The 447,909-nt window shown below is 72.6% G+C and carries 433 protein-coding genes, 2 tRNA genes, 3 pseudogenes and 3 riboswitches (1 of these 441 only partly in view); of the genes and pseudogenes, 267 read left to right on the top strand and 171 right to left on the bottom strand.

Translation table 11 applies throughout. The annotated features are described in order from the left end of the window. A protein-coding gene (locus ACGFI1_RS17055; protein WP_392786165.1) for an effector-associated domain 2-containing protein crosses the window boundary here: on the top strand, nt 1–15 show its 3' end. Its footprint begins 981 nt before the window's first position; the window shows 15 of its 996 coding nt (coding positions 982–996); the start codon falls outside the window, past its left edge; the stop codon is at nt 13–15. 1 nt (nt 16) lies between these two features. Here the strand turns inward: ACGFI1_RS17055 and ACGFI1_RS17050 are convergent, their stop codons facing one another. Both ACGFI1_RS17050 and ACGFI1_RS17045 read right to left on the bottom strand, forming a co-directional pair. Beyond that, a complete protein-coding gene (locus ACGFI1_RS17050) occupies nt 17–454 on the bottom strand; it encodes a nuclear transport factor 2 family protein (protein WP_392786163.1) in 438 nt (145 codons plus the stop codon). Between the two features lie 25 nt (nt 455–479). Then, entirely contained in the window at nt 480–1,343 is an 864-nt protein-coding gene (locus ACGFI1_RS17045; protein ID WP_392786161.1) for a TIGR03619 family F420-dependent LLM class oxidoreductase, read from the bottom strand. A 49-nt stretch (nt 1,344–1,392) separates the two neighbouring features. Between ACGFI1_RS17045 and ACGFI1_RS17040 the strand changes: the two genes are divergently transcribed. The 12 genes and pseudogenes from ACGFI1_RS17040 to ACGFI1_RS16985 all read left to right on the top strand — a co-directional run. Continuing rightward, nucleotides 1,393–2,031 carry a Crp/Fnr family transcriptional regulator gene (locus ACGFI1_RS17040; RefSeq protein WP_386873740.1) on the top strand — a complete coding sequence of 213 codons (639 nt, stop codon included), beginning with the start codon at nt 1,393–1,395 and terminating at the stop codon, nt 2,029–2,031. Nucleotides 2,032–2,098: 67 nt separating this feature from the next. Next, nucleotides 2,099–2,845: a hypothetical protein gene (locus ACGFI1_RS17035; RefSeq protein ID WP_392786159.1), complete on the top strand. Its 747-nt coding sequence runs from the start codon at nt 2,099–2,101 to the stop codon at nt 2,843–2,845. After that, nucleotides 2,842–5,001, top strand: a complete 2,160-nt coding sequence (locus ACGFI1_RS17030; protein WP_392786157.1) for a hypothetical protein — start codon at nt 2,842–2,844, stop codon at nt 4,999–5,001. The genes ACGFI1_RS17035 and ACGFI1_RS17030 overlap by 4 nt, the downstream gene beginning before the upstream one ends. Before the next feature lie 49 nt (nt 5,002–5,050). Beyond that, complete coding sequence (locus ACGFI1_RS17025) at nt 5,051–5,917, top strand: SDR family NAD(P)-dependent oxidoreductase (protein ID WP_386873743.1); 867 nt, start codon at nt 5,051–5,053, stop codon at nt 5,915–5,917. Between the two features lie 11 nt (nt 5,918–5,928). Beyond that, nucleotides 5,929–6,771, top strand: a complete 843-nt coding sequence (locus ACGFI1_RS17020) for an EI24 domain-containing protein (RefSeq protein ID WP_392786155.1) — start codon at nt 5,929–5,931, stop codon at nt 6,769–6,771. Between the two features lie 75 nt (nt 6,772–6,846). Beyond that, nucleotides 6,847–8,136: a hypothetical protein gene (locus ACGFI1_RS17015; RefSeq protein WP_392786153.1), complete on the top strand. Its 1,290-nt coding sequence runs from the start codon at nt 6,847–6,849 to the stop codon at nt 8,134–8,136. Between the two features lie 73 nt (nt 8,137–8,209). Next, nucleotides 8,210–10,336: an acyl-CoA dehydrogenase gene (locus ACGFI1_RS17010; protein ID WP_392786151.1), complete on the top strand. Its 2,127-nt coding sequence runs from the start codon at nt 8,210–8,212 to the stop codon at nt 10,334–10,336. A gap of 47 nt (nt 10,337–10,383) precedes the next feature. Beyond that, a complete protein-coding gene (locus ACGFI1_RS17005; RefSeq protein WP_392786149.1) occupies nt 10,384–12,090 on the top strand; it encodes a hypothetical protein in 1,707 nt (568 codons plus the stop codon). Further along, nucleotides 12,090–12,221, top strand: coding sequence for a hypothetical protein (locus ACGFI1_RS17000; RefSeq protein WP_274704639.1), 132 nt, complete (start codon nt 12,090–12,092; stop codon nt 12,219–12,221). Before ACGFI1_RS17005 ends, ACGFI1_RS17000 begins: the two co-directional genes overlap by 1 nt. Before the next feature lie 13 nt (nt 12,222–12,234). Further along, nucleotides 12,235–13,098, top strand: a complete 864-nt coding sequence (locus ACGFI1_RS16995) for a glycosyltransferase (RefSeq protein ID WP_392732374.1) — start codon at nt 12,235–12,237, stop codon at nt 13,096–13,098. Beyond that, a complete protein-coding gene (locus tag ACGFI1_RS16990) occupies nt 13,095–14,273 on the top strand; it encodes a glycosyltransferase family 4 protein (RefSeq protein WP_392786148.1) in 1,179 nt (392 codons plus the stop codon). The genes ACGFI1_RS16995 and ACGFI1_RS16990 overlap by 4 nt, the downstream gene beginning before the upstream one ends. A gap of 68 nt (nt 14,274–14,341) precedes the next feature. After that, nucleotides 14,342–17,569, top strand: a pseudogene (locus ACGFI1_RS16985) (alpha-(1->3)-arabinofuranosyltransferase domain-containing protein); the annotation flags it as partial. Between the two features lie 1,147 nt (nt 17,570–18,716). Here ACGFI1_RS16985 and ACGFI1_RS16980 read toward each other — a convergent pair. Continuing rightward, nucleotides 18,717–19,940 carry an acyltransferase family protein gene (locus ACGFI1_RS16980; protein WP_392786146.1) on the bottom strand — a complete coding sequence of 408 codons (1,224 nt, stop codon included), beginning with the start codon at nt 19,938–19,940 and terminating at the stop codon, nt 18,717–18,719. Continuing rightward, nucleotides 19,937–20,713, bottom strand: coding sequence for a class I SAM-dependent methyltransferase (locus tag ACGFI1_RS16975; protein ID WP_392786145.1), 777 nt, complete (start codon nt 20,711–20,713; stop codon nt 19,937–19,939). The genes ACGFI1_RS16980 and ACGFI1_RS16975 overlap by 4 nt, the downstream gene beginning before the upstream one ends. 211 nt (nt 20,714–20,924) lie before the next feature. Between ACGFI1_RS16975 and ACGFI1_RS16970 the strand changes: the two genes are divergently transcribed. Further along, complete coding sequence (locus ACGFI1_RS16970; RefSeq protein ID WP_301176241.1) at nt 20,925–22,049, top strand: DUF3068 domain-containing protein; 1,125 nt, start codon at nt 20,925–20,927, stop codon at nt 22,047–22,049. Between the two features lie 819 nt (nt 22,050–22,868). Then, nucleotides 22,869–23,978, top strand: a complete 1,110-nt coding sequence (locus ACGFI1_RS16965; RefSeq protein ID WP_138640243.1) for an NAD(P)H-dependent flavin oxidoreductase — start codon at nt 22,869–22,871, stop codon at nt 23,976–23,978. A gap of 57 nt (nt 23,979–24,035) precedes the next feature. On the opposite strand, the gene ACGFI1_RS16960 is transcribed toward ACGFI1_RS16965, so the two are convergent. Continuing rightward, nucleotides 24,036–24,437 (bottom strand): hypothetical protein, encoded by a 402-nt coding sequence (locus tag ACGFI1_RS16960; protein WP_386873751.1) that lies wholly within the window; start codon nt 24,435–24,437, stop codon nt 24,036–24,038. A 188-nt stretch (nt 24,438–24,625) separates the two neighbouring features. Between ACGFI1_RS16960 and ACGFI1_RS16955 the strand changes: the two genes are divergently transcribed. Further along, the gene (locus ACGFI1_RS16955; RefSeq protein WP_386873752.1) at nt 24,626–25,774 is read left to right on the top strand and encodes a hypothetical protein; all 1,149 of its coding nucleotides are present in this window, start codon (nt 24,626–24,628) and stop codon (nt 25,772–25,774) included. A gap of 87 nt (nt 25,775–25,861) precedes the next feature. On the opposite strand, the gene ACGFI1_RS16950 is transcribed toward ACGFI1_RS16955, so the two are convergent. After that, complete coding sequence (locus tag ACGFI1_RS16950) at nt 25,862–26,674, bottom strand: crotonase/enoyl-CoA hydratase family protein (protein WP_387070414.1); 813 nt, start codon at nt 26,672–26,674, stop codon at nt 25,862–25,864. A gap of 154 nt (nt 26,675–26,828) precedes the next feature. On the opposite strand from ACGFI1_RS16950, the gene ACGFI1_RS16945 reads away from it, so the two are divergent. The 6 genes from ACGFI1_RS16945 (at nt 26,829) to ACGFI1_RS16920 (ending at nt 33,871) form a co-directional block, all read left to right on the top strand. Beyond that, complete coding sequence (locus ACGFI1_RS16945; protein ID WP_392786143.1) at nt 26,829–28,388, top strand: acyl-CoA synthetase; 1,560 nt, start codon at nt 26,829–26,831, stop codon at nt 28,386–28,388. Further along, on the top strand, nt 28,378–29,331 hold the full coding sequence (locus ACGFI1_RS16940) for a Zn-ribbon domain-containing OB-fold protein (protein ID WP_392786141.1): 954 nt from the start codon (nt 28,378–28,380) through the stop codon (nt 29,329–29,331). The genes ACGFI1_RS16945 and ACGFI1_RS16940 overlap by 11 nt, the downstream gene beginning before the upstream one ends. After that, nucleotides 29,331–30,368 (top strand): thiolase domain-containing protein, encoded by a 1,038-nt coding sequence (locus ACGFI1_RS16935; protein WP_364544596.1) that lies wholly within the window; start codon nt 29,331–29,333, stop codon nt 30,366–30,368. Before ACGFI1_RS16940 ends, ACGFI1_RS16935 begins: the two co-directional genes overlap by 1 nt. Continuing rightward, nucleotides 30,361–31,518, top strand: a complete 1,158-nt coding sequence (locus ACGFI1_RS16930; RefSeq protein ID WP_386873757.1) for a thiolase domain-containing protein — start codon at nt 30,361–30,363, stop codon at nt 31,516–31,518. Before ACGFI1_RS16935 ends, ACGFI1_RS16930 begins: the two co-directional genes overlap by 8 nt. An 86-nt stretch (nt 31,519–31,604) precedes the next feature. Beyond that, nucleotides 31,605–33,176: an acyl-CoA synthetase gene (locus ACGFI1_RS16925; protein WP_392786138.1), complete on the top strand. Its 1,572-nt coding sequence runs from the start codon at nt 31,605–31,607 to the stop codon at nt 33,174–33,176. Between the two features lie 209 nt (nt 33,177–33,385). Next, on the top strand, nt 33,386–33,871 hold the full coding sequence (locus ACGFI1_RS16920) for a MarR family winged helix-turn-helix transcriptional regulator (protein ID WP_392786137.1): 486 nt from the start codon (nt 33,386–33,388) through the stop codon (nt 33,869–33,871). A gap of 15 nt (nt 33,872–33,886) precedes the next feature. On the opposite strand, the gene ACGFI1_RS16915 is transcribed toward ACGFI1_RS16920, so the two are convergent. Genes ACGFI1_RS16915 through ACGFI1_RS16905 form a run of 3 tightly spaced genes read right to left on the bottom strand, consistent with a single transcriptional unit; the run spans nt 33,887 to nt 37,249 of the window. Then, nucleotides 33,887–34,462, bottom strand: coding sequence for a TetR/AcrR family transcriptional regulator (locus ACGFI1_RS16915; protein WP_176199931.1), 576 nt, complete (start codon nt 34,460–34,462; stop codon nt 33,887–33,889). Nucleotides 34,463–34,486: 24 nt separating this feature from the next. Next, nucleotides 34,487–36,604, bottom strand: coding sequence for a YhgE/Pip family protein (locus ACGFI1_RS16910; protein WP_392786135.1), 2,118 nt, complete (start codon nt 36,602–36,604; stop codon nt 34,487–34,489). 24 nt (nt 36,605–36,628) lie between these two features. Continuing rightward, nucleotides 36,629–37,249 carry an ATP-binding cassette domain-containing protein gene (locus ACGFI1_RS16905; RefSeq protein ID WP_392786134.1) on the bottom strand — a complete coding sequence of 207 codons (621 nt, stop codon included), beginning with the start codon at nt 37,247–37,249 and terminating at the stop codon, nt 36,629–36,631. A gap of 329 nt (nt 37,250–37,578) precedes the next feature. On the opposite strand from ACGFI1_RS16905, the gene ACGFI1_RS16900 reads away from it, so the two are divergent. Together ACGFI1_RS16900 and ACGFI1_RS16895 are read left to right on the top strand one after the other, a co-directional pair. Beyond that, the gene (locus ACGFI1_RS16900) at nt 37,579–37,950 is read left to right on the top strand and encodes a DoxX family protein (protein WP_386873761.1); all 372 of its coding nucleotides are present in this window, start codon (nt 37,579–37,581) and stop codon (nt 37,948–37,950) included. 73 nt (nt 37,951–38,023) lie between these two features. Further along, nucleotides 38,024–39,655, top strand: a complete 1,632-nt coding sequence (locus tag ACGFI1_RS16895; RefSeq protein WP_387070423.1) for a serine/threonine protein kinase — start codon at nt 38,024–38,026, stop codon at nt 39,653–39,655. Nucleotides 39,656–39,688: 33 nt separating this feature from the next. Here the strand turns inward: ACGFI1_RS16895 and ACGFI1_RS16890 are convergent, their stop codons facing one another. Further along, complete coding sequence (locus ACGFI1_RS16890; RefSeq protein WP_392732772.1) at nt 39,689–40,846, bottom strand: lipid-transfer protein; 1,158 nt, start codon at nt 40,844–40,846, stop codon at nt 39,689–39,691. Between the two features lie 29 nt (nt 40,847–40,875). Further along, the gene (locus ACGFI1_RS16885) at nt 40,876–41,325 is read right to left on the bottom strand and encodes a Zn-ribbon domain-containing OB-fold protein (protein WP_301177964.1); all 450 of its coding nucleotides are present in this window, start codon (nt 41,323–41,325) and stop codon (nt 40,876–40,878) included. 235 nt (nt 41,326–41,560) lie between these two features. On the opposite strand from ACGFI1_RS16885, the gene ACGFI1_RS16880 reads away from it, so the two are divergent. The 3 genes from ACGFI1_RS16880 (at nt 41,561) to ACGFI1_RS16870 (ending at nt 43,690) form a co-directional block, all read left to right on the top strand. Continuing rightward, nucleotides 41,561–42,328: an SDR family oxidoreductase gene (locus ACGFI1_RS16880; RefSeq protein ID WP_138641064.1), complete on the top strand. Its 768-nt coding sequence runs from the start codon at nt 41,561–41,563 to the stop codon at nt 42,326–42,328. Nucleotides 42,329–42,337: 9 nt separating this feature from the next. Continuing rightward, the gene (locus ACGFI1_RS16875) at nt 42,338–43,297 is read left to right on the top strand and encodes an LLM class F420-dependent oxidoreductase (RefSeq protein WP_392732349.1); all 960 of its coding nucleotides are present in this window, start codon (nt 42,338–42,340) and stop codon (nt 43,295–43,297) included. Between the two features lie 93 nt (nt 43,298–43,390). Then, a complete protein-coding gene (locus ACGFI1_RS16870; protein WP_138641067.1) occupies nt 43,391–43,690 on the top strand; it encodes a Fe-S cluster assembly protein HesB in 300 nt (99 codons plus the stop codon). A 60-nt stretch (nt 43,691–43,750) separates the two neighbouring features. On the opposite strand, the gene ACGFI1_RS16865 is transcribed toward ACGFI1_RS16870, so the two are convergent. From ACGFI1_RS16865 to ACGFI1_RS16855, 3 genes are read right to left on the bottom strand one after another with little or no spacing between them, the layout of a single operon-like run. Next, nucleotides 43,751–43,951 carry a hypothetical protein gene (locus ACGFI1_RS16865; protein WP_386873764.1) on the bottom strand — a complete coding sequence of 67 codons (201 nt, stop codon included), beginning with the start codon at nt 43,949–43,951 and terminating at the stop codon, nt 43,751–43,753. A gap of 22 nt (nt 43,952–43,973) precedes the next feature. Next, on the bottom strand, nt 43,974–45,074 hold the full coding sequence (locus tag ACGFI1_RS16860) for a hypothetical protein (protein ID WP_171069400.1): 1,101 nt from the start codon (nt 45,072–45,074) through the stop codon (nt 43,974–43,976). Beyond that, entirely contained in the window at nt 45,071–46,135 is a 1,065-nt protein-coding gene (locus ACGFI1_RS16855) for a phosphotransferase family protein (RefSeq protein ID WP_392786131.1), read from the bottom strand. The genes ACGFI1_RS16860 and ACGFI1_RS16855 overlap by 4 nt, the downstream gene beginning before the upstream one ends. Nucleotides 46,136–46,233: 98 nt before the next feature. Between ACGFI1_RS16855 and ACGFI1_RS16850 the strand changes: the two genes are divergently transcribed. From ACGFI1_RS16850 to ACGFI1_RS16820, 7 genes are all read left to right on the top strand, one after another. Next, on the top strand, nt 46,234–46,887 hold the full coding sequence (locus tag ACGFI1_RS16850) for an MBL fold metallo-hydrolase (protein ID WP_392786129.1): 654 nt from the start codon (nt 46,234–46,236) through the stop codon (nt 46,885–46,887). Beyond that, nucleotides 46,884–47,597, top strand: a complete 714-nt coding sequence (locus tag ACGFI1_RS16845; protein WP_364544566.1) for an HAD family hydrolase — start codon at nt 46,884–46,886, stop codon at nt 47,595–47,597. The genes ACGFI1_RS16850 and ACGFI1_RS16845 overlap by 4 nt, the downstream gene beginning before the upstream one ends. Nucleotides 47,598–47,773: 176 nt before the next feature. Continuing rightward, nucleotides 47,774–47,977 carry a PspC domain-containing protein gene (locus tag ACGFI1_RS16840; protein WP_138641074.1) on the top strand — a complete coding sequence of 68 codons (204 nt, stop codon included), beginning with the start codon at nt 47,774–47,776 and terminating at the stop codon, nt 47,975–47,977. Nucleotides 47,978–48,120: 143 nt separating this feature from the next. Further along, nucleotides 48,121–53,226 (top strand): hypothetical protein, encoded by a 5,106-nt coding sequence (locus ACGFI1_RS16835; RefSeq protein WP_392786127.1) that lies wholly within the window; start codon nt 48,121–48,123, stop codon nt 53,224–53,226. Nucleotides 53,227–53,232: 6 nt separating this feature from the next. Then, on the top strand, nt 53,233–53,979 hold the full coding sequence (locus ACGFI1_RS16830) for a GNAT family N-acetyltransferase (protein WP_449202369.1): 747 nt from the start codon (nt 53,233–53,235) through the stop codon (nt 53,977–53,979). Between the two features lie 42 nt (nt 53,980–54,021). Continuing rightward, complete coding sequence (locus ACGFI1_RS16825; RefSeq protein ID WP_364544556.1) at nt 54,022–54,402, top strand: hypothetical protein; 381 nt, start codon at nt 54,022–54,024, stop codon at nt 54,400–54,402. Nucleotides 54,403–54,443: 41 nt separating this feature from the next. Continuing rightward, nucleotides 54,444–54,947 carry a hypothetical protein gene (locus ACGFI1_RS16820; RefSeq protein WP_392786123.1) on the top strand — a complete coding sequence of 168 codons (504 nt, stop codon included), beginning with the start codon at nt 54,444–54,446 and terminating at the stop codon, nt 54,945–54,947. Here ACGFI1_RS16820 and lysX read toward each other — a convergent pair. Then, nucleotides 54,944–58,249, bottom strand: a complete 3,306-nt coding sequence (gene lysX, locus ACGFI1_RS16815) for a bifunctional lysylphosphatidylglycerol synthetase/lysine--tRNA ligase LysX (RefSeq protein WP_392786293.1) — start codon at nt 58,247–58,249, stop codon at nt 54,944–54,946. The two genes, ACGFI1_RS16820 and lysX, sit on opposite strands and share 4 nt — an antisense overlap. A gap of 185 nt (nt 58,250–58,434) precedes the next feature. Here lysX and ACGFI1_RS16810 point away from each other — a divergent pair, with 185 nt between their 5' ends. Genes ACGFI1_RS16810 through ACGFI1_RS16800 form a run of 3 tightly spaced genes read left to right on the top strand, consistent with a single transcriptional unit; the run spans nt 58,435 to nt 63,609 of the window. Then, nucleotides 58,435–60,483 carry a serine/threonine-protein kinase gene (locus tag ACGFI1_RS16810; RefSeq protein ID WP_392786121.1) on the top strand — a complete coding sequence of 683 codons (2,049 nt, stop codon included), beginning with the start codon at nt 58,435–58,437 and terminating at the stop codon, nt 60,481–60,483. Beyond that, nucleotides 60,483–62,162 (top strand): serine/threonine-protein kinase, encoded by a 1,680-nt coding sequence (locus ACGFI1_RS16805; RefSeq protein ID WP_392786120.1) that lies wholly within the window; start codon nt 60,483–60,485, stop codon nt 62,160–62,162. Before ACGFI1_RS16810 ends, ACGFI1_RS16805 begins: the two co-directional genes overlap by 1 nt. 22 nt (nt 62,163–62,184) lie before the next feature. Next, nucleotides 62,185–63,609 carry a serine/threonine-protein kinase gene (locus ACGFI1_RS16800; protein ID WP_387070438.1) on the top strand — a complete coding sequence of 475 codons (1,425 nt, stop codon included), beginning with the start codon at nt 62,185–62,187 and terminating at the stop codon, nt 63,607–63,609. Here ACGFI1_RS16800 and ACGFI1_RS16795 read toward each other — a convergent pair. The 8 genes from ACGFI1_RS16795 to ACGFI1_RS16760 all read right to left on the bottom strand — a co-directional run bounded on the left by ACGFI1_RS16795 (nt 63,519) and on the right by ACGFI1_RS16760 (nt 70,930). Then, nucleotides 63,519–64,667, bottom strand: a complete 1,149-nt coding sequence (locus ACGFI1_RS16795; RefSeq protein WP_392786118.1) for a DUF6114 domain-containing protein — start codon at nt 64,665–64,667, stop codon at nt 63,519–63,521. The genes ACGFI1_RS16800 and ACGFI1_RS16795 overlap by 91 nt on opposite strands. A gap of 5 nt (nt 64,668–64,672) precedes the next feature. Beyond that, entirely contained in the window at nt 64,673–65,293 is a 621-nt protein-coding gene (locus ACGFI1_RS16790) for a DUF6230 family protein (RefSeq protein ID WP_392786116.1), read from the bottom strand. Nucleotides 65,294–65,584: 291 nt separating this feature from the next. Next, nucleotides 65,585–66,202 (bottom strand): response regulator, encoded by a 618-nt coding sequence (locus tag ACGFI1_RS16785; protein ID WP_392786114.1) that lies wholly within the window; start codon nt 66,200–66,202, stop codon nt 65,585–65,587. 88 nt (nt 66,203–66,290) lie between these two features. Then, nucleotides 66,291–66,956, bottom strand: a complete 666-nt coding sequence (locus ACGFI1_RS16780) for a response regulator (RefSeq protein WP_392786112.1) — start codon at nt 66,954–66,956, stop codon at nt 66,291–66,293. Continuing rightward, complete coding sequence (locus ACGFI1_RS16775; protein ID WP_392786110.1) at nt 66,953–68,287, bottom strand: sensor histidine kinase; 1,335 nt, start codon at nt 68,285–68,287, stop codon at nt 66,953–66,955. Before ACGFI1_RS16775 ends, ACGFI1_RS16780 begins: the two co-directional genes overlap by 4 nt. Nucleotides 68,288–68,409: 122 nt before the next feature. Continuing rightward, nucleotides 68,410–69,306, bottom strand: coding sequence for a cytochrome P450 (locus ACGFI1_RS16770; RefSeq protein WP_392786108.1), 897 nt, complete (start codon nt 69,304–69,306; stop codon nt 68,410–68,412). Nucleotides 69,307–69,416: 110 nt separating this feature from the next. After that, nucleotides 69,417–70,064 carry a response regulator gene (locus ACGFI1_RS16765; RefSeq protein WP_392732323.1) on the bottom strand — a complete coding sequence of 216 codons (648 nt, stop codon included), beginning with the start codon at nt 70,062–70,064 and terminating at the stop codon, nt 69,417–69,419. Further along, nucleotides 70,061–70,930, bottom strand: a complete 870-nt coding sequence (locus tag ACGFI1_RS16760; protein ID WP_392786106.1) for a sensor histidine kinase — start codon at nt 70,928–70,930, stop codon at nt 70,061–70,063. The genes ACGFI1_RS16765 and ACGFI1_RS16760 overlap by 4 nt, the downstream gene beginning before the upstream one ends. A gap of 676 nt (nt 70,931–71,606) precedes the next feature. Here ACGFI1_RS16760 and ACGFI1_RS16755 point away from each other — a divergent pair. Together ACGFI1_RS16755 and ACGFI1_RS16750 are read left to right on the top strand one after the other, a co-directional pair. Next, nucleotides 71,607–72,755 carry a Rieske (2Fe-2S) protein gene (locus tag ACGFI1_RS16755; protein ID WP_392732320.1) on the top strand — a complete coding sequence of 383 codons (1,149 nt, stop codon included), beginning with the start codon at nt 71,607–71,609 and terminating at the stop codon, nt 72,753–72,755. Nucleotides 72,756–72,929: 174 nt separating this feature from the next. After that, on the top strand, nt 72,930–73,076 hold the full coding sequence (locus ACGFI1_RS16750) for a hypothetical protein (RefSeq protein WP_387070451.1): 147 nt from the start codon (nt 72,930–72,932) through the stop codon (nt 73,074–73,076). Nucleotides 73,077–73,082: 6 nt separating this feature from the next. On the opposite strand, the gene ACGFI1_RS16745 is transcribed toward ACGFI1_RS16750, so the two are convergent. The 9 genes from ACGFI1_RS16745 to ACGFI1_RS16705 form a co-directional block, all read right to left on the bottom strand. Continuing rightward, on the bottom strand, nt 73,083–74,003 hold the full coding sequence (locus tag ACGFI1_RS16745) for a hypothetical protein (protein WP_387070453.1): 921 nt from the start codon (nt 74,001–74,003) through the stop codon (nt 73,083–73,085). A 48-nt stretch (nt 74,004–74,051) separates the two neighbouring features. Continuing rightward, nucleotides 74,052–74,780 (bottom strand): sugar transferase, encoded by a 729-nt coding sequence (locus tag ACGFI1_RS16740; RefSeq protein ID WP_138641674.1) that lies wholly within the window; start codon nt 74,778–74,780, stop codon nt 74,052–74,054. 2 nt (nt 74,781–74,782) lie between these two features. Beyond that, nucleotides 74,783–76,129, bottom strand: coding sequence for a lipopolysaccharide biosynthesis protein (locus ACGFI1_RS16735; RefSeq protein ID WP_392786104.1), 1,347 nt, complete (start codon nt 76,127–76,129; stop codon nt 74,783–74,785). Continuing rightward, nucleotides 76,126–77,472 (bottom strand): O-antigen ligase family protein, encoded by a 1,347-nt coding sequence (locus ACGFI1_RS16730; RefSeq protein WP_392786102.1) that lies wholly within the window; start codon nt 77,470–77,472, stop codon nt 76,126–76,128. Before ACGFI1_RS16730 ends, ACGFI1_RS16735 begins: the two co-directional genes overlap by 4 nt. Next, nucleotides 77,469–78,704 carry a glycosyltransferase gene (locus ACGFI1_RS16725; protein ID WP_392786100.1) on the bottom strand — a complete coding sequence of 412 codons (1,236 nt, stop codon included), beginning with the start codon at nt 78,702–78,704 and terminating at the stop codon, nt 77,469–77,471. The genes ACGFI1_RS16730 and ACGFI1_RS16725 overlap by 4 nt, the downstream gene beginning before the upstream one ends. Nucleotides 78,705–78,711: 7 nt before the next feature. Next, nucleotides 78,712–79,896 carry a polysaccharide biosynthesis protein gene (locus tag ACGFI1_RS16720; protein ID WP_392786098.1) on the bottom strand — a complete coding sequence of 395 codons (1,185 nt, stop codon included), beginning with the start codon at nt 79,894–79,896 and terminating at the stop codon, nt 78,712–78,714. A gap of 2 nt (nt 79,897–79,898) precedes the next feature. Next, nucleotides 79,899–81,044: a DegT/DnrJ/EryC1/StrS family aminotransferase gene (locus ACGFI1_RS16715; RefSeq protein WP_392786096.1), complete on the bottom strand. Its 1,146-nt coding sequence runs from the start codon at nt 81,042–81,044 to the stop codon at nt 79,899–79,901. 4 nt (nt 81,045–81,048) lie between these two features. After that, nucleotides 81,049–82,452, bottom strand: a complete 1,404-nt coding sequence (locus ACGFI1_RS16710; RefSeq protein WP_392786094.1) for a hypothetical protein — start codon at nt 82,450–82,452, stop codon at nt 81,049–81,051. 103 nt (nt 82,453–82,555) lie between these two features. Beyond that, nucleotides 82,556–83,209, bottom strand: coding sequence for a response regulator (locus ACGFI1_RS16705; protein ID WP_171069013.1), 654 nt, complete (start codon nt 83,207–83,209; stop codon nt 82,556–82,558). A gap of 225 nt (nt 83,210–83,434) precedes the next feature. Here ACGFI1_RS16705 and galE point away from each other — a divergent pair, with 225 nt between their 5' ends. From galE to ACGFI1_RS16690, 3 genes are all read left to right on the top strand, one after another. Next, nucleotides 83,435–84,439: a UDP-glucose 4-epimerase GalE gene (gene galE, locus ACGFI1_RS16700; protein ID WP_392732306.1), complete on the top strand. Its 1,005-nt coding sequence runs from the start codon at nt 83,435–83,437 to the stop codon at nt 84,437–84,439. A gap of 210 nt (nt 84,440–84,649) precedes the next feature. Further along, entirely contained in the window at nt 84,650–85,738 is a 1,089-nt protein-coding gene (locus ACGFI1_RS16695; RefSeq protein ID WP_392786091.1) for a hypothetical protein, read from the top strand. 135 nt (nt 85,739–85,873) lie between these two features. Next, nucleotides 85,874–86,683 (top strand): hypothetical protein, encoded by an 810-nt coding sequence (locus ACGFI1_RS16690; RefSeq protein WP_392786089.1) that lies wholly within the window; start codon nt 85,874–85,876, stop codon nt 86,681–86,683. Nucleotides 86,684–86,995: 312 nt separating this feature from the next. On the opposite strand, the gene ACGFI1_RS16685 is transcribed toward ACGFI1_RS16690, so the two are convergent. After that, nucleotides 86,996–88,726, bottom strand: a complete 1,731-nt coding sequence (locus tag ACGFI1_RS16685; protein ID WP_392786087.1) for a serine/threonine-protein kinase — start codon at nt 88,724–88,726, stop codon at nt 86,996–86,998. A gap of 116 nt (nt 88,727–88,842) precedes the next feature. Between ACGFI1_RS16685 and ACGFI1_RS16680 the strand changes: the two genes are divergently transcribed. Together ACGFI1_RS16680 and ACGFI1_RS16675 are read left to right on the top strand one after the other, a co-directional pair. After that, on the top strand, nt 88,843–89,208 hold the full coding sequence (locus ACGFI1_RS16680; RefSeq protein WP_301175445.1) for a hypothetical protein: 366 nt from the start codon (nt 88,843–88,845) through the stop codon (nt 89,206–89,208). Further along, nucleotides 89,208–89,531, top strand: coding sequence for a hypothetical protein (locus tag ACGFI1_RS16675; protein ID WP_138636663.1), 324 nt, complete (start codon nt 89,208–89,210; stop codon nt 89,529–89,531). The genes ACGFI1_RS16680 and ACGFI1_RS16675 overlap by 1 nt, the downstream gene beginning before the upstream one ends. Nucleotides 89,532–89,537: 6 nt before the next feature. On the opposite strand, the gene ACGFI1_RS16670 is transcribed toward ACGFI1_RS16675, so the two are convergent. Further along, complete coding sequence (locus ACGFI1_RS16670) at nt 89,538–89,915, bottom strand: hypothetical protein (RefSeq protein ID WP_301175446.1); 378 nt, start codon at nt 89,913–89,915, stop codon at nt 89,538–89,540. Continuing rightward, nucleotides 89,894–90,280: an ATP-binding protein gene (locus ACGFI1_RS16665; protein WP_392786084.1), complete on the bottom strand. Its 387-nt coding sequence runs from the start codon at nt 90,278–90,280 to the stop codon at nt 89,894–89,896. Before ACGFI1_RS16665 ends, ACGFI1_RS16670 begins: the two co-directional genes overlap by 22 nt. A gap of 217 nt (nt 90,281–90,497) precedes the next feature. On the opposite strand from ACGFI1_RS16665, the gene ACGFI1_RS16660 reads away from it, so the two are divergent. The 4 genes and pseudogenes from ACGFI1_RS16660 (at nt 90,498) to ACGFI1_RS16645 (ending at nt 92,187) form a co-directional block, all read left to right on the top strand. After that, nucleotides 90,498–91,301: a helix-turn-helix domain-containing protein gene (locus ACGFI1_RS16660; protein WP_301175448.1), complete on the top strand. Its 804-nt coding sequence runs from the start codon at nt 90,498–90,500 to the stop codon at nt 91,299–91,301. Further along, on the top strand, nt 91,292–91,477 hold the full coding sequence (locus ACGFI1_RS16655; RefSeq protein WP_392786082.1) for a DUF397 domain-containing protein: 186 nt from the start codon (nt 91,292–91,294) through the stop codon (nt 91,475–91,477). Before ACGFI1_RS16660 ends, ACGFI1_RS16655 begins: the two co-directional genes overlap by 10 nt. Before the next feature lie 101 nt (nt 91,478–91,578). Further along, nucleotides 91,579–91,650, top strand: a pseudogene (locus tag ACGFI1_RS16650) (DUF397 domain-containing protein); the annotation flags it as partial. Between the two features lie 117 nt (nt 91,651–91,767). Continuing rightward, nucleotides 91,768–92,187: a ribosomal maturation YjgA family protein gene (locus ACGFI1_RS16645; protein ID WP_392786080.1), complete on the top strand. Its 420-nt coding sequence runs from the start codon at nt 91,768–91,770 to the stop codon at nt 92,185–92,187. 57 nt (nt 92,188–92,244) lie between these two features. Here ACGFI1_RS16645 and ACGFI1_RS16640 read toward each other — a convergent pair whose 3' ends face one another. Continuing rightward, a complete protein-coding gene (locus ACGFI1_RS16640) occupies nt 92,245–92,754 on the bottom strand; it encodes a hypothetical protein (RefSeq protein ID WP_392786078.1) in 510 nt (169 codons plus the stop codon). Nucleotides 92,755–92,895: 141 nt separating this feature from the next. Here ACGFI1_RS16640 and ACGFI1_RS16635 point away from each other — a divergent pair, with 141 nt between their 5' ends. Next, the gene (locus ACGFI1_RS16635; RefSeq protein ID WP_392786076.1) at nt 92,896–93,150 is read left to right on the top strand and encodes a hypothetical protein; all 255 of its coding nucleotides are present in this window, start codon (nt 92,896–92,898) and stop codon (nt 93,148–93,150) included. A gap of 118 nt (nt 93,151–93,268) precedes the next feature. Here ACGFI1_RS16635 and ACGFI1_RS16630 read toward each other — a convergent pair whose 3' ends face one another. After that, a complete protein-coding gene (locus tag ACGFI1_RS16630; protein ID WP_301175454.1) occupies nt 93,269–94,069 on the bottom strand; it encodes an aminotransferase class IV family protein in 801 nt (266 codons plus the stop codon). A gap of 84 nt (nt 94,070–94,153) precedes the next feature. Between ACGFI1_RS16630 and ACGFI1_RS16625 the strand changes: the two genes are divergently transcribed. Then, nucleotides 94,154–94,504 (top strand): MerR family transcriptional regulator, encoded by a 351-nt coding sequence (locus ACGFI1_RS16625; RefSeq protein WP_392786074.1) that lies wholly within the window; start codon nt 94,154–94,156, stop codon nt 94,502–94,504. 1 nt (nt 94,505) lies between these two features. On the opposite strand, the gene ACGFI1_RS16620 is transcribed toward ACGFI1_RS16625, so the two are convergent. Beyond that, nucleotides 94,506–95,102: a TetR/AcrR family transcriptional regulator gene (locus tag ACGFI1_RS16620; RefSeq protein ID WP_392786072.1), complete on the bottom strand. Its 597-nt coding sequence runs from the start codon at nt 95,100–95,102 to the stop codon at nt 94,506–94,508. Nucleotides 95,103–95,236: 134 nt separating this feature from the next. On the opposite strand from ACGFI1_RS16620, the gene ACGFI1_RS16615 reads away from it, so the two are divergent. The 5 genes from ACGFI1_RS16615 to ACGFI1_RS16595 all read left to right on the top strand — a co-directional run bounded on the left by ACGFI1_RS16615 (nt 95,237) and on the right by ACGFI1_RS16595 (nt 99,772). Then, nucleotides 95,237–96,721 (top strand): flavin-containing monooxygenase, encoded by a 1,485-nt coding sequence (locus ACGFI1_RS16615; RefSeq protein ID WP_392786070.1) that lies wholly within the window; start codon nt 95,237–95,239, stop codon nt 96,719–96,721. A gap of 14 nt (nt 96,722–96,735) precedes the next feature. Then, nucleotides 96,736–96,996 (top strand): hypothetical protein, encoded by a 261-nt coding sequence (locus ACGFI1_RS16610; RefSeq protein ID WP_138636651.1) that lies wholly within the window; start codon nt 96,736–96,738, stop codon nt 96,994–96,996. 103 nt (nt 96,997–97,099) lie between these two features. Further along, nucleotides 97,100–97,681, top strand: a complete 582-nt coding sequence (locus ACGFI1_RS16605; RefSeq protein ID WP_392786068.1) for a dienelactone hydrolase family protein — start codon at nt 97,100–97,102, stop codon at nt 97,679–97,681. Between the two features lie 118 nt (nt 97,682–97,799). Next, nucleotides 97,800–99,212 (top strand): sensor histidine kinase, encoded by a 1,413-nt coding sequence (locus ACGFI1_RS16600; RefSeq protein WP_392786066.1) that lies wholly within the window; start codon nt 97,800–97,802, stop codon nt 99,210–99,212. Next, nucleotides 99,209–99,772 carry a hypothetical protein gene (locus ACGFI1_RS16595; protein ID WP_392786064.1) on the top strand — a complete coding sequence of 188 codons (564 nt, stop codon included), beginning with the start codon at nt 99,209–99,211 and terminating at the stop codon, nt 99,770–99,772. The genes ACGFI1_RS16600 and ACGFI1_RS16595 overlap by 4 nt, the downstream gene beginning before the upstream one ends. On the opposite strand, the gene ACGFI1_RS16590 is transcribed toward ACGFI1_RS16595, so the two are convergent. Further along, nucleotides 99,769–100,701 carry an NAD-dependent epimerase/dehydratase family protein gene (locus ACGFI1_RS16590; protein ID WP_392786062.1) on the bottom strand — a complete coding sequence of 311 codons (933 nt, stop codon included), beginning with the start codon at nt 100,699–100,701 and terminating at the stop codon, nt 99,769–99,771. The two genes, ACGFI1_RS16595 and ACGFI1_RS16590, sit on opposite strands and share 4 nt — an antisense overlap. A 170-nt stretch (nt 100,702–100,871) precedes the next feature. Further along, nucleotides 100,872–102,035 carry a cytochrome P450 gene (locus tag ACGFI1_RS16585; RefSeq protein ID WP_392786060.1) on the bottom strand — a complete coding sequence of 388 codons (1,164 nt, stop codon included), beginning with the start codon at nt 102,033–102,035 and terminating at the stop codon, nt 100,872–100,874. A gap of 220 nt (nt 102,036–102,255) precedes the next feature. Between ACGFI1_RS16585 and ACGFI1_RS16580 the strand changes: the two genes are divergently transcribed. The 6 genes from ACGFI1_RS16580 (at nt 102,256) to ACGFI1_RS16555 (ending at nt 108,344) form a co-directional block, all read left to right on the top strand. Next, nucleotides 102,256–102,867, top strand: a complete 612-nt coding sequence (locus ACGFI1_RS16580) for a TetR/AcrR family transcriptional regulator (RefSeq protein ID WP_138636644.1) — start codon at nt 102,256–102,258, stop codon at nt 102,865–102,867. Nucleotides 102,868–102,934: 67 nt separating this feature from the next. After that, entirely contained in the window at nt 102,935–103,564 is a 630-nt protein-coding gene (locus tag ACGFI1_RS16575; protein ID WP_392786058.1) for a LysE family translocator, read from the top strand. Between the two features lie 113 nt (nt 103,565–103,677). Further along, a complete protein-coding gene (locus ACGFI1_RS16570; protein WP_386873804.1) occupies nt 103,678–104,898 on the top strand; it encodes a PucR family transcriptional regulator in 1,221 nt (406 codons plus the stop codon). A gap of 32 nt (nt 104,899–104,930) precedes the next feature. Further along, on the top strand, nt 104,931–105,539 hold the full coding sequence (locus ACGFI1_RS16565; RefSeq protein WP_301175461.1) for a TetR/AcrR family transcriptional regulator: 609 nt from the start codon (nt 104,931–104,933) through the stop codon (nt 105,537–105,539). Continuing rightward, on the top strand, nt 105,536–106,930 hold the full coding sequence (locus ACGFI1_RS16560) for an MFS transporter (RefSeq protein WP_392786055.1): 1,395 nt from the start codon (nt 105,536–105,538) through the stop codon (nt 106,928–106,930). Before ACGFI1_RS16565 ends, ACGFI1_RS16560 begins: the two co-directional genes overlap by 4 nt. Next, nucleotides 106,920–108,344 (top strand): pyridoxal phosphate-dependent decarboxylase family protein, encoded by a 1,425-nt coding sequence (locus ACGFI1_RS16555; RefSeq protein WP_138642048.1) that lies wholly within the window; start codon nt 106,920–106,922, stop codon nt 108,342–108,344. The genes ACGFI1_RS16560 and ACGFI1_RS16555 overlap by 11 nt, the downstream gene beginning before the upstream one ends. Here ACGFI1_RS16555 and ACGFI1_RS16550 read toward each other — a convergent pair. After that, entirely contained in the window at nt 108,341–109,702 is a 1,362-nt protein-coding gene (locus ACGFI1_RS16550) for a D-alanyl-D-alanine carboxypeptidase family protein (protein ID WP_392786053.1), read from the bottom strand. The two genes, ACGFI1_RS16555 and ACGFI1_RS16550, sit on opposite strands and share 4 nt — an antisense overlap. Before the next feature lie 2,035 nt (nt 109,703–111,737). Here ACGFI1_RS16550 and ACGFI1_RS16545 point away from each other — a divergent pair. From ACGFI1_RS16545 to ACGFI1_RS16535, 3 genes are all read left to right on the top strand, one after another. Next, nucleotides 111,738–112,319 (top strand): RNA polymerase sigma factor, encoded by a 582-nt coding sequence (locus tag ACGFI1_RS16545; RefSeq protein ID WP_301175464.1) that lies wholly within the window; start codon nt 111,738–111,740, stop codon nt 112,317–112,319. A gap of 2 nt (nt 112,320–112,321) precedes the next feature. Continuing rightward, the gene (locus tag ACGFI1_RS16540) at nt 112,322–113,326 is read left to right on the top strand and encodes an LCP family protein (RefSeq protein WP_392786051.1); all 1,005 of its coding nucleotides are present in this window, start codon (nt 112,322–112,324) and stop codon (nt 113,324–113,326) included. A 77-nt stretch (nt 113,327–113,403) separates the two neighbouring features. Beyond that, nucleotides 113,404–113,823 carry a CBS domain-containing protein gene (locus ACGFI1_RS16535; protein WP_138638194.1) on the top strand — a complete coding sequence of 140 codons (420 nt, stop codon included), beginning with the start codon at nt 113,404–113,406 and terminating at the stop codon, nt 113,821–113,823. Nucleotides 113,824–113,907: 84 nt separating this feature from the next. Here ACGFI1_RS16535 and ACGFI1_RS16530 read toward each other — a convergent pair whose 3' ends face one another. After that, nucleotides 113,908–115,065, bottom strand: coding sequence for an aminotransferase class V-fold PLP-dependent enzyme (locus tag ACGFI1_RS16530; protein WP_392786049.1), 1,158 nt, complete (start codon nt 115,063–115,065; stop codon nt 113,908–113,910). Nucleotides 115,066–115,197: 132 nt separating this feature from the next. Between ACGFI1_RS16530 and ACGFI1_RS16525 the strand changes: the two genes are divergently transcribed. Both ACGFI1_RS16525 and ACGFI1_RS16520 read left to right on the top strand, forming a co-directional pair. Further along, complete coding sequence (locus ACGFI1_RS16525) at nt 115,198–117,072, top strand: ABC transporter ATP-binding protein (protein ID WP_392732770.1); 1,875 nt, start codon at nt 115,198–115,200, stop codon at nt 117,070–117,072. Nucleotides 117,073–117,358: 286 nt separating this feature from the next. Next, nucleotides 117,359–117,817: a VOC family protein gene (locus ACGFI1_RS16520; protein WP_392786047.1), complete on the top strand. Its 459-nt coding sequence runs from the start codon at nt 117,359–117,361 to the stop codon at nt 117,815–117,817. 123 nt (nt 117,818–117,940) lie between these two features. Here ACGFI1_RS16520 and ACGFI1_RS16515 read toward each other — a convergent pair whose 3' ends face one another. From ACGFI1_RS16515 to ACGFI1_RS16495, 5 genes are read right to left on the bottom strand one after another with little or no spacing between them, the layout of a single operon-like run. Continuing rightward, complete coding sequence (locus ACGFI1_RS16515; protein WP_387070500.1) at nt 117,941–118,375, bottom strand: SRPBCC family protein; 435 nt, start codon at nt 118,373–118,375, stop codon at nt 117,941–117,943. A gap of 55 nt (nt 118,376–118,430) precedes the next feature. Continuing rightward, a complete protein-coding gene (locus ACGFI1_RS16510; protein ID WP_392786291.1) occupies nt 118,431–119,222 on the bottom strand; it encodes an ABC transporter permease in 792 nt (263 codons plus the stop codon). A gap of 25 nt (nt 119,223–119,247) precedes the next feature. Beyond that, a complete protein-coding gene (locus ACGFI1_RS16505; protein ID WP_392786045.1) occupies nt 119,248–120,252 on the bottom strand; it encodes an ATP-binding cassette domain-containing protein in 1,005 nt (334 codons plus the stop codon). Further along, complete coding sequence (locus tag ACGFI1_RS16500; RefSeq protein ID WP_387070506.1) at nt 120,249–120,560, bottom strand: ArsR/SmtB family transcription factor; 312 nt, start codon at nt 120,558–120,560, stop codon at nt 120,249–120,251. The genes ACGFI1_RS16505 and ACGFI1_RS16500 overlap by 4 nt, the downstream gene beginning before the upstream one ends. Beyond that, complete coding sequence (locus ACGFI1_RS16495) at nt 120,557–120,913, bottom strand: VOC family protein (RefSeq protein ID WP_387070508.1); 357 nt, start codon at nt 120,911–120,913, stop codon at nt 120,557–120,559. The genes ACGFI1_RS16500 and ACGFI1_RS16495 overlap by 4 nt, the downstream gene beginning before the upstream one ends. Nucleotides 120,914–121,024: 111 nt before the next feature. On the opposite strand from ACGFI1_RS16495, the gene ACGFI1_RS16490 reads away from it, so the two are divergent. Both ACGFI1_RS16490 and ACGFI1_RS16485 read left to right on the top strand, forming a co-directional pair. Beyond that, nucleotides 121,025–121,945 carry an NADP-dependent oxidoreductase gene (locus tag ACGFI1_RS16490; protein ID WP_386873816.1) on the top strand — a complete coding sequence of 307 codons (921 nt, stop codon included), beginning with the start codon at nt 121,025–121,027 and terminating at the stop codon, nt 121,943–121,945. Between the two features lie 41 nt (nt 121,946–121,986). Continuing rightward, a complete protein-coding gene (locus tag ACGFI1_RS16485) occupies nt 121,987–123,246 on the top strand; it encodes a cytochrome P450 (RefSeq protein WP_392786043.1) in 1,260 nt (419 codons plus the stop codon). Here the strand turns inward: ACGFI1_RS16485 and ACGFI1_RS16480 are convergent. Together ACGFI1_RS16480 and ACGFI1_RS16475 are read right to left on the bottom strand one after the other, a co-directional pair. Then, nucleotides 123,243–124,043, bottom strand: coding sequence for a hypothetical protein (locus tag ACGFI1_RS16480; RefSeq protein ID WP_392786041.1), 801 nt, complete (start codon nt 124,041–124,043; stop codon nt 123,243–123,245). The genes ACGFI1_RS16485 and ACGFI1_RS16480 overlap by 4 nt on opposite strands. A gap of 74 nt (nt 124,044–124,117) precedes the next feature. Next, nucleotides 124,118–124,747 (bottom strand): TetR/AcrR family transcriptional regulator, encoded by a 630-nt coding sequence (locus ACGFI1_RS16475; RefSeq protein ID WP_392786039.1) that lies wholly within the window; start codon nt 124,745–124,747, stop codon nt 124,118–124,120. Between the two features lie 67 nt (nt 124,748–124,814). Between ACGFI1_RS16475 and ACGFI1_RS16470 the strand changes: the two genes are divergently transcribed. Next, nucleotides 124,815–125,240 carry a hypothetical protein gene (locus tag ACGFI1_RS16470; protein ID WP_392786038.1) on the top strand — a complete coding sequence of 142 codons (426 nt, stop codon included), beginning with the start codon at nt 124,815–124,817 and terminating at the stop codon, nt 125,238–125,240. A 50-nt stretch (nt 125,241–125,290) separates the two neighbouring features. Here the strand turns inward: ACGFI1_RS16470 and ACGFI1_RS16465 are convergent, their stop codons facing one another. The 3 genes from ACGFI1_RS16465 to ACGFI1_RS16455 all read right to left on the bottom strand — a co-directional run bounded on the left by ACGFI1_RS16465 (nt 125,291) and on the right by ACGFI1_RS16455 (nt 127,104). Beyond that, nucleotides 125,291–126,007, bottom strand: coding sequence for a hypothetical protein (locus tag ACGFI1_RS16465; protein ID WP_392786036.1), 717 nt, complete (start codon nt 126,005–126,007; stop codon nt 125,291–125,293). A gap of 150 nt (nt 126,008–126,157) precedes the next feature. Continuing rightward, nucleotides 126,158–126,328: a DUF397 domain-containing protein gene (locus ACGFI1_RS16460; RefSeq protein ID WP_138638213.1), complete on the bottom strand. Its 171-nt coding sequence runs from the start codon at nt 126,326–126,328 to the stop codon at nt 126,158–126,160. Beyond that, nucleotides 126,325–127,104, bottom strand: coding sequence for a helix-turn-helix domain-containing protein (locus tag ACGFI1_RS16455; RefSeq protein ID WP_392786034.1), 780 nt, complete (start codon nt 127,102–127,104; stop codon nt 126,325–126,327). The genes ACGFI1_RS16460 and ACGFI1_RS16455 overlap by 4 nt, the downstream gene beginning before the upstream one ends. A 134-nt stretch (nt 127,105–127,238) precedes the next feature. Between ACGFI1_RS16455 and ACGFI1_RS16450 the strand changes: the two genes are divergently transcribed. Beyond that, on the top strand, nt 127,239–127,625 hold the full coding sequence (locus ACGFI1_RS16450; protein ID WP_171069153.1) for an ATP-binding protein: 387 nt from the start codon (nt 127,239–127,241) through the stop codon (nt 127,623–127,625). 34 nt (nt 127,626–127,659) lie between these two features. Here ACGFI1_RS16450 and ACGFI1_RS16445 read toward each other — a convergent pair whose 3' ends face one another. From ACGFI1_RS16445 to ACGFI1_RS16430, 4 genes are read right to left on the bottom strand one after another with little or no spacing between them, the layout of a single operon-like run. Further along, entirely contained in the window at nt 127,660–128,556 is an 897-nt protein-coding gene (locus tag ACGFI1_RS16445) for an ROK family protein (protein ID WP_392786032.1), read from the bottom strand. Continuing rightward, on the bottom strand, nt 128,553–129,407 hold the full coding sequence (locus tag ACGFI1_RS16440; RefSeq protein WP_392786030.1) for a carbohydrate ABC transporter permease: 855 nt from the start codon (nt 129,405–129,407) through the stop codon (nt 128,553–128,555). The genes ACGFI1_RS16445 and ACGFI1_RS16440 overlap by 4 nt, the downstream gene beginning before the upstream one ends. Beyond that, nucleotides 129,404–130,348, bottom strand: coding sequence for a carbohydrate ABC transporter permease (locus ACGFI1_RS16435; protein WP_301175471.1), 945 nt, complete (start codon nt 130,346–130,348; stop codon nt 129,404–129,406). Before ACGFI1_RS16435 ends, ACGFI1_RS16440 begins: the two co-directional genes overlap by 4 nt. Then, complete coding sequence (locus ACGFI1_RS16430; RefSeq protein ID WP_392732252.1) at nt 130,349–131,596, bottom strand: extracellular solute-binding protein; 1,248 nt, start codon at nt 131,594–131,596, stop codon at nt 130,349–130,351. Nucleotides 131,597–131,985: 389 nt separating this feature from the next. On the opposite strand from ACGFI1_RS16430, the gene ACGFI1_RS16425 reads away from it, so the two are divergent. Both ACGFI1_RS16425 and ACGFI1_RS16420 read left to right on the top strand, forming a co-directional pair. Continuing rightward, nucleotides 131,986–132,789, top strand: coding sequence for an SRPBCC family protein (locus tag ACGFI1_RS16425; RefSeq protein WP_392786028.1), 804 nt, complete (start codon nt 131,986–131,988; stop codon nt 132,787–132,789). 36 nt (nt 132,790–132,825) lie between these two features. Continuing rightward, complete coding sequence (locus tag ACGFI1_RS16420; protein ID WP_392786026.1) at nt 132,826–133,947, top strand: SRPBCC family protein; 1,122 nt, start codon at nt 132,826–132,828, stop codon at nt 133,945–133,947. A 30-nt stretch (nt 133,948–133,977) separates the two neighbouring features. On the opposite strand, the gene ACGFI1_RS16415 is transcribed toward ACGFI1_RS16420, so the two are convergent. Continuing rightward, a complete protein-coding gene (locus tag ACGFI1_RS16415; protein WP_392786024.1) occupies nt 133,978–136,920 on the bottom strand; it encodes a helix-turn-helix transcriptional regulator in 2,943 nt (980 codons plus the stop codon). A 262-nt stretch (nt 136,921–137,182) separates the two neighbouring features. Between ACGFI1_RS16415 and ACGFI1_RS16410 the strand changes: the two genes are divergently transcribed. Next, the gene (locus ACGFI1_RS16410) at nt 137,183–138,517 is read left to right on the top strand and encodes a PucR family transcriptional regulator (protein ID WP_392786023.1); all 1,335 of its coding nucleotides are present in this window, start codon (nt 137,183–137,185) and stop codon (nt 138,515–138,517) included. A gap of 22 nt (nt 138,518–138,539) precedes the next feature. Here the strand turns inward: ACGFI1_RS16410 and bdeA are convergent, their stop codons facing one another. Next, nucleotides 138,540–139,430 carry a bis(hydroxyethyl) terephthalate hydrolase gene (bdeA, locus tag ACGFI1_RS16405; RefSeq protein WP_387070525.1) on the bottom strand — a complete coding sequence of 297 codons (891 nt, stop codon included), beginning with the start codon at nt 139,428–139,430 and terminating at the stop codon, nt 138,540–138,542. 264 nt (nt 139,431–139,694) lie between these two features. Between bdeA and ACGFI1_RS16400 the strand changes: the two genes are divergently transcribed. Both ACGFI1_RS16400 and ACGFI1_RS16395 read left to right on the top strand, forming a co-directional pair. Then, entirely contained in the window at nt 139,695–141,143 is a 1,449-nt protein-coding gene (locus ACGFI1_RS16400; protein WP_392786021.1) for an FAD-dependent monooxygenase, read from the top strand. 102 nt (nt 141,144–141,245) lie between these two features. Then, entirely contained in the window at nt 141,246–142,949 is a 1,704-nt protein-coding gene (locus tag ACGFI1_RS16395; protein ID WP_392786019.1) for a bis-aminopropyl spermidine synthase family protein, read from the top strand. A 37-nt stretch (nt 142,950–142,986) separates the two neighbouring features. On the opposite strand, the gene ACGFI1_RS16390 is transcribed toward ACGFI1_RS16395, so the two are convergent. Further along, nucleotides 142,987–143,733 carry an SDR family NAD(P)-dependent oxidoreductase gene (locus ACGFI1_RS16390; RefSeq protein WP_392786017.1) on the bottom strand — a complete coding sequence of 249 codons (747 nt, stop codon included), beginning with the start codon at nt 143,731–143,733 and terminating at the stop codon, nt 142,987–142,989. Continuing rightward, a complete protein-coding gene (locus tag ACGFI1_RS16385) occupies nt 143,733–144,428 on the bottom strand; it encodes an SDR family NAD(P)-dependent oxidoreductase (protein WP_392786015.1) in 696 nt (231 codons plus the stop codon). Before ACGFI1_RS16385 ends, ACGFI1_RS16390 begins: the two co-directional genes overlap by 1 nt. Before the next feature lie 194 nt (nt 144,429–144,622). Between ACGFI1_RS16385 and ACGFI1_RS16380 the strand changes: the two genes are divergently transcribed. The 10 genes from ACGFI1_RS16380 (at nt 144,623) to ACGFI1_RS16335 (ending at nt 156,608) form a co-directional block, all read left to right on the top strand. Next, nucleotides 144,623–145,663 carry a PucR family transcriptional regulator gene (locus ACGFI1_RS16380; RefSeq protein ID WP_364553147.1) on the top strand — a complete coding sequence of 347 codons (1,041 nt, stop codon included), beginning with the start codon at nt 144,623–144,625 and terminating at the stop codon, nt 145,661–145,663. 615 nt (nt 145,664–146,278) lie between these two features. Then, complete coding sequence (locus ACGFI1_RS16375; RefSeq protein WP_138636703.1) at nt 146,279–147,091, top strand: SAM-dependent methyltransferase; 813 nt, start codon at nt 146,279–146,281, stop codon at nt 147,089–147,091. A 97-nt stretch (nt 147,092–147,188) separates the two neighbouring features. Continuing rightward, a complete protein-coding gene (locus ACGFI1_RS16370) occupies nt 147,189–148,178 on the top strand; it encodes a helix-turn-helix domain-containing protein (protein ID WP_392786013.1) in 990 nt (329 codons plus the stop codon). Nucleotides 148,179–148,592: 414 nt separating this feature from the next. After that, nucleotides 148,593–149,450 carry a squalene synthase HpnC gene (gene hpnC, locus ACGFI1_RS16365; protein WP_301177059.1) on the top strand — a complete coding sequence of 286 codons (858 nt, stop codon included), beginning with the start codon at nt 148,593–148,595 and terminating at the stop codon, nt 149,448–149,450. A 4-nt stretch (nt 149,451–149,454) separates the two neighbouring features. Next, entirely contained in the window at nt 149,455–150,315 is an 861-nt protein-coding gene (hpnD, locus tag ACGFI1_RS16360) for a presqualene diphosphate synthase HpnD (RefSeq protein ID WP_301177060.1), read from the top strand. Further along, nucleotides 150,312–151,685 (top strand): hydroxysqualene dehydroxylase HpnE, encoded by a 1,374-nt coding sequence (gene hpnE, locus ACGFI1_RS16355; RefSeq protein WP_392786011.1) that lies wholly within the window; start codon nt 150,312–150,314, stop codon nt 151,683–151,685. The genes hpnD and hpnE overlap by 4 nt, the downstream gene beginning before the upstream one ends. Beyond that, a complete protein-coding gene (locus tag ACGFI1_RS16350) occupies nt 151,682–152,692 on the top strand; it encodes a polyprenyl synthetase family protein (protein ID WP_138636707.1) in 1,011 nt (336 codons plus the stop codon). The genes hpnE and ACGFI1_RS16350 overlap by 4 nt, the downstream gene beginning before the upstream one ends. A gap of 86 nt (nt 152,693–152,778) precedes the next feature. Then, the gene (gene shc / locus ACGFI1_RS16345) at nt 152,779–154,644 is read left to right on the top strand and encodes a squalene--hopene cyclase (protein WP_392786009.1); all 1,866 of its coding nucleotides are present in this window, start codon (nt 152,779–152,781) and stop codon (nt 154,642–154,644) included. A gap of 88 nt (nt 154,645–154,732) precedes the next feature. Then, the gene (gene hpnH / locus ACGFI1_RS16340; RefSeq protein WP_301177062.1) at nt 154,733–155,737 is read left to right on the top strand and encodes an adenosyl-hopene transferase HpnH; all 1,005 of its coding nucleotides are present in this window, start codon (nt 154,733–154,735) and stop codon (nt 155,735–155,737) included. Between the two features lie 64 nt (nt 155,738–155,801). Further along, nucleotides 155,802–156,608: an SAM-dependent methyltransferase gene (locus ACGFI1_RS16335; protein WP_392786006.1), complete on the top strand. Its 807-nt coding sequence runs from the start codon at nt 155,802–155,804 to the stop codon at nt 156,606–156,608. On the opposite strand, the gene ACGFI1_RS16330 is transcribed toward ACGFI1_RS16335, so the two are convergent. The 3 genes from ACGFI1_RS16330 to ACGFI1_RS16320 form a co-directional block, all read right to left on the bottom strand. Continuing rightward, nucleotides 156,595–157,302 (bottom strand): hypothetical protein, encoded by a 708-nt coding sequence (locus ACGFI1_RS16330; protein WP_392786004.1) that lies wholly within the window; start codon nt 157,300–157,302, stop codon nt 156,595–156,597. The two genes, ACGFI1_RS16335 and ACGFI1_RS16330, sit on opposite strands and share 14 nt — an antisense overlap. A 9-nt stretch (nt 157,303–157,311) precedes the next feature. Beyond that, a riboswitch (cyclic di-AMP (ydaO/yuaA leader) is annotated at nt 157,312–157,455 on the bottom strand. A gap of 278 nt (nt 157,456–157,733) precedes the next feature. Then, nucleotides 157,734–158,669 carry a hypothetical protein gene (locus ACGFI1_RS16325; RefSeq protein ID WP_392786002.1) on the bottom strand — a complete coding sequence of 312 codons (936 nt, stop codon included), beginning with the start codon at nt 158,667–158,669 and terminating at the stop codon, nt 157,734–157,736. Between the two features lie 234 nt (nt 158,670–158,903). Continuing rightward, nucleotides 158,904–159,647: a helix-turn-helix domain-containing protein gene (locus ACGFI1_RS16320; protein ID WP_392732224.1), complete on the bottom strand. Its 744-nt coding sequence runs from the start codon at nt 159,645–159,647 to the stop codon at nt 158,904–158,906. Nucleotides 159,648–159,840: 193 nt separating this feature from the next. Here ACGFI1_RS16320 and ACGFI1_RS16315 point away from each other — a divergent pair, with 193 nt between their 5' ends. Then, nucleotides 159,841–160,629 carry an ArsR/SmtB family transcription factor gene (locus ACGFI1_RS16315; protein WP_138636714.1) on the top strand — a complete coding sequence of 263 codons (789 nt, stop codon included), beginning with the start codon at nt 159,841–159,843 and terminating at the stop codon, nt 160,627–160,629. 95 nt (nt 160,630–160,724) lie between these two features. Here ACGFI1_RS16315 and ACGFI1_RS16310 read toward each other — a convergent pair whose 3' ends face one another. After that, a complete protein-coding gene (locus tag ACGFI1_RS16310; RefSeq protein WP_392786000.1) occupies nt 160,725–163,265 on the bottom strand; it encodes an ATP-dependent Clp protease ATP-binding subunit in 2,541 nt (846 codons plus the stop codon). Between the two features lie 133 nt (nt 163,266–163,398). Between ACGFI1_RS16310 and ACGFI1_RS16305 the strand changes: the two genes are divergently transcribed. The 15 genes from ACGFI1_RS16305 (at nt 163,399) to ACGFI1_RS16235 (ending at nt 180,659) form a co-directional block, all read left to right on the top strand. Further along, nucleotides 163,399–163,605: a hypothetical protein gene (locus ACGFI1_RS16305; protein ID WP_301178237.1), complete on the top strand. Its 207-nt coding sequence runs from the start codon at nt 163,399–163,401 to the stop codon at nt 163,603–163,605. A gap of 90 nt (nt 163,606–163,695) precedes the next feature. Continuing rightward, a complete protein-coding gene (locus ACGFI1_RS16300; protein ID WP_138638614.1) occupies nt 163,696–164,898 on the top strand; it encodes a DUF6004 family protein in 1,203 nt (400 codons plus the stop codon). 131 nt (nt 164,899–165,029) lie between these two features. Continuing rightward, nucleotides 165,030–165,908, top strand: coding sequence for a methyltransferase domain-containing protein (locus ACGFI1_RS16295; protein WP_392785997.1), 879 nt, complete (start codon nt 165,030–165,032; stop codon nt 165,906–165,908). 2 nt (nt 165,909–165,910) lie between these two features. Then, on the top strand, nt 165,911–166,546 hold the full coding sequence (locus ACGFI1_RS16290) for a hypothetical protein (protein ID WP_138638612.1): 636 nt from the start codon (nt 165,911–165,913) through the stop codon (nt 166,544–166,546). Beyond that, nucleotides 166,543–167,973 carry an ABC1 kinase family protein gene (locus ACGFI1_RS16285; RefSeq protein WP_392785995.1) on the top strand — a complete coding sequence of 477 codons (1,431 nt, stop codon included), beginning with the start codon at nt 166,543–166,545 and terminating at the stop codon, nt 167,971–167,973. The genes ACGFI1_RS16290 and ACGFI1_RS16285 overlap by 4 nt, the downstream gene beginning before the upstream one ends. After that, nucleotides 167,970–169,205, top strand: a complete 1,236-nt coding sequence (locus ACGFI1_RS16280; protein ID WP_392785994.1) for a DUF885 domain-containing protein — start codon at nt 167,970–167,972, stop codon at nt 169,203–169,205. The genes ACGFI1_RS16285 and ACGFI1_RS16280 overlap by 4 nt, the downstream gene beginning before the upstream one ends. Nucleotides 169,206–169,280: 75 nt before the next feature. Continuing rightward, complete coding sequence (locus ACGFI1_RS16275) at nt 169,281–169,991, top strand: DUF899 family protein (protein WP_392736442.1); 711 nt, start codon at nt 169,281–169,283, stop codon at nt 169,989–169,991. 147 nt (nt 169,992–170,138) lie between these two features. Further along, a complete protein-coding gene (locus ACGFI1_RS16270; protein ID WP_392736444.1) occupies nt 170,139–171,443 on the top strand; it encodes an aminotransferase class V-fold PLP-dependent enzyme in 1,305 nt (434 codons plus the stop codon). Nucleotides 171,444–171,533: 90 nt separating this feature from the next. Continuing rightward, a complete protein-coding gene (locus tag ACGFI1_RS16265; protein ID WP_392785991.1) occupies nt 171,534–173,837 on the top strand; it encodes an ABC transporter substrate-binding protein in 2,304 nt (767 codons plus the stop codon). Then, entirely contained in the window at nt 173,824–174,573 is a 750-nt protein-coding gene (locus ACGFI1_RS16260) for a crotonobetainyl-CoA--carnitine CoA-transferase (RefSeq protein WP_392785990.1), read from the top strand. Before ACGFI1_RS16265 ends, ACGFI1_RS16260 begins: the two co-directional genes overlap by 14 nt. After that, a complete protein-coding gene (locus ACGFI1_RS16255; protein ID WP_392785988.1) occupies nt 174,570–175,868 on the top strand; it encodes an aminotransferase class V-fold PLP-dependent enzyme in 1,299 nt (432 codons plus the stop codon). The genes ACGFI1_RS16260 and ACGFI1_RS16255 overlap by 4 nt, the downstream gene beginning before the upstream one ends. Then, a complete protein-coding gene (locus tag ACGFI1_RS16250) occupies nt 175,868–176,989 on the top strand; it encodes a trans-sulfuration enzyme family protein (RefSeq protein ID WP_392785986.1) in 1,122 nt (373 codons plus the stop codon). Before ACGFI1_RS16255 ends, ACGFI1_RS16250 begins: the two co-directional genes overlap by 1 nt. 18 nt (nt 176,990–177,007) lie before the next feature. Continuing rightward, complete coding sequence (locus tag ACGFI1_RS16245) at nt 177,008–177,940, top strand: homocysteine S-methyltransferase family protein (RefSeq protein WP_386874643.1); 933 nt, start codon at nt 177,008–177,010, stop codon at nt 177,938–177,940. A 71-nt stretch (nt 177,941–178,011) separates the two neighbouring features. Beyond that, complete coding sequence (locus tag ACGFI1_RS16240; RefSeq protein WP_392785984.1) at nt 178,012–178,956, top strand: class I SAM-dependent methyltransferase; 945 nt, start codon at nt 178,012–178,014, stop codon at nt 178,954–178,956. After that, on the top strand, nt 178,953–180,659 hold the full coding sequence (locus tag ACGFI1_RS16235; protein ID WP_392736454.1) for an ABC transporter substrate-binding protein: 1,707 nt from the start codon (nt 178,953–178,955) through the stop codon (nt 180,657–180,659). The genes ACGFI1_RS16240 and ACGFI1_RS16235 overlap by 4 nt, the downstream gene beginning before the upstream one ends. A gap of 17 nt (nt 180,660–180,676) precedes the next feature. Here ACGFI1_RS16235 and ACGFI1_RS16230 read toward each other — a convergent pair whose 3' ends face one another. The 7 genes from ACGFI1_RS16230 to ACGFI1_RS16200 are packed head-to-tail and all read right to left on the bottom strand — an operon-like array spanning nt 180,677 to nt 189,082. Next, nucleotides 180,677–182,404, bottom strand: a complete 1,728-nt coding sequence (locus ACGFI1_RS16230) for an ABC transporter substrate-binding protein (protein WP_392785982.1) — start codon at nt 182,402–182,404, stop codon at nt 180,677–180,679. Beyond that, nucleotides 182,401–183,813, bottom strand: a complete 1,413-nt coding sequence (locus tag ACGFI1_RS16225; protein ID WP_392785980.1) for a metallopeptidase TldD-related protein — start codon at nt 183,811–183,813, stop codon at nt 182,401–182,403. Before ACGFI1_RS16225 ends, ACGFI1_RS16230 begins: the two co-directional genes overlap by 4 nt. Next, nucleotides 183,810–185,318 (bottom strand): TldD/PmbA family protein, encoded by a 1,509-nt coding sequence (locus ACGFI1_RS16220; RefSeq protein ID WP_392785978.1) that lies wholly within the window; start codon nt 185,316–185,318, stop codon nt 183,810–183,812. The genes ACGFI1_RS16225 and ACGFI1_RS16220 overlap by 4 nt, the downstream gene beginning before the upstream one ends. After that, on the bottom strand, nt 185,315–186,322 hold the full coding sequence (locus ACGFI1_RS16215; RefSeq protein WP_392785976.1) for an NAD-dependent epimerase/dehydratase family protein: 1,008 nt from the start codon (nt 186,320–186,322) through the stop codon (nt 185,315–185,317). Before ACGFI1_RS16215 ends, ACGFI1_RS16220 begins: the two co-directional genes overlap by 4 nt. Beyond that, nucleotides 186,319–187,143, bottom strand: a complete 825-nt coding sequence (locus tag ACGFI1_RS16210) for a methyltransferase domain-containing protein (RefSeq protein ID WP_364551014.1) — start codon at nt 187,141–187,143, stop codon at nt 186,319–186,321. Before ACGFI1_RS16210 ends, ACGFI1_RS16215 begins: the two co-directional genes overlap by 4 nt. 49 nt (nt 187,144–187,192) lie before the next feature. Then, nucleotides 187,193–188,542 (bottom strand): cytochrome P450, encoded by a 1,350-nt coding sequence (locus ACGFI1_RS16205; protein ID WP_392785974.1) that lies wholly within the window; start codon nt 188,540–188,542, stop codon nt 187,193–187,195. Between the two features lie 18 nt (nt 188,543–188,560). Next, nucleotides 188,561–189,082 (bottom strand): pyridoxamine 5'-phosphate oxidase family protein, encoded by a 522-nt coding sequence (locus tag ACGFI1_RS16200; RefSeq protein WP_392785973.1) that lies wholly within the window; start codon nt 189,080–189,082, stop codon nt 188,561–188,563. Between the two features lie 182 nt (nt 189,083–189,264). On the opposite strand from ACGFI1_RS16200, the gene ACGFI1_RS16195 reads away from it, so the two are divergent. Next, nucleotides 189,265–189,750 (top strand): SRPBCC family protein, encoded by a 486-nt coding sequence (locus ACGFI1_RS16195; RefSeq protein WP_386874651.1) that lies wholly within the window; start codon nt 189,265–189,267, stop codon nt 189,748–189,750. Between the two features lie 63 nt (nt 189,751–189,813). Continuing rightward, entirely contained in the window at nt 189,814–191,418 is a 1,605-nt protein-coding gene (locus ACGFI1_RS16190) for an MFS transporter (protein ID WP_392785971.1), read from the top strand. A 49-nt stretch (nt 191,419–191,467) separates the two neighbouring features. Here the strand turns inward: ACGFI1_RS16190 and ACGFI1_RS16185 are convergent, their stop codons facing one another. Further along, entirely contained in the window at nt 191,468–192,895 is a 1,428-nt protein-coding gene (locus ACGFI1_RS16185) for an NDP-hexose 2,3-dehydratase family protein (protein ID WP_392785970.1), read from the bottom strand. Nucleotides 192,896–192,986: 91 nt separating this feature from the next. Here ACGFI1_RS16185 and ACGFI1_RS16180 point away from each other — a divergent pair, with 91 nt between their 5' ends. The 3 genes from ACGFI1_RS16180 (at nt 192,987) to ACGFI1_RS16170 (ending at nt 197,743) form a co-directional block, all read left to right on the top strand. Continuing rightward, on the top strand, nt 192,987–193,985 hold the full coding sequence (locus ACGFI1_RS16180; protein ID WP_392785968.1) for an aldo/keto reductase: 999 nt from the start codon (nt 192,987–192,989) through the stop codon (nt 193,983–193,985). Between the two features lie 132 nt (nt 193,986–194,117). After that, nucleotides 194,118–195,890, top strand: a complete 1,773-nt coding sequence (locus ACGFI1_RS16175; RefSeq protein WP_392785966.1) for a hypothetical protein — start codon at nt 194,118–194,120, stop codon at nt 195,888–195,890. A 1,238-nt stretch (nt 195,891–197,128) separates the two neighbouring features. After that, entirely contained in the window at nt 197,129–197,743 is a 615-nt protein-coding gene (locus ACGFI1_RS16170) for a hypothetical protein (RefSeq protein WP_392785964.1), read from the top strand. Here ACGFI1_RS16170 and ACGFI1_RS16165 read toward each other — a convergent pair. Then, nucleotides 197,740–198,882, bottom strand: coding sequence for a nucleotide disphospho-sugar-binding domain-containing protein (locus ACGFI1_RS16165; protein ID WP_392785962.1), 1,143 nt, complete (start codon nt 198,880–198,882; stop codon nt 197,740–197,742). The two genes, ACGFI1_RS16170 and ACGFI1_RS16165, sit on opposite strands and share 4 nt — an antisense overlap. Before the next feature lie 196 nt (nt 198,883–199,078). On the opposite strand from ACGFI1_RS16165, the gene ACGFI1_RS16160 reads away from it, so the two are divergent. From ACGFI1_RS16160 to ACGFI1_RS16125, 8 genes are all read left to right on the top strand, one after another. Beyond that, complete coding sequence (locus tag ACGFI1_RS16160; protein WP_138635926.1) at nt 199,079–199,732, top strand: winged helix-turn-helix transcriptional regulator; 654 nt, start codon at nt 199,079–199,081, stop codon at nt 199,730–199,732. 361 nt (nt 199,733–200,093) lie between these two features. Beyond that, on the top strand, nt 200,094–200,810 hold the full coding sequence (locus tag ACGFI1_RS16155; RefSeq protein WP_392785961.1) for a hypothetical protein: 717 nt from the start codon (nt 200,094–200,096) through the stop codon (nt 200,808–200,810). 1 nt (nt 200,811) lies between these two features. Then, nucleotides 200,812–202,083 carry an ABC1 kinase family protein gene (locus tag ACGFI1_RS16150; protein WP_392785959.1) on the top strand — a complete coding sequence of 424 codons (1,272 nt, stop codon included), beginning with the start codon at nt 200,812–200,814 and terminating at the stop codon, nt 202,081–202,083. 335 nt (nt 202,084–202,418) lie between these two features. After that, nucleotides 202,419–203,399, top strand: coding sequence for a DUF1702 family protein (locus ACGFI1_RS16145; protein WP_364550995.1), 981 nt, complete (start codon nt 202,419–202,421; stop codon nt 203,397–203,399). Further along, nucleotides 203,396–205,336: an FG-GAP repeat domain-containing protein gene (locus tag ACGFI1_RS16140; protein WP_392785957.1), complete on the top strand. Its 1,941-nt coding sequence runs from the start codon at nt 203,396–203,398 to the stop codon at nt 205,334–205,336. The genes ACGFI1_RS16145 and ACGFI1_RS16140 overlap by 4 nt, the downstream gene beginning before the upstream one ends. Next, the gene (locus ACGFI1_RS16135) at nt 205,333–206,373 is read left to right on the top strand and encodes an RnfABCDGE type electron transport complex subunit D (protein WP_387077589.1); all 1,041 of its coding nucleotides are present in this window, start codon (nt 205,333–205,335) and stop codon (nt 206,371–206,373) included. The genes ACGFI1_RS16140 and ACGFI1_RS16135 overlap by 4 nt, the downstream gene beginning before the upstream one ends. Next, nucleotides 206,370–211,790, top strand: coding sequence for an SDR family NAD(P)-dependent oxidoreductase (locus tag ACGFI1_RS16130; protein ID WP_392785955.1), 5,421 nt, complete (start codon nt 206,370–206,372; stop codon nt 211,788–211,790). Before ACGFI1_RS16135 ends, ACGFI1_RS16130 begins: the two co-directional genes overlap by 4 nt. Beyond that, a complete protein-coding gene (locus tag ACGFI1_RS16125) occupies nt 211,787–212,215 on the top strand; it encodes an acyl-CoA thioesterase (RefSeq protein ID WP_386874664.1) in 429 nt (142 codons plus the stop codon). The genes ACGFI1_RS16130 and ACGFI1_RS16125 overlap by 4 nt, the downstream gene beginning before the upstream one ends. A gap of 1 nt (nt 212,216) precedes the next feature. Here ACGFI1_RS16125 and ACGFI1_RS16120 read toward each other — a convergent pair whose 3' ends face one another. Beyond that, nucleotides 212,217–212,555 carry a hypothetical protein gene (locus tag ACGFI1_RS16120; protein ID WP_392785953.1) on the bottom strand — a complete coding sequence of 113 codons (339 nt, stop codon included), beginning with the start codon at nt 212,553–212,555 and terminating at the stop codon, nt 212,217–212,219. A gap of 48 nt (nt 212,556–212,603) precedes the next feature. Continuing rightward, nucleotides 212,604–214,220, bottom strand: a complete 1,617-nt coding sequence (locus ACGFI1_RS16115; RefSeq protein ID WP_392785951.1) for an FAD-dependent monooxygenase — start codon at nt 214,218–214,220, stop codon at nt 212,604–212,606. Between the two features lie 429 nt (nt 214,221–214,649). Between ACGFI1_RS16115 and ACGFI1_RS16110 the strand changes: the two genes are divergently transcribed. Beyond that, entirely contained in the window at nt 214,650–215,183 is a 534-nt protein-coding gene (locus ACGFI1_RS16110) for a hypothetical protein (protein ID WP_392785949.1), read from the top strand. Between the two features lie 96 nt (nt 215,184–215,279). On the opposite strand, the gene ACGFI1_RS16105 is transcribed toward ACGFI1_RS16110, so the two are convergent. The 3 genes from ACGFI1_RS16105 to ACGFI1_RS16095 all read right to left on the bottom strand — a co-directional run bounded on the left by ACGFI1_RS16105 (nt 215,280) and on the right by ACGFI1_RS16095 (nt 218,358). Continuing rightward, nucleotides 215,280–216,236 carry a glycoside hydrolase family 16 protein gene (locus ACGFI1_RS16105; protein WP_392785947.1) on the bottom strand — a complete coding sequence of 319 codons (957 nt, stop codon included), beginning with the start codon at nt 216,234–216,236 and terminating at the stop codon, nt 215,280–215,282. A gap of 155 nt (nt 216,237–216,391) precedes the next feature. Next, the gene (locus ACGFI1_RS16100) at nt 216,392–217,066 is read right to left on the bottom strand and encodes a response regulator (RefSeq protein WP_386874669.1); all 675 of its coding nucleotides are present in this window, start codon (nt 217,064–217,066) and stop codon (nt 216,392–216,394) included. Next, on the bottom strand, nt 217,063–218,358 hold the full coding sequence (locus tag ACGFI1_RS16095; protein WP_392785945.1) for a sensor histidine kinase: 1,296 nt from the start codon (nt 218,356–218,358) through the stop codon (nt 217,063–217,065). The genes ACGFI1_RS16100 and ACGFI1_RS16095 overlap by 4 nt, the downstream gene beginning before the upstream one ends. Before the next feature lie 97 nt (nt 218,359–218,455). On the opposite strand from ACGFI1_RS16095, the gene ACGFI1_RS16090 reads away from it, so the two are divergent. The 5 genes from ACGFI1_RS16090 to ACGFI1_RS16070 all read left to right on the top strand — a co-directional run bounded on the left by ACGFI1_RS16090 (nt 218,456) and on the right by ACGFI1_RS16070 (nt 222,647). Beyond that, nucleotides 218,456–219,553, top strand: a complete 1,098-nt coding sequence (locus ACGFI1_RS16090; RefSeq protein WP_392785943.1) for a hypothetical protein — start codon at nt 218,456–218,458, stop codon at nt 219,551–219,553. Between the two features lie 194 nt (nt 219,554–219,747). Continuing rightward, entirely contained in the window at nt 219,748–220,278 is a 531-nt protein-coding gene (locus ACGFI1_RS16085; protein WP_392785942.1) for a hypothetical protein, read from the top strand. Between the two features lie 155 nt (nt 220,279–220,433). Continuing rightward, nucleotides 220,434–220,922: a GNAT family N-acetyltransferase gene (locus ACGFI1_RS16080; RefSeq protein WP_392785941.1), complete on the top strand. Its 489-nt coding sequence runs from the start codon at nt 220,434–220,436 to the stop codon at nt 220,920–220,922. A gap of 105 nt (nt 220,923–221,027) precedes the next feature. Further along, entirely contained in the window at nt 221,028–221,318 is a 291-nt protein-coding gene (locus ACGFI1_RS16075) for a hypothetical protein (RefSeq protein ID WP_392785939.1), read from the top strand. Between the two features lie 639 nt (nt 221,319–221,957). Continuing rightward, complete coding sequence (locus ACGFI1_RS16070; protein WP_392785937.1) at nt 221,958–222,647, top strand: tyrosine-type recombinase/integrase; 690 nt, start codon at nt 221,958–221,960, stop codon at nt 222,645–222,647. Between the two features lie 190 nt (nt 222,648–222,837). On the opposite strand, the gene ACGFI1_RS16065 is transcribed toward ACGFI1_RS16070, so the two are convergent. Then, nucleotides 222,838–222,909: transfer RNA gene (locus ACGFI1_RS16065), tRNA-Arg, on the bottom strand. Nucleotides 222,910–223,034: 125 nt separating this feature from the next. Here ACGFI1_RS16065 and ACGFI1_RS16060 point away from each other — a divergent pair. Both ACGFI1_RS16060 and ACGFI1_RS16055 read left to right on the top strand, forming a co-directional pair. Further along, nucleotides 223,035–223,397, top strand: a complete 363-nt coding sequence (locus tag ACGFI1_RS16060) for a response regulator transcription factor (RefSeq protein ID WP_138635947.1) — start codon at nt 223,035–223,037, stop codon at nt 223,395–223,397. 112 nt (nt 223,398–223,509) lie between these two features. Continuing rightward, nucleotides 223,510–224,406 carry a tyrosine-type recombinase/integrase gene (locus ACGFI1_RS16055; RefSeq protein ID WP_392785935.1) on the top strand — a complete coding sequence of 299 codons (897 nt, stop codon included), beginning with the start codon at nt 223,510–223,512 and terminating at the stop codon, nt 224,404–224,406. Nucleotides 224,407–224,483: 77 nt separating this feature from the next. Here ACGFI1_RS16055 and ACGFI1_RS16050 read toward each other — a convergent pair whose 3' ends face one another. The 8 genes from ACGFI1_RS16050 to ACGFI1_RS16015 form a co-directional block, all read right to left on the bottom strand. Further along, a complete protein-coding gene (locus ACGFI1_RS16050; RefSeq protein WP_392785933.1) occupies nt 224,484–224,840 on the bottom strand; it encodes a hypothetical protein in 357 nt (118 codons plus the stop codon). After that, entirely contained in the window at nt 224,837–225,739 is a 903-nt protein-coding gene (locus ACGFI1_RS16045) for a phage major capsid protein (protein ID WP_392785931.1), read from the bottom strand. Before ACGFI1_RS16045 ends, ACGFI1_RS16050 begins: the two co-directional genes overlap by 4 nt. Before the next feature lie 186 nt (nt 225,740–225,925). Next, nucleotides 225,926–226,456, bottom strand: a complete 531-nt coding sequence (locus ACGFI1_RS16040) for a hypothetical protein (RefSeq protein WP_392785930.1) — start codon at nt 226,454–226,456, stop codon at nt 225,926–225,928. Further along, nucleotides 226,453–226,785, bottom strand: a complete 333-nt coding sequence (locus ACGFI1_RS16035; RefSeq protein ID WP_392785928.1) for a hypothetical protein — start codon at nt 226,783–226,785, stop codon at nt 226,453–226,455. The genes ACGFI1_RS16040 and ACGFI1_RS16035 overlap by 4 nt, the downstream gene beginning before the upstream one ends. A 277-nt stretch (nt 226,786–227,062) precedes the next feature. Next, entirely contained in the window at nt 227,063–228,601 is a 1,539-nt protein-coding gene (locus ACGFI1_RS16030; RefSeq protein ID WP_392785926.1) for an AAA family ATPase, read from the bottom strand. 96 nt (nt 228,602–228,697) lie between these two features. Beyond that, nucleotides 228,698–228,970 (bottom strand): hypothetical protein, encoded by a 273-nt coding sequence (locus ACGFI1_RS16025; protein WP_392785925.1) that lies wholly within the window; start codon nt 228,968–228,970, stop codon nt 228,698–228,700. 367 nt (nt 228,971–229,337) lie between these two features. Then, nucleotides 229,338–229,547: a hypothetical protein gene (locus tag ACGFI1_RS16020; protein ID WP_392785923.1), complete on the bottom strand. Its 210-nt coding sequence runs from the start codon at nt 229,545–229,547 to the stop codon at nt 229,338–229,340. After that, a complete protein-coding gene (locus tag ACGFI1_RS16015) occupies nt 229,544–229,834 on the bottom strand; it encodes a hypothetical protein (protein ID WP_392785921.1) in 291 nt (96 codons plus the stop codon). The genes ACGFI1_RS16020 and ACGFI1_RS16015 overlap by 4 nt, the downstream gene beginning before the upstream one ends. A gap of 192 nt (nt 229,835–230,026) precedes the next feature. Here ACGFI1_RS16015 and ACGFI1_RS16010 point away from each other — a divergent pair, with 192 nt between their 5' ends. Further along, nucleotides 230,027–231,232: a helix-turn-helix domain-containing protein gene (locus ACGFI1_RS16010; protein ID WP_392785919.1), complete on the top strand. Its 1,206-nt coding sequence runs from the start codon at nt 230,027–230,029 to the stop codon at nt 231,230–231,232. Nucleotides 231,233–231,265: 33 nt separating this feature from the next. On the opposite strand, the gene ACGFI1_RS16005 is transcribed toward ACGFI1_RS16010, so the two are convergent. Further along, on the bottom strand, nt 231,266–231,472 hold the full coding sequence (locus ACGFI1_RS16005) for an Rmf/CrpP fold protein (RefSeq protein WP_392785918.1): 207 nt from the start codon (nt 231,470–231,472) through the stop codon (nt 231,266–231,268). Further along, a complete protein-coding gene (locus ACGFI1_RS16000) occupies nt 231,469–232,140 on the bottom strand; it encodes a hypothetical protein (protein ID WP_392785916.1) in 672 nt (223 codons plus the stop codon). The genes ACGFI1_RS16005 and ACGFI1_RS16000 overlap by 4 nt, the downstream gene beginning before the upstream one ends. Nucleotides 232,141–232,332: 192 nt before the next feature. Here ACGFI1_RS16000 and ACGFI1_RS15995 point away from each other — a divergent pair, with 192 nt between their 5' ends. The 12 genes from ACGFI1_RS15995 to ACGFI1_RS15940 all read left to right on the top strand — a co-directional run bounded on the left by ACGFI1_RS15995 (nt 232,333) and on the right by ACGFI1_RS15940 (nt 246,254). Beyond that, the gene (locus tag ACGFI1_RS15995; RefSeq protein WP_392785915.1) at nt 232,333–232,962 is read left to right on the top strand and encodes a hypothetical protein; all 630 of its coding nucleotides are present in this window, start codon (nt 232,333–232,335) and stop codon (nt 232,960–232,962) included. Then, entirely contained in the window at nt 232,959–234,350 is a 1,392-nt protein-coding gene (lysA, locus tag ACGFI1_RS15990; protein ID WP_301176232.1) for a diaminopimelate decarboxylase, read from the top strand. Before ACGFI1_RS15995 ends, lysA begins: the two co-directional genes overlap by 4 nt. Continuing rightward, the gene (locus ACGFI1_RS15985; RefSeq protein ID WP_240807426.1) at nt 234,347–235,651 is read left to right on the top strand and encodes a homoserine dehydrogenase; all 1,305 of its coding nucleotides are present in this window, start codon (nt 234,347–234,349) and stop codon (nt 235,649–235,651) included. The genes lysA and ACGFI1_RS15985 overlap by 4 nt, the downstream gene beginning before the upstream one ends. 93 nt (nt 235,652–235,744) lie before the next feature. Then, on the top strand, nt 235,745–236,812 hold the full coding sequence (thrC, locus tag ACGFI1_RS15980) for a threonine synthase (protein WP_138635945.1): 1,068 nt from the start codon (nt 235,745–235,747) through the stop codon (nt 236,810–236,812). After that, complete coding sequence (gene thrB / locus ACGFI1_RS15975) at nt 236,813–237,754, top strand: homoserine kinase (RefSeq protein WP_392785913.1); 942 nt, start codon at nt 236,813–236,815, stop codon at nt 237,752–237,754. Between the two features lie 456 nt (nt 237,755–238,210). Further along, a complete protein-coding gene (rho, locus tag ACGFI1_RS15970) occupies nt 238,211–240,292 on the top strand; it encodes a transcription termination factor Rho (RefSeq protein ID WP_392736545.1) in 2,082 nt (693 codons plus the stop codon). Between the two features lie 215 nt (nt 240,293–240,507). Beyond that, nucleotides 240,508–241,911, top strand: coding sequence for a sensor histidine kinase (locus tag ACGFI1_RS15965; RefSeq protein ID WP_386874677.1), 1,404 nt, complete (start codon nt 240,508–240,510; stop codon nt 241,909–241,911). 77 nt (nt 241,912–241,988) lie between these two features. Further along, nucleotides 241,989–242,642: a response regulator transcription factor gene (locus tag ACGFI1_RS15960; protein ID WP_138632625.1), complete on the top strand. Its 654-nt coding sequence runs from the start codon at nt 241,989–241,991 to the stop codon at nt 242,640–242,642. Between the two features lie 219 nt (nt 242,643–242,861). Continuing rightward, nucleotides 242,862–243,080 carry a 50S ribosomal protein L31 gene (gene rpmE / locus ACGFI1_RS15955; protein ID WP_021598595.1) on the top strand — a complete coding sequence of 73 codons (219 nt, stop codon included), beginning with the start codon at nt 242,862–242,864 and terminating at the stop codon, nt 243,078–243,080. A 144-nt stretch (nt 243,081–243,224) separates the two neighbouring features. Beyond that, entirely contained in the window at nt 243,225–244,289 is a 1,065-nt protein-coding gene (gene prfA, locus ACGFI1_RS15950; RefSeq protein WP_138632450.1) for a peptide chain release factor 1, read from the top strand. Between the two features lie 142 nt (nt 244,290–244,431). Then, nucleotides 244,432–245,292 carry a peptide chain release factor N(5)-glutamine methyltransferase gene (gene prmC / locus ACGFI1_RS15945; protein WP_392736550.1) on the top strand — a complete coding sequence of 287 codons (861 nt, stop codon included), beginning with the start codon at nt 244,432–244,434 and terminating at the stop codon, nt 245,290–245,292. 113 nt (nt 245,293–245,405) lie between these two features. After that, nucleotides 245,406–246,254: an L-threonylcarbamoyladenylate synthase gene (locus tag ACGFI1_RS15940; RefSeq protein ID WP_392785911.1), complete on the top strand. Its 849-nt coding sequence runs from the start codon at nt 245,406–245,408 to the stop codon at nt 246,252–246,254. Between the two features lie 539 nt (nt 246,255–246,793). Here the strand turns inward: ACGFI1_RS15940 and ACGFI1_RS15935 are convergent. Further along, nucleotides 246,794–247,225 (bottom strand): hypothetical protein, encoded by a 432-nt coding sequence (locus ACGFI1_RS15935; RefSeq protein WP_386874679.1) that lies wholly within the window; start codon nt 247,223–247,225, stop codon nt 246,794–246,796. A 126-nt stretch (nt 247,226–247,351) separates the two neighbouring features. Here ACGFI1_RS15935 and ACGFI1_RS15930 point away from each other — a divergent pair, with 126 nt between their 5' ends. The 14 genes from ACGFI1_RS15930 to ACGFI1_RS15865 all read left to right on the top strand — a co-directional run bounded on the left by ACGFI1_RS15930 (nt 247,352) and on the right by ACGFI1_RS15865 (nt 260,167). Then, a complete protein-coding gene (locus ACGFI1_RS15930; protein ID WP_386874680.1) occupies nt 247,352–248,344 on the top strand; it encodes a DUF2207 domain-containing protein in 993 nt (330 codons plus the stop codon). Between the two features lie 221 nt (nt 248,345–248,565). After that, nucleotides 248,566–249,723, top strand: a complete 1,158-nt coding sequence (locus ACGFI1_RS15925) for an MraY family glycosyltransferase (protein WP_138632465.1) — start codon at nt 248,566–248,568, stop codon at nt 249,721–249,723. A 243-nt stretch (nt 249,724–249,966) separates the two neighbouring features. Next, the gene (locus tag ACGFI1_RS15920; RefSeq protein ID WP_138632468.1) at nt 249,967–250,383 is read left to right on the top strand and encodes a hypothetical protein; all 417 of its coding nucleotides are present in this window, start codon (nt 249,967–249,969) and stop codon (nt 250,381–250,383) included. Between the two features lie 84 nt (nt 250,384–250,467). Further along, nucleotides 250,468–250,692 carry an AtpZ/AtpI family protein gene (locus tag ACGFI1_RS15915; protein WP_138632471.1) on the top strand — a complete coding sequence of 75 codons (225 nt, stop codon included), beginning with the start codon at nt 250,468–250,470 and terminating at the stop codon, nt 250,690–250,692. A gap of 70 nt (nt 250,693–250,762) precedes the next feature. Next, nucleotides 250,763–251,557, top strand: a complete 795-nt coding sequence (atpB, locus tag ACGFI1_RS15910; RefSeq protein ID WP_386874682.1) for a F0F1 ATP synthase subunit A — start codon at nt 250,763–250,765, stop codon at nt 251,555–251,557. Nucleotides 251,558–251,657: 100 nt separating this feature from the next. Continuing rightward, nucleotides 251,658–251,894 (top strand): ATP synthase F0 subunit C, encoded by a 237-nt coding sequence (gene atpE, locus ACGFI1_RS15905; RefSeq protein ID WP_089330861.1) that lies wholly within the window; start codon nt 251,658–251,660, stop codon nt 251,892–251,894. Nucleotides 251,895–251,926: 32 nt separating this feature from the next. Beyond that, on the top strand, nt 251,927–252,484 hold the full coding sequence (locus tag ACGFI1_RS15900) for a F0F1 ATP synthase subunit B (protein WP_171068786.1): 558 nt from the start codon (nt 251,927–251,929) through the stop codon (nt 252,482–252,484). Next, nucleotides 252,481–253,302 (top strand): F0F1 ATP synthase subunit delta, encoded by an 822-nt coding sequence (locus tag ACGFI1_RS15895; RefSeq protein ID WP_392785909.1) that lies wholly within the window; start codon nt 252,481–252,483, stop codon nt 253,300–253,302. The genes ACGFI1_RS15900 and ACGFI1_RS15895 overlap by 4 nt, the downstream gene beginning before the upstream one ends. A gap of 68 nt (nt 253,303–253,370) precedes the next feature. Further along, complete coding sequence (gene atpA, locus ACGFI1_RS15890; protein WP_392785908.1) at nt 253,371–255,005, top strand: F0F1 ATP synthase subunit alpha; 1,635 nt, start codon at nt 253,371–253,373, stop codon at nt 255,003–255,005. A gap of 5 nt (nt 255,006–255,010) precedes the next feature. After that, the gene (locus ACGFI1_RS15885) at nt 255,011–255,907 is read left to right on the top strand and encodes a F0F1 ATP synthase subunit gamma (RefSeq protein WP_138632483.1); all 897 of its coding nucleotides are present in this window, start codon (nt 255,011–255,013) and stop codon (nt 255,905–255,907) included. 2 nt (nt 255,908–255,909) lie between these two features. Continuing rightward, nucleotides 255,910–257,340: a F0F1 ATP synthase subunit beta gene (gene atpD, locus ACGFI1_RS15880; protein WP_392785907.1), complete on the top strand. Its 1,431-nt coding sequence runs from the start codon at nt 255,910–255,912 to the stop codon at nt 257,338–257,340. Nucleotides 257,341–257,422: 82 nt separating this feature from the next. Continuing rightward, nucleotides 257,423–257,809 carry a F0F1 ATP synthase subunit epsilon gene (locus ACGFI1_RS15875; protein WP_138632489.1) on the top strand — a complete coding sequence of 129 codons (387 nt, stop codon included), beginning with the start codon at nt 257,423–257,425 and terminating at the stop codon, nt 257,807–257,809. 111 nt (nt 257,810–257,920) lie between these two features. Next, nucleotides 257,921–258,385 (top strand): DUF2550 domain-containing protein, encoded by a 465-nt coding sequence (locus ACGFI1_RS15870; protein ID WP_138632492.1) that lies wholly within the window; start codon nt 257,921–257,923, stop codon nt 258,383–258,385. 165 nt (nt 258,386–258,550) lie between these two features. Further along, nucleotides 258,551–260,167, top strand: coding sequence for a M28 family peptidase (locus ACGFI1_RS15865; RefSeq protein WP_392785905.1), 1,617 nt, complete (start codon nt 258,551–258,553; stop codon nt 260,165–260,167). A 51-nt stretch (nt 260,168–260,218) separates the two neighbouring features. Here ACGFI1_RS15865 and ACGFI1_RS15860 read toward each other — a convergent pair whose 3' ends face one another. Both ACGFI1_RS15860 and ACGFI1_RS15855 read right to left on the bottom strand, forming a co-directional pair. Continuing rightward, nucleotides 260,219–261,160, bottom strand: coding sequence for a DUF4097 family beta strand repeat-containing protein (locus tag ACGFI1_RS15860; RefSeq protein ID WP_386874684.1), 942 nt, complete (start codon nt 261,158–261,160; stop codon nt 260,219–260,221). Between the two features lie 128 nt (nt 261,161–261,288). Then, the gene (locus ACGFI1_RS15855; protein WP_392785903.1) at nt 261,289–261,903 is read right to left on the bottom strand and encodes a cob(I)yrinic acid a,c-diamide adenosyltransferase; all 615 of its coding nucleotides are present in this window, start codon (nt 261,901–261,903) and stop codon (nt 261,289–261,291) included. 71 nt (nt 261,904–261,974) lie between these two features. Here ACGFI1_RS15855 and ACGFI1_RS15850 point away from each other — a divergent pair, with 71 nt between their 5' ends. The 7 genes from ACGFI1_RS15850 to ACGFI1_RS15820 all read left to right on the top strand — a co-directional run bounded on the left by ACGFI1_RS15850 (nt 261,975) and on the right by ACGFI1_RS15820 (nt 270,177). Then, nucleotides 261,975–263,567 (top strand): GMC family oxidoreductase, encoded by a 1,593-nt coding sequence (locus tag ACGFI1_RS15850; protein WP_392785901.1) that lies wholly within the window; start codon nt 261,975–261,977, stop codon nt 263,565–263,567. A 360-nt stretch (nt 263,568–263,927) separates the two neighbouring features. Beyond that, nucleotides 263,928–265,172, top strand: coding sequence for a serine hydrolase domain-containing protein (locus ACGFI1_RS15845; protein ID WP_392786289.1), 1,245 nt, complete (start codon nt 263,928–263,930; stop codon nt 265,170–265,172). Nucleotides 265,173–265,203: 31 nt separating this feature from the next. After that, nucleotides 265,204–266,274 carry a DUF6745 domain-containing protein gene (locus ACGFI1_RS15840; RefSeq protein WP_392785899.1) on the top strand — a complete coding sequence of 357 codons (1,071 nt, stop codon included), beginning with the start codon at nt 265,204–265,206 and terminating at the stop codon, nt 266,272–266,274. A 10-nt stretch (nt 266,275–266,284) separates the two neighbouring features. Continuing rightward, the gene (locus ACGFI1_RS15835) at nt 266,285–266,728 is read left to right on the top strand and encodes a hypothetical protein (protein WP_392785897.1); all 444 of its coding nucleotides are present in this window, start codon (nt 266,285–266,287) and stop codon (nt 266,726–266,728) included. A 923-nt stretch (nt 266,729–267,651) separates the two neighbouring features. Continuing rightward, nucleotides 267,652–269,067 (top strand): HNH endonuclease signature motif containing protein, encoded by a 1,416-nt coding sequence (locus ACGFI1_RS15830; protein ID WP_392786287.1) that lies wholly within the window; start codon nt 267,652–267,654, stop codon nt 269,065–269,067. Between the two features lie 245 nt (nt 269,068–269,312). Next, entirely contained in the window at nt 269,313–269,774 is a 462-nt protein-coding gene (locus tag ACGFI1_RS15825; protein WP_387075272.1) for a hemerythrin domain-containing protein, read from the top strand. 13 nt (nt 269,775–269,787) lie between these two features. Continuing rightward, nucleotides 269,788–270,177: a cupin domain-containing protein gene (locus ACGFI1_RS15820; RefSeq protein WP_301175832.1), complete on the top strand. Its 390-nt coding sequence runs from the start codon at nt 269,788–269,790 to the stop codon at nt 270,175–270,177. Here ACGFI1_RS15820 and ACGFI1_RS15815 read toward each other — a convergent pair. From ACGFI1_RS15815 to ACGFI1_RS15800, 4 genes are all read right to left on the bottom strand, one after another. Next, nucleotides 270,170–270,727 (bottom strand): ComEA family DNA-binding protein, encoded by a 558-nt coding sequence (locus ACGFI1_RS15815; protein ID WP_392785895.1) that lies wholly within the window; start codon nt 270,725–270,727, stop codon nt 270,170–270,172. The genes ACGFI1_RS15820 and ACGFI1_RS15815 overlap by 8 nt on opposite strands. A gap of 122 nt (nt 270,728–270,849) precedes the next feature. Continuing rightward, nucleotides 270,850–271,341 carry a GNAT family N-acetyltransferase gene (locus ACGFI1_RS15810; protein WP_392785893.1) on the bottom strand — a complete coding sequence of 164 codons (492 nt, stop codon included), beginning with the start codon at nt 271,339–271,341 and terminating at the stop codon, nt 270,850–270,852. Between the two features lie 48 nt (nt 271,342–271,389). Further along, nucleotides 271,390–272,889 carry an aldehyde dehydrogenase family protein gene (locus tag ACGFI1_RS15805; protein ID WP_392785891.1) on the bottom strand — a complete coding sequence of 500 codons (1,500 nt, stop codon included), beginning with the start codon at nt 272,887–272,889 and terminating at the stop codon, nt 271,390–271,392. A gap of 64 nt (nt 272,890–272,953) precedes the next feature. Continuing rightward, nucleotides 272,954–274,309 (bottom strand): carotenoid oxygenase family protein, encoded by a 1,356-nt coding sequence (locus ACGFI1_RS15800; protein WP_392785890.1) that lies wholly within the window; start codon nt 274,307–274,309, stop codon nt 272,954–272,956. A gap of 181 nt (nt 274,310–274,490) precedes the next feature. On the opposite strand from ACGFI1_RS15800, the gene ACGFI1_RS15795 reads away from it, so the two are divergent. Further along, complete coding sequence (locus ACGFI1_RS15795) at nt 274,491–275,024, top strand: PadR family transcriptional regulator (protein ID WP_364552145.1); 534 nt, start codon at nt 274,491–274,493, stop codon at nt 275,022–275,024. A 45-nt stretch (nt 275,025–275,069) separates the two neighbouring features. Here ACGFI1_RS15795 and ACGFI1_RS15790 read toward each other — a convergent pair whose 3' ends face one another. Next, nucleotides 275,070–275,891, bottom strand: coding sequence for an NAD(P)H-binding protein (locus ACGFI1_RS15790; RefSeq protein WP_392785888.1), 822 nt, complete (start codon nt 275,889–275,891; stop codon nt 275,070–275,072). Nucleotides 275,892–275,974: 83 nt separating this feature from the next. On the opposite strand from ACGFI1_RS15790, the gene ACGFI1_RS15785 reads away from it, so the two are divergent. Continuing rightward, nucleotides 275,975–276,601, top strand: coding sequence for a TetR/AcrR family transcriptional regulator (locus tag ACGFI1_RS15785; protein WP_240807060.1), 627 nt, complete (start codon nt 275,975–275,977; stop codon nt 276,599–276,601). Between the two features lie 12 nt (nt 276,602–276,613). Here the strand turns inward: ACGFI1_RS15785 and ACGFI1_RS15780 are convergent, their stop codons facing one another. The 5 genes from ACGFI1_RS15780 to ACGFI1_RS15760 all read right to left on the bottom strand — a co-directional run bounded on the left by ACGFI1_RS15780 (nt 276,614) and on the right by ACGFI1_RS15760 (nt 280,576). Next, nucleotides 276,614–277,435 (bottom strand): site-2 protease family protein, encoded by an 822-nt coding sequence (locus tag ACGFI1_RS15780; protein ID WP_240807062.1) that lies wholly within the window; start codon nt 277,433–277,435, stop codon nt 276,614–276,616. A gap of 127 nt (nt 277,436–277,562) precedes the next feature. Beyond that, nucleotides 277,563–278,147, bottom strand: a complete 585-nt coding sequence (locus tag ACGFI1_RS15775) for a TetR/AcrR family transcriptional regulator (RefSeq protein WP_301175826.1) — start codon at nt 278,145–278,147, stop codon at nt 277,563–277,565. A gap of 30 nt (nt 278,148–278,177) precedes the next feature. Beyond that, nucleotides 278,178–278,585, bottom strand: a complete 408-nt coding sequence (locus ACGFI1_RS15770; protein WP_301175825.1) for a DUF3224 domain-containing protein — start codon at nt 278,583–278,585, stop codon at nt 278,178–278,180. A gap of 74 nt (nt 278,586–278,659) precedes the next feature. Then, the gene (gene nucS / locus ACGFI1_RS15765; RefSeq protein ID WP_138632551.1) at nt 278,660–279,340 is read right to left on the bottom strand and encodes an endonuclease NucS; all 681 of its coding nucleotides are present in this window, start codon (nt 279,338–279,340) and stop codon (nt 278,660–278,662) included. Nucleotides 279,341–279,373: 33 nt separating this feature from the next. After that, nucleotides 279,374–280,576, bottom strand: coding sequence for a HEAT repeat domain-containing protein (locus ACGFI1_RS15760; protein WP_386874699.1), 1,203 nt, complete (start codon nt 280,574–280,576; stop codon nt 279,374–279,376). A 144-nt stretch (nt 280,577–280,720) separates the two neighbouring features. On the opposite strand from ACGFI1_RS15760, the gene ACGFI1_RS15755 reads away from it, so the two are divergent. Continuing rightward, nucleotides 280,721–280,924, top strand: a complete 204-nt coding sequence (locus ACGFI1_RS15755) for a hypothetical protein (protein ID WP_386874700.1) — start codon at nt 280,721–280,723, stop codon at nt 280,922–280,924. Between the two features lie 143 nt (nt 280,925–281,067). After that, nucleotides 281,068–281,454: an SCO5389 family protein gene (locus tag ACGFI1_RS15750; protein ID WP_138632557.1), complete on the top strand. Its 387-nt coding sequence runs from the start codon at nt 281,068–281,070 to the stop codon at nt 281,452–281,454. An 85-nt stretch (nt 281,455–281,539) separates the two neighbouring features. On the opposite strand, the gene ACGFI1_RS15745 is transcribed toward ACGFI1_RS15750, so the two are convergent. Continuing rightward, entirely contained in the window at nt 281,540–282,523 is a 984-nt protein-coding gene (locus ACGFI1_RS15745) for an LLM class flavin-dependent oxidoreductase (protein WP_392785886.1), read from the bottom strand. Nucleotides 282,524–282,579: 56 nt separating this feature from the next. Between ACGFI1_RS15745 and ACGFI1_RS15740 the strand changes: the two genes are divergently transcribed. From ACGFI1_RS15740 to ACGFI1_RS15725, 4 genes are all read left to right on the top strand, one after another. Further along, nucleotides 282,580–284,151, top strand: a complete 1,572-nt coding sequence (locus ACGFI1_RS15740; protein WP_392785884.1) for a 3-hydroxyacyl-CoA dehydrogenase family protein — start codon at nt 282,580–282,582, stop codon at nt 284,149–284,151. A gap of 35 nt (nt 284,152–284,186) precedes the next feature. Continuing rightward, a complete protein-coding gene (locus tag ACGFI1_RS15735) occupies nt 284,187–284,495 on the top strand; it encodes an ATP/GTP-binding protein (protein ID WP_301175820.1) in 309 nt (102 codons plus the stop codon). A gap of 8 nt (nt 284,496–284,503) precedes the next feature. Continuing rightward, a complete protein-coding gene (locus ACGFI1_RS15730; protein WP_392785882.1) occupies nt 284,504–285,226 on the top strand; it encodes an alpha/beta hydrolase in 723 nt (240 codons plus the stop codon). A gap of 90 nt (nt 285,227–285,316) precedes the next feature. Then, on the top strand, nt 285,317–286,108 hold the full coding sequence (locus tag ACGFI1_RS15725; RefSeq protein WP_392785880.1) for an alpha/beta fold hydrolase: 792 nt from the start codon (nt 285,317–285,319) through the stop codon (nt 286,106–286,108). Nucleotides 286,109–286,136: 28 nt separating this feature from the next. On the opposite strand, the gene ACGFI1_RS15720 is transcribed toward ACGFI1_RS15725, so the two are convergent. From ACGFI1_RS15720 to mce, 3 genes are all read right to left on the bottom strand, one after another. Further along, nucleotides 286,137–287,567, bottom strand: coding sequence for an AI-2E family transporter (locus ACGFI1_RS15720; protein WP_392785878.1), 1,431 nt, complete (start codon nt 287,565–287,567; stop codon nt 286,137–286,139). A 157-nt stretch (nt 287,568–287,724) separates the two neighbouring features. Then, nucleotides 287,725–289,047: a DivIVA domain-containing protein gene (locus ACGFI1_RS15715; RefSeq protein ID WP_138641695.1), complete on the bottom strand. Its 1,323-nt coding sequence runs from the start codon at nt 289,045–289,047 to the stop codon at nt 287,725–287,727. A 330-nt stretch (nt 289,048–289,377) separates the two neighbouring features. Next, nucleotides 289,378–289,812 carry a methylmalonyl-CoA epimerase gene (gene mce / locus ACGFI1_RS15710; RefSeq protein WP_138641696.1) on the bottom strand — a complete coding sequence of 145 codons (435 nt, stop codon included), beginning with the start codon at nt 289,810–289,812 and terminating at the stop codon, nt 289,378–289,380. A gap of 108 nt (nt 289,813–289,920) precedes the next feature. On the opposite strand from mce, the gene ACGFI1_RS15705 reads away from it, so the two are divergent. Continuing rightward, nucleotides 289,921–291,111, top strand: coding sequence for an acetyl-CoA C-acetyltransferase (locus ACGFI1_RS15705; protein ID WP_301175817.1), 1,191 nt, complete (start codon nt 289,921–289,923; stop codon nt 291,109–291,111). 13 nt (nt 291,112–291,124) lie between these two features. On the opposite strand, the gene ACGFI1_RS15700 is transcribed toward ACGFI1_RS15705, so the two are convergent. Beyond that, complete coding sequence (locus ACGFI1_RS15700; RefSeq protein WP_138641698.1) at nt 291,125–291,817, bottom strand: DUF4230 domain-containing protein; 693 nt, start codon at nt 291,815–291,817, stop codon at nt 291,125–291,127. Between the two features lie 142 nt (nt 291,818–291,959). On the opposite strand from ACGFI1_RS15700, the gene ACGFI1_RS15695 reads away from it, so the two are divergent. Continuing rightward, a complete protein-coding gene (locus ACGFI1_RS15695; protein ID WP_138641699.1) occupies nt 291,960–292,274 on the top strand; it encodes a DUF3817 domain-containing protein in 315 nt (104 codons plus the stop codon). 100 nt (nt 292,275–292,374) lie between these two features. Here the strand turns inward: ACGFI1_RS15695 and ACGFI1_RS15690 are convergent, their stop codons facing one another. Together ACGFI1_RS15690 and ACGFI1_RS15685 are read right to left on the bottom strand one after the other, a co-directional pair. After that, on the bottom strand, nt 292,375–293,676 hold the full coding sequence (locus tag ACGFI1_RS15690; RefSeq protein ID WP_392785876.1) for a hypothetical protein: 1,302 nt from the start codon (nt 293,674–293,676) through the stop codon (nt 292,375–292,377). Continuing rightward, entirely contained in the window at nt 293,669–294,649 is a 981-nt protein-coding gene (locus ACGFI1_RS15685; RefSeq protein WP_392786285.1) for an ATP-binding cassette domain-containing protein, read from the bottom strand. Before ACGFI1_RS15685 ends, ACGFI1_RS15690 begins: the two co-directional genes overlap by 8 nt. 450 nt (nt 294,650–295,099) lie before the next feature. Here ACGFI1_RS15685 and ACGFI1_RS15680 point away from each other — a divergent pair, with 450 nt between their 5' ends. Together ACGFI1_RS15680 and ACGFI1_RS15675 are read left to right on the top strand one after the other, a co-directional pair. Continuing rightward, entirely contained in the window at nt 295,100–296,038 is a 939-nt protein-coding gene (locus ACGFI1_RS15680) for a tetratricopeptide repeat protein (RefSeq protein WP_392785874.1), read from the top strand. 341 nt (nt 296,039–296,379) lie between these two features. After that, nucleotides 296,380–297,783 carry an NAD-dependent malic enzyme gene (locus ACGFI1_RS15675; RefSeq protein ID WP_138640043.1) on the top strand — a complete coding sequence of 468 codons (1,404 nt, stop codon included), beginning with the start codon at nt 296,380–296,382 and terminating at the stop codon, nt 297,781–297,783. A gap of 37 nt (nt 297,784–297,820) precedes the next feature. On the opposite strand, the gene ACGFI1_RS15670 is transcribed toward ACGFI1_RS15675, so the two are convergent. Beyond that, nucleotides 297,821–298,453 (bottom strand): hypothetical protein, encoded by a 633-nt coding sequence (locus tag ACGFI1_RS15670; protein WP_392785872.1) that lies wholly within the window; start codon nt 298,451–298,453, stop codon nt 297,821–297,823. Between the two features lie 162 nt (nt 298,454–298,615). Between ACGFI1_RS15670 and ACGFI1_RS15665 the strand changes: the two genes are divergently transcribed. The 4 genes from ACGFI1_RS15665 (at nt 298,616) to ACGFI1_RS15650 (ending at nt 302,455) form a co-directional block, all read left to right on the top strand. Then, nucleotides 298,616–299,191, top strand: coding sequence for a YqgE/AlgH family protein (locus tag ACGFI1_RS15665; protein ID WP_138640045.1), 576 nt, complete (start codon nt 298,616–298,618; stop codon nt 299,189–299,191). Nucleotides 299,192–299,201: 10 nt separating this feature from the next. After that, on the top strand, nt 299,202–299,468 hold the full coding sequence (locus ACGFI1_RS15660; RefSeq protein WP_392736608.1) for a DUF3039 domain-containing protein: 267 nt from the start codon (nt 299,202–299,204) through the stop codon (nt 299,466–299,468). Nucleotides 299,469–299,659: 191 nt separating this feature from the next. After that, nucleotides 299,660–300,676, top strand: coding sequence for a zinc metalloprotease (locus tag ACGFI1_RS15655; protein WP_392785870.1), 1,017 nt, complete (start codon nt 299,660–299,662; stop codon nt 300,674–300,676). Between the two features lie 36 nt (nt 300,677–300,712). Further along, nucleotides 300,713–302,455 (top strand): DEAD/DEAH box helicase, encoded by a 1,743-nt coding sequence (locus ACGFI1_RS15650; RefSeq protein ID WP_392786283.1) that lies wholly within the window; start codon nt 300,713–300,715, stop codon nt 302,453–302,455. Nucleotides 302,456–302,473: 18 nt separating this feature from the next. On the opposite strand, the gene ACGFI1_RS15645 is transcribed toward ACGFI1_RS15650, so the two are convergent. Genes ACGFI1_RS15645 through ACGFI1_RS15630 form a run of 4 tightly spaced genes read right to left on the bottom strand, consistent with a single transcriptional unit; the run spans nt 302,474 to nt 306,548 of the window. After that, nucleotides 302,474–302,695, bottom strand: a complete 222-nt coding sequence (locus tag ACGFI1_RS15645; RefSeq protein WP_392785868.1) for a hypothetical protein — start codon at nt 302,693–302,695, stop codon at nt 302,474–302,476. A gap of 30 nt (nt 302,696–302,725) precedes the next feature. Beyond that, the gene (locus tag ACGFI1_RS15640) at nt 302,726–303,118 is read right to left on the bottom strand and encodes a VOC family protein (RefSeq protein ID WP_392785866.1); all 393 of its coding nucleotides are present in this window, start codon (nt 303,116–303,118) and stop codon (nt 302,726–302,728) included. Continuing rightward, the gene (locus ACGFI1_RS15635) at nt 303,115–303,915 is read right to left on the bottom strand and encodes an arsenate reductase/protein-tyrosine-phosphatase family protein (protein ID WP_392785864.1); all 801 of its coding nucleotides are present in this window, start codon (nt 303,913–303,915) and stop codon (nt 303,115–303,117) included. Before ACGFI1_RS15635 ends, ACGFI1_RS15640 begins: the two co-directional genes overlap by 4 nt. Before the next feature lie 56 nt (nt 303,916–303,971). Continuing rightward, nucleotides 303,972–306,548: an FtsX-like permease family protein gene (locus ACGFI1_RS15630; RefSeq protein ID WP_392785862.1), complete on the bottom strand. Its 2,577-nt coding sequence runs from the start codon at nt 306,546–306,548 to the stop codon at nt 303,972–303,974. A 273-nt stretch (nt 306,549–306,821) separates the two neighbouring features. Between ACGFI1_RS15630 and ACGFI1_RS15625 the strand changes: the two are divergent. Continuing rightward, nucleotides 306,822–306,878 (top strand): annotated as a pseudogene (locus ACGFI1_RS15625) (SEC-C metal-binding domain-containing protein); the annotation flags it as partial. A gap of 92 nt (nt 306,879–306,970) precedes the next feature. On the opposite strand, the gene ACGFI1_RS15620 reads toward ACGFI1_RS15625, so the two are convergent. From ACGFI1_RS15620 to ACGFI1_RS15610, 3 genes are all read right to left on the bottom strand, one after another. Further along, nucleotides 306,971–307,498, bottom strand: coding sequence for a gluconokinase (locus ACGFI1_RS15620; RefSeq protein ID WP_386874714.1), 528 nt, complete (start codon nt 307,496–307,498; stop codon nt 306,971–306,973). A 2-nt stretch (nt 307,499–307,500) separates the two neighbouring features. Beyond that, a complete protein-coding gene (locus tag ACGFI1_RS15615; protein WP_392785860.1) occupies nt 307,501–308,082 on the bottom strand; it encodes an isochorismatase family protein in 582 nt (193 codons plus the stop codon). A 62-nt stretch (nt 308,083–308,144) separates the two neighbouring features. Then, entirely contained in the window at nt 308,145–309,491 is a 1,347-nt protein-coding gene (locus tag ACGFI1_RS15610) for a nicotinate phosphoribosyltransferase (RefSeq protein WP_392736619.1), read from the bottom strand. A gap of 120 nt (nt 309,492–309,611) precedes the next feature. On the opposite strand from ACGFI1_RS15610, the gene clpS reads away from it, so the two are divergent. The 14 genes from clpS to ACGFI1_RS15540 all read left to right on the top strand — a co-directional run bounded on the left by clpS (nt 309,612) and on the right by ACGFI1_RS15540 (nt 318,234). Further along, a complete protein-coding gene (gene clpS, locus ACGFI1_RS15605) occupies nt 309,612–309,908 on the top strand; it encodes an ATP-dependent Clp protease adapter ClpS (RefSeq protein WP_089326695.1) in 297 nt (98 codons plus the stop codon). A 4-nt stretch (nt 309,909–309,912) separates the two neighbouring features. After that, on the top strand, nt 309,913–310,452 hold the full coding sequence (locus tag ACGFI1_RS15600; protein ID WP_386874717.1) for a DUF2017 domain-containing protein: 540 nt from the start codon (nt 309,913–309,915) through the stop codon (nt 310,450–310,452). Between the two features lie 52 nt (nt 310,453–310,504). Then, nucleotides 310,505–310,924 carry a Mov34/MPN/PAD-1 family protein gene (locus tag ACGFI1_RS15595; protein WP_392785858.1) on the top strand — a complete coding sequence of 140 codons (420 nt, stop codon included), beginning with the start codon at nt 310,505–310,507 and terminating at the stop codon, nt 310,922–310,924. A gap of 43 nt (nt 310,925–310,967) precedes the next feature. Further along, entirely contained in the window at nt 310,968–311,102 is a 135-nt protein-coding gene (locus tag ACGFI1_RS15590) for a hypothetical protein (RefSeq protein WP_364553096.1), read from the top strand. A 93-nt stretch (nt 311,103–311,195) separates the two neighbouring features. Then, entirely contained in the window at nt 311,196–311,468 is a 273-nt protein-coding gene (locus ACGFI1_RS15585; RefSeq protein ID WP_089326636.1) for a MoaD/ThiS family protein, read from the top strand. 21 nt (nt 311,469–311,489) lie between these two features. Then, nucleotides 311,490–312,437 (top strand): PLP-dependent cysteine synthase family protein, encoded by a 948-nt coding sequence (locus ACGFI1_RS15580; RefSeq protein ID WP_089326635.1) that lies wholly within the window; start codon nt 311,490–311,492, stop codon nt 312,435–312,437. 152 nt (nt 312,438–312,589) lie between these two features. After that, complete coding sequence (locus ACGFI1_RS15575) at nt 312,590–313,381, top strand: thioesterase family protein (protein WP_392785856.1); 792 nt, start codon at nt 312,590–312,592, stop codon at nt 313,379–313,381. A 171-nt stretch (nt 313,382–313,552) separates the two neighbouring features. Then, complete coding sequence (murI, locus tag ACGFI1_RS15570) at nt 313,553–314,470, top strand: glutamate racemase (protein WP_392785854.1); 918 nt, start codon at nt 313,553–313,555, stop codon at nt 314,468–314,470. 31 nt (nt 314,471–314,501) lie between these two features. Next, nucleotides 314,502–315,251: an MBL fold metallo-hydrolase gene (locus ACGFI1_RS15565; RefSeq protein ID WP_301177356.1), complete on the top strand. Its 750-nt coding sequence runs from the start codon at nt 314,502–314,504 to the stop codon at nt 315,249–315,251. Nucleotides 315,252–315,304: 53 nt separating this feature from the next. Next, nucleotides 315,305–316,024 (top strand): ribonuclease PH, encoded by a 720-nt coding sequence (gene rph, locus ACGFI1_RS15560; protein ID WP_386874721.1) that lies wholly within the window; start codon nt 315,305–315,307, stop codon nt 316,022–316,024. Continuing rightward, the gene (rdgB, locus tag ACGFI1_RS15555) at nt 316,021–316,641 is read left to right on the top strand and encodes an RdgB/HAM1 family non-canonical purine NTP pyrophosphatase (RefSeq protein WP_364553102.1); all 621 of its coding nucleotides are present in this window, start codon (nt 316,021–316,023) and stop codon (nt 316,639–316,641) included. The genes rph and rdgB overlap by 4 nt, the downstream gene beginning before the upstream one ends. 108 nt (nt 316,642–316,749) lie before the next feature. Then, nucleotides 316,750–317,241: a hypothetical protein gene (locus tag ACGFI1_RS15550; RefSeq protein WP_392785851.1), complete on the top strand. Its 492-nt coding sequence runs from the start codon at nt 316,750–316,752 to the stop codon at nt 317,239–317,241. A gap of 16 nt (nt 317,242–317,257) precedes the next feature. Continuing rightward, nucleotides 317,258–317,770: a SigE family RNA polymerase sigma factor gene (locus tag ACGFI1_RS15545; RefSeq protein WP_301176136.1), complete on the top strand. Its 513-nt coding sequence runs from the start codon at nt 317,258–317,260 to the stop codon at nt 317,768–317,770. Continuing rightward, nucleotides 317,767–318,234 carry a hypothetical protein gene (locus ACGFI1_RS15540; RefSeq protein WP_392785849.1) on the top strand — a complete coding sequence of 156 codons (468 nt, stop codon included), beginning with the start codon at nt 317,767–317,769 and terminating at the stop codon, nt 318,232–318,234. Before ACGFI1_RS15545 ends, ACGFI1_RS15540 begins: the two co-directional genes overlap by 4 nt. On the opposite strand, the gene ACGFI1_RS15535 is transcribed toward ACGFI1_RS15540, so the two are convergent. The 4 genes from ACGFI1_RS15535 to ACGFI1_RS15520 form a co-directional block, all read right to left on the bottom strand. Then, nucleotides 318,231–319,166: an anti-sigma factor RsbA family regulatory protein gene (locus tag ACGFI1_RS15535; RefSeq protein WP_386874724.1), complete on the bottom strand. Its 936-nt coding sequence runs from the start codon at nt 319,164–319,166 to the stop codon at nt 318,231–318,233. The genes ACGFI1_RS15540 and ACGFI1_RS15535 overlap by 4 nt on opposite strands. Then, nucleotides 319,166–320,080: an MEDS domain-containing protein gene (locus ACGFI1_RS15530; RefSeq protein WP_392785847.1), complete on the bottom strand. Its 915-nt coding sequence runs from the start codon at nt 320,078–320,080 to the stop codon at nt 319,166–319,168. The genes ACGFI1_RS15535 and ACGFI1_RS15530 overlap by 1 nt, the downstream gene beginning before the upstream one ends. A gap of 109 nt (nt 320,081–320,189) precedes the next feature. Next, nucleotides 320,190–321,161 (bottom strand): anti-sigma factor RsbA family regulatory protein, encoded by a 972-nt coding sequence (locus ACGFI1_RS15525; RefSeq protein ID WP_392785846.1) that lies wholly within the window; start codon nt 321,159–321,161, stop codon nt 320,190–320,192. Nucleotides 321,162–321,351: 190 nt separating this feature from the next. Beyond that, nucleotides 321,352–322,023, bottom strand: a complete 672-nt coding sequence (locus ACGFI1_RS15520; protein WP_138640429.1) for a lysophospholipid acyltransferase family protein — start codon at nt 322,021–322,023, stop codon at nt 321,352–321,354. 192 nt (nt 322,024–322,215) lie between these two features. On the opposite strand from ACGFI1_RS15520, the gene ACGFI1_RS15515 reads away from it, so the two are divergent. The 11 genes from ACGFI1_RS15515 to ACGFI1_RS15465 all read left to right on the top strand — a co-directional run bounded on the left by ACGFI1_RS15515 (nt 322,216) and on the right by ACGFI1_RS15465 (nt 336,507). Continuing rightward, nucleotides 322,216–323,226: a hypothetical protein gene (locus ACGFI1_RS15515; RefSeq protein WP_392785843.1), complete on the top strand. Its 1,011-nt coding sequence runs from the start codon at nt 322,216–322,218 to the stop codon at nt 323,224–323,226. A gap of 35 nt (nt 323,227–323,261) precedes the next feature. Then, nucleotides 323,262–323,960: a TetR/AcrR family transcriptional regulator gene (locus tag ACGFI1_RS15510; protein ID WP_387075175.1), complete on the top strand. Its 699-nt coding sequence runs from the start codon at nt 323,262–323,264 to the stop codon at nt 323,958–323,960. Next, nucleotides 323,941–324,600, top strand: a complete 660-nt coding sequence (locus tag ACGFI1_RS15505; protein WP_364553112.1) for a response regulator transcription factor — start codon at nt 323,941–323,943, stop codon at nt 324,598–324,600. The genes ACGFI1_RS15510 and ACGFI1_RS15505 overlap by 20 nt, the downstream gene beginning before the upstream one ends. A 104-nt stretch (nt 324,601–324,704) precedes the next feature. Continuing rightward, nucleotides 324,705–326,954, top strand: coding sequence for a helix-turn-helix transcriptional regulator (locus ACGFI1_RS15500; RefSeq protein ID WP_392785841.1), 2,250 nt, complete (start codon nt 324,705–324,707; stop codon nt 326,952–326,954). A 109-nt stretch (nt 326,955–327,063) separates the two neighbouring features. Continuing rightward, entirely contained in the window at nt 327,064–329,058 is a 1,995-nt protein-coding gene (locus ACGFI1_RS15495; protein ID WP_392785839.1) for a sensor histidine kinase, read from the top strand. Nucleotides 329,059–329,127: 69 nt separating this feature from the next. Continuing rightward, entirely contained in the window at nt 329,128–329,547 is a 420-nt protein-coding gene (locus ACGFI1_RS15490; protein ID WP_392785837.1) for a helix-turn-helix domain-containing protein, read from the top strand. 49 nt (nt 329,548–329,596) lie between these two features. Further along, on the top strand, nt 329,597–330,523 hold the full coding sequence (locus tag ACGFI1_RS15485; RefSeq protein WP_387075161.1) for a ferritin-like domain-containing protein: 927 nt from the start codon (nt 329,597–329,599) through the stop codon (nt 330,521–330,523). Continuing rightward, on the top strand, nt 330,520–332,796 hold the full coding sequence (locus ACGFI1_RS15480; protein WP_392785835.1) for an HAD-IB family hydrolase: 2,277 nt from the start codon (nt 330,520–330,522) through the stop codon (nt 332,794–332,796). Before ACGFI1_RS15485 ends, ACGFI1_RS15480 begins: the two co-directional genes overlap by 4 nt. Continuing rightward, nucleotides 332,793–334,010, top strand: a complete 1,218-nt coding sequence (locus tag ACGFI1_RS15475; protein ID WP_386874734.1) for a zinc-dependent alcohol dehydrogenase — start codon at nt 332,793–332,795, stop codon at nt 334,008–334,010. Before ACGFI1_RS15480 ends, ACGFI1_RS15475 begins: the two co-directional genes overlap by 4 nt. After that, nucleotides 334,007–335,584, top strand: coding sequence for a lactate racemase domain-containing protein (locus ACGFI1_RS15470; RefSeq protein ID WP_392785833.1), 1,578 nt, complete (start codon nt 334,007–334,009; stop codon nt 335,582–335,584). Before ACGFI1_RS15475 ends, ACGFI1_RS15470 begins: the two co-directional genes overlap by 4 nt. After that, nucleotides 335,581–336,507: a lysophospholipid acyltransferase family protein gene (locus ACGFI1_RS15465; RefSeq protein ID WP_392785831.1), complete on the top strand. Its 927-nt coding sequence runs from the start codon at nt 335,581–335,583 to the stop codon at nt 336,505–336,507. The genes ACGFI1_RS15470 and ACGFI1_RS15465 overlap by 4 nt, the downstream gene beginning before the upstream one ends. Nucleotides 336,508–336,570: 63 nt before the next feature. Here ACGFI1_RS15465 and ACGFI1_RS15460 read toward each other — a convergent pair whose 3' ends face one another. The 4 genes from ACGFI1_RS15460 to larE are packed head-to-tail and all read right to left on the bottom strand — an operon-like array spanning nt 336,571 to nt 339,363. Further along, nucleotides 336,571–337,296 (bottom strand): LarC family nickel insertion protein, encoded by a 726-nt coding sequence (locus ACGFI1_RS15460; protein ID WP_392785829.1) that lies wholly within the window; start codon nt 337,294–337,296, stop codon nt 336,571–336,573. Then, nucleotides 337,293–337,892 (bottom strand): nickel pincer cofactor biosynthesis protein LarB, encoded by a 600-nt coding sequence (gene larB, locus ACGFI1_RS15455; RefSeq protein WP_392785827.1) that lies wholly within the window; start codon nt 337,890–337,892, stop codon nt 337,293–337,295. The genes ACGFI1_RS15460 and larB (ACGFI1_RS15455) overlap by 4 nt, the downstream gene beginning before the upstream one ends. Next, nucleotides 337,889–338,548: a nickel pincer cofactor biosynthesis protein LarB gene (gene larB / locus ACGFI1_RS15450; protein WP_392785825.1), complete on the bottom strand. Its 660-nt coding sequence runs from the start codon at nt 338,546–338,548 to the stop codon at nt 337,889–337,891. Before larB (ACGFI1_RS15450) ends, larB (ACGFI1_RS15455) begins: the two co-directional genes overlap by 4 nt. Beyond that, nucleotides 338,545–339,363, bottom strand: a complete 819-nt coding sequence (gene larE / locus ACGFI1_RS15445) for an ATP-dependent sacrificial sulfur transferase LarE (protein WP_392785823.1) — start codon at nt 339,361–339,363, stop codon at nt 338,545–338,547. The genes larB (ACGFI1_RS15450) and larE overlap by 4 nt, the downstream gene beginning before the upstream one ends. Before the next feature lie 142 nt (nt 339,364–339,505). Here larE and ACGFI1_RS15440 point away from each other — a divergent pair. Continuing rightward, nucleotides 339,506–339,590 (top strand) — tRNA-Leu (locus ACGFI1_RS15440). A 41-nt stretch (nt 339,591–339,631) separates the two neighbouring features. On the opposite strand, the gene bcp is transcribed toward ACGFI1_RS15440, so the two are convergent. Further along, entirely contained in the window at nt 339,632–340,099 is a 468-nt protein-coding gene (gene bcp, locus ACGFI1_RS15435; RefSeq protein WP_364552614.1) for a thioredoxin-dependent thiol peroxidase, read from the bottom strand. 177 nt (nt 340,100–340,276) lie between these two features. Between bcp and ACGFI1_RS15430 the strand changes: the two genes are divergently transcribed. After that, nucleotides 340,277–340,591 carry a DUF3618 domain-containing protein gene (locus ACGFI1_RS15430; protein WP_392736669.1) on the top strand — a complete coding sequence of 105 codons (315 nt, stop codon included), beginning with the start codon at nt 340,277–340,279 and terminating at the stop codon, nt 340,589–340,591. On the opposite strand, the gene ACGFI1_RS15425 is transcribed toward ACGFI1_RS15430, so the two are convergent. From ACGFI1_RS15425 to ACGFI1_RS15405, 5 genes are all read right to left on the bottom strand, one after another. Continuing rightward, entirely contained in the window at nt 340,542–340,817 is a 276-nt protein-coding gene (locus ACGFI1_RS15425) for a zf-HC2 domain-containing protein (RefSeq protein WP_301176114.1), read from the bottom strand. The genes ACGFI1_RS15430 and ACGFI1_RS15425 overlap by 50 nt on opposite strands. Nucleotides 340,818–340,867: 50 nt before the next feature. Next, nucleotides 340,868–342,139 carry a family 4 glycosyl hydrolase gene (locus ACGFI1_RS15420; RefSeq protein ID WP_392785822.1) on the bottom strand — a complete coding sequence of 424 codons (1,272 nt, stop codon included), beginning with the start codon at nt 342,137–342,139 and terminating at the stop codon, nt 340,868–340,870. Continuing rightward, on the bottom strand, nt 342,136–342,810 hold the full coding sequence (locus ACGFI1_RS15415) for an SIMPL domain-containing protein (RefSeq protein WP_392785820.1): 675 nt from the start codon (nt 342,808–342,810) through the stop codon (nt 342,136–342,138). The genes ACGFI1_RS15420 and ACGFI1_RS15415 overlap by 4 nt, the downstream gene beginning before the upstream one ends. A 212-nt stretch (nt 342,811–343,022) precedes the next feature. Further along, nucleotides 343,023–344,207 carry an amino acid deaminase/aldolase gene (locus tag ACGFI1_RS15410; RefSeq protein ID WP_392737014.1) on the bottom strand — a complete coding sequence of 395 codons (1,185 nt, stop codon included), beginning with the start codon at nt 344,205–344,207 and terminating at the stop codon, nt 343,023–343,025. Nucleotides 344,208–344,265: 58 nt separating this feature from the next. Then, the gene (locus ACGFI1_RS15405) at nt 344,266–345,195 is read right to left on the bottom strand and encodes an alpha/beta hydrolase family esterase (protein ID WP_392785818.1); all 930 of its coding nucleotides are present in this window, start codon (nt 345,193–345,195) and stop codon (nt 344,266–344,268) included. 155 nt (nt 345,196–345,350) lie between these two features. Here ACGFI1_RS15405 and purU point away from each other — a divergent pair, with 155 nt between their 5' ends. The 9 genes from purU to ACGFI1_RS15360 all read left to right on the top strand — a co-directional run bounded on the left by purU (nt 345,351) and on the right by ACGFI1_RS15360 (nt 352,657). Continuing rightward, a complete protein-coding gene (gene purU, locus ACGFI1_RS15400) occupies nt 345,351–346,199 on the top strand; it encodes a formyltetrahydrofolate deformylase (protein ID WP_138639830.1) in 849 nt (282 codons plus the stop codon). Nucleotides 346,200–346,323: 124 nt separating this feature from the next. Then, nucleotides 346,324–346,956 (top strand): DUF6286 domain-containing protein, encoded by a 633-nt coding sequence (locus ACGFI1_RS15395; RefSeq protein ID WP_392786281.1) that lies wholly within the window; start codon nt 346,324–346,326, stop codon nt 346,954–346,956. A 79-nt stretch (nt 346,957–347,035) separates the two neighbouring features. Continuing rightward, complete coding sequence (locus ACGFI1_RS15390) at nt 347,036–347,599, top strand: hypothetical protein (protein WP_386874744.1); 564 nt, start codon at nt 347,036–347,038, stop codon at nt 347,597–347,599. Between the two features lie 264 nt (nt 347,600–347,863). Next, the gene (locus tag ACGFI1_RS15385; RefSeq protein WP_392785816.1) at nt 347,864–349,465 is read left to right on the top strand and encodes a sensor histidine kinase; all 1,602 of its coding nucleotides are present in this window, start codon (nt 347,864–347,866) and stop codon (nt 349,463–349,465) included. Beyond that, nucleotides 349,462–350,133 (top strand): response regulator, encoded by a 672-nt coding sequence (locus ACGFI1_RS15380; protein ID WP_301176110.1) that lies wholly within the window; start codon nt 349,462–349,464, stop codon nt 350,131–350,133. Before ACGFI1_RS15385 ends, ACGFI1_RS15380 begins: the two co-directional genes overlap by 4 nt. A 47-nt stretch (nt 350,134–350,180) precedes the next feature. Next, nucleotides 350,181–350,333, top strand: a complete 153-nt coding sequence (locus ACGFI1_RS15375) for a hypothetical protein (protein ID WP_171069297.1) — start codon at nt 350,181–350,183, stop codon at nt 350,331–350,333. A 238-nt stretch (nt 350,334–350,571) separates the two neighbouring features. After that, a complete protein-coding gene (locus ACGFI1_RS15370) occupies nt 350,572–350,802 on the top strand; it encodes a hypothetical protein (RefSeq protein WP_392785814.1) in 231 nt (76 codons plus the stop codon). Nucleotides 350,803–351,031: 229 nt separating this feature from the next. Next, a complete protein-coding gene (locus ACGFI1_RS15365; RefSeq protein ID WP_392786279.1) occupies nt 351,032–352,195 on the top strand; it encodes a thiolase family protein in 1,164 nt (387 codons plus the stop codon). Nucleotides 352,196–352,210: 15 nt separating this feature from the next. After that, a complete protein-coding gene (locus tag ACGFI1_RS15360; protein ID WP_386874747.1) occupies nt 352,211–352,657 on the top strand; it encodes a winged helix-turn-helix transcriptional regulator in 447 nt (148 codons plus the stop codon). On the opposite strand, the gene ACGFI1_RS15355 is transcribed toward ACGFI1_RS15360, so the two are convergent. Further along, a complete protein-coding gene (locus ACGFI1_RS15355; protein ID WP_392785812.1) occupies nt 352,625–353,209 on the bottom strand; it encodes a TetR/AcrR family transcriptional regulator in 585 nt (194 codons plus the stop codon). The two genes, ACGFI1_RS15360 and ACGFI1_RS15355, sit on opposite strands and share 33 nt — an antisense overlap. A gap of 90 nt (nt 353,210–353,299) precedes the next feature. On the opposite strand from ACGFI1_RS15355, the gene ACGFI1_RS15350 reads away from it, so the two are divergent. Next, the gene (locus ACGFI1_RS15350) at nt 353,300–353,761 is read left to right on the top strand and encodes a nuclear transport factor 2 family protein (protein ID WP_392785810.1); all 462 of its coding nucleotides are present in this window, start codon (nt 353,300–353,302) and stop codon (nt 353,759–353,761) included. A 3-nt stretch (nt 353,762–353,764) separates the two neighbouring features. Here ACGFI1_RS15350 and ACGFI1_RS15345 read toward each other — a convergent pair whose 3' ends face one another. The 10 genes from ACGFI1_RS15345 to ACGFI1_RS15300 form a co-directional block, all read right to left on the bottom strand. After that, nucleotides 353,765–354,124 (bottom strand): MerR family transcriptional regulator, encoded by a 360-nt coding sequence (locus ACGFI1_RS15345; RefSeq protein WP_392785808.1) that lies wholly within the window; start codon nt 354,122–354,124, stop codon nt 353,765–353,767. A 5-nt stretch (nt 354,125–354,129) separates the two neighbouring features. After that, nucleotides 354,130–354,753, bottom strand: coding sequence for a LysE family translocator (locus tag ACGFI1_RS15340; RefSeq protein WP_386874751.1), 624 nt, complete (start codon nt 354,751–354,753; stop codon nt 354,130–354,132). A gap of 21 nt (nt 354,754–354,774) precedes the next feature. Further along, nucleotides 354,775–355,524 (bottom strand): SDR family NAD(P)-dependent oxidoreductase, encoded by a 750-nt coding sequence (locus tag ACGFI1_RS15335; protein ID WP_386874752.1) that lies wholly within the window; start codon nt 355,522–355,524, stop codon nt 354,775–354,777. A 46-nt stretch (nt 355,525–355,570) separates the two neighbouring features. Next, complete coding sequence (locus tag ACGFI1_RS15330; protein WP_392785806.1) at nt 355,571–355,939, bottom strand: type II toxin-antitoxin system death-on-curing family toxin; 369 nt, start codon at nt 355,937–355,939, stop codon at nt 355,571–355,573. Further along, on the bottom strand, nt 355,936–356,139 hold the full coding sequence (locus ACGFI1_RS15325; protein WP_392736690.1) for a hypothetical protein: 204 nt from the start codon (nt 356,137–356,139) through the stop codon (nt 355,936–355,938). The genes ACGFI1_RS15330 and ACGFI1_RS15325 overlap by 4 nt, the downstream gene beginning before the upstream one ends. 51 nt (nt 356,140–356,190) lie before the next feature. Next, the gene (locus tag ACGFI1_RS15320; protein ID WP_138636067.1) at nt 356,191–357,561 is read right to left on the bottom strand and encodes an L-serine ammonia-lyase; all 1,371 of its coding nucleotides are present in this window, start codon (nt 357,559–357,561) and stop codon (nt 356,191–356,193) included. 51 nt (nt 357,562–357,612) lie between these two features. Next, the gene (locus tag ACGFI1_RS15315) at nt 357,613–358,869 is read right to left on the bottom strand and encodes a serine hydroxymethyltransferase (protein ID WP_392785804.1); all 1,257 of its coding nucleotides are present in this window, start codon (nt 358,867–358,869) and stop codon (nt 357,613–357,615) included. Continuing rightward, a complete protein-coding gene (gcvH, locus tag ACGFI1_RS15310) occupies nt 358,866–359,255 on the bottom strand; it encodes a glycine cleavage system protein GcvH (RefSeq protein WP_138636065.1) in 390 nt (129 codons plus the stop codon). The genes ACGFI1_RS15315 and gcvH overlap by 4 nt, the downstream gene beginning before the upstream one ends. A gap of 15 nt (nt 359,256–359,270) precedes the next feature. Continuing rightward, nucleotides 359,271–360,359, bottom strand: a complete 1,089-nt coding sequence (gcvT, locus tag ACGFI1_RS15305; protein WP_364552643.1) for a glycine cleavage system aminomethyltransferase GcvT — start codon at nt 360,357–360,359, stop codon at nt 359,271–359,273. Nucleotides 360,360–360,432: 73 nt separating this feature from the next. After that, nucleotides 360,433–360,521, bottom strand: a riboswitch (glycine riboswitch). Between the two features lie 4 nt (nt 360,522–360,525). After that, nucleotides 360,526–360,621: riboswitch (glycine riboswitch) on the bottom strand. Between the two features lie 61 nt (nt 360,622–360,682). Next, complete coding sequence (locus ACGFI1_RS15300) at nt 360,683–361,054, bottom strand: hypothetical protein (protein ID WP_392785801.1); 372 nt, start codon at nt 361,052–361,054, stop codon at nt 360,683–360,685. Nucleotides 361,055–361,293: 239 nt separating this feature from the next. On the opposite strand from ACGFI1_RS15300, the gene ACGFI1_RS15295 reads away from it, so the two are divergent. After that, the gene (locus tag ACGFI1_RS15295) at nt 361,294–362,592 is read left to right on the top strand and encodes a M50 family metallopeptidase (RefSeq protein WP_301176100.1); all 1,299 of its coding nucleotides are present in this window, start codon (nt 361,294–361,296) and stop codon (nt 362,590–362,592) included. On the opposite strand, the gene ACGFI1_RS15290 is transcribed toward ACGFI1_RS15295, so the two are convergent. Beyond that, nucleotides 362,582–363,679, bottom strand: coding sequence for a PLP-dependent cysteine synthase family protein (locus ACGFI1_RS15290; RefSeq protein WP_392785799.1), 1,098 nt, complete (start codon nt 363,677–363,679; stop codon nt 362,582–362,584). The genes ACGFI1_RS15295 and ACGFI1_RS15290 overlap by 11 nt on opposite strands. A gap of 89 nt (nt 363,680–363,768) precedes the next feature. Here ACGFI1_RS15290 and ACGFI1_RS15285 point away from each other — a divergent pair, with 89 nt between their 5' ends. Further along, nucleotides 363,769–364,911, top strand: a complete 1,143-nt coding sequence (locus ACGFI1_RS15285; RefSeq protein WP_387075098.1) for a hypothetical protein — start codon at nt 363,769–363,771, stop codon at nt 364,909–364,911. On the opposite strand, the gene ACGFI1_RS15280 is transcribed toward ACGFI1_RS15285, so the two are convergent. Further along, the gene (locus ACGFI1_RS15280) at nt 364,908–366,500 is read right to left on the bottom strand and encodes an ATP-dependent DNA ligase (RefSeq protein ID WP_392785798.1); all 1,593 of its coding nucleotides are present in this window, start codon (nt 366,498–366,500) and stop codon (nt 364,908–364,910) included. The two genes, ACGFI1_RS15285 and ACGFI1_RS15280, sit on opposite strands and share 4 nt — an antisense overlap. 122 nt (nt 366,501–366,622) lie before the next feature. Between ACGFI1_RS15280 and ACGFI1_RS15275 the strand changes: the two genes are divergently transcribed. After that, nucleotides 366,623–367,363, top strand: coding sequence for a hypothetical protein (locus tag ACGFI1_RS15275; RefSeq protein ID WP_392785796.1), 741 nt, complete (start codon nt 366,623–366,625; stop codon nt 367,361–367,363). Nucleotides 367,364–367,688: 325 nt separating this feature from the next. On the opposite strand, the gene ACGFI1_RS15270 is transcribed toward ACGFI1_RS15275, so the two are convergent. The 3 genes from ACGFI1_RS15270 to ACGFI1_RS15260 are packed head-to-tail and all read right to left on the bottom strand — an operon-like array spanning nt 367,689 to nt 370,732. Continuing rightward, entirely contained in the window at nt 367,689–368,660 is a 972-nt protein-coding gene (locus ACGFI1_RS15270; protein WP_392785794.1) for an AurF N-oxygenase family protein, read from the bottom strand. Nucleotides 368,661–368,714: 54 nt separating this feature from the next. Beyond that, entirely contained in the window at nt 368,715–369,569 is an 855-nt protein-coding gene (locus ACGFI1_RS15265; protein WP_392785792.1) for an SDR family NAD(P)-dependent oxidoreductase, read from the bottom strand. Between the two features lie 56 nt (nt 369,570–369,625). Beyond that, nucleotides 369,626–370,732 (bottom strand): ferritin-like domain-containing protein, encoded by a 1,107-nt coding sequence (locus ACGFI1_RS15260; RefSeq protein ID WP_392785790.1) that lies wholly within the window; start codon nt 370,730–370,732, stop codon nt 369,626–369,628. 107 nt (nt 370,733–370,839) lie between these two features. Here ACGFI1_RS15260 and ACGFI1_RS15255 point away from each other — a divergent pair, with 107 nt between their 5' ends. Continuing rightward, on the top strand, nt 370,840–371,532 hold the full coding sequence (locus ACGFI1_RS15255; protein ID WP_392736709.1) for a TetR/AcrR family transcriptional regulator: 693 nt from the start codon (nt 370,840–370,842) through the stop codon (nt 371,530–371,532). On the opposite strand, the gene ACGFI1_RS15250 is transcribed toward ACGFI1_RS15255, so the two are convergent. Then, nucleotides 371,465–372,151: a TetR/AcrR family transcriptional regulator gene (locus ACGFI1_RS15250; RefSeq protein ID WP_392785788.1), complete on the bottom strand. Its 687-nt coding sequence runs from the start codon at nt 372,149–372,151 to the stop codon at nt 371,465–371,467. The genes ACGFI1_RS15255 and ACGFI1_RS15250 overlap by 68 nt on opposite strands. 83 nt (nt 372,152–372,234) lie before the next feature. On the opposite strand from ACGFI1_RS15250, the gene ACGFI1_RS15245 reads away from it, so the two are divergent. Together ACGFI1_RS15245 and ACGFI1_RS15240 are read left to right on the top strand one after the other, a co-directional pair. Continuing rightward, the gene (locus ACGFI1_RS15245) at nt 372,235–373,698 is read left to right on the top strand and encodes a flavin-containing monooxygenase (protein ID WP_386874766.1); all 1,464 of its coding nucleotides are present in this window, start codon (nt 372,235–372,237) and stop codon (nt 373,696–373,698) included. An 89-nt stretch (nt 373,699–373,787) separates the two neighbouring features. Next, nucleotides 373,788–374,168, top strand: coding sequence for a nitroreductase family deazaflavin-dependent oxidoreductase (locus tag ACGFI1_RS15240; protein WP_387078920.1), 381 nt, complete (start codon nt 373,788–373,790; stop codon nt 374,166–374,168). A 19-nt stretch (nt 374,169–374,187) separates the two neighbouring features. On the opposite strand, the gene ACGFI1_RS15235 is transcribed toward ACGFI1_RS15240, so the two are convergent. Then, complete coding sequence (locus tag ACGFI1_RS15235; RefSeq protein WP_138638953.1) at nt 374,188–374,841, bottom strand: TetR/AcrR family transcriptional regulator; 654 nt, start codon at nt 374,839–374,841, stop codon at nt 374,188–374,190. 130 nt (nt 374,842–374,971) lie between these two features. Continuing rightward, a complete protein-coding gene (locus ACGFI1_RS15230) occupies nt 374,972–376,189 on the bottom strand; it encodes a helix-turn-helix domain-containing protein (RefSeq protein ID WP_387078918.1) in 1,218 nt (405 codons plus the stop codon). 460 nt (nt 376,190–376,649) lie between these two features. On the opposite strand from ACGFI1_RS15230, the gene ACGFI1_RS15225 reads away from it, so the two are divergent. From ACGFI1_RS15225 to ACGFI1_RS15125, 21 genes are all read left to right on the top strand, one after another. Continuing rightward, a complete protein-coding gene (locus ACGFI1_RS15225) occupies nt 376,650–377,642 on the top strand; it encodes an ABC transporter ATP-binding protein (RefSeq protein ID WP_138638955.1) in 993 nt (330 codons plus the stop codon). Nucleotides 377,643–377,725: 83 nt separating this feature from the next. Then, nucleotides 377,726–378,514 carry an MlaE family ABC transporter permease gene (locus tag ACGFI1_RS15220; RefSeq protein ID WP_138638956.1) on the top strand — a complete coding sequence of 263 codons (789 nt, stop codon included), beginning with the start codon at nt 377,726–377,728 and terminating at the stop codon, nt 378,512–378,514. A gap of 1 nt (nt 378,515) precedes the next feature. Then, nucleotides 378,516–379,352 (top strand): MlaE family ABC transporter permease, encoded by an 837-nt coding sequence (locus ACGFI1_RS15215; protein ID WP_138638957.1) that lies wholly within the window; start codon nt 378,516–378,518, stop codon nt 379,350–379,352. A 1-nt stretch (nt 379,353) separates the two neighbouring features. After that, nucleotides 379,354–380,631, top strand: a complete 1,278-nt coding sequence (locus ACGFI1_RS15210) for an MCE family protein (RefSeq protein ID WP_392785785.1) — start codon at nt 379,354–379,356, stop codon at nt 380,629–380,631. Then, nucleotides 380,628–381,686 (top strand): MCE family protein, encoded by a 1,059-nt coding sequence (locus ACGFI1_RS15205; RefSeq protein WP_392785783.1) that lies wholly within the window; start codon nt 380,628–380,630, stop codon nt 381,684–381,686. The genes ACGFI1_RS15210 and ACGFI1_RS15205 overlap by 4 nt, the downstream gene beginning before the upstream one ends. After that, nucleotides 381,683–382,897 (top strand): MCE family protein, encoded by a 1,215-nt coding sequence (locus tag ACGFI1_RS15200; protein WP_392785781.1) that lies wholly within the window; start codon nt 381,683–381,685, stop codon nt 382,895–382,897. The genes ACGFI1_RS15205 and ACGFI1_RS15200 overlap by 4 nt, the downstream gene beginning before the upstream one ends. A 1-nt stretch (nt 382,898) precedes the next feature. Beyond that, nucleotides 382,899–384,140 (top strand): MCE family protein, encoded by a 1,242-nt coding sequence (locus ACGFI1_RS15195; RefSeq protein ID WP_392785779.1) that lies wholly within the window; start codon nt 382,899–382,901, stop codon nt 384,138–384,140. Beyond that, entirely contained in the window at nt 384,140–385,444 is a 1,305-nt protein-coding gene (locus ACGFI1_RS15190) for an MCE family protein (protein WP_392785777.1), read from the top strand. The genes ACGFI1_RS15195 and ACGFI1_RS15190 overlap by 1 nt, the downstream gene beginning before the upstream one ends. Nucleotide 385,445: 1 nt before the next feature. After that, nucleotides 385,446–386,696: an MCE family protein gene (locus ACGFI1_RS15185; protein ID WP_392785775.1), complete on the top strand. Its 1,251-nt coding sequence runs from the start codon at nt 385,446–385,448 to the stop codon at nt 386,694–386,696. Next, entirely contained in the window at nt 386,693–387,253 is a 561-nt protein-coding gene (locus tag ACGFI1_RS15180) for a hypothetical protein (RefSeq protein ID WP_392785773.1), read from the top strand. Before ACGFI1_RS15185 ends, ACGFI1_RS15180 begins: the two co-directional genes overlap by 4 nt. Next, entirely contained in the window at nt 387,250–387,849 is a 600-nt protein-coding gene (locus ACGFI1_RS15175) for a hypothetical protein (RefSeq protein WP_392785772.1), read from the top strand. Before ACGFI1_RS15180 ends, ACGFI1_RS15175 begins: the two co-directional genes overlap by 4 nt. Before the next feature lie 19 nt (nt 387,850–387,868). Further along, on the top strand, nt 387,869–388,600 hold the full coding sequence (locus ACGFI1_RS15170; protein WP_392785770.1) for a hypothetical protein: 732 nt from the start codon (nt 387,869–387,871) through the stop codon (nt 388,598–388,600). 18 nt (nt 388,601–388,618) lie between these two features. Continuing rightward, complete coding sequence (locus ACGFI1_RS15165) at nt 388,619–389,170, top strand: hypothetical protein (protein WP_392785768.1); 552 nt, start codon at nt 388,619–388,621, stop codon at nt 389,168–389,170. Between the two features lies 1 nt (nt 389,171). Beyond that, nucleotides 389,172–389,804 (top strand): hypothetical protein, encoded by a 633-nt coding sequence (locus tag ACGFI1_RS15160; protein WP_392785766.1) that lies wholly within the window; start codon nt 389,172–389,174, stop codon nt 389,802–389,804. A gap of 340 nt (nt 389,805–390,144) precedes the next feature. Next, nucleotides 390,145–390,894, top strand: a complete 750-nt coding sequence (locus ACGFI1_RS15155) for a hypothetical protein (protein WP_392785764.1) — start codon at nt 390,145–390,147, stop codon at nt 390,892–390,894. Nucleotides 390,895–390,974: 80 nt separating this feature from the next. Beyond that, nucleotides 390,975–393,080 (top strand): hypothetical protein, encoded by a 2,106-nt coding sequence (locus ACGFI1_RS15150; protein ID WP_392785763.1) that lies wholly within the window; start codon nt 390,975–390,977, stop codon nt 393,078–393,080. A gap of 412 nt (nt 393,081–393,492) precedes the next feature. Next, on the top strand, nt 393,493–394,293 hold the full coding sequence (locus ACGFI1_RS15145; protein ID WP_392785761.1) for a hypothetical protein: 801 nt from the start codon (nt 393,493–393,495) through the stop codon (nt 394,291–394,293). A gap of 277 nt (nt 394,294–394,570) precedes the next feature. After that, nucleotides 394,571–395,371 carry a hypothetical protein gene (locus tag ACGFI1_RS15140; RefSeq protein WP_392785760.1) on the top strand — a complete coding sequence of 267 codons (801 nt, stop codon included), beginning with the start codon at nt 394,571–394,573 and terminating at the stop codon, nt 395,369–395,371. 189 nt (nt 395,372–395,560) lie between these two features. Then, nucleotides 395,561–396,256 (top strand): hypothetical protein, encoded by a 696-nt coding sequence (locus ACGFI1_RS15135; protein ID WP_392785758.1) that lies wholly within the window; start codon nt 395,561–395,563, stop codon nt 396,254–396,256. A 249-nt stretch (nt 396,257–396,505) separates the two neighbouring features. Then, nucleotides 396,506–397,246: a hypothetical protein gene (locus ACGFI1_RS15130; protein WP_392785756.1), complete on the top strand. Its 741-nt coding sequence runs from the start codon at nt 396,506–396,508 to the stop codon at nt 397,244–397,246. 71 nt (nt 397,247–397,317) lie between these two features. Continuing rightward, on the top strand, nt 397,318–398,703 hold the full coding sequence (locus ACGFI1_RS15125; protein ID WP_392785755.1) for a hypothetical protein: 1,386 nt from the start codon (nt 397,318–397,320) through the stop codon (nt 398,701–398,703). 13 nt (nt 398,704–398,716) lie between these two features. Here the strand turns inward: ACGFI1_RS15125 and ACGFI1_RS15120 are convergent, their stop codons facing one another. Together ACGFI1_RS15120 and ACGFI1_RS15115 are read right to left on the bottom strand one after the other, a co-directional pair. Beyond that, nucleotides 398,717–399,235, bottom strand: coding sequence for an ATP-binding protein (locus ACGFI1_RS15120; RefSeq protein ID WP_171068869.1), 519 nt, complete (start codon nt 399,233–399,235; stop codon nt 398,717–398,719). Beyond that, nucleotides 399,232–399,513 carry a hypothetical protein gene (locus ACGFI1_RS15115; RefSeq protein WP_392785753.1) on the bottom strand — a complete coding sequence of 94 codons (282 nt, stop codon included), beginning with the start codon at nt 399,511–399,513 and terminating at the stop codon, nt 399,232–399,234. Before ACGFI1_RS15115 ends, ACGFI1_RS15120 begins: the two co-directional genes overlap by 4 nt. A 207-nt stretch (nt 399,514–399,720) precedes the next feature. Here ACGFI1_RS15115 and ACGFI1_RS15110 point away from each other — a divergent pair, with 207 nt between their 5' ends. The 8 genes from ACGFI1_RS15110 (at nt 399,721) to ACGFI1_RS15075 (ending at nt 407,127) form a co-directional block, all read left to right on the top strand. Continuing rightward, the gene (locus ACGFI1_RS15110) at nt 399,721–400,581 is read left to right on the top strand and encodes a helix-turn-helix domain-containing protein (protein WP_392785751.1); all 861 of its coding nucleotides are present in this window, start codon (nt 399,721–399,723) and stop codon (nt 400,579–400,581) included. Between the two features lie 28 nt (nt 400,582–400,609). Then, nucleotides 400,610–400,921, top strand: coding sequence for a DUF397 domain-containing protein (locus ACGFI1_RS15105; protein ID WP_392785749.1), 312 nt, complete (start codon nt 400,610–400,612; stop codon nt 400,919–400,921). Nucleotides 400,922–401,086: 165 nt separating this feature from the next. After that, nucleotides 401,087–401,398, top strand: coding sequence for a DUF397 domain-containing protein (locus ACGFI1_RS15100; RefSeq protein ID WP_392785747.1), 312 nt, complete (start codon nt 401,087–401,089; stop codon nt 401,396–401,398). 372 nt (nt 401,399–401,770) lie between these two features. After that, nucleotides 401,771–402,202, top strand: coding sequence for a hypothetical protein (locus ACGFI1_RS15095; RefSeq protein ID WP_392785745.1), 432 nt, complete (start codon nt 401,771–401,773; stop codon nt 402,200–402,202). A 341-nt stretch (nt 402,203–402,543) separates the two neighbouring features. After that, complete coding sequence (locus tag ACGFI1_RS15090) at nt 402,544–403,734, top strand: PucR family transcriptional regulator (RefSeq protein ID WP_138634973.1); 1,191 nt, start codon at nt 402,544–402,546, stop codon at nt 403,732–403,734. Between the two features lie 256 nt (nt 403,735–403,990). Next, a complete protein-coding gene (locus ACGFI1_RS15085; RefSeq protein ID WP_392785743.1) occupies nt 403,991–405,283 on the top strand; it encodes a helix-turn-helix domain-containing protein in 1,293 nt (430 codons plus the stop codon). 106 nt (nt 405,284–405,389) lie between these two features. Then, nucleotides 405,390–406,568: a hypothetical protein gene (locus ACGFI1_RS15080; protein WP_386876661.1), complete on the top strand. Its 1,179-nt coding sequence runs from the start codon at nt 405,390–405,392 to the stop codon at nt 406,566–406,568. Then, entirely contained in the window at nt 406,552–407,127 is a 576-nt protein-coding gene (locus ACGFI1_RS15075) for a hypothetical protein (RefSeq protein WP_392785741.1), read from the top strand. The genes ACGFI1_RS15080 and ACGFI1_RS15075 overlap by 17 nt, the downstream gene beginning before the upstream one ends. On the opposite strand, the gene ACGFI1_RS15070 is transcribed toward ACGFI1_RS15075, so the two are convergent. The 3 genes from ACGFI1_RS15070 to ACGFI1_RS15060 form a co-directional block, all read right to left on the bottom strand. Beyond that, the gene (locus ACGFI1_RS15070; protein ID WP_138634983.1) at nt 407,084–407,749 is read right to left on the bottom strand and encodes a TetR/AcrR family transcriptional regulator; all 666 of its coding nucleotides are present in this window, start codon (nt 407,747–407,749) and stop codon (nt 407,084–407,086) included. The two genes, ACGFI1_RS15075 and ACGFI1_RS15070, sit on opposite strands and share 44 nt — an antisense overlap. Nucleotides 407,750–407,784: 35 nt before the next feature. Next, nucleotides 407,785–408,621: an aggregation-promoting factor C-terminal-like domain-containing protein gene (locus ACGFI1_RS15065; RefSeq protein ID WP_392785740.1), complete on the bottom strand. Its 837-nt coding sequence runs from the start codon at nt 408,619–408,621 to the stop codon at nt 407,785–407,787. A 124-nt stretch (nt 408,622–408,745) separates the two neighbouring features. Further along, nucleotides 408,746–409,303 (bottom strand): MarR family winged helix-turn-helix transcriptional regulator, encoded by a 558-nt coding sequence (locus ACGFI1_RS15060; protein WP_240807260.1) that lies wholly within the window; start codon nt 409,301–409,303, stop codon nt 408,746–408,748. 286 nt (nt 409,304–409,589) lie between these two features. Between ACGFI1_RS15060 and ACGFI1_RS15055 the strand changes: the two genes are divergently transcribed. The 10 genes from ACGFI1_RS15055 (at nt 409,590) to ACGFI1_RS15010 (ending at nt 419,412) form a co-directional block, all read left to right on the top strand. Then, entirely contained in the window at nt 409,590–410,393 is an 804-nt protein-coding gene (locus tag ACGFI1_RS15055) for an MlaE family ABC transporter permease (RefSeq protein ID WP_138634989.1), read from the top strand. After that, the gene (locus tag ACGFI1_RS15050; protein ID WP_089326540.1) at nt 410,393–411,247 is read left to right on the top strand and encodes an ABC transporter permease; all 855 of its coding nucleotides are present in this window, start codon (nt 410,393–410,395) and stop codon (nt 411,245–411,247) included. The genes ACGFI1_RS15055 and ACGFI1_RS15050 overlap by 1 nt, the downstream gene beginning before the upstream one ends. Then, entirely contained in the window at nt 411,244–412,320 is a 1,077-nt protein-coding gene (locus ACGFI1_RS15045) for an MlaD family protein (RefSeq protein WP_392785738.1), read from the top strand. The genes ACGFI1_RS15050 and ACGFI1_RS15045 overlap by 4 nt, the downstream gene beginning before the upstream one ends. An 8-nt stretch (nt 412,321–412,328) precedes the next feature. Continuing rightward, entirely contained in the window at nt 412,329–413,396 is a 1,068-nt protein-coding gene (locus ACGFI1_RS15040) for an MCE family protein (RefSeq protein ID WP_392785736.1), read from the top strand. After that, nucleotides 413,396–414,415: an MCE family protein gene (locus tag ACGFI1_RS15035; RefSeq protein WP_386876670.1), complete on the top strand. Its 1,020-nt coding sequence runs from the start codon at nt 413,396–413,398 to the stop codon at nt 414,413–414,415. Before ACGFI1_RS15040 ends, ACGFI1_RS15035 begins: the two co-directional genes overlap by 1 nt. Next, complete coding sequence (locus ACGFI1_RS15030) at nt 414,416–415,441, top strand: MCE family protein (RefSeq protein ID WP_138634997.1); 1,026 nt, start codon at nt 414,416–414,418, stop codon at nt 415,439–415,441. It begins immediately after the preceding gene. Nucleotides 415,442–415,512: 71 nt separating this feature from the next. Beyond that, nucleotides 415,513–416,544: an MlaD family protein gene (locus tag ACGFI1_RS15025; RefSeq protein WP_392785733.1), complete on the top strand. Its 1,032-nt coding sequence runs from the start codon at nt 415,513–415,515 to the stop codon at nt 416,542–416,544. Then, complete coding sequence (locus tag ACGFI1_RS15020) at nt 416,541–417,836, top strand: MCE family protein (RefSeq protein WP_138635003.1); 1,296 nt, start codon at nt 416,541–416,543, stop codon at nt 417,834–417,836. The genes ACGFI1_RS15025 and ACGFI1_RS15020 overlap by 4 nt, the downstream gene beginning before the upstream one ends. A gap of 24 nt (nt 417,837–417,860) precedes the next feature. Next, on the top strand, nt 417,861–418,832 hold the full coding sequence (locus ACGFI1_RS15015) for a hypothetical protein (RefSeq protein WP_392785731.1): 972 nt from the start codon (nt 417,861–417,863) through the stop codon (nt 418,830–418,832). An 82-nt stretch (nt 418,833–418,914) separates the two neighbouring features. Next, a complete protein-coding gene (locus tag ACGFI1_RS15010) occupies nt 418,915–419,412 on the top strand; it encodes a MarR family winged helix-turn-helix transcriptional regulator (protein ID WP_392785730.1) in 498 nt (165 codons plus the stop codon). A gap of 20 nt (nt 419,413–419,432) precedes the next feature. Here the strand turns inward: ACGFI1_RS15010 and rpsD are convergent, their stop codons facing one another. Beyond that, entirely contained in the window at nt 419,433–420,038 is a 606-nt protein-coding gene (gene rpsD / locus ACGFI1_RS15005) for a 30S ribosomal protein S4 (RefSeq protein WP_387077985.1), read from the bottom strand. A gap of 67 nt (nt 420,039–420,105) precedes the next feature. Here rpsD and ACGFI1_RS15000 point away from each other — a divergent pair, with 67 nt between their 5' ends. Next, on the top strand, nt 420,106–420,873 hold the full coding sequence (locus ACGFI1_RS15000) for a DUF2470 domain-containing protein (protein WP_392785728.1): 768 nt from the start codon (nt 420,106–420,108) through the stop codon (nt 420,871–420,873). A gap of 315 nt (nt 420,874–421,188) precedes the next feature. Further along, complete coding sequence (locus ACGFI1_RS14995) at nt 421,189–422,373, top strand: trans-sulfuration enzyme family protein (protein WP_392785726.1); 1,185 nt, start codon at nt 421,189–421,191, stop codon at nt 422,371–422,373. On the opposite strand, the gene ACGFI1_RS14990 is transcribed toward ACGFI1_RS14995, so the two are convergent. Beyond that, nucleotides 422,370–423,533, bottom strand: coding sequence for a DUF5925 domain-containing protein (locus ACGFI1_RS14990; protein WP_392785724.1), 1,164 nt, complete (start codon nt 423,531–423,533; stop codon nt 422,370–422,372). The two genes, ACGFI1_RS14995 and ACGFI1_RS14990, sit on opposite strands and share 4 nt — an antisense overlap. A 51-nt stretch (nt 423,534–423,584) precedes the next feature. Beyond that, nucleotides 423,585–424,361 carry a lysophospholipid acyltransferase family protein gene (locus ACGFI1_RS14985; protein ID WP_301174799.1) on the bottom strand — a complete coding sequence of 259 codons (777 nt, stop codon included), beginning with the start codon at nt 424,359–424,361 and terminating at the stop codon, nt 423,585–423,587. A gap of 135 nt (nt 424,362–424,496) precedes the next feature. Between ACGFI1_RS14985 and ACGFI1_RS14980 the strand changes: the two genes are divergently transcribed. Beyond that, nucleotides 424,497–425,357: a hypothetical protein gene (locus tag ACGFI1_RS14980; RefSeq protein ID WP_138635021.1), complete on the top strand. Its 861-nt coding sequence runs from the start codon at nt 424,497–424,499 to the stop codon at nt 425,355–425,357. A gap of 177 nt (nt 425,358–425,534) precedes the next feature. Here ACGFI1_RS14980 and ACGFI1_RS14975 read toward each other — a convergent pair whose 3' ends face one another. Continuing rightward, nucleotides 425,535–426,212, bottom strand: coding sequence for a uracil-DNA glycosylase (locus ACGFI1_RS14975; RefSeq protein WP_392785722.1), 678 nt, complete (start codon nt 426,210–426,212; stop codon nt 425,535–425,537). Between the two features lie 259 nt (nt 426,213–426,471). Here ACGFI1_RS14975 and ACGFI1_RS14970 point away from each other — a divergent pair, with 259 nt between their 5' ends. Further along, complete coding sequence (locus ACGFI1_RS14970) at nt 426,472–427,917, top strand: WS/DGAT/MGAT family O-acyltransferase (protein ID WP_392785721.1); 1,446 nt, start codon at nt 426,472–426,474, stop codon at nt 427,915–427,917. Here ACGFI1_RS14970 and ACGFI1_RS14965 read toward each other — a convergent pair. Together ACGFI1_RS14965 and ACGFI1_RS14960 are read right to left on the bottom strand one after the other, a co-directional pair. Further along, nucleotides 427,904–428,899, bottom strand: a complete 996-nt coding sequence (locus tag ACGFI1_RS14965) for a hypothetical protein (protein WP_392785719.1) — start codon at nt 428,897–428,899, stop codon at nt 427,904–427,906. The genes ACGFI1_RS14970 and ACGFI1_RS14965 overlap by 14 nt on opposite strands. Nucleotides 428,900–428,934: 35 nt before the next feature. Next, on the bottom strand, nt 428,935–429,855 hold the full coding sequence (locus tag ACGFI1_RS14960; RefSeq protein ID WP_392785717.1) for an NAD(P)/FAD-dependent oxidoreductase: 921 nt from the start codon (nt 429,853–429,855) through the stop codon (nt 428,935–428,937). A gap of 64 nt (nt 429,856–429,919) precedes the next feature. On the opposite strand from ACGFI1_RS14960, the gene ACGFI1_RS14955 reads away from it, so the two are divergent. Both ACGFI1_RS14955 and ACGFI1_RS14950 read left to right on the top strand, forming a co-directional pair. Continuing rightward, nucleotides 429,920–430,492, top strand: coding sequence for a helix-turn-helix domain-containing protein (locus tag ACGFI1_RS14955; RefSeq protein WP_138635036.1), 573 nt, complete (start codon nt 429,920–429,922; stop codon nt 430,490–430,492). A gap of 70 nt (nt 430,493–430,562) precedes the next feature. Continuing rightward, nucleotides 430,563–431,801 (top strand): MFS transporter, encoded by a 1,239-nt coding sequence (locus ACGFI1_RS14950; protein WP_387077999.1) that lies wholly within the window; start codon nt 430,563–430,565, stop codon nt 431,799–431,801. 21 nt (nt 431,802–431,822) lie between these two features. On the opposite strand, the gene ddaH is transcribed toward ACGFI1_RS14950, so the two are convergent. Further along, nucleotides 431,823–432,662 (bottom strand): dimethylargininase, encoded by an 840-nt coding sequence (ddaH, locus tag ACGFI1_RS14945; RefSeq protein WP_392736808.1) that lies wholly within the window; start codon nt 432,660–432,662, stop codon nt 431,823–431,825. 110 nt (nt 432,663–432,772) lie between these two features. Next, nucleotides 432,773–433,252 (bottom strand): ATP-binding protein, encoded by a 480-nt coding sequence (locus ACGFI1_RS14940; RefSeq protein ID WP_392785715.1) that lies wholly within the window; start codon nt 433,250–433,252, stop codon nt 432,773–432,775. 144 nt (nt 433,253–433,396) lie between these two features. On the opposite strand from ACGFI1_RS14940, the gene ACGFI1_RS14935 reads away from it, so the two are divergent. After that, nucleotides 433,397–434,692, top strand: a complete 1,296-nt coding sequence (locus ACGFI1_RS14935) for an XRE family transcriptional regulator (RefSeq protein ID WP_392785714.1) — start codon at nt 433,397–433,399, stop codon at nt 434,690–434,692. Between the two features lie 51 nt (nt 434,693–434,743). Here ACGFI1_RS14935 and ACGFI1_RS14930 read toward each other — a convergent pair whose 3' ends face one another. From ACGFI1_RS14930 to ACGFI1_RS14910, 5 genes are all read right to left on the bottom strand, one after another. After that, nucleotides 434,744–435,292 carry a hypothetical protein gene (locus tag ACGFI1_RS14930; protein WP_392785713.1) on the bottom strand — a complete coding sequence of 183 codons (549 nt, stop codon included), beginning with the start codon at nt 435,290–435,292 and terminating at the stop codon, nt 434,744–434,746. Nucleotides 435,293–435,623: 331 nt separating this feature from the next. Beyond that, complete coding sequence (locus tag ACGFI1_RS14925) at nt 435,624–436,871, bottom strand: HNH endonuclease signature motif containing protein (protein ID WP_392785712.1); 1,248 nt, start codon at nt 436,869–436,871, stop codon at nt 435,624–435,626. Between the two features lie 517 nt (nt 436,872–437,388). Next, nucleotides 437,389–438,558, bottom strand: coding sequence for an ATP-grasp peptide maturase system methyltransferase (gene tgmC / locus ACGFI1_RS14920; RefSeq protein ID WP_392785710.1), 1,170 nt, complete (start codon nt 438,556–438,558; stop codon nt 437,389–437,391). 4 nt (nt 438,559–438,562) lie between these two features. Beyond that, nucleotides 438,563–439,423 (bottom strand): hypothetical protein, encoded by an 861-nt coding sequence (locus ACGFI1_RS14915; RefSeq protein WP_392785708.1) that lies wholly within the window; start codon nt 439,421–439,423, stop codon nt 438,563–438,565. 4 nt (nt 439,424–439,427) lie between these two features. Further along, nucleotides 439,428–439,694: a putative ATP-grasp-modified RiPP gene (locus ACGFI1_RS14910; RefSeq protein ID WP_392785706.1), complete on the bottom strand. Its 267-nt coding sequence runs from the start codon at nt 439,692–439,694 to the stop codon at nt 439,428–439,430. A 196-nt stretch (nt 439,695–439,890) separates the two neighbouring features. Here ACGFI1_RS14910 and ACGFI1_RS14905 point away from each other — a divergent pair, with 196 nt between their 5' ends. After that, nucleotides 439,891–440,496 carry a DedA family protein gene (locus ACGFI1_RS14905; protein WP_392785705.1) on the top strand — a complete coding sequence of 202 codons (606 nt, stop codon included), beginning with the start codon at nt 439,891–439,893 and terminating at the stop codon, nt 440,494–440,496. On the opposite strand, the gene ACGFI1_RS14900 is transcribed toward ACGFI1_RS14905, so the two are convergent. Next, nucleotides 440,493–441,086, bottom strand: a complete 594-nt coding sequence (locus ACGFI1_RS14900; protein ID WP_392785703.1) for a TetR/AcrR family transcriptional regulator — start codon at nt 441,084–441,086, stop codon at nt 440,493–440,495. The genes ACGFI1_RS14905 and ACGFI1_RS14900 overlap by 4 nt on opposite strands. A gap of 101 nt (nt 441,087–441,187) precedes the next feature. Between ACGFI1_RS14900 and ACGFI1_RS14895 the strand changes: the two genes are divergently transcribed. Next, nucleotides 441,188–441,628: a VOC family protein gene (locus ACGFI1_RS14895; protein WP_392786277.1), complete on the top strand. Its 441-nt coding sequence runs from the start codon at nt 441,188–441,190 to the stop codon at nt 441,626–441,628. Nucleotides 441,629–441,635: 7 nt separating this feature from the next. Here the strand turns inward: ACGFI1_RS14895 and ACGFI1_RS14890 are convergent, their stop codons facing one another. Beyond that, nucleotides 441,636–443,150, bottom strand: coding sequence for a PucR family transcriptional regulator (locus tag ACGFI1_RS14890; protein ID WP_392785701.1), 1,515 nt, complete (start codon nt 443,148–443,150; stop codon nt 441,636–441,638). Nucleotides 443,151–443,271: 121 nt separating this feature from the next. Between ACGFI1_RS14890 and ACGFI1_RS14885 the strand changes: the two genes are divergently transcribed. From ACGFI1_RS14885 to ACGFI1_RS14875, 3 genes are read left to right on the top strand one after another with little or no spacing between them, the layout of a single operon-like run. Continuing rightward, nucleotides 443,272–444,525, top strand: coding sequence for an NAD(P)/FAD-dependent oxidoreductase (locus ACGFI1_RS14885; protein ID WP_364552310.1), 1,254 nt, complete (start codon nt 443,272–443,274; stop codon nt 444,523–444,525). A 52-nt stretch (nt 444,526–444,577) separates the two neighbouring features. Then, the gene (locus ACGFI1_RS14880; RefSeq protein WP_392785699.1) at nt 444,578–445,537 is read left to right on the top strand and encodes a DUF2637 domain-containing protein; all 960 of its coding nucleotides are present in this window, start codon (nt 444,578–444,580) and stop codon (nt 445,535–445,537) included. A 53-nt stretch (nt 445,538–445,590) separates the two neighbouring features. Further along, nucleotides 445,591–446,199: a hemerythrin domain-containing protein gene (locus ACGFI1_RS14875; protein WP_392785697.1), complete on the top strand. Its 609-nt coding sequence runs from the start codon at nt 445,591–445,593 to the stop codon at nt 446,197–446,199. Nucleotides 446,200–446,212: 13 nt separating this feature from the next. Here the strand turns inward: ACGFI1_RS14875 and ACGFI1_RS14870 are convergent, their stop codons facing one another. After that, the gene (locus ACGFI1_RS14870; protein ID WP_392785696.1) at nt 446,213–447,706 is read right to left on the bottom strand and encodes a serine/threonine protein kinase; all 1,494 of its coding nucleotides are present in this window, start codon (nt 447,704–447,706) and stop codon (nt 446,213–446,215) included. Nucleotides 447,707–447,909: the final 203 nt, after the last annotated feature.

Here is a 447,909-nt window from a genome sequence, read left to right as displayed (position 1 = left end):
GCCTGGCCGGGCTGAATCAGCCCTTGGTGAGGGTGGCCATCGCGCGGTCCGGTTCCCAGTGGGCGCGCAGCGAGGTGATCCGGCCCTCGTCGTCCACGGTGTAGATCAGGACGCAGTCGATCGTCATGGTGGAGCCGTCGGGGGTCGTGGTGGTGATCGTGGCGACGTTGGCGCAGCAGGGGCCGTTGGCGAAGGAGTCGGCGACGGTGAACCGGAACCCGGCGATCGTCGACACGAAGTCGTCCCAGAAGGCCGTGATGCCGTCCGGGCCTCGGTGGCCGTCGCCGGTCGGGTCCAGGAAGGACGGTCCGACGGGGTCTTCGATGAGGGCGTCCTCGGTGAAGAGGCCCAGCCAGTCGTCCTTGCGGCCCTCGACGACCGCGGCCATCGAGGCCCGGGCGGCGCGGCGCGCCGGATGGTCGGCCTCGGGGGCGTTCCAGGTGATCGCGTCCATGGCCGAATTGTAACGTGTTCTCGTTTTATTGGACCTTGGCGATCACGCCCTCGGCGAACCGCTCCAGGGCCTCGATCTTGTCGGCCAGCGGCTGGGTGTCGGGGCCCTTGGCGTAGGGCATCCGGAAGCCGACGATCACATCGGTGACGCCCTTGTCCTCCAGCCGCTTCACGCCGTCGGGCGTGTAGGCGTCCATGGAGATCACGTGCACCTCGAAGGGCTCGCCGGCCTTGCCCTCCTGCTCCCGGATGCTCCGCAGCCTGCCCAGCAGCGCGTCCAGGTCGTCGCCGCCGGCGTGCATCCAGCCGTCGCCGCGCACGACCGCCCGCCGCAGCGCCGGCTCGCTGTGCCCGCCGACGAGGATCGGGTACGGCTGCGCGGGCGCCATCTTGATCGCCGGGACGTCGTAGTGCTCGCCGTGGAACTCGAAGTACTCGCCGGTGCTGAGGCCGCGCAGGATGTCGATGGCCTCGTCCATCCGCTTGCCCCGCCGCTCCCACGGCACGCCCATCACCTGGAAGTCCTCGGGCCAGGGGCTCAGCCCGACGCCCAGCCCGAGCCGCCCGCCGGTCAGCGCCGCGATCGACATGGCCTGCTTCGCCACCAGCACCGGCGGCCGGATCGGCAGCTTGAGCACGAACGGCGTGAACCGCAGCGTGCTGGTCACCGCCCCGAGCGCCGCGATGAGCGTGAACGTCTCGATGAAGGGCTTGTCCTCCAGGAACTCCCTGTTGCCGTCCGCGGTGTAGGGGTAGGTCGAGTCGGACTCCTTCGGGTAGACGAGCGAGTCGGCGACCGACATGCTCGTGTACCCGGCCGCCTCCGCGGCCCTGGCCAACGGCACGTAGTACGAGGGGTCGGTCATGGCCTCGGCGTAGGTGAACCTCATGCCCAGATACTAGAACCCGTTCTAATCCCGTGCCAGGCATGATGGACGCATGATTCCCGCCGGCCTCTCGACCCGCACGTGGGAGTCGCTCGTCGCGGCGGGCGCGGAGCGGCGGTTCCGCGCGGGCGACGTCCTGCTGCGGCAGGGCGATCCGCCGTCCCACGTGCTCCTTCTGCTGGAGGGCAGGATCAAGGCGCTGCTCGCCCTCCCGGACGGGGAGATCCTGCTGCTCGCCGTGCGCGGGCCGGGCGAGCTGCTCGGGGAGATCGCCGTCCTGGGCGGCGACGACCGCTCGGCCACCGTCGTCGCGATGGACGCGTGCGTCACCCGCGCCCTCCCGGCCGACCGCTTCCGCGCGCTGGTGAGCGCCGCCGGTGCGGAGGCGGACCTGCTGCGCCATGCGATGCGGCGGCTGCGCGAGGGGGAGGAGTGGCGCGCGGAGACGGCGGCGCTGCCGGCGGGGCCCCGCGTCGTCCGTGCCCTGCTGCGCCTCGCCGTGACCGGCGGCGAGGTCGGGCTCGGCCAGCAGGAGATCGGGCAGGCGGTCGGCCTGTCCCGGGGTGTCGTCGCCGCCGAGCTGGCACGGCTGCGGGAGCTGGGCGTCGTGTCGACCGAGCGGGGCCGCACCGTCATCACCGATCGCCGCGGGCTGCGCGCCCTGGCCGCATCAGGCCGGGACTCTGTCTGATATCTGACAGAGCGTTCGGCGGGACGTCGGCAGTGTTGTGGCCATCCGCACCCATCTGGGAGGCCGCATGGAGGAGTTCCGCGCTGTCCTGGTCGTGGACGCCGAGAAGTTCAGCGCCCACCGCGACGCCGAGCTGCCGGACGTCCACTTGGAGATCCGGCGGGCCCTGACCGCCGCCTTCGAGGCGAGCGGGCTGGGGGAGACCTGGCAGAAGGCCCGCTTCGTCGAGAGCACCGGGGACGGGATCCTCGCCGTCCTGCCGCAGGAGGCGGTGCCCGCGCTCGTCGCCCCGTTCGCGCGCCTCCTCCAGGACGAGCTGGCCGCGAGCGCGCCGGGGCTGCGGGCGCGCGGGCTGCGGCTGCGGCTGCGGGCCGCGCTGCACGTGGGCCTCGTGGACGACGAGCGCGCCGCCGCCCCCGCGATCTCCACCGCCGTCATCGACGCGTGCCGGCTGCTCGACAGCCGGCCGCTGCGCGACGCCCTCGACCACAGCGACCCGGAGGTCACCTTCGCGGCCTTCGCGTTCTCGCGGGAACTGTTCACCTCTTACGTCGAAGGCGGGCGCACCGCTCTTCGCGCGAGCCAGGTCACCGAGGTGGAGGCGAAGGTCAAGCAGTACGCAAAGCCCGCCTACCTGTACGTGCCGGTGCCGTCCGGGAGGGGGCGGCCGGACGGCGGCGAGAAGCCGGCCGACCCTGCCCCGCCGCCACCGGCGTCCGGGACGTCGATCAGCGGCATCACGATCAGCGGGGACGACTCCCAGAACGCGTTCGGGAACACGGTCGGCGGCGACTTCCGGCAGGAGCGGTCATGACGACGGTCGAGGACGTCACGATCAGCGGGGACGAGACGCAGAACGCGTTCGGGAACACGGTCTCCCGCGACCTCGTCATGCACTTCCACGCCGGGCGCGGGCGCTCCCCGATGGGCCTGTCGGAGAGCGAGATCGCCGAGCGCGTCGCGGGCTACGTGCGCGCCGGGAACCACGACCTGATCGTGGACGCCCTGCGCCGCGACCGCGTGGTCGCGCTCGCCGGGGACGCGGGCGCCGGGATCACGACCACGGCGGTCGCGGCGGCGCGGGAGATCCGTCCCGACCTGCCGATCCGCCCGTTCTCGTCGGCGGAGGACGACGCGGAGGAGAACTGGAGCGCGGACTGCGCGTACCTGGTGCGCGCGGCCGACGAGGACGACGCGTCGCGCCTCCGGTCCCGGATGGAGGTGGTCCTCGGCAGGTCCCGGGGGATCGTCCTCGTGCTGGGGACCGCGGCGGAGCTGCGCCGGTTCGAGTTCCTCGCGCCGGTGCCGGTGGAGCCGTCGCCGGCCGACGCCGTCTACCGGCGCCGGCTCGACGTGTGCCGCCTCGGCGGCACGCAGTGGCCCCACTGGGAGCGCGCCGCCGAGCTGCTGAAGGGCGGCTCGCCCGCCGACGGCCGGCGGCTCGCCGACCTCGTCCGGGAGACCGGCGACGCCGCCGAGGCCGAGCGCGCCTACCGCGGGTGGGAGGAGCAGCTGCGCGGCTGGTTCGCCGACTACCCGGGCCTGCGGGACAGGACGCTGCTGATCGCCGCCGCCGCGATCGCGCCGGCGAGCGAGTCGGGCGTGTACGGGGCCGCGCTGTCGCTGGCCCGGCATCTGCGCATCAACGTGGAGGGCGGCGGGCTGGCCTGGTGCCCGTCCGCCGCGCTCAGCGACCTGCTCGGCGCGGACCGCGAGGACGACCGGATCCTCTTCCGCCGGCACGGCTACGCGTCCTCGGTGCTGCGGCACGCCTGCCGCGACTACCCGCTGGTGCGGACCGACCTGCTGGCGTGGCTGTCGGAGCTGCCGACCGACGACGCCGTGGGCCTGGACGAACCGCTCCAGCGCAAGGTCGCCACCGTCTTCGCCCACCTGGCCGCGGACAACGGCATGCCCGGCTGGATCCGGCAGACGGCGTACGACTGGGCCCGGCGCGGGCAGCCGGACCTCGCCTACCTGGCGCTGGTCGAGACCTGCCTGCACCCGGTCGTCGGCGGGCGGGTGCGCAGGGTCCTCTACGAGTGGTCCAAGGAGCGGGGGACGCCGCAGACGCTGAAGCTGACGATCGTCCGGGTCTGCCAGGTGCTCGGCGGGACGTATCCGTCGATCGCGCTGACGCGGCTCAAGCACCTCGCGACGTTCGGTGACGCCCAGGTCCGCGACGAGGTCGTGGACGCGGCCATCGGCCTGGCGACCGCCCACGGCGACGAGGTCGCCGAGGCGGCACTGGCGTGGTGCGGCGCCGCGGCCGGGTTCGGCTCGGAGCGGGACGCCGCCCGCCTCGCGGGCGTGGCGCTGCGGATCCTGCTCGCCATGCCGGACGGCGTCGACCCGGTCAGGGCCGGTGCCGTCCTGGACGCCATCGGGCGGCTGGCGGTGTGCGGCGAGGGCGTCCGCACCGTGGCGCTGGCGGCGGCGCTGCGGCTGGCGGCCGTCCACCGGGCCGAGGTGCTCCGCAGGGCACTGGTCTGGGCGGACTCCGGAGCCGACCTGTCCGGGGCCGGAGGGCGGCTCCCGTGGTTCGGCGCGGCGCTGTTCCTGAGGCTGGCGGGCGAGCGCGGCGCGGACGGCGCCGCGGTCGTCCTGACCGGGCCCGGCGCGGTCGAGCCCGCCGCGTGCGCGTCCCCGTGGTGGTTGCTGCTGGCCATGGAGACGGGGGCGGCGGCGGGGCTGGACGGCGTCCTCCCGGCGATCGAGCTCTGGCTCGACACGGCGGAGGCGCGGCCGGACCTGCGGCCGCGCATCGTCGCCCTGTTCACGTCCGTCGCCGTCGGCGACCCGGCGCACCGGATGCTGATGGTGGACCTCGCCCGCGCCTGGGCCGGGGTGCGCCGCAGCCGCCGGGGCATCCGGGAGGACGTCTTGATGGCGTTGCTGATGCCCGAGTGGAAGCGCCTGCTGCTGGTGCTCTGGGTGTCGGTCCGGCGGCGGGTGCTGGGGGGCGGGTAGGGCCGGAGGTCCCTTGCCGGACGCCGGGCGGGGGTGGTTCGGTGGGGGCATGGGGAAGATCGCGGTGGTGACCGGCGGGACGTCGGGGATCGGGAAGGAGATCGCGCGGGGGCTGGCGCGGGCGGGGTTCCTGGTCGGGATCGTCTGCCGGAACGAGCTGCGGGCCGCGGCGACGGTGGACGAGCTGGTGCGGGACGTCCCCGGCGCGCGGGTCGAGACCTTCCTCGGGGATCTGTCGGTGCGGATGGACGTGGAGCGGGTCGCGGCGTCGCTGGAGGAGCGGTTCGACCGGCTGGACGTGCTGGTCGACAACGCCGGCGTCCACCTGCTGCGGGCCAAGGTCAGCGCGGACGGGTACGACCGCATGATCGCGACGAACCATCTGGGGCCGTTCCTGCTGACGAACCGGCTGCTGGGGCTGCTGGAGAAGGGCGCGCCGTCGCGCGTGGTGGTCGTGGCGTCGGAGGCGCACCGGCAGGCCGACCGGTTCGAGGTGGAGCGGCTGGCGGAGCCGGGATCGTACGGGCCGGCGGGGTCGGTGCGGGTGTACGGGCGGTCGAAGCTGCTGAACATCCTGTTCGCGCAGGAGCTGGCGCGGCGGATGGAGGGCAGCGGGGTCGCCGTGAACGCGGTGTGCCCGGGTGTCGTGGCGACCGGCCTGCTCCGGGAGGTGCCCGGGACCGGCCGGGCAGGGGCGCTGCTGTCGCGGACCCCGTTCATGCGGACGCCCGCCCAGGGGGCGCGGATGGCGCTGAAGGTCGCGCTGGACGAGGAGTTCGCGGCGCGCAGCGGCGGTTTCCACAGTTCGACGCCCGGCGCCGGGCTGCTGCCGACGGTGGGGGCGCTGAAGGACCGGGAGCTGCAGCGGGCGGTATGGGACTGTTCGGCCCGGCTTGTGGGGTTGCCGTCCCTATAGGGTCTGGGTGCGTGAGCCAACCGCACTCTCCTCCGCCCGTGCCGATGCCGCCCCCGGCGAAGCCGTCCGCGATCAAGGATCTGTTCGGCGGCGCCGGCTACCTGCTGCGCGGCCTCGGCTGGACCGCCCGGCACCCGGCGCAGTGGCTGTTCGGGCTGATCCCGGCGCTCATCGTGCTGGCCGCCTACATGGCCGCGCTGGTCTTCCTCGCGATCAAGATCGACGACCTGGCCGGCTGGGTGACGGGGTTCGCCGACGGCTGGGCGGACGCCGCCCGCACGTCCGCCCGGATCATCGCGGGCGTCGCGATCTACGGCGCCGCGCTGTTCCTGGCGATGATCACGTTCACCGCGGTGACGCTGCTGGTCGGCGACCCCTTCTACGAGGCCATCGCGGTCCGGGTGGAGGAGTCGCAGGGCGGCGCGCCGCCGGAGCCGGACGTCCCGCTGCTCACCCAGATCGGACGGGCGGTCAAGGACACGCTGATCATCGGGGCGATCGCGCTGGCGTTCGCGGTCGTGTTCTTCGCGTGCGGGTTCCTGCCGGTGGTGGGGCAGACCGTCGTGCCGGTGGTCGCGGCGCTGGTGTCCGGGTACTTCCTCGCCGGGGAGCTGACGTCAGTGGCGCTGGAGCGGCGCGGGATCCTGCGCAAGGAGCGGTTCGTCCGGATGCGGGCCGACCGGCCGCTCGTGGTCGGGTTCGGCGCGGCGACTTTTGTGGTGTTCCTCATCCCGCTCGGCGCGGTGCTCGCGATGCCGGGCGCGGTGGCCGGGGCCACGCTGATGGCCCGTGAGCGGCTAGCAGATGACCCATTGGTCACGCCGGGTGACGCGGGCATGGCGGAGCATCACTGAGCCGATGGGAAGATGTGTCCGGAGCGTGATGGGCGCCCGGAATCCGGCTGCTGATCTTCGCGTAACGTGTGCCGCATGTCCGATCAGGGGGAGCGCGGTGTGCGCTGGACCGACATGAGCGAGAACGAGCCGCGGGACGGATTCCCGCAGGGTACGGGCGCCGAGGAGGCGGCCGGTTCGCGAACGGCCCTCCCCGAGCCCGAGGAGTTCGCGCCCGCCGGTCCCGCCGGCTTCGGCGAGGCCGCGGCGTCGCACGACGTGTGGGGCCGGGTGGAGGAGACCCCGGCGGCCGGGGAGGCTCCGGCGAAGGAGTCCGCCGACCGCGACGCCGACGACGTCAAGGTCGCGCCGGTGGCGGAGCCCGCGGAGCCCGCCGCGGGCCCGGCCGCGGAGGACGCGCCCCAGTGGGAGGGGTCGCTCTTCGACGAGGGGGCGGGCGACTCCGACTCGGGCCCCTCCAACTACGTTCCGGCCGTCCCCACGGGGAGCGGCCAGCCCGCCAAGCCGGGCAAGCCGAGCAGCGGCAACTGGCAGATGCCGGACTGGATGGCCGACGAGGAGTCGGCCGACGCCAAGCTCGGGGGCTCCCCGAAGCCGTCCCGCGACGACCGGGACCCCCTGGACGGCGGCGGCCGGTCCCGGCTGGTGCTGTTCGGCGGGGTCGGGCTGCTGGTGGTCGCGCTCATCGCGGCCGGCGCCGTGTACTTCGTGAAGAGCGGCGACGACTCCGACGCCCCGGCCGGCAACGTCGACCAGCGGGCCGCGGCGGAGCAGTCCCAGGGGACGCAGGTGGAGCTCCCGCCGGACAAGCCGCTCGTCACGTTCAAGGGCCGCGCGACCCGGATGCTCGGACGGGTGAACGACACCCATTCGGGGCTGTCGTACCCGCGCTTCGCCGCCCCCTGGCAGGTGCCCACGAAGAAGAACAAGCTGGGCACGCCGGGATGGTCCGGGCAGCAGATCATGGTGACGGAGCGGCGCGCCCAGCAGCTCTGGTACGGGCAGCTGCTCACCGGCACGCTGACCCCGAGCCTGCTGACCGCCTACCAGGGCCCGGAGAGCGTGAAGAACGTCGCGGCCCTGGTCGCGCAGGGGCATGAGGCGCAGTACTACGCGTTCCCGCACAAGACGGCGCCGCTGGCGTCGCAGGAGCTGACGGTGGGCGGGCACAAGGGCTGGCTGATCGCCTCCTACCTCACCTACCAGCGGGACGGGGTGAAGGCGACCGGCGAGGTCGTCGCGACCGCGGTGATCGACACCGGCCGGGAGTCCCCGGCGGTGGTGTTCGCCTCGCTGCCGAACACCCACAAGAAGAAGTGGCCGGACCTGAACGCGTTCCTCACCCACCTGAAGCTCGCGCGCTGACGGACGGTTCGCCGCTGACAACCCGAATGGCGTTCTAATAGGCTGTGGCCACGTTCCGAGAAGGGGTGTGGCCATGGCGATCGGGTTGACCGAGGAGCACGAGGCGCTGGCGGCGTCGGTGCGCGGGTTCGCGGAGCGGAGCATCGCCCCGGCGGCGGCGCGGGAGGCCGACGCCGGGTTCTGGCCGGCGCTCGCCGCCCAGGGGCTCCCCGGCCTGCACCTTCCGGAGGCGGTCGGCGGGCAGGGCTTCGGCATCCTGGAGCAGGCCGTCGCGCTGGAGGAGCTGGGCCGGGTGCTGGCGCCGGGCCCGTACACGCCGACCGTGCTGGCATCGGCGATCCTGCACGTGGCCGGCGCCGATGTGTCCGGTCTGGCGGACGGCTCCCGGACGGCGGCCGTGGCGCTGTCCGGCAGCCTGGACGTGGACGGTTCGACCGTCTCCGGCACAGTGCAGCCCGTGCTGGGCGCTCCGCTGGCCGACCTGTTCGTGCTTCCGGCCGGTGACCGCTGGGTCGTCCTGGGCAAGGAGGACGTCACCGTAGGGGCGCTGGAGTCGCTCGACATCACGCGTCCTGTGGGATCGGTCACCGTCGACGGCGTGACCGTCGACGCCTTCCTGGACGGGGTTGACGCACAGGCCCTCGCCACCGTCCTGCTGGGGGCGGAGGCATGTGGTGTCGCAGGGCGCGCATTGGACGACGCCGTCGCTTACGCCAAGCTCCGCGAGCAGTTCGGCCGTCCGATCGGGCAGTTCCAGGGCGTCAAGCACCTGTGCGCCCGGATGCTCATCGCGGTGGAGCGCGCAAGGGCCGCCGTGTGGGACGCGGCGCGCGCGCTGAGCGAGCCCGAAGAACAGCGTGCGTATGCGGTCGGAGTCGCCGCGGTGCTGGCGGCGGACGCCGCCGTCACCTGCGCCGAAGGCAACATCCAGATCCATGGTGGGATCGGCTACACCTACGAGCACGACGCCCACCTCGTCTACCGGCGGGCCCTGACGCTCCGCGCGCTGCTGGGGCGGGCCAGTGCGCACCGCGCCGATGTCGCCGCGCTGGCGGTGCGGGGCGTCCGGCGGCCGATGAGCATCGAGCTGGACGAGGACGCCGAACCGGTCCGCGAGGAGATCCGCGCCTGCGTCGCCGAACTGGCCGCGATGGAGCCGCTCGAACAGCGGGCGGCGATGGCGGCGGGCGGCTGGGTGACGCCGCACCTGCCGGAGCCGTGGGGGCGCGGCGCCGGGCCGCTGGAGCAGATCGTCATCCAGCAGGAGCTGAAGGCGGCGAAGGTGCGCCCGGTGCCGCTGATGATCGCGGCGTGGGTCGTCCCGTCGCTGGTCCAGTACGGGACGCCGGAGCAGCGGGAGCGGTTCCTGCCGCCGACCCTGCGCGGCGAGATCATCTGGTGCCAGCTGTTCTCCGAGCCGGGCGCGGGCTCCGACCTCGCCGGGCTGCGCACCCGCGCCGAGCGCGCCGAGGGCGGCTGGACGATCACCGGCCAGAAGATCTGGACGTCCCTCGCCCGCGACGCGCAGTGGGGCATCTGCATCGCCCGGACCGATCCCGACCGGCCCAAGCACGACGGCATCACCTACTTCCTGGTCGACATGAAGTCGCCCGGCATCGAGATCCGGCCGCTGCGCGAGTGCACCGGCGACGCCGTGTTCAACGAGGTGTTCCTGGACGGCGTGTTCGTCCCCGACGACCTCGTCGTCGGCCCGGTCAACGCCGGCTGGCGCGTCGCCCGCACCACCCTCGCGAACGAGCGCGTCGGCCTCACCAGCAGCTTCCAGCTCGGCGGCGACCTGCCGAAGCTGCTCGACCTCACCGCCGGGCTCGGCCTGGACGAGGACCGGGTCGTCCGCGACGGCCTCGGGCGGCTCGCGTGCGACGAGCACTCGTTCAACCTGCTCGGCCTCCGCGCCACGCTGAAGCAGCTTTCGGGCACGGACCCGGGCGCGACGGCGAACGTCCGGAAACTGGTGGCGATGGAGCACGGCCAGCAGGTCACCGAGTTCGGCTTCACTCTCCTCGGCGAGGAGGGCGCGCTCACCGGCGGCTGGAAGGACGATCTGCGCGCGCGCTGGACCCGTTACCTGCTCGCGTCCCGCGCGATGACGATCGGCGGCGGCACGACCGAGGTCAACCTCAACGTGATCGGCGAGCGCATCCTCGGCCTGCCCCGGGACCCCGAGCCGGTGAGGTAGCGTCCAGGCCCACATGGGAGAACGGACGCCCTGAAGACAAGGACATCTTGAAGGCACGGACGCGGCATCTGGTGGCCGCACTGACCGGGCTGGGGCTCGGGCTTGCGGCACTGGGGCCGGGGCTCGCGCCCGGGTTCGTGCTGTCGTACGACATGGTGTTCGTGCCCGATCCCGCGTTCACGCACCTGACGTTCGGGCTGACGGGGATCGTGCCCCGGCACGTCCCGAGCGACGCCTTCATCACCGCACTCGCCACGGTCATCCCGGCGGACGTCGTGCAGAAGCTCGTCCTGCTGGCGGTCTTCGTCATGGCGTGCACGTCGGCGGCGTCGCTGGTGCCGTCCCGCAGTCTGCTGCCCCGGCTCGCCGCAGGGGTCTGCTACGCGTGGAACCCGTTCGTCGCCGAGCGGCTGCTGCTCGGTCAGTGGGCGCTGCTGCTCGGCTACGCGGCGCTGCCGTGGGTGGTGGGGGCCGCCGTCCGCACGGACGAGCGGGGTGGTACGCGCCGCCTGGTCCGGACGATGCTGCCCGCCGCCATCGGCGGGTTCGCCGCACTGACCGTCACCGCTATCACCGCACTGGCGGTTGTTGTGGTGAGTGGTCGCGGCCCCGCGCGCGCTGGCCTCAGGGTCATCGCGTCGGCGGCGGTGCTGAGCCTGCCGTGGCTGGTCCCAGGGCTGCTGAGGCCGGCGGGCCTACCGGGAGACGGTGCAGCCGTCGACCTGTTCGCGGCCAGGGCGGACACGCCTTTCGGGACGCTCGGAAGCCTGCTCCTGCTCGGCGGTGTGTGGAACGGCGAGACGGTGCCGAGCGGCTACGGCGCGCCAGTGACGGCGGCGCTCTGGCTGGTCGTGGTCGTCGGCGCGCTCGCCGCGTATGCCGCGTGGGGGAGAGAGGCGGCGTGGTGGCGGGGAGCGGCGGTCGCGGCGGCGGCCGGGTTCGCGATCGCGGCGCTGGGCGCGGTCGCCGCCCCCGTCCTCGAAGGGCTCATCGGCCTGTGGCCGGGGTTCGCCGTCCTGCGGGACGGGCAGCAGTACGCGGCGCCGCTCGCCGTCGTGGTGGCGGTCGGGCTCGGTGCGGCCGCCGACAAGGCGGCCGAGGCGAAGTGGCCGGGAGTGGCCGCCGCGGCGATGGCCGTGCCGGTGATCCTGCTGCCGACGCTGGCGTGGGGCGCGGCGGGCGACCTGCGAGCCGTCCACTACCCGGACGACTGGGCGCGCGCGCGGCACATCATCGACAGCGACCCAGCGCAGGGCGACGTGCTGGTGCTGCCGTGGGCGTCGTACCGGAGCTACCCCTGGAACCACGGGCGTCGCGTGCTCGACCCACTGCCCCGCTACCTGCACCGACGCGTCATCGTGGACGACGCCGTCACCGTGGGCGGCACGACCGTCCCGCAGGAGGATCCGAGGGCGGTGCGGCTCGCGCCGGTCGCGAAGACCGGGTCGCCGCCGGCCGACACGCTCCGTGACATGGGCGTACGGTACGTCGTGGTCGACGCGGAGATCGGCTCCGTCCGGCCGTCCGGCGCTGCCGTCGAGGTGCTGCGCGGCGCTGACCTGGCCGTTTACCGGATCGACGGTGCCGCGGGCGGAGGTGGGACGGCGGTGCCGGTGCCGCCGGTGGCCGCCGCCTGGGGCATTGTCAGTCTGGTCGTTTTCTGGTCATTCCTGGCCCCAGGTACTACTCTGAGCTTTCCATTACTCGGCAGTATCAAGCCCCGCAGCCCCCATCACCGACGAAGGACCCCCTGATGCGCATCGCCATCGCCGCGCTGGTCGGCGTACTGCTGGCCGCCGGAGTGTCGTTCAGCACGGTCCAGCTCGTGAACGCCTCTCAGAAGGACCCGGTCATCGAGCCGCTGTACAACTACGGCTCCCGGTGACCTGTAGGCCCTGATGGGGACCTGGCGTGACGGCCCCGCCCTCCTGGAGATCGTCGTTCCCGCCTACAACGAGGCCGACCGGCTTCCGGCGGGGCTGGCGCTGCTGTGCGACAAGCTCGCCGACCTCCCGCTGCGGGCGGAGGTCATCGTCGTCGACAACGCCAGCACCGACGGCACGGCCGGGATCGTCCGGTCCTTCGAGGGCCCGGTGCCGGTGCGCCTGGTGCGGTGCGACGTCCGGGGCAAGGGTGCGGCGGTCCGGGCCGGGCTGCTGGAGACGCGGGCCCCGTACGTGGGGTTCATGGACGCCGATATGGCAACAGACCTCGCCGCGCTGGACGAAGCCATCGTCCTGCTGCGCGAGGGCCGCCCGGTCGTGGTCGGGTCAAGGCGCCACGGTCGGTCGGTCGTCCAAGGCTACGCGCTGCCGGTCAGGCGGCTCGGCGCCATCACGTTCAACCGGATCGTCCGCGATCTGGTGGGCGGCATCCAGGACACCCAGTGCGGGTTCAAGTTCTTCGACGGGCCGCTCGGCCGGACGGCGGCGAAGCAGCTGCGCACCACCGGGTTCTCGTTCGACGTTGAACTGCTGGCCCACTGCGTCCGGCGAGGGGCGTCCGTCACGGCCATCCCGGTCGTCTGGCGTGACCGTCCCGGCTCCACCTTCTCTGTATGGCGCCACTCGTTCCAATGCATGGTGGACCTGACGCTCATCCGCGCGCGCGCCGGTTTCCGCATGCCCGGCGTACCCGCGACGCCGATCATTCCGGTGGTGCCGGTCCGGACGATCCTCGCCGAGCCGAAGCTCCCGGAGCCGCGCCCGGGGACCATCGCCATCCCCGAGCAGGCGCCCGCGCCGAGCGCAAAGTCGGGATGAGTACGGATCTGCGGCTGGCGGTCGTCAACTGGCGGGATCCCTGGCACCCCGCCGCGGGCGGTGCCGAACGGTACGCCTGGGAGCTGGCGCGCAGGTTCGCCGGTGAAGGCGCCCGTGTCCACTATGTGACGTGCAAGGCGCCCGGCCAGCGGCGCGGGGGACGGGTCGAGGGCGTGGAGTTCGTCCGCTTGGGCGGACGCTTCACCGTGTACCCGCTCGTCCTGCTCTGGATGCTGCTGCACCGACGCCGATTCGACGCGGTCGTCGACTGCCAGAACGGCATCCCGTTCTTCACACCGTGGGTGTTGCCCCGCCGTGTGCCGGTGTTCTGCGTCGTCCACCATGTGCACGACGCTCAGTTCGGCCTGTACTTCCCCGGATGGCTCGCCTGTCTCGGGCAAGTGCTGGAGGGGCCGGTGAGCCGCTGGACGTATCGGCGGCATGCGTTCGTGGTCGTCTCGCCGTCCACGCTGCGCGCCGTCAGGGAACGGCTGGGCTGGACGGGGCCCGCTCACGTCGTCCACAACGGGTCGTCTGTCGCCGAGCCCGATGGTGATGTGGCCGAGGCCCGAGGCGACCCGGAGTTGGTGTGCGTGACGCGCCTCGTCCCGCACAAGCGCCTCAACCTCCTGCTGGACCTCGCGCAGAGCCTCACCGGGAGCCACCCTGGGCTCAAGCTGCACATCGTGGGGGACGGCCCTGAAGCGCCCGCACTGAGAGCTGACATCCGCGCGCGCGGCCTGGACGGCGTCGTCATCGCGCACGGCTACGTCCCCGAGAACGTCAAGGCGGCCCTGGTCGCCCGCGCCGACCTGCACCTCAGCACGTCCCAGGGCGAAGGGTGGGGCCTCAGCGTGATCGAGGCCGCGGCGCTCGGCGTCCCGACCGTCGCCTTCGACGTGGACGGGCTCCGCGACGCCGTCCGCGACGGGACCACCGGATGGCTCGTCCGGGAGGGCGACGACCTGGCCGGAGTCGTCGAGCGCGCCCTCAAGGAGCTGGCCGATCCCACGCTCCGCGAGCGGACGGCCACGGAATGTCAGAGGCGTGCGGCAGAGTTCGACTGGGCGCGCACCGCCGGCCGGATGCGCGACCTCGTGACCGCCGCCGTGCGCGACGGCGCCCCCGCCCGGCGGGCGGGCGGCCGCCGGTACCGTGGCGGACACTCAGGCTGACATCCCGGGAGAACCGGGCACCCGGGGCGACTCCCGGAGGACAGGCAGAAGAGAGGCAGAGGGCGAGCATGGCCGTGGGAGAGGCGAATCCGCCCCGCGCCGGCGCGTCCCGCGGGCCCGGCCCCGGCGGGGCGGGCGGGCCGTCCGGCCCGGACGCCGCCGCGCGGCTGCGGGAGCGGCTGCGCGTACTCGCGTGCTGCCTGGCGCTGACCGCGCTCGCGTTCGCCACCCGGCCCGGGGCCATCCTCGCCGACACCAAGATCGACATGGCGGTGAACCCGCTCGGGTTCCTCGGCCGCGCCGTCCACCTGTGGGACCCGGAGCAGTTCGGCCAGCTGCAGAACCAGGCCGTCGGCTACCTGTTCCCGATGGGCCCGTTCTTCGCGCTCGGCGACGTGATCGGGATGCCCGCCTGGATCACCCAGCGGTTCTGGCTGTCCCTGCTGATGTGCCTGGCCTTCGTCGGCATGTGGCGGCTGGCCGGGCGGCTCGGCATCGGCGGGTCCGGGCCGGACGGCGACGGCCAGGGCACCCGGCTGTTCGCCGCGATGGCGTACGCGCTCGCCCCGAACGGGCTGGCCACGCTCGGCCAGATCTCCTCGGAGTACCTGCCGGTCGCGATGCTGCCGTGGATCGTCCTGCCGCTGGCGGCCGCCGCGTCCGGGGAGACCGGGCGGCTGAAGGCCGCGGCCCGGTCCGGGCTCGCGATCGCCTGCTGCGGCGGCATCAACGCGACCGCCACCGTCGCCGTGCTCCTCGTCCCGTTCCTCTACATCCTGACGCGGCCGCGCGGGTCGTTCCGCGTCCGGACGCTCGCCTGGTGGTCGGCGGCCACCGCCGCCGCGACCGCGTGGTGGCTGGTCCCGCTGCTGCTCACCGGCACGTACGGGTTCTCCTGGCTGACCTACACCGAGAAGGCGGCGACGACGACCGGCCCGACCGGCCTCGTCAACGTGCTGCGCGGCGCCGAGCGCTGGGTCAACTACCTGATCGTGGACGGGCAGGTCTGGTGGCCGGTCGGGCACGGCCTCTCGCTCAGCCCCGTCCCGATCATCTGCACGGGAGTCGTCGCCGCGCTCGGGCTCGCCGGGCTGCTCGCCCGGCTCCTCCCCGAGCGGACGTTCCTGCTGGTCACGCTGCTGGCCGGGGTGGCAATCGTGTCCCTCGGCCACCTCAGCGACATCCCGGGCCCGTTCGCGGCGCAGCTCCGCGACCTGCTGGACGGCCCGCTCGCGCCGATGCGCAACCTGCACAAGTTCGACGCGGTCGTCCGGCTGCCGCTCGCGCTCGGCCTCGCCCACCTGCTCACCGCCGCCGGCCGGCACGCCCGAAACGCCCGGGACGCCCGCAACGCCCGCGCCGTGCGGCAGCCGGACGGCCTGCGCAGCCTGAGCGGCGGGTCCGGCCCCGCGTTCGGCCCGGCCGCGCGGTCGCTGCTCAGCCTGCCGGTCGCCGCCGCCGTCGCGCTCGGCGGCATCGGCCTCACCGCCGTCTCGCACGGCCTGTCCGGCCCCGGCGAGTTCAAGGACGTCCCGAAGTACTGGCGGGACGCGGCGTCCTGGATCAACGCGCGGGCCGGGCAGCAGGGCGTGCTCGCGGTGCCCGGCGCGCCGTTCGGCGAGTACCTGTGGGGCCGCCCGATGGACGACATCGTCCAGCCGCTGCTGACGGCGCGGTGGGGCGTCCGCCAGCTCGTCCCGGCCGGGTCGCCGGGCTACACGCGGGCGCTGGACGCCATCGACCAGCAGGTCCGCTCCGGGCAGGGCTCGCCGGGGCTGAGCGACTTCCTCGGCCGGATGGGCGTCCGGTACGTCCTGGTCCGCAATGACCTGCGGCGGGAGGCGCTGCGCGGCGCCTGGCCCGCCCGCCTCCACCAGGCGCTGGACGACTCGCCCGGCCTGCGCAGGGTCGCCGCGTTCGGCGCCGCCGTCGGCGGCGGCAACGACGACGCGGTGTCGGCCGTCGACCAGCGGTACCCGCCGCTGGAGGTCTACGAGGTCGAGGGCGCCGCCGACGTCGCGGGCCTGACCGACGCGGCCGACCCCGTCCGCGTCTACGGCGGGCCCGAGTCGCTGCTCGCCATGGCCGACGACAAGGCCCTCCCGGACGCGCCCGTCCTGCTGGACGACGACGCCGCCGACCTGGGCGGCACCCCGGTCGTGACCGACTCGCCCCGGCTGATCCGCCGCAACTTCGGCGAACTGCACCAGACGTCCCCGACGATGTCCGCCGCGCACCGGCGCGACGCCGCCGACGTCCTCGACAAGGGCTGGGCGCGGTACGCCACCCATGTCACCTACGGCGGCGGGGTCCGCGACATCACGGCGTCCACCTCGGCGGGCGGCGACGACGCGATCCCGCAGGCCCGCAAGCCCGAGGCGGTCCCGTACGCCGCCTTCGACGGCAACCCGCTCTCCGCGTGGGAGACCGCCGGCTACGACGGGCCGGTCGGGCAGTGGCTCCGCGCCGACTTCGACCGGGCCCGCGACGTGCGGAACATGACCGCCGCGTTCCTGCAGGACACCGCGCTCGGGCCGCCGGTCTCGCGCGTCGCCGTCGAGACCGAGCACGGCATGGTGGAGCAGGCCGTCCGGCAGAGCACCGGCCCGCAGGCGCTCCGCGTGCCGGCGGGGCCGACCCGCTGGCTGCGGCTGCGGATCACCGCCCTCGCCTCGAAGCCGGCAGTCCCCGCGTTCGCGCGCGCGGCGGTGTCGGAGGTGGCGATCGGCGGCGTGACCCCGACCCGCACCTACACGCTGCCCGCGCCCGCCGGGGTCGACGGCCCGGCCACCTACGTGATGAGCCGCGCGCCGGGCGCGACGAGCGAGTGCATGAAGGGCAGTGCCCGCTGGGTGTGCGCGCCGTTCCTCGGCTCGGGCGACGAGGAGGGCGACGGCTTCGACCGGACGTTCACCTCGGCGGTGGCGGGCAGGGCGCCCGTCACGGGCACGGCGGTCCTCACCGACCAGCGTCTCATCGACCGGTACACGACCGTGCACGGGCAGCCGTCCGTCGCCGCGACCTCCACGCTGTCCCGCCACCCCGCCGACCAGGCCCGGTCCGGCTTCGACGGCGACCCGGCGACGTCCTGGATCGCGGGCGAGAGCGACGACCAGCCCGTCTACAGCGTCCGGTGGAAGGGCCGCAAGCGGGTGTCCACGGTGACGGTCATCCGCCCGCCCGGCGCGGCGGGGCCGGTCCGGCTGCGGGTCGAGGGCGCGAACGGCCAGTCCCGCGAGGGCCTGTCGGACGCCGCGGGCAGGCTGTCGTTCGCGCCGATGGCCACCGACCGGCTGAAGATCACCTTCTTCCGGGACGGCCGCCCCCAGCCGATCCAGCTCGCCGAGCTGAAGATCCCCGGCGTGAAGCCGTTCCCTGACGTGCGCTCCTACCCGCTGGAGCTGCCGTGCGGCTTCGGGCCGAAGCTGCGGATCGGCGCACCCGGCGCGCAGACCGGCACCTCCGGCAGCGGTACCTCCGGCAGCGGCACCTCCGGTAGCGGGGCCGGTCGTGGCCGGGGCACCGCCGGGCAGCGGCAGAGCGGGGCCGTCCAGACGAAGGCGACCGGCACGCTCGGCGACCTGCTCGCCGGCCGGCCGCTCCAGTTCAGCGCCTGCAAGCAGGCAGTCCTCGCCGAGGGCCGCAACCAGCTGACGGCGGTCCCGCTCGACAACTACCGCATCGACACCGTCACGGTCGGGGCCAAGCCGCGGCCCGCCGCCGACGCAGAGCCGCCGCAGCAGGTCAAAGTCCTCAGCTGGGGCTCCAGCTCCCGCGAGCTGAGCGTGGACGCCCCCGCCGCGTCGTTCCTCACCGTGAACGAGAACTTCAACACCGGCTGGCGCGCGACCGCCGGCGGCACCGAGCTGCGCGCCGTCCGGCTGGACGGCTGGAAGCAGGGCTGGCTCGTCCCCGCCGGCACGAGCGGGGTGATCAAGCTGGCCTACACCCCCGACCGGGCGCAGCGGATCGCCGTCGTCACCGGCCTCAACCTGCTCCTCGTCCTGCTGATCGCCGCGGTCTGGCCGGGCGGCTCCGCCCGCCGGCGGCGCCCCGACCCGCGCGCCATGGTCGCCGGGACGGGCTGGCCCGCGTGGGCCGCGATCGGGCTCGCCGCCGCGCTCGGCGGCTCGATCGCCGGGGCGCCCGGCGTCGCCGTCACGCTCGGCGTCGCGGCCCTGTGCGGCTGGGCCCGCACCCGCCGCTCCGCCGTCCTGCGCGCGCTCGCCTCCCCGTGGGCGATCGCGATCGCCATGCTCGCCGGCACCGGCTGCCTCGCCGCCGCGCGGTGGCTGGACGTGCTCGGCAACCCCGCCGCCCCGTCCGGAGCGCTCGGCGACATCGCGCCGCAGCTGCTCGGGCTCGCCGTCGTCGGGCGCGTCGCCGTCGAGCTGTGGCGGCCGAAGCCGCCCGGCGGCGACCCCGGCGCCGGCCGGATCTCGCTCAGCTGGACGGCACCGGGGCAGGGGCCGGGCGGGCCCGGTCCCGGCGCCGGACCAGCCGCTGCACCGGCCACTCCACCAGGTAGTAGCTCAGGGTCCCCGCTGCGATGGTCGCCGCCGCCATCAGCGGCAGATCCGTCGCCACGTCCCCCCGGAAGGTCCGATCCGCCGCGTCGTACCAGGAGACGATGATCAGCAGCTGCCACAGGAACAGGCCGTAGGAGATCCGGCCGAGGAACCGCATCACCGGGTTGCCGAGGACCGCGTCGAGCACGGGCTGCCCCGGCGGCGCCAGCACGACCGGCGCCACGAACGCCGCCGCGCACAGCCCGAACACGACCAGATGCAGGACGGACGTCCAGAACGCGTCGGCTTCCTGCAGGCTGAGCGGGCCCGCCGCGGGCGTCGCCGCGACCACGTACAGCATCGCCGCCGCCGTCCAGCACGCCGCCCACGAGTCCGACACGGCCCGGCACAGGGCCGCGACCGGGCGCCGCTCGTCCAGCCGCGCCCAGACCGTCACCACCGCGAGCGCCATCCCGACCGCGAACCAGGCGAAGTACCGCGGCAGGAACAGCCCCATCTGCGTGTGCCGCTCCGGGACGAACATCGCGGCCGACCACGGCAGCGACAGCGCCGCGTACACGCCGATGCCGATGAGCAGCCGCTTGGCGCGCACACCGACGTCGTGGGTCCGCGTCCGGCGCGCGTACCAGGCGAGGACGGCCGCGGTTACCGGCAGCGTCACGTACCAGGCGACCTCGACGACGAGGCTCCAGCACTGCCCGAGATGCGACGGCCCGAGGTCGGTGGGCCACCACGCGTTCGGCAGGTACGTCTGCGTGAGCGTCATCAGCGACGCCCAGGTGACCGGGTCGCCGATGTGGTCCCGCCCCGCCGTGACCATGTAGACCACGACCACGGCCCAGTAGGCCGGCATGATGCGGAACACGCGCCGGCGCAGATAAGTCACCGTGCGCGGAGCGGATCGCCCGTCCAGCGCCGCCGCCGCCCACGGCCGGTACAGCAGCAGCCCCGACAGCGCGAAGAAGATCGGCACCCCGATCTGACCGCCGTTGAACAGCCACCTCGGCCCGTCCGGGTTGGTGATGGACCCCGCCGAACTCGCGACATGGAAGACCAGGACGGCGAGCGCCGCGACCGCGCGCAGGCCGTCGACCGTGTTCTGGTGGCCGGAGATCGGCGGCGGCGCGGCAGGTCTCACGACTCCTTCTTCCTCAGCACGAGGACGAGGTTCCACGTCGCGACCTCCCGCAGCCCCGGGACGCGCACCACGGCCTCGGCCCAGCGCGGATGATAGCGCGGCAGGGCGTCCAGGACCCCCACGTCGTCCCGTCCCCGGGCCCAGGCCAGCGCCGCCGACACCGACACGGGATGCAGGTTGTGCCCGTACCGGTTCTTGGGCGGACGCCCCGTCCGGCGCTCGTACCAGCGGGCGGCCCGGTCGCCGCCGAGGTAGTGCCACGGAGAGGTCTCGTGCCCGCCCCACGGGGACAGCCAGTTGGTGAACGACAGGAACACCGTCCCGCCCGGCCGCGTCACACGGACCATCTCGTCGGCCATGCGCCACGGGTCGGGCACGTGCTCCAGGACGTTGGACGAGAAGCACACGTCGGCGGCGTCCGTCCTGAACGGCAGGGCCAGCGCACTCGCGACGAGCTGGTTCGGCCCGGCGGACCCATGTGCGACCAGCTCACCGAGGTCATGGTCGATCCCGGCGCAGCGCGCACCCGCCGCGTCCAGCGCGCGCGCAAAGAACCCGAAGCCCGTCCCTACATCGATGACGGTCGCGCCCTGCAGTTCGGTGTACGACCCGAGCAGGGAGACGGTGTCGCGCGCCATGAGGTCGTAGAAGTGCTCCGGCTCCCGCCGCTCGCGCCGGAACGCGCTCAGCAGCCGCACCGACCGCGCCAGCGTCGCACAGTGCCGGGGAACGAGCCCGTTCTGCGCCGCCGGGCGCCCATGCGCCGAGGTCAAGGCCCACCTCACCGGGTCAGGACGTCCGAAGGTAACGCGGAGCCTACCGGTCAGTACACTCACACCAGACCGCCCCACCCGCGGACCGGACGTATCGGGCTCCGGGTTTCGGTGGTCCTGTAGTGTGATCCGGGCATGCCGGACCCGGCCTCTCGGCCGTTGACGATGACGCGGCCGTTGGCGATGACGACGGCACCCCTCGGAGGTGTTCATGCGGCGACCGGTCGGCCTGGTCCTGATCGGCCTCGGTGCCTTCTTCCTCGCGCTCGCGCCGCTGATCCGCTTCTACATCGCCGACCAGGTGGTCGTCGCGCCGCTGAACCGCTACCAGGTGACGTCCCTGGAGTCGAAGGACGCGACGTACTTCGACCAGGCGGACCTCAAGGTCAAGACCGGCGTCACCCTCCTGGCGAAGAACACCGTCCGCGGCGACGTCCGCGCCAACGAGGGCAACGACGACATCGCGGTCTGGGACTCCACGACCAACATCTACGACCAGGCCAAGCCGGACAAGCCCGTCCAGATCCAGGGCTTCCGCATCGCCTTCGACCGCCGGACGGGCGTCCTGGTCAACTGCTGCGGCGTCAACGTCGACGGCGACAACGCCGTCCGCATGTCGGGCTACGGCCTGCTGTTCCCGATCGCGAACGTGCAGAAGCGCGACTACCCGTTCTTCGACATGACCACCAAGCAGTCGGCGCCGATGCAGTTCAACGCCGTCGAGAAGGTCCACGGGCTCACCACGTACCGGTTCACCCAGACCATCCCCCTGACGAAGACGGCCGCGCTCGACACGAAGCTGCCCGCCAAGATGCTGGGCATGCCCGAGGACGCGGGCAACCAGAAGGTGGACCGCTACACCGAGGCGTACAACACCGTCTGGGTCGACCCCCGCACCGGCATCCCGGTGAAGCACCGCAAGAACATCCGCAGCACCGTCCAGACGGCGGACGGCAAGGGCAAGATGATCGTCGCCCAGGCCGACCTCATCAGCACCGACAAGGACCAGAAGGCCATGGTCGACATGGCCGACAGCACCGCGCTGCAGATCGACCTGGTGCGCAGCTACCTCCCGGCCGCCGCCGTCTTCTTCGGCCTGATCCTGCTGTTCACCGGTGGCTACATGGGCCTGGCCCGCCGCGAGCCCCCGCCCATCGAGACCCCTCGCCGCGCCGACGGCAAGTTCGGCGACATGACCCCGCCCGGCCCGCCGCGCCCGCCGTCCGCCCAGCCTCGCCAGGCGGCCTCGCCGCCCCCGCCGTCCCAGCCCCGCCGCCAGGCCCCGGGAAGCCAGCGCCAGCAACGCAAGGCCGCCGGCCCCACCCGCCGCCCGTAACCACCCCGCCCACGCGACGCCGCCAGCCCGTCCCACCAACGCCGACGCCCCATCGCGCAGCGCGTACCGCCACCCGCCGCGTCGCAGGCCGTTCCCGTGTAAGGGCGGCGGGCCTTAGCGCGGGGTCGCCGGTCCGTCGGCTGGCACTGACGTCCATCGCACGGTGTGTCATCGCCTACCGGGTGGAGGGATGGTTTCGTCTCGCCCCTCGGTTGGTTTTGGCTCCCCTCGAAGCGAGCCAACTCGTCCGCGCCCGTCCGCCGTGTCGCAGGTCGTTCCTGCGTTAGCGCTCGCAGGTGGCAGCGCGAGGTCGCCAGGCTCGCCACTGGTGTTGGCGTCTCGTCGTGCGCTGAGCGCCAGGGCCTGTTGTTGCGGGTTCTTGTCGTGTCGCCAGCCGCGGGTGCGGTAGCGCATGGCGTCGGGCCGTCGGTTTGCGCTGGGCTCTCTCGTCGTGAGTCGGCTTGTGCGGCGGTGTCAGCCGTGTCGTGGCCGCTTCCGTGTCAGCGGTCGAAGGTGGCGGCGCTGGCTCCGGGCGGGGGCAGGTGTCTTGTGTTGTTCGGTGGCTAGATCGGTTGCTGTGGCGGCTGGACGGCCGGGTGTAGGGGGCGGGGAAGTGGGTTGGTGATACGTGTTCTAGTGCGGGGTTCTGAGGGTGGGTGTGGGTGGTGGGTTGGGGTGCAGTGCGGCGTGGTTTGTGGTTGGCAATCGGGTTACGGCGGTGTGGAGCAGCGTGGGCGGGGCGGTGGGAGCGGTGGCGGGGCTGAGATTTGTAAGTAGAACCTGTTGCAGTTTCGTGGGAGCGCGCTTAGGGTCGAGTGCGTGCGGACACGAGTCACCGAACTATTCGGCATCGAGTACCCGATCTTTGCGTTCAGTCACTGCCGCGATGTCGTCGCGGCGGTGAGCCGCGCCGGCGGCATGGGCGTCCTCGGCGCCCTGCACTTCACCCCCGAGGAACTCGAGCTCGAGCTCAAGTGGCTCGACGAGAACGTCGGCGGCAAGCCCTACGGCGTGGACGTGGTCATGCCCGCCAAGTACGAGGGCGCCGACATGGGCGACGCCGAGGAGCTGCTCGGCAAGCTGCAGGGCATGATCCCGGCCGAGCACAAGCAGTTCCTCGAGGACCTGCTCGCCGAGCACGGCGTCGACCCGCCCTCGGAGAAGGCGGGCAAGGCGCTGCTCGGGTGGACGGACGTGACCGCCCGGCCGCAGGTCGAGGTGGCGCTCAAGCACCCGATCGCGCTGCTGGCGAACGCGCTCGGCCCGCCCCCGGCGGACGTCGTCGCGCAGGCGCACGAGCACGGCGTGAAGGTCGCGGGGCTCGCCTCCAACGCCCGGCACGCCCGCAAGCAGGTCGAGGTCGGCGTGGACATCATCGTCGCGCAGGGCACCGAGGCCGGCGGCCACACCGGCGACGTGGCGACGATGGTGCTGATCCCCGAGGTCGTGGACGCGGTCGGCGAGGACACGATCGTGCTGGCCGCGGGCGGCATCGGCCGGGGCCGGCAGATGGCGGCGGGCATGGCGCTCGGCGCCGACGGCGTCTGGACGGGCTCCATCTGGCTGACGGTCGACGAGGCCGACACCCCGGAGCGGGCCCTGCCGAAGCTGCTGGAGGCCACGTCCCGCGACACCGTCCGGTCCCGGGCGTGGACGGGCAAGCCCGCCCGGTTCCTCAAGACCGCGTGGACGGAGGCGTGGGAGAGCGAGCAGTCGCCGGGCTACCTGCCGATGCCCATGCAGTTCATGCTGATCGCGGACGCGCTGCCGCGCATCCAGCGGTCCGGCGACGGCGAGCTGGTGACGTTCCCGGTCGGCCAGATCGTCGGGTCGATGAACCAGGTCAAGCCGGCCGCCCAGGTCGTCTACGACCTGATCGAGGAGTACGTCGAGGCCATCGAGCGCCTCAACACGATCACCGAAGGCTGATCCCCCCGGGCCCCGGCCGCGCGCCATCCCTCCGCGCCGGCCGGGGCCTTTCGGTGGTCAGAACCGGGTCATCCAGGAGAAGGCCCGCGCGAGGACGTAGTAGACGACGCCCGCGAGGGTCCAGTTGATGTAGAGCTGCTCTTCGGGGTCGGTCCGCGTGAAGACGTCGTGGAACGGGGTGGCGAGCCAGCGGCCCGCGTCGAGCACGGCGTCCACGAGGACGTTGCCCGGGTTCGCGTCGCCCCAGGTCAGCAGCATCCCGAGGCCGAGGATCGCGGCGGCGGCCCAGCCGGCCGCCATGATGATCGCGCTGACCGGGTTCGGCCTGGTGCGCCGCCAGCGGGGCGGCTTGCGCGCGACCGTCGCGGTACCGCCCGTGTTCCGCCGGCGCCACGTCCACCGCTGGGGCGGCGCCTCTTCCGTCGTCGTCGGCCGTTTGCGTCGCAGTTGCAAGGCCATGGCGTGCTCAGTCCTTCCGTGGCTCGCTTGCCTGAGCGGTGCCACGCGAGAGGTCCGGCAAACTCCGGGCGATTTACGGACGGCCGGTAATACGCCCCCATGGCGGGCCGAGACCTGATCTTCCCCGAATGCGGGCGAACCGACTTTCGGTCCTGCTACGTTCCACTGCTTCCGCAAGATCATTTTCAATGGACGGGGATCGAGTGAAGAGCAGCAGGAAACTGGGGGTCGCGGGGGTGGCCGTCGCCGTGGGCGCGGTGGCCACCACGGTCGCGGTCGCCATGGCGGACCCCGCGGAGCAGCGCACGGTTTCGTCCGTCGCCGCCGCCGCGGGGACGACGTGGCCGATCGTGCAGAGCGACGCCAAAGCCGACCAGGGGACCTCCCTCAGTGACATCGCCACGGCACCGGACGGCACCGTGTGGGCCGTCGGCGGACAGCAGAACGTCACGACGCGCAAGCCGATCCTCCAGCGGCTGACGGGCGGCACCTGGAAGGACGTGGCGCTGCCCGCGTCGCTCGCCCCCTACCGGCTCCAGGCGGCCTCGGCCACGTCGGCGTCGAACGTCTGGGTGGCCGCCCAGCTCAACACCTCGGGCGACTCGCACGCCCTGCTGCGCTGGACAGGCTCGTCCTGGATCCCGTTCAGCGTCCCGCTGGGGTTCCAGCCGACCGACATCGCGACGGCCGGTCCCGACCGCACGTGGGCGGTCAGCGCGATGGCGGCCAAGTACTGGAACGGCGCGGGCTGGGCCGACACCCCGATCGGGATCAAGCCGCGCGCGGTCGCGGCCGTCTCGTCCGCCAGCGCGTGGGCGGTCGGCTGGGCGATCGCGCCGGACGGCACCGCGCGGCCCGCCACCACGCGATGGAACGGCACCTCGTGGACGAGTGTCCCGTTCCCCGACATCGGTGAGACCGTCAAGGGCGAGGTCGCGTCGACCTTGCAGGACGTGTACGCGGCCTCCGACGACGACGTGTGGGCGGTCGGCACGGCGCGGATGCCGGACGGGACGGGCAAGTCGGTCTCCCGGTCGCTGCTGGCCCACTGGAACGGCACCAAGTGGACCAATGTCCTCGGCGCTCCCGGCACCTCTCTGAGCAAGGTCGCCTCGGACGGGGCGGGCGGCATCTGGGTCGTCTCGGACGGCAGCACCATGCGCCACCGCACCGCCGCAGGAGTCTGGACCGACGAGACCCTGACCCGGCCCGAGGGGACGACCGTCCGGGCCTCCGCCATGGCCGTCGTGCCGGGGACCGGGACCATGTGGGCGGTCGGCACCACCACCACCGACGCGACCCGGTGGGCCGACCTGGCGCACTGGACCCGCAACTGACCGCGTCTCAGCGAGAACCCGCATAGCGGGAACCGGCATCCCGCCTCGCGCACCTCGCGCGGGGCGGGATGCCCGTGTCCGCGGCCGTTACTTGCCCTGGTAGACGGCGGGGCGCTTCTCCTTGAAGGCGCGGGAGCCCTCCTTGGCGTCCTCGGAGGCGAAGACGGGCCAGCCGATCTCGTCGGAGATCTTGAGGGCCTCCTCCTCGGGGAGGTGCTCGGTCTCGCGGACGGCGCGCAGGATCGCCTGGACGGACAGCGGCGCGCACGCGGCGATCTGGTCGGCCATCTCGCGGGCCGCGGCGAGGGCCTCGCCGTCCGGGACGACCTTGTTGATCAGCCCCATGGCGAGGGCCTCCTGCGGGGTCACCTCGCGGGCGGTGAGCAGGATGTCGAGCGCGGCGGCGTAGCCGATCTGGCGGGGCAGGCGGACGGCGCTGCCGCCCATGGGGAACAGGCCGCGCTTGGCCTCGAACAGGCCGAGGGTGGCGCCCTCGGCGACGACGCGCAGGTCGGTGCCGGTGAGCAGCTCGGTGCCGCCGGCGACGGCGTAGCCCTCGATGGCGCAGATGAGCGGCTTGGTGGGGCGGCCGTCGCGCAGCAGGCCCTTCCAGTGGTAGTCGGTGATCTGCGCGGCCCGCTCCTGCACGCGCGGGTCGGAGGGCGGCTGGCTCATCGCCTTCAGGTCGGCGCCGGCGCAGAACGTCCCGTCGGCTCCGGTGAGGATGCCGACGCGGACCTCGGGCGTGTCCGAGATGTAGGCCCAGGCGTCGGCGAGGCCGACCAGCATCGCGGTGCTGAGCGCGTTGCGCGCCTCCGGCCGGTTCATCGTGACGATGACCACGTGGCCGTCCTGCTCGACGATGCAGTGCTCGGTGCTGATCGGCAGCCGTTCCGCCATGGGTTCCTCCAGCTCAGATGTCAAACGAGAACAGATTCTAGTTAAGCCACTGCCCTACCGGTAGGGGTTGAACTGCAAAACGAGAACGTGATCTACTTTGGCTGCCGGGCGCCGCGGTGTGTCGGTGCTCACTGTGGTCACTTAGGGAGATCCGATGGGGTCATTGGGCTTCTGGCGGTTGGCGCAGGCGGATCCCGAGTGGATCGCCGCCGTCGATCCGGACGGAACCGAGTACGCCGCGGGCGACCTGCTCGCCCGCTCGAACCGGCTGGTGCACGGGCTGCGCGCGCTGGGACTGGAGAAGGGCGACGGCATCTGCGGGCTCGTCCCGAACGGTGTCGAGGGCGTCGTGCTGTACCTCGCCGCGCTGCAGGCCGGCTGGTACTACACGCCGATCAACTGGCACCTGACCGGGCCGGAGATCGGCTACATCGTCGCCGACAGCGAGGCCAAGGCGTTCTTCGTGCACGAGCGGTACGCCAAGGAGGGCGCGCGCGCCGGCGAGGAGATCGAGGCGCACCGGCGGTTCGCGTTCGGCGACGTCGAGGGCTTCCGCCCGTACGAGGAGCTGGTCGAGGGGCAGCCCGACACGCTTCCCGACGACCGCAGCAACGGCGCCACGATGCACTACACGTCCGGGACGACCGGGCGGCCGAAGGGCGTCAAGCGGGCGCTGATGGGCATCGACCCCGACGACAGCGCCGAGCTGATGACGTTCCTGCTCGGCCTGTTCGGCATCCCGCCGGGGCGTCCCGCGGGGGGCGAGCACCAGGCCCATCTGATCACCTCGCCGAACTACCACACGGCCGTCACCCAGTTCGGCGGCACCGCCCTGCAGATGGGCCACACGCTCGTCTACATGGACAAGTGGGACGCCGAAGACACCCTCAGGGTGATCGAGAAATACCGCGTCAGCAATACCCACATGGTCCCGACGCACTTCAAGCGGCTGCTGGCGCTGCCCGAGGACGTCCGGTCCCGGTACGACGTGTCGAGCATGAAGTGGGCGATCCACGCGGCGGCGCCGTGCCCGGTGCCGATCAAGCAGCAGATGCTGGAGTGGTGGGGCGACTGCATCTGGGAGTACTACGCGGCGACCGAGGGCGGCGGGACGATCGCGAGCCCGCAGGACTGGCGCGCGCACCCCGGCACGGTCGGCAACGCCTGGCCGATCAGCGAGCTGCTGATCGTGGATGACGACGGCGAGCCCGTCCCGGCCGGGACGCACGGCACGATCTACATGAAGATGGCCGGCGTCGAGTTCGAGTACAAGGGCGACAAGGAGAAGACGGAGAAGAACCGCCTCAAGGACTTCTTCACCGTCGGGGACATCGGCTACCTCACCGAGGACGGGTTCCTGTTCCTGTCCGACCGCAAGGCCGACATGATCATCTCGGGCGGCGCGAACATCTACCCGGCCGAGATCGAGAACGAGATCACCCTGCACCCGAAGGTCGCGGACGTCGCCGTGTTCGGCATCCCCGACGAGGAGTGGGGCGAGCAGATCAAGGCCGTCGTCGAGCCCGCCGAGGGCGCCGAGCCCGGTGACGAGCTCGCGGCCGAGATCCTCGCGTCGCTGGAGGGCCGGCTCGCCAAGATGAAGTGGCCGAAGTCCATCGACTTCATCGAGACGATGCCGCGCGAGCCCAACGGCAAGCTCCTCAAGCGCAAGCTGCGGGACCCGTACTGGAAGGACCGCGACAGTGCCATCTAACACGGCGCCATCGGAGACCCCCGCCCCCAACCACGTCGTCGAGTTCCCCGGCGGGTACACCCGCTCGGTCGGTCCGGTGATCGGGCGCTTCCTCAGCGAGCTGCGCGACGGCCGGCTGGTCGGCGTCCGCACGGCGGGCGGCCGGGTGCTCGTCCCGCCGGCGGAGTGCGACCCCGACACCGGCGAGGACGTGACGGACGAGTTCGTCGAGGTCGGCCCGGCCGGGACGGTCACGACCTGGTCGTGGGTGCCCGAGCCGGCGAAGGGGCACCCGTTCGACCGCCCGTTCGCGTGGGCGCTGATCCGCCCGGACGGCGCCGACACCGCGCTGCTGCACGCCCTCGACCTCGGCGTCTTCGAGGCCGGCGCGAAGCCGCCGAAGGTCCTCAAGACGGGGATGCGGGTGCGGCCGAAGTACCGCGCGGAGCGGACGGGGACGATCGGCGACATCGAGTGCTTCCTGCCCGAGGTCACCATGATCAACCCGCAGGCGAGCCTGGACTACCGGCTGAAGGGCGGGCGGGCGCTCGGCCGGTTCCTGGAGGGGATCTCCGAGGGCCGCATCATCGGGCACCGCTGCCCGGTGTGCGAGAAGGTCATCGTGCCGATGAAGGGGTTCTGCCCGCGCGACGGCGTCCCCACGTCCGAGGAGGTGGAGCTGCCCGACACCGGCACCGTCACCACCTTCGCGGTCAACAACATCCCCGACCCGCGCGCCCCCGAGGTGCCGTTCGTGTCCGGCTACGTCCTGCTGGACGGCGCGGGCCTGACGATGCTGACGCTGGTCGCGGGGATCCCGGCCGACCAGGTGCGGATGGGCATGCGGGTGAGGGCGGCGTGGCGGCCCCGCGAGGAGTGGGACCGGTCGATGGCCAACATCAAGTGGTTCGAGCCGATCGACGAGCCCGACGTCCCCTTCGAAGAGATCAAGGACTTCATGTAATGCGTGATGTCGCAGTCGTCGCCTTCGCACAGAGCCATCACAGCGGCGAGGACCAGGGGATCGCCGAGACCGAGATGGTGCTCCCGGTGATCACCGAGATCAAGGAGCGGACGGGCCTGTCCCGGTTCGGTTTCACCTGCTCGGGCTCGTGCGACTACCTGCAGGGCGCGCCGTTCGCGTTCGTGTCCGCGCTCGACACGCTGGGCGCCTGGCCGCCGATCTCGGAGAGCCACGTCGAGATGGACGGCGCGTGGGCGCTGTACGAGGCGTGGGTGAAGCTCCAGATCGGCGAGATCGACACCGCGCTGGTGTACGGGTTCGGCAAGTCGTCCCAGGGCGACCTCCGCGCGATCATGAACCAGCAGCTCGACCCGTACACGCTGGCGCCGCTCGGCGTCGACCAGGTGTCGATGGCCGCCATGCAGGCCCGCGCGTACATGGACCGGTCGGGCGTGAAGGAGGACGACCTCCGCGCGGTCGCCGCGCGGTCCCGGGCGTCCGGCCGCGAGAACCCGTTCGCGCTGCACCTGCCGGACCCGGAGGGCGACGCCTACGACGTCGCGCCGCTGCACCCCTACGACGTCGCGCCCGTCACCGACGGCGCCGCCGCGATCGTGCTGGCGGCGGGCGACAAGGCGCGGGAGCTGTGCGAGCGGCCCGCGTGGATCACCGGCATCGACCACCGCACCGAGCCGCACGCGCTCGGCGTCCGCGACCTGACCCGCTCGGCGGCCGCCCGCATCGCGGGGGAGAAGGCCGGCGCGACCGGGATCGAGGTCGCGGAGCTGCACGCGCAGTTCAGCCATGAGGAGCTGATCCTGCGCGAGGCCCTCGGCCTGGACGACGGCGTGACCGTCAACCCGTCCGGCGGGGCGCTGTCGGCGAACCCGGTGATGGCGGCGGGCCTCATCCGGATCGGCGAGGCCGCGGCCCGCATCCACGACGGGACGGCGTCCCGGACGCTCGGGCACGCCGCGTCCGGCCCCTGCCTCCAGCAGAACCTCGTCTGCGTGCTGTCGGGAGAGAACAATGGCTAAATCCTGTGCGGTCATCGGCATCGGGCAGACCCAGTACAAGACCAAGCGGCTGGACGTCTCGATGGCCGGCCTGCTCCGCGAGGCGGCCCGCCGCGCCCTCGACGACGCCGGGCTGACCTGGAAGGACATCGACGCCATCGTGGTCGGCAAGGCGCCCGACCTGTTCGAGGGCGTCGTGATGCCGGAGCTGTTCCTCGCGGACGCGCTCGGCGCCACCGGCAAGCCGCTGCTGCGGGTGCACACGGCGGGCTCGGTCGGCGGGTCGACGGCGATCGTCGCGGCGAACCTGATCCAGTCCGGGGTGCACGAGCGGGTCCTCACGCTGGCGTGGGAGAAGCAGTCGGAGTCGAACGCGACGTGGGCGCTGACGGTGAACGGGCCGTTCACGACGTCCCTCGTGGTCGGCGCGGGCGGCTACTTCGCCCCGCACATCCGCGCGTACATGCGCCGGTCGGGCGCCCCCGACCACATCGGGACGCTCGTCGCGGTCAAGGACCGGCAGAACGCGCTGCGGAACCCGTACGCGCACCTGAAGATCCCCGGCATCTCCCGCGAGATGGTCGAGTCGACGCCGATGCTGTGGGAGCCGATCCGCTACCTGGAGACCTGCCCGTCGTCGGACGGCGCCTGCGCGATGGTGCTGGCGTCGGAGGACGCGGCGAAGAAGGCCCCGAACCCGCCCGCCTGGGTGCACGGCACGTCGATGCGGTCCGAGCCGATGCAGTTCGCGGGCCGCGACAGCGTCAGCCCGCAGGGCGGCAAGGACGCGGCGGCGGACGTGTACCGGCAGGCCGGCATCACCGACCCGCGCCGCGAACTCGACTGCGCCGAGGTGTACGTCCCGTTCTCCTGGTACGAGCCGATGTGGCTGGAGAACCTGGGGTTCTGCGGCGAGAGCGAGGGCTGGAAGCTCACCGAGGCGGGCGCGACGGCGTTCGACGGCGACATCCCGTGGAACCCGTCCGGCGGCGTGCTGTCGTCCAACCCGATCGGCGCGTCCGGGATGATCCGGTTCGCCGAGGCGGCGCTGCAGGTGCGCGGCCGGGCCGGGGAGCACCAGGTGGACGGCGCGCGGCGCGCGCTCGGCCACGCCTACGGCGGCGGCGCCCAGTTCTTCGCCATGTGGATCGTCGGCAGCGACAAGCCCTGATCTGACAACCCTTCCCGAGGCGCGAACACGACCCCAGACCCCTGCTCCCCTGGGGACGACCCCAGACCCCGAAAGAGGGACGTCCGATGGAGTTCAACCACGCTGACCTGTTCGAGGGGATCGCGGACGCGATCGGGGACCGTGTCGCCCTGGTGTGCGGCGATCAGCGGCTCACGTTCGCCGAGCTGGACGAGCACGCGAACCGGCTCGCGCACCACCTGCTGGACGCGGGCGTGCGGCCCGGCCAGCACATCGCCGTCCAGCTCTACAACGGCGTGGAGTACGCGGCCGCGCTGCTGGCCGCGATCAAGATCCGGGCCGTGCCGATCAACATCAACTACCGGTACGTGGAGAGCGAGCTGCTCTACGTGTACCGGGACTCCGACAGCGTCGCGCTGCTGTACGACGTGGAGTTCGAGGACCGGGTCGCGGCGACCGTCCCGGAGGTGCCGGAGCTGCGGCACCTCATCGCGGTGGGCGGCGCGCCGTCCATCCCGGGGGCGGTCGCCTACGACGCGGCGCTGAAGGACGCCGACGGCACGCGCGCGGGTTTCCCGGCGCGGACCGGCGAGGACGTCTACATCATCTACACGGGCGGGACGACCGGGATGCCGAAGGGCGTCATCTGGTCGACCGAGCAGATCATCTTCGCGTTCTGGAACCCGACGGTGCCGCGCCCGTCGCGTCCCGAGGACATCGTGGAGAACGCCCGGGGCGGCGGCCCGCTGATCATGATGCCGGTGGCGCCGCTGATGCACGGGGCGGCGCAGGTCGCGACGTGGATCGCCTGGTTCATGGGCGCGACGCTCGTCTACACCCGCAAGTTCGACGCGGCCGACGTGTGGCGGACGATCGAGCGGGAGAAGGTCAACTCGCTGACGATCACCGGGGACGCGATGGCGATCCCGATGGCGGAGGAGCTGGCGCGCGGCGACTACGACACGTCCTCGCTGTTCGCCTACGTCTCCACGGGCGCGATCTTCACCGGGACGGTCCGGGACCGCATCCAGGAGCTGCTGCCGAACGTGATGATCCTGGACCGGTTCGGCTCGACGGAGTCGGGCTCGACGGCCGAGGCGGTCGCGGGCTCCACCCCGGAGAAGGGCCTGCGGTTCGCGCCGGACGTGGAGAACGTCACCGTGCTGGACGACGCGCTCCAGCCCGTCAAGCCGGGGTCGGGCGTCATCGGCCAGGTCGCCCGCACGGGGCACATCGCGCAGGGCTACTACAACGACCCGGAGAAGACGGCGAAGACGTTCCCGGTGGTGGACGGCAAGCGCTGGCTGCTCACCGGCGACATCGCCACCGTCGAGGAGGACGGGTCGATCGCCGTGTACGGGCGCGGCTCGCAGGCGATCAACACCGGCGGCGAGAAGGTGTTCCCGGAGGAGGTCGAGGCCGTCCTCAAGGGGCATCCGGCGGTGTACGACGCGGTGGTGACCGGCATCCCGGACGAGCGCTGGGGCAACCGCGTCGCCGCGGTGATCCAGGCGTCGGGCGACGTGCCGTCCTCGGAGGAGCTGGACGCGCACTGCCGGCGCGAGCTGTCGGGCTACAAGGTGCCGCGCGTCTACGCGTTCGTCGGCGAGATGAAGCGCTCCCCGGCGGGCAAGGCCGACTACCGGTGGGCGAAGCAGGTGGCGGAGGAGGCCCAGTAGGCGGGAAACGGAAGCGCGTAGAGGTCGGCCCCGAACCTTCGTGGGATTCGGGGCCAGGAGCGGACCTCTGTTAGTGGTCCTAACAACGTCATGTTATGGGTGAGCTGGGAGTGCCCTGCCCGTCGGGGCGTGAGTCCTGCGCCACACGACGCGCCGCCCGGGTGGTTTCTGACCGGATGCGGCCACTAGGCTCTCTCTAAAACGGAGACGTGGCGGAAGAGGTGGGCGTGGCGACCCGGGACCCGGACCGGTTGGACGAACTCCAGCGGGCGATGCAGCGCAGCACCATGTTCACCGTGCTGCTGCACCACACCACCGCGAGCAAGGCGGGCCTGAACGTCACCGACGCGCAGTGCGTGAGCGCGCTGGTGCTGGACGGCCCGCAGACCCCGGGGCAGCTCGCGCAGCTCATGGGCATCACGACCGGCGGCGCCGTCACCGCGGTCATCGACCGGCTGGAGCGCGCCGGCTACGTCAAGCGCACCCGCGACCCCGACGACCGCCGCCGCGTGATCGTCGAGCTGGTCGAGGAGAACGTCGCCGAGTTCGGCCGCTACTTCGATCCGATCGCGCGCGCCTTCTACGACCGGCTCTCCACCTACAGCGACGAGGAGCTCGCCGTCCTGCGGCGCTGGATCCACGAGAACAACGAGGCGATGCCCGCCATCATCGAGGAGATCCGCAACCTCCCCTGACCGCGGGGCCGGGTGTCAGGGGGTGAGGCGGCCGCGGAGCAGGGCCATCAGGGTCGCCTGGACGTCGGTCAGGGGGCGGGCGGGCTGGAGGGCCCGCCAGTCCAGGGCCACGGTCAGGACCATCCCGAAGACGGCGGACGCGGCGGTGCCCGTGTCGAGGTCGCGGCGCAGGTCGCCGGCGGTGACCGCGTCGCGCAGGACGTCGGCGACGACCTCGATGGCGCGTTCGCGGATCAGCCGGGCCGCGTGCTGCCAGTCGCCGCCCGCCCGCCACGTCTCCGCGATGAGCACGCGCGCGAACGGCTCGTGCTCGCCGATGAACGCGAGTTCTGCGGCGACGACCGCCTCCAGGGCGTCCAGCGGGGCCTTGCCGGACGCCGCGTCGCGCAGCGCGGTCGCGAGGCGTTCGACGCCGTACTCCAGCAGCGCCGAGAACAGGGCGGCCTTGCTGCCGAAGTTGTAGTAGACGGTGCCCTTGGCGACCCCGGCCCGTTCGGCGATCTGGTCGACGGTGGTCGCGGCGAGGCCGCTCTCGGCGATCAGCTCGATCGCCGAGGCGAACAGCTTCTCCCGCGTCGCGCTCCGCGCCATCGCGCCTCCTAGAGCTTCGGGCCCCTAGAGCTTCAGGGCCGGGTGGAGCCGCTTGAGCGTCCACACCCGGTTGTGCCGGACGGCCAGGGCGGTGAGGGCGAGCCCGCCGGCCAGGAACGCCGCCAGCACCGCACAACCCTGCCATACCGCCGTCATCGGCCCGCCGCCGATCAGGTGCCGGACGCCGTCCACCACCCACGACATCGGCAGGCAGGGCCGGATCACCTGGAAGAAGCGGGGGCTGGTCTCGATGGGGTAGGTGCCCGCGGCCGAGGTCAGCTGGAGCATGAGGAGCGCGAGCGCGATGATCCGGCCGACCGGGCCGAACCGCGCGTTCACCCACTGGATCACGGCGAGGAACGCGGCGGACGCGAGCGCGAGGAACGCCACGAGGCCCGGCCAGTGCTCGGCGCGCAGCCCGAGCGCGAACCGCAGGATCGCGAGGACGACGACGGCCTGCGCCGCGCCGATCGCCGCCGCGGGCAGCCAGCCGGCGAGCGCGACGCGGCGGCCGGGCGCGGTGCCCGCCATCGCGCGCGGGTTCAGCGGCCGCAGCAGCATGTAGATGATCATCCCGCCGACCCAGAGCGACAGCGGGACGAAGAACGGCGCGAACCCGGTGCCGTAGTTCGGGACCGGGTTGTCGGTGGTGCTGGCCAGCCGCACCGGGTCGCTCATCATGCCGCCCCGCGCGGCGCGCTCGTCGTCGCCGTAGGCGGGGATCTTGCGGACGCCGTCGTCCAGCCCGGTCGCGAGCTTTCCGCTGCCGTCGGCGAGCTGGGTGAGAGCCGTCTCCAGCGTCACCGCGCCGCCGGAGAGCCGCCCAAGCCCGCCTTGCAGCTCTCCGGCGCCGCCGGAGAGCGTGGTGAGGCCGCTCGTCAGCTTGGACGAGCCGGCGAGCAACTGCCCGGCGCCCGCGTTGACCTGCCGCGTCCCGGCGTCGAGGCGGTCGATGTCGCGGCGGGCCTTGTCCACCTTGGCGGCGAGGGCGGGCGCGTCCTGGGCGATCTTGCGGGCGGCGCGCTCGACCGTCCGCGCGTCGGCCGCGACCTTGCGCAGGTCGCCGGTGTGCCCGCGGACGTACCCGTCCACCTGCTTCGCCACCGCCACGACCTGCGCGGCGGACCGGGTGAGGTCCTGGCGGACGTTCGCGGGGATCTCGGGATGCGCGGCGAGATGCGTCTCCAGCTCGGTCTGCGCGCGCTCGGCCCGCCGCACGGCGTCACCGGTCTGCGCGGGCAGCCGCCCGGCGCCGTCGGCGAGGGCGTCCGCGCCCCGCGCGACCGCCAGCGCGGCCGACCGGATCTCCGGGGCGTTCTCGCGCAGCAGCGGGACGAGCGTGCCGCCCGCGCGGTCGACGGTCGCGGTGAGCCGCCTCATCCCGGCGGCGACCTGCTCGGTCCCGTCGTGCAGGTCGCCCAGCCCGGACGTCAGCTCCGCGCTGCCGGAGCGGGCCTCGTCGATGCCGCCCTTGAGGCGTCCCGCGCCCGCCTCCGCCTCGCCCGCGCCCTGGGCGAGCTTCCCGGCCCCGTCCTCGGCTTGACCGGAGCCCTCGGCGAGCTTCCCGGCGCCGTCGGCGGCCTCGCCCAGCTCACCGTGCAGCTTGCCGAACGACAGGAAGACCTGGTCGAAGTACCCGCGCACGGCCTCGGTCCCGGCGGCGGCGCTGATCTCCTTGAACGCGGCCTGCGCGAGCGTCCCCATCACGTAGTTGTTCGCGTCGTTCATCCGGAGGCGCAGCCCGGCCGGCTGCGGCGTGCCGTCCCCGGACGGCGACGCGATCCGGGCGCTGAAGTCGGACGGGATCGTCAGCGACAGGTAGTACTTCCCCGACCGCACGCCCTTGTCGGCCTCCTGCGCCGACACCGTCCGCCAGTCGAACACCTTGCGCTTCTCAAGCTCGTCCGCGAGGTCGGCCCCCGCGTGGACGGTCTTGCCGTCCGCCTTGGCCGGCTGGTCCTGGACGACCAGCGCCACCGGCACATGCCGGAGCCGGGCGTAGGGGTCCCAGAACGACCACAGGTACAGCCCGGCGTAGAGCAGCGGGAGGAGGACGAGACCGGCGAGCGCGACGCGGGTCAGCCGGTTGCGCTGGAAGCGCCGCAGTTCGAGGGCGCCCGGCGTCAGCGCGGGAAGTCTCATGGGGGGGATCTCCTGGCTGGCTGGTCAGAGCGAGAGTTCGTGGGTGGCCACGCCCTCGGCGGGCGCGGCGTCATGGCACGCGGCGACGACGGTGACGCCGCCGGACGCGATGGCGGCGAGCCGCAGCCACAGTGCGCGCTGCCCCTCGGCGTCCAGCCCTTCGCCGACGTCGTCGAGCAGGAGCAGGCCGGGGTCGCCGACCAGGCCGAGGGCGGCGCCGAGGAGCTGCTCCTCGTCGGGCGCGAGGTCGGCGGCGAGCGTCCGGGGATCGAGGTCGAGACCGGCCCGGTCCAGGGCGCGGCGCCTGCGGGCGTCCCGTCCCCGGAACCTGCCGAAGACGCCCTCGCGCAGGGCGAGGGCCTCGTTCAGGTGCTCGCGGACGGTCAGCGCCGGGTCGAGTTCGGTGACGCCGGTGACGATGCCGAGCGCCGCGACGCGCTGGATGTCGGAGAGGCCGGTGCGGCCGCCGACCCGGACCGTGCCCTCGGTGGGCCTCATGCGGCCGCCGAGGGTGAGGAGCAGCGCGGTGCGTCCCGTCCCGGCGATGCCGCTCACGGTGACCAGCGCGCCGGCCGGGGCGTCGAGGTCCGCGCCGCGGAACGCCCATCCCCGGGGGCCGCGCACGCCGAGCCGCCGGGCCCGCACGGGGAGTCCGGCGGCTCCGGGACGGCCCCCGCCAGTCCCGGAGCCGCGCGGCCGGGGTCCGGGGACGGTCGCGGCGGTCCCCCCGGCCGCGGCAGCCGTCCCCGGAGTCTGGTGCGCGGGCGTCATCGCGGAGCCTCCCGGATTTGTACTGACTGGTCAGTTCAAATCTAGCCCCGCGATGAACTTCGCGAATCCACCTGAACGGTGACATCAGACACGTGACCGCTACGCCCCAGGTCACACGGTCCCAGAGGGGTGACTTCCGTCACATCGCCGGGTCCGGCCGGACGGCTATTGGACGGAACGTCCGATCTGCCAGACTGCGGGGCATGACCGATCCGTCCCCCGCGTCCCGGCGGCTGGCCGTCCTGATGGCCGGCATGGGCACCCTGCACATGGTCGCCCCGAAGCCGTTCGACGCGCTCATCCCCGAGCGGCTGCCCGGCGGCGCACGGACCTGGACCTACCTCAGCGGCGCCGCCGAGCTGGGCTGCGCGGCCGCGCTCGCCGTCCCGCGCACCCGGAGGGCGGGCGCGCTCGCGACGGCGGCGCTGATGGCGGCGGTCTTCCCGGCCAACGTCAAGATGGCGCGCGACTGGCGCCGCCGCCCGCTGCCGCTGCGCGCCGCCGCCTACGGCCGCCTCCCGCTCCAGGCCCCGCTGATCGCCTGGGCCCTGCACGTGGCGCGCGAGGCGCGCTGACCGCGCCCCGGAGCCGCCCCGCCGCCCATATGATCATTTCTTTGCAGAGGCGACGACGAGGGGCCGGTGAACCGTGGAACCGCTGCGTCCGGAGGATCCCGCGCAGATCGGCGGCTACCCGCTGCTGGGCCGGCTCGGCGCCGGCGGCATGGGCCAGGTCTACCTGGGGCTGACCGGCGGCGGGCGGCACATCGCGGTCAAGGTCATCCGGGAGGACTTCGAGGGCCCGGAGGCGCTCGCGCGCTTCCGCCGCGAGGTCGCGACCGTCGAGCGGGTGCGGTCCCGGTCGGCCGCCGCGATGGTCGGCGCCGGGCTGGACGCGCCGCCGTACTGGCTGGCCACCGAGTACGTCCCCGGTCCGACGCTCCGGCAGGCCGCCGGCCGGCACGGGCCCGTCCCCGCGGCCACCTGCCTGCGGCTGCTCGCCGCGCTCGCGCAGGGCCTGCTGGAGATCCACCGGCAGGGCGTCCAGCACCGCGACCTCAAGCCCGGCAACGTGATCCTCGCCCCGGACGGCCCGCGCCTGATCGACTTCGGCATCGCGCGCGGCGAGGGCCAGACGCAGATCACCCAGACGGGCGCGTGGAACGGCACCCCCGGCTACGTCGCGCCGGAGGTCGTCCGCGAGCAGTTGCCCCTCCCCGCGTCGGACGTGTTCTCGCTCGCCGGCACCATCGCCTACGCCGCCACGGGACGCCCGCCGTTCGGCGGCGGCCGCATCGAGGCCGTCCTGCACCGCACGCTCAGCGGCGACATCGACGTGGACGGTGTCGAGCCCCGGCTCGCCGACCTGCTCCGCCGCTGCGCCGCCAAGGAGCCGGAGCAGCGCTTCAGCCTGGAGCAGCTCCTCCACGAGATCGGGCCCATCGAGCCTCTCGCCGCCGACCCCGCCTACCGGGGGATCGTCGGGACGGTCCAGGCGCCGCCGCTCAGCATCGCCGACGCCGCCGCGTCCGGTCTCGTCCCGCCGGACCGCACGCGGACCGTGCCCGGCGGCGCGGGGCCCGCGCGGTCGCGCGCCGCCGTCATCGCCGCCGGGGCCGCGGTGGTCGCCGTCGTCCTGGGCGGCGCCTTCGCGGCCCGCTTCGTCCTGAACGGCGACGACGGCGAGACCGGCGGGAAGGGGCCGAACGCGGCCCAGGCCGGCCCGGGCGCGAACGGCGGGCAGAAGACCGGCGGAGACCCGGCCACGACCGGCACGAGCCCGGCAGCGGCCGGGCGCACCCCGTCCGCGGACGGCCGCCCGCCGGACGAGATCTTCATCAAGGAGCCCACCGGCGACTTCCAGGACACCCGCTTCTCCCAGAAGGACTTCACCTGCCTCCCGGCGGTCCGTCCGGAGGACCAAGCCCTGGCCAGGGACCTGCAGAGGTCGGCGCCGCGCCAGCCGGTCACCGCGTCGTCCATCGAGCTGAGCATGCGGTTCAAGTACGCGCAGCCGTCCGGCTACTACGTGGCCGCGCAGATCCGCCCGCCCGCGGAGCAGCAGGGCAACGGCGTGACCGGCGTGGTGGTGAGCAAGCCGCACCTGGTACCGAAGGAGAACCAGGACGTGAAGCTCCAGTACCCGGCGGACTTCAAGTGGAAGGGCGCAGGGAACGGCACCTACCCGCTGATGAAGGGCGTCTGGACCGTCATCTGGATGCACGTCCACCCGAACGGCGACGCGTACTTCATGGCCTGCGACGGCTTCACGGTCGCGTGAAGCCGTCGCCGTGTCGCCGGGCGGGCCGTCCGGTCAGCGGACGGCGATGACGGCGGAGCCGTGGCCGAACAGGCCCTGGTTCACCGCGATGCCGGCCCGTGCGTCCGTGACCTGGCGGCCCTCCGCCTGCCCGCGCAGCTGCCAGGTCAGCTCGCACACCTGCGCGATCGCCTGCGCCGGGATCGCCTCGCCGAACGAGGCGAGGCCGCCGCTGGGGTTCACCGGGATCCGGCCGCCGAGCGCCGTCGCGCCCGAGCGCAGCAGCTCCTCGGCGCCGCCCTGCCCGCACAGGCCGATGTCCTCGTACCAGTCGAGTTCGAGGGCGGTGGACAGGTCGTACACCTCGGCGAGCGACAGGTCCTCGGGGCCGAGGCCCGCCTCCTCGTAGGCGGCGTGCGCGATCGCGGAGCGGAACGGGCGCTCCGGGACGGCGGCGGTCATCGCCGAGTCCGTCGCGAAGTCGGGCAGGTCCAGCACGGTCTTCGGGAACGTCGGCGTCACCGTCGAGACCGCCGGGATGCGCACCGGGTCGGCCACGCCGTGCCGCCGCGCGAACTCCATCGAGGTGAGGACGAGCGCGGCGCCGCCGTCGCTGGTGGCGCAGATGTCCAGCAGCCGCAGCGGGTCGGCGACCACGGCGGACTCGCGGACGTCCTCGACGGTCACCTCCTTGCGGTACCGGGCGTTCGGGTTGCCGAGGCCGTGCCGCGCGTTCTTCACCTTCACGGCGGCGAAGTCGTCGAGGGTGGCGCCGTACATGGCCATCCGGCGGCGCGCGTACAGGGCGAAGTAGATGGGGTTGGTCGCGCCCAGCAGGCGGAACCGCAGCCAGTCGGGGTCGTCGGGGCGGTCGCCGCCGACGGGCTTGAAGAAGCCCTTCGGGGCGGCGTCGGCGCCCACGACCAGCGCGACGTCGCACAGGCCCGCGAGGATCTGCGCGCGCGCCGTGTTGATGGCCTGCGCCCCAGAGGCGCACGCCGCGTAGCAGCTCGACACCCGCGCGCCCGACCAGCCGAGCGCCTGCGCGAACGTGGCGCCCGCGATGAACCCCGGATACCCGTTGCGGATGGTGTCGGCACCGGACACGTACTGGACGTCCGTCCACGACAGCCCGGCGTCGGCGAGCGCCTCCCGCGCCGCCGCGAGCCCGTACTCGACGAAGTTGCGGCCCCACTTGCCCCACGGGTGCATCCCCGCGCCCAGGACGGCGATGTCGCGACTCACTTGACGGGCCTCCACATCCAGACGGTGTACTCGGCTTCGTCGTCCTCGTAGAGGGTGCCCTCGGTCAGCTCGACCTCCATGCCGACCTCCAGGTCGTCCACGGTGACGCCGGGGACGACCTGCCCCAGGACGACCATGCGCTCGGCGTCGAGCTCGACGGCGGCGACCGTGTAGGGGACGAACGGGTCGGGGGAGACGTACGGCGGCGGCGGCTTGTAGCGCGCGTCGGCGTACGACCACACGCGGCCGCGCGGGGACAGGGCGTACGGCTCCAGCTCCGAGCCGTCCTTCGGTCCCGTGCAGCCGGGGTTGCGGCACGCCAGCTCGTTGCGCGGGAAGTACGGCGTGCCGCACGACGAGCATCGGGTACCGAGCAGGCGGACGTCGCCGTCCGCGGTGGTGTACCAGCCCTCGACGGCCGGACGGCGCTCCTTGGTCGTGGTCACGCGGCCCTCCTCGTGTCTTCTCGGCGAGAGTACCAATCAAACAATCGTTAGAAAGAATGCCGCGTCCGGTCAGCGGGATGGATCACGGGGGTGGGGGGAGCGCGGGACGAACCGCGGGGGCGTGGTAACTGACTCGTCAGTCACTTCGCTAGAGTGAACCGAGTCGGATTCTGCCCATGCCGCCCACAGGGTGCGAGCGAATTGCAGCAGGTAGCAAGCAGTAGGGAGCGCGCGGATGCGGACTGGTCTTGACGGAAGAACGGCCCTGGTCACCGGGGCGTCCCGGGGCATCGGGAAGGCGATCGCGGCGGCGTTCGCCGCCGAGGGCGCCAACGTGGTGATCTCCTCCCGCAAGCAGGAGGCGCTCGACGAGGTCGCGAAGGAGATCGGCGCGGCCAGCCCCGGCGCCAAGGTGCTCGCCAAGGCGGCGCACGTCGGCCACGCCGACGAGGCCGCCGCGTGCGTGGAGGCCGCCGTCGCCGAGTTCGGCGGCATCGACATCCTGGTCAACAACGCCGGGACGAACCCCTACTACGGCCCGATGGCCGACATCGAGCCCGCCGCCGCGGCCAAGACCGTCGAGGTCAACCAGTTCGCGATCGTCCAGTGGACGCAGCTCGCGCTGAAGGCGGGACTGGCCGAGCGCGGCGGCGCCGTCATCAACATCGCCTCCGTCGGCGGCATGATCACCGAGCACGGCATCGGCTACTACAACGCCACCAAGGCCGCCGTGATCCACCTCAGCCGGCAGTTCGCGATGGAGCTGGCGCCCAAGGTGCGCGTGAACTGCATCGCCCCCGGCCTGGTCAAGACCCATCTCGCCCGCGCGCTCTGGGAGCCGAACGAGGCGGAGATCAGCAAGCACATGCCGCTGCAGCGGCTCGGGGAGCCCGAGGACATCGCCAACGCGGCCGTGTTCCTCGCGGGCGACGCCTCGTCCTGGATGACCGGGCAGACCCTCGTCGTGGACGGCGGCGCCACCATCCGCGCGTCGATCGCCTAGGAGGCACGCATGTCACGCTGGGGACTGACCATTCCGCTCACCGGGCTCCCGCTGGCCGAGCACCGCGAGCTCGTCGCCGAGCTGTCCGGGCTCGGCTACACCGACGCCTGGTCCGCCGAGACCAACGGCACCGACGCCTTCACCCCGCTGGCGCTCGCCTCCCAGTGGGGCCCCGAGCTGCGCCTCGGCCCCGCGATCGTCCCGGTCTACACGCGCGGGCCGGCGCTGCTGGCCCAGCACGCCGCCACCCTCGCCGACCTCGCGCCCGGACGGTTCGTGCTCGGCATCGGCACCTCGTCCGACACGATCGTGCAGCGCTGGAACGGGATCCCGTTCGACGAGCCGTACAAGCGCGTCCGCGACACGCTCCGCTTCCTGCGCAAGGCCCTCGCCGGGGAGAAGGTGAAGGAGGAGTACGACACCTTCGCCGTCAAGGGCTTCAAGCTGGACAACGTCCCGGCGACGCCGCCGCCGATCGTCCTCGCGGCGCTGCGCCCCGGCATGCTGCGGCTCGCCGCCCGGGAGGCCGACGGGGCGATCACCAACTGGCTCGCGCCGAAGGACGTCCCGACGGTGCGCGGCGTGCTGGGCGACGAGCCCGAGCTGATCGCGCGGCTGTTCGTGTGCCCGACCGACAACGCCGAGGAGGCGCGCGCGATCGGCCGCTGGATGATCGCCGCGTACATGACGGTCCCCGTGTACCGGGCGTTCCACGAGTGGCTCGGCCGGGGCGAGGCGCTGCGGCCGATGAACGAGGCGTGGGCGGCCGGCGACCGGAAGAAGGCACTGGAGGTCATCCCGGACGAGGTCGTCGACGACCTGATCGTGCACGGGTCGCCCGAGGCGTGCCGCGCCCGCGTCCGCGAGTACGTGGACAGCGGCCTGACCACGCCGGTTCTGGCGATCGTCCCGGGCGGCGGGCTCTCCCCGGTGGAGGCCGTGCGGGCGCTCGCGCCGAACGCGGACTGACACCTCCTGATCACGTCTCGATGTTTGCCCCCACCCTTCACTGGGGAGGGTGGGGCAGATCCAACAGACAGCCAGAGACGTGAGGAGCTGATCGTGCTCACGCTGACCAGCGGTGCCGTCCAGGTCATTCGTACAGTGACCGCGAACCCGGAGCTTCCGCCGGAGACCGGCATCCGCATCGAGTCCGGGCTCGACGGCTCGGACGCGCTGCGGCTCTCGGTCGCCCCCGCGCCCGAGGCGGGCGACCAGGTCGTCGAGGAGGAGGGCGCCAAGGTGTACCTGGAGCCCACCGTCGCCGAGATGCTCGACGACAAGACCCTCGACGCCCAGGTCGACCCGCAGGGGGACGTGGCGTTCACCATCGCGGAGGGAACCGAGGGCACCCCTACCTGACTCCGCCCGAACGACGTGCGAGGGCCGGGGCCGCCGCGGGCGGCTCCGGCCCTCATGCGTTCAGCGCATGGCCGCGACGACGGCCACCACGGCGAACACGAACGCCACCGTGGTGAGGATCATGAACGCGGCGATCACCGCGCAGGCCAACCCGCGCGGCTGGTCGCGCCATGTCCCGTAACGGTCGCGCACTTGCTGGTCCAAGTCTTTCCGGGACGGCCGTTCCGCGTCGGGGGAGTCGGGCGAAGACGGGGTCGTCACGCTCGCCAGTCTCCCAGATCCACTACTCGGGGAAGGACGGGTGCGGGCCGAGCGCCCAGTATTCGTACAGGCCGTAGCCGGTGACGGCGTCGGTCGGCTGTGCGCCGTCCAGGTACTCGTACCGGCCGACCGCGTCGACCATGCCCCACATGCGGGCGGCGTCGTCCGGCTTGCGGACGTCGTGGGTGACGCCCTCCACCTTGAGGTCGGGCCCCTGGTACATGCCGTGTTTCCAGCCTGGCTCCAGCCCGTAGCCGGTGCCGACCATCATGTGGACGGGCAAGATCGGCGTGGCCCTCACCTCGAACGGCTCGCCGCCGGGCGGTGCGAAGCGGAGCGTGGCGGTGACCACGTCGCGCGTGCCCTCGGCGTACTCGGGACGGTATTCGGGACGTCCGAGATACTCCGCCTCACGGTCGGGCCAGACGCGGGTGGCCTCTTCCAGGACGCGGCGGCCCTTCTCGTCCTCCTGCACGATGCAGAGGATCGAGTGGTCCTCGAACTGGATCGGCGTGTACAGCCAGTAGAACGTGCCGGCGTTCTTTACCTGGATGCCGGGCGGCTCTGCCTCGCCCACGGGGCGGATGCCCCAGGACCGGTCCCGCGAGCCCCACCAGTGGTCGGGTGTGACGTCGATGGTCTCGCCGTCGACCGTGATGGTGCCCGTCCAGCGTCCGGTCTGCGCGAGGCGCCGTGAGTCGAACATGACGCGCTCCTGCCAGCGCAGGTAGTGCGGCGGCTCCAGGGTGGCGGGGATCGACCCCTCCCAGGTCAGGTCGAACGCCAGGCCGTGCTCGTTCTCGTCCAGGACGACCCTGAGCCGCTTCAGCCCCTCGATGACCTCGACGCGGAACGGTCCGACCGTGGTGTCCATGCGGTCGTTCCCCAGCTCGCGGGACGCCCGGACCACCTTGTGGATCGGGCCGCGCCGCACGACGGCGAACGCGTCCATCACCCCGAGGTTCGGGTACTGCCCGACCCCGATGATCAGCATCAGCTCGTCCGAGCAGGGGTGGACGTTGAAGTAGTACCGGTCGTAGAAGTTGCGGTCGGACGTGGTGACGTGCCGCATCACCTCGGGCGCCTGGTGGATCGGGTAGTCGTCGAGCGGCGACAGCGTCACTGGTCCCCTCCGAGGATGCGGGCGAGCAGCTGCGTGCAGTTGTTGTTGTGGGGGAAGTCGGCGGTCTGGTCGATCCAGCCGAAGTCGATCATCGCCTGCCCGATCCGCGCCATGATCACGGAGAACTTGAAGCCGGACAGGATCTCGTAGTACGCCATGTGCCGCATCGGGCGGCCGAGCAGCTCCTCGTACCGGGCGACGGTCTCGGCGTAGGAGGGGAAGCCGTCCAGCCGGGCCGCGCCGACGCCCTCGCTGTGGTGCCGGTCGAGGAACATGAACCAGGCGAGGTCCTCCTCGGGCGCGCCGAGCGCGGCGGTCTCCCAGTCCAGGACGGCGGCCGGCGCGCCCTCCTGGAAGATCACGTTGCCGATGCGGGCGTCGCCCCACAGCGCGACCGGCTCGTCCGGCTCCTCGGGGCGGTTCGCCTTCAGCCACTCCAGCGCCTTGAGCGCCGTCTCCTGCGGCCCCTGGTAGGCCCAGTGCAGGTAGTGCTCGTAGTAGTTGAGCCGCTGGTCGAGGCCGGGCCTGCCCCACTTGGGCTGGTCGAGGAAGCCGAGCCCCAGCTCCCGGACGTCCAGCCGGTGCAGGACGGCGAGGATCTCCAGCGTGGACCACCACATCGCGGCCCGCTCCTCCGGCGCGGCCTCGGTCACCCAGCCGTCCATGTGGTACGGCGGCATGTCGGTGGGGACGCGGCCGTCGACCCGTCCCATCACGAAGAACGGGGCGCCCAGGACGTCCGGGGACGGCTCGTACCAGCGGATCGGCGGCACCGGGACGGCGGTGCGCTCGTCCAGGATCCGCATCAGCCGGTACTCCTCGGCGAACCGGGGTTCGGGGAAGACCTGGTACTTCGCGGGGGCGACCCGCGCGACGAGCGGCTCGCGGTGGGTCTGGCCGCCGTCCGTCCACTCCGCCTCGAACAGCAGGGTCTCGTTGGAGAAGCCGCTGGTCTGCGGGGTCTCCACGGCGGGGATCGCGGCGCCGGGCAGCCGCCCGGCCAGCCAGCCCCCCAGCGCGCGTCGGGTGATCTCGGGATCGCGTTGGTCGGGAACGGGCATGCCGCCTCCTTGCGCCGCACCAAAAGTAGAACGTGTTCTATCAACGAGCCGGGGGGCGGTCAATGGGTGCGGCCGCCCCGGCGTGAAAACATGGCCTGATGCAGTTGACGAAGCTCGGGCACGCCTGCGTCCAGATCACCGACGACGACCGCACGATCGTCATCGACCCCGGCGCCTTCAGCGACGGGGCGGCCGCCGCGCTCGCCGCCGCCGACGCCGTGCTGATCACCCATGAGCACTTCGACCACTTCGACGCCGACGCGCTGCGCGCCGCGATGGCGAAGCGGCCCGAGCTGGAGGTCTGGACGTCCCGCGTCGTCGCGGAGAACCTCGCCGACCTGGGCGGGCGCGTCCACCAGGTGGGCCACGGCGACGCCGTCACGATCGCCGGTTTCGACGTCCACGTCTACGGCGAGGAGCACGAGATCCTGCACCCGGACGTGCCGCCCATCCCCAACGTCGGCTTCCTGGTGAACGGCGAGGTGTTCCACCCGGGCGACGCGCTGACCGTCCCGTCCGAGCCCGTCCCGACGCTGTGCCTGCCCGGCAACGCGCCCTGGATGAAGGTCCCGGAGCTGTTCGAGTACACCCGGGCGGTCCGTCCCGGGCGCGCCTTCGTCATCCACGACGGCCTGCTGAACGACATCGGCCTCAAGGTGATGGAGACCGCCGTCACCAACGCGGGCAAGGAGCAGGACAAGGAGTTCCGCCGCCTCGCCCCGGGCACCACGGTGGATCTGGCTGCCAAATGACCGATTCCCCCCAGCCCCCCGACCCCACCCCGGCGCGCGACCTCCGGACCGCACCACCGCTGATCCAGGCGGTGTTCTTCGACATAGGCGAGACCCTCATCAACGAGGGGGAGATCTACGGGCGCTGGGCCGACTGGTTCGGCGTGCCCAGGCACACGTTCCTCGCCAAGCTGGGCGCGCTGCTCGCCACGGGCGGCAGCCACATGGACCTCCTGGAGTACTTCCGGCCGGGCTTCGACCTGGCGGAGGAGGAGCGGCGCCGCGCCGAGGCGGGCGTCCCGAACGGGTTCGGGCCGGACGACCTGTACCCGGACGCGCGGGCCTGCCTGTCCGGGCTCCGCGACCAGGGCCTCTACGTCGGCATCGCCGGCAACCAGCCGGTCGAGGCGGCGGCGCACATGGCGGCGATCGGCCTGGACGCGGACGTCGTCGGCATCTCGGACGTGTGGGGCGTCAGCAAGCCGTCCCCCGAGTTCTTCGAGCGCTGCGCCCAGCTCGCCGACGTGCTCCCCGACCGCGTCCTGTACGTGGGCGACCGCATCGACAACGACGTCCGTCCCGCCCTGGAGTTCGGGATGCGGGCGGCGTTCCTGCGGCGCGGCCCGTGGGGGCACATCCAGCAGGACGACGCCGCGCTCCGCGACTGCCTGTTCGTCCTGGACGACCTGGTCGGCCTGCCGAAGCTCGTCGCCGAGTACAACGCCCCATAGCCCCGCGGCACGTCCGGCCGGGCCCTTAGGGGATGTCCCCTAATCCCCGAGTATGGCGCCGGAACGGGCCCTGCGGCCGATGTGGGACGCCCCGCCCGGTTCGTAGCGTGGGTGACATGGCCGCGAGGAACGCGCGGCCGTGTTCACCGCTCGACGAATCGGGGAGAGAAGAACCCATGAACGGTCTCTACCGCCCGCGCAACGGCCGGATGATCGCGGGCGTCTGCGCCGGGCTCGCGCGCCGGTTCGGCATGACGCCCGGGATGGTCCGCCTGCTCTTCGTGCTGTCGTGCCTGCTGCCGGGCCCGCAGTTCGTGGTCTACCTGGTCCTGTGGGTGATGATGCCGGACGAGGACCGGCACATGGCGGGCGCCCGCTAGCTCAAGATCATCGATAGCGCTCGACCAGGCCCGCCCATGGGTGTTAGATCGGGGCACCACCATCGGACCCCTTCCACCGCCCGGTCGCCCGGGCGGGGAACGCGGGAAGGGGCCCGTCCCTCCGTGGGAAGGGGAGGAGCCAGGTGCCTGAGGAGGCCGCCGCCGCGCGCGAGGCGGAGTACGCGGCCCGGCTGCTGGGCTTCCTGCGCGACCTGGCGCGGGCCCGGCGGCGCCCGTCCCGCGACCTCGCCGGCCACGACCACGTCGAGTGGCTGGCCGACCTGCCCGGCGACGTCTACGTGGAGGCGGACGCCGGGCCCGGCGACGTCCTGTTCAGCGTCCCGGTCATCCCGCTCACGCCGCCCGTCGTGCTGGAGGAGTTCGACGGCTGGCTGGCCCTCCGCAACTGGTACCGGGTCCTGCGCGAGCTGGCCGGGCAGGAGGTCGTGCTCGCGACCGGTCTGCTGTCGTGGCGGCCCGCCGTCCACGACCACCTGCTGAGCACGCCCGTCCGCATCGTCGTCGACGAGCGCACCGAGCGCGTCGACGTCGTCCTCACCGGGCACACGACCCTGCGCGACCGGGAACTGCTCGCCGGGCATCCCGGGTTCCGGCCCGCCGGCTGGATCGCGGACGCCGTCCAGAACGGCCAAGGCTTCGGGCTGAACCCGTCGGTCGGGGACGTCCTGCGCAAATGGTCCCAGACCGCGCTCACCGGCCCCGCCGAATACCGGGAGGACTGGACGCCCGGCACCGACGCCGGGCCGCCCGCCCCGCGCATCCGGCTCGCGCCCGCGCTGGTCGTCCGGCCGCCGGGCCGCGGCGCCGTCGCCGACCACCACGCCCGGCTGCTCGCCCTGCTGCCGCGGCGCGTCCCGGACGGGCTGGCCCGGCTGGTGTCACCGGGCCGGAAACCGCAGGTCATGCACATCCCGGAGCGGGCGCCGGAGACCGTCCCCGACCTGCTCGCCGGGATGCTGGCGCGTGGCCACCGGGTACTCGTCGCCACGTCCGGGCCCGGCGCGTCCGCCGCGCTGCGCGCCGCCCTCCCGCCCGGGCTCGCCGCGCTCACCGCGACCGACGCCGCCACCGGCGCGCAGGTGCGGGACGCGATCAGCGCCGCCCGGCCCGACGAGGCCGCCGCCGCCGAACGCGAGAAGGCCGCAGCCCGCCGGGTCGCCGAGCTCACCGAGCAACTGGACGGCGAGTCCGCAGCGCCCCCGCCCGACCGCCGCGACGAGGCCCCCGAGCTGTCGTGGCTGCCCGTCCGGCCCGACCTGCCGCCGACACCGCCGATCTCCCGGTCCGAGGCGGCGGAGCTCGTCGTCCTGCTCGCCGAGGAGAGCCCCGCCCGCAAGGCCCGCACCCGGCAGCGCGACGTCGACCCGGGCGCGCTCCCGAGCGCCGCCTACGTGCGCACCCTGGTCGACGCGGAGCAGGCCGCCGCCGAACGCGCCGAACGCGCCCGGACGGACCTGTCCCAGCGCCTCCGCGACAGCGACGTCACCCTCCTCGCCCGCCTCGACGGCGACGCGTCCGTCGTCGCCGCCGCGCTCCGCGACCTCGGCCTGGACGGCCACCCGGGCGGCTGGAACCCCGCCGACCTCGCCGTCCGCGCGTTCAGCGACGCCCTCGCCGAACGCCGCCCCCTCATCTGGGCCCGCGTCGTGGAGATGACGTCCCGCGCCCAGTGGGCCGAACGCGCCCTCGCCGGACTCGGCGGCCACCGCGTGGAACTGCCCGCCGACGCCGACCTGCGCGGCCTCGCCGCCGCCGCCCAGGACCTGCGCGGCTACCTCGCCGGCGGCGGCACCCTCAAACGCGGCCCCCTGCGCTCCGCCGCCCAGCGCCAGGCCGAGACGCTGCTCGCCACCGTCACCGTGGACGGCGCCGCGCCCACCACGGCCGAACTGCTCCACCTCGTCCACACCGACCTCATGGTGCGGATCACCTGCCGCGAACTCCAGTACGTGTGGGAGGCCGCGGGCATCTCCTTCCCCGCCGACCTGCCGCCCGCCGAGCGCATCGCCCGGTTCGTCCGCGCCCACGCCCGCCTCGCCCGCGTCCGGGACGCCATGCCCGCCGTCGACTCGACGCGCACGCTCCTCGACCGGAACGGCTTCGGCGTGTCCCTCGGCCACCCGGCCCAGTGGCACGCCTACGCCACCGCCCTCCGCAACGCCCTCGAAGGGCTCGGCGTCAACCGCGCCACCGCCGACCTCGACGCCCTCCGCGACTCGCTCGGCCCGCCGCACGCCGACGATCCCCCCGAACTGGGCGCCGCCGTCGCCGCCATCGAGGCCCGCGACGCCGCCGCCTACGGCCGCGCCCTCGGCGCCCTCGCCGAGGCCCGCCACGAACGCGCCCTGCAGATCCGCTGCACGGAACTCCTCGACCGCGTCCGCGCCGTCCACCCCGACCTCGCCAACCTCATGATCGCCACCGACGGCGACGAGGCGTGGCACGACCGCACCCGCCGCTGGGACGACGCCTGGGCCTGGGCGCGCCGCGCCGCCACCGCCGCCCCGCCGCCGCCCGCCCGCACCGAACTGGCCGCCGCCGAGGAGGAACTCGGCGAGGCCCGCGCCGCCCTCGCCACCGCCCAGGCGTGGACGGCCGCCACCGCCCTCGCCGACGTCCCCGCCTGGATCCTCCCGCTGTGGCGCATCCCGGACGTCCTCCCGCCCGAGCCCGACTCGTTCGACGCCGTCATCGTGGACGGCGAGCACGAGGCCGGCGCCGAGGCCCTCTTCGTCCTGTGGCTGGCCCCCCGCGCCGTCCTCGTCGGCCCCGCCGGCGCGGACCTCCCACCCCCCGAGGGCCCCCTCCCCGCCACCCGCCTCCCACCCCACCTGCACGAGGCGATCACCCCCACGACGACCCTTTTCACAGCCCTCACAGGCCCCCGCACCGAGGCTGAGCAGCAGCACCCAGCCCCCGCAAAGACCCCACCCCGCCGCCTGGACGCCCCACCCTTGGCCCCACGCGACACGAACCACCCCACCACCCGCCCCGCCCCACCCCGTCGCCTGGACGCCCCACCCCTGACCCCACCCGAACACCCCCCACCCCGCCGCCTGGACGCGACGTCCGACCCGGAACCCCGCCCACCGACCATCCCCGCCCTCTGGGGAACCCCAGGCCCCCACCCACCCCCACAGCCCCCCGCAAAGGCACAAGACCCACAGCCGTCAGAGGCACAAACACGCCGCCCGCCGAGCGAACCAGAAACAGAGACGCCGCCCGACCAGCCGCACCCGCAGGACCCGCCGCGTCGCCAAGCTCCGCCGCGCCCTCCGGCGTCGCCGCAACCCTCAGAGGCACAAGGACAACCGGAAACGCGCCACCCGCCGAGCCAGCCACCTTCGCCGCGTCCGCCAGAGGCAGAGGCCCCGCCCGGCCCCCCGCGCCCGCAGGACTCGCCACGTCGCCAAGCTCCGCCGCGCCCTCCGGGATCGCCGCAGCCCTCGGAGGCGCAAGGACAGCCGGAAACGCGCCGCCCGCCCACCCATCGGCCTTCGCCGCGCCCGCTGGAGGCAGAGGGCATGCGCCCGACAGACTCGCCACGTAGGCGAGAGTCGCCGCCTCCGCTGGAATCGCACGGCCCATCCGCCCCACCGCGTCGGCCGCTCCCACCGCGCTCGCTGGAGAGACAGGGACCGCTGGAGGCACACGACCCTCCCACGCCGCCGCGCCCGCAGAACCCCCCGCGTCGGCCGGATTCATCGCGCTCGCAGGAGTCGCAGGGGCCGTTGGAGTCCCAAGGTCCTCCCACGCCGCCGCGCCCGGAAGACTCACCACGTCAGGAAGAGCCACCGCGTTCGCCGGAGTCACACGGGCCGTTGGAATCGCGCCGTCCGCCATCGCCGCCGCTTCGGCCGGGCTCGCCGCGCCCGCAAGATGCGCCGCGCCAGGCAGAGGCGCAGGAGTCGCGGGGGCCGTTGGAGTCGCGCCGCCCACCCGCACCGTCGCGTCGGCCAGAGTCACAGGGGCGGCCTGAGGCGCCGTTGGAGTCCCATGGTCCGCCCGCGCCACCGCGCCCGCAGGACTCGTCCCGCCAGCCGGAGTCACCAGGGTCGCCGGAGTCGCGGGGCTCGTTGGAGTCGCGCCGCCCACCTGCACAGCCGCGTCGGCCACAGACTCACGGGCGGCCTGAGGGGGCGCACCCGCAGGACTTGCCACGTCAGCCAGAGTCGCCGGAGTCGCGGGGGCCGCTGGAGTCGCGGCGCCCACCCGTGCCGCCGCGTCAACCAGAGACTCAGGGGCGGCCTGAGGGGGCGCGCCCGCAGGATTTGCCGCGTCCGGCAGAGGCGCCGGAGTCGCGCCGTCCGCCGTCGCCGCCGCGTCCGCAAGATTCGCCGCGTCAGGCAGAGTCACCGCGCCCTCCGGAGTCACGCGGGCCGTTGGAGGCTCGCCCACCCGTGCCGCCGCGCCCGCAGGACTCGCCCGGCCAGCCGGAGTCACCGCGTTCGCAGGAGTCGCGCGGGCCGTTGGAGTCGCGTCGCCCACCTGTGCCGCCGCGTCGGCCAGAGACTCAGGGGCGGCCTGAGGGGGCGCGCTCGCAGGACTTGCCACGTCAGCCAGAGTCGCCGGAGGCGCGGCGTCCGGCGTCGCCGCCGCTTCGGCCGGGGTCGGCGCGTTCGGTGGAGTCGCCGGGGTGGGCTGAGGGGGCGCGGCCGCAGGACTCACCACGTCGGCCAGATTCTCCGGAGGCGCGTCGGCCAGTTGGGCCGCCGCGGCGGTTGGAGTCGCTGCGGCCATCCGAGTCATCGGGGGCGGCGGGTTCGCCTGAGGGACGGGGGCCGGTGGAGTCGCGTCGTCCGTCTGGGGCGCCTCGGGTGCCGGACGTGCCGCGGCGGTTGGATTCGCCGCGGCGGCAACCGCGTCCTCCGGAGGAGCAGGAGCAGTGGGAGCCGCATCGTCCGCCTGCGCCGCCGCGTCACTCTCGTCCCGCTGACTCACCGCGCGCGCCGGAGGCGCAGGGCGGAGCGTCTTCGGCGGGGGAGGAGCGTCGGGAGGAGGCCGGGGGGCCGGCGAAGGTGCGGCGCGGGCAGTCGATCGTGGGGTACAAGCGGCCCGAGCTGGTCGAGATCGTCGGGCGGATCGCGGAGCGGGAGCCGGATCTCACCGATGAGCAGCTTGTCGAGCTGGTCGCGCGGCTTCTCGGGTGTCCGGAGGACGAGGCGCTGCTTGTCGGGGCGCGTCTCCGGTACGCAGTGGAGACGTACCGGCAGCAGTCGGGCGGCTGACCTTTGGTGGACGGTGGGCTCGTGCGGGCTCTGCAGGAGAGGGCGGCGCGCGGTCAGCCCGCGGAGTGCGTCGTGGACGCCGGCGGGTGGTGGTTGCGGGTCGCTCCCGAGGGGTCGTGGTGGGTCGGGGCGGTGCTTCCCCATGGCGGTGCGGGGATGGATGAGGTGGAGCGCCGGGTTGCGGGGGCGGAAGAGTTCTACGCCGCGCATGGGGCGGTGGCCCGGTTTCAAATCACGCCTGAGGTGTGTCCTGATGGGCTTGATGCCCTTCTGGATGAGCGGGGGTATCGGCGGCATAGTCCCGTGGCGTTGCAGGGGGCGAGCACTGCTCGTGTCCGGGAGTTGGAAAGGACGCTGAAAGTCAGCCTGGACGAGCGTCCGACGCGGGCGTGGTTCGATACCTGGCAGGCGGTGAACGGGGAGTCCCGCGCGGAATGGGAGATGCTCGCCCGGGTGGATCTGCCGTCCGTCTACGTGTCCGCGCTGGTCGGTGGCGATATCGTCGCGGTCGGGCGGGCGGTGGCCGATGACGGATGGGCGGGCGTTTTCAGTATGGCGACCCTTCCCGAGGCGCGGGGGAAAGGCGCCGCTCGGAATGTGCTGTCCGCACTGGCGGGGTGGGCGGACGCGAACAATGCCGACCGCATGTACCTCCAGGTCGAACGCGGGAATGGGGCGGCGTCGCGGCTCTACGCGCGGGCGGGGTTCTCCGAAATGTGCGTCTACCACTACCGGAGCGCCGGGCGGCGGTAATGGGCGTGCGAAGTGTCGGTGGCGACCGGCAGAATCGCGTGCATGGTGGCCGACGAACTGGTTCAGGTGTGGCGGGACGTCATTCAGGGCGACGAGAAGTCGTGGGTCCTGTTCGAGAACGGGACGTGCGTGATTCTGATGGAGCCCGAGGACGATCTGAGCGCGCAGGCGGTGGAGTTGCTGCGCGAGTACGGGCCCGTCCACGCGGGCGGTCCGGCCGGTGACTTCGGGACGATCGATCTTGAGGCGGCGCCCGGATGGGCCGTGTACGGGCACCACGGCGACATCCTCACCTATGTCGCTCCGGACGAGGTCGAGGAAGGTGCGGACGATCTGGTCGTGGGCCTGTTCGGGCGGGCGAAACGGGATCAGGACGGCCGGGAACTCGCCGTGGTCCATGTGGAGGACAAGCGGGCCCGGTGAATTGGCGCACCGATGTCAGCGGATGTCTGTACAAATGTCGTGTGACGGAGTGGGACGAGGAGGCGCTGGCGCGGTTGCGGGCCGCCGCCCATCGGGGCGACGGCGATACCGGGGTGCTTCGGGGGCGTCCGCTCGAACCGGTGCTCCAGTACGCGGGTGACGTGCTGCTCGCCGCGCTGGCCCGCGACGGCGGCGGCGAAGCCCTGGCCCGCGCGTGCCTGGACGGCCTGAAGGCGCGCGGCCTGCCGGGTGACGCCGAGTTGGCCGCCCAGCTCGCCGCCGCGCTCGACGGCGCCCCGCCCGATCCGCTCGTCCCGCTGCCAGTCGACCTCGGTGCCGTGGCGGCGGCCCTGGACGACGGCGGCCACGTCCTCGACCTGGAGCGCGGCGACGTGCTGCCCGATGACGAGGAGCTCGTGGCGATCCCCGACCGCTGGCTGCCGATCCCGCCGGGCGTCCTGCCCGAAGGCGAGGACGCCCGGCGGGGCGCGGCGCGGCAGTGGCTCGCCGAGCAGGGCTACCGGCCCGTCCCGCGCAGCCTCTAGGAGCCGGGGCGCACGAGCGGGAACGGGATCGTCTCCCGGATGCTGCGGCCGGTGAGGGTGATCAGCAGCCGGTCGATGCCCATGCCCATGCCGCCGGCGGGCGGCATCGCGTACTCCAGGGCGCGCAGGAAGTCCTCGTCCAGCTCCATGGCCTCCGGGTCGCCGCCCGCGGCCTGCAGCGACTGCTCGGTGAGCCGCTTGCGCTGCAGGATCGGGTCGATCAGCTCGGAGTAGGCGGTGCCCAGTTCCAGGCCGAAGACGATCAGGTCCCATTTCTCGGCGAGCCGCGGGTCGGCGCGGTGGGGCCGGGTCAGCGGGGACGTCTCGGCCGGGTAGTCGCGGACGAACGTCGGCGCCGTCAGGTGCTCCTCGACGAGCGCCTCGAACAGCTCCTGGACGATCTTCCCCTGCCCCCACTGCGGGTCGACGTTCAGCCCGTGCCGTTCGGCGTACCCGCGGACGGCGTCGCGCGGCGTGCCGGGGGTGACCTCCTCGCCGAGGGCCTTCGACACCGACTCGTAGACGGTGATCTCGTCCCAGGGCTCGGCGAGGTCGTACTCGACGCCGTCCCGGACGACGACGGTGGTGCCGAGGGCGGCGCGGGCCGCGTCCACGACGAGGGAGCGGGTCAGCTCCGCCATCGTGTCGTAGTCGCCGTACGGCTCGTACGCCTCCAGCATCGTGAACTCGGGGTTGTGCTTCTGCGACACGCCCTCGTTGCGGAAGTTGCGGTTCAGTTCGAAGACGCGCCCGACCCCGCCGACCAGCAGCCGCTTCAGGTACAGCTCGGGCGCGATCCGCAGGTAGAGCTGCATGTTGTAGGCGTTGATGCGGGTGGTGAACGGCCGCGCGGTGGCGCCGCCGTGCACGGGCTGCAGCATCGGCGTCTCGACTTCGAGGTAGCCGCGGGACCGCAGGCCCTCGCGGACGGCGGCGACGGCGTCGCCGCGCATCCGCAGCATCCGGCGGGACTCGTCGTTGACGATGAAGTCGACGTACCGCTGCCGGACGCGGGCCTCGGGGTCCGACAGCCCGGAGCTCTTGTTCGGCAGCGGGCGCAGGCACTTGGCGGTGAGCGTCCAGGACGCGGCGAGCACCGACAGCTCCCCGCGCCGGGACGTGACGACCTCGCCGCGCACGCCGACCTGGTCGCCGAGGTCGATGAGCGTCTTCCAGTGGCGCAGCGACTCCTCGCCGAGCGCGTCGGCGGTGAGCATGACCTGGAGGTCGGCGGTCTCGTCCCGCAGCGTGACGAAGATCAGCCGGCCGTGTTCGCGGGCGAGCACGACGCGCCCGGCGACGGCCACCTCGGTTCCGGTGTGGGCGTCGGGGGCGAGGTCGGGGAAGCGGGCGCGGATGTCGGCGGCGAAGTCGGTGCGCTCGCAGCCGAGAGCGTACGGCTCCATCCCGGCGGCGCGGATCTGGTCGAGCTTGGCGTGCCGCACCCGCTCCTGCTCCGACAGCCGCCGCTGCGGGGCGCGCGCCGCCTCCGCCGCCTCCTCGATCTCGTGGATCTTGTCGACGAGTTCGGTGGACGGGACCATCGCGGCGGCCCGGTCGAGCTTCGGCCGGTTGAAGCTCGGCAGGAACCCCTCCGCGCGCGCGTAGGCGAGCCCGAGGCGGATCAGGTGGCGGCCCTGCGTGTAGCAGATGAAGCGGGGCCGCCAGTGCGGCATGTACTTGGCGTTCGACAGGTACAGCGATTCGAGCTGCCAGAACTTCGACGCGAACGACAGGAACTTGTAGTAGAGCCGCGCGACGGGTCCGGCGCCTATCTGCGAGCCGCGCTCGAACGCCGAGCGCAGCATCGCGAAGTTCAGCGAGAGCTGCTGCGCGCCGATCGCGGCGGCCTTCTCCGCGAGCTTGGCGACCATGTACTCGTTGAGGCCGTTCTCGGCGAGCCGGTCGCGGCGCATCAGGTCGAGCGACAGCCCGGCCCGTCCCCACGGGACGAAGCTGAGCAGGCCGCGCAGCTCCCCGTGCGCGTCGAACGCCTCGACCATGACGCAGCGCCCGTCGGTGGGGTCGCCGAGCCGGCCGAGCGCCATCGAGAAGCCGCGCTCGGTCTCCTCGCCGCGCCAGGCGTCGGCGCTGCGGATGAGCTTGGCCATCTCCCAGCCGGGGATCTGCGCGTGCCGCCGGATCCGGACCGTGTACCCGGCCCGCTCGACCCGCCGGACGGCCTGCCGCACCTGCCGCATCTCGCGGCCGTCGAGGTTGAAGTCGGCGAGGTCGATGATGGCCTCGTCGCCGAGCTCCAGGGCGTCGAACCCGTGCCGCTTGTAGATGTGGGCGGCGCGCTCGCCGACGCTGACCGCGCCGGGGATCCACGCGTGCGCGCGGCACTCCTCCAGCCACGCCTCGATCGCCTGGTCCCAGGATTCGGGGTCGCCGAGCGGGTCGCCGCTGGCGAGGGAGACCGAACCCTCGACCCGGTAGGCGATGGCCGCCTTGCCGTTCGGCGCGACCATGACGTCTTTGTCGCGGCGCAGCGCGAAGTAGCCGAGGGAGTCCTGGTCGCCGTACTCGGCGAGCAGCGCGCGCGCCGAGAGCTCTTCGCCGGGGGACAGGACGGGGTCGCGCCGCCCCGGCTTGAACAGCGCCCAGAACGTGCCGATCAGCAGCCCGGTGCCGAGGCTCCACAGGATCACGTCGACCCAGAACGGCACGGCGACGTCGATCGGCTTGCCGGTGACGCGCGGCCCGAGGACGGTCTGCGCGATCGCGTAGAGCGGGTGCGTCCACACGTCGCCGCTGCGGTTGCGGTCGGTCACCGTGACCAGGAACGTGCCGATCCCGCCGGTCACGATCAGGAGGCTGGTGAAGACGATGGTCGCGAGCCGCCGGTTGGCGCGGTCGGGGAGGGTGGTGAACTCGCCGCGCGCGGAGATCAGCAGGCCGAGCACGGCGAGGTACACGGCGGCCGTGACGATCAGCCCGACGGGGGTGGGCCGCTCCGGGTTGATCAGCGTGGTCAGCACGGCGGTGACGCCGAGCGCGGTGGGCAGGCAGAAGATCAGGACGAGGATCCGCCAGGCGGCCTTCTTGCGCCGCCGGACGCCCATCGACAGCAGGATCCACAGCAGCCCGATGGGCACGCTGGGGAACCAGCCGAGGTATCCGATCCAGCGCAGCGCCCAGATATCGGCTATCTCGAGGATGAGACCATAGGAGACCCACGCGAGCAGCGACAGGATCCCGGAGAGACGGGTGTACCAGAAGAAGATCGTCGGCGCGGCCTGGATGAGCCGCCCCCACTCGCCCCGCAGGCCGCCCGTGCCGTGCGGTTCCCTCTCCGGCATGCCCCCCCAGTCGCCGCGCGGTGTGGCCTTGTTCTTTTTACCGGGTGTCACGTCCATCACGCTTTCGTCCGCGGGCGCCCGTCCGGCGGCGAACCTCGGGGTGGTGCCGGACGTCGTACGGATAGGGGGATGTGGCTTGCAAGCTCGGTCCAAGGTTGTCAGCAAAAGTCGATATGGTCGCGGATATGCCAAATGAACCCACCGGTGAGCGGTTGCTCGCCCGCCGCTACCGCCTGGTGACCCAGGTCGGCCGGGGCGGCATGGGGACGGTCTGGCAGGCGCACGATGAGGTCCTCGGTCGTGACGTTGCGGTGAAGGAGGTCATCCTCCCGCATGGTCTCACCGATGAGGAACGCGCCGTGCACCACAAGCGCACGTTCCGTGAGGCCCGTACCGCCGCGCGGCTCGGCCACCCCGGCGTCGTGACGGTCTACGACGTCGTCGAGGAGGACGACCGCCCCTGGATCATCATGGAGCTGATCAAGGCCCGCTCCCTGGACCAGGTGATCAAGCAGGACGGCCCGCTGGAGCCGCGCCGCGCCGCCGAGATCGGCCGGCAGATGCTCGCCGCGCTGCACGCCGCGCACGGCGCGGGCGTCCTGCACCGCGACGTCAAGCCGAGCAACGTGCTGATCACCGGCACCGGTCGGATGGGCGAGCGCGCCGTGCTCACCGACTTCGGCATCGCGACCGCCGCCGGGGACGCGACCCTCACCCAGACCGGCCTGGTGATGGGCTCGCCCGCCTACATCGCGCCCGAGCGCGCGCGGGGCCGCGTAGCCGGCCCGGCGTCCGACCTGTGGTCGCTCGGCGTCACGCTGTTCGCGATGGTGCACGGCCGGTCCCCGTTCGAGCGGCCCGAGCCGATGGCCGCGCTGGTCGCGGTGATCTCCGAGGAGCCCGACCCGCCGGAGAAGGGCGGCCGGCTCGTCCCGGTCATCGAGGGGCTGCTGCGCAAGAACCCCGACCAGCGGATGGACGCGATCGAGGCCGGCGCGCTGCTGGACGACATCGTCCGGCAGGAGACCATCGACACGCAGCGCACCATGGCCGTCGAGTTCTCCATGGACGACCTCGCCGACCCCCAGGGCACCGTCCAGGACTCCGCCTACCGGTCGCGGCCGTACGCGGAGGCGTACGCCGAGCCGTACCCGGAGACGTACGCGCCCGACCAGCCGCTCCCGGAGGAGATGGAGGAGTCGGGCGGCCGTCCGGAGGCCCCCGAGTCCGGCCCGTCCGCGGCGCCGCCGGCGGCCCCGAAGGCCCCGGCGCCCGAGAACGCCCAGGAGGCGCGCCCGGACCAGCTGACCAGCCTCGACCTTCCCGCCGCCGCGACCCGCGCGGCGAAGCAGGCGACCCCGGCGAGCCAGGCGAACGCGGAGAACCCCGGCGAGACGGCGCCCGACCCCGACCGGGTCAGGTCGTGGCGCTCCGGGCCGCGCACCGAGCCCGCCGGCGCGATCCGCTCCGACCAGGCCCCGCCCGACCGGCCCGGCCCGGCCACGCACTTCCCGCCGACGACGCACCACCCGTCCGCGCGGCCCGCGCTGGCCGCCAACCGGAACGTGCTGATCGTCGCCGCGATCGTGCTGATCATCATCGTGGTCGTCGCGAGCATCGCCCTCGCCAGCGGCGGCGGGGAGGACGAGCCGGCCCGCAAGGAGGGCGCCACCACCCCGTCCAGCACTGGCGCGTCGCCGTCGACGCTCGCCACGACCGCGTCGTCCAGCGTGTCGCCGAGCGGGTCGCCGAGCGCCTCGCCGAGCGGCGGGCTGCCCGCCGGGTTCACCCTGCACAAGGACCGCAGCGGCTACGCGGTGCCCGTCCCGAAGGGGTGGAGCGGCCCGGAGCGCAAGCAGGGCGGCGACTTCTTCTACTCGCCCGACCGCAAGGTCTACCTCCAGATCGACCAGACCGACGACCCGGGCGACAGCGCGATCGACGACTGGCGGCGGCAGGAGCGGGGCGGCGCCGGGTTCCCCGGCTATGTGAAGATCAAGATCGCTCCGACCGGCGACCAGCCGCCCGTCCGCGACACCGGCGACGGCGACGACTCGGCCGACTGGGAGTTCACCTACAACGGCGACGGGGGCCGGGTGCACATCCTGAACCGCGGGTTCGTGGCGAACGGGCACGGCTACGCCATCCTCCTGCGCGCGCCCGACGCCGCCTGGGCCAAGGTGTTCGCCGAGTTGCAGCCGGTCTACGCGCACTTCCAGCCCGCGGACGACTGATGGACGGCCGCCTCCTCGCCGGTCGCTACCGGCTCGAATCCGTGGTCGGACGCGGCGGCATGGGCACCGTGTGGCGCGCCCGCGACGAGACCCTCGACCGCGAGGTCGCGGTCAAGGAGGTCGTGCTGCCCGCCGGGCTGAGCGACGAGGAGCGGGAGAACCGGCACCGCCGGACGCTTCGCGAGGCCCGCGCGTCGGCGCGGCTGAACCATCCGGGCGTCGTGACCGTACACGACGTCGTGGACGAGGACGACCGGCCGTGGATCGTCATGGAGCTGGTGCGGGCCCGCTCGCTCCAGGAGATCGTGGACGAGGACGGGCCGCTGCCGCCCGGCCGCGTCGCGGCGATCGGCCGGCAGATCGCGGGGGCGCTGCGCGCGGCGCACGCGATCGGCATCCTGCACCGCGACGTCAAGCCCGCGAACGTGCTGGTCGCGGCCGACGACCGGGCCGTGCTCACCGACTTCGGCATCGCCCAGCTCGCGGGCGACGCCACCCTGACCGGCACCGGGCTGATCATGGGGTCGCCGGCCTACATGTCGCCGGAGCGGGTGAACGGCGACCCGGCGATCCCCGCGTCCGACCTGTGGGCGCTCGGCGCCACCCTCTACGCGGCGACGGAGGGGCGGGCGCCGCACCACCGCAGCGACGCGATGGCGGTCCTCGCGGCGGTGATGACGCAGGACGTCCCGCCGCCGCGGAACGCGGGGCCGCTCGCACCCGTCCTCATCGCGCTGCTGGAGCGCGACCCGGTGCGGCGGCTGAGCGGCGACCGGGCGGAGGAGGCCCTCAAGGCGGTCGAGGCGGGCCACGCCGCCGAGCCGGCCGCCGCGCACCCGACGACCGCGCAGCAGCCCGTCCCGTTCCAGGCTTCGGCCCCCGTCCCCGCGCCGGCGGCGCCGGGCATGACCGCGCCGTTCACGCCCGGTCCCGGGGCGCAGGGGGCGACGACCGGGTACGCGCCCGCCCCGCCGCCGATGCCGCCCGCCCCGCAGGCGCCCGAGCCGCCGCGCAAGCGGTCGGCGTTCCTGCCGGTCCTCGGGGGCATCGCCGCGGCGGCCGTGATCCTGTCGGTCGCCGGGGTCGTGTTCTGGATGAACCGCCCCTCCTCACCCGCCGACCCGGACCTGACGCCGACGCCGCCCGCCGCCGAAGGCACGCCGTCCGCCACGCAGAACCCGCAGGACCCGCCGACCAGCGCGCCGCCGTCGCAGCCCGCCTCCAGCGCCACGGCCCTGCCCGCCGAGCTCGTCCGGTCGGTCGGCAACGGCTTCACCATCGGCGTCCCGCGCGGCTGGGTGCGCGCGACGCGCGGCAACAGCACCGTCTGGACCGACCCCGTGTCCTCCGCCTACATCCAGGTCGACCAGACGATCTGGACCGGGAACCCCTACGACCACTGGGTCGTCTGGGAACGAGAGGCCATCGCGGACGGCAAGCTGAAGGACTTCCGGCGGGTCGGGGAGATCACCCGCACGACCGTCGCGGGCCGCCCCGCCGCCGACATCGAGTTCACCTGGACCCGGGGGACGGGCCTCACCCGGGCCCGCGACCGGGGTGTGATCATCGACGGCCGGCCGTTCGCCGTGGTGGTGGCGGTTCCCGCGTCCCAGTGGAACGAGAGAGAGCCGCTCGTGAAGAATGTGCTCGACACGTTCCGTCCCTCCGGGGTGGGATGACCGATGGGGGGACTCTTCCGACATGGCACAGGCACGTCTGCTCGGTAACCGCTACCGGCTGGACTCGGTGGTCGGCCGGGGCGGCATGGGCACCGTGTGGCGCGCCTTCGACGTCATGCTGGACCGCGAGGTCGCGGTCAAGGAGGTCGTGTTCCCGCCGGGCCTGACCGAGGAGGAGCGCGCCGTCCTGTACGAGCGGACGTTCCGGGAGGCGCGGGCGTCGGCGCGGCTCAACCACTCCGGCGTCGTGACCGTCCACGACGTCGTGCAGGAGGGCGACCGGCCGTGGATCGTGATGGAGCTGGTCTCCGCCCCGTCCCTGCAGGACGTCATCGAGCGCGGCCCGCTCGACCCGCGCCGCGTCGCCGACATCGGCCTGCAGATGCTCGGCGCGCTCCGGCACGCCCACGAGAAGGGCATCCTGCACCGCGACGTCAAGCCCAGCAACGTGCTGATCACCGGGTCCGGCCGGGTGGTGCTCACCGACTTCGGCATCGCGCAGATGGAGGGCGACGCGACGCTCACGCAGACGGGCCTGGTCATGGGGTCGCCCGCCTACATCCCGCCCGAGCGGGCGCAGGGCGAGCGGGCGGTGCCCGCGTCGGACCTGTGGGCGCTCGGCGCGACCCTGTACGCGGCGCTCGAGGGCCGGTCCCCCTACGAGCGGTCGGACGCGATGTCGTCGCTGCAGGCGGTGCTGACCGAGCCGGTCCCGATCGCGCGGAACGCGGGGCCGCTCGCCCGGGTGCTGGACGGGCTGCTGGCGCGCGAGCCGGTGCACCGGATGACCGCCGCGCAGGCGCAGCCGCTGCTCAGCCGGGTCGCGACGATGCCGGTCCCGTCCCGTCCGGCCCGGCCGCCCGCGCCGCCTCCGCAGCCGCCGTCGGCGAGCGAGACGGTGATGGACGAGCCGTCCGCGCGGCGCCGCCCGGCGCCCCGCGTCGAGGACGCGGCCGAGACCGTCCTGGACCCGGCTGGTTTCGCCGACCCGGTGACCCGCCTCGACCCGCCCGAGCCCGACCCGGTGACCCGCCGCGACCCCGGCCCCGGCGCCGGGGAGCACAACGCGCGGACTTTACTGGAGACCGAGTGGGCGCCGCCGCCCACCAGCCCGAACACCCCGTCCAGGCCGAACGGCCCGCCGCAGACGCCGCCGCCGTGGGAGCAGCCGCAGCAGTTCGCGAACTGGCAGCAGCCGCAGCCTCCGCCGGCGCCGCAGCCGGCACCGCGCCCGGCCGGGGCGGCGGGCGGTGAGCGTCAGCGGACGGTGCTGGTCGTCACGGTCGCGGTGATCCTCGTCGTGGCCGCGGTGCTGCTCGGGGCGTTCATCCTGCGCGGCAAGCTGCGCTCGAACGCTCAGGCGGCGCCGATGCCGAGCCCGGTGATCTGCGCCCCGTTCGCGGTGACCGACGGCTGCTCGGACACCACGTCCGTCATCACCATGTAGGGGAGCGTCAGCGGCGGCGGGCTCTCCGGGGTGAAGGTCAGCGGGATCCCGAGCAGCTTGGACGACATCTTCGTGGTGTACATGACGACGTCGCCGGTCAGCGTGAGGTTGGGTGTGCGCGTCCGTGACGCGGCCCCGCCACGGGCGGACGTCGTCTGGTCCACGTTCTTCAGGACGGCCTTGGACATGCTGAACTTCAGCGCCTTCACCGTCCCGCCCGCCGAGGGCAGCGACGCGACCCCGTCATAGCTGAGCCCCGACATCGTCAGGGAGTCGGCGCGCAGGGTCGATGCGCCGGTGTAGAGCCGCGTCCCGGAGCCGGCGGCCTGCTTGGACGCGGTCTGCCCGTCCTTCGCCCGGCAGGCCGGGTCCTTGCTCGACCGCAGGCTCTGGAGCAGCTTGCGGAGCTGCTCCTGGGACAGCCCGGCGCCGTTCGAGGGGACGTCCGGGCAGGTCGCCGCCTTGGTGCTCGTCGTCGGAGCGGGCGTCGGAGCGGGCTTCGCGGTGGGGGCGGTGCTGGGAGCGGTCGTCGGGCTGGGCGTCGCCACGGGGGCCGTGGGCGCAGTGGGTGCCGTGGGTGCCGTCCCGAAGGGCGGCGTGGGCCAGGGGGCGAGCAGCGGGAGGCCCAGCGCGGCGGGCAGCGCGATGGCGGTCAGCCGCCCGCCGTGCCGAGCCCGCCGTGGCGCGGGCGCCGCGGGCCGTGCGGGTGCGGCGGGGGACCAGGCGAAGCCGAGGGCGCCGCCGACCAGGCCGAGCAGCAGACCGACGAAGAACCCGCCGAAGTTGGACGTGAGGAACGACGCCAGCGACAGCAGCACGGCCAAGACGCCGTAGAAGCTGCGCTGGGCGGGCTGCGCCCACATCAGCACGCCGGCCGTGACGAGCAGCGCGCCGATCAGCCAGCTCGCCACCCCGGCCATGCCCTGGTGGACGACGAGCGGCAGCGGCGCGAGCGGGATCGCGATCAGTTCCAGGCCGCCGAGGACGGCGAACACGCCGCCCCAGAAGGGGCGCGTCCGCCGCCAGCGGCGGAATCCGGAGGTTCCGGCGGAGTCCATGGCTGTCAGAAGCACTCGTCGCCGAGCTTCATGCTGAGGTCGCTCAGCTTGAAGGTGCCGGCGGTGGTGGCCCACGCGACCTGCTTGACGTTCCGCAGCTCGATGCGGGACGCCTGCTGGCCGAACATGCCCGCCGGGCCCTGGGCGCCGTCCGGGCCGTTGTCCAGGGTGCTGGCGTCCCGGCCGATCTCGATGTTGGAGAACGTGGCGTCGGCGTTGAGCTGCTCCACGTCCAGGACCAGGTCGGACGCCTCGACGGGCTTGGAGCCGGTGCCGGCGGTCAGCCGCAGCGTGAACGGGCCGACCTTCACCGACTGGCACATGTTGCGGATCTGCGCGGACTTGATCCCGGAGATCTGCACCGGGTGCTTCGCGCCGTCCTTGCCGGTGTCGACCCCGCCGTACTGGACGAAGCCCTGCCCGGTGAGGGAGTCGGCGCTGACCTTGAAGCTGCCGCCGGAGACGGCGAAGGAGGAGGCGATCGCGCCCTGCGCGGTCATGAAGGCGAGGGCGCCCGCGCCGATCGCGGCGGGGACGGCGAGGGCGGCGAACCGCTTCCAGCGGACGCGGCCGACCGGGGCGGAGTCGGCGCCGTCGGTGCCGGACGGGTCGGGGGATTCGGACATGGGGGTTGCTCCTGGGGGTCTCGGCGGGCCGGGCGGGGGCCCCGGCGGCACCGGTCGATCTCGTGACGGTGAGTGCAAGTTACTACCAAGTACTTACTTGCGGCAATCGCCGGCAGGACGCCCGAAGGTAAAGGATCCGGTCCTTTACCTGCGAAAGCTCTTGAACTCGCTGTCAATAGAGCCGGTGAGGATCAACCACTATCAACTACCAAGCGTGATCGTCACGGGCCGAAGATCCCGGAGCCTGCGGGCCGAAGGTCCCGAAAGCGGGGGATGGGAGAGACCGGCGGGTCAGCTTCCCGCCGAGAAGGCGTCCACGGCGAGGCGCAGCTCGCGGACGTGCCGTTCGAGGGCGTCCACCGGGCCGTCGCCCGCAGCCCGCACCTGGACGAGGTCGCCCTCCACCTTCGCGAGCCGCTCGTCCAGCGCCGCCAGCAGCCGCTCGCAGCCCGCGAGGGCGCTCTCGGCGTCGCCGCCGCCGAGCGTGCTGCGCAGCAGCCGCGCCTGCTGCTTGAGCTCCAGGTTGCGGCGGTGCAGGTCGACGAACACCGACACCTTCGCGCGCAGCAGCCACGGGTCGAACGGCTTGGTCAGGTAGTCGACGGCGCCGGCCGCGTAGCCCCGGTACGCCTGCTCCCCGGCGCCGCCGCCCGCGGTCAGGAAGATGATCGGGATGTCGCGGGTGCGCGGCCGGGACTTGATGTGCTCGGCCGTCTCGAAACCGTCCATCTCCGGCATGACGACGTCCAGCAGGATGAGCGCGAAGTCCTCGTTGAGGAGTTCCTTCAGGGCCGCCTGCCCGGACGTGACGGGCACGACCTCCACCGGCAGCGCGTCGAGCACGGCCGCGAGGGCGGTCAGATTCTCCTCACGGTCGTCGACGGCCAGGATCCTCGTGTCGTTCGGCACTGGACTCCTCAACGTCGGTGGTGGCCTGTGCCGTCCAGCCTGTCATGCTCCCGCCGACGGCAACAGTGAATCGATGCAGAGTAAATTTCTATGGCAGCCAGCCGGGTTTGACCAACCCCGACTCGTACGCGAACACCACCAGTTGCGCCCGATCGCGGGCGCCGAGCTTCACCATCGTGCGGCTGACGTGCGTCTTCGCGGTCGCCGGGCTCACCACCAGGCGGGCCGCGATCTCCTCGTTGGACAGCCCCTCCCCGACGAGCGCCATGACCTCGCGCTCCCGGTCGGTCAGGGCGTTCAGCCGCGGCGACGGCGCGGGCTCCTTGGCCCGCGCGGCGAACTCGGCGATCAGCCGCCGGGTCACGCTCGGCGACAGCAGCGCGTCCCCTGCGGCGACGGCCCGGACGGCGTGGATCAGCTCCACCGGCTCGGTGTCCTTCACCAGGAACCCGCTCGCGCCGCCGCGCAGCGCCTCGAACACGTACTCGTCCAGCTCGAACGTGGTCAAGATCACGATCTTCACGCCGTCGAGCCGATCATCGGCGGCGATCCGGCGGGTCGCCGCGAGCCCGTCCAGGCCCGGCATGCGGATGTCCATCAGGATGACGTCGGGCCGCAGCCGGCGAGCCCCCGCGACCGCCTCCTCGCCGTCGCTCGCCTCGCCGACCACCTCGATGCCCGGCTGCGCGTCCAGCAGCGCGCGGAACCCGGCCCGGACGAGCACCTGGTCGTCGGCCAGCATCACCTTGATCACCGCACACTCCCTCCGGGCCCGCCGCCGCCCGCGCCGTCGTCCGCGCCGTCCTCGTCCACGTCGCCCTCCCGCAGGGGAAGCCCGGCCCGCACCCGGAACCCGCCGCCCGGCCGCGGCCCCGCGTCGAACGTCCCGCCGAGCGCGGCGGCGCGCTCGCGCATCCCGCGCAGGCCGCTGCCGCCGGGCCGGTCGTCCAGCAGGGGCGCGCCCCGCCCGTCGTCCTCGACCCGGACCACGATCTCGTGTTCACCGTAGGCGATCCGGACCCGCGCCGTCACCGGCCCGGGACCGGCATGCCGGGTCACGTTCGTCAGCGCCTCCTGGACGATCCGGAACGCCGCGAGGTCGGTGTTCGCGTGCAGCGGCCGCCGGTCCCCGGTGATCTCGGCGTCGACCGCGAGCCCGGCGGACCGCGCCCGGTCGAGCAGGTCGTCCAGCCGGTCCAGCCCGGCGGTGGGCGCGCGCGGCGCGGTCTCGCCCTCCGAGCGCAGCGCGCCGATCACGCCGCGCATCTCGGTGAGCGCCTCCTTGCTCGCGTCCTTGATCGCGGCGAGCGCCGTCCGCGCCTGCTCGGGGTTCTGGTCGATGAGGTGCAGCGCCACCCCCGCCTGCACGTTGATCATCGAGATGTTGTGCGCCAGGACGTCGTGCAGTTCGCGGGCCATCCGCAGCCGCTCCTCGCTGGCCTGGCGGCGCTCCTCCTCGGCCCGCGTCCGGGCGGTCTCCGCGGCCCGCTGCGCCCGCATCCGGATGAGCTCGCCGCCGATCAGCACCACCAGCGCCCAGCCGACGACGAAGCTCGACCCGCCGAGCGTCGGCTCCTCCACCGGGAACGGCCCGTCCTGCCCGCGCTCGGCGGCCGGCACGCCGATCAGCGCGGTGAGGGAGAAGAACGCGGCGAGCCCGATGCCCGTCCCGGCCCAGGTCAGCAGCCGGTGCCCGGCGGTGATCGCGGCGATCATCGCGACGGCCAGCGCGAGCGGCGCCGGGCCGTAGGTGTAGGCGCGCAGGAAGTACAGCGCGGTCACGGCCGCGACCGCGCACACCGTGAACACCGGGTTGCGGCGCCGCAGCAGCAGGAGCGCCGGGCCGCCGAGCAGCAGCGCGAAGCCGAGCGCGTCCAGGTCGGTGTGCCCCAGCTCGGACGTCCCGCCGCCGTGCTCCCAGGGCGGGCCGCCGGACCGCTCGCCGCCGGCCGGGCCGCCGCGCTGCGCGCCGAGCGACCCGGCGACCTGGATGAGGGCGACCAGGGCCGGGACCACCCAGACCGGCCACGTGCCGGGACGCGGCCAGCCGGTGTGGCCCGGCGGGTGCGGCGGTGAGGTGCTCATGCCTGCACGGTAAGTCATCGAGGTCAGGCGGCACGTCGGCCGCGGGGAGTGCGCGCCGGTACTCCTCGAGAGGTACCCGGAGGGACCGGGCGCCACCGGAGGGATCAGGCGCCACCGAGGGATCAGGCGGTCCAGCGGACCGGCAGATGGGCGAAGCCGTGCCGGGCGCTGGACCGCAGCGGCACCGGCTCGCCCGCCAGCCGCGGCAGCCCGGGGCGTTCGAGCAGCGCGACGAGCATGGCGCGCAGGTGCACGCGCGCCAGCCGCGCGCCCAGGCAGGCGCGGTGCCCGAACCCGAAGCACAGGTGCGGCCGCGGGGACTGGACGAAACGGTCCGGGGCGAACCGGCCGGGGTCGGGGAACTTCTCGCCGTCGTGGTTGGCGGAGACCAGCCACAGCGCCACCTGCTCGCCGGGCAGCAGCGGCACGCCGCCGACGGTCGTTCCGCGCAGGACCGTTCGCCACACCTGGAGCACCGGCGTCCACCAGCGCAGCATCTCCTCGACGGCGCTGTCGACGAGCGTGTCGTCGTGCTGCTCCTCCTGGAGCCGGACGTACTCGGCGGGGTGGCGCAGCAGCGCGTACAGGCCCCCGGCGAGGGTGTTGCGCAGCGTCTCGGGCAGCTCGCGCACGACCTCGCCGACGAAGTCGACCGGCTCCTGGGACGGGATGCGGGCGAGCATCGCGCGGGCGGGCGGGTCCATGTCGATGTGCGCCGCGTCGCGCGCGTCGCCCGGCGGGACGTCGGCCGGGGGCGCGTCGGCGCCGCTCACGGGGCCGTGCAGCGGCCCGTCCATCTGCGGGGCGAAGAGCTCGGGGTGGGTGAGGGCGTGGTGGACGTCGGAGTAGCGCAGCACGGCCCAGGCGCCGGGCTGCCCGGCGGAGCGCTCGTCCAGCCAGACCACCGGCGTCCGCGCCCTGAGCCGTTCGAGCCGGTCGTGCGGGATCCCGCCGGCGTAGGCGTCCGCGCGGCCGAGGGCCCCGGCGGGGATCGGCGGCGCGCCGCGCGGTTGCGGCATGGGTACCTCCTCTCCGAGGCAGACGCTAACGCGTCGCGGCCGAACCCTGAAGGGCCGGATTCGGCCGTCCCCATGCGCGGGGGCTGCATGGCGCGGCGGGGGCGCGCGGGTCAGCCCGCGAGCCACTCCCCGGTCTCCACGCTGACCAGCCCGTGCCGGGCCGCCTCGATCACCGCCTCCCGCTGCGAGTGGACGCCCAGCTTGGACAGCACGCTCTGCACGTGGCTGCGCGCCGTGCTGCGCGTGACCCCCATGGCCTTGGCCAGCGCCTGCGTGGACTCGCCGCGGGCCAGCCGGGTGAGCACCTCCCGCTCGCGCGGGGTGAGGAACCGCGCGACCTTCTGCGCGCGGGTGTTCGGGCGGGCGCCGCCGCGCAGCGCCGCCTGGTCGATCACGACCTCGCCGTCCGCGACGCGGCGCAGCACGGCGAGGATGTCGCCGGCCTGCTGGCCCTTGTGCGCGAACCCCCGCACGCCCGCCGCGACGCCCGCCTCCAGCACCGGCTGCTCCAGGAACCCGGTCAGCACGACGAACTTGGTGTGCGGGGACGCGGCGCGCAGCCGCGGCATCCAGTCCAGCGCGGTGCCGGACGGGAACCGCAGGTCGATCAGGCAGACGTCGGGCTGCCGGGAGCGGAGCACCGGCAGCGCGTCGGCGGGGGAGTAGGCGACCCCGACGACGCTGTGCCCGGCGTCGGCCAGCACCAGCGACAGCGACTCGGCGAAGACCGCGTGGTCGTCGCAGATGATCATCCTCATGGGTGCGGCCGCCAGTCGTCGAGGAAGGCGTCGGCACCGATGCCGCGGGGCGCGATGGACTCCGGGGGCGGCGCCGCCGGCAGCAGCATCCGGACCCGCGCCCCGCCCATCTCGCAGGTGCGGATCTCCAGGCTGCCGCCGTAGCCGGAGATGAGGTCGTGCACGATGCCGAGCCCGAGCGAGGCCAGGCCGGGCCGGGCCCGCCCGCGCCCCGGGCGGCCGGCTTCGCCGGGGCGCCCGCCGGCGCCGAAGCCGGGGCCGTCGTCGTCGACCTGGATGACGACCCACCCCTGGTCGGCCTCGACGCGCACGTCGACGCGGCCCGCCGCGACGCGGCACGCGTTGTCGAGGACGTTGCGGACCGCGCGCCACAGGGCGACCGGGTCCATGTGGGCCCAGGACTCGCCGCCGGTGAAGCACACCTCGTGCCGCGTCGCGAGCCGCATCCCGGTGACGACCTCGGCGGTCAGCTCGTCGACCCGGAGCCGCTCGGGGCCGGGCAGCGGGCGGCCGTCCGGGCCGTCCCCGTCGCCGGTGTCGTCCTCGTCGAGCCGGCGCAGCAGGTGGTCGAGCCAGCGGGTCTCGCCGAGCAGCTGCTCGATGCGGGCCCGGCTGGTGTCGCCGACGTCCTCCGCGACGACGACGGCCGAGGCCAGCATGATGATGGTGCCCAGCTCGTGCCGGATGTCGTGGCGGAGCCGGCGCCGCCACAGCACCTGCTCGCCCCGCCCGGCGGGGTGGCCGCCGTCCGGCGCGCCCGCGAGCGTCCCCGTCCCCGCGCCCGCGTGCGCGCCCGCGGGCCCCGCGGGCCCCGCAGGCCCGGCGGAGGCGTCCGCCGGGGAGGACCGCGCCCGTCCGTTGTTCATGAAAGTCCCCCGTCCGCTATTCCAGCACCCCATAGACGGTCACCCGGCCTCCCGGCGCATGTCCAGTGAATTGGCCGCAACAGACCGGTGCCTGTCCAGAAGTGGACATGTGCCTCACCAGGGCAAACTCGATGCTTTGTCGGAACGTCTCAGTCAGGTTTGTCAGTTCGTCCCGCGGCTTTTCTTTCATACCGGTGGCGTAGCCGCTTTGCGCATTCCGGTGGGTGCGCCGGCGGGCCCGCGGCGGGACAGTCGCCTCATGCCGACGGTCACATTTCTCGGACATGCGGGGGTGGCGGTGGACGCGCAGGCGTTCCACCTGCTCGCGGACCCGTGGCTCGCCCCGACCGGGGCCTTTCTCGGAGCCTGGCACCAGTATCCGAGAAACGATCACCTGAATCCGGACGCGGTGCTCGACGCCGACTGGGTCGCCGTCTCGCACGAGCATCTAGATCATTTCGACCCCTGGGTCATCGACCGCCTTCCGGTGCGAACCCGGATCCTCATTCCGCGTTATCCCGGACCCGCCTTCCGGGAACGCATGGCCGCCGCCGCGGGTGGCCGCCAGGTAATCGAGATCGAACCCTGGGGGAAATACCCGCTTGACAATCGCGGGTCCTGGATCACGGTGATTCCGGAACTATCTCCTATGTGCCACGATGCCGCCTTTCTCATCGTGGCGGACGGGCGCGGGATCCTGCACTGCAATGACGCCCGGCTCACCGCCGCCCAGGCCCGCCGCGCCAAGCACCTCGCCGGCGACCGGCTCGACCTGATGGCGCTGCAGACGTCCGGGGCGTCCTGGCACCCCATCTGCTACGAGTACCCGGCCGCGGAGATGGCCGAGCTCTCCCTGTCCAAGCGGATCTCCAAGCTGCGCGCGGTGCAGCGCCTCGTCCGGCAGACCGAGCCGGAGCTGGCCGTCCCGTTCGCGGGCCCGCCCTGCTTCCTGGACGCCGAGGTCGAGCACCTCAACTGGGTGCTCGGCCAGGAGGACGGCGCGTTCTGCGACCCGGAGGTCTCGACGGCGTGGCTGCGCGAGCACCTGCCGCGGCAGCGCTGGGACCACTTCCTGCCCGGCGACGCGATCGACCTGGACACCGGCGAGATCACCCGCGACCCGGTCTCGGCGGAGTTCTCCTTCGCCGACGCCGACCGGGGCGACTACCTCAAGCGGTACGCCGCCGACCGCGCGCCCGCCCTCGCCGCGGTGCTCGCCGAGTACCCCGAGCCGGGCCCCGACCTGTTCGACCGCTTCGCCGCCCACTTCACCCACCTGGGCGGCCTCAGCGACTACTTCCGCCGCCGCATCGCGATGACCGTCCGCTTCGAGATCACCGGGCCGAACGGCGGGGCCTGGGACGTCGACTTCGGCGAGGACGGCGTCACCGTGGCGGTCGCGGGCCCGGACGTCCGCCCGCACTACCGGATCACCACCGCCGGACGCTGGCTGGACGCCGTCCTCACCGGCCGGATGGCCTGGGAGGACCTGCTCATCTCGTTCCGGCTCAGCCTCTACCGCGACCCGGACGTCTACAACGACCACCTGGTCGGGCTGCTCAAGCACGCCAACGCGCCCGCGCTGCAGGCCGTCGAGGAGTACGAGACCGGGCGGGACGAGTCCGAGCGCATCACCGTCGACTGCGACGGCGCCCGCTACGACATCCCGCGCTACTGCCCGCACGCCGGCGAGGACCTGTCCGTCGGCGCCGTCGTCCGCGACGGCCGGATCCACTGCCTGGCCCACAACTTCGCCTTCGACCTCGCCACCGGCGAGTGCCTCAACGCCCGAGCCGCCAACCTCACCAGCCGCAAACTCCCGTAGACCCCGCCCCTGAGGGCCGGGCGCCTCCCGCGCCGCCCGGCCCGCAGTGCTGCACGGGCAGGCCGTAACAAGGGCATTACGTCTTGTGTGCGGGGAAGTGTTCCGGGCCACGGCGTAGATCATCGTGTGTTACGTTTGACCTGCGTTTCTGGGGGTTTTGAAGGGGTGCGGGACTTGAACCGCAAGAAGCTCGGCCTGCTGGCCGTCGCGTTCGTTCTGCTCGTCGGTGTGATGGAGATGGCGGCCCTGAAGCTCGGGTCGCTCGACTTCCCGGTGCCGTCCGGCGCACAGCATCCGGCCGTCGCCGACGATCCCGGCTGAGGCCGGTCAGCTCCCGAGGTTGCGGGCCCGCATGATGCTCTGCAGGTCGGGGTGCTTCCCGCCGGTCGCGTCGGCGAGCGTCGGGCAGGCCCACTCGTCCTGGCGGCCCCAGGAGTAGGAGATCTCCAGCGGCGGGCGCGGCGCGAGCCGGTCCCAGCGGGCGAGGATCTCGCGGAACTGGGTCCGCGTCGGCAGCCAGTACTGCTTGTCGCCCTTGGTGCAGCCCTGCCCGAACGTCTGCAGGACGGGCGCGACCCGGTCGCGCGGGATGCCGGCGGCGTCCGCCAGGCGGACCATCCGGTCGATGGCCCCGATATCGCAGCGCTCGCGCGTCTTGGCCGACCCCTTGCACGGGTACGGGTCGAGCCCAATCAGGTCGACGCCGACGCGCTTCGGCGCGAGCGGCTTCATCGGCCAGTCGGTCAGTGAGATGAACGAGACCTGGCCGGGCGCGTGGCGCTCGATGTACTGGGCGCGGCGGCGGATCTCACCGGCGACCTCGGGGCAGTCGCCGGGGTTCGGCTCGTCCGAGAGGTACCAGCCGTAGACCTTCGGGTCGCGCCCGAACCGCTGCACGGCCCGCTGGAACGCGTCCCAGCCGAGCTCGAAGTCGCCGCACGTGAAGTTGCCGACCCACAGCAGCGCCTGCATCCCGGCGGGGACGCCGGCGACGAGGGCCGGGTCGGCCTTCACGTCCACCAGGTCGTAGCCGAGCGCCTTCAGCCGCGGGTAGTCGGCGGGCTGGGTGTTCAGCGCGATCCGCCGCGTCGGCGGGGGATGCGCGGCGGGCGTGCCGGGCGAGGCGAGCGGCCCCCGGTAGGGCTGGTAGCCGGCCTTCCGGTGCCCGACGTAGAAGAGGAACCCGGCGACCAGGACGACCGCGGTCACGATGGCCCAGATCCGGACCCGGACGTCCCGGATGTCCATGCTTCCTCCCCGATGGCGGCCGGCCGGGCGGGGCGGCCGGGCGGCTGGTCAGGCGGCGGAGCCGGGCTCCTCCGCGGGACGGACGGGCTGCTCGGCCCCGGCCGCGTCCCGCCGGAGCGGCGGCAGCGGCGGCAGCGGGATGCCGAGGATGTGCTTGACCGTGTCCCACAGCGCGCCGAACGTGGCGCGCATCGACGGGTCGCGCAGGTAGACGGCGTCCACCGCGACCCGCGCGGGCACGATCCGCTCGATGTAGTTGGCGAGGTCGACCTCCTCGTCCGGTCCGAGGACGTCGAAGTCGCGCAGCCGCACCTCCGACACCCCCGTCAGGCCGGGCCGGTGGTCGAACACCCAGCGGCAGTCGGCGGCGTAGTGGACGGCGAGGTCGTAGGTCTCCGGGCGCGGCCCGACCAGCGTCATCTGGCCGCGCAGCACGTTCACCAACTGCGGCAGCTCGTCCAGCGACCACTGCCGCAGCAGCTTGCCGACCTTCGTGAGGCGCGGGTCGCAGTTGGCGGTGACGGTGAGGCCGCCGACGCCCTGCCGCATGGTCCGGAACTTGTACATCGTGAACGGCCGCCCGCCCTGCCCGACCCGCGTCTGCCGGAACACGCCGGGACCGGGGCTGGACAGCCGTACCAGCACGTAGATCAGCAGCAGCGGGACGCTGAGGAGCAGCAGCCCGGTGAGCGCGCCGGCGACGTCCAGCACGCGCCGCGGCCTGGACGGCGGGACCCCGCCGGACGGTTCGAGCGGACGGCTCGCGAGCTCGGACATGATCACCCCTTGTGCTCGGTGACGGGGGGTCGAGTGGGCGCGGGGGCCCCGCGCGCGGGGTTCTTGACGCGCTGGAACCAGACCAGCAGCGCGGCCGTGGTGGCGACGAAGGACACGGACGTGGCGACGGCGGCGCCGACCGCGCCGTGCGTCGGGACGAGGACGGCGCCGAGGACGACGACCACCAGCAGCCCGATGCCCTGCCCGGTGGACGCGGCGCCGGGCCGTCCCACCCCGTACAGGTAGGCCATGATGAGCCCGGTCACGCCGAACGTGACGACGCCCGCGAGCCGGATGTAGGTCGGCACGACCGCGTCGTCGAACACGTCCCCGAACACCCAGGGCAGCGCGGTCCCGGCGATGAGCGCGAGCGGCAGCGCGGCGAGCGCCGACACCGCCAGCGCGGGCAGGATCAGGCGGGACGTCCGCTTCGTCGCCGTCTCCCGGTCCTCTTTGGCGAAGTCGGGGTACAGGACGTAGTTGACCGCGAGCCCCGGCAGCTGCACCAGCTCGGCGAACTTGCTCGCGACCGTGTACACGCCGAGCACCTTCGGCCCGGCGAGCGCGCCGAGCAGCGCCATGTCGAACCGGAGTTGCAGCAGGTCGATGAGCTGGCCGAGGTAGCCGCGGAACCCGTACCCGGCGATGGAGCGGCCGAGCCGCCGGTCGGCCCGCCCCCAGCCCCGGAAGAAGCCGCGCCGGGCGAGCCGCCGGGCGATCCACGCGGCCGCGGCGACGTCGGCGAGCACCAGCCCGGTGATCAGCGCGCCGGGCCCGTACCAGCCGGTCAGAATCACGAGGTAGATGGGCAGGAACACGAACTCCTCGACGGCGATGGCGAGGCTCGCGCCGTGCTGGTCGTCCGTCCCCTGGAGCAGGCCCTTGCCGACCGACACGAAGCCCTGCGTGAAGGACGGCGCTGCGGCCGCGACCGCGACCCACATCCCGAACGACTTGAAGAACACCAGATAGAACAGGGGGCTGAGGGCCAGCCAGCCGATCCCGGAGATGGCGGCGCCGATGACGGTCAGCCAGGCGAGGGTGGGCCGCACCCGGCGCTGGTCGTAGTCGCCGCGGGCGAGGAAGAACGGCGCGGCGCCCGGCAGGCCCGCGCTGGACAGCTGGCACAGCAGCCCCGGCAGGATCCGGACGAGCGTGAACGCGCCGACGAGCTTCGGCCCGCCGACCCGCGCGACGAGGATCGTGGCGACGCCGAGCGAGCCGAGCGCCCCGATCCGTCCCGCCATGTTCCCCGCCACGAGCGCCAGCAGCCGCCGCCGCAGCCGTCCGGCCTCCGCAGCGGGCACGGCGGTGACCTGGGTGCTGTCGGGCGACTGGGTGCCGGTCATGGCCCCTCCTGGTTTTCGCCCCGCCCGCTGACGGGGGTTCCAGGGGGTCGCCCCCCTGGGCCATACAGATCCAGGGCGGCGATGAGGCCGAAGAACGCCCAGCCGTGGCGGTAGTGGAGGGTCTCGTAGAAGAGCCCGGAGATGAGGAAGACGGCGACCAGCGCGCCGAACAGTTCGGGCCGGGGGACGAGCCGCGCGTACTCGCCGGCGAGCGCGTCCCGGCGGGCGATCCGGACGCACTTCAGCAGCAGGACGAACACCAGCGTGATGAGCGCGATCCCGCCGAGGAACCCGCGCTCCAGGACGGCGGCGACGTAGTCGTTGTGCGCCTCCCGTACATACGTCTCCTGCCGGACCAGCATCTGCTTCTCGGTCTGGCCGGGGCCGATGCCCCACGGGTGGGGCTGGGCGTCGATCATCTGGAGGGTGGTGGCGAGGACGGTGCTGCGCGAGTTGGTGCTCTCCCCGGTCGTCCGGCCGATGGAGTCGCGCAGGATCGGGGACGCCTGGCTCGCCTGGTCCAGGAGCGGCTGGACGTTCACCGCCGACAGGACCGTGACGGCGCCGCCGCCGACGAACACGGCGAGCGCGCCGACCGCGACGGCGTGGTGCGCCTTGCCCTCGCGGAACAGCCGGAACAGGTAGCCGAGCAGCACCGCGATGCACAGCGCGAGCAGCCCGCCGTTGGAGCCGGTCAGGATCTCGGCGGCGAGCAGGACGCCGCAGACCGTCCACCGCTTCCAGGCCGTCTCGGGGAAGCGGCTCGCGCGGGCGATGAAGAAGACGCAGATGAACCAGTTGGACGCGTAGTTGGCGTCGCCGAAGGTGAACATCGCGCGCTCGCCGTCGACCTGCTTGCCGGACAGCGCCTCGATCCCCAGCACGAAGCCGACGATCATGACGATGGCGTAGAACGTCCCGATCCAGACGAAGGCGCGGAGCGCGAGCTTGAACAGGGACGTGTCGCGGCCGAAGTTGGCGATCGCGACCGCCCACAGCAGCACGAACAAGTCCTTGACGAGCGTCAGCGCGCCCGCGTCGTTGACGATCGCGGCGATGCCGCCCGCGATGATCGTCAGCAGGGTGGGGATGAGGAGCGGCCAGTAGACCGGCAGTTTCCGCGTGCCCGCCCACAGCAGGAGGGTTCCGGTGACGGCGACGAGCGCGAGGTCGGGCAGGCCCGTGTTGCCCGGCCCCGGCGGCAGCCCGGCCGGCATCAGCATCGGCAGCGAGGCGATGCCCGCGACGAGCGTCACGGCCGTCAGCCGCGTGCCGCGCTTCAGCGGCGCGGCCGCGGTCGCGGTCGCCGGCGGGGCGGGCGGGGCCTCGATGGTCGCGGTCATGGGCGCGCGGAGTTCCCTCGGTAGGTCTCGTCGAGGACGGTCCCGAGGTGCTCGGGCGAGAACCACGCGCCGACCCGGGCGCGGGCGCGCTCGGCCATCCGCGTCGCGGCGGACGGGTCGTCCAGCAGCGCCGACACCGCCGACGCGAGGCCGTCCGGGTCCTCGGGCCGGACGAGCATCCCCGTCTCACCGGCGAGCACCAGGTCCTGGTTGGACGGGACGGCCGTCGCGACCAGCGGGATCCCCGCCGCGATCGCCTCGACCAGCACGCACGGGAGCCCCTCCCAGCGGCTCGCCATCGCCATCACGTCGAACGCGGGCAGCACGCCGGCGACGTCGTCGCGGTGCCCGAGCCAGCGCATCCGCTCGCCGATGCCGAGCCTGGCCGTCAGCGCCGCCAGCTCGTCGGCCATCGGGCCGCCGCCGACCCACAGCCCGAACACGTCGTCCGGCAGCCGCGCGATCGCCTTCGCGAAGACCTCCGGGCCCTTCTGGAACGTCAGCCGCCCGACCGACCCGACGACCTTCACGCCGAGCGGCAGGTCGAGGCGGCGGCGGGCCTGCGCGCGGGAGCCGGGCGCGGCGGCGTAGGCGTCCACGTCCACCGCCGGCCACGACAGCCGCACCCGCTCAGGCGTCGTCAGCCCGAGCCGCAGCGCCGTCGTGACCGTCTCCGACCCGATGGCGAGGAACGCGTCGGTGCGCTTGGCGGCGATCCGTTCGAGACCTATATACACGCGTCGCCGCGCCCACGACTGGAACTCGTTGAACGGGAACCCATGCCAGGTGTGGACGATGCGCGGTACCCCGGCGCGGGCGGCGGCGACCCGGCCGATCACGCCGCCCTTCGCGCTGTGGGTGTGGACGACGTCGTACCGCCCCTCCGCCAGCACCCGGGTCAGCGTGCGCAGCGCGGCCAGGTCGTCGCGCGGCGAGATCTGCGGCACCAGCGGCCCCACCTGGACGATCTCCATCCCGGCCGCGTGCGCCGCGGGAGTGAGGTCACCGGCGGCGGCGTTGGCGACGGCCGCGTCCCCGTAGAGGACGCTGTTTCCCGTGGACGCGGCCGTGCTGTCCATGCCGACGCCGCCGGTGACGATCGCGCGCTCGTAGCCGCCGTCCGGGAGGGCGAGCGCGCCGTTCAGCGCGACCTGCCCGGCCCCGCCGTTGAAGCGGGTGATCACCGTGGCGACTCTGAGCTTGTTCGTGCCGGGCTTCCTCGTGCTGGTCATGCGCACCTCACAGGCCGGGTGGGGCGGGGTCGCACCCCGCGCCGCAGAGGCAGGTCGGTCCGGGCGGCGGCGGGTCGCCGGACGGCTCCGCCCGCCGGACCGGGTGGTACTCGGGGAGCAGCCGGCGCAGCAGCAGCCGGACCGCGTCGCAGTCGCCGGCGCCGGCCGCCGCCTCCAGCTCGTCCAGCAGCTGCGGGAGCCCGGCGGGCGGCGCCGCCGGACGGGTCGCCCAGATCTTCGGGTGCGCGGTGCGGATCCGGCGCTCGGAGTCGGCGAACGCCTTCTCCGCGAGCTTCTCGCCCGGCCCGAGCCCGCTGAACCGGATCGTCACCTCCGGCAGCCGCAGCTGCTCGGCGTACCGGTGCACGAGCTCCACCACCGGGACCGGGCGGCCCATGTCGAGGACGAACGTCTCCGCCTCCTCCGCCATCGCCGCCGCCTCGATCAGCAGCCCCGCGGCCTCCTCCACGGTCATGAAGTGGCGCGCCACCTCCGGGTGGGCGATCGTGACGACCTCGCCGGAGGAGATGCGGTGCGCGAGGACGGTCAGCAGCCGGCCCGCCCCGCCGATCACGTTGCCGACGCGGACGGCGGCGAAGCACGTCGGGCCGGGCGTCGCCGTCCGCAGCAGCAGCTCCCCGAGCCGCATCGTCGCGCCGAGCACCGAGGTCGGGTCGGCGGCCTTGTCGGACGAGACGAACACCAGCCGCTCCGCGCCGTGCCGCACCGCCGCGTCGATCACGTGCCGGGTGCCGAGGACGTTGTGCGCGGCGCCCCGGCACGGGTCGCGTTCGAGGTCGGCCAGCTCGTTGCGGCCCGCGGTGTGGAAGACCAGGTCGGGACGGGCCGCCGCGACGACCTTGCCGACACGGTCCGCGTCCCGCACGTCGGCCTCGGCGAGCGTGACGGCCTCGACGCCGTGCCGGGCGAGGTCCTCCCCGAGGCCCGCGAGGCCGTCGCCGTCGCGGTCGAGCAGGCACAGCGCGGCCGGTTCGAGCAGCCCGACCTGGTGGCACAGCGCCCGGCCGACCGTCCCGCACGCCCCGGTGACCAGCACCCGCCGGCCGCGGACCAGCCGCCGCCCGCGGTGCGGCGCCATGGCCACCTCGTCCCGCCCCATCAGCAGGGCGAGCGGGCTGGCCGGGACCGGCGCGGGGGCCCCGGGGCCGCGGCGCGGCAGGAACCTTCGCACGGTCAGCTCCGGGTCCGCAGCGCCTCGGTGAGCGCGGTGATGACGCGTTCCAGCCCGTCCCCGGTCAGCCCCGGGTACAGCGGCAGCGACAGCAGCTCCTCGCCGACCCGGTCGGTCACCGGCACCTGCGCGCACTCCTCGGCGCCGAGGATCTCCCGGTAGGCCGTCATCTGGTTCGCGGGGATGAAGTGCACGGACGTCGCGACGCCGGCCGCCTCCAGCTCGGCGCTGATCGCGTCCCGGTCCTGGACGCGGACCTGGTAGAGGTGCCAGGCGTGCTGGATCCCGTCCAGGTTCCGCTGCGGGAGGACGAGCCCCGGCAGGTCGCGCAGCGCCGCGTCGTAGCGGGCGACGATCTCGGCGCGCCGCTCCTGCCAGGCCGGCAGCGCCGCGAGCTGCGCCCGCCCGATCGCCGCCTGCACGTCGGTCATGTTGGCCTTGAGCCCGACCGTCTTCACGTCGTAGCGCCAGCTGCCGCCCGGCAGGTACCGCTTCCAGGAGTCCTTGCTCATCCCGTGCAACCGCATCGCGCGGACCCGGTCGGCGAACTCCTGGTCGCTGGACGCCACCGCGCCGCCCTCGCCGATCGGCATGTTCTTCGTCGCGTAGAAGGAGAAGCACGCCGCGAACGACTCCGACCCGACGCGTTTCCCGCCGCGCGCCGCGCCCGGACCGTGCGCGGCGTCCTCGACCACCCGCGTCCGGTCGAGCCCGGCCGCCGCCGCGAGCGCCGGCACGTCCACCGGGTACCCGCCCTGGTTCTGGACGATCATCGCCGCCGGTGCGCACCGGCGCGCCGCCGCCGCGACCGTCTCCGGGCTCGGGACGAGCGTGTCCTCGTCGATGTCGACCAGCACCGGCCGGAGCCCCGCGTGCAGGATCGCGTTGATCGCGCCGCAGAACGTCAGGCTCGGCGTCAGCACCGCCGAGCCGGGCGGCAGGCCGAGGGCGCGCAGGCACAGCTCCAGCGCGGTCGTGCACGAGGCCACCGCGACGACGTGCGCGGCGCCGAGGTGGTCGGCGAACTCCTGCTCGAACGCGGCCGTCTGCGGGCCCGTCGTGATCCAGCCCGAGTCGAGCACCTTGACGACCGCGTCGGACACCTCGCCGGACACCGACGGGATCGTGAACGGGACGGACGAACTCATCTGGCTACCCCCTGCTCCTGCGGGACGGGATCTTGCGGGTCGCGCCGACGACGCCGAGCAGCGGCCAGCCGGACGCGGCGACCAGGTCGCGGACCGTCTCCAGGCCCGCCACCCGCGTCACCGGGCCGACCAGCACGACCACGCCGACCACCTCGTCCGACCCCGGGTCGACGTCCTCGAACGCGTGCACATGACAGAGCCGGCGCACCGGGACCGGCTGCGTGATCTCCGAGGGGGACACCTGGGCGGACTTCTTCGCCATGACGGCGGTGCCCCCGCCGGTGCGGACCACGGACGTGCTCTTGCCGCCGCCGGGCCCGCTGCTGTTGGACGACGGTTCGCCGCCGCCGCTGCCACCGCCGTCGTCGCCGTTTTCGCCGTCGTCGTCGGCCCGGGCCTTGACGAGCTTCGTGTCGTCCCCGTACACCGCGGACGCCACCGCCGACACCAGGTCCGCAGGCAGGGGGCCGGGCGCGCCGACCAGCGCGACCCGCCCGACCCCCTCCTTGCGCGCCGCCAGCCGGATCCGCCGCCCGAGGTCGGCGAGCCCGCCCGGCCCCCGGTCGGCCCATCCGAGCAGCGGCACTCCGAGCCGCCGCGCCACCCGCCGCTGACCCGGGATCGTGGGACGGGCCATCTCCGTCACCACCGCGATCAGGATCCCGCCGATCAGCCCGACCAGGCCGGCGATCGACGCCATCATGACCACCGGGTTCGTGCGCGGCGCCAGCACCGCCGGCTGCACCACCGACGCCGTGCCCGCCGTCGACAGCTGCGTCTGCAGGTCCGAGCGGTTCGCCCGCAGGTCGGTCAGCTCCGCCTGCACCCGCTCCCGCTCGTTCATCGCGTCGATGTCGGGGTTCGGCTGCGCGTTCGCCCGCCGCGACAGCGGCCCGAGCCGCCGCTCCAGCTCCCGGACGCGCTTGTCGATCGTGTCCATCTGGCCCTGGATCGAGCCCTGGTTGGACTCGTTGATCTCCTTGACGACGGCGGCGCCGATCGCGTCCGCGAGCCGCCGCGCGACGTCCGGGTCCCGGTCCTTCACCGACAGCTCGACGATCGTGGACGTGCCGAGCCCGGTCACCTCGATCGCCTTGGCGGTCTTCGCGGTCGACCTGTCCACCCGCCGGCTCCGCAGCACCTCGCTCAGCAGGTTCTCCGTGGTCGCGAACGCCTTCACCTGGCTGACCACGATCGACACGCCCGCGTCGCCGGGCGCCGCGTCGGTGGCGCGGCTGCTCGCCTGCAGCCGCGACTTCGCGACCGACGGCGGCTCCTGCCCGCTCATCACCAGGCCCACCAGCACCAGCGGGACGACCGTCATGACCAGCAGCAGCGCCCAGTAGCTGCGCATGACCCGCGCCGCGACCTCATCGATCTCCACGATCTTCCCCTCCGGCTTCGTCACGGCGAGCGTAGGAAGGGGGCACGGCGGGGCAATCGCGCAAAAGACGACCCCGGACTACGCCTTTTGCACCAGTGGCGACCGGTGGCGCGGAGGCCGGGCGCGGTCAGCCGCCGGGACGCATGCCGGCGCGCATCGCCAGCGTGATCGCCTCCAGCGCCGAGTGCAGCCCGAGCTTGGCCAGCAGGTTCTGCGTGTGCGTCCGGACGGTGTTGGCCGACAGCCCGAGCCGCTCGGCGATCTCGCCGCGGCCGAGCCCGTCCACCATGCACTGCAGGACCTCGCGCTCGCGCGGCGTCAGCTCCGCCAGCGGCTCCCCGCCCGGCTCCCCGCCGTCCCGGACGAGCACGCGCAGCAGGTCGCCGAGCAGGTCCGGCGGGATCCACCCGCCGCGCCGCGCCGCCGACCGGATCACCCGCGCGACCAGCTCGGCGCTCTCGGTCTTCTCCAGCCACCCCACCGCGCCGAGCCGGACGGCCCGCACCATCGCGTCCAGGTCGCTCACCGCGGTCAGCACCACGACCCGCACGTCCGGGTGGTCCGCGCGGAGCCGGTCCAGCACGTCCAGCCCGCTCTCGTGGCCGAGCATCAGGTCGAGGACGAGCACCCGCGGGCGCTCGGTGGCGGTCAGCGCGAGCGCGCGCCGCACGTCGTCGGCGATCGGCAGGATCACCAGGTCGGGTTCGCGCCCCAGCCGGGCCGCGAGGGCCTCGGCGAACAGCGCGTGATCGTCCACGATGAGGACGCGGATCGGTTCCATCCACCGACGATGACCGCTGCGCGCGCCCGGCGGATCCTGCAAACGCTGTACTCGCGGCGGGCGGGACCGCCGCCGGAGGGACCGCGCGCGGACGCCACGTCCGGCCGCCCGGTTCACCCGCGTCCGGACCCGGTCACCTTGCGTGCGGGACATTGACCGTCCGCGACCGCCTGCGGATCCTGTGCGTGACATTTCAGGGGACGCACTGGCCGCAGGGGACGCCACATGAAAGTGCTGATCACTGGGGGAGCCGGGTTCATCGGCAGCACGATCGCCTCCGCCTTCGCCGAGCGCGGCATCACGCCCGTCGTGCTCGACAGCCTCGTCACCGGCCGCTCGGAGTTCACCGCCGGGAAGATCTTCTACCAGGGGGACATCGGCGACGGGGACCTGGTCGACCGGATCTTCCGCGACCACCCCGACATCATCGCGACCGTCCACTGCGCCGCGCTGATCGTGGTGCCCGACTCGATGGCCGACCCGCTGCGCTACTACCGGGTCAACCTGTCCAAGACCCTCGACCTCGCCGGCCATCTCGTGCGCAACGGCCGGGACCGGATGATCTTCGCGTCCACCGCCGGGATGTACCGTCCCGAGCCCGACCTGTCGGTCACCGAGACCTCGTTCCTCGACCCGCAGAACCCCTACACTCGCTCGAAGATGATGGCGGAGCTCCTCCTGCAGGACTTCTGCAGGGCCTACGACTTCCGCGTCATCTCGCTGCGCTACCTCAACCCGATCGGCGCCGACCCGCGGCTGCGCACCGGCCTGCAGAACAGCAAGCCGACGCACGCCCTCGGCAAGATGATCGAGTGCTACGCGCAGGGCGTCCCGTTCAAGATCACCGGGGTGGACTGGGAGACCCGGGACGGCACCGCGATCCGCGACTACATCCACGTCTGGGACATCGCCCGCGCCTTCTACGAGGCCGCGACCCGGTTCGACGCGATCGTCCCGCCGGTCGGGGACCACTCCCGCTACGAGGTGATCAACCTCGGGACGGGCGACGGCACCACCGTCCGCGAGCTGGTCGCCGCCTTCCGCGAGGTCGTCGGCGACGGCTTCGCCGCCGAGGACGCCCCGGCCCGCCCCGGCGACGTCGTCGGCGCCTACGTCAACCCGGCCAAGGCGTGGGACGTCCTCTCCTGGAAGCCCGACTACACCGTCGAGGACGCCATCCGGCACTCGCTCCAGTGGGCCGAGCGGCGCCGCGAACTCGACGTGGCCTGATCCGCGGCCCCGCTCGCCGGGCCCTCCTCCTTCCGCCGGAGGGCCCGGCCGGCGGGTCGGCGCCCATGGCGGCGTCCGCCGGTATGTCCCGGTGGACGGCGCCATGGCTGCTTAAAGACGGCGATAGTCACTTTATGTATTCATTTGCCTACACACCGTTATGATGCTGCTGTTCTGTGCGGGTGAATCAGGTGTGCGGGCTGAGGAATCATGGAGCAGGCATGGCGGAGCGGGCATGTCCGGATCGTCACGGTGTCCGCGGTGGTCCTGGCCGCCGCGGCGATGGCGATCGTCCTCGGGGCGCGCACGGCCCCCGGTAGCGCCTGCGGCTGCGTCGCCGACCCGTCCTGCTCCTGGATGACGGACGGCCCCGGGCCGCCGCGGGCCCCGTTCTTCGGCCGGCGGCCCGCGCCGCACGGCCGGCACGCCGACGATCGCGACCATGTCCCGCGCCACGCCTTTTCCATACCCTTGGACGGGGACGGCTTCGTTTTCAAGGTGAGCCTTTACCGCGGCCTTGGCGGCGGCGTGGCGAGTTCATTCACCCGGGACGGTATTGCTTTCACTTTCGAAGGCGGAGCCGGTGTGGGAGGCTCCTTTTCCGTGGGCTCGGCAGTGGGCCGGCCCGACGCCGGTCTCGCTTTCGAGGCGCGGGCCTCCATGAGCGGCAGGCTGCACGTCCTCAGGCCGCCCGACTTCGGCCTGACGCTTTCCCGGCATGGCGTGATGCGGGGCTATATGGACGCCAAGACGGGCAATTTCCGTACCCGGTTCAGATCCAGGCCGATATCGCTGACCGGGGAACGCGTCCAGGCGCATGCCGCGGCGCCGGTGACCCGGAGGTCCTGGAGCCTCGGCACCGAGTTCAAGGTCGCCGCCGGCTACACCGTGACGGTCCCCTGGGGCGGTCTCCTCAGCCTGTGGACGGGGGTGTTCGGTACCGTCCCGGGCCGGGCCCCGCCCGCGCGGCCGCCGGAGCTCCTCGGCTACCTGGGAGTGTCGAACCGCGCCGTGGTCAGGCCCTCCCAGGGCGTTGACCTGCGGAGAGTCAGGGTACAGGCGATGCTCGCCGGACCGGGGGCAGGCCACGGCCGCCCGATGTCGGCGGGAGACCGGAGAACTCGCATCAGGCGCCCGCGGGCATCGGCGACGCCACCGCGGACAGGCCCGTGCAAGGGTCCTTCTTCCGCCGCGCCGGAGGGCCGCGACCCCGCCGGAGGCCGGCGCGCGCCCTCCCGCGGCCCGGACATCGAACCCGGCGACCTGGAAATCCGGCATTACTGCCGATCTGCAAACTGACGGCAAGTCGGTTTTGCGAGTGGCAGGTCTGCGAGAATTATCGGCCCCCCGTATTCAGTTCCGCGTAATCGTCTTGTTATGATCAACAAGCGTTCGCGGTACGCGAACCAGGTTCACAAAAAAGGGGGAAATGGAATGAAACGCATAGCTCGTGCGGCGGCAGTCGTCGCACTGGCCGTCGGGGGCAGCCTCCTGGCCGTTCCCGCGGCCTCGGCGGAAGCCGGGCCGCCGCAGGAGGTCCACATCTACATCAAGCCTCGCTACATCGTGGAGAACGGTCCCGGCGACCTGAACTACGCCGAGATCGAGAAGTCGCCCCACGCGTCGCCGAAGCTCGGCAACAAGCCCGTCAAGACCGGCGACATCAAGCCGCACGTCCACGGCAAGAAGACCGGCCCCGTCGTCATCGAGGTCGAGGGCGCGGAGCAGGACTCCGTGAAGGTGGACGGCAAGGGCGGCGAGAAGGCCGAGGCGCAGGAGGAGGCCGCCGCCCAGCCGGAGGCCGCCCAGCCGGAGGCCGCGGAGCAGGCTGAGGAGGCCGCGCCGCAGCAGGGCGAGGCCGCGCCGCAGGAGGAGGCCGCGCCCCAGGAGGACGCCGCCGCCCAGCCGGAGGCCGCCCAGCCGCAGGACCAGGGCGAGGCGCAGGAGCAGGCCGCGCCCGAGCAGCTGAGCGCTGCCCCGGAGGCCCCGGAGGCCGCCCCGGAGCAGGACCAGGCCGCACCGCAGGACGCGGCCGCGCCGCAGGCCGCCCCGCAGCAGGACCAGGCGGCCCCGCAGGACCAGGCCGCTCCGCAGGACCAGGCCGCTCCGCAGGACCAGGGCCAGATGGCTCCGCAGGACCAGGCGGCCCCGCAGGACCAGGGCCAGATGGCTCCGCAGGACCAGGCCGCTCCGCAGGGCCAGATGGCCCCGCAGGACCAGGCCGCTCCGCAGATCCAGCCGTAACCCGGTTCACGAGGCCGTCCTAAGGCCGCAGGAGCCGCCCGATCGGCCCATCTCGCCGACACGGCGGCGACGAACACCAGAGCCAAGGTCATGCCCCGCTGATCGCCATCAGCGGGGCATGGCTTTTCGCCGCGACAGGGCCGCGCACCGGCCGGCACGGACCCGCGAGAACCGTCCTCGATGACGTGGCCTAATCTGATCGCGGCGCGCCGCCCGTCATGGGCGGCACGTCCGAATATCAGCCCGTCCGGCCTTCCACCCTTCCGCCGGAAGCCCGGACGGGCTGTACCCGAACCCTGGCGTCTGCCGGCCTCACTTCGTCGAGCGGACGCTCCGGAGGATCTTCTCGACCACGTCCTGCTCGGCGAACCGGATGTCCGGCCCGGTGAGGACGGAGAACGCGAACGGCCCGCCGTCGCGTCCCGGAACCCGCGAGGCGGCCGTCAGGACATGGACGCGCGCCCCGGGCCTGGTCGCGTTGCACGAGTCGGCACCCGCCACCGACCGGACCGTGAACGAGTGGACCTGCGCCCGGACGCCACCGGTCAGGGTCAGGGTGCGGGACGTCCCCGCGTCCAGCACGGGAGGGACGCCCCCCACACTGAACGCGCCCGCGGCCCACTGCCGCGCCTGCCTGCCCGCCTCCGCGGCCAGCGCACCGGCCTGCCCCGGCGCGGCGTCGACGATCCCGCCGCTGCCGCCGCGGACGCCGGCGAGGGCGAGGTAGCAGCCGTTGCCGTCCCCGGTCTCCTGCTTGATGTAGGCGACGCTCGCCGCCCCGATGATCGGTTTCTCGGTCGCGTCGTCGAAGTAGGCCATCTCGTAGCCGGCGGCGCCCGGCGTCCAGGTGGGAGGCACGTCGTAGGCCACCCCGCGCTCGGCGGAGGTGATCACGTGCCAGCCGTCGACGGTCGGCACGGCGGCGCCCCGGTCGGCCACGGCAGGGGGCGATGAGGGCTTCCCGTCTCCTCCCGCTTCCGCGCCGTTCACCGAGAGGGCGAACGCGACGCCCGCCGCCGCGACCAGCACGGCGGCCCCGGCGGCGACCGCGATCTTCAGGCCGCGCCCACCGCGCCGCCCACCGCGGGCGTCGACCCGAGTCGCCCCGCCGGCCGGCCCGGCCGGAACCTGCCATGCCGTCGGCGTGTGCTGCGGTGCTGGGAGCCGTTGAGACGACGCCTCCGGCTCCCCGCCGCGCAGTCTCCGGGCCACGGTCGCGGCGTCGGCCGGACGGTCCGCCGCGTCCTTGGCGAGCAGTTCGGCGACCAGGGCGCGCACGTCTGCGGGCACCGAATCGGGCAGGGGTGCGGGCGCCGTGTTGAGGTGCTGGTACATCAGCCTGGCCATGCCGCCCTCGGCGCTGAACGGCGGTGTGCCGGTCAGGAGCTCGTACAGGACGCAGCCCAGCGAGTACAGGTCGGCGCGATGGCCGGCCTCACCGCCGAACTGCTCGGGCGCCATGTAGTGGGGCGTCCCGATCGTGCTGCCGTCCATGGTCAGCCGCGTGCCGTCGACCAGCCGGGCGATGCCGAAGTCGCAGATCTTGACCCGGCCGTCCGGCAGGACGAAGAGATTGGCGGGCTTGACGTCGCGGTGCACCACCCCGCGCGCGTGCGCGGCGGCGAGCCCTTCGGCGACCTGCGCGGCCAGCGACACCGCCTGCGGGACGGGCAGCCCGCCGGGCGCGACGCCGAGGACGGTGCGCAGGTCCCGGCCGTCCAGGAGCTCCATCACCAGGTAGACCAGGCGGCCGCCGGGGACGTCCGGGAGCGGTTCCTCGCCGACGTCGAACACGACGGTGATGGCCGGATGCTGCAACGCTCCCGCGGCCTCCGCCTCGCGGCGCAGCCGCGCTACCGCCGTGTCGCCCGTCGCCGCGTCCGGGGAGAGGACCTTCACGGCCACCGGGCGGCGCAGGCGCCGGTCGGTTCCCTGCCAGACCTCGCCCATGCCGCCCCGGCCGATGAGCCTCTCCAGCAGGTACCGGCCGCCCAGCTCCATGCCGCTCTGCGCGATGGCGTTCCACATGAGGAAGATCAGCATAGTGCCGCATTCCGGGCGGCCGACAGCGACGGCACGGACGTCCGAACCCCGCCCGACTCATGATCGTCATAGGGGGTTCGAGCACGTTCCGGAGCGGGCGGGAACAGGAGGCGATCATGGAAGCGGCAGTCCTCGGGGCATTGGGGCTTGTCTGGATATTCGTCCACGTCGTATTGGCAGTCGCCGGCCTGGTGGTGGCGCTGAAGCTGCGCCGCACCGCCCCGCGCACCGGGGCCCTGCTGGCCTCCGGCTTCGGCTGCAAGATCGCGGCGGCGGCCCTCTCCGTCTGCGCCCCGATGGCCGGCTGGCTGACCCTCGACACGGACGACACGTCCACGGCCGTTGCCGTGACCGGCGCAGTCGACATCCTCAGCAACGTCGCGGGAGTCGCCGGCCTCGCTCTGATCTTCGCCGGCCTCCTCGGCCGGCTCCGCCGCCCCCGCCCGGCACCCCGCGCCACCGACCTGACGGGAGCACACTGATGGAAGGCATCTTCCTCCTGGCCGACACACTCGTGGGCGTCGCCTGCGGCATCGCGATCCTCGCAGGCGGAATCGTGCTGCTGACCGCTCGCCGGGGCGAGGGCAGGATGCCCGGCGCCGCGTACATCGTCCTCGCCGCCGGAACCCTCACCGGCTCCCTGACGACCCTGTTCCTGAACGTCCTGCAAGGGACTGGGACATCCTTCGCGGGTGCCTTCAGCATCCACATGGCCGTCCAGTTGCTGTGCGAAGCAGTCGGCTGGGGCCTCCTGCTCCTCGCCACGATCCGCCTACGCAAGATGACATCGCCGCCCACGCCCTGACGGCGGTCACCAGGTGGACGGGAACATGCGGTGCTTGAGCAGGCCGTCGACCTGATCGGCGGCGCGCTCGGTGTCACCGCAGGGCGAGAGGTACCCGCGCCCGCCGCGTCCGGCCTCGTAGTAGGCCCAACCGCCCCCGCGCACGGCCTGGACGCCCACCGCCACGCGCACGTGATCGTCCAACCCGAACGCGAAGACCCACAGCAGCGGCGGACGGCCGGGGAACTCGTCGGCCTGGTAGAGCTTGACGAAGCGGTAGCTCCTGACTTGGAGGGCGACGGCGAGCAGGTCGAGGTTGCGGATGGCGGTGGAGCGTCCCAGACGGGTCCGCCACCGCAGCAGGTGGCGGCCCGCCGGGGTGTTCAGCGGGCGCAGCGGGCCCATACGACCTTGCCTTCCTCGTTGAGCGGCCGGACGCCCCAGTCGTGGACGAGTTCGGCCATCAGCAGCAGGCCGCGCCCGCCTTCGGCGTAGTGGTCCTCGCCCTGGACGACCGGGAGGGACCGGCTCTGGTCCCAGACCTCGATGACGGTGAGCGGCTCGCGCACGTCCGCGAAGACGCGGACGATGATGTGCCCCGTCCCGACGTGCCTGTAGCTGTTGGTAACCAACTCGGTAACCACGAGCCGCCCGACGAAGTCGTCGGCGTGCCCCAGGTCGCGGAACCGGTCGATGAGGTAGCGCCGCGCTTTCGCGGGCGCCTCGTCGCACGGCTCCAGAACGAGCGGCGGCGTCTCTGGCACAAGCATGACCGCTGGCATCGGTAATCCCCTCCAGCCTGGACGAAGGCCGATCGCGAACGGGCAATCCACCAAACCGGAAGAACCCGCCACAATCACCCTGTGTAATCGAACAACCACCATCAGGCCACAGAGAGGCGTACGCTCTCAGGCGACTACGAGAACACCCGCAATCGGGTTGCTTCAGGTAGCCCATGGGTTGCCTTCTTGTGAAGGGAAGATCGCCATGGCCTCGACCATCGAGAATCGACGGCGTACCCCGGAGTTGCGGTCGTTCGGCGCAGTGGTGAGAAGGTTGCGTGAGGCGGCTGGGTTCAAGCAGGTCGAACTGGCCGACTTGGTGAACGTCTCCCGTGCCTACATCGGCCATGTCGAACTCGGCAAAACTCGATGTCGTCTGGACTTCGCCAAGCGCCTCGACAGCGCGCTTCGAGCCGAGGGCGAGATCGTCACGGCATGGAACAAACTGCTGGAATCAATCAAGTCTGTGAAGTACGCCGCATACTTCGTTAATTTTCCGAAAGCTGAATCGACGGCCGCACTGATTCGCGTCTATGAAACCCATATCGTCAATGGCTTGTTTCAGACAGAAGCTTATGTCAAGGAGATCGTTAAAGATCCGGACATATTCAATACGCGGATGAACAGGCAAAGGCAAGTCCTGAGCGACCCTGCCCCGAAGATATTTGTGGTCCTCGAGGAGAGCGTTCTTCATAGACAGGTTGGCACCCGGGAGGTTATGCGCGAGCAACTTGAATACCTGCTGGAGTTGTCCAAGCGACCCAACATCCGACTTCAGGTGCTACCGACCGTCTATGTGGAGGACGCGCGAGCCGCCTTCGCCATCGCTACGCAAGCAGACCGTAGCGACGCCGCATACCTCGTAACTGGGACAGGTGGGATGACCAGCGCAGACCCGGAAGACCTTGCCAACCTGCACGAGAGGTTCGCTACGCTTCAGGCAGAGGCGCTCAATGTGAGAGCCACCCGAGCCCTGATCAGAAGGGTGATTGAGGAGCGATGGACCTGAGCAAGGTGGTGTGGCGCAAGGCGTCCCGAAGCACGGCCGAAGGTGATAACTGTGTCGAGATCGCCGGGGCTTCGCACACAGTGGTGTTCCGTGACAGCAAGGACCCTGACGGCCCCAAGGTGGTTATCAGCCGTAGTGACTTCGCCTGCTTCGCTGAAAGCCTCAAGGGAGTGTAGTTGCGCATCTGAAATCAGTTACGCGGGGAGGTGGGCTCTCAATGGCCTCGGGAAGCGTGTTGTGGCGCAGAGCTTCTCGAAGCTAGGAAGATGGCTCCAACTGCATCGAGGTTGCCGAGTTGTCGGACGCCGTGGCAATTCGTGACAGCAAGGACCCTGGTGGCCGGAGTTGATCATCGGCCGTGGCGACTTTCGGGGCCTTGCTGAGGCTCTCAAGAAATCTTGAGTGCATCAGGGCAGTTCTACCTGAGGCGCGTTGATGTGCTCTGCGTCGGCGTTATGATTGCGCGATGTCGCTGACAGCGCGCTGGACTCGGCTGCTGATGGTTGTGTCGGCGGTCGGCCTTGCAGGCGCGGCCTACCTGATCCGCGCCGTGATGGACGGGCCCATCGAGCAGTACTCCGGCGCCGCCTTCTCCGCCGCCATCGTCTATACGATAGTGATCTTCGTCAGGCCGTCGATCCTGCCGCTGACCGCCGGTGGCGTCGTGGTCGCATACTGCTGGTTCATCGAGTTCTCGCAGCTCACCCCAATACCCGGGGCTGTGTCCGAACGCAGTTGGTTCGCACGCCAGTTGCTGGGAGCCCAGTTCGACCTCACCGATGTCATCTGGTATCCGGTCGGCGCTGTCCTCCTGGTCGTCGCGCATTGGCTCGTCCGAGCCCGCGCACGTTCCCAAAAAGACCCGGCACCCGCTCTCGCATCATGATCTGGGAACGGCCATGGCGTGATTGTAGTCGCGATGTGGTGACTCCTGCGGCGCTCGCTAATGCTTATTAGGGTCTTCAGGTGGGGCGGCGCGTAGTGTGATCCGGCCTTCTGGGGTTCCGTAGTACCAGGTTCGCCCAGCCGGAGCGGGTGGGAGAGTACCGGCGGCCAGATCGACCAGCGCCGCTGCCAGCTGGACTAGCGGCGCCGCGTCGATGTGCTCTGCACCGCGCAGAAAACTGGCCGCGCTCTCCTCCAACTCGGGCCAGGTCGAGACCTCGGCTCTGTCTATGCCGCCACGGGCCTCGATCCGGCGAGCTGCCTCCACCACGCAGTGCAAAAACATCTGTCGGCGGGCCTCGCCGAAGTCGTCCAGCAGGACTGCGAAACTGCTGCCCACCACCGCGTGCGTCCGGAGATCCCGCTCCAGCTCCGGCCACCATGCGGGCCGTTCGTCCGCCGGTGCCTCCGCCCCGACGCGCGCCGCTTCAATGAAGAGAACCCCGACGGCCACGTCATAAGCCCAGAACATCGCGTCACCGGAGATCACCGGAACTGTCTTGCTCAACGGCACTCCTCTGACAGCCGATCGCCTCAGTGCCAATCATGGCCTATCGACCCAGTGGCCCGGCTGTAAGTTGTTGTGGGCCCTGACTGCCGGTTGGGTAATCAGGTGCCCTCAATGTTTCGGCTGGGTACAGTCGGGCGGGTGCCCGAGATGCAGCGGCTGCACGCTGACCATGCCTCGGCTGTCCTGGCCTTCGAGGTGGAGAACCGCGCCTACTTCGCCGCCTCGATCTCCGACCGTGGTGACGAGTACTTCGATCGGTTCGCTGAGCAACACAGGGCACTGCTGGCCGAGCAGGAGGCCGGGAGCGGTGCCTTCCATGTGCTCGTCGAGGGTGCTGGCCAACGCCGGGTTCGTCGCGGTGGGCCCGGCAGACCCGGCCGACCTCGGCGGTAAGCCGGGCACCTGGTATCAGCGCGATCTGGCACTCCAGCCGTAGCTCACCGGCTGTTCAGCGAATCGATTACCGGTGGGACCACCAGGCCGAGGTGTACGACGGCGGCGCCCAGCAGTTTCAGGGCTTCGTGAATGGTTCCGCGTCGTATGCCCGGTGGAGTAGTTCCAGGAAGCGCGGTGCTTCCGGTATGGGAAGGGCGTCGATCCGGTGGACGGCCACGCCTGGCGTCCATGAGTTCATGACGACGGCGCCGGCGAGGGCGGGCAGGTCGGCGCGGGTGATCTCCTGCGTGCGCTGAGGGACGTCCAATCGGGTCAGTTGGCGGCGGACGATTCCCATCGTCGTTCCGGTCAGCATCTCGGCGTCGGGCCATACGACCGAGTCTCCGTCCCAGAAGGCCAGGTTCCAGATCGTCGCCTCGCTGAACCGGCCCCGGCGGTCGATGAACGCGGCGTCGTCGAAGCCGTCCCGGACGGCCCTGCGCATGTAGTACGTCTTGGCCACCTCGCCGACGTGCTTCACGGCGGGCACGGGCCGTTCGTACTCGACCGTTGTCAGTGCGAGCGGTCCTGCCGGGCCGGACGCGGGCGGGCCGGTTCGGACCAGGACGTCGAGTTCCGTCGTGTCGTCCGCGGTGAATTCGCCGGGCGCCGAGTAGACGGTGGCCGTCAGCGAGACGTCTGCGGGGCTCGCTGCCAGTGCCGTCCGCAGAAGGGAACGGATCCGGTCGTCGGGCAATGCGCGGCCGTACAGTTCCGCCGAGGCGGACCGCAGCCGTTCCAAGTGGAGGTCGAGGCCGCGGACCTCGCCGCCGCGTACCTGCATGGCGGTGAAGTGGGCGTGACCCGCGAAGGCCAGCGGCGCCAGATCATCGGCGGTGGCCGCGAGGCCATTGCGCTGGACGGTGTAAAAGGCCATGAGTGCCTCCATCAGGCGGAATGAGCTTTCGCGGGACGACGTTAGGGCTTCACATCGGTGAGAAGGTCAACCTGGGACGGTGACATGCTGATCGGGGAGTTGGCCCGGCGTACCGGTGTCAGCCCGCGGCTGCTGCGGTACTACGAGGAGCAGGGCCTCCTCGACGCCGCGCGCGGCGCGAACGGGTACCGGCACTACGACGAGGACTCCGTGACGACCGTGCGGAAGATCCGCGTCCTGCTGGACGCGGGCCTGTCCACCGACATCATCCGGCAGGTGCTCCCCTGCACCCGGGGCGACGGGTCGGAGTTCGACTGGTGCGCGGACATCCGCGACCTCCTCGACCGGGAGCTCGCCGCCCTGGACGGACGCATCGACGGTCTGCGGCGCAATCGCGAGGCCCTCGCGTCCTTCCTCCCCGACGACGGCCGCTAGATCAGGTCGGGTGGGCGAGCAGCAGGCGGATCATGTTCGTCAGGGCGTGCGGGGAGAGCGCCGGGTCGACCGCGCGGCGCAGGCCGAGGCCGATGCCGAGGCTGAGCAGGGCGTCGGCCAGTTCGGCGGCGGGCAGGGGGAGCGGCCGGTCGCGGCGCCCGGCCTCCTCTTCCAGCAGGAGGCGGAGGGCTCCGGCCCAGCTGCGGCCGCCGGCGGCGACCTCGGCGCGCAGTTCGGGGTCGCGGCGGGTGGCGTGGATGGCGAACTCGGCCTCCAGCAGCGTCCAGCCGGGGTCGCCGATCGTGCGTTCGGCCCACGCCTCGAAGACGGCGAGGCGGTCCTCGTCGGAGCCCTCGCCGAGGAAGGCGTCCGTGATGGCCTGCACCTGCTCGGCCCTGATGGCGTCGATGACCGTCCGGCACAGCTCATCCTTGGTGCCGAAGTTGGAGTAGACGGCGCCCTTGGAAAAGGACGCGGCCTCGGCGACCTTCTCCAGTGTGGTCGCGTGATACCCGTCACGCAGGAACAGCCGCCGGGCCGTGGCGATCAGCAGTTCGCGGGTGCGCGCCTGGCTCTCCGCCCTGGTCAGTCGTGCCATTCCGCCATCGTAGGGGCGTGAGCGCTCGGATACCGACGGTATCTGCGCGGCGACGGCGGTTTCGCAGCGGTGTATTGACACCTCGTCCAACTTCTAAATACCGTCGGTATCTCGGCTGGGGGAGGTGGCGCCGGATGGAGCCCGACCACGAGGTGGTCATCGTCGGCGCCGGTTTCTCCGGGCTGTGCGTCGGCATCCGGCTGCGTCAGAAGGGCGTGCGCGACTTCGTCATCCTGGACGCGGCGGACAGCGTCGGAGGCGTGTGGCGGCACAACACCTATCCGGGTGTCGCCGTCGACATTCCGTCCACCACGTACTGCTATTCGTTCGAGCCGAATCCGTCCTGGACGCGGGCGTTCGCGCCCGGCGCGGAAGTGCGCGCCTATGCCGAGCACTGCGCCGACAAGTACCGGCTGCGGCCGCATCTGCGGCTCGGTACCAAGGTCGAGCGGGCGGTCTTCGACGAGGACGCCGACGTGTGGCGCGTCCACACCGATCGCGGCGAGATCGTCGCGCGGTTCCTGATCGGCGCCGTCGGGCCGCTCGACCAGCCCAAGAACCCGGACATCCCCGGCATCGAGACGTTCGCCGGGAAGATCGTCCACACCGCCCGCTGGGACCACGGCCACGACCTGCGCGGGAAGCGGGTCGCGGTGATCGGCACCGGTGCGTCCGGGCTCCAGGTCATCCCCGAGATCGCGCCCGTCGCCGCGCATCTGGACGTCTACCAGCGCACGCCGATCTGGGTGTTCCCGAAGATCGACTTCACGGTCCCGCGCGGGGTGCGCGCGCTGTTCCGGGCGGTGCCGCCGGTCCAGTCGCTCGCCCGGCTGGTCACCACGGTCGCGTCCGAAGTGATCATGGTGCTGGGCATCGTGCACTACGGCAAGGTGCCGTTCCTGGTGCGCGGCACCGAGCTGATCTGCCGCGCGCACCTGCGCCGCCAGGTGCCCGACCGCCGGCTCCGGCGCGCCCTGACGCCGCGCTACGGCTTCGGGTGCAAGCGGCCCTCGTTCTCCAACCGCTACTTCCCCACGTTCATGCGCGACGACGTCGAGCTGGTCACCGACCCGATCGAGCGCGTCACCGAGCACGGGATCGTGACGCGGGACGGACGCGAGCGGCTGATCGACACCCTGGTCCTGGCCACGGGCTTCAAGACCCTGCAGATCGGTGCGATGCCCGCGTTCCCGGTCGTCGGCCTGGGCGGCACCGAGCTGGGCGCCCACTGGGACGAGCACCGCTACCAGACCTACGAGGGCGTCGCCTCGCCCATCGCCCCCAACTTCTGGCTCATGAACGGCCCGTACACGGTGACCGGCGCGTCCTGGTTCTCGATCATCGAGGCGGGCAGCACCCACATCGTGCGCTGCGTCGCGGAGGCGCGCCGGCGCCGGGCGGCCCGCATGGTGGTCAGGCGCCGCCCGCACGACGAATTCACCGCCCGGATGCGGGACCGCATGAAGGGCACCATCCTCGCCCAGCCGAGCTGCGCGCGGGCCAATTCCTATTACTTCGACCGGCACGGCGACGCACCTTACGTCCGTCCGCAGTCCGGGTTCCACGTGCTGCGCCGCAGCCGGACGTTCGACCTCGACGACTACGAATTCACCGGTTGAAAGGAAATCCCCTCATGGCCCTTCTCCGCGCCGCCGGCATCGTCCTCGCCGCCACCGGAGCCGCGCATTTCGCCGCGCCCAAGGCGTTCGAGCCGATCTCCCGGCTGCCGTTCCCCCAGGACACCCAGGCGTGGATCAAGCGGAACGGCGCCACCGAACTCGCCCTGGGCGTGGCCCTGGCCGTCGACAAGACGCGCAAGGCCGGCCTCGTCGGCACCGCCGTCTACGCCGCCTGGCTGGGGGCGCGCACGGTGTCCAAGAGCCGTTCCGCCTGACCGGAGCCCGGTTCGGCTTGGACGGCGGCCGCCGTTCGAGCCGAACCGAGGAAAGGCCGCTCCGCCGTAGTGACGACGCGCCGTCAATGGCATGATGCGGCGGATGGCCGAGGTTTTGTTGTTCCATCACGCGCACGGGCTGACGGACGGTGTCGAGGCGTTCGCCGACGTTCTCCGGAAGGCCGGGCACACCGTCCACGTCCCCGACCTCTACGAGGGGCGGGTCTTCGAGGGCCTCGCGGACGGCATGGCGTACGCGCAGGACGCCGGGTTCTTCGACACGTTCGCCGACCGCGCGAACGCCATCGCCGACGGCCTTCCCGGTGAACTCGTCCACGCGGGCTTCTCGCTCGGCGTCCTGCCGGCGCAACTGCTGGCGCAGACGCGTCCGGGGGCCAAGGGCGCGCTGCTGTTCCATTCGTGCGTGCCGGTCTCCGAGTTCGGCGGTTCGTGGCCGGCGGGCGTCCCGGTGCAGGTCCACGCGATGGAGGCCGACGAGATCTTCGTCGAGGACGGCGACCTGGACGCCGCCCGCGCGCTCGTGGAGGCGGCCGACGACGCCGAACTCTTCCTCTATTCCGGCGCGGAGCACATTTTCGCCGACAACGGCCTCCCGTCCTATGACGCGCCTTCCGCCGCCCTGCTCACCGAACGCGTCCTGGCCTTCCTCGACCGAGTGAAATAGCCGCCTGAGCCGTCGCCCCCGGATGTCCGGATTTCGAGACATTGCCGCTGCACGATCATGGTCCGCTGCATACTGCCCAGGTGCTGAGTGATCTCTACCAGGCGGGCGGTCCGCCGGCATGACGAGCCTGCGGATGCGGACGGTGGCCGCGTTCGCCGCCGTCGCGCTGCTGGCCTCGGTCCTGGCGTCCGGCGTCGGGTACGTGCTGATGCGCGACGCGATGCTCGAACGCACCGAGAACGCCGTGACGACGCAGGTCCGGCAGACCGTCGCGCAGTTGGTGCCGATGCAGATACCAGTAGGCGCGGACCGGGCGCTGGCGACGAACCTTCAGTCGGCGCTGCGCAGTGCCGACGGTCGCCAGCGCGCCTGCGTGGTGTCGCCCCCGCCGAACCAGCCGGCGACCTCGCCCCCGCAGGGCTGCCTGCACGTGCCGGTGCCGGCGTCGTTCGCCGCGCGCGCCGAACGGGCCATGGTCGTCCGGCGCGTGCGGCATGCGGGAGCGCTGTACCTCCTGGTCGGGACGTCGGTGGCCGAATACCGCAAGTCCGACGCGGGGCGCGCCGCACCGCCGCTCGTCCTGGTCAGCGTCAGCCTGGACCGGGAGGCCGCCGACCTGCGGTCGTTCACCCGGGCGATGGTCACGGCGGACGCCGCCGCGCTGCTGTTCGGGCTGGGCCTCGCGCTGGCGGCCGCGCACGGGCTGCTGCGCCCGCTGCGACGCCTCGGCGCGGGGGCGCGGGCGCTCGCCGCGGGCGAGCTGGCGACGCGGGTACAGGTCCGGGGGCGGGACGAGCTGGCCGATCTGGCCCGCACGTTCAACCACGCGGCGGTCGCCCTGGAGACCACGGTGACCGAGCTTCGCGCCGTCGAAGCGGCGGCGCGCCGGTTCGTGGCGGACGTCTCGCACGAACTGCGCACCCCCCTCACCACGATGACCGCGCTCACCGACGTGCTGGAGACCGACCCGGACCCGACGGCGGCGCGGCTGGTGGTGGCCGAGACGCGGCGGCTCGGCACGCTGGTGGAGCACCTGATCGAGATCAGCCGGTTCGACGCGGGCGCCGCCGCGCTCGCACCGGACGACGTGGTCGTGGCCGACGCCGTGGCGGCCACCCTCGATGCGCGCGGCTGGTCCGGCCGGGTCGAGGTCGCGGTCCCCGGCGACCTGGTCGTGCGGGTGGACCCGCGCCGGTTCGACGTCATCGTGGCGAACCTCGTCGGCAACGCCTTCCGGCACGGGCGGCCGCCGGTGCGCCTGGAGGCCCGCCGAGCGCGGCGCGACGGCGTGGCCGGGTTCCGGATGTCGGTCGCGGACGCGGGGCCGGGCATCCCCGGCGAGCTGCTGCCGCTGATCTTCGACCGGTTCGTCAAGGCCGAAGCGGCTCGCTCGCGGAGCGAGGGCAGCGGGCTGGGCCTGGCGATCGCTCAGGAGAACGCACTGCTCCACGGCGGGACGCTGGAGGCGTCCGCCGGACCTGATGGGGGCGCGGTGTTCACCCTCTGGCTGCCCATGGAAGGAAGGCCATGAGCGGAAGGACCGCGCTCACGCTGCTCAACCTCACACTCCTCGCGGCGCTGGCCATGCTGTGCGGCTGCGGCGTCCAGCCGACCGGCACCACGAGGGTCGGACCGCTCCCCACCGCGCAGGGCCCGGTCGTCAACAACACCATCTACGTCATCGGGGACGGGAAGCTCGTGCCGGTGGCCCGGCCCGGCTTGCCGGGAGCGCCGCTGATGCCGCTCTGGCAGCTCGGCCACGGCGTCACCGACGGCGAACGCAAGGCGGGACTCAGCAGCACACTGCCCGGTATCGGGATGGTCGCGGACCTGTCCGACCCGGCCCTGCGCGGGACCGATGCGCGCGAGGTCCGGCCGGACACCGGCGGAACAGGCGGGTCCGGCACCGTCACGGTGGCGCTGCAGACGACGATCCGGCCCCGGGATTGGCCACGCCTATGGCAGGCGCAGATCGCCTGCACCGCCCAGGCGATCCCCGGCATCGAACAGGCGGAGCTGAACATCTTCGACGGCCGCCCGGGCCGCGTCGTCCGGTGCGCCGATTTCCGCGACCTGCTTGCGGAGTCCTAGGCGAGTTCTTCCTTGAAGCCCTGGCGCCAGGACGGGTAGCGCAGTTCCCAGCCGAGTTCCCGCTTGGCCTTGGCGTTGGAGAAGCCGCGGCCCTCGGTCATCACCATGACCGCCACGTCGCCCGCGAGCGGACGGGCCAGCCAGGCGGGGACGCGCATCGGCCGCTTCGCCCCCGCGCATTCGGCGAGGTGGGGGAGCCATTCGGCGGCCGGGGCCGGTTCGTCGTCCACGATGGCGAACACGCCGCGGGCCTGCTGCTCGACGGCGAGCACGGTCGCGCTCGCCGCGTCGTCCAGATGCAGCCAGGAGCAGTGCCCGCGCCCGCCGCCGACGACCGGGAACTGCCGCTTGCGGACCGGCTCGACCAGGTCGTCCATGGCCCCCGGCCCGTAGAACCAGCCGTAGCGCAGGACGGCGCCGCCGACCTTGCCGACCGCCTCCTCGACGTGGCGGATCGCCGCCATGCCCGGCTCCGCGGGCGTCCCGGTCATCGGGTCCAGCGGGTCGTCCTCGGTCTTCACCCAGCCGCCTTCGTGGACGCCGTTCCAGGCGCCGTAGCTCTGCGCGACGACATGGGAGACGCCGGCCGCCTCGGCGGCGGCCAGCAGGTTGTCCGTGCCCGCGGTGCGGAGCCGGTTCGTCCCGGCGAACCACCGGTCCATGTGCTTCATATCGGCCTTGCCGGCGTGCGCCACGGAGATCGCGGTCATCTGGTGGACGATCACGTCCGGCCGCGCGCCGGCCACCGCCGCGTTGACGGATCCGGCGTCGAGGCCGTCCATCACGACGCCCTCGGCCCCCATCTCCGCCAGCAGGTCCAGCTTGGCGGCGCTCGTCGCCGTGGCCGTCACCTGGTGGCCGCGCTCCAGCAGCCGCGGCACCAGCCGCCGGCCCAGGACCCCCGTTCCACCTGCCACGAACACGCGCATGACCATCACTCTCCTCATCGGGTTCCGGTTCCACGAAGAGTGACGAGATGCCCGGTCCGTTTGTGACAGAACCTCCGGCGCCGCGTCACCGCCGCGGCACGGGCTCAGCGCGATCGTCTTCTCCTGGGGGGTCCGCGACCGCTTCACCCGCCGCCGCTGACCCGCCGGGGTCAGCGCGGGGTGAGGGTGATGGGGAATTCGGTGACGCCGCGGACGAAGGCGTTCCGGAGGATCCGGGGGCCCTCGTCGTCGGCCCATTCGGCGGTGGCGACGCGGGCGACGAACTCCTCGAAGAAGATCTGCAGTTCGAGCCGGGCCAGGGACGCGCCGAGGCAGAAATGGGGGCCGAGGCCGAAGGCGATGTGGTCGCCGGGGCGGCGCGCCACGTCGAAGACGTCCGGGTCGTCGAAGACGGCCTCGTCGCGGTTCGCGGAGCCGTACATGAGCAGGATCTGCTCGCCCGCCGGGATCGTCACGCCGGCGATCTCGGCGTCGGTCGCGGCGACCCGGCACATGTTGAGGATCGGGGTCGTCCAGCGGACGAACTCCTCGACGGCGTTCGGGATGAGGGCCGGGTCGTCCCGCAGCCGCCGCCACTGGTCCGGGTGCCGGATCAGCGCGTCCAGCGCGGTCGCGATGACGGTGCGGGTCGTCTCGGCGCCGCCGACCAGCAGGAGCAGCGCCTCGTGCGCGAGGTGCTCGTCGTCGTAGGCGGGCTGGTCGGGGCCCGCGTTCGACCAGATCGACAGCAGGTCGTCGGTGGGGCGGGCGCGGCGGTCCTTGGCCATGTCGAGGACGGCGAGGGCGTACTCCCCGGCGGCGATCGTCGCGTCGTCGGTGATGTAGCGCTGCCCGCCGCCCGCGTAGACGGCCGTCGCCGACCAGTGGACGAGCTGCGGCCACGCGTCCTCGGGGAAGCCGAGGAGCCAGCCGATGACGCGGGCGGGCAGGGGAGCGGCCAGTGCCGGGACGGCGTCCACGGTGCCCGCGTCCAGCGCCGCGGTGATGCAGTCGACGGCGGTGGCGCGGATCCGCTCCTCGTAGCGGGCGACGCCGCGCGGCGTGAAGCGCTGGTAGACCATGCGGCGGCGGTGCGCGTGCTCCGGATCGTCCTGCCCGATCATGGACGGGTCGGACGGCAGCTGCGGGCGGTACCCGCCGGAGTTCGTCCAGACGCGGGGGTTGCGCTCGACGGCGAACACGTCGGCGTGCCGGGACACGCCCCAGAGGCCGTTCTCCGCGTCGTGGTAGACCGGGGACTCGGCGCGCAGGCGCGCGTAGACGGACCAGGGGTCGGTGGCGTACATCTCGCCGTCGAGAAGGTCGATGTCCATGGCTCACTCCTCGGAAAACGCTGCGGACAGGGGGCTCGTGGGGAGTGCGGCATGCGCCCGGCAGCCGGAAAGACGCGAGTCGAGACTAACGTCTCACCCAAGCAAGTGCTAGGTCTATGGTGACCCGGCGGACGCAGGCGGTAAGGGAACGAAGGACCTTGGTGCACGCGTTCAGGACCAATGTGCGGAACAATGGGGGCGGCCACAGCGAGGAGGCGTTTTGAGCGGCGACGTTCGGTTCACCGTGACGCGGACGCTGAGCAAGGACCAGCAGGCACGGCGCGAGCGGCTGATCGACTCGGCGAGGGAGTTGGCGCTCGAGGGCGGCTACCCCGCCGTCACCATGCACGACGTGGCGGACCGGGCCGGGGTCGCCCGCGCCACCGTCTACCGCTATTTCGCCACCAAGGACCACCTGCTCACCGAGGTCGCCGCGGCCTGGGCGCACCATGTCACCGACGACATCGACGCGCTCGCGGTCGGCGACACCCAGCTGGAGCGGCTCACCGCGCTGCTGGAGCGCATCGTCTACGTCGCGGCGCAGGAGCCGACCCTCACGTCCGCCATCATCCAGGCGGTGACCTCGGACGACTCCAGCGTCGACGACGCCCGCACCATCCTGTTCCAGTACCTGCGCGACCGGCTGTCGGCGGCGATCGGCGACCCGGTGCCCGAGCGGGAGGACGTCGAGCTCGTCCTCGGGCACATCCTGCTCGCCGGGCTGATCAGCCTCGCGTCGCTGCGGCAGCCCGTCGAGGACGTCGCCACCATGGTCCGGACGGCCGGGCGCCTGGTGCTGGCCGGCGCGCTCTCCGCCGCCGCGCCCAGCTGATTGGTCCACGTTCTCTCGGGCTGATTGGCCCTGGATGCAGGACCACCGCGGCTCCTAACGTGCTGCCGTGACGAATCTGCCGCTGTTCATGCTGGCCGCGCTGGCGCTGGTCGCCGTCCCCGGCCCGAACCACCTCTACATCACCGCGCGCAGCATCGGCGAGGGCCGCCGCGCCGGGGTCGCGTCCGCGCTCGGCGTCGAGACTGGCACGCTCGTCCACATCGCCGCCGCCGCGGCCGGGCTGTCCGCCGTCGTCGCCGCCTCCGCGACCGCGTTCGGGTTCCTGCGCTACGCGGGCGCCGCCTACCTGCTCTACCTCGCCTACCGGACGTTCCGCGGCGGCGACGACCCGGCCGAGGCGCGGCTCCGGCCGCGCCCGATCCGCCGCGTCTACCTGGACGGCGCGCTGGTGAACGTCCTGAACCCGAAGGTCGTGCTGTTCTTCCTGGCGTTCCTACCCCAGTTCGTCGACCGGGACGCGGGCGCCGTGCCGCTGCAGATCGCCGTGATGGGGCTGGTCCTCGTGCTGATCGGCCTCGTCGCCGACCTCGGGTACGCGGTCGCCGCCGGGTCGATCGGCGGCTGGCTGCGGACCCGTCCCGCGTTCCGGCGGCGGCAGCGGTACGCCACCGGCCTGATCTACCTCGGGCTCGGCGCCGGCGCGGTCTTCGCCGGGCCGGCCGCACGCCGCGCCTGAGCAGTCAGGGCCCGGTTGTCAATCCGCTGACAAGCGCGGCCCCGCAATGCGTAGCCGGTCGTGCAGCCACTCCGGCCCGCCGTCGGTAGCTTCCGAGTCGGGAGGTGCGAACGGTGACCACGACGCTTGAGGACCGCTCCCCGCTGAAGCCCTGGGCCGGCGTGCCGAGCGAGCTGTCCACCGTCTTCCGGCCCCATCTGGAGGCGCTCGCCGAGGAGATGATCGAGGAGATCCTCGCCGGGATCCCCGAGTACTCCCGCCCGCAGGACGAGGAGTACGCGCGGCTGGTCCGGCTCGCCGTCGAGGGCGCGCTCCGCCAGTTCGTCGACCTGATCATGGACCCGGACAGCTCTTGGGAGCCGGTCGCCGCCGTCTACCGGGAGATCGGCTGGGCCGAGGCCCGCGAGGGCCGCAGCCTGGACATCCTGCAGACCTCGCTGCGGCTCGGCGCCCGCGTCGCCTGGCGGCGGCTCGCCGCCGAGTCCGAGCGGTACAACATCTCCCGCCGCACCCTCGCCAGCATCGCCGAGGCGATCTTCGCGTTCCTGGACGAGATCGCCCGCGCCGCGACCGAGGGCTACACCAAGGCCCGCGCGCAGGAGGCCGGCGAGCTGGAGCACCGCCGCCGCCGGCTGCTGGACCTGCTGCTCGCCGAGCCGCCCGCCGCCGCGCGGGCCGTCGCCGACCTCGCCCGGCTCGCGCAGTGGCGCGTCCCCCGCACCGTCGCCGCGGTCGTCCTGTACGAGCGGGGCCGGCAGCCGTTCTCGCACCCGTCGCTGCCGCCGGACGTGCTCGCCGACGTCGACCGCCGCGAGCCGTGCCTGCTCGTCCCCGACCCGGAGGGCCCCGGCCGGGGCCGGATGCTGGAGGCGGCGCTGCGCGACTGGGTCGCCGCGCTCGGGCCGACCGTCCGCACCGAGGACGCGGCGAAGTCGCTGCGCTGGGCGCGGGACGCGCTGCCGCTCGCGCGCCGCGGCATCCTGCCGTCCGACCGGCTGATCCGCTGCGCCGACCACATGCCGGCGCTGGTGGTGTTCAAGGACGAGGAGCTGGTGCGGGCCGTCGCCGCCTTACGGCTCGCGCCGCTGCGCGAGGTCCGGCCCCGGCACCGGGAGCGGCTCATGCGGACGCTGCTGTCCTGCCTGCAGAACGGGTTCAACGCCACCGAGGTCGCGCACCGCCTGCACGTCCACCCGCAGACCGTCCGGTACCGGCTGCACCAACTGGAGGAGCTTTTCGGCGAGAGACTGTACGACCCGGAGGCGCGGCTGGAGATGGAGATGGTGCTCACCGTGTGGCTCAGCGAGCCGCCCGGCGATCAATCAAACGATTGACCGGGGCCGGGGGCAGCACCTAGCTTGAGGCTATGGCCAGTAGCGAATCGGGTCGAGAACGGATCCTGGAAGCCGCCACCCGGCTGTTCGCGGCGCTCGGCTACGACGGGACGTCCACCCGCATGATCGCCGAGGCGGCCGGGCTCAACGTCGCCACCGTCGCCTACCACGTCGGCGGCAAGCGCGACCTGTACCTCGCCGTGATGGAACGTGCCCACGAGGTCGAACGGACGGCCCTGGAGGGGGCGCTGAGCCGGATCACCCCGGACGCCGAGGGCCTGCTCTCCCTCGTCGACGCCTACGTCGAGTTCTGCATGCAGCGGCCAGAGATCCCCGCGCTGTGGATGCACCGCTGGCTGTCGGACGCCAGCGACGTCGTCCACCTCGAGGAGCAGTACGTCCGGCCGCTGATGCAGATGGTCACCGAGGCCGCCCGCAAGGTCGTCCCCGACGACGTCGACGTCGACTACGTCGTGTGGACGGTCGTCTGGTGCACCCACGGGTTCGGCAACGGCGGCGTCCTGGACACCGACGGCCACCGGCACGGCGTCGACGACCCGCAGGCCGTCGCCCGGTTCCGCCGCCACATGCGCCGCACCGTCGCCCTGGCGATCGGGGCCCCGGACCGGGCCGGCGGATGACCGACCTCCCCCCGGCGGCCGTCCCCCCGGCCGCGCACCCCCCGCACGGCGCCCCCTCGGCAACGCTGTCCCGGCGTCGGCTGCTCGGCTACGGCGTCGGCTCGGTCGGCACCGGCGTGTTCTCCGCCGTCCCCGGGCTGCTGCTCCTGTACTACCTCACCGACGTCCTCGGCGTGTCCGCAGCGATCGCCGGGGCCGTGCTGGTCGTCCCCAAGGCGTGGGACGTGCTGCTCAACCCGATCATCGGCGCCGCGAGCGACCGCGAAGCCGTCCGCACCGGCCGCCGCACCCGGCTGCTGCTGCTCGGCGCCGTCACCCTGCCGCTCCTGTTCGCCGCCATGTTCGCCGTGCCGGGCGACTCCCCGGGCCTCGCCGCCGCCTGGGCCGGGGTCGCGTTCCTGCTGGCCGCGACCGCGTTCGCCTGCTTCCAGGTCCCGTACGTGGCGCTGCCCGCCGAGATCTCCGCCGACCCGTCCGAGCGGGGCCGCGCGATGGCGTGGCGGGTCGTCTGCCTGACGCTCGGCATCCTCGTCGCGGGCGGCCTCGCCCCCGCCCTCACCGACGCCGCCGGCGGCGGGCGCGCCGGATACGCGCTGATGGGCGCCGTCGTCGGCCTCGCCATGGGCGCCGCGATGATCGCGAGCACGCTGGCGAACCGGTGGATCCCGTCCCGGCCCGGGCCGCGCCCCCTCGGGCTGGCCGCCGCGCTGCGCACCGCGCGCGGCAACCGGCCGTTCTTCCTGCTGCTCAGCGCGTCCGTCGCGCAGATCCTCGCCGTCGGGATCATGCTGGCGGGCGCCCCGTACATCGCGACCTACCGGCTGGACGACTACGGGCTGACGTCCGCGATGTTCGTCTGCATGGTCGGGCCCAGCGCGTTCGCGGTGCCGCTGTGGCGGTGGCTGTCCCGCAAGTACGGCGTCGTCGAGTGCTACATCGCGGGCGTGCTGCTGTTCGCCGCGACGGCCGCCGCGATGTACCCGGTCCTCGGCTCCACCGCGGGCGTCCTCGCCTTCGCCTGCCTGGTCGGCGTCTGCTACGCGGCCATGCAACTGCTGTCGCTGGTGCTGCTGCCGGAGACCGTCCACGCCGACACCGGACGCACCGGGCACGCCCAGTCCGGCGCGTTCACCGGCCTCTACACGGCGGCGGAGACCGGCGCGCTCGCCCTCGGGCCCGGCGTCTTCGCGCTGATCCTCGCCGCGACGTCGTTCCGCTCCGCGGACCTCGACACGCCGGTCGTCCAGCCGGACTCGGCCCTCACCGGGCTGAGCGCCGGATTCTCCCTCGTCCCCGCCCTGCTCCTGCTGATCAGCGTTCCGCCCCTGCTCGCGTTCCGGCGGGCGACCGGGCGCCGACCCGTAGAGGAAACACCCGAACATGCCGTCTGAGCACCTCCCCGAGGCGGGCCGCCCCGCCGCCGACCTGCTCGCCGAACTCGCCCGGCTGCGGGACGCGGACCTGCCCGTCCGCGGCGGCAAGGTCACCGCATACGTCTACGACACCGGCCGCGAGCCCGTGCACGACCTCGCCGCCACCGCCTACCAGGAGATGCTGGAGGTCAACTGCCTCGACCCGACGGCGTTCCCCAGCATCGTCGCGCTGGAGCGGCAGGTCGTCGGGTTCGTCGCGGCCAAGCTCGGCGGCGGCTCCGGGATCTTCACCAGCGGCGGCACCGAATCGATCATGCTGGCGGTGAAGGCGGCGCGGGACGCGCACCCGGTCGAGGGACGGCCGCAGATCGTCCTGCCGACGACCGCGCACCCCGCGTTCCACAAGGCCGCGCACTACCTCGGCATGGAGGTCGTGCACGTCCCGGTGGACGCCGAGTACCGGGCCGACCCGGCCGCGACCGCCGCCGCGCTGACGCCCCGCACCGCCCTCGTCGTCGCGTCGGCACCGTCCTACCCGCACGGCACTATGGACCCCGTCCCGGAGATCGCGGCGATCGCCGCGCGGGCCGGCGTCCCCTGCCATGTGGACGCGTGCGTCGGCGGCTGGGTGCTGCCCTGGCTGCGGGACGCGGGCCGCGACGTCCCGCCGTTCGACCTGTCCGTGCCCGGCGTGACGTCCCTCTCCTGCGACCTGCACAAATACGGGTACACGCCGAAGGGCGCCTCGGTCGTCCTGTTCGCGGACGAGTCGCACCGCCGGGCCGCCTACTTCGCGTCCGCCGAATGGCCCGGATACACCGTCATCAACGCGACCGTCCAGAGCAGCAAGAGCGCCGGTCCGCTCGGCGCCGCCTGGGCCACCCTCAACGCGGTCGGCGCGCAGGGCTACCGCGACCTCGCCGAGAACGCCATGAAGTCCGCGGAACGCCTCAGCGCCGGCGTCGCCGGCATCCCGGGGCTGCGCGTCCTCGGCGACCCGGTCGCGCCGCTCGTCGCGGTCGCCTCGACCGACCCCGGCCTGGACGTCTTCGTCATCGCCGACGAGGCCCGCCGGCGCGGCTGGTTCTTCCAGCCGCAGCTCTCCTACCAGGGCATCCCGCCGAACCTGCACTTCACGGTCACCGGCGTCAGCGACGTCGACGCGCTGCTCGGCGCGCTCACCGCCGCCACCGGCGCCGCCCGCGCCGCCGGGCCGCCGGACGTCCCGGCCGAACTGGTCGACGCCCTCGCCGGGCTCGACCTCGACAGCCTCGACGACGCCGGCTTCGCCGGGCTCCTCGCCTCCGTCGGCGTCGACCTCGCGGGCGGCGGCGACCCCGAGATGGCCGTGGTCAACGCCATCCTGGACGCCCTGCCGCCCGAGACCCGCGAGGCCCTGCTGATCCGCTTCCTGTCGGCCCTGTACGCCTAGCCGAGCCTGGTCAGGCGCTTCAGATAGGACGGCTCGTCCAGCGCCCGGCCGAGCCGCAGCGGAACCGTCCCCGCCCCGGCGGTCACCGTGCCGACCTGCTCGCCCGCGGCGCCCCGGTGCGGCGGCTCGCCCTCCACGCCGACCCGCACGGTCAGCCCGGGCCAGCCGACCACCGTGACCGGCGCCGCGGCGCGCAGCGGCGTCGTCCCGCCGAGCCCGTCGTCGACCAGCGCGACCCGCGCGCCCTTCTGCGCCAGCGTCACCGCGGTCAGCGCGCCCTCGGCCGCGGCGACGAGCCGTCCCGCAGCGTTGACCGCGCCCGCCGCGCTCGGCGACCGCTGCCCCATCACCGCGCCGACGATCAGCGTCTCCACGCCCTGGACGGTCTTGCGCGCGACGAACACGAAGTTCCCGCCCGCGGCGTCGGTGTAGCCGGTCTTGCCGCCGACGACGCCGTACTGCCCGAGCAGGAAGTTCCCGCCCTCCCGCGCCAGGCCGGCGCCGTCCGGCACGTACGACCGGTTGTTCACGATCTCCGCGAACTCCGGCAGTCCCATCGCCGCCTTCAGCAGCTTGACCTGGTCCGCGGCCGTGCTCACGGTGCCGGAGTCGTAGCCGCTCGGGTCGGTGTAGCGCGTCGCGGTCATGCCGAGCTCCGCCGCCGCCGCGTTCATCTTCGCCACGAACGCCTGCTCGCTGCCCGAGTCCCAGCGCGCCAGCTCGTGCGCCACGTCGTTCGCCGAGATGATCAGCAGCGCCTCCAGGGCCTTGCGCTGCGTCAGCTTCTGGTACGCGGTGACGCCGAGCAGCGACTCCTCCCGCTTGCGGCGCATCGGGATCTGCGCCGCCGCCTCCGGAGACACCGTCAGCACCGGCCCCGGCTCACCCGGCTTCAGCGGATGGTCGCGCAGGTACACGTACGCCGTCATCACCTTCGCGACGCTCGCCGTCGGCGTCGGCGCGGACCCGCCCGACGCCCCCATCGACCCGAGGCCGTCCACGTACACGGCGGACTGCCCCGCCGAAGGCCACGGCAGCCGCGGCGCCTGCCCCGGGAACGCGTGGCTGGACGCGATGGCCAGCTCGATCGTCGGCTCCGGCACCGGCCGCACGAGCTGCCCGGTGACGCCCCCGGCGACCAGCACGATCGCCGCGACGAGCACGATGAGCCAGCGCCGCCCCCGCCGCTTCTTCTCCGGCTCCTCCGGCGGACTCCCGTCCCACGGCTCGCCCCACTGCCCCGACGACCGCGCCGCCGGATACTCCCCGGACTCCCGCACCGGCAGCCGCTCGGCCCGGGTGACCGAAGCCTCCTGCGCCCACTGCTGCTCGCCCGGCGCACCGGGCCGCTCCCGCACCCCGTGCGCCGACCAGCCGACCTCACTAGGTGCCCCCGCGGCCCACTCCCCGGACCCGCGCGGGTCGTCCCACGACGGCAGAGCCTCGACCCGCGTCGCCTGCGCATCACCCTGAGGCGGCCAGCCCCCGCCTTCCGCCGGGGGAGCCTCGTCCCACCCCTCAGCAGGAGCCGGACGCCCCTGACCATGCCAAGCCTCGACCTGCGGCCCGGGCCGTCCTTCGCCTTCGCTCCACCAGGCCCCGCCAGGCAAGGGCCGACCGGCCGGCGCCTCACCCTGCCCCGGCCGCCCGTGCCCCTGCGGCCGGTGCCGCTCGTGCTGCGCCGGCGCCGGCCCGCCATGGGGAGGCCGCGCCTCAGAGTGGGTCGGACGTCCTTCACCCTGCGGCCGTACCGGTCGCTCTTGCGACGCACGCGGGTCGTTCTGCGGCGGCCGCGCTTCGCCCTGGGGACGTACTGGTCGCTCTTGTGACGCGCGCGGGTCGCTCTGAGGCGGTCGCGCTTCGGCCTGCGAACGGTGCTGTTGCGGCGCGTGCGGCCCAGGCGCACCCGGCCGCCCCGACGGCGGCTCACCGTGGACTGGGCGCGCTTCCGGGTGAGGCGGCCGTCCTTCGCCCTGCGGACGTACTGGCCGTTCTTGTGAGGCGCGCGGGTCGCCATGGGGTGACCAAGCCTCGGTCTGTGGCGGTTGTGCTTGTCCCTGTGGGCGTTGTTGTTCGCGCTGCGGTGCGCGTGCTTCGCCTTGGGATGGCCGCGCTGGTGCTTGTTGGCCTTGCGCTGAGCGCGCTTCCCCCTGGGGTGGCCCCGCTTCGCGCTGAGGATGTACCGCTCGCTCTTGTGATGCGCGCGCGTCAGCTTGCGGAGGCCGCGCTTCGGTCTGTGGCGGCTGTGCTGATGGCGGTTCGCCGTGTGTCGGGCGTGCTTCTGCGCCGGGTGTGCGTGTCTCGTCTCGTGGCCGCGCCGGTCGCTCTTGTGATGCGCGCGCGTCGTCTTGGGGTGGCTGAGCCTCGGCCTGGGGCGGTTGTGCCTGTGCCTGGGGGCGGCGTTGTTCGCGCTGCGGTGCGCGCGTTTCGGCCTGTGGCGGTTGTGCCGATGGCGGTTCGCCGGGGGTGGGCGGTGATTCCGCGCTGGGTGTGCGTGCTTCGCCTTGAGGCCGTGCCGGTCGTTCCTGTGATGCGCGCGCGTCGTCTTCGGTCGGCCGTGTCTCGGCCTGGGGACGGGCAGGCTGCTCTTGTGGCGTGCGCGGGTCGTCTTGGGGTGGCTGCGCTTCGGCCTGGGGCTCTGCGGCGGGTGCTTGTTCTTCGGCTTGGGGGTGTGCCGGTCGCTCTGGTGCCACGCGCCGGTCGACTTGGATCGGCTGCGTCTTGGACTGGCCCGCGTTGTCTTCGGGCGGGCTTGTCTCTTGCTTTGGTGGCTGCGGGGCGGCCTCGGCGGCACGGTCTTCGTCCTGGGACGGGCGTGCCTCGGCTTTGGGAGCGCTTGGTTCGGCCTGCTGCTCCTCTGTAGCCGGCTCCTCGTCCGAGGGGGCTTCAGTGGTGGGCGGGGCGGGCCACGGTTGGGTTTGTGCCTCGTCGGCGCGGGGCTCTTTCGGGGCGGGCGGCTCGTCCTCGTCGGTGGAAGGGGCGTCCTCGGTCGGCTGCGGGGACGGGAACTGGACGTACCAGACGGGCGGCTTGTCCTCGGGGCGGCGGAGCGCGATGTCCGGGCGGGTCAGGTTGACCTTCGCGGGGGCGGGGAACTCGGCCGTGGCGGTGCGGGACGCGTCCTGCTCGTCCTCGGTGCCGGATGCGTCCGGTTCCCGCTCGGCGTCGTTCTCCACGTCCTGGCCCTCCTCGACTCGAACCCCCGGCAGGCAGGCGGAGCCGTCCCCCCGACAACGCCGCGCATAGTGAAGGACGCGCAGTTTACCGGGAAGGTTCGGAGTGGTTCGCGTCCTTGGCGGCCGTGTCCGTGAACCCGGACGGGGCGTCGCGGAGATACATCTCCGACAACGTCCCCGCACGGGAAGGCCCGGTGCGCATGCCATGGTGGTGGCGATGACCGTACCCCCGACGGCTCAGGACAGCGATGCCGCCCTCATCGAGGGTTCGCTCGCCGATCCGGAGGCGTTCGCCGCGCTCTTCGACCGGTACTCCGCGATGCTGTACCGGTACGTCTCGCGCAGGCTGGGGCCCGAGGCCGCGGAGGACGTCGTCGGAGAGACGTTCCTCGTCGCGTTCAGCAAGCGGGAGCGCTACGACCCGGCGCAGCGGGACGCGCGGCCGTGGCTGTTCGGCATCGCGACGAAGCTGGTGGCGCGGCACCACCGGGCGGAGGGCGCGCGCTACCGGGCGCTGCGGCGGAGCCCCGTGGACGGTCCGGTCGAGGGGCCCGCGGAGCGGGTCGCGGCGGGGGTGACGGCGTCGGCGACGCGGCCCGCGCTGGCGGCGGCGCTGTCCGGGCTGCCGCGGCGGGACCTGGACGTCCTGCTGCTGGTGGCGTGGGGCGATCTGGCCTACGAGGAGGTGGCGCGGGCGCTCGGCATCCCGGTCGGGACGGTCCGCTCCCGGCTCAACCGCGCCCGGCGCAAGGTGCGCGCCGCGCTGGGCGACACCGACCCGACGCGTGAGGAGGCGTGAGCATGGACGACCTGGACCTGATCCGCGACCTCGGCCGGGAGCTGGAGCACGAGCCGCCCGCCTCGCTGGCCCGGCAGCGGAACCGGCTGCTGGACGCGGCCGGGCGGCGACGGCGGCGCGGCCCCGGCCGGTGGACGCTGCTCGGCATGGTCGTGGCGGTGACGGCGGCGGCGATCCTCGTCCCGGCGGTGGTCTTCCACGGGCGGGACGCGAAGCCGGTGGCGGCGAAGTCGGCCGCGCCCGGGGCCGCGTTCAACGTGCTGCTCCTCGGTGTGGACGGGCGGGGCGGCGCGCACGCGCGGTCGGACACGATCATGGTGGTGCACGTCCCGGCCGACCGGAAGCGCGTCCGCGCGGTGAGCGTCCCGCGCGACTCCCTGGTGCGGATTCCGGCGTGCAAGACCGCCGGCGGGGCGGTCCTCCCGGCGCGCCGAGGGCTGATCAACTCGGTGTTCCCGGAGGGCGGCGCGGGGTGCGCGGTGAAGACGATGGAGTCGCTGACGAGCGTCCGGATCGACCGGACGGTGCTGATCGACTTCGACGGGTTCCGGGCGATCGTGGACGCGCTCGGCGGCGTCCGGGTGACGCTGCCCGCGCCGGTCGACGACCCGAAGGCGGGGCTGAAGCTGTCGGCGGGCAGGCACCGGGTGAGCGGGCGGACGGCCCTGGCCTACGTGCGGGCGAGGTACGGCGTCGGGGACGGTTCCGATCTCGCGCGCATCGAGCGGCAGCACCAGTTCCTGGAGGCGCTGGTGCGGGAGGTGCGGGAGCGGGCGACCGGGAATCCGGTGCGGCTGGCGCGGTTCCTCACGGCGGTCGCCGGTGCGGTCGAGACGACGCCGGGGCTGGGGGCGGGGGAGTTGCGGCTGCTCGCCGAGAGCTTCGGTGAGAGCGGTTCGATCACGTTCGACACGGTTCCGGTGCGTCCCGCGCGGCAGGACCCGAACCGGCTGGAGTGGGACCGGGCGGGGGCCGAGCGGATGTTCGCCGCGTTCCGGACGTCATGAGTGATCCCGTTTCTGCCGGGTAGGCCCGAGTCATCCCCGGGCCCCCAGGAACGAATCACGAGGTCAAGGAGTGATCGATGGCCACGAAGATCCGCGAAATCATGACGGGCTCGCCGACGTCGGTGTCCCCGGAACTCGACATCGTGACGGTGGCGCGGGCGATGCGCGACGAGGACATCGGCGCGGTGCTGGTCGCGGAGGGCGACGACCTGCAGGGCGTGGTCACCGACCGGGACCTCGTCATCCGCGGCCTCGCCGCCGGCGGCGACCCGTCCCAGGCGAAGATCGGCGGCATCGCGAGCCGGGTGACGGCGACCGTCGGCCCCGACGACTCCCTGGACAAGGCCGCGCAGATCATGCGGGAGCGGTCGGTGCGCCGGCTGCCCGTCATGGAGGACGGCCGTCCCGTGGGCATCGTGTCCATCGGCGACCTGGCGATCGAGCACGACTCCCGGTCGGCCCTGGCGGACATCAGCGCCGCCCGGTCCAACACGTGACGTCGTCCGACATGTGACCAGTGGGCGTGCCCGGAGGCCGCTACCGGTGCCCATCCTCCGGCCCTGGGCACGCTCACGCCCCCGCTAGGGGAGGACGGACAGTAGCCGGTCCAGTTCCTCCTCGGTGTTGTAGTAGTGCACGGAGGCCCGCACGGCCGCAGGAAGGACGTGCGGGTCGTATCCGTGCGACATGGGGTTCGTGACGTTGATGTTGACGCCGTGCGCCCTTGCGGCCGCCTTGATGGCGGCGGGGTCGTGGCCGTCCACGCTGAACGTGACGAGCCCGGACGGCCGCACCCCCTTGTCGTGGACGGTGACACCAGGGCGGTCGGCCAGTTCCTCACGAAGCCTGGCGGCGAGTGCGGTCACGCGGGCCTCGATCTCCACCATCCCCACGCGGGCCGCATAGTCGGCGGCGACGCCCAGGCCGATCTGCCCGGCGACGTACCGCTCCCATGTCTCGAAGCGCTGGGCGTCGCCGCGCATCTCGAAACCGTCCGGTGCCTTCCACTCGGCGGCGTGCAGGTCGAGGAAGGGCGGGACGAGCGTCCGCACGATGTCGCGCCGCACGTACAGGAAACCCGTGCCGCGGGGGCCGCGCAGGTACTTGCGGCCGGTCGCCGAGAGCATGTCGCAGCCGATCTCGCCCACGTCCACGGCGAGGTGGCCGACCGACTGGCACGCGTCCAGAAGGTAGAGGACGCCGTGCTCGCGGCACAGCCGCCCCACCTCGGCGGCCGGGTTGACGAGCCCGTTCTGCGTGGGGATGTGGTTGAGCGACACCAGGCGGACGTCACCCTTGGCGAGTTCGGCCTCCAGCGCGTCCAGGGAGAGGGTGCCGTCGGCCTCGTCGGGGACGACCTCCACCTTCGCGCCCTTGGCCGCCGCCACCTGCTGGTAGGCGATCGCGTTGCTGGAGTACTCGGAGGTGGTGGTCAGGATGCGGTCGCCGTTCGCGAAGGGGATCGAGTAGAACGCCATGTCCCAGGCCCGGGTGGCGTTCTCCACGAAGGCGATCTCGTCTGCGCGCGCGCCGATGAGCCCTGCCACGGCGTCATAGAAGTGTTGGACGGCCTCTGCGTTCTGCTCGGCGGCCTCGTATCCGCCGATCTCCGATTCCAGCGCGAAATGCCCGTTGACGGCCTCGATGACCGGACGGGGCGGCAGCGCCGCGCCCGCGTTGTTGAGATGGGCCACCTTCGCGCAGCCGGGGGTGTCGGCCCGGAGACTCTCGATGTCCACGTGGTGCGCGTCCCTCCGTGAAATGTCGGACCCCCGCGCCATGCTGGCCGCGGGCGACGACTTGACCTCAACCATTGTTGAGGTCCCGTGCTTGCCGTACCAGGCTAACGATCACCAGGGGGACCCGTGGACATGGAGGTCACGGCGTGGATGTCGCTGCACCACGCCATGCACGCGCAGGACGGCAGGCCCTTCTCCAAGGCCACCCTGCGCCGCATCGGCGGCTTCGCCCGCCCGCACCGGCGGCAGCTCGCCGCCTTCCTCATCCTCAGCGTGGTGATGGCGGTCATCGCGGTCGCGACGCCCGTCCTCGCCGGCTGGGTCGTCAACGCGATCGTCGACCGCGACGCGACGTCCACCGTCATCGGGCTGGCCGTGGTCATCGCCGTCCTCGCGGTGGCCGAAGGCGGCCTCGGGCTCGCCAACCGGTGGCTGTCGGCCCGCATCGGCGAGGGGCTGATCCTCGACCTGCGCACCGCCGTGTTCGACCACGTCCAGCGGATGCCCGTCGCGTTCTTCACCCGCACCCGCACCGGCGCCCTGGTCAGCCGCCTCAACAACGACGTCATCGGCGCCCAGCGCGCCTTCAGCGACACCCTCTCCGGCGTCGTCAGCAACCTGGTCACGGTGCTGCTCACCTTCGCGGTGATGGTCCGCATCTCCTGGCAGATCACGCTGCTCGCCCTGGTCCTGCTGCCCGTCTTCGTCCTCCCGGCCCGCCGCATGGGCACCCGCCTGGCGCGGCTCGAACGCGAGGCCGCCGCGCACGACGCCGCGATGAGCACGCAGATGACCGAGCGCTTCTCCGCCCCGGGCGCGACCCTGGTGAAGCTGTTCGGACGCCCCGCCCGCGAGTCGGCCGAGTTCGCCGCCCGCGCCCGCCGCGTCCGCGACATCGGCGTCCGCACCGCGATGGTGCAGCACGTCTTCATCACCGCGCTCACCATGGTCTCCGCCCTGGCCCTCGCCCTCGTCTACGGCCTCGGCGGCTTCCTGTCCCTGCGCGACCACCTCGACGCCGGCGCCGTCGTCGCGCTCGCGCTCCTGCTCACCCGCCTGTACGCGCCGCTGACCGCCCTCGCCAGCTCCCGCGTCGAGGTGATGAGCGCCCTCGTCAGCTTCGAGCGGGTCTTCGAGATCCTCGACCTGGAGCCCCTCGTCGCCGAGAAGCCCGAGCCCCGCACCGTCCCGGACGGCCCGGTCACCGTCGAGTTCGACGACGTCCGCTTCGGCTACCCGTCCGCCGACAAGGTCTCCCTCGCCTCCCTCGAAGAGGTCGCCACCCTCGACACCCGCGGCGGCGTCGAGGTCCTGCACGGCATCTCGTTCCGCGCCGAACCCGGGCAGACGGTCGCGCTGGTCGGCTCGTCCGGCGCGGGCAAGTCGACGATCGCGCAGCTCCTGCCGCGCCTCTACGACGTCGACTCCGGCGCCGTCCGCCTCGGCGGCGTGGACGTCCGCGACCTGTCCTTCCAGGCCATCCGCGACACCCTCGGCATGGTCACGCAGGACGGCCACCTGTTCCACGAGTCGATCCGCGAGAACCTCCTCCTGGCCCGTCCCGAGGCCACCGAGGACGACCTGTGGGACGTCCTGCGCCGCGCCCGCCTCGACACCCTCATCGAGGGACTGCCCGACGGCCTCGACACCATCGTCGGCGAGCGCGGCTACCGCCTGTCCGGCGGCGAGCGCCAGCGCCTCACCATCGCCCGCCTGCTGCTGGCCCGCCAGCGGGTCGTGATCCTGGACGAGGCCACCGCCCACCTCGACTCGACCTCCGAGGCCGCCGTCCAGGAGGCCCTCGCCGAGGCCCTCGACGGCCGCACCGCCGTCGTCATCGCGCACCGGTTGAGCACGATCCGCTCCGCCGACCAGATCCTGGTCATCGAGCAGGGCAGCATCGTCGAACGCGGAACCCACGACGACCTCCTCGCCGCAGGCGGCCGCTATGCCGACCTCTACAACACCCAGTTCGCCAACGACCCACCGCTGGAAACCGTCAGCTGACCCGCCGTACGCGCACCCCCGGCCCGCCTTTGGCCGGGGGTGCGCCGGTATGTCCCGAGGTGAGCCAGGGGCGGGAGCTTTCGGCAGACGGAACGAGTTGGGACGATCTCGGGCCGGTGGGAAGAGCGACGTTCAAGATCTTGAGGGGCTCCGGCAAGGGGAGACGGGCCGGAACCAGGGAGATGACCAGGGGGTTGAGGAGGCGTTTCGAGGGTCGGCAGGCGTCCTCCGGGTATTGGGAGACGACCGCAGACCAGGACGACCCTGATGATCGGGAGGCAGAGACATGGCGGATCGGGATCGGTTGCCCGCGCCCGTGGAAGGGCTCGTGCTCACGCACTTCCTCACCGTCCGCGACGTGGCGCGCTCGCGCGCCTTCTACGCGGACGTCCTCGGCGGCGAGGTCGTCCTGGCGGAGAACCCCGCCATCGTGAAGGTCGCCAACACCTGGATCATCATGAACCCCGGCGGCGGACCCACCCCGGACAAGCCCGACGTCACGCTGTCGCCGCCGGAACCGGGCGACCCCGTCTCGTCCTTCATGAACGTGCGCGTCGCCGACATCGCCGCGTTCTACGCGTACGCCAAGGAGCGGGGCGCCCGGTTCCTGACGGAGCCGCTCGACCGCAAGGCCGAGATCCGCTGCTACATGCGCGACCCGGACGACTACCTGATCGAAGTCGGCCAGGCCACCGGCATGCTCCACGGCGTCTACGCCGACCCACCCGCCAGCTCGGAGAACTGACCGCCCCAAGCCCGCGATGGCCGGGCCGTCGGCGAAGCAACCCGCCCCCCGGGCCCTGCGTGCTGAGCGCGGTCCAGCCGCTCTCGCTTCCGTGGCCTGTGGGGCAGCTTGGTTTGCTTCGGGTCAGGCGATGTCGGTGAGGGTTTTTTGGAGGGCGCGGAGGATGCCGGAGCGCCAGCCGCTGCCCATGCCGCGGAAGGCGTAGGCGTTGACGGGGTCGTCCAGGTCGAAGCCCGCGTGCTCGATGAACAGCCGGGTGCCGTGGCCTTCGGGGACGAGCCGCCAGGTCACCGTGGTGTCGAGGCCGCCGCCGTTCCAGCTGATGCGCAGCAGCCGCTCGTCCTCGATGTCGAGGACCCGGCATCGGATCGTGCCGTCGAACCCGATGTTGGGGATCGGGGTGGTGGCGAAGGTGAAGCGGTGCCCGACGACGGGCTCGAAGTCGTTCGGCATCATCCAGCGGGCCAGCAGGTCCGGCTCGGTGAGCGCCCGCCACACCTTGCGCGGCGGATGCGGCAGGAACTCGTCCACCTCGATCGACGCGCGCTCACCGCTCACGCCGTCCACCTTACGGCGCGTGCCCGGGGCGCGCCCGTGTCCTGTCGCCGCCATGTCATGTCCGGCGGACGCGGGCGACGGCGATGACGCCGGAGACCACGATGATCCCGGCCGTCCACGCCAGCGAGCGCGTCACGTAGTGGGCGGCGCCGTGGCCGAGCAGCGCGGCGGCCGCGTCGCCCTGGGTGAGCACCCGGACGGCGTCCATCATGACCGTGACCGGCTGGTTCTCGGCGAAGCCCTGCAGCCAGCCGGGCATCGTCTCCACCGGGACGTAGGCGCTGGAGACGAAGCTCAGCGGCAGCGCCAGGAACCCCGCGCCCTGCGACGCCTGCGGGTTCGCGCTGAGCAGCCCCAGCGCCACGAACACCCACACGAACGCGAACCCGAACAGGACGCACAACCCGAATCCGGCCAGTGCGGACGGCCAGCCCGCGTGCACGCGGAAGCCGACGGCGAAGGCCAGCGCCGCGCTCACCGCGAGGATCAGCGTGACGCGTGCCGTGTCCGCCGCGACCTGGCCGGAGATGACGGCGGTGCGCGGCATCGGCAGCGACTTCAGCCGGTCGAGGTAGCCGGACGCGACGTCCTCGGCGACCGCGACCGCCGCGCTCATGCCGGCGAACAGCCCGCTCACGGTCAGCAGCCCGGGGATCATGTAGTCGACGTAGTCGACGCGTCCCGTGCCGATCGCCCCGCCGAACACGTACCGGAAGATCAGCAGGAATGCGACGCTCTGGACGAGCCCCATCACGATGATCTGCGGCGTCCGGAACGTCCGCCGCATTCCGCGCCGGGCTATGACCCAGCTTGCCGCTCCGACACCGGCCCCACCGGGAGCCTGCATTACCGCCATGCGGCCTCACTCCTTCTCATGATGGTCCCGTCCCCGTCGGCGAGAACCTCGTCGCGTCGGCCGGAGCCTCGTCCCGTCGGCGGGGGCCTCGTTCCGTGGTGGTGGTCAGGGAGAGGAAGACCTCGTCGAGGGTCGGGCGGCGGAGGGTGATGTCCGCTATCGGGATCTGGTGGTCGGCCAGGCTTCGGACGGCTCTCGTGAGGTCGTCCGGGCCGTTCTCGGCGGTCGCGGTGACGAGGAGGGTGCGCGGGTCGGTGCGGACGGTGCCGAGGGCGTCCAGTGCTCGGGCGGCCGAGGTCAGCGAGGCGTGGTCGTGGACATGGACTTCGATCAGGTCGCCGCCCGTGCGGGCCTTCAGCTCGCGGGGCGTGCCCTCGGCGACGACGCGGCCGTGGTCGATGATCGCCACACGGTCGGCCAGGCGGTCGGCCTCGTCCAGGTACTGGGTGGTCAGCAGGACGTTCGTGCCGCCGGACACCAGGTCGCCGATGGCGTCCCACAGTTCGATGCGGCTGCGGGGGTCGAGCCCGGTGGTGGGCTCGTCCAGCAGCAGGAGGCGGGGCGCGCCGACGAGGCTGGCGCCGAGGTCGAGGCGGCGGCGCATCCCGCCCGAGTAGGTGCGGACGAGGCGGTCGGCGACATCGCCGAGCGAGAGGCGTTCGAGCACGTCGGACGCGCCGGCGCGGGCGTCCCGGCGGTTCCTGCCGAACAGGCGGGCGATCATCTCCAGGTTCTCGCGGCCGGTCAGCGCACCCTCGACGGCCGCGTACTGGCCGGCCAGGCCGATGGTGCGGCGGACGCGGGCGGGGTCGCGGGCGGCGTCGATCCCGTCCACGAGCAGCGTGCCGCCCTCGGGACGGACGAGGGTCGCGACGCAGCGCACGAAGGTGGTCTTGCCGGCGCCGTTCGGGCCGAGCAGGGCGGTCACCCGGCCGGGCGACACGGTGAGGTCGAGGCCGGCGAGGGCCTCCACGTCGCCGAACCACTTGACCAGCCCGGCGGCCTCGACGATGGGCGTCACAGGTCCTCCTCGTCCAGCAGTTCGCGCAGGTTAGAGAGCTTCTCGCGCCAGAACCGCTCGTACGGGGTCAGCCATGCGGACAGTTCGCGCAGCGGCCCGGGCTCCAGCCGGTAGACGCGACGGCGGCCGTCGCGCTGCTCGGTGACGAGCCCGGCCTCCCGGAGCACCCTGAGGTGCTCGGAGACGCTCGGGCGGCTCATCGTGAAGTGCGCGGCGAGGTCGTTGACCGGGCGCGGGCCGTCCAGCAGGAGCGCGGTGAGCTCCCGCCGGACGGGGCTGGCCAGCGCCGCGAACACGTCGGCGGTCACTGCTCGGCCAGGACGAGGCCGTTGCCGTCGGGGTCGGTGATCACGGCCTGCCGGCCCCAGGGGAGGTCCTGCGGGCCGTCGACGTCCACACCGGCCTCGCGCAGCGCCGCGCAGTCGCCGTCGAGGTCGGCCGTCGCCAGGATCAGCCCTTGCAGGCTTCCGGGCGCGGCCGGGGTGTGGTTCGCGAGGACGACGCTCGTCTCGGCCCCCTTGGGGGCGAGCTGCAGCCAGCGGATCGGGCCGTTCTGCTGGTCCGCGACGACGTCGAAGCCGAGCTTGCCGGCGTAGAAGTCCTTGGCCGTGTCCAGGTCGGAGACGGGAACGGTCAGCAGGCGCACATGGGTGATGGTCATGCGAGCGACGATAGGTAGGGAGTTGCCTACGTGTCAAGCGTAGGAAATCTCCTACGCATTGCACGCCCGGCGGACGGGTTTAGTGGGCGGGTGCGGAGGCAGGTTGGAGGAATGCGTGCCGTCACCTATGACTCGTATGCGTCCGACAACGCGAAGCTGAAGGTCGGGGACGCGCCGGATCCGAAGGTCGGCCCCGGCCAGGTGCTGGTCGAGGTCCGCGCCGCCGGGGTCAACCCCGTCGACTGGAAGGTCATGGCCGGGGGCCTCGACGGGATGATGGACGCGGTCTTCCCGGTCATCCCCGGCTGGGACGTCGCCGGGGTCGTCCGCGGCCTCGGCCCCGACACGCCGGAGTTCGCCGTCGGCGACGAGGTCATGGCGTACGCGCGCAAGGACGTCGTCGGCGCCGGGACGTTCGCGCAGTACGTCGCGGTCGCGGCCGACCACGTCGCGCACAAGCCCCAGGCGCTCGACTGGAACCAGGCGGGCGGCCTGCCGCTCGCCGGGATGACCGCGCAGCGCTCCCTGGACCGGCTGGCGGTCGGCAAGGACGACGTGCTGCTCATCCACGCGGCGTCCGGCGGGGTCGGCGGCCTCGCGGTCCAGATCGCCCGCGACCGCGGTGCCCGGGTGATCGGCACGGCGTCCGAGAAGAACCACGACTACCTGCGGGGACTCGGCGCGGAGCCGGTCTCCTACGGGGACGGGCTGGTGGAGCGCGTCCGGGAGCTGGCGCCCGGCGGGGTGACCGCCGTCGCCGACTTCGTGGGCGGGCAGCTGGACGCCACGCTCGCCGTGCTGGCCGGCGGCGGGCGGCACGTGTCCGTCGCCGACAACACCGTGGACGAGCACGGCGGCCACTGGATCTGGGTCCGCCCGGACGGCGCGAAGCTCGCCGAGCTGGCCCGCCTCGCCGACCGCGGCGCGCTCGCCGTCGAGGTCGCGGACACGTTCCCGCTGGAGGAGACGGGTGCCGCGTTCGACGCCAGCCGCAGCGGGCACACGCGCGGCAAGCTCGTCATCGTCCCCTGACGAGCTCGCCGCGGAGCGCCCGTCCCCAACGAAGGAGCGTCATGCCCGTCCTGGACGACACATTGCCGCTGCTGTCGCGGCCTTACGGGCTGCTGTCCGCACGGGCCCGCCGCCTGGACACCGACGTCTACGACATGCGGCTGCTCTTGCGGAAGACCACCTGCATGACCGGGGCGGACGCCGCGCGCGTGTTCTACGACCCGGACCGTTTCGTCCGTGAAGGCGCCGCGCCCCGGCGGCTGCGCGTCACTCTGTTCGGCGAGAACGGCGTGCAGGGCCTGGACGGGCGGCGGCACGCCGCGCGCAAGCGGATGTTCATGTCCTTGATGACGCCCGAGGCGCGGGACGAGCTGCGCGATCTCACCGGGCGGGCCTGGCGGGAGCGCATCGGCGCGTGGCGGAACGAGCCGCGCGTCGTCCTGTTCGACGAGGTCAGCGAGCTGCTGTGCAGTGCGGTGTGCGCGTGGGCGGGGGTGCCGCTCGCCGCCCGGCAGGTCCCGCAGATCTCCCGGATGCTCGTCGCGCTGATCGAGGCCCCCGCGGCGGTCGGCCCCCGCTACCTGCGTGGACGCACCGCCCGCAGGCTCGCCGACCGCTGGGCCGCCGCCCACGTCACGCGCGCCCGTGAACGGCACGGGCGGGATGCCTCGTCGGCTCGGGGTGCGGCGCCAGGCGACGGCACGGCGCTGGACGAGATCGCCACCTACCGCGACACGGACGGGAGCCTCCTGCCGCCGGACGTGGCCGGAGTGGAGCTGCTCAACGTCCTGCGGCCCACGGTGGCGGTGGCGCGGTTCGTGGTGTTCGCCGCCATGGCGCTGCACGACCATCCCGAATGGCGGCGCCGGCTCGCGACGGACGACGACCCGGAACTCCTCGAAGCGTTCGTCCAGGAAGTGCGCCGGTTCTACCCGTTCTTCCCGCTCGTCGCGGCGCGCGCCGCCCGCGACTTCGAATGGCGCGGCCACTATTTCCCGAAGGGACGGCGCGTCCTGCTCGACCTGCACGGGACGGATCACGACCCGCGCCTTTGGGACCGTCCCGAACAGTTCAAACCGGAACGGTTCATCGGCCGCTCGCCGGACGCCTACAGTCTCATCCCGCAGGGCGGCGGTGACCATTTCGAAGGCCACCGCTGCGCCGGGGAATGGGTCACCAAGGACGTGATGAAAACGTCGGTGACCGCCCTTACCCGGTGGATGTCCTACCAGGTCCCGCCACAGGACCTGAGCATTCATCCGCGGCGGGCACCGGCCATCCCGAAGAGCCGGTTCGTGATCGCCAGGGTGGCGGAGCTCTAGACCGACCTGCGCGTGAGCCCGGCCTGCTCGGCCTTGCTCCGGCGCTCCGCTTCCGCCCGCTGCCGCGCATTCTCGTGGACGGCCCAGTTCTCCGGCTGCAGGAACATCAACTCGCCAGTGCCGGGAGCGAGCAGCACGCCCCCGAAGACGTCGTCACCGGCGAACCAGGCCCCGCGGTCGATCTCCGCGGGCCACCGGTCGGAGTAGAGCGGTTCGCGCGCCGACATCCGCGGGGAGTCTCCGCCGCCCAGCGTCAGGGAACGCCTGCCCTGGCTCTGCAGGCTCGACTTCTGCACGGGTGAGCGGAACTCGAAGTCGTACACCTTCAGCACGCGGGCGCATTTCCGCACCCAGCCGATCTGCGGCAGCCAGAACCGCGTTCCCAGCAAAAGCGCCATCATGCCCACCGCGATGAACGGGCCGAGATAGCGGAGACCCAGCGCGAGCGGCAAAGCGATCATCGCGATGCCGGGCACCGCGATGAGCAGCAAGTAACGCCCCACCAGGATCCTGTAGTGGTATTTCACCGGGCCTTCGCGATCGGTGCCGTCCGCGGCGAACGGCACTGCGCCCCCGAACGGGCGATACAGCAGCAGGTGCATGGCCAGCAGCACGACGGTGACGAGCCCGAGCATTCCGGGGATCGCGAACCAGAAGAAGGTGTCGCTCAGAACCGTGAGGACGAGCCCGTAGGACACGGCGAAACCGCCGCCGAGCAGTGCCGCACGCCGCAGCGGACCGCGTCCTCCACCGCCCGCGCCGTCGGCCTGGCCGGCCGCAACCGAAGGCTCCGCCATACCGCCCTTTCCGCGATGTACCGATGCAACTCGCCGGTCTGCCCGGACAGGGCACCACCGGCCCCGGCCACTCGTCAACCTGACGAACCGTCCGCATCGTGATCGGCAAGGGGCATCCCCGTGGCGAGCGACCGAGCGGCATCGACGAAGAACTGCTCGTCCGCGCCGGGGGCGAGGCCGAGGATGACACCCTGGTTGAGGCCGACGAACAGTGCTCGCAGCGCCGTGACCAGGCGCTCCGCCTGGCCGGACGTCACGGTGCCCCCGTTGTGCGGCCTTCCGGAGAACACCGCGATCAACTGCTGCTCCTGCCGCCGGATCGACGCGGCGAGCTGAGCGCCGAGTTCCCGGTCGTGCAAGGCCATGTCCAGCAGGGTGATCTGCAGCGACAGGACGGACAGCGCGTCCGGCGAATCGAAGCTGCGCCGGTAGTACCGGGCGAAGACCTCGACCGCGCCGAGCAGGTCGAGCCCGGCCGGGACGGCCTGCTCGATCTCCTCGTAGTGCGGCCGCAGGTAGTCCGTGACGAGCGCGAGCACCAGGCCGTTCTTGCTGCCGAACAGGGAGTAGACGGCGCCGGTGGTCAGGCCGGCCCGCTCGGCGATCTCGTCGAGCTTCGCCCGGTATCCGTCCCGGGCGACGACCTCGAACGCGGCGTCCAGCAGGGCACGGCGGTTGCGCTCCTTGGCTTCCGCTCTCGTCATACGCATAGTCTCATTATTGCGATAATTTGATTACGGAACCAAGGCTGGACGAGCTCAGGAGGACTCCATGCCCCAGAACACCGCCCCGCCGGACGCACGCCAGAGGACCGGGATCATCGCCGACAGCGCCGTCAAGGCGCTCCTAGGCGCCGCCTGCCTGCTCGCCGCAGCCCCACTCGGCCGCCTGTTCGGCGTATCGACATGGCTCATGGCCGCCTCGGGCGCGGCCCTGCTGATCTGCGGCGCGATCGAGATCAAGCACCTGCGCAGCCGCCCGGCGCGGACCTACGTCCGCCTCATGGTCGGCTACGACGCCGGCTGGGGGCTGGCGACCCTCGCCGCCCTTCTTCCCCTGTGGGGGAGCAGCGGCGCCGGGGGCGAGGTATGGATCGGCTACCAGATCGCCGCGCCCCTCGTCTTCGCCACCCTCCTGCTGACCGCCGCCCCATCCCGGACGTCCTCACAACCCAGCGCCACAGACCCCGCCCACTGACGAACACGGCACCCGGACGTGCGGCGAGGCCAGGGAGGGTCCGGCCGCGATTAACCGCGCACTTGGATCTCCACGCGGTGGCGGATGTACTCATCCGGGTGGGAGCGAGCGATCTCCACCGCCGTTTCCACGAGAGCGTGGAATTCCGGCGGATACGCGGACGGCCGCAGAGGCAGCCCAGGGAGAATGCAGCGTCGAACGTCCAGGTTTTCATTGCTGACGAATTCTTGGAGCGCGGTCTCGTTCCACACCCTCACCAGGACGGACCTGTCCTCGGAGTCCGTCCGGCTCTCCCCGAGGCCGTTCTCGGCTCGCGTGTTGGGGAGGCGCAGCGGCAGCGCCGTCCAGTACCACGCACGCGCGGCACCGGCCCGCTCCAGATCGGTGCCCGTCCGCAGATACTCGAGAAGCGCAGAGCGGACTCGCCGGCGTCCGAATGCGTGCAGAGCCGGCTCGACGAACTGGCGATTGAAGCTCGGGTCCGGATCGTGGACGGCCGCCTTCATGAGGGCGCCGAAGGCGGCATCGGACGCGGGCAGGCCCTCGCTGCCGGCGTTGCGAAGCGCCGCCCGTACCCGCAATCGCCAGCCCCGCCGATCATCTGGATCCGGCTCGGCCGGGACGTCGAGTCCGACCGCTCGGACGAGGTCGGCCAGGCACTCCAGGAACAACTCCCGTGAGTCCCCGGTTCGCGCCGGTAGCGCCATGAACGCCTGTGCGGTCTCCGGCCGGTCCTTCCCCGCGGTCTCGTCTTCGCTCGCGTTCATGGTGGCCTCTCAGAGTTACCCGGCGTGCTGGCTACTGCTTGAGGTCGTTGAGGATTGTGTCGAAGCAGGCGTCACCCTGGTCCGCCTGGTTATTGAGGAAAGCAGAGGTCGACAGGGTGCCCGGCCCCAAGGAGGGGCCGGGCATGGGGGCTACTGCTTGAGGCTGTTGAGGATGGTTTGGAAGGTGCGGGGGGTGAGGAGGAGTTTGGGGCCGTCAGGGTCCTTGGAGTCGCGGACGGCCACGGCCTCCGGGAAACGTGCCACTTCCACGCAGGCGTCACCCTGGTCGCTGCTCTTCCGGGCCTTCCGCCACGTGATCATGTCCACCGAACAACCGCCTTCCGTAGGAACTCGCGGGAGTCGTCGACGCTCAGAGCGCGAGCTTGCAGCGCCGAGAAGGCGCCGACTATGTGCAAGATATCCTCTTGGTCGTTCGTTGTGATGCCGCCTCTCGCGGCGGGCATGTAGAGCAGGTCGCCGCCGTTCGACTGGGTCGCGAGATTGAAAGAGCCGACGAGGCCCGGGTAGTAGCCGGTGGGGGCGATTTGGAGGGTGACGTTGCTCCACTCGGAGACGGTGAGCAGGTGTTCGCATTGTTCGCGCATGATCTCCGCGTTGCCCATGCACGTCCAGAGGACGTTTTCCAGCAGGACGATGCTGAGCATGGGCGGGGGCTCGCGTTGCAGGACCTCTTGGCGGCGGAGTCGTCCTTCGACGGCGGTCTCTTCCTGCAGAAGGGCACGGATGTAGGCCGGGGTCTGGAAGAGGCCGTAGACGAACATCGTCTCGAAGGCGCGCAGTAAGCAGGCGGTGCCTTCGGCCAGGGGGTAGTCGGCGAACCAGGGCGGGTACCGGCTGGATTTGAGCAGGTCGTCCCAGGCGTCCTGCATTTCGGTCTGGGATTCGAGGGCCTTGTCGAGCTCGGCCGCGAACTCTCTCGTGCAGCGGGTGGTTCCGGTCTCGACCTGGCCGATGTAGCTGCGGGTGACCGGTATGCGGTTGGCCAGTTCGAGTCGGGAAAGTCCGACATCTTCTCGCAGGCCGGCCAGGGCGATGCCGAAGGCGATGGTCTGCCGGGTGGGCTTTCGTGACGGCATGGGCGGGCCACCTCTCGAAAGCACTTGCAAGCAGGTGCAAGCGGGCTCGTTGCGCTGTCGCGCTTTGCTCTTGATATTACTCCATGTGGTTAATCCTTTGCGTTAAGTCACATGCGACACGCGGAGGTGAGCGGATGGAGCCGTCAGTGATCGTGATCAAGGCGGCGGCGGAGGCCGTCAGGGAGGCCCGGGAGTTCGTCGGAATGGTCTTCGGGAGCTGGGGGCTTGCGGACTACGTCGCCCGGACGGTGGTCAGCGAGCTGGCGACCAACGCGGTCACGCACGGGTCCCGGGACGGGGATCTGGTGATCGTGCGCGCCTATCTGCGGGACGACGGGTTCGCGGTCGTCGAGGCGTGGGACCGGTCGGACGCGGCGCCGGTCGTGCGGCCCGTCGACCATGCCGCCGAGAGCGGGCGCGGGCTGATGCTCATGGAGTCGCTCGTCCGGCGGTGGGGGACTCGGCCGCTGAGCGAGGGCGGCAAGGTGGTCTGGGCCGAGATCGAGCCGGTGCCCGCATGAGCGGCCATCTCGGCCCCGTCCGCCGACTGGTGGGTTACTTCCTCGGCTCCTGAGGGGGCAGGAGGCGGGCGGCGAGGATTGCTGCGCCTTTTACGGCTGCCTGGTCGTCCAGTTCGGAGAGGGTCAGGCGGGGTGCCTCCCGGAAGGTCAGGCGGTCCGCCAGGCGGGTGGCCAAGGGGGCTCGGAGTGACTCACCGGCCTTGGCCAGGCCGCCGCCGATGACGAGCAGGGACGGGTCCAGGAGGAGTGTCGTGGCGGCTAGGCCGTCCGCCAGGCAGTCGAGTGCTTCGGACCAGACCCGCGCGGCCTTCTCGTCGTTCCGCCCGGCGCGGGCTATCACTTCCTCTGCGGGGACGGAGGCGCCGTGGCGGCGGGAGATGGCGGCGGCCGAGGAGTATCTCTCCAGGCAGCCCTTGTTGCCGCAGGCGCAGTCCTCGCCGTTCGGGCGGACGACCACGTGGCCTATCTCGCCGCTCCAGCCGATCGTGCCGGGATAGGGGCTGCCGTTCAGGATCAGGGCGGCGGCTATTCCGGTGCCGATGGCCATGAAGACGAAATCACCGGCGTCGCGACCGGCGCCCAATACCGCTTCCGCCAGGCCGCCCGTGCGGACGTCGTGGCCGACGGCGACGGGAATTCCGAGGCGTTCGCCGGCCAGGTGGAGCATGGGGACGTCGCGCCAGCCGAGGTTCGCGGAATGGACGGCCGTGCCCGTGGATTCGTCCACGATGCCGGGCAGCGCGATCCCGGCGGCCTGGGCGGGGGAGCCCAATGCGGCCGCGCGGGACGCGAGGTGGGCGGCGAAGTCGAGAATGCCGCCCACCGGGTCTTCGCGGTCCGTGGGACATGACTCGGTCAGGAGTACTTCGGAGTCGTGCGTCACCGCGGCCTTCATCGAGGTGCCGCCCACGTCCAGGCCGATCAGGCTCATTTGATGGAGCCCGCGGTCAGGCCGCCGATCAGGTAGCGCTCGACGAAGATGAACAGGATGACGACCGGGATGATCGCGATCAGGGACGCGGCGAAAAGGTACTGCCAGTGCGCCTGGTACTGGGTGACGAAGGACGGGATGCCGACCGTCAGGGGGCGGCGGTCCGGGGACGCGGTGACGGTCAGGGCGACGATGTACTCGTTCCACGCCGCGATGAACGTGTAGACGATCGCGGTGACCACGCCGGGCATGGAAATGGGAAGGGTGACGCGGGTCAGGGCGCCCATGCGGCCCGCGCCGTCCAGGAAGGCGGCCTCTTCCAGTTCCTTCGGGATGCTGGAGAAGTAGCCGTGCAGGATCCAGACGCAGAACGGCAGGTTGAACGCCGCGTTCACCAGGATGAGCGACATCAGGGTGTCGGTCAGGTTCAGCGCGACCATTTCCCGGTAGATGCCGATGACGAGTGCGGTCGGCGCGAACATCTGCGTGACCAGGACCAGCAGCAGGAACGCGCCGCGGCCCCGGAAACGGTTCCGGGCCGTGTAGTAGGCGGCGGGCAGGGCGCAGGCCAGGGTCACCAGGGTGGCGGCGGCCGCCACGGTGAGGGAGACCCGCAGGTACGTCCAGACGGGGGCCGCCGACCAGACGTCGACGAAGTTCGACCACGTCCACTGGGACGGCAGGTAGGTGCCGGGGGACTCCGTCAGCTCGCGCTCGGGCTTGAGCGCGGTGAAGAACATCTGCAGGTAGGGCAGCAGGAAGGCCAGCGCCACCAGCCAGCCGATCCCGGCGAGGACGATCTTTCGCGTTCGCCGGGGGGTCGCCCCCCCGGGTGCCGAGCGGCCGGTCATCGGACCTCCTCGCGCCAGCGGGCGGCCCGCAGGTACAGCAGCACCATCACCAGGATCAGGACGAAGTTGACGACCGCCATCGCGCCGGACTCGCCGACGTTCTGGTCGTAGAACGCGAGTTTGTACATGTACGTGGTGGTGGTGTCGGTCTTGTGGCCGGGCCCGCCGCCGGTCATCGCCCAGATGATCGGGAAGCTGTTGAAGACATTGATCACGTTGATGATCGAGGCGATGAGGATGGCCGGGCGCAGGAGGGGGAGGGTGATGCCGAAGTAGGTGCGGACGTGGCCGGCGCCGTCGACGCGGGCGGCCTCGTACACGTCGCCGGGGATCGTCTGCAGGCCGGCGAGGATGACGAAGGACGTGAACGGAAGCGACACGAACACCGCGACCCACATCATCCAGAACATCGCCTGGGTGGGGTGGGCCAGCCAGTTCACCGGCTCGTCGATCAGGTGCAGGTCGAGCAGGACGCGGTTGACGATGCCGGAGTAGTTGTCCAGCATCCACTTCCAGATCAGCGCCGTCATCAGCACCGACGCCGCCCACGGGACGATGACGGCCCAGCGGACGACGCGGCGGCCGGGGAAGCGCGCGTTCAGCAGCTGGCCGAGCGCGAGGGACAGCACCATCGTGACGATCACGATGCCGCCGACCCACAGCAGCGTCCGCAGCACGACGGGGACGAGGTCGTCCTCGCCGAACAGGTCGGTGTAGTTGGCGCCGCCCCGGTAGCCGAGCGTGACGCCGGACGAGCTGATCTTCTGCAGTGACGTCCGGACCATCTCGATCACCGGCCAGAGCACGACGACCGTGATGAGGACGAGCGCCGGGCCGAGCCACAGCAGCGGGGTCAGCGCGCGGCCGGCCCGGCGGACGAGGGAGGGGCGGGGGGCCGGGGAGGTGACGGCCCCCCGCTCCTTGGCCTTGAGGTCCTGCACTCAGCCGGCCTTCTCGGCGGTTTCCTGGATCTTGTCCAGGACCTTCTTCGGGTCCTCGTTCGCGGCGGCGGTGCCGAGGTCCTGCTTCACCGCGCCGGCGACCGCCGACCACGCCGGGTTGGTCGTCGGGGCGAACTTGGAGGTGGGCAGCGCGTCCACGAACTGCTTCATGTACGGGTCGGCGCTGAGCGCGTCACCGGCCGACTTCGTCACCGGGAGGAAGCCCTCGGTGGTGAGGAACTTCGAGGTGTTCTCCTTCTGGTAGAAGAAGTCGAGGAACTTCTTGATGGCCTCCTTGTTCTTGCCGTCGTCCTTCTTGAACGCGGCGAGGACGTCCATGACGCCGAGCGTGTTGTGCTCGGTGCCGCTCTTGCTCGGCAGCGGCGCGACGCCGAAGTCCAGGTCCTTGTTCACCGGGTCGATGAATCCGGCCTTGGTGAACGGCCCGCCGATGGCCATGCCGACCTTGCCCTGCGCGAACTGGTTGAACACCGTCTTGCGGTCGGTGGTCTCCGGGTTCGGCTGGGTCAGCCCGGACTTGTTGAGGTCCTTGAGGAAGGTGAGGGTGTCGATGTTGGCCTGCTGGTTGATCGCCCACTTCCCGGACGCGTCGACCCAGCCGCCGCCGTTGTTCATCGCCCACGAGTAGAACTCGGCCTGCGACTCCTCGGGGCCGAGCGGCAGCCCGTAGCCGATCGCGCCCGTCTTCTTCACCTTCTCCGCGGCGCTCTTCACCTCGTCCCAGGTGGCGGGCGGGTCGGTGACGCCGGCCTTCTTGAGCAGCTCCTTGTTGTAGAACAGGAGGCGCGCGCTGGAGATGAACGGCAGGCCGTACTGGGTGCCGTTGTACTGGGCCTGCTCGACGAAGGTGGGCGTGAAGTCGCTCAGCGTCGCCGGAGACAGCACCTCGGACGCCTTGTAGATGAGGCCGTCGCGGGCGAAGTCGGAGAACGCGTTGTAGTTCAGGACGTCGGGGACCTGCTTCGTCTGGACGTAGGTCTTGACCTTGGCGTCCATCTGGGTCCAGTCGACCATCTCCAGGTTGACCTTGTAGCCCGAGTTCTTGGCCTCGAAGTCCTTGATCAGTGCGTCCCAGTAGGGCTTGGTGTTGTCGTCGTAGATCGCGGCGACGAACTTGATGGTCTTGCCGTCGGAGTCTCCGCCCGACGAACTGCCCTTGCCGCATCCGCTGACGCCGAGCGCCACGGTCAGGCCCGCCGCGACGACGCCCATGAGGTGCCGTTTCATCTGTCCCCGCCTCTCCGGCTTTCGCGCGTGCAAAATAGTGCTCGATGGGATGGCCCACCGAGCACAATCGCGCGTGGTGGGGTCGAAGATAAACACTGGTCCGTACCAGTTCAAGAGGCGTATTACTCACGAGTCTTAACCGTTACGCGGCGCCGGGTTAGGGCCGCTCTGGTCTGGTGTTCACGCTGGGGTGGTCTGCGCGGGCCGCCAGGAGCGTCGGGGATGTTCACTCTGAGCGGAGCGCCGCCCGTCCTGCTGCGGCCATCGGCGCACCCCTCCGGCGGGGGCGGCCGGAGCCGTCGTCCTTGCCCGTGGCCTGCGGTCTGTTTTGCCCGGTATTGACCGGGTAACCCGGCGCCTATCCGAGATGGAGGCGAGGTGGACACGACGTGAAGACCCGGAGCGGCGCGGGCACCGGCGCCGCCGTCGGCGTCGCGGCGGGCGCCGGTGCGGCCGTGGCCGCGCTGTCGGCCCGGCGTCTCGGCCGCCGCGCCCTGCGCGCGGTCGAGCGGCGGCTGGAGCGCGAGACCCGGCGCCTCGTCGCGCGGGCCGAGCAGGCGGGCCCGCTCGGCAAGGCCGCGGTGGCCGGGGTCGCGGCGCTGCGGGACGGCAAGTCCCCGTTCCGCGCGCTGCTGAGCTTCGGCTGGACGGCCCTGAAGGAGACCCTCGCCCGCGTCTTCGGGCGCGGACGCGGACGGACGCCGACCAACATCGTCGAGCAGATCGACATCGGTGCGCCGCGCCGCCTCGTCTACGACCAGTGGACGCGGTTCCAGGACTACCCGTCCTTCATGAAGAAGGTCGTCAGCGTCGAGCAGGCCGACGAGACGAAGCTGAACTGGAAGGCGAAGATCTTCTGGTCGGCGCGGACGTGGGAGGCGTCGATCGTCGAGCAGGTCCCGGACGAGCACATCGTGTGGCGCTCGAAGGGGCCGAAGGGCCACGCGGACGGGGCCGTCAGCTTCCACGAGCTGACCCCGGACCTGACCCGCGTCCTGCTCGTCCTGGAGTACCGCCCCGCCGGCCTGTTCGAGCGGACCGGCAACCTCTGGCGCGCGCAGGGACGCCGCGCGCGGCTGGAGCTCAAGCACTTCCAACGCCACGTGATGACGCAGGCGCTCACCCGGCCCGACGAGGTCGAGGGCTGGCGCGGCGAGATCCGCGACGGCGAGACCGTCTCATCCCCCACATGACCGATACCAAATGATCAACCTGAGTGAGGTAACACCATGGCACGCGGAATCCTGACGGGCCGGTCGCCCGTCGGACAGATCGCCAAACGGCTTCCGGGCGGGCGGCGGAGCAGCCGCGTCCCCGGCCTGGGCCGCATCGCCGGCAGCCTGCCGAAGGGCCTGCCGAAGAGCGTGCCCGGCGGGCGGACCGCCGGCACCGCGGGCGGCGTCCTGCTCGGCGCCGGCGCGGCCGTCGCCGCGAGCCGCGCCCTCGCCGGGCGCCGCGGCGAGCAGAGCGGCGACACGTCCGGGGCCGAGGAGAAGGAGAAGGCGACGGCGAAGGCCAAGACCAAGGCTCCTGAGAAGAACGAGAAGAGCGAGAAGAACGAGAAGAGCGGGCAGGGCGGCGGCGCGAACGAGAGCAGCAACGGGCAGGGCGTGCTCGGCCGGCTCAAGGACACCGTCGGCGGCGCGCTCCCCGGCGGGCAGGGCGACGACGACGCCAAGGACGACGGCGCCAAGGTCGGCGGTGGCGGCGGCGGTAAGAAGGTGAAGGTCACCAACATCGTCGAGCACATCGACATCGGTGCGCCGCGCCGTCTCGTCTACGACCAGTGGACGCGGTTCCAGGACTACCCGTCCTTCATGAAGAAGGTCATCAGCGTCGAGCAGGCCGACGAGACGAAGCTGAACTGGAAGGCGAAGATCTTCTGGTCGGCGCGGACGTGGGAGTCCACGATCGTCGAGCAGGTCCCGGACGAGCACGTCGTGTGGCGCTCGAAGGGCCCGAAGGGGCACGTGGACGGGACGGTCAGCTTCCATGAGCTGGCCCCGAACCTGACCCGCGTCCTGGTCGTCCTCGAATACCACCCGCAGGGCTTCATGGAGCGGACCGGCAACCTCTGGCGCGCGCAGGGACGCCGGGCGCGGCTGGAGCTCAAGCACCTCCGCCGGCACGTGATGACGCAGTCGCTCACCCATGCCGACGAGATCGAGGGCTGGCGCGGCGAGATCCGCGACGGCGAGGTCGTCCGGACGCACGAGGACGCCGTCGAGGACGAGAAGTCCGAGAAGCCCAAGAAGTCGGAGAGCGCGGAGAAGAAGCCGGCCAGGGGCAAGAACGGCTCGGGCGCCAAGGCCAAGAACGAGGACGCCGAGAAGGAGTACGAGGAGGTCTGACCCCCGGGACACGGGCCCCGCGGCCGCCGCTCAGCGGATGAGCCGGGCCAGCTCGACGCGCGACCGGATCCCGAGCCGGGTGAAGACGTTGCGGAGATGGTGGTCGATCGTCCGCGGGCTGAGCAGCAGCCGCGCCGCGATCTCCCGGTTGGTGGCGCCCTCGGCCGCCATCCGGGCGATGTGCGCCTGCTGCGCGGTGAGCGTGCCGAACCCGCTCGCCGCGCGCGGGGCCGCGGCACCGGGGGCCCGCGTGCCGCCCGTCCCCACCGTCCCCCGCTCGGGGACGGGCGGCACGGCCGCCGGGGGCGCGACCGCCTCCCCGGCGGCGCGCAGCTCCGCGCGGGCCTGCGCGGTCCACGGGGCGGCGCCGTACCGTTCGAAGATCCGCAGCGCGGCGCGCAGGTGGGCGCGGGCCGCGCGGGGCCGCCGGCCGCGCCGCAGCCGGTGCCCGAACAGCAGTTCCGTGCGGGCGAGGTCGAACACGGCGCCGGCGGCCTCGTGCAGCCGCAGCGCCTCGGTGAAGTGCTCCTCGGCGTCGGCGTCCCGCTCGGCGATGAGGGCGCGGCAGCGGCGGTTGAGCGCCTCCCGTCCGGGAGCCGCATGCCGGCCGGCGGTGCCGATGCCCTCCGTCCAGGCGCGGAAGCGCTCGTAGGCGCGGGCCGCCTCCTCGTGCTCGCCGGTGCGGACCAGCGCCTCGACCAGGTGCGGGACGGCGAACAGCCGCGCCGGGAGGTGGGCGAGCCCGGCGCCGCCCGGCAGCCGGAGCCGCGCGGCGGCGTCGGCGGGACGGTCCGCGGCGAGGTCCAGGCAGGCGGGCGCCCACGAGCCGAACGCGGCGGCGCGGGTGCGGCCGCGCAGGTCCGCGGTGCCGGTGAGCGGCGCCAGCCGCGCGTTCGCGGCGGCGGCGTCGCCGTTGAACGCGGCGGTGAGCGCGAGGGTGGCGAGCTGCTCGGCGGCGTGGCCGTGCAGCCGGGTCGCGCGGGCGAGGCGCAGCCCGTCGTGGCAGGCGGCGATCGGTCCCGGCGGGTGCCCGAGCAGCGCCTCGCACCGTCCGGCGACGAGCAGCGCGTACGACTCGGCGGGCGCGTCGCCGAGCCGCCGGGCGGACGTGACGGCCTCGGCGGCGAGGACGCGGGTGCGCGGCGCGTCCCCGAGCGCGAACGCGGCCAGCGCCGCCCACACCAGCGCCGGCGGGTCGGGGATCCCCGCGCCGAGCCGGACGGCGGTACCGAGCCGGTCCACCGCCTCCGGATAGCGGCCGCGGACCATCGCCGCCATGCCGCCGAGGTGCGCCAGCATCAGCTCGCAGCGGACGTCCCCCGGCGGGGCGGGCAGCGACGCCGCCCGGTCGGCGATCTCCAGGTAGGCGTGGGTGTCCCCGGCCGCGTCGGCGGCCTCGGCGGCCCACATCAGCGCGTCCAGCGCCGCCTCGGCGTCGGTGGCGGCGAGCCGTTCGGCCGCGTCCCGCAGTGCCGGCACCGCCGCCGCCGGGGTGCCCGCCGCGACCTCGATCTCGCCGCGCAGCAGGGCGGCGCGGGCGGCGCGCGTCCCGTCGCAGGCGGGCGGCCGGACCTGCCGGAGCATCGCGCGGGCCCGCCGGGACCGGCCGCTCGCCCAGGCGTCCCCGGCGGCGGCGAGGAACCGGTCGGTGCGGGCGCCGTGCTCGGCGGTGAGCGTCGCGGCCCGCTGCCAGAGCCGCCAGGAGTCGGCATAGCGGCCCGCGCGGCGGCGGTCCGCCGCCGCGTCCGCCAGCTCGGCGGCGAGCGCGTCGTCGGGTTCGCCGGCGACGGCCGCGCGGTGCCACTGCCGCCGGGGCCGCTGCCAGTCCTGGACGAGGATCTCGGCGAGCAGCGCGTGCGCGTCCTGCCGCTCGGCGCGGGACGCGTCCGCCCACAACGAGGACCGGACGAGCCGGTTGCGGACCGCGACGCCCTCGCCCTCGAACCGCAGCAGCCCCGAGTCGCGGGCGGCGTCGAGGTCGGCCGGTTCGATGCCGTCCAGCCGGGTCGCCCGCGCCAGCGTCGCGGCGCCGAGCCACTCCTCGGCCACCGCCATCAGCACCAGCCGCCGCGCGCCGGCGGGGAGCCGCAGGTGGCGGCGGCGGTAGCGGCCGCGCAGCGAACTCGCGGCGGGGAGCGCGCGCGGCGGCGGCGCCGCGCCGGACAGCTGCCCGGGCGTCAGCGCGGCGGCCAGCTCCCGGATCGCCAGGGGCCGCCCGCACGCCAGGTCGACGATCTCCTCGGCGAGGTCGCCGTCGCCGCCGGCCCCGCCCGCGGTGCCGTCGCCGCCCGCCCCGGCGTCGGCGCTCAGCGCGTCCTGGAGGACGCGGCGGCTCGCCTCCTCGGCGAGGGGCGCGAGGCGCAGCCGCGGGATCCCGGCCAGCGTGCTCGCGTCCCCGCCCGGGGCGGTGCGGTCGTCGCGGACGGCGAACAGCACGGCGACCGGCTCGTCCTGCACGCGGCGCGCCGCGAACGCCAGCACCTCCAGCGAGCCTTGGTCGAGCCGGTGCGCGTCGTCCGCCCAGCACAGCACCGGGCCCTGCCGCGCCGCCAGGCTCAGCAGCTCGCACACCGCCGTGTAGAGGACGAACGGCGCGGCGCTCGGCGCCCCGTCCATGATCGTGCCGAGCGCGCCGCGGTGCGCGGGCGGGAGCTGCGCGATCTCCGCAGCGAGGGGGCGCAGCAGCCGGTGCAGGCCCGCGTAGCGGACGTCCGTCTCCCCGGGGACGCCCGTGGTCCCGCACGTCCGGAAGCCCTCTCCGGCCCGGCGGACGGCGGCCTCCAGCAGGGCCGTCCGGCCGATGCCGGCGTCCCCGGCGAGGGTCAGGGCGCCGCCCTGCCCGCCCCGGGCCCGGTCGAGCATCGCCTCGATCGTCTGTATCTCGCGGTCGCGCCCGTGCAGTTCGGGCTGGGGGCGGGGGTGTGGGTGGGGCTGGTGCGGGTGGGGCTGGGGGTGCGGCTGGGGGTGGGTCATGCCGGTCCCTCCTCATCGGGGAACTGACCTCGGCCGGGCGCCGTAGGCGGCTCCTCTATTGGACGGGGTCTCAAAAGGGAAGGGGACCATAGGTGAGCACGGCCGCCCGCCGGCGGTCCAGAGCCCGCCTCCGTTTCGTGGCCACGGCGCAATCCGGACGTGCCCCGGTTGTGAGCCCGCACAGTCTGGACGTCCTGCGATGGCCCGCAGGCGCCCGTGATGGCACGATGAGGCCCCCGCGTTGTGCTGGAGGTGGCCCGCGATGACGGCAGGACGGTCCGCGACGGTGAACGGGACGGCGGACGGCACGGTGGCCGGGACGGCGGCGCGGCGGCCCGATCCGGCCCGCCCGATGGACGCGGACCGCACCATCATGCGCAAGGCGGTGCTGCGGCTGTCGGACCGGTTGCCCGACCTCGCCGACCGGCTCACCGCCGAGATCCTGTCCGGCGACCGGGGCGACCGCGACGACGCGTTCCGGCACGACGTGTGGGAGATGTGCCACACCGGGCTCGGGCACGGCTTCAAGACGATCCTCGAACCGAGCCGGGGCCGCGCCGACCTCGACTGGGCGCGCCGCCTCGGGCAGCGCCGGGCGCACCAGGGGCAGCCCCTCGACCAGCTGCTGCGCTCCTACCGGCTCGCCGGGCGGGTGTTCTGGGAGGCGGTCGTCGAGGTCGTCGGGCAGAACGACCCGGAGAACGTCCCGGCGCTGATCCGGCAGGCGACCCGCACCTGGGACACCATCGACCAGCAGTCCGGCGCCGCCGCGGCCGCCTACCACCGCACCGAGCTGGCGCTGGCGCGGCGCAGCGAGGAGCGCGTCCAGGCGATCGTGGACGCCCTGCTGGACGGGCAGGGCGCCGACGGCGGGCTGCTCGCGACCGCGACGTCCGTCCTCGGGCTGCCCGCGACCGGCCGGTACGCGGTCGTGATGCTGGGCGCCGAGTGCGGCTTCGGGGACGGCGTGGACCGGCGCCCCGCCGACACCGGCGGGATGCGGTTCATCTGGCGGCTGCGCACCGACGCGCAGGTGGCGCTGGTCGCGCTCGGCGCCGCCGAACTCGACGACCTCGTCGCCGCCGTCCGCCCCTACGCGCGCTCGCACGCCGGGGTGAGCCCGGTCGTCGGCTCGCTCGCCGAGCTGGGCGGCGCCCGCTGGTTCGCCGAGCTGGCGCTGCGGACGTGCCGCGGCCCCGGCAACCAGATCGCCCGGCTGGACCGCCGCCTCCCCGACGCGCTCGTGCTGTCCCAGCCGCGCCTCGCCGGCCGGCTCGGGCACGTCGCGCTCGGCGGCCTCGGCGACGTGGACCCCGGGTTCCGCGACGTGCTGCTGACGACGCTGGAGACCTGGCTGGAATGCGACGGCTCCGCGGCGCGCGCGGCCGACCGGCTGTTCTGCCACCGCAACACCGTCCTCAACCGGCTCCGCAAGATCGAGCAGCTCACCGGGCGGACGCTCACCCGCCCCGGCGACCTCGTCGAGCTGTCCCTCGCGCTCAGCGCGCTCCGGCTGCACGGCGCTGAGGACGGCTCCGCCGACGCTGGCATGGCCGGGCCGCCCGTGCGGGGAGGCAACGGGCGGCCCGGCCGGTAGGGGAGCCCCGGGGGGACGGGGGCTAGGAGTTCGGGCAGGTGTCCCGGTACTCGGAGATGTTCAGGTCCGGGTTCGGGCCGGGGCACAGGAACTGGTCGTAGCGGGTGTCATTGTCGATGTACCGCTTGAGCCAGGAGATGCTGTACTTCGCGATCGTCGTGTTCGCGATGTTCGGCGCGAAGTGGCTGGCGCCGTTCAGCTCCAGGTACGCCTTCTCCGACGACGCCGGGATGCTCGTGTAGAACGGCTCGGAGTGCGAGGCGACGGGCGCGACCGTGTCCGCCTCGGCGCCGATGATCATCGTGGGGACGCGCACGTCCGAGAAGTTCTTCTGCAGGTCCCACGGGGTCAGCGGGATCGCGGCCTGCAGCTGCGGGCGCTCCTCGGCGGCCTCCAGCGTCCCGCCGCCGCCCATCGAGTGGCCCATCACGCCGAGCCGGGTCGCGTCGATCCGGGTCCGGACGCTGCTGCGCTGGGTGAGGTAGTCGAGCGCGGCCTCCAGCTGCCGGGCGCGGCTGCTCGGCTGGTCGAGCCGGGTGTTGGTGTCGATCGTGAAGATCACGAAGCCCTGGGAGGCCAGCCGCGGGCCGAGCCAGGCCATGCTGCTCTGGTCGGCGGTGAAGCCGGGCGCGACCGCCACCGCGCCGAACGTCCCCTCGGCGGTGCTGGTCGGGTAGTAGATCGTCCCGCCGCCGAAGCCGGTCACGCTCAGCGACGACACGCTCGTCTGGGACGTCGCGAACGGGCCGCGCAGCGCCTCGATGCTCTGCACGGTCGGGGCGGGGCCGCGCTCGTAGGGGTTGTCGGCCGCCTGCGCGGCGGCCTGCGGGACGGTGAGTGCGCCGGCGGTGAGGGCCGCGGCGAGCAGCGCCTTCGCCGCCCGGCCGGGGGCGTGCCTGGGGAGGGATCGCACGTCGCTTCGCTCCTGTTCGGGGGGAGGAGCCGGGAGCCGGCTCCCCGGAACGGGGCGGAGCCGGGGGACCGGCTCCAGGATGCGCACATTCTCGGCACGCCGCCGGGCCCCCGGCATCGGCGAAATCGCCGGTCATCCCGGGACGGCGGCCCTGGCCAGGCGGAAGCAGCGGTGAGGCGCCGCGCGGCGGGCGGTCGCTGTCAGCGCGCTGGCAGCGATCTGCCAGGGCGGCGGCGGAGGCTCGGTCCCGGAAGGGAGAACGACATGATCGACGTACTCGTCATCGGAGCCGGCCCGACCGGCCTCACCCTCGCGGTCGACCTCGCCCGGCGCGGCGTCCGGTACCGCGTCATCGACCCCGGCACCCGCACCGGCTCGCGCGGCAAGGGCCTCCAGCCGCGCACGCTGGAGGTCTTCGACGACCTCGGCGTGATCGGCGCGATCCGCGCGGCGGGCGCCGCGTACCCGCCGATCCGCGCCTACGCGGGCGGCGAGGTCGTGTGGGAGGGGCGGATGAGCGAGACGAAGGCCGCGACGGCCGCCGTCCCGTACCCGAACGTCCTGATGGTGCCGCAGTGGCGCACCGAGGCGATCCTCCGCGACCGCCTGGCGGACCTCGGCGGCCGGGTGGAGCGGGGCGAACTCGCCGCGTTCACCCAGGACGCGGACGGCGTCACCGCCACCCTCGCGGACGGCGGCACCGTCCGCGCCGCCTACCTCGTCGGGGCCGACGGCGGCCGGAGCGCCGTCCGCAAGACCCTCGGGATCGGCTTCGGCGGCGAGACCCGCGACGCGGAGCGCATGCTCATCGGCGACGTCCGGACCGCCGACCTCGACCGCGACCACTGGCACACCTGGGCCGACATGGCGACGCAGTCCGTCCGCGTCGGCCTGTGCCCCCTCGCCGGGACGGACGACTTCCAGTTCACCGCCCCGATCGCGCCGGACGCGAACCCGGAGCCCACCCTCGCCACCTACCAGAAGTCCCTGGAGGAGGCGTCCGGCCGCACCGACATCCGCCTGACCGACCTGACCTGGAGTTCGGTCTACCGGGTCAACATCCGGATGGCCGAACGCTTCCGCGCCGGCCGCGCCTTCCTGGCCGGCGACGCCGCCCACGTCCATTCCCCGGCGGGCGGGCAGGGCCTCAACACCGGCGTCCAGGACGCCTACAACCTCGGCTGGAAACTCGCGGCGGTCGTCAACGGCGCGCCCGCGTCCCTCCTGGACACCTACGAGGAGGAGCGGCTGCCCGTCGCCGCCGCAGTCCTCGGCATCAGCACGGCCCTGTACGAGAAGGCCGTCGAGGGGCAGGCGGACGCGCACCAGCGCGGCGAGGAGACGCAGCAGCTCCTCCTCGGTTACCCCGACAGCTCGCTCTCGGACGGCCCGCTCGGCGGCACCCGCGCCCCGGACGGCGTCCTGTACGGCAGGGACGGCGCCCGGCACCGCGTGCACGACCTGCTCCGCGGCCCCCATCTGACCGTGCTCGCCTTCGACTCCTTCGATACGGCGTTCGCGTACCCCGGCGTCCGGGTCGTCACGATCGGCGAGGCGGAGGAGTACCAGGACCGGGACGGCGAAGTCTGCGCCGCGTACACCTCCGGCGGCGCGGCGCTGACCCTGATCCGTCCGGACGGCTACATCGCCTGCACGGGCGACGCCGACACGATCCGCAGCCACCTGAGCGGCCTCAGCAGCACCACGGCGTAGCACGGCCGCATGGCCGGTCGGAATTCCGGTGGCGGGGGCGGGCTCGCGCGGCTCATAGGATCGTGGACCGAGCGTCCCCGCCGAGCGGAGCAGGTCCGACCCATGACGAATGCCGAGCAGCAAGACCCCTTGCGGGACGACCCGCTGGAGGCCGTCCGCGCGCTGCGGGCCGAGTTCGGCATCGACGCCCGGCGCATCGACCAGGTCGGCCGGCTGCTGGCGGCAGGCGACTTCCGCACCGTCGAGGAGGTCGTCGCGAGCACCGGGACGTCGCGGCGGACGGTCGAAGCGGTCTTCCGGGCCCTGGAGCCGGACCTCGAAGCGTCCGGGGACGGGCGGCGCATCGCGAACCCGAACGCCGAGAAGTACCGCGGCGTGTTCGACGAGCGGGAGCCGTTCGGCGCCCGCGACCCGTGGGCGGAGTCCGCGCGCCGCGACCCGGCGGCCGTCGCCGCGGCGGAGGCGCTGATCGGCGCGGCGCCGCCGCCCGTGCAGGCGCTCGACCACGTCCCCGCCACCGCCGAGACCGTGGTCAAGCGCGCCCGGTTCATGCTGGACGGCTTCGACCCGGCCGGCGCGCACGTCCTCTTCGTCGGCGACCACGACCTGACCTCGCTCGGCCTCTTCCTGGCGGGCGGGGCGCCGGGCCTGCGGGCGAGCGTCGTGGACGTCGACGAGCGGCTGCTGGAGTTCGTCGACACCGAGGCGGCGCGGCGCGGCTGGGACGTCCGCTGCCACTTCGCCGACCTGCGGCTCGGGCTGCCCGCCGTGGTGCGCGAGTCCGCCGACCTGGTGTTCACCGACCCGCCGTACACGCCGGACGGCGTCCAGCTGTTCGTGGCGCGCGGGCTGCAGGGGCTCCGCGACCACCGCAACGGCCGGGTGCTGCTGGCCTACGGGTACGGGGAGCGGCAGCCGGCGCTGGGGCTCGCCGTCCAGAAGGCGCTGAACCCGCTCCACCTCGCCTACGAGGCGATGCTGCCGAACTTCAACCGGTACGTCGGCGCCCAGGCGGTCGGCAGCGCCGCCGCGCTGTACGTCCTGCGCCCCACCCGGCGGACCGAGGCCGCCGCCAGGACCATCGCGGACGACCCCCGCACCGCCATGTACACCCACGGCGCCCAGTCGGTCGAGGCGGGCGGCGGCCTGGACGGCGAGTCGGCCGCCCGCGTCCTCGAACTCGGCGCGGACGCCGGCGAGAAGATCCTCCTCGCCGGTGCCGACTGGCCGAAGGACGCCCCCGGCCGGCGGGTCGCGCTGCCCGCCCTCCTCGGCGCGCCGCTGCCCAGGAACCTGCAAGACCACGGCACCGTCCTGGTCAACCTGTATCCGGGGTTCGGCGCGTCGGCGGTGCGGGCGCTGCTGGCCGCCAACGCGCGGAAGGCCGGGCTCGTCTGCCGCGACGACCTGCCCTTCCTCAAGGACGCGGCGGGGCAGCGCGAGTTCGCCCGCCTCATCGGGCCCAAGTACCGGATCGTCCGGTGGCTGCGCGGCACCCCCGGCCCCGGGCAGGCCCTCGTCCTCGCGGAGAGGACCCGGCCGGACGAGCAGTCCGGCGCCGCGCGCGTCCTCGGCTTCCTGTACGCGCGGGCGCACGGCAAGCTCGGCAACGCCTGGCGCGAAGGGCTCATCGCACTCCGGAAGTCCACCGGCGGGACGCTCACCAAGGGCGAGGCCCGCGCCGCCATCGAAGCGTCCGCGAGCCGCCCGGAACTGCTGGACAGGTCGCTCATGGACCTGCCGCAGCACCTCTTCGCCACCCTCGAACAGGACGTCGAACGCTCAATCGCGGCCCTGCCCGCCTGACCCTGCCCTCGCTGGGACGGCCGGCTCTTGCGGCGTGTCAGGCGCGGGTTCTGACGGTTCCGCCGTTGGTGAGGAGGACCTGGCCGACGAGCATGGGCAGCCGCTCGTCGGCGAGGAAGGCGATCGCCGCCGCGATCTCGTCGGGCGTCGCGATGCGGCCCAGCGGCACGCGCGCCTCCTCGCGGGCGCGGAACTCCTCGTCCGCCACCGCGCTCCGCTCCGCGATGTCCACCAGCCACGGCGTGTCGATCACGCTCGGCGCGACCGCGTTCACCGCGATGCCGAGCGGCGCCAGTTCCCGGCCGAGCGCCTTGGTGAGCGCGATGATCCCGGCCTTCGCGGCGGAGGAGGCGGTCGCCTCGGGCCAGCCGATCAGGCCGCTCTCGGCCGCGACCAGCACCATCCGGCCGCCGCCGCGCTCCACCATCCCCGGCATGACGGCCTGCGCGCACGCGAACGTCCCGCCGAGGTCGACGTCGATGACCTGCCACCAGTCGTCCGGGTCGTGCTCGGCGAGCGGGCCCGCCGTGACGTGCGCGGCGCCGGTGACGAGGATGCCGATGTCGGTGCCGGTCTGCCGCTCGACCTCCCCGACCATCGCGGCGACCGCGTCCGGGTCGGCGACGTCGGCGGGCGCGGCGACGCCGTCCAGTTCGGCGGCGAGCGCCGCCACGTCCCGGTCCGGGCGGTCGTTGAGCGCGACGCGGTGGCCGTCCGCCGCGAGCCGCCGCGCGACCGCCGAGCCGAGCCCGCCGGCCGCCCCCGTCACCAGTGCGACCGCCATCAGATCACCGCCCCCGAGTTGGGGGAGAGGACCTCCCCGGCGCAGAACGTCCCCTCCTCGACCAGGTACGCGCCGGCGAACGCGACCTCCTCCGCCGTCGTGAGCCGCCCGGTGGGCAGCGTCTGCAGGAACGCGGGCCGCCGCCAGGGCGAGTCGGGCCGCAGCAGCGGCGTGTCGGTCGGGCCGGGCGCGAGCGCGTTCACCCGCACCCCGTACGGCGCCAGCTCCGCCGCCAGCGACCGGACGAGCCCGATCATCGCGCCCTTGGCCGCGATGTAGTGGGCCTCGCCGTCCCCGCCGCCGATGGCCAGCGCGGACGAGACCGCGACCACGGCGCCGCGTCCTCGCTCCACCATCCCCGGTGTCACGGCCCGGCACACGTTCACCAGGCCGCCCAGATGGACCCGCAGCATCCGCTGCCAGTCCGGCCAGGCGATGTCGGACACCGGGACGATCGTGTAGTGCCCGGCCGCGCAGACCGCGGCCTCGATCGGGCCCATCTCGCGCTCGATCCGCCGGACGGCGGCGTGCACCTGCTCCGGGACGGCCACGTCGACGCCCACGCTGTGGTCGGGGTCCGCCGCCGGGACGAGGTCCAGGCCCGCCGTCCGCCAGCCGCGGCCGGCCAGCTCGCGCACCATCGCGGAGCCGATCCCGCCGGCCGCGCCGGCGACGAGTGCGACGCGCTCGCGCATCAAGATCACCTCGAATCACTCCGAAGTTTCCAGGCAAACCCGACATGGCCGTGAGTGGCAAGGGTGCCGGAGTTCTCTTGGCCGAACGCACGACGCCACGCCCGGACCGTCGTGCCCTTCTCCAACGCACGGTCTTCCCCAAAACACGGTCACGGGCCTCGGCGGTCCCGCGCCCGGGTGAGAGGGTGGGGGCTGTGACCAGCGATTCCGCAGTGCCGTACGGCACCGTCCGGCAGCTCCTGGAAGTGCCGAGGTTCCGGCTGCGCCTGGTCGCCGGGGAGGGCGGCCTCGACCGGCCGGTCCGCTGGGCGCACTCCACCGAGCTGCTCGACCCCGGGCCCTACCTGCGCGGCGGCGAGATCGTCCTGACGGCCGGCGCGTCGCTGCGGGACCCGGGCGCCTGCGCCGCGTTCGCCGAGTCCGTCAAGGCGGGCCGGGCGAGCGTGATCGGCTACGGCGTCGGCGACGTGACCGACGAGGTCCCGGCGGCGCTGCGGGACGCCTGCGCCCGGCTCGGCCTGCCGCTGGTCGAGGTGCCCGCCGAGGTGCCGTTCGTCAGCTTCACCGAGTGGTTCGCCGAGCGGGACGCCTCCACCCGCGACGAGCGGTACGAGCGGGAGGAGACGGGCCGGCTGCTGCGCATGATCCGGCAGGGCCACGCGTCCGCCGAGGTGCTGCGCGAGCGGATCGACGACGCGGGCCTCGACCCGGCCGCGCTGCTGGTGATCGCGATGGACGGCGGCGACGAGGAGCTGCCCGGCGTCCTCGGCCTGGACGACGGCACGGCGCTGCTCATCACCAACGACGCGCACGCCTGGTCCGAGCCCGCCGGCATCGGCAGCCCCGGGCCGCTCGACCACCTGCCGGTGTCGCTCGCCGAGAGCCTCGCCGCGCTGGACGCGGCGCGGCGGAGCGGTGGCGTGGTGCAGGCCTCCGACCTCGCCACCTTCCGGGCGCTGCTCGGCCGGCTCGAACACGACCAGCTGACCCCGTTCGTCGAGCAGATCGCCCGCCCGCTGAGGGAGTACGACACCGCGCACGGCACCCGGCTGATCGAGACGCTCCGCACCTTCCTCGACATGGGCGGCGCGGTCGGCGCCACGTCCCGCGCCCTGTTCCTGCACCCGAACACGCTCCGCCACCGGCTGGCCCGCATCGAGTCCCTCACCGGCCGCGACCCCCTCCAGTTCGAGGACCGCGTGGCCCTGGCGATAGCGGTCTGGGCCACCCGCTGACACGTACGCGTGCGGGAGCGGGACGGGTGTTTCCGGGGACGGTTTTCTGGTGTGCCATCGGTTTTTGCGAGGCCATTCTGGGGGCTGATCCGAGGTGGCGGAGTTCGTGGGGGTTGCGCGTTTTTCCGGGCGGCGGGCAAGAGGGCACTTGAATGAGGCCTCCGTCGCGGATGCAGGCTGGATCCGGGTCTCGGCGGCCGCGTTTCTCGCTGCCTCCTTCATAGGACGGGCGAGGGTGAGGGCGGGCCGTAGATCTTCGCGGGGGGATCGAAAGGCAATAAAAGGTACATATCCCGCCGAATTGGGTGCGCCGGCGGGTGCTGAACGCCGTTCGGTGCGGACAGGGGAGGCGGCCGCCACGCCGATGATCGGCGCGGCGGCGGAGGCGCGGGGATTGCGGCAGAAGATTTCCCTTGGCTCACTTCGGCCTCGTCCGTAGGTTTCGGTACCGCGACCTCCCGGTTCTGCTCGGTGCGAGGCAGTCGGTAATGTCCCGAACGCGAATGCGGACAGGACCTAATTTCGCGTTTCTGGCCGCTCCGGGACGGACGGGTCTAGGTTTGCGGGAGGCGTTCGCAGCGCACGGAGCCGTCGCCCCCGAAGGAGCGTCTGACGATGACGGATGCGACCAGCGGCCCGGACCAGGGGCCGGAGACGAAGATCAACACCGATGTCCCGCAGTCCGCCCGGATCTGGAACTACTGGCTCGGCGGCACCGACAACTACGAGATCGACCGGATCGCCGGCGACCAGTACGTCGAGCTCTATCCGGGAATCGTGCCGATCGCCCGCGCCGGCCGCTACTTCATGGACCGCGCGATCGGGTTCCTCGCCCGCGAACGCGGCATCCGCCAGTTCATGGACTGCGGCACCGGGCTCCCGACCGTCGACAACACCCACGAGATGGCCCAGCGCGCCGCCCCGGACGCGCGGGTCGTCTACGTCGACAACGACCCGCTCGTCCTCGCGCACGCCCGCGCCCTGCTGACCGGCACGGCCGAGGGCCGCACGTCCTACATCGACTGCGACCTGCACGACCCGAAGACGATCATGGCCAAGGCGGCGGAGATCCTCGACCTGTCGCGGCCGGTCGGGCTGCTGCTGATCGGGGTGATGGGGCACATCGTCGACCCCGAGGAGGCGTACGGCGTGGTCCGCGGGCTGGTGGAGCCGCTGGCGTCCGGCAGCTACCTCATCCTGCACGACTCCACCGACCAGAACGCGGCGTTCAACGCCGCGCAGCGCGCCTACGACGAGACCGGCGCCATCCCGTTCCGGCTGCGCAGCCCGGACTTCATCCGCGCCTACTTCGACGGGCTGGAGATCGAGGAGCCGGGGCTCGTGACGAGCGGCGCGTGGCGGCCCGAGGTGCCGGGGCTGGAAACCGAAGATCTTCCGACCCTGTGCGCGGTGGCGCGGAAACCCTGACGCCGAGGGGAGGTCGCACACCGTCTCCTTCCCGCCGCACTGCGTGAAGCTATAGTGAGGGCGGCCGTCAAAGCCGATCCCCCCGATGGGAGTCCCCTTGGCCTCCGTCACGAGCACCGGCGCCACGAGCACCGGCAGCACGAGCAGCGGCAGCACGAGCAGCGGCAGCACGAGCACCGGCAGCACGGGCACCGCCGCCACGAGCACCGGCGGCAGGCAGTCGGCGCGAACGCGGGCGGCCCGCCCCTGGGGGGACCCGCTCGTCCCCCGGATGCTGCTCGGCAGGCGGCTGCGCGAACTGCGCGACCGGTCCGGGCTCTCGCGGCGGGACGCGGGCCGGCTGCTGAACGCGTCCGAATCGAAGATCGGCCGCCTGGAGACGGGCAGGACGGGCAGCCGGCCGCGCGAGGTCGCCCGGCTGCTGGCCGGCTACGGCGCCGAGGAGGACGAGCGCACGACCCTGCTCGCCCTCGCCGAGCAGACGACGGCGCGCGCCTGGTGGCAGGACGACGCCGACATCCTCCCGTCCTGGGTGCGGCCGTACCTGAGCGCCGAGCAGGCCGCGAAGCTGGTCCGCACCTTCGAGGCCCAGTACGTGCCCGGCCTGCTGCAGACCGAGGCGTACGCCCGCGCGGTGATCGGCCGCGGCGCCCCCGCGGACGAGGTCGAGCGGCGGGTGGAGTTCCGGATGCGGCGGCAGCGCGTGCTGCGCCGCCGCCCGCGCCCGCTGAACCTGTGGATCGTCCTGGACGAGCAGGCGCTGTGGCGCCCGATCGGCGGCCCGGAGATCATGCGCGGCCAGATCCGGCACATCATCGAGCTGTGCCGGCGGCCGAACGTCACCGTGCAGATCGCGCCGGTCGGCATCAGCGGCCGGATCAAGGGCGACGGGCCGCTCACCCTCGTCCGGTTCCCGCAGCAGGGCCTCCAGGACATGGTCTACCTCGAACGCGCCGACCGCGCGCTGTACCCCACGCGGCGCGCGGAGATCGAGCGGCACTGGCACGACTTCAACACGCTGGTGACCGAGGCGGCGCCTCCCGAGCGAACGCCGCGGATGCTCGCCGACCTGCTCGCCACCTTCTGACACCGCGCACCGATTCGGCCGCGGCGCTCACCGGACCGGCCGGGTCCGCGGCGGCGGTCCGCGCGCGGTCGCGCGCATTGAACCGGGCCGCCATGGGCTCGCGTTGTCATGAAGTTACGCGAACATGAACATCCCGAGTTGAGCCTCCGGGATAGACGCATGACTCAACTCAAGTCCAACATAACGGAATGGGAAAAAGTGCTGACCAGGGGTGATCTCCGGGCCGGGCGCGCATATATTCCCGGGTGACCACTTCCGGCCCCACTTCACGAATCCCGCATATTCGCGGGTCGCCCGGGGCGGTTCGGGGACGTACGTCACAGGGGCCTCACGATGGTCCATGTTTACCGGGCCATCGCCCGGATATCGGGCATCGATGAACGCCCCGCGCCGCCGCCGCCCCGAAGGAACGCCATGTCCGTCAGCGAGCGTTTGTGGAACGAGACCGAGGAACGCCGCACCCGCCTCGAACTCCAATCCCGGGAGAACTTCCCGGTCGCCACCCGCCTGCTCCCCGCGCGCCACCGCGAGCATCTGCTGAACGTGTACGGCTACGCCCGGCTGGTCGACGACATCGGGGACGAGGCGCCGCCGGGCGAGCGCGCCGGGCTGCTCGACCTCGTCGAGGGCGACCTCGACCGCGTCTACGCGGGCGAGCGGGCGGAGCTGCCCGTCCTGCGCGACCTGTCCCGGACCATCACCGCGTGCCGTATCCCGGCGGAGCCGTTCCGCCGCCTCCTGGAGGCCAACCGCCGCGACCAGGAGGTCGCCCGGTACGCGACGTTCGACGACCTGCTCGGCTACTGCGCCTACTCCGCCGACCCGGTCGGGCGCATCGTCCTGCACGTGTTCGGCGCCGCCACCCCGGACCGGGTCCGGCTGTCGGACAAGGTCTGCACCGCGCTGCAGATCATCGAGCACTGCCAGGACGTCGGCGAGGACCACCGCAACGGCCGGATCTACCTGCCGGAGGACGACCTCCGGCGGTTCGGCTGCACCGAGGACGACCTGACCGCCGCGGTCACGCCCACCCGGCTGCGCGGCGTGGTCGCCCTCCAGGCCAGGCGCGCGGCGGGCCTGCTGGACGAGGGCGCCGCCCTCACCGGCCGGCTCCGCGGGTTCGCGCGCGTCGCCGTCGCCGGATACGTCGCGGGCGGTCTCGCCGCCCTCGCCGCGCTGGAGCGCGGCGCCTACGACGTGCTGGGGAGCGCCTCACCGCCGAGGAAGGCGCGACTGCTGGCCGAGTGGTCGCGGACACTGGGAAGGAGATAGGCAGATGGACGCACCGAGCGCCTATCGGCACTGCGAGAACATCGTGCGCACGCAGGCGCGCAACTTCTCGTACGGGATCCGGCTGCTTCCCCCGCCGAAGCGCCGGGCGCTGAGCGCCGTGTACGCGTTCGCCCGCCGCATCGACGACATCGGCGACGACCACGACGCGCCGCCCGCGACCCGGCTGGCGCGGCTCGCCGCCGAGCGGGAGCGCCTCGCCGACGCCGCCGCGCACCCGTCCGACCCGGTGCTGGTCGCGCTGTCGGACGCCGCGCGCCGGTACCCGATCCCGCTGGAGGCGTTCGGGGAGCTGATCGACGGCTGCGAGGCCGACGTCCGCGGCGCGACCTATGACACCTTCGACGACCTGCTCTGGTACTGCCGGTGCGTCGCGGGGGCCGTCGGCCGGCTGTCGCTCGGCGTGTTCGGCACGTCCGACCCGGACACGGCGGTGCCGCGCGCCGACGCGCTCGGCGTCGCGCTGCAGCTGACGAACATCCTGCGGGACGTCCGCGAGGACGGGCTGAGCGGCCGCGTCTACCTGCCCGCGAAGGACCTCGTCCGGTTCGGCTGCACGCTGGAGCGGGACGGGTCGGGCCGGTTGACCGACGACCCGGGGCGGCTGGCGGGCCTCATCCGGTTCGAGGCGAACCGGGCGGAGGAGTGGTACGCGACGGGGTTGCAGCTGCTGCCGATGCTCGACCGGCGCAGCTCCGCGTGCGCCGGGGCGATGGCGGGCATCTACCGGCACCTGCTGCGGCGCATCAAGGCCGATCCGCTGACCGCGCTCGACACCCGCACCTCGCTGCCGACGTGGGAGAAGGCCGCCGTGTCGGCGATGGCGATGTCGGGAGTCCACCGATGAGCTCGGCCGGGGGGCAGAGGGAGGTCGCCATCGTCGGCGGCGGCCTCGCCGGGGTGACGACCGCGCTGGCGCTCCAAGAAACAGGTATACGGACGACCGTCTATGAGGCGCGGCCCAGGCTGGGCGGCGCCACGCACTCCTTCACGCGCGACGGGCTGACGGTCGACAACGGGCAGCACATCTTCCTGAAGTGCTGCTCGGCGTACCAGGGGCTTCTCGGCAGGCTGGGGGCGGCCGACCGCGTCCGCGTCCAGGACCGCTTCGACGTCCGCGTCCTCACCCCCGGCGGCACCGGCGGGCGGTTGCGCCGCGCCAAGGCACCGGGTCCGCTGCACCTGGTGCCCGCGCTCGCCGGGTACAAACTGCTGCCGCCCGCCGACCGGCTCCGCGCCGTCCGGGCGTCGCTCGCGCTCGACCGGCTCGACCCGGACGACCCGGCGCACGACCGCACCACCATGGGCGCCTGGCTCGCCCGCCACGGCCAGCGGCCCCAGGCCCGCGACGCGCTCTGGGACCTGTTCGTCACGGCCGCCCTCAACATCCGGCTGGACGAGGCCGCGCTCGGCCCCGCCGCGATGGTGTGCCAGACCGCGCTGCTCGGCCGCTCCGACGCCGCCGACATCGGGGTGCCGACGATCCCGCTCGGCGACCTGCACGGCACGGTCGCGGCGGCGAAGATCGAGCGAGGCGGCGGCCGGATCGAGCTGGGCGCGAAGGTCACGGCCGTCGACACCGGGCCGAAGCTGGTCGTGAACGGCTCCCCGGTGAGCGCGGACGCCGTCGTGATGGCGGTGCCGCACCGGGTGGCGTCGACGCTCGTCCCGGCGGAGGCGTCCCCCGAGCGGGCGGAGTGGGACGGCCTCGGCTCCAGCCCCATCGTCAACGTCCACGTCGTCTACGACCGGCCGGTGCTGCGCGCCGACGGCGGGGACGAGCCGTTCGTCGCGGCGGTCGGCTCGCCCGTGCAGTGGGTGTTCGACCGCACCGCGGTGAGCGGCCTGACCGGCGGCGGCGAGTACCTCGCAGTGTCGGTCTCGGCGGCCGACCGCTGGATCGACACCCCCACCGCCGAGATCCGCGCGGTGTACCTCGCCGAGCTGGAGCGGCTGTTCCCGGCCGCCCGCCGGGCCCGCGTCACCGACTTCTTCGTGACGCGGGAACGGCACGCCACTTTCCGTCAGAGCCCCGGCACCGGCGCGCTGCGTCCCGCGTCCGCGACCCGGCTGCCGTGGCTGTTCCTCGCCGGCGCGTGGACGGACACGGGCTGGCCCGACACGATGGAGGGAGCCGTGCGAAGCGGCCTCACCGCCGCCCGCCTCGTCCGGCGGCACCTGAACCGGGTGCGCAGCGACGGGGTGAGCGGACCATGACCACCGTCCCGACCTCGATCACCGACGGGCGCGCGCTCGTCGACGACGCGATGCGCGCCGCCGCGGAGCGGCTCGACCCGTGGACCCGCCGCGTCGTCGCCTACCACCTCGGCTGGACCGACGAGCACGGCCGCCCGGCCGCCGCCGGCGGCAAGGCGCTGCGCCCCGCGCTGGCGCTGCTGTCCGCGCGGGCCGCCGGGGCGCCCCCGGAGACGGCGCTGCCGGGCGCGGTCGCCGTGGAGTTCGTGCACGCGTTCTCGCTGCTGCACGACGACATCATGGACGGCGACCGCACCCGCCGGCACCGGCCCGCCGCGTGGACGGTGTTCGGCCCGTCCGCCGCCATCCTCGGCGGCGACGCGCTGCTCGCGCTGTCGGAGGAGCTGCTGCTCGACCAGCAGACGCGCGGCGCCCACTGGGCGGCGCGCGCGCTGACCGCCGCCACGCAGCGGCTCATCTCCGGGCAGGCGTACGACCTCGGCTTCGAGCAGCGCGCCGACGTCACGCTCGACGAGGTCGTCGCGATGGCCGCCGACAAGACGGGCGCGCTGCTGGCCTGCGCCTGCTCGATCGGCGCGATGCTCGGCGAGGGGCCGACGCCGCTCGTCACCGGGCTGACCGGGTTCGGCGCCGAGATGGGCCTCGCGTTCCAGCTCGTGGACGACCTGCTCGGCATCTGGGGCAGCCCGGAGACGACCGGCAAACCCGTCCTGTCCGACCTGCGGGCGCGCAAGAAGTCGCTGCCGGTGGTGTACGCGCTGAACGCGGGGACGCCGGAGTCCGCCCGGCTCGCCGAGCTGTACGGCAAGCCGGACCAGCCGTCCGAGGACGCCCTGCGCGAGATGGCGCGGCTGGTCGAGGCCGCCGGCGGCCGCGACTGGGCGTCCGCCGAGGCCGACCGGCGCATCGCCGCCGCGCAGCGGCACCTCGACGAGTCCGGCGTGGACGGGCTCGCCGCCGCCGAGTTCCGCGACATCGCCCTGTTCGTCACCTCCCGGGACCACTGAGCCCGCCGGGAGCACTGGACCCGGCAGGCCACCGAGCCCGGCCGTCCCGGCGCGGACGGCCGCCCGTGCGAGAAGGAGATCGCCGAATGACCACGACGGAAGCTCCGGGGCTCACCGGCGCGGCGGCCGCGGCCGTCGACGCGGCCCGCGGCCACCTGCTCGGCCTGCAGTCGCCGGAGGGCTGGTGGAAGGCCGAGCTGGAGACGAACGTCACCATGGACGCCGAGGACCTGCTGCTCCGCCAGTTCCTCGGCATCCGCTCCGAGGCGGAGACGAAGGACGCGGCGCGCTGGATCCGCGCGCAGCAGCGCGAGGACGGCACGTGGGCGAACTTCCACGGCGGCCCCGCCGACCTGTCCACCACGATCGAGGCGTACGTCGCGCTGCGGCTCGCCGGCGACCCGGTCGACGCCGACCACATGCGCCGCGCGGCCAAGTTCGCGCGGGACGCGGGCGGCATCGAGGGCAGCCGCGTGTTCACCCGGATCTGGCTGGCGCTGTTCGGCCAGTGGTCGTGGGACGACCTGCCCGTCATGCCGCCGGAGCTGATGTTCCTGCCGAGCCGGGTCCCGCTGAACGTCTACGACTGGGCGTGCTGGGCGCGGCAGACGATCGTCCCGCTGACGATCCTCGGGTCGCTGCGGCCCGTCCGGGACCTGCCGGTCGACCTCGCGGAGCTGCGCGCCGGGACGGTGCCGCCGAAGGACGCGAAGGGCTGGGGCTGGGCGTTCAACGCGCTCGACCGCGTCCTGCACGTGTACGAGAAGCGGCCGGTGCGGCCGCTGCGCACCGCCGCGATGCGCCGCGCCGCCGACTGGATCATCGCCCGGCAGGAGGCCGACGGCTGCTGGGGCGGGATCCAGCCGCCCTGGGTGTACTCGCTGATGGCGCTGAACGTCCTCGGCTACGACCTCGACCACCCGGTCATCAAGCGGGGCCTGGACGGCCTGGAGCGGTTCACCATCCGGGACGAGAAGGGCCGCCGGCTGGAGGCGTGCCAGTCGCCGGTCTGGGACACCGTCCTCGCGATGAACGCGCTCGGCGACGCCGGGGCCGCGCCCGACGACCCGGCGCTGGTGCGCGCGGCGCACTGGGTGCTCGGGGAGGAGGTGCGCGGGCCGGGGGACTGGTCGGTGCGCCGGCCCGGCCTGCCGCCGGGCGGGTGGGCGTTCGAGTTCGACAACGACGTCTACCCCGACACCGACGACACCGCCGAGGCGATCCTCGCGCTGCGCCGGACGTCGCTGCCGGAGGCGGACGCGCCGATCGAACGGGCCGTCCGGTGGCTGAACGGCATGGCGTCGCGGGACGGCGGCTACGGCGCGTTCGACGCCGACAACACCCGCGAGCTGTGCACGAAGCTGCCGTTCTGCGACTTCGGCGCCGTCATCGACCCGCCGTCCGCCGACGTCACCGCCCATGTCGTGGAGGCGCTCGCCAAGGAGGGCCTCGCCGAGACGACCGTGGTGAAGCGCGCGGTGGTGTGGCTGCTGAAGGCGCAGGAGGAGGACGGCTCCTGGTTCGGGCGCTGGGGCGCCAACCACGTGTACGGGACGGGCGGTGTGGTGCCCGCGCTCATCGCGGCCGGGGTCCGCCCGGAGAAGCCCGCGATCCGCCGCGCCGTGGCCTGGCTGGAGCAGCACCAGAACGAGGACGGCGGCTGGGGCGAGGACCTGCGCTCCTACGACGACCCGTCCTGGATCGGGCGCGGCGAGTCGACCCCGTCGCAGACGGCGTGGGCGCTGCTGGCGCTGCTCGCCGCCGGCGAGCGCTCCGCGGCGGTGGACGCGGGCGTCCGGTGGCTGGTGGAGAACCAGCGGCCGGACGGCAACTGGGACGAGGACAACTTCACCGGCACCGGGTTCCCCGGCGACTTCTACATCAACTACCACCTGTACCGGCTGGTGTTCCCGATCAGCGCTCTCGGCCGCTACCTGGACGGCTCCTCATGACACGGCTCGTCGGGCGGGTCGACGTCGAGGAGTACACGGTCACGGTGGAGACGACCGAGTTCACCCTGCCAAAGGAGGTCCGGACACAATGAGCATGCCGCTTCGCCAGAGTCTCCGCATCGGGGGCTACATCCTCCGCAACAAGCTGCGCGGCAGGGAGAAGTTCCCGCTGATCGTGGAGCTGGAACCGCTGTTCGCCTGCAACCTCGCCTGCGCCGGCTGCGGGAAGATCCAGCATCCCGCCGACACGCTGAAGCGGCGGATGCCGGTCGAGCAGGCCGTCGCCGCCATCGAGGAGTGCGGGGCGCCGATGGTGTCCATCGCGGGCGGCGAGCCGCTCATGCACCCGCAGATCGACGAGCTGGTCGGCGAGCTCGTGAAGCGCAAGAAGTTCGTCTTCCTGTGCACCAACGCGCTGCTGATCCCGCGGAAGCTCGACAAGTTCAAGCCGTCGCCGTACTTCGCGTGGGCCGTCCACATCGACGGTCTGCAGGAGCGCCACGACGCGTCCGTCTGCAAGGACGGCGTGTTCGAGGACGCGGTGGCCGCCATCAAGGAGTGCAAGCGGCGCGGGTTCCGCGTGACGACCAACACGACGTTCTTCAACACCGACACCCCGCAGACCGTCATCGAGGTGATGAACTACCTCAACGACGACCTCAAGGTCGACGAGATGATGATCTCGCCGGGGTACGCCTACGACAAGGCGCCCGACCAGGAGCACTTCCTCGGCGTCCAGGAGACCCGCGAGCTGTTCCGCAAGGCGTTCGCGGACGGCAACCGCAAGCGCTGGCGGCTCAACCACTCGCCGCTGTTCCTGGACTTCCTGGAGGGCAAGGTCGACTTCCCGTGCACGGCCTGGGCGATCCCGTCCTACTCGCTGTTCGGGTGGCAGCGCCCCTGCTACCTGATGTCGGACGGCTACGCGCAGACCTACCAGGAGCTGCTGGACGAGACCGACTGGGACTCCTACGGCCGGGGGCGCGACCCGCGCTGCGCGAACTGCATGGCCCACTGCGGGTACGAGCCGACGGCGGTCATGGCCACGGTCGGTTCGCTGAAGGAGTCGATCAGGGCGATGCGCGACACCTGACCGAAAAGCCCGGAGAGTGGGGATTTCGGCCCACTCTCCGGGCGTAACGATCTACGATGGCGGCATGGCTGACGAGTGGCCTCCGGCCGAGCTGGACTTCGACAAGCCCACCATCGCGCGCGCCTACGACGCGCTCCTCGGCGGCAAGGACAACTTCGCCGCCGACCGCGCGCTGGCCGACCAGACGGCCGCGCTGATCCCGGGCCTGCGCGAATCCGCGGTCGAGAACCGCAAGGTGCTCGTCCGGGGCGTCCGCTACCTGGCGCGGGAAGCCGGCATGGACCAGTTCCTCGACCTCGGCAGCGGACTGCCCACGGTCGAGAACACCCACGAGGTCGCCCAGCGCGAGAACCCGGACGCCCGCGTCGTCTACGTCGACATCGACCCGCTGGTCTCCGTCCACGGGCGGGCGATCCTGGCCAACAACGACGCCACGCGGGTGATGGTCGGCGACGTCCGCGACCCGGCGGCCGTCCTGTCGGACCCCGCCGTCGACGGCTTCATCGACTTCTCCCGCCCGGCCGTCGTCATGATGGTCGGGATGCTGCACTACCTGTCGCCGGACGTGGTGGACGGCGTCGTCGCCGCCTACCGCGACGTCCTGGCGCCCGGCAGCCACCTGTTCATGACGTCCCTCGTGGACACGGGCCTGCCCCAGCAACAGGAGCTGGCCCGCATCACACGAGAGAACCTGGAAGAGGGCTGGGCGCGCACGCCCGCCGAGATCGAGGCCCAGTTCGGAGACTTCGAACTGGTCGAACCCGGTGTGACCTACACGGCCCTGTGGCGTCCCGACGGCCCGGTCGACCCGGACAACCTCGCTCCGGGGGAGCAGCTCGGGATGGCCGGCGTCGCCATCAAGCTCCGCTGAGCTTCTTCGGCCGGTACGCCTTGTACTCGCTGCCCGAGTCGAGGCCGTAGTCGCGCGTCCGGTAGTCGGTGCCGTACCGGCCGCGCTGCTCGTACGCCCAGTAGGACGTGTGCGCCTTGTTGGCCCACTTCTCGAAGATGACGACGTGGCGCGTCGTGTTGGTGCCCTCGGCGTCCATCACGAGGTCGCCCTTCTTGAGCTCCGACATCTTGATGCGCTCGGTGTAGCGCGAGGACGTCAGGCCGACGGTGTTCGGCCCGGGCTTCGCGAGCCCGAGGGTCATCGCCACGAAGCCGGAGCAGTCGGTGCGGTAGCCGTTGTGGTAGTCGGTCTGGCTGTAGGGCACGCGCCGGCTGCTGTGGGGGTTCCACGTCTTCGCCAGCTCGATGACCTTCGAGCGCTTGTCGGTCTCGTCCGGCTTGGCGGACGACCCGGAGCCCTTCTCCGGGTCCGTGCGCGGCTCCGCCTCGGCGGAGCGCTGCTTGGGGATGCTCTGGACGGAGGCGACGGACGTGCCCGACTCGGACGAACCGGCCGTCGCCTGGAGGGTCGTCGCGGCCACGCCGATCGCGGCGAGGCCGAGGATCGCGCCGTTGGCGCGCGGGCTCAGCCCGAAAAGACCCGGCTTCCTGCTCTTCTTGCCCGTGCTGTCGTTGCCCGAGTTGTGATTGCCCGTGCTGTGCTTGCCTGTCAAGGGGGACTCCTTGCTTCCATGGGCCGCCTACCGGGTTAGCTGACGGGTTCGGACGTGGAAGTCGCCCTACGGCCTGTGAAACGGCCGATTCACCCCAGTGCACGAGGGTGGGTCCCCGGCTCCGCGCTATGGCGGACTCGGCGGGTGCCGCTGCGAGAGAGAGCGGCGCTGCTGTTGTAGGGCCCGTTCAGGGCGCGGGCGGCGTGCATGGGAGGTGCCGCCGGGCGACGCGTGGGGCGCGCCGCCCCCACCGGCTCGGTGCCAGGTGGGACAAGAACGCCTGGTGAGCGCCTTGGCGGGGGCCAAGCTACTCGGATCACCAAGCGAAGGCAAACCCCAGCAAAATCAAATACCCAGCTCAACCGCCCGGAAGCGGTTGCGGACGAGCGATGCGGGCGCCGGGCGGCGCCCGCATCGGCGGCCGTCCGGCGTCACGACCAGGGGGCCACCGGATACCACGGGATGATCTCCCGGCGGGCGAGCAGCCGCACGTCCCAGTAGAGGAGGCTGAAGACCCCGGCCACGATCAGCGAGGACGCCGTCAGGACCGCGACGCGGCGCGGATCGGCGGCCAGCCAGCGGCTCAGCCGGCGGCCCGCGAGATGGGCGAGCAGCAGGAACAGCACCGCCATGATCACGATGTTGCCGACCGACTGGAGGACGAACGCGGCGGCCCCGTACAGCGGGTTGTGGCTCTCCGCCGCGTCGCGGAAGAGCTGCCGGAACAGCGGGTACGGGCGGCCGATCAGGAACCCGCCGATCAGCGCGCCCATGAAGACCAGCGGAGCGTTGGGGAAGCGGCGCGCCACCCGGGCGAACGGGTCGCGGACGACGCCGAGCGCGGCGGCCCCCATGTAGATCATCGCCAGCCCGATCGCGCCGAACACCACCATGGACTGGACGCTGCGCGCGGACAGCGAACCGGGGGTGCTCTCGGCGGTCGAGAACTGCGGCATGCCGGTGCCCGCCAGGCCGACGATCGCGCCGTAGCCGGCTGACACCGTCACCATGCCGAGCGCGATCCAGCCGAGCGGCCGGAGCGTCCCGGCGAGCCGGTCCCACCGGCCGCCGGTGCCGCCGAGCAGCGGCGCGACCGTGCTGAACGCGGCCACGTTGCAGGCCGTGAACGAGCCGGCGAGCCCGCTCGCGAAGGCGAAGGCGATCCCGGCGGCGATCCCGGCGATCGGCGTCCCCTTCGCGTCATGGCCGAGGAGCGTGCCGGCGACGTTGTCCCCGATCGTCTGGTCGACGAACTTCGCCGACCAGACGACCGTCAGCAGGAATCCGGCGCCCGCGCTGAGCAGAATGATCAGCGCGCGGCGGCGCGGGAAATGGCCGGTGACGAAAAGGGAGGTTCCGGTCGTCACGGGTGCCGCCTTTTCAGGGCGCGGCGTGGGCAGGGTGTGGCTCTGATCTTGAGGCATGTCATTCCCTGGGGGCGTGAGCGATTCACGGCGCGGACTCGGTGCACGGGTCTTTTCCGTGCGCGGGGGTTTTCCGAGTGGAGGGGAGTGATCCGGCTCTCAGTATGCGGGCTCGTTCTGGGCGGTGCTTCTTCGCACTTGCTCGATCGCGGGGACGGGACGCCGGGCGCCGGGACGTCAGGACGTCAGCTCGCGGGCCGCGTCGGGGGCGGTGAGCGCGAGCAGGACCGGCGGGTCGTAGGGGCTGAGCGGGCGCAGCCGGACCTCGGCCGTCCGCACGGCGGTGCCGTGCCTGATCATGATCGGGCCGGCGGCGCCGACCAGCGCGTCCTCGGCGGCCGCGTCCGGTCCCGGGGCGGGCGAGTAGGCGAGGACATGCCATCTACCAGGCAGGACGTGCGTCAGCGCGAAGGCGCCAGGCGCGGGCAGGATCGAGCACCGGGCCGGGAGGCCGGTCGGGACGGCCTCCCGGAACAGCCCGACGAAGACGGGGCCGCCGTGCCAGGCGTCCCGGCAGGAGACCGCGCCGCGGATGGTCGTGTGCCCGGTCCGGGCCCGGCGGCGCAGCGCGTCGGCCGCCCGGACGGCGTCCCCTCCCGTCGCGCGGTAGACGCTCGGCGGGACGCCGACGGTCGACTTGAAACGGGAGCTGAAAGTGCCGGTGCTGGCGTATCCGACACGGGTTCCGATGTCGGCGATGGACAGCGATGTGCCGACCAGCAGCTGCTTGGCCTCCGCCAATCGGAGCGCGTAGAAGAATCTCACCGGTGACATGCCGGTGGATTCTCGGAAAACGCGACAGAAATGGAACTTGCTGAACATGGCGATGCGCGCCATGTCGTCGATGGTGATCCTTTCGCCGAGGTTCTGCCGCATCGCGTCGATGACGCGCCTGACTGCCTGCTCGGTTCGGTCATCCATGCACTCCTCCGTCCGTTCATGCTCAAATCGGACGGGCGGTTCCGCAAGTACCGCATGTGGCCGGGTTTCCGGCGGCGGGCGGCGCCCGGCGGTGTCCCGCAGGGGCGCGGCGGGCCCCCGCGTCGGCGTTGAAGTGCAGTCCTCCGGTTGCCTATCATGGCGGTGGTCGAGCGGGAGCGGGGAGACGGCGAGGATGGACGAGGTCTTCCGGGCGCTGGCCGATCCCACCCGGCGCAAGCTGCTGGACCGGCTGAACGAGCGCAACGGGCAGAGCCTGCGCGAGCTGTGCGCGGGCCTCGGCACGAGCCGGCAGTCGATCAGCAAGCACCTGTCCGTGCTGGAGGACGCCCATCTGGTGGTGGCGGCGCGGCGCGGCCGGGAGAAGCTGCACTACCTCAACGCCGCACCGATCAACGCGATCGCCGAGCGCTGGATCAGGCGTTACGACCAGGAGCGCGTCAACGCGCTCACCGATCTCAAGACAGCACTGGAGCAGGGGCCGATGGACGGCAGCGACGCCTTCGTGTACACGACCTACATCAAGTCCACGCCCGAGCGGCTCTGGGAGGCCCTGACCGACCCGGCCTTCACGAGCCGCTACTGGGGCGTCGGCTTCGAGACCGACTGGAAGCCGGGCTCGGAGATGACCTGGCAGGAGAGCGGCCGCCGCACCAGCGACCCCGAGCAGGTCGTGCTGGAGTGCGAGCCCGGCCGCCGGCTGTCCTACACCTGGCACAGCTTCACCCCGGAATGGGCGGAGGGCGCCGGGGTGGGCGAGGACGTGCTGGTCAAGCTGCAGGCCGAGTCCCGTTCCAAGGTGACCTTCGAGATCGAGCCGCTCGGCGAGATGGTGAAGCTCACCGTCGTGCACGACGGCTTCGACCCCGGCAGCGTCATGCGCGGCATGATCAGCCAGGGCTGGCCCGCGATCGCGTCCGGCCTGAAGTCGCTGCTGGAGACCGGCGAGCCCCTGCCCGCCTGACCCGCCGGGCGCAGGGCACCCGGGGCCGCATGCGGAAGGGCCCGCGACCGGATCGTTTCCGGTCGCGGGCCCTCGCGTGCGCTCGCCGGGTGTCGTCAGTCCTTGTTGAAGTTGACGGCGTCCTCGATGGGGGGCGGGCTGTCGGGGACGCCGGTGGGCTTGGGCACGCCCTTGAAGGTGAACTTGGCGTTCTCGGCCGTGTCGGGGTTGTCGGGGTCGAAGCCCTCGGTGCCCACGATCACGATCTGGCCGGGCTTGAGCTCGCTGTAGAGGATCTTCTCCGACAGCGTGTCCTCGATCTCCCGCTGGATCGTGCGCCGCAGCGGCCGCGCCCCCAGCACCGGGTCGTACCCGCGGATCGCGAGCAGGTCCTTGGCCTCCTGCCGCAGCTCGATGCCCATGTCGCGGTCGCGGAGCCGCTCGTCGACCTTGGCGATCATCAGATCCACGATCTGGATGATCTCCTTCGGGGTGAGCTGGTGGAACACCACGGTGTCATCGACACGGTTGAGGAACTCGGGCCGGAAGTGCTGCTTGAGCTCCTCCGACACCTTGGCCTTCATCCGCTCATACGAGCCCTGCTCGTCGTTCTGCCGCGCGAACCCCATCGACACGCCCTTGGAGATGTCCTTGGACCCCAGGTTCGTGGTCATGATGATCACGGTGTTCTTGAAGTCCACCACACGCCCCTGGGCGTCGGTGAGACGACCGTCCTCCAGGATCTGCAGCAGGCTGTTGAAGATGTCCTGGTGCGCCTTCTCGATCTCATCGAACAGCACCACCGAGAACGGCTTGCGCCGCACCTTCTCGGTGAGCTGGCCGCCCTCCTCGTACCCGACGTAGCCGGGCGGGGACCCGAACAGCCGCGAGACCGTGTGCTTCTCCATGAACTCCGACATGTCCAGCTGGATCAGCGCGTCCTCGTCCCCGAACAGGAACTCCGCCAGCGTCTTGGACAGCTCGGTCTTCCCCACCCCCGACGGGCCGGCGAAGATGAACGAGCCGCCGGGACGCTTGGGGTCCTTCAGCCCGGCGCGGGTGCGGCGGATCGACTGCGACAGCGCCCTTATCGCGTCCTCCTGGCCGATGACGCGCTTGTGGAGCTCGTCCTCCATGCGCAGCAGCCGGGTCGACTCCTCCTCGGTCAGCTTGAACACCGGGATCCCGGTCGCGGTGGCCAGCACCTCGGCGATCAGCTCGTCGGTGACCTCGGCGACCACGTCCATGTCGCCGGCCTTCCACTCCTTCTCCCGCTGCGCCTTCTGCCCCAGCAACTGCTTCTCGCTATCGCGCAGCGCCGCGGCCTTCTCGAAGTCCTGCGCGTCGATCGCCGACTCCTTGTCCCGGCGGACATCGGCGATCTTCTCGTCGTACTCGCGCAGGTCCGGCGGCGCCGTCATCCGCCGGATCCGCATCCGCGACCCGGCCTCGTCGATCAGATCGATGGCCTTGTCGGGCAGGAACCGGTCACTGATGTACCGGTCGGCCAGCTGCGCCGCCGCCACCAAAGCGCTGTCGGTGATCGACACCCGGTGGTGCGCCTCGTACCGGTCCCGCAGCCCCTTGAGGATCTCGATCGTGTGCGACAGCGACGGCTCGGCCACCTGGATCGGCTGGAACCGCCGCTCCAACGCAGCGTCCTTCTCCAGGTGCTTGCGGTACTCATCCAGCGTCGTCGCGCCGATCGTCTGCAGCTCACCCCGCGCCAGCATCGGCTTCAAAATGCTCGCGGCGTCGATCGCGCCCTCGGCCGCACCCGCACCCACCAGCGTGTGGAGCTCGTCGATGAACAGGATGATGTCACCCCGGGTACGGATCTCCTTCAGCACCTTCTTCAGGCGCTCCTCGAAATCACCCCGGTACCGCGACCCGGCCACCAGCGCACCCAGATCCAGGGTGTAGAGCTGCTTGTCCTTCAGCGTCTCGGGCACCTCGCCCTTGACGATCTTCTGCGCCAGCCCCTCGACCACGGCGGTCTTACCGACGCCGGGCTCACCCACCAGGACCGGATTGTTCTTGGTACGGCGGGACAACACCTGCATGACCCGCTCGATCTCCTTGCTCCGGCCGATCACCGGGTCAAGCTTCCCCTCACGCGCAGCCTGCGTCAGGTTCCGACCGAACTGATCGAGGACCAGCGACGTGGACGGCCCGGAGTCTGAGGAGGCCCCGGACGACGACATCGGCTCTTTCCCCTGCTCGTAGCCGTGCAGCAACTGGATGACCTGCTGGCGGACCCGGTTCAGGTCGGCGCCGAGCTTCACCAGCACCTGGGCGGCCACGCCCTCGCCCTCACGGATCAGGCCAAGGAGGATGTGCTCGGTGCCGATGTAGTTGTGGCCGAGCTGCAGCGCCTCACGCAGCGACAGCTCCAGCACCTTCTTGGCACGCGGAGTGAACGGAATGTGCCCCGACGGCGCCTGCTGACCCTGGCCGATGATCTCCTCGACCTGCTGCCGCACCGCCTCAAGACTGATACCCAGGCTCTCCAGAGCCTTCGCGGCGACACCCTCACCCTCGTGGATCAGGCCAAGGAGGATGTGCTCGGTACCGATGTAGTTGTGGTTGAGCATCCTGGCCTCCTCCTGAGCCAGGACGACAACACGCCGCGCGCGGTCGGTGAACCTCTCGAACATCTCCTCGCCTCATCTCCGGGCGCTGGACATTTAACTCTATGTTTCTAAAGTGGATTGTCCGGTGCCGTTGCGCAAGGCGCGTTCACTACCGGCGTAGCGCCGCAGGGCACCGCGGACCCGAGCGGAGGAGCCTGTGTCCCTGGAGAACCACCTCATGGTCGACGCCTACACCGACGTCCACAACGACTGCGAAGCCGAGGAGAACGCCGCCGCGGCCCGGGCCGGGCGGATGCCGTCCGGCCCGGGGGGCGAGGGCGTCCCGGCCGGTTACCCCGCGGGCCGCCCGGCCGCCTCGCGGGCCGCCGGCGAGCCGCTGGAGCCCATTGACTTCTCACTTTAAAAACTTATAGTGAGAGGCCCAAGGGTGCCATCGGGAGCCGCGCGGGCCGAGGCCCCGAAACGATCTCGACAGACGCTGGAGGTGTCTGGCTTGAGTTCACTCCGCGAGACATACGAATCCCTCAACCTGGAGCCGAAGCCGATCCGGCCGCACATCCTCGCCGCCGCGACGATCGTCTTCGGCGACGACTACTACGCGGGCCGCCGGGAGACCATCAACCTCTCCGGGTTCGTGCAGCTGAACAAGTGGCCGATGCCGGGCTTCGAGCACCGCGTGGACGAGAACGGCTACGCCGAGCTCCAGACCGAGCTCATCAGCGCGCCCGAGGTCGGCATCAAGGGCTACAGCTACGAGCTGGACGACCGCATCCAGGTGCTGTCGAACCCCTTCCTGCCGAACACCGGCCACGTGCGCCAGATCGTCCCCGGCAAGAACTTCCCCGCGGAGTTCTACATCCGCCGCTTCGGCATCCTGGAGACCAGCACGCTGCGTCTCGCCCACCGCAACGTCATCGACATCTACGGCGTGGTGGACAACATTCCCCCCTACAAGAAGCCGCTCACGGGCCCGTACCTGGGCAGCCCGCGCGGCGACGGCCCGTTCGAGGTCGTGCAGGCGCCGAACGTGGCCGTCGGCACGACGCTCCCCGAGGCGTGGTACCCGGCCAACGACGAGAACGAGCCGGTCGGCATCACCCCGACCGTGTTCTTCGCGGCGAGCGCCGGGCCCTGCATGTCCATGCTGGTCGACCCGTCCATGATCATGCAGGTGTCGCTGGAGGGCTCCATCGACATCGAGGTCGACGGACGGACCGAGACCATCGACCTCGCGGGCGACCACCGCAAGGCGGCCGGCACCGAGATCCTGCTGTTCGGCCCCGAGAAGCACGACGAGGGCACCGGTGTGCTGGCCCAGATGGCGCGCGTCGCCATGGTCGGCACCAGCGACGCCCTCGGCGGGCGGGTCATGCTCCGCGCGAGCTGGCCGCGGCCGTCCGGCGGCACCCTCGGCACGGGCAGCGAGGAGAGCCTGAGCCGCGTCCGCTACCCCGGCGACCTGCACATCGACGCCGAGTTCGAACTGTCCACCCCGCAGGGCAACCTGTACGCGGCCAGCCCGGTGCACGTCGCCGGCAAGCTGCGCGACCTGGAGCCCACCGGGACCGAACTGTCGATGCAGGGCACCGACGCGGCCCTGCTCACCGACGGCGGCACCCCGCGTGCCCGGCTGACCGGGGCGCGCCTGGTCATGCGGGACGCCTACGTGGGCGAGACCGCCGCGGTGAACATCTGATCCGGTCCGCGGCCGCGGCTTGACGCGGTCACCGGAGCGAGTCAGATTGAAAAACCAGTAGTACCGGCGCCGGGCGCCTCCTCCCGGGGGCGCCCGGTCCCGGGCACGCCGCGCGACAGGTGGGAGAAGGCTTGGACCCCCGGCAGCTCCAGATGCACCAGGCGATGCTCGCCGACCGGCCCCGGCTGGCGGCCTACGACCGGGCCCTGGCGGGCCTCGCGCACGGCGCCGTCGTCGCCGACGTCGGGGCGGGGGTCCTCGCGCTGTCGCTGCTGGCGCTGCGGCACGGCGCCGAGCACGTCTACGCGGTGGAGGCCGATCCCGCCACCGCGGCCGTCGCCGCCCGCGTCGCCGAGAGCAACGACCTGAAGGGACGGCTGACCGTCGTGCGCGGCGACGCCCGCACGGTGCGGCTGCCGGAGCGCGCCGACGTGGTCGTGTCCGAGATGATGGGCAACCTCGGCCCCGAGGAGCAGATGATGGAGGTGCTGGGCGAGTTCGCCCGGCACAACCTGGCCGCGGGCGGCACGGTCGTCCCGAGCCGCCTGGTCACTCGGCTCGCCGCCGTGCAGTTCGACGGCGAGGGCTGGGGCCTGTGGGACGACGACTTCCACGGCTTCCGGCTGGACGCGGTGGCCGAGAGCGCGGCGCCCGCCGCGCAACTGCACTTCTTCCAGCGCCCGCCGACGCTGCTGAGCGAGCCCGCCGAGGTCGCCGACCAGCGGCCCGCGCGCGGGCAGGCCGCGCCGCCGCGCGGCCGGACCCTCACCATCACCAGACCCGGACGCCTGCACGCCGTCATCGGCTACTTCACCGCCACCCTCACCCAGGACACGACCCTGTCGAACCTGCCGTCCTATCCCGGCTGCAACTGGGCGGTGTGGGTGTGGCCGCTGCGGCACACCGACGTCGCGCCCGGCGACCGGCTGCGGGTGGTGCCGCGCCCGGCGGGCGACGTCCGCGAGGTCACCGGCTGGCGGCTGGACTGCGGGCTGAGGAAAGGGAGCTGACCATGCCCATGGCGGCCGGTTCGGTGCGCGACATCCCCGTGCGCGCCCTCAAGCTGTGCGGTCTCACCTGGAGCGGGGAGTGCCTGTGGTTCTCCGAGGCCGTGTCCAACCAGATCATGGCGCTCGCCCCCATGACGGGCGAGGTCCGGCAGCGGGTGCCCTGTGCCGACGTCCGCACCGACCTGACGACGATGGACGGGAACCTGGTGCAGATCGCCGGCCCGGACCGCGTCCTGCGCACGCTCGACCCGGAGACCGGGGACGTGCTCGCCGAGCGGCCCAACCCGCGCCCCGGCGCGCTGCTGTGCGGGCTGGAGGCGACCCGGCACGGGCTGTGGCTCGGCTATGAGGATCTGCGCGTCGTCGACCTGCGCGACCCGGACGACCTGCGGCTGATCCGCAGCTACCCGGTGCGGAGCCCGGTCGCGGGCGTCACCGTCTCCGACGGGTTCCTCGCCTACGCCGACCACCGCGCCGCCACGCTGAACCTGCTCGACCTGGAGCGCGGCGCCGAGCTCGCGGCGGTGTCGGTGGCGGGCAACCCCACCGGCATCACCTGGGACGGCACGCTGATCTGGTACTGCGACTACACGACCCTCCAGCTCCGGGCGGTGGAGATCCTGGGGATCGCGGGATGACGCGCCGCGACGACCCGGTGCTGCTCGCGGCGCGGGCGGCGCGCGTCCTCGCCACGGTCGTCGTGCTCGGCGCGGCGGCGCTGCCCGGGACGGTCGGGCTGACCCTGCTGCGCGGCCCGGCGGCGGGCCGCCGCCACCTGTACCGCCGGATCACCCGGCTGCTGGTGGCGCTCGGGCCGACGTTCGTCAAGGCCGGGCAGGTGCTCGGCACCCGCCGGGACGTCCTGCCCGCCGCGCTGTGCGACGAGCTGTCCCTGCTCCAGGACTCGGTCGGCCCGCTGACTCCCGAGCAGACCCGCCGCGGCCTCGCCGAGGCGTACGGGCCGGTCCCGGCCAAGTCCGTGGTGGACGGGCCCGTGGTGGACGGGCGCGCGGGCAACGGGCACGCGGGCAACGGGCACGCGGGCAACGGGCACGCGGGCAACGGGCACGCGGGCAACGGGCGCGCGGTGGACTCGCGGGGCGGTGGGGCGCCGATCTGGGCGTCGGACGTCACCGAAGTGGCGAGCGGGAGCGTCGCCTGCGTCTACCAGGCGACGCTGCCGTCCGGGGCGCGGGTCGCGGTGAAGCTGCGCCGGCCCGGCATCGAGGCGCCGATGCGGCGCGACCTGGCGCTGATGCGGGCGGGCGCCCGGCTGGCGGCGCGGGTGCCGCCGTTCCGGGGGCTGCCGGTCGCGGAGGTCGTGGACAGCATGTGCGGGGCCGTCCTCGGGCAGCTCGACTTCGCCCGGGAGGCCGCGAACCTGGACCGGCTCCGCGACACGCTGGCGACGGTGCCGCGCGTCTGGGTGCCGAAGGTGCACCTGGACGCGTCCCGGCCGCGCTGCATCGTGATGGACTTCATCCCCGACCTGGACGTGCGGGCCGCCGAGTCGTGCCCGCCGGCGATGCGCAAGCGGTTCGCCGAGTCCGCGCTGACCGCGATCTACCACATGCTGTTCGTCACCGGGTTCGTGCACTGCGACCTGCATCCCGGCAACCTCTACTTCACCCGCGGCGGGCAGGTGGTGGTGCTGGACGCCGGGTTCAGCGTGCAGCTCTCGGAGCGGCTGCGCCGGCTGTTCGCCGAGTTCTTCCTCAACATGGCCACCGGCCGGGGGCGCCGCTGCGCCGAGATCGTCATCGAGAGCTCGGCGGGCGTGCGCCCGGACGCCGACCTGGAGGGGTTCACCGTCCGGATGGCGGACCTGGTGGAGCGCAGCCACGGGCTCCCGGCCCGCGAGTTCAGCCTGATCGCCTTCGCCGCCGAGATGTTCGACCTGCAGCGCCGGTTCGGCATCCACGCCGCCGCCGAGCTGATCTTCCCGCTGCTGTCGCTGCTGGTCATCGAGGGCACGATCCGCGAGCTGGACCCGTCGATCGACTTCCAGGAGACGGCCAAGCCCGTCCTGAACCGCGGGCTGTTCGGCCGCCGGACGCCGGCGTGAGCGCGCCGGCGGCGGCGGGCGGCGCCGGCACCGAGCCGGTCGTCCTGGAGTACCTGCTGCTGGGGCTGCGGCTGGGCCGGCACGTGCCGGGGTTCGTCGACTCCTGGGCCGGCGACCCGGCGCTGCCGGCGCGGGTCGAGGCCGAGCCGCCCGCCGACCCGGCGGCCCTGGCCCGGCGGGCGGCGCGACTGCGCCGCGAGGCGGCCGACAGCGGGCTCGCCGCGGCGCGCCGGGACTTCCTGACGGCGCAGTTCGCCGCGCTGGAGTGCGGCGCGCGGCGGCTGGCGGGGGAGCAGGTCCCGTTCGTCGAGGAGATCGAGACCTACTTCCAGGTGCGGATCGGCATGGGCGACACCGACCGGTACGCCGCCGCCCACGACGCGCTCGCCGGGCTGCTGCCGGGGGCCGGTCCGCTGCGGGCGCGGCTGGAGGAGTTCCGGGCGCGCAACGCGGTGCCGCCGGACGCGCTGCACCGGGCCGTCCGCGCGGTGTCGGACGCGCTGCGCGTCCTCGTCCGCGACCGCTACGGCCTGCCCCCCGGCGAAGAGGTGACGTACGAGGTGGTGCGGGACCGGCCGTGGAACGCCTTCAACCGCTACCTCGGCCGGTACCGGTCGGTGGTCTCGCTCAACGAGCCGGCGGGCGCCGACCTGGGCGCGCTGCCGCTGATCGCCGCGCACGAGTGCTACCCGGGGCACCACACCGAGCGCAGCCTCAAGGAGGCGGAGCTGGTGGCGGACGGGCAGCACGAGCACGCGATCGCGCTGGTGAACACCCCGCAGTCGCTCATGGCGGAGGGCATCGCCGAGCACGCGCTCGCCGCCGTGATGCCCGCGGGCTGGGGCGCCTGGACGGCGGAGATCCTCGCCGCGGAGGGCGTCCGGATGGACGGCGAGCGCGTCGAGCAGGTGATGCGGCACGTCAGGACGCTGCTGCCCGCCCGCCAGGACGCGGCGCTCCTCCTGCACGACCGGGGCGCCGGCACCGACGCGGCGGTCGCCCACCTGCGGCGGTGGCTGCTGCTGGGCGAGGAGCGGGCCCGCCGGATGACGGCCTTCCTGACCGATCCGCTGTGGCGGGCGCACACCACGACCTACATCGAGGGCGCCCGGCTCGTCGCCGCCTGGACGGCGCTCGGCGACCCGCGTCGGCGGTTCCGGCGGCTGCTGGCCGAACCGCTGCTCCCGGCACGCCTCGGCAAGGACATCGTCAACACCGCCCCCGCGCACTGATACTTGCATATTGTGTAGCGCGTCCACGGGAGACCGGACCGGAAGACGTCAGACCGGAGACTGAGGGGTGCGCGCATGACCGAGGTGGACCGCGGCGAGATCGAGCCCATGTGGCCGGAGGGCGCCGGGGAGGACTACATCGCGGCCAGGATCGAGCTGGCCAGGGCGGAGCGCAGGCTGCGCGACCAGGTCGAGGCGGTGGCCGCAGCCCGCCGCCGGATGCCGCCGGGCCGGCTGCTGGACGACTACGTGTTCGCGGAGGGTCCGCGCGACCTCGCCGCGGACGGGCCCGTCACCGCCCCGCACCTCGCCGACCTGTTCGGCGAGCACGACACGCTGCTGACCTACCACCTCATGTTCCACCCCGACGAGGACCAGGCGTGCTCGATGTGCTCGATGTGGGTCGACGGCTTCCACGGGGTCTCGCACCACCTGGCGCGGCACGGCGCGTTCGTCGTGGTGAGCAAGGCGCCGCTGCCGAAGCTGCGCGCGTGGGCGCGGCGGCGCGGCTGGGACGGGCTGCGGATCCTGTCCAGCCACGGCACGACGTTCAACCGGGACATGAACACCGAGCGGGCCGGCGGCGTGCAGCGGCCGGTGTTCAGCGTCCTGCGCAGGGAGGACGCCGGGATCCGGCACTTCTACTCGCTGCCCGCCAACCACCTCGACGGCACCGAGCGCGGCATCGACCTGCTGTCGCCGGTGTGGAACGTGCTGGACCTGACGCCCGGCGGGCGCGGCGACTGGTACGCCGACAACGACTACCCGGGCCGGGCCCGCGGCTGACCCGCCGGACCGCCGCCTCCCGAGCACGCGGCCCGGCCGGTGCGGGCTCGGGAGGATTCGCCGGTTGTGTCGCGATTGACGGCTTTCACTTTAATAATATATTGTGATCCGAGTTGACGGTGACTCTCTCCCGAGGGGGAATCGGTCGTGTCCGACCAGCTCGCAGCGGGTGTCAGCCGATCCGGAACCGACCTGTCCGAGGCGTCCTGGGACGCCATTCGCAAGCTGTTCGCCCTGCGGGACGGCACGACCCACCTCAACACCGGCACGGTCGGCGCGCCGCCGCACGAGGTGCTGGACGTGCACGAGCGGCTCTCCCGCGAATGGGCCGGGAGCCTCGGCGACATCTACCCGCCGACGCTCTACCCCGACTACCGCGCCGCCATCGCCCGCGACTTCGGCATCGACCAGGACGAGCTGGCGATCTGCCACAACTCCACCGAGGCCATGGCGCGGATCGTCGCCGGGCTCGACCTCGGCGAGGGCGACGAGGTCGTCACCACCACCCACGAGTGCTTCTCGGTGCTGTCCAACCTCAACCTCGTCCGCGACCGGTACGGGCTGACCGTCCGGCAGGTCACCCCGCCGTCCGGCCCGGACGTGCGCGCCGAGGAGATCGTGGAGCTGTTCGAGGCGGCGATCACCCCGCGCACCAAGGCGCTGTTCTTCGCCGGGGTCACGCTGTTCACCGGCACCCGGATGCCCGTCCGCGAACTCTGCGACCTCGCCCAGCGGCACGGCCTGATCACGGCCATGGACGGCGCCCTCGTCCCCGGGATGCTGGACGTGGACCTGCGCGCCCTCGGCCTCGACTTCGCCAGCGGATCGGGCTCGAAGTTCCAGTGCGGCCCCCTCGGCACCGGCCTGCTGTACGCGCGCAACAAGGTCGTCCCCGAGCACAACCCGCTGCCGCTGCCGCGCTTCTGGCCGGTCATCTCGACCTGGTACCCGCTGCTCGGCCCGATGCCGCCGCGCACGACGACCGGCGTCGAGACCTGCAACATGGGCGACTACCTGCAGAGCGCGGGCAGCGCCGGCACCGCCCGCGCCGCCGCGCTCGCCAAGGCGTGCGAGATCTGGAACGCGATCGGGCGCGGCCGCATCGAGCGGCACATCCTCGACCTCGGCGACTACGCGCGGGAGCGGGTCGCGGAGCGGTTCGGCGAGGACTCCCTGTACTCGCCGTCCGCCGACGTCCGGCTGCGCTCGCCGCTGGTCGCCTTCAAGCCGTTCCGGGACCCGGCGGACGCCTGGAACCCCAAGAAGATCAACATCCTGGTCGACCGGCTGGAGGCCGAGCACCGGATCTGGATCCGCTGGGTGGAGTTCGACGTGCCCGGCTCGCCGCACCTGCACTACGCGGCCCGCCTGTGCACCCACCTGTTCAACACGCGCGAGGACGTCGACCGTGCCGTGGACGCCATCGGCCGCCTCGCCGACGAGCTGTCGTGACCGGAGGGGCCGCCGCGCGGGACGCGGGGGCGGCAGGCAGCGCGCGGGGCGGACGCCCCGCGGGCGGACGAGCTACGGAGCGGTGAAGCCATGACCGACGACGGGCCGCCGGACGGCGGGGTACTGCGGCTGTACGGGCCGGGCGAGAGCGGCGACCTCGACCCCGCCCGCGCCGGCGGCGCCCCGGCCCGGCAGATCACCCGCCTGTGCACCCGGCAGCTGTTCGGCTACGCGCCGGTCGCCGACCCCGCCGACTGGCGGATCGCGGCACCCGTCCCCGACCTCGCGGCCGACGTCCCGTCCACCTACAACGCCGGGATGAGCGCGAGCCACAAGGTCTACACGGTGACGCTGCGCAGCGGCGTCCGGTGGGACTCCTCGCCGCCGCGGGAGGTCACCGCCGGCGACTTCGTGCGCGCCTTCAAGCGGCTGTGCTCCCCGGTGCCGGGCATGGCGGGCGCCGCCTACTTCGCCGGGACGATCCGGGGCTTCACCGAGTACCGGCGGGCGTGCGCCGCCGCGTTCCCCGGCGGGGCGACGGCGGCGGAGCTGGCCGAGTTCCACCGCTCCACCGAGCTGCCGGGCGTGTTCGCGGTGGACGACGACGTGCTGGTGTTCGAGCTGGAGCGGCCCGACCCGGAGTTCCTGCACCTGCTCGCGCTGCCCGCCGCCTCTCCCGTCCCCGTCGAGTACGAGGCGTTCGTGCCGGGCGACGGCACCGCGCCGCGCCACCTGCGGTCGACGGGCCCGTACCGCGTCGTGCCCGCCCCGCCGGGCACGACGCTGCGGCTGGAGCGCAACCCGGTGTGGCGGCCGGAGACCGACCCGCTGCGGAGCGCGCACGTGGACGCCGTCGAGGTGACCGCCGCCCCGGCGACGGCGGGCGCGCTGCGCCGGGTCATCGGGGCGGGGCGCGCCGACCTGCCCTGGGGGCTCTCGGTGCCCGACCTGTCGGCCGATCCGCGCGGCGACCGGTACGTGCGCGACGAGGTCCTGGACCCCTACCTCGTCTTCAACCTCGCCGCGTCCCCCGGGCTGGGCGCGCCCGAGCTGCGCCGGAGGATCGCGGCGGCCATCGACAAGCGGGCCCTGCTGCGCATCCACCGCGATCTGGGGCTGGACCCGTCCGTGCGGGTCGCGCACAGCCTGCTCGGCCCGGACGAAGGGCGGGCCGAGCCCGCCGATGTCCCGGTGGCGGGGTCCCCGGCGCCGCCGAAGGAGCTGGTGCTGATCCACTCCGATGCCGGCGCGCACCCGGCGATGGCGCGGTCGGTGGCCGCCGACCTCGCCGGCGCCGGGATCGCGGTCCGCGTCGAAGCGCGGCCGTTCGCCGCGTACCGCCGGATCGTGGCCGAGACCGGGGGCTGGGACCTCGCGCTCGCCGCCTGGGCGCCGGAATGGCCCGACGACCGGGGCCGCGCCACGGTCGAGCCGCTGCTGCGGGGCGGGCCGGTGCCCGGTGTCGCCAACCACGGCCGCTACCTCGACCCCGGCCTCGACCAGGCCATGGACGAGGCCATCGGCGTCACCGACCCCGACCGGGCGCGGGCCGCCTGGCGCGAGATCGACCGGCGCGCCATGGCGGACGCCCCGGTCGTGCCGCTGCTGGCCGTCGCCCGGACCGTGCCGCGCGCCGCCGGGGACCGGGTCCGCGGCGCGGTGGCGATGCCCGTCCAGGACCACGCCCCCGACCTCGCCGCCGTCCGGCTCGACCTCACCCTGCCGGAACGGCCGCCGGCGATACCGGTCGCCCGGTCGGTGCCCGCCCCCGGGAAGTACCTGTGCGGGCTGACCCACGACGGCCGGTACCTGTGGCACTCCGACCAGGAGGCAGGGAAGCTCTTCGCGGTGCACCCTGCGCACGGCGAGATGGTCCGCGAGGTGTCGAACCCGCGCGTCCGCGCCGACCTGGCCTTCCACGACGGGCTGCTGCACCAGATCGGCGGGCGGCCGAAGCGGCTGGTGCTGATCGACCCTGAGACCGGGCGGGAGGTCGGAGAGAAGCCCGTCGACCCGCCGAGCGGCCGGGTGACCGGCGTCGAGGCCGCGCCCGAGGGCCTGTGGCTGTGCCTGCGCGCCCCGTCGGTGGCGCAGCTGCGCGACCCGCGCACGATGGAGGTGCTGCGCGAGTTCCCGATCGAGGGCGAGCCCGCCGGGCTGACCTGGGCGGGCGGGCGCGTCCTGTACGCCGAGTTCGAGACGGGCGTACTGCGCGCGGTGGACGACACGACCGGGGAGCCCGTCGCCGAGGTCACCCTCGAAGGGCACCCGACCGGCCTGACGTGGGACGGCTACCAGCTCTGGTACTGCGACTTCGAGGCGCGGCGGCTGAAGTCGGTGCGGCTCGCCGAGGTCCTGCGGCATCCGCCCGCGCGGAGGCGTGGCGGTGGCTGACGGCGCCGCCGGGCTGGACCTGCTGCCGGTCGCGCGCGCCCTCGCGCCGACCCGGGAGCGCGCGGCGGCGGTCGCCCGCATCGCGGCCGGTACCGGCGTCGAGCTGGACGAGGACTTCGGCCGGCGGACCGCCGCCTACTACGACGCCGCGCCCGAGCCCGGCTACGGCGCGGACCTGTGCCGCCGCTACGACCGCCTGAAGCGGCACAACCTCGCGCAGTTCCGCGCGCTGACCGACGCGGGCGTGGAGATCCGCCCGTGGCTCGGGGACGGGCGCCCCTACCCGAACTCGCGGGTCCTGCGCGACCGGGTGCGCCGCACGCGGCGGCTCTACGTCCACCTGACGGCGCGCGGGCACGGGCCGGGGCCGGTCCGCGGCTTCCACCCGATGCGGGAGCCGGCGGGCCTGCGGGTGGACGGCGTGGAGTTCTGCCACAACGACGTGTTCCGGGCGGTCCACGACCTGCTCGGGCACGTCGCGTTCGACACCGGGTTCGGGCCGAAGGGCGAGTTCCTGGCGGCGCACGGCCACCTCCAGCTCTACCCGGAGGAGGCGCACCCGGTGCTGTTCACCGAGCAGATCGCGCAGATCTGCTGGTTCTACTACGGCCCGCACCGCGACGTGCCCGCGAGCCGCAGGCCGTTCCCCGAGCAGAAGGTCCTGCTGTTCCCGAAGCGGTTCCTCGACAGCTTCCGCCAGATGTTCCGGCCCAGGCCGGGGGAGGAGTCCGGATGACCGACACCGCACGGCTCGGCTCGCGGCGGGCCGGCCCGCCGCTGGAGGACGTCCGGCGCGACTTCCCGATCTTCGACGCGGGCGGCACGGCCGGCGGCGACGGGCCCCTGGTCTACCTCGACAACGCGGCCACCACGCAGAAGCCCCGCGCCGTCCTGGACGCCGTCGTCGGCTACTACTCCACCGCCAACGCCAACGTCGGGCGCGGCTACTACCGGCTCAGCATGGCCTCCACCGAGCGCTACGACGACGCGCGGGAGACCGTCCGGGCGATGCTGAACGCCGCGCACCCCGAGGAGATCGTCTTCACCCGCGGCACCACCGACGGGATGAACCTGCTGGCCGCCACGTTCGGCCCCCGCGTCGTCGGCCCCGGCGACCAGGTCGTGGTGACCGGCGCGGAGCACAACTCCAACCTGCTGCCCTGGCGGCGGCTGTGCGAGACGCGCGGCGCCGAACTCGTCGTCGTGCCCGCCGGGCCGTCCGGCCGGACCGCCGTCGCCGACTTCACCACCGCCCTCGGCCCCCGGGTGCGGCTGGCGGCGGTCGCGCACGTCTCCAACGTGCTCGGCGCCGTGAACCCGGTCGCCGAACTCGTCTCCGCCGCGCACCGGCAGGGCGTCCCGGTCGTGGTGGACGGCGCGCAGGCCGTCCCGCACCGGCCGGTGGACGTGCGGGAGCTGGACGCCGACTTCTACTGCTTCTCCGGCCACAAGATGTACGGGCCGACCGGCACCGGGGTGCTGTACGGGCGCCGCGACCTGCTCGCGGACCTGCCGCCCTACCAGGTCGGCGGCGGCACCGTGAAGGGCGTCGCGCATGACGAGCCCGTCCACTACGTGCCGGTCCCGGCGCGGATGGAGGCGGGCACCCCCGACATCGCGGGCGCGGTCGGCCTCGCGGCGGCCGCCGGCTACCTCGCCGGGCTCGGCTGGACGCGGATCCGCCGCCACGACCAGCTGCTGGTGCGGCACGCGGTCGACGCGCTCGGCCGGATCGACGGGGTCCGGGTCGTCGGCGACCCGGCGGCCGGCTGCGGCGGCATCGTCTCCCTGGTGGTGGAGGGCGTCCACCCCTACGACGTCGGCGGGCACCTGGACGCGCACGGCATCGCGGTCCGCAGCGGCGTGCACTGCGCGAGCACGTTCCTGGACTCGCTCGGGCTGCTCGGCACCGTCCGCGTCTCGCTGGGCGTCTACAACACCGCCGCCGAGCTGGACCGGGTCGCCGAGGCGCTCGCCACCGTGCGGCCCGGCGTGTGGACGGCCGAGCACCCGACGACCCGGTTCCTGTGATGCGCTTCGACACCCGGCTGGTGCACGCCGGCCACGAACCCGACCCCGCGACCGGCGCGCTCGTCCCGCCGATCCACCTCGCCGTCACCTACGAGCGGCGGGTCCAGGACCCGCCCCGCTACTTCTACTCGCGCGGGGAGAACCCGACGCGGGAGCGGCTGGAGCGCTGCCTGGCGTCGCTGGAGGGCGCCAGCCACGCGGCGGCGTTCTCGTCCGGGCAGGCGGCGGCGGTCGCCGCGCTCGCCCTGCTGGAACCCGGCCGGACCCTGCTGGCCTGCGACGACGTGTACGGCGGCAGCCACGAGCTGTTCGCGATGCGCGCCGAGCGGGACGGCGTGAAGGTGCGGTACGCCGACCTGTCCGACCCCGGCGCGCTCGGCGCCGCGCTCGGCGACGACGTAGGGCTGGTGTGGATCGAGACCCCCACCAACCCGCTGCTGAAGGTCGTGGACCTGGAGGCGGTGTGCGGGGCGGCGCGCGCCGCCGGGATCCCCACCGTCGTCGACAACACCTTCGCCGGTCCCGCGCTCCAGCAGCCGCTGCGGCACGGCGCCGACGTCACCCTCTACAGCACCACCAAGGGCATCGCCGGCCACTCCGACGTGATCGGCGGCGCGCTCGTCACCGACGACGCGGACCTGCACCGCCGGTTCACCGCGGACCGCACCGTCACCGGCGGCGTCCCCTCGCCGTTCGACTGCTACCTCGTCCACCGGGGCGTGCAGACCCTGGCGCTGCGCACCGCCCGGCAGGCCGCCAACGCCGCCGCGATCGCCGCCGCGCTGGACGGCCACGAGCGGGTCGGGACGGTCCGCTACCCGGGCCTCGCGGCGCATCCGCAGCACGCGGTAGCGGCCCGGCAGATGGCGGCGCCCGGCACGATCGTCAGCTTCGACTACCTGGGCGACCCCGCCGCGTTCATGGACCGGCTGCGGCTGTTCGGCTGCGCGGTCAGCCTCGGCGGCGTCCGCTCCCTGGTGGAGGTGCCCGCCGCGATGACCCACGCGCGGGTGCCGCGCGCCGCCCGGCTGCGGCTCGGCGTGACCGACCGGCTGGTGCGGATCTCGGCCGGCATCGAGGACCCCGCCGACCTGCTCGACGACCTGCGCACGGCCCTGTGACCGAAGGGAAGGCAGAGCATGGAACCGACGACGAACGGCCGGCGGCCCCTGTGGCTGGACGGCGCGACCGCCACCGAGCTGCAGCGCGCCGGGCTCGCGGTGGACGGCCCCTGGTGGACGGTCCGCGCGCTGAACGGCGAACCCAACCGCACCAAGCTGCGGGCCGTGCAGCGCGCGCACCTGGAGGCGGGCGCCGACGTGCTCACCGCCAACACCTTCCGGTGCAACCTGCGGACGCTGCGCCGGATCGGCCTCGACGCCGCCGGGCTCGCCTGGATGGTGCACGCCGCCGTCGGGGTCGCGCAGTCGGCCCGCGAGCAGGCGCGCCGCCCGGACGCCGTGATCGCCGCGTCGATGGCGCCCGTCGAGGACTGCTACCGGCCCGACCTGGTGCCGCCCGCCGACGAACTGGCCGCCGAGCACGCGTGGCTGGTCACCGAGGCGCGGCGGTCCGGCGTCGAGCTGTTCCTCATCGAGACCATGAACACCGAGCGGGAGGCCAGGACCGCGCTCGCCGCCGCGCTCGCCGGCGGCGGCCGCGCCTGGGTGAGCTTCGTCTGCGGGCCGGACGGGCTGCTGCCGTCCGGTGAGCGGGTCGGGGACGCGGCGGCCGCCGCCGAACGCGACGGCGCGGAGGCCGTCCTGGTCAACTGCACCGCCCTCGCGGACGTTCCCGCCGCGCTCGACCGGCTCCGGGAACGGTGCTCGGGCCCGATCGGCGTCGCGCCCAACCTGGAGGACCGCGGCTCACTCGGCCGCTGGGAGCACACCGACCGGGCGCTGCCCGCCGCCGTCGGCCCGGACGAGTTCGCCGAGCTGATGGCCGGCTGGCGGGACCGGTACGGCCTCGACGTCCTCGGCGGCTGCTGCGGCACCACGCCCGACCACCTGGCGGCCGCCCGCGCGCTCGTCGGCGCCGGCGCCGGGCCCGTCGCCGAGCCCGCCGGCTGACCCGCCCCGCTCCCACGGCCCCGCTCCCACGCCCCGCACCCACCGCCCGACGAGCCACCTGGAGGATGCCGATGACGGCACCATCGATCGACCCGACGACGGTCAAGACGGGGCAGCGCGCCTCGTGGGACGCCATCAGCCCCGGCTGGGAGGACGCGATGGGCGTCTTCGAGCGCGGCGCGGCGGCCGTCACCGGCCGGCTGCTGGAGCTCGCGGGCGTCGGCCCCGGCCACCGCGTGCTGGACGTCGCCACCGGTCTCGGCGAGCCCGCGCTGTCGGCGGCCCGCGCGGCCGGCCCGACCGGGCGGGTGGTCGGCGCGGACATCTCCCCGCGGATGCTCGCGGCGGCCCGCCGCCGCGCCGCCGCCGCGCCGGACGCCGCCGCGCTGGCGCCGCTGGAGTTCGTCCAGGCGGACGTGGAGTCCATCGACCTGCCCGCCGGGTCGTTCGACGCGGTGCTCAGCCGGTGGGGGCTGATGTTCGCCTGCGACCACGCGGCGGCCTTCGCCGGGCTGCGGCGGCTGCTCGCGCCCGGCGGGGTGCTCGCCGCCGCGGTGTGGGCGCCGCCGCCCGACGTCCCGATGATCGGCCTCGGCTACCGGGTGCTCGCGGGCCTGCTGGACCTGCCCGCGCCGCCGCCCGGCATGCCGGGGCCGTTCAGCATGTCCGACCCGGCCGCGCTCTCCGCCGAGCTGCGCCGGGCCGGGTTCGCCGAGGTGTCGGTCGAGGAGTTCGCGGTGCCGTTCCGGCTCGACCGGGCCGCCGAGTACGCCGACTTCAACAAGGCGGTGTCGCCGCCGTCGCTGCTGGACGCCGTCCGCGACCGGTTCGGCTCGCCGGACGCCCCCGGCGTCTGGGACGCGGTGGCCGCCGCCGTCGAACCGTACGCGGACGACGGCGGCGGGATCGAGCTGACGTCCACCGCGCTGTGCGTCCGCGCCGTCGCAGGCCAGGACGGGGCAGGCCGGGATAGGGCAGGTCAGGACGGGGCGCAGGGAAGCGAGGGCGTCCGATGACCGGTGCGAGCCCCCGCCGCGGCGGCGTCCTCAGGCTGTACGGGCCGGGCAGCATGGACCACGTCGACCCGGCCAGCTCCTACTACATGCTGTCGGGCCAGATCCTGCGGCTGTTCACCCGGCAGCTGTTCGCCTACCCGCCGATCCCGGTGCTGCGCGACTGGCGGCAGGTCGTCCCCGTCCCCGACCTGGCGACCGAGATGCCGACGCTCGCCAACGGGCTGCTCAGCGACGACCACCTCACCTACACGGTGCCGCTGCGGCGCGGGGTGCTGTGGGACACCGAGCCCGCCCGCGAGGTCACCGCCCACGACGTGGTGCGCGGGTTCAAGCGGGCGGCCAACCCGGTGTTCCGGGGCGGGGCGATCCACTACTACACGAGCACGATCCGCGGCTTCGCCCGCTTCAGCGACGACTACACCGCCGCCATGGCCGGGATCGAGCCCACCGCCCGCGACCTCGCCGCGTTCCAGAACTCCCACGACATCCCGGGCGTCCGGGCCGTGGACGACCACACGGTGCGGTTCGAGCTGGTGCGGCCGGCGCTGGACTTCCCGCACATCCTCGCGATGACGTTCGGGTCGCCCGCCCCCGCCGAGTACGACGGCTACCTCCCCGACGGGCCGGACTTCCGGGCGAACGTCCGCTCCATCGGCCCCTACCGGCTCTCCCACTACGTCCACGGCCGGGAACTGCGGATGGAGCGGAACCCGGTGTGGCGCCAGGAGACCGACCCGATCCGCCACCAGTACCTCGACGGCGTCGAGGTCGTGATGGAGAAGGCGACGCCGGACCAGGTGGGGGAGCGGATCCGCTCGGGCGGCGCCGACCTGTCGTGGGCGTCCCCCGTCACCGAGCCCTACGACGTCAACCCGACCGACCCCGGCAACAACCTCGGCTACGCGCTGAACCCGTACCTCGTCTTCAACATGGTCAGCCCGAACGAGGACGGCGCGACGACGAAGCTGAAGGTCCGGCGGGCGATCTCCTACGCCGTGGACCGCACCGCCATGGTGACGATCTTCGACGAGCTGAGCGCGGGGACCGTCATGTGGCCCGCGACCTCGGCGATCCCGCCCGGCAACTACGGCTACCGGGAGCTCGACCCGTACCCGACGCCCGGATTCCGGGGCGACCCGGAGAAGGCGCGGGCGCTGCTGGCCGAGGCCGGGTACGCGGACGGGCTGACGCTCACGATGGTGCACCGGGACGTGGACGCCAACCCGGAGGTCGCCGAATCGCTCGCCGCCGACCTGGCGAAGATCGGCATCACGCTGCGGATGATCCCGCTCGGCCACGCCGACTACTACCCGTTCCTCCAGGACCCCGCCAACGCGCGCGCGGGCGGCTGGGACCTGTCGGCGCCCGCCTGGACGCCCGACTGGTTCGGCAACAACGGCCGCGCGTTCCTCCAGCCGATGTTCCAGACCAACGAGACGCGCGGGACCAGCAACTACGGCTGCTACAGCGACCCCGAGACCGACCGGCTGATCGAGGCGGCGCTGTCGGCGACCGACCAGGGCGAGGCGGAGGAGCTGTGGCACCGGGTGGACGCGCGGGTGATGGCGGACGCCGCGATCGTGCCGCTGCTCGTCCACGCCCCGACGATCCCGCACCTGCGCGGGGCGCGCGTCCGCGACGCGGTCCCGATGCCCACCATCGACCGCTGGTTCGACCTGGCCAACCTGTGGCTGGAGCCCTGACGCGGCCGGCCGCGTAGTCAGCCGGCGCGTTCGGCGAGCCAGAGGTTGGTCGGGTCGCCGTTGAGGACCGGGTAGGGCAGCCAGTTCCGGACGCGGGTGGAGTGGAACCAGTACTGGTGCGCGAACAGGATCGGGACGATCCCCGCGTCGCGCATCGCCTCCCGCTCCACCCGCCGGAACAGCTCCCCGGCCTCCTCGGCGTCGCCGCAGGACAGCGCCCTCGCCAGCAGGTCGTTGACGGTCTCGCTGCGGTACCGGCCGAAGTTGGCGCCCCAGTCGCCGTCCGCGGCGACGTCGCGGCTGTCCAGGAGCGGCTGCAGGTAGGTGCGGGCGTTGTCGCCGTACCAGTCCGGCTCCCAGCCGGTCAGCGCGAGGTCCCAGGCACCGGTGCGGACCGCGTCCGGTGCGGACAGGTACTCGTCGAACAGCGCGTTGATCGACGCGGGCACCGGCTCGACGGTGATCCCGGCCCGGTCCATGGCCTTGATGACGGCCTCGGCGGTCTCGGGATGGATGTCGCGGTCGCGGTACACCAGCTTGAGGGTGAGCCCGTCGCCGTATCCGGCCTCCGCGAGGAGGCGGCGGGCCCGCGCCGGGTCGCCGCGGCCGTGGTCGGTGCCGTAGTACCGGACGGGCCGGTGCGCCGCGCACAGCGGAGGCAGGATCTGGTCGGCGATGTCGTTCAGCCGGGGCCCGCCCCAGACCCGCGACACGGCCTCCTTGTCCACCGCGTACTGCAGCGCCTCCCGGACGAGCCGCGACCCGAGCGCGCCGCCTTCATTGGGGCTGGCGAAGTTCACGACCAGGTACGGGCTGAACAGCCCGGCCGGGTAGACCTCCAGACGCGGGTCGCTCGACGCCAGCAGCTCCGGGAGCCGCTCGGTGAGGGGCTGGATGTCCCAGAGCATGTCGGCCTCGCCGTCCGCGACGAGCCGGTGCGCCTCTTCTTCGGCGACGCCCTGCCGCACGTCCACGCCGTCGATGTGCGCGGCGCGCAGGTCGTCGGTGGCCGGGTCCCAGGAGGGGTTGCGCTCCAGCACGATCCGCCGCTCCGGGACGTACCGGGTGACGCGGTACGGGCCGTTCGACATGAGCGCCGCGTCCAGCTCCGGGCTGCCCGGCACGAACGGCAGGTACTCGGCGGGCGCCGGGGTCGCGAACGGCAGCGCCAGCATGTTGAGCAGGTCGTGCGCGGGCTCCCGGAGGGTCACCACCACCTCGGCGTCGCCGTCCGCGCGCACGCCGGGCAGGTCGGTGGCCTCCAGCGCCTCGGCGATCGCCGCCGGGTCGCGCGGCGCCCGCTCCAGGGCGTCCCGGAACCCGGCCATCCCCTCAATGGTGCTCAGGTAGTAGGGCAGGCCGGGGCACGGCGCGAGTGGGTGCGCCAGCCGCTTGATCCCGCGCACCACGTCGGCCGCCGTGACCTGGCGCGGGCCCGCCGGGGTGTGCCAGGCGACGCCCTCGCGGAGGGTGAACACGTAGACGCGGCCGTCCGCGCTCAGCCGGCCGTTGCCCCGGGCGGGCACCTCGGTGGCCAGGTCGGCGGTGATCCGTCCCGCCGCCGCCCGGTCCCGGCTCGCCACGTACTGGACGAGCTGCCGGGTGCAGCAGCGCAGCAGGCCGCGCGTGACGGTGTGGTAGGCCAGCGCCGGGTCGAGATGGTCGACGTCTCCGGCGCCGACCAGGGTGAGGACGCCGCCGCGGCGCGGTGCGGCCGCGCCGGCGCCGGTTGCCGAGATGGTCACGTGGTCGCCCTTTCGCTCGGGAACAGCGGGAAGCCCTCGACGCGCAGCGGCGGCATCGCCGTGCGGGTGAAGCCGTCGCCCCATTCGCGGGGCAGCGCGGGGCCGGTGCGGCCCACCTCGGTGACGCGCCGCAGCAGGTGCACGGGGCTCTCGGTGAAGCGCAGGTCGGGCAGCGCCGCCGTGATCTCGCCGCGCTCGACCAGGTGGACGCCGTCGCGGGTGAGCCCGGTGAGCAGCAGCGTCCCGGCGTCGACCGTCCGGACGTACCAGACGCAGTCGATCAGCACGGCGCGGTCGGTGGCGGCCGCCATCTCCGGCAGCGTCCGCCCGCCGGGCGGGCCGGACAGCCGCAGGTTGCCGATCCAGGGGGTGAGCGGCAGCCCGGTGCGGGCGGCCGTCCGGCGGGTCTGGACGAGGGCCGCGAGCGTCCCGCCGGAGATCCACTCCGTGGGGGCGAGCGGCAGGCCCGCGTCCTCCGGGGCGGCGAGCCCGGCCGCGAACTCGTCGGCGGCGCCGGGCAGCAGGAACGGCGCGCACTCCAGCCCCGGAAGGCCGGGGCCGGACTCCAGGCTGAGCGGCATCGGCGTGAGCCGCGTGCCGACACCCGGATCGGCGAAGGGGGACGCGCCGTCCGCCGCGTCTCCGGCTCCGGCCGCCCGGTACAGGTGCAGCATCAGGTCGGCCACGCAGGACGGCGACAGCAGCACCTCGTAGCGGCCTTCGGGGAGTTCGGCGCGCGGCAGTTCGGGGTGCAGCCGGTCGCGTAGCTTCTGGTCCAGGGCGGCGACGTCGTCGTCCGGCTGCGCGCCCGTCCAGCCGTTGCCCGCCCAGACCTGGCCCGCGCCCTTGGAGCCGCGAACGGTGAGGTCGAGCAGCCCTTCGCGCTGGACGTGCCGGAGCCGCAGGCCGGTGCTCGACGCGACGTAGCTGGTGCGGAAGCCCCGCTCGGCGTACCCGTAGAGCAGCCGTCCTTCAGCGTCGGCGCGGTCGACCGCCGACCGCAGCGACGCCGCGACCGGCGCGAGCAGTGCGGCGGGGGCCTCGGCGGGAGGATCGGCCCAGTCTGGCGACGCGCGGTCCCCTACCGGGCCCGTGGCGTCCGGATCGGCCGGGGCCGAGCGGGCGGCTGCGTCGGCGGCCTCGACCAGGCCGTCCACCTCGCCGCCGGGATCGGCCTGGCCGGTCACACTGCCAACCGCGATCCCGTCACGCCGGGCCACGGCCGACACGACGGTGACCCGGTGGTCGTGGACGTGCCCCGACGCGGTGACGGCGTTGTTCGCCCAGCGGAGGTGCGCGCCGCCGCGCACCTCGACGGTCACCACGCACTCGTCCGCGCCGCTCGCCTCCGCGGCCCGTTCGGCGAGCGCGGCGGGCGACGGCGGAGCGTCCTGCCGGGTCCGGCTCACAGCCCCGCCTCCCCGGCCGCGTCGCGGACGGCGACCCCGGTGAACAGCGCCGCCGGGCAGCCGTGCCCGGCGGGCGCGATCTGCAGCGGCTGCCCCTTGCCGCACAGGTCGGCGCCGAACATCCGGTATGTCCCGGGGCCGCCCACCCCGGCGAGCGACCCCCAGAACGCGGTGGTCTCGCCCCCGTAGGCGATGTCGCGGACCTGGCCCGCGAGCCGCCCGCGCCGGATGCGGTGGCAGCGCTGCGCGGTGAACTGGAACCCGCGCCGCCGCGTGTCGATCGACCAGCTCCCCGAGCCGACCACGTACAGGCCGTCGTCCACCGTCCCGATCAGCTCCTCGACGCCGGGCCCGGCGGGGGCGGGGCGCAGCGACACGTTCGGCATCCGCGACATCGGCGCGTGCAGCGCCGACTCGGCGTAGGCGCAGCCGGTCGAGCGCTCCGCCCCGATCAGCGGCGCGGTGTGCCGATCGGTCTGGACGCCGGTCAGCACGCCGTCCGACACCAGGTCCCAGGACCCGGCCGCGACGCCCTCGTCGTCGAACCCGACGGTGGCGAGGCCCTGCGGGGCGGTGCGGTCGGCGGTCACGTTCATCAGCTCCGACCCGTACCGCAGGGTGCCGAGCGACTCCGGCCGGACGAACGAGCCGCCCGCGTAGCCGGTCTCGTGGCCGGCGGCCCGGTCCAGCTCGGTCGCGTGCCCGACCGTCTCGTGCAGGGTCAGCCACAGGTTGGACGGGTCGATCACCAGGTCGAGGCGGCCCGGCTCGGCGGCGGGGGCGCGCAGCTTGGCGGCCAGCAGCGCGGGCAGCCCGGCGATCTCGGCGTCCCAGTCCCAGCCGGTACCGGTCAGGTACTCCCAGCCGCGCGCGGTCGGCGGGGCGAGGGTGCGCAGGGTGCCGACGCCGCCGGTGCGCGGGTCCGCCCCGGCCGCCACCAGCATCGGGTGGACCCGGACCCGCTGCTGGAGCGTCACCGTGCCCGCCAGGTCGGCGTAGTAGGCGTTCTCCTGGACGGCGACCAGCTTGGCGTGCACGTGCGCCACGCCCGGCGCGGCCAGCAGCCGGCGGCTCCAGTCGGCCAGCGGCGCGAGGCGCTCGGCGGCCGGCACGTCGAACGGGTTGATCTCGTACGCGGACGCCCAGACCGCGTCGCGGTGCACCGGCTCCGCGGCGGGCTCGGCGGCCGGCGGTCCGATCCCGGCGGCGACGCGGGCGGCGGCGACCGCGCGCTCGGCGGCGTCCTCGGCGGCGCGCGGCGCCGGCTCCGCGCACCCGGCGAAGCCGCGCGCGCCGCCGTGCACGACCGACACGCCGAGGCCGGTCCGGGTGGTGTCGTGGCCGCCCGCCGGACGGCCGTCGCGCAGGAACCCGGCCGCCTCGCGGATGCGGGCCACGCGGACCCGGGCATGTCGCGCGCCCAGCCGCTGAGCGCGGGCCAGCGCGGCCCCGGCCGCCTCGGCCAGCGGCAGCGCGCGGAACGACGCGTCGATCGGGTCCGTCATCGCGGGCCTCCGCCGCCTTCGCGGAACCACCGGACGGTCTCGGCGATCCCGGTCCGCAGGGGCCGCGGCTCGAAGTCGATGACGCGGCGCATGCGTGCGGTGTCGAACTGCCGGACGGGCGGGCCGCCCGGCAGGTCGGGCCGCAGCTCCACCCGATCCGGCGCGCCGAACTCGGCCGCGACCATGTGCGCCAGCTCCAGCATCGACACCGTCCCGGGCGCGGCGACGTTGAAGGTGTCGAAGGCACCGGACGCGACCATCTGCAGGACGGCCTCCACCATGTCCTCGACGTGGACGAACGAGCGGCGCTGCCGTCCGCCGCCCCAGACCGGCACCGGCTCGCCCGCCGCGAGCCGCCGCAGCATCGCCGGGACCGCCAGCGGAGGCCGGGGGCCGAGGCCGTCGCCCGGCCCGTACACGTTCGCCGGACGCGCCGTGAACACCGTCATGCCGAACTCGCGCCGGTACTCGTCCGCCAGCAGCTCCGCGAAGACCTTGGCCAGGGCGTAGCCGTCGCCGGACAGGTCCGGGCGGGCGCGGTGGTCGTCCTCCTCCCGGATCGGCCCGGTCAGCGCCGCCGAGTACACCTCGGTCGAGCTGATCAGCACCAGCGTGCCGGCGCCGTGCCTGCGCGCCGCGTCGAGCACGGTGGAGACGAGCCGGGTGTTGGCCGCCAGCAGCGTCCCGCCGTGCCGCCGCTTGAACGCGCTGTCGCCGTAGACGGCGGCGCAGTGCACGACGGTGTCGGTGCCCGCCGCCGGTCCGCGCAGCAGCGACTCCACCTCGGCGGGCGAGCGCAGGTCGGCCTCGGCCAGCGCCCAGCCGTCCTCGAGCCCTTCCGGCAGGGGCCCTTCCGGGCGGGGGCGGTGCACGGCGACGACCTCCGCGCCGATCTGCGCGAGCCGGCGCGCGAACCACGTCCCGAGGAAACCGCCACCGCCGGTGACCAGGACCCGGCGGCCCTTCCAGTGCGCGGGCGAGGCGGGCGGCGGCCCCGGGCTCACGCGCCGGGCTTGCGGCACGTGACGATCAGGTAGCCGAGCCGCTCCCGGCAGATGCCGTAGGACGTCTTCAGCGCCTGCTCGAACATGGCCATCTTCTCCGGGCCGTAGTCCGCGTCCAGGACGGGACGCAGCGACTCCAGCCGGACCAGGACCTCGTCGTAGTAGCGGCGCACGTTCCGGGCGCACTCCAGCGCCTCCAGGATCTCGAACCCGGCGGCCTCGGCGCGCTTGACGATCTCCCCGGCCGGCGCCGGGTCGAACAGGGCGGCGTCCCGCAGCACCGCCATCTCCGCATCGGTCGGGTCCGACAGCCGCGGGTAGTCGGTGAACACGCACCGGCCGCCCGGCCGCAGCACCCGGAACATCTCGCCCAGCCAGCGCCCCTTGTCCTCGGCGTTGGCGAGCGAGTCGAACGCCAGCACCGCGTCGAAGGACGCGTCGGGATACGGCAGCGCGGTCGCGTCGGCGTGCTCGATCTCCACCTGGCCGCGCACGCCGCCGGAGATCACCCGGCGGGTCGCCTCGCGCACCTGCCAGTGGCTGAGCGTGATCCCGGTGATCCGGACGTCGTGGTGCTGCGCGATCCGGACGGCCGGCTCGCCGACCCCGCAGCCCACGTCCAGGACGCGCTGCCCGGCGCGCGGCTCCAGCCGCTCCTCCAGCATCGACGTGAGGCGCAGCAGCCCCGCCAGGAACGTGCCGCGGTCGCCGTCCTCCCAGTACCCGACGTGCAGATTCCCGCCGACGAGCTCGACCAGCCCGCCGATGTCGTCGTAGTACTCGCCGATCTGGTCGGCGGTGAGCCCGGGCTGGTCAGGCATGGCGTCTCCTTCTCGTGCGTCCTTCTCCGGCGGGGCTTCGGGCGCGGCGTCAGGCGCCGCGCGCGTGGGCGGTCATCGGCAGCGCGTCCACCGGCATCGTGATCGCCGGCTTGGGCCGGGGCGTGTGCCCGGGGACCGGCACCAGCCGCCACCGGGCGGCGATCGTCGCCAGCGTCACGATCATCTCCACCCGGGCGAACTGGTCGCCGATGCAGCCGTGCGGGCCGACCGCGAACGGCGTGAACGCGCCGCGCGGCAGGTCGGCGGCCCGTTCCGGCAGCCACCGGTCGGGGTCGTAGCGCTCGGGGTCGGGATGCACCGACGGGTTGTGGTGGACGGCGTGGAAGCTGTAGAGCACCGGCGCCCCGGCGGGGATCCGGTAGCCGCCGAGCACGGTGTCGGACGCGGCCACCTTGCTCTGGAACACGCCCTGGGTGCGGTAGCGCATCGTCTCGTCCAGCACCCGGCGCGTGTAGTCGAGCGCCTTCACGTCGTCGTACCCGGCGGCCCGGCCGCCGAGGACCGCGTCGACCTCCTCGTGCAGCCGCCGCTCGACCTCCGGGTGCCGCGCCAGCTCGTGGAACGTCCACGACAGGGTGTTGCTGATCGTGTTGCTCCCGGCGATGAAGAAGGTGACGACCTCGTCGTGCACCTGCCGGTCGGTCATCGCGGGCTCGCCGTCGTCGCCGCGGGCCCGCATCATCATCGACAGCAGGTCGCCGTGGTCGGCGTCGGCCGCCCGGTAGTCGGCGATGACCCGGTCGATGGTGCCGTGCAGGTACCGCTGCGCGTCCCGGTAGGCGCGGTTGCGCGCGGTCGGCAGCCGGGTCAGCAGCCCGGTGGTGTCGGCGATCTGCCGGAACAGCCCGCCGAGGACGGTGGTCGTCGCGACCATGAACCTCTTGTGGTCGAGGCCGGCGTCCGCCGAGAAGATCACCTGGGTGACGTTGGCGAGGGCGAGGTCGTCCATCTCCCGGTCGACCTCCAGGCGCGCGCCGTCCGTCCAGGACGCGGCCACGGCGGCGGCCCGGTCGCTCATCATCGCGGTGTAGGCCACGATGCGGTCGCGGTGGAACGCGGGCTGGATCAGCGCCCGCTGCCGGCGGTGCGTCTCGCCCTCGGAGATGCCGAGCCCGTTGCCGAACATCTGCCGGAACCGCTCGGTGATGGGGCCGCCCCGGATGAAGGTGTCGGGGTCGCGCTGCACCTGGCGCATCAGCTCCAGGTCGTTGACCACGTACATGCGCTCCCGGCCGAGCCGGATCACGGTCACCGGGTCGCCGTTCTGCAGCGACAGCAGGAAGTCGCCCGGCCGCTTCTTCATGTGCAGGCCGTGCCCGAGCACGGGGACGGTACCCGGCGCGAGGACGGGTTCGCGCGCCGGCGAGGTCGTCGTCATCGGTCCGCCTCCCGGCGTTCAGTCCTGCGCGTGCCACACCCGGGAAGAGCCGATCGTCTCCCCGTGCGCCAGGTCTTGGAGGGTGATCTGGACGCGCCAGGGCACCAGCCGCAGGACCTGGAAACCGGGGTCGGCGGCGCCTTCGGGCCACTGGGCGTAGGGGTCGAAGCCGCGTTCGCGGGCCTCGGTGGACACCAGGTCCCACACGTGCGCGACGCTCGCCTCGTCTTCCGCCCAGGACGCCTCGCAGTCGGCGAACACCGCGTCGTGCGCCGGGCTCCAGTAGCTGCAGGAGACGAACGGGTTGTGGGCCAGGTGGGCGGTCTTGACGGGGGAGCGCGGGGTGCTGACCCAGCCGATCGGGCGGTCGCCGCCGGCGTCCCGGCCGATCTCCCACGAGACGTGGAGGATGCGGCTGCGGGGCCGGTCCTTGCGGTCCACGGTGGCGACGGTGCACCAGCCGATGCTCCGGGTGAGCCGGAGGAAGTCGTCGGTGAGTTCGGGGAAGTCCACTTCGGTGCTGAAGGCCGAGGACGCCATGCCCCGGATCATAGGTCAGCTCCCGGCAAATAACTATATGTTTCTCAATCAAATGCGGGGACCGGGATGCGGGTCGACCCTTGCGATAACAGGCAGTCATCTGGTTGCATATCGAGATGGAGGGTAGGGCCGGAGACGTCCGCGCGGATGCTCCGGCGGCACCGCCAGAGAGGGGAAATCCCATGTCACAAGCAGCCTTCACGCTCACCCGCCCGCCCATGGTCAAGGAGGGGATGCTCATCCGGCGTCCCGCCGCGGAGGTGTTCCGCGCCTTCGCCGACCCGGCGGTCACCACCCGCTTCTGGTTCACCAAGAGCAGCGGCAAGCTCGTGCCCGGGACCACCGTCCGGTGGGAATGGGAGATGTACGGCGCGTCGGTGGACGTCCGGGTCAGGGAGGCCGAGGAGGGCGAGCGGATCGTCTTCGACTGGGGCCCGGAGGAAGCCGCCACCACGGTCACGCTGCGCTTCGTCCCGTGGAAGGACGACACCACCTACGTCCAGGTCACCGAGACCGGCTTCAGCGGCGACGGGGACACCGCCGTCGCCCGCGTCGCCGACTCCACCGGCGGCTTCACCATGACGCTGTGCGCGCTCAAGGCGCTCCTGGAGCACGACATCGAGCTGGCCGTCGTCGCCGACCACTCGCCCCCGGGCCTGGAGATCTGAGCCCGCGGACGTGACCCCGCAGACCCGACCCCGGCCGCCGGCCCCCAGCCCGAGGAGTCACCGATGGATGTGAAGAAGGCGCCCGCCGCCCCCGCCGCGCCCGTCCCGGCCAGGCTGTGGCTCGGGCTGCTGGCCCTGGCCCTGTCGGCGATGATGCACGGCGTCGACGCCATGGTCGTCACCGTGGCCAACCCGACCATCGGCGCGGAGATGCACACCGGGCTGGCGGAGCTCCAGTGGGTCACCACCGGGTACATGCTCGCCTACGCCGCCACCCTCGTCACCGCGGGCAAGCTCGGCGACCGGTTCGGCCAGCGGCGGGTCTTCCTGATCGGCCTGGTCGGCTTCATCGTGGCGTCCGGCCTGGTCGGCGTCGCCCAGGACATCGGGACGCTGATCGCGTTCCGGGTGGTGCAGGGCGCGTTCGGCGCCAGCCTGCTGCCGTCCGCGCTGGCGATCCTGCGGCTGACCTTCCCCGAGGACAAGCTGAAGGTCGCCGTCGGCGTCTTCATGGGCACGTTCGCGCTGTCGTCGGCGTCCGGCCCGTTCCTCGGCGGGGTCGTCGTCGAGTACGCCGGCTGGCGCTGGGCCTTCTACATCAACGTCATCGGCGGCCTGATCGCCCTCGCGATGGTGCTCGCGCTCATCGCGCCCACCCCGCCGCAGGACGCGCGGCGCCGCGTCGACCTGCCCGGCATGGCGCTGCTCACCGTCACGATCCTCGCGCTCGTCCTCGGCATCAACCAGGTGCCCGAGCGCGGCTGGACCGGCGCGCTGCCGCTCGCCTGCTTCGCGGTCGCGCTGGCCGCCGGCGTCCTGTACGCCCTGCGGGAGCGGACGGCGGGCCAGCCGCTGACGCCGCCCGAGCTGTTCCGGTCCCGCGCCTTCGCGGGCGGCAACCTGCTGCTCCTGCTCGGCTCCGGGGTGATGTTCGCGGCCTGGTTCCACCTGGCGCTGTACTTCCAGAACGTCCAGGGCGCCGGGGCGCTGCGCGCGGGGCTGGAACTGCTGCCGATCCCGGCGACCGGGATCATCGCGGCGCCGCTCGGCGGGCTGCTCAACCAGAAGCTCGGCCCGCGCCCGCCGCTGCTCGCGGGCACCGTGCTGCTGATGGTCGGGCTGTTCGGCATCACCCGCGCCGGGGTCGACACCGGGTACCACTCGCTGTGGCCCTACCTCATCGCGCTCGGCATCAGCATGAGCTTCATCGTGCCCATCGGCACCGAGGTCGTCATCAGCAGCGCCCCGAAGCGGCTCGCCGGGGTCGCCTCCGGCGTCGGCGAGACGATGGGCAGCCTCGGCCCGGCGATCGGCGTCGCCTCCGTCGGCACCGCGATCGCGCTGGTCGTGGAGAACGGGCTGGCCGGCAAGCTCACCGGCGCGGGCGTCCCCGCCGGGATCGCCGACCGGATGGACACCGAGTCGGTCGCGCTGGGGGCCGCGCCCGTGCCGTCCGGGACGCCGGACGAACTGGTCTCGGCCGTCGTTCGGCAGGCGCACGAGGCGTTCGCGTCCGGGATGCACGCCGCGTTCGCCGGCGCCATGGTGCTCAGCCTGCTCTGCCTGCCCCTGATCTGGCTGATCAAGGTGCCGCGCGGGGAAGAGGAGGCCGCGCCGGACGAGGCGACGGCGTCGGAGCCCGCGCACGCCGCCGACCCGCTCGGCTGAACCGCGGGCCGGGTCAGTGGAGCGGGCCGGGGCGGTGGAGCGGGCCGGGTCAGCGGAGGGCGTGCAGGCAGAGGGCGAGCGTGCGGGCCTCGATGTTCACCTGGTAGCTCGCCCGCGTCAGCTCGCGGAGCTGCGCCACGGTCAGCCACCGGAAGTCCGGCGGCACCTCCAGCGGGAAGTCGTCGTCCACCTGGACGATCTGGTTGCGGGTCACCGCCCGCTGGAACCGGCCGCCCTCCTCCGACTGCTCCACGTCGTAGCGGACGGCGCCGCCCCCGGCGGTGACCAGGTCCAGGTAGCGGGCCCGGTCCGAAGGCGGCAGCCGCGCCTGGTCGGCGGGCGTGCACTGCACGGTCGGCCCGACCTCGACGACGTCGCGGTGGCCGGGCGCGAGGTCGGCGCGGGCCAGCACGTGCAGGACGCCGCGGATCGGCCGGGCCAGGAACACCGCGAGGCCCGTGCCGCGCGGGCGCAGCAGCGGCTGGCACCAGTCCCGCACCTCCCGGTTGCTCGCCCGCACCCGGACCCCGGAGATGGTGAAGTGCCGGCCGCCCGTGTGGAAGATCTCCCGGTCGTCGCGGCGCCAGCCCTCCACCGCGTCCAGCGGCACCGGCCGCACGTCCAGCGTGTGCGCCATCTTGCGGGCGGTGAGCCAGCCGCGCACCTCGCCGGGCCGGTGCAGCGCGCCCCGGTCGAGGGCGCGCGCCGAGCGCCGCAGCGCCGCGCCGAACCCGTCCGCGGGATCGGCCGCGACCGGCAGCGGCAGGCACGACAGCACGGTCCGGGCGTCCATGTTGACGACGTTCGGCAGCCGCAGCAGCGCATACAGCTCGCCGAGCGTGAACCAGGCGAAGTCCTCGTGGACGTCGACCGGCCCGGTGGTCTCCACCACGATGTTGCGGTTGCGCTTGCCCCGGAACCAGGCCCCCTGCTCGGACTGGAGCACGTCCACGAGGACGCGGGCGAGCCCGTCGCGGGCGAAGTACTCCAGGTAGCGGGACGGCGCGCCGCCGTGCACGCGCTGGAAGTTGCTCGCCGTGGCCTGCACCGTCGGGGAGAGCTGGACGGTGTTGACGTTGCCGGGCTCCGCCTTCGCCTGCATCAGGAAGCGCAGCACGCCGTCGATCTCCCGGGCCACGATGCCGAGCACCCCGACATCCGGCTGGTTGATGATCGGCTGCTCCCACGTGCGGACCGGGCCGCGGCCGGCGCGCACCCGGATGCCCTCCACGGAGAAGAACCGGCCGCTGCGGTGGACGAGGTCCCCGGAGCCGGACGCGAAGGCCCACCCGTCCAGCCGGGCGAACGGGACCCCGGTCACCTCGAAGGGGTTCCGGTCGCGGCGCTCGGCGAGCCACGCCACCGCCCAGGCCGGGGGGCGGGGCACGTGCGCGGCCGAGGCGGCGAGGCGCCTGGCCAGGTCGCCGACGCCGGGCGCGGCGGGCGCCAGCAGGAGCGGGCCGGATCGGGTGTCCAACGGCGCCTCCTTGCGGGCGGCGGGTGGCGCACATAACGCACTTACTTAATTATAAGATAGTACGCTGTTCGCCGCGGGCTGGAGGGAACGCATGTCCGACGACGACCGGCACGTCCGGCTGGGGGCCACCGGGCTGCGGGTGAGCAGGCTCGCCCTCGGCACGGTCAACTTCGGCGGCCGGGTCGAGGAGCCGGCGGCGCACCGGCTGCTCGACCACGCGGCGGCCGAGGGCATCGACTTCGTCGACACCGCCAACATCTACGGCTGGCGGGTGCACAAGGGCCACGCCGAGGAGGTCGTCGGCCGCTGGCTGGCCGCCCGCCACGGCCGCCGGGACGGCGTCGTCCTCGCCACCAAGGTCGGCGAGCCGATGGACCGCGGCCCGAACGACCGGGGCCTGTCCGCCCGCAACATCATCGCCTCCTGCGAGGAGTCGCTGCGCCGGCTGCGCACCGACTGGATCGACCTGTACCAGCTGCACCGCCCCGACCCGGGCGTCGGCTGGGAGGAGATCTGGACGGCGATGGAGACCCTCGTCCGCCAGGGCAAGATCCGCTACACCGGCTCCTCGAACTTCCCCGGCTGGGGCATCGCCGCAGGTCAGGAGGCGGCACGCCGGCGCTCGCTGCCCGGCCTCGCCAGCGAGCAGTGCCTGTACAACCTGGCGGTCCGGCACGCCGAGCTGGAGGTCATCCCGGCCGCACGGCACTACGGCGCCGGGGTGCTGGCGTGGTCGCCGTTGCACGGCGGGCTGCTCGGTGGCGTCCTGCGCAAGCTGGCCGAGGGAACCGCCGTGAAGTCGGCGCAGGGGCGGGCCGAGGCCGCGCTCCCGGCCCTGCGCGGCACGATCGAGCGGTACGAGGCGCTGTGCCGGGAGTTCGGCCGCGACCCCGCCGAGGTCGGCCTGGCGTGGGTGCTGTCCCGGCCGGACGTCACCGCGCCGGTCATCGGCCCGCGCACCCCCGCCCACGTCGACGGCGCCCTCCGCGCCCTGTGCACACCGCTGGCCGCCGACGAGTCGGCGCGGCTGGAGGAACTGTTCCCGCCGCTCGGCCACGGCGGCGCCGGCCCCGCCGCCTGGCTCACCTGACCCGGGCGCCCCGCCCCCACCGCTGGCCGTATCCGGACTGAATCGCCTCTCGCTTTTCTTTAAAAAAGACTAGTAACGTACGGATCCGCGGCCGTATCGGCGGCCGTGCCACGCGTCCGCAGGAGAGAGCCGATGACTGGTTCCAGGCCGCACGCCCGCCTCCGTGGAAGAACCGCCGTCCTGGCCGCCGCCTGCTGCGCGCTGGCGGGCGGGGGCGCGGTCGCCGCCACCACCGCGGCCGGCGCCGCCTCGGGCGTCGTCACCGTCCGCTCCCGCGTCACCGGCTCCGACGGCGCGTCCTACTCGGCCACCAACCACCTCACCGACGCCGCCCGCAGCCCCGCACCGGACGGGCGCCGCAAGGAATGGCTGCTCGTCTGGGCGGGCGACTCCGGGCCGGGTGACAGCGGCACCCCCGACCCCGACTTCCTCGCCGTCGTCGACGCCACCCGCGGCACCCCCGACTACGGCAAGGTCGTCAACACCGTCACCATCGGCGGCAAGACCGGCAACGAGCCGCACCACATGCAGTACACCTGGCGCAAGGGCGACCGGGTGTACGCCGGGGGCATCTTCTCCGACACCGTGTACGTCTTCGACGTCAGCCGGCTACCGGTGATCAAACTGACCGGCATCACCCTCCCCGAGGACACCCCCTGCGGCTCGGCCCCCGACGCCGTGACCACGCTCGCCGACGGCACCGCGTACGCCACGTTCATGGGCGGCCCGAACATCGCCGGCCCCTGCACCTACACCCACGGCGAGACCCGGCTCGGCAACGGCTTCGCCGGCACCCCGGGCGAGATCGTCCGGCTCGACCGCGACGGCCGCGTGCTCACCGAGGCCCCCGCCGCCACCGGACGCTCCGAGGGCGCCGAGCACTGCCCCAGCCTGCCGCCCATCGCCGTCCCCACCTGCGCCAACCCGCACGGCCTCGGCGTCCGCGAGGACCTCGGCGTCGCCGTCGCCAGCGACTTCGCCGAGCCGCGGCTGCTGATCGACCCCGAGATCGAGGGCGGCGCGCCCAACGGCAACCGCGACACCGTCCGCGTCTTCGACATCGCCGACCGCAACCGCCCGCGGCTGCGCTCGGTCTCCCGCATGCCGGACGGCCCGCGCCAGGAGGCCACCCCGTTCGGCGAGGAGCCGCGCGGCATCATGGAGACCACCGTCACCCACCGGCGCGGCCACCGCGGCGCGTTCGCGTCCAGCATGCCGGGCGGCACCGTCTACTACGCCCCCGACATCACCGTCCCCCACCCGCAGTGGCGCGAGGTCTTCGACGACTACACCGCCTTCAAGCGCCTCTTCCCCACCGACACCCCGACCTCCGCGCTCGACGGCGGCGGCTGGCTGCAGGTCAGCCCCGACGACCGCTTCCTCTACCACGTCGTCCTGACCGGCGGCCTGGCCGGCTCACCGCCCGCCCACCAGCAGGCCGGAATGATCTACACCCTGGACATCCGCCGCCTGCTCGCCGCCGGCCCCAAGGCCGAGTGCAGGATCGACACCCTCGCCGAGGTCGCCGCCGGCGGCACCGAACGCGACTGCCCGGCCCTGGTGAGCGCCCTCGAACTCAACGACCCCAGCACGGGCGGCCCGCACTGGGCGGCCATGGACAACTTCCGCGCCGCGCCCAACGGCCTCTACCGCGAAACCGACCAGATCAGCCGCATCGCCGTGGCGAACTACATGCTCTTCACGTCCCACCTGGACGGCGACCACAAGGTCTGCATGGTCGACGTGGACCCGCGCGGCGAACTCGCCCTGGACACCGCCTTCCGCGACGAGACGACCGGCGCCCCGTGCCTGGAGTTCGACCGCCCCACCTGGCCCCACGGCGCCCAAGGCCCCGCCCGCCCCCACGGCGTCCTCTTCACCGTCGCCGACCAAGACCTCCGCTGAACATGCCCGAGGAACCCCCGCCACCCCACCCCCCGCCAAAGCCCCAGACACCAACCCCACCCCGGCAAACAACGGCCACCGTCCCCCGGTGGCGGCGTTCCTCGACGAGGCTCCGCGCGGCCCTGGCTTGTGCGGTACCCGCGGGCTGGCAGGCGGGGGGCTGGTTGCGGTGGTTGGTTGTGGTGGGTGGCGTCGTGGTTGGTGGGGGTTTTGGGGGTGGGGTGGCTTGGGCGGACGGGCCTCATGACGGGCATCTTCCGGTTGGGGACGCGTCGTCGGGTGTCGTTTCTGTCTTGCGGGCGTTGGTGGTTGCCAGTGGGGCGTTCGCGGTGGGGTTTGCGGTGCTGCGGCCGGTGGTCGGTGAGGCGACGCGGGGCGCTCGGCGGTTGCTCTATGGGGCTGCTCTGACGGCTGGGGTTGCGCAGCTCGCTGCCGTTCATCAGGGGGCGCTTCCGCTTGCGGCGGTTGGGGCGGCGCTTGTCACGTTCGCGTTGCCCGCGGTGCCGGCGCGGCCGTGGTGGGGGGTGGCTGCGGTGCCTTGCCTGCTGGCCGTCCTTGAGGCGGCGCGTGGTGGCGCGTGGAGCGTTGCGGTGGTCGGGCATGTTCTGGCCGCTGCCGGGTGGCTGGGGGCTACCGGCCATCTGATGGTTGCGCCGCCGGGTTCGCGGTGGGGGCTGCTGCGGCGGTTCGCGCCTCTTTTGCTCGCTTCGAGTGGGCTCCTGGTGGCCGATGGGCTCGGTCAGGTGGTGCGGGGCAGTGCCTTGTGGGTGGTGGCGGGTAGTGCGGCGGTGGCGGTCGCGGGTGTTGTGGTGTGGCGTCGTGCGAGTGGTGCTGCGGTGCTGGGCGTCGTTGCGGGGTTGCCGCTTGCGGTGCTTCCGCCGCCTGGCCTGGGGCCGGAGCCGGGGGTGCCGCTGCTGGCCCAGGTGGCGCAGGACGGGCGGGCGGTGCCGGTGCTCGTGGTTCCGGCGCGTCCGGGATGGAATCTGGTGCATGTCGGTGCCGAACGGGCCGAGGTGCGGGTGGGGGGTCGGTCTGTTCGGGCCGAGAGCCGGTCGGCGGCCACCGGGAGCTGGGCCGTGGTGCGGCTGCCTGCGGGGCGCGGTCGGCTGGTCGTTGACGTGGGGGATGCTCGCGCGGCCGTCCGGTTCGATACCGGGGTGGACGGTGCGTCGGTCGATCTGCGTGGGGGCGACGGGGCGGAGTGCGCCGCGTGGGCGCTCGGACGGATGGTCGGCGACGTGCGTGAGCCTGTGCGGGCCTGCCCGGCCGATGAGTTGACCAGTGCGGACGCCGCCGCGCTGCGGGCGCTGACCGGGTTCATCGCCCGGCGCGGAGCGCGTGCGATCGCCGTCACCGCGGACGGGTCGCCGCGCGGTGTCCGTGCGGAGGCCGAGGTGCGGGCGGCGGCGGCGCGGCTCGGGCTGGGGGTGACGGCGGACGAGTCCGCGCGGGTGCCCCGGGTGGTGGTGGCGGGCTGGAGCGGGGCGGCGGGCCTGGTCCGCCGGGTCGGTTCGGGCGCGGTCCCGGCCGCGGGCGTGTACCTGGCGCCCTGGCTGCTGGACGCGGAGCTGCTCGACCCGCCCGCCGGGCAGCTCGTCCCGCTGCGGTTCGATCCCGCCGGGGCGGAGGCCGTGCGGTACGCCGCCCGGCTGCACGAGGCGTTCCCCGGCGAGCCCGCGACGGCCGCCGGGTTCGCGGGCTGGTCGCGCGGGACGTCCGCGGCGCCCGCGCGCCTGTACGCGGCGTCCCCGATGGGGGTGCCGGGCAGCCTCGGCCTGCACGCGCACGGGTTCAGCGGGCGCTGGCTCCCGCAGGGTTCGATCGTCCCGGTCAGCGGCCCGCTGCGGCCCTAGCCGGTCAGGCCGGCGACCACGGCGGACGGAGTGGGCAGTGCGGCGATCTCGGCGCGCAGTTCGGCGGCGGCCGTGCGGGCCTGCTCGTCGGCGAGCAGGCGCTTGACGGCGTCGGCGTCCAGGCCGTCGGGGGAGGTGATGTGGCAGGCGCCGCGGGCGCGCAGCATCTCCGCCTCCAGGTGGCGGTCCGGGCTGAGGGGCAGCACCAGTTGCGGGACGCCCAGCGCGCAGCAGGTCATGAGGGTGCCCGCGCCGCCGTGGTGGATCGCGGCGGTGCAGGTGGGCAGCAGCGCGTCGAGCGGCACCCACGCGGCCGTCCGCACGTTCGGGGGGACCTCGTCCGGCTCGGGGAGGCGGCCGGCCTGCTCCGGGTCCGTGTCTCCGAGGGCCACGACGAACTCCGCGTCCACGCCGGGCGCGGCGGCGAGCAGGCGCTCCACGGGGCCCAGGCCCCCGACGCGCGGCACCATCGAGCCGGTGGTGACCGCGATCCGCGGGCGGCTCGGCGGCTCCGCCAGCCAGTCCGGCAGGATGGTGGCGCCGTTGTAGGGGACGTACCGCATCGCCAGCGGCGACGGCGGCCCCTCAGCCAGGCTCGGCGGCGCGATGTCGAGGGTGCGGACGCCGTCGGGAGGCCGCACCCCGTGGCGCTGGAACGCGCGGGCCGCCGGGGGCTCGTGCAGCAGCTCCGGGCCGAACCGCGACAGCCCGATGCCGTGGCCCACCGCGAGCACGCCGGCCTTGGCCGCGATGAGCGGGCCCACGCCGAGGATGGGGTCGTGCACGACGAGGTCGGGACGGACCCGCTCGGCCGCCGCGACGTACGCGTCCACCAGCGGGTCCCAGGCGCCGATGATGTGCGGTTTGCGCTGGTCCATCTCGGCGTGCATCTCCGGCAGCGTCGTGCCGGACAGCGGGGCGAACAGGGCCGGGACGTCGCGGGCGAACCCGCTCAGCATCTCGGTGGTGGAGCGGCCGGGCAGCGCGTCCACGACCGGCAGCCCGGCGCGGGCGACCGTCAGGCCGTCACCCCCGGTGACGAAGACGGCCTCGTGGCCGGCGGCGCGGAAGGCCCAGGCCAGCGGCACCATCGGGAACGTGTGGCCGATCGCGGGGGCCGTCGGGAAGAGTACGCGCATGTCAGCCCCTGGTTCGGAGTTCCCGGTACACTACTATACGGAACTTTAGCAATCGAGTGGGCTCGGATCAATCGTCCGGCGGCTCCTCCGCCTGCCGCGATGATGCCGACCCGGCGTCCGGCGCCGGGTCGATCCGGGTGCGATCGGAGGTCGATTCGGAATACACTTGTGAAGTGATGGCGGAAGGTGGTCCGAGATGAACCAGCAGCGTCGCAACTACGGTCAGTACTGCGGGCTGGCGGGGGCGCTGGACGTGATCGGCGAGCGGTGGACGCTGCTGATCGTCCGTGAGCTGCTGGTGGGCCCCTGCCGCTACAACGAACTCCAGCACAACCTTCCCGGCATCGGCACCAACCTGCTCGCCGACCGGCTGCGCTTCCTCACCGACACCGGGCTGGTCCGGCAGTGCACGCGGCCCGGCTCCAAGGTGCGCGTGTACGAGCTCACCGAGCAGGGCGAGGGGCTGCGCGAGACGGTGCTCGCCCTCGCGCGCTGGGGTCTCGGGCTGCTCCAGGCGCCCGCGGCCGAGGACGTGGTGCGCCCGCGCTGGGCCGCCCTCGCGGTCGAGGCCATGATCGACCCGGCCATGGCGGGCCCCGACGAGCAGTACGAGTTCCGCATCGACGACGAGGTCTTCCACACCGTCGTCGAGGACGGCGCCGTCTCGGTCCGGCACGGCAAGTGCGAGACCGACCCGGCCCTCGTGGTCACGACCGACGCGCTCACGTTCGTGGAGATCGGCGCCGGCCGGCTCAGCCCGCTGGAGGCGACGCTCACCCGGCGGCTGTCCATGGAGGGCGACGACGAGGTCGTGCTGCGCTGCTCGCGGCTCCTCGGCCTGGTCGGCTGACCGCCCGCCCGCCGCGGTCCGGCCGGGCGTGACCGGATCCGGACCGCCCTCCGCCGCCGCCCCCTGTCAAGGCGTGCGGGCCGGTCATGACACGAGTCTTGACTATAGAATCCTGAAGTGATCTGCTGACGGACAGGCAACGGGCACCAGACAGGTAGATCACATGTTCTCTGCCGAGACGTTCTCTGCCGGACCACCGCCCAGGACCCGGCGGCCTGGGGTAGCGCCACGAGGATCCGCCCGGTCGGCGGGATCCGGGAAGCGCCGCTCACCCGAACCGGTTCCCCCCGAACCCGACCCGGCCGAACCCGGCGCCGGCGGCCCCGAACCGTCCGGCCTCGCCGCGTCCGGCCCCGAACCGGTGGCCCCGCAGCCCGCCAACCTGGCGGCCGACGGGCTCACCAGCTTCGCGTTCGCGGTCGAGGCGGAGTCCGGGCACCGGCCGGTGCGGTACCTGATCGCCCGCCGGCTCGGCGCCGGGACGGCCCGCACCTGCCTGGTGGTGACCGCGCCCGGTCCGCTGGCCGGCACCTACCTGTGGATCGCGGAGGACGCCGCCCGCGGCACCTGCGAGGTCTGGACGCGCTCGGCGACGATGCCGCGCTCCGTGCGGATCGCGGAGCGGCAGCTGTTCGGCTGCCTGCCGCTCGCCGAGGTCGGCTACCTCGACATCATGACCTGGCGCTATCCGGGGCTCGGCGCGTCCCCGCAGGACCGCCGGGCCGAACTGCCCTGGAGCCGGTGGCGGTCCGCGGAGACCCGCTCCTACCTGGGCCCGGCCACGACGCCGGGGCTGCGGGTCACCGAGGCGACCGACCCCGCGACCGGCCGGGTCGTGGCGCGCGAGGTCGACCGGCGCGGCGCCACCGAGCGCCGCTGGGAGATCGTCGAGCCGGGCGGGCCCGGTCCGGACGCCGGCCTGCCGGTGCGCATCCGCGCGCACCGCGGCGACACCGGCGCCACCACCGAGTACCGCCGGGACGGCGGCCCGGTGCCGGTGCCGCCGGAGGCGTTCGACGGCGGGCCCGAGCCGCTCCGGCACGCGCTGCGGCGGCTCCTTCCCGCACGGGCGGGCTGAGGTGGGCCGCGGCGGGGGGCCGGCAGTCCGGCGACCGGCCGCCCGTTTCGTACGCATCGTCGCCCTCGGCGCGCCGGCGCTGGTCCGGCTGGCGGTCATCGGCGCGCGCCACCGCGGCGGTGCCCGCGCCGACCGGTCGGCGGCCGAGGTCGCCCGGCTGCTGGAGCGCCTCGGCGGCACGTTCGTCAAGGCGGGCCAGCTGCTCGGCACCCGCACCGACCTGGTCGGGACGCGGCTGGCGGCGGCGCTCGGACGGCTGCACGACGACATCGAGCCCGCGTCGGCCGCCGCCGTGCTGGCGGAGGCGCGGGCGGGGCTCGGCGCGCTGCCCGGCCCGCTGGCCGAGGCGCTCGCCCGGCCGCCGGTGGCGGGCGGTTCGATCGCCGCGGTCTACCGCGCGGAGCTGGACGGCCGGGTGCTGGCGGTGAAGGTCCGCAGGCCCGGGGTGCGGGAGGCCGTCGCCGGCGACCTGGCGATCCTGGACCGGCTGGCGCGCGCCGCCGTCCGGCTGCCCGCGCTGCGCAGGCTGCCGCTGGTGGAGATGGTCGGGCAGCTGGGCGCGCTGCTGCTCGCCCAGGTCGACTTCGAGGCGGAGGCGGCGAACCTGCGGCGGCTGCGCGACGCCCTGGACGGGACGCCGGGCGTCCTGGTGCCGGAACCGGTCGCCGAGCTGTGCGGCGGCGGCGTCATCACCATGGAGTACGTGCCGGGGCTGGACCGCGCCGCGGCGGCCGCGCTGCCCGCCGAGACCCGGCGGGCGCAGACCACCGCGCTCGTGCGGGCGGTGTACCGGCTGCTGTTCGTCGAGGGGCTGGTCCACATCGACCTGCACCACGGCAACGTCTACTTCAGGGCGGACGGCTCGGTGGTGCTGCTGGACGCGGGGCTCGTCTTCCGGATGAGCGACGCGGCCCGGCGCGACCTCACCGACTTCTTCGCCGCCATGGCCAGGGGCGACGGGGCGGGCTGCGCGGCGATCCTGCTGTCGACGGTGCGCGGCGCCGCCCCGGACGCCGACCTGGCCGGGTTCCGGTCGCGGGTCGCGGCGCTGGTGGCGCGCAACGCCGGCGCGCCGGCCGGGGAGTTCCGCCTGTCGGCGTTCTGCTACGAGCTCTTCGCGCTGCAGCGCGACTGCCGGCTGCACGCCGAACCGGAGTTCGCCCTTCCGATGCTGAGCCTGCTCTCGCTGGAGGGAACCGTCCAGGCGAACCATCCCGGACTCGATTTCCAATTGGAGGCCGCTCCCTACGCATGGGAGGGATTAATCCGCTGACCTCCGGCGTGCCGTCCGGCTGTGTTCGACAGTTGTCGGAACGGCCGCTGAAAACTTGATGACGTAACTGGACGGGGCGTTGGCGTGCCGGCCGGATGTGCTTTTTCGGGATGTCCGGTGCCGGGTGCCGCGTCGGCCGAGGGGAGGGCGAATCCGTGTCGCCCGGCCCCTGGGAACGTGTGTTCGGCCAGCGTACGCGGCCGTTCGCTTCGGCATGCCCGGCCTTCTCCGCCGAGAAAAATGATCATCGTGTCAATAACTGGAAGGTAAAAAGTATCTAACCTTGACTGCCAGAGTCGAGGAGCTTAGTTTCGGCACTGACCTTCATTCAGGGAGTGCGCGTGAATTATGCGAAAAGGCCGCCGTCCCATCCCGTATACCAGCGATTGCTGGCACTCGACGGGGATTCCATCGCGCTCGAAAAGATGGGGCACATTCCATTCCGGCCGATGGACGGCGCGGGCCTGCAGGACGTGGTCGACTCCTTCGCCGCCGGCTACAACGCCGCCCTCGCCCGGCGCTCCGGCCCGCTCGACCTCGCGGACGTCCCGCACCCCATGCGCGGTTTCGCCTACGAGGGCGCGGCCATGAGCCGCACGCTCCTCGACCTCGTGACCCTGACCGGCGGCCGGCGGCTGGCCGGGCTGCTCGCCGGGCCGGGCCGCCGCTACTTCCACCTGATCACCGTCGGCGCGGGCTGGGCGTTCGCCCGGCTGCGCGTGCGGCCCTGGCGCGGGATAGGCGGCGCGCCCGCGCCGCAGCGCTGGCTGGCCTGGGACGGCTGGGGCTTCCACCAGGCGTACTTCCACCCCGGCCGGGTGTTCGGCGAGAAGTGGATCGAGCGGGCCGCGCGCGGCGCCGCCCGGCCCGTCCGCGACCAGGGCGCCGGCCGCGCGCTGTGGTTCCACGCGGGCGCCGACCCCGAGCGCGTCGCGCGCACCGTCGCGGGCTTCCCCGCCGAGCGGCGCCCCGACCTGTGGGCGGGCGTCGGCCTCGCCGCCGCCTACACCGGCGTCCGCACCCCCGATGAGCTGGCGGTCCTGGGGGAGGCCGCCGCGGAGCACCGCGCCCACCTCGCGCAGGGCGCGGCGTTCGCCGCCAAGGCGCACCTGCTGTCTGGCCGCGTCCCCGAACGCAGCGAGGCCGCGGTGGCCGTGCTGTGCGGCACCGGCTCCGGCGAGGCCGCGGGCTGGACCGACGCCCGCCTCGTCCAGGCCGCCCGGTACGGCGACGGCATCGCCGCCTACCAGCACTGGCGCGCCGGGGTCCGCGCCGAATGGGCCGCCCGCGACCGCAGCGGCGGGGTGGTCGCGTGATCTCCCTGCTGCGCTCCCGGCTGGTGCAGATCTGCTCCCTCGCCCTGATCCTGGCGGCCTGGCAGCTCGCGGGCCTCCCCGGCGCCTCCGGCACCGAGAAGGCGCGGCTGGCGCAGCCGTTCGCCTTCGACCGGGCCGCGCTGAACGGCACCGAGATGCCGCGCCAGGTCCGCGCGGTCGCCCCCGCCTACCGGCACATCCGGCACTGGATCTCCGCCGTCGGCGCCGCCGTGGCGTTCGCCGACATCGACGGCAACGGACGTCCCGACGACGTCTGCCTGGTCGACCCCCGCGACGACTCGGTGCGGCTGCTCCCCGCTCCCGGCACCGGGGCGCGGATGGCGCCGCGGACGCTCGTCCCCGCCGGGCTGCCCTTCGACGCGACGATGGCGCCGACCGTCTGCACCCCCGGCGACTTCAACGAGGACGGCCGCACCGACGTGATGGTCTCCTACTGGGGCCGCTCGCCCGTGCTGTTCCTGCGCACCGCGGCCGCGCTCGGCGACCCCGCCGCCTTCCGCCCGCAGGAGCTCGTCTCGCCCCGCCAGGTGTGGAGCACCGACGCGGTGTCGGTCGCGGACGTGGACGGCGACGGCCACGACGACGTGATCGTGGGCAACTACTTCCCGGACGGCGCACGCGTGCTGGACACGGGCGCGCGCCAGTCGCAGCTGGTCATGCAGCGGTCGATGTCGGCCGCCTACAACGGCGGCACGAACCGGGTCCTGCTGTGGCGCGCCGGGCAGGGCGGGGACCGCCCGTCCGCCTCGTTCACCGACGTGCCGGACCCGTTCTCCGGCCCCGTCGCGCACGGCTGGACGCTGGCGACCGGCACGCAGGACCTCGACGGCGACGGGCTCCCGGAGGTCTACCTCGCCAACGACTTCGGCCCCGACCGGCTGCTGCGCAACCGCTCCACGCCCGGACACGTGCGGTTCCGCGTCGAGACGGGCGTCCGGCACCTGACCACCCCGAAGTCGAAGGTGCTCGGCAAGGACTCCTTCAAGGGCATGGGGGTGGCCTTCTCCGACCTGAACCGCGACGGCGTCCCCGACCTCGTCGTCTCCAACATCACCGAGACGTACGGGCTGCTGGAGAGCAACTTCGTCTGGATGAGCCGCGACAAGAAGATCTTCGACGGCGGCAAGGCGGCCTACGACGACCACAGCGAACCGCTCGGCCTGTCCCGGTCGGGCTGGGGCTGGGACGTCAAGGTCGGCGACTTCGCCGGGGACGGCGACCCCGAGATCGTCCAGGCGACCGGGTTCATCAAGGGCCGCACGGACCGCTGGCCCCAGCTGCAGGAACTCGCCATGACCAACGACGACCTGCTGACGAACCCCGGCGCGTGGCCGCACTTCAAGCCCGGCGAGGACGACGTCTCCGGCGGCGACCAGGACCCGTTCTTCGTGCGCGGGACCGACGGCCGCTACCACGACGTCGCCGAGCGGCTCGGCCTGAACGACGACAGCGTGGGACGCGCGATCGGCCTGGCCGACATCGACCACGACGGCCGGCTCGACTTCGCCGTCGCCAACCAGTGGGGCCAGTCCTACCTGTACCGCAACACCCGGACCGGCCGCCCGCCCTACCTCGGGCTGCGGCTGGTGGAGCCCGCCGGCGGCTGCGCCGCGGGCAGGACCGCCGGGCGGGCCGCCGCCGGCGCTCCGACCACGCCGGCGATCGGCGCCGCGGCCGTGCTCGGCGACGGCGCGCGGGGGACGCGCACCGGCCAGGTCTACCCCGCCAACGGGCACGGCGGCTATTCGGCGGCGGAGCTGCTGTTCGGGCTGGTCCCCGGCAGCTCCGCCGTATCCACCACGCTGACCTGGCGCGACGCCTGCGGTACGCGGCACACCGGCGAGGTCCGGCTGGCGCCCGGCTGGCACACCCTGCGGCTCGACGCCGCCGGCACGATTCAGGAGGTGACCCGGTGAACCCCGCCACCACCGCGCCCTCGGCCGCCCCGGCGGCCGGCCGCGCCAAGGACCCGCGCGTCATCGCGCTGCGCCGGTTCGCGCTGTCGATCACGGTGTTCACGATCCTCGGGCACACCGTCCTCGGCTTCGAACAGGCGTACGCGACGCCGCTCGCCGCGCTCGCCGCGGCCTATGTGCTGGAGATCGGCCTGGAGACGCTGGACGCCTGGGCGACGGGGCGTCCGCGCAAGTTCGCCGCGAACGCCAGGTCGGTGGCGGAGTTCCTGCTGCCCGCGCACATCACGGCGCTCGCCTGCGCGATGCTGCTGTACCCCAACAGCCGCCTGTGGCCGGTCGTGCTGGCCGTGACGGTCGGCATCACGTCCAAGTACCTGATCCGCGTGCGGGTCGGCGGGCGCGTCCGGCACGTGATGAACCCGTCCAACCTCGGCATCGCCGTGGTCCTCGTGCTGTTCCCGTGGGTCGGCATCGCGCCGCCCTACCAGTTCACCGAGTGGGTCGCGGGCCCGGTCGACTGGCTGATCCCGGCGCTGATCCTGGCCTCGGGGACGATGCTCAACGCGATGCTCACCAAGAAGATGCCGCTGATCCTGGCGTGGGTGGGCGGGTTCGCCCTCCAGGCGCTGGTGCGGACCTGGATCGAGGGCACCGCGACGCCCAGCGCCCTGCTCGCGATGACCGGCGTCGCGTTCGTGCTGTTCACCAACTACATGATCACCGACCCGGGGACGACGCCGTTCCGGCCGCGCGGGCAGATCTACTTCGGGCTGGCCACGGCCGGCGCGTACGGCGTGCTGGTCGCCTTCCACGTCGTCTACGGGCTGTTCTTCGCGCTGGTCGCGGTGTGCGGGCTCCGCGCGATCGGGCTCGCGGCGCTGTCGCTGCGGAACCGCCGGTCCGCGTCCGGGACGGGGGAGCCGGGCGCCGGATCCGGGCCCGCCGCGTCGCAGCCCGCCGCCCGTCCGGCCGGGGCGAAACCCGCCGCCCCGGCGGCCGGGACCGTGCGGCTGACGACCGCCGAGGAGACGCGATGACCGCGGCGCGCCCCGCCGCGCCCGCCATCGCGATCGTGGGGGCGGGCTGCCGGTACCCCGACGCCGCCGGGCCCGCCCGCATGTGGGAGATGGTCGTGGCCGGACGGCGCGCGTTCCGCCCGCTGCCGCCCGAGCGGCTGAACCTGGCCGACTACGCGGGCGACGGCCCCGACTCCACCTACGTCCGGCACGCGGCGGTCCTGGAGGACTGGTCCTTCGACCGGGCCCGCCACCGGGTGCCCGCCGCCGCCTACCGCGCCGCCGACCCGACCCACTGGCTGGCGCTGGAGGTGGCCGCCGAGACGCTGGCGTCCGCCGGCTTCCCCGACGCCTCCGGGCTGGACGGCGACCGCGCCGGGGTCATCCTCGGCGACACGCTGACCGGCGAGTTCAGCCGCGCCGCGCTGCTGCGGATGCGGTGGCCCTACGTCCGGCGGACCGTCCAGGACGCGCTCGCCGCCACCCTCGAACTGCCCGCGGACGCGGTGGGGGAGCTGCTGGCCCGGCTGGAGCACGGCTTCAAGGAGCCGTTCCCGGAGCCGACCGACGAGAGCCTGGTCGGCGGCCTCGCCAACGCCATCGCCGGGCGGGTGTGCAACCACTTCGACCTGCGCGGCGGCGGCTACACCGTGGACGGCGCCTGCTCGTCCTCGCTGCTGGCCGTGACGGCGGCGTGCACGGCGCTGTGCGACGGCGACCTGGACTTCGCGCTCGCGGGCGGCGTGGACCTCAGCCTCGACCCGTTCGAGCTGGTCGGGTTCGCGCGGCTGGGCGCCCTCGCGACCGACCGGATGCGCGTCTACGACGCCGACCCGACCGGGTTCCTGCCGGGCGAGGGCTGCGGCATGGTCGCGCTGATGCGCGCCGACGACGCCGCGGCCGCGGGCCGGACCCCGCTCGCGCTGATCCGCGGCTGGGGGATCTCCTCCGACGGGAGCGGCGGCCTCACCCGCCCCGAACGGGACGGGCAGCTGCTGGCCATGCGCCGCGCCTACGCCCGGGCCGGGATCGACCCCGCGACCGTCACCCTGTTCGAGGGGCACGGCACCGGCACCGCCGTCGGCGACCGCGCCGAACTGGCCGCCCTCACCGAACTCCTCGCCGGACGCACCGGCCCGCCCGCCGTGCTCGGCTCGGTCAAGGCCAACATCGGGCACACCAAGGCCGCCGCCGGGGCCGCCGGGCTGATCAAGGCGGCGCTCGCGCTGCACCACCGGGTGCTGCCGCCGACCGTCGGCTGCGAGCAGCAACACGAACTGCTCCGCCGCCCCGGCGCGCCGCTGCAGGTGCTCGCCGAGGCCGCGCCCTGGCCGGACGCCCCCGTCCGCGCCGCCGTCAGCGCCATGGGCTTCGGCGGCATCAACACCCACCTGGTGCTGGAGGCCGCCGATTCCGTCGGCGGCGCGCCCCGGGAGCTGACCGTCCGGGAACGGCGGCTCGCGCGGCGCGCCCCCGACGCCGAGGTGTTCGCCTTCGCCGCCGACACCCCCGCCGACCTCGCCTCGACCCTGCGGCGCGTCGCCGCCCGCGCGGCCCGGATGTCGGCGGCCGAGCACCTCGACCTGGCCGCCGCGCTCGCCGAGAACTCCGCGCACGCGGGCGCGCCGGTCCGCGCGGCGATCGTCGCCCGCGACCCGGCGCAACTCGCCGACCGGGCCCGGGCGGCGGCACGCCACGCCGATGCGGCGGGACGTCCCGGAACGCCGGTCGCGCCTGGGGTCTACCTGGGCACGGGACCGGCGGCACGAGTCGGCCTGCTCTTCCCCGGCCAGGGCGCCCCCGTCCACCCGGACGCCGGGGCGCTGGCCCTCCTCATGCCCGACCTGGCGACGACCGCCCCTGTTCGTCCCACCGCGTCCGGCGGGTCCGATACGGCGCTGGTGCAGCCCGCCGTGCTGCGGGCTTCGCTCACCGGGCTCGCGCTGCTCGACCGGCTCGGCGTCGTCGCGGCCGCTGCCGCCGGGCACAGCCTCGGCGAGATCACCGCGCTCTGCTGGGCGGGCGCGCTGACCCCGGAGCGGGCGCGCGAGCTGGTCGCCGCGCGCGGCCGGATCATGGCCGGCACCGGGACGTCCGGCACCGGCATGGTCACCGTCGCCGCGCCGCCGGACGCGGTCCGCGACCTCATCGCCGGGACCGGCCTCGCCATCGCCGCCGACAACGGCGCCGCGCAGGTCGTCGGGGGCTCGCGCGCCGACCTCGCCGAGCTGCTGCGGCGGGCGGGCGCGGCGGGCGTCACGGCCCAGCGGCTGGAGGTCAGCCACGCCTTCCACACAGCCGCCGTCGCCGCCGCGGCCGGGCCCTTGGCGGACGTGCTGCGCGGCATCCCCGTCGGGCCGCCCCGGCGGCGGGTCCACTCGACCGTCACCGGGACCGTCCTCACCGGCCGCGACGACCTGCGCGCCCTGCTGGTGCGGCAGATCACCGAGCCGGTCCGGTTCCGGGAGGCGCTCGACGGCCTCGCCGCCGACTGCGACCTCATCGTCGAGTGCGGGCCCGGGCACATGCTCACCGCCCTCGCCCAGACCGCCCCCGGCGGCGTGCCGGCGCTCCCGCTCGACGTCGGCGCCGCGTCCGCCGCGCCCGCCGCCGCGGTCATCGCCGCGCTGTTCGCCGCGGGCGCCGCGGGCGGCCTCAAGCCGCTGTTCGCCGACCGCTTCCACCGCCCGTTCGCCCTGGACCGCGAGCCGGTGTTCCTGTCGAGCCCGTGCGAGACGGCCCCCGACCTTCCGGCGCCGCCGGCGAAGCCCGCCGCCGTGCCCGAGCCCGTCGCGGAGCCCGCCGAGGCCGTCGCGTCCGACCCCCTGACCGTGGTCCGCGACCTGGTCTCCGCCGCGCTGGAACTGCCCGCCGACGCCATCGGAGACGACGACGGCCTGCTCCAGGACCTGCACCTGAACTCGCTGCGCGTCACCCAGCTCGCCTCGCTCGCCGCCGAGCGGTGCGGCCGCGCGGTGACCGCCGCCCCGCCGCCGCTGGCGGGGATGACCGTCACCGAGCTGGCGGCGGCGATCGAGGCGCTCCCGCGGGCCGCCGACCCGGACGCGCCCGGCGGACCGCCCACCGGCGTCGCCGAATGGCACCGCGTGCTGGCCGCCGGCACCCGCCCGGCCGTCCTGCCGGAGACGCGGTGGGACGGCGGCTGGCACGTGCGCGGCACCGGGCCGCTGCGCGCGCTCGTCGAGCCGCTGCTGGTGCACGGCTCCGGACCGTCCGTCCAGACGGTGTTCTTCCTGCCCGCCGACCCCGGCGACGAGGTGATCGGCGACCTGCTGTCGGCCGCCGCCGAGGCCGTGCGCGCGGCGGAACCCCTGACGATCGTCGACCACGGCGACACCGCCGCCGGCCTCCTCGGCGCCCTGGCCGCCGAGCATCCCGACCGCGACCTGCGCCGGATCGCCGCCCCCGAGTCGAGCCCCCGCGCGGTGCTCGCGGCGGCGGTGACCGCCTCCTGGACCGGCGCCGCCGAACTGGCCGTCACCCCGGACGGGCGCATCGGCGAACCCGTCCACCACCCCGTCCGGCTGGACGAGGCGGGCCCGCCCCTCGCCCCCGGCGACGTCCTGCTGGTGACGGGCGGCGGGCGCGGCATCGGGCTGGAGACGGCGGCGTACCTGTCCGGCCGCTGGAACGTTCGCCTGGCGCTGATCGGCCGGGCCCGCCCCGGCGACGACCCCGAACTCGCCGCGAACCTCGCCCGCCTGGAGGCCGCCGGCGCGACCGTCCGCTACGAGTCCGCCGACGTCACCGACCCGGCGGCGCTGCGGGCCGCCGTCGGCCGGCTCACCGAGGCCCTCGGCCCGGTCCGCGGCGTGGTGCACGCCAGCGGCGTCAACCGTCCCGCCCGGTTCACCGACCTCGGCCCCGCCGACTTCGCCGCGCACGCCGCGCCCAAGCACCACGGGCTGCGCGCGCTGCTGGCCGCCCTGGACCCGGCCGGGCTGCGGCTGCTGCTCACCTTCGGCTCGGTGATCGGCCGGTTCGGCCTGGCGGGGGAGGCCCACTACGCCCTCGCGAACGGGCGGCTGCGGGAGTACGCCCGCCTGCTGGCGGAAGAACTGCCCGGCTGCCGGGTCCGCAACATCGACTGGACGGCCTGGAGCGGCACCGGCATGGGCGAGCGGCTCGACGTCCTCGCCGCCCTGGAACGCACCGGCGTGGTGCCGCTGCCCACCGCGTCCGGCGTCCTGCTCGCCGCGCGGATCGCCGAGTCGGAACGGGCACCCGCCACCGTCCTCGCGACCGGCCGCCTGCCCCAGCTGGACACGCCGTCCGGCGCCCCGTGGCGGGTGCGGACCCACACGCCCGGCATCGAGCTGATCGCCGAGACCGACCTGGACCTCCCGGACCGGCCCTGGCTGGACGACCACCGCATCGACGGCCTCGCCGTCCTGCCCGCGGTCGCCGCGCTGGAACTGATGGCGCGGGCCGCCGCCGTCCTCACCGGCGAGGAGCACACCGCCGTCGCCGACGCGAACTTCGACCGCCCGATCGTCGTCCCGGACGAAGGCTCCCGCACCGTGCGGATCTGCGCCCTCACCCTGGAGGACGGCGGCGTCCGCGTCGCGCTCCGCACCGACGAGACCGGATTCGCGGCCGACCACTTCACCGCGACCGTCGTCCCGGCCGGCATCCCGCCCAAGGTCGAACCCGTCGCCACCGAACCGGAACCGCACGACGGCCGGGCCCTGTACGGATCGCTGTTCTTCCACGGCCCGCGCTTCCAGCGCCTCGTCCGCTACACGCGGCTGGCCGCCACCGGCTGCACCGCCGAGTTGTCGGCCTCCCCGCCCCAGGACGACCTCTTGGGCGACACCATCCGCAACGATGCGTCGATCCACGTCCTCCAGGCGTGCGTGCCTCACCGGCGCCTCCTCCCGATCGGCTGCGACCGGTTCGCCGTGCACGGCCCCGGCGAGGGCACCCTCACCCTGGACGCGGTGGAACGCGCCCACCACGGCCCCGACTACACCTACGACGTCGTCCTGCGCGACGAGACAGGGCGTCCCGTGCTGAGCTGGACGGGCCTGCGCCTGCGTGACGTGGGCCCGGTCCGCTTCGCCGACGGCCTCCCGCCGGTCCTCGTCGAGCCGTACCTGCGCCGCAACCTGGCCGCCCTGATGCCCGCCGCCGAGGAGATCACCATCGTCCGGGACGACGGCGCCGGACCGCCCGTCCCGTGGACCGACCAGGCCGTCCACCTCGCGAAACTGACCGACGAACCCGAGGACCTCGTCCTGCGCCGCCTCCGCGCCGTGCGCGCCTGCCTGCCCGGCGACGTCACCGTCCAGGAGGTCTACGAGGACGGCTGGGTCACCCTCCGGGCGGGCGGGCGCCCCGTCGTCTCCGCACTGCTCACCATCGCCGGCCACCGCACCCCGCTGGCGGTCGCCGCCGCACCCCGGACGGAGAGATGAACCCCTACTACGAATACGAGCACCGGGTGACCTTCGCCGAGACCAACGTCGTCGGCAACGTCTACTTCACCGCGCACCTGACCTGGCAGGGCGCCTGCCGCGAACTGTTCCTGGCCGACCGGGCCCCCGGCGTCCTTCAGCGCCTGCGCGACGACCTCGCCCTGGTGACCGTCTCCTGCTCCTGCGACTACGTCACCGAACTCCACGCCCTCGACCGCATCTCGGTGCGGATGAGCCTCGCCGGAATCGAGGACAACCGCATCACCATGGCGTTCGGCTACTACCGCACAGGCGCGGGCCCCGCCCTCCTCGCCGCCCGGGGCCGCCAGACGATCGCCTGCATGACCCGGACCCCGGACGGCCTGCATCCCACCGAAGTCCCAGAGGAATTCGCCGAAGCCCTACGCCCCTACGCTTCCCAATAGTTCACGCCTGGGAAAGCGCGTAGAGAATGAACAGGACGCAACAGACAGTCACCGCGCCCATGCCGACGAAGTAGACGCCCGCCTTGCGCCGCCGTCCGACCACCGCCGCAACGAGACCGGCGACCGGCGCGAGCGCGGCACCTCCGAGCCCGGCCCAGAGCAGCACCACAGCGGCCGACCTTCCGACGACATTGCCCGAAGCTTCGTCGACCAGGGCTAGGCCAATCGCGATGGCCAGGGGAAAGGCGAGCCACCACGAGGTCATGCCGACCACCACCCAGGACACGGTCCGGGCGCTGCCAGTGCGTGGCCCGGCATGCGAGGGGTCAGCGGTCGACATGCCCGCATCCTAAGCGCCCCACAACCGCCGGCCTCTCTGCGGACGACCTCAGCGGAACAGAAGCCTGCCCATGACGTCCTCGATCGTGCTGCGGGGATCGTCGTCCGGCCCGTCCGTCCGCCAGCCGATCACACGGTCGGGTCTCACCAGCACTGCCCCACGCGACCCGACCCCGTAGACGTCCGCGAACCGCCCTTCCTTGTCGACGAGCGGACCAGTAGCGGCAACGCAATGGGCCTCCAGCGGGACACCCCAAGCCGCGGCCACCGAAGCGGCGGCATCACACCACTCCCGGCCCTCCGCCCCCGCGAGCAGGACGAACCCGCCCCCGAAAAGATCGAGCGTCGAGACAGCGACCCCGTCCCGTTCGAGCGACAGATGCGGCGCCCGCGTACCGGCCCGTCCCGTCGGAACCCGAGGATCCTCCAGCGGCGCCCCCTCCGCAGCAGGCTCGACGACCCCCTCCGACCGGTAAACCGCGCCCAACTCGATGGACGCATCATCGAGCGTCTCCGCCAAATCGTCCTTCGGAAGGGAGGAATCCACCCTCAGCACGTACCGGGTGTACGCCTGCTCGACGGTCAACTGACAGACCGGCCTGCGCTCGGCGTCATAGGTGTCCAGGAGCCGCTCTCCAGCCGCCCCTCCATGCACCATGGCCAACTTCCAAGCGAGATTGTGCGCGTCGGCGATCCCTGTATTGCCGCCGAACCCGCCCGTCGGCGGCATGACGTGCGCGGCGTCCCCGACGAGCAGGACCCGCCGATCCCGGAACCGCTCGGCCGCGGCGGCCGCCGCACTCCACCTCTGCACATTGTCGATCTCGACGGGGAACTCGGCCCCGGCGCCGAGCGCCGTCCGCACAAGATCCGCGCACCGGGCGGCATCCACGTGTTCTCCGACATCGCTGTCCCGGGAGCCGTCCGGTCCGAAAGTGGCGAAGACGGCGAGAAACCCGGAGTCACCGCCAATTGCAAACCGGAAGAACCCCAGCAGTTCAGGGTGGTTGACGTACACCACGCTCAGGTTGCGCTCCCCGAGCATCTCCCGGACGTCGGCCTTGAAGTAGATGGTGACGCAGTCGGCGAACCCGCCACGCCCCACCATGTCGATCCCCAGCCGCTCTCGCACGGCACTGTGCGCACCATCGGCCGCGACGAGATACTCCGACCGAACGGTTCGTTCCGTTCCACGGTCACGTGACCGTATGACGGACGTGACGCCCTCATCATCTTGCTCGAAGCCGACAAGCTCAGTACCGAAGCAGTGCTCGGCCCCCAGCTCCCGCGCCCGGTCCCGCAGCAGCGGCTCCAGCCCGATCTGGGTGATGAACAGCCGCGAGGTCGGACTGAGCCCCTCGACTCCGTCGTTGTACGACCGGTAGAAGTACTGCAGCTCCTTACCGCTCAGACTCTCGACGGCGATGATCGCCCCGTTCTGAACGAACTCCCGCTCGGCCGCGTCATCGACGGCCTCCTGCATGCCGACGCTGCGGAAGACCTCCATCGTTCCCTGGTGGAACGAGGCCGCCCTGGGGTGGATCGCCGTCCCCCGGTGCTGCTCGACCAGCATGTGCGGCACGCCGCGCGCCGCCAGCAGCAGCGAGGTGGTCAGCCCGACAAGGCTGCCTCCCGCGATGAGAACCGGAACCTCGTGATCGGCCATGGGGATTCCATCCCTCCCGTCGCCGGCGTGGGGTGGGAGCCCTGCTCTCCGGCTGAGACCAGTCATCGCCCTGCCGCGTTTCCAGGATCGTACACCTGTCCGTACAGCGGACAAGGTCATCCGCCAACCCACCCCGACCACACCCACCGGTGGGTCGATTGACGACGCCCCGGGCGGGGCCCCCGTGGGGCGCGCTCACCCGCGCACTGAAGCCGGACGCCTCATGGACCACAGCGGCCCTCTCCGGTCTGGCCTTCGACGTCCTCTGCGGCTGGTCTTCGACGCCTGGTACCGACGAAGAGTCTTCAAACAAGAAGATGTGCGGCGCGGCCATCGCAGATGATCAGCAAACCATTCTGGACGCCATGGCCTAATTGCGATATGTCAGAGTATGATCACCCGGCGGATCCCGGGTTCAGGGAGCATTCGATGACACATCGGAAAGCGGCCGTCCGCGGCCTTCTTCTCATCGCGACCGCGATGCTGGGCGCCGCGGCATGCGGCGGCGGATCGGACGACGGCGAGGCCGACGCCACCCCGGCCGCGACGCGGCCCGCGCCGCCGAGCCCGGCGGAGACGACCGAGCCGCCCGAGACCGATCCCGGCGCCGAGCCCGGCATCCGCGGCGCCCGCGCCGCGCTCCAGGCGTTCCTGCGGGGGCAGGCGGCGGGCGACACGTCCGTGTGCCGGTACGTGGCCAAGGACAGCGACTTCTTGAACGGCCCCGCGCTGAGAGGCGACTGCCGCAAAGGCGTGAAGGACACCCCCCACCTGCTGCGGCCCCGGGAACGGCTCGCGCTGCGCCGGGTCCTGGCCACCGGCGGCAAGATCACCAAGCGCGACGAGGCGGTGCTGCCCTTCTCCGGGCTGCGCTGGACGGACGGCCACCTGACGGAGTCGGCGCTCCAGCCCGAGTTCGTCCTGCGCCGCGACGGCGAGGGGATGTGGCAGATCGTCCGCTGACGCCCCGGCGGGCCGGCCTCCCGGAGACCCCGTGCCCGGAAGACCGTGCCCGCCCGCCGGCCTTCGCCGCGTCCCCCCGCCCCGGGGGCGCCGGGATCAGGCGTCGTACATGCGGATCCAGTCGATCTCGAGTGTCGCGTTGCGGCCGGTGTCGATGCCGGGCGCGGTCAGCTTCTTCAGCTCGGGCATCCAGTCGAGCTGGATCGCCTGGCCCATCGCGCGCGGGGGCTGCACGTCCTGCCTGGTGGTGTGGAAGTGGCGGCGCCCGTCCACATACCCGTTGATCTCCTTGGGGGTCCACTCGAGCGCGAACGTGTGCCACTCGGTGAGGTCGACGTCGGCCCGGCCGTCCAGACGGCCCGAGTTGCCCTCCCGGCCCTTCTGCTCCGACCCCTTCCGCTGGTCGAAGTGGAGGAAGAAGTTGGCGCCCTTCCGGAGCCCGTCGTCCCCGTAGGTCTCCATGTAGTCGATCTCGCCGCCGCCGCCCTCCGGCGCGGTGCCGCCGCCGCCGTTGACGGGCCACATCAGCACGTTCGCGTTGTAGCAGGCGCACGCGCGGTTCATCCGCAGCCGCGCCTCCCAGCGGCCGTACTTGCGGTCGCCGTTGCGCCAGCCGAGCCCGCCGGTCGTCCCGTCCGGCGTGCCGGTGATCAGCAGCGCCCCGTTCTGCACGGTGACCGCCTCGGGGCTGCGCCGCCCCTTGCCGGCGTGCCCCTCGCCGTCGTACAGCTCCCACGCCTCCCGGTCGAGGCGGCCGTTGAACTCGTCGTGCGCCAGCGGACGCCCCCAGCCGTACCGCTGCGCCGCCGTCGCCGCGCCGCCGGTCTTTTCGGCGGTGCGGTCGGCCTCCGCGGCGGCGCGGGGGGTCTCCCGAGCGCTCCGGGGGGCCTTGGAGGGACCCGGCCCCCCGGCGGGAACCGGGTGGAACTCGGCCGCCGCGCCCGTGCGGCCGATGTCGGCGGAGCTCTCGTGCAGGGCGGCGAACGCCGAGACCCCGACCGTCACCGCCGTGACCGTCACGACGACGGCGCGTCTACGGAATGAGAAGGACACGGTTCAACCTCCGCACCGGACGAATTGTGCCGACAGCCGATTCAGCCGTTCCGCACTCCACTAATTCGTCCGAAACCTACTCGGCCGCGCCACGGGGCCCTAGGGCCCTACGGCCCTAGCGGCGGGACGGGGGGACCTCAATAACGCGCCGCAGGTCAGTCCCGCGGCGGCATTCCGAGCCAGGTCACGATGGCCGTGGAGCGGTTGGGTGCGCCGAGCTTGGCGTAAAGCCGGTTGATGTAATTCTTGACGGTCTTCTCGGTGAGAAATAGCTTGGCGGCGATCACCGAGTTCGGATGTCCCTGGGTGATCAGATCCATGACCTCGGCCTCGCGTTCGGAAAGCCCGAACCGCCGGCGCTGCTCGGCCGGGTCGGCCGCCGCGGGCGCGGCCCCCGGGTCGGTCCGCGCGGCGTCGATCAGTGCGGCCGACGCCGCCTGGGAAAGGGGGTGGGCCCGATGCCTCGCGGTGTCCAGCACCGCCGCGGCCAGCTCCTCCGGGGTGAAGGTGTTGTGCACCAGGTAGCCCACCGCCCCGTTCCGGACGGCCGCCAGCACCACCTCGGGGTCCTCGACCTGGGTGAGCATGATGACCCGGCTGATCGCGCTCAGCGCGGCCGAGGCGGAGATCCCGTCGACGTGCGGCATCCGGACGTCCAGCAGGATCACGTCCGGGGCCAGCTCGCGCGCCAGCTCCACGGCCTCGCGGCCGTCCCCCGCCTCGCCCACGACCTCGATCTCGCCGGACGCGTCCAGCGCCAGCGTGAGCCCGGAGCGGATGAACGGGTTGTCGTCCACCACCAGCACCCGGCACCGCACACCCGCGTTCATTCGCTTCCCTCCATCGGCGCCTTCCCGCTCGCGGCCGGGGTCCTCCCCGCCGTCCCGTCCCATGCCGCCCCGCCGTCGGCCGGCCCGGCGGGGAACCGGACGGTGATGCTCGTGCCGCCGCCCGGGACCGAGTCGACGATGAGCTCCCCTCCGCCGCGCCGGGCCCGCTCGTGCATGCCGAGGAGGCCGTAGTGTCCGCCGCCGGCGAGCTCGTCCAGCCAGCCCGCCCTGCCGGGGCGTCCGGGCATGCCGCGGCCGTCGTCGCGCACCACCGCCCGGACGCCGTCCGGCCCGCCGGACACGGTGAGCTCCACGACCGAGGCATCGGCGTGCCGGCGGACGTTCTCCAGCGCCTCCGAGATGATCGCCACGGTCTCGTGCCGGGGATGCAGCGGCAGGTCGGCGCCCTCCTGGATGCGCGTGACCACCCGCAGCCCCGTCGCCCGGCCCCACTCCGCCGCGAGCTCGGCGGCCACGACGTGCAGCGGGCGCTGCACGGTGCCGGACCGCAGCTCGGAGATGAGCGAGCGCGCCTGCCGGGTGGCGATCTGCGCGGCGGTGGCGATGCGCTGGGCCTCCTTCTCCGCCCGCTCCGGAGACCTGCGCACGAAGGCGGGGAGGCTGCTCGCCGCCAGCGCGATCCCGGACAGGGTGCCGCTCAGCGAATCATGCATCTCCCGGGCGAGCCGGGAGCGCTCCTCGGCGGCCATGGCCAGCGCCTCCGAGCGCCAGAGCGCCTCCTCCGCCGCGGCCTGCTCGTCGAACAGCCGCCGGATCACGGCGCCGACCAGGGCGCCGATCCCGTAGAAGGCGGGCATCGCGAGCAGCAGCGGGAGCGTCGTGCTGTGCCGGATGCCGTCCGTCCCGTCGCCCTGGAAGAGCGCCACGTAGTACAGCACGGCCTGCTGGAGGCACAGCGCCACCGTCGTCGGCCACCGGTACAGCAGCCCGGCCAGGCCGGCCGCGATCACCGTGACCAGGAAGTACGGGCCGAGGATGCCGCCGGCCTCCAGCACCGCGTAGCCCACGAGGACATCGCAGGCCAGCAGGGCCGGCTGCGCGTACAGCCGGGAGACCACCTGCTCCCAGCCGAGCAGCATCAGCCCGGAGAGCAGCGCCACCCCCGCCAGCACGCCCAGCGCCCAGAAGTCGCCCCGGACCTGCCGGTCGATGAGCACCGTCACCCCGACGACCAGCACCCGCACCTGGATGAGCAGCACGAACGCCGTGCCGATGCGGGATTCGGCGGATCCGCGCAGCGACCCGGGAGCGTGCTTGGCGAGATCGGACATCGGCGGCCCTCCGCGAGTTCGTACCGTCGGCCCGGAACCGGAAGCGCAGGCGTTTGCAAAGGGAACACTAGCCACATCTCCAATGGAGGTCGCTACGATGCCCACGACCAACAGTATTTCAACGCAAGAAGGGGCAAAAGTGCCAGGCCGCAGGGCGGTCCCGCAGCCTGACGGCGTCCGTGACGCCGCCGGGTTCATCGCCTTGATGCGCGCGCTTCAGCGCTGGTCGGGACTCAGCCTCGCGGAACTCGAAGCCAGGATGGGCTCCGCGCCCGTGCTCCTTCCGGAAGGTCTGGCCGGAATGCTCGGCGGAAGCAAGCTTCCGCGACGGGAAGTTGTGTCGGCATTCATCAGCGCTTGCGGATGCGTGCCCGAAGTGCAGGCCGATTGGATGCGCGCGTACGCGAGGATCAGCGGGACGGCACCGGCGTCTTCCCCGGAGGCCGCCTTCACCCCGCCTCCCTCGCAGGAGGCGCCACCGGAAGAACCGGAAAAGCGAACGCGCCCCCGCCACCGGAAGCCGGGAGGAAAGCGCCGCCATAAGCGGACGCGCCGTTCGCTGTCCCCGCTGGCGGCCGCCCCGGCGTTCGTCACCGTCGCGGTCATCGCGGTGGCCATGCTGACCGGGTCGGGCGACGACTCCGGCAAGGCCGACGGCGGGCACGGCGGGAAACGGCCGACCGCGGCCCCGCCGGGCACGGGCTGGTACGCGGTCCAGCCGGAAACGGCCACGTCGGTCGGCGACTGCCTGGCGATCTTCCCCGACGACCAGTTCGCACCGACCCTTTCCCAGGATCAGTGCGACGAGGAGGACGCGCTGCAGCGGTTCTGGCTGGAACCCGATTCCGGCGGCATCTACGTGATCAAGGCCTACACGGTCAAAGAGCAGCTCTGGTGCCTCACGCTGGACGCCCCCAGCGACGGCGCACGCCTCCACCTGAAGGCGTGCGACAAGGCCAGCAAGTGGCAGAGGTTCGCCCTGCAGGCGGCCGAACCGCCCAGTTCCGGCAAGCCCGGCGACGGCACCTCGCAACCCGTGCCCCTCTTTGAACTGCGGCCGGGCGAGACCCGCGAGAAGGAAATGTGCGTGGGGATCGACTCCTCGCATTCGGGCACCGTCCAGGCGGTCCACACCGCATGCTCGAAGTCGGCGGTCTGGGGATACAACTTCATCCAGACCGTGGCGCCCGCATAGCGCCACGTCCAAGCCTTCACTCACAATTCCTCTACATCCCTCACGGGTAAACAGCTGCGCCCTTGCGTAGGGTCCCCCGATCAGAATAAAGAAGCCCTAGGGCCCTGACTCCAGACCGTTTCACCTCGCTACCTTCACTGAAGCCAACGGCGGCCGGCAAAGAAAGGCCCCGATCCTTCAGAAAGGCTTCAGCGATGAAGAAGACGAACGCCCTGGTCGCGACGGGCGCACTGGGACTCACCCTGGCCGGCGGCGCGGTGGTCGCCGGCCTCACGTCCGAACCGGCCAAGCCCGCGTCCCCCGTCGCCGGCACCGGCACGCAGTCCCTCCCGGGCGGGTCGCTTCCGGGGCAGTCCCTCTCGCAGCAGTCCGCCGCGAAGGTGGTCAAGAAGTCCGACTACGGCCCCTGGAGCAGCCACTTCGCCAACACGAGGCTGAAGTGCCGGACGTACGCCAGCGCCGGCACCTCCGGCGGCCGCGTCTGGCACTACGGCAAGATCGAGTGCAACAAGAGGGTCGCGGTGATCGACGTCTACTCGGGCATCAACTGGGGGCGGCCGTCGGTCTCCAAGAAGGTCTGCAAGGACACCAAGACCTGCGCGGTCGAGGGCTGGGTGAAGAACCCGTCCGGCAAGCAGTCCTGGTCGGTGACCACCACCGGCGGTGTCGGAACGCTCCTGCTCTCGGGCAACCGACTCTCCGCCCACGTCACGTTCCGCGCCTAGCCCCCCGCCCAACGCGCGAACCCGCCGGCGCCCAGACCGCCCCCCGGGCCTGGGCGCCGGCGGCCATGAACGCCCTTGATCGTGCCCTGAGGACGCCCAGCGTTAGCGTTCAGCCGGGCCCGCGCTGGGTCACCGAAGATTGAGAGGTAGTGCTCATGGCCGACATCACGGTCTCGCTGACCGTCCGCGACCTGACGCATGACGATCTTCCCTCATGCTCTTGGTCCGGGTCGGCCACCCACCTGGTGAGCATGGCCAAGGCCCTGGACCGGGCCGCACGTGGCGAGGTGGACTATCTCGCCGTCTGCCCGCCGTCCGGTCTTCCGGTAGCGGTCGGCGGAGTCGACTACGCGAAGACGGCCGGTGCGGGAACCCTCTGGCAGTTGGCCGTTCATGAGGCGCTGCGGTCGTGCGGGATCGGCACCATCCTTATTCAGGCTGCCGAGCAGCGAATCCGTTCCCGCGGCCTGGACCGCGCCGAACTCGGCGTAGAGGAGACTAACCCGCGGGCCCGCGCGTTGTATGAGCGGCTCGGCTACGTCGCCTATGGGAGCGCAACCGAGTCGTGGGACGTGGATGGTCCGGACGGAACCACCCTCAGGTACGAGGCGGTGTGCACGCTAATGCGCAAGCAGTTGCCGTAGCCCGGCTGGCCGTCCAGGACGCCGTTCATACGCTGACGCGGCTTCTACGGTGCGCTGAATTACGTCGTCCGCGAGAAACAGTCCGCGTCTACGCCAAGATGAGCCATGATCGACTACCAGGTCCAGGAGTTCGGGAAGGTCATAGCGCGGGGCAGTCATGGGATAGACATCTTCTGGCTCGATGACGTGGATGTGAGCCGCATCCCGATGCTCCGGCATTTGCTGCCCTATGCCGACACGATGTTCAATCATTCGCAGGCGGCGGCACTGATCGAAGAGCTGGATGCGCTACCAGCGCACAGCCGCCTGGTCCCGGAGATCCGAGACGACCTCAAGCGCCTGTGTGGGATCGCGGAGGCACGCGGCCACCGCCAGCTCTGGTTCTTGGGAGACTGAGAGCAGCGGCGCGACCCCGTGGCGGCCGTTGGGGGCGGGGCCGGCGGACGTGGCGCGATGCGCGGTCCGGCGCGGCCGTCCGGTGACCGGCGCCCACGCCGCACGCTCCGGGCGGCCTGGCGCGGGGCCGCCTCTTGACTCCGGCCTTCCCGACTCCATGGCGCGCGAGGTTTCGGCAGTCACGTGGTACACGCTGGCCTGCGCGTACATGGACGAGAAGTGGCCGAAGCTTGCGGCCAAGGGGCGAGTCTCGCTCGTGGAGGGCCTCACCGCGGTGACCCCCGTCCTGGTTAAGAACACGCGCGGCATGCCCGACCCGGCGGTGATGCGGCGGGCGCTGCGTAACTGGGCGTTCAACCCTCCTCGTCGCGACACCGAAAAGCCGGAGGAGATCGCGGCGGCGCTGCGCTGGATGGCAAAGGCGTCCGTTCCGGTGTCGGCGCTGGAGCAATCCCGGCTGATCACAAAAGCGCTGGACGCCTGCGCGACCAACCTGAACGGCAAGCCTTCAAAGCCGGAGTACTACCGGCGTCGCCGGCGCGCGGCTTCTACGGGGCGCTCAAGTACGCCGTCCGCGAGAACCAGCTTTCGGCAAATCCCCTCGACGGGGCCAGCGATCGCGACTGGAAACCGCCCGAAGTGGTCCACGCGGTCGACCGGCGGCGCGTCCCCAACCCGAAGCAAGTCGGCGCGCTCCTGGAGGCTGTCCGCAACGTCGGCAAGACGCAGGGGCCTCGCCTCGTCGCCGTCTTCGGCTGCATGTACTACGGGATGCTCCGGCCGTCTGAAGCGGTCAACGTCCGTAATGATGACTGCACCTTGCCCGCGTCCGGCTGGGGCCTGCTGGAGGTCCGCGAGGTGAAGTCGGCGGCCGGTAAGCAGTGGACGGACGATGGCGACGTTCATGAGACACGCGGGCTCAAGGGGCGACCGGTCGACACGGTTCGTCCCGTCCCGATCCCGCCGGAACTGGTCGAGTTGCTCGGCGCGCACCTGGACGAGTACGGCGCCGGGCCGGACGGCCGGCTGTTCCGCACCTACAAGGACGGCGTCTATCAACCCTCCACGCTGTGGCGGGTCCTAGACGTGGCGCGCGGTAACCGAACTCGCGGAGGCACGGCGGCACAGGCCAAGACTGCGCTGGCGCGCAAGCCGTACGACTTCCGGCACGCGGGGGTCTCCTGGCGGCTCAACTCGGGCGTACTGGCTACCCAGGTCGCCGAGTGGGCCGGTCACAGTGTGGAGGTCCTGCAACGGATCTACGCGCACTGCCTCGACGGTGAAGACGGCTTGTGGTTCGAACGGATGGAGGCGGCGCTACGCCGCTAACCTGGGCCCCGGTTCCGTACCGGGGCTCATTGCTGGGGGCGACCTCTGGCAGATGACCTCAACCGCGTTCCGCGTTGTTCCGGAGACCGTGCCGATCGGCGGCCTTCGCTGGCACATGGCCGCATACGCAACAAACCCCAGTGCCTGGCTAAGTGCCTGGTCAACCGGGGTTTTTCGAGATCATCTGAGGTGCCCCCTGCAGGATTCGAACCTGCGCACACGGCTCCGGAGGCCGTTGCTCTATCCCCTGAGCTAAGGGGGCCCTGCGCCGTTGGTGGCGCGGTAGAAGGCTACCAGGGTTGGCGGGGTGGCGTGCACGTGGGATTTCGCCGTGCGTGCGGGGGAGGAGTGGGCTAACTTCGAGCCGTGACCGAGCCACTGGGACGCGTGCTGGTCGTCGACGATGACGAGGTGATCCGCCAGCTCATCGCCGTGAACCTGCAACTGGAGGGGTTCGAGGTGTCGACCGCGGTGGACGGTCAGGACTGCCTGGAGAAGGTGGGCGAGGTCCGGCCGGACGTGATCACGCTGGACGTGATGATGCCGCGGCTGGACGGGTGGGTGACCGCGGTGAAGCTGCGGGAGGACCCCGGGACCGCGCACATCCGGGTCGTGATGATCACTGCGCGGGCGCAGGAGCACGATGTGCGGCGGGGGCACGAGATCGGTGTCGACGCGTACGTGACCAAGCCGTTCGACCCGAACCAGCTGATCCAGACGGTGCGGAAACTCGCTGCGGTGTCCAGATAGTGGTCGGATTGTTTGACTGACCACCGGCGCGAAACCTGCCGTCTACCTGCGGATTTTGCCGTTCGCTGGCGCAAGCTTGCCAAGCGCAGCGCTCAAAGTCAAGATATCAGGCATGACCCGAGACGACCTCACCGTCCTCATGGACTCTTGGCTGTTGGCGCTACGCGCCGAACGCAAGAGCGACCGCACCATCACCACCTACGCCGACGGCATGCGCGCGTTCCTGCGCTGGGCCGGCGACACCGACCGCGCTGAGCCCCAGCTCGACCCCTCCACCGTCAACGCCTTCACGGCGGCCCTGCTCGACCAGGGCGCCGAGGGCACGACCGCGCGATCCCGGCAACTCGCCGTCCGGCGGTTCTCGGCGTGGCTCGCCGAGGAGGGCGAGATCGACGCCGACCTCATCGCCCACTTGAAGCCGCCCAAGCTGGACACCAAAGTCGTGCCGGAGCTCGACGAGGACCAGGTCCGCGCGCTCATCAAGGCGTGCCAGGGGCGAGAGTTCGTCGACCGCCGCGACGAGGCCATGGTCCGCTTCATGCTGGAGACCCTCTCCCGTATCGGTGAGGTCATCGCCATGGGCGTTGACGACGTCGACTTGAAGGCCGGTCTCGCCGTCGTGCGGCGCGGCAAGGGCGGCAAGGGCCGCCGCGTCCCGTTCGGTCCGCAGACCGGCCGCGCCCTCGACCGGTACCTACGCGCGCGGCGGGGTCACAAGCTCGCTGAGACGGGCGCTCTGTGGCTCGGAGACCGGAACAAGACTCTCGGCTACCCCGGCGCCCGTAAGGCGCTCCTGGGCCGTGCCAGGGCCGCGGGGATCGAGGACTTCCACCCCCACATCCTGCGGCACACCGGGTCCGGCCGATGGCTCGGCGCCGGCGGCTCCGAGACCGGACTCATGGCCGTGGCCGGGTGGTCCAACCGGGCGATGATCGAGCGCTACTCCAAAGCGACCTCGGAGAAGCGGGCGGCCGAAGAGGCGCGGCGGCTCAACCTCGGCGACCTGTAGGCCGATACGTCGCGGCCCCAGTGCGGCCCTGGCAGGGGCGAACCGCACCGGGGCCGCAACATCCCCAGGAGGAGGCTCTACGTGTCGGACGGCTGGGGAAGTTCCCCACTGCCCTGCATGGCCGTGCGGACGGCACCGACCGTCTTATGGTCGCAGCCCACGACGTTCGCGACCGTTCGGTCCGACCGGTCGTGATCGGTCTTGAGCTCGTCGCGGATCCGGGCCCGGACGTTCGCCCGGTGGTGCCGGACGGCCGGCCCGTCCGGGGCGGGCGGGGCCTGGCCGCCGTCGACGGGCACGACCCATCCCCACGAGATCCACTTGCGGGCAAGAACAGGCTCGAGCTCGATCTCGGCCCCAGCCCGCCGCACCGGGCCGCCCTCGATGGGCACGACCTGGCGGCCCTCGGCGACCCGCACGCGGATGGTGCTCACGCCGGGATCACACCCTCGATGCGGACGACCGCGTCCGGGTTGGGCACGACGAGGTCGGCGCGCAGCGTGACGCGGACGGCGGTGCGGTCGGAGGAGAACGCGGCCGAGGTGTCCACCTGGATATCGGCGTCGTTGCGGATCACCGCGCACACCTGGTCCGCCTGGTAGACGTAGACGCTGTTCGCCGTGGTGGCGGTGCCGTGGGTCTCGTCGGTCGCGAGCTGCGACGTGAGGTGGACGGGGACGCCGTAGATGCTGCGGCGCGGACCCTCGGTCGGGGAGCCGGCCCCATCGGTGATGACCGGCTTGTTGCTACCGGTCGCCTCCTTGATCTTCGTGATGGCGCGCCAGTTGCGCGGGTGCATCACGATCGCGGTGCCCTCGGCGTTCTTCTCGGCGAGCATCCCCAGCGCGTCGGCGAACGGGTCGAGGTTGGTCAGGGCGGCCCCGTTCGCGCCCATGTCGATCGTCTGGATGCCCGATTGGTTCTTGAGTCCGCGGATCTCCGGTGCGGTGCCAGAGCCCTCGTAAAACGCCTTGTCGAGCTTGAGCGCGACGGAGCGGGCGAGGTTGGTCGACAGCACGCTCTGGGCGTCCGGGTTGGAGTCGGCAACGAGCTCGTTGGAGGCGTACACCAGCGCGGCCAGCTTGCGCGGGACCGCGGTGACGGTGTCGGCGTTCGGGTCCGTCGGGGTGATCTCGGCGCCCTCGGCGGTCCAGTTCGCGACGGCGTCGGCCAGGACGCGGGGAACGGCGAGCCGCGCGGCGCTGGTGTCGATCCGCCGGAACCCGGAGTTCAGCCCTACCGACATGGCTGCGAGGCGGTCGAAGAAGTAGGCGGCGGCTTCGGTGGGGGCGAAGGATCCACCGGCGGTGCCAGTGGTGGTCAGCCAAGTCATGACAGGGGTCTCCCATGGTCACGTTCGGAACGGGTGGTGATGTCGTTCCGGCGTCGGCCACGGGCCGGGCGTCCGGGCGCCCACGGGGCGCGGTTCCGGGTCAGTAGGCGGTGCCCCTACCCACGGAGTAGGGGCCGCCGGGTGCGACCCTGCCCTTGAGGATAGCGGGGCGCCCGGACGGCGGGTCTACCGGCGGAAGATGTCGCCCATGTCGGGGTGGTGCTTGGGGAGGGGCGATCCGCCCATGGGGGCGCCGCTGGTGGGCGGGATAGCTCGGAGGTAGCCGCGCTCCTTGACCACCTCGGCGGCCGCGGCCTTGACCTTCTCTGCGTTGACGGTGCCGTCGTCGTCGAGGTAGTCGGCGATGTCGTCCCCGCGGAAGACGAACAGGTCCTCCCCGTTGCTGAGATCGTTGCTCGCGATGCGGAGGACCTCGGCGCGGCGCATGGCGGTGAGTTGGGTGCGGAGCGTGTCGCGTTCGGCCTGTGTCTCCCGGAGCTGGGTGCGGTAGCGGGCGGCCTCCCGGTTCGCCTTGCCGCCGGCCTTGTCGTCGGCGTCGCGCTTGGCTGCGCTGTCGTCGACCTGGTCGGCCTTCGGCGTCTGGTCGGGCCCGGTGTCCGGGGTGGTGTCGGTGGTGGGCTCAGCGGCCGGTTCAGGGGCGGCGGTGGGGGTGTCCGCTGTCTCGGCAGGGGGCGCGGTGGTGGTCTCGGCGGTCATCGTGTTCCTTTCCTGGGGTTCTGCATGAGCTGGTCGAGCTTCTTGCCCAGCTGTTCGGCCGTGGCCTTCGCGCGGCGCGCCTTCGACGTGGCGTTGCTGGCGCGGGTCGCGAAGTCGTGGAGCAGGTCCGCGACCTCGTCGGAGATCCGCATGCCGGTCACGCGGGCGGCCGGGTCCTCGTCGCGGGCAAGGTCGGTGAGCGCGGTCCGTAGGCGGGTCGCGCCGAAGTCGTACCGGTCCTTGCCCTCCCACCCGCAGCGGCGGCCCTTCCGTTGCAGCGGTACGCCGTTCTCGTCGACGGTGGCCGGCGGGGTGGTGGTGTCGGTCATCGGGTCTGGTCTCCTCTCACGCGTACGCGCGTAGGCATGGCTGTGCCTGTGCGCGCGGAGCCGCGACCGAGCGCGGTCGCGGCTCGTCTGCTGTCCGGGGGCGAGGGCTCGTCGTCCGTCCTGTCCCCCTCTATAGAGAGGGGGACGGGGACAGGTCGCCGCGGTTGCCCTGGGGTGCTGTCCCCGACCTGTCCCCAACCTGTCCGGGACAGGTTGGCAACGCCGTGACGTGCGGGAACACGGGTCGGCGCGGTGACCTGTCCCGGACAGGTGGCGGTCATTGGTCGGAAACCTGTCCCCGACCTGTCCCGGACAGGTCGACGGTGTCGGCGGCGACGTTGCCGCGTTCTCGCCGGACCTTGAGGGCGGCGGCGAGGACCTCGTTACGGACCTTGTAGGCGTTCGCGCGGAGGACCTCGGCGGCGCGGTCCCGTCCCCATCCGGGCGGGACGTCGCACTCGTCGAGCTTGGCGACGCACGCCCGGACGTCCGGGGTGAGGACGTCGGTCGGCTTCGGCTCGGCGTGCTCGTGCCGTAGCGGGTTGGTACGGCGGGTCAGCTCGACGAGGTCGGGGCCGCGGCCTGTGCGGGACTTCTTGCGCTCCAGCCGTAGGCGGCCGTTGCTCTTGACGGTGAGGAGCCACAGCACGTCGACGTTGTCGACCTTGCTCGATCCGCCACGAGGGCCGCGCCCGAGCTCCTTGCCCGCGTGGTCGATCGCGATGACGGTCACGCCCTTGCGGCGTAGCGGCACGATCGCGAGGTTGTACGCCTCCGTGTGCGTCGATGGGGATGCCTCGTCGCCGGCGAGGAACTTGGACCAGGTGTCGAGGACGATCACGTCCGGCCGGAGGTTGTTGGCGAGGGCGTGGAGCTTGGCGGCGCCTTCGGGGGTGTCGAGGGCGGTCACGGGCGGGAAGCTGAGGTACTCCAAGCCGGCCGGGTTGGGCCCGTGGTGACCCATGTCGCGGCGGCGCTTCTTGACCTCGGGGACGGGGTTCTCGTGGTCGAGGTAGAGCACGCGGGCGCCGCCCGCGGCGAGGCGGAACGCGTGGTCTTGGGCGAGCAGGCTCTTTCCGATGCCTGCGGGCCCGTAGATGCTGGCGAACTGGCCGCGCTCGACGAGAGGCTCGATCAGCCACGTTGCGGGGGCCTCCTCGGCGTCCCAATCGATCGCGCCATGCGTCTCCTGTAGGGATCGTTCGGTGACGATGCCCAGGGCGGGGAGCGGGTCGTGTCCCCCGGCGAAGCAGATGACGCGGAGTTGGCCGAACTGCCGCTTCGAGCGTGCGGGCTCGCAGGCTTCCACGAACACCTCAAGACGGTGTTCGGTGTCGCCCTCTCCCAGACAGGTCGGGCACTGAGCGCGTACGGCCATGTCTCCCCAGCCGTCGGGTTCGGGGTCGAGTCGGGGGAGGTCGTGGGCGAGGTTCTTGGCTCGGATGACGTTCCATACGCGGTGGAAGTCGCGGCGGCCTCTGTCGATTGCGTCCATGAGCTTGGTCCTTACGTCCAGCTCGGCGCCGATCGCGTACAGGACGTGTCGCCCTGCCGCGCAGTAGACCCCGGCGCTTCCCCACGGTCCGGAGGAGATGACGAGCTCGCCCGGCGTGCCGTTGGCGGCGCACAGCGGGCACACGCTGATGCAGTTGCACGCCGGCGCGTCCGTGTCGAGTTCGACGAGGTATCCGCGGGCCGCGAGTGCGGCGGCGAGCTGGGTGAATTCGGCGACGCCTTGCGGGCTGTAGCCGTGTTCGGGTGGAGGGGTTGCGATGTGGCGACCGGTCGCGGCCGGGTCGTCTACCATCAGTGGCATCCGTTCTTTCCTTCCTGTCGCGGGTGAGGGGTGCGGGTTGTGTCGGCGGCGGCCTGGTCGGGCGAGGACCAGGCCGTTCGCGCGTTTGGGGGTAGGTCAGGCGGCGGGGGTGCGCTTGCTGCGGGCCCGTTCGGCGCGGGCGCGGGCGGACGCGAGGGCGAGGCGCTTGAAGTAGGCCTTGCGGGCGTGTTCGGCGCGGCGGGCGCGTTCGGCGGGGTCGAGGATGCCGTCGGGGTCGACCTGCTTCTCGAAGCGGTCGAGGAACGCCTTGCGGGCGGGCGCGGTCATCTCGACGGGGTCTTCGTTGGCGAGACGGGCGTTAGCGGCGATGGACGCGCGCAGCGAACGTTGTGCCGGGGTTAGAGACACGGCGCTTTCTCCCGAGAAAAGCGAACGCCGAGCGCCACGGCGAATGTCTTTCTATTCGCGGTGTCGCTCGGCGTGCCGTGTCCTCAGGGCGAAGGAGAGGTAATCCTCGATCCTCCATACGACCGATTTACCAGGCGGAACGGCGGCCGGGTCGTGATGGGTTGGGGGTGAGGCGAAACGTTGGAGCGCCGGGCCTGGTTGCTACTCGGAGTTCAGTTATTCCGACGATCATAGCCGACGCTGCGCTAATGCGCGGGCCACGGCCCCGGGCCCGTGTCGCGCGTCACGGGGGCACCGGGGCCGTGGCGTTTGGAGGGGCGGCGCGGCCGGGAGTTGGGCGGGTCCTCGACCGTCGCGCCGCCCCGGTCTAGGCGATCTGCTCGGCCACGTACAGCGGCGGGTCCTCGACCTCGGGCGGGATGGTGAAGGTCCGGGCGTTCCCCTCTGGCGTCCGGGCCCGCCACGTCCCGCCGCCCATGTCGATGATCGTTGCCGCGATCCGGCCGTCCTGCTCCAAGAACCACACGCCGGCCTTCTCAATGAGCAGGTAGCCGCGGACCTCGACGGGCGCGGTCATGGCGTCCACCTCCGCGCCGCCATGACCGCCTCACCGAGCCGGGCGGGCGTCGGCGCCTCGACGAGCCGGACGCCGTCGACGAGGGCCCACCATTCGCGGGTGTGGAACCCGAACCACGCCATCACCCCGTACCGCTCGCGGAGCTCGGCGACCTCGGCGCGCTGGATGGGGGTGACGTCGATCCGGGCCGTGTCCTCGACCACCACCGGCCGCCGGGGTCTGTTCGGCGGCGCGGCGGGGCGCGCTTCCGGGGCAAGTGCGTGCGTCGGGTTCGGTACGGTTTCCATAGCCGGACCTCGTTTCCGGTCAGGCCCCGGGTAGCGGTGTTCGCCCACCGTCCGGGGCCGTCTTCGTGTCTGGTGACACCTTTCGCTCTCCACTCGACCCCGCCGGGCGTTAGCTTGGAAGGTGCTGCCTGCTGCCTCCCCGGCCAGGCAGCGCCAGACAGCAGGTCAACCCGGGGCGAAACGGGTGAGGCGATGACCTTCGGTGAGGAACTCCGCCGGCTCATGACCGAGCGCGGCATCAGCCAACGGAAGCTCGCGGCGCTCGTGCCCTGCAACGACGGGTACGTGTCCCGGGTCGCCCGCGATCTCAAGGCCCCGTCACCGGGGATGGCGGCCCGCTTCGATGAGATCCTCGACGCTGGCGGGCGCCTCGCCGCGCTCCTCCCCCCGCCCCCGCTTCACCCGGTCGCCGCTGTGCCGTTCGATGACGAGATCGAGGCGTTGGAGCTGGTGCGCCGCGTCGCCGCGAGCGACGTCGGAGACGACACCCTCACCGCGCTGGAAATGACCGTGGACGACATGGCGTCCGCCTACCCGAAGACCCCGCCGGGCGAGTTGCTGACGCGCGTCAGGCGGCACCTCAGCCACGTTTCGGCGCTCATGGACGCCCGCATGACCCTCGCCGAGCGCCGCCGCTTGATCGTCGTCGGAGGGTGGCTGTCGCTGCTCGCCGCAACCTGCAACATCGACCTCGGGCAGCTCCCGGCCGCCGCCGCCCGGCTCCGCACCGCCGCGCAGCTCGCCGAGCACGCCGACCATCCCGAGATCCTCGCGTGGACACTGGAGACCCGCGCCTGGCAGCGCCTCACCGATGGCGAGTACGGCGAGGCGGTCACGCTCGCCCGTGGCGCGCAGGAGATCGCGCCGCGCGGCAGCTCGGCGTACATCCAGGCGACCGCGCAGGAGGGGCGCGCGTGGGCCAGGGTCGGCGCCGCCCCGGAAACACGGGATGCCCTGGCGCGCGTCGAGCGGCTTGTTGAGCCTCTCCCGATGCCGGACCGTCCCGAGCACCATTACCGGTACGACCCGGCCAAGAGCGACGCCTACACCGCGACCACGCTCGCATGGGTCGGGGACCCCGCCGCCGCTCCGTATGCGCGGGGGGTGCTGGCACGGTTGGAGCAGCCGTCCACCGGCCCGGCCCGGCCCCGGCGGGCAGCGTCGGCGCGGCTCGACCTGGCGCTTGCGCTGCTGGCCGCTGATCAGCCGGACGAGGCCGCGCACACGGCGTTGGAGGCGGTCACGAGCGGGCGGTTGGTGCCGTCGAACTACTGGCGCGCGGCCGAGGTGATCGCCGCTGTGGAGGCACGCAACGTCCCCGCGAGCGAGTTGAACGAGGCGTACCGGGAACTGTGCGCGCGGCCCGGGAACGGCGTCGAGGGCCCCGCCGGCGCGTGACCGGAACGGGGGCCCTCGACGAGGCCGGGCGGGCTATCCGCTGTAGTCGATGTTCGCCGGGTTCTCCCGGTCGTACCCGCGTAGCCAGAGACGCGCCTGCGCGCGCTCGACGGCCGTCGACCCGTCCGGGTCGTACGGGCACGCCGTGACCGGGCGCCGCTCGCGTCCGGCCGCCCGTCCGGCGATGTAGGCACGAAGCATGGGCAGCGCGGCGGCGAAGTCGCCCGGCTGTCGCGTCACGACGCGTCGCCCGTGTCGCCCTCGGCGGCGCGGGCTGCGGCGATGGCCTGCTTGGCGTTCGCCGTCGCTACGGCGATGGCGTCGACCGCGGCGAACACGTCGCCGTCGAGGCCGACCGCATCGGCGAGCCGGTCGTGAGCGTCCGCGACGGCGTCGAGCGCGTCGGCGACACCGGTCCGGCCCTCGGCGCGGTTCGCGTCCGCCTGCTGCTGGACGGCGGGCCCGCGGTCGGCGAGGTACAGGATGTTGTCGACGGTCCGCCGGGCCCGCGCGTCCTTGTCGTCCCGGCCGTCCGCGTCCGGCGCAGGGACGTCGCCCTCGTCGTCGTCTGTGCCGTCGTAGTCGAGGCGGACGGCGTCCATCCAGCCGGCGCCCGCGTCGCACCGGGCCCGCGCCTGCTCGTCGGTGACGTACCCGGCGGCCGGGTTCTCGGCGAGCTTCTCCCGCAGGTACTCCAGGTCGCCGGAGACGTCGCCGGCGCGGTCCCGCTGGAGCATGCCGCGCAGGATCACCACCAGGTGCAGGACCCGCTCGCCCAGGATCCTCGTGCGGGTCTCCGCGTGGGCGACGGTCGCCGCGTACGGGATGTCGAGCGCCTCCAGCACGACGGCGACGACGGCGCGGGTTTCGGCCGACAGGCCGGTCGGGTGGGTAGGCTCCGTTGCCATGGGGTTGACCTCCTGGGGTCGGTTCCTAGGCCCCGGCCGGCGGTGAGGTCGCCGTGTCGGGGCCGGCCTATGTAGCGCCGAGGTGACATCTCAGTGAGACATATTCGGCGGGTGGCGCTCGTCCGCGACCTGCAAATCCCCAGGTGTAGCGCAGCGTTGGGTCTCGAATAGTGGTCGGATAGTCTCACCAGGGTGACTCCAGGCGATGCCCTCGTGCGGGCGGTGCGGGACGCCGTGGCGGACGGGGAGATCGATGTCGCCGTGCCGGAGAGCGTCGTGGTCTTCGGGCGGGGGCGCGGGGTGTTCGAGAGTCCGGTGGCGCTGCGGCTCGGTGTTGATCCCGAGGTGATCGCGCGGCGGGTCGGGGGCGTCGTCCGCGGTGGGTTCGTCCGGGTCGTCCTGGCGGCGGGGGAGCTGGTGGAGCAGATCCTGGGTGATCCTCGTTACGGGGTCGCCGCGCGGGTGCCGGGGGGTGTGTGGGACGAGTGGCCCCGGACGTTTGAGAATCCGGGGTTCTCGGTTCGCCTTGCTTACGCGCGGGCCTGCTGGGTCGAGCGGTGGGGCGAGAGCGCGCCGTTTCGGGGCGGGGCGCTGGAGTCCGAGCTCGTGTGGGCCATGGGGGACGTGCCCGGGCGGGCGGAGCAGGCGGAGCGGGAACGGGATGCCAGGCCGCTGATGTTGTGTTTGGAGAGAGTGGCCGAGGCGTACCACGAGGTGCATGAGCGCCGTCCTGAGGGACGGGCGGGTTTGGCGCGGGCGGTGAAGGTCGTCCTCGGCAACGGGCTGAACATGATCGGTGAGACCCCTAGAGAGCGGATATGAGTCGAGTACACCCTGCTGGGCCGAGGCATGCCGATGTGCTGCCGGAGGACCATCCTGCCGGGCCTGCGGAGGATCTGAACGCCCTGGAGCCCGCTGTGTGGCCGCGCGGCGCCCGCCGGGAGGACGGTGTCCTGACGGTCGGCGGTGTCGACGTGCGGGACCTGGCCAAGGAGTACGGGACGCCTCTGTACGTCTATGACGAGGAGGACGTGCGGAGCCGGGCCAGGGAGTACGCGGCGGCGTTCCATGACGGGGACGTCCACTACGCGGGCAAGGCCTTCCTGTGTACCGCGGTCGCGCGGTGGCTGAAGGAGGAGGGCCTGGGGCTCGACGTGTGCAGTGGGGGTGAGCTCGCCGTTGCCCTTGCGGCGGACTTCCCTACCGAGCGCATCACCCTGCATGGAAGCAACAAGGCCAAGTGGGAGCTGGAGCAGGCCCTTGAGGCCGGCGTCGGACGGATCGTGCTGGATTCGTTCGAGGAGATAGCGCGGCTGGGGTATCTCGCCCAGGAGATGGGTGTCCGCCCCAAGGTGATGGTGCGCGTGACCACGGGTGTCGAGGCGCACACCCATGAGTTCATCGCGACCGCCCATGACGACCAGAAGTTCGGGTTCTCGCGCAGTTCGGGGGCCGCGCTGGAGGCCGTCCGGCGGGTTCTGGAGCTGAAGCAGCTGGAGCTGGTGGGGCTGCACAGCCACATCGGGTCGCAGATCTTCGAGGTGGACGGGTTCGAGGTCGCCGCGCACCGGCTGGCGGAGCTGCTGGTCGCGATCCGGGACGAGCACGGGATCGAGCTTCCGGAGCTCGACCTCGGCGGCGGTTACGGGATCGCGTACGTGCCGGGCGAGGAGCCGCACGACCCCAAGTCGATCGCGGACGGGCTCAGGGACATCGTGGCCCGCGAGTGCAGGGCGTACGGCCTGGCGATGCCGCGGCTGACCGTGGAGCCGGGACGGGCGATCATCGGGCCGGGCGGCGTCACGGTGTACGAGGTCGGCACGGTGAAGGACGTCGAGGGCCTGCGCACGTACGTGTCGGTCGACGGCGGCATGAGCGACAACCTGCGCACCGCGCTGTACGGCGCCGAGTACACCGGCGTGCTGGCGAGCAGGTCGTCGGATGCGGCGCCCATGCTCAGTAGGCTTGTCGGCAAGCACTGCGAGAGCGGCGACATTGTGGTGCGGGACCTGTGGTTCCCCGAAGATCTTGCGGCGGGGGACCTGGTGGCGGTGGCGGCGACCGGTGCGTACTGTCGGTCGATGGCCAGCAACTACAACCACGTCCCGAAGCCCGCCGTCGTGGCGGTGAGGGACGGCAGGTCGCGCGTGATCGTCCGCCGGGAGAGCGCGGCGGACCTGCTGCGGCTCGATGCGGAGGTCGAAGCGTGAAACCCGGACTGCGCGTGGCGCTGCTCGGATGCGGGGTGGTCGGCACGGAGGTCGTCCGGCTGCTGATCGAGCAGGCCGACGATCTGGCCGCGCGCGTGGGGACGCCGCTGGAACTCGCCGGGATCGCCGTGCGCAGGCCGGACCGGGTGCGCGAGGGCGTGCCCAGGGAGCTGCTGACGACGGACGCCCAGGGCCTGGTGACCAGGGACGACGTCGACATCGTCATCGAGGTCATCGGCGGCATCGAGCCGGCCAGGACGCTGATGCTGGAGGCGATGAAGTCCGGCAAGTCGGTGATCACGGCGAACAAGGCGCTGCTGGCCGAGGACGGCGCGACGCTGTTCGCGGCGGCCCGCGAGTACGGCGCCGACCTGTACTACGAGGCGTCCGTGGCGGGCGCGATCCCGCTGCTGCGGCCGCTGCGCGACTCGCTGGTCGGCGACCACGTGCACCGGGTGCTCGGCATCGTGAACGGCACCACGAACTACATCCTCGACCAGATGGACACGCACGGCGCCGGGTTCAACGACGCGCTGGAGGAGGCGCAGGCGCTCGGCTACGCGGAGGCCGATCCGACGGCCGACGTGGAGGGTTTCGACGCGGCGGCCAAGGCGGCGATCCTGGCGCAGCTGGCGTTCCACACGCCCGTGACGGCGGCGGACGTCCATCGTGAGGGCATCACCGAGGTGAGCGCCGCCGATGTGGCGGGCGCCAAGGGGATGGACTGCGTCGTCAAGCTCCTGGCCATCTGCGAGCGCATCCCTTCGACGGACGGCCGGAACGGCCGCGGTGTGTCCGTTCGCGTGTATCCGGCGATGATTCCCAGGTCCCACCCGCTGGCGAGTGTGCGCGAGGCGTACAACGCGGTGTTCGTGGAGGCCGAGTCCGCCGGATCGCTGATGTTCTATGGCGCGGGTGCCGGTGGTGCTCCGACGGCGTCCGCGATCCTGGGCGACCTTGTCGCGGTGGCGCGGAACGTGGCCGGCGGTACACCGGGCCCTGTCGAGGTGACGTACGCGAAGCTTCCCGTACTGCCGATGGGCGAGACCGTCACCCGCTACTACATCCAGGTGGACGTGACCGACGAGGCCGGTGTCCTCGCCACGGTCGCGGAGGAGTTCGCCAGGCACGGGGTGTCGATCCAGGCCGTCCGGCAGGTCGGGCTGGGCGAGGAGGCCCAGCTCGTCGTGGTGACGCACCGGGCACCGGACGCGGCCCTCACCGCGACGGTGGAGGGCCTGCGCGGGCTTGAGATCGTCCGGGCCGTGACCAGCGTGATGCGGGTCGAAGGCGAGGAGTGACGCCCCAGGTGAGGCCCGGTGACCGGGCCGCGAAGCGGTACGGGCGATCCCGGTAGACTCCGGGCAACATCCCAGGTCATTCAGGAGACCGACGTGAACCCGAACGCCCGCGCGTGGCGTGGCCTTATCGAGGAGTACCGCGACCGGCTGCCGGTGTCGGACCGGACCCCGGTCGTGACGCTGCTGGAGGGCGGCACCCCGCTGGTGCCCGCGCACCGGCTGTCCCAGCTGACCGGCTGCGAGGTGTTCCTCAAGGTCGAGGGCGCCAACCCGACCGGTTCGTTCAAGGACCGCGGCATGACGATGGCGATCAGCAAGGCCGCCGAGGACGGCGCCAAGGCGGTGATCTGCGCGTCCACCGGCAACACCTCGGCGTCCGCCGCCGCGTACGCGGTGCGGGCCGGGATGACCTGCGCGGTCCTCGTCCCGCAGGGCAAGATCGCGATGGGCAAGCTGGCGCAGGCGCTGGTGCACGGCGCGCGGCTCCTGCAGGTGGACGGCAACTTCGACGACTGCCTCGAACTGGCGCGCAAGCTGTCGGTCGACTACCCGGTGGCGCTGGTCAACTCGGTCAACAAGTACCGGCTGCAGGGCCAGAAGACGGCGGCGTTCGAGATCGTGGACGCGCTCGGCGACGCCCCCGACGTGCACTGCCTGCCCGTCGGCAACGCGGGCAACATCTCCGCGTACTGGATGGGCTACCGGGAGTACGCCGCCGACGGGGAGGCGTCGAAGACGCCGCGCATGCTGGGCTTCCAGGCCAGCGGGGCGGCGCCGTTCGTGAAGGGCGAGCCCGTCCTGAAGCCGCAGACGATCGCGACCGCGATCCGGATCGGCAACCCCGCCTCCTGGGACCTGGCCGTCGCCGCGCGCGACGAGTCGGGCGGCGCGATCGACTCGGTCACCGACCGGCAGATCCTCGCCGCGTACCGGCTGCTCGCCCGGGAGGAGGGCGTCTTCGTGGAGCCCGCCTCCGCAGCGAGCGTCGCGGGCCTGCTGCAGGCGAGCGAGCAGGGCGTCGTCGCCCCGGGCGCGAAGGTCGTCTGCACGGTCACCGGCAACGGCCTCAAGGACCCCGACTGGGCCATCTCCGGCGCCCCCGCGCCGACCACCATCAAGGTGGACGCGCACTCCGCCGCCTCCGAACTCGGCCTCACCTAAGTGGGCTGGACGGAAGGCCCGGTGCTGGTGCGGACGCCCGCGACCAGCGCGAACCTGGGCCCCGGCTTCGACTCGCTCGGCCTCGCGCTCGCCCTGCACGACGAGGTCGAGGTCGAGCTGACCGGCGGCGGGGTGGCCATCGAGGTGGACGGCGAGGGCGCGGAGGTCGCCGACCGCGGCGAGCGGCACCTCATCGTGAAGGTGCTGCGCCGCACCCTCGACGTCCTCGATGACCTGGCCGGATCCGGCCCGTCCCGGCCGCCGGGGGTCCGGCTGCGCTGCCGCAACGCGATCCCGCACAGCCGGGGGCTCGGCTCGTCGTCCGCCGCGATCGTGGCGGCGATCGTCGCGGCCCGCGCGCTGCACCCGGCGGGGGCGCTGCTCGACGACGACGCCGCGCTGCGGCTCGCCACCGAGATCGAGGGGCATCCCGACAACGTCGCGCCGTGCCTCGCGGGCGGCCTGACCGTCGCCTGGACGACGCCGGCCGGCCCGCGGCTGGTCCGGCTGGAATCGCAGGTCACCGAGGTCGTCGCGATCGTCCCCGAGCAGCGGCTGGCGACCGAGCGGGCCCGCGGGCTGCTGCCGGAGGCCGTCCCGCACGGCGACGCGGCGGCGAACGCCGGCCGGGCCGCGCTGCTGGTCGCGGCGCTCACCGCGGGAATGGCCGAGGACGTCCTGCTGGACGCGACCGAGGACCGGCTCCACCAGGACTACCGCGCGCCCGCCATGCCGGAGTCCGCCGCACTGGTCAAGACGTTGCGGGACGCGGGCGTCCCGGCGGTGATTTCCGGGGCCGGTCCGACTGTCCTGGCCTTCACAAACGCATCACGAGTTGATTCAGTAGTCCCCGAAGTGGGTAAAGGCTGGCACATACACCCGTTGGACGTCGCGACCCGCGGCGCTCGCGTCATGACCGGAGAACACGAGGTCCGGGCCTGATCGCGGCGTCGGGGGCGGGGCCTTCGCGGCGCTCCGGCCGGTGCAGGTTCCGGCACGATCCCGCTAGGTAAAATGCGAAGACATCGACCTCTGGGGAATAGCTGTGTGCCCTGGTGATGTTAGGCTGAATGCCGCACCAGATGCCCCGTTCGGGGCAGCGTGCTCGTCAGCCGCGCGTCGCCTGTTCGACCCTCCGGTCGTTTCGGTCCCGCGTACCAGGCTCCCCGACACCGTGATATCCCGTTGTCAGGCATTCCAGCGCAACAACTCAGGACGTGGCGGTACCGGGGACACGCACGAGCGGAACGTCCCGTCCACCATCTGGCTGTGCCCAGAACACGCAGATCCCGGTTCCATCGTGATCAGCGGAGCCCGTCCCGGCGCCCCCGCCGGGCCGCACCACCGGGTCGACTGGCCGAACGCCGGCCAACGCCCGCTCCCTGGGAAGGACCCTTAGTGAGCGAATCCAGCGAACTCCTTACGGACGCATCAAGCACGGGAACCGTGGCCGACGCCGCTCCGGCCGCCGCGGAGTCCGCCACCCCCCGGCGCCGCCGCTCGGGCACCGGCCTGTCGGCCATGGTGCTGCCCGAGCTCAAGGCGCTCGCGTCCAGCCTCGGCATCACCGGTGTGACCGGGATGCGCAAGAGCCAGCTCATCGCCGCCATCCAGGAGAAGCAGGGCGGCGGGGAGCAGGGCTCGGCGGGGGGCGAGCAGGGAGCCGCTGCCCCGGCGAAGACCGAGCGCCCCCGGCGGACCCGCACCGCGGCCGCCAAGCGCGAGGTCTCCGACGACCAGGTCACGATCTCCGACGCCGCGCCCGCGACCGAGCAGGCCCCGTCCGGCAAGCAGACCGAGAAGGCGGCCGACAAGGCCGCCGACAAGCAGTCCGGCAAGCCGGCCGACCAGCCGGGCGACGCCGCCGACAAGGGCGCCGACAAGCCGGAGAAGGCCGAGCGGGCGGACCGGCAGGGCGGCCGCCAGCGCGGTGAGCGGCAGGACCGGGGGGCCGGCGAGGGACGCGGCGAGCGGCAGCACCGCGAGCAGGGCCGCGACCAGGGCGCCGAGGACGGCGAGTCCCAGGGCGGCGGCCGCGACGGCGGGCGTGACCAGGGCCGCGACGGCCGCGAGGGCGGCGGACGCCAGCGGCAGCGCGGCGGCCGGGAGCGCGGCGAGGGCCGCGACCGGGGCGAGCGCGGCGAGCGCGGTGACCGGGGCGAGCGCGGTGACCGGGGCGACCGCGGCGACCAGGGCGGCGGCCGGCAGCGCGGCGGCCAGAACCAGGGCGGCGGCCAGCACGACGATGACGACGGCAGCGGCCGGGGCCGGCGCGGGCGCCGGTTCCGCGAGCGCAACCGCGGCCGCGGCCGCGAGCGCTACGAGGAGCCGGTGATCACCGAGGACGACGTCCTCATCCCGGTCGCGGGCATCCTCGACATCCTCGACAACTACGCCTTCGTCCGGACGACCGGCTACCTGCCCGGCCCGAACGACGTGTACGTGTCGCTGGCGCAGGTCCGCAAGAACGGCCTCCGCAAGGGCGACGTCATCACCGGCGCCGTCCGGCAGGCGCGCGAGGGCGAGCGGCGCGAGAAGTTCAACGCGCTGGTCCGCCTCGACACCGTCAACGGGATGGAGCCGGAGCAGGCCAAGGGCCGCGTCGACTTCTCCAAGCTGACCCCGCTGTACCCGCAGGAGCGGCTGCGGCTGGAGTCCGACCCCGGCATCCTGACCACGCGGATCATCGACCTGGTGTCGCCGATCGGCAAGGGCCAGCGCGGGCTGATCGTGTCGCCGCCGAAGGCCGGCAAGACCATGGTGCTCCAGGCGATCGCGAACGCGATCACCAAGAACAACCCGGAGTGCCACCTGATGGTCGTCCTGGTGGACGAGCGTCCGGAAGAGGTCACCGACATGCAGCGGACGGTGAAGGGCGAGGTCATCCACTCGACCTTCGACCGTCCCGCCGAGGACCACACCACGGTCGCGGAGCTGGCGATCGAGCGCGCCAAGCGGCTCGTCGAGCTCGGCCACGACGTCGTCGTGCTGCTCGACTCGATCACCCGCCTCGGCCGGGCCTACAACCTGGCGGCGCCGGCGTCCGGCCGGATCCTGTCCGGTGGTGTCGACTCGACCGCGCTCTACCCGCCGAAGCGGTTCTTCGGTGCGGCGCGCAACATCGAGAACGGCGGCTCGCTGACGATCCTCGCCACCGCGCTGGTGGAGACCGGGTCCCGCATGGACGAGGTCATCTTCGAGGAGTTCAAGGGCACCGGCAACATGGAGCTGAAGCTCAACCGGAGCCTGGCCGACAAGCGGATCTTCCCGGCGGTGGACGTCGACCAGTCGTCCACCCGCAAGGAGGAGATCCTCATGGCTCCGGAGGAGCTGCGGGTCGTCTGGCAGCTGCGCCGGGTGCTGCACGCGCTCGACACGCAGCAGGCGCTGGAGCTCCTCATCGAGAAGATGAAGGAGACCAAGTCCAACGCCGAGTTCCTGCTCCAGGTGCAGAAGACCACGGTCTCCGACGACCGCTGATCACGCGCGCCGGGCGCGACCGCTGATCGCGCCGGGCGCGGCCCGAATCCGGGTCTGAGCACGAGTGGAACGCCCCCGTCCGGGTCACCGGGCGGGGGCGTTCCACGTCCGTCCGCGACGCGGGCACGGCGGCGTGGTGGGGTTAGCCCCACCCCCCATCCGCCGGTCCACGTCATGGTCGCGGCGGCCCCGCCCCGGCACGCTGGGATCGTAGGTTGGGAACGGGCACGGAGGACGATGTGGGCGAGCTGAGCAGAGACCCCGGCGGCGGCGCCGTCGGATGGGCCGCGACACGGTGGGCCGCGGCGACGCGCGGCGGCGGGGACGCCCCGTCCGTCCTGAACGGCTCCTGGGCGCCGCTCGCGATGGCGCGGTCGTCGGTGACCTGGCGCTCCGCGCTCTACCTGGGCGTCAGCATGGCGTTCGGGCTCGCCTGGTTCGTCACGCTCGTCGTCGGGCTGGCGCTGTCCCTCGGGCTGCTGATCATCTGGGTCGGGGTGCCGCTGCTGGCGCTGCTGATGGTCGCGTGGCGGTTCGGCGCGATGCTGGAGCGCCGGCTCGTCCGGGCGGCGTTCGGCGTCCGCGTCCCGGACCCGTACCGGCGGCCGCCCGAGAGCCGCAACCCGTTCGCCCGGCTCAAGGGCATGGCGGCGGACCCGTCCACCTGGAAGGACCTCCTCTACCTCGGCCTCCTGTTCCCGGTCACGCTGGTGGAGCTCGTCGTGTCCGCGGCGGTGTGGGGCGCGACGGCGACGACGCTGGGCCTGCCGCTGATCGTGGCGGTGGACGACGGCGCCGAGATCAACCTCGGGTTCGTCTCGTACTGGGCGGGCAACCCGCTGGAGGCCCTCCCGGTGATGGTCGTCGGGCTGGTGTTCCTCACCCTGGCGATGTACGTGACGCGGGCGCTCGCGATCGGCCACACGGTGTTCGCCGCGCTGCTGCTCGGCCCGAGCCCCGCGCAGGCCGAGAACGTGGAGCTGCGCAGGCGCACCGAGCACCTCCAGGCCAGCCGCGCCCGCGGGGTGGACGCCGCCGAGTTCGAGCGGCGCCGCATCGAGCGCGACCTGCACGACGGCGCGCAGCAGCGGCTGCTGGCCGTCGCGATGGACATCGGCCGCGCCCGCGCCAAGCTCGACGACGACCCGGAGGGCGCGCGGGCGCTGATCGAGCAGGCGCACGCCGGCACCAAGGAGGCCATCACCGAGCTGCGCGACCTGGCCCGCGGCATCTACCCGGCGATCCTCACCGACCGCGGCCTGGACCCGGCGCTGTCGGGCCTCGCGGGCCGCGCCCCGGTACCCGTCCAGGTGAGCGTCGACCTGCCGGAGCGCCCGCCGGCGGCGGTCGAGAGCATCGCCTACTTCATCGTCGCCGAGTCGCTGGCGAACGTCGCGAAGTACGCCCGCGCGACGCAGGTGTCGGTCCGGGTCGCCCGCGAGGACCGCTGGGTCGTCGTCGAGGTGATCGACAACGGGGTGGGCGGCGCGACCGCCAGGCGCGGCGGCGGCCTCGCCGGGCTCGCCGACCGGGCCGCGACGATCGACGGGATGCTCATCGTGGACAGCCCGCCCGGCGGCCCCACGATCATCCGCGCGGACCTCCCCTGCACCTGGTGACGGCCGCCCCGGCGACCGCCGGCTCCTGGCTCGGCCCGCGCATCGGCGGGCCGGGCCGCGGGCACGATAATGGGGCGATGCGGGTAGTGATCGCCGAGGATTCGGTGCTGTTGCGGGAAGGGCTCGTCCGGCTGCTCGGCGACGCCGGGATCGAGACGGCGGCGACCGTCGGGGACGGACCGGGCCTGCTCGGCATCGTCGAGGAGCACGCCCCCGACCTCGCCATCGTGGACGTCCGGATGCCGCCGTCGTTCACCGACGAGGGGCTGCGCGCGGCGCTCGCCGTCCGAGAGAGGCGGCCGGGCACGCCGATCCTCGTCCTGTCGCAGTACGTGGAGGAGCGGTACGCGACGGACCTGATCGGCGGCGGCGCCGAGGGCGTCGGCTACCTGCTGAAGGAGCGGGTCGCGGACGTCGCCGAGTTCATCGACGCGGTGCGCCGCATCGCGGCAGGCGGGACGGTGATCGACCCGGAGGTGATCGGCCAGCTGCTCGGCCGGCGCCGCAACGACGACCCGCTGGAGTCGCTGACGCCGCGCGAGCGGGAGGTGCTCGGCCTGATGGCGCAGGGGCGCTCCAACGGGGCGATCGCCGCAGACCTCGTCGTCACCGAGGGCGCCGTGGAGAAGCACATCTCCAACATCTTCATGAAGCTGGGCCTCCAGCCCGCGCAGGGCGGCCACCGCAGGGTGATGGCGGTCCTGGCCTATCTGGGACGCGCCGCAGGGTGACCCGGGCCGTGCCGCGGGGGTGACGAGACGGCGCCGCCGGGTGACCGGCCGGCGCCGCCCGTCCAAGATCGGGAATGCCCGGTGACCTCGCCACGTTCGGGTATCTGGCACACTTGAGGTGCAACCGCTGCGGTACCGGTTCACGCCCCTCACATCTCCCATGGCCCGGCCATGCGAGCATGACGGGCGCCCGGCGACCGCCCGAGGCGAGGAGAACCGATGAAGCCCGACATCCACCCGAACTACGTCGTCACGACCGTGACGTGTACGTGCGGCAACACCTTCGAGACCCGCAGCACCGCCGAGAACGGCGTGATCCACGCGGACGTCTGCTCGAACTGCCACCCGTTCTACACGGGCAAGCAGAAGATCCTCGACACCGGTGGCCGGGTGGCGCGCTTCGAGCAGCGCTTCGGCAAGAAGAAGGCCGGCAAGTAGGGCGAGCGCCGCACACATACCAGGAACGGCCCGGGGACACTCGCGGTCCCCGGGCCTTTCGAAGTCGGCAACCGGGGACGGCCGCCGTCTCCGGGCCGGGTCGGCCGCGGCGGCCGGGCCGGCCGGAACGGGTCAGGACACAGCGTGAATCTCGACGATCTGATCAGCGAATACGCGGGCATCGAGGAACGGCTCGCCGACCCGTCCGTCCATGCCGACCAGGCGCTGGCGCGCAAGCTCGGCAAGCGGTACGCGGAGCTGCGGCCGATCGTCGAGACCCGGCGCGAGCTGGCGGCCACGCAGGACGACCTGGCCACCGCCCGCGAACTCGCCGGTGAGGACCCGGCGTTCGCCGCCGAGGCCGACGACCTCGACAAGCGCCGCGAAGACCTGGAGGAGCGGCTGCGCAGGCTGCTCGTCCCGCGCGACCCGAGCGACTCCAAGGACGTCATCCTGCAGGTGAAGGCCGGGGAGGGCGGCGAGGAGTCCGCGCTGTTCGCCGGCGACCTGCTGCGCATGTACCTGCGGTACGCCGAGCGCATCGGCTGGAAGACCGAGATCATCGACTCGCACCCGTCCGACCTCGGCGGCTACAAGGACGTCACCGTCGCGGTGAAGGCCAAGGGCAATGCCGAAGAGGGCGTCTGGACGCGGCTGAAGTACGAGGGCGGGGTGCACCGCGTGCAGCGGGTGCCCGCGACCGAGTCGCAGGGCCGCATCCACACCAGCGCGGTCGGCGTCCTGGTGACCCCCGAGGCCGAGGACGTCGACGTCCAGATCGACCCGAACGACCTGCGCATCGACGTGTACCGGTCGTCCGGTCCGGGCGGGCAGAGCGTCAACACGACCGACTCCGCCGTCCGCATCACGCACCTGCCGACCGGCGTCGTCGTCTCCTGCCAGAACGAGAAGAGCCAGCTCCAGAACAAGGAGCAGGCGCTGCGCATCCTGCGGTCGCGGCTGCTGGCGATGGCGCAGGAGGAGGCCGACGCCGCGGCGGCGGCCGAGCGCAAGAGCCAGGTCCGCACCGTCGACCGCTCCGAGCGGGTGCGCACCTACAACTACCCCGAGAACCGGATCTCCGACCACCGCGTCGGCTACAAGGCCTACAACCTCGACCAGGTGCTGGACGGGGACCTCCACAACGTCACGCAGGCGCTGGTCGACGCCGACATGGAACGCCGGCTGGCCGAAGCCCAGAAATCATGAGCGCAGCGAACCGGGGGGTGCGGGGGGTCGTCCCCCCTCGAAGGACAGCGGCCATGAGCGCAGCGAACCGGGGGGCGTGGGGGGTCGTCCCCCCTCGAAGAACACGGGCGCGGGGGGTCGTCCCCCCTCGAAAGACGGAGTCATGAACCTGCTGCTCGACGAGATCGCCAGGGCCACCGCCCGCCTCGCCGACGCGGGCGCGGCCTCGCCCCGCGCCGACGCCGAGGAGCTCGCGGCGGCCGTGCACCAGGTGCGGCGCTCGGAGCTGCACGGCGTCCCCGACAGCGCGTTCGACGCCCGCTTCTGGGAGTTCGTCGCGCGCCGCGAGGCCGGGGAGCCGCTGCAGCACATCACCGGCCGCGCCTACTTCCGCTACCTGGAGCTGAAGGTCGGGCCCGGGGTGTTCGTCCCGCGCCCGGAGACCGAGGTGATGGTCGGCTGGGCGCTGGAGACGCTCCGCGACATGGACGTCCGCGACCCCCTCGTCGTCGACCTCGGCACCGGCTCGGCCGCGATCGCGCTGTCGATCGCGCTGGAGGCGCCTCGCGCGCGCGTGCACGCGGTGGAGAAGGACCCGACCGCGTTCGTGCACGCCACCCGCAACATCGAGGAGCTGGACGAGCGGGGCCGCGTCCGGCTCCACCTGGACGACTTCGCCACGGCGCTGCCCGAGCTGGACGGCACCGTCGACCTGGTCGTCAGCAACCCCCCGTACATCCCGATGAGCGAGTGGGAGTACGTCCCGCCGGACGTCCGCGACCACGACCCGGCGGACGCGCTGTGGGGCGGCGGCGACGACGGCCTGGACGCGATCCGGGTGGTCGAGCGCACCGCCCGCCGGCTGCTGCGCCCCGGCGGCCACGTCGCGGTCGAGCACAGCGACCTGCAGGGCAACGCGGTCTACTGGGTGTTCGCCGAGGAGAACGGCTGGCGGGACGTCCGCAACCGCCGCGACCTCACCAACCGGGACCGCTTCGTCACCGCCCGCCTCGCGACCGACTAGCCACGGCTCGCGGGTGTGAGCCCCCGCTATCCTGGGCGGTGCCAATCCGATGAGCGCCGCGCGAGATGGGAAGACGGGCGATCGTGAGCCGACGTTATGACTGCTCAGAGCCGATGGAGCGCACGCGCGGGATCGCCGAGGCCGTGTCGGCCGTCCGGCGCGGCGAGCTGATCGTCCTGCCGACCGACACCGTGTACGGGGTGGGCGCGGACGCGTTCGTGGCGCCCGCGGTGACCAAGCTGCTGGAGGCGAAGGGCCGCGGCCGGGAGATGCCCCCGCCCGTCCTGGTCGGCTCGGTGCGGGCCGCGACCGCCCTGGTGGACGACCTCGGCGTCTACGGGCAGGACCTCATCGACGAGTTCTGGCCGGGCGCGCTGACGCTGGTGTGCCGCGCGAACCCGAACCTGATGTGGGACCTCGGCGAGACCAAGGGCACCGTCGCCGTCCGGATGCCGATGCACGAGCTGGCGGTGGAGTTGCTGAAGGAGACCGGCCCGCTGGCCGTGAGCAGCGCGAACCTGAGCGGCCAGCCCGCGGCCCGCAACATCGACGAGGCCGAGAAGATGCTCGGCGACTCCATCTCGGTCTACCTGGACGGCGGTGTGTCGGGGCATGCCGACCCGTCCACGATCCTCGACCTGACCGGACCCGTCCCGCGCCTGCTGCGCGCCGGCGCCGTGCCCGTCGACAAGATTCGCGCCGTGGTCGGCGTCCTCCTCACCGACGACGACGAGCCCGAGCAGGACGAGGCGGGCCACGCGGACGAGGTGGACGAGTCCGTAACGGCCGCCTCCGAGCCCGAGCAGGCCAAGCTCTCCCTCACCAAGGAGAAGGCCCCCGAGGCGCAGGACGAGCCCGCTGAGGCCCCTGCGGACACCACTGAGGCCCCCGCCGCCCCGGCCGAGCCCGCCGCCAAGCCGTCCCTGACGAAGAACGACCCGGACGCCGCCAAGAACGACTGACCTCGGACGGCCGCCCCCCGGCCCTGCCGTGCGCCTCTTCGCATGTTTCGTGGCCGAAAACGGCCGCCCTACCGGCTGTCCGGGCCCGTGGTGCGGGGCACGCCGGAGCCGGGTGTCCTGTGGATGAGCGTGGACGCAGTGGAACGAAGAGCCGTCCTCGCGCGCTCAGGAGCACGGTATGAAAGAGCCTCCGAAGGCGGTCTGAAAGAAGTCCGGGAGTTGCGCGCGCTTTGCGTTGGGGCGCGAAGAGAACAACGATTCCCCGGCTCGATCCACGCCCCGCGATGGGCTAATGAAACTGGTGGAGATATCCGCCGCCGCTAGGTGAACGCTGCGGTCGGTGTGTCAGCCGGTGGCCCGCATCACCAGCCAGGACATGCTGACGGGCGACGCGTCCGGCCGATTCTTGATCGTCGGCTGCGGCCCGTCCGGCCCGGGACGCCGCGCAGCCCGTGAATCCGCGCATTGCAAAGTCCCGGGAAAGCGCAAAGGCCCCGCCGGGCCGGGCGGGGCCTGTGTCGTCAGGCTGAGTCAACGGCTCAGAAGAGCTTCTTGCCCTTGCCGTAGTAGTACTTGCCGGTCTTCTTGTTCCGGCCGCACTCCTGCACCCACAGGTGGCTGCTGTAGCTGGAGCTGACGCTGATCTTGACGGTCGCCTTGCCGTCGTAGTTGTACTTCGCGCCGCTGGACGTCACGCCGATGATCTTGAAGCGCGACCAGTACTTCTTGTTGCCCTCGGTGAACAGGAACCGCACGCAGGCGGTCCAGCCGTTCTTCTTGGTGTCGCGGAGGTAGCCCTTGACGTAGGTCTTCCCGCCGCTCCGGGTGTAGGTGCCCCAGGCGTCGATGTTGCCGTAGGAGTTGATGGGCTTCCAGCTCGTGGCGGCGGCCGCCTCGGCGGGGGCGCCCACGGCGGCCATGCCGGCCATCAGGGTGCCGGCGGTCAGGGCTACTGCAGCGATTCGCCGCATAGGTCCCTCCAGGCTCAGTTCGGGGGTTAGCGAGCGATAACTTAGCAGTGACCGGCCGCTCCCCTCCCGGTACGCCCTCGCCGATGCACCGACACGATCATGACCGCCCGTGGAACCATGCCTGACGTGCGTGGCCGTGTCCGGGGGCGCGTGATCTTCGCGGGGCTCCTGCTGCCGATCATCGTGCTGATGCTGCCCGCTCCCGCCGGCGCCGCGCGGGGGGCCGCCGCCGGGGAGCGCATCCCGACCTACGACGTGGTGCTGCGGATCGGGGCCGACGGCGTCCTGTACGTCCGGGAGACGATCACCTACGACTTCGACCGGAGCGAGCACGGGATCGTCCGGCATGTGCCGTTCCGCCGCGGCGACCGGGTCTTCGACGTGCGGAACGTGCGCACGAGCTCCTCGACCGGCGCGCCGTCCCGCGTCCGGATGACGCGGTTCCTGCGGGACGTGCGGATCAGCGTCGGGGACCGCAACCGCGAGGTCCGCGGGCGCCAGGCGTACGTGCTGGAGTACGAGGTCCGGTGGGCGTTCACCCCGCGCCCCGGCCACGACGAGCTGGAGTGGGACGCGATCGGGACGGACTGGGACGTCCCGATCGGGAACGCGGCGGTGCGCGTCGAGGCGCCGGTGCCGCTGCGGCGCGTGGGCTGCCGGGCGGGCGCGCCGGGCGCGTCGACCCGCTGCCTGCGCGACCGCGACGGGCCGTACGCCGTCGACTTCATCCAGAACGGGCTCGCCCCGCACGAGGGCATGCTGATCCGGGTCCGGCTGCCCAAGCACGCGATCGCCGTGCCGCCGCCGCGCAGCGTCCCGCCGCGCTGGGTCGGCGGCTGGCCCGGCACCGCCGTGCTCGCCCTGGCCCTCGGCGCGGTGGCGCTGCTCCCGCGCTTCCCGGTGCCGCGCCGGCGGGCCGGCGCGGCGCTGGTCGCGGCCGGGCTGCTGGCCGTCGCGGCCGACGCGGGAGAGGAGGTCGCGGGCCGCGGGTTGTGGGCGTTCTCGCTGGGGAACACCTGCCTCGGCGGGCTCGCGCTGATGATCGTCGGAACAGGGATACTCTGCGCGCACCGCCTCCGCCCGATCCGGGGGGTGCGGGAGGCCGTTCGCCCGCGCTGACTCGCGCGGGCCGATCGGCAGCGGACGGCGGCCGGGTGGGTCTACAGTTGGTCGGTCGCGGCGCGAACACATCCGCCGGATCGTTCGTCTAACGGAGACGACGGGCCGTACGGGCCATGTGGACGCGCCCATGCGGACGGTTCATGTGGATGGGTCACGTGGATGGGGCGCGCCGGACGGGGTACCACGGCGGCGGCGATCGGTGAAGGGGGCGCAGGCGAGTGCGGGAATACCTGCTCACGATCCTTGTCGCCGCCCTCGTCGCCTACCTGCTGACCCCTTCGGTGCGCAGGTTCGCCGTCTGGTTCGGGGCGCAGGCCGTCCCGCGCGACCGCGACGTGCACGTGATCCCGACGCCCCGGCTCGGCGGCCTGGCGATGTTCGGCGGCATGGTGTCGGCGCTGGTGGTGGCGACCGGGCTGCCGGAGATGCGCAAGGTCCTCTCGGACGGCGACATCAGCGTGGCGAAGGCGCTGCTGCTGTCGGGCGGGCTGATCGTGCTGATCGGCATCGCCGACGACCGGTGGGAGGTGGACGCGCTCACCAAGTTCGCCGGGCAGGTCGCGGCCGCCGGGATCTTCATCATGCAGGGCATCCAGATCTACGTGATCCCGCTGCCGACCGGCGAGTCGCTGTCGCTGCCGCCCGCCTACGGGGTGCCGCTGACCGTCTTCGTCGTGGTCGCCACGATCAACGCGGTGAACTTCATCGACGGCCTGGACGGCCTCGCCGCGGGCGTCGTCGGGATCGCCGCGCTGGCCCTGTTCTCCTACGCCTACCTGCTGTCGAAGTCCAACGGGCTGACCACGCTGACCGGCGCGACGCTCATCGCCGCGGTCCTGTTCGGGATGTGCGCGGGGTTCCTGCCGCACAACTTCAGCCCCGCCAAGATCTTCATGGGCGACACCGGCTCGATGCTGATCGGGCTGCTGCTCAGCGCGTCCACGATCATGCTGACCGGGCAGTTCGACCCGGCCGTCCTCGCCAACGGGCTGTTCCCGTTCTTCGTCCCGGTGCTGCTGATCCCGGCGGTGGCCGCGGTCCCGTTCATGGACATGCTGCTCGCGGTGCTGCGGCGCACCAGCCAGGGCCGGTCGCCGTTCTCCCCGGACAAGCAGCACCTGCACCACCGGCTGCTGCAGCTCGGCCACTCCACCCGCCGGGCCGTGCTGATCATGTACTTCTGGGTCGGGCTGCTGGCCTCCGGGCTGGTCGGGCTGGCGCTGTTCGACGCCGCGTGGATCACCCTCGGGGTGACGCTGCTGGTCGCGGTCGCCGGCGTCGTGCTGATGCTCCGCAAGCCGGGCCGCAAGAAGCCGGTCGCGGACGACGGGGGCGCCGGCGACCAGCCGGTCCGCCGCCCGCCGATGCGGGTCTGACCCGGTCACGCCCCGTTTCCGGCCGGACGCGGCCGTGGGCGCCAGACCGGCCCGGCACGTCGTTGCCCGATGTGGTAAAAGCAGGCCCTGAGCTGGGCTAAAGTCCAGGTGCGAGCGTGACCGGCGGCGGCCTCCGCGGCCCCGCATTCGCATTACCTCTAGGGTAATTGTGGACAATCCGGACGCTTGTGATACCTTTCACGAACAAGAAACGACCACTGACCGTGACCAGCCGGAGCCCTCATGCAAACCTCCGACGCTCGGATGCTCCGCGGCGCAGCGATCCCGACATCGGTCGTCGGGGTGGCCGCCGTGCTGATCGGCCTGCTGGCCGCCGGCGCCAAGGGCGCCCTGGCGGCGGCACTGGCCTCCGTCGTGGTGATCGCCTTCTTCTCGATCAGCGCCCTGGTGGTCTCCTGGGCCGCCCGGTACTCCGCGCAGACGATGATGCTGGCCGCGCTGGCCAGCTACATGGTGAAGATCCTCGCGGTGATGGTGCTGGTCACGACGATGGACGGCGTCTCGATCTGGGACACCAAGGTGTTCGGCTGGACGGTCATCGGGCTCGCGCTGCTCTGGATCGCCGCCGAGTTCCGGGTCGTGCTGCAGCGGAGGCCCTACATTGACGAACCCGAGAACGTCCTGGACCGGAGTCCGTGATGCACGCCTCGCGGACGGTGCCGGGCCCCCGGGACTACTCCAATATGACCACCGCACGGGTGGCCTGCTATCGTCCGGAGCGCGATGAGCGAGCAGAAGCCCCGGCCGGAGGACGGCCAGCGGGAATTCGCCGACGTCGCCTGGTCCGTGCCCAGCTACCTTCTCTCCGGGATGATCATCTGGGGCGGCATCGGGTGGCTGCTGTCCGAATGGACGCACCAGACCTGGCTGATCCCCATCGGCCTGATCATCGGTGCCGGGCTCGCCATCTACCTGGTCTACCTGAAGTACGGCAGCCACTCCTCCTGAGCGGCCCCGCCGAGGAAGCCGCCGAGGAAGCCTTCGTGAAACATCACCACATTGATGAAGGGAACGCCGCGTGAACGCGCTGACGGTCCTCGCCACCGGGGGAGACGAGTTCAAAGCCCCGGGCCCGGAGCTGTTCGACTTCCCGCCCCTGTTCGCCGGCGGCCCGGAGTGGCTGACCAAGCCCGTCGTCTTCTCGATCGTCGGCGCGCTGGTGGTCTGCGGCCTGTTCTGGACGGCGTTCGCCAAGCCGAAGCTCGTGCCGCGCGGCATGCAGAACATCGGTGAGATCGGCTACATGTTCGTGCGGGACGAGATCGCCCGCCCGTTCCTCGGCAAGAACACCGACCGGTGGATGCCGATGCTCATGTCGCTGTTCTTCCTGATCTGGTTCTGGAACATCTTCGCGGTCATCCCGATCATCCAGTTCCCGGTCGCGTCGCACATCGCGTTCCCGATCGTGCTGGCGGTGTTCGTCTACATCGTCAAGGTGTACCTGGGCTTCAAGCACCAGGGCCCGGTGAAGTACTTCACCAACATGATCCCCAAGGGCCTGCCGCTCCCGGTCTACTTCCTGCTGGTGCCGATCGAGTACCTCTCGACGTTCATCCTGGCGCCCTTCACCCACGCGGTCCGGCTCTTCGCCAACATGTTCGCCGGCCACACGATCCTGGCGTTCTTCAGCCTCGTCGGCTTCTGGTTCCTCTTCGAGAAGCCCACCGCGCTCGGCTTCGGCGTCGGCATCGTCGGCGTCATCGTCACGATCCTGCTCACCGCGCTGGAACTGCTGATTCAGTTCCTGCAGGCGTTCCTGTTCGCGATGCTCGCCGCGATGTACATCCAGAGCGGCCTCGAAGCGGACCACTAGACCCCCGGAGTCCGTGCGCCCCGGTGCCGGGCTCGTCCAGACACCCTCGTTAGCCCAGACCGGCGGAGCCTCCGCCGGCCGACAGAAAAGGAATGAACCCATGACGGGAGCCGTCCTCGCCGCGGTCGAAGGCAACGTCACCTCGATCGGCTACGGCCTCGCGGCCATCGGCCCGGGCATCGGCATCGGCATCATCTTCGGCCAGGGCGTGAACGCCATCGCCCGCCAGCCGGAGCTCACCGGCGTCATCCGCACCAACATGCTGCTGGGCTTCGTCCTCACCGAGGCGCTGGCCCTCATCGGTCTGGTCGCGCCCTTCATCTTCCAGGGCATCTGACCACGGGTTCCAACTGAGGAAGGGCTGCAGACATGATCACAGCAGCTTCCGTCCTAGCGGCGGAGGAGAACAACCCTCTCGTCCCGCACCCGTACGAGCTGGTCGTCGGCATCTTCTCGTTCCTCGTCGTCATGATCGTCCTGGGGCGCATCCTCGTTCCGCGTCTGCAGAAGACGCTGGAGGAGCGCACCCAGGCGATCGAGGGCGGCCTCGAGCGGGCAGAGCAGGCGCAGAAAGAGGCCCAGCAGGTCCTCGATCAGTACAAGTCCCAGCAGAAGGCGGCCGCGGTCGAGGCGTCCAACGAGCGGCGCAAGGCCGAGGAGCAGGGCGCGCAGATCATCGCCGAGGCCAAGGAGAAGGCCCAGGCGGAGGCTCGCAAGATCGTCGAGGACGCGAAGAAGCAGATCGAGGCCGAGCGGCAGCAGGCGCTGCAGTCGCTGCGCGCCGAGATCGGCGCCATGTCGGTCGACCTCGCCGGTCGCGTCGTGGGCGAGTCCCTTGAGGACAGCGCGCGGCAGAGCCGGGTCGTCGACCGGTTCCTCGAGGAGCTGGAGAGCCGCGCTCGCACGCAGGAGCAGATCACATCATGACCATCACGGGAGCGGTGAGCAGGGCGTCGCTCGCCGAGGCCAGGACCCGGCTGGAGGCCGTCATTCCCTCCGCCGACCTGGCCGGGCTGGGCGCCGACCTGTTCGCGGTGCTGCACCTGATCGACCGCGAGCACGGCCTGCGCCGGGCGGTGTCCGACCCGGCGCGGGACGGTGCCGACAAGGCGCAGCTCGTCCAGATCCTGCTGGAGGGCAAGGTGTCGCCGGCCGCTCTCGGGCTGGTCGCCGACGTCGTCCGGCTGCGCTGGTCCAAGCCGTCGGAGCTGGCGGACGCGGTGGAGACCCTCGCGGTCACCGCCGAGGCCGCCCGCGCCGAGGCCGACGGGCAGATCGACGACCTGGAGGACGAGCTGTTCCGGTTCTCCCGGGTCGTCGAGGGGGAGGTCGCGCTGCGCTCCGCCCTCGCCGGTCCGGGCCTGCCGGACGACCGCAAGCTCGGCCTGCTCAACGCGCTGCTGGACGGCAAGGTCACGCCGGCCACGCTGACGCTGGTCACCGAGCTCGTGCTGCGCCCGCGAGGACGTAGCCTGGAAGGCGGGCTCGCCGAGTTCGGCAAGCTCGTCGCCCAGCGCCGGCAGCGGCTGGTCGCGCTGGTGCGGACGCCGACCGAGCTGTCGGCGCGGCAGCGGACGCGGCTCGCCGAGGTGCTCGCCGCCGCGTACGGACACGAAGTACACCTGAACATCGAGCTCGACCCGAGCACGATCGGCGGACTGTCGATCGAGATCGGGGACGAGATCATCGACGGCACGATCGCCGGACGGCTGGACGACGTCCGCCGGCGGCTCGGCGCCGGCTGAGGCCGGTAGAGCTGGCTCCAACGCCGAGTGCCGGTAAAGCCGACCCTTAAGGGAGCAAGAGAGGAATCATGGCGGAGCTGACGATCCGTCCGGACGAGATCCGGAACGCGCTGGAGCGCTTCGTCCAGTCGTACGAGCCCGAGGCCGCCGCGCGCGAGGAGGTCGGCACCGTCGTCGATGCCGGCGACGGCATCGCCCACATCGAGGGCCTGCCCTCCGCGATGGCGAACGAACTCCTGGAGTTCGAGGACGGTACCCGTGGCCTGGCTCTGAACCTGGACGTGCGTGAGATCGGCGCCGTTGTCCTGGGTGACTTCAGCGGAATCGAGGAGGGCCAGAAGGTCCGGCGGACGGGCGAGGTCCTGTCGGCGCCGGTCGGCGACGCCTTCCTCGGTCGCGTCGTGGACGCCCTGGGCAACCCGCTGGACGGCCTCGGCCCGGTCGAGACGACCGAGCGCCGCGCGCTGGAGCTGCAGGCCCCCACGGTCGTGCAGCGGCAGTCGGTGAAGGAGCCGCTGCAGACCGGCATCAAGGCGATCGACGCGATGACGCCGATCGGCCGGGGCCAGCGGCAGCTGATCATCGGTGACCGGCAGACCGGCAAGACGACGGTCTGCGTGGACACCATCATCAACCAGAAGGAAGCCTGGGACACGGGCGACCCGAGCAAGCAGGTGCGCTGCATCTACGTCGCGGTCGGCCAGAAGGGCTCCACGATCGCCAACGTCCGCCGCTCCCTGGAGGAGGCCGGCGCGCTGGAGTACACCACGATCGTGGCGGCTCCGGCGTCCGACCCGGCGGGCTACAAGTACATCGCCCCCTACACCGGGTCCGCGATCGGGCAGCACTGGATGTACCAGGGCAAGCACGTCCTGATCGTGTTCGACGACCTGTCGAAGCAGGCCGAGGCCTACCGCGCGGTGTCGCTGCTGCTGCGCCGCCCGCCGGGCCGCGAGGCCTACCCCGGTGACGTCTTCTACCTGCACTCCCGCCTGCTGGAGCGCTGCGCGAAGCTGTCGGACGACCTGGGCGGCGGCTCGATGACCGGCCTGCCGATCATCGAGACCAAGGGCAACGACGTCTCGGCGTACATCCCGACGAACGTCATCTCGATCACCGACGGCCAGTGCTTCCTGGAGACGGACCTGTTCAACCAGGGCGTCCGGCCGGCGATCAACGTCGGTATCTCGGTCTCCCGGGTCGGCGGCTCCGCGCAGATCAAGGCGATGCGCAAGGTCGCCGGCACGCTGCGCCTGGCGCTGTCGCAGTTCCGCGACCTGGAGGCGTTCGCCGCCTTCGCGTCCGACCTGGACGCGGCGTCCCGCGCCCAGCTGGAGCGCGGCGCCCGCCTGGTCGAGCTGCTGAAGCAGCCGCAGGGCGCGCCGTTCCCGGCCGAGCAGGAGGTCGTGTCCGTGTGGGCGGGCACCTCCGGCGAGCTGGACGACGTCCCGGTCGCCGACATCCGCCGCTTCGAGCGCGAGTTCCTCGACTACATCGAGCGGGAAGAGGGCGGCATGCTGACCGCCATCCGCGAGACGGGGCAGCTCTCCGACGACGGCCTCACCAGCCTCAAGAACGCCATCACGGAGTTCAAGAAGGGCTTCCAGACCAGCGAGGGCGAGATGCTGGCCGAGGAGCCCGTGGAACCGATCGAGGCCGAGGACGTCGAGCAGGAGACCATCACCCGCGTCAAGAAGGACTGACGCCGATGGCCGCACAGCTTCGCCAACTCCGGCAGCAGATCAAGACGGTCAAGTCGACCGCTAAGATCACGCGTGCCCAGGAGATGATCGCCACGTCGCGGATCGTCAAGGCCCAGCAGGCGGTGGCGGCGTCCAAGCCGTACGCCGACCAGATCACGCAGGCCCTGACCGCGCTGGTGAGCCACCATGTGGGGATCGACCACCCGCTCCTGCAGGAGCAGCCGGCCGACACCCGCAGCGCCGTCCTGATCGTCACGAGCGATCGCGGGTTCTGCGGCGCCTACAACGCCAACGTGATCCGCGAGGCCGAGTCGCTGATCCGGGCGCTGCGGGACGAGGGCCGCGAGCCGGTCCCGTACGTGGTGGGCAACAAGGGCATCACCTGGTACCGGTTCCGGGGCCGGGAGGTCGCGCAGACCTGGAACGGGTTCAGCGACCGCCCGAACTTCGCGAACGCGGAGGAGATCGGCCGCAGGCTCACCCAGGACTTCCTCAAGACCGACGCCGAGGGCGGCGTCGGCGAGATCCACGTGGTCTACACCGAGTTCGTCTCGATGCTGACCCAGGCCGTCCAGGTCAAGCGGCTGGTGCCGCTGGAGATCGAGGAGAGCGAGTCCGCCAAGGTCCCGCCGGCGTACGAGTTCGAGCCGTCCGCCCAGGCGGCGCTCGACCTGCTGCTGCCCAACTACATCGAGAGCCGCATCTTCCACATGCTGCTCCAGTCGGCGGCGTCCTTCCAGGCGTCGGTCCGGCGGGCGATGAAGTCGGCGACCGACAATGCCAACGAACTGCTCGGGGTCTACACGCGCCAGATGAACCAGGCGCGGCAGGCCGCGATCACCCAGGAAATCAGCGAGATCGTCGGTGGCGCTGACGCGCTCGCCGAGTCTGGCGGGGAGTGATAATGACTGCACAGGTAGAGACGGCGACCGCGACCGGGCGCGTCGCGCGCGTCATCGGCCCGGTCGTCGACGTGGAGTTCCCCGCCGACGCCCTCCCGGACATCTACAACGCCCTGAACGTGCAGGTCACGCTCGGCGGCGAGGAGAAGACCCTGACCTTCGAGGTCGCCCAGCACCTGGGTGACAACATGATCCGGGCCATCTCCATGCAGCCGACGGACGGCCTGGTCCGCGGCGCCCCGGTGACCGACAGCGGCGAGTCCATCGCCGTCCCCGTCGGCGACATCACCAAGGGCCACGTGTGGAACGCCCTCGGCGAGGCGCTGGACGCCCCGACCGCGTCGCTGGAGATCAACGAGCGCTGGGGCATCCACCGCAAGGCCCCGGCGTTCGACCAGCTGGAGTCCAAGACCGAGATGCTGGAGACCGGCATCAAGGTCATCGACCTGCTCGCCCCGTACGTCAAGGGCGGGAAGATCGGCCTGTTCGGCGGCGCGGGTGTGGGCAAGACCGTCCTCATCCAGGAGATGATCCGCCGTGTCGCGCGCAACTTCGGCGGCACCTCGGTGTTCGCCGGCGTCGGCGAGCGCACCCGTGAGGGCAACGACCTCTGGGTGGAGATGGAGGAGGCGAACGTCCTCAAGGACACCGCCCTCGTCTTCGGCCAGATGGACGAGCCGCCGGGCACCCGGCTGCGCGTGGCGCTGTCCGCGCTGACGATGGCGGAGTACTTCCGCGACGTCCAGGGCCAGGACGTGCTGCTGTTCATCGACAACATCTTCCGGTTCACGCAGGCCGGTTCGGAGGTCTCCACGCTGCTCGGGCGCATGCCGTCCGCGGTGGGGTACCAGCCGACGCTGGCCGACGAGATGGGCGTGCTCCAGGAGCGGATCACCTCGACGCGCGGTCACTCGATCACCTCGATGCAGGCGATCTACGTGCCCGCCGACGACATCACCGACCCGGCGCCGCACACCACGTTCGCGCACCTGGACGCCACGACGACGCTCTCCCGGTCCATCTCCGAGAAGGGCATCTTCCCGGCGGTCGACCCGCTCGACTCCACCTCGCGGATCATGGACCCGCAGATCCTGGGGAACGAGCACTACGAGGTCGCCCAGGAGGTCGTGCGGATCCTGCAGAAGTACAAGGAGCTGCAGGACATCATCGCGATCCTCGGTATCGACGAGCTGTCCGAGGAGGACAAGGTCACCGTCCAGCGGGCGCGGCGCATCGAGCGCTTCCTGTCGCACCCGATGTACGTGGCCGAGCAGTTCACCGGGCAGCCCGGTGTGACGGTTTCCAAGGACGAGACGGTCGCCTCGTTCAAGGCGCTGGCCGAGGGCAAGTACGACCACCTGCCCGAGCAGGCGTTCTTCATGTGCGGTGGCATCGAGGACGTCGAGAAGAAGGCCAAGGAGCTGGAGAAGTAGTCCGCACCGGCGGGGCCGCACCCGGGCCGTGCGCCCGGGGGCGGCCCCGCCGGTACCGCTCCAGTATTCGGAGGAAACAGACGTGGCAACCCTACGGGTCGGGCTGGTCTCGCCGGAGCGCGAGATCTGGACCGGCGAGGCCAAGATGGTGGTCGCCCAGACCATCGAGGGGTCGCTCGGCATCCTGCCGGGCCACGCCCCGGTGCTGGGCGTCCTGCTGGACGGCAGTGTGGTGAAGATCGAGCCGGCGGACGGCGGCGAGCCGGTCACGGCGGCGGTCGGCAGCGGCTTCTTCTCGGTCGCGGCCGACAAGGTGTCGGTGCTGGCGGAGCAGGCCGAGCTGGGCGGCGAGATCGACGTCGACGAGGCCCGGCGGGCGCTGGACTCGGCGCTCGAACTGGCGGGCGAGGACGCGACGCCGGAGCGGCGCGCCCGGGCGCGGCTGCGCGCGGCGGGCATCGAGGCCTAACATCGGGCCTAAGATCAGGCTCGGCACCACGGCCCGGGATCGTGGCCATGGGTCGTGGTCTGGGGTCGTGGTCTGACATCGAGGTCCGGAGTTCGACGGACGGCGGGGGACTTGGGCGAGCAGCTGGCAGTGGAGGTGGGCGGTGCGCTCACCGCGCTCGTCCTGCTGGCTGCCCTGCTGTTCGTCTGCATGGCGGTGCGCCGCTGGTTGTTCACGCGCGGCGGCGGCACCGTGGAGTGCAGCCTGCGTGAACTGTCCCGGGAGGGCGGAGCTCCGGGGGTGTGGCGGCTCGGCATCGGCCGGTACAAGGGCGATGAGCTCCACTGGCACCGCGTGTTCGGTTTCCGCAGACGGCCCCGGCAGGTGATCCACCGCCGGGGCCTCGTCGTGTCCAACCGGCGGCTGCCCGGCCCGGAGGAGGCCGAGGGCCTGCTCCCGGAGGTGAGCGTCATCGAGGTGCGGGACGGGGAGCTGACCGTCGAGCTGGCGATGGGCGCGGAGGCGCTGACCGGCTTCCTGTCGTGGCTGGAGGCGGCCCCGCCCGGTCTTCCGGTGGATCTGCGCCCACCGGAGTGAGCTCCGCTTTGTGGGGCCGGCGGGTGCCTGCGGGCGGCGGTGCGGCATGGCCTGGTAAGGCGCCGGTATCGAATCGTCCTGGCGGCGGCGGCGCTGCTTGAGGCGTCCGGGGCGCGGGACCAGGATCGCTCCTGGTCCGCTCGGTCCTCGTCCGCTGGAGTGCACGTGCGCAAGCTGATCACTGGCCGCAACCTCCTCACCGGCACCGCTGTGGCGCTGCCCGCGCTGTTCCTGCCGGCGGCCCTTCCGGCGGCGGGCGCCGCGCCGGAACGCCCCGACCTCGCGAAGCTGGTGACGCTGAAGGACGTCCAGGCGCACCTGGCGGCGTTCCAGGAGATCGCCGACTACAACGGCGGCAACCGCGCGGCGGGCACCTCGGGCTACGGGGTGTCGGTGAAGTACGTGGTCGGACGCCTCCGGAAGGCGGGCTTCTCCCCGAAGGTGCAGAAGTTCACCTACCCGTACTGGGCGGAGAGGTCCGACGCGGTGTTCGCGCGGACGGCGCCGTCGAAGAAGTCCTACGAGCGGGAGAAGGACTTCCTGACGTTCGCCTACTCGGGGGCCGGCGACGTCACCGCGGCTGCGGTCGCCGTCGACTACCCGGCCAAGGGCGACGGGACGAGCGGCTGCGAGAAGAGCGACTTCAACGGCTTCGCGAAGGGCTCGATCGCCGTCGTCCAGCGCGGCACGTGCACGTTCGCGGTGAAGGCGGAGCGGGCGCGGGCGGCGGGCGCGTCCGCCGTGGTCGTCGCGAACACGGCGAAGGAGAAGGGGCCGGTGAACGGGACGGTGTCGAAGACCGCCGCGATCCCGGTCATCGGCGTCACGCACGAACTGGGCGCCGCGCTGGCGAAGGCGGCCAAGGGCGCCAGGGGCGGGAAGACCGCGCAGGGTGGGAAGACCGCGCAGGGCGGGAAGACCGCGCAGGGCGCGAAGGCCGGGAAGGGTGCGAAGGCCGGTCTGCGGCTGCGGGTGAAGGTCGACGCCGTGCACGGGAAGCGGTCGTCGTCCAACGTCATCGCCGACACCGAGCGCGGCGACCCCGACAACGTGGTGGTCGCCGGGGCGCACCTCGACAGCGTCCCGGAGGGCGCGGGGATCAACGACAACGGCACCGGCGCCGCGGCGCTGCTCGCCATCGCCGGGAAGATCAAGGAGCTCGGCAAGGGCGGGCTGCGCAACCGGGTGCGGTTCGCCTGGTGGGGCGCCGAGGAGGAGGGCCTGCGGGGGTCCGCGCACTACGTGAAGTCGCTGCGGGCGTCCGAGCGGGAGAAGATCGCGCTGAACCTCAACTTCGACATGCTGGGCTCGCCCAACGGCGTCCGCGGCGTGTACGACGGCGACGGCTCCACCAGCGCCGGGACGCGGGCGCCCGCCGGGTCCGGGGCGATCGAGAAGATGTTCCGCGACTACTTCAAGAGCCGCCGCCTGCCGACCGTCGAGGGCGCGTTCGACGGGCGCTCCGACTACGGGCCGTTCATCGCGAAGGGCATCCCGGCCGGCGGCATCGCGACCGGCGCCGAGGGCGTGAAGACCGCCGCCGAGGCGAAGGCGTTCGGCGGCCGGGCCGGCAAGGCGTACGACCCCTGCTACCACGCCCGCTGCGACCGGGTGAAGAACGTGAACCTCAAGCTCCTCGACACCAACACCGACGGTGTCGCGCACGTCCTGCAGCATCTCGCCCGGACGACGGTCGCGGTCAACGGCGGCGCCCGGTTGGTGCTGCCGCTCATCCCGTCCGGGCGTGCGCCGGTCTGGGAGGGGCCTTACCAGGTCCGCTGAGACCGGCGCGGTCGTCTAGTCGGTCACCTGGTTGGTCGTCTAGTCGGTCGGTTAGTAGGGCGCGACCAGGATGCCGCCGTCGCGGGTGGCGAGCTTGATCTTGCGCTCGGACCGGGAGTCCTCGTGGATGCCCGGGTCGATCTCCTTGCCGCCGTTGTCGGTGGCCGCGCTGATCGCGTAGCTCTCGCCGGTGGGCGGCAGGCAGAGCTTGATGGAGCCGTTGTCGGTGTCGGCGTCGACGCTCGCGGGCGGCGCGGCGAGCCGCAGGTCGATGCCGCCGTCCCTGGTGCGGGCGGTGAGCCGCTCGGTGGTCAGCCCCTGCGCGTCGATGCCGCCGTTGTCGCTGCGGAGGTCGGCGACGGTGGCGGTCCCGCTGAGCCGGAGGCTTCCGTCGGCGGAACGGACCGTCAGCTTCCCGGCGGTGAGCCCGGTCGCGTCCACGGAGCCGTTCTGGCTGCGCACGTCGGCGGTGGTGACGCGGCCGGAGACGCGCACCGAGCCGTCCTGCGAGCTGAGGGAGACGTTGGACGCCCGCAGGTCCGTCGCCTTGATCGAGCCGTTCTGGGTGTGCAGCCGCACCGTCCCGCCGAGCCCGGACGCGTCGATCCGCCCGTCCCGGCTCTCGATCTCCACCGGCATCGAGCGCGGCACCCGGACGCGGTAGGAGACGCCGCACGAGGAGGACCCGAACCCGATCGCCTGGCCGCCGCACTTGGCCGTGAGCTTCAGGGTGGTGCCCTCGGTGACGTGCTTCACCCGCGGCTTGTTCCTGTCGTTGGACCAGCGCAGCCGCTCGTTGACCTCGATGCCGGGGGAGTCGGACGCGGTCACCACGACCCGGTTCCCGTTCCCCGCGATCGTCAGCTTGGTGACGCCGGCCGGCGCGGTGTAGGAGCGGTCCTCGTGGCCGGTGCCGAAGCTCACGTTGCCGCAGGCGGTCAGCGTCGCCGCCGCCACCGCCGCCAGCGCTGCCGTGCCCGTCAGGGTCCTCACGTGGTCTCTCCCGTTGTCGCCGTGCCCCGTACATGACCAGCCTGTCCGGTACGGGGCGGCGGTACCAGGTGGGGAGCCGGTGAGCCGGTGGTGGGGTTAGCCCCACCACCGGCGCCCGCACGGAGGGGTCAGCGCTCCCCGCCCGGCTTCCACAGGACGTCGCCGTGCCCGGCGTTCGCCACGCGGCACAGGATGAACAGCAGGTCCGACAGCCGGTTGAGGTACTTGGCGGTGAGCGGGTTCACGCCGCCCTCGGCGACCTCGTCGGCGCTGCCGTGCGCCTCGATCGCCGCCCAGGTGGTGCGCTCGGCGCGCCGCGCCACCGTCCGCGCGACGTGCAGCAGCGCCGCGCCCGGCGCCCCGCCCGGGAGGATGAAGCTGCGCAGCGCCGGCAGTTCGGCGTTGTGCTCGTCGCACGCCGCCTCCAGCCGCTCGATGTAGGACGGCTCGACGCGCAGCGGCGGGTACTGCGGGTCGGGGACGACCGGCGCGCACAGGTCGGCGCCCACGTCGAACAGGTCGTTCTGGACGCGGACCAGCAGCGTCGCGACGTCGTCCGGCAGCGAGCCGAGCGCGAGGGCCGCGCCGATCGCGGCATTCGCCTCCTCGACGTCGGCGTAGGCGGCGAGGCGCGGATCGGTCTTGCGGGTCCGCGACGCGTCGCCGAGCGCGGTGGTGCCGTCGTCGCCCGTCCGGGTGTAGATGCGCGAGAGTACGACGGGGTTGTCCCTGTTCTTCGCCATGTCCCGCAGCCTAGCCCTGCCGTTCTCCGAAGCTCGTTCGGTAGGGTTCCGGAAAGACCCCGGAGGCCGCCGTGTACGACTACATCATCGTGGGAGCGGGGAGCGCGGGCTGCGTCCTCGCCGCAAGACTGACCGAGGACCCCTCCGCGAAGGTCCTGCTGCTGGAGGCGGGCCCGCCCGACGACGCGCCGGAGATCCACATCCCGGCCGCCGTGGCGGCGCTGATCAAGGGCCCCTACGACTGGGACTACGCGACCGTCCCGCAGGAGCACGCGGCGGGCCGCAGCGTGTACTGGCCGCGCGGGCGGACGCTCGGCGGCAGCTCGTCCACCAACGCGATGATCTACATCCGCGGCGCCCGGTACGACTACGACACCTGGCGCGACGCGCACGGCTGCGACGGCTGGGGCTACGAGGACCTGCTCCCGTACTTCCGGCGCGCCGAGGACCAGCAGCGCGGCGACCTCCCCTACCACGGCGTCGGCGGCCCCCTCCGCGTCGAGGACCTGCGCTACAAGCACCCGCTGACCCGCGCCTGGGTGCAGTCGGCGAAGGCGTACGGCCTCGCCGCCAACCCCGACTTCAACGGCGCCGACCAGGACGGCGTGGGCTTCTACCAGGTCACCCACAAGCGCGGCCGGCGCTGGTCGACCGCCGCCGGGTACCTGCACCCGATCGAGAACCGGCCGAACCTCACCGTCGTCACCGACGCCCTCGCCACCCGCGTGGCGATCGAGGACGGGCGGGCCGTCGGCGTCCGCTACGAGGCGCGCGGCGAGACGCACTCGGCCCGCGCCGAGGCGGAGGTCATCCTGTCCGGCGGCGCGGTGAACAGCCCGCAGCTGCTCATGCTGTCGGGCGTCGGCCCCGCCGACCACCTGCGCTCGCTCGGCATCGACGTGCTGGTCGACTCGCCGGTGGGGCAGGGCCTCCAGGACCACCCGTTCGTGAACGTCATGTTCGCCACGCCGCGGACGAAGGTGCTGTGGGAGCAGGCCAACGCGCGGGCGTTCGCCCTGTACCAGGCGCTGGCGCGCGGCCCCTACGCGTCCAACGTGGCCGAGGCGGGCGGGTTCGTCCGGACGGTCGAGGGGCTGCCCGCGCCCGACCTCCAGTACCACGTCCTGCCGACGCCGTTCGTGAACCAGGGGCTCGTCGACGTGACCGAGCGGCTGCTGTCGGTCATGGTCACCGCGATCGCGGTGGAGAGCCGCGGCGCGCTGACCCTGCGGTCGGCCAGCCCGTACGCCAAGCCGCTGATCGACCCGGCCTACCTCGCCGCGAAGGCCGACCTGGACATCCTGGTCGCGGGCGTCCGGCAGGCCCGTGAGATCGCCGCGTCCGGGCCGCTCGCGTCGCTGGTCGGCGGCGAGTGGGCACCGGGGGAGCAGGCCGACTCCGACGAGGCCGTCACCGAGTTCGTCCGCCGCGAGGTCGCGACGCTGTTCCATCCCACCAGCACGTGCGCCATGGGCGGGGACGGCGCGGTGTGCGATGCGGAGCTGCGGGTGCGGGGTGTGGAAGGGCTGCGGGTTGTGGACGCCTCGGTCATGCCTACGGTTCCCCGGGGCAACACGAACGCGCCGACCATTGCGATCGCGGAGCGTGCTGCCGATCTGATCCGTGGACGTACGCCGCTGGCGCCCGCCAACGCTGGGGTGTAGCCCGCATCTGGCGGCGGGTCTGGCAGCGCGTTTGGCAGCGCGTCTGGAAAAGAAGAACGCCCCCGTCCTCTTCGGACGGGGGCGTGCGCTGCGTACAGGCGGCGGGCGTCACCGCTTCAGGGCCTTCGCAATCCGGACGCGGCGCGCGTCCTTGGCCTCGTTGCGCAGTACGCGTACGCGGTCGTTGATGATGACCTTGTCGATCTCCGGGCGGATCATGTCTGACTCCTCGTTCCCGCCGGGCCCTTGTGGCCTGACATGTACAAGGTTCGTCCTAAGCCCCCACCCCCCACATGGGGACGACGCCTTATATCCGCCGCCTAAGGCCGCCTTAGTGCGCGTCCTACGAGCCCGAAGGGCCTGAGTTGGACGCTCAGTCGCGCATCCAGGAGCTCGCCGACCGCCTTACCCTCGCCCGGTATCGCGTCTGGCGAGGAGGTCGGTCTGCAGATCGCCGCCTACCTCGACGGCGAACGGGTGGTGAACGTGTGCGCCGGCGTCGCGGACTCGACCACCGGCCGTCTGGTCGACGAGCGCACCCTCTTTCCGGCCGCGGGGCTGATCTCAACGCTCGTCGTCCATGTGCTCGCCGACCGCGGGCAGCTCGACTACGGCGTCCCGGTCGCCGCCTACTGGCCGGAGTTCGCCGCCCACGGGAAGGTCGGGATCACCCTCGCCCACGTCCTGACGCATACCGCCGGGGTACCGCAGACGCCGCCCGGCATCGTCCTGGAGGATCTCGCCGACTGGGACGGGATGTGCGCGCGGATCGCCGGCCTTCGACCGCTCTGGCGGCCCGGCAGCGCGACCGGATGGCACGCCCTGACCTTTGGTTTCATCCTGGGTGAGGTCGTCCGGCGGGTTACTGGGCGGTCCCTGCCGGCGGTGCTGCGGGATGTGGTCGCCGTCCCGCTCGGCGTTCCTCGTGATCTGTTCTTCGGTGTGCCGGCTGCCGACCTGGCCCGGGTGGTGCGGCTCGAGGATAGGCCGGTCAGACCGGGCCGGTCAGACCTGTTGGACGACTTCCCGCCTGGCTCGCTGTTCCATGAGGTCGTCCCGGCGTGGCTGCGGGCAGGCGCGGGGACCGGGAACCGGCCGGAGAGCTGGATGCTGCCGGGCCCGGCCGGCGGCGCGGCGACGGCCGATGCTCTCGCCCGCATGTTCGCCGCGCTCATCGGGGAGGTGGACGGTGTCCGCCTTGTCGGCCCCGCCACGGCCGGCCGGTTCTCGGAGGCCGTCACGACCTGGGAGGACAGGGTGACGAGGGCGCCCATCCCGAAGGGGCTCGGCTACCATGTCGGGCTCGTGCCGATGGGGAACACCATCGCCTTCGGGTGGCAGGGAAGCGTCGGCCTCATGTTCGCCGACCCTGGGCGCGGGCTCGCCTTCGCTTGCATGCACAACCTCCTGACGGACGCGCCGCTGGGCAGTGCTTACCGGGTCGCCGACGAGGTTCGGCTCGCGCTCGGGCTGGAGACCGGGATGATCCAGGCGATCAGGAGGAGGATGGGGGAACGCGCGGCACGCCGCATCCGCGGACGCGTCGCGAGGCGGCGGAAAAGGGTGGACGGGTGGGAGCGGGATCTGCGATCATCCGGCACATGATCGATGAAAGGGGCGTCGCCGCCCTCGTCCGGTGAGCGGTTACGCGCAGCGGGAAGCTGCGAACGTCCGCTCGGAATGGCTCGGGCACCTGCTGTCCACCGAGCCCGCCGACCGTCCGGCCGCCGAAGCGGCCATCTCCGAGTTCTACCGCCTGATCGGCCTCGGCCCGCCTCGTTTCCACTGGGTTGCGTCGCCGGTGGCCGCGCTGGAGACCGTCCCGCCCGGTGTACGGGCATCCGAGGCTCCAGATCGATTCCCCGACTGGCCGCTGCCGCCGCGTTTCCGCCGTCTGCTCGGCGAGCTGACCGTGGGGCTCGATGCGACGGTCGCGCGCGGCCATCCGCTGGTGGAGCGGATCGTGGGCCAGTTCGTGAGAGATCCGCTCATGGCGTCCGTGCGCAGCACGCTGCGGCCGGCGCTCGGCGGCCGTGAGAGGGCTGGACGGGTGCTCGACTGGTACTCGGCCTGGTGCCTCTCCAGGGTCGCCCACTACGATGCCATCCGCCGGACGTCCGGTGTGGTGTTCACGCCTGAGCAGGAGCGGCTGCTCGGCCTGTGGGGGGCGCTGGTCCGGTCGTGCGGCTGGTGGTGGCCGCGCGAGCACGTGTGCGTCGTCTCCGAGCGTCCCGTCGAGCTGCACACCGAGATCTGGGACGACGACGGGCGGGTGCGGCTGCACCGCTCGGACGGCCCCGCGCTCCGGTACGGCGACGGATGGGACGTCCACGCCTGGCACGGCACGCGGGTGCCCGCGTGGGTGATCGACGACCCGGACGTTGAACGGATCGAGCGGGAGACCAACGTCGAGGTCCGGCGGTGCGCGATCGAGAACATGGGGTGGGGCGACTACATCGACCGGGCCGGGCTCCGGCTCGTCGCCGTCGCGCCCGACCCCGGCAACCCCGGCTCCGAACTGCGCCTCTACGACCTGCGCGAGCAGACCAGGGTGCTGCTCGCCGTCAACGGCTCCGTCGAGCGCGACGGGCGCCGCCGCCGCTACGGGCTGACCGTGCCGGCCGCCATCCCGGACCCGGTCGCCGCCGCCGGCTGGACCTACGGGCTGTCCGCCGACCAGTACTCACGCCTCGTCCGCCGAACCTGAAGGTGATCACATGACCGTGACTCTCGCGTCCCTTTCGCAGCAGACCGGACTCGCCGTGCTCGACCATCTCGAGCAGTCGGTGAGCATCCCCGTCGTCGACGGGCTCCAGGCCCAGGGCGACCTGATCGTCATCCCCTTCGCCGAAGTCTCCGCCTCCCTGTCGCTCCGGCCGGACGCCGAATGGCAGGACGTCCCGCCCGAGGGGGTCGAGCTGCTGAGGGGCGAGGCGGGCGGCAACCCGCATACGCTCGTCGCCGACCCCGGCACCTGCCGCTGGACGCGGCGGGTGGGGGATTCCACCGGCCTCGCGATCGGCGTCTTCGAGGCGTCCGCCGCCGTGTACTTGCTGCATCCCGAGCATGGCGCCTCCGGCTGCACGGCTGAGCGCTATGTGGTGCGGCGGCAGCGCGAGTACACGGTTGGTGGGTGGGGGTCGCGATTCGTCGCTGACTAGTCCTACCGCAAGGAGACTGACTGCAGCGCATCGAAACTGGCTGCAGCGGGGTTGGACGTAAGGGAAAGCGCCTCCGTCTTGATTGGCGGGGGCGCTGACCTGTGTGGGCCTTCTGGTGGGGCGGCTGTTTCTCTAGCGGTCTTGCGGGCACGGGCTCGGCGTTGTTCTTCCGAATCTGTGAGTGCCTTGTGATCGTCTACGCCTGTGTTGTGATCGCTGTCATCGATTAATCGGTTATGAGGTTGGTGTATCGGGTTCCGGTGCAGGTCGGCGTGGGGCTTTCGCCTTAGTCGGCTGGTCGTTGTTGGTTGGCTTGCGGTCGGCGCATGGCTGAGGTCCCTTTTTTATCGGTTTTATGTGGTTCCGGTGAGTGGGCGGTTGTGGTGGCCTTCCGAAGGTGGGTGCGTGAGTTCAGGTGTGCTGCCGGTTGCTGTCACGTTGGTTGCGGTTGTCGGTTGGGGTGGGGTGTTTGATCTGCGGGTTCGTGCGGGGTGCTGTCGGTGCCGCGCTTCGCGCGGAAAAGCGGTCGGCGAGGGCGGGCGATGGTGGGGGTCGTCGGTGATGGCGCGCGCGGAGCGCGCGTTCGGGCCCTGACCCGCGCTTGCCTTCCACCTGTGCATCTGGCTTCGTGTCTCTGACCGCAACCAACGTGACAGCAACCGGCGACTTGGTGCGGGGTGCGCATCTTTGGTTCCGGAGGCACCTTAGCCGTCCAGTTGCCGCAACCACCCCAATCCGATGAAGCCGTGCTCAGTCCGCGCTGACCGTTGGATGATCGGTGGCCGCAAGGAGCGTCCTTTTGTGGGGTGGTTGAAAAAGATGGTGATCGTATTTGGAAGTGTCTGAATTGTCCAGTGGTATTGGGGGTGGGGCGCGCTATAATTGAGGTGGCAATTCGGGTTGGGAGGTGAACCCCCGTGTCCATGTCCGTTCAGGTCGCCACAATCGGTGGTGGGCAGCGTGAATGGGAAGACCGGGCGTGGTTCCCGCCCGGCCCGCAATTGGCGGTCTGCCTGTCGGGTACGAAAGAGCGCTTGGTGGATCTGACCGATGACGAGCTCCTCCAGGTCGCAGCGGCCGCTCGTCGGCAGACCTCCTGGGCGCAGGCGCGGGAGTTGGCCGCGATCGCCGAACTCACCCGCCGCCGCACATCCGAGGAAGACTCTGGCATCGAGGAGTCCGGTGACCCCGAGTACCGGGTCCTCTCGGCCCGCGAATCGGTGGCCGAAGAGGTCGCCGTCGCTCTCACCGTCACCGGAAATGCTGCTGCGACCCTGGTCCATCTGGCCGAACAGTTGACCGGCCCGCTTGCTCGAACTGGAGAGGCGCTGGCCGCCGGTCGCGTCGATTTGGCGAAGGCGCGCGTGATCTGCGACGTCACCGAGAGCCTTCCTGGTGACGTGGCGGGGAAGGTCCAGTGTGTTGCCCTGGAGAAGGCACCCGAGCAGACTACGGGGCAGCTCCGCCGCCGGATCAAGCGACTCGCGCAGCGACTGGCACCCGAGGCGATCGAAGAGCGTAAGCGCGAAGCGGTACGGCGTCGGCGCCTGGAACTGTGGGACACGCCGTCCGGTACCTCGGATCTGTCGCTGTGCGATCTGGCGACCGAGGACGCCCACGCCATCTTCAACAAGATCACTGCTGCGGCGAACGGCATCAAGGCCGAAGGTGACCCGCGTCCGCTGAGCACCGTCCGCGCCGACCTCGCCACTCGGCTCCTGCATGGCGTCGAGCTTCCCGAAGCCGTCCGCACCCTTCTTTCTCAGACGTGCGACGAGACTGATGCACAGTCCCCGCCGATGGGGTCGGTGAGCGTCCTCAGTGTGACGGACCAGGGCGAAGCGATCGGTGCTCGGCTCGATGATGAGTCCGGTGTTGCCGATGAGCAGCTTGTGGGTCTCGCGGACGAGGTGGATCGGCGTCTGAACCACGTGCGTGGACGTGTCCATCCCAGCGACCTGCCACATGCCATCCGGCAGGCGGCGGGGCGGATTCGTGACCAGCTCGCAGGTGCCCGCGACGTTGCGTGCCAAGGCGACGAGGAGTGCCACGGCAGCCCCGGTTATCGGCCGCCCGTCGCCATGCGCCAGGAGATCGAGGCCCGCCACAGCAGGTGTGTGTTCCCCACTTGCAATCAGCCTTCGCGTCGCTGCGACCTCGACCACACGATTCCGTGGCGGCCGGGCCTGACCTGCCGTTGCAACCTCGCCCCGCTCTGCAGACGCCACCACCGGTTGAAACAGTCCCCGGGTTGGAAACTCCACCAGATCTGGCCCGGGTTGCTCATCTGGATCACGCCATCCGGTGGCTGGTACATCGTCCGACCTGACCGCCAGTGACTCCGCGTCCAGTCCAATGCCCTCGTCGGCCGGGATGGGGGTCCATGCGGCGGCGTCCGTGCTGGTGAGTCGATCAGCTCGGTGGGTGGGTAAGCGCGGCGGTGGCTGATTTCTCACACCTCCTTTGATTATTTACAAGCTTCACATGTATTAATATCGGGGCTCAGCGTTCCGGCGAGGTGGCTTGCTGGGGCGACCGGTGGCGGTCTGAGTGCCGTCCTGACGTGGCGTTGGGGTTGCGGAACATGGAGATCGAGTCGCTGGCGGCGGCGCTGGAGCGGGAGCACCACGAGATCGACGAGGGGATCGAGGTGTTCACGGCCGATCCGGTGGCCGGGGAGCGGGACCGGGAGGCGCTGGCGCGTGCCGTGCGTGCGCTGCGTCGTCACATCTACCTCGAAGAGGAGTTCCTGTTCCCGGCGCTGCATGCGGCGGGGCTGATGGCGCCGGTCCTGGTGATGCTGCGTGAGCACGGGGAGATGTGGGGGACGCTCGACGCCCTCGATGACGCGCCGGACGACGATGCCGCGCTCACGCTGTGCCGGCGCCTGAACGTCCAGCTCCTGCACCACAACATGAAGGAAGAGAAGATCCTCTACCCGGAGCTGGAGCGGGTCGTGCCGGAGCCGCAGGAGGAGCGGCTGCGGGCCTTCCTGCAGACCGGGGAGATGCCTGCGGACTGGGTGTGCGTGCGGGCCCGCGGCTGAGCGAACGGAGAGCATGGTGGAGAAGAAGCCCGTCGTCGGCAGTGCGTCCGCGCTCGCGGAGTTCCGCGCCGACTCGTTCTGCCCGAAGGTGCTGTCGGCGACCGACCTCACCAAGGTGATGCTGGTCGGTATGGAGGACGGGCAGGAGATCCCGCTGCACACGCCGGGTGTGGAGCTGGCCCTGGCGATCCTTGAGGGGGCCGGGGAGGTGTGGGTCGGGGACGGTCCGCATGCTGTTGCGGCGGGTGACGTCGTGGTGATTCCCGCTGGGACGACCCGGGGTGTGCGGGCTCGTGGTGGGCGGCTGGTCTTCATGAACGTCGTGTCGCCGCCGCCGACTGCGGCGGACCATGAGGTCGAGCGGCGTCCGTGGCCGGTCGCCGGTGAGTCCTCCGTCAGTTGAGGTAGACGGTGTGCTCGGCGAGGGTCGGGGTCAGGTGCGGGGGAAGGTCCGCCATGGCCGAGACCTCCTCGGCCGAGGTGAAGGTCTGCAGGTCCTCGCGCAGGCGCACGATGCGTTCGGCCATCTCCGGGGTGATGCCGGGGATGGTCGCGATCGCGGACGCGGGGGCGTGGTTGATGTCGACGAGGCCGCCGTCGTCGAAGGTCCTCGGCAGGTCGGGACGGCCGATGTGCATTTCCAGCGCCGTTCGGGGGTCGTCGCGGGCGATGGCGGCGGCTCGGGCGCGCAGGTCGCGGCGGTCGCGGGCCTCCTGTTCGGCCCGTGCGAGGGTGCGGGAGGGTGTGGTCGGTCCGAACACCCGGCGCCTGACGGCCAGGGCGTGGAGCGTTCCGCCGAGCCATGACACGGTCCACGTCAGGACGAAGACGGAGTCGGCGGTGCTGCCGTTCTCGCTCTTCGCCGTCGCGAGCATCGCCGTGACGAGGGCGAGGTAGGGGATCGTTGCCGCCCACAGGACGATGCTCTTTGTGCGGGCGGCCGCGTATCCCATCGTGATGGGCGTGGCGTAGCCGAGAGTGAGGAGTGGGCTTAGAGCCCATGCGTAACTTGCCGCGGTTCTGGCCATGGTTTCCCCTGAGTCGTTGCCGGTCTGACGTTCGGAACTGGGCGGCGTCAGGGGACTTCGATGAAGCCGAGGTGGTCGTAGAGGCGGCGGGCGCGGCGGTTGCGGCGGGTCACGGCCAGGGAGAGCGTGGTGTGGTCCGGAGCCAGGACGTGCATGACCGCCTGGACCAGGGTTCGGCCGACGCCCTGGCCCGCGTGGGACGGGGCGGTGAAGAGGAAGGCCAGGAGGGGTTCCTGCTTGTAGAGGGTGACCAGTGCGGCGCCTATCGGGCGGTCGTCGTGGTCGGTGACGAATGAGGCTTCCGGGAGGAACTTCCCGTACTCGCCGTCCAGGGTGAGCTGGATCTCGCGTGCGGCGCCGGGGAGGTCGCCGACGTCGGCCTCGTCGGGGGTGCCGCGGTAGGCGTCCCACATGGCGGCGGCGAGGGCCGGCAGGTCGGCCTCGGTGAACGGGCGGACCCCGGACGGGAGCGGGGGCGTGGCGTCCAGGGTCGCCTGGAGGCGGCTGCGCACGGGTGCGCCGAACGTCCCGGATGTCATGGTTTCGAGTCTAGGCGGGCGCCCCCGGCCGGGGGCGCCCGGCATGGGTCAGCGCTTGTAGCGGCGGCCGTGGATCATGTTGATCAGGCCGAGGACGCGGGCCATCTCCTTCTCGGTGCGCGCGAACGTGGTGAGGTTCATCGTCGCGAACCGCTGCCGGGTGATGGCCTTCGGGCGGGTGAACTCGCGCAGGCCGTCCGCGCCGTGGATGCGGCCGAAGCCGGACTCGCCGACACCGCCGAACGGCAGGGCGGCGACCTGGGCGAACGCGGCGAAGGCGTTGATGGACGTCATGCCGGAGCGCATCCGGCGGGCGACGTCCAGCGCGCGGGACTTGTCGCCGGAGAAGATCGTCCCGGCGAGGCCGTAGCTGGTGCGGTTGGCCTTGTTCACCGCCTCGTCGAGGTCCTTGACGCGGTGCACGGTGATCGTCGGGCCGAACGTCTCCTCGCAGACGGCGGACGAGTCGTCCGGCACGTTGGTCAGCACCACGGGCTCCACGTAGGGCTTGCGCACGGACTCGGCGCCGCCGACGACCGCCTTGCCGCCCTTGTCGAGGGCGTCCTTGATGTGCCGCTCGATGATGTCGAGCTGCGAGGGCATCGTGATCGGGCCGTAGGCCGCCTCGCGGTCGAAGCCGGGGCGCAGGTCCTTGGCCTTCTCGGTGAGCTTGCCGAGGAACTTGTCGTACGCCTCGTCCACGACGTAGATGCGCTCGACGCCGATGCAGGTCTGGCCCGCGTTCGACATGGCGCCCCACAGCGCGGCGTCGGCGGCGGCGTCGAGGTCGGCGTCGGAGTCGACGATGCAGGCGTCCTTGCCGCCGCACTCGGCGACGATCGGGGTGAGGTTCTCGGCGCAGGCCGCCATCACGCGCTTGGCGGTGCGGGTCGAGCCGGTGAAGGCGATCTTGTCGACGTGCGGGGACGAGGCGAGCGCCGCGCCGGTCGCGCCGAGGCCGGTGACCGTCTGCAGCACGGGGTGCTCGGGGATCACCGCGTCGAACAGCTCGGCGAGCAGCACGCCGACGCCCGGGGTGAACTCCGACGGCTTGAACACGACGGCGTTGCCGGCGGCGAGCGCGTAGCCGATCGAGCCCATCGGGGTGAAGATCGGGTAGTTCCACGGGCCGATGACGCCGACGACGCCGAGCGGCTGGTACTCCAGCACGCACTTCTGGTTGACGGCCATCAGGCCGGGGTAGACGCTGCGCGGCCCGAGGACCTTCTGCGCGTTGCGGGCGGCCCAGTCCAGGTGGGTGATCGCCATGATCGTCTCAAGCTGGGCGTCCTGCACCGGCTTGCCGGTCTCCTGGTGGATGAGCTCGGCCATCCGGTTCAGGTTGCGGGCGAGGGACCCCTTGACGTTGAGCAGCCGGAGCCGGCGCTCCTTCCAGCCGAGGGCCCGCCACCACTCGGCGGCCTCCCGGGCGCGCTCGATCGCCGCCGCCACCGCGGCGCCGTCCTGGACGGGGTGCTCGGCGACGACCTCGCCGGTGGCCGGATTCAGGGACGCGAACGTCTCGGCGCTCTCCGTGGCCACGGACATGGGGAACCTCCCGGGAGGAGCCGTAAGTGAGTACTTGCATCGTGGTACCGGCTAGTAAACCACCCTAGGCGCCCGACGGGGAGTCCGGGATCCAGCTGCCGTGGAATCCGGCCGGGACCCGGCGCGGGAGCCGGACGGTCGCCGTGTGCGACAGGTCGGCGGCGTCCAGCACCAGCAGTTCGGAGCCGGACCCGCCGGACACGATCGACAGCAGCCAGCCCTCGTCCTCGGCGCGGGCGCCCTCGGCGGGGACGAACACCGCCTCGCCGACGTGCGCGCCCTCCCCGCAGTCGCGGGCCGACGCGCCGCCGCGCAGGTCGTACTTCACGATCGAGCTCCCGGCGACCGTGTAGAGGTAGCGGTGCTCGCGGCCCGTCCGGGTGTCATCGTGGGTCGGGAACTCCACGTTCCGGTCGTCGAGCCGCTCCTCGGACGCCTTGCCGGTGGCGGGGTCGAGCACCCAGCGGTGCAGGTGCGCGCTCTCCGTGCTCACCGCCTCGGTCGCCGGGTCCACGGTGCCGCCGACCTCGCCCCAGAGCGCGGCGAAGGTCTCCGGGACGTAGCGCGCGCCGTCCAGCACCACGCGCCCGGCGGCGTCCTCGTGCGCGTTGCCGACGTGGAAGACGTAGCACGGGTCCACTTCGAACCAGCGGACGCCGCCGGACCCGTCGCGCGGCATCACGCCGAGCCGCGCGCCGTACCCGTCGTCCCACCGGTAGGGCAGGCCGGACGCGCCGGACAGCGCCAGGTCCACGTCGAACACCACCGGCAGGTCGAGCCAGACGACATGGTGCTCGGTGATCGCGAAGTCGTGCATCATCGTCGGGCCGGGCACCTCGATCTCGCGGCTCTCGACCAGCGTCCCGTCCGCCGACAGCCGGTGGAAGACGAGGTAGGGCGGGAACACGCCGTAGCCGAAGAACAGCAGGTCGCCGGTGGCCGGGTCCTCCTTGGGGTGCGCGGTCATCGCGGAGGTGAGCCGCCCGCCGAAGTCGCACGGCCCGGCCGTCTCCAGCTCCGGGGTGACCTCGTAGGGGAACCCGGCCTCCACCAGCGCCCAGATCTTGCCCGCGTGCGGGACGACGTGCGTGTTGGCCTGCACCGCGCACCGGTCGAAGGTGAGGTCGTCGCGGAGGTAGGGCGCGCCCTTGGTGAACGCGTCCGTCCGGACCCAGCGGTTGCGGTACCACTCGGCCCGGCCGTCGCGCAGCCGCACGCCGTGGATCATGCCGTGGCCGGTGAACCAGTGCCGGCTCGGCTCGCCCGGCTTGGGGTTCGGGCCGTTGCGGAAGTACCGCCCGGTCAGCTCGGTCGGCAGCGCGCCGGTGACCGGCAGGTTGTAGGCGTCGGTCTCGTCGGGGACGGGGGCCAGGGGGCCGTCCATCCAGGCGGCGGGGCGTTCTTCGGTGTGCTCGCTCATGCGGTGTGCTCCTCGGGAAGCGGGCGGCCGAGCCCGGCGAAGTGGCGCTCGCGGGCCGCCTCGGACGGCGGGTACGCCGGCATGCCCGGGGGAGCCCCTCGCACTGACATTCCACTTCTGACACGTCGAAGCTAGACGTTCCAACTTAGACATGTCAATAGTGAGTGGTAGGCTCCCCGGCATGAGTTTGCGACACGCGATGCTCGGGCTCATCGCCGAGATGGACGGTGCCAGCGGGTACGACCTGCTGCGGATGTTCGAGCTCTCGCTCGGGAACGTCTGGCCGGCCCGGCAGAGCCAGCTCTACGGCGAACTCGGCAAGCTCACCGAGGCCGGGCTCATCGAGGTCGCCGAGGAGGGGCCGCGCGGGCGCAAGGAGTACCGCATCACCAAGGCGGGGCGCGCGGAACTGCACCACTGGATCGTCGACGTGCCCGCCAAGGACAACCGGCGGGACGACGCGCTGCTGCGCGTCTTCTTCCTCGGGCTCGTCGACCCGGGGGAGGCGCAGCGCTACATGCGCGGGCACTCCGACGGCCTGGGCGAGTACCTGGGGGAACTGCTCGCCCTGGAGGACCGGGTGGAGTGGGACGACGACAACCTGTCCGTGTACGGGCGGCTGGTCATCGAGTACGGCAAGCGGTTCGCCGCGATGCGGCGCGACTGGTTCGACTGGGCCCTCCAGGAGATCGAGGCCCTGGAGCGGCGCGAGTAGGGCGCGGGTCGCCTGGCCCGCGCCCTACGTGGAGTGCTTCGCCGGTCAGCGGAAGTCGTCGGCGTGGTCGGCGGCCCACTCGGCGAACGTGCGGGCCGGGCGGCCGGTGATGCGCTCGACCTCGGGGGACACCTCGGTCGGGTGGTCGACGGCGCTCGCGCGCCGGCGGAGCAGGACGTCCACCATGCCCTCGCGCATGTAGGGGCGCGCGAGCATCTCCTCGCGCGCCTCCGCCGGGTCGATCTCCTCGAAGCGCACCGGACGGCCGATCGCCGCGCCGATGAGCGCGGCCTTCTCCGGCTGCGTGAGCTGCTCGGGCCCGCTCAGCACCGGCAGGGCTCCGACGAGTGCGTCGGTGAGCAGCGCCTTCGCGGCGACGGCCGCGATGTCGCGTTCGTGGATGGGGGCGAAGCGCGCCGCCGCGTACGGTTCGCGGACGGGTTCGCCCGCGCGGATCTCCTCCCGCCAGCCGAGCGCGTTGGACGCGAACTCGCCGGGGCGCAGGAACGTCCACTCCAGGCCGGACGCCTCGATCGCCCGCTCGATCTCCAGATGGTGCACCGCGAGGTCGTTCGACGGGTCGTCGTCCAGTGCGGCGGAGGACGACAGCATGACGACGCGTCGCACGCCGTGGTCGGCGGCGCGGGGGAGCAGGTCGTCCAGGCCGTGCCAGAACACGGCGGGGTTGAGGAAGAGCGACGCCACGCCGTCCAGCGGCATGTCGGAGGTGCGGGCGACCTCCGCTTCGGTGGGCAGCCGGGCGGTCGCGGGATCGCGGGTCAGCGCGCGGACCTTCGCGCCGGCGGTGAGCAGTTCGGCGACGAGGTGCCGTCCGACGTTTCCGGTGGCCCCGGTGACGAGAATCATGCGGCCCAGGTTCAACCAGATGGATGAACTTGTCAAACAGCCGGATGGTTGACCGCGTCAGCAGGGCGGATACCATGGGCGCCGTGACGGACACGACGAAACGGCCGCGACGCGCCCCCGCACCGGACGAGCGCACGCTCGACGCCGACCGCTCGCGGCGCCTGCTGCTGGACGCCGCGCTGGACGAGTTCGCCGCCAAGGGCTACGCCGGCGCCCGCGTCCAGGACATCGCCGACCGCGCCGGGCTCAACAAGCAGCTGATCAACTACTACTTCGGTGGCAAGGCGGGGCTGTACCGCGAACTGCTCGCGCTCTGGGGCACCCGGAAGGGCGAGATCAACGACCCGTCCCTCCCGATGGAGGAGGTGGCGGTCGGGTACCTGCGGCACATCCTGGACGATCCGCGCGGCACGCGGCTGAGCGCCTGGCGCGGCCTGGACGCGGCGGACGGCGCGTCCGACCCCGGGGACGACCCGTGCGGCCTCGCCGAGGACCTGTCCGACGTCGAGCGGCGCCAGGAAGCGGGCGAGCTGGCCGGCGACCTGGACCCGGCCGCGGTCCGGCTGGTGCTGATGGCGATGACCGCGGCGCCCGTCACGATGCCGCACGCCGTCCGGCGCGTGTTCGGCCTCGACCCGCGGTCACCGGAGTTCCGGGAGCGCTACGCCGAGCAGCTGCGCCGGATCGTCCGGCACCTGGCCGGGCCCTGAGCGGGCGCGGGGTCAGTTCCGCCAGAACTGGAACAGGTAGTGGCCGAGTTCGATCGGGAAGTTGTCGACCGAGCCGCTCACCCGGAACGGGAACCCGTCCAGGCCGATCGCGTCGGTGATGTAGAAGATGACGTTGAAGAAGCCCTCGTTGATCGGGCCCAGCCACAGCAGCGCGATCAGGATGAGGAAGGCGTAGCCGCCGTACGCGCTCGCCTGCGCCGCGAACCGGCGCGGCAGGTACGGCTCGATGATCCCGAAGCCGTCCAGCCCGGGGATCGGCAGCAGGTTCAGCACCGCGGCCGTGACCTGGAGGAACGCCAGGAACGCCAGACCCGACCAGAACAGCGCGTGGTCCTTGTCGGCGAAGTTCTTGAAGATCACCGCGAGCATCACGGCGAACAGCGCGTTCGACAGCGGGCCCGCCGCCGAGATCAGGCTGTGCCGCAGCCGGCCGCGGATCGCGTGCCGCTCGATCCACACCGCGCCGCCGGGCAGGCCGATGCCGCCCAGCACGATGAACACGACCGGGATGAGGAAGCTCAGCGTGATGTCGGAGTACTTCAGCGGGTTCAGCGTCAGGTAGCCCTTGGCGGCGACGCTGCGGTCACCCGACCGGTAGGCCATGTAGGCGTGCCCGAACTCGTGCAGGCACAGCGACAGGATCCACGCCGAGATCACGAACCCGAACACCGCGATCCGGCCGGGGCGCTCCAGGATCGTCCCGTACCGCCAGGCGATCAGGCCGCACAGCACGGTCGCCGCCACGACCGCGAGGAACACCGGGCTCGGCCGGACGGCCGCGCTCCCCCGCGCCTCGTGTGCAGTCCCGTTCATTCCCGGCCCCTCTCACCGCGCCGCCGTTCCCCCGGCGCACCGTCCCGCCTGATCGTCACTCGGAAGCTACCTGCTCAACGGAGTTCCCGCGCACCGGAGTTCCGGGCGCCGGGACCCCGGCGCCCGGTCACGGCGCCGCGATCACCGGGACGACGTAGGTGCGCAGGAAGCGGCGCAGCCCGTCGGCGTCCCGGTCCCGGTCCATCACGATCAGCGAGGTGATGATCCGGAAGAGGAACTCGACCGTCCCCTCCACCTCGATGTCGGCCCGCAGCATCCGCTGCCGCTGCGCCTGCTCGAAGTACGGGCGGACGTAGTCGCAGCACAGCGCGAGGACGTGCTCGGCCGCGCCCGCGACCGCCGCCTGCATGTGCCCCGCCGCCTCCGGCACGAGGAAGTGCGCGATGGTCGGCTCGCCGCGCACGTACTCGACCGCGTCCATGGTGCCCTCGACGATCGCCTCCGGCACCGACCGCTCGCGGCGCAGCCGCTCGGCGAGCCGGTCCAGGAAGCGGTGCAGGTCGCGCACCACCACGGCGAGGATCAGCTCGTCCCGCCCGCCGGTGACGCTCCGGTACACGGTGGCGCGCGACAGCCGCGCGGCGGCGGCGATGTCCTCGACGGTCGTCTTCGCGACGCCGAAGCGGCCGAAGCACTCCTCGGCCGCGTCGATGATCCGCTCGCGCGTCGTGTCGGTGGTGACCGGGGGCATGGCAGCACATTACCGGCCGCGCGCGGCCCGTCAGTCCAGGGTGTACTCCAGGGTCCAGCTGTGCCCGCCGTCCGCGGTGACGGTGATCTGGCCGAGGCCGCGGATGCCCGCGAGCTCCCCGGTGCCGGACGTGGGGACGATCAGCCAGCGCAGCCACTGGGTGTCGGACGTCCCGTCCTCGCTGCCCGCGCTGTGCTGGAGCACGAACGTCCCCTCGCGGCCGTGCAGGATGCCCTGGACGCGCTCGATCCCGACGTACGCGGCGGGGCCGGCGGGCGTCTCCACGGTGATCAGCTCGGTGGTGCTCGTCCCGACCAGGTCGCCGTGGAAGTGCTTGCCCACATGGACGCGGGTGAGCTTGCCGCCGTCCAGTTCCTCGTAGGGCTTCTCGGCTTCCCAAGCCTCGATGTCGAAGGTGCCGCTCGCTTGGAAGGTCATCCCGCCATGATGCACGTCACATCCGACAGTGCGGAATGGGCGAAGGTGCGGAATGGGCGACGGGGCGGATCGGGCTAGAAGAGGGTGCCCTCGTGTTCGATGCCGCGCAGCGCGTCGTAGTCGAGCGTGACGCAGTCGATGCCGCGGTCGGTGGCGAGGACGCGGGCCTGCGGCTTGATCTCCTGCGCCGCGAACACGCCCCGGACGGGCGCGAGGTGCGGGTCCCGGTTGAGCAGCTCCAGGTAGCGGGTGAGCTGCTCGACACCGTCGATCTCGCCGCGCCGCTTGATCTCGATCGCGACGGTGGCGCTGTCGGCGTCCCGGCACAGGATGTCGACGGGGCCGATCGCGGTGGGGAACTCGCGGCGGATCAGCGTGTAGCCCTCGCCGAGCGTGGTGATGTGCTCGGCGAGCAGTTCCTGGAGGTGCGCCTCGACGCCGTCCTTCTGCAGGCCCGGGTCGATGCCCAGCTCGTGGCTGGTGTCGTGCAGGACCTCCTCGATGGTGAGGATCAGCCGCTCGCCCGACTTGCCGTGCGTGACCGTCCAGCGCGCGGTGGCGCCGTTCTCGGTGTAGCTCTCCTCGCGCAGCGAACAGGGCGGGTTCATCCAGTTGAGGGGCTTGTAGGCGCGGTCGTCGGCGTGGATGCTCACGCTCCCGTCCGCCTTGATGAGGATCAGGCGGGGGGCCATCGGCAGATGGGCGGTGAGCTTGCCGGCGTAGTCGACGCTGCAGCGGGCGATAACGAGACGCACGCTGCCTCACCTTAGTGCGGCGCCCCGCCTGCTTCAGGCCAGACCGGCGTACCGGCGGCAGTCGTCGTGGTCGGTGGGGACGCCCCAGGTGCTGAGGACCTCCATCAGGTTGACCCAGCGCCAGCTCTCCGGCGGCAGTTCGGCGATCGTCCGCACGGCCCGCCGCTGGACGGCGGTGAGGTCGGCGAACGGCGGCAGAGGACGGGCGGGAGTGCCGAATGCCAGCCTGAGCGCGACCTCGGCCATCGGGAAGGACTCGGCGTCGGACGTGCGGGCCAGCCCTTCGAGGACGGCGTCGACCGCGCCGGGCGGAACCTCGTCCAGCGCGGCGAGGGTCAGCGCGGAGTAGAGCCGGAGGTTTCCGTTCAGGAAGTCGGTCTCCACCTCGGGCGGGGACGTGCAGCAGGCGGCGAGCTCCTCGATGACCGGTGCGTCGGCCTTGCCCAGCCGGGCGAGCGCGATCGCCGCGGCCGAGCGCGGGCCCGGCTCGGTGCCGGCCAGCCGCTCGCGGATCAGGGGGAGGAGGTCGCGGCCGTCCAGGAGCCCGGCGGAGACCAGCACGTTCGTGACGACGGCCGGGTTCTGCTCGGTGCCGAGCAGCGGGCCGAGGGCGGCGAGCGAGGCGGCACTCTCCTCCGGGAACCAGCCGATCGCGTACGCGGCGGAGGCGCGCACGCCGGCGTCGGCGTCGCCGAGCAGCGCCCGCACGGTCGGCAGCCCGGCGCGGACGGCGTCGTAGGCGCCGAGTTCCGCCTCGGCGGCGCGGCGCGCCCAGGTGTAGTCGGACATCTTCCGGTCGAACTCGCGGTCGCGGCGCTCGTGGTCGTCCGTCGCTTCGGCGACCCACGCCTTCAGCCTGCGCGCCTCCTCGTCGGGGTCGGTCGCGAGCAGCCGCGCCGCCTCGGCCCGCCACTCCGCGATGGCGACACCGGACGGCAGGTGCGCCTCGTCGAAGCCGATCGCCAGCGCCGTCGCCAGGTAGAGCGGCCAGCCGCGCTCGGGCGTGCCGGGGTCGGACGCGAGCGCCAGCAGGAACGGCACGGCCACCGCCGACGCCGGGTACCGGCTGCCCTGGTGGTAGATGTTCGCGAACAGCTCCCCGAACGCCTCGCCGCGCTCCTCCTCGTCGGGCGAGCGCAGCGCCCGGAGCAGGGCGGGGACGTCCTCCGCCGAGCCGTAGGCGTGGTCGAGGCCCGCCCAGTCGATGCCGTCCAGTCCAGCCAGCGGGTCGCTCATGCCGCGATCATGCCGGACGGATGCGTCTAAGGCGCTGAGATCGGCGCGGATAAGGCGTGCTGCCGATGTCCGGGCGGGGCCCTTAGGACGAGTCTCTTGGGTGTCGGGTCGTGCCGAGCGGCCCGGGAGACAGGGGGAAGGGTCATGTTCCACCACGACATCATGCAGTCGGTCATGGCCGAGCGGAGCCGCGAGCTGCGGACCCGCGCCGCGGCCGAGCGGGACGCGCGGCTCGCGCGGCGGGCCCGCGAGTTCTGGGCCGAGCGCGCCGAGCGGTTCGCCGTCCGGCGGAACGTGCGGCGCGACGTCCGGAGCGCGTGCCAGCAGGGCCCGGCGCCGGCGCGGTGACGCCGGCCCCGGCCGGGGCGGGGAACGGCCGGGGGCGGCGCCTAGCGGAATGAAAATCTTTGTCAAGCCTGGAATTCTCCGGGGGCCGTGATTAGCGTCGGCGGGTGGGTGTTCATCCACCACCGGCGAAAGGAACCCCCGCAATGTCTCTCGACGTGACTCCGGAACTGCTCGAGACGGCGCAGCAGGGCGAGGTCGGCGACGCCGCCTTCGTCGAGTGCATCAAGACGTCCCTGCCCTACGCGTGGGACATGATCAGCGGCCTGGTGGCGCGGCTCCAGGTGGACGGCGGCGACTACGCCGACAACCTCACCCCGCCCCCGGACGAGCAGGCCCGCGGCCAGCTGCTCCGCGTCCTCGCGAGCGACGCGATGCGCGGCGCGATGGAGCGCCACTTCGGCGTGAAGCTGGCCTTCCAGAACTGCCACCGGGTCGCCGTCTTCCCGACCGGCGACTCCAGCGCCTACCGGACGTTCGTGACGGCCCGCGAACAGATCCTCAACCAGTCTCCCGAACTCCGCGACTGCTGACCCGCCCGCTCCTGCCGAGACGTGCGGCGCGCCGATCCCCTCGGCGCGCCGCACGTTCTCGTTGTGCGGGCCTTAGAATGCGGCCTCAGAGTGCGGCGCGGACCTTGGGGAGGACGTCGGCGCCGAGGCGGGCGATGTTCTCCAAGGTGCCGGCGCGGGAACCGGTCGCCTCGACCAGCAGGATCAGATGCCTGATCCCCGTCTTCTCGACCGTGGTCACCAGCGACTCGACGCAGTCGTCCGGCGAGCCGACGGGGTGGATGCCGCACATGCGGCGCGCGTAGCCGGCGGGGTCGGGGGTGGGGCGCGGACGGTCGTCCACGGCGACGTATCCGGCCAGGCCGGGGCCGAGCCAGCGGGGCATCTCCGCCATCAGCGTGCCGACGGCCTCGTCGCGGGTGTCGGCCACCTGCGCGACGTGGGTGGAGATGTGCGGGAGGGCGGGGTCGCCGTGCCGGGCGACGGCGGCCGCCTTCTCGTCCGCGTCCACGTGCATGCCGAGCAGCATCGGCAGGCCGCGCTCGGCGGCGAGCGCCTCGGTCTCGGGGGACGTGCAGGCGACCGTCACCGGGGGCGGGGCAAGCGCGCGCGGGACGACCGGTACCTCACGGAAGCGGAAGTGTTCCCCCTCCCAGGAGACACGGTCAGATCGCAGCCAGGTAAGGAGGAGGTCCAGGGACTCGGCGAAGCCGTGCTCATAGCGGGGGAGCCCGGTGCCGAACACCTCTAGGTCCCGCCACGGGCCGCCGCGCCCGACGCCGAGGCGGAACCGGCCGCCCGAGAGCAGCGCCAGCATCGCCGCCTCCTCCGCCAGCGCGACCGGATGCCGGGTGGAGAGCACGCTCACCGCCGTCCCGACGTGGATCCGCTCGGTGACGCCCAGCAGATGTCCCGCCAGGAGTGTCGCGGACGGGACGACCCCGTACGACATGAAGTGGTGCTCGGCCAGCCACACGTCGTCGAAACCGGCGCGTTCGGCGGCGACGGCGGCCTCTACGGTGCGGGAGAGCGCGGCGTGGTCGTCCTGTCCGGGGGCACGGGTCGCGAGGAGGAAGATTCCTAGGCGCACGTCCCCTGTCGTACCCGGGAGCGCGCCTCCCCGCGCCCTCTGCAAGACTGCGAATCATGAGTGAGGGTTCGTTCAGCAGGGTCGGGGTCGTCGGACTGGGCACGATGGGCGCGGGCATCGCCGAGGTGCTGGCGCGCGGCGGCCTCGCGGTCGTGGGCGTCGAGGTGAATCAGGACGCGCTGGAACGCGGGCGCGGGCACCTGGAGCGCTCGACCGGCCGGGCCGTGAAGCGCGGCAAGCTCACCGCGGACGCGCAGCGCGAGATCCTCGGCCGGGTGGCGCTGACCACCGACTTCGCCGACCTCGGCGAGTGCGACCTGGTGATCGAGGCGGTGCCGGAGCGGCTCGACCTCAAGCGCAAGGTCTTCGCCGAGCTGGACAAGGTCTGCCGCGAGGACGCCGTCCTCGCCACGAACACCTCCTCGCTGTCGGTCACCGACATCGCGGTCACCACCGGCCGCCCCAGCAAGATCGTCGGCGTCCACTTCTTCAACCCGGCGCCGGTGATGAAGCTGGTCGAGGTCATCGCCACCGTGCTGACCGAGCCGGACGCCGTCGCCCGCGTCGCCGCCCTGGTGAAGGGCCTCGGCAAGACCCCGGTGACGATCGGCGACCGGGCCGGGTTCGTCGCCAACCGGCTGCTGTTCGGGTACCTGAACCAGGCCGCCGGGATGCTGGAGTCCGGGCACGCGACCCGCGACGACATCGACACCGCGATGACGGCCGGCGCCGGCCTGCCGATGGGCCCGTTCACCCTCATGGACCTGATCGGCCTCGACACCTGCCTGGAGGTGCTCGACGCGATCTACGCCGAGTCGCGCGACCGCCGCCACGCCGCCTCCCCGGTGCTGCGCGAGCTCGTCACCGCCGGGCTGCTCGGCCGCAAGACCGGCCGCGGCTTCTACTCCTACGACGCGTCCGGCGGCGACGAGCCCGCGGCGGCGGCCGGGGAGCCGCCGGTCGTCGGCATCGTCGGCGTCGGCCCGCTCGCCGACGCGCTCGCCGCGCTGTGCGACCGGGCGGGCGCGTCCGTCCGCGACTCCGCCGCCGACCTCGCCGGCTGCGACCTGGTCGTCGAGGCCGCGGAGGACACCGAGGCCGCGCGGGCGCTGCTGTCGGCCGCCGCGCAGGCCGCCAAGCCGGACGCCGTGCTGCTGGTCACGTCCGTGGGCGGGTCGGTGATCGAGCAGGCCATGGCCACCGGGCGTCCCGCCGACGTCGTCGGGCTGCACCTGCCCAACCCCGCCGGGACCCTCGCCGAGATCGCCGCGACGGTCGCGACCGGACCGGACGTCGCCGACCGCGCCGCCGCCCTGCTCGCCGGGCTCGGCCTCACCACCGTCCGCTGCCGCGACCGCGCCGGGTTCATCGTGGACGCGCTGCGCTTCCCGTACCTGAACGACGCCGCCGCCATGCTCGGCGCCGGATACGCCGACGCCGACTCGATCGACGCCGCGATGACGCTCGGCTGCGGCTACCCGACCGGCCCGATCGCCGACCTCGACCGCCTCGGCCTGGACCGCGCCGTGACCGTCCTGCGCGCCCTCCACGCCGAGACGCGCGAGCCGGCGCTGGCCCCGGTGCCGCTCCTCGCCGAGCACGTGACGGCGGGCCGCCCGCTGCGATAACCGTCCTCCAGCCCCGCCCACATATCCTCGAAGGCATGAGCCCCCGCAAGAACCGCCGTGCCGTTTCCGGACGTCCCCAGACGGGCGGCGGGTCGTGGGCGCAGGAGACCGAGGAGGGGCCGGACGGCGAGTGGATCGTCCGGACGATCTCGGGCGCCGGTTCGGCCAAGGCGTACCGGTGCCCCGGCTGCGACCAGGAGATCCCGCCGGGCGTCGGGCATCTCGTCGCCTGGCGGGCCGGCGAGGGCGGCGACGACCGGCGGCACTGGCACCGCCCGTGCTGGCAGGCCCGCACCCGGCGCGGCCCCCGCGTCCAGCGGTCGCGCAACGCCCCGCGTTACTAAGGAGACCCATGGCGGAGATCAGGGCGGCGACGGTGCTGCCGGCGCGGCGCGAGGACATCGTGCTGCACACGTCCGACGGGCTGGAGCTGGTCGGTGAGCTGGCGCTGCCGCCGGAGCGGCCGCCGGTCGCGACGCTGGTGTGCCTGCACCCGCTGCCGACGGCCGAGGGCATGATGGACAGCCACGTCCTGCGCAAGGCGTCCTACCGGCTGCCCGCCCTCGCCGACGTCGCCGTGCTGCGGTTCAACACGCGGGGGACGACGTCGGCGCGCGGCACGAGCGAGGGCGAGTTCGGCGACGGCGAGACCGAGCGGTTCGACGTCGCGGCGGCGCTGGAGTACACCGAATACCACGACCTGCCGCGGCCGTGGCTGCTCGGCTGGTCGTTCGGCACCGAGCTCGCGCTGAAGTGGGGCCGCGACCCGCTGGTGGAGGGCGCGATCCTGCTGTCCCCGCCGCTGAAGCGGGCGGGCGACGCCGACCTGGACGCGTGGGCCGAGGACGGCCGCCCCCTGGTGGCGCTCGTGCCGGAGTTCGACGACTACCTGCGCCCGGCCGAGGCGCGGGAGCGGTTCAAGCGCGTCCCGCAGGCCGAGGTCGTCGCGGTGGACAAGGCCAAGCACCTGTGGGTGGGCGAGCCCTACGTCCGGATCGTGCTGAACGAGATCGTCAAGCGGGTCGCGCCGGCCGCCCACCCGCTCCCCACTGAATGGGACGAACCGGACAGATAGCCACATGCGGCCAGTCACGGCCACTCCCGTCCCACCGGCTCCAGAGCGGGTAAGGATCTGCTTCGTGGACGCCGACCGGGAGGACCGCCCGTGACCGTGCAGCTGTACGCCAGGGACGTCGGCACCGGAACCCCGCTCGTCCTGCTGCACGCCTTCCCGCTCTCGTCGGCGATGTGGCTCGCCCAGCGGGAGGGGCTCGCCGGCCGGTTCCGCGTCATCACCCCCGACCTGCGCGGCTTCGGCGGGTCCGTGCTCGGCGACGACGAGCCCTCGATCGACGCGATGGCCGACGACGTCGCCCGCGCCTGCCGCGCCCTCGGCGTGCGGCGCGCCGTCATCGGCGGCCTGTCCATGGGCGGGTACGTCGCGATGGCGCTGTGCCGCCGCCACCCCGACCTCGTCCTCGGGCTGGTGCTCGCCGCGACCCGCGCCGCCGCCGACACCGAGCAGGTCCGCGCGAACCGGCTCCGGCAGGCCGACCGGCTCGACCGCGACGGCGGCCCGCAGGTGCTGGTGGAGGAGGTGCTGCCCGGCCTCGTCGGGCCCACCACCTACCGGCAGCGCGCCCTCGTCTACGGGCGGGTGCGCGGCCTCGTCCAGGCGACGCCGCCGCGCGCCGCCGCGTGGGCCCAGCGCGCCATGGCCGGACGCCCCGACGCGTTCGGCACGCTGCGCGAGGTGCGGGTGCCCGCCCTCGTCATGGTCGGCGACGAGGACGCGCTCGCCACCGAGGCGGAGGCCCGCGCCATGGCGGACGCGCTGCCGAACGCCGAACTGATGGTCGTCCCGCGGGCCGGGCACCTGTGCGCGATCGAGCAGCCGGACCTGTTCAACCAGGCGGTGGCCGAGTTCGCCGCCGCCCTCGCCCGGACCGCCCGCTGAACCGTCCCCGCGCGGGGCGGTCGCCGCGCTACAGCGTCTCCTGGCGCGGCATCACGACCTCGCGGACCAGCAGCGAGATCGCCGCCGCCGTCGGGATCGCCAGCAGCGCGCCGACCACGCCGAGCAGTGCCGCGCCGACCAGCGCCGCCACGATCGTCACCGCGGGCTGCACGTCCACCGTCCGCTTCATCACACGCGGGTAGACCAGGTAGTTCTCCACCTGCTGGTAGATCACGTAGAAGATCACGCAGGCGATCAGGTCGGTGGTGTTCCCGGTGAGGAACGCGACCAGGCACACGATCACCGCGCCGATCGTCGCGCCGATCAGCGGGATCAGGTCGGTCACCGCGACGATCAGCGCCAGCGCGAGCGCGTACTTCACCCCGAGGATCGACAGGAAGATGTACGAGCAGACGCCCGCGATGAACGCGATCGTGAACTGCCCGGCGACGTAGCCGCCGATCCGGTCCAGGATCTCGTCGCCGAGCAGGGCGACGCGGGCGCGGCGGGAGCGCGGCGCGAGCTTGTAGAAGAACGTCTTGATCTGCGGCAGCGAGCTGAGGAAGTACAGCGTCAGGATCAGGATCGTGATCGTCTGGAAGATGCCGCTGATCGCGACCTTGCCGATGCCGGTGGCGGTGTCGGTGAGGCCCTTCTGGAAGCCTTCGCTGTTCACCGCCTTCTCGGCGCGCTCCAGCAGCCCGTAGCGCTTGTCCCACTCGGCGAGGGTCTTGTTGTCCTGCAACTGCTGGACGTACTCGGGGATGTTGTGCCGCAGCTCGGTGACCTGCTCCGACACCGGCTGGACGAGCGAGGCGACGAACCCCGCGAAGAACATGATGACGACGAGGAACACCGTCGCGACCGCGGCGCTGCGCGGGAACCCGAACCGGCGCAGCCGCTCCACCGCCGGGTTGAGGCCGACCGCGAGGAACATCGCGACGACGAGCATCACGATCGTCGACTTGGCGTTGGTGGCCGCCCGCACGAGCAGCCAGGCGGTCATGACGCCGAGCGCGGCGGTGAAGCCGAACACGAACGGGTGCGCGCGGCCGAGCGGCTCCCCGGGCCGGCCGAACGGGAACCGGTGGTCGACGCCGGCCTCGCGGCGGCGCTGCTCGACGTCGTGCGCGGGGTCGGGCGCGTCCGCCCCGGCGGGGGCCTGCTCGGCGACCGCCACCGGCGCGGGCAGGGCGACCGGGGCGCCGGTCGCGGGGTCGCGCTCGCCCACGGGCTCGGCGGCCTCCTCGGGCGTCAGCGCACCGCTCGGCGCGACGCTCTCACCGCCGTCGCCGTCTTTCCCGCTCTCGCCGCCGTCGTCCGAGGTGCCGGCGCGGTCATCGGTGACCGTGTCGTCGTCGGGGGGCGGGGTGGGGGCGGGGACGCGGTGCTCGCCCGCCGGCCGTCCCGTGCCGGGCGCCGCCTCCGGCTCGTCTTCGCGGGAGGTCTCGTCGGGCACGCCGCTCTCCTCTTCGTCCTCTGCCTCGCCGATGCGACGTGGTCACGCGCGGGTCATGGTTCAGGGCCGTCGGACCAACGTCCCACGGTGGTAAGACGAAGGAAAGCCTAGAGGCGTTCACCGCCTCTAGGCTCTCCTCGACGCCGTGCTCAGGAACTCACTCCTGCCACCAGTCCTCGTCGTCCTCCTCGGACTTCTTGGCCTGGGCCTGCTTGGCGGGCGCGGCCTTCGCGGCGGCCGGCTGCTGCTGCTTCTGCTGCGCCGGGGCCGGCTTGGGCTCGGCCGCCGGGATCGCGGCCTTCTCCGGGGGCGCGGCCAGCTCGGGCTCGCCGCCCATCGTCGGCGCGACGCCGCCGATGAGCTGGCGCAGCTGGTTGAGGTGGCTGGTGATGCTGTCGCGCTGCCGGGTGAGCTCGTCGACCTGGCGCTGCGCCGCCGTCCGGACGCGGTCGGCCTCGGCCTTGGTCTCGGCGAGCAGCTGCTCGGCCTGCGCCTTGGCCTCGGCGATCACGTTGTCGGAGTTCTTGCGCGCGTTGGCCATCAGCTGCTTGGCGTGCGAGTCGGCCTCGCGCCGGGTCTGCTCGGCCTGCTGGGTCGCCTTCGCGGCGCGCTGCTCGGCGGACGCGGCGCGCTGCTCGGCCTCGGCGACCAGCTTCTGCGTGGCGGCCTGCGCCGCGGAGTGCCGCTCGGCGTCCTGCCGGTCGGCCTCCTCGCGGCGGGCGGCGAGCTGGATCTCGAACTCGGCCTCGGCCTGGGCGCGCTGGGCCTCGCTCTCCTCCAGGATGCGCTGGGCCTGCGCGCGCATCTCGTCGGCCTGCCGCTTGGCCGTGGTGAGGATCTCGTCGCGCTCGCGCTTGGTGGACGCGCGCAGCTGCGCGACCTCGCGCTCGGTGGTGGTGCGCAGCTTGGCGATCTCGCGCTCGGCGCCCGCCCGCTTCTCGGCGACCTCGTGGTCGGCGGTGGCGCGCAGCTTGGCGACCTCGCGCTCGGTCGTGGAGGTCAGCTCGTCGGCCTCGCGGCGGGCCGAGGTGCGCACCTCCTCGGCCTCGCGCTCGGCCGCGTTGCGCATGTCGTCGCCCTCGCGCTGGGCGGTGGCGCGCAGCTCGGCGGCGTCGTTCTCGGCGGTGGCGCGCTGCTCGGCGGCGTCGACCTTGGCCGCGGCCTTGATCTCGTTCGCCTCGGAGCGGGCGGCCTGCACGAGCTCGGTGGCCTGCTCCTCGGCGAGCCGCAGCAGCTGCTCGATGCGGGCACCGAGACCGGAGTAGGTGGGACGTTCCTGCTCTTGCAGCTGACGATGGGCGTCCGACAGCTCCCGCTGCAGGGCCTGTGTCTGCTCGCGGGTCTGCCGCACCTCGTTGTCGAGCTGCTTGATGTGCTCGTCGACCTGGTGCCGGTCGTAGCCGCGAAGCACCACGTCGAACTCGCGCGGGGGCGTGTCTTCAAAGAAGTTGCTGAGCTGGGCGTCGATGTCGGACTGCATGTGGCTCAATCCTGATGTGACGGGGCTACGGGTGGTTCCGGGGACCGGTTGAACGCCTGGCATGAACGGCGCAGTGCCCCAGGACCTCTTCCGGCGAATGAAGCGTACTCCGGACACTGCCGTGTTGGGGGCTCATCTTGACGCGCTGCGTGGAATGTCCGGTTTGTTGCCGTGTTCGGGTGCGGCAAGGGTGCCCAGGTACCTGGAGGGCAAATGCACCAGATGTGTCCGAACGGTCACAGAGCGGCGGTCACGGGCCCGCCGCCGCCCGCCGTGATATCGAACACGTCACGATCCGGTCGCGCCCCCGGCCGCGCCCGGCGCGCGTGATCATTCCGCGTCGCGGCGCTTCTGCACGAGCTCCGTCAGCACGCCGTGGCAGTCCTTCGGGTGCAAAAAGTTGATCAAGGATCCCATGGATCCGTTGCGCGGCGCGTCGTACAGCACCCGCACGCCCTTGCCCGCGATGCCGGCCGCCTCGTCGGCGACGGTCCCGTCCGTCCCGAACGCGATGTGGTGGACGCCCTCGCCGTTCTTCGCCAGCCACTTGGCGACCGCCGAGTCCTCCCGGATCGGCTCGATCAGCTGCAGGTAGCTCGCCGCTCCGTCCCCGGTCTCGTTGATCTTGAGCATGCACTCCCGGACGCCCTGCTCCTCGTTCACCTCGAAGTGCGCGTCGGTGAAGCCGTAGGTGGCCTTGTAGAACTCCACGGTCGCGTCCAGGTCGTGACAGGCGATGCCGATGTGGTCGATACGGGTCAGCATGGGCTTTCTCCCTACTAGGACGGCCAGGCGGGGGCGAACCGAACCGGTCGGCGTTCCCCTGGGTATGGTGGCAAACGTCGGCGCAGCACCACCTGGAGGGCCCCCAACATGACCGCTACGTCCGTGATCGTCGCCGGTGCGCGCACCCCCGTCGGGCGCCTGATGGGCTCGCTGAAGGACTTCTCCGCGGCCGACCTCGGCGCGCACGCGATCAAGGCCGCGCTGGAGCGGGCCGGGGTCGCCGGCGACCAGGTGCAGTACGTGATCCTCGGCCAGGTGCTGCAGGCCGGCGCGGGGCAGATCCCGTCCCGGCAGGCGGCGGTCAAGGCGGGCATCCCGATGAGCGTCCCGTCGATCACGATCAACAAGGTGTGCCTGTCCGGGCTGGACGCGATCGCGCTCGCCGACCAGCTCATCCGGGCCGGCGAGTTCGACATCGTCGTGGCGGGCGGCATGGAGTCGATGACCCAGGCCCCGCACCTGCTGCCGAAGTCGCGCGGCGGCTACAAGTACGGCTCCGTCGAGGTCCTCGACCACATGGCCTACGACGCGCTCACCGACGCCTTCGACGGCATCGCCATGGGCGAGTCGACCGAGCACCACAACGCCAGGCTCGGCATCTCCCGCGAGGAGCAGGACGAGTTCTCCGCGCGGTCCCACCAGCGCGCCGCCGCCGCCATCAAGAACGGCGTGTTCGACGACGAGATCGCGCCGGTCGAGATCCCGCAGCGCAAGGGCGACCCGATCGTGTTCGCCAAGGACGAGGGCGTCCGCGCCGACACCACGGCCGAGGGCCTGGCCCGGCTGCGCCCCGCGTTCAGCAAGGACGGCACGATCACGGCCGGCTCGTCCTCGCAGATCTCCGACGGCGCCGCCGCGGTCGTCGTGATGTCCAAGGCCAAGGCCGAGGAGCTGGGCCTCTCCTGGATCGCCGAGATCGGCGCGCACGGCAACGTCGCGGGCCCCGACAACTCGCTCCAGTCGCAGCCGTCCAACGCCATCAAGCACGCGCTCGGCAAGGCGGGCCTCACCGTCGACGACCTCGACCTGATCGAGATCAACGAGGCGTTCGCGTCCGTGGGCATCCAGTCGATGCGCGACCTCGGCGTCTCCGCGGAGAAGGTCAACGTCAACGGCGGCGCCATCGCGCTCGGCCACCCGGTCGGGATGTCCGGCGCGCGGATCGTCCTGCACCTCGCCTACGAGCTGAAGCGCCGCGGCGGCGGCACCGGCGCCGCGGGCCTGTGCGGCGGCGGCGGTCAGGGCGACGCGCTGATCATCCGCGTGCCCACCGCGTAACGCCTGCCACCGCTCACTGGGCGCTGGGCTGCTGGACGGTCACCGTCGTGAAGCCCAGCGCCTTGAGCATGTTCTCCAGCATCGTCTTGGTGTTGGCGTCCGCGCGCTGCGTCAGCCCGCTCTGCGCCGCGGCCGTCTGGATCTTCTGGGACGCGAGGACGTAGAGCTGCTGCTGGTTGTTCGGGTTGCTGCTGAAGAAGTCGCCGAAGCGGTCGATGAGGCCGCGCTCTGTGGCGTAGACGTAGCTGGTCTTCGGGTCCAGGTTCGTCTTCTCCAGCTGCGCGCGCGGAAGCGTGATGGTCGCGGCCGTCCGGTCCTCGTTGACCTTGACGGCGCCCGAGGCGAGCTGGGAGAAGTCCACGTAGGCGTCGACCGTGCCGTTCCCGACGAACAGCGTCCGCTTGCCGCGCAGCGAGCCGGGCAGGAACTTCGCGTCCTTCTCCAGGTCGACGATGACCTGGAAGCTGCCGCTCGCCGCCTCGTAGCGGTGCAGGTCGCGGATCGACTTCAGCAGGACGGGCCCGCTGCGGTCCTTCGTCTCCTCGGCGAACGGGTTCAGCCACCCCGGCAGGCCGCGCAGCGCCTGCTGCGCGAGCAGCACCAGGGCGACGGTCGCGACGACCAGGACGAGGGGGGTCACCAGGCCGCGCCGGGGAGCGCGGGACGGCGTGGGGGGTGCGTCGTTCTTCGGTTCCGCGTCGGCCATGCCCCTCACATTCCCGGCATCCCGGTCCTTTTATCCGGCAAGGCGGTGACGTCGGCGTGTTCCCACGTGGTCCCGGGTGTGATCAAGGCCATAGGTGCGGCCGAAACCCCGTGCCGCGATCGACCGTTGACGGGACGTGGACATGATTCGTGTTTTCCGGTTCGTCTCCGTCGCGGAGGCGATCTCGTTCCTTCTCCTGCTGCTGGTCGCGATGCCGCTGAAGTACGGCGCGGACGCGCCGGTGGGCGTCCAGCTGATGGGGCCGGTGCACGGAGTCCTGTTCATCGCCTACGTGGGGCTCGTCTTCCTCGTCCGGGAGCAGCTCCAGTGGGACATCAAGCGCACGGTCCTGGCCCTCGGCGCCGCCGTCCTTCCGGTGGCCCCGTTCTTCGTGGAACGCCACTGGGCCCGGCCCGTGACGCCCGCCGCCGAGCCACAGCCGGCCGGGCGGGCCTGAAAGACTCCTGCGTGGCCGCGGCAGGCTGGGGGTGGCCGCCGCGGTCACGCAGGGGACAAACCCTTTTCATGTCCGGCTGACCTTCACGTGAGATTGAGGTTCACGTCCGGTTGAGCGTCCGGCGGGACATCTCCGGCGCGCGGTGCTTCTTGGGCCGGGTCGGGCGGAAGTCGTCCGGGCCGAGGGCGCAGTTCCGGTACTCGGTGAAGTGGTGGCGCAGCCACGCGCGGCGCCACTGCTCGCTCCAGGACGCGAACCGGTGGGCCGCGCGGGTGTCGTCGATGGACGGGGGATCGTCGCCGAGCAGCCACGCGTCGACCAGCGCCCGGTAGCCGCCGGGGGAGGCGGCCGCGCACATGCTCGGGTTCTTGAGGGCGTGGCTGATCTGGCGGGCGGCGCGCGCGGCGTATCCGGGGGAGAGGCCCTCGTCGAGGTGGACGAAGGCGGTGCCGCCCGTGACCTCGACGGGCGCCCAGCCGGGACGCTGCCGCACCGCCGTGAACGCGCCGGGGGTCCCGTTCAGCCGCGCGGCGAGGGGGACCATCTCCTCCGTCAGCCGAGGCAGCGCGTTCTGCAGCGCCGGGTGCACGCACACGACCAGCGGCCACTCCCGGCAGACGGGCTCGGCGTCGGCGGCCCGGACCGCGGCGCCGCCGGAGTCGTGCAGGCCGAGCGTGGCGGTGCCGGTCGCGGCGAGCGCGGCGGCCAGCGGCAGGACGAGCAGGAACCGCCGCGTCGCCCACAGCACGTAGCCGAGGATCAGCGCGGCCGTCAGCCCGGCCGTCCAGGCGACCTGGTCGGCGAACACCCGGGGGCGCAGGGTGGTGAACAGGTCGATGCGGGGGAACGCGGCCGGGGGGAGCAGGCTCCACCACGACACGCCGGGGATGCGCAGCGCCGCCCACATCGCCGTCGCGCCGAACGCCAGCGGCGCCGTCGCGCGGTGCGGGACGACGCGGCCCGTGAGGTAGCCGACGACGACGTGCAGGACGAGCGCGCCCGCGCCCGCGGCGACGCCCAGCGGCTGCGGGTGCCCGGCCCCGTCCCGCGCCAGCGTGACTACGGCGGCGAGGCCCGCGATCGCGGCGTAGGAGACGAGCGCCGCCGAGGACAGCAGCAGCAGGTCGAACAGCACGCCCGTGGCGGGCGAGCGCGCGGTGAGGTCGCGCAGGTAGTCGAGCGGGCGCTCGCGGACCGCCGCCCACGCCGCCAGCGCGGCGGCGACGGGCCCGAGGAAGCGGACGGCGTTGACCAGCGCGACGACCGTGTTGTCCCAGTACGCGGCGGACGGCCGGAGCGCCGGAAGCGCCGCCGCCGTCCCGACCAGGGTGAGGACCGGCACCGCGACCAGCAGTGCCGTGCGACGGGCGTCCAGCCGGAGCACCCGCCCGAGGTCAGACACCGGTGGCGCTCCCACCCGCCGGGGACGGGGCGGGCGGCCGCGCCCGCAGCCCGGTGAACTGCGGCAGCGGGAGCCGCGGCAGCGGCGGCCGGCCGGGCCGGCGCGTCGGCGGGCCCGGGCGCGCGCCGCGCGGGGCGGGCCGGGCGTCGCGGCGCCGGCTCATCGCGCCCACCGCCGGGCGCGGCGGCCGGTCGGCGCCCTGCCGCCCGGGGGCGCCCGCGTCCCGGGGTTCGGCGGCGTCCCGCGGGTCGGCCGGGCCGCCCGCCCGCCGGTCGGCGGCGGTTCGGCCGCGCCGCGCGCCGGCCGAGTGCGTGGGCTGCTCGGTCAGCCGGCCGCGGGCCAGCGTGAAGAGGCGGTCGCACCAGCCGGTGAGCGTGTCGGTGGCGTCGGCGGTGACCACCACCGCCGGGGCCAGCGAGCGCAGCACCGGGATCAGCTCGGCCATCGCGGCGGTCAGCACGGACCGGCCGGGGCCGTCGGCGCCGGTGGGCCACGGTTCGGCGGCGGCGCACAGCGCGCCGAACGGGTCGTCCAGCAGCACGAGCGGGGGCTCGTGCACGCACGCGGCGGCGAGCCCGGCGCGCAGCCGGACGTCCGGCGGCAGCAGCGCCAGCTCCGTCCCGGCGGCGTCGGCGAGGTCGAGCCGCTTCAGCATGGAGCGCGCGGCGGACGCGCTCGTGCGCTTGTAATACGCCGCGTAGGCGACGAACTCGCCGGCCGTCATGTTCTCGGCGCGGGAGAACCGGGTCGGCAGGTAGCCGATCCCGGCCCGCGCGGCCCGCAGTCCGGCGGCGTTCGATATGTCCTGTCCCAGAATGCGCAGCAGGCCGGCATTCGGCCTGCGCAACGTCGCGAACGTGGCCAGCAGAGTGGATTTACCGGCACCAGGTGGACCGGCCAGGCCGACCACGCCTTCGGACACGCCGAAGGTCACCGGGCGCAGGAGCCACCGCCCCCCGCGGCGGACACCCATTCCTCGGGCCACGATCACGGAATGCTCCGCGATCACAAGTGTTTCCCCCCGTAGCTCGCCATGCGGTCGCGGCGCCGGCACGGGCGCTCCGGTGGCCACGGGTCCCCCAACCCGCCACGCGGTGCCCGCCGAGACCGGCTCCGCCGTCCGGCGGGTCCGGCCGCTTTTGCCGAGCCGCGATGCATCGACATCGTGACTATAACCGGGCTTGGTGATGGCTGTCAGCAATCTTTTTGCCTTTACGGCAGCACGCCTGGATTCTTTGCCTACCGCGCTGAAGTGGCGAATTCCAGAAAGGTGGACAATTGCCGATTTACCCCGTCGGGCGCGCCGGGCGGGCGTCCGGGGCCGGTGCCGCGGGGAGGCGGCCCGCTCCGCTCAGGGCGTACGGGCGCACAGCCGGGTGCGCTCATGGGGCAGGATGGACCCATGCCTTCTCGGGACTTTTCGTTGCACGGGGCCATCGACCTGGGGGCGCGCCAGGCGGCCGCAAGGAAGCAGCAGGAACGCCGTGCCCAGGGCGGCGGCGCGCCGGCGGACCCGGGCGGGGCCGCCGGGCAGTACGTCGTGGACGTCACCGACCAGACGTTCAACACCGAGGTCGTGGAGCGGTCGCAGACCGTCCCCGTCCTCGTCGACTTCTGGGCCGAATGGTGCGGCCCCTGCAAGCAGCTCGGGCCGATCCTGGAGAAGCTCGCCGCCGAGGCGGCCGGCGCGTGGGTGCTCGCGAAGGTCGACATCGACGCCAACCCGCAGCTCGCCGCCTACATGCAGCAGATGGGCGTGCGCGGCATCCCGTTCGTCGCGGCCGTCGTCGCCGGGCAGCTCCTGCCGTTCCTGAACGGCGCCGCGCCCGAGCCGCAGGTGCGCCAGGCCATCGACCAGCTCTTCGACGCGCTGCGCAAGGAGGGCATCCTGCCGGACGCCCCCGAGGGCGAGCGGCAGCCCGGCGCCGACGCGGGCGAGGTCCCGGCCGGCGACCCGGTGTACGCCGAGGCCGAGGACGCCCTGCAGCGCGGCGACCTGCCCACCGCCAAGGCCGCGTTCGAGCGGATCCTCGCCGACGACCCCAGGGACGGCCAGGCCAAGCAGGGCCTCGCCCTGGTCGAGCTGAGCCTGCGGGTCGGCTCGCTGGACGCCGACCGCGTCCTCCAGGAGGCCGCGGAGAAGCCCGGCGACGTCCAGGCGCAGATCAGTGCATCCGACGTGGAGATGATGACCGGGCGCATCGACGCGGCGTTCGACCGGCTGATCGCCGCGGTGCGCGGCAGCGCGGGCGACGACCGCGACGCGGTGCGCAAGCACCTGCTGTCGCTGTTCGACCTGCTCCCCCCGGAGGACCCGCGCATCGGCAAGGCCCGCCGCGGTCTGCAGTCGGCCCTGTTCTAAGGCGCGTTGTTCTAAGGCGCGTTCTAAGGCGCCCTGTCCGGGTTCTGATGCGCTCCGTCACGAGGCGTGCTCCTGTGGGCCGCCCGTTCTGATCGTCATGCGCCGCCGGCGCCGATCGGCGCCGATCGGCGCTGGTCGCGAGGGGAACGAGGCGGGGCGATCGGGACACCGCGTCGTGATGTTGCGCGTATGCTCGATGCGTCGACCGTGCCCGGACGGCCCGCGTGCACCACTCCCACGGGCCGCCCCGCCGATCCGCGCCCCCTCGGGCATGCCGTCCCGGGCGATCGGGCGGCGCGCGCGGGACGAGAACAACCCAGAGCAGCTAGGGAGCAGTCGTCGTGGCGAGCGTGCCGAGCGTGTCGTACTCCATCACCGTCCGGCTGGAGGTCCCGGCCGGCGGCCGGGCCGTCAGCCAGATCACCCACGTGGTCGAGAACGCCGGCGGCATCGTCACGGCCCTCGACGTCAACACCGCCGGCCACGAGACGCTGCGCATCGACGTGACGATCGCCACCCGCGACACCCAGCACGCCGAGGCGATCGCCGGGGCGCTGGAGGGCATCGAGTCCGTCAAGATCCACAAGGTCAGCGACCGGACCTTCCTGATGCACCTCGGCGGCAAGATAGAGATGCAGTCGAAGGTGCCGCTGCGCAACCGCGACGAGCTGTCGATGGCCTACACGCCGGGCGTCGCGCGGGTGTCCCTCGCCATCGCCCGCAACCCCGAGGACGTCCGCCGGCTGACCATAAAGCGCAACAGCGTCGCCGTCGTCACCGACGGGTCGGCGGTGCTCGGCCTCGGCAACATCGGGCCGGAGGCCGCGCTGCCGGTCATGGAGGGCAAGGCGGCGCTGTTCAAGCGGTTCGCCGGGATCGACGCGTGGCCGATCTGCCTCGACACGCAGGACACCGACGAGATCGTCCGGACCGTCCAGATCCTCGCGCCCGCGTTCGGCGGCATCAACCTGGAGGACATCTCCGCCCCGCGCTGCTTCGAGGTCGAGGCCCGGCTGCGCGAGCTGCTCGACATCCCCGTCTTCCACGACGACCAGCACGGCACGGCGATCTGCGTGCTGGCCGCGCTGACGAACGCGCTGCGCGTCGTCGGCAAGGAGATCGGCTCGGTGCGCATCACGATGGCGGGCGCGGGCGCCGCCGGCACCGCGATCCTGAAGCTGCTGATGCACGCGGGGGCCCGCGACCTCATCGTGTGCGACTACCGCGGCGCCGTCCACAAGGGCCGCGACGACCTGGACGACTCGCTCCGCTGGATCGCCGAGCACACCAACGCGGCCGGCTACGCGGGCGACCTGCGCGGCGCCGTCAAGGACGCCGACGTGTTCATCGGCGTCTCCGCGCCCGGCATCCTGACCGGCGACGACATCGCGACGATGAACGACGGCGCGATCGTGTTCGCGCTCGCCAACCCCGAGCCCGAGGTGTCCCCGGACGAGGCGCGCGAGCACGCCGCCGTCGTCGCGACCGGCCGCAGCGACTACCCGAACCAGATCAACAACGTGCTGGCGTTCCCCGGCGTCTTCCGCGGCCTGCTGGACGCCCAGGCCGACGGCGTCACGCTCGACATGCTGGCCGCCGCGGCCGCGGCGCTCGCCGAGGTCGTCACGCCGGAGGAGATCGGCCCGAACTACATCGTGCCGAGCGTCTTCCACCCGGACGTCGCCACCCGCGTCGCGGGCGCCGTCCGGGAGGCGGCGGGCGGCCGTCCCCGCACCGAGGCGTAGCGGCCGGGCGCCGGAGCCCGGCGGCGGGTCCGCCGGGTCAGCTGTCCTTCTTGCCGGCGAAGATCCGCTCGCGGCGGCGGGGCCAGATGCCGCCGTACCAGAAGATGATCGCGCCGGTGAGGATGATGCCGACGCCGGTCGCGGCCCGCGCCCACAGCACGGTGTCGGGGCCGGTGTGCGGCAGGTTGCTCGGCGGGGTCTCGGTCGGCGCGCCGCCCGCCTTCGTGCAGTTCGCCCGCACCGCCCTGGTCTCGATGCGCTTGTTGGCCCAGGTGACGGTGAGGTCGGTGCGGCGGTCCTCGCGCAGCTTCACGGAGATCGTCCGGATGTTGCCCGGCGGGATCTGGCCGGGGACCGCGGCGCCGCCGTCGTCGCGCTCGACGGAGAAGTCCTCGGTCCGCGTCCCGGAGTTGCGGACCTTGACGTGCACGGTCCGCGCCGGGCAGGAGACCGCGCCGATGTCGGCGGTCACCGGCCGGGCGGGCGCCTTCGCCGTCCCGGACGTGCTGGGCTTCGGCGAGGCCGACGAGGAGGCGGACGGGCTGGGGCTCGCGGACGCGCTGGACGCCGCGGGCGAGGCGGAGCCGTCCGACTTGAACACCGCCTGGATCGTGATCAGCGCTCCGAGGACGGCGAACACTGCCGCGATGATGACCCTGGGCAACTGCATGTCGCTGTCCTCCCGGCGCGCACCAAGCGGATGGCCGATGATCCTAGATCATTCTTAACCCAGGACCTTGTGGTGCCGATATCCCCATCGATAGGAATGCGTAACAGGCTAACGAGCGGGGAGGCGTGCCGCCGGAGGTCCGGGCAACGCATGATGGAACCCATGGAAGACGGCATCAGGGTGGGGCTCCTGCTGGTGGCGACGCCTCAGCTGGAGGATCCGAACTTCAGGCGGAGCGTCGTCCTGCTGGTCGAGCACGACATCGGCGGAGGTACGCTCGGCGTTGTCCTCAACCGGCCGACCGAGGTTCCCCTGGACCGCGTCCTCCCGCCGTGGGCCGGGCTCGCCACCGGTCCCGCCGTGGTGTTCCAGGGCGGTCCCGTCGCGCTGGAGCATCCGCTCGCCCTCGCCCGCCTTCCCGGTGAGGACGAGCCGCTCGGCTGGCGGGCGCTCGACGGCGGCGCCGAGGTCGCGCGGGTCGGGGTGGTCGATCTGGAGGCCCCGCCCGGGCTGCTGGCGGCGGAGCTGCTGCAGCTGCGGGTGTTCGCCGGCTACGCGGGGTGGTCGGCGGGGCAACTGCGCGGGGAGGTCGAGGAGGGCTCCTGGTACCTGGTGCCGGCGGAGGCGGGGGACGTGTTCGCGGACCGTCCCGAGCGGCTCTGGCAGGACGTTCTCCGCAGGCAGGGCGGCGATCTCGCGTTCGTCTCCACTTTTCCCGACGACCCCACACTGAACTAAGGTGAACGACGTGAGTACGAAGATCCTTCCCGAGAGCGACACCCAGCAGGACGTCCGGCCGGACCTCTCGCACGGTGACGGCGACCACGAGCGGTTCGCCCACTACGTGAAGAAGCAGAAGATCACCGAGAGCGCCGTGACCGGCACGCCGGTGATCGCGCTGTGCGGCAAGGTCTGGGTGCCGAACCGGGATCCGAAGAAGTACCCCGTCTGCCCGGAGTGCAAGGAGATCTACGAATCGATGCAGCCGGGCGGCAAGGGCGGCAAGGGCGAGTGACCCGCCGCTGAGACGCGGCGGCGGCGCACCGCCCATGCCGGGCTGCGCGCTTTCCGGGTCCCGCGGCGGGGGATGCCGCGGGGCCCGACGCATGTGACATACGGGTTTCGACCTACGGGGGATGAATGCGGCGGATGGCCGGGGTTTCGCTATGCGCACTGTCGATTACGGTGTGCGCCGTTCCGGGTGCGGTGGGTGAGCGGGGACGGGTGCGGGCCGCACCGGCCGCCGCCCGCGGCGACGGCGCGGTGCACGGCCATGGCGAGGCGGTGCACGGTGGTGACGGGGCGGTGCACGGTGGTGACGGGTGCGTCCACCCCTCGAACGCCCGGAACGCGCGGCCCGGCGACCGGGCCGCCCTCGGCCGCGACCAGGCGGTGGCCATGCTCACCGACCTCCGGCAGGCGCTCCTCGACCGGTTCGGGACGTCCGACGAGCGGCGCCTCGACGCGTCCCGGCGCATGGCGAAGGGGATCGTCGTCCCGGTGCGGTTCCACGTCGTCCACAGCGGGCCGTACGGGCGGCTCTCGAAGAGCGCGGTCCAGCGGCAGGTCGCCACGCTGAACGCCGCGTACGGCGGGAGGACGGGCGGCGCCGACACGGGGGTGCGGTTCCGCCTGGCCGGCTACGACCTGGTGGACAGCGCCGCCTGGTTCCAGGAGCCCGACCGGTACGAGCGCCCGATGAAGACGCGCCTGCACAAGGGCGGGCGCGGCACCCTCAACGTCTACACGGCGGCCGTCGGGTCGGACGTCCTCGGCTTCTCCACGTTCCCGCAGTGGTACCGGCGCGCCCCGCGCATGGACGGCGTCGTCATCGACTACCGCAGCATTCCCGGCGGGTCGTACCGGGGCTTCGACCGCGGGTACACGGCCGTCCACGAGATCGGGCACTGGCTCGGCCTGCTGCACACCTTCGAGGGCGGCTGCGTCCCGCCGGGCGACGGGGTGGCCGACACCCCGTACGAGGCGGAGCCGGCGAACGGCTGCCCGTACTACCGCGACACGTGTCCGCAACGCGGCCAGGATCCGGTCCACAATTTCATGGACTACGCCCAGGACGCCTGCATGCGCGCCTTCACCGCAGGTCAGGGCCGCCGTATCCGGGCGTCGTGGGCGGCGTACCGGGCCGGGCGGCAGGGCCGCCACCGTGTGGATCTCGGCACACGTGCGGCGGGCGCGGCACGATCTGTCGGTGGTCCTCGGTAGCCTTCAGAGACCGTGAGCACCTTCGCCGCATCGAGCATGCCCCCCGCGTTCCCCGAACGGGCCGCCTGGGGGACGGCGTCGTCCCTGCGCGCCTGGCAGCAGCAGGCGCTGGAGGCCTACTTCGGCAGGGACGGCTCCCAGCCAGGCCCGCGCGACTTCCTCACCGTCGCGACGCCCGGCGCCGGCAAGACGACGTTCGCGCTCCGGCTCGCCCGCGAGCTGATGGAGCGCCGGATCGTGCAGTCGATCACGGTGGTGTGCCCGACCGAGCACCTCAAGCGGCAGTGGGCGGAGTCCGCGGCCCGCGTCGGCATCAAGATCGACCCGGAGTGGCAGAACAGCGACGGCCCCATCGGCAAGGACTTCGACGGCGTCGCCGTCACCTACGCCACGGTCGCGGCCCGGCCCGCGCTGCACCGCAACCGCACCGAGTCGCGCAAGTACCTCGTCATCTTCGACGAGGTGCACCACGCGGGCGACGGCCTGTCCTGGGGCGACGCGGTGCGGGAGGCGTTCGAGCCCGCGACGCGGCGGCTGGCGCTGTCCGGCACGCCGTTCCGCACCGACATCAACCCGATCCCGTTCGTCCAGTACGAGGAGGGGCCGGACGGCATCCGGCGCAGCCAGGCCGACTACACCTACGGCTACGGCCCCGCCCTCGCCGACGGCGTCGTCCGCCCGGTGATCTTCCTGGCGTACGCGGGGGAGATGCGCTGGCGCACCCGCGCCGGCGACGAGATCACCGCGACCCTCGGCGAGCCCCTCACCCAGGACCAGATGGCCCAGGCGTGGCGCGCCGCGCTCGACCCGAAGGGCGACTGGATCAAGCAGGTGCTGGCCGCCGCCGACCGGCGGCTCACCGAGTTGCGCCGCGTCATCCCCGACGCGGGCGGGCTGGTGATCGCCACCGACCACGAGACCGCGCGCGCCTACGCCGGGATGCTGAAGGCGGTCACCGGGCAGAGCGCCACGATCGTGCTGTCGGACGACCCGACCGCGTCCAAGAAGATCAAGAAGTTCGCCGGCACCGAGGACCGCTGGATGGTCGCGGTGCGGATGGTGTCCGAGGGCGTCGACATCCCGCGCCTGTGCGTCGGGGTCTACGCGACGTCGACGAGCACGCCGCTGTTCTTCGCGCAGGCGATCGGGCGCTTCGTCCGCGCCCGCAAGCGCGGCGAGACGGCGTCGGTGTTCCTGCCGTCGGTGCCGACGCTGATGGGCCACGCCTCCGAGATGGAGGAGGAGCGCGACCACGTCCTCGACCGGCCCGTCCGCGAGGACGGCCTCGACGACGACCTGATCGCCGAGGCCAACCGACAGCAGGACAGTCCCGACGTCGGCGAGGAGTTGCCGTTCGAGACGGTCGAGGCGTCCGCGACGTTCGACCGGGTCCTCTACGACGGCGGCGAGTTCGGGATGCACGCCCAGCCCGGCTCCGCCGAAGAGGAGGAGTACCTCGGCATCCCCGGCCTGCTGGAGCCCGACCAGGTGTCGGCGCTGCTGCGCAAGCGCCAGGCCGAGCAGCTCGCCGGCGAGCGGCGCCGCAAGACCGGCGACCCGCGGGCCGACCGCACCGCCGCCGAGGACATCGCCGCCCTCCGCCGCGAGCTGAACGGCCTCGTCAACGCCTGGAACCACCGCACCGGCCAGCCGCAGGGCGTCATCCACAACGAGCTGCGCCGGGCCTGCGGCGGCCCGCCCGTCCCGCAGGCCAGCGCCGCCGAGATCCGCGACCGCATCGCCAAGATCCGCGACTGGGCGGCCAAGCGCCGCCACTGACGCCCGGCGCCCGCCCGCTCAGCCGCTCCCGGCGCGGCGCGGCCGCTGGAAGATCAGCCTGAACACCCCCTGCCGGTCGGGCCCGATGACGCCGGCGCACTGCCAGCCCGCCCGTCCGGCCTTGTCGAGCGTCTCCTGCAAGGCGTGCGCGTGCACGCCGCCGACCGGGTTCAGCTTCACGACGCTGACGCGGTACTCCCACTGCGCCGCCGCGCTCGCCGGCTCGTCCTGACCGTCCATCCCCGCATTCTCCCGGCGGGGACGGCGCGGTCACCCCCGGGCGGCCTGCGCGGGCTGGAAGAGCTCGATCAGGTTGCCGGCCGGGTCGGTGAGCAGGATCTGCCGGCCGCCGGGGCCGCTGACCACGTCGCCGCGGAACGCGAGGCCGGCGTCGCGCAGCCGCGCGATCTCCTTGTCCAGGTCGTCGACGGTGAGGTGGATGCGGTTGCGGCCCGGGGCGGCGGCGTCGGCGGGGGTGGCGCGGGCGCCGGAGCTGGCGGGGCCGGACAGCAGCAGCCGCAGCGGCCCGCGCCGGACGTCGGCGAAGGCCGGGACGGCGTCGAAGTCGAGGGTGAAGTCGAGGTGGGCGGTGTAGAAGTCGACGGCCGCCTGGACGTCGTCGACGAGGTAGCGGACGCTGGCGTACTGGTCGGGCGTGCTCATGGGCGGGCCTCCGTTGGCCGGGCGAGGACGGGTGGCTGGGCGAGGACGGGGATCAGATGGCGGACGCGGGCGTCGATGTCGTCCGCCGCGCGCTCGAACGGGTCGGACGCGCCGCCCTGACCGGCTGCGGACGGGCCGGCCGCGGACGGGTCGGGGATGCTCCAGTGGATCCGCCGGGACCGGTCGCCGAACTCGGGGCAGACCTCGCGGGCCCGGTCGCAGAGCGTGATGGCGTAGTCGAACCGGCGGTCGCGCAGGCTCTCCAGGTCGCGGGGCCGCTGCTCGGAGATGTCGATGCCGTACCGGTCGCGCAGGACGTCCACCGCCCGTGGGTCCAGGCTCGGCTTCGGGCGGCTTCCGGCGCTGGTCACGGTCACGCGTCCGACGGTGTGGTGGCGCAGGAGCGCCTCGGCGATCGGTGAGCGGGCGCTGTTCCCGGTGCAGACGAACAGCACGTCCACCTGGGGCAGGTGCTGCCCGGCCTCCGCTGGCTCGGTGGTGCGGCGCAGTGCCGGGTGCAGGGCGGCCCCGGTGTCGGCGAGGGCGTCGGCGCAGCGGTCGAGGTCGAGACGGTAGTAGCTGTCGCGGCCGTCGAAGCTGCTGCGGGCGGCGGTGACCAGGCCGCCCTTGCGTAGCAGCCGCAGATGGTAGGAGACCAGGTTCTGCGGCGCCTGCACCAGCGCCGTGAGTTCGCGGACGCGCAGGTCGCCGACCGCGAGTTCGGTCAGCAGCCGCCAGCGCAGCGGATGCGCGGCCAGGCGCAGGAACGCCGGGGTGGCTTGGCTCGTCGACGCCATGTCTCCGACGATACATCAATCCAGTTTGATGGAATAGCGGGTCCGTGCGGCCCGGGTCACTCGGCCTTGGCGGCTTCCAGGACGGGGACCGAGGCGGCCCGGCGTGCGGGCAGCGCCGAGGTCGCGAGCGTCGCCGCCGCCGCGCCCGCCGCCACGATCGGGAACAGCCACCACGGCGGGTCCGGGCGCAGGAAGGAGCTGCCGGTGGTCACGTGCAGCAGCGTCAGCGTGCCCATGGCGATCGCGAGGCCGAGCATCGTGCCGAGGGCGACCACGGTGGCCGCCTCCCAGCGGACGATCGCGCGGATCTGCCGGACCGTGGCGCCCACGGCGCCGAGCAGCCCGAACTCGCGGGTGCGTTCCGCGACGCCCATCGAGACCGTGGTCGCCATCCCGAACAGCGCCAGCAGCAGGGCCATGCCGATGAAGGTGTAGGTCGCCCGCAACGGCCGGGTGAGGGAGGACGACGCCGCGTCCACGTACGCGTCCCGGTCGAGGACCCGGACGCCGGGCACTCCCGCCACGGCCCGCGCCAGGGCCTCGGACGAGCCGCCCCGCACCAGGACGGCCTGAGTCGCCGCGTTGGCGTCGAGGTCGTCCATCGTCGCCGGGGCCACGAGCGCCTGTTCGGCGAACAGGTGGGAGGGGTCGTGGTAGGCGTCCGCGACCGTGAGCGCGACCCGGCCGCGGGCGGCCCGCACGGTGATCGTCTGGCCGAGCCGCAGCCCCCGCTCCTTCATGACGGTGGACGACAGCGCGATCTCTCCGGGACGCAGCGCGGGCGGGGCGCCGCCCAGCCGCAGCAGGTCGCGCAGCCCGGCCTGCTCGGCGCCGCTGACCAGGAGGCGGAACGGTGCGGGGTCGTCGTCGGGGGACGGCGGCGACACGAGCCCGACCTCGGTCTGGGTGAGGGCGGTCGCGCGGGTCACTCCCGGTGCGTCCGCCACCTTGCCGGCCACGTTGCGGGCGAGCGGCGCGGGCGCGCCCTCGGCGGTCCTGGCGGTGGCGGTGACGGCGTGCTCGGCCGCCATGACCTGCCGTCCCGCCTCCGCGAACCGGTCGTTGACCGACTGCGTGACCAGCGCCACCGAGGCGACCAGCGCGACGCCCAGCATCAGCGACGACGCGGCGGAGGAGACCCGGCGGGGGCTGCGCGTGATGGTGGCGTGCGCGAGCCGTCCGGTCTCGCCGCCGACCAGCCGTCCGACGCGTCCGACCAGCCCGCCCAGCGGCGCGACGAAGAACGGGGTGAGGACGGTCAGGGCGGTCATGGCCAGCATCGAGCCGAACAGGACCATCAAGGCGACGCCGAACGTGCGGTCCTGGCCGGGCGGATCGCTGACGCGGATCGCGGTCGCCACCGCCCACCAGAAGCCCGCGCCGGCGAAGAGCGCGAGCGCGGCGAGCACCCGGGGCCAGCGCCGTTCCGGGGTCTCGGCGACGGTGCTGCGCAGCGCCTGCACGGGGGAGACGCCGGCGGCGCGGCGCGCGGCCCGCCAGGCGGCCAGCTGGGTGACGAGGAGTCCGGCGGCGGCCGGGACGCCCAGCGCGACCCAGCCGAACCGGGGACCGGCGGCGGAGACGTCGAAGCCGTCCCGGGCGAACAGCCGGGTGATCAGCGCGGCCAGCGGGAAGCCCGCCGCCACGCCGCCCACCGCCGCGATCGCGCCCAGCGCCAGCGCCTCCAGCCGGACCAGCAGACCGAGCTGCCGGGGCGTGGCGCCGATCGCGCCGAGCAGCGCCAGCCGCCGGGTGCGCTGCCGCACGAGCGTGCCGAACGTGTTGGCCACGGTGAACAGGCCGACGAAGACCGCCACCAGGGAGAGCCCGCCGATGACGCCGGCGACCGAGGCGCCCTCACCCGCCGCGGCGGCGGCCTGCGCGTTCCGGACGGAAGAAGCGGTGCGCACGGTGGCGCCGACGCCGAGTTCCCGGGCCAACTCGCCGCGCAGCCGCTCGGCGGTCACGCCCGGAGCGGCCTTCACCCAGACGCTCTGCCACGTGCCCGCCGGCAGCATCGCGGCGCGCCGCACGGTCTCGGGCGGAGCCAGCACGAGGTTCCCGGCGGCCACCGCGTCCCGGCCCTGGACGGTGACGATCCCGGTGACCTTCACCCGGCGCGTCTCGTGGGGCAGCGTCAGCGTCAGGGCGTCGCCGACGCCGGCCCGCCCGGCGCGGGTCATGTACTGGACGACCGCCACCTCGCCATCGGCGGCGGGTGCGCGCCCGTCCTCCAGCCGGTAGGGGGCGAGCCCCGGATCGGGCACCCAGGGGCGCAGCAGCGTGCGGCCCTCGGCCGCCGCCGTGATCGCGCGCCCGTCGGAACCGGTGGCCGTGACCGCCACCGACGCGTCCCCGGCGGCGGCCGCCACGCCGGGCCGGGACGCGACCCGGTCCAGCCGGACGCGGCCGTCCGGCGGCGCGTCCGGGTCGCCGGGGTCCGCCGTCCCGCCCTGCACGAGCACGTCGGCGCGGAAGTACTCGCTCGCGTCGCTGCCCGCCACCGCCTCCTGCGCCCGCAGCGCGAACTGCAGCGAGCCCCCGATGAGCGCGATCGACCCCAGCGCAGCCAGCAGGGTCGCGGCCAGCCGCAACCGCCCCTCCGCGAGCGAACGGCGCGCGACAAGCCACATGACGCTACCCACGGCGTCCCCCAATCTGATCACGTAAGATAATCTCAGATGAGACTATATGCGCTGCGCGGGCTCCCCGGGAAAATCGCTGGCTCCGCAGGGACGGCCGGACCTATCGTCGGGCGCGTCCGATCCCGAGTGAAGGAGATCGCCATGTACCGCGACCGCGACACCGAGGCGTCCTTTTGAGCGGACCAGCAAGCGCCGCAGGGGGTTCCCTCTAGCGAGACCAAGGTCAAGCGCGGCGACCGGACGGTCGGCGCCGGCACCGAGCTGATCGAGAAGCTGGGCGGCAACGACCCCTGCCCCTGCGGGTCCGGGCGGCGCTTTCCGGCGCTGCTGCCGGCCCACCGGACGCTACGACGGCGTCCTCGGGCACTACTACGTGCGCGACTGAGGCGGCGCCCGCCCCCCGGAACGGGTCAGCGGGGGGCGGTGTCCAGGTTCAGTGCCTTGATGATCTGGTCGACCGTTTCTGCCGGGGTGCCCGTGATGGGGGCGGTGAAGACGTCCTCGTCGGGGGTGGGGAGTTCGAGGTCGGCGAACTGGGTGTCGAGGAGGGTCTCCTTGAAGAAGTGGCCCTTGCGCGCCTTCATGCGGGCGGCGATGAGGTCGCGGTCGCCGTCGAGCAGGACCATCGCCACCGCCGGGTTCCCGGCGGTGAGGAGGTCGCGGTACTTGCGCTTCAGTGCGGAGCACGTGACGACGCCGGGGCGGCCGCTGTCGAGGCGGTCGGTGATCCAGGCGGCGATGGTGCGCAGCCAGGGGGCGCGGTCGGCGTCCGTCAGGGGGTGGCCCTCGCGCATCTTGGCGATGTTGGCCTCGGAGTGGAAGGAGTCGGCCTCGGCGTAGTCCCAGCCGAGGCGCTCCGCGAGGAGGGTTCCGATGGTGGTCTTGCCGCTGCCGGAGACGCCGGCGATCACGATCACACTGGGGGGTGGAGTGCTCATGGTCAGGCGGTCACCACCGGGGCTCCGGTCAGGGTGACGCCCTCGGCGCGCAGCTCGTCGAGGGCGCGGTCGACGGTCGTCTTGCCGACCCCGGCGGTGAGGCCGAGCAGCACCGTCGTGCGCAGGCCCGCGCGGGCGGCGTCGACGGCGGTGGCGCGGACGCAGTGGTCGGTGGCGATGCCGGCGACGTCCACGGTGTCGACGCCGCGGGCGGCGAGCCAGTCGGCGAGCGGCGTGTCGTCGTCGGAGACGCCCTCGAAGCCGCTGTAGGCGGCGGTCTCGCGGCCCTTGCCGAACACGGCCTCGATGGGGGCGAGCGCCAGGTTGGGGTGGAAGTCGGCGCCGGGGGTGCCGATCACGCAGTGCGGCGGCCAGGAGTCGACGAAGTCGGGTTCGGCGGAGAAGTGGTCGCCGGGGTCGAGGTGGAAGTCGCGGGTCGCCACGATGTGCGCGTACTCGGACCGGTGCCCGGCCACGTGCGCGGAGATGGCGGTGGCGACGTCCGCGCCGCCGGCCACGGCCAGCGACCCGCCCTCGCAGAAGTCGTTCTGCACGTCCACGATGATCAGAGCCTTCTTGCCCATGACCGCTCCCTGTTACCGGTTGCCCCGAATCGACCGTACCCCAGGCGCGCGCCGACGCACCGTCACGGGCCCCCGTGGACGAACTCGGTGGGGACGGCGGGCTCGCCCTTGGAGAGCTGGAGCGCGGTCGCGGGCAGCTCGGCGACGGCGCGGGTGTGGCGGTCCCGGGCCCGCTGGAGCGACTCGCGCCCGACGATCTCGCCGTCCCGGACGAGCGGGACGTGCAGCGGCCGGTCGCGCGGCCCGTGGGCCGGCTCGCCGGTGGAGACGGACTCGGCGAACGCGACGCCGTGCCCGTCGACGCGGCGGACGGCGGACTTGCGCCCGCCCCGGCTCGGCTTGCCCGTCGAGCGCTTGGCGACCGGGCGCATGGGCGCGTCGTCGGCGGGGCTATCGGAGCGCGCGACGAGCTTGTACACCAGGGACGCGGTCGGCGCGCCGGAGCCGGTGACGAGGGACGTCCCGACCCCGTACCCGTCCACGGGGGCGGCGGCCAGGGCGGCGATGCCGTACTCGTCGAGGTCGCCGGTCACCACGACGCGGGTGCCGTGCGCGCCGAGCGAGTCGAGCTGGTCGCGGACGCGCCGCGCCATGACGCCGAGGTCGCCGCTGTCGATGCGGACGGCGCCGAGCGACGGCCCGGCCAGCTCGACCGCCGTCCGGACGGCCCGCTCCACGTCGTAGGTGTCGACCAGCAGCGTCGTGCCGTCGCCGAGCGAGGCGAGCTGCGCCTCGAACGCGTGCCGCTCGCTGTCGTGCAGGAGGGTGAACGAGTGCGCGCTCGTCCCGGCCGTGGGGACGCCGTACAGCCGGCCCGCCTCCAGGTTGGACGTGGTGGTGAACCCGGCGATGTAGGCGGCGCGGGCGGCGGCCACGGCGGCGCGCTCGTGGGTGCGGCGCGACCCCATCTCGATGATCGGGCGGCCCTGCGCGGCCTGCACCATCCGGGACGCGGCGGACGCGATCGCGCAGTCGTGGTTCAGGATCGACAGCGCGATCGTTTCGAGCAGGACCGCCTCGCCGAACGTCCCCTCGACCACCAGGACCGGCGATTCGGGGAAGTAGCAGTCGCCCTCGGCATAACCCCAGACGTTCCCGCTGAAGCGGTACTTCTCCAGCCATTGCGCGGTGGTCTCGTCCACGATGCCGTTGGACGTGAGGAAGTCCAGTTCGGCGGCGTCGAACCGGAACGCCTCGATCGCGTCCAGCAGCCGCCCGGTCCCCGCGACGACCCCGTACCGGCGGCCGGCGGGCAGGCTCCGCGCGAACACCTCGAAGACCGCGCGGCGGTCCGCGGTCCCGCTGCGGAGCGCGGCCTGCAGCATGGTCAGCTCGTACTGGTCGGTCAGCAGGGCGGTGCCGTCACCAAGGTCCACAAGTGGAACCCTAAGCCCGACTGCGGGCACCATGGATGTGCGGGCTCGCGCACCCGGCGGGGGGACCGGCGCATAGCATCGGGTGCGGTGGGCGGACGGACAGCGCGCGAGGAGTCACGGAGAGAGAGGGGGCGAACCGGGCAGATGAGCGCCATGAGCACGGCGCCCGCACCGGTCGAGCTGGAGCGGCCGGACGCCGAGGAGGACGTGAGCGCAGACCGGCCCTGGCTGGCGATCGTCTGGAACGACCCGATCAATCTGATGTCGTACGTCACCTACGTGTTCCAGACCGTGTTCGGCTACCCGAAGACGAAGGCCGAGAAGCTGATGCTCGACGTGCACCACAAGGGCCGCGCGGTCGTGGCGAACGGCACCCGCGAGGAGATGGAGCGGGACGTGGAGATCCTGCACTCCTACGGGCTGTGGGCGACCGTGAAACGGGACGACTGAGCCGATGACCGATGTGAGCAGGTCCGGGGACGCCGTCGAGATACGGCTGGAGGCCGAGGAGACGGCGCTGCTGCGCGCCCTGATGGAGCAGCTGCTGGCGCTGATCGGCGACGCCCCCGGCGGTGACGACGAGCTGGCCGCGATGGGCATCGCCGAGGGCGCCACCAAGCCGGACGACCCCGTCCTGGCGCGGCTGTTCCCCGACGCCTACCGCGACGACGGCGAGGCCGCGGGGGAGTTCCGCCGCTACACCGAGATGGGGCTGCGGGACGGCAAGCGCGAGGCGGCCGGGACGGTGCTGTCGGCGCTCGGCGAGGAGGGCACCGACGCCGTCCTGAACGAGGAGCAGGCGCAGTGCTGGCTGCGGGCGCTGAACGACATCCGGCTGGCGCTCGGCACCCGGCTCGACGTCACCGAGGAGTGGTACGAGGAGGCGAACCAGATGGATCCGCGCGACCCGCGCGCCTCCCTGTTCGCCGTCTACGACTGGCTGACCATGCTCCAGGAGAGCCTCGTCCGCGTGCTGTGGGAGCCGTCGCCGTGAGCCCGGGAGCCCTCGCCGTGCGCCGGGAGGCCGTTGCCCTAGGCTCGGGGCCATGCTGACGATCGAGCGCGCCCTCGTGGAGAAGATCATCGCGCACGCGCGCGCCGACCACCCGGACGAGGCGTGCGGCGTCATCGCCGGGCCGGCCGGTTCGGACCGTCCGGTCCGGTACATCGCGATGGAGAACGCCGAGCGGTCGCCGACGTTCTACCGGTTCGACTCCCAGGAGCAGCTGAAGGTGTGGCGGGAGATGGACGACCGCGACGAGGAGCCGGTGGTGATCTACCACTCGCACACCTCGACGGAGGCGTACCCGTCCCGCACGGACATCTCCTACGCGTCCGAGCCGAACGCCCACTACGTGCTCGTGTCGACCCGCACCGACGACGACACCGAGTTCCGGTCGTTCCGGATCGTGGACGGGGAAGTGACCGAAGAAGAGGTCTCCATCGTCGACGCCTACGCGGGCTGAGCCGGAGCGGATCGGGATGGTCGCGGCCGGTAAACTGGTCGACATGTGGACGAGCGGGCACGAGACGGACGGCGGCGCGCGGCGCCGTGCCGGTTCCGCCGGTTCCGCCGCCGTGCCACCCGTGCAGAGCTTCCTGTTCGGGCACTCGCGCGCCGAGGTCGTCTACGACTGTCGCTGACGCGCTGATCACGCCTGGAATCATCCCGCTGCCCGCCCGGTTGAGACGCGAGAGGGCGGGGAGCCCCGTACGACGTAGAAGGAGATCACCGCGATGGCGATCGAGGTCCGGATCCCGACGATCCTGCGCAACCTGACCGACGGCGCGAAGGCCGTGGAGGGCAAGGGCGCGACGCTGGACGAGCTGTTCAGCGACCTGGACAGCCGGCACGCCGGCCTGCGCGACCGGCTGGTGGACGACAAGGGCCTGCGCAAGTTCGTCAACGTCTACCTGAACGACGAGGACGTGCGCTTCCTCGGCGGGCTGGAGACGCAGGTCGCCGACGGCGACAACGTCACCATCCTGCCCGCCGTGGCCGGCGGCTGAGCCGGGCTGGACGGGCGGCACATGCGCTTCGACTCGCTACTGGACTCGCTCGGCCGCACGCCGCTGGTCGGCCTGCCGCGGCTGTCGCCGAGCGAGGACGTCCGGATCTGGGCCAAGCTGGAGGACCGCAACCCCACCGGCTCGGTGAAGGACCGTCCCGCCTTCTACATGATCGAGAAGGCGGAGAAGGACGGGCTGCTGACCCCCGGCTGCACGATCCTGGAGCCGACGTCCGGCAACACCGGCATCTCCCTCGCCATGGTCGCGAAGCTGCGCGGCTACCGGATGGTGTGCGTGATGCCGGAGAACACCTCGGCCGAGCGGCGGCAGCTGCTGGAGATGTGGGGCGCGGAGATCATCTCCTCGCCGGCGGCGGGCGGCTCGAACGAGGCCGTCCGCGTCGCGAAGGGGCTGGCGGCCGAGAACCCCGACTGGGTGATGCTCTACCAGTACGGGAACGAGGCCAACGCGCTCGCGCACTACGAGACGACCGGTCCCGAGATTCTGGAGGACCTGCCGACGGTCACGCACTTCGTCGCGGGGCTGGGCACGACGGGCACGCTGATGGGCGTCGGCCGGTTCCTGCGCGAGCGGGTGCCGGACGTGAAGATCGTCGCGGCGGAGCCCCGGTACGGCGACCTCGTGTACGGGCTGCGCAACATCGACGAGGGCTTCATCCCCGAGCTGTACGACGACTCGGTGCTGACCACCCGCTTCTCCGTCACCTCGGGGGACGCGCTGCGCCGCACCCGCGAGCTGCTGGAGCAGGAGGGCATCTTCGCGGGCATCTCGACCGGCGGCGCGCTGCACGCGGCGATCGGCATGGCGAAGAAGGCGGTGAAGGCCGGTGAGCGGGCCGACATCGCGTTCGTCGTCGCGGACGGGGGCTGGAAGTACCTGTCCACCGGCGCCTACGGCGGCACGCTGGAGGAGGCCGAGGCCCGCCTCGAAGGCCAGCTCTGGGCCTGACCAGGGCCGGCTCTGCGCCCGGCCTGGCTCGGCTCTGGGTCTGACCTGGTCCGTGTGGCATCCCGTCCGGCACGGTAGAGTTCGTTTTCGAACGTGATTCTAGAACCGGGCCGGCGGGACGCCCGCGGTCCGGGCGACGCGGGAGTGTGCGGATGAGCGGGTTCGGCGAGGCGACGGCCGTCGCGCGGGTCGGCGAGGGCCGGTACGAGGCCGTCCTGGACGGGGACTACGGGTTCGCCGAGGCCCTCAACGGCGGCTACCTGATGGCCGTGCTCGCCCGCGCCGCCGTGGACGCCTCCCCGCACGCGCACCCCGTCTCGACCGCGACCAACTTCCACCGGGTCGCCAAGCCGGGCCCGGCGCAGATCATCGTCGACACCCGCAAGCAGGGCAGGACGGCCGCGTCGGCGCTGGTCACGCTCGTCCAGGACGACCGTGCCATCGTGGACGCGCTGATCACCACCGGCACCCTCGACGCCGCCGCCGAGCCGGTCTACGCCGGCGCGGCGCCCGCGCCCGTCCCGCCGGTGGAGGAGTGCACCGACTTCCGGCCGCCCACGGGGGACGGCTTCGCCGACCGGGTCGACATGCGCTTCGACCGCCGGACGATGGGCTGGCTCGACGGGCAGCCGAGCGGGAACCCGGAGATCCGCGCCTGGTTCCGGCACCGCGACGGCTACCCGACCGACGCGTTCTCCCTCGCCCTCGCCGTGGACGCGCTGCCGCCCGTCGCGCTGAACCTCGGCGCGCAGGGCTGGGCGCCGACCGTCGAGCTGACCTGGCACATGCGGGCCGTCCCCGAGCCCGGCTGGCTCGCCGTGCACGGCACCGGCCGGCTCCTCGCCGACGGCTGGTTCGACGAGGAGGTCGAGGTGTGGGACGGCGCCGGCCGGCTCGTCGCGCAGAGCCGGCAGATCGCCCGCGTGCCCCGCACCCGCTCCTGACCGCGGCCGCCGCCGGCGGCGCCGCGCGCGGAGAAAGCCCGGCGTTTCGTCGGCGCGGACGTCCGGATCGCGCGCGCGACCTCTGACCTGGACGGTTTTCCGGCGCGTTACGGTGTGATGTCCGACGCATGACGCACCCGCGCGGGGCCGTGTCGCTTAGCCTTGTGCACCATGTCAGATCCATCCCGGGGGGACCGCCTCCCAGACGCTCCCATCGGGATCTTCGACAGCGGTTTCGGTGGGCTGACGGTGGCACGGGCCATCCTCGACCAGCTGCCCAACGAGCCGATCGTCTACCTGGGCGACTCGGCCCGCCAGCCGTACGGGCCGCGCCCCATCGCCGAGGTCCGCGCCTTCGCCCTGGAGATGCTGGACCGGCTGGTCGACGAGGGCGTGAAGATGCTGGTGATCGCCTGCAACAGCGCCAGCTCGGCCATGCTCCGGGACGCCCGGGAACGCTACGACGTGCCGGTCGTCGAGGTCATCAACCCCGCCACCCGGCGGGCCGCGCGCGCCACGTCCAACGGCCGGGTCGGGCTGATCGCCACGCAGGCGACCGTGACCAGCCGCGCCTACGACGACGCGTTCGCCGCCGCGCCGCACATCGAGCTGGTCAGCGCCGCCTGCCCGCGCTTCGTCGAGTTCGTGGAGGCGGGCGTGACGATGGGCGGCGAGCTGCTGGAGGCCGCCCGCGGCTACCTGCGGCCGATCGTGGACGCGGGCTGCGACACGCTCATCCTCGGCTGCACGCACTACCCCCTTTTGACGGGCGTCATCTCGTATGTCGTCGGGGACGGGGTCACACTGGTGTCAAGCGCCGACGAGACCGCCAAGGACGTGTACCGAGTGCTGCACGATCGGGGGCTGGCCCGCGCCGAGGACTCGCCCCGGCCGCGGCACCGGTTCCGTGCCACCGGGGACCCCGCCGTGTTCGCCGAGCTCGGCCGCCGCTTCCTCGGCCCGGAGATCGGCTCGGTGGAGACCACGCCGGCCGGGGCGGCGCCGGACGGGACGCCGGACGGGGCGGGGGACGGGACGGCGCCGGACGGGCCGGCGGGGACGGCGTCGACCAAGGCTCTGGCCACCTGATTCCTCGGGGACTCTAAGAGGAGGAGTGAGCGTGCGGGTCACTGTGATCGGCTGCTCCGGCAGTTTCCCTGGGCCGGACAGTCCCGCGTCCAGCTACCTGGTCGAGGCGGACGGGTTCTCCCTGCTCCTCGACATCGGCAACGGGGCGATCGGCAGCCTCCAGCGGTTCCACGACGTGCTGGACATCGACGCCATCTGCATATCGCACCTGCATCCCGACCACTGCCTGGACCTCACGGTCTACTGGATCGCGCGGACGTACTGCCCCGGCGGGCCCGCCCCGCGCATCCCCGTCTACGGCCCGCACGGCACCGCCGAGCACATGATCAAGGCGTACGAGCTCGATCCGAACCCGGAGATGACCGACACCTTCGACTTCCGGACCCTGGAGCCGGGGCCGGCGGCCATCGGCCCGTTCACGGTGACCACCGCGCTGGTGAACCACCCGGTGGAGGCGTACGCGCTGCGGATCGAGCACGGCGGCGGCGTCCTCACCTACTCCGGCGACACCGGGCACAGCGACGCCCTGGTGCGGCTGGCGGAGGGCTCCGACCTGTTCCTGTGCGAGGCGGCGTTCGCCGACCGCCCCGAACTGCCGCCGGACATGCACCTGACGGGCCGCGAGGCGGGCGAGCACGCCGAGCGCGCCGGGGTCGGCCGCCTCGTCCTCACCCACCTGCTGCCGTGGAACGACCCGTCGGAGACGCTCGCCGAGGCGAAGGCCAGCGGCTTCCAGGGCCCGATCGAGCTCGCCGAGGTCGGCGCCGTCTACGACCTGTGACCGCAGCCGCCGGTGTGCGGGGCCCGCGGCACCGGGCCGCTAGGGTTGGAGCCATGGCCCGCCCCGATGATCGCGCTTCAGACCAGCTCCGCCCCGTCCGCATCCAGCGCGGATGGCTCGACCACGCGGAGGGCTCGGTGCTCGTCGAGTTCGGCCGGACGCGGGTGCTGTGCGCCGCGTCCGTGCAGGCGTCGGTGCCCAGGTGGCGGCGCGACAGCGGCCTCGGCTGGGTCACCGCCGAGTACGCGATGCTGCCGCGCGCCACCAACACCCGCAACGACCGCGAGTCGGTCAAGGGCCGGATCGGCGGGCGCACCCACGAGATCTCCCGGCTGATCGGCCGCTCGATCCGCGCCTGCCTGGACCTGAAGGCGCTCGGCGAGAACACCGTCCAGCTCGACTGCGACGTCCTGCAGGCCGACGGCGGCACCCGCACCGCCGCGATCACCGGCGCGTACGTGGCGCTCGCCGACGCGGTGGGCTGGATGCGCGAGCGCAAGCTGCTGAAGGGCGACCCGCTGATCACCTCGGTGGCGGCGGTGAGCGTCGGCGTCGTGGACGGCGAGGCCCGCCTCGACCTCTGCTACGAGGAGGACTCCGCCGCCGGCACCGACATGAACGTCGTCTGCACCGGCGACGGCCGGTTCGTCGAGGTGCAGGGGACCGCCGAGGGCGCCCCCTTCGACCGCGCCGAGCTGGACGCGCTGCTCGACCTCGCCGCCGGCGGCTGCGCCGACCTCACCCGCCTCCAGAAGGAGGCGCTCGGCCGATGAGCCGGATCGTCCTCGCCACCCACAACCGCGGCAAGGTCGCCGAGCTGCACCGCATCCTCGGCGATCTCGACGTCGTCGGCCTGGACGAGTTCCCGGGCGCGCCCGACGTCGCCGAGACCGAGCTGACGTTCGAGGGCAACGCGTTCCTGAAGGCCCGCGCGATCGCCGCGTTCACCGGCCTGCCCGCCGTCGCCGACGACTCCGGCCTGTCCGTGGACGCGCTGAACGGCATGCCGGGCGTGCTGTCGGCGCGCTGGTCGGGCCGGTTCGGCGCGGCCACCGGCGACCGCGACACCGCCAACCTCCAGCTGCTGCTCGACCAGCTCGCCGACGTCGCCGACGACCGGCGCGGCGGCGCCTTCGTGTGCGCGGCCGTGCTGGTCGTGCCGGGCGGCGCCGAGCACGCCGTCGAGGGCCGGATGCGCGGCACCGTGGCCCGCGCGCCGCGCGGCACCGGCGGCTTCGGGTACGACCCGATCTTCGTCCCGGACGGCGAGACCCGCACCACCGCCGAGCTGGCCCCGGCCGAGAAGGACGCGATCAGCCACCGCGGCCGGGCGTTCCGCGAACTCGCCGGGCTCATCCCGGCGGCGCTGGCGGCGGCCGGCCCCGCCTGACGCGGGGCGGACGCCCGGCGCCGGAAAGAAAACGCGGCGGCGTGACAACCCGGCGGCGCCGGGCGGGGGTTATTCGGGGGTGTACGGACATCTCCCCCGAGGAGCAACATGATCGACAAGGGTCGCATCCGCCGCGGGCCGCTGCTCGCACTGGCCGGGCTCGGCGCGACCGGGGCCGTCGCCGCGGGCGCCTGGCTCGCCACCGGGCCGGGCCCGTCCCCGGCCGCGGCGCCCGCCGCCAACGAGGCGACGATCCACGCGTCGCCGCCGCCCGCCGCCGTCACGCCGTCGCCCGTCCCGGTCACGCCGTGCCCGTCGGAACCGGCGCCCGCGGAGCCCGCGCGAACTCCCTCGCCGGTGCCGACGGTGACGCCCCCGCGCGAGGCGCCCGCCCCCGCCCCGCCGGCGACGCCGTCCGAGGCCCCGACGCCGGTGCCGTCGGTGCCGCCGGGGAAGGCGGCGCCCGCGCCCGAGCCGACCGCGCGGCCGGGGAGGCCCATGCCCTCGGCGAGCCCCGTCCCGGCACCATCCGAGTGCGCGGAGGCGCCGCCGGGCGCGCCGGCGCGGAGCCCGGTGCCCGAGCCGTCGCACGGCGGGTAGGTGCGGTCTGTCCACGTTGAGCGCCCAGGAGGTCCGCGGGGCGGAGACCACGTTCGACGAGTTCGTGGCCGCCACCGCGGGCCGGCTGCTGCGCACCGCCGTGTTCCTCGTCTACGACCGGCACCTCGCCGAGGACCTGCTCCAGACCGCCTACGAGCGGGTCGCGCGGCGGTGGGGGCGGCTCGCGGACGGGGACCCGGAGGCGTACGCGCGCCGCGTCCTGGTGAACCTCGCCATCGACGAGAAGCGGCGGTGGGCCCGGCGGCGCGACACCCCGGTCGGGTCCGTCGCCGACGTGGAGCGGCTCGCGGGCGCGCCCCCGGCGGCGGGGGCCGCCGGGGGCGACCTCGACGCGGTGCTCCGCGCGCTGCCCGCGAAGCAGCGCGCGGTGGTCGTGCTGCGGTACTGGTGCGATCTGAGCGAACAGGAGATCGCCGCGACGCTCGGGATCTCCCGGGGAACGGTGAAGAGCCACACCGCGCGGGCCATGGCCGCGCTGCGGAAGCACATGAGGGAGGACCGGGCGTGAGCGACGACCTGGACGCCCTGCTGCGCGAGCACTACCGCGCCGCCGCCGACGAGATCCGTCCCGACCCCGCGGCCGTCCGCCGGTTCCAGGAGGCGGGCCGCGCCGCCGCGCCCGCGCGGGCGCGCGCCGCGCGCCGCTGGACGCTCCCGACACTGGCCGCCGCGGTCACCGCCGCCGTGCTGGTGGCGGTCGCGGTGCTGTTCTGGCCGGGGGTGCGGGAGCCGGAGCCGCCCCGGCCGATGGCGCCGCCCGTGTCGCCGGTGTCACCGGCGCCGCCCGAGCCGTCCGAGTCGTGGCCCGGCCCGCTGACGCCGTCGCCGGTGCCGAGCACTTCCGAGCCGGGCCGGACCGCGATGCCGGAAGCCTCGCGCCCGGGGAGTGCGGGCGTCCCCACGGGGCCCGCGCCGACGGCGAGCCCGACGCCCGACGCCGAGGGCCGCCCGGCCGGCCGGCCGTACGGCTAGCGGCGCTTGCGGAGGCGGACGAACGTGCCGTCCCAGCCGGCGCGCAGCTCCATCAGGTCGACCAGGAGGCGGACGGTCCACAGGCCGAAGCCGCTCTGCAGGGCCGAGTCGGGCGGGACGAAACCGGTCAGCGGGCTCGGGCCGGGGCGCCAGAACCCGTGGTCGCCGACCTCGCAGACCAGGTCGGGGCCGTCATGCCACGTCCACAGGCCGATCGGCGGGGTGCCGTGCTGCAGCGCGTTCGCGGCGACCTCGTTGACGGCCGTGACGAGGTTCTGCTCCGCCTGCTCGCCGAGGCCGTGCGCGCGCGCCCGGACGGCGACGAACGACCGGAGGGCGTGCAGGTCGTCGCCGTCGATCGGCAGGTACTCGGCGTCGCCCGGGCGGCCGGGGCGCGGGCCGCCGCCGGCGCGCAGGTCGCGGTCGCAGCCGGACCCGAACGCCACCGGGTCGACGTACGCGTCGTTCGCGCCGTCGTGGCCGGGGGCGAGCAGCAGCGGATGGGTGCGCCGCGCCTCGGCGAGGACGCGCGGCGGCAGCGCCTCGGCGTCGTACGGGCACAGGGCGCTGGCGTCGGCGTTCTCGAACACGACGTTGATGAGGGACTCGTAGCGGATCCATTCCAGGGTCTGCCGCTCGTCCCAGCCGTCCCAGACCGGTTCGGCGAGCGCGCACACGCCGCGGGGCGCGCTGTCCTTCACGATGGCCTGGTAGTCCCGCAGGGTGCGGACGGGATGCAGGTAGAAGCGCGCGGAGTCGACGAAGGTGACCCCGTCGTCGCCGAGGATGTCGCGCAGCGCGGAGAGGTTGGGCTCGCGCGCCACCGCCACGACGGTCTGGCCGCGTTCCAGCCCGGCTTTCAGGTAGGGCACCGTGACCGACAGGAAGTCGTCGGCGCCGTGGTACAGGAAGGCCCTGTGCTCCAGTGCCATCAGGCGAAGTCCTCCGTTTCGGGAGCGCCCTGCCGCGCGCCGCGGGTGAGGCCGGGCAGCCGGTTCCAGCCGACCGCCTCGATCACGCCCTCCACGTTCGGCCGCAGGTGGTCGAGGACGAGCGCCCGGTCTGCGGGCAGCCGGGTCGCGTGCCGTGCCAGCAGGTTGAGCCCGCCGAGGTCGATGAAGCCGAGCCGGGACAGGTCGAGGTGGACGCTGCCGCGCTGCGCGACCAGCTGGGCGAGGTTCTCGGCGACCACGGTGTGCCGGGCCGCGTCCAGCTCGCCCTCGATCCGCAGCCCGGCCGGATCGAAGGTGCGCACGATCTTCAGGATCCCGTCGTCGAACTCGGGGTTCACTTCCACGAGGACCTCGTGTGTGTCGCGGAGGGCCAGGAGCTGTTCGGGCGGGCACGCGCGCCGGTCGAGCTGGCAGATCGCCATCGCCATGGTGCTCGGCGCGACGGCGTCGTCCACCTCGTGCTCGCAGCCCAGCATGGGACCGAGGCCGGCGGGTTCCGGCTTGTGGAACAGCCAGCTGTAGTCGGTGGTGAGGCGGACCGCGCGGAACCCCTCGTCGAACGCGCCGCCGACCTCCCGCCCGATCGTGTCGAGCATCATCGCGGGGGCGAAGGCGCCGCCGCGGTCGAGGCACGCGTCCCGCCGCGAGATGACGCGCAGGCTGCCCGAGCGCACGCACTCGGCCACGTCGATCCCGTCGGCGCCGCCGAGGCCGGGCAGCCGTTCGGCGGGCACGTCGGTGACGTACACGACCTTCTCCTCGGTCAGCAGGCCCTCGCGCAGGAAGGGCCCGATGACGCGGTCGCGCTCCTCGGTGCCGCTGTAGGCCAGCCAGGCGTGGTCTCCGGGCCGGACGGCGCTGACGGGGCGCTTGGCGAACCAGGGTGTCGACATGGCCTGCCCATCGGGTCGGGGCGGATCTGTTCAGGGTACGCCGCCGGGGAGCTTTTGGAAGCCCAACGCAGGGAGTGCCTCACGCTCCGTCCATCGGGCGGCGGCCCAGCTAGGCGGCGTGCCCCGCGCGGGGCAGCGAGAGCCGGAGCCGGACGGTGGTGCCCTCCTCGCCTGTCCGGATCTGGACGGTGGAGCACAGCAGGCGCACCGCCCACAGGCCGAAGCGCCCGCCCGCGGGGGTGCCCTCCGGGCGCGGCGGCAGCAGCCCGTACGCCGTGCCGGGCGGCCACCGGCCCGCGTCGGTGACCTCGCAGGCGAGGGAGGCGTCGCCGCCGGGGGCGTCGGCCCACATCCGCAGGACGACGGGCGGCGCGCCGTGCCGGAGCGCGTTGGTGACGACCTCGGTGGCCGCGACCAGCAGCCGCTGCACGCCCTCCTCGGGCAGCGGCGTCTGCCGCGCGCAGTCGGTGACCCAGGCGCGCAGCCAGAACAGGTCGGGGTGGTCGTCGAGGGCGAGCGCGTCGGTGCCGGGCGGCGGCGGGGGCAGCGGGTCGGCGTCGCAGCGGGCGCAGAACGTCCACGGGTCGACGAAGCCGGGGTTGGGCCGGGTGCTGGTGCCGCGCACCGTCTCGGGGTGGGTCTTGCGGCCCGCCGCGACGACGGCGGCGGGCAGGGTGGCGGAGTACGGGCACAGGACGGACGCGCCGGTGCCGCGCAGCGCGATGTTGACCAGGGCCTCGGCCCGCTCCCACTCGACGACCTCCAGCGGCGGCCGCGTCGCCCACGCCGGCTCGCCGAGCAGCCGGAGCCGGCGGCCCTGGCGGGCGCTCTCGGCGGCGTCGCCCAGGCAGTCGGCGAGGGTCCGGGACGGGTGGGCGTACCAGGCGGCGGCGTCGGTGAAGCGGACCTCGCCCGCGGCGCCGCCGAGGGCGTCGCGCAGCAGCATCTCGCGCGCGGTGCCGCAGACGGCGAGGACGCGGTCGCCCGCCGCGACGCCGTCCCGCAGGAACGGCACGGCGCCGCCGAGGTACTCGTCCACCCCGTCGTAGGGCAGCACACGGTGCGTCAAGTCATCGCTCACGGCGGCCCCCGCCGGTTCTGTGGTCATGGTGTCACTGACTGCGCGTGCCGGACGGACGCGACCAGACTAGGCCGCCCGCGCCGCCCTGCCGAGGGCCGTTCTTCAAATGCCGCCACGGACCGCCCACCGGTCCGTCCGCAATGCCGCCGAGGTCTCGTCCCTTAACGGCCCAGCGCCCGAGGGGGGAGGGTCAGGGGTCGGCGCGGGGGTTGTACTCGCCCGCGTACTCCTGGCCGGAGAGCTTGCGGACGGCGTTCATGACCTCGTCGGTGACGACGCGGCGCAGCCGTCCGGGCGGCAGGTCGGCGCCGGCGTAGCGGGAGAAGTCCATCGGCTCGCCGAAGCGGATCCGGGGGCGGGTGCCGAGCCGGGGGCGCCACGAGCCGAGCGGGATGATGTGCTCGGCGCCCTCGATGGCCACCGGGACGACCTGGGCGCCGGTCGCCAGCGCCAGCCACGCCACGCCCGTCCGCCCGCGGTAGAGCCGGCCGTCGGGGGAGCGGCTGCCCTCCGGGAAGATCGCCACGGCGCCCTCGTCCTCCAGCAGGGCGCCGGCGCGTTCCAGCGCGCGGACGGCCTCGCGGGTCGGGCCGCGCCTGATCGGCACGTTCCCGAGGGCGAGCAGCGCCCGCCGCAGCAGGCGCCCGCCCAGCCCGGGCACCTCGAAGTACTCGGCCTTGGCCAGGTAGGCGACGCGGCGGCCGACGACGGGCGACAGCACGAAGGTGTCGACGAACGACAGGTGGTTGCAGGCCAGGATGACCCGGCCCTCGGCGGGGATGTTGGCCCGCCCTTCGACGCGCGGCCGGAGCAGCAACCGGAGCAGCGGCCCCGCGGTATGCGACGCCAAACCGTAGAACACGCGGCCTCCTCGCAGCTTCGCCGCACCTGATCAAGGGCGGCGGAGCCGACTCTAGGGCCGTGCGGCGCGGGGCGAATCCGCCATGTGACGGGCGTCATTCCGACGCGGACTGGAAAATAAGCGAACGAGCGATTAGTTTCTGAGCCGACGGTACGCGACAGACCCGTACTCGACGGACCAGGAGGTCTGGTGATGAACGCACGCAAGCCCATCGCCGTGCTTGTCGCGGTGACACTGCTCGGGATGCTGTTCGCGGGGTCCTTCCTCGGCGCCCTGCACAGCCCGAAGCCGCACGAGGTGCCGGTGGCGGTCGTCGGCCCGCAGGCCGTCGCCGCCAAGGTCGGCACCACCCTGGACGCCCGCATGGACGGCGCGTTCGACATCGAGCACTACGCCGACGAGAAGGCCGCCCGGCAGGCGCTTCTGGACCGCGAGGTGGACGGGGTGTTCGTCCCCGGTCAGAGCGGCGCGCGGCTGATCGTCGCCAGCTCGGCCGGGAAGATCGAGACGACGCTGATCACCGAGGTGTTCCAGCAGGTCGGGACCGCGACCGGCCAGCAGGTCCAGGTGCAGGACATCCGGGCGCTGCCCGAGAGCGACAGCAACGGCATCTCCGCGTTCTTCCTCGCGGTCAGCGCCATCATCCCCGGCGTGATCCTCGCCGCGCTGATGGTGTTCGTGGTGCCGCAGGCCGGCGCCGGCCGGCGCATCGGCCTGGCCCTGACCGGGGCGCTGCTCCTCGGCGGCGGCGTCGCCTGGGTCGGGGACGGCCTGACGGGCGCGCTCGTCGGCTCGCCGTGGGCGCTGTGGGGGCTCGTCTCCTTCCTGGTGTTCGCGGTCGCGACGGTCACCGGCGGCCTGCTGCGCGTCGTGGGCCCGCCGGCGGCGGCGCTGGCCGTGCTCCTGTTCGTCCCCATCGGCGCCCCCGCGAGCGGCGGCCCGCTCGGTGCCGAGTTCGTCCCGGCCTGGTACGCGGCCGTCGGCGAGTGGCTGCCGCTCGGGGCGGGGGCCGAGGCCGTCCGCAACACCGTCTACTTCGACGGCAACGCGATCGGGCGACCGCTGCTGGTGCTGACGCTGTGGGCGGTCGCGGGCGTCGCGCTCGTCCTGTCGCCGAAGGTCCTCCAGCACCGGGGCCACGCGGCTGCGGAGGCCGCCGGGGGGCGCGCGGAAACGGAGGCCGCCCACCCCGCCGGTGCCTAGCCGACCGGTGCTTTGATGGGAGCAGGAGGTGCGGTGTGACGAAGACGGGGGACCGGGCGGTCCGGCGGAGGCCGGGCCGCCCGCCCAAGGCGGAGGCGGGCGACACCAAGGCGGCGCTGGTCGACGCGGCGCTGCGGCTCTTCGCGCAGAAGGGCTACGCGGGCACCTCGATCCGCGCGATCGCCCGCGAGGTCGGGCTCAGCGAGAGCGTGCTGTACGCGCACTTCCCCAGCAAGCAGGCCATCTTCGACGCGGCGGTGTCCGGGCTCGGGCCGCAGCGGCTGATGGCCGGACGCGACGGACTGGACCCGGAGCTGGCCGACCGGGACCCGGCGCAGTACCTGCGCGCCCTGGTGACCAGCGTGCTGGACGCCTGGGACTCGCCGAACGGCCGGCTGTTCATCAGCCTGATGGTCCGCGACGGCCTCGTCCACGAGATGGACCTCGGCAGCACCATCGCCAGGTCGATGGAGGAGGCGGGCGGGCTGTTCGAGCACTGGATCGCCACCGGGCGGATCCCCGCCGGCCTCGGCCGCCCCGCCGACCTCGCCTGGGCGCTGTTCGGGCCCGTCGGGCAGGCCCGGCTGCTGTGGCTGCACGCCGACGCCGACCCCGAGTCGCGGCGGGCGGCGCGGGAGCGGTGCATGCGGCACACCGAGCTGTTCATCCGGGCGGTCTTCCGCGAGCCGCCGGAGCCGAAGGATGTGGTCGACGATGACAGGAGCGGACACTGACCTGACCCGGCCGCCCGCGGGCAGGGCGCCGGGGCCGGTCCGGATCCTGCTCGCCGAGGACGTCGCGCTGCTGCGCGGCGCCCTCGCCGGGCTGCTCGGCCTGGAGCCCGACCTCGACGTGGTCGCGGAGGTCGGCAGCGGCGACGCGATCGTCGCCGCCGCGCTCGCGCACCGCCCGGACGTCGCGGTGCTGGACATCGACCTGCCCGGGGTGGACGGGGTGACCGCGGCGGCGGAGCTGCACGACCGGCTGCCCGAGTGCCGGGTGCTGATCCTGACCGGTCTCGGCCGTCCCGGGCATCTGCGCCGCGCGCTGGACGCCCACGTGCACGGGTTCGTCCTCAAGGACGTCCCGCCCGCCGACCTGGCCGACGCGATCCGCCGGGTGGCGGCGGGCGAGCAGGTGGTGGACCCGCAGCTCGCGCTGGTGGCGCTGCGGCAGCCCGACAGTCCCCTCACCGCCCGGGAGACCGAGGTGCTGCGGCTGGCGGCCGAGGGCGCCGGGGTGGACGACATCGCGCTGGTGCTGACGCTGACGACCGGGACCGTCCGGAACTACCTGGCGAGCTGCATCAGCAAGCTCAACGCGCGCAACCGGATCGACGCCGTGCGCATCGCGGCCGAGTTCGGCTGGGTGTAAGGCCCCGCATATGAGGAACGCATAGTCGGGCCCTGCCGGATCCACATGCGGATCGGTGCCGCACGCACTGGGCCGGGGGTGGGCCTTTTGCGAGCATTTCGGGCATGCAGGGGGAAACGCTGTACGGGCGGTCGGCCGAGCAGGAGGAGATCGGCCGGCTGCTGGAGGGTGCGCGCGCCGGGACGGGCGGCGGCGCGCTGATCGTGCGCGGCGAGGCCGGGATCGGCAAGTCCGCGCTGCTCGGCCACGCGGAGTCGGCCGCCGGAGGGATGCGCGTCCTGCGCTGGACCGGGATCGAGGCCGAGGCCGCCCTCCCGTTCGCGGCGCTGCAGCTGCTCCTCGCCGGCCGGGCGGACCTGGTGGAGCGGCTGCCCGCCGCGCACGCGGCGGCGGTGCGGTCCGCGCTCGGCCCGGTCCCGCCCCGCGCGCGGGCCCGCCTGCTCGTCGGGCCCGCGCTGCTGGCGCTGCTCACCGAGCTGGCGGCGGGCGCGCCGCTGTTGTGCCTAGTCGACGACGCGCAGTGGCTGGACCGGGCGTCGGCGGACGCGCTGCTGTTCGCCGCGCGCCGCGCCGCCGGATCCGGCCTCGCGATCGTCATCGCGGTCCGCGACGGGACCGCCGGGGCGGCCCCGCACGCCTGGTCGCGCACCGGCGTGCCCGAGCTGCCGCTGGCGGGCCTCGCCGACGACGCGGCGGAGCGCCTGCTCGCGGAGCGGGCGCCGGAGCTGCCCGCCGCGCGGCGCGCGGACGCGGTCGGCTGGGCGGGCGGCAACCCGCTGGCGCTGCTCGGCTTCCCAGCCGCCGGGTCCGCCCGGTTCGCGCGGGTCCCGGGGGAGTTCGCGCGGGCCGTCGAGGGCCTGCCCCGGGCCGCGCGGTTCCTGCTGGCCGTCGCGGCGGCCGACGACACCGGTTCGCCGGGCGTCGTCGCGGCGGCGGCGCGCCTCCTGGACGTGCCGTTCGGGGCGCTGGACGCGGCCGAGGAGGCGGGTCTCGTCCGGCTCACCGAGGACGCGGTCCGCTTCCCGCATCCGCTCGCCCGCGCCGCCGCCTACCAGGGCGTGCCGACCGCGCGGCGCGCGGCGGCGCACCGCGCGCTCGCCGCCGTGGGCCGGGACGAGGCCGTGATCCTGGGCTGGCTGGCCGGGGACGGGGCGATGGCCCGCGACGCGTCGGCCGGGGTGGACGAGCCGTCCCCCGAGGCGCGGCTGGCGCTGGCTCTTCTCGACGGCGACGTGGCGGCCGCCGGGCGGCTCGCCGTCCAGGTGCGGGACGCCGACGACGCGCGCCTCCGCCTCCTCGGTGCCGAGGCGGCGCTGCTGACCGGCGATGACGCGGCCGCGGCGGAGCTGTCCGCCGCGCTCGCCGCCCAGTGCCGCGCGGACGGGCCGTCCGCTGTGCTGCCGCGCGTGCTCATCGCCGAGGCGCGGGCCCGGCTCGTCCTCGGCGACCACGACGCGGCGCGGTCACTGGCCGGTGAGGCGCAGGAGGAGGCCGAACGTGCCGGGTCGCGGCGGCTGATCGCGGCGGCGGCCTCGGTCCGGGCTCGGCAGGCGGCGGTCGAGGGGGACGAGGTGGGCTGCCGCGCGCTGTCGGCCGATGGCGCCGCCGGCGCATGCGTCGGCGACGCGCTCGGCCTGCTCTCCCTCGGCCTGGGCCGTCCGGGCGACGCGCTGGAGCGCTTCCGCGAGCTGCACCGGGACCCGGCCGCGTCCCCTCCGGCGGCGTTCCTCTCCCTGGCCGACCATGTGGAGGCGGCGGTCGCGGCGGGCCGTCCCGAGGCCGCCGCCGGGCCCATGGAGCGCCTGGAGGCGTTCGCCCGCGACACCGGACGGCCGTGGGCGGACGGTGCGGCGGCGCGCTGCCGGGCGCTGCTGGCGTCCGACCCCGCCGCCGCGGAGCGGCACTTCACGCTGGCGCTGCGGGCGCACCACGGGGCCGACCGCCCGTTCGAGCGCGCCCGCACGGAACTGCTGTACGGCGAATGGCTGCGCCGGGCGCGGCGCCGCGCGCGGGCTAGGGCGCGGCTGCGCGCCGCGCTGGAGGTCTTCGAGCGGCTCGGCGCGGTCCCCTGGGCGGAGCGGGCGCGCCGCGAGCTGCGCGCGGCGGGCGAGGGCACCGCGCCGCCGGACGCCGCCGGGCACCCGTCCGGCAGCCTCACCGCGCAGGAGCTCCAGGTCGTCCGCATGGCGACGACCGGCGCGACGAACCGGCAGATCGCGGCCCGGCTGGGGCTGAGCCACCGGACCGTCGCCTACCACCTCTACAAGGCGTTCCCGAAGCTCGGCGTGGCGTCCCGCGCGGAACTCCACCGCTGCCTGCCCGCCCCCGGGGGCCGGGAGAACCGGTCCGCCTAACACAAACGATTGATCTGCAGCGCCATATGGCCATTCGTCCGATCATTTCCCTTGATCGAATCGTCCCGGCAACTCATCATCGAAGGGGCGGTGGTGAGGGGGCCCGGTGGTGCGGACGTGGCGTGTCGCACGCGTCCTGAACGGCGGCGGCGATGACGACGGCGAGGACGGTCGCGGGGGCGGCGGTCCCGGCCGGGGCGACCGCACGCCCCTGCTCGTCCGCGCGATCATCGTCCTCTACTTCGGGCTGACGCTGCAGACGCGGCTGCTCAAGCAGGCCGAGACCGGCCCGTCCCGGCTGCTGGTGTCGGCCACGGTCGTGATCGTCCTGGTCTTCGGCGTGCAGTTGCTGTTCGTGCTGTACGGGCCGCGCGCGTTCCGGCCCGGCGCCCGCAGGGCGGTGGTGCTGCTCGCGGCGCAGGCCGCGCTGGCGGTGCTGCCTCTGCTGGTGTTCGGCAACGACTGGTACCCGGTGGCGGGCGGGTTCCTCGCCGGGGCGGTGCTGCTGCTGGTGCGCCCCCCGCTGTCATGGCTGCTCGTGGCGCTCATCGCCGGTGCGGAGGGCCTGCTGCGGCACGCGCAGGGGTGGCCGCCCGACAGCGTCTCGTTCTGCATGATGGCGACCGTCAACGTCGGGGTGTCGATGTACGCGCTCACCCGGCTGGCGGGCCTGATCCGGGAGCTGCACCTCACCCGCGCGCAGTTCGCGGCGGCGGCCGCGGCGCGGGAGCGGATCGCGGCGTCCGGCAGCCTGCGCGCCGTGCTGGACGCGGCGCTCACCCGCATCGAGGCGGCGAGCCGCCGCGCCCTCGCCCGGGGCGCCGCGCCGTCCCGCGCCGACCTGGACGAGGTGGTCCGCACGGCGCGCCGCGCCCTCGGCGACGTCCGCTCGATCATCGGCGCGCTGCAGGCCGCGCCGCCCCCGGCCGCGCGGCAGGGAGTGGTCACGCAGCCGCGCCTGGCCTGGACGATCCTCGCCATCATCACCGCGGGCTTCGGCGTCCAGCAGGTCATGTACGTGCAGGCCGGCGCGGACGGCGACCCGTGGACGATCGGCGCGGCGGTCGTCGTGGCCGGTGCGGTCGGGGCGCTCCAGCTCCGCCACTCCGGCACGGTGCTGCGCGGACGGCGGCCGAAGGGCGCGGCCTGGACGTTCGCCGTCCAGTTCGCGCTGGTCTTCGTCCCGTTCGCGGTACTCGGCTGGGAGTGGGCGACGATGGCGTGCCTGGTGACCGCGTCGGCGCTGCTGGTCGCGCCCGGCCGCGTCGCGTGGTGGCTGTTCGGCGCGACGGTGGCGGCCTGGTACGCGCCCGCACTGTGGGCGTCGCACGGCACGCTGTTCCACCTCTACACCTGCGCGGTGTCGGTGCAGATCGGCGTGATCGTGTACGCGCTGGACCGGCTGCCGCGCCTCGCCCGGGAGGTCGCCGCCGCGCGCGAGCGGCTGGCCCGGATGGCGGCGCTGCACGAGCGGCTGCGCATCTCCCGGGACGTCCACGACCTGCTCGGGCTCGGGCTGTCCACGATCACGGTCAAGGCGGAGCTGGCCCGCCGCGTCGCGGGCAGCGACCCGGCGCGCGCCCGCGCCGAGCTCGCCGAGCTGATCGTGCTGGCCGACCGGTCCCGGGCGGAGGCGAGCGCCGTCGCGGAGGACGAGCCGGCCCTGGTGCTGCGCGAGGAGGCGGACGCGGCGCGCGTCGCGCTGGCGGCTGTCGGCGCCCGCGTGCGGATGGACCCGGAGCGCTGGCCCACCGCGCCGCCCGCCGTGGACGCCGTGCTGGCCGCCGTGCTCCGCGAGGCGGTCACGAACGTGCTGCGGCACGCGCGGTCCCGGCGCTGCCACATCGCGGTCACCGTCCACAAGGGGACGTTCCGGCTCACGGTCGGCAACGACGGCGCGGGCCGGCCGGGAGACGCGGGCCTGGGGAAGGGGTCCGGCAGGGGCCTGGCGAACCTCACCGCGCGGGCCACCGCCGCCGGCGGCTCGCTGTCCGCCGGGGCGGACGGGTACGGCCGGTTCGCCCTCGTCGCCGAGGTCCCGGCGAGCGCCGCGAGCGCGGCGGCGCGGGACGGCCTGCTCCTGCGGGAGAGCCTGATCGCTTGACGGATTCGCCCCCGTCCTCCGCTCTCTAGCGTCGGCGGCGAACGCCGATCAAGGAGCAAGGGGGCCGCCATGTCCGTTCTCGTCTTCGCCAGCGTGCTGCGGCGCGCGCACCGGGAGGCGGGCCGTCCGCCCGCACCCGCCCGCGTCCGTCCGGAGCTGCGTCCGTGCCCCGACCCGGCCCCGGACCCGGACTGGCTGGACGACATGCGCCGCCTCATCGCGACCGCGCTCCCCGACGGCCCCGTCACCGTGGGCTGGGTCGCGACCCGGATGGCGGTGAGCTCCCGAACGCTCCAGCGCAGGCTGCACGACGCGGGCACGAGCTGGCGCGACGAACTGGAGTACGTGCGCGGCCGGAGCGCCCGGCTCCTGCTGGAGGACGGCGCCCTGACCCGCGAGGCGGTGGCCCGCCGCCTCGGCTACTCCGACGCCCGCTCGCTGCGGCGCGCGCTGCGCCGCTGGGAGTGGCGCGCCGGGTCCGCCGCATGACGCGCTCCGTCCTTATCCGGACACATCCGACCTTTCTAGCGTGGTGACCATGACGCAGGATTTCGACCTCGACCGCTACGTGCGGAACTCGCGGGCGGTGGACCTGTCGGGAGTCGCGTGGGACCAGATCTCCGCCCACCCGGTCTCCGGTGCGGAGGCGCGCTGCCTGACGTTCATGATGGACATCGAGACCCACACCGTGATGTACGCCCGCGACCTCCTCGCCACCCGGGCCGCGTTCGACCCGGCGGTCACGGCGTTCATGAGCTGCTGGATCTATGAGGAGTTCTGGCACGGCGAGGCGTTCTCCCGGTTCCTCGGGGAGGCCGGCTTCACGCTGGCCCCCGACCGGGAGAGGGTCACGGCCGCGTCGCCGTACCCGACCAAGACCGCCCGCGACGAGCGGATCCGGCGGGCGCTCGGCCGCAGCGTCTACACCGGCCACCTCGTCTCGATGCTCGGCTCCGCGCTGACCCGCGACTTCGTCGCGATCCAGATGACGTGGGGCGCGATGAACGAGCTCAGCGCGATCAACAGCTACCAGGCGATGATCGAGCGCAGTGCCAACCCGGTGCTGCGCGACATCCTGCGGCGCGTCATCAAGGACGAGCGCCGCCACTTCGCCTTCTACCGGGCGCAGGCGCGGATGCGGCTGGCGCGGAGCGCCCGCGCGCGGCGGCTGGCGCGCTGGGCCATGCACCGGCTGTGGGCGCCGGTCGGCACCGGGCTGCGGCCCCAGGAGGAGAGCGACTTCGCCCTGGTGTGGCTGTTCGGCGACGACGCCGGGCTGGACCGGATGCGCCGCATCGACGCGACGATCGCGGAACTGCCCGGCTTCGCCGGCGCGACCCTGGCGGAGGACGCCCGCCGCCGCTCGCTGGAGCGCATGCCATTGGGCCGCGTCCCCGAGCTGTCCACCGACGGGGCCCTGGCCCGCGCCGGCGTCCACCGCGAGCGCCGCGAGGCCGCGGCGTGAGCGGGGGGCCCGCCGGGCTCGCGGGACGCACCGTCCTGCTCACCGGAGCGACCGGCTTCATCGGGCAGGCGCTGCTGGAGCGGCTGCTGTCGGGGCACCCGTCCACGAACGTCGTCGTGCTGGTCCGGGAGCGGCCCGGCGCCACCGCCGACGACCGGCTCGCCGAGCTGATCGCCAAGCCCGTGTTCGGGCCGTGGCGGGAGCGGACCGGCGAGGACCGGGCCCGCGACATCGTCCGCGAGCGGGTCCGGCTCGTCCCCGCCGACCTGTCGCACGCCGCCCCCGACGTGCCGGACGACGTGGACGTGGTCGTGCACGGCGCGTCCGTCGTGTCGTTCGACCCGCCGATCGACGAGGCGTTCCGCACCAACGTCGTCGGCAGCGTCAACCTGTACGAGGGCGTGCTGAACGCCGCGCGCCGCACCGGCCGCCGCCCGCACCTGGTGCACGTCTCCACCGCGTACGTCGCGGGCTCCCGCAAGGGCGTCGTCCGCGAGGCCGCCCTGGAGCACGCGATCGACTGGCGCACCGAGCTGGACTGCGCGCTGGAGGCGCGCCGGGCCGCCGAGAGCGACTCGCGCCGCCCCGAGGTGCTCGCCCGGCTCCGCGCCGCCGCGCTCAAGGAGCAGGGCAAGGCGGGGCCGAGCGCGGTCGCCGCCGACACCGAGCGCCGCCGCCGCGACGCGGTCGCGGACCGGCTCGTCGCCTACGGCCGCGAGCGCGCCCGCAGTCTCGGCTGGCCGGACGTCTACACCTTCACCAAGGCGCTCGGGGAGCGGGCGGCGGAGGACACCGCGCGCGAGGCCGGGGTGCCGCTGTCGGTCGTCCGCCCGGCGATCGTGGAGAGCGCGCTGCGCCACCCCTACCCCGGCTGGATCGACGGGTTCAAGATGGCCGACCCGCTGATCCTCGCCTACGGGCAGGGGATGCTGCGGGCGCTCGCCGGGATCCCGGACGGCATCGTCGACATCATCCCGGTCGACCTGGTGGTGAACGCGCTGCTCGCCGCCGCCGCCGTCCCGCCCGAACCGGGCGCGCCCGCCTACTACCACGTCGGCTCCGGCGCCCGGAACCCGCTGACGCTGCAGCGGCTGGTGGAACTCGTCCAGGAGCACTTCGCCGAGCACCCGCTGCCCGCGCCGGACGGCCGCGGCGCCGTCCGGAACCGCGACCTGAGGCTGCTCAGCGAGTCGCAGGCCGAACGCGTCCTCGGCACCGCCGAGCGCGCGATGGACGCCGCCGAGCGCGCCCTGCTCGCCCTCCCCGGCGGCGAGCGCACCCGCGCCTGGCAGCGCGACCTGCACCGCAAGGGCCGCGAGGTGCGGATGCTGCGCCGCTACCGCGACCTGTACGGGGCGTACGGCGCCGCCGAGGTCGTCTACGCCGACGGCGCCACCCTCGCGCTGGACCGGACGCTCCCGGACGGCGAGGGCTGCGACTCGGCCGCCATCGACTGGCCGCACTACCTCCGCGACGTGCACTGCCCTGCCGTGACCGCCGCCTTCTACGGCCCGCCGCTGCCCCGCGCGCCCAAGCCCGCCCCGGTCCCGTTCGAGGAGCGCGGCGACGTCGCCGCCGTCTTCGACCTGGACGGGACGATCGTCGCGTCCGACGTCGTCGAGGCGTACCTGTGGGCGCGGCTGCTCGACGCGCCCGTCCGGTCCTGGCCGGGGGCGCTGCTGCCCGTCCTGCGGAACGCGCCGCGCTACCTGCGCGCCGAGCACCGCGACCGCGGCGAGTTCCTGCGCGCGTTCGTCCAGCGCTACGAGGGCGCCGACGAGGCGGAGCTGCGCGCGCTGGCCCGCGAGCGGCTCGGCGACGTGCTGCTGCGCCGCGCCTGGCCGCAGGCGATCCGCCGCATCCGCGCCCACCGCGCCGCCGGGCACCGCACCGTCCTGCTCACCGGCACCGTCGACTACTTCGTCGAGCCGCTGCGCGCCCTGTTCGACGACGTGCTGGCGGCGCGGCTGCGGGTGGTCGACGGGCGCTGCACCGGCCACTTCGAGGCGCCGCCGCTGATCGGCGAGGCGCGCGCCGCGTGGCTGCGCGAATGGGCCCGCGACGAGGGCGTCGACCTCGCCGGGAGCTGGGCCTACGGCGACCACTACTCCGACCGCCCCGTGCTGGAGCAGGTCGGCCACCCCGTCGCGGTCAACCCCGACGCCCACCTCTACCGGCACGCCAAGCGGCTCCGCTGGACGGTCGCCGAGTGGGGCGGCGCCGGCGGCAAGGTGTCCGCCGTGCTCGACGCCGCCCTGGAGGAGGCCCGGTGATCCTCGCCCTCGAATACCACCGCTCGCCCGCCCGCTACCTCGCCGCCGGGCGGCTGCCCGGCCGGCTGCGGCCCGCCGTCGTCCCCTCGCTCGCGCCGCTGCGGCTGTCGCACCGCAAGCCGCCCGCGCCGCCCGGCCCGGACTGGGTGCGGCTGCGGCCCGTCCTGTCCGGCATCTGCGGGTCCGACCTGTCGATGGCGGCCGGGACGGTGTCGCCGTACCTGTCGGCGCTGGTGTCGACGCCGTTCGTCCCCGGGCACGAGATCGTCGCCGAGCTGATGGACGACGCCGGCGACCTGCGCGCCGGGACGCGCGTCGTCGCCGACCCGGTCCTGTCGTGCCGGACGCGCGGCCTCGACCCGTGCGCGTCCTGCGCGGACGGCCACGAGAACCGCTGCGACCGCGTCACCGCCGGCCGCGTCTCCGCGGGCCTGCAGACCGGGTTCTGCGCCGACACCGGCGGCGGCTGGTCGGAGCGGCTCGTCGCGCACCGCGACCGGCTGCACCCGGTGCCCGCGTCGCTGCCGTCCGAGCGGGCGGTGCTGGCCGAGCCGCTCGCCTGCGCGATCCGGTCCGTCCGGCGGATCGACGTGCCGCGCGGCGCGTCCGTCGCCGTCGTCGGCGCCGGCACGGTCGGGCTGCTGACCGTCCTCGCGCTGCGCGAGCTGACCCCGGCCGGGCCGATCACCGTGATCGCCCGGCATCCGGGGCAGCGGCGCCGCGCCACCGCCCTCGGCGCCACCGAGACGATCGACCCGGCGAACGCGCTGCGCGGTCTGCGCCGCATCACCGGCGGCTCGCTCGTCCGGCCCGAACTCGGGCCCGGCTACCTGCTCGGCGGCGCCGACATCGTCGCCGAGTGCACCGGCGGGCAGGGCCTCGACACCGCGCTGCGGATCGTCCGGGCGGGCGGCACCGTGCTGCTGTCGGGCATGCCCGCCCGGCCCGTCGACCTCACCCCCGCCTGGTACCGGGAGCTGACGATCGCCGGCTCCTACGCCAGCCGCGGCGCCGCCGACTTCGCCGCCGCGCTCGACCTGGCCTCGCACGACGCCCTGGAGGGCTTCGTCGACGGGGTCTACCCCCTCAGCCGCTGGCGGGACGCGCTGTCGCACGCGCTGGCCGCCGGGCGCTCGGGCAGCGTCAAGATCGCGTTCGCGCCGCAGCGCCGCGCGGACGAGCCCGCCGAACCGAACGGAGGAGCCGACGGATGAGCAGACCCGGCCTCGTACTGGAGGTGGACGAGCGGACGCCGCCGCTTCTCGTGCACGAGGGGGAGGGGTTCCGGCTGGAGCGGTTCCCGCTCGGCACCCGGGTGGTCTACCCGCCGGACTCGCTGCCCGGCGTGCGTGACCTGACCGGCCGGATCCGGGACGCCCTGCTGCACCCGCTCGGCAGCGAGCCGCTGCCCGAGCTGCTGCGCGCGGGCATGCGGCTGACGATCGTCTTCGACGACCTGTCGCTGCCGCTGCCGCCGATGCGCGCCCCCGACGTCCGGCAGCGGGTCATCGAGCAGGTCCTGGAGCTGGCCGCCGCCGCGGGCGTGGACGACGTCGAGCTGATCGCCGCGAACGCGCTGCACCGGCGGATGACCCCGGCGGAGATCCGGCACATCGTCGGGGAGCGGGTGTTCGCCTCGTTCTGGCCCGACCGGCTCCGCAACCACGACGCCGAGGATCCCGAGAACCTCGTCGCGCTCGGCCAGACCCGGCACGGCGAGGACGTCGAGATCAACCGGCGGGCCGCCGAGAGCGACCTGATCGTGTACGTGAACATCAACCTGGTCGCGATGAACGGGGGCGCGAAGTCCGTCGCGGTGGGCCTCGCGTCCTACAAGAGCCTGCGGCACCACCACAACGTCCACACGCTGCGGCACTCCCGCTCGTTCAACGACCCGCCGAACTCGGCGATGCACCACTCCTACGGGCGCATGCACTCCCTGCTGTCGGAGTCGGTGCGGGTGTTCCACATCGAGGCCACCCTCAACAACGACCAGTTCCCGTCACCGTTCGGGTTCCTGAACCGGCGCGAATGGGAGTGGACGCTGCGGGACCAGGCGACGTTCCTGGCCGCCAAGCGCGCGAACGACCTCGCCCCGGCGGGGGCGAGGCGCCGCCTGTGGCAGAACCTGCGCGCGCCGTACCAGGTCACGTCCGTGCAGGCGGGCGCCACCGACGAGGTGCACAGCCGGACGCTCGCCGCCGTCCACCGGCAGCAGCTCACCGAGGTGCAGGGCCAGTCGGACGTGCTGATGCTCGGCCTGCCGTACCTGTCGCCCTACAACGTCAACTCGGTGATGAACCCGATCCTGGTGGCGTGCCTGGGCCTCGGCTACTACTTCAACATGTACCGGGGGCGTCCGCTGGTGCGCGAGGGCGGGGCGCTCATCATGTACCACCCGATGCCGGCGGAGTTCCATTCGCTGCACCACCCGAGCTACATCGACTTCTACGACGAGGTCCTCACGCAGACGACGGACCCGGCCACGATCGAGACGAAGTACGAGGAGCAGTACGCCACCGACCCCTGGTACATCCACCTGTACCGGAACAGCTACGCCTACCACGGCGTCCACCCGTTCTACATGTGGTACTGGGGCGCGCACGCGCGCGAGCACCTCGGCGACGTCATCTGCGTGGGCGCGGACCGCAAGGTCGCGGCGCGGCTCGGCTTCCGCGCCGCGACCACGCTCGCCGACGCGCTGGAGATGGCGGGCGAGACCGTCGGGCACAGCCCGAGCCTCACCTACCTGCACACCCCGCCGATGACGATGGCGGACGTCCGATGAGCGGCCGGCGCAGGAGCGGGCGGCTGTCGCTCGCGCAAGAGGTGCGGCTGCTGCGCCGGGGCCGCGACTGGCGGGGCCGCGCCCCCGCCCCGCGCTCCGCCGCGCCCTGGGCGCGCGTGCCGGAGGCGAGCCCGTTCCCCACCGCGTGGGCGCGCACGCCGCTCGCCGCGGCGGCCCGCACGGTCGCGCTGGACGGCGTCCTGCGCACGCTGACCTGGACCCAGACCCGGCCGCAGATCCACGGCGCCGACCTCCTCGACGGCGTGGAGGGGCCGGTGGTGTTCGTCGCCAACCACGCCAGCCACCTGGACACGCCGCTGATCCTCGGCTCGCTGCCGGTCCGGCTGCGCCGCCGCGTCGCGGTCGCGGCGGCGGCCGACTACTTCTTCGACGCCCGCTGGCGCGCCGTCGCCACCGCGCTCGCCTTCAACGCGTTCCCGATCGAGCGGCACGGCTCCGGCGGGTCCCTCGACCTGGCCGCCGAGCTGCTCCAGGACGGCTGGAGCCTGCTCATCTACCCCGAGGGCACCCGCTCCCAGGACGGCTGGGCCCGCCGGTTCCGGATGGGCGCGGCGCTGCTGTGCCGCGAGCAGGGCGTCCCCGCCGTCCCGCTCGCGGTGCGCGGCACGTACCGCGCGATGCCGCGCGGCGGGATGTGGCCCAAGCCGGGCCGCCCGGCCGTCGCCGTCCGCTACGGCACCCCGCTCGCCCCCGACCCGGACGAGACGACGAGCGCCTTCAACGCCCGCCTGGAGGACGCGGTCGGCCGGCTGTGGATCGAGCACGACGAGAGCTGGTGGGCGTCCCTGCGCGCCCCGGACCGGCGCCTCGCCCCGCGCGGCCCCGACGTCGCGGAATGGCGCCGCATCTGGGCCGCCACCCGCCCGGATCGTCCGCCCAACCGCACCATCTGGCCCCGTTAGGGGGACGCTGAAACCCGCTGAGGCAGGCGCGGCCTCAGCGGGTTTCCGTGGTTTCGGCGGGCCTCAGCGGGCCTCGCCGATGGCCACCTGGGTGACGTTCGGGAGGTCGCCGAAGACCTTCGTCCCGGCGCCGAAGCCGTTCGCGGTGACGGTCATGTCCGGGAAGGGCCCGAACGAGCCGGCCAGGGTGATCAGTAGCGCGGTGCCGGTCGGTGTGCTCATCTCGGCGTCCACGGCCCGTCCGGTGATCGGCGCGCGGGCGCGCGCGAGCAGCTCCACCACCGCCGGGCCAGGGTTGGGCAGCAGGCCGTGCCTGGTCGTGATGAGGCCCTGCCCGACGGGGATCGGTAGCGCGGCCACCTCGTCCACATCGAGGGTCTCCAGCGCGGCGCAGGTGCCGACGACGTCCACGATCGCGTCGTGGCCGCCGACCTCGTGGAAGTGGACGTCGGCCGGGGGCATCCCGTGCACCCGGCCCTCCGCCTCGGCGAGGTTCCGGAACACCGCGAGCGCCCGCTCCCGCACCCGGTCGGGCAGCGGCGCCTCTCCGACCAGGGCGGCGATGACCGCGTGCGTGCGCGACACCGCGTCGTCCTCGACCGTCACCACCGCACGGGTCGCCGCGATGCCGCGCCGCGTGACGCGCTCGGTGTCCAGCGACCAGCCGGGCAGGCCGAGCCCCGCCAGCATCTTGCGCACCGCGTCCAGGTCGGCGCCCGCGTCGAGCAGCGCGCCGAGCGCCATGTCGCCCGCGATGCCGGCGAAGCAGTGGAAGTAGGCGATCCTCATGTCAGCATCCTCCGTGCGGTGATCGCGGCTCCGAGGCCGTCGTCGATGCCGGTCACGGCCAGGCCGTGCGCGCCGGAGGCGAGCATCGCCGCCAGCGCCGCGAGCCCGCCGGACGCGGTGCCGTAGCCGACGCCGGTCGGCACCGCGAGGACGGGCCGGGGCACCAGCCGGGCCACGGCCGACGGCAGCGCGCCGTCCATGCCGGCCGCGACGATCAGCACCCGCGCCCGGCTCAGCTCGGCGCGCGCCCCGAGCAGGCGGTGCAGGCCCGCCACGCCGATGTCGGCGGTCAGGGTCGGGCTGAGCCCGAGGGCCTCGGCGGCGGTCAGGGCCTCCTCCGCCACGGGCAGGTCCGAGGTCCCCGCCGACACCACGGCCACCGGCAGCGGACGGCGGGGGCGCGGCCGAGTGAGGACCACGAGCCCGGACCGCTCATTGCGGGACGCCTCCGGCGCCACATCGCGGGCCGCCGCGAACTGCTCCGCCGTGGCGTGCCGCAGGAACGCGGTCTCGGGGCCGCGGGCCAGGAGTTCCTTCACGCGGGCGCGGACCTCGTCCGGACGCAGGTCCCGCGCTTCGGCGACGGCGACCGTCATGCGTCCGCCCCCGCGTTGATCAGGTGGGCGGCGTACCCGGCGCCGAACCCGTTGTCGATGTTGACCGCGACGACGCCTGGCGAGCAGGAGTTCAGCGCCGACAGCAGCGCCGCGCGTCCCGCGAAGTCCCCGCCGGACGAGGTCGGCAGCGCGACGACCATCTGCTCCACCAGGCCGGACACGAGGGTGGGGAGGGCGCCGCCCGTCCCGTCCGCGACGACGAACGCGCGCGGGCGCTCGTGCTCGTCCAGCCAGCCGGGGAGGGCGGCGGGATCGTCCACGGGCGCCCCGTACCAGCGGGACACGCGGCTGCCCATCGCGTCGGCGACCAGCGCGGCCTCCTCGGCGGCGGGTTCGTCTTCCGGACGCCCGCAGACCACCGCGACGTTGCCCGTCCGGGGTCGGCGGCGGTCCGGGTTCAGCACGGCCAGGCGCGCCCGCTCGTGCACCATCGCGTCGGGGAACGCGTCGGTGAGGGCCGCCAGTGTCGCAGTGGACGCACGCGTGGCCAGCACGTTCGCGGCGCCCGATCCGACCAGGCTCGCCGCGATCGCGACGACCTCCGGCACCGTCTTGCCCTCGCAGAACACCGCCTCCGGGTAGCCGCGCCGCCGCCCCCGGTCGACGTCGACGCGGGCGAAGCCCAGATCGCTCACCGGTTCCGCACCGGCGTGAGGCCGAGGTTGTGGCTGCCCTGCCGGTAGCCCTCCAGGTCCAGGGTCACGTACCGGAAACCGGCCTCCTTGACCAGCCCGGCCAGCTCCGCGCCCCGCGCGGCCGCCGCCGTGACGTCCGCCGGCTCCACCTCGATCCGGGCGAGGCCGCCGCCCTGGTCGCGGACCCGCACCCGCCCGCCGAACCCGGCGCCGCGCAGCGCCTCCTCGGCGTCCTCCACGCGGCGCAGCGCGTCCCGCGTGACCGGCACCCCGTAGGCCAGGCGCGACGACAGGCACGCCGACGCCGGCTTGTCCCACGTGCGCAGCCCCAACTCGTGGGCCGCCGCCCTCACCGCCGCCTTGCCCAGCCCGGCCTCCACCAGCGGGAACCGGGCGCCCAGCTCGCGGGCGGCCCGCTGCCCCGGCCGGTGGTCGTCCAGGTCGTCCAGGTTCACCCCGAGCAGCACCGGACGGCCCCCGGCGGCCTCCGCCACCGCGGACAGCACGTGCATCAGGGCCTCTTTGCAGAACCGGCACCGGTCGGCATCGTTCGCGGCGTACCGGGCGTCCTCCAGCTCCCGCGTCGTCACCACCCGGTGCGGCATGCCGAGCCGCCGGGCCTCCGCCCGCGCCGCCGCCAGCTCCGACCGGGCCAGCGACGGCGAGTCCGCGGTGACCGCCAGCGCGGCGTCCCCGAGTTCGCGGTGCGCCGCGTAGGCCAGCAGCGAGCTGTCCACCCCGCCCGAGTAGGCGACCACGGCGCCGGGCAGCGCGGCCAGCGCCCCGCGCAGGCGCGACAGAGCGTCGTCGGCCATGGGCATCTCCTTCCAGCGTCGTCTGGGCAGGACGCTAGAAGGAGCGCACGGACCGCGAATCCGTCAGATGACCGGCCGCGCTTTCCCGTTGCCCCGCCGGGCGGGGAGGCCGCTAAGCTGAACGCGCCCCATCCGGGGCCCGGCGGGCGTGGCGAAATCAGGTATACGCGGCAGGTTTAGGTCCTGTTGGTGGCGACACCGTGGGGGTTCGAATCCCCCCGCCCGCACCGGAGCGCCGCGTTCCCCGTGTTCCCCCGCGTTCGCGCCGCTAGACGCCGAGGTCGCGGCGGAGGCGCTCGACGTGGCCGGTCGCCTTCACGTTGTAGTACGCCTTCTCGACCTTGCCGTCCGCGTCGATGACGAACGTCGACCGGATGACGCCGACGACGACCTTGCCGTACAGCTTCTTCTCCCCGTACGCGCCGTACGCCTTCAGCACCTCGGCGTCCGGGTCGGACAGGAGCGGGAACGTCAGCCCCTCCTTCTCGCGGAACTTCGCGAGCTTCGCCGGCTTGTCGGGGGAGATGCCGACCACGGTGACGCCGCCGGCCTCCAGCTCGGCCAGGCTGCCCTCGAAGTCCACGGACTCCTTGGTGCAGCCGGGCGTCATGGCGGCCGGGTAGAAGTAGAGGATCACGCGCCTGCCGCGCAGCGAGGCCAGCGACACCGCGGCCCCGTCGGCGTCGGGAAGCTCGAAATCGGGGGCGACGTCGCCCGGCTGCAGCCGCTCGGACACCCTGTCCCGCCTTTCGCTCGGATGGTGGGAACCCACGGTACCCGCCGGGGTTGGCCGGACGTCCCCGGGTCGGACCTGCCACACTGTTCGGATCATGCTTCGCTCGCGGTCGCGCCCCGCCGCGCCCGCCGCGAGCTCGCCCGACAGGATGTTCGCCCGACAGGATGAGGACACGGCATGGCTGACTGGAGCGGCAGCGACCCGGAGGAGGTCGAACGCTACATCGAGCGCACCCGCCGGGAGCTGGCGCGCAACGTCGACGAGCTCGCCGACCGGGTCAATCCGAGGAACGTCGCGAACCGCGGCGTCGAGCGGCTGAAGCAGGAGGCGGACAACGTCGCCAGGGCCGTCGGCGCGCTGGTGCGGCCGGCCGGCGACGACGATGACGTCGAGGGCGGCGGGATCGACAAGCGGGTGCTGCTCGCGGGCGTCGGGGCCGCGGTCACCGTGACCGCCCTGGTCCTCTGGCGCCGTAGGCGCAGGGCCCGCTGAGGCCCATCCGGGAGGCGCCGGTCCGCGGTCCGCGGCCGGCGCCTTCGCGCGTCCGGGCCGAGTGCGCGAGCAGCTCGGCGACGGTGCGCAGCTCGGCCAGCTCGGCGCGGCACGGCGGGCAGCCGCGCAGGTGCGCCGACAGCGCGGCGGCCTCGGCGCCGGCGAGCCGCCCGAGGGCGTAGACGCCGAGGCCGACGCGGTACGCCCCGCAGTCCGTTCCTCCCACGTCCTGCAGTACGGGACGGCGCCCCCGCGGCGTTCAGGCGGCCCTGCCGTTCAGCGGAACTGGGGCAGGTGGTCGCGGTGGGCGGCGAGGCCCTCGTCCAGGATCTTCTCGGCGGTGTGCTTGCTGCGCACGAAGGGGTGCGCCATGAGCGCCTGCAGCGCGGTGCGGCGGTCGCCGGTGACGGCGGCGTCGGCCGCGAGCCGCTCGTAGGCGTGGATCGCCTGAGTGAGGCCGCGCACCGGGCCGGGCAGCGGCCCCATCGTCAGCGGGACGGGCCCGGACCGTCCGACCAGGGCCGGGACCTCCACGATCGCGTCGTCGTCCAGCGAGGAGACGGCCCCGTTGTTGCGGGTGTTGACGATCATCCGGCGGCCTTCGTCGCGGTGCATGGCGCAGATGACGTCCACCGCGAACTCGCCGTGCTCGCCGCCGCCGCGCTCCCGCGACGGGTCGGGGTCGGGCCTGCGCGACTCGGCGGCGACCTGCTCGTAGTAGCCGGGCAGCATGGCGAGGATGTCCTGCGCGCGGGTCGTGCCCTTCGCCCGCAGCTCGTCCACGACCTGGTCGTGGAAGAAGTAGTACTTGGCGTAGGAGTTCGGCAGGAAGCCGAGCGCCTTGGCGAGCTCCGCCATGCGGGACGGGTCGCGCCAGGGCGTCGCGCCGCCGCCGGGGACCTCCAGGTCGTCCAGCAGGAGCGGGAGGTCGAGTTCGCGGCCGTCGAGCCGGACCCGCTGCGCCCAGGTGGCGTGGTTGAGGCCGATCCAGTCGGCCTCCAGCCCGTCGAACGGCAGCCCCAGCAGGTCGGCCCACATCTCGGTGTCGCCGATGAACTGGTCGCACAGCCCGATGATCCGCGCGCCGGTGTGCCGGGCGACGGCGTCGGTGACCACGTTGGTCGGGTTCGTGTAGTTGACGATCCACGCGCCCGGGTCGGCCGCGGCGGCGATGTCCAGCAGGACGGGCACCGACCGCAGCGCCATCAGGAACCCGCCGGGGCCCGCGGTCTCCTGCCCGACGACGCCGTGCCTCAGCGGGATCGACTCGTCCAGGTGCCGCGCCGCCAGCCCGCCCGGACGGAACGTCGTGAACACGTAGGACGCGCCGTCCAGCGCCGACGGCAGGGCGGTGTGCGACGTCACCGTGAGGTCGGCGCCCCGCGCGGCGAACATGGCGCCCGCCAGCCGCGTCATGACGTCCAGGTGCGCGGCGTCGATGTCGTGGCAGGCCAGCTCGGTCCCGGCGAGGTCGTCGGCGCGGTGCAGCAGCCCGCGGATGACGCCCGGCATGTAGCCGCTGCCGGCGCCGATGATCGCGACCTTCACCGCGGCTCCAGGTCGGGCTGCGTGACGGTGAACCGGGCCTCGACGGCGGCGCGGACGACCTGCGTCTCCGGCTCCAGGTCGATCGGCTCGGGCTCCCCGGCGGCGTCGCCGATCCCGCCCCCGTACGCGGCGGCCAGCGCGACCGGCGGCTCGTGGATCGTCCGGCCGAGCCCCTCGTCCGACAGCTCGACCAGCCCGGTGAGGCGCGCCCCGAGCGCCTCGGCGTAGCTGCGCGCGCGGGCCACGGCCTCGTGCGCCGCCTCCCGCGCGGCCCGCCCGTAGACCTCGCTGTCGCGCCGCAGCTCCCACTCGGGGCCGCTGACGTACGTCCGCTCCAGGTCGCCGAGCCGGGTGACCAGCTCGCCGAGCACCCCGAAGTCGGTCACCGCGATCTTGATCCAGACGGTGCCGCGGTAGGCCCGGATGTCGCCCTCGCGCCGCTTGTACTTCAGCAGCGGCGCGATCGACAGCCCGCCCGTCTCGACCTTCTCCACCGCGTCGCCGTAGGACTCGACCAGGTCGAGGCACCGCCGGTTCCGCTCGGTGAGCCGGTCGAGCGCGGTGCGCCGGTCGGACTCCTGCGACTGCACGTGCACCGACAGCCGTGCGATCTCCGGCTCGGCCTCCACCACCGCCTCGCCGCGGACACTGATCAGGGGAGCGTCGCTCATCCCCCCAACCTACGCGTTACCGGCCTTCAGCGCCCCCAGCCCCCAGCCCCCCAGCCACCGGCCCCCAGCCACCGGCCACGGGCAGGCACGCGGAGCGAGCCCTGCGAGCGCAGCGGGCCTGCCCGCCGGGCGGCGGGCTGTTTCACGAGACGCGCCAGCGGATCGGGAAACGGTCCGCCGACCGGGCGGGGGTCGAAGGGGGTCGCCCCCCTTCACAAGAACGTCCGGCCTTCGCCTCGGTAGGTGGGGACGGTGCGGACGTACCGGCCGTCCTCGATGAGGTGGAGTGCGTCGAAGCGTTCGCAGAGCTCGCCGGCCTTGGTGTGGCGGAACCACACCCGGTCGCCGACCGAGAGCAGGTCGGCGGCGTGCCCGAGCAGCGGCGTCTGCACCTCGCCGGCGCCTTCGTTCGGGTCGTAGGACAGCCCGGTCGGCAGGTACGGCTGCGGCAGCCGCACCGCGTCGGCGGGGCCGGACGCGAGGTAGCCGCCGCCGAGGCAGGTCGCGACGCCGCGCGCGGGACGCCGCACGACGGGGAGCGCGAACAGGGCGGCGGGCCGCCCGCTGAAGTTGGAGTACTGGTCGAACAGGTGCGGCTGGTAGAGCCCGGAGCCTGCCGCGACCTCGGTGACGGCGCGCTCGGCGGCGGTCTTCTCGACGCTGCCGGTGCCGCCGCCGTTGACGAACTCCAGGTCGGTCAGGTCCCGGACGGCCCGCACGATCGCGGCGCGCCGCCGGGCCAGTTCCAGCCGCGACTGCCGCTGCATGGCGCGGATGACGCGGCCCCGCGCGGGGCGTCCGGGCGGGACGTCGCCGACGCCGGCGATCTGGGATTCGTAGGCCATCAGCCCGACGAGGTCGAGCGAGGGCCGCTTGAGGATGCGCTCGGCGAACGCGCTGACCTCGGCGGGGGTGCGCAGCGCCGAGCGCAGCGCGCCGATCCGGACCCGGCCGCCGAGCGGCCGGTAGGAGGCGTCGATGTCGATGCAGACCCGGACGCGCCGGTCGCCTGCGGCGTCCTCGATCAGCGCGAGGTGCTCGGGGGAGTCGACCATGAGCGTGATCGTGCGGGCGGCGGTCTCGTTCTCGGCGAGCGCGGCGATGGCGGTGCGGTCGGCGGTCGGGTAGGCGACGAGGATGTCGTCGCTGACGCCCTCGGACGCGAGCCACAGCGCCTCGGGCAGGGTGAACGCCATGATCCCGGCGAACCCGTCCATCGCGAGGACGTCCTCCAGGAGCGCCCGGCAGCGCACCGACTTGCTCGCCACGCGGATCGGCTTGCCGGCGGCCCGGCGCAGCAGGCCCTCGGCGTTGGCGCGGAAGGCCGCCAGGTCGACGGCGGCGAACGGCGCCTCGATCCCGGCCGTCGCGGCGTCGTAGCGGTCCCGGAGGTTCATGGTCGTCACACTGCCACACTACCGGCTAATGTGAAAAGCTCTCACGTACCGCTTTCGGTCAGCCCTTGCGCGGGTGCGCCGCGAAGAAGTCCCAGAGCATGGGGCTCGCCTCGTCGGGCCAGTTGTGGGTGCCGCCCTGGATCTTGCAGAACGTGACCGCGACCCCCTGGTCGCCCTTCCCGGTGCTCGTGCAGTCGGTGCCCTTGCCGCGCGCCTCGACCCGCTCCCGCGGCTCGGGGAGCCCGGCGCGCTCGCGCCAGAACTCGACCGCCTTCGAGACGGGCGGGAACGGGCGCTTGTCGTTGAAGTCGCGGTCGCCGCCGCCGTTGAACGGGACGTTCCGGTCGGCCGTCCCATGGAAGATCATCGCCGAGACGGGGCGGTCCGGGTCGCACTTGGTGACGAGGGCGCCCTCGACCACCCCGATCGCCGCGACCTTGTCCGGCTTCTCGCAGGCCATCCGGTACGCCATGCCCGCGCCGTTGGAGAACCCGGTGACGTAGACGCGCTTCGGGTCGGCCAGCCCCGCGCCGGTGAGCTTGTCGATCAGCTTCGTGAGGAAACCGACGTCGTCGATGTTCCCGATCTTCGCGGCGCCGCAGCAGTCGCCCGCGTTCCAGGTCGTCATGAACCCGTCCGGGTACGCGACGAGGAAGCCGTGCTCGTCGGAGAGGTCGTCGAAGCCGGTCAGGTCCTCCATCTTGCCCATGTTCGCGAGCCCGCCGTGCAGGGCGATGACGAGCGGCGGCGCGTCGGCCGGCTTGCCGTCCTCCCACGTGCCGCCCGCCACCTTGGACGGGACGTGCAGCAGGAACTCGCGGTGCCCGAACGTGCCCACGTCCATCTTCTGCTTGTGCGTGCCCGCCGAGGTGGGGATGCCGTCCACCTTGGCCGGGCGCGGCTCGCCCCCGCCCTTGCCGCCGGTCTGCTCCGTGCAGGCGGCGAGGGCGAGGGCGGCGGCGAGGACGAGGAGCGCGATGCGACGCATGGAGGCAAACGTAACCTCAAGAAAGCACCTCAAACTACTCATCAGTAGACGAGCCGGCTCCCGCCGATGTGAAAGGGCGTCGGTGGGACGGGCAGGGGCCGCGTAAGCTCGTAGCGACCCGTTTGAGCTGCCGCGTCGCGATAAGAGTGAGACCGTTGAACGAATTCGTCCTGACCCTCTCCTGCCCGGACCGGCCCGGCATCGTCGCGGCCGTCTCGGGGCTGCTGGCCGAGCGCGGATGCAACATCGTGGAGAGCCAGCAGTTCGGCGACGGCGAGTCCGGCACGTTCTTCATGCGGGTCCAGTTCGCGGCCCTGGCCGACACCGACCCCGACGAGCTGCGCGGCGCGTTCGCCTCGCTGGTGCCCGAGCTGGCCCTGGAGTGGCGGCTGCACGCGCTGGCCGACCGCCCGCGCGTGCTGATCATGGTGTCGAAGGGCGGGCACTGCCTGAACGACCTGCTCTACCGGACGCGGTCCGGGCTGCTCGACATCGACATCGTCGCGGTCGCGTCCAACCACCCCGACCTGCGGCCCCTCACCCAGTCGTACGGGATCGACTACCACCACCTGCCGGCCGGGCCCGGCGGCAAGCCCGCGCAGGAGGCCGAGATCCTGACGCTCGTCGAGCACTACCGCGCCGACCTCGTCGTCCTCGCCCGGTACATGCAGATCCTGTCCGACGACTTCTGCGCGAAGCTGCCGGGGCAGATCATCAACATCCACCACTCGTTCCTGCCGAGCTTCAAGGGCGCCCGCCCCTACCACCAGGCGCACGCGCGCGGCGTGAAGCTGATCGGCGCCACCGCCCACTACGTCACCGCCGACCTGGACGAGGGGCCGATCATCGAGCAGGAGGTCGCGCGCGTCGACCACACCCACAGCCCCGAGGAGCTCGTCGCGGTCGGCCGCGACGTCGAGTGCCTCGCGCTGGCCCGCGCGGTGCGCTGGCACGCCGAGCACCGCGTGCTGCTCAACGGGGACCGGACGGTCGTCTTCCGCTGACCCGGCGCGCGGCGGCCCCGAGCGGGCTGATCTTCTGACCTGCGCTTTTCCGTGAGATGTCGGCATGGCGAGTTTCACTCCGCGTGATTTCGCGTCACCATGGGTGACGATGTCGGGCGTGCCGATGCTCACGGGGGTGGCGATGGCCGAGGCGCTGGTCAAGGACCTGATCGACGAGTCGCGCGACCGGCGCGGCGCGCGCCGGCTCGCCGTCCGCGCGTTCCGGCCGCGCCGCGCGTTCGCCGGGGTCGTCGCCGCGCTGCTGCTGACGGTGACCGGCGGGGTCGCCGCGATCGAGCTGCTGGCCGCCGCGCTCGGCTCCGCCGTCCATCCCGTGCCGGGCGTCGCCGCGCTGGCGGACGTCCTGCGCGGGCGCACCTGGGACGACCCGGCCGTCATCGCGGCGGCGGCGGGCGTCGCCGTCCTCGGCGCCGCGTTCCTCGCCGCCGCGCTGCCCGGCCGGCTGCGCGGCGTCCCGCTGGACGGCACCGACCCCCGCCAGGCCGGCCTCATCGGACGGGCCGCGCTGCGCCGCACGGTCGCCGAGGCGGTGCTGGACGTCCCCGGCATCGAGCGGGTCCGCGTGCGCGGGCTCGGGATCGTCCGGCGCGGGCTGGTCGTCCGGGCCGGCACCCACTACCGGAACCCGGCGAACCTGCCGGAGCTGGTGCGCGCCGCCGCCGAGGAGCGGCTGGACCGGATCGAGCCGATGTACCGGCCGCCGGTCGACGTCCGGCTCGGCTGGCGGAAGGACTGACCATGCGGCGTGAGCTGACGATGCGGCGGGAGCGCTGAGCATGCGGCGGGAGGACTGACGATGCGGCGGAGGGACTGAGATGCGGATCGCGATCGCGATGACCGGGGCGGTGCTGCTGCTGGCCGGCGCGTCCGCCGCCGCGCTCGGGCTGGGCGCGCTCGACGCGTTCGGCCCGCTGTCGGCGGGGCCGCTGCTCGCCCCGGAGGTGACGCGCTTCGCCGGCGGCACCGACTGGTTCCTGCCGTCCGCCGCGGCCGCCGCCGAACTGCTGGCCCTCGCGGGGCAGCTGTGGCTCGTCCTGCAGCTGCGGACCCTCGTCCACCAGTGGTGGCCGGACCTCGACGCCGAGACCCGGGTCCGGGCGCGGGCCGCCGCCGGGGAGCTCCGGCGGGACGTGCGCGGGCTGCCCGGCGTCGAGGACGCCCGGGTCCGCCTCACCGGCACGGCCGACCGGCCGCGCCTGCTGCTGAACGTCTCCTGCGCGGGCGACACGCTGGTCGGCGAGGTGTACGGGGAGCTGGGCGCGGGCCCGGTCGAGCGGTACCGCCGCGCGCTCGGGATGCCCGACCTGCCGGTGGTGATCCGCTTCCGCCCGCTGTCGGCCCGTCCCCGGCGCCGCCGCGCGCAGCCCGAGACCGCCTGACGCACCCGGCCCGCGGCCCCGGGAGGAGCGGCGCCCGTCCCGGTCGAATCGGGACGGGCGCCCGCTACCCGGCGGGGCGCCCATGCGCCTGGACGGTCGGCGCATGCACACGGGGGGCGCACCGCGGTGGGGGAGGCCGCACGGAAGCAAGGTCGGCGGGGGCTGCGGCCGCCGCATCCGTCACTATGCGCGGTCCCGTGGTAACGGTCACGCTTGTGTACATTTCGTTCACGGCGTGTTCCGCGAGGGAGGTGCGATCGTCCGATGCGGCGTCCCCGCTGGGCGGCTCCCGGCGACTGGAGCGTGGCCCGCCAGCTGCTGGTGCTGCAGGCCGCGATCGTCGGGCTGCTCGTCGCGGCCGGGGCCGTGCTCGCCTACTGGGACGCCGGGCGCGCCGCCGACGACGCCGCCGAGCAGACCGTCACGGCCGTCGCGGCGAGCATCGCCGACGCGCGCAACGTCCGGGAGGCGCTCGCCGCCCGCGACCCGAGCGCGTCGCTGCAGCCCTACGCCGAGCGCGTCCGCCGCGACACCGGCGTGGACTTCGTCACGATCATGACGCCGGACGGGATCCGCTACACGCACCCGAACCCGTCCCGGATCGGCGGACACTTCGTCGGCAACACCGCGCCCGCCGTCGCGGGCCGCACGTTCACCGAGACCTACACCGGCACGCTCGGCCCGTCCGTGCGAAGCGTCGCGCCCGTCTTCGACGACCGGCACCGGGTGGTGGCGCTGGTCGCGGTCGGCATCACGGTCCGGGTGATCAGCGCGGAGCTGCGGCAGCGGCTGCTGGCCCTCGGCGCCGTCGCGGGCGTGGTGCTCGCCGCCGGGATGGCGGGCAGCTACCTCGTCTCCGCCCGGCTGCGCCGCCAGACCCGCGGGACCGCGCCCGGCGAGCTGCGGGAGATGTTCGAGTACTACGAGGCGATCCTGCACGCCGTCCGCGAGGGCCTGCTGATCCTCGACCGGTCGGGCCGGGTCGTGCTGTGCAACGACGCGGCCCGCGAACTGCTGGATCTGCGCGAGCATCCGCGCGGCCGACCGGTCGCCGACCTCGGCCTGCCGGACGAGCTGGTCGCCACGCTGGAGTCCCCGAAGCCGCGCTCGGACGAGATCCACGTCGGCGACACCCGCGTCCTCGTCGTGAACACCTCGCCCGTCCGGTCCCGCGACAAGGCGATGGGCAACGTCGTCACGTTCCGCGACCACACCGAGCTGCAGAGCCTGACCGGCGAGCTGGACACCGTCCGCGGCTTCGCCGAGTCGCTGCGCTCGCAGGCCCACGAGGCCGCGAACCGCCTGCACACGGTGGTGTCGCTGGTCGAGCTGGGCCGTCCCGACCAGGCGGTGGCGTTCGCGACCGCCGAGCTGGCGACCGCGCAGCGCCTCACCGACCGGGTCGTGGGGTCGGTCACCGAACCCGTGCTGGCGGCCCTGCTGCTGGGCAAGTCGACCGAGGCCGCCGAGCGCGGCGTCGAGCTCGTCATCAGCGAGGACACCGCGATCGAGGGCACGGTGGAGGCCCGCGACCTCGTCACGATCCTGGGCAACCTGATCGACAACGCGGTGGACGCGGCGATCGAGAACGCGTCCGTCCGGCTGCCGCGCGTCACCGTCAGCGCCCGCGAGGACGCCGGCACCCTCCTGCTGGAGGTGTCCGACAGCGGGCCCGGCGTCGACCCGGCGGCGGTGCCCGAGATGTTCCGGCGCGGCTGGACGACCAAGTCGTCCGGCGGGCCGGTCGGGCACGGGCTCGGCCTCGCGCTGGTCGGCCAGGCCGTCCGGCGGCACGGCGGCGACGTCCGGGTGGGGCGGGACGCGGGCGCCGTGTTCACCGTCCGGCTGCCCCTGGAGCGGCGATGATCGAGGTGCTCATCGTCGAGGACGACCCGGTCGCCGCCGAGGCGCACCGCACCTATGTCGAGCGCGTCGCCGGGTTCACGGTCGCCGGGGTCGTCCACTCGGGGGCGGAGGCCCTGCGCTTCTGCGAGCGCACGCCCGTGGACGTCGTCCTCCTCGACTTCTACCTGCCCGACACGCACGGCCTCACCGTCTGCCGGGCGCTGCGGGCCGGGGGCCACGACATCGACGTCATCGCCGTCACCTCGGCCCGCGACCTTGCGGTGATCCGCTCGGCGGTGTCGGTCGGGGTCGTCCAGTACCTGCTGAAGCCGTTCACGTTCGCGTCCCTGCGCGACAAACTCGACCGCTACGCCCGCTTCCGCGCGCAGACCGTCGGGACCGGCGAGGTCAGCGGGCAGGCCGACGTGGACGGCATGCTCGCCACGCTCCGCACGCCCGACCACCGCGCGCTGCCGAAGGGCATGAGCGGCGAGACGCTGCAGGCCGTGACGGAGGTGCTGTCCCGGGCGTCCGACGGCCTCTCCGCCGCCGCCGCGGCCGACCTCACCGGCGTGTCCCGCGTCACGGCGCGCAGGTACCTGGAGTACCTGGCGAAGAACGGTCTGGCGCACCGCAAACCCCACTACGGCCAGGTAGGCCGCCCCGAGGTGCGCTTCTACCCGGGCTAGACGGGGTACCTATGGGTGGACAGTGAAGCGACATCGGGGGAGTTGTCGTGACGGACAAGCCTGGCAAGCCCAAGGGCACGGAGAACGAGCGCGAGCGCGAGAAGGAGCGTCCGCGCGCGGAGGAGGCGAAGGCCGCGCCCCAGAAGAAGAAACCGGGCGACGCGGCCCGCAAGATGCGCGCCATGTTCAAGGGCGGCTAGCTTTGACGACACCTTTGAGCCCCATTGAGAGGAAAAACCCTCCTATGGGGCTAATGTCCGTAAGTGAACGGAACGTCGAGGGGATGAAGGAGGAATGCTTGTCCGACCGTAATGTTTCGGGCGGCTCCACCACGGGGCCCTTCGACGCATGGAGGGAACGGACGTACCACGGCATGGGCCCCTCCCGCTGAGCGGCCCGACGGCCCGGGGACCGCGATCGCGGCCCCCGGGCCCGTTCATGCCCGCCCGTCGGCCCGGCGCCCGCCTGTCGGCTACGCGCCCGCCTGTCGGCCTCCGCGCCCGCCTGTCGGCCTCCGCGCCCGCCTGTCGGCCCGAACTCGTCCTCGAAGATTGGGAACCGTTCCGCGATGTAGTGCACGGCTGGGACGAGCGCGACAAGGTGGTCAAGCCCTGCCCGACCTGCGAGCGGCCCGTCGACCCGCAGGCATGGCAGTGGGGCGACGACTGACTTCGCCCTGGGCCGCCTGGGCTTCACCTTCTGGAACTGGCTGCCGCTCCGTCCTGACTTCATCACCGCCCTGGCCGCCCGTCTGGGCCACCCGCCGGTCCACCTGGAGGGCAAGCTCTGACCCTCGCCCCCGAGTGTGAGGCGGGGCACAGGGTGGGGTGGGTTGTGTTTTCCAACTCGGGGTGGGGATACTGCGGATTAGTTGGAAAACACAACGGAGGTGGTGGCCGTGCGGGACGCGGTGATCGTGGAGGCGGTGCGGACCCCGGTCGGCAAGGGGAAGGCGAACGGGGCGCTGCACGGCGACCACCCGGCCGACCTGCTGGCGCAGACGCTGAAGGCCCTCGTCGAGCGGGCCGGGATCGAGCCCGGGGAGGTGGACGACGTCATCGGCGGTGTCGTCACGCAGGTCGGGGACCAGGCGCTCAACCTCACCCGGACGGCCGTGCTCGCCGCCGGGTTCCCCGAGAGCGTCCCGGCGATGACCGTGGACCGGCAGTGCGGGTCGTCCCAGCAGGCGCTGCACCTGGCGGCGCAGGGCGTGCAGAGCGGCGCCTACGACATCGCGATCGCGTGCGGCGTCGAGTCGATGTCGCGGGTGCCGATGGGGTCGAACGTGCTGCCTGGCAGCGACCCGTTCGGGGCGGGCCTGCGCGAGCGGTACCCGGACGGGCTCGTCGGCCAGGGCATCAGCGCCGAGCTGATCGCCGACCGGTGGGACCTGGCGCGGGAGGAACTCGACGCCTATGCCTACGAGTCGCACCGCCGCGCCGCCGAGGCGTGGAAGAACGGCGAGTTCGACCGGGAGGTCGTCTGGACGGGGCAGTGGGACGAGACCGTCCGTCCCGGGACGTCCCCGGAGATCCTCGCCGGGCTCAAGCCGGCCTACTACGACGAGCGGATGGCCGAGCGGTTCCCGCAGATCGCGTGGAAGGTCACCGCGGGCAACGCGTCACCGGTCAACGACGGCGCGGCGGCCGTCCTGGTCATGGGCGCCGACGTCGCCGAGCGGCTCGGGCTGCGCCCTCGGGCGCGGTTCCACGCGCTCACCGTGACCGGCGACGACCCGCTGCTGATGCTCACCGCGATCATCCCGGCGACGGAGAAGGTGCTCAAGCGGGCCGGCCTCCGGTTGGACGACATCGACCTGTTCGAGGTGAACGAGGCGTTCGCGCCGGTCGTCCTCGCGTGGCAGCGGGAGACGGGCGCCGACCTGGCGAAGGTCAACGTGCGCGGGGGCGCGATCGCCATCGGGCATCCGCTCGGTGCCAGCGGCGTGCGGATCATGACCACGCTGCTGCACGCCCTGGAGGACCGCGGCGGGCGGTTCGGCCTGCAGACCATGTGCGAGGGCGGCGGGCAGGCCAACGCCACCATCGTCGAGCGGCTCTGACATAGGCTGCGTCGTATGCCGAAGGACGCCGCTCCCCGCGAGTGCTCGGTCGCCGACACGCTGGACCTCGTCGGCGAGCGCTGGAGCCTGCTCGCGATCAGGGAGCTGTCCTACGGGGTGCGGCGCTTCGACCAGATCGTCCGCAACACGGGCGCGCCCCGCGACATCCTGACGTCGCGGCTCCGCAAGCTGGAGGCGAACGGCATCGTCCGGCGGGAGCGCTACAGCGACCGTCCGGCCCGCTTCGAGTACCACCTGACGCCGTCGGGCCTGGAGCTGTGCGACGTCCTGCTGGTGCTGATGGCGTGGGGCGACCGGCACCTGCACCCGGACGATCCGCCCGTCCAGTGGCGGCATTCGTGCGGCGAGACGGTCAGCCCGGTGGTCGTGTGCCGGCACTGCGGCAACGAGGCCCGTGCCGGCGCGCACTCACCGACCGGCCGCGGCGCCCTGACCTCCTAGCAGGGCCTGGGCGCCGGCCCGGGCCCGCTCGGCGGCCGACGGGTCGCCCTGCACACCGGCCACCACGATCGCCCCTTCAGCGAGCAGATAGACCGCCTCAGCAATGGACGCATCGACGCCGGAAACGAGCTCGACCACCTGGTCATGGAAGGCGCGCTTGTGCGCGCGCGCCACGGCCGTGATCGCAGGCGCGGACGGCCCAAGCTCCCCATGAGCGTTCACCCACGCGCACCCACGAAACCCCGGCTCGGCGAACCAAGCACCGAGCCAGTCGAACATCGCGAGCACGCGCTCACGCGGATCGGCCACCCCGCCCACGTACTCGGCGAGACTCCCGCGCCACCGCCGGTCGCGGCGCTCCAGCATCGCGACGACTAGGGCCTCCTTGGTGGGGAACAGCCGGTACATGCGCTTGAGGGGCAGCGCGGAAGCGGCGCGCAGCTCGTCCATGCCGACCGCTTGGACGCCCCGCCGGTAGAAGAGGTCCTCGGCGACGTCCAGCAGCCGGCGGCGGTCGGTCTCCTGTTGCTCCTCGGTGATCGCGGCCGGCATCGACGCTCCTGGCTTGACGTTGAGAACGGTCGTTCCCTAGGTTAGTGGACGCCGATAGAGAACGTGCGTTCTCAACATGAGGAGGATCCGATGGCCGACGACCGCCCGCCCTACCCGCCGTTCACCGAGGAGACCGCGCTGCAGAAGGTCCAGGCCGCCGAGGACGCCTGGAACACCCGCGACCCCCACCGCGTCGCCGCCGCCTACACGCCCGACTCCGTCTGGCGGAACCGCGACCGCTTCGTCACCGGCCGGGACGAGATCGTCGCCTTCCTCACCGAGAAGTGGGAGCGCGAGCAGGACTACGCGCTCCGCAAGAGCCTGTGGGGCTTCCGCGGCAACCGCATCGCCGTCCGCTTCCAGTACGAATGGCACGACGCCGCCGGCCAGTGGTGGCGCAGCTACGGCAACGAGCTGTGGGAGTTCGACGACCGCGGCCTGATGCGCCGCCGCGAGGCCAGCATCAACGACGTCCCGATCACCGAGGCCGACCGCCGCATCCACGGCCCCCGTCCCGCCGCCGAACACGGCCAGGACATCCCACTCCGGTAACGCTCAACCACGCCGCCCCATCGCCTCCCGCAACACGGTGGCGAGGCGGTCGCGGGCCTCGACCTGGGCGGCGATGCGCGCGTCCAGCACCGCGAGCCGGTCGAACGCGATCCGCAGGTTCCTCTCCGCCGGGGGCGCGGCGGCCACATCGCCGTCCAGGCATGCGGAGAAGGCCCGGACGTCGTCGAGCGTGAGCCCCGCGCCCAGCAGGTGCCGGATGTTGCGCACGCGCACGACCGCGCGCTCGTCGTAGATCCGGTAGCCGTTGGACGCCCGCCGCGACGAGATCAGCCCCGCCTCCTCGTAGTGCCGCAGGGCGCGCGGCGTCGTCCCCGCGACCCGCGCCAGCTCACCGATGCGCATCGCCGTCACCGTTCCGCGGCCAGGCGGACGCCCAGGCCGATGAAGAGGGCGCCCACCGCCGTGTTCAGCCGGCGCTGGGCGGCGTGGCGGCGGCGCAGCCAGTCCCCGATCCGCCCGGCGAGGACGCCGACCGTCCCGTCCACGAGGAACTCCAGCAGGATCAGCACGGCGCCGAGCACCGCGAACTGCAGCCACACGTGCCCGCGGCCCGGGTCGATGAACTGGGGCAGGAACGCGATCGTGAACGTGACCATCTTCGGGTTCAGCAGGTTGGTCAGCAGCCCGTTGAGGTAGGCGCGGCGTCCAGAGACCCCCGCCGGGGCCGCGTCCTGAAGGTCGCGGCGGCGCCGGAGCGTCTGGACGCCCAGGTACACCAGGTAGACGGCGCCGACGACGCGCACCACCGTGAAGGCGAGCGGCACCGCGGCGAACAGCGCGGCCAGCCCGGCCGCGGCCACCGCGACGTGCACGGCCTCGCTCGTCGCGACCCCGGCCGTGGCGAGCAGCCCGGCCCGGGCCCCGCCGCGCATCCCGCACCCGAGGACGAACAGCATGTCGGGCCCGGGGATCACCATGGCCACGACCGAGGTCGCGAAGAACAGCGCGAGCAGGTGCGGATCGATCGGCATGCCACGATCATCACACGCCGCTCACCCCACGACGGCTCCGCCGTCCACCGGGAACACGACCCCCGTCACGAACGACGCCTCCGGCGCGGCCAGCCGGGTGACCGCCCACGCCACCTCCTCGGGACGCCCGATCCGCCCGAGCGGCGTGTGCTCGATCTGCCAGGTCCGGACGGCGGCGAGCTGCTCGTCCGACAGCCCCTGGTGCCTCCCGATCGGGGTGCCGATCGCGCCGGGCGCCACCGCCACGACGCGGACCCCGCGCGGCGCGAGCTCCACCGCCCAGCTCCGGGTGAGCACCTCCAGCGCCGCCTTCGTCGCCGCGTAGAACGCGTTCCCCGGCCACGCCCGCTGCCCGACGGACGTGCTGACGTTGACGATGACCCCGCCGTCGCCGAGCACCTCCAGCGCCGCCCGAGCCAGCAGCACGGGCGCGACGAGGTTCGTCGCGAGCTGCGCGTCCATCGCCTCGGGCGCCGTCGCGTCCAGCGCGCCGCTCCGCACGATCGCCGCGTTGTTGACCAGGACGTCCAGCCGCCCGTGGACGTCCGTCACCTGCCGCACGATCTCCTCGGCGGCGCCTTCCCCGGTGATGTCGGCGGCCAGCGGATGAATGAGGTCGTGCCCCTCCGCGGTCTCAGCGAGCGGCTCGGCCCGCCGTCCGACGGCCACCACCCGCGTCCCCTCAGCCGCGAACATGCGCGCCGTGGCACGCCCGATCCCCGTCCCGGCCCCAGTGACGACGGCGACTCTTTCCCGTGAACGCATCTCCATGCGCCCAACCGTCGAACCCTGCCCCCAACGTCAAGGTCAAGCCGGGTCAGCGGGGGATGACGTTCAGGGCCCTCGCCAGGTCTGTGATGGTCGTGTCCGCGCCGGAGGCGGCCACGCGGACGACGAGGTCGAACGCCTCGTCCTTGGACAGGCCCGGGCGCTCGTCGTTGAGGGCCAGCAACACCCGTGCGGCCGTCCAGCCGACGCGCTTGTTCCCGTCCACGAACGGATGGTTGCCGAGCACTGCGTGCAGCAGCGCCGCCGCCTTCTCCGCGCTGGTCGGGAACGCCTCGACGCCGAACGTGACGGTCGACGGGCGGGCGGCGGCGGCCGCGACGAGCCCGGCGTCCCGCACCTGCGCCTCGCCGCCGTGCAGGGCCGCGTTGATGGCGATGAGGTCGGACGGGGTGATCACGCGTCCCCCAGGCGGGCGAGCAGCCGGGCGTCCTCGGCCATGACCTCCTGGATCAGCTCCGCGACGCGGGCGCGGTGCGTCTCGCGCCGCTCCAGCCATTCGGTCACCGCGCGGGCGGCGGCCTCCTCCACGGGGATGCCCTCCGCTTCGGCGGCGTCCGCCAGCGCGGCCGTCAGCGCAGGGGACAGGTTCAGGTTCATGCGGCGAATGCTACGGAGGCGCCGCGCTCGGCTCGACGTGTTTTCAGGGGGTCAGCATTCGATGACGTTGACGGCCAGGCCGCCGCGTGAGGTCTCCTTGTATTTGTCGAGCATGTCGCGGCCGGTGTCGCGCATGGTCTTGATGGCCTTGTCGAGGGTGACGAAGTGGCGGCCGTCGCCGCGGAGGGAGATGCGGGCGGCGCTGATGGCCTTGATGGCGCCGACCGCGTTGCGTTCGATGCAGGGGACCTGGACGAGGCCGCCGACCGGGTCGCAGGTGAGGCCGAGGTTGTGCTCGATGCCGATCTCGGCGGCGTTCTCCACCTGCTCGGGGGTGCCGCCGAGGACCTCGGTGAGGCCGGCGGCGGCCATGGAGCAGGCGGAGCCGACCTCGCCCTGGCAGCCGACCTCGGCGCCGGAGATGGAGGCGTTCTGCTTGAACAGGACGCCGATCGCGCCGGCGGTCAGCAGGAAGCGGACGACGCCCTCGTCGTCGCTCGGGAGGAAGCGGTCGCAGTAGTGCAGGACGGCCGGGATGATGCCGGCGGCGCCGTTGGTCGGGGCGGTGACGATGCGGCCGCCGGCGGCGTTCTCCTCGTTGACGGCGAGGGCGAACAGGGTGACCCAGTCCATCGCGTGGAGGGGGTCGGCGGGCTTCTCGGTGGAGAGCTGGCGGTGCAGCTGGGGCGCGCGGCGGCGGACCTTCAGGCCGCCGGGGAGCAGGCCCTCGCGGGTGCAGCCGCGGGTGACGCAGTCCCGCATGACCTGCCACAGGTCGAGGAGGTCCGCGCGGATCTCGGCGGGGGTGCGGCCGAACGCCGTCTCGTTCTCCAGCATGAGCGCGGAGATCGACAGGCCCGTCTCGCGGCAGCGGTCGAGGAGTTCGGCGGCCGTGTCGAACGGGTGGGGGAGGACGGTGTCGTCCGGTTTGATGCGGTCGGCGCCGGTGGCGTTCTCGTCCAGGATGAAGCCGCCGCCGACGGAGTAGTAGACCTTCGTGCGCAGTTCGGCGCCGGTCTCGCCGAGGGCCGTGAAGCGCATGCCGTTCGGGTGGCCGGGGAGCGACTTCTTGCGCTCGAAGTGGAGGTGCTCGTTGACGACGAACGGGATGTCGTGGTCGCCGAAGAGGCGGAGGGCGCCGCGTTCGCGGATGGACGCCAGGCGCTCGTCCACGGTGTCGACGTCGACCAGTTCGGGCTTGTCGCCCTCCAGGCCGAGGATGACGGCCTTGTCGCTGCCGTGGCCCTTGCCGGTGAGACCGAGCGAGCCGTAGAGGACGACCTGGACGGACGCCGTCTTCTCCAGGAGCCCGTCGCGTTCCAGGCCGCGGGCGAAGCGGTGCGCGGCGGCCATGGGGCCGCCGGTGTGGGACGAGGACGGGCCGATACCGATCTTGAACAGGTCGAACACGCTGATGGCCATTGCTACCTCGTTGTAGCTGCGCCCCCTCCCGGGGGAGGGGGCGCGGAGACGTCACAGGTTCGGATACAGGGGGTGCTTCTCGGCGAGGGCCTTCACGCGTTCCGCGAGGGCGTCCTTGTCGAAGGACGGCTGCAGGGCCAGCGCGATGACGTCGGCGACCTCGGCGAAGTCCGCGGCGGTGAAGCCGCGGGTGGCGAGGGCCGGGGTGCCGATGCGCAGCCCGGAGGTGACCATCGGCGGGCGCGGGTCGTTCGGCACCGCGTTCCGGTTCACCGTGATGCCGATCTCGTGCAGCCGGTCCTCGGCGTCGCGGCCGGTGAGCTCGGAGTCGACCAGGTCGACCAGGACGAGGTGGACGTCCGTGCCGCCGGTCAGCACCTTCACGCCGGCCTTGGCGGAGTCCTCGGCGAGGAGGCGGTCGGCGAGCAGCTTCGCGCCCTCGACGGTGGCCGCCTGCCGGGCCTTGAACTCCTCCGACGCGGCGATCTTCAGCGCGACGGCCTTGGCGGCGATCACGTGCTCCAGCGGGCCGCCCTGCATGCCCGGGAACACCGCCGAGTTGATCTTCTTGCCGTACTCCTCGCGGGCGAGGATCAGCCCGCCGCGCGGGCCGCCGAGCGTCTTGTGCGTCGTCGTGGTGACGATGTCGGCGTGCGGGACGGGCGAGGGGTGCAGCCCCGCCGCGACGAGCCCCGCGAAGTGCGCCATGTCGACCATGAGCAGCGCGCCGACCGAGTCGGCGATCTTGCGGAACTCGGGGAAGTCGAGCTGCCGCGGGTACGCCGACCAGCCCGCGACGATCATCTTGGGCCGGTGCTCGGCGGCGAGGGCGGCGACCTCGTCCATGTCGACGAGGCCGTCCTCGGCGCGGACGTGGTACGGCACGACGTTCAGCGTCTTGCCGGAGTAGTTCAGCCGCATCCCGTGCGTGAGGTGGCCGCCGTGCGCGAGGTCCAGCCCGAGGATGGTGTCGCCGTGCTGGAGCAGCGCGAAGTACACGGCCGTGTTGGCCTGCGCCCCGCTGTGCGGCTGGACGTTCGCGTGCTCGGCGCCGAACAGCGCCTTGGCGCGGTCGATCGCGAGCTGCTCGGTGACGTCGACGAACTCGCAGCCGCCGTAGTAGCGGCGGCCGGGGTAGCCCTCGGCGTACTTGTTGGTCAGGACGGAGCCCTGCGCCTCCAGCACCGAGACCGGCGCGAAGTTCTCCGACGCGATCATCTCCAGCGTGGACTGCTGGCGCCGCAGCTCGGCGCCGACGGCCTCGGCGACCTCGGGGTCGGCGGCGGCCAGCGAATCGTGGAGGCTCATGACTCCTCGATCAGCTTCTCGTAGGAGGCGGAGTCGAGCAGGTCGCCGGGCTCGTCGCTGATCCGGACCTTGAAGATCCAGCCCTCGCCGTACGGGTCGTCGTTGATGACCTTCGGCTCGTCCACCACGGCGGAGTTGATCGCGGTGATCTCGCCGCTGACCGGAGAGTAGAGGTCGCTGACCGACTTGGTGGACTCGACCTCGCCGCACGGCTCGCCCGCCTCGACGGTGTCGCCCTCGGAGGGCTGCAGCTCGAGGTAGACGATCTCCCCGAGGGCGTCGGCGGCGTGCGCGGTGATGCCGACGGTGACGATCCCGTCCTCACCGCCGAGGCCGGACACCCACTCGTGCTCTTCGCTGTAGCGGAGCTGCTCCGGAACGCTCACGATCTCTCTCTTCTCTCAGGAACGCTTGTAGAAGGGCAGGGCCACCACGTCCACCGGCTCGGGCCGGCCGCGGACGTCCACGGCCAGTTCCGTCTCCTCGACGCCGCTGTCGAGGTAGGCCAGGGCGATCGGCTTGCCCAGTGTGGGGGAAGGGGCCCCGCTCGTCACGACGCCGCACGGCGTGCCGCCGGACGTGACGACCTGGTACCCCTTCCGTGGCGCGCGACGCCCGCGCGCGACCAGTCCCACGAGCCTACGGCCCGGCGGCGTCGCGGCCTGCGCCGCCAGGGTGGTCTTGCCCACGAAATCGACGGTCTTGTCCAGCTTCACGACCCGGCCGAGGCCCGCCTCGAACGGCGTCGTCTCGGCGGTCAGCTCGTTGCCGTACAGCGGCATGCCCGCTTCGAGGCGCAGCGAGTCGCGCGCGGCGAGGCCCGCCGGGACGACCCCGTCGACCGCGGCGAGCGCCCGCCACAGCGCGACGGCGTCGGCGGCGTCCACGAACAGCTCGAAGCCGTCCTCGCCGGTGTAGCCGGTGCGGGCGATCAGCGCGTCCACGCCCGCGACGCGTCCGGCGAGGATCGCGTAGTACTTGAGGTCGCCCACGGGCGCGTCGGTGAACTCTTCGAGAATTCCCTGTGAGCGCGGACCCTGGAGGGCGACCAGCGCGTACGCGGCGGAGCGGTCGTCGACGGCCGCCTCGAAGCCGGTGGCGCGCTCGGCCAGCGCGTCCCGCACGACGTCGGAATTGGCCGCGTTCGCCACGACCATCCACGTCTCGTCGGCGAGCCGGTAGACGATCAGGTCGTCGAGGACGCCGCCGTCCGGCGCGCAGATCATCGTGTAGCGGGCCTTGCCGACCGGCATCGTCGACAGGTTCCCGACCAGCGCGTAGTCGAGCGCGGCGCCCGCGTCCGGCCCGGAGAGGAAGATCTCCCCCATGTGCGACAGGTCGAACAGGCCGGCCCCGGTGCGGACGGCCTGGTGCTCGGCGGTCTCGCTCTTGTAGCGCAGCGGCATCAGGTAGCCGGCGAAGTCGACGAGGTTCGCGCCGAGGTCGCGGTGGACGTCGTGCAGCGGAGTGGTCTTCGGATCGGCGGACATGGGTTCGGCTCCTTCGTCACGGGCGCGCGTGGTCCATCGTCCCACTCGCGCACCGGGCGTTTCGGTGCCTCCCCCTCTGTCATCGGCGCCTGAGAGCTTCACCCGCCGGCGGGCGGCGGGTTTTCACCTTCGGCGGGGGACCGGGTCCCCGCTTTCCAGAGGTCGCCTTGCCCGTGCGGTCCGTGGGCCTGAGAGGTTCCGGGGAGGATTTGCTCCTTCGGCGTCCCACACCGGCTGCGTGGGACTCTCCCGCACGGGGTCAACGGCTTTCCGCCAAATCTAGCAGCGGCCCCGCCCGGCGACCACCCGCCGGCCGCCCGCCCTCAGCCGGTGGGCGGCGGGGACGCCGACATCGACTTCACGCAGGTCCGCAGCGCCGCCTTGATCTTCTCCAGGTCCTTCTTCGCGGGGGTGGACGTCGGGTTCGGAGACGGCAGTTCGACCCCCTGCTCGTGCATGCAGTCGTTGAACGCCTGGGTCGCCTGGGACACCCCCGGCGGGACGGGCGCGGCCGTCGTGCCGGGCTTGCCGGTCGCCGTCCCGGACGGCGCCGAGGCCGGTGCCGAGGCCGCCGGGGTGGGCGGCGCCGACGCCCGCGCGTCCCCGCCGCCGTCGTCGGAGCCCCCGCACCCGCTGAGCGCCAGACCCAGCGCCAGCACCGCTACAAGACCGCGCTTCAAGGTGACAACCTCCATGGACCGGGGTGAGACCGCTCATAATGCGCGCGTTCGCCGCCCCGCCGCTATCACGGCGCATGCCAATGACGCCGCCGCGACTTAGCACCTCTCCTCAAATCCGCCCGGCCCGAGCGCTCCTCTCGCTGCACCGGTTCCTTGATTGACTTAAACCGGGACAGGACGGGTCGCGTACTCTGAGTTGGTCGTTGGAGATCACCCGCGGTGGGCGCGGGGGGACGAGCTGAGGGGCATGCCGGATGGTCTACCTGGCGGGGATGCTGATCCTGTTCTTCGGCCTGCTCGTGTCCATCGCGCTGCACGAACTCGGGCACTTCTCGTTCGCCAAGCTGTTCAAGGTGCGGACCACCCAGTTCATGGTCGGTTTCGGCCCGACGATGTGGTCCAAGCGCAAGGGCGAGACCGAGTACGGGGTGAAGTGGATCCCGCTCGGCGGCTACATCCGCATGATCGGGATGCTGCCGCCGCGCAAGGGCGACGCCCCCGGGCAGGTGCGGCAGGTCAGCACCGGGCCGTGGCAGGGCCTCATCGAGTCGGCGCGCGGCGCCGCCCTGGAGGAGATCCGCCCCGGCGACGAGGACCGCGTGTTCTACGCCAAGAAGTGGTGGCAGAAGCTGCTCATCATGTTCGGCGGGCCCGCGATGAACCTGCTGCTGTCGGTGATGTTCTTCGCGATCCTGCTGATGGGCATCGGCACCATGCGGGCGCAGCCGGTGATCGGCGAGGTCCTCGAATGCATGGTGCCCGCCAGCCAGTCGCAGACGACGGAATGCCCGAAGAACGCCGCCCCGACCCCGGCCGCGCAGGCGGGGCTCAAGCCCGGTGACAAGATCGTCGCGTTCGGCGGCAAGAAGATCGACGACTACGAGAAGCTGCGGGTGCTGATCCGCGACAACGGCGGCAGGACCGTCCCGATGACCGTCGAGCGGGACGGGCGGGACGTCCAGTTGAGCGTGCCGGTCACCCGCAACCAGATGTACGACCTGAAGGACCAGGACAAGATCGTCAACGTCGGGTTCCTCGGCATCACCCCGACCAGCGCGATCGAGCGGCAGGGCCCCGGCGCGGTCGCGAGCACGATGGTCGACCTGACCAGCCGCACCACCGGCGCGCTGGTGCGGATGCCGCAGAAGATGGTCGGCGTCTGGAACGCCGCCTTCGGCGACGAGAAGCGCGACCCGAACGGCCCGGTCGGCGTCGTCGGCGTCAGCCGGATCGGCGGCGAGGTCGCCGCCTCCAGCGACTACACCAACGCGGAGAAGGTGTCCTTCTTCGTGATGCTGCTCGGCTCGCTGAACCTCGCGGTCGGGCTGTTCAACCTCGTCCCGCTGCTGCCGCTGGACGGCGGCCACATCGCCGGCGCGCTGCTGGAGGCGGTGAAGAAGGCGTTCGCGAAGGTCTTCCGCCGCCCCGACCCCGGCTACGTGGACGTCGCCAAGGCGCTGCCGGTGACGTACGTGATGGCCGTCGTGCTGATCGTCATGGGCGGCCTGCTGATCTACGCCGACCTGGTGAACCCCGTCACCGTCACGGGATAGCGGGCAGCTCGCCGGTCTTCAGGAACGCGTCCAGCGCGGCCAGGTAGGGCGCTATGTCGAGGCCCTGCCCGGCGAGCCACGCGTCGGACCCGTAGGTGCCCGCGTAGCGCTCGCCGCCGTCGCAGATCAGCGTGACGACGCTGCCGCGCTCGCCGCGCGCCCGCATCTGCGCGATCAGCTCCGCCGCGCCCCACATGTTCGTGCCGGTCGAGCCGCCGACGCTGCGGCCGCTGACCTCGGCCGTCCAGCGCATCGCCGCGACGGACGCCGCGTCCGGCACCTGGATCATCCGGTCGATGACGGTCGGCAGGAACGAGGGCTCGACGCGCGGCCGGCCGATGCCCTCGATCCGCGAGCCCGCCGCCGTCCGCTCCGGGTCGCCGTCGGCGTACGAGCCGTGGAACGCCGAGCCCTCCGGGTCGACGACCGCGAGCCGCGTCTGGAACATCCGGTACCGGGCGTACCGGCCGATCGTCGCGGACGTCCCGCCGGTGCCCGCGCCGACCACGACCCAGGACGGCTCCGGGAACCGCTCCAGCCGCATCTGCTCGAAGATCGACTCGGCGATGTTGTTGTTGCCGCGCCAGTCCGTCGCGCGCTCGGCGTAGGTGAACTGGTCCATGAAGTGGCCGTTGCACTCGGCCGCGAGCCGCCGCGACTCGTCGTAGATCGAGGACGGGTCGTCCACCAGATGGCAGCGGCCGCCCTGGAACTCGATCAGCTGGATCTTCTCCGGGCTGGTCGAGGCGGGCATCACCGCGATGAACGGCAGGCCGAGCAGCCGCGCGAAGTACGCCTCCGACACCGCCGTGGACCCGCTGGACGCCTCGATGATCGTCGTGTCCTGCCGGATCCAGCCGTTCGCGAGCCCGTACAGGAACAGCGACCGGGCGAGCCGGTGTTTCAGCGAACCGGTCGGGTGGACGGACTCGTCCTTCAGGTAGAGGTCGATGCCCCACTCCGGCGGCAGCGGGAACACGTGCAGGTGCGTGTCGGCGCTGCGGTTGGCGTCGGCGTCGACGAGCCGGATCGCCTCGGCGATCCACGCCCGGTATCCGGGATCGCAGCGGTCCACGGTGCGGCTCACGGCGGCCTTCCCCTCGATCGTCGCTGATCGGCCGGGTCCCACGATATCCGTGCATGTCGCGGGTGCATGATGGAGGCAGCGGGGGGCAGATGATCGAGATGTTCGACGAGCGGATCACGGCGGCCGGGCGGCTGCCGCTGTTCGGCTTCTTCGTCGCGTTCCTCGTCACGTTCGTGCTGACGCGGGTCAACGTGCGGCTCATCCGCGCGGACGTGCGCTGGTGGTTCCGCAACGTGACCGCGGGCGACCTGCACATCCACCACGTCGTGTTCGGCGTGGTGCTGATGCTGGCGGGCGGCGTGGGGAGCCTCGCCGTCCCGGACGCCTACACCGGCCTCAACGTGGCGGCCGCCGTCGTGTTCGGCATGGGCTCCGCCCTCGTGCTGGACGAGTTCGCGCTGATCCTGCACCTCAGCGACGTGTACTGGACGGAGAAGGGCCGCGCGTCCGTCGACGCGGTGTTCGTCGCGATCGCGGTGACGGGCCTGCTGCTGCTCGGCATCCGCCCGCTGGGCTACGAGGGCATCGCGCCCGACCCCGGCACCGGCATCCTCACCCGCGTCTACGTCGCGTCCCTGGTCGTGAACCTGGTGTTCGCGGTGATCACCCTGCTCAAGGGCAAGATCTGGACGGGCCTCATCGGCCTGTTCATGCCCGCCCTGCTGATCGTCGGCGCGATCCGGGTGGCGCGGCCCGGCTCGCCGTGGGCACGCTGGCGGTACGCCCCCGACTCGCGCCGCCACCAGCGGGCCGTCCGGCGGGAGCGGCAGTTCCGCCGCCCGCTGATCCGCGGCAAGATCTGGGTGCAGGAGTTCATCGCGGGACGGCACGACCTCCTCCCGCCGGAGCTGCTGCAGCGCGGCGCCGACGCCGCCGAGCGCGCCCGGCTGCGCCGCCTCGAACGGGCGGAGCGCCGCGCCGCCGCCCGCGCCCAGCGCAAGGCCAGGGCCCGCGCGGACCGCCGGGCCGAGCGCCGTGCCGCCCGCCGCGCGGCCCGCGGCGTCCGCCGCCAGTTCGCCGCGCGCGGCGGGGCCGCCGCCCGCCGCGAGACGACCCGCACCCTGCCGCGCGTCCGCGGCCGCGCCGCGTCGCGCATGCGCGCCCGCGCCGCGGCCCGCCGCGTCCGCCGCCCCCGCGACGACTTCGCGGGCGGCCTGCGCCCCGGCGGCCGCGTCCCTTCGCCGCCCCCGGAGGAACCCGCCGCCCCGACCCCGGGAAAGCGCGACGCCTAGTCCATGACGGGGGCGACGGCGCGCACGGTCTCGATCGTGTCGGCCTCGGCGGCGGTCTTGTCGGGCCGGTACCGCAGCACCCGCGCGAACCGCAGTGCGATGCCGCCCGGGTAGCGCGGGCTGTGCTGGACGCCGTCGAACGCGATCTCCACGACCAGCTCGGGCCGGACGTGCACGACCCAGTCGTCCTCGCGCACGGCCAGCTCGCGGAGCTTCTTCGTCTGCCAGGCGAGCAGCTCGTCGGTGAGCCCCTTGAACGTCTTCCCGAGCATGACGAACCCGCCCGTCTCGGGGTCGCGCGCGCCCAGGTGCAGGTTCGACAGCAGCCCCTGCCGCCGCCCGTGCCCCCACTCCACGGCCAGCACCACGAGGTCGAGCGTGTGCCGGGGCTTCACCTTGATCCACCCGGCCCCGCGCCGCCCGGCCGTGTACGGCGTGTCGAGCGACTTGATCACGACCCCCTCATGCCCCCGCGCCACGGCCTCGTCGAACACCTCCTTGGCCCGCACCGGATCGCCGGTGACGACCCGAGGCATCCGCAAGGCCTCCGGCACGACCCGCACCAGGGCCGCATTCCGCTCCGCCCCCGGCGCGTCGAGCAAATCCCCACCGGCCGCAGACAGCTCGCCGGTGTCGTCCGCAGCACTGTCGGCCACCTCGGTGGGGACGGGTGTCTCCTCCAAGTAGAGGACGTCGAAGATGAAGACGCTCAGGGGGACCTGCTCGGTCGTCTTCGTGGTGCGGGTGGCGGTGCGGGCGGCGGTCACCTGGAAGGGGTGGGGGCTGCCGTCGGGGCGCAGGGCGATCAGTTCGCCGTCGAAGACGGCCTTGTGGACGGGGAGTGCCTGCACCGCCTCCACCACTTCGGGGAGGCGGGAGGTGATCTCGTCCAGGGTGCGGGTGAAGATGTGGATGTCGCCGTCGGCGATGTGGATCTGGGCGCGGATGCCGTCGAGCTTCCATTCGACCGCCGCTTCGGCCTTCAGCTTGGCGAACGCTTCGTCGGTGGACGGGGCCGAGGCGGCCAGCATGGGTTTGACCGGGCGGCCCACCTCCAGGGTGAAGGCGCGGAGGGCGGCGACGCCGTCGGCGAGGGCGGCGGTGGCGACCGGGCCGAGGGAGCCGCGCAGCATGAACGCGCGCCGGACCTCGGCGGACGGTACCTCGGCCGCTGCCGCGATCGCCTCGGCCATCACGCCGTCGAGTGCGCCCTGGCGCAGTTCGCCCGCCAGGAGGCGGATGAGGAAGTTCTGCTCGGCTCGGGTGGCGCGGGCGAAGAGGGCGGCGACCAGGTCGCGGCGGCGGGTGACGGAGCCGGGGCCGGAGACGGCGCCGATCTCGGTGAAGGACGCGTCGACCTCGGGGACGGTCAGCGACGGCTCGGCGGCGGGCGGCGGGAGGTCCCGCAGGGCGGCGTAGCCGACGCCGATCTGGCGTTGCGGCAGCTCACCCGACAGGTAGGCGACCACGGTGGCGGCCTCGCCGGCGTCGGCCCGGCGCAGGCACTCGGCGAGCGCCGTTACCTTGGCCTTGCGGCCCGAGGTGCCCGCCACCGCCTCCGACGTCCGGGCGATCTCCGCTATCAGCACCCTCCCAGTGTGACTCCGGGGTCTGACAATCGGCACCGCCGGGGGGCCTGGTCAGCGGTGGCGCGCCTGACTACGTTGACGGGAGGCGGGCCATGACGCGACGGGGGAGTGAGGAGCGGGACGTGGGGCTGCACCCTCCGGCCGAACCGTTCCACCGGCCGTACGCGGGGCCGGAGCCGCCGTCTCCGGCGCGGCGGCCGAAGCGGCTGATCGTGCTGCTGGTGGCGGCGGTCGCGTTCACGGGTGCGGCGGTGGCGGTGTTCCTGGCCGTGCCCGGTGGGAAGACGGATCGGGCCGCGGTGACGCCCAGTACGGCCGAGCCCTCGCCGTCCGAGCCCTCGCCGTCCGAGGCTGCGCAGGGGATCGTCCGGGCGCTGCCGCCGCCGTGCGGGACGGTCGCGGCGGAGACCGTGGCGAAGGCGGTCCCGAAGGCGAGCGAGCGGCAGAGCGCGAACTCGACGCTCACCACGTGCACGTACACCTCGAAGGAGTCGGCGTTCCGCTGGCTGCGGGTGGAGGCGCGGCTGTACGCGCCCGCGCACTCCGCGACGCCGGTGCGGGACGCCGAGAGCTACTACGACGCGCAGTGGACGCAGGCGCACGACGCCCCGCTCGTCCGGACGATCGCGCTGGAGCGGGAGCAGGGCGTGGGGGACGAGGCGTACCGCTGGTTCATGGCCGACCAGGGGCAGCCGACGCTGGTCGGTCAGGTCACGGCGCGGGTCAGGAACGCGGTCGTGACGGTCAGCTACAGCGAGGAGGCGCCGCGTGGCGGCGGCGGCCAGGCGGCGCGGGAGCGGGCGGTGCTCGGCACGGCCACGGCGGTCGCCCGCGAAGTGCTCACCGTGCTAAACGATTTCTGACCTCATTTGGCCGATCATGGCATATTTACTGTCAGCACCTTCTAAGGTGATTCGGTAATGGGGAGGCAGTATGCCGATCATGCTCCCGCGCCAGGCATGTGATCGGGGTGCTGAGACGGCTGGGAGGAGGAGGTCGACGACGTGAACGCGCGATCGGATGGAGTGTCCTGGGTGAGATAACCCCAGGCAGATGGCCGTGTTCGTCGATGGGCCGCGGAGTGGACCCCGCTCCGCGGCCCTTTTTGTTCGCGTTGTCAGGACCACTGGTCGGTATAGGCGAACCGCTTTCTAATAAGCGTTTCGACATCAAGATAAATGCGGCGGGTCAGGCGTGCAGGAGGCCCGCGCCGATCCAGACCTCGCGCGCCCGGCCGTCCAGGAAGCCGACCTCGTCGAAGAAAGCGGTGCATTTCCGGAACGACCACGCCAGGGTGGCGCGGCGGTGCGGGCTGCGCGCCGCGACGCGGCGCGCGAGCTTCGGGTCCAGCCCCACCGCCGTGTAGCAGGACGGGTGGATCATCTGCGTGGCCAGCAGCCGGGTCGCCTGCGCCATCCAGTAGGCCGCCGCCCGCCGCTGGAGCGCCGGGGCCTTGACGACCAGCCGCTTCAGCTCCTCCCGCGCGTACTTGATGTGCCGCGCCTCCTCGATCACGTGGATCCGGGTGACCTGCCGGATCAGCGGCTGCATGTCCTCGTCCGGGAACGTCAGCCGCTGGAACGCGTCGGTCAGCTCCTCCACGACGAGGGTCCCGGCGAACATCGGCATCGGGTCGTACACGGCCCCGAACAGCTTCGCGGCGTGGTACTCCAGGGCGCGCGGCCGGTGGGTGCGCAGCCCGCAGGTCCGCACCATGCGGCCGAACATCTTCGAGTGCCGGCACTCGTCCGCGATCTCCGTCAGCGCGTACGCGAAGTGGCCGCTGTCGTAGCGGTGCCGGTAGGCGTGCATGAGCAGCGACTGCATCAGCATCATCTCCGACCAGATGCCGAAGGAGGCGATGCTGCACATCTCCCGCTTGCTGAGCTCCACCCGCTGCCGGTGCGTGAGCCCGTCCCACAGCGGCGTCTCGTAGAGCGACACGAGCTGCGGCGGGATGTAGAAGACGTCCGGGTCCTGGGGCGCGTCCCAGTCGACGTCCGCGTCCGGGTCGAACGAGTGCTTGCGGGACGTCCGCAGCAGCCGCTCGGCGACCACCTCGCGGTCGGTCAGCTCCAGCGTGTGGTCGCCGTCCTTGCAGCGGATCTGGGCCGTCCACGTGCGCGGACGGCCGTCGATCAGCAACGCGTCGGGGGGCATGGGTCCTTCTCCTCTTACGGCGTGGAGGGTCGGGGGCCGCGCCCGGCGCGGACGTCAGCCCTGGGGGGTGGGGATTCTGGCCAGCAGGCGCAGGGACGCGGGGGACACCCGGGACAGGGTGCGCAGCAGGTGGCCCTCGAAGTTCACCGGGACCACGGCCTTGTTCTTGACGATGGCGTCGACGACCCGCTCGGCGACCTTCTCCGGCGGGTAGTTGCGCAGCTGGATGGCCTTCTGGCCGCGCTGTCGCAGCTTCTCCGGGGACCCGTCGACGTAGGTCCCGTTCTTGACGAGGTCGGTGCTGACGAAGCCGGGGCAGACGGCGGTGACGCCGATCCGCGACCCCGCCAGCTCCGCGCGCAGCGACTCGCTGAGCATCAGCACGGCCGCCTTCGTCGTGCAGTAGGCGGGCATGCCGCGCCACGGCGCGAACGCGGAGGCGGACGCGATGTTGACGATGTGCCCGCCGAGGTTCGGCTTGTCGGGCTTGTTGGGCAGGGCGTTGACGCGGTCGCGCATCTGCCGGCCGAACAGCCGGCAGCCGTGGATGACGCCCCACAGGTTGACGCCGAGGATGCGGTCCCAGTCGTCCGGCTCGGTGTCGAGGAACGGCCCGGCGAGCGCGATGCCCGCGTTGTTGACCACGATGTCGGGGACGCGGTGCGCCTCCTTCACCTCGGCGGCGAACGCCTCCATGGCGGCGGCGTCGGAGACGTCCACCCGGTGGGCGGTGCCGCCCGCGCCGACGGACTTCGCGCGGGCGGCGGTGCGCTCCGCCGCGGCCAGGTCGATGTCGGCCGCGATGACGCTCGCGCCGCTCTCGGCCAGGGCGAGGGCGGTGGCCCGGCCGATGCCGCTGCCGGCTCCGGTGACGACGGCGAGCGCTCCGTCGAAGTGCGCGAGTGGCATCAGGACCTCCGAGGTGTGCGGACGAGTGGCTCTCAGATCGAGTGATCCAAACGTACTCAGCCCGCCGCCGCGTCGGCGATGACGGCGTCCACTTCGGCCTTGCGGTCGGCCTCCTCGGCGGCGAACCGCTCGGTGTCGAGCTTCTCGGCGATCTCCTCGTCCTGCCTCATGAGCGCGTCGAGGTCGGCCTTGGACATGTCGAGGACGCCCATGTCGTCATAGGTCTGCCGGACGCGCTCGCTCCACAGCCCGATGTCCTTCACGCACGGGACGATCCGGCTGAACAGCAGGCTCTGGAACATCCGCATGTAGGGCGAGTTCTCCACCAGCTCGTCGACCTCGGCGGGGTCGATCCCGAAGTTGGTGTAGATCTCCCGGCCGCGGATGCGGTCGCGCATCAGGTAGCAGCCCTCGATGACGAAGTCCTCGCGCTCGCGCAGTTCGGCGGCCGAGAGTTGCTTGTAGTAGTCGCGCAGCGCGAGCCGGCCGAACGCGACGTGGCGCGCCTCGTCCTGCATGACGTAGGCGAGGATCTGCTTGGGCAGCGGCTTGGTGGTGATGTCGCGGATGACGCCGAAGGCGGCGAGCGCGAGGCCCTCGATGAGCACCTGCATGCCGAGGTAGGGCATGTCCCAGCGGGAGTCGGTGAGGGTCTCGTCCAGCAGGTCCTGGAGCTGGGTGTTGATCGGGTAGACCATCCCGATCTTCTCGTGCAGGAAGCGGGTGAACAGCTCGACGTGCCGCGCCTCGTCCATGGTCTGGGTGGCGGAGTAGAACTTGGAGTCGAGGTCGGGCACCGACTCGACGATGCGGGCGGCGGTGACCATCGCGCCCTGCTCGCCGTGCATGAACTGGGAGAACTGCCAGGACGTGTAGTGCTGGCGCAGCTCGCCGCGCTCCTTGACCGAGAGCTTGTCCCAGTGCTCCGTCCCGTAGATGGCGAGTGACTGGTCCGGGACGCCGAGGACGTTGTGCGGGTCGACCTCGAGGTCCCAGTCGATGCGCTTGACGGAGTCCCACTGCTTGTCCTTGCCCTTCTGGTAGAGGGCGAGGAGGCGGTCGCGTCCGTCGTCGTACTCCCAGGTGAACCGGGCGTCGCCGGCCATGGGCACGGTCCAGCCCCCGGTGGGGACGGGGTCGGTGTAGAGGTCGTGGGTCGACATGGGGCACTCCTCCCCGAGCGCGGACGTACGATGTACGTCTACGTACAATGTACGTACCGTGTCATGGGACACTTATCGGTGTCAACGGCGGGAAGGGGACGGGCGCGATGGCCAAGGGCGTGACCTCCGACACGCCGCGCCCCGCGCTGACCCGCGACCGCATCGTCCGGGCGGCGGTCGCGCTGATCGAGCGGGAGGGCGCGGACGCGCTGTCGATGCGCCGCGTCGCGGCCGAGCTGGACGTCGCCGTGATGTCGCTGTACAACCACGTCCCGAACAAGACCGCCCTGCTGGAGGGCGTCGCGGAGCAGGTCGTCGCGGGCCTGGAGCTGACCGACGACCCCGACGAGCCCTGGCAGCAGCGGGCGCGGGCGCTCGTCCGCGCGTTCCGCAAGGTCGCGCACGACAACCCGCGCTGCATGACGATCGTCTTCACCCACAAGGTCGACACGGCGGCGGGGCTGCGGCCGATGGAGCGGGCGCTCGCGCTGGCGGACGCGGCCGGGTTCGACGGCGGCACCGCCGTGCGGATCATGCGGGCGCTGCTGGCCTACGCGATCGGCGCGCAGATGCGCGAGATCGGCATGGAGAAGATGCTCGGGCACCTCGCCGAGACGGGCGCCGAGTCGTGGAACCACCTCGACCCGGACGAGTTCCGGCACGTCATCGCCTACGGCCCCGAGTTGGCCGAGCACGACCCCGAGAGCGACTTCGAGTTCGGCCTGGACCTGCTCATCTCGGCGCTGGAGGTGCTTGCCCGTCGTCAGCCGGCCCGGGGGACGGGGCCAGGTACGGGCTGAGGCCCTGCCGGCAGAAGTCGGTCATGTAGCGGGCGGCGTCCTCCGCCGACACGTCGGGACGGGTGGCCTGCCACAGCGCGACCCGCTCGCTCGCGCCCATGATGATCTGCGTGTACGCCTCGATCGCGGCGTCCGGCGCGCCCGGCGCGAACATCGCGAGCACCCCCGCGATCAGCGTGCTCTGCTGCCGCCGGGTCGCCTCGACGGCCTCGGCGGTCTCCGGGGACGGGGCGACCGGCTCGCGCAGCAGCATCGCGAACGAGCCGCTGTGCGCGTCGACGAAGGAGAAGTAGGCGAGCATGCCGCGCCGGAGGATGTCCTCGGGGGTGGTGGCGCCCGCCATGGCCTTCTGGGTGACGTCGAGCAGTTCGGCCTTGGACCGGCTCACGCACGCCACGAGCAGGCCGTCCTTGGAGCCGAAGTACTCGTAGAGCATCGGCTTGGAGACGCCGCAGCGGTCGGCGATCTCGTCCATGGAGGTGCCCTGGTAGCCGCGCTCGCCGAACACCTGCTCCGCCACGTCCAGCATCTGCTGCTCCCGCTCGGCCCGCGACATCCGCCTGCGCTTGCGGGCCGGGGGCTGTGACGGCGGCTGGGGCTGCGGTGTGGCGCCACTCACAGGAGAATCCTCTCTGTTGGACCTACCGTCAGTAACCTACTCGCGGTAACTTACCCGAAGTAGGTTATCTGAGAGGAGGGGTCATGAGCGACCGCGCCCCCGCGATCGTCATCATCGGCTCCGGCTTCGCCGGCCTCGGCATGGCGATCCGGCTCAAGCAGTCCGGCTTCCACGACTTCACCGTCCTGGAGAAGAGCGACGCGCTCGGCGGGACGTGGCACGACAACACCTATCCCGGGTGCGCCTGCGACGTGCCCTCCCACATGTACTCCTTCTCCTTCGAGCTGAACCCCGGCTGGTCCCGGATGTTCGCGCCGCAGCCGGAGATCCGCGCGTACATGGAGCAGACCGCCGACAAGTACCGGGTGCGCGACCACATCCGCTTCGGCGCGCGGGTCGACTCCATGGAGTACGACGACGAGGCCAGGCGCTGGAACGTCACCCTCACCGACGGGACGGTCCTCACCCCGCGGGCCATCGTGTCGGGCATCGGCGCGCTGCACGTCCCGTCCTTCCCGGACCTGCCGGGCATGGAGCGGTTCCAGGGCACCGCGTTCCACTCCGCCGAGTGGGACCACGGCTACGACCTCACCGGCAAGCGCGTCGCCGTCATCGGGACGGGCGCGTCCGCGATCCAGTTCGTCCCGAAGGTCGCCAAGCAGGCCGGGGAGCTGGTCGTCTTCCAGCGGACGCCGCCGTGGATCCAGCCGAAGCCGGACGTGTCGATCCCCGCGCCGGTGCGCAAGGCGTTCGAGAAGGTGCCGGGCGCCGCCCGCGCGTTCCGGAACGGCATCTACTGGGCGCTGGAGGCCCGCGCGGTCGGCTTCACCGTCGACCCGCGGCTGTCGGGCCCGCAGGAGCGCATCGCCCGCCGGCACATCGAGAAGCAGATCGCCGACCCGGAGCTGCGCGCCAAGGTGACGCCCGACTACACGATCGGGTGCAAGCGGATCCTGCTGTCCAACGACTACTATCCGGCGCTCGCCCGCCCGAACGTGCACGTGGAGACCTCCGGCGTCGCCGAGGTGCGGGAGAACTCGATCGTCACCGCGGACGGCCGCGAGTACGAGGTCGACTGCATCATCTACGGCACCGGCTTCAAGGTGGTCGACGCGCTCAACGACCTGCGCGTCACCGGGCGGGACGGCACCAAGCTCCAGGAGATCTGGGCGGACGGCATCGAGGCGCACCGCGGCACCACGATCCCCGGCATGCCGAACTTCTTCATGCTGCTCGGCCCGAACACCGGCCTCGGCCACAACTCGGTCGTCTTCATGATCGAGGTGCAGATCCAGCACGTGCTGAGCTGCCTGCGCCTCCTCCAGGACGCCGGCGGCGAGGTCATCGAGCCGAGGCCGGAGGCCGCGCGCCGGTTCAACGACCGGCTGCAGAGGCGGCTGCGCCGCGCCGTCTGGAACGAGGGCGGCTGCAACAGCTGGTACCTGGACGACAAGGGCGTCAACCGCACCCTGTGGCCGGGCTTCACGTTCGAGTTCTGGGCGGGCTCCCGCAAGGCCGACCCCGCCGAGTACATCGTCACCCGCTGACTCACTCTCTGATAATCGCCGTCAGGTCCGGGCGCCCGCCATGCAGTGCTTGCCATGCGGTGGGCGCCCGGACGTGTTACTCATGGGGCATGCCGAAGCCGCTGATGCCGAGCTGGCTCCCCAGCTTCAACAAGAAGGTCACGAACCGGATCCAGGGCGTCTACGCGCCCTACGTGCCGCCGCTCGCCGTGGTCGTGCACCGGGGGCGCCGGTCGGGCCGCGAGTACCGGACGCCCGTCACCGCGTTCCGCAGCGGCTCGCGGCTGATCATCGGGCTGCCGTACGGGCGCGACACCGACTGGGTCCGCAACCTGCTGGCCGAGGGGCGCGGCGGGGTGGAGCGGCTCGGCCGCGCCCGGCGCATCGCGCACCCGCGCGTGGTGACCGCCGCCGAGGCCGACGTGCTGCCGCTGCCGGCCCGGTCCGCCGCCCGCTACATGGACATCCTGGTGGCCGACATCGAGGACTGAGCCGGGGCGCGACGGCTCGTCAGCGCTGCTTCTCGGGCGCGAACATGGGCCGGAACCCGGCGAGGAGCTGCCGGATCACGGGCCGCTGCTCGGCCGGGGTGCGGCCCCGCAGGTCGTGTATCGGGTCGAGGCCGTCGTAGTACGGCGCCAGCGCGAGGAACGGCAGCAGGGTCATCAGCCAGGTGGCGAGGACGGCGAGGTCGGCGTCCTCGCGGATGGCGCCCTCGGCCTTCCACAGCTCCAGCGTCGGGTGGATGACCTGGAGGTAGTGCTGGTTCGCGGTGTCGCGGACGACGGACCGCACGCTGTTGTCGAGCTCGAAGTTGGTGGCCGCCGTGACGCCGCGCTCCAGCGGGTGGTCGGCCATGTACTCGGTCCAGTCGCAGAGGACGTCGAAGAGCCACTCGTCGAAGGACTGGTCGAAGGAGACGCGCTCGATGCGGCGCTCCATCTCCTCGCGGATGCGGCGGGACGTCTCGTCGCAGACGAACGCGAAGAACTCCAGCTTGTCGCTGAAGTACTGGAACAGCGACCCCTTGGCGATGCCGGCCTCACGCGCGATGGTGTTGAGGCTGCCGGTCGAGTACCCGTGCTCCCCGAACTCGCGCATCGCCACCTCGAGCACGCGCTCGCGTTTGGCGACGTTGAGGCGGAACCAGGTCGAGGTCGGCATGGACTCCTTCGACTTCCCGTCAGGGGGCGGTAACCAGAAGGTCAGGATAACGGCCCGTGCCGTCCCGTGTGACCCAAAACGTCACCGGCGTTCGCGGAAAGTCACAACAGCGTCGAAACGGCCGTCGGTGTCACGCCTTCCGGCGCCCCAGGCGGCGGCGCCGGTAGAGGCTCGCGGCGCGCAGGGTGGCGTCGAGCGAGAACCGGGTGTCGGCGTCGTCCAGGCTGTCGCCGAGGTAGCCCTCCAGCTGGCGGAGCCGGTACCGGACGGTCTGCGGGTGGATCTTGAGCCGCTCGCCGATGTCGACCGCGGTGGCGCGGGTGGTGACGGACTCGGCGAGGGTCTCGACCAGGCGCTTGCGCTGCCCGTCCGAGACGTCCTGGAGCGGCTCCAGGTGCCGCCGGGTGAGCTCCTCGATCAGCGGCGGGTCGGACAGCAGCCACATGGTCATCAGGTGGTTCTGGCACGGGATGAGGGAGCCGTCCGGGATGATCCCCTCCTCCGCGAGCGCGAGGACGCGGCGCGCCCAGCGCAGCGAGTGCGTGGCCCGTTCCAGCGGGAGGGTGAGGCCGAGGACGCAGCTGGCGTCCGACAGGGCGGCGCGCAGCATGCTCTTGCGGTCGGCGGTGAGCGGCCCGGGGACGAGCAGGCACGGCTCCGGCGAGTCGAAGTCGGTGAGGACGTCGGTGTCGAGCGCGGAGCGCGTGCAGGGCGCCTCGGGGTGGACGGCGATGAGCGTGGCCTCGGCGGGCAGCGGCCACCAGCCGGTGGACTTGGCGAGGTCCTCGATGGCCTCGGGGACGACGGCGGGCCGCTGCAGGATGAGGTGCAGCAGCCGTCGGCGCTCCTCTCGGCGGCGCATGTCGGCGTGCCCGGTGGCCTGCTGGTAGCCGAGGCGGGCCTGGGCGACCGATTCCTCCAGGTAGACGAGCATGGCGTCGACGGCGGCGGCCACGACGGAGGTCGGGACCTGCTCGCGCTCGGCGAGGACGGCCGTCCGGCGCCAGGCGACGTGGAAGGCGATCCGGGCGGCGGCCTGGAGGTGGTCCAGGGAGCGCCCCTCGATGGCCTCGAAGCGCCCGAGGGTGCGGCAGGTCTCGTCGCGCTGGGCGGTGGAGGCGTTCGGGTCGGAGACGCGCTCCAAGAACGTCGGCAGCAGCATGTCGGCGCAGAGCCGGAGCGTCTGGTCGTAGGACGGGTCGGGCCGGTCGTATTCGGGGATGTTCTGCTTGATCTCCGCGACGATCTCGTTCGTCACATCGGCCAGTTCGGCCCGCAGCAGCTCGAGGAAATCCCGGAAGTCGATCTGACTCCTGCCGTGTTCGGACAATTCCAATGCCTGCGACATGGAAAGGAAACCTCCGCATCGAGCCGGCCGGTACGGGGTGGCCGTCCCGGCGGGACGGCGGCTCCGGACGGGGGTGTGCCGGACGGGAAGCGAGCAGCGTGGGCGAGTTCGAGAACACCGCGAACATAAAGTCGCCAGTCCCGGCTGGCAAGGGGCTGCGGCATGATCGGCCGCACGGGGCCCCCGCTTTGCGCGCGATGTGACAAGAATGACGTTCGGTTGCTGGATCGGTGACAACCGCGGCGGCCGGGTGCGCGTCGGCGCGCGGCCCGCCGGCAACATGTTACCGGTTGGTAGTCACTCGCGACGGGTTCGCGGAGATCGAACACTAAGTCGGTGACAAATTCCGGCGGCCATTTACCGAATTGTGCCGAAGATACCGCGAGCCCCTATTGAATTCCGTGTCTACTGGGCCGTAACGTCCTCGCAACCTCCTGCCCTATCGCGAGTGGTGGTGTCGTTGGGAATTGAAGTCGTCGTCGAGGGGCTGACGAAAGTGTTCGGCCGGCAGACGATCTGGCGGGATGTCACCCTCACCCTCCCGCCGGGAGAGGTCAGCGTGCTGCTCGGGCCGTCCGGCACCGGCAAGACGGTGTTCCTCAAGTCGCTCGTCGGCCTGCTCAAGCCCGAGGAGGGCCGGGTCATGATCGACGGCGTCGACATGGTCAACGACCGCGACCGCGACGTCTTCGAGGCCCGCAAGCGGTTCGGCCTGATGTTCCAGGACGGCGCCCTGTTCGGGTCCCTGCCCCTGTACGACAACATCGCGTTCCCGCTCCGCGAGCACACCCGCAAGTCGGAGTCGGAGATCCGCCGGATCGTGCTGGAGCGGATGGAGATGGTCGGCCTCGCGGGCGAGGAGCGCAAGCTGCCCGGCCAGATCTCCGGCGGCATGCGCAAGCGCGCCGGCCTGGCCCGCGCGCTCGTCCTCGACCCGGAGATCATCCTGTGCGACGAGCCGGACTCCGGCCTCGACCCGGTCCGCACCGCGCACATCTCGCAGCTGCTCATCGACGTCAACGCGCGGATCGACGCGACGATGCTGATCGTCACGCACAACATCGACATCGCGGCGACCGTCCCCGACAACATCGGCATGCTGTACCGCCGCGACCTCGTCGCGTTCGGCCCCCGCGAGGCGCTGCTGACCAGCGAAGAGCCGGCCGTCCTGCAGTTCCTGCACGGCGACACCCACGGCCCGATCGGCATGTCGGAGGAGAAGGACGCGGCGCTGCTCGCCGCCGAGGCCGCGGCCCCGGCGCGCACCCACCGCACCCTGGAGATCCCGCCGCAGCTGCGGCCGACGCCCGGGATGCCGCCGCGGCAGGCGGAGCAGCGGCACGCGATGGCGGTCGACGCGATGATGCCGCGGCTGTCCTACGCGGCGCAGCAGGCGATCCGCGCCAACCGCGCCCACCAGCAGCGGGAAGGCGGCCTCCATGGCGCGAACTGACATGCCGCACACCGACAGGGCGCGAACTGAGCACCCGACCGCACGGCGCGGCGACGCGCGCGTGCCCGTGGAAGGAGACGCGCGTGGCCGCACCTGACGCCGCGGTCCCCGGCGCCGGCGCGCTGCGCCAGACCGGGCGGCTGTTCGCGCTGGCCGGGACGGTGCTGGCGCTGTCGTTCCGGCGCCCGTTCCAGCTCCGCGAGCTGGTCCAGCAGTTCTGGTTCATCGCGTCGGTGTCGATCCTGCCGACCGCGCTGGTGTCGATCCCGTTCGGGGCGGTCATCTCGCTGCAGGTCGGGTCGCTGGCCAAGCAGCTCGGCGCGCAGTCGCTCACCGGCGGCGCGAGCGTCCTCGCGGTCGTGCAGCAGGCGAGCCCGCTGATCGTGGCGCTGCTGATCTCCGGCGCGGCCGGGTCGGCGATCTGCGCCGACCTCGGCTCCCGGACGATCCGCGAGGAGATGGACGCGATGGAGGTGATGGGCGTCTCGCCCATCCAGCGCCTCGTCGTCCCCCGGGTGCTCGCCTGCATGGCGGTCGCGGTGCTGCTGAACGGCCTGGTCTCGGTGGTCGGCGTCGCCGGCGGCTACTTCTTCAACGTGCTGCTGCAGGACGGGACGCCCGGCGCCTACCTCGCCTCGTTCTCCGCGCTCGCGCAGCTCCCCGACCTCTACATCGGCGAGTTCAAGGCGCTGATCTTCGGGTTCATCGCCGGGGTCGTGGCCGCCTACCGCGGCCTGAACCCGAGCCCCGGCCCGAAGGGCGTCGGGGACGCGGTCAACCAGTCGGTCGTCATCACGTTCCTGATGCTGTTCTTCGTCAACGTCGTGCTGACCGCCATCTACCTGCAGGTCGTCCCCCCGAAGGGAGCGTGACATGGCGGTTCCCGGGGCTCGCCGGCTCAAGCCGGTGAAGCTGGTCTCCTGGCTGGACCAGCCCGGCGACCAGCTCGGCTTCTACATCCGGGCGCTGCTGTGGACGCCGCGCGCGATCCGCCGCTATCTGGGCGAGTCGCTGCGGCTGCTCAGCGAGGTCGCGTTCGGCAGCGGCGCGCTCGCCGTCATCGGCGGCACCGTCGGCGTGATGATCGGCATGACGATCTTCACCGGCGTCGTCGTCGGGCTGTCCGGCTACGCCGCGCTCGACCAGATCGGGTCGGCGGCGTTCACCGGGTTCATCTCGGCGTACTTCAACACCCGCGAGATCGCGCCGCTGGCGTCCGGGCTGGCGCTGTCGGCGACGGTCGGCGCGGGGTTCACCGCGCAGCTCGGCGCGATGCGGATCAACGACGAGATCGACGCGCTGGAGGGCATGGGCATCCAGTCGGTGCCCTACCTCGTCACGACCCGGATCATCGCGGGCACGGTCGCGATCATCCCGCTGTACGGCATCGGGCTGCTCAGCTCGTACCTGGCGTCCAGACAGGTGACGATCTGGTTCAACGGGCAGTCGGCCGGCACCTACGACCACTACTTCAACCTCTTCCTCGCCCCCGAGGACGTGCTGCTCTCGTTCGCGAAAGTGCTGATCTTCAGCGTGATGGTGGTGCTGGCGCACTGCTACTACGGCTACCGCGCGGTCGGCGGCCCCGCCGGCGTGGGCGTCGCCGTCGGCCGCGCGGTCCGCACCGCGATCGTGCTGATCAGCGTGACGGACTTCTTCGCCAGCCTCGCCATCTGGGGCGCCACGACGACGGTGAAGGTGACGGGCTGACATGGCGAGACGAACGACCCGGCACGTGGTCGGGCAGCGCCTCACGGGGGTGGCGTTCCTGCTCGTCCCGGCGCTGCTGATCTGGCTGTCGATCGCGATCTACGACAAGCAGTTCACCGACGCGACGACGGTGACGCTGCGCACCTCGACGGCCGGGCACGAGATGCACCCGATGGCGGACGTGAAGGTCCGCGGCGTGGTCGTCGGCGAGGTCCGCTCCATCAAGGCGGACGGCGCGGGCGCGAAGCTGGAGCTGGCGCTGAAACCGGGGATGACCGACCGGATCCCGGCGGACGTCCAGGCGCGGCTGCTGCCGACGACGGTGTTCGGCGCCCGGTTCGTCTCGCTCGTCCCGCCGCCGGGGTCGGCGGGCCGGCCGATCGCCGACGGCGACGTCATCTCCGAGGACCGCAGCGAGAACGCGGTGGAGCTGTCGGAGGTCTTGAACCACACGATGGACCTGCTCAACACGCTCCAGCCCGCGAAGCTGTCGGCGACGCTGAACGCCATGTCGCGGGCGCTGGAGGGGCGCGGCGACCAGATCGGCCGCAACTTCGAGCAGCTCGACGCGTTCCTGACCAGGATGAACCCGGAGGTCCCGGCGCTCACCCGCAACCTCCAGGAGCTGGCGGAGTTCACCCAGCACGCCTCCGACGCGGCGCCCGACCTCCTCCAGGCGCTCACCGACTTCACGGTGACGAGCAAGACGATCGTGGAGCAGCGCACCGCGCTCGCGACCCTGTACGACGCGGTGTCGGGTTCGTCGGCCGACCTTCAGGACTTCCTGGACGCCAACTCCGGCAACATCATCGCGCTGGCGACCGAGAGCCGGGGGAGCCTGGAGCTGATGCGCCGCTACGCCCCGGCCGCGCCCTGCACGTTCCGCACCCTCGCCGGCTTCATCCCGACGATGAACAAGGTGCTCGGGAAGGGCACGAACCAGCACGGCGTGCACGGCGTGGTGGTGCCGCTCAAGAGCAAGGGCCGCTACGTGCCGGGCAAGGACGCGCCGCGCTACGACGGCGGCAACGGGCCGCGCTGCCCGAGCGTCCCGTACCTGGCGACCGGGAACGGCGTGCGGGTGCTGCCCGCGGGCGGCGCCCCCGGCAAGGCGGGCGCGGCCGGCAGCGGCCTCGGCCCGGCGAACTCGGCGTCGGAGAACGACCTGGTCAACGAGCTCGCCGGCCCGCCGCTGGACGAGGTCCCCGAGGAACTGCCGGACTGGTCGAGCGTGCTGGTCGGGCCGATCTACCGGGGCACGGAGGTGACGGTCAAGTGAGGCTCACCGGCCAGGGGATCAAGGGCATGGGCTTCCCGCTCGTCAGCTCGCTGATCTTCATCGTGGTGACGGTGCTGGCGACGGCGCTGCTGGCGTCCAGCATCACCGGCGCCACCAGCGGCGACCGCGTCACCTACTACGCCAAGTTCACCGATGTCGCCGGGCTGCACCCGGGGCACGGGGTGCGGATCGCGGGCGTCGAGGTCGGCCAGGTGGAGGAGATCAAGGTCAGCGACCGGCGGCTCGCCCGGGTGAAGATCTCCGTCGACCGGGATCGGCAGATCCCGGCGTCGGCGACCGCCGCCGTGAAGTACCTGAACCTGGTCGGCGGGCGGTACATCGCGCTCGGCCAGGGCACCGGCTCGCCCGGCGACGTGCTGAAGCCCGGCGGGACGATCCCCGTCGAGCACACCGCCGGGACGCTCAACCTCACGCAGCTGTTCCAGGGCTTCCAGCCGCTGATGCAGGCGCTGTCGCCCGGCGAGGCGAACAAGCTGTCGGAGTCGATCGTCAAGGTGCTCCAGGGGGAGAGCGGCACCGTCGAGAGCCTGCTGCGGACCGTCGGGCAGCTCACGAGCACGCTCGCCGCCAAGGACAAGGTGATCGGCCAGCTCATCGCCAACCTGGACAGCGTCGTCCAGACCATCAACAGCCGTGACCGGCAGCTCGTCGACCTGGTCACCACGCTGCGCCGGTTCACCTCCGGCCTCGCCACCGACCGCAAGCCGATCGGTGAGGCGCTCGGGTCGATCGCCGACCTGACCACCGCCACCGCCGGGCTGCTCCAGGTCACGCGGGACCCGCTGAAGGACGACATCGTCCAGCTCGGCCGGCTCAGCGACAACCTCAACCGCGACGAGCCGCTGCTGACGCGCTTCCTCCAGCGCTCGCCGGCCAAGATGGCGGCCTTCGGGCGCCTGGCCTCCTACGGCTCGTGGGTGAACTTCTACCAGTGCGAGGTGAAGTTGATCGGCGTCAGCTACGCGGGCTCCGACCTGTCGGAGCAGGCTCCGCCGACCGGCCTCCCCATCAAGGACGCGAGGTGCCGCGGATGACGCCCCCGACCCCGCCGCCCGGCGGCCCGCCCTCCCTCCCCCCGGGGGGCGGGCCGCCTCCCGGCGGACCTCCCGCAGGAGGTCCCCCCGCGGGCGGTCCTCCCGCAGGCGGGCCACCCGCGGGAGGGCCGCCGCCCCGGCCGCTGCCGCGCGCCCTGCCGCGCCCGAAGAAGGAGCGCCCGCGGCTGAAGCCGCTGCGCGAGCGCAACCCGGTCGTGGTCGCCGTCGTCGGCATCGTGATCCTGCTCGTCCTCGGCACGCTCGCCTACCGCGCCGACCGGCTGCCGGTCATCGGCGGCGGGACGACCTACAGCGCGTACTTCTCCGAGGCCGCCGGGCTGAAGGCGGGTCAGGAGGTCCGCGTCGCCGGGGTGAAGGTCGGGAAGGTCACCGACGTCTCGCTCAAGGGCAACAAGGTCAAGGTGACGTTCCGGGTGAAGGACACCTGGGTCGGGAACGCCACCCGCGCCACCATCATGATCAAGACGTTGCTGGGGTCGAAGTACCTCCAGCTCGACCCGCTCGGCTACCGCGCGCAGAACCCGGAGCAGACGATCCCGCTCGACCGGACGGTGGCCCCCTACGACGTCACGACGGCGTTCCAGGACCTCGGCCGGACGTTCGAGGACCTCGACACCGCCAAGCTCGCCGCGAGCCTGGAGACGATCTCCACGACGTTCGAGGACACGCCGGCGAGCGTCCGGGTCGCGCTGCACGGGCTGTCGTCGCTGTCCACCACGATCGCGTCGCGGGACGCCGAGCTGTCCCGGCTGCTCGCGGGGACCAAGCAGCTCTCGGGCACGATCGCCGCGCAGAACTCGCAGTTCGAGACGCTGTTCAAGGACGGCAACCTGCTGCTGGCCGAGCTGCGGCAGCGCCGCGACGCCATCCACGCGCTGCTGGTCGGCACCAACCGCCTCTCGAACGAGCTGGTCGGCCTGGTGAACGACAACCGCCGCACGCTCGGGCCGACGCTGGCGTCCCTGGAGCGGGTCACCAGCACCCTCGAACGCAACCAGAAGAACCTGGAGCGCGTGCTGGAGACCGCGGCGCCCTACGTCCGCGTCCTCGGCAACGCGACCGGCAACGGCCGCTGGGTGGACGGCTACCTGTGCGGGACCGTCCCCGACGAGTACCTGGAGAACGGCAGGTGGAAGGACCGGCCGCTGCCGGGCCACTGCAAGCCGCCGCACCTGACGGGAGGCCGGTGACATGGCGTCCTCCACGACGCGCACGGCGAAGCTGCCGAAGCTCGGCTCGCCGATCCGCGACCACCGGACACGGGTGGTGCAGGCGCTGATCGCGGTGTTCGTGCTGCTGGTCGCGATCGCGCTCGTCCCGCTGCTGAGCGGCGGGCCCACGCACAAGATCACCGCGTACTTCGCGACCGCGATCGGCGTCTACCCGGGCTCCGACGTCCGCGTCCTCGGCGTGAAGGTCGGGTCGATCGGCTCCATCGAACCGCTCGGCGACAAGGTCAAGGTCGAGATGCGGGTGGACGACGACGTCGACGTCCCCGCCGCCGCCCGCGCCGTCGTCATCGCGCCGAACCTGGTGTCCGACCGGTACGTCCAGCTCGACCCCGCCTACAGCGGCGGCCCGAAGATGGCCGACGGCGCCTCGATCGACGTGAACAACACCGCGACGCCGCTGGAGCTCGACCAGCTCTACACCGCCGTCCGGAAGATCTCCGGCGACCTCGGCCCGCAGGGGCTGAACGCCCAGGGCGCCCTGTCGGACGTGATCCGGGTCGGCGCCGCCAACCTCGGCGGCAACGGCCAGGCGCTCAACACGATGATCTCCGACCTCGGCAAGGCGTCGCAGACGCTCGCCGACAACAGCGGCGACCTGTACGCCACCCTCGCCAACCTCAACAAGTTCAGCGAGATGCTCCGCGCCAACGACGGGCAGATCCGGCTGGCCGAGAACCAGCTCGCCGAGGTGAGCCGGTTCCTCGCCGCCGACCGCGACGAACTCGGCGCGGCGCTGCGCAGCCTCGCGCGGGCGCTCGCCGAGGTGAAGGGGTTCGTCCAGGACAACCGGGCGGCGCTGAAGACGAACGTCGGCAAGCTCGCCAAGGTCACCCAAGTCCTGGTGGACGAGCGGGCGTCGCTCGCCGAACTCGTCGACACCGCGCCGCTGGTGACGCAGAACGCGCTGAACGCCTACGACCCGAAGACCCGCACGCTGATGGCGCGCGGCAACCTCCTGGAGATCACCAAGGCGTTCGGCAGCCTGGACCAGCCGGGCGTCGACCCGCCCGCCGCCGACCAGCGGCCGCTGTGCGCCGCGGCGGCGTCCGCGACCGCGACGCTCCGCGAGCAGTGCGACCGGCTGAACAAGGGCGGGCTGGTCGCCGTGGCGCCCACCCAGCAGACCGGGCTCCCGGCGCTGCCGCTGCCGCCCGCGGGCAAGATCTACGCCGGCTCCACCGGGAAGAAGGGGGACCGCTGATGCGCGTGCCCAAGCTCGTCGCGGCCCTCACCGCCGGCGCCGTGCTGGCGGCGGGCTGCTCGGTGCAGCTGGAGGACGTCCCGCTGCCCGGCGGCGCCGACGTCGGCGACCACCCGTACACGGTCAAGGTGCAGTTCGAGGACGTGCTGAACCTCGTCCCGCAGGCGGCCGTCCGCGTCAACGACGTGCCGGTCGGCCGGGTGAAGAAGGTGTCGCTGCCGAAGGGCGCGTGGCAGGCCGAGGTGACGCTGATCATCAACGGCGACGTGCACCTGCCCTCGAACGCCACCGCGAACCTGGAGCAGTCGAGCCTGCTGGGGGAGAAGTACGTCAAGCTGGCGGCGCCCACGACGGCTCCGTCCCCGCAGCGGCTCACCGACGGCGCCGTGATCCCGGCGTCGCGGACGACGCGCAACGCCGACACCGAAGAGGTGTTCGGCGCGCTGTCGCTGCTGCTGTCGGGCGGCGGGCTCCCGCAGATCCGCACGATCAACCGGGAGCTGAACCAGGCGCTCAACGGGCGGGAGGACAAGGTCCGCTCCGCGCTGGAGAACCTCAACACCTTCACCTCGACGCTGAACCGCAACCGGCAGTCGATCGTGAACGCGCTCGACGGGCTGAACCGGCTGTCGTCCACGGTCGCGTCCCGCAACGGCCAGGTGTCGACCGTGCTGACCGACCTGTCGCCCGGCCTGAAGGTGCTGGAGGAGCAGCGCGGCCGGCTCGTCGAGATGCTGCGCCGGCTGGAGAAGCTGTCGGACGTCGCCGTCAAGACGATCAACGCCAGCAAGGACGACACGGCCGCGAACCTGCGGGCGCTGTCGGTCATCCTCCGCAAGCTCGCCGACTCCGGCCGCGACCTGCCGAAGTCGCTGGAGATCCTGCTGACGTACCCGTTCACCGACGAGGCGCTCAAGGCCATCAAGGGCGACTACCTCAACGCCTACGTCACCGTGATCGCGGCCAAGGGCTTCGAGTGCGTCGCCCCGCCGGTGAAGGAAGAGGGTCCCTTCGACGACGTCGAGGGCGAGGACGGGGCGGCCGCGAAGACGAAGGCGGAAGAGGAGGCGCAGGCCCGCGCCCTTGCCGGGGCTTCCACGGTTATGGGCCCACAGCCGCCGCCTTGCCCGGACACGGCACGCCGACCCGGCACCAAGGCCGCGGTTCCCGGCGCGGGCACCCCCACCACCCAGGCTCCCGCCTCGCGGGCGCCGCAACCGGTCGCGCCGAGCCAGGCGCCCCGGAACGAAAGCCCGAGCAGCGAGCCCGCCCTTCCGCTGCCGACGCTCGGGGAGGGGAACTGACATGCTGACCGCGGTCACCCGCATCAAGATCGCCGCGTTCGCCGTCATCGCGGTGCTGGTCATCGCCTACATCGGTACCAACTACGCCGATGTGGGACGTTACGTCGGGCTGCGCGGCTACTACACGGTCCGGCTCGACCTGCCCAGCACCGGCGGCCTCTTCGAGGGGTCGGCGGTGTCGTACCGGGGCGTCAGCGTCGGCAAGGTCGGCAAGCTCGACCTCACCTCGGACGGTGTCGTCGCCGAACTCCACATCGACAACTCGTCACCGGACATCCCGCGCAGCCTTGAGGCGGTCGTGGCGAACCGCTCGGCAGTCGGCGAGCAGTACGTCGACCTGCGGCCCCGCGCCGACACCGGGCCCTATCTCGCGCAGGGCGCCACGATCCCGCGCAGCGTCACCACCGTGCCGGCGCCCGTGAACGAGACGCTCAAGAGCGTCAACGACTTCACCGCCTCGCTGCCGCTGAACGACACCAAGACGCTCATCGACGAGCTGGGGCTGGCCTTCGCCGGGCAGGGCCCGCACCTCCAGCAGCTCCTCGACACCAGCGCCCGGTTCGTCTCGGCGTCCGACGCGGCGTTCCCCGACACCCGCGCGCTGATCCACAACGGGCAGGTGGTGCTGCAGACGCAGAACGAGATGTCGGGGGCGTTCAAGTCGTTCGCGTCCGACTCGCGGCTGCTCGCGCGCCAGTTCCGCGACTCCGATACCGATCTCCGCGAGGTTATTGCGGCCGGGCCCGGCGCGGCGAGCGAGGTGTCCGCACTGCTCCGCGACCTGGATCCGAGCCTGAGCGTCCTGCTGGCGAACCTCCTGACGACCGCACGGATCGGCTCTCCGCGCCAGGCCGCGATCGAGGAGATGCTCGACAACCTCCCGAAGGTCGCGGGGATCGGTCCCAGCATCGTGTCGGACGGCACGCTGCGCATGGGCCTTGCGACCACGTTCTTCAACCCGCAGCCCTGCACGCGTGGCTATGGCAAGACCCGCTATCGCGAGGGGCACGACGAGTCGCCCGCGCCGCCGTTCAACACCGACGCGCACTGCGCGGAAAGCCCGAGCACCGGCATCAACGTGCGCGGCTCCGCCAACGCGCCGCACAAGGGCGTCCCGGCGCCTGCCAAGCCCGGGACGCTGAGCGGCACGCGATCGAACGACCTGATCAACTCGCTGGGGCTGTCCGCCGGAGCGCGGCCGCCGACGTCCGGTGACCTCGCCACTCTCCTCGGGCTCGGAGGCACGCGATGACCGAGGAGGCGGCGGCGGTGCCGCGCGGATTCGCCCACGTGATCCGGTGGATTCGCCCGGTCGGCTACGTCCTCGTGGCCGCCGCCACCGTCCTCCTCGGCCTGTCGTTCTGGTCGCTGTTCCAGTCCGGCCGGGGCGCCGACCACGACCTCGCCTCCGCGCGGGACGACGTGACGCGGACCGCCGTCCGCGACCTCGCGCTGGTCAACAGCATTGACCCCAAGGTGGCCGACCTGGACATGACGCATTGGATGGACGTCGCCACCGGCCCGTTCGCGGACGCCCTGAAGCGCGACATGCCCAACGCGCGCGCGAAGTTCGCCAAGCAGAAGACCCCGTCGCACGGCCGGGTCACCGCGCTCGCCGTCACCGCGCTCGACCGGTCGGCGGGCGAGGCGACCGTCCTCGCCTCGGTGCGGATCTTCACCGAGCCCGCCGGCGGCGCCGCGCAGGGGACCGAGCAGCGCAAGCGCTACGAGGTCGCGATGCAGCGCGTGGGCGGTGTCTGGAAGATCAGCTCGCTGAAACCGCTGGCACCCGGGGGGAGCGGGCCGTGAGCATCACCGAGGAGCGTCCCGCGCGCCGCGACCCGGCCTCGCGGAAGAAGCGCAAGAAGAGGACCGCCCGGCGCCCGCTCGTCTCCGGACTGAAGCGGGCCGCCGGGCTGGGGTGGCCGGTGGCCCTCGCGGTGGCGCTGTGCCTGTCCGCCTTCGCCGTCGACAGCTGGGCCGACAGGAGAAGCGAGCGGTCACCGGCCGCCAACCGCGCACTCGTCGACAAGGCGGGCACGGGCAAGGTCGTCGCCGACGTCTCGGCGAAGGTCGCGCGGATCTTCACCTACACCTACACCGACCCGGCGGCCACCGAGCGTGCCGCGAGCGACGTCCTCACCGGCCGCGCCGTCGGTGACTACCGCAAGCTGTTCGGCCTGGTGAAGCAGAACGCACCGGTCATGAAGCTCGCCCTCACCACGAAGGTGACGAAGGCCGGGCTCATCAAACTCAGCCGTGACGGGACGGCGGTCCTACTGGTCATGCTCGACCAGCGGACCACTCGGGCCGGGAAGGCGACCGGCCCGCCGGTCGCGGCCCAGCTCATCGTCACGGTCCGCGACGACCACGGCTGGCGCATCAGCGACCTCCGGGCCGCCTGAGGGAAAGGGGTGGATTCAGGTGTCCAAGACGAAGACCGCCGATACGGCGGCTGAGGAGCCCGAGGTTCAGGCCGAGGAGCCCGAGGAGCCCGAGGCCCAGGTGGACGACGGTGAGCCCGCCGAGCCGGAACCGGTCGAGGACGAGGGCGGCGAGACCCCGGAGCCGACCGGGAAGAAGTCCGACAAGACGTCGAAGCCGAAGTCGTCCGAGAAGGACGCGGACGAGAAGCCCCGGCGCGGGCTCTCCAAGGACCCGCTCATCCGGATCGCGTCGCTCGTGACGCTGATCGCGGCGGGGGCCGCCGCCTGGTTCGGCTGGTCGTACCACGCGGCGTCCGGCGACGACTCGATGGCCTACGCCGCCGAACGGGACCGGGTGCTCGCCGTGGCCGGGCAGGAGATCGTCAACCTCAACACCCTCGACTATCGCCAGGTGGACGCGGGCCTCAAGGTGTGGCAGGACTCGGCGACCGCGCAGCTCTACGACCAGATCGTGCAGGGCCGGGAGCGGCTGAAGACCGAGGTGCAGAAGGCGAAGACGACCAGCACGGCGAAGATCCTCGAATCCGGGCTCACCGAACTCGACACCCGTGCGGGCAAGGCGGCCGTCATCGCCGCCGTCCGCATCACCATCACCGGCGCCGACGGCAAGCCGGTCGACAACACCCGGCGGATGGCCGGCCAGCTCACCCGGACCTCGGATGGCTGGAAACTGTCGGCGCTCGGCCAGGCCCCGACCGGAACGCCCTGAGCGGGGAGGAGAAACGAAATGGCAGCGATCACTTCGCCCGGCCGGTTCGTCCCCGGCACCGCGCGCACTCGCCTGGTCGTGCTCCTCGGCGCGCTGACAATAGCGCTCGGTGGAGTCGCCGCCTGGTCGAACGCCCAGGAGCGCGACCTGACGAGCGCGGCCTCCGCGCAGAACGACGCTCTCAGTGACAATGGCCGAACCGCCGAGGTCAAAGGCCAGGTGACCACGGTCGTCAACACGGTGTTCTCCTACAACTACGCCGACGTGGCAAAGACGGAGAAGGCGGCGCAGGAACTACTCACCGGAAAGGCCGTCCAGCAGTACAACCAGCTGTTCGCCCTGGTGCGCAAGCAGGCGCCGCAGCAGAAGCAGGTACTCACCACGTCGGTCACCGACTCGGCGGTGAAGTCCCTGACCGGAGACCGCGCCCGCCTGCTGATCTTCGCCGACCAGCGCAACACCCGCACTGACACCAACAAGACGAGCTACTCCGCAGCCGTCTTCGCCGTGGACGCCCTGTACGCCGACGGCAAATGGAAGATCTCCGCCATCGACACCCTTGGGGCCTGACATGCGAAAGCGTGCCCGAAGATTATTGGCCGCCATCACGGCCGCGTCCGCCATCGTCAGTCTCGTCGCGTCCCCGGCCTCCGCGGCCAGTTGGACGGTAAGTCCCGGCGGCTTCTTCACCGGAGTCGGGCCGGTGCAACTTGCCAATCTCCGAACCGGGTTTGTTATCGCTTGCACGTCGACGATCTTGGGGAACGCGAGCGGCTTCGGCCCGCTCTTCAGGCTGACGAGCGTGACCTTCAGCGGTTGCGTGGCCAACTACCCCATCCCGGTCACGGTGACAGCCCCGTACACCGGCCCCGCCAATCCGTGGACCTTCGCCGTGACGGGCGTGACGTCGGGCGGAGTGACCCCCGGTCGGTTGAACGGCATCGAGATCCAGTTGGATGTCCCCAGCGCCGGGTGCTCGGCGGAGGTCGCGGGCGCGGGCGGTTTGCCCGGATACGTTGAGGGTCACCACACCAACCCGGCGAATCCTGGAGACCCCAGCACGCTCTCGATCCCGATCCTCGGCGCCGGCAACCTCGCGGTGACCACCCTGTGGTCGCCCTGCCCGACTCTCGTGAGCAGCATGGGCGACGAGTTCGCGATCAACGCCGCGTACGAACTGAGCCCAGGGCAGACGGTCAGTTAGGCCATGAATTGGGTGCGCAGTGCTAGTGGCATCGCTCCGACCGCGCGGCTGTAATCCGGTGACAAGCGAATAGTGATCGAATGCTAAGTGGATGACAACAGGTAGCAGTGCTTTATGGGAGCCGAAAAAAATGTCTTCCCGACTCTTGAGAAGTGCACTACTGACGAGTATATTCTGATAATAGAACGGCAGGACTGGGTGGTCCTGGGTTGAGGTCAACGGCGTTGTTCGGCTTCAGGGGTTCTGCTCCCGTCGACCCTGGAGGAGTTGCTTCTGTAATACGCGGTCAGTGTCCCTACGAGTAGACGAAATCACCCCCCGTGAAGGGAAAAGAACTGACATGCGACACATCACCCGTAAGGTCGTGACCGTTACGGCGGCCGCGGTCGCCGCCGCCGGCCTCGCCGTGGCTCCCGCCTCGGCGCTGCCGCTCACGGCCGACGTCACGCTCGCCGGGACGACCGGGCCTACCCAGCCCGTCACTGGAGAGAGCGTCGGCAACGTCGGCGGTCTCAACCAGAACCGGCCGGCGGCCCTGTCCTGCACGCCGAGCGCCAGTGCGCCCGCCCTGTCGGCCACCGGCACGGTGAAGGTTGGGAGCGGCCTGTCCCCGACCGGCCTCGCCGCCTTGACGAGCGTGAACTTCAACAACCCCTGCACCGCCGTCCCCGGCCCCGTCCCGACCACCGTGACGGCCGTGGGCGTCAGCGCGAGCAACCCGTGGAGCTTCAACGCCACGGGCACGACCAACGCCTCCGGAGTCACTACGGGCAGGCTGACGGGTGTCACGATCGAGCTGAACGCGCCCAGCATCGCGTGCAAGGTCCTGATCGAGGGCGACGCGGGGCCCGGCAGCGGCTACATCGGCGGCACGTACACCAACCCCGCACCGGGCTCGGGTGACCCCGGCACGCTGAAGCTGTCGACCGTGGCGGCCGACAACAACCTCAAGGTGACCCAGATCCTCCAGGGCCCGTGCCCCACCACCCTGATCCAGCTGAACGACAGGATGACGGTCAGCGGTACGGCCGAGGTCTTCGGGGACAACTCCACCAACAACGAGGGGCCGATCATCGACGTTCAGCCGTGAGCTGAGGTCGCAGCCCTGACTCACCCCGCACCCGGGCGCTCGTCGCCCGGGTGCGGTTCCCCATAGATCAAGGATGTGAGATGCGACAGGTGTTCAGGAGCGTCGCGAGGGTCGGGGCGGTCGCGGCTCTTGTCGCGGGCGGCGGCGCTTTGGTCGCCATTCCCCCGGCGATGGCGGACGTCGGTGTGGATTTGGGGCTCGTTTGTTCCGGCAAGGCCGAGACCCACGAAGTGGCCTTGCGGATCACGACGAGCGTCCCGGCGTCCGGGACCGTCGGCCAACCGGTCCAGCTGGGCACCATCAAGATCGATGTCGGTCTCCCTCCCGAATTGGTGAAAGAAGCCTCGGCGACGTCCCCGAGCAAAGCATCGGCACCACCGGTCACGGGCGTCGCCCCATCGTCCACGCCCTCGCCCGCGCTCCGAGGGGTCGCGGAAGTGAAGGTCGCCGTCCGTGAGCCCGCCGGCGATCGGAAGGGCGGGTGGCCGGCCTTCGCGCTGGCGGCGACGCCGCCAGACGATGACGGAACCGTGCACCTGACCGGTAGCGGGGTGGCGTCGCCGGTGCTCCCCGCATCGCCGGGCGCACTCTCATGGTCCGCCGGGGAGATGGAGCTGTCGCTGACGCCGGAGGAGACGACGGGGAAGGACGCGGCGGAGTTGGCGCTGCACTGCGTGGCCGAGAAGTCGACGCTGCTAGGAAGCGTAAAGGTCAAGGCGGGCAACGCCCTGGCGGCGCCCGGAGTGCCGACTGCGTCGCCCCGCCAGGCCGCCCCTGCTCAGGAGAACCTGTGCCAGACCATTCCGGGTCAGGGGGAGGATCCGCGGTACGCCATCAACCCTGATCCTGAGCTGTACAAGATCTATAGCTCCCCGGATACCCCCAGCGTTCCGTACGACGACACCGGCGCCGGGGTGATGTACTGCCTCAAGGCCACGGGATTCTTCAACATCAAGAAGGCTGGAAACGCCGTTCCCGTCGCTATTGAGAACAACGTACGCGCGCCGGTCAGAAGCCTTTCTGGTGATTTCTTCTTCGGGCCGAACTATGCGGAGCATCGCGGCTACTTCGTCAACCGGACCTACCCGACTCCCGCCACGATGCTGGGTTTCGGATTCATGCCGACGCGCGCGGTGGCGAAAGCGGTTCAAGTCGGTGCCCCGGGGAGCGGGAAAGATGACCCGATCACCGGCAACCTGCGAGTGGTCCAGCGACTGGACGACTCCATGAAACTGACGGACCCGACCGTCGACAAGCAAGAAGTCCGCGCCAGTGCCTACGTTCGACTCGAGGCCGACCAAGCCGAGGTCAATGGGGTTCCACTGGCTCTCGGCAGTAAATGCACTACCGGCCCGACCTTGTTCTATGCGAGTGGGTTCACCGGGACCAAGGAAACCGGTTCTGCGGACTACACGCAGGGGCAGAAAGTCATCGCCGAGAACGTCAAGATCCCCGCCTTCTCCGGCTGCGGAGTCAACGAAGACCTGAGCCCGATCCTCACCGCCAGCGTCTCCGGGACCGGAAACTACGCGAACCTCGAAGCGGGAATCTGGTGCAACGTCGAGAACGGCGGCAACTGCGTCGACGGTGCTGCTGCTCTGCCTCAAACCTTCTCTGTGTCGCCGGGCGGGGATTTCACCGCAGTTGCGCAAGACATTATTCTGGGCGGTACGAGGAACAGCGAATTCAGGTGCGATTCGGCGCGCATGCGGTTCCATCTGGACCGTGGTCACTGGCAGTCGCGATTCCGGCTGGGCAAGGGCAGCATGTCCCTCGACGGCTGTGAGGTCAAGGCGCGGAACGGCACCATCTACAAGGTGCACGGCGAGGTCGTCGATGAGGGAGACGTGTGGATCAACATGTCCATGACATTCTCCGGCGAGTGGCAGATGCTGATCAATGGAGTGACGCTCAAGGCGGTCGTGGAGCAGCCCGATGGCAGCACTTGTACGCTGCGGTTGGCCGAGGCCGTGCAGCAGAGCTTCTTCGACTCCTCGATCGTCGATGAGCGCCCTGGACGGATCATCGGGACTTACAAGGACGGCACCTACTCCGCGTTTCCCGAGTTGAAGACGTCAATGAAGTCGACCTGCAATATCTCGGGGTTCACGGACTACAGCCGACTCCTCACCTCGCAGGAGAACAAGTTCGTCTTCCAGCCGGAGCAGGAGATCACTTCTCCCTGACCGTTCCCTGCCGGCGCCCAGGTGGTCCGGTCGTGCTCGCCGCGGGCCCTTTCCGGCCCGCGGCGAGCACGTTCAGCGAACGCCGCCCATACACAGGCCGCTTGCGGCCATTGTGTCCGGCGCCGCTCCAGCCTTCGAACAAGGTCGAGCTGCTGGGCGTGATATGCGGCAGGTGATAATACGGACCGTCGCTCGAACTCTATTTCTGGCATTCGCTAACAAGGCGAAAAAATCTTCACATTCGCGTGTTATGGCGTATTGAATCGTCATTGTTTCGGGATTAGCCTTCGATTGGGAATCAGGGGATCACTCGCCGGTGGTCCGCACTTCGGTTCCGCGCCGGCCGGGATCACACTGTGGCGCCGTCCGACGCTCTGTGTCCGTTTCTTCCGGTACCAGAAAGGATGGACTGGTGAAGTTCACTCGATTGCGGAGGCGCGGCTCCCGGCTCGCGTTTCCCGCTGTGGCCGCCGCTGCGCTGCTCACCTTCGGCTTGGCGCCGGCGGCGTCGGCGGCCAATCCGGACCCGATCCCGGAGAGCTTCGACTTCTCCGATTGCCCGCCCCTTCCCGAGGGAGCGAGCCCGTACTACTCGCGATGCCAGGTGGCGATCGTCACCAGCGGCAACTTCAAGGTCGGCAACTTCGACCAGACGATCGACGAGCCGATCAAGATCACGTACGCGAACGCGTACTTCCTCGACACGTTCGAGATCAAGACCATCTTCGGAGGGCTCGACGCGCCGAAGATGCTCGTCCAGCCCGGCCTGTTCGGTGACCCGCTCCTGAGCGCCGTGTACGCGAGGGTCGAGTACGCGGGTGCCTTCGAGGTCCCGGGGACGAACGACTTCGACATCAACATCGCGGTCAAGGTTCGGCTCATCAACCCCTTCCTCGGGAGCAGGTGCACGGTCGGTACCAACAGCAACCCGATCAAGCTGCACCTCACGACCGGCACAACCAACCCACCGGCCCCCAACACTCCGATCACCGGTGAGGGCGTCACGATCAAGCGGTCCGACCCGCTGCCCGAGGTGCTGCAGGCCAAGCACGTCGGCAACGACTTCGCGGTGCCCGGCGCCTCCGGCTGCGTCTTCGGTCTGGGCGCCGCCGACTGGCTCGTCAACCAGATCGGCGGCTTCCCCTCGGCGGCCGGTAAGAACACCATGATCCAGAACGAGTACATCGTCTCGAAGTCCTACTCCGAGCTGTAAGCCGGCATGTCGACCGGATTGCGCTCGCGCGCGGTGCCGCAGGCGCAGTCCGGTGCCTTTCGGCGACAGTGACCGTGGCTCGTCTCGGCACGGTCCAGTCCCCGTCGAAAGGCACTGGGAACGGCCACACCTGCCCGCACCACCCCGGCGCTGGTGTGGTTGGGCCGGCTCGCCGCAGGCCGTCGGCGGCCTGCGGCGAGTCCGGTTCACTGCCGGTCGGGACGTGGTCGTCCGCCGACCTTTGTTCATTTCTCCCGGTACCAGAAAGGATGGACTGGTGAAGTTCACTCGACTTCGCAGGCGCGGCTCCCGGCTCGCGTTTCCCGCTGTGGCCGCCGCTGCGCTGCTCACCTTCGGCTTGGCGCCGGCCGCGTCGGCGGCCAATCCGGACCCGATTCCGGAGAGCTTCGACTTCTCCGATTGCCCGCCCCTTCCCGAGGGAGCGAGCCCGTTCTACTCGCGATGCCAGGTGGCTGTCGTCACCAGCGGCAACTTCAAGATCGGCAACTTCGACCAGACGATCGACGAGCCGATCAAGATCACGTACGCGAACGCGTACTTCCTCGACACGTTCGAGATCAAGACCATCTTCGGAGGGCTCGACGCGCCGAAGATGCTCGTCCAGCCCGGCCTGTTCGGTGACCCGCTCCTGAGCGCCGTGTACGCGAAGGTCGAGTACGCGGGCGCCTTCGAGGTCCCGGGCACCAACGACTTCGACATCAACGTGGCCGTGAAGGTCCGGCTCATCAACCCGTTCCTCGGGGGCAACTGCACGGTCGGTACCAACAGCAACCCGATCGCGCTGCACCTGACCACCGGCACCACCAACCCGCCGGCCCCCAACACTCCGATCACCGGTGAGGGCGTCACGATCAAGCGGTCCGACCCGCTGCCCGAGGTGCTGCAGGCCAAGCACGTCGGCAACGACTTCGCGGTGCCCGGCGCCTCCGGCTGCGTCTTCGGCGGCGGTGTCGCGGACTGGCTCATCAACCAGGTCGGCGGCTTCCCCTCGGCGGCCGGTAAGAACACCATGATCCAGAACGAGTACATCGTCTCGAAGTCCTACTCCGAGCTCTGATCCGAGCACGGTCGGTCCTGGGCCGTGCCCGCGGCGATCCCGCGGGCACGGCCCGCCCGCAGGCGGAAGGGGAGGTACATGAATTGGGCACGAACGCGCAGAAAGCTCGCTGTCGGTGTGGTGTGTTCGCTCACGGCGACTGGAATGTTCTTGGGCGTAGCCTCCTCCGCCCAAGCTCGTACGGGTCCGATGGCTCCTGCCGAGGCTGATCTGCCGGACTTCGACTTCTCTGATTGTCCCGCCGTTCCGGCGGATTACGAAAAATACATTGGTACGTGCTACGACCAGGTCGTGGTCGGTGGCCGAATCCAGATCGGCCGGCTCAGTCATGAGATCACCGATGAGATCAGGTTCACCTACGCCGAGGTGATGAAGTGGCCGACCGGGGAGAGGCAGTTCCTGGTGGGGCCGCTGCACACGAAGAAGGTGGCCCTGCCCTCGGAGGCCATCGGCCTTCCGCCGGGCAAGACGGTCTTCGCGGCTCCCGAGTACGCGGGCGGCTTCACGATCAACTACCCGGACATGACGATCGGCCTGAAGATCCGCCTGAGCGGTGCCGGACTCGGTGATTCCTGCGTGATCGGCAGCGATGAGGACCCGATTCCGCTGAGCATGACGACGGGCATCACGAACCCGCCTCCGCCGAACACCCCGATCACGGGCGTTCCGTTCACGCACGTGGGGACCGTGGACAAGGTGAACATCATGTCGGCGACGCATGTGGACAACGCCTTCCCCGCACCTGCCGCGCGGGGCTGCGAGCAGTTGGGCCAGAACATCGACGACCTCGTGAACGCAGCTACCGGCCTGCGGTCCCCGGCCGGCACGAACACCGTGGTCCTCGACCACTACATCGCCCTGCTCGGCATCAACAACCTTCCCTGATCGCCAGCGGCGCTCTTGGCTACGAGTAGTGCGCCGGAACCCGCCCGCCATCTGCGATCAATAAGGCCGTGCTTGCGCTTTCCGGGGCCCTGCCAGGAGAGATGACAGGGCCCTGGAACAAGCCCGATGCCATTGATGCCGACTATGGAAACGGGTCTGGCGCGCTCACCCGCACGGTGGCAATCTGGAGTTCAGCACTGTCGACTCGCGCAGCGATCCACAGGTGTTCGGTGGTGAAACGCGGACCACATGAGACCCGATGACGGCCCCGGCGAGTTCGCTGAGGGCGGGTATATCGCCAGGCAGTCCTGGCGCGGCAATCTGCCGATCCTGGTGGGCTTCGGCGCCGTGGACGTGTTCCTGCTCTATCAGACCATTCGGAATTCCGGGCCCGGCCTAGCCCTCGGACTGACGATGTTCACCGGAGCGACCGCGATACTCGCCGTTCTTGTCACGAGGCCGGCGCGCCGCGGGGAGGTGTCGTTCGCGGTGGACGTGCGAGGCGTCTATTTCGGCTACACCGGCGAAGATGCTGAGCCGGAGCTGATCCCGTGGTCATGGATCGACTGCATCGTGACCTTCGACCGGATCGTGCGCAGCGGCAGGCAGAGAACGCGCCATCACTACGTGGGGGTCGAACTCAACGCCGCCGGCGTCACCGCCCGGATGAGCCGTTTGCCCAGGCCGCCGGAACTTCCTCCGCCGACCATCGCGGAGGAGCAGTTCAAAGAGGCCGTCTTCGGTCCCTGGATGCGCCGATTGGGCGCCGAGCCGTCGCTGGCGTCGCAAAAGATCCAGGGCTGGCGGCTGGACGGAGAGAGGTTGGCCGAGGCGGTCATGCGCTACTCGCCCGACACACCCATCGCAGAGCGCCCCACGCGCCGAGATCCAGGCATCGTGGGCATCGCGGCCACCGCCTGGGAGATGGGCAGGAACCTCCAACGCCTCTCTGAACAGGACGACCACAGGAACGACGACGACGGCCAGTGACGATGCCGCCGGAGCCGAAAGCCGACAACTCAGCCTCGCCCAGCGGACAATGAGGAACCCGTAGGAGTGGCATGGCAACCGCAGCCTTGAGAGACCGGATTCCGTTCGAGACCAGCCGTCCATGGGTGATCGGCGCCGTCTTGCTGTGCGCGATCGGGACGCTCGGGGCGGTCGCCAACTCCGCGCGGCCCAGAGGCCATGTCGGGCGCGCGGCCGGGTTCGCGGACGTCCTGCGCATCAACCCGGGCGTGGTGCAGGCCGAGCAGGCCGCCGTGGTCGCGGTGGTGACGGTCGCCGGCTTGGCGGCGATGTGGTGGTCGCTGCGCCGGAGCTGGCCGTGGCTCCTGGTCGCGGGGGTTGTGCTGATGCTCCCCACCGAGTTCGTGTACGTCGTGGCGCGGAACGACTTTTACACCGGCGCGGCCTGGTTCTACTTCGGCTCGGTCACCGCCGGGGCGCAGCTGGTGTTGTTAGGGACGCTGGCCGCCGGGCTCCGGCTCGTCCACATCGGGGCGCCCGGTGCGGGCGCGATCCTGATCGGGGCGGGAGTGGGCGCGCAGGTCTTCGGCGCGTCCACGGACATGTTGATAGCGCACATCGAGATCGCGCGGCCTGGTGGCTACCCGTGGGACTTCGCCGAAGTCGTCCAGATCCTGATCCGTCTCTTCTTCCTGGCCACGTCGATCGGTGGGGCCTTCCTGGCGCTGGGCCTGTACTACCGCTACGACGGACGTCCCGAGCTGGCCGCACCGTCCGGCGACGCCGAGCCTGCGATGGGCGTCCGGACGGCGATCGCGGGCGCGGTGGCGGTCCTCGCGTTCATCCCGGCCGCCGGCATGGAGACGGTCAAGGGCGGCTTCGCGGTCAAAGCGTGCTGGCTGCTGCTGGCCGCCGGTCTGGTGGCGGCTGCGCTTGCGGGGCTTCGCGCGGCGGTCGGCACCATCGTCGCCTCGGCCGCCGTCATCGGCTTCTCTGGCCCGGCAAGCGCGCTCATACAAGGGCAGCATTCGGGCTTTATCAGCATGTGGTTCCTGGTGGCGCTCGGCGTGGTGGCGGGTGCCGCCGCCGCGTTCCCGCCCTGGCGCCACTGGGCCGCCCTCACCGTATGCACCTCGTGTGCCGCCGTCCTCGCCCTGACGATGGTGGTCCGCCCGGACCGCATGACGGTCGTCATGCTCCTTCTTCTCGCCGCCACCATCACGCTCGCGATCGCTTCACTCGGTGTCTGGCTGACCCAGGACGGACTTTCCCCTGCCGTCCTGGGCCCGCTGATGTTCGCGACCGTCATCGGTGCCTGCGGCCTGCTCGGCGACTGGCAGGGAACCGGCCGTCGGGGACCGGACGCGGAGCTGTTCCGCGAACCCGGCCACCTCTGGCTCTACACCGTCCTCTTGCTTCTGGCGGGCCTCGCCGTCGTCGCCCTCGAACGCTGGCGACCACGTCCAACCGAAGACTGACGCGCCTTCGCCGTCAGCGATCGCCGGTATGCGCGGAGGTGTTCGCCCTGAGCGACGTCCCGTCGTGCGTGCCGTCTCGCGGACGCGGCGGTGTCGGAGCGCCCTCGAACGCCTTGGCGCGGCCGTCCTCGCGGTTCTCGGGACGTGCCGTATGCGGGACCTCGAACCACACACGCAGCCGACCGTCGTCGAGCTGCTCGAACCCCCACGACTTGGCGAGCATCGACAGGATGGGCAGGCCGCGCCCGTGCTCGCCGTGCGGATCGTCCCGGTGATGCGGGACGGTGCTGCCGCCCTCGTCCGTGACCTCGATCCGGATGTTGGCCGTGTCCACGTAGGCGTCCACCTCCACGAGGTGGCCCGTCCCGTGGACGATCGCGTTCGTCAGCGTCTCCGACAGCAGCAGGACGCTGTCATCGCAGGCGCTGTGCGTCGCGCCGAGCAGCGGTTCGAGCCGCCCGAGCAGCCACCGCCGTCCGTTGGCCACGTTCTTGCGGGCGGACGGGATGACGCACGTCCCCAAGTGCTTCATCGGGCCCGCACCGCCCATGCGACCCGGGCCGCGGCCTCGGCCACGTCCCCGGCGATGCTCCACTGGTCACCGAAGGCGTAGAGCCATCGTCCCCGGTGGTCCACCGCCGCGACCCCGAGCCACTTGCGCGGCCAGGCCCGCTCCGGCACCCACAGCACCGCCTCACCCCGCGACGGGTGGACGAGCATGGAGGCGCATTGCTGGCGTTCTCCCAGCTTGAGACACAGATCAGCCAGGAGGCCGAACCGCACCACGTGCGGTCGCTGATCCGCTGACATCGTCGGACGCCCCTTCTCCAGGCACGCGAACGACCACGATTCACCCGACTTTCTTATGTGATCGCCCATCTACCGTGCGTAATTTTCGCTACGGTCAGAGTGTGCGCGGATGACGTGCGTTCCGCAATAGAAACGAACTGAACTAACGCAGTTTGTTTCTTTGATCTTGGCCTCAAGGCACCATAAAACGGATACAGGGAGGACAAAGTGACCGCTCGTCGCAGCCCCACGGTCCGCAAGCGTCGCCTCGCCGCCGAACTCCGGCGCCTCCGGAAGGAGCGCGGGCTGACCCGTGAGCAGGTGGCCGAGCGCATCGGATGCGCGCCCGTGACGATCACCCGCATCGAGACGGGCCAGAGCGGCGCCCGTCTCGGCGAGGTCTCTCTGATGCTGGAGGTCTATGGCGTCACCGGCGACGAGCGCGAGGCCCTCCTCCAGGTAGCGAAGGACGCCCGCAAGCGCGGCTGGTGGCACCAGTACAGCAGCACTATGCCCACCTGGTTTCAGGTGTACGTCGGGCTCGAAGGCGAAGCGGCATCGGTTCAGGATTACCAGTCGGAGGTCGTTCCTGGAGTCCTTCAGACTGAGGAGTACGCGAGGGCAACATACCTGGCTGAGGCGGTAGTCCCCTCGGAGGAAGAGGTCAACCGGCAAATCAGCCTTCGTATGGAGCGGCAGAAGCGCCTCCTTGAGGCAGAGGACGCTCCGGACATGTGGTTTGTCGTCAATGAAGCGGCCATCCGGCGTCAAGTGGGTGGACCCGTGATCATGCGGGGTCAGCTTGAGTTGCTGCTCGAACTGTCTCGCCGTCCCAACGTCACGCTCCAGATCTTGCCGTTCACTGCTGGTGCTCACCCTGCCATGCAGGGAGGCTTCACGATCCTCGGGTTTCCAGAACCCGCCGATCCGGCCACGGTGTATGTCGAGTACCGACGGGGAAGTCTTTACCTGGAGAAGCCGGACGAAGTGGACAACTATGTGCTCATCTTCAACCACCTGCGCGCGCAAGCTAGCGGCCGTGAGCAGTCGCGAAGCTTGATCGCTACGTCCGTCCAGGAAATCCACTGATCTCCCGCCCTAAGGAAGCAGGTGCCATATGGGACCGTCGCGAATCAACTGGCGCACTAGTAGCTACAGCACTGGTAACGGAGGCCAGTGCGTCGAGGTTGGAGCTTGGCGGAGGAGCAGTCCCAGAACCCCCCAAGGAAACTCTGTTGAGGTCGGCGGCGTTTGGAGGACGAGCAGCCACAGTGCTAACAACGGCGCCTGTGTCGAGGTTGGTGCGAGCCAGGCATTGGTGCTGGCACGGGACTCCAAGGATCCGGACGGGCTGGTGCTCGGCTTCGGTGCCGACGCCTGGGCTGCCTTCCTCAACACTGTGAAGAGAGGGCACTTCGACCTTGCTTGACGCCCTCCCGCGTCCCGCCCAAATCAGCCAGTAGCCGCTGGCCGCTACAGCCGCCCCCGAGCACCGTCCTGGACGTCATTACGGCGTCAAGGACAGCCCTACCTCCCCACATGGGTACCGCGACTCAGCCGCACACTGTGCCGTAGAACCAGGTGGGGAGGCGCTATGGACAACAGCAACATCGTCTGGCGCAAGAGCAGCCGCAGCACTGACGAGGGCAACTGCCTCGAAGTGGCCCGCTGGCGCGCAAGCAGCTACAGCATGGGCAACGGTGGAGAGTGTGTAGAGGTTGGGGCCTGGCGCACGAGCACTCACAGCACGGGCAATGGTGGTGAGTGTGTGGAGGTTGCGGCGGGGGCGGCGGTTGTGCTGGCGCGAGATTCCAAGGATCCGGACGGGCCCGTGCTGGGGTTCGGGGCCGGCGCTTGGGCCGCGTTCCTCGACGCCGTGAAGACCGGGCGCCTCGACCTCGCCTGACGCGATCGGAGCCGGCCACGAGAACGCGGCAAGACACGCGGTGGACATGCCGCTGATCATCGAGTTGCCTCGGTAGTTTCCGACGGTGGCATGCACGGAGCGGGCGCTCGGGCAGTCCATGTCAGCAATGCCGCTGCCGATGTGACCGGGTATCTCGCGGAGCAGACCGCTGGACCGGAACGGCGGCGCCGGTTGGAGACCGCCCTTGGTTCCCGGGGCGCGTCACCTCTGGGCCCGTGCCGCCACCAGACACAGGTCTCCACCAGAGCGTGGCCATGCGAAAACGACACATTGCCAGGAGGACATATGCGACTACCCAGATGGGCGCCTTGGGTGCAGGGCGTCCTGGCGGGGTCCCCGGCCATCACCGGTGTGAAGACGTTCGCCGACGCGGGGATCACCGGCAAGCCCTGCGGGCACGTCCTCACACTCCGGACCGGCGCGACGATCGCGATCCAGTGGGTCCGTACCAGTGCGTCCGGTGGTGAGGACCAGTCGCAGCCGGAGGAACCCGTGACCAGGCAGCCGCCCACGCCGGTGGCCCTCCCAGAACTCCCCGCGTCCGGGCGCGTAGCACTGACATTGGTCGAGGAGCACCTCGCCGCACTCATCGTGAACGGTGGCAGCGAAGAGATCCGTGCGGTCGAGCGGACCTCCCAGCGGCCGGATCAGGGCAGTGCCAAGTGCGGCGTCAACGTGCACATGCACTCGGGAGCGACCGTGTTCGGCGTCTTTGTGCACACCGCTTCCGCGGGCGCGTCCATCACGTCGGCGGGTGAGTTCCAGCAGAGAGAGGAGGTGTGAACCGTGGCCGACCGCCGGTCGTGCGGCGCGTCAACGTCGGCGCCTCCCAGTCCTGGCAGGAGGTCCGCCGTCGTTACGTGGCGTAATGACGGAATTGTGCCTATAGATCCGACTGGGGTGAGGGGGAACGCCTGCCTGGGGTGCGGGCGGGCGGTCGCCTATCGGGTGCGGGCGCGCTTCGGATTATCTCCGGGTGATCAATGAATGGGGTCGTTTTTGTTGCCGGGTGAGTGTTCCCGGCATTCAAGGTCTGAAGATCTTTCTGTAATGGTGTGCTGCGGGCGCGGGGTGGGTTACCTTTTAATGGGGCAATTCCTTTGACCTCGTGAAGGGGAGAGCGGATGACGAAGACCCTCGTTGGGGGAGGGGGTCGTCCTGGGGCTCTGCCGCCGCAGGTCATCGCGATTCTGAGCGCGGAGCTGCCCACGCTCGCCGGGGAGATCATCGAGGAGATCCGGCGGTCGGTCCCGGAGTACTCGCGGCAGGACGGGCCGACGACTCCGGCCGGATTCCGGGTCACCGTCGAGCAGGCCATGACGGCCTTTCTCGACCAGGTCTCCGGCGCCAGCGGCGCCCACGAGCGCCGCGACGAGCTGTGCCGGGAACTCGGCCGCGGCGTGGCCTACCAAGGGCGCACCCTCGACTCGCTCCAGGCCGCCTACCGGGTCGGCGTGCAGGTCGCGTGGCGGCGGGTCGCGGCCGTCGCGCGGGAGCGGCGGCTGCCGGCCGAGGTCATGTCCCGGCTGGCCGAGGCCCTCTTCGCCTACATCGACGAGCTGGCCTCCCTGTCGGTCGAGGGCTACCTGGAGGTCCGCTCGTCCGCCGACGAGCCGCCCGGCGACCACCGGCTGCTGCGGATGGTGCTCGGGCCGGGGGCCGCGAGCGGCGCGCTCGCCGGGGCCGCCGCCGCGTCCGGCTGGGACGTCCCCGACACCGTGACGATGGTCGCGCTGCCGGGCGGGGCCCGCTGCATCCGGGAGGCGATGGACGCCGACGTCCTGGTCAACCTCGCGGACGCCGAACCCCACCTGCTGATCCCCGGCGGATACGGGCCCGAGCGCGCGGCGATGCTGGGCCGCGCGATGCCCGAACGCCGGTTCGCGGTGGGCCTCACCGTCCCGCTGGGGGAGGCCGCCGACTCGCTGCGGTGGGCGCGGCGGGCCCTCGCCCTCGTGGACGCGGGGCTGCTGGAGGACGGCGGGCCGACGCTGTGCGAGCGGCATCTGCTGGAGCTGTGGCTGCTGTCGGACGGTCCGCTCCTCGACCAGCTCGCCCGGCGCGAATTGGCCGCGCTGTCCCATCTCCCGCGGACCCGTCGTATGCGCATGACCGAAACCCTCGGGGCGTGGCTGGAGGCACAGGGGAACGCGGTGGAGGCGGCCCGCCGGCTCCGGCTGCACCCGCAGACCGTCCGCTACCGGATGCGGCAGATCAGTGCGACGTTCGACCGGCAGCTCACCGATCCGGCGGCACGATTCGTGCTCGACGCGGTGCTGCGCGCCCACCGGCTACGGGAGCGGGGCGCCCCGTGAAATGAGCCCGTCCCAATTGGACGCTGAATGTGGCCATGAGGCCACACACTGCTGATTTTACGTTTCATTTACCTTGACGCGCCCTATTTGATCTAAGTTCAATGTGCTTCAGCTCACTGATTGCGGGGGGTGTGCAGGGGTCCCCCGCTCGGCGCGCCCTCGGTATTACGCCATACGGTCGACCGTCCGGACGGCCGGGTGCCCCCGCCCGGCGCCATGCCCCGGTCCGCGACGTCGGCGACTTGGAGGTGTGCCCATGGCACAGCAGACGTTGACGCGGGGGACGGTGAAGCGCCGGACGCGGCTGCCCCGCCGGCTCGCCCTGCTGATGCGCCCGGAACTGCCCAGCCTCGCCCAGGAGATCATCGACGAGGTCCGCCGGTCGATCCCCGAGTACGGGCGACCCCTCAAGGGCCCCTACGTGGAGGCCCTGCGGATCGGCGTGGAACGCGCGCTGACCGACTTCGTCGACCGGGTGGCCAACCCCCTCGCCCCGCGCGAGCGCCACCACGAGACCTACCGCCGCCTCGGCCGGTTCGAGGCGCAGGAGGGCCGGACGCTCGACACGCTCCAGGCCGCGCTGCGCATCGGCGCCCAGGTCGCGTGGCGGCGCATCATGAAGGTCGGGCCGCGCCGCCGGGTGTCGCCCGAGGTCATGGCCCAGCTCGCCGACGCCCTGTTCGCCTACATCGACGAACTCGCCGCGCTCGCGCTGGAGGGCTACCTGGACGCCCGCCCGGACGGCGAGGCCGAGGCGCACCGGCGGCGCTTACTGGAACTGCTGCTGCGGCCCGCCGCGTCCCCGCGCGTCCTGGCCGAGGCCGCCGAAAAGGCCGGGTGGACGATCCCCGACGAGGTGACCGTCGTCGTCGCCCCGCCCGGCGCCCGGTACGTGCGGGCCGCCCTCGACGAGGACGTCCTCGCCGACCTCACCGCCACCCAGCCGTTCCTCGTCGTCCCCGGCAAGGCGACCGGGGAGCGGCGCCGGTCCCTGCTGCGCGTCCTGCCGGACGGGCAGCTCGTCATCGGCCTCACGGTGCCGCCCGCGGGCGTCGTCGACTCGCTGCGGTGGGCGCGGTGCGCCCTCCGCCTGGTGGAGGACGGCGTCCTCGGCGACACGCCCGTCACCGACTGCGAGGAGCACCTCATCACCCTGTGGCTGCTGTCCGACCAGGCGCTCATCGACCAGCTCGCGGCCCGGCACCTCGGCGACATGGACGACCTCACCTGCCGGCAGCGCGAACGCCTGCTCGAGACGCTGCGCGCCTGGCTGACGACCCGCGGCAGCGCCAACGACATCGCGGCGGAGCTCGGCATCCACCCGCAGACCGTCCGCTACCGGATGCGGCAGGTCGAGAGCACCCTCGGCGACCGGCTCGCCGACTCCGACGCGCGCTTCGCGATCGAGGCGGTGCTGCGCGCCATGCGGCTGCGCGAGCGCGGCGGCGCGGCGGCGGGAGCGGCCTCCCGGCGGGACGGCGACGGCCCGCGGAAACCCTCACCGGATGATAATCGGCCAATTACGGATCGGCGGAATATGAGCAGCTGAAACGGACCTTGACGTGCGGGGTTGATGAGACGAATCCGCGCATGCTTCCATCCAATTCAGTGCAATTTCGGCGGGATGGTCGCGACGCGGTGGAGGTGCGTTCGGGGTGCGTTCACGATCGGCAGTCTCGGTCCTGGCCGGACTCGGCGCGGTGACGCTCATCGGCACGGTGGGCGTCCACCCCGTGTACGCGGACGAGACCCCGTCGCCCGAGACGACGGTGACCGACACGCCGTCCGACCCGCCGCCGGCGACGGAGACCCCGACCGACCCGCCGACGTCCGATCCGCCGACCGATCCGCCGACGTCCGACCCGCCCACGGATCCGCCGACGTCGGACCCGCCGACGGACCCGCCCACATCCAATCCGCCGACCGATCCTCCGACGGATCCGCCGACGAGTCCGCCGCCGACCACGACGCCCACGGACCCGCCGACGACGCCTCCGCCCGGACCGGGCAAGCCGAAGACGCCGGTGCTGTCGCTCGGGTTGACGGTGTCTCAGGCGACGATGAAGCCCGGCGGCTCGATCACCGCGACCGTGCGGATCTCGTCGGCGTACGCGACCGCGACCGGCGTCGCGCTGCGGATGTCGGCCTCGGGCGCGTCGGTCAGCCCCGGCGCGCAGTCCCTCGGCAGCGTCGGCTCCGGCGGGGCCGCCGCGATCGCGACCGTGCGGGCGCCGTCCAACGCCAAGCCCGGCGTCATCACGCTGCGCGCGTCGGTGTCGGCGGCCAAGGCGCGCAGCGTGTCCCGCACCTACAAGCTGATCATCACCTCGGCGTCCGGCGCGCTGCCGCCCGGGATCAGCGCGGGGACCCTGCCGCCCGGCGTGCCGCCGCTGACGCCGTCCGGGTTCAACCCGCTCGCCGGGATGAAGGGCCCGCAGGTGGCGCTGCCGCCGATCGTGCCCGCCAACGCCCCGCAGATCGCGCCGGCGTCCGGGCCGCTCGTCCCGGTGTCGAACCTGCGCACGATCCCCGCCGAGCCGTTCACCTACGAGGAACTGGCCGCGCTCCAGGCGGGCTTCCTCGCCGCGCTCGGCGCCGGGGTGACGCTGCTGCTGATGCGGCTGCGGCTGATCCGCCGCGGCGACGCCCGCGCCCAGCGGGTGATGCGCCGCCGGCTCCGCGCCGCCCGCCGGCACCTCGCGGGCAAGCGGCCCACCGCCGCGCGGCTGCGCACCCTGCCGCCGCAGCCCGCCCGCGCGCGGCCGGTCCGCCCGCTCCAGCCGGTCCCGCCGATCCGGCTGTCGGTCGGGCAGGTCCGTGTCGTCCGCCCCTGACCGCGGCGGCCTCCGGGACGCCGCCCCCGAACGTCCCGGCGGGCCGCCGCTCCAGGATCAGGCGTGGGAGCAGCCCCACCTCGCCGTCGCGGCCGTGGCGCTGCTGTGCGCGGCGTGGGCGGCGTCGGCCGTCCTCGTCATCGGCGTCCTCGCCAGCACCGGCTCCCGCGTCTGGCCGCTGCGGGTGCTGGACGGCCTCGTCCCCGGCCCGGCGGGTCCGCCGACGGCCGGGCCGGACATCGGCACCGGCATGGCCCTGTGCGCGCTCCTCCTCGCCGCCGGCGCGCTCCTCACCCACACCGCGCCGGAACTGCTCATCGGATCCCGGACGGCGCGGCTGACCGTCTGGGCGGCCGTGCCGCTCCTCGCCGCCGAGCCGATGCGCCGCGCCGCCATGGCGCTCCCCGAGCCGGGAGCGGACGTCACCGTCGCCGCCTGCACGCTGGCCGTCGGCGCCGCCGCGCTGGCCGCGGCGGCGCTCCTCGCGCTGCCCGCCGCCGGGTTCCAGACGGGGGTCAGCGCGCCAGCCGGATCAGGATCCGGCACACCTCGTCGATGATCTCCGCGGCCTCGGCCTCGTTCTCGGCCGTGGCGATCTCCCGTCCGGCCTCGCCGATGACGGTGGTCAGCACCAGGCTCAGCACCTGGTCGGCGCGCCCGGCGGGCTCCCCGGGCGCGGGGCCGCGCAGCAGCTTGGTGTTCTGCGCGATCCAGTGCTGGGCGCGGCTGCGGCGCATCAGCGACGACCCCGACGGGCCCTCCCCGGCGAGGAACAGCCGGGCCGCCTCCCGCCGCTCCCAGCACACCAGCAGGTAGGCGCGGGCCCCCGCGGTGAACAGCGCGATCGGGTCGGACTCGCCGCTCTTGCGCGCGGCGGACACCGCCTGCGCGGCGCTCGCCTCCTGCTCTGCGGTGAGGTCCTCCCACAGCGCGACGTACAGGCCGGCCTTGCCGCCGTAGTGGTGGTAGAGGCTGCCGACGCTGATCCCGGACCGCTCGACGATCTCGGCGATGCCCGCGTCGGCGTAGCCGCGGTCGGCGAAGACCTGCTGCGCCGCGCTCAGCAGCGCGTGGCGCGTCGCGTCGGCGCGGGCCCACTGCCGCCCGCCGCCCGCCGAGCCGCCGCCCGGCCCGTCGCCGTTCCCCGTGTCGTTACCGTGGCGCGTCCTGCTCGTCCGCATCCCTTCATGGTGCCAGGTCGCGGGCGCGAGGACCGTTAATACCAGTTGTGCGCCTGCCAGAACGACCAGGCGCCGCACGGGTCCTTGTAGCGGGCCTTGATGTAGCCGAGCCCCCACGCGATCTGGGTGGGGGAGCTGGTGCGCCAGTCGGCCCCGGCGCTCGCCAGCTTGGAACCCGGCAGCGCCTGCGGGATGCCGTAGGCGCCGCTGGACGGATTCACGGCCCGCTCGTTCCAGCCGCTCTCGTGGTTCCACAACGTGAGGAGGGACGGCCAGCAGCGGCCCCAGCCCTTCATGGCGTTCATCTTCTTGCCGTACGCCTTGTTCTGCCCGGCGCTGGGGTTCATCTTGGCGAGCCGCTCGCGCTCCTGCTGCGCCTTGAGCTTCGCCCGCGCCGCCGCGTCCCGCTTGGCCTTCTCCTTGAGCCGCTTCAGCTCGCGCTGGTGCTCCTCGTAGGCGCGCTTCTTGGCGGTGGCGATCGCGTCGGCCGCGACCTTGTCCATGTCGGTCGCGGACGTCAGCTGGGCGAGCATGTCGTTGGTCGACAGCCCGGCCGCGGCGGCCTTCGGCGGCTTGGTGTCGTCGCCGGTGAACGCGTTGAGGTCGACGACCGTCACCGCGGTGCCGAGCGCGGCGATCGCCGCGACGGTGATGGTCACGTTGCTGGTGAGGACCCGCCGCAGGCGCCGCTTCTTCTCCGGCGGGACGGACGGCGGCATCGGCATCGGCCCGGTCCCGCCCGTGCCGCCCGGCCCGCCGTACGCGCCGTGCGCGTCGTACTCGTCGGCTGCCGGACGCGGTGCGGGAACCCGCTCGGAGCGGGCGCGCCGGCCCTCGGCGGAACGTCTGCGGGTGCCGTGACTCTGGGGCATGGGATGAAGACTGCCTTATCGCCCGGGGTCGTGTCGTCGAACTGAAGGTACGCGGGCGGCATCGTACGCGGTTCACCCGTCCCGCGTCTTCCCCCGCCGTCACCCCGGTCGCGGGGGCGGTGCGTCAGCTCCGGGCACCGCCGGGGTTCAGCAGTTCCACGTCGCCGGCCGCGAGCCGCGCCGGCTGGAGCGCCTCGAACACCTCGCGGTGCGTGCCGGCGAACGGGGCGAACGCGCCGCCGGGCGACTCCAGCGCCAGGCTCGCCTCGTTGGCCCGCTCCCGTCCCGCCTCGGTGATCTCCACCAGCGTCGCGCGCCGGTCGCGGGGATGCCGGGTGCGGGCGACGAGACCGACCGCCTCCAGCTGCTCGACGGTCAGCGTCACCGTCGTCGGGTGCACCATCAGGATCCGGCCGAGCGTGCTCAGCCGCGCGCTGCCGCGGGTCGTGAGGGCCAGCGTGGTCAGCAGCAGGTAGCCGCTGCGGGTCAGGCCCAGCCGTTTCAGCTCCGCTTCGAGGGCCTTCTTGAAGAGCTGATCGAGCCGACCCACCGCGCAGATCGCCATGAACGGCCACGGGCCGCCCTGGAGCCCCTGCTCCTCCCACCGGTCCCGGACGCCCATGACCAGCGGGTCGGCACCGCCGTCCATGTCGTCTTCCATCTCACGCCCCGTGTCGATCATCGTGCGCCCGATCGTAGCTTCGGACAAATCCAGATGTAAGTACTCGCTTCTTAGACCTTCTTCCAATAGAGTGCCTCAGATCACAGCGGTGGTGCCCGAGTGCTTGCTTGGGTCATGCTGTGATCCCGGTCTCTGCCGAGACCACGGTGGCGCGCGACGACGAAGAGGACGTGGGCGCCGCCTGTGGCCCGGCGGGAGCCGGCGTATCGGATGGGCGCCGACGTCCGAGAACGAAGGAGGCTGGTATGTACCTTCACCCCCGCCCCCCGGGGGAGGTCGCCGGCTGATGGCCCTGAGCCTCACGAAGGCCCCGGACCTGGCACGCAGACGCGTCGGGCGAGCGCTCGACGAGACGGGACTGCTGTGCGTGACCCTCCTCGAAGGGCTGCGCCGCTCCTGGGACCTGCGCCAGTGGTGGGGCGAGTTCATCGAGCAGTGCTGGTTCCTGGCACGCGTCACGAGCGTGCCGGTCATGCTCATCGCCGTGCCGCTGGGCGCCACCATCTCGCTCCAGGTCGGCGACATCGCCCGCCAGCTCGGCGCGCAGTCCGGCACCGGAGCGCTGCTCACCGCCGCGATGATCCAGCAGGTGGCGCCGCTGGCCGCGGCGCTGCTGGTCTCCGGCGTGGGCGGCTCGGCGATCACCGCCGACATGGGCGCCCGCAACATCCGCGACGAACTCGCGGCGATGGAGGTCATGGGCATCAACCCGATCCACCGCCTGGTCACCCCCAGGCTGTGGGCGGCGAGCATGGTGTCCGGGCTGCTGTGCTCGGTGGTGATCCTGGCGGGCGTCGTCGGCGGCTACTACTTCAACGTCATCCAGCAGGGCGTCAGCCCGGGCGCGTTCTTCGACGGCTCGACCACCCTGCTGCAGTTCTCAGACCTGGTGATCACCCTGTTCAAGGCGTGGGTGTTCGGCTTCATCGCCGCCGCCGTCGCCTGCTACATGGGCATGAACTGCGACTACGGCCCCGTCGGCGTCGGCCGCGCGGTGAACAAGGCCGTCGTCGTCACCTCGATCGTGGTGTTCGCGACGAACTACATCCTCACCATGATCTACCAGGTCCTGTTCCCCCCGAGGTTCTGATGGTCGCCATATCCCCCGTCCGCAAGCTGGGCCGCGCCGTCCGCGGCCGGACCGCGGGCCTCGCCGCGTCCGCCGACCTCCCGGTCTTCCTCGGCCGGGTCCTCTACCACCTGTTCGTCGACATCATCATCAAGCGCAAGTACGGCAAGACGCTCGCCAAGCAGGTCAGCGACATCACCGTCGGCGTCGGCGCGCTCGTCATCGGCGGCGGCATGATCTTCGTGATCGCCACGATGTCGCTCGCCACCGGCGCGATGGTCGGCCTCCAGGGCTACCCCGGCCTGGAGCGCATCGGCGCCGAGGCGTTCACCGGACTGGTCGCGAGCTACTCCAACGTCCGCGAGGTCACCCCGATCATCGCGGGCGTCGCGCTGGTCGCGCAGGTCGGCACCGGGTTCACCGCCGAGATCGGCGCGATGCGGATCTCCGAGGAGATCGACGCGCTGGAGGTCATGGGCATCAACTCGCTGGCCTACCTGGTCTGCACCCGGGTCGCCGCCGGCGTCATCGCCCTCGTGCCGCTGTACCTGGTCTCGCTGTTCATGGCGTTCTTCGCCACCCGGTTCATCACGATCCAGTACTTCGGGCTCTCACCCGGCATCTACGACTACTACTTCCACCTCTACCTCCCCCCGATCGACGTCTTCTACAGCGTCATCAAGGTGGCGGTGTTCGCGTTCATCATCATGTTCATCCACTGCTACCGCGGCTACTACGCGGCGGGCGGGCCGGTCGGCGTCGGCGTCGCCGCGGGCCGCGCGATCCGGGAGTCGACCATCCTGATGATCCTCATGAACCTGGTCCTGTCGTACATCTTCTGGGGCCACGGCAGCACAGTGAAGTTGACCGGATGAGCGAAGAGAGCATCTCCCAGCGCTCCCGGACGATGTTCGGGCTGGTCGGCGCGGGCGTCATCGCGGCCGCCGCCGCGTTCGTCGCGATCGGCTCCACCCCGGACCACTCGGGCTCCACGTACTACACCGCCACGTTCGGACGGGCGGGGCAGGGCCTCGACCCGGGCAAGTCCGAGGTGAAGGTCCGCGGCATCGCGGTCGGCGCCGTCGACAGCCTCGACCTGGACGACCAGGGCCGCGTCAAGGTGCGGCTCCGGCTCGACAAGGGCGTCCGCATCGCCGACACGACCGTCGCGACGGTCGAGCCCGTCTCGGTGTTCGGCCCGAAGGACCTCAACCTCGACCTCGGCAAGAACGAGCTCACCGGCCCGTACCTGAAGGACGGCGCCACGATCACCGAGACCAACGACCCGAAGGAGCTGTCCGACACCGCCTGGCTCGCCTACGACCTCACCAAGGCGATCAACCCCGACGACGTCGCCGCGCTGCTGCACACGTTCGGCGCGGGGCTGTCCGGGCAGGGGCCCGCGCTCCGCCGGACGATCGACAACGGCGCGATCGTCGTGGACGCCACCCACAAGGACCGGGCCGCGATCAACGCGCTGCTGCGCAACATCAACGGGCTGTCGGGCACGCTGGCGTCCCGCGGCGACACGTTCACCGCGTTCACCGGCGACTTCAACAAGCTGTCCCAGACGATCAGCGCGAAGCCCGACAAGGTCTCGCAGCTGCTGGACGAGTCGAGCAAGCTCGGCGACACCCTCGGCCGCAACCTGGAGCAGCACGGCCGCAACCTCGGCAACATCATCGACAACGGCAGCGGCATCGTCGCGGTGTTCGACAACCAGCGCCGCAACATCCCGGTGCTGCTGGACAGCCTCAACGGGTTCTTCAACCTGCTGGCGCAGATCATCCGCATCCCCGGACCGGAGGGCACCGTCATCGCGCAGGCGCGCGACGACCTGCCCCTCGACATCTGCCAGATCTTCATCGACGCCTGCGCCACCACGCCGAAGAAGACGGCGTTCGAGATGAAGCTCCCGGGCCAGAGCAAGACCGGGGGGCGGCCATGAGCCCGCGCATGCGTCGCAAGGCGGCGCGCGGACCCGACTACACCACGATGCTGAAGACGCTCGTCTTCGTCCTCGTGACCGGGCTGCTCACCTTCTACATCGGCCAGCAGATCCTCGGCACCAGCTTCGCCTCCCGCTACAAGCTGACCGCCACGTTCGACGACGTGACCGGGCTGCTGGAGGGCGACGGCGTGAAGGTCGCCGGCACTCCCGTCGGCCAGGTCAAGAGCATCGAGGTGGTGCGCGGCAAGGCCGTGGTCGAGATGGCCGTCGACAAGGACGTCCGGCTGCCGTCCGACTCCACCGCCGCGATCCGCTGGCGCAACGTGATGGGGCAGCGGGTCGTCTACCTGGAGCCGGGGTCGAGCGGCAGCATGCTGGGCGACGGCGACCGCGTCCCGCACACCCGGTCCGTGGTGGACCTCGGCGAGGTCGTCAACGCGCTCGGCCCGCTGACCCGCAACCTGGACCCCAACCAGCTCAACAAGATCCTCTTCTCGTTCTCGCAGGCGCTGGACGGCAACGAGCAGAACATCTCGATGCTGACCGACAACCTCGACCTGCTGCTGCGGACCTTCGCGGCCCGCAAGAAGACGATCGAGGGGATGATCGACAACTACGAGACGGTGAGCGGCGCCGTCGCCACCCGCGACAGGCAGATCGCGGCGAGCATCGACAACCTGGAGTCGCTCACCAAGGTCTTCGCGGGCAACCGCAAGCTGCTCGACGACGCCATCGTCGAGATCGGCGGCGTCACCACCAACCTCAACCAGGTGCTCGGCGGCAACGACGCGCAGCTCGCCCGGATCGTCGACAACCTCGGCAAGTTCGCCACCACGTTCCGGCTGAACGTGGACCAGCTGGAGAAGATGGTGCAGCAGCTCCCGCTGACGCTGCGGCAGCTCTTCTCCACCGCGAACGGCGGCCACTACCTGCGCACCAACGCGCTCTGCCTGAACGTGATGCAGGGGCCCTGCCCGTTCCCGATGGAGCTGCCGAGGGCGCCGGGCACCGGCCAGCCGACCAAGGACGACCTCGCCAAGCTGAGGACCATGCTGCAGGGAGGTGGCGGCTGATGGCGCTGAAGTCGCTGCGCGACGTCAACCAGAAGGTCGTCGCGATCGTCACGCTCACCGCGCTCGGCGCCGGCTGCGTGTTCGCGTTCGCGATCGGCCAGCTCCACCTGTTCGACCGCGGCTACACGATGAGCGGAGAGTTCAGCGACACGGCCGGGCTGAAGAAGGGCCAGGACGTGCGCGTCGCCGGCGTGAAGTCGGGCCGCATCACCTCCGTGGAGCCCGACTTCGAGCACGGCAAGATCATCGTGAAGTGGCACGTGAACGCCGGGATCGACCTCGGGCCGAAGACCCGCGCGGAGATCCAGACGACCACGCTGCTCGGCGGCCGCTACCTGCGGCTGTCCGGCCCGGTGTCCAAGCCGTACATGGCGGACGTCCCCGAGTCGAGGCGGCGCATCCCGCTGGACCGCACCAGCGTCCCGTTCACCGTCCCGGACGCGCTGGAGGGCGCGCAGAACATCGTCGGCAAGCTCGACGAGAAGAGCATCGACAAGCTGCTCACCGAGGTCAACAAGATCAGGTCGCCGGGCGCGGCGAAGCTGAACCGGGTCCTCACCAACGTCCAGGACCTGTCGCGGATGCTCAACGACTCCTACCCGCAGATCCAGAAGCTGATCGAGAGCAGCAAGACGATCACCGGCACGCTGGCCAGCAAGGACGAGCAGCTCCGCGAGATCATCAACTCCAGCCAGGTGCTGCTGCAGGCGCTCGTGCGGCGCCGCAACGAGCTGGCCGCGACGATCGGGCAGGGCAACCGGACCGTCCAGACCCTGTCCAACGTGATCTCCAAGAACCAGAAGCAGCTCGACTCGCTGCTGGACAACCTGCACCTGCTGACCACCCGGCTCGCGCCCAACATGGACGCGCTGAACACCGACTTCTCGCTGCTCGGGCCGACGTTCCAGCAGGTCGCCAACCTCAAGGGCAACGGCCCCTGGATCGAGGGCGTCCTCACCGGCCTCGGCCCGCTGCAGCCGCCGGGCCCGATCTCCACCCGGCGCCAGGGAGGCAACTAAATGGGCAGAGTGAAGGGAATCGCCATCGCCCTCGGCCTCACCCTGACGGCCTCAGTGGGCGGGTGCTCGCTCACCCCGTCGGCGAGCGGTGAGCGCACGATGGTCGTCTACGTGCCGAAGGCCCGCTCCTTCTACCCCGAGTCGAAGGTCAAGGTCATGGGCGCCGACGTCGGCCTCGTCGACAAGGTCGAGAACCAGGGCGACAAGGTCAAGGTCACGTTCCACGTGCGCCGGGACGTCCCGCTGCCGAAGGGCGTGCAGGCGTCGATCGTGCCGCTGAACCTCATCGGCGAGCGCAACCTCGTCCTGCACCCGGCATGGCGGCCGGGGCAGGCGAAGGAGACCGCCGACGTCATCCCGATCGAGCGCACCCACGTGCCGGTCGAGGTGGACGACGCGCTCAGCTCCTTCACCAACCTGGCGAACGCGCTCGACCCGACCAAGATGCAGACCGCGCTCGGCACCGCCGCCGACACGGTGAAGGGCAACGGCAAGGAGTTCAACGCCACCCTCGAACAGAGCGCCCGCCTCATCGAGAACGTCGCCGGGCAGGACAAGGAGCTGATCGAGGTCGCCAAGAACCTCGACCGGCTCGCCGGCGTGGTGCGGGGCCGCGAGCAGGTTCTCGGCACCATCATCCGGGACTTCGGCACCGCCAGCCAGGTGCTCAGCTCCGAGCGCGGCGAGTTGCAGCAGCTCATCAGCGGCATCCTCGAACTGGCCAAGAACGGCGACCGGCTCATCCAGAAGTACAAGGGCAACCTGCCCTACGACCTCGCCGTCCTCACCCGGGCCGCGCTCGTCCTCAAGGGCAACGCCAAGCAGATCGCGCAGCTGCTGAACGTGCTGCCCGGCATCGGCGACGCCCTCATCGGCGGCTACAACCCGAAGAACAAGTCGCTGCAGATCCGGTTCGCCACCGACGCGTTCCTGCGGACGTGGCTGAAGGGCCTGATGAACACCGACGACGTCGGCTGCCCGCTGCCCAAGCCGAACTCCAACTGCCCCTGGGACGGAGGCAACTGATGGGCCGAGTCACGGTGGGGGGACGACCCCCCACACCCCCCGGCAGGGGCAGGAAGTTCCTCCTCGTCCTCGTGGCCGCGACCCTCGCGGTCTCCGGCTGCTCGTACAAGACGGCCGGCGCGCCCAAGGGCGACCTCACCCTGACCGCCACGTTCGACGACGCCCAGGGCCTCGTCGCCGGGCACAGCGTGCAGATGTCCGACATCAAGATCGGCACCGTCACCAAGGTCGAGCTGGTCGGCTACAAGGCGCGGGCGACGCTGTCCGTCGAGGACGGCATCAAGATCCCCAAGGGCACCCGCGCCGAGATCAAGGTGACCTCGCTGCTCGGCGAGAACTACGTCGACCTGCGGCTGCCGCCCGGCGGCAGCATGACCCGCGGCCCCTACCTCGCGTCCGGCGCCGCGATCACCGACACCAGCGTCCAGCCCGCGTTCGAGCAGGTCGTCGGGCAGGCCGGGCCGCTGATCCAGGCGCTCGCCGGCGACGACGTCGCCACCGTCGTCAACGCCGGCGCGACCGCGCTGGACGGCAACGGGCAGAAGCTCAACAAGACGATCGCCCAGGCGAGCGACCTGGTGAAGATGTTCGCCGCGCAGCGCGTCGAACTGGGCGAGACCGTCGACCGGTTCGCCAGGCTGGGCCGGTCGCTCGCCAACGGCAGCGACGCCCTGGCCCAGGCGCCCGGCCAGCTCGAGCGGACCACCCGGATGCTGAACGACGACAAAGAAAAGATCATCAAGACCGTCGACCGGCTCACCAAGATGGCCCGCGAGCTGAACGACAAGGTCCTGGAAGGCCGCATCCGCCGGTTCCGGCAGCTGCTGAACGACCTCGACCCCGTCCTGCAGCAGCTCGGCAACAACCGCAAGCGGCTCACCGCCGTGGTCGACGGCCTCGTGGCGTTCTCGTACAAGATCCCGCTGGCCAGCTACGACGGCCAGCTGCTGCTCTACCCCATCGTCCGCGTCACCTGGCCGGACGGGCGGCCGCTCTTCCCCGGCCTCAGCGAGCCGCAGAAGAAGCAGGCGTCGCCGAAGATCCCGCCGAAGCTCGGGGACGCGCTGCCGGACCTGGAGAAGCTCCTGGAGGGACGCGGATGACCCGCCGGCTGACGATCAACCTGGTGGCCTTCGGCGTCCTCGCCTTGGTCATGGTGGTGTGGGCGTTCAACAACGTCGTCCGGTTCGACTTCATCGACCGGCCGTACCACATCACGGTGGAGTTCCAGTCCTCGCCGGGCCTGCACCCGAACTTCGAGGTCGACTACCTCGGGCTGCGGATCGGCAAGATCGACTCGGTGGACCTGGAGAAGAACAAGGTCGTCGTCCGGCTGGACATCGACCGCGGCGTCAAGATCCCGCAGGGCGTGACCGCCGCCGCGGCCCGCAAGTCCGCGGTCGGCGAGCCGGTCGTCGAGCTGACGCCCGGCCCCGGCAAGGCGGGCGCGCCGCCGATGAAGCCCGGCACCGTCATCCCGGTGTCGCACACGACCGTGCCGCCCAAGTACGGCGACCTGTTCGGCGCGGTCATCGACTCGCTGAAGGCGATCAACCCCGACGACGCCAAGGTCCTCACCAGCGAGCTCGCCGCCGGCTGGTCCGGCCGCGAGGAGTCGCTCCGCCAGATCATCAACGGCGGCGACGACCTGACCAAGACGTTCGCGGAGAACACCGAGCTGCTCGACGGCCTCACCAAGGACCTCGGCCGGATCACCGACGTGCTGAACCGCAACCGCGGCTCGCTCGGCGCCGGCGTCGACAACCTCGCCGCGCTGACCGCCGCGCTCAGCCAGGTCCGCGGGCAGATCGCCGAGCTGCGCGACCGCGGCCCGGGCCTGCTCGCCACGGTGAACGGGCTGCTCGACAAGACCGAGGGCGACTTCGGCTGCACCGTCGACATGCTCGGGAACTGGGGCGTCGGGAAGTACAACCCCGGCTACCTCAAGGACCTGAACAAGACGCTCGCGTCGGCGCCCGCGCTGAAGAACGTCCTCGACAACGTGATCGGGATGGACCAGGGCAAGCCCGTCCTGAACGTCGTCTTCCAGGTCACGCTGAACGCGCCCGCGACGCTGGAGTACAAGTACCCGCTCCCGCAGCCGCCGGTGGCCAAGGTGCCGACCTGCCCCGGTGGACGCGAGCCGGCGGCCGTCAAGCAGAAGCCCTACAAGGCGAAGAACCCGGGCGAGACGATCCCGACCCACGATCCCGCCCTCGACCAGCAGAACGTGCAGGCCAGGAAGGCCGCGAACAACGAGGACTCTTCCGGCGGGCCGCCGCTGTGGCTAATCTACGTTCCCCCGGTCATCGCCCTGCTGGTACTGATCAGGGTCATGATGGGCTCGGTGCCCGTGGTGTCCCGTCTGGGCCGGCTGCGCCGGCGCAAGGACTGACCCAACTTCCGAGGAGTTCCCCAAGTGACAGCCAAGACCGGCAAGGACCAGGCCGACGAGGTCGAGGCGGTCCCGGCCGAGGAGCGGGCGGAGGCCGCCGAGGCCGCCGAGTCCGCGGTCGCTCCGGCGCGTCCCGCCGCCAAGCGCAAGCGCCGCGTGCGGGTCATCGAGGTCATCGACGACGAGGACCTGGACGAGGTGCTGGAGGCCCTCGACGCCGAGGACGCGCAGGCGGAGGAGGCCGAGGCGGAGGCCCCGGCCCGTCCCGCCAAGGCCAAGGCAGAGCCCGAGCCCGAGGCCGTGTCGGTGGAGAAGCCCGCCGCGAAGGCCGCGCCGAAGCCGAAGCCGCGTCCGGCCCAGCCGGCGGAGGACGCGGCGGCCGGGGCGGCGGCGCGGCCGGGGCTGTTCGGGCTGCCGCTCGTGCCGACCGTCGTGTTCGTGGTCCTCGTCGCGCTGCTGGCGAGCCTGGCGATCTGGAAGTGGACGAGCGCGAGCTCGCTGTCGTCCGAGCAGGACGAGCGGGACGCCATCGGCGACGTCGCGTCCGCCTACGGGGACGTCGCCTACAACTACAACCCGACGAACTACCAGACGCAGACCGACAAGGCGATCAAGCTGCTGGCCGGCGACATGCTGGACGACTACAAGAAGAACACGGTCCCGACCGTGGCCAGCGCGTTCCAGGCCGACCCGCAGGTGGCGCTGACGTCCAAGACCAACCAGGTCTTCGTCGGCAGCGTCAACGGCAAGTTCGCCACCGCCGTGCTCATGATGGACATGGCGCTGAAGACCAAGGACGGCACGATCAACCAGCCCGCGACGCTGCTGCGACTCTCCCTCAGCAAGATCGACGGCAAGTGGAAGATCACCCAGCAGTACCCGTCCGGCATCAACGACCAGAACCGGAACCAGCAGCAGGGGCAGATCCCCGGCGTTCCGAACGGCGGGGCGACGCAGTCGCCGAAGCCGGGCAAGACCGAGAAGCCGAAGAACTGACATCGGCCGCAGGCGCCCCGCACGGAAGCGTGCGGGGCGCCTTCATGTTGTCCGAGAGGACCGACGGGGAAGGCGGGGCATCATGGCGACGGTGGCGGAGCAGAGCGGGCAGGGGACGGTCGTCGCGGACGACGTGGTGCACGAGTTCGGCGCGCTGCTCGGCGCGGCGTCCGCGCTGGAGCGGATCGCGGGCCGGGAGCTGGAGCGCCGCTGCGGCATCAAGCACGCCGTCTTCGAGGTGCTGCTGCGGCTGTCCGGCACGGCGGGGGAGTGCCCCCGGTCGATGGGCGGCCTGGCCGGCGACCTGATCCTGACCAGCGGCGGCATGACCCGCATCATCGACCGGATGGAGGACGCCGGCCTCGTCCGCCGCGAACAGGCCCCCGGCGACCGGCGGCGGCAGCTCGTCGGGCTCACGGAGGCGGGCCGCGCGAAGCTGGACGAGGCACTGCGCGTCCACGCCGAGACGCTGCGCGAGCACTTCACCGGCCCCCTCACCGAGGAGCAGCGCCGCGTCCTGGTGGACGCCCTGCGCACCCTGCGCGCCACGTCCCGCGAAGAACTCGGCGACCTCCGCTAGCGCGAGTAGTACGCCTTGCTTTAGCGCGAGTAGTACTCGACGACGAGCTGCTCGTCGCAGATGACGGGGATCTCGGCGCGCTCGGGCCGCCGGACGAGCTGCGCGGCGAGCGCGTCGTGCCGGACGTCCAGGTAGGGCGGGACGGTCTCGGCGTGGCCGCCCGCCGCGGCGATCTGGAACGCGTCCATGCCGCGGCTGCGCTCGGCGATCGTGATGACGTCGCCGGGCCGGAGCCGGTAGGACGGGCGGTCGACGCGGCGGCCGTTCACCAGCACGTGCCGGTGCACGACGAACTGCCGCGCCTGGTAGATGGTGCGGGCGAACCCGGACCGCAGGACCAGCGCGTCCAGCCGGCACTCCAGGTCGGTGAGCAGGGCCTCGCCGGTCTTGACGCCCGCCGCCGCTGCCTTGTCGAAGGCGTTGCGGAGCTGCGCCTCGCGGATGTTGTACTGCGCCCGGAGCCGCTGCTTCTCGCGGAGCCGCACCTTGTAGTCGGTCTCCTGCTTGCGCGCGCGGCCGTGCACGCCGGGCGGGTAGGGGCGCGCCTCGAAGTACTTCACGCTCTTCGGCGTCAGCGGGATTCCGAGGGCCCGCGAGAGCCGCACCTTCGGACGGGGGTTGTTCATCACGCTCCTTAGTGGTTAGGTGAACCTAAGTTAGGTAAGCCTAACCTCGTGCGTCAAGGAGGCAGCGGTGCGGCGAGCGGAGACCATGGTGGAGGGCGGGCCGGCGCCCGCCGAGCGGGCCCGGACCCTCTCCTACGGCATCGCGGGCGGCGTCCTCGCGATGCCGCGGGTCCCGGACACGCCCGTCCCGGCGCACACCACCGACCGCGGTGGGCGGCCGCTGCTGCTCGTCCCCGCCGCCGCGCCGATCGTCGCCGCGCTCGCCGCCGAGCCCGACGACGTGCCCGCCACGCTCCGGATCTCCGACGTCGCGCCGGTCGCGTTCCCCGACCGGGTGCGCGGCCGGGCCTGGCTGCACGGCTGGCTCGGCGAACTCCCGGCCGACGAGCGGCGCGCCGCCGCGCTGCGGCTCTCCCACGTCCACCCGCGCCCGGAACTGCTCGACCTCGGCGGCGATGGCCGGGAGTGGACGGCCCTCGCGCTCGACGTCGCGCAGGTCGAGATCGAGGACGCCTGGGGCAGCGCCACCCTCGAACCCGAGGAGTACGCCGCCGCCGCGCCGGACCCGTTCGTCGCGATCGAGGCGGGCGTCCTCACCCATCTGGACTCCGCGCACCGCGGCGAGCTGGCCGGGCTGCTGCCGGAATCCGTCCCGTCCGGGCAGGTCCGGCCGCTGGCGCTCGACCGGTACGGCATGTGGGTGCGCGTCTCGCCGGACGCGCCGCACGTGCCGCCGACGTTCGACGTGCGGGTGGCGTTCGCCGAGCCTGTCAGTGATATCCACGGCCTCCGCCGCGTCTACCGGCGGCTGTTCGCCCGCGCGGCCCGGGGCTGACCCCACCACGTAGGGGCCGCGCGCCGCGAAGTGGCGGTGGTCTCCCGGATGGCGCCGGGGTGCTCTTCCGGGTGATGCTCGGGTCTCCGGCCGGGAGACGCCCAGAAAGGCACTTTTGTCCGGGACGATCCCGATCGCCGGCCGGCCCTCGCGGGGTGGGCGGGTCCGGCGGCGGGAACCGTACCGGCACAGGGCGCCGGGTGTCCCCGGCCGGGCCGGTGGTCCGGCGCCGCGGAGCACGCCGGGGGGCGTGGTCCGGGCCACTGGTCGAAATTGGCCGTTCCGGCACGCCGGATCCCGCCGCAGGCTGGAGGCATGACCGGACACCACCCGCAGACCCGCGCCGTCCACCCGCCCGTGATCACGCCGGAGGGCAGCCGACCGCTCGCCGTCCCGATCTACCAGGGCCACCTGTTCGCCTTCGACTCCGCCGGCGACCTGGCCGCCGCCTTCGCCGGGCCGGACGAGGCGTTCTTCTACGCCCGGATGGGGAATCCGACCGTCCGCTCCCTCGAACACGCCGTCGCCGAACTCGAAGGCGGCTCCGGGGCGCTCGCCACCGCGTCCGGCATGGGCGCGGTCAACGCGGTCCTGATGGGCCTGCTCCGCAGCGGCGACCACGTCATCGCCCAGACCGCCCTCTACGGCGGCACCTACGCGCTCCTGCACGACCTTGCCGAGCGCTGGGGCGTGGACGTCACCTTCATCCCCGGCGACGACCCCGCCGAAGTACGCGACGCGCTGCGGCCCGAGACCCGCCTCCTCTACCTGGAGACGGTCGCCAACCCCACCACGCACGTCACGGACCTGCCCGCGCTCACCGCCGCCGTCGAAGGCACCGACGTGCTGACCGTCGTCGACAACACCTTCGCGCCGCTGCTGTGCAAGCCCATCGCGCACGGCGCCGACATTGTCATCCACTCCGCGACCAAGTACCTCAGCGGGCACGGCGACATCATCGGCGGCGTCGCCGTCTTCGCCGACCCGTCCGTCCACCAGCGGGTCTGGGACCACGCCATCGAGATCGGCTCCACCGCCGACCCGCACGCCGCCTGGCTGACCGTCCGCGGCCTCGCCACCATGCCGATGCGCGTCGCGCGGCAGAGCGCCTCCGCCCTCGACCTCGCGGGCCGCCTGGCCGCGCACCCGGCCGTCACCCGCGTCCACTACCCGGGGCTGCCGGACCACCCGCAGCACGAGGTGGCCCGGCGCCTCCTCCCGGACGGCGCCGGCGGCGTCCTGTCCTTCGAACTCGCCGGCGGCCGCGACGCGGGCCGCGTGTTCTCCGAGGCCGTCGAACTCATCTCGCTCGGCCCGTCCCTCGGCAACATCGCGACGCTGGTGATGCACCCGGCGAGCACGTCCCACCGCCAGATGGACCCCCCGTCCCTCGCCGCCGCCGGCATCGCCGAAGGACTCGTCCGCCTGGCGGTCGGCCTGGAGCACCCCGACGACCTCTGGGCCGACATCACCCAGGCCCTGGAGAAGGCCGGCGCCTAGAGGTAGAAGCCGGTCGCCGTGCCCGGGGCCTGCTGGTTCTCCGGGCGCTTCTCGCCCTTGCGGAGGGCCGCCAGCTCGGCGAGGGTCGCGCCGTCCGCGCCGATCTCGGCGGGATCGGCGTCGGAGCCGTCCAGCCAGGTGAGGGCCTCGGCGCGGGTGAGGCGGCCCACCTCGATCTGGGCGAGGCAGCGGCCCGGCCGGACGACGGCCGGATGCAGCATCGCCAGGTCCTCGTTGGTGGTGATCGCGACGAGGACGTCCCGGCCCTGCCCGAGCATCCCGTCGGTGAGGTTGAGCAGGCGCGACAGGCCCTGGCCCGTCGACTGCTTGGCCTCGCCGCGGATCAGCTCGTCGCAGTCCTCCAGGATGAGCAGCCGCCAGCGGCGGTTCTCGTCCTCGTCGTCGCCGACCGCGACCTCCATCAGATAGCTCGGCGTGCCGAACAGCGCCTCCGGGTCGAGGACGCAGTCGGCCTGGCACCAGCCGCCCCAGGCGCGGGCGAGAGCGCGCAGCGCCGTCGTCTTGCCGGTGCCGGGCGGGCCGTGCAGGAGCAGCAGCCGGCCCGCGACGTCGTCGCGGGTGAGGTCCATCACCGCGTCGAGCGCCTCGGCGACCGGCGCGGTGTAGTTGCCGCGGATGTCCGCCCACGCGTCCGCCGTGATGGCGCGCTCGCTGCGGACCGGGCCGTGCGACCCCATGTGCCAGAAGCCCATCTCGACACTGGTGTCGTCGGTCTTCGGCGGCTCGGTCGCGTCCTTCACGGACGCGTCCAGGATCTCCTCGGCCAGCTCGTCGGTGACCGCCGAGACCGCCAGGTAGGCGACGCCGCTCTTCCAGCGGTTCGTCAGCAGCGTCCAGCCGTCGCCCTCGGCGAGGACCGACTCCTTGCCCTTCTCGTGCGCGACCCGGACGAGCCGGGCGCCGTCCGGGCGCAGCGGAGCGTCCGCCTTCACGTGCTCCAGCCGCGTCGACCGCGACCACGGCTGCTCGCCGGACGCGAACGGGCGCAGCGACAGCACGTCCATGACGTCGGCCGGCGAGTTGTTGTCGGAGAGGTTGAAGACCACGGGCAGCGCGGACTCCGCCCCTAGGTCGGTGGGGTTCTCCAGGGGCTCGATCAGATGCAGGACCTCCTGCGGCCTCTCCTGCGACATGGTCATGCAGAGATGATCAGGCCGCGCGGTGCGCCGCGTCCAACGAATTAGGGCGGGTCAGGCGCCGCCGGACTCCCCGGCCTCGCGGGCGGCCTTGCGCGCCTCCGCCTCCTCGAGGTCGAGCTTCTCGGCCTCCTCCGGCGTCGGCGCCGACCCGCCGAGGTAGGCGGGCTGCCACCACGTCTCGTCCGAGCGCGGGACGTCGGGGTACTCGCGCTGCGCCTTCTCCAGCAGCTCCGACATGCGGCGGTGCAGCTCCTGCGTGACCGCCTCGTAGTCGTCGCCGCGCTTGGGGTACATCGGCTCGCCGACGAGGATCGTCACCGGGATGTTGCGCTGCAGCAGGCGGCGCTTGCGGCCCTTCGTCCACATGCGCTGCGGACCCCACAGCGCGACGGGGATGAGCGGCACCTTGGACGCGACCGCCATCCGCACCGCGCCGCTCTTGATCTCCTTCACCGTGAACGACCGGCTGATGGTCGCCTCCGCGAAGACGCCGACGATCTCGCCGCCCTTCAGCGCCTTCAGCGCGGCGGCGTAGGAGGAGGCGCCCGCGTTCCGGTCGACCGGGATGTGGTGCATGCCGCGCATGAGCGGCCCCGCGACGCGGTTGTCGAAGATCTCCTTCTTCGCCATGAACCGCACCAGCCGCTTCGCCGGGTGGGCGGCGAGGCCGGCGAAGATGAAGTCGAGGTAGCTCACGTGGTTGCTGACGAGCACGGCGCCGCCGGTGCTGGGGATCTGGTCGGTCCCCTCCAGACGGAACTTGATGTTCAGGGCTTTGAACACACCGACAGCCGTCTTGATCACCGGTGGGTAGACGAGTTCGCGCATGTAGGCACCGTACTTGAGCAGCCCATGATCAGCGAGTGGTCGGCGGTCATCGCGATGGATCACACAACGGGGCCGAACTCTGAGAAGGTTGGGGGGAGACGTGATCCGCCGACGGCTGAGGGAGGATGAGCTTTGATGGAACCGTTGGACGCGGCGGCGGACGTGCACGCGCTCATCCGCGACGTGCTGCCCGCCCTGGCGCCCAGCGCCTGGTTCGACCCCGGCACCTCCGAAGTGGTGCTCCCCGTCGGCCGCTCCGAGGCACGGGCCTCCAGCTGGACGGTCCTGGAGCGGTGCGCCCGCGCGCCGCGCTCGGCGTGGCCCCGGGTCGTGGACGAGTGGGTCCGGGAGGTCGGCGACCGCGCGTTCCTGGCGATCGGCGAGATGGAGCTGTTCGGCGACGTCCGCGAGCTGCTGCGGCTGCGGATCGTGCCGAAGCTCGCGCCGAGCGACCGGGAGGGCCTCGTCGTCGTCCCGGCCGGCGACCACTTCGACGCGGTCGTGATGATAGAGCACCCGCGCTACGGCGGCCCGCTCACCAAGGCCCGCGCGGGGCTGCTCGGCCTGCACAAACTCGGCTACGTGATGACGAACACCCATGACCGGGAGCTGGCGGACGTCTCCGTCCACGACCAGCCGCTGCTGCCCGGCCGCGACGTCCGCGTGGTCACCAAGCCCGGCAGCCGCTACGTGTCGGCGCTGCTCAGCGAGGTCGACCAGTTCCTGCCGTGGCCGAACGAGCACGGCGCCCTGGTCGGCGTCCCGTGCCACAGCACGCTGCTGCTGTACCCGATCACGTCCACGGCCGTCCGCGAGGTGCTGCCGGTGTTCGCGGACGTCGTCCGCGAGATGCACCACGGCGCCGACGACCCGTGCGCGCCCGGCGTCTACTGGAGCCACGGCGAACGCCGCCTGACCCCGCTGGCCGCCGACGCCCCCACGGAGGGCACCGGCGAATTCGCCACCCTCCTCCGCCACCTCCCCGACGAGGGCTGAGCCACCGGCCGCGGGCAGGCACGCGGAGCGAGCGCCGGCGAGCGGAGCGGGCATGCCCGCCGACGCAGGCGACCGCAGCGACGCCGCGCACGCCCGCACGGGCACGACAGTCCGCAACGGCGGCGTGAGGATCGCCTGCGTCGTGACGGGGGTTCCAGGGGGTCGCCCCCCTGGGAGTTACGGCAGCTTCCAGTCGAGTGGGGGTGCGCCCTGCTTCTCCAGGAGTTGGTTGGCTCGGGAGAAGGGGCGGGAGCCGAAGAAGCCGCGGTCGGCCGAGTAGGGGCTCGGGTGCGGTGACTCGATGCAGGGGACGTTGCCGAGCATCGGCTTGAGGTTGCGGGCGTCGCGGCCCCACAGGATGGCGACGAGCGGGCGGTCGCGCGCGGCGAGGGCGCGGATGGCCTGCTCGGTCACCTGCTCCCAGCCCTTGTCGCGGTGCGAGCCCGGCTTGCGCGGCATCACGGTCAGCGACCTGTTGAGCAGGCAGACGCCGCGCTCCGCCCACGGGCTGAGGTCGCCGGTGGACGGCTCGGGGTGGCCGAGGTCGTCGCAGTACTCGCGGAAGATGTTGACGAGGCTCGCGGGCAGCGGGCGGACGTCCGGCGCGACCGAGAAGCTCAGCCCGACCGGGTGGCCGGGCGTCGGGTAGGGGTCCTGCCCGACGATGAGGACGCGGACGTCGTCGAACGGCTGGGTGAACGCGCGCAGGATGAGGTTCCCGGCGGGGAGGTACCTGCGGCCGGCGGCGACCTCGGCGCGCAGCCAGTCGCCGGCGGCGGCGATCGTCCCGGCGACGGGCTGCAGCGCGGTCGCCCATCCCGCTTCGACGATCTCCGAGAGTGGTCGTGCCGTCATGGCCGTCCAGCCTAGTGCGCTGATCACCGCGGCGTAGCTGGATCACCTGGTTAGGGGCCTTTGTGAAGTTTTGTGACCGCATGAGGTCGGGGCCGGTGAAAATCTTGTCCAGGCCACCCCAAAAATGGCGGATGAACTGGGTGAAACGCCCCGTTAAATCCCTGTTGCTTCCTTCCGCACCACGTTGACCTGGCGTCTGGGAGCGCATAACTCCTAGAGAGGCAGGGCAGGCGCACAACGAGCGGACGGAACCCGAGCAATGAGCCAGTTGACCACCGTGGACGCCACCTTCCTCCACGCCGAGAACGACACCACGCACGCGCACATCGCCGGGCTGGGCATCGTCGACCCGGCGACCTGCCCCGGCGGCCGGCTCGGCGTTCCGCTCGTCGCGGAGCTGATCCGCGGCCGCGCGCACCTCGCCGCCCGGCCGCTGCGGCAGCGGCTCGTCCAGGTCCCGTTCGGGCTGGACAACCCGTACTGGGAGGACGACCCCGACTTCGCCCCCGAGCGGCACATCACCGAGATCGGGCTCCCGGCGCCCGGCACCGCGCGGCAGCTCGCCGACATCGTCGGGATGCTCCACGAGCAGCCGCTCGACCGCACCCGCCCGCTGTGGGAGCTGGTGCTGATCCAGGGGCTCCAGGGCGGGCTGACCGCCGTCTACGTGAAGGTGCACCACGCCGCGATCGACGGGGTGATGGCCGCCGAGACGCTCGCCGCGCTCCTCGACCTGTCGCCCGAGCCGCGCGAGGTGCCCGCCGACGAGGCGCCGCCCACGCGCGCGCCCGGGATGTTCGACATGGTCGGCACCGGGCTGCTCAAGGCCGCGATGCAGCCCGTCCGGGCGGCGGTGTCGGTCGCGCGCACCGCGCCGCACATCGACGACATACCGGGCCTGTCGTCCGTCCCGGGGGTGGGGCTGGTGGCATCGGCGCTGCAGGGCGCGCTGCGCCGCCCCGAGATGCCGGACGCCCCCCGGATCAGCGCGCCGCCGACCCCGTTCAACCGGCCGATCGGGCGCCGCCGCTCCGTCGCCTGCGGCATCCTGCCGCTGGACGAGATCAAGGAGGTCAGGCGCGGGCTCGGCGGCAGCGTCAACGACGTGGTCATGGCGCTGTGCGCGACCGCGCTGCGGCAGTGGCTCGACAAGCACGGCGACCTGCCGGACCGCCCGCTCGTCGCCGCCGTCCCGGTGTCGCTGCGCCGCCGCGGGGCGGTCGCCGAACCGGGCAACCAGGTCTCGATCATGACGGCGCCGCTCGCCACCCACGTCCCGGACCCGGCCGAGCGGTACACCGCCGTCCGGCAGGACCTGGACGTCGCCAAGCGGCGGTTCACCCGCACGTCCGGCGGCTGGGTGCGGGAGATGAGCGGCCTGCTGCCCGCGCCGCTCGCCGGCGCCGTGACCAAGCTCGCGCTGCAGGCCGCGCCCGCGCTGTCGCTGCGCCCGGTCAACCTGATGATCTCGAACGTGCCGGGCCCGCAGTTCCCGCTGTACCTGTGCGGGGCGAAGGTGCTCGGCTACTACCCGATCTCCGTCGTCACCGACGTCAGCGGCGGGCTGAACATCACCGTCTTCTCCTACGACGGGAAGGTCAACGTCGGCATCGTCGCCTGCCGCGACCTCGTCCCGGACCCGTCCGAGATCGTGGACCACCTCGTGGACGCGCTGGACGAGCTGAAGGCCCTCAGCCGCGAGTGAGGCCGAGCGCCTCCCGGTGCCGCCGGGCGAGCGCCAGCGCGGCGGCACCGGCGGGCTGCATCGGCTGCGGGACGCTCCCGTCGAACGGCGCAAGCGAGACCGCGCCCTCCTCGTTGACGTCGACCAGGCCGCCGAACAGCTCGCCGAACAGGCCGGCGTCGATGACGACGACCGTGAGCAGGTCGAGCGCGAACGTCAGCGGGTCGACGCCGAGGCCGAGGAAGTACGGCCGCAGCCGCCCCGCGTCGCGGGCGGCGGTCATCGTCCGGTGGAAGGGCCACTCCTCCTGGACGAAGCCGCCGCCGTAGTCCTCGGCCGTCCCGAGGAGTTCCTCGGAGTACTCGCGGACCATGCACTCCCACAGGTCGGGCGCCTCGTCGCGGAGCGGCTGGAAGACGCCGACCGGCATCACCTGGTGCAGCCCGCCCGCGTGCGCCACCTTCGCCGGGTCGCGCCAGTGCAGCACGTAGGAGCCGGACGTCGTCACGGTCAGCGTGGTGATCGCGCAGAGGACGGGGCGGCGGGTGAGGTCGCACGGGTCGCCGACGCGGGTGCGGAGCGGGAGGCCGTCCGTCCCGGCGGCCAGCTCGTGCGCGGCGGACTCGCCCACGTTCACGCCGTCGAAGTAGCGGGCGGGCCCGAAGCGCAGGACGGGGAGGCGGGCGTCGAGCAGCCGGTGGGACGGGCGGTCCTCGAAGACCCTCGGCGGGGCGAGGGCGGCCATGGCCTCGGCGTACGTCCGGTAGCCGGCGGGCAGCCCGTCGGACGGGTCGGCGACGGCCGGCGGAGCGGGGCACTCCTCCCACTCCAGCCGGACGTCGCCCAGCGGGACCGGCTTGTCGGGAATCCAGCCGTCCGTGCAGAGCAGCGGCGTCCCGGCGACGCGCGGCACGTCCGGATAGAGGCCGCTCGCGACCTCGCCGAACCGGCCGCGCGCGGCGTTCAACGCGTCCCGCTGCTCCCGCCACACCCGCTCGTCCACCCGCCTCACCCTAGGCCGCGCCCCCAGGCCCGGCGTCAGGCGGCGAGCTTGCGCGCCACGTCGGCCTCGATGAGGTCGGCGTTGACCATCGCGGCGGCCATGGAGCCGGCGGACGCCGCGATGATGACCTGGCCTCCCGGGGAGGTGACGTTGCCCGCGGCCCACACGCCGGGGACGCTGGTCCGGCCGGTGGTGTCCACCTTCACGAAGCCGTCGTCGCCGATCTCGCAGCCGAGGTCGGTCAGCGGGCCGTCCTTGGCGACCCACGTCGGCGCGAGGAACACGGCGTCGGCGGCGAGCACGGAGCCGTCCGCCAGTTCGAACCCGGTCACCCGGTCGTTCTCGACGACGAGCCGCCGCGCCTCGCCCTCCACGACGCGGACGCCGCGCGCGCCGAGCCGGGCCGCGTCGTCGCCGGTCGGGGCCTCGGCCGCGAGGAACGTCACGTCCGGCGACCACTGCCGCAGCAGCGACGCCTGGTGGACGGAGTTCGGCGACGTCGCCAGCACCACGATCCGCTTGTCGCGGACCTCCCAGCCGTGGCAGTACGGGCACATCTGCACCTCGCGCCCCCACCGCTCCTGGAGGCCGGGGACGTCCGGCAGCACGTCGGTGACGCCGGTGGTGACCACCAGGCGGCGGCCCCGCAGTTGCTCACCGTCCGCCAGGGTCAGGACGAAGCCGTCGGCCGCGTTCCCGGCGGCGCGCTCGACCGTCCCGGACATGATCTCGCCGCCGTAGCCGCGCACCTCGGTGCGGCCGGTCTCCAGCAGCTGCGCGGGCGGCATGCCGTCCCGGGTGAAGAACCCCTGCATGTGCGCGACGCCCGCGTTGCGCGGCTCGCCCGCGTCGATCACGGTGACGTCCCGGCGGGCGCGGGACAGCACGAGCGCGGCGCTCAGCCCCGCCGGGCCGCCCCCGATGACCAGTACTTCTCGTTCCCTGTTCTCAGCCATGCCGCGAGCATGCGCGACGGCTCCCCGGATTGACAAACTTCTTTGCCGAATCTGCAATAGAGCCATGGAGACGACCGAGGACGTCCTCGCCGGAGTCGGACCGCGGCTGCGCAGGCTGCGCCAGGAGCGCGACATCACGCTGACCGCGCTCGCCGAGGCCACCGGCATCTCGGTGAGCACGCTGTCGCGGCTGGAGTCGGGCAAGCGGCGGCCGAGCCTGGAACTGCTGCTGCCTCTCGCGCAGGCGCACGGCGTCCCGCTGGACGAGCTGGTCGGCGCGCCCGCCGTCGGCGACCCGCGGATCAGGCCGCGCCCCAAGAAGATGGGCGACATGACCGTGCTGCCGCTGACCCGGCGGCCCGGCGGGCTGCAGGCGTTCAAGATGATCGTCCCGGAGCGCCGCTGGACGGACGAGCCGCAGACGCACGAGGGCTACGACTGGCTGTACGTGCTGAACGGGCGGCTGCGCCTCCACCTCGCCGGCCGGGACATGATCCTGGAGCCGGGGGAGGCCGCCGAGTTCGACACCCGGCTGCCGCACTGGTTCGGCGGCGCGGGCGGCCCGGCCGAGGTGCTCAGCCTGTTCGGGCCGCAGGGGGAGCGCATGCACCTGCGGGCAAGACCCCGACAGAAGTGACATAAATTGGGTATCCGTGCAGACCGCCCAACCTCCCCAGGAATGCCCAGAACGCCGTAAGGCCGCCCCCGTGGCGTGGGTGCTGTGGAGCATCGGCGTCCTCGCCTACGCGGTCGCGGTCCTGCACCGCACCTCGTTCGGCGTCGTCGGCCTGGACGCGGTCCACCGGTTCGACGCGTCCGCCGGGATCCTCGCGTCCTTCACCGTCCTGCAGTTGCTCGTCTACGCGGGCCTACAGGTCCCCGTGGGCCTGCTGCTCGACCGCGTCGGCCCGCGCCGGATGGTCGCCGGCGGCGCGCTGCTCATGGCCGGCGGGCAGGCGCTCATGGCCGTCTCCACCGGCATCGGCACGGCCGTCGCCGCCCGCGTCATGGTCGGCGCCGGCGACGCGATGACGTTCATCAGCGTCCTCGGCATCGTCGCGACCTGGTTCCCCGGCCGGTACGTCCCCGTCGTCACCCAGCTCACCGGGCAGCTCGGGCAGCTCGGCCAGGTGCTCAGCGCCATCCCCCTCGTCGCGCTCCTGCACGGCCCCGGCTGGAGCACCGCCTTCGGATCGGCCGCCGCCCTCGGCGTCCTCATGGCGGTGCTGTCCGTCGCCTTCCTGCGGGACGGACCCGGCCGCGCCGACGTCCCCACCCTCCGCGAGACCGGCACCAACCTCGTCGAAGCCTGGCGCCACCCCGGCACCCGCCTCGGCCTCTGGTCGCACTTCGTGACGCAGTTCTCGTCCAACACCTTCGCGCTCATGTGGGGCTACCCGTACCTGGTGTCGGGCCAGGGCATGAAACCGGCCGCCGCGTCCACCCTCCTGACGCTGTTCGTGCTGGTCAACGTCATCTCCGGGCCGTTCATCGGACGGCTCGTCGCCCGCTACCCGCTGCGCCGCTCCTGGCTCGTCCTCGGCATCGTCGGGATGAACGTCGCGGCCTGGGCGGCGGTCCTCGCCTGGCCGCCGCCCGCCCCCGCCTGGCTGCTCGTCCTGCTCGTCCTGTGCGTCGCGCCCGGCGGCCCCGGCTCGATGATCGGCTTCGACTACGCCCGCACGTTCAACCCGCCCGGCCGGCAGGGCACCGCCACCGGCATCGTCAACGTGGGCGGCTTCGTCGCGTCCCTCGTCACGATCCTGCTGATCGGCATCGTCCTGGACGCCCTGTCACCCGACGGCGAGTTCACGCCCGAGGCGTTCCGGGCCGCGTGGACCGTCCAGATCGGCATCTGGGCGATCGGCGTCGCCGGCGTCCTGCGCACCCGGACCCTGGCCCGCCGCCACCTCGGCCTGCCCACGCGCCGCCGGCCCCGGAGCTGACCCCCGGGGCCGGCACCGCGCTCAGCCGCGCAGCTCCAGCGTGCAGCACTTCGGCCCGCCGCCCGCCTTGCGCAGCTCGGACAGATCAACCGGAACGGGCTCGTACCCGTGCGTCTCCAGCGTCCGGATCAACCCGGCCGCCTCGGCGTTGATGACGACGTTGCGGCCGTCGCACACCGCGTTCAGCCCCAGCACGGCCGCGTCGTCCTCGCCCGCGATGATCGCGTCCGGGAACAGCCGCTCCAGCACCGCCCGGCTGCCCGGCGAGAACGCGCCAGGGTAGTAGGCGACGTTGCCGCCGCCGAGCGGGAACAGCGCCGTGTCCAGGTGGTAGAAGCGCGGGTCGACGAGCCGGAGCGTCACCACGGGCCGCCCGAGGAACTCCTGCGCCTCCTGGTGGGCGGCCACGTCCGTCCGGAACCCCGTCCCCGCCAGGATCACGTCGTCGAGCGTGAGGAAGTCGCCCTCGCCCTCGTTGGTGTGCCGGGGCTCCAGCACCTCCGCGAACCCGTTCTCCCGCATCCAGTTCGCGTACGCGGGCCCCTCCGCGTGCCGCTCCGGATGCGTGAACTTCGCCCCGTACACCCGCCCCCCGACGACCAGCGCGCCGTTCGCCGCGAACACCATGTCCGGCAGCCCCGCGACCGGGTCGATCAGGCTCACCTCGTGCCCGAGCGACAGATACGCGGCCCGCAGGCCCTCCCACTGCTCGACGGCCCGCGCCGCGTCGGCCCCGGCCGCCGGATCCATCCAGGGGTTGATCGCGTAGGTCACGGCGAAGTGCTCGGGCCGGCACATCAGGAAGTGCCGCCGCAGCGCGGTCCGGACGGTGCTCGGCTCCATTGCCGGCATGACGGTCATACGTGTCTCCAAGGACGTCCGAAGGGGGATCACTCAACCGGAAGCCTAGGAAGCAACGTCGCGCGATCCAATGCGCCAACATTGCGATGACCTGCCACTTCGTTGCGTCTTCACCCCGTTGGACGGCTCTTCGTTGCGCACCCCCGCCCGCCGCCGACGTCGAGCACCTGCGTCCACCACACACTCTTGCCACCCGCCACCGGATACCAGCCCCACGCATCGGCGCACCCCGCGACGATCGCCATGCCGCGATGCCCCTCATCGGTGTCGGACGCGGCCATGACACGGGGCAGCCCCGGCTCCGGATCGGTCACGTCCACCCGCAGCCGCCCGTCCATCACCCGGACCCGCACCTTGACGACGCCGCTCACCCGCCCATGCCGGACGGCGTTGGTGACGACCTCGGACGTCAGCAGCTCCGCCACGTCGATGTCGCACTCCGCGACACCCCACCCGGCCAGCGCCGCCCGCACCGCCCGCCGCGCAGCCCCAGGCGCCCGCTCCCCAAGCGGCCACACATACGTCCGCGACCCCTGACTCGCCCGCGTGATGCCGCCCCGCCGCAGCGCGGCGCCCAGACGCCCGTACATTGCCTCGACCTCCCTCGACTCGGGGACGCGAATGTCCCGCGTAACTCAGTGAAACCGTGCGCACACGCTCCGAGAAAGACGACAATGGAGGTGTTGGAGGGACACATGTCCGCCCGCCTCCCCGGTCGAAGGGTGCCCGTCCCCATGACTGACAAGCCGCGCCCACAATGGGCGGCACGCCTCGAAGCCGAACGCCGCGCCCGCGGCTGGGGCCCGTTCAAGGCGGCCCGCCGCCTGTACGCCGCCGCCGGCATCGACCATCCGGACCCGAGCCAGGTCAAGAACCTCTCCCGGCAGATCAACCGCCATGAGAAAGGCGAGGTGTTCCCGTCCGACTGGGGCTCCGCCTACGCCACGGCCTTCGGAATGGACGAAAGGGACCTCTTCGGCCAGGAATCGACTGATCAGCCGATGGGTACCGTAGACCCGAGCCCTATTCCCGACGATGGGGACGATGACGTGAAGCGTCGCGCCGCACTCCAGCTGATCGCCGCCCTGGGCGCCGGAGCCGCCGTCCCACCGGGAACCCTGGAAGAAATCCTCGCCGGCATCGACCGCGCCCTGGACCGGCCGGTCGACATCGATGAATGGGAGAGCGCGGTACGTGAGTACGGTTTCCTGATCAATCGGCAGCCGGTCGGCTCGCTGATCAACGATCTGACCGCCGACATCATCGGCGTCGGGGAACTGCTCAAGCGCGACGACGCGCAGCGGGCGGACTTGCTCCGCATCAGCGCGGGCCTTTCCGCTCTTCTGGCCATCGAGTTCGGCGACATCGGAAACCGCAGGGGCGCCCGCCTGACGTGGGGCACGGCCCGCCGAGCCGCCGACGCGTCCGGCGACCGTGACCTGAAGGTATGGGTGCGGGCACGAGAAGCCGAAGAGGCATTCTGGTTCGGGCTCTCACCGCAGGAGATCAGCGCTCGCACCACAGAGGCCATACGAATTTCGGGTGGAACGCCCAACGGCGGGCTGCCGAGGGCCTACGCCGTGCGCGCCAGCCTCGCCGCAGAGCACGGCGACAAGGCCACGGCTCGCCGGACGATGCACGAACTCTCAGAGGTCTTCGAGAACCTGCCGAACTCTGTGACGAGCGACCCGGCCACCTTTGGATGGAGCGAAGCCCGTTTCCGCTGGAACGAGGCGTACGTTTACACCCTGCTCGGTGACGCCCGCGCCCGGAAGGCGGTGGACGACGCCCTGGCGCTCTACCCGCCCGGCACTCTCGGCCCGGTCGCCAACCTCAAGATGATCGACGCGATGGGCATGATCACAAGCCGCGAGGTCGACACGGGACTCGACCGCACACTGGCGACCCTTCAAGAACTACCGCTGAGCCCGGCGCGACGGCGCATGACCGGCCAGATCCTGCGCACCCTCCCCGCCCAAGCACAGGCCCTACCAGCAGCCCGCGAACTCCGTGCCCTCACGTCGGCCTGAGCCAGGCCGAGCGCGCATGCGCGCCGGTTCCCGGGGACCCCACCAACACGATCACGATCTGTGGGGAGGCCCGGCCCAACCAGTGGCGGCGACCACCTCACGCGCGATGTCCACGACGAGCCGTCCGTCCGTCGCCACTCGCACGGTCTCCGCGGGGGCCCGCTGGTCCAGGAGCCGTGCCTTGCGGACGCTTCCTTCCGACTCCTGCTCCAGCTCTGAGCCGAGCTCCCGGCCCACCAGCCGCTCGCGGGCGGTGGCATCGGAGGCGGTGAGGAGGACCCGTATGATCCCCACTCCGGCCCCCATGGCACGCTCGAACATGCCCGTCGCCTCTGGCAGCACGCTCATGGTGTTCGTATAGACCAGGCGTCGGTAGCCGCGCTTGGCGAAGTTCGCCCACACGGCAGTCAGGTTGCTCTCGGTGATCTCCTCGCGGTGAGGGTCTCCCGCCGGCGCCGGATGCACCTGCCCCATGAAATCGCCATCGATGATCGCGTGAGCGACCGCCTCGGAGCGCAGCAGCGCCGAGACCTCCCACCCCACCGTCGTCTTGCCGACACCGGCCCGTCCTCCGATGAGCAGCACTTCCGCATGATCCATGGGAGGCAGCGTGCCAGCGGCCGACCACCTCACGCGATCCGATATCGATCCGACCGCCAGACCCCAGCCCACCAACAAGATCACGATCAGCAGCTCATGGTTCGTCCGGCGGGTGCGTTGATCGGCGACCTGACGGCCGACATCATCGCCGTCGGACGGCTGCTCGATCGGCTGAATCCGCGCATGAGCGGACCGGTCTCTTGCGAGTGAGCGCGGGCTTGTCCGGCATATTGGCGATCGAGCTAGGGGACGCGGGTGAGGAGTGCTCCGCACGAATCGCGTGAGGCGTCGCCCGCGTGGGCGTCGGTCTGTTGATCAGGCGGTCTGTTGATCAGGCGGCCTGGGGCCATGTGGGTGGTGGGCGTCTTAGCTTGTGGAGGGGCCCGGCCCCGGGTGGGTGGAGGCGGTAGGTGTAGCGGCCGTCCTGCGCCTTGGTGATATGGAGCCGATCGGGGTTGCTGTGTTTGTACCGGTTGTGCCATCCGCAGGTGAGTGCGAGTTTGTCGATGTCGGTGGGGCTGTGGCCGAGGGCCCAGCCGTGGACGTGGTCGACCTCGCACAGTGTCCCGGGCACCTCGCACCCCTGCACCGCACAGGTGGAGTACAGGGTCTCCAGGACCTGGCGTTGGGAGGCGGTGGCGAACCGCACCCGGTGGCCGAGGTAGAGCGGGGTGTTCCCCTGGCCGAGGAGGAGAGGCGAGACTCCGGCCGCGAGTGCGATGCGGCGGGCTTGGGCGGCGGGGATGGGGGTGCCGTCGGTGAGGCGTGCCGGGGTGGTGCCGCCGGTGAGGATGTCCAGGTCGCAGACCACGGTGACGCGGGTGGCCTTGTGCCCGCCCGACAGGACGCTGCTCAAGGCCGCCGCTGTCCGCTCCGACAGGTCGCGGTGGTCGTCGGTTCCGGCGGGCTTGGCCAGCGGCCCGAGGGTGCCGTCCCAGATGGCGGCGTCTTCGGCGTTCAGCCAGCCCTTGATGTAGCGGCCGCCGTCCAGCGACCGCGTCGAATCGACCCACGACCGCTCATACCCCCGCGCAACCTCGTCGGGGGCGTGTTCGGTGCCGTCGCGTTCGGCGATGACGTCACGGATCCGCTTGCCGAAGGAGGCGACCTTCCCGGCGGAGAAGCCCTGATCGACCATGCTCAGCAGAACGGTCTCGGCCTTGCCGCAGTCGGTGTCGTCGAGTCGGGTGACGGCGTCGGCGATGGTGGCGGCGTACCCGGCCGACAACTCGCCGGCAGCCCATCGTCCGGTCATCTCGGGAAGGCGGTGCCGTTGGCGGGCCAGGGTCAGGCGTTCCTTGGCACGGGCTTCGCGCATGCCCAGGCGGGACCGCAGCCATGATCGAGTGGAGGGGAAACCCCACCGCTGCACCTCCCGGGCACCGTCCACCACGCCGATGAACCCGGCCAGCGCCACCTCCTGCAGATCGGTGGTGGCGGCGAGGGTTTCGGTGAGTTCCATGCACGCCGCCGCCGATTCGGGGGCGGCGCGGGAGGCGAGTTCGGCGGCGATCGCCGATGCCGCGTTCACCAATTCCATGGTGGACGCGGCATCAAGATCGACCGGAATTGAACTCATACTCCTATGGTATCCGATCGGGTACTGGTTTGTGCTTTCGAGTCGAAATTCGATCATGATTCTTTTTGTGATTCATGATCGCTGCTCGCAGTTATCTCGGATGCCTCATTTTGGGCATTTCGATTTCATTGTCTTGCGGATTGTGGGGTGCGTGTTGTGCGTCCCTGCATGGGGTGATCGGACAAAGGCGGTCGGAGCAGGCCGTGACTCGACCGAGCACCGCTGCCATTGGATGGACGTGCAGGTCGTTGCCGGATCCCGGCGGGTCAAGCCTCTGGGCATCGGGGGCGACCCCCGCTCGCATGTCAGGCTCCGAGGCGGCGAACGCAAACGCTCGGCTCAAGAATGCTTAAGAACTGGCGAATCCTCCGCAACTCTGCGGCAGCCCCAGCCGGGCCGGCCAATTCGGCAAGGCCATCGCCGTCCAACAGCACTACGAAGCCACCCCCCCGATGATATGCAACCCCGCTGATCTGCGGCTGTCCGGGCTGAGTGGTGAAGCGGCGCTCGCCGGGGGTCAGTTCGGCAAAGCGAACGACAGGGCGGGGGTCGTGGGGTGGTGGATCCGTTGGGTTCCGTTGGCGATGCTCAGGCGGAAGGTGTCCAGGGCGGGGCGGTCGGCCTGGTCCCAAGCGTCCCAGGTCGCCTCGATGGCGTCCCATAGGCGTACAGGGCCCGCTTGGCGGACGCCGTCCGAGGTGAAGGCGGCGGTGGAGCCGGTGGTGACGTCGATGAGTTGCGCGGTGCCGTTCATCATCGTGAGTTGCGCGTTGGGTGCGGCCAACTGGGCGAGGAAACGTCCGGAGAAGCCGTCCTCCGTCGAATCGTCGAGGCGCTCGGGGCCGTGGCGGACGGGGCGGAACTCGGCGTCGTGTGTGAGCGACGCCCAGTGTGCCGGGTTGCCCGGCTCCGGCCGTTCCTGCACTCGTGCGGCCATGAACGAGATGGTCCCGGGAAGCAGCGGTCCTTCGGCGGTCCCGTCGTCCTGGACGGTCAGCAGCACCCGCGCGTACCCGTACAGCCAGCCGGACAAGGTGGTGAGGATCTTCCCGCCGGGCCGTGTCTGGGTGAGCCAGGCGCGCGGGACGGTGCGCACCGAGCATGCGGCGACGATCCGGTCATAGGGGGCGCACGGCCAGTACCCGTACAGCCCATCGGCCACCGCGAGGTCCGGTGCGTAGCCGCACTCGTAGAGCGCGGCCGCGGCCCGGCTCAGACGGTGGCCGTCCACCTCCACGGATGTGACGTCCCCACTGTCGCCGAGCCTCTCGCACGCGAGCGCCGTCGAGTAACCGGTGCCGGTGCCGATCTCTAGGACGTTCTGGCCGTTCTGGACATCCGCGTCAGCCCACATGCGCACCACCAGGGAGGGCAGCGTGGACGACGAGGTCGGCGCCCCGCCGATCCTGGGGGCCGGACGGTCCCAGTCGATCTCGTCGCCGTCGAACTGGGTGATCAGCGTGGTGTCCGAGTAGACGGCCGTCAGCCATCGCGCCTGGTCGATGGCCTCGGTGACCGGCTCCCAGACGGTCAGCCCGACCTGGGAACGCTCACCGGAGTCGGCATAGAAGCCCGGAACGAACCGGTGCCGAGGCACGGCCCCCACCGCCTCGCGCCAGGCCCGGTCGTCGGTCGCGAGCCGTCCGGCAAGCTCGGCTCGCAGCCGTACGGGATCTGGGGGTGTCATGACCTCACCCATTCTGCAGAAGTTCCGCGAAGGCGTCCGCGATGGAGTCGGATGCGGGCAGGAATCCCCACTGGCCATTGGGATTGCATTCAATGAAGACCAGATCCTCGGTGTCGTCCAGCGCGAAGTCGAAACAGCCGAACGCCAGGCCGAAGCGGTTGAGGTAGGCGCGGAGGCGGCCCACGAACTGCGCGGGCAGGTCGATCGGCGTGTAAGCCAGTTGGTCCCAGTCGCCGGCCTTCTCCACCTCCGCCTGGAACAAATGAGCGGTGAGCGACACTGACTCGTCCAGCTCTGGCGCCTTCACCCGCTGCGTCCAAATCACGCCGGTCTCGCCTTCTGCGGGCGGGACTCCGCGAAAGGACTTGTAGACGGTGCCGCGGTGTTCACCGGCGAACCGGCGGGCCGCGGCCGGGTCGTTGGTGATCAGCGTCGGCGGGACGGTGAAGCCCAGTTCGGCGGCGGCCCGGAGTTGGGACGGCTTGTACTCGGCGCGGGCGTTCGCCAAGGGCGCGTTCACGTGCGGCACGGGCAGGTCGTTGAGGAGACCGGTCAGGCCGTGGCGCGCCTCGGCGGACGCGAAGCGGCGGGCGCGGCGCTCCAGGCGGTCGAATCGCCAAGGCCCTGGACGCCGGTGGTACACCGAACGGACGTGAACGAGGTCGATGTCACGGCTGTCGGTGCGCAGCCGCCCGCTCCATCCTCGGTCGCCTCCGCCGATGCGTCCGGCGAAGGTGAGCCCGTCGCCGATGTCCGCCGGGTCGAGACGGACGACGGGGACACCGCGCCGGTTCAGCGCCGCGATGACGAGGTCCGCCGTCACGTCTTCGAGGCTGGTGACGACCAGCACCGGCCCGTCCGCCATCTGCTCAGTCCGACTCGTAGTCGGCGGTGGAGTCGTCGACCGCCTGGTCCTGGGGACTGCTGCCGTCCCCGCCGCCGGACTTGGTGGCCGTGCTCGTCTGCCGGTTCGTCCCGTGCTTGCCCATCTCGATCACTTGGCCTCGGTGGTCCAGATAGCGGCCGGTCTGCGTGGCCGCGTCCAGTGTCACCGTCGCGTAGGAAGGAGCCGCCTCTGGGAGGCGGGCGGTCATTCGCGTCCATCCCCACGGGGCTTGGCTAGGGCTTCGTGTCATCGGTCCTCCTTGTGCCGGGGCGATCGCCGCTACTCATCGGAGTCGAACGGTCACGCGGCCGGCAAGGCGGCAATGGGGACACGCTCACACCAACGGCCGCGTCCGCGCCGTACTCGGCTACCTGAACGAGCCTTAGGCCGGACGATCCGGGGAACCGTCCCGGGTGCGGGGGACTCCGGATTGGGGGCGGGGAGAGGTGCTCGACTCGGTCACGTCCTGGTTGGGCGGTCTGTCCGGGCCGGTCGTGTACGGGGTCGTCGGCGGGCTGGTGTTCTGCGAGGACGCCCTGTTCTTCGGCTTCGTGCTGCCCGGCGAGACCGCCGTCGTCCTCGGCGGGGTCATCGCCGGCCAGCACCGGGTCTCGATCGTCTGGCTGTGCGTGGTCGTGGTCGTGGCGGCGATCGTCGGGGACTTCGTCGGCTACATGATCGGCCGCCGGGTCGGCCCGGCGATCCTGGACACCCGCATGCTCCGCCCCCACCGCGACCGTGTGGACAAGGCCCGCGATCTGATCCAGCGCCGGGGCGGGGTGGCCGTCTTCCTCGGACGGTTCATCGCGTTCTTCCGCGCGGTCATGCCCGCGCTGGCGGGGATGTCGCGCATGCCCCGCCACGTGTTCTTGCTGTACAACGCCGCCGGCGGGCTGCTGTGGGGTGTTGGCTTCACCTTGCTCGGCTACTTCGCCGGGTCCGCCTACAGCCGCATCGAGCATGTTGCCGGACGCGTCGTCGCGATCGTGGTCGCCTGCGTGGTCGTCGTGGGCGTCATCGTCTGGCGCGTCCGCCGCAGGCGCTCGCGTTAGTTGTCTTGGGTGCGCAGGCCGTTCAGTAGGCGGTCCAATGCTTGCTCTGTCTGCGCCAGTGCGTGCGGGGCCGGTGAGCGGGCCAGCCATAGGGCGGCCTCGTTCATGGCGCCGGACAGCAAGCGGGCCAGCGGCTCTACCGGCTGGTCGGTGATGACTCCGGCTTTCACGAGGTCCTCAAGGGCTTCGGCTAGGTGGCGGGCTGAGGAGTCCTCGTCCATGGCTCGCCATTCGTCCCAGCCGAGGACGGCCGGGGCGTCGATCAGCACGATGCGGCGCACCACCGGGTCAGTCCCGGCGGAGAGGAAGGCTCGGCAGCCCGCCCGCAGTTGCTCCCAGGGGTCGCCGTGCTGGTCGGCGGCGGCCGCGACGCGCGCGCCGAGTTCCTGCTGCACCTCGGCGACCACGGCCCGGAAGAGCCCAGCCTTGCTCTCGAAGTGGTGGTACGCCGCCCCCTTGGTGACGCCGACCGCCTGCGCCACCTCGGCCAGGACCACGTCGTGGTAGCCGTCGGCGGCGAACCTCCGGCGTCCCTCGGCCAGGAGCGCCCGCCGTGTCGCCGCCCGCTGCTCGGCCCTCGTGCCAGCCATCGTCGGTCCGCCCTCCCTTTCGCATACCCCGGGTATGCTACCGTCCGTCTCACATACCTCGGGTATGTGAAATCGGACTACGGACGGATGGAGACATGCTCATGAAGGTCCAGCTCGGAGGCTTCTACCCCGTGATCGCCACCCGCGACGTCGCCGCGTCGCGGCGCTTCTACGTCCGGCACTTCGGGTTCGAGGTGACCTTCGAGGCCGACTGGTACGTCAGCCTCCGCCGCCCGGACGCCCCGCAGTACGAACTCGCCCTGCTCGACCACTCCCACCCGACCATCCCTGACGGTCACCGCACGCCCCTCCAGGGCGGCCTCCTGCTCAACTTCGAGGTGGACGACGTCGACGCCGAACACCGCAGGCTGGTCGAAGGGGCGGGCCTGCCCGAACTCCTCTCCCTGCGCACGGAGGAGTTCGGGCAGCGCCACTTCATCGTCGCGGCGCCGGACGGCGTCATGATCGACGTCATCACCGTCGTCCCGGCGACCGGGGAGTACGCCCAGCAGTACGTGCAGGGCGGCACCACGGGAAACTAGGCCGGGGCTACGGGTCTGTTCCCAGGCCGGTGAGCTGGAGGCGTAGGGCCAGGCGCGTCTGGGGGGACGACAGGTCGAGCGGCGCCACCTCGGCCATGCGGCGCAGGCGGTAGCGCAGGGTGTTCGGGTGGACGGACAGGGCCTCCGCCGTGCCCTTCGGGTCGCCGTAGTGGTCCAGCCAGGCGGCGAGGGTCGCGAGGAAGGCGGTTCCGTGCTTCTCGTCGTGAGTGATCAGGGCCGGGAGGGGGCTGCCCAGGAGGCCCTCCTCGACGCGGGTCGCCTTGCGGGCGCGTTCGATGACGACCGCGTCCCAGACGTCCTCTAGAAGGAGAAGGCCCGGGGCGAGGCGGCCGGACGTGATGAGCGCGTCGAGTTCGGCGGCCTCCGCGCGGGAGCGGGGGAGGTCGGCGGGGGACCGGGCCGGGCCGCCCGCCGCCGCGTACAGGGTGCGGTCATGGGCGCGGACCTCGGTGAGGACGGTCCGCAGCCACGGCGTCGACCCGGCTTCGCCCCGGGTGCTGGGCGGGTCGGTGAGCAGCGCGTACAGGGCGCCGTCCAGGTCGGCGAGGAGGGGGCGGTGCCAGCCGAAGCGGTGGGTGATGGCCTCCCACAGGTCGAGGCGGCGGCGGAGATCTTCGCCGCCGCCCAGGATCACGGCCCGGTAGGGGAGGTCCGCCGGGACGGGGGTGCCGTCGCGGAGGGCGGTGCGCAACTGGTCGGCGGACACGCGGCGCGCCACGCCCGCCTCGGCGCGCAGGCGCAGCAGGTGCAGGGCCACGACGGACGCCAGGTCGGTGAGGCGCCGGACGCGGTCCTGTGAGATCGGCGTGCGCGCGACCACCCAGATCGAGCCGAGCCACTCGCCCCCCGCGCGCACCGGGATGACGAGGCGGGGCAGCATGTCGTCCGGCCCGGCGGGGACGAGGATCGGGTCCGAGGAGCGGGCCAGTTTCCGGAACACCCCGCAGGCGCGGAGATGCGCGATGACCTGCGGCGGGACGCGGCGTCCGACGATCGTGGAGACGCGGGCCGGGTCGGTGGTGTCCTGGCGGCCGGAGTAGGCGAGGACGCGGGAGCGGGCGTCCTCCAGGGTGACGGGCGCGTCGGCGATCTCGGCGGCGGTGTCGGCCAGGGCGAACAGGTCGTCGGGGATGCCGGACGGCTGCGGCGCGTAGGCGCGGTCGACGGCGCCCCGCACCAGCCAGATGACGTGCGTCCAGGACGTGTCGGGCTGGAGTTCGATCACGGCCGGCTTCAGGCCGGCGGCGGCTTCGGCGACCTCCGGCGCGACGGGCGCCTTCAGGACGACGCCCTCCGCGCCCGCGGCGTCGGCACGTTCCAGGAGCGCGACGGCCTCGGCCGGGCCGGTCACGCCCACGGCGAGGACGATCTCGCCGGGCTGCCCCGCCGGCTCGCCCGGCTCCGCCAGCACCACGTCGTGGACCTGCCCGCCGCGCCCCGGCGTCACCAGCCGGAGCAGCCCCAGCGAGTCGACGAGGTCGGCCACGTCGAGCTTCACCATGCGTCCATTGTGCCGTTCGCACGACGGGCCCCGACCGGATTGGCCGATCGCGACAGAGACGACGGCTTCACCACGGCGCACCATCGAAGTGTCACGCGTAACAGCGAGGAGAGGAGTCGCCATGGCTCTCGACGCAGCGCCGCGCCGAGTCGCCGTCGTGGGCGCCGGCATGGTCGGGCTGTCCACCGCCTGGTTCCTGCAGGAGCACGGCGCCGACGTCACCGTGTTCGACCGCCGGGACGTCGCCGCGGGCGCGTCCTGGGGCAACGCCGGCTGGCTCACGCCCGGCCTGGCGACCCCGCTGCCGGAGCCGGCCGTCCTCTCCTACGGCATCCGGGCGGTGCTCAGCCCGTCCTCGCCGGTCTACGTCCCGCCGAGCGCGAACCCGCGCCTGCTCCGCTTCCTCGCCGGGTTCGCCCGCAACAGCACCGCCGCCCGGTGGCGCCGCGCCATGGAGTCGCTCGTGCCGATCAACGGCCGCGCGCTGCCGAGCTTCGACGCGCTGCTGGACGGCGGCGTCAAGGCGGAGACGAACGAGGCCGGGTCCTTCCTCGCCGCGTACCGGACGGCCGCCGAGCGGCGCGTCCTGCTGGAGGAGATCGAGCACATCCGCGCGGCCGGCCAGGAACTGGAGTACGAGGCCCTCACCGGCGACCAGGCCCGCGCCCTGGAACCCGCCCTGTCGGACGAGATCGGCGCCGCGATCGTGCTGCGCGGCCAGCGGTTCGTCAACCCGGGCGCGTTCGTGCACGCGCTCGCCGACTCCGTCCGCGACCGGGGCGGCAAGATCCGCGCGGGCGCGGACGTCACCGAGATCGGGCACCAGCGGGGCAGTGTCTCCGTCCGCACCACGGGCAGCGACTCCGAGCAGTTCGACACGGTGGTGCTCGCGAGCGGCGTGTGGCTCGGCGACCTGGCCCGGCAGTTCGGCGTGCGGTCCCTCGTCCAGGCGGGCCGCGGCTACAGCTTCAGCGTGCCGATGGACCGCGTCCCGGACGGCCCCGTCTACTTCCCGGCCCAGCGCGTCGCCTGCACGCCGCTCGGCGACCGGCTCCGCGTCGCCGGGATGATGGAGTTCCGCGCCCCGGAGGCCCCGCTCGACCCGCGCCGGATCAAGGCGATCGTCGAGGCCGCCCGGCCGCTGCTGCGCGGCGCCGACCTCGGCGCCCGGCAGGACGAGTGGGTCGGGTCCCGCCCCTGCACCCGCGACGGACTCCCGCTGATCGGCGCGACCCGCTCGCCGCGCGTCTTCGCCGCCGGCGGGCACGGCATGTGGGGCATCACCCTCGGCCCGGCGACCGGGCGGCTGCTCGCCGAGCAGATCGTCACGGGCCGGCGGCCGGTGGAACTCGACCCGTTCGACCCGCTCCGCTGACGACTGGGGGATATTGCCGGTTTCGTCCGGGACGGCGCGCTACCGTCACGGGGTGATCCAGACACCCCGTGACGGGAGGGACGCGATGGACCGGACGACGATGCCGCTGACCCGGGCCCAGCGCGTGCTGGCCGCGGTCGGCGGCGTCTTCTTCGCGGGCCTCGCCGGCCTGGGCGGATACGGCTCGTTCGCGTCCGTCCGGGACGTGGCCGAGCCCTGGTTCGGCGACGAGGCGTGGATCGTCCCGGCCGGGGTCGACCTGGGCATCCTCGCCCTCGTCTCCGTCGCGCTGCTCCTGGAGTGGCTGGCCATGCCCATGCCGGCGCTGCGCTGGATGGCGTTCGCCTTCACGGCCGCCACCGTCTGGCTCAACGTCTCCGCCGCGCATGGCGACGTCACCGGCATGGTCATGCACGCCGCCATGCCCGTGCTGTTCATCACGTTCATCGAGGCCGTCCGGCACGCCATCCGCCGCCGCGCCGGGATCGCCGCCGGGACCGTCCGCGAAGGCGTGCCCATCGCCCGCTGGCTGCTGGCGCCCTTCTCCACGTTCCGCCTGTGGCGCCGCATGGTCCTGTGGCAGATCACGTCCTACCCCGACGCCCTCCAGGCCGAGCAGCGCCGCCGCCACGCCCTCGCCCTCCTGGACGACCACTACGGCCGCAAGTGGAAGTCGAAGGCCCCCGCGGACGTCGTCTGGATGCTCAAGGACGGCGTCATGCTCGACCAGGCCCTCACCCGCGTCACCACCCTCACGACCCCGCCTCCGCCTCCGCCCCCGCCCGAGCCCGAACCTGCGCCTGCGCCTGCGCCGCCGCCTCCGGCTCCGCCGAAGCAGAAGAAGGCGAGCGTCCCGCGCAGCGTGGCGACCGACAATGAGGCCCGCGCCCTCGCCATCATCGACGCCGAGCCCGGCATCACCGGCGCCGAACTCGGCCGCCGCCTCAACATCAGCTCCCGCCAGGGCCAGCGCCTCCTCAGCCGCCTCTCCAGCCCGGCCCCGACGTCCTGAAGAGTCACACTTCCCTCCCGGATTTCGTCTATGGGGAAACGGAAGGGGATTCCATGGCCACCTACGACTGGACCGCCATGTACGTCATGCACGACGCGCTGCGGAGGGAACTGGAGCAACTCGCCAAGGTCGCCGCCCGCGAGGACGGCGAGGCGCGCCGCGTCCTCGCGGAAGGACAGGGCTGGGACCTGTTCAAGACGGCCCTGCACATCCACCACACCGCCGAGGACGAGGCCCTGTGGCCGCCCATGCGCGAGGCCCTCGCCGACCGTCCGGACGGGCTCGCCCTGATGGACGCGATGGAGGCCGAACACGCCGCCATCGACCCCGCCATCGAGGCGATCGACGCCGGCACCGAACCCCTCGGCCCCCTCGTCGACCGCCTGGCCACCGCCCTCACCGGCCACCTGAGGCACGAAGAGGAGGCCGCGCTTCCGCTGATCGACGAGACCCTGCCGCCCGAGCACTTCGCGAACTTCGGCCAGGTGCACGGCGCGAAACTCGGCCCCAACGGCCCCCGCGTCATCCCCTGGCTCCTGGACGGCGCCGACCCGGAACTCGCCGCGAAGTTGCTGGCCTTCCTCCCGGAGCAGGCCCGCACCGCCTACGAAACCGTGTGGCGCCCCGCCTACGCGTCCCTCGACCTCTGGAACGTCACCTGATCCGGCGACGGCGTCAGGAGGACTTGCAGGTGGTGCTGTCGGCCTTGACGTTGGAGTGGTTCGGGTACTTCCAGCGGCAGAGTTCGCTGAGGGTGACCGTCGTCCGGCCGGGCGCGCCGTAGCACGAGTAGTCGCCGCCGTACTCGCGGACAGCGCCGGCGTATCCACGGGACCGGCAGTAGGTGGTGCCGTCGGTCGCCGAGATGGTCCCCAGCGTCTTCGGGCCGGTGGGAGGCTTCTCCTCTGTACCGCCGCCGCCGGACGGCTCGGACGGCTTGGCGGACGGCCGGGGCGTGCGACCGCCCGAGCCGGTCGGGGGCGCCGGGCCGCCGGGCGGCGCCTTCGACGTCGCGGACGACGGCCCGGATCCGCGGCTCGCGGACTCGCTCGGGCTCGCCGGAGGCCCGGTCGTCCCGGCGGCGGGCACCCCGGACGACCTCGCGGTATCCGGGGTCTCGGACGCCTCCGACGTCCCGCCCTCCCCCTCGGACGGGAGCAGGATGTAGCCGCCGCCCAGCGCCACGACGAACGCCGCGACGGCGGCACCGATCAGGAGCGCGCGCCGACGCCCTTTCCGGCCCCGCGCCGGCGCGTCCGGAGCAGAGTCGTGAACGGTGTCCGGAGCAACGACGACCGGCTGCGGCTCCGGGGGCTCGGGATCGGCGGGCGCGGCGGCTCCGGCCTCCCACGCGGGGGACGGGAGGTCGCGCAGCCGCTCGCCGACCTGCGCGGCGGTGGGACGCCGGGCCGGGTCCTTGGCCAGGCACTCGCGGACGATCGCGGCGAACGGTGCCCGCAGGCCGTCCAGGTCCGGTTCGTCCTCCAGGATCGCCCGCATCACCGCCGGGATCGAACCGCCGTCGAAGGCCCGCCTGCCGGTCGCGGCGAACACCATGGTCGCGCCCCAGGCGAACATGTCGGCCGCGGGGCCGGTCTCGTCCTCCCGGAGCTGCTCGGGCGCCATGTAGCCGGGGGTGCCGACGGCCTGGCTGGTGATGATCGACTGGTTGAGGTCCAGGGCGCGGGCGATGCCGAAATCGATGACGACCGGCCCGTCCGGCCCGAGCAGGACGTTGCCCGGCTTGAAGTCGCGGTGGACCACCTCGGCCCGGTGGATCGCGGCCAGCGCCGTCACCGTGTTGACCGCCAGCCGCTCCAGCGCCGCCCCCGCGCGCGGGCCGGAGTCGCGCACCGACGCCTGGAGGGACGGGCCGTCCACGAACTCGCTGACGATGTAGGGACGGCCGTCCTCGACACCGCTGTCGAGCACCTGCGCGGTGCAGAACGGCGCCACCCGCTCGGCGATCTGCATCTCGCGGACGAACCGCGTCCGCGCCACCTCGTTGCCGAAGAGGTGCGGGTGCAGCAGCTTGACCGCCACCGTCTCGCCCGTGGCCGAGGCACCGGCGTAGACCGTCCCCTGCCCGCCGGCGCCCAGCCGATGCTCAAGGCGGTAGGGACCGACCGAGTCCGGATCTGTGGGCAGCAAGGCCATCCGCTCGGCCACGACCCCTCCTCACGCGTCCCCCGGAGCGGTGATCATATCGACTCACCTCACACGAGTCGGTGAAGTACCAGCGCCGGAAGGGGACGCCGCGGGGGGGGGGGGGGGGGGGGGGGGGGGGGGGGGGGGGGGGGGGGGGGGGGGGGGGGGGGGGTGTTTTTTGTGGGGGGGGGGGGGGGGGGGGGGCGCGACGGCCGGCCCCCGGG

It is taken from the genome of Actinomadura geliboluensis (genome assembly GCF_043197915.1).
In the GTDB taxonomy this organism is placed as follows: domain Bacteria; phylum Actinomycetota; class Actinomycetes; order Streptosporangiales; family Streptosporangiaceae; genus Spirillospora; species Spirillospora geliboluensis.
Note: the sequence above shows the minus strand (reverse complement) of the source record. Positions and strands in the feature narration are given on the sequence as shown.

Excerpts from the sequence above, each read along its gene's own strand:
- ACGFI1_RS16420 (WP_392786026.1), top strand. The coding sequence starts at position 132,826 with ATGGCACGCGGAATCCTGACGGGCCGGTCGCCCGTCGGACAGATCGCC.
- ACGFI1_RS16880 (WP_138641064.1), top strand. The coding sequence starts at position 41,561 with ATGCGGACTGGTCTTGACGGAAGAACGGCCCTGGTCACCGGGGCGTCC.
- ACGFI1_RS16090 (WP_392785943.1), top strand. The coding sequence starts at position 218,456 with ATGCCCACGACCAACAGTATTTCAACGCAAGAAGGGGCAAAAGTGCCA.
- prmC (WP_392736550.1), top strand. The coding sequence starts at position 244,432 with ATGAACCTGCTGCTCGACGAGATCGCCAGGGCCACCGCCCGCCTCGCC.
- ACGFI1_RS15895 (WP_392785909.1), top strand. The coding sequence starts at position 252,481 with ATGACCATCACGGGAGCGGTGAGCAGGGCGTCGCTCGCCGAGGCCAGG.
- ACGFI1_RS16545 (WP_301175464.1), top strand. The coding sequence starts at position 111,738 with ATGACCGTACCCCCGACGGCTCAGGACAGCGATGCCGCCCTCATCGAG.
- ACGFI1_RS16055 (WP_392785935.1), top strand. The coding sequence starts at position 223,510 with ATGACCCGAGACGACCTCACCGTCCTCATGGACTCTTGGCTGTTGGCG.
- ACGFI1_RS15100 (WP_392785747.1), top strand. The coding sequence starts at position 401,087 with ATGGACAACAGCAACATCGTCTGGCGCAAGAGCAGCCGCAGCACTGAC.
- ACGFI1_RS16020 (WP_392785923.1), bottom strand. The coding sequence starts at position 229,547 with ATGACCGCGCCCGTCGAGGTCCGCGGCTACCTGCTCATTGAGAAGGCC.
- ACGFI1_RS15390 (WP_386874744.1), top strand. The coding sequence starts at position 347,036 with ATGCGGATCGCGATCGCGATGACCGGGGCGGTGCTGCTGCTGGCCGGC.
- ACGFI1_RS14900 (WP_392785703.1), bottom strand. The coding sequence starts at position 441,086 with ATGGCTGGCACGAGGGCCGAGCAGCGGGCGGCGACACGGCGGGCGCTC.
- ACGFI1_RS16705 (WP_171069013.1), bottom strand. The coding sequence starts at position 83,209 with ATGGAACCGATCCGCGTCCTCATCGTGGACGATCACGCGCTGTTCGCC.
- ACGFI1_RS15940 (WP_392785911.1), top strand. The coding sequence starts at position 245,406 with ATGGAGCGCACGCGCGGGATCGCCGAGGCCGTGTCGGCCGTCCGGCGC.
- ACGFI1_RS15820 (WP_301175832.1), top strand. The coding sequence starts at position 269,788 with ATGGTGGAGAAGAAGCCCGTCGTCGGCAGTGCGTCCGCGCTCGCGGAG.
- rpsD (WP_387077985.1), bottom strand. The coding sequence starts at position 420,038 with ATGAACAACCCCCGTCCGAAGGTGCGGCTCTCGCGGGCCCTCGGAATC.
- ACGFI1_RS15800 (WP_392785890.1), bottom strand. The coding sequence starts at position 274,309 with ATGAGCGAGCACACCGAAGAACGCCCCGCCGCCTGGATGGACGGCCCC.
- ACGFI1_RS16850 (WP_392786129.1), top strand. The coding sequence starts at position 46,234 with ATGCAGTTGACGAAGCTCGGGCACGCCTGCGTCCAGATCACCGACGAC.
- ACGFI1_RS16160 (WP_138635926.1), top strand. The coding sequence starts at position 199,079 with ATGAACCAGCAGCGTCGCAACTACGGTCAGTACTGCGGGCTGGCGGGG.
- ACGFI1_RS14910 (WP_392785706.1), bottom strand. The coding sequence starts at position 439,694 with ATGACACGAAGCCCTAGCCAAGCCCCGTGGGGATGGACGCGAATGACC.
- ACGFI1_RS16290 (WP_138638612.1), top strand. The coding sequence starts at position 165,911 with ATGCCCATGGCGGCCGGTTCGGTGCGCGACATCCCCGTGCGCGCCCTC.
- ACGFI1_RS16490 (WP_386873816.1), top strand. The coding sequence starts at position 121,025 with ATGCGTGCCGTCACCTATGACTCGTATGCGTCCGACAACGCGAAGCTG.
- ACGFI1_RS16620 (WP_392786072.1), bottom strand. The coding sequence starts at position 95,102 with ATGGCACGACTGACCAGGGCGGAGAGCCAGGCGCGCACCCGCGAACTG.
- ACGFI1_RS15595 (WP_392785858.1), top strand. The coding sequence starts at position 310,505 with ATGCTGACGATCGAGCGCGCCCTCGTGGAGAAGATCATCGCGCACGCG.
- ACGFI1_RS15355 (WP_392785812.1), bottom strand. The coding sequence starts at position 353,209 with ATGCCGGCCGCGATCACCGAGGAGCAACAGGAGACCGACCGCCGCCGG.
- ACGFI1_RS15760 (WP_386874699.1), bottom strand. The coding sequence starts at position 280,576 with ATGAGCGACCCGCTGGCTGGACTGGACGGCATCGACTGGGCGGGCCTC.
- ACGFI1_RS16040 (WP_392785930.1), bottom strand. The coding sequence starts at position 226,456 with ATGACCGCCGAGACCACCACCGCGCCCCCTGCCGAGACAGCGGACACC.
- ACGFI1_RS14995 (WP_392785726.1), top strand. The coding sequence starts at position 421,189 with ATGACCGGACACCACCCGCAGACCCGCGCCGTCCACCCGCCCGTGATC.
- ACGFI1_RS15630 (WP_392785862.1), bottom strand. The coding sequence starts at position 306,548 with ATGTGGCTTGTCGCGCGCCGTTCGCTCGCGGAGGGGCGGTTGCGGCTG.
- ACGFI1_RS16685 (WP_392786087.1), bottom strand. The coding sequence starts at position 88,726 with ATGCTGATCTTCCTCATGTGGAACGCCATCGCGCAGAGCGGCATGGAG.
- ACGFI1_RS16285 (WP_392785995.1), top strand. The coding sequence starts at position 166,543 with ATGACGCGCCGCGACGACCCGGTGCTGCTCGCGGCGCGGGCGGCGCGC.
- ACGFI1_RS16595 (WP_392786064.1), top strand. The coding sequence starts at position 99,209 with ATGAGCGGAAGGACCGCGCTCACGCTGCTCAACCTCACACTCCTCGCG.
- ACGFI1_RS15245 (WP_386874766.1), top strand. The coding sequence starts at position 372,235 with ATGAGCGACCGCGCCCCCGCGATCGTCATCATCGGCTCCGGCTTCGCC.
- larB (WP_392785827.1), bottom strand. The coding sequence starts at position 337,892 with ATGACGGTCGCCGTCGCCGAAGCGCGGGACCTGCGTCCGGACGAGGTC.
- ACGFI1_RS16100 (WP_386874669.1), bottom strand. The coding sequence starts at position 217,066 with ATGAACGCGGGTGTGCGGTGCCGGGTGCTGGTGGTGGACGACAACCCG.
- ACGFI1_RS16410 (WP_392786023.1), top strand. The coding sequence starts at position 137,183 with ATGACGGCAGGACGGTCCGCGACGGTGAACGGGACGGCGGACGGCACG.
- ACGFI1_RS16890 (WP_392732772.1), bottom strand. The coding sequence starts at position 40,846 with ATGCACCCGTGGGGCAAGTGGGGCCGCAACTTCGTCGAGTACGGGCTC.
- ACGFI1_RS15900 (WP_171068786.1), top strand. The coding sequence starts at position 251,927 with ATGATCACAGCAGCTTCCGTCCTAGCGGCGGAGGAGAACAACCCTCTC.
- larE (WP_392785823.1), bottom strand. The coding sequence starts at position 339,363 with ATGGCCGACGACGCTCTGTCGCGCCTGCGCGGGGCGCTGGCCGCGCTG.
- ACGFI1_RS16010 (WP_392785919.1), top strand. The coding sequence starts at position 230,027 with ATGACCTTCGGTGAGGAACTCCGCCGGCTCATGACCGAGCGCGGCATC.
- ACGFI1_RS16555 (WP_138642048.1), top strand. The coding sequence starts at position 106,920 with ATGCCGTCTGAGCACCTCCCCGAGGCGGGCCGCCCCGCCGCCGACCTG.
- ACGFI1_RS16485 (WP_392786043.1), top strand. The coding sequence starts at position 121,987 with ATGCCCGTCCTGGACGACACATTGCCGCTGCTGTCGCGGCCTTACGGG.
- ACGFI1_RS16120 (WP_392785953.1), bottom strand. The coding sequence starts at position 212,555 with ATGTCGACCGCTGACCCCTCGCATGCCGGGCCACGCACTGGCAGCGCC.
- ACGFI1_RS15685 (WP_392786285.1), bottom strand. The coding sequence starts at position 294,649 with ATGGGTGTCCGCCGCGGGGGGCGGTGGCTCCTGCGCCCGGTGACCTTC.
- ACGFI1_RS15405 (WP_392785818.1), bottom strand. The coding sequence starts at position 345,195 with ATGCGTCGCATCGCGCTCCTCGTCCTCGCCGCCGCCCTCGCCCTCGCC.
- ACGFI1_RS17030 (WP_392786157.1), top strand. The coding sequence starts at position 2,842 with ATGACGACGGTCGAGGACGTCACGATCAGCGGGGACGAGACGCAGAAC.
- ACGFI1_RS16450 (WP_171069153.1), top strand. The coding sequence starts at position 127,239 with ATGGAGCCGTCAGTGATCGTGATCAAGGCGGCGGCGGAGGCCGTCAGG.
- ACGFI1_RS15775 (WP_301175826.1), bottom strand. The coding sequence starts at position 278,147 with ATGCCCCCGGTCACCACCGACACGACGCGCGAGCGGATCATCGACGCG.
- ACGFI1_RS15395 (WP_392786281.1), top strand. The coding sequence starts at position 346,324 with ATGCTCACGGGGGTGGCGATGGCCGAGGCGCTGGTCAAGGACCTGATC.
- ACGFI1_RS16605 (WP_392786068.1), top strand. The coding sequence starts at position 97,100 with ATGGCCGAGGTTTTGTTGTTCCATCACGCGCACGGGCTGACGGACGGT.
- ACGFI1_RS16430 (WP_392732252.1), bottom strand. The coding sequence starts at position 131,596 with ATGAAACGGCACCTCATGGGCGTCGTCGCGGCGGGCCTGACCGTGGCG.
- ACGFI1_RS15230 (WP_387078918.1), bottom strand. The coding sequence starts at position 376,189 with ATGTCGCAGGCATTGGAATTGTCCGAACACGGCAGGAGTCAGATCGAC.
- ACGFI1_RS16510 (WP_392786291.1), bottom strand. The coding sequence starts at position 119,222 with ATGCAGGCTCCCGGTGGGGCCGGTGTCGGAGCGGCAAGCTGGGTCATA.
- ACGFI1_RS16095 (WP_392785945.1), bottom strand. The coding sequence starts at position 218,358 with ATGTCCGATCTCGCCAAGCACGCTCCCGGGTCGCTGCGCGGATCCGCC.
- ACGFI1_RS16845 (WP_364544566.1), top strand. The coding sequence starts at position 46,884 with ATGACCGATTCCCCCCAGCCCCCCGACCCCACCCCGGCGCGCGACCTC.
- ACGFI1_RS15700 (WP_138641698.1), bottom strand. The coding sequence starts at position 291,817 with ATGGCCGACGCGGAACCGAAGAACGACGCACCCCCCACGCCGTCCCGC.
- ACGFI1_RS15815 (WP_392785895.1), bottom strand. The coding sequence starts at position 270,727 with ATGGGATACGCGGCCGCCCGCACAAAGAGCATCGTCCTGTGGGCGGCA.
- murI (WP_392785854.1), top strand. The coding sequence starts at position 313,553 with ATGTCAGATCCATCCCGGGGGGACCGCCTCCCAGACGCTCCCATCGGG.
- ACGFI1_RS15115 (WP_392785753.1), bottom strand. The coding sequence starts at position 399,513 with ATGTCAGCGGATCAGCGACCGCACGTGGTGCGGTTCGGCCTCCTGGCT.
- ACGFI1_RS15580 (WP_089326635.1), top strand. The coding sequence starts at position 311,490 with ATGCGCTTCGACTCGCTACTGGACTCGCTCGGCCGCACGCCGCTGGTC.
- ACGFI1_RS15105 (WP_392785749.1), top strand. The coding sequence starts at position 400,610 with ATGGGACCGTCGCGAATCAACTGGCGCACTAGTAGCTACAGCACTGGT.
- ACGFI1_RS16935 (WP_364544596.1), top strand. The coding sequence starts at position 29,331 with ATGCGTGATGTCGCAGTCGTCGCCTTCGCACAGAGCCATCACAGCGGC.
- ACGFI1_RS16960 (WP_386873751.1), bottom strand. The coding sequence starts at position 24,437 with ATGGCCTTGCAACTGCGACGCAAACGGCCGACGACGACGGAAGAGGCG.
- ACGFI1_RS16440 (WP_392786030.1), bottom strand. The coding sequence starts at position 129,407 with ATGACCGGCCGCTCGGCACCCGGGGGGGCGACCCCCCGGCGAACGCGA.
- ACGFI1_RS14960 (WP_392785717.1), bottom strand. The coding sequence starts at position 429,855 with ATGGCTGAGAACAGGGAACGAGAAGTACTGGTCATCGGGGGCGGCCCG.
- ACGFI1_RS15735 (WP_301175820.1), top strand. The coding sequence starts at position 284,187 with ATGAGCCCCCGCAAGAACCGCCGTGCCGTTTCCGGACGTCCCCAGACG.
- ACGFI1_RS15780 (WP_240807062.1), bottom strand. The coding sequence starts at position 277,435 with ATGAACGGGACTGCACACGAGGCGCGGGGGAGCGCGGCCGTCCGGCCG.
- ACGFI1_RS16825 (WP_364544556.1), top strand. The coding sequence starts at position 54,022 with ATGGTGGCCGACGAACTGGTTCAGGTGTGGCGGGACGTCATTCAGGGC.
- hpnC (WP_301177059.1), top strand. The coding sequence starts at position 148,593 with ATGTCCGTCAGCGAGCGTTTGTGGAACGAGACCGAGGAACGCCGCACC.
- ACGFI1_RS15160 (WP_392785766.1), top strand. The coding sequence starts at position 389,172 with ATGCGAAAGCGTGCCCGAAGATTATTGGCCGCCATCACGGCCGCGTCC.
- ACGFI1_RS15835 (WP_392785897.1), top strand. The coding sequence starts at position 266,285 with ATGACCGTGACTCTCGCGTCCCTTTCGCAGCAGACCGGACTCGCCGTG.
- ACGFI1_RS16350 (WP_138636707.1), top strand. The coding sequence starts at position 151,682 with ATGACCACCGTCCCGACCTCGATCACCGACGGGCGCGCGCTCGTCGAC.
- ACGFI1_RS15235 (WP_138638953.1), bottom strand. The coding sequence starts at position 374,841 with ATGCCGACCTCGACCTGGTTCCGCCTCAACGTCGCCAAACGCGAGCGC.
- ACGFI1_RS16195 (WP_386874651.1), top strand. The coding sequence starts at position 189,265 with ATGTCACAAGCAGCCTTCACGCTCACCCGCCCGCCCATGGTCAAGGAG.
- ACGFI1_RS15030 (WP_138634997.1), top strand. The coding sequence starts at position 414,416 with ATGGGCAGAGTGAAGGGAATCGCCATCGCCCTCGGCCTCACCCTGACG.
- ACGFI1_RS14895 (WP_392786277.1), top strand. The coding sequence starts at position 441,188 with ATGAAGGTCCAGCTCGGAGGCTTCTACCCCGTGATCGCCACCCGCGAC.
- ACGFI1_RS15180 (WP_392785773.1), top strand. The coding sequence starts at position 386,693 with ATGACCGAGGAGGCGGCGGCGGTGCCGCGCGGATTCGCCCACGTGATC.
- ACGFI1_RS17050 (WP_392786163.1), bottom strand. The coding sequence starts at position 454 with ATGGACGCGATCACCTGGAACGCCCCCGAGGCCGACCATCCGGCGCGC.
- ACGFI1_RS15125 (WP_392785755.1), top strand. The coding sequence starts at position 397,318 with ATGGCAACCGCAGCCTTGAGAGACCGGATTCCGTTCGAGACCAGCCGT.
- ACGFI1_RS16740 (WP_138641674.1), bottom strand. The coding sequence starts at position 74,780 with ATGTCCGAGCTCGCGAGCCGTCCGCTCGAACCGTCCGGCGGGGTCCCG.
- ACGFI1_RS16665 (WP_392786084.1), bottom strand. The coding sequence starts at position 90,280 with ATGCTTGTGCCAGAGACGCCGCCGCTCGTTCTGGAGCCGTGCGACGAG.
- ACGFI1_RS17025 (WP_386873743.1), top strand. The coding sequence starts at position 5,051 with ATGGGGAAGATCGCGGTGGTGACCGGCGGGACGTCGGGGATCGGGAAG.
- ACGFI1_RS16395 (WP_392786019.1), top strand. The coding sequence starts at position 141,246 with ATGACGAATGCCGAGCAGCAAGACCCCTTGCGGGACGACCCGCTGGAG.
- ACGFI1_RS15695 (WP_138641699.1), top strand. The coding sequence starts at position 291,960 with ATGATTCGTGTTTTCCGGTTCGTCTCCGTCGCGGAGGCGATCTCGTTC.
- ACGFI1_RS15465 (WP_392785831.1), top strand. The coding sequence starts at position 335,581 with ATGAGCGGCCGGCGCAGGAGCGGGCGGCTGTCGCTCGCGCAAGAGGTG.
- ACGFI1_RS16475 (WP_392786039.1), bottom strand. The coding sequence starts at position 124,747 with ATGACGAGAGCGGAAGCCAAGGAGCGCAACCGCCGTGCCCTGCTGGAC.
- gcvT (WP_364552643.1), bottom strand. The coding sequence starts at position 360,359 with ATGTCCGCCGATCCGAAGACCACTCCGCTGCACGACGTCCACCGCGAC.
- ACGFI1_RS16165 (WP_392785962.1), bottom strand. The coding sequence starts at position 198,882 with ATGCGCGTACTCTTCCCGACGGCCCCCGCGATCGGCCACACGTTCCCG.
- ACGFI1_RS16805 (WP_392786120.1), top strand. The coding sequence starts at position 60,483 with ATGGACGGCCGCCTCCTCGCCGGTCGCTACCGGCTCGAATCCGTGGTC.
- ACGFI1_RS15195 (WP_392785779.1), top strand. The coding sequence starts at position 382,899 with ATGGCGTCCTCCACGACGCGCACGGCGAAGCTGCCGAAGCTCGGCTCG.
- ACGFI1_RS16385 (WP_392786015.1), bottom strand. The coding sequence starts at position 144,428 with ATGCGCGAGCGCGTCGCACTCGTCGCCGGCGCGGCCGGCGGGATCGGC.
- ACGFI1_RS15795 (WP_364552145.1), top strand. The coding sequence starts at position 274,491 with ATGAGTTTGCGACACGCGATGCTCGGGCTCATCGCCGAGATGGACGGT.
- ACGFI1_RS16765 (WP_392732323.1), bottom strand. The coding sequence starts at position 70,064 with ATGAGGATGATCATCTGCGACGACCACGCGGTCTTCGCCGAGTCGCTG.
- ACGFI1_RS15705 (WP_301175817.1), top strand. The coding sequence starts at position 289,921 with ATGACCGCTACGTCCGTGATCGTCGCCGGTGCGCGCACCCCCGTCGGG.
- atpD (WP_392785907.1), top strand. The coding sequence starts at position 255,910 with ATGACTGCACAGGTAGAGACGGCGACCGCGACCGGGCGCGTCGCGCGC.
- ACGFI1_RS16390 (WP_392786017.1), bottom strand. The coding sequence starts at position 143,733 with ATGGCGGTCGCACTGGTGACGGGGGCGGCCGGCGGGCTCGGCTCGGCG.
- ACGFI1_RS15060 (WP_240807260.1), bottom strand. The coding sequence starts at position 409,303 with ATGATCGACACGGGGCGTGAGATGGAAGACGACATGGACGGCGGTGCC.
- ACGFI1_RS16625 (WP_392786074.1), top strand. The coding sequence starts at position 94,154 with ATGCTGATCGGGGAGTTGGCCCGGCGTACCGGTGTCAGCCCGCGGCTG.
- ACGFI1_RS16520 (WP_392786047.1), top strand. The coding sequence starts at position 117,359 with ATGGCGGATCGGGATCGGTTGCCCGCGCCCGTGGAAGGGCTCGTGCTC.
- ACGFI1_RS16930 (WP_386873757.1), top strand. The coding sequence starts at position 30,361 with ATGGCTAAATCCTGTGCGGTCATCGGCATCGGGCAGACCCAGTACAAG.
- ACGFI1_RS15315 (WP_392785804.1), bottom strand. The coding sequence starts at position 358,869 with ATGAGCCTCCACGATTCGCTGGCCGCCGCCGACCCCGAGGTCGCCGAG.
- ACGFI1_RS16725 (WP_392786100.1), bottom strand. The coding sequence starts at position 78,704 with ATGACCAGCACGAGGAAGCCCGGCACGAACAAGCTCAGAGTCGCCACG.
- ACGFI1_RS15155 (WP_392785764.1), top strand. The coding sequence starts at position 390,145 with ATGCGACACATCACCCGTAAGGTCGTGACCGTTACGGCGGCCGCGGTC.
- ACGFI1_RS16875 (WP_392732349.1), top strand. The coding sequence starts at position 42,338 with ATGTCACGCTGGGGACTGACCATTCCGCTCACCGGGCTCCCGCTGGCC.
- ACGFI1_RS16110 (WP_392785949.1), top strand. The coding sequence starts at position 214,650 with ATGACACATCGGAAAGCGGCCGTCCGCGGCCTTCTTCTCATCGCGACC.
- ACGFI1_RS15090 (WP_138634973.1), top strand. The coding sequence starts at position 402,544 with ATGACGAAGACCCTCGTTGGGGGAGGGGGTCGTCCTGGGGCTCTGCCG.
- ACGFI1_RS14990 (WP_392785724.1), bottom strand. The coding sequence starts at position 423,533 with ATGACCATGTCGCAGGAGAGGCCGCAGGAGGTCCTGCATCTGATCGAG.
- ACGFI1_RS16240 (WP_392785984.1), top strand. The coding sequence starts at position 178,012 with ATGACGGCACCATCGATCGACCCGACGACGGTCAAGACGGGGCAGCGC.
- ACGFI1_RS15830 (WP_392786287.1), top strand. The coding sequence starts at position 267,652 with ATGTCCGTTCAGGTCGCCACAATCGGTGGTGGGCAGCGTGAATGGGAA.
- ACGFI1_RS16495 (WP_387070508.1), bottom strand. The coding sequence starts at position 120,913 with ATGACCATCACCCATGTGCGCCTGCTGACCGTTCCCGTCTCCGACCTG.
- ACGFI1_RS15500 (WP_392785841.1), top strand. The coding sequence starts at position 324,705 with ATGCAGGGGGAAACGCTGTACGGGCGGTCGGCCGAGCAGGAGGAGATC.
- ACGFI1_RS14925 (WP_392785712.1), bottom strand. The coding sequence starts at position 436,871 with ATGAGTTCAATTCCGGTCGATCTTGATGCCGCGTCCACCATGGAATTG.
- ACGFI1_RS16320 (WP_392732224.1), bottom strand. The coding sequence starts at position 159,647 with ATGGATGACCGAACCGAGCAGGCAGTCAGGCGCGTCATCGACGCGATG.
- ACGFI1_RS16460 (WP_138638213.1), bottom strand. The coding sequence starts at position 126,328 with ATGATCACGTGGCGGAAGGCCCGGAAGAGCAGCGACCAGGGTGACGCC.
- ACGFI1_RS16015 (WP_392785921.1), bottom strand. The coding sequence starts at position 229,834 with ATGGAAACCGTACCGAACCCGACGCACGCACTTGCCCCGGAAGCGCGC.
- ACGFI1_RS16660 (WP_301175448.1), top strand. The coding sequence starts at position 90,498 with ATGGCCTCGACCATCGAGAATCGACGGCGTACCCCGGAGTTGCGGTCG.
- ACGFI1_RS15505 (WP_364553112.1), top strand. The coding sequence starts at position 323,941 with ATGACAGGAGCGGACACTGACCTGACCCGGCCGCCCGCGGGCAGGGCG.
- ACGFI1_RS15515 (WP_392785843.1), top strand. The coding sequence starts at position 322,216 with ATGAACGCACGCAAGCCCATCGCCGTGCTTGTCGCGGTGACACTGCTC.
- clpS (WP_089326695.1), top strand. The coding sequence starts at position 309,612 with ATGAGCACGGCGCCCGCACCGGTCGAGCTGGAGCGGCCGGACGCCGAG.
- ACGFI1_RS15855 (WP_392785903.1), bottom strand. The coding sequence starts at position 261,903 with ATGGCGAAGAACAGGGACAACCCCGTCGTACTCTCGCGCATCTACACC.
- ACGFI1_RS16970 (WP_301176241.1), top strand. The coding sequence starts at position 20,925 with ATGCGGCGACCGGTCGGCCTGGTCCTGATCGGCCTCGGTGCCTTCTTC.
- ACGFI1_RS15085 (WP_392785743.1), top strand. The coding sequence starts at position 403,991 with ATGGCACAGCAGACGTTGACGCGGGGGACGGTGAAGCGCCGGACGCGG.
- ACGFI1_RS15645 (WP_392785868.1), bottom strand. The coding sequence starts at position 302,695 with ATGGACGGTCAGGACGAGCCGGCGAGCGCGGCGGCGCAGTGGGAGTAC.
- ACGFI1_RS15415 (WP_392785820.1), bottom strand. The coding sequence starts at position 342,810 with ATGAGCGACGCTCCCCTGATCAGTGTCCGCGGCGAGGCGGTGGTGGAG.
- ACGFI1_RS14930 (WP_392785713.1), bottom strand. The coding sequence starts at position 435,292 with ATGGATCATGCGGAAGTGCTGCTCATCGGAGGACGGGCCGGTGTCGGC.
- ACGFI1_RS15615 (WP_392785860.1), bottom strand. The coding sequence starts at position 308,082 with ATGGGCAAGAAGGCTCTGATCATCGTGGACGTGCAGAACGACTTCTGC.
- ACGFI1_RS16775 (WP_392786110.1), bottom strand. The coding sequence starts at position 68,287 with ATGAGCACCTCACCGCCGCACCCGCCGGGCCACACCGGCTGGCCGCGT.
- rdgB (WP_364553102.1), top strand. The coding sequence starts at position 316,021 with ATGAGCCGGATCGTCCTCGCCACCCACAACCGCGGCAAGGTCGCCGAG.
- ACGFI1_RS15530 (WP_392785847.1), bottom strand. The coding sequence starts at position 320,080 with ATGTCGACACCCTGGTTCGCCAAGCGCCCCGTCAGCGCCGTCCGGCCC.
- ACGFI1_RS16925 (WP_392786138.1), top strand. The coding sequence starts at position 31,605 with ATGGAGTTCAACCACGCTGACCTGTTCGAGGGGATCGCGGACGCGATC.
- ACGFI1_RS16910 (WP_392786135.1), bottom strand. The coding sequence starts at position 36,604 with ATGAGACTTCCCGCGCTGACGCCGGGCGCCCTCGAACTGCGGCGCTTC.
- ACGFI1_RS17000 (WP_274704639.1), top strand. The coding sequence starts at position 12,090 with ATGCGCATCGCCATCGCCGCGCTGGTCGGCGTACTGCTGGCCGCCGGA.
- atpA (WP_392785908.1), top strand. The coding sequence starts at position 253,371 with ATGGCGGAGCTGACGATCCGTCCGGACGAGATCCGGAACGCGCTGGAG.
- ACGFI1_RS15410 (WP_392737014.1), bottom strand. The coding sequence starts at position 344,207 with ATGAACCTCCGGGACCGCTACGACGCCGCGACGGCCGGGATCGAGGCG.
- ACGFI1_RS15135 (WP_392785758.1), top strand. The coding sequence starts at position 395,561 with ATGGCTCCTGCCGAGGCTGATCTGCCGGACTTCGACTTCTCTGATTGT.
- ACGFI1_RS16045 (WP_392785931.1), bottom strand. The coding sequence starts at position 225,739 with ATGACTTGGCTGACCACCACTGGCACCGCCGGTGGATCCTTCGCCCCC.
- ACGFI1_RS16335 (WP_392786006.1), top strand. The coding sequence starts at position 155,802 with ATGGCTGACGAGTGGCCTCCGGCCGAGCTGGACTTCGACAAGCCCACC.
- ACGFI1_RS16690 (WP_392786089.1), top strand. The coding sequence starts at position 85,874 with ATGAAACGCATAGCTCGTGCGGCGGCAGTCGTCGCACTGGCCGTCGGG.
- ACGFI1_RS16415 (WP_392786024.1), bottom strand. The coding sequence starts at position 136,920 with ATGACCCACCCCCAGCCGCACCCCCAGCCCCACCCGCACCAGCCCCAC.
- ACGFI1_RS17035 (WP_392786159.1), top strand. The coding sequence starts at position 2,099 with ATGGAGGAGTTCCGCGCTGTCCTGGTCGTGGACGCCGAGAAGTTCAGC.
- ACGFI1_RS15050 (WP_089326540.1), top strand. The coding sequence starts at position 410,393 with ATGGTCGCCATATCCCCCGTCCGCAAGCTGGGCCGCGCCGTCCGCGGC.
- ACGFI1_RS14890 (WP_392785701.1), bottom strand. The coding sequence starts at position 443,150 with ATGGTGAAGCTCGACGTGGCCGACCTCGTCGACTCGCTGGGGCTGCTC.
- ACGFI1_RS16695 (WP_392786091.1), top strand. The coding sequence starts at position 84,650 with ATGGAGCAGGCATGGCGGAGCGGGCATGTCCGGATCGTCACGGTGTCC.
- ACGFI1_RS16375 (WP_138636703.1), top strand. The coding sequence starts at position 146,279 with ATGACGGATGCGACCAGCGGCCCGGACCAGGGGCCGGAGACGAAGATC.
- ACGFI1_RS15045 (WP_392785738.1), top strand. The coding sequence starts at position 411,244 with ATGAGCGAAGAGAGCATCTCCCAGCGCTCCCGGACGATGTTCGGGCTG.
- ACGFI1_RS16190 (WP_392785971.1), top strand. The coding sequence starts at position 189,814 with ATGGATGTGAAGAAGGCGCCCGCCGCCCCCGCCGCGCCCGTCCCGGCC.
- ACGFI1_RS15960 (WP_138632625.1), top strand. The coding sequence starts at position 241,989 with ATGCGGGTAGTGATCGCCGAGGATTCGGTGCTGTTGCGGGAAGGGCTC.
- ACGFI1_RS15040 (WP_392785736.1), top strand. The coding sequence starts at position 412,329 with ATGCGTCGCAAGGCGGCGCGCGGACCCGACTACACCACGATGCTGAAG.
- ACGFI1_RS15470 (WP_392785833.1), top strand. The coding sequence starts at position 334,007 with ATGAGCAGACCCGGCCTCGTACTGGAGGTGGACGAGCGGACGCCGCCG.
- ACGFI1_RS16675 (WP_138636663.1), top strand. The coding sequence starts at position 89,208 with ATGGAAGGCATCTTCCTCCTGGCCGACACACTCGTGGGCGTCGCCTGC.
- atpE (WP_089330861.1), top strand. The coding sequence starts at position 251,658 with ATGACGGGAGCCGTCCTCGCCGCGGTCGAAGGCAACGTCACCTCGATC.
- ACGFI1_RS15665 (WP_138640045.1), top strand. The coding sequence starts at position 298,616 with ATGGAAGACGGCATCAGGGTGGGGCTCCTGCTGGTGGCGACGCCTCAG.
- ACGFI1_RS15200 (WP_392785781.1), top strand. The coding sequence starts at position 381,683 with ATGACGCCCCCGACCCCGCCGCCCGGCGGCCCGCCCTCCCTCCCCCCG.
- ACGFI1_RS15260 (WP_392785790.1), bottom strand. The coding sequence starts at position 370,732 with ATGTCGACCCACGACCTCTACACCGACCCCGTCCCCACCGGGGGCTGG.
- ACGFI1_RS15485 (WP_387075161.1), top strand. The coding sequence starts at position 329,597 with ATGACGCAGGATTTCGACCTCGACCGCTACGTGCGGAACTCGCGGGCG.
- ACGFI1_RS16210 (WP_364551014.1), bottom strand. The coding sequence starts at position 187,143 with ATGCCTGACCAGCCCGGGCTCACCGCCGACCAGATCGGCGAGTACTAC.
- ACGFI1_RS16250 (WP_392785986.1), top strand. The coding sequence starts at position 175,868 with ATGCGCTTCGACACCCGGCTGGTGCACGCCGGCCACGAACCCGACCCC.
- ACGFI1_RS16525 (WP_392732770.1), top strand. The coding sequence starts at position 115,198 with ATGGAGGTCACGGCGTGGATGTCGCTGCACCACGCCATGCACGCGCAG.
- ACGFI1_RS14985 (WP_301174799.1), bottom strand. The coding sequence starts at position 424,361 with ATGCGCGAACTCGTCTACCCACCGGTGATCAAGACGGCTGTCGGTGTG.
- ACGFI1_RS15350 (WP_392785810.1), top strand. The coding sequence starts at position 353,300 with ATGGCCGACGACCGCCCGCCCTACCCGCCGTTCACCGAGGAGACCGCG.
- ACGFI1_RS16130 (WP_392785955.1), top strand. The coding sequence starts at position 206,370 with ATGACCGCGGCGCGCCCCGCCGCGCCCGCCATCGCGATCGTGGGGGCG.
- ACGFI1_RS15255 (WP_392736709.1), top strand. The coding sequence starts at position 370,840 with ATGGCCAAGGGCGTGACCTCCGACACGCCGCGCCCCGCGCTGACCCGC.
- galE (WP_392732306.1), top strand. The coding sequence starts at position 83,435 with ATGAAAGTGCTGATCACTGGGGGAGCCGGGTTCATCGGCAGCACGATC.
- hpnH (WP_301177062.1), top strand. The coding sequence starts at position 154,733 with ATGAGCATGCCGCTTCGCCAGAGTCTCCGCATCGGGGGCTACATCCTC.
- ACGFI1_RS15130 (WP_392785756.1), top strand. The coding sequence starts at position 396,506 with ATGAGACCCGATGACGGCCCCGGCGAGTTCGCTGAGGGCGGGTATATC.
- ACGFI1_RS16855 (WP_392786131.1), bottom strand. The coding sequence starts at position 46,135 with ATGCCCGTTCCCGACCAACGCGATCCCGAGATCACCCGACGCGCGCTG.
- ACGFI1_RS16680 (WP_301175445.1), top strand. The coding sequence starts at position 88,843 with ATGGAAGCGGCAGTCCTCGGGGCATTGGGGCTTGTCTGGATATTCGTC.
- ACGFI1_RS16235 (WP_392736454.1), top strand. The coding sequence starts at position 178,953 with ATGACCGGTGCGAGCCCCCGCCGCGGCGGCGTCCTCAGGCTGTACGGG.
- ACGFI1_RS16715 (WP_392786096.1), bottom strand. The coding sequence starts at position 81,044 with ATGAGTTCGTCCGTCCCGTTCACGATCCCGTCGGTGTCCGGCGAGGTG.
- ACGFI1_RS16175 (WP_392785966.1), top strand. The coding sequence starts at position 194,118 with ATGACTGGTTCCAGGCCGCACGCCCGCCTCCGTGGAAGAACCGCCGTC.
- ACGFI1_RS15035 (WP_386876670.1), top strand. The coding sequence starts at position 413,396 with ATGGCGCTGAAGTCGCTGCGCGACGTCAACCAGAAGGTCGTCGCGATC.
- ACGFI1_RS16670 (WP_301175446.1), bottom strand. The coding sequence starts at position 89,915 with ATGGGCCCGCTGCGCCCGCTGAACACCCCGGCGGGCCGCCACCTGCTG.
- ACGFI1_RS16115 (WP_392785951.1), bottom strand. The coding sequence starts at position 214,220 with ATGGCCGATCACGAGGTTCCGGTTCTCATCGCGGGAGGCAGCCTTGTC.
- ACGFI1_RS15120 (WP_171068869.1), bottom strand. The coding sequence starts at position 399,235 with ATGAAGCACTTGGGGACGTGCGTCATCCCGTCCGCCCGCAAGAACGTG.
- ACGFI1_RS16760 (WP_392786106.1), bottom strand. The coding sequence starts at position 70,930 with ATGAACAACGGACGGGCGCGGTCCTCCCCGGCGGACGCCTCCGCCGGG.
- ACGFI1_RS16590 (WP_392786062.1), bottom strand. The coding sequence starts at position 100,701 with ATGCGCGTGTTCGTGGCAGGTGGAACGGGGGTCCTGGGCCGGCGGCTG.
- ACGFI1_RS14885 (WP_364552310.1), top strand. The coding sequence starts at position 443,272 with ATGGCTCTCGACGCAGCGCCGCGCCGAGTCGCCGTCGTGGGCGCCGGC.
- ACGFI1_RS15360 (WP_386874747.1), top strand. The coding sequence starts at position 352,211 with ATGCCGAAGGACGCCGCTCCCCGCGAGTGCTCGGTCGCCGACACGCTG.
- ACGFI1_RS15240 (WP_387078920.1), top strand. The coding sequence starts at position 373,788 with ATGCCGAAGCCGCTGATGCCGAGCTGGCTCCCCAGCTTCAACAAGAAG.
- ACGFI1_RS16955 (WP_386873752.1), top strand. The coding sequence starts at position 24,626 with ATGGACGGGGATCGAGTGAAGAGCAGCAGGAAACTGGGGGTCGCGGGG.
- ACGFI1_RS15320 (WP_138636067.1), bottom strand. The coding sequence starts at position 357,561 with ATGGCCATCAGCGTGTTCGACCTGTTCAAGATCGGTATCGGCCCGTCC.
- ACGFI1_RS16735 (WP_392786104.1), bottom strand. The coding sequence starts at position 76,129 with ATGACCGGCACCCAGTCGCCCGACAGCACCCAGGTCACCGCCGTGCCC.
- ACGFI1_RS16560 (WP_392786055.1), top strand. The coding sequence starts at position 105,536 with ATGACCGACCTCCCCCCGGCGGCCGTCCCCCCGGCCGCGCACCCCCCG.
- ACGFI1_RS16265 (WP_392785991.1), top strand. The coding sequence starts at position 171,534 with ATGACCGACGACGGGCCGCCGGACGGCGGGGTACTGCGGCTGTACGGG.
- shc (WP_392786009.1), top strand. The coding sequence starts at position 152,779 with ATGACCACGACGGAAGCTCCGGGGCTCACCGGCGCGGCGGCCGCGGCC.
- hpnE (WP_392786011.1), top strand. The coding sequence starts at position 150,312 with ATGAGCTCGGCCGGGGGGCAGAGGGAGGTCGCCATCGTCGGCGGCGGC.
- ACGFI1_RS16465 (WP_392786036.1), bottom strand. The coding sequence starts at position 126,007 with ATGAACGCGAGCGAAGACGAGACCGCGGGGAAGGACCGGCCGGAGACC.
- ACGFI1_RS15770 (WP_301175825.1), bottom strand. The coding sequence starts at position 278,585 with ATGACCTTCCAAGCGAGCGGCACCTTCGACATCGAGGCTTGGGAAGCC.
- ACGFI1_RS15810 (WP_392785893.1), bottom strand. The coding sequence starts at position 271,341 with ATGACATCCGGGACGTTCGGCGCACCCGTGCGCAGCCGCCTCCAGGCG.
- ACGFI1_RS16125 (WP_386874664.1), top strand. The coding sequence starts at position 211,787 with ATGAACCCCTACTACGAATACGAGCACCGGGTGACCTTCGCCGAGACC.
- ACGFI1_RS16470 (WP_392786038.1), top strand. The coding sequence starts at position 124,815 with ATGCCCCAGAACACCGCCCCGCCGGACGCACGCCAGAGGACCGGGATC.
- ACGFI1_RS16180 (WP_392785968.1), top strand. The coding sequence starts at position 192,987 with ATGTCCGACGACGACCGGCACGTCCGGCTGGGGGCCACCGGGCTGCGG.
- ACGFI1_RS16315 (WP_138636714.1), top strand. The coding sequence starts at position 159,841 with ATGGACGAGGTCTTCCGGGCGCTGGCCGATCCCACCCGGCGCAAGCTG.
- lysX (WP_392786293.1), bottom strand. The coding sequence starts at position 58,249 with ATGCCGGAGAGGGAACCGCACGGCACGGGCGGCCTGCGGGGCGAGTGG.
- ACGFI1_RS15010 (WP_392785730.1), top strand. The coding sequence starts at position 418,915 with ATGGCGACGGTGGCGGAGCAGAGCGGGCAGGGGACGGTCGTCGCGGAC.
- ACGFI1_RS17040 (WP_386873740.1), top strand. The coding sequence starts at position 1,393 with ATGATTCCCGCCGGCCTCTCGACCCGCACGTGGGAGTCGCTCGTCGCG.
- ACGFI1_RS16655 (WP_392786082.1), top strand. The coding sequence starts at position 91,292 with ATGGACCTGAGCAAGGTGGTGTGGCGCAAGGCGTCCCGAAGCACGGCC.
- tgmC (WP_392785710.1), bottom strand. The coding sequence starts at position 438,558 with ATGACACCCCCAGATCCCGTACGGCTGCGAGCCGAGCTTGCCGGACGG.
- ACGFI1_RS15885 (WP_138632483.1), top strand. The coding sequence starts at position 255,011 with ATGGCCGCACAGCTTCGCCAACTCCGGCAGCAGATCAAGACGGTCAAG.
- ACGFI1_RS15600 (WP_386874717.1), top strand. The coding sequence starts at position 309,913 with ATGACCGATGTGAGCAGGTCCGGGGACGCCGTCGAGATACGGCTGGAG.
- ACGFI1_RS16275 (WP_392736442.1), top strand. The coding sequence starts at position 169,281 with ATGACCGAGGTGGACCGCGGCGAGATCGAGCCCATGTGGCCGGAGGGC.
- ACGFI1_RS15670 (WP_392785872.1), bottom strand. The coding sequence starts at position 298,453 with ATGCAGTTGCCCAGGGTCATCATCGCGGCAGTGTTCGCCGTCCTCGGA.
- ACGFI1_RS15620 (WP_386874714.1), bottom strand. The coding sequence starts at position 307,498 with ATGAGCACTCCACCCCCCAGTGTGATCGTGATCGCCGGCGTCTCCGGC.
- ACGFI1_RS17045 (WP_392786161.1), bottom strand. The coding sequence starts at position 1,343 with ATGAGGTTCACCTACGCCGAGGCCATGACCGACCCCTCGTACTACGTG.
- ACGFI1_RS15805 (WP_392785891.1), bottom strand. The coding sequence starts at position 272,889 with ATGTCCGTGGCCACGGAGAGCGCCGAGACGTTCGCGTCCCTGAATCCG.
- ACGFI1_RS16610 (WP_138636651.1), top strand. The coding sequence starts at position 96,736 with ATGGCCCTTCTCCGCGCCGCCGGCATCGTCCTCGCCGCCACCGGAGCC.
- ACGFI1_RS15825 (WP_387075272.1), top strand. The coding sequence starts at position 269,313 with ATGGAGATCGAGTCGCTGGCGGCGGCGCTGGAGCGGGAGCACCACGAG.
- ACGFI1_RS15265 (WP_392785792.1), bottom strand. The coding sequence starts at position 369,569 with ATGCCACTCGCGCACTTCGACGGAGCGCTCGCCGTCGTCACCGGAGCC.
- hpnD (WP_301177060.1), top strand. The coding sequence starts at position 149,455 with ATGGACGCACCGAGCGCCTATCGGCACTGCGAGAACATCGTGCGCACG.
- ACGFI1_RS15295 (WP_301176100.1), top strand. The coding sequence starts at position 361,294 with ATGGTCTACCTGGCGGGGATGCTGATCCTGTTCTTCGGCCTGCTCGTG.
- ACGFI1_RS15150 (WP_392785763.1), top strand. The coding sequence starts at position 390,975 with ATGCGACAGGTGTTCAGGAGCGTCGCGAGGGTCGGGGCGGTCGCGGCT.
- ACGFI1_RS16915 (WP_176199931.1), bottom strand. The coding sequence starts at position 34,462 with ATGGCGCGGAGCGCGACGCGGGAGAAGCTGTTCGCCTCGGCGATCGAG.
- ACGFI1_RS16030 (WP_392785926.1), bottom strand. The coding sequence starts at position 228,601 with ATGCCACTGATGGTAGACGACCCGGCCGCGACCGGTCGCCACATCGCA.
- ACGFI1_RS15335 (WP_386874752.1), bottom strand. The coding sequence starts at position 355,524 with ATGGAGATGCGTTCACGGGAAAGAGTCGCCGTCGTCACTGGGGCCGGG.
- ACGFI1_RS15635 (WP_392785864.1), bottom strand. The coding sequence starts at position 303,915 with ATGGCGTCGACGAGCCAAGCCACCCCGGCGTTCCTGCGCCTGGCCGCG.
- ACGFI1_RS15610 (WP_392736619.1), bottom strand. The coding sequence starts at position 309,491 with ATGGTGCCCGCAGTCGGGCTTAGGGTTCCACTTGTGGACCTTGGTGAC.
- ACGFI1_RS15920 (WP_138632468.1), top strand. The coding sequence starts at position 249,967 with ATGCAAACCTCCGACGCTCGGATGCTCCGCGGCGCAGCGATCCCGACA.
- ACGFI1_RS16995 (WP_392732374.1), top strand. The coding sequence starts at position 12,235 with ATGGGGACCTGGCGTGACGGCCCCGCCCTCCTGGAGATCGTCGTTCCC.
- ACGFI1_RS16445 (WP_392786032.1), bottom strand. The coding sequence starts at position 128,556 with ATGAGCCTGATCGGCCTGGACGTGGGCGGCACCTCGATGAAGGCCGCG.
- ACGFI1_RS16795 (WP_392786118.1), bottom strand. The coding sequence starts at position 64,667 with ATGGACTCCGCCGGAACCTCCGGATTCCGCCGCTGGCGGCGGACGCGC.
- ACGFI1_RS14940 (WP_392785715.1), bottom strand. The coding sequence starts at position 433,252 with ATGTACGGGCGTCTGGGCGCCGCGCTGCGGCGGGGCGGCATCACGCGG.
- ACGFI1_RS16600 (WP_392786066.1), top strand. The coding sequence starts at position 97,800 with ATGACGAGCCTGCGGATGCGGACGGTGGCCGCGTTCGCCGCCGTCGCG.
- ACGFI1_RS16200 (WP_392785973.1), bottom strand. The coding sequence starts at position 189,082 with ATGGCGTCCTCGGCCTTCAGCACCGAAGTGGACTTCCCCGAACTCACC.
- ACGFI1_RS16565 (WP_301175461.1), top strand. The coding sequence starts at position 104,931 with ATGGCCAGTAGCGAATCGGGTCGAGAACGGATCCTGGAAGCCGCCACC.
- ACGFI1_RS16900 (WP_386873761.1), top strand. The coding sequence starts at position 37,579 with ATGACCGATCCGTCCCCCGCGTCCCGGCGGCTGGCCGTCCTGATGGCC.
- ACGFI1_RS15210 (WP_392785785.1), top strand. The coding sequence starts at position 379,354 with ATGGCGAGACGAACGACCCGGCACGTGGTCGGGCAGCGCCTCACGGGG.
- rpmE (WP_021598595.1), top strand. The coding sequence starts at position 242,862 with ATGAAGCCCGACATCCACCCGAACTACGTCGTCACGACCGTGACGTGT.
- ACGFI1_RS15790 (WP_392785888.1), bottom strand. The coding sequence starts at position 275,891 with ATGATTCTCGTCACCGGGGCCACCGGAAACGTCGGACGGCACCTCGTC.
- ACGFI1_RS15935 (WP_386874679.1), bottom strand. The coding sequence starts at position 247,225 with ATGCGGCGAATCGCTGCAGTAGCCCTGACCGCCGGCACCCTGATGGCC.
- ACGFI1_RS16950 (WP_387070414.1), bottom strand. The coding sequence starts at position 26,674 with ATGGCGGAACGGCTGCCGATCAGCACCGAGCACTGCATCGTCGAGCAG.
- ACGFI1_RS15285 (WP_387075098.1), top strand. The coding sequence starts at position 363,769 with ATGATCGAGATGTTCGACGAGCGGATCACGGCGGCCGGGCGGCTGCCG.
- lysA (WP_301176232.1), top strand. The coding sequence starts at position 232,959 with ATGAGTCGAGTACACCCTGCTGGGCCGAGGCATGCCGATGTGCTGCCG.
- ACGFI1_RS15575 (WP_392785856.1), top strand. The coding sequence starts at position 312,590 with ATGAGCGGGTTCGGCGAGGCGACGGCCGTCGCGCGGGTCGGCGAGGGC.
- ACGFI1_RS16085 (WP_392785942.1), top strand. The coding sequence starts at position 219,748 with ATGAAGAAGACGAACGCCCTGGTCGCGACGGGCGCACTGGGACTCACC.
- rph (WP_386874721.1), top strand. The coding sequence starts at position 315,305 with ATGGCCCGCCCCGATGATCGCGCTTCAGACCAGCTCCGCCCCGTCCGC.
- ACGFI1_RS15185 (WP_392785775.1), top strand. The coding sequence starts at position 385,446 with ATGCTGACCGCGGTCACCCGCATCAAGATCGCCGCGTTCGCCGTCATC.
- ACGFI1_RS15460 (WP_392785829.1), bottom strand. The coding sequence starts at position 337,296 with ATGAGGATCGCCTACTTCCACTGCTTCGCCGGCATCGCGGGCGACATG.
- ACGFI1_RS15345 (WP_392785808.1), bottom strand. The coding sequence starts at position 354,124 with ATGCGCATCGGTGAGCTGGCGCGGGTCGCGGGGACGACGCCGCGCGCC.
- ACGFI1_RS16585 (WP_392786060.1), bottom strand. The coding sequence starts at position 102,035 with ATGGACATCGACCTTCTCGACGGCGAGATGTACGCCACCGACCCCTGG.
- ACGFI1_RS15325 (WP_392736690.1), bottom strand. The coding sequence starts at position 356,139 with ATGAACCTGAACCTGTCCCCTGCGCTGACGGCCGCGCTGGCGGACGCC.
- ACGFI1_RS16075 (WP_392785939.1), top strand. The coding sequence starts at position 221,028 with ATGATCGACTACCAGGTCCAGGAGTTCGGGAAGGTCATAGCGCGGGGC.
- ACGFI1_RS16310 (WP_392786000.1), bottom strand. The coding sequence starts at position 163,265 with ATGTTCGAGAGGTTCACCGACCGCGCGCGGCGTGTTGTCGTCCTGGCT.
- ACGFI1_RS16840 (WP_138641074.1), top strand. The coding sequence starts at position 47,774 with ATGAACGGTCTCTACCGCCCGCGCAACGGCCGGATGATCGCGGGCGTC.
- ACGFI1_RS15430 (WP_392736669.1), top strand. The coding sequence starts at position 340,277 with ATGGCTGACTGGAGCGGCAGCGACCCGGAGGAGGTCGAACGCTACATC.
- ACGFI1_RS16220 (WP_392785978.1), bottom strand. The coding sequence starts at position 185,318 with ATGACGGACCCGATCGACGCGTCGTTCCGCGCGCTGCCGCTGGCCGAG.
- ACGFI1_RS15590 (WP_364553096.1), top strand. The coding sequence starts at position 310,968 with ATGTGGACGAGCGGGCACGAGACGGACGGCGGCGCGCGGCGCCGTGCC.
- ACGFI1_RS15300 (WP_392785801.1), bottom strand. The coding sequence starts at position 361,054 with ATGGAGGTTGTCACCTTGAAGCGCGGTCTTGTAGCGGTGCTGGCGCTG.
- ACGFI1_RS14970 (WP_392785721.1), top strand. The coding sequence starts at position 426,472 with ATGAGCCAGTTGACCACCGTGGACGCCACCTTCCTCCACGCCGAGAAC.
- ACGFI1_RS16645 (WP_392786080.1), top strand. The coding sequence starts at position 91,768 with ATGTCGCTGACAGCGCGCTGGACTCGGCTGCTGATGGTTGTGTCGGCG.
- ACGFI1_RS16730 (WP_392786102.1), bottom strand. The coding sequence starts at position 77,472 with ATGACCGCGACCATCGAGGCCCCGCCCGCCCCGCCGGCGACCGCGACC.
- ACGFI1_RS15650 (WP_392786283.1), top strand. The coding sequence starts at position 300,713 with ATGCCCCCCGCGTTCCCCGAACGGGCCGCCTGGGGGACGGCGTCGTCC.
- ACGFI1_RS16745 (WP_387070453.1), bottom strand. The coding sequence starts at position 74,003 with ATGGACATCCGGGACGTCCGGGTCCGGATCTGGGCCATCGTGACCGCG.
- ACGFI1_RS14915 (WP_392785708.1), bottom strand. The coding sequence starts at position 439,423 with ATGGCGGACGGGCCGGTGCTGGTCGTCACCAGCCTCGAAGACGTGACG.
- ACGFI1_RS16245 (WP_386874643.1), top strand. The coding sequence starts at position 177,008 with ATGGAACCGACGACGAACGGCCGGCGGCCCCTGTGGCTGGACGGCGCG.
- ACGFI1_RS14980 (WP_138635021.1), top strand. The coding sequence starts at position 424,497 with ATGGAACCGTTGGACGCGGCGGCGGACGTGCACGCGCTCATCCGCGAC.
- ACGFI1_RS16455 (WP_392786034.1), bottom strand. The coding sequence starts at position 127,104 with ATGCCGTCACGAAAGCCCACCCGGCAGACCATCGCCTTCGGCATCGCC.
- ACGFI1_RS16800 (WP_387070438.1), top strand. The coding sequence starts at position 62,185 with ATGGCACAGGCACGTCTGCTCGGTAACCGCTACCGGCTGGACTCGGTG.
- ACGFI1_RS15490 (WP_392785837.1), top strand. The coding sequence starts at position 329,128 with ATGTCCGTTCTCGTCTTCGCCAGCGTGCTGCGGCGCGCGCACCGGGAG.
- ACGFI1_RS15215 (WP_138638957.1), top strand. The coding sequence starts at position 378,516 with ATGGCGGTTCCCGGGGCTCGCCGGCTCAAGCCGGTGAAGCTGGTCTCC.
- ACGFI1_RS17015 (WP_392786153.1), top strand. The coding sequence starts at position 6,847 with ATGTCCGATCAGGGGGAGCGCGGTGTGCGCTGGACCGACATGAGCGAG.
- ACGFI1_RS14875 (WP_392785697.1), top strand. The coding sequence starts at position 445,591 with ATGGCCACCTACGACTGGACCGCCATGTACGTCATGCACGACGCGCTG.
- ACGFI1_RS15755 (WP_386874700.1), top strand. The coding sequence starts at position 280,721 with ATGTTCCACCACGACATCATGCAGTCGGTCATGGCCGAGCGGAGCCGC.
- ACGFI1_RS15020 (WP_138635003.1), top strand. The coding sequence starts at position 416,541 with ATGACCCGCCGGCTGACGATCAACCTGGTGGCCTTCGGCGTCCTCGCC.
- ACGFI1_RS15715 (WP_138641695.1), bottom strand. The coding sequence starts at position 289,047 with ATGCAGTCCGACATCGACGCCCAGCTCAGCAACTTCTTTGAAGACACG.
- ACGFI1_RS16630 (WP_301175454.1), bottom strand. The coding sequence starts at position 94,069 with ATGGCCTTTTACACCGTCCAGCGCAATGGCCTCGCGGCCACCGCCGAT.
- ACGFI1_RS14935 (WP_392785714.1), top strand. The coding sequence starts at position 433,397 with ATGACTGACAAGCCGCGCCCACAATGGGCGGCACGCCTCGAAGCCGAA.
- mce (WP_138641696.1), bottom strand. The coding sequence starts at position 289,812 with ATGCTGACCCGTATCGACCACATCGGCATCGCCTGTCACGACCTGGAC.
- ACGFI1_RS16990 (WP_392786148.1), top strand. The coding sequence starts at position 13,095 with ATGAGTACGGATCTGCGGCTGGCGGTCGTCAACTGGCGGGATCCCTGG.
- ACGFI1_RS17010 (WP_392786151.1), top strand. The coding sequence starts at position 8,210 with ATGGCGATCGGGTTGACCGAGGAGCACGAGGCGCTGGCGGCGTCGGTG.
- ACGFI1_RS16255 (WP_392785988.1), top strand. The coding sequence starts at position 174,570 with ATGACCGACACCGCACGGCTCGGCTCGCGGCGGGCCGGCCCGCCGCTG.
- ACGFI1_RS15340 (WP_386874751.1), bottom strand. The coding sequence starts at position 354,753 with ATGCCGATCGATCCGCACCTGCTCGCGCTGTTCTTCGCGACCTCGGTC.
- ACGFI1_RS15730 (WP_392785882.1), top strand. The coding sequence starts at position 284,504 with ATGGCGGAGATCAGGGCGGCGACGGTGCTGCCGGCGCGGCGCGAGGAC.
- ACGFI1_RS15370 (WP_392785814.1), top strand. The coding sequence starts at position 350,572 with ATGCCCGCCCGTCGGCCCGGCGCCCGCCTGTCGGCTACGCGCCCGCCT.
- ACGFI1_RS15055 (WP_138634989.1), top strand. The coding sequence starts at position 409,590 with ATGGCCCTGAGCCTCACGAAGGCCCCGGACCTGGCACGCAGACGCGTC.
- ACGFI1_RS15915 (WP_138632471.1), top strand. The coding sequence starts at position 250,468 with ATGAGCGAGCAGAAGCCCCGGCCGGAGGACGGCCAGCGGGAATTCGCC.
- ACGFI1_RS16080 (WP_392785941.1), top strand. The coding sequence starts at position 220,434 with ATGGCCGACATCACGGTCTCGCTGACCGTCCGCGACCTGACGCATGAC.
- ACGFI1_RS15270 (WP_392785794.1), bottom strand. The coding sequence starts at position 368,660 with ATGCCCCCCGACGCGTTGCTGATCGACGGCCGTCCGCGCACGTGGACG.
- ACGFI1_RS16790 (WP_392786116.1), bottom strand. The coding sequence starts at position 65,293 with ATGTCCGAATCCCCCGACCCGTCCGGCACCGACGGCGCCGACTCCGCC.
- ACGFI1_RS15640 (WP_392785866.1), bottom strand. The coding sequence starts at position 303,118 with ATGAGCACGCCCGACCAGTACGCCAGCGTCCGCTACCTCGTCGACGAC.
- ACGFI1_RS15065 (WP_392785740.1), bottom strand. The coding sequence starts at position 408,621 with ATGCCCCAGAGTCACGGCACCCGCAGACGTTCCGCCGAGGGCCGGCGC.
- ACGFI1_RS16945 (WP_392786143.1), top strand. The coding sequence starts at position 26,829 with ATGGGGTCATTGGGCTTCTGGCGGTTGGCGCAGGCGGATCCCGAGTGG.
- ACGFI1_RS15190 (WP_392785777.1), top strand. The coding sequence starts at position 384,140 with ATGCGCGTGCCCAAGCTCGTCGCGGCCCTCACCGCCGGCGCCGTGCTG.
- ACGFI1_RS16810 (WP_392786121.1), top strand. The coding sequence starts at position 58,435 with ATGCCAAATGAACCCACCGGTGAGCGGTTGCTCGCCCGCCGCTACCGC.
- ACGFI1_RS15165 (WP_392785768.1), top strand. The coding sequence starts at position 388,619 with ATGGCAGCGATCACTTCGCCCGGCCGGTTCGTCCCCGGCACCGCGCGC.
- ACGFI1_RS15750 (WP_138632557.1), top strand. The coding sequence starts at position 281,068 with ATGTCTCTCGACGTGACTCCGGAACTGCTCGAGACGGCGCAGCAGGGC.
- ACGFI1_RS15550 (WP_392785851.1), top strand. The coding sequence starts at position 316,750 with ATGATCGACAAGGGTCGCATCCGCCGCGGGCCGCTGCTCGCACTGGCC.
- ACGFI1_RS16000 (WP_392785916.1), bottom strand. The coding sequence starts at position 232,140 with ATGGCAACGGAGCCTACCCACCCGACCGGCCTGTCGGCCGAAACCCGC.
- ddaH (WP_392736808.1), bottom strand. The coding sequence starts at position 432,662 with ATGACCGTCATGCCGGCAATGGAGCCGAGCACCGTCCGGACCGCGCTG.
- ACGFI1_RS16615 (WP_392786070.1), top strand. The coding sequence starts at position 95,237 with ATGGAGCCCGACCACGAGGTGGTCATCGTCGGCGCCGGTTTCTCCGGG.
- ACGFI1_RS15535 (WP_386874724.1), bottom strand. The coding sequence starts at position 319,166 with ATGGCACTGGAGCACAGGGCCTTCCTGTACCACGGCGCCGACGACTTC.
- ACGFI1_RS15070 (WP_138634983.1), bottom strand. The coding sequence starts at position 407,749 with ATGCGGACGAGCAGGACGCGCCACGGTAACGACACGGGGAACGGCGAC.
- ACGFI1_RS15385 (WP_392785816.1), top strand. The coding sequence starts at position 347,864 with ATGCGGCGTCCCCGCTGGGCGGCTCCCGGCGACTGGAGCGTGGCCCGC.
- ACGFI1_RS16400 (WP_392786021.1), top strand. The coding sequence starts at position 139,695 with ATGATCGACGTACTCGTCATCGGAGCCGGCCCGACCGGCCTCACCCTC.
- ACGFI1_RS15740 (WP_392785884.1), top strand. The coding sequence starts at position 282,580 with ATGAGTGAGGGTTCGTTCAGCAGGGTCGGGGTCGTCGGACTGGGCACG.
- ACGFI1_RS14955 (WP_138635036.1), top strand. The coding sequence starts at position 429,920 with ATGGAGACGACCGAGGACGTCCTCGCCGGAGTCGGACCGCGGCTGCGC.
- ACGFI1_RS14975 (WP_392785722.1), bottom strand. The coding sequence starts at position 426,212 with ATGACGGCACGACCACTCTCGGAGATCGTCGAAGCGGGATGGGCGACC.
- ACGFI1_RS16035 (WP_392785928.1), bottom strand. The coding sequence starts at position 226,785 with ATGACCGACACCACCACCCCGCCGGCCACCGTCGACGAGAACGGCGTA.
- ACGFI1_RS16540 (WP_392786051.1), top strand. The coding sequence starts at position 112,322 with ATGGACGACCTGGACCTGATCCGCGACCTCGGCCGGGAGCTGGAGCAC.
- ACGFI1_RS16480 (WP_392786041.1), bottom strand. The coding sequence starts at position 124,043 with ATGGCGGAGCCTTCGGTTGCGGCCGGCCAGGCCGACGGCGCGGGCGGT.
- ACGFI1_RS15380 (WP_301176110.1), top strand. The coding sequence starts at position 349,462 with ATGATCGAGGTGCTCATCGTCGAGGACGACCCGGTCGCCGCCGAGGCG.
- ACGFI1_RS15585 (WP_089326636.1), top strand. The coding sequence starts at position 311,196 with ATGGCGATCGAGGTCCGGATCCCGACGATCCTGCGCAACCTGACCGAC.
- ACGFI1_RS16535 (WP_138638194.1), top strand. The coding sequence starts at position 113,404 with ATGGCCACGAAGATCCGCGAAATCATGACGGGCTCGCCGACGTCGGTG.
- ACGFI1_RS16205 (WP_392785974.1), bottom strand. The coding sequence starts at position 188,542 with ATGACGACGACCTCGCCGGCGCGCGAACCCGTCCTCGCGCCGGGTACC.
- ACGFI1_RS16770 (WP_392786108.1), bottom strand. The coding sequence starts at position 69,306 with ATGCCGCAACCGCGCGGCGCGCCGCCGATCCCCGCCGGGGCCCTCGGC.